This window comes from Streptomyces akebiae (genome assembly GCF_019599145.1).
GTDB lineage: Bacteria > Actinomycetota > Actinomycetes > Streptomycetales > Streptomycetaceae > Streptomyces > Streptomyces akebiae.
The window spans coordinates 6,598,183-7,059,555 of the sequence record NZ_CP080647.1 but is presented as its reverse complement, the minus strand read 5'-3'; the positions used below and the strand labels follow the sequence as shown (position 1 = coordinate 7,059,555).

General features: G+C 70.1%; 384 protein-coding genes, 9 tRNA genes and 11 pseudogenes (2 of these 404 cut by a window edge). 150 read left to right on the top strand and 254 right to left on the bottom strand.

All coding sequences use genetic code 11. From position 1 onward, the window contains the following. The 11 genes from K1J60_RS30485 to K1J60_RS30435 form a co-directional block, all read right to left on the bottom strand. Window positions 1–213, bottom strand: partial view of a hypothetical protein gene (locus tag K1J60_RS30485; protein ID WP_220649008.1) — the beginning only. Its footprint begins 438 nt before the window's first position; the window shows 213 of its 651 coding nt (coding positions 1–213); the start codon lies at window positions 211–213; its stop codon lies beyond the left edge, outside the window. Between the two features lie 82 nt (window positions 214–295). After that, window positions 296–745, bottom strand: coding sequence for a hypothetical protein (locus tag K1J60_RS30480; protein ID WP_220649007.1), 450 nt, complete (start codon window positions 743–745; stop codon window positions 296–298). 104 nt (window positions 746–849) lie between these two features. Further along, window positions 850–1,830, bottom strand: coding sequence for a helix-turn-helix domain-containing protein (locus tag K1J60_RS30475; RefSeq protein ID WP_220649006.1), 981 nt, complete (start codon window positions 1,828–1,830; stop codon window positions 850–852). A gap of 90 nt (window positions 1,831–1,920) precedes the next feature. Next, complete coding sequence (locus K1J60_RS30470) at window positions 1,921–3,048, bottom strand: PD-(D/E)XK nuclease family protein (protein WP_220649005.1); 1,128 nt, start codon at window positions 3,046–3,048, stop codon at window positions 1,921–1,923. Between the two features lie 31 nt (window positions 3,049–3,079). Then, window positions 3,080–4,171 carry an AAA family ATPase gene (locus K1J60_RS30465; RefSeq protein ID WP_220649004.1) on the bottom strand — a complete coding sequence of 364 codons (1,092 nt, stop codon included), beginning with the start codon at window positions 4,169–4,171 and terminating at the stop codon, window positions 3,080–3,082. A 23-nt stretch (window positions 4,172–4,194) separates the two neighbouring features. After that, window positions 4,195–4,539 (bottom strand): hypothetical protein, encoded by a 345-nt coding sequence (locus K1J60_RS30460; protein ID WP_220649003.1) that lies wholly within the window; start codon window positions 4,537–4,539, stop codon window positions 4,195–4,197. A 217-nt stretch (window positions 4,540–4,756) separates the two neighbouring features. Further along, window positions 4,757–5,344, bottom strand: a complete 588-nt coding sequence (locus tag K1J60_RS30455) for a hypothetical protein (RefSeq protein WP_220649002.1) — start codon at window positions 5,342–5,344, stop codon at window positions 4,757–4,759. A 180-nt stretch (window positions 5,345–5,524) separates the two neighbouring features. Beyond that, the gene (locus K1J60_RS30450) at window positions 5,525–5,779 is read right to left on the bottom strand and encodes a hypothetical protein (RefSeq protein WP_220649001.1); all 255 of its coding nucleotides are present in this window, start codon (window positions 5,777–5,779) and stop codon (window positions 5,525–5,527) included. A gap of 31 nt (window positions 5,780–5,810) precedes the next feature. Next, entirely contained in the window at window positions 5,811–6,659 is an 849-nt protein-coding gene (locus K1J60_RS30445; protein ID WP_220649000.1) for a peptidoglycan-binding protein, read from the bottom strand. 40 nt (window positions 6,660–6,699) lie between these two features. Beyond that, window positions 6,700–7,023, bottom strand: coding sequence for a hypothetical protein (locus tag K1J60_RS30440; protein ID WP_220648999.1), 324 nt, complete (start codon window positions 7,021–7,023; stop codon window positions 6,700–6,702). A 109-nt stretch (window positions 7,024–7,132) separates the two neighbouring features. Beyond that, window positions 7,133–8,050, bottom strand: a complete 918-nt coding sequence (locus tag K1J60_RS30435) for a hypothetical protein (RefSeq protein WP_220648998.1) — start codon at window positions 8,048–8,050, stop codon at window positions 7,133–7,135. 273 nt (window positions 8,051–8,323) lie between these two features. Between K1J60_RS30435 and K1J60_RS30430 the strand changes: the two genes are divergently transcribed. Next, a complete protein-coding gene (locus tag K1J60_RS30430; RefSeq protein WP_220648997.1) occupies window positions 8,324–9,118 on the top strand; it encodes a DUF4145 domain-containing protein in 795 nt (264 codons plus the stop codon). 45 nt (window positions 9,119–9,163) lie between these two features. Here K1J60_RS30430 and K1J60_RS30425 read toward each other — a convergent pair whose 3' ends face one another. The 16 genes from K1J60_RS30425 to K1J60_RS30350 all read right to left on the bottom strand — a co-directional run bounded on the left by K1J60_RS30425 (window position 9,164) and on the right by K1J60_RS30350 (window position 27,813). Continuing rightward, a complete protein-coding gene (locus K1J60_RS30425) occupies window positions 9,164–12,313 on the bottom strand; it encodes a hypothetical protein (RefSeq protein WP_220648996.1) in 3,150 nt (1,049 codons plus the stop codon). Next, the gene (locus tag K1J60_RS30420; protein WP_220648995.1) at window positions 12,310–13,413 is read right to left on the bottom strand and encodes a hypothetical protein; all 1,104 of its coding nucleotides are present in this window, start codon (window positions 13,411–13,413) and stop codon (window positions 12,310–12,312) included. Before K1J60_RS30420 ends, K1J60_RS30425 begins: the two co-directional genes overlap by 4 nt. 54 nt (window positions 13,414–13,467) lie before the next feature. Continuing rightward, window positions 13,468–14,397 (bottom strand): hypothetical protein, encoded by a 930-nt coding sequence (locus tag K1J60_RS30415; protein ID WP_220648994.1) that lies wholly within the window; start codon window positions 14,395–14,397, stop codon window positions 13,468–13,470. A 15-nt stretch (window positions 14,398–14,412) separates the two neighbouring features. Then, on the bottom strand, window positions 14,413–15,312 hold the full coding sequence (locus K1J60_RS30410) for a phage distal tail protein (protein WP_220648993.1): 900 nt from the start codon (window positions 15,310–15,312) through the stop codon (window positions 14,413–14,415). Further along, on the bottom strand, window positions 15,312–20,135 hold the full coding sequence (locus K1J60_RS30405; RefSeq protein WP_220648992.1) for a phage tail tape measure protein: 4,824 nt from the start codon (window positions 20,133–20,135) through the stop codon (window positions 15,312–15,314). Before K1J60_RS30405 ends, K1J60_RS30410 begins: the two co-directional genes overlap by 1 nt. A 1-nt stretch (window position 20,136) precedes the next feature. Next, window positions 20,137–20,442: a hypothetical protein gene (locus tag K1J60_RS30400; RefSeq protein WP_043684329.1), complete on the bottom strand. Its 306-nt coding sequence runs from the start codon at window positions 20,440–20,442 to the stop codon at window positions 20,137–20,139. Window positions 20,443–20,468: 26 nt separating this feature from the next. Next, on the bottom strand, window positions 20,469–21,050 hold the full coding sequence (locus K1J60_RS30395) for a hypothetical protein (protein WP_220648991.1): 582 nt from the start codon (window positions 21,048–21,050) through the stop codon (window positions 20,469–20,471). Window positions 21,051–21,067: 17 nt separating this feature from the next. After that, window positions 21,068–21,553 carry a phage tail tube protein gene (locus tag K1J60_RS30390; RefSeq protein ID WP_220648990.1) on the bottom strand — a complete coding sequence of 162 codons (486 nt, stop codon included), beginning with the start codon at window positions 21,551–21,553 and terminating at the stop codon, window positions 21,068–21,070. A 131-nt stretch (window positions 21,554–21,684) separates the two neighbouring features. Further along, window positions 21,685–22,119, bottom strand: a complete 435-nt coding sequence (locus K1J60_RS30385; RefSeq protein ID WP_220648989.1) for a hypothetical protein — start codon at window positions 22,117–22,119, stop codon at window positions 21,685–21,687. A 58-nt stretch (window positions 22,120–22,177) separates the two neighbouring features. After that, window positions 22,178–22,615 carry an HK97 gp10 family phage protein gene (locus K1J60_RS30380; protein WP_220648988.1) on the bottom strand — a complete coding sequence of 146 codons (438 nt, stop codon included), beginning with the start codon at window positions 22,613–22,615 and terminating at the stop codon, window positions 22,178–22,180. 4 nt (window positions 22,616–22,619) lie between these two features. Beyond that, on the bottom strand, window positions 22,620–22,964 hold the full coding sequence (locus tag K1J60_RS30375; protein WP_220648987.1) for a hypothetical protein: 345 nt from the start codon (window positions 22,962–22,964) through the stop codon (window positions 22,620–22,622). Window positions 22,965–23,098: 134 nt separating this feature from the next. Then, entirely contained in the window at window positions 23,099–23,521 is a 423-nt protein-coding gene (locus tag K1J60_RS30370) for a DUF6093 family protein (RefSeq protein WP_220648986.1), read from the bottom strand. Further along, the gene (locus K1J60_RS30365; RefSeq protein ID WP_220648985.1) at window positions 23,518–23,961 is read right to left on the bottom strand and encodes a DUF6093 family protein; all 444 of its coding nucleotides are present in this window, start codon (window positions 23,959–23,961) and stop codon (window positions 23,518–23,520) included. Before K1J60_RS30365 ends, K1J60_RS30370 begins: the two co-directional genes overlap by 4 nt. 54 nt (window positions 23,962–24,015) lie before the next feature. Next, window positions 24,016–25,125 carry a glycosyltransferase family 4 protein gene (locus tag K1J60_RS30360; protein WP_220648984.1) on the bottom strand — a complete coding sequence of 370 codons (1,110 nt, stop codon included), beginning with the start codon at window positions 25,123–25,125 and terminating at the stop codon, window positions 24,016–24,018. Continuing rightward, complete coding sequence (locus K1J60_RS30355) at window positions 25,122–26,510, bottom strand: hypothetical protein (RefSeq protein WP_220648983.1); 1,389 nt, start codon at window positions 26,508–26,510, stop codon at window positions 25,122–25,124. Before K1J60_RS30355 ends, K1J60_RS30360 begins: the two co-directional genes overlap by 4 nt. A 52-nt stretch (window positions 26,511–26,562) precedes the next feature. After that, window positions 26,563–27,813 (bottom strand): nucleotide sugar dehydrogenase, encoded by a 1,251-nt coding sequence (locus K1J60_RS30350; RefSeq protein WP_220648982.1) that lies wholly within the window; start codon window positions 27,811–27,813, stop codon window positions 26,563–26,565. A gap of 66 nt (window positions 27,814–27,879) precedes the next feature. Between K1J60_RS30350 and K1J60_RS30345 the strand changes: the two genes are divergently transcribed. Beyond that, window positions 27,880–28,653 carry a glycosyltransferase family 2 protein gene (locus tag K1J60_RS30345; RefSeq protein WP_220648981.1) on the top strand — a complete coding sequence of 258 codons (774 nt, stop codon included), beginning with the start codon at window positions 27,880–27,882 and terminating at the stop codon, window positions 28,651–28,653. On the opposite strand, the gene K1J60_RS30340 is transcribed toward K1J60_RS30345, so the two are convergent. The 8 genes from K1J60_RS30340 to K1J60_RS30305 form a co-directional block, all read right to left on the bottom strand. Then, window positions 28,650–29,570: a TauD/TfdA family dioxygenase gene (locus tag K1J60_RS30340; RefSeq protein ID WP_259407986.1), complete on the bottom strand. Its 921-nt coding sequence runs from the start codon at window positions 29,568–29,570 to the stop codon at window positions 28,650–28,652. The two genes, K1J60_RS30345 and K1J60_RS30340, sit on opposite strands and share 4 nt — an antisense overlap. Before the next feature lie 49 nt (window positions 29,571–29,619). Then, window positions 29,620–30,531 (bottom strand): endonuclease/exonuclease/phosphatase family protein, encoded by a 912-nt coding sequence (locus K1J60_RS30335; RefSeq protein WP_220648979.1) that lies wholly within the window; start codon window positions 30,529–30,531, stop codon window positions 29,620–29,622. A gap of 51 nt (window positions 30,532–30,582) precedes the next feature. Continuing rightward, window positions 30,583–31,512 carry an endonuclease/exonuclease/phosphatase family protein gene (locus tag K1J60_RS30330; protein WP_259407985.1) on the bottom strand — a complete coding sequence of 310 codons (930 nt, stop codon included), beginning with the start codon at window positions 31,510–31,512 and terminating at the stop codon, window positions 30,583–30,585. Between the two features lie 65 nt (window positions 31,513–31,577). After that, window positions 31,578–32,225, bottom strand: a complete 648-nt coding sequence (locus K1J60_RS30325) for a hypothetical protein (RefSeq protein WP_220648978.1) — start codon at window positions 32,223–32,225, stop codon at window positions 31,578–31,580. Then, entirely contained in the window at window positions 32,222–32,422 is a 201-nt protein-coding gene (locus K1J60_RS30320; protein ID WP_220648977.1) for a DUF5999 family protein, read from the bottom strand. The genes K1J60_RS30325 and K1J60_RS30320 overlap by 4 nt, the downstream gene beginning before the upstream one ends. Window positions 32,423–32,473: 51 nt before the next feature. Continuing rightward, window positions 32,474–32,932 (bottom strand): DUF6302 family protein, encoded by a 459-nt coding sequence (locus tag K1J60_RS30315; RefSeq protein WP_220648976.1) that lies wholly within the window; start codon window positions 32,930–32,932, stop codon window positions 32,474–32,476. Beyond that, entirely contained in the window at window positions 32,929–33,324 is a 396-nt protein-coding gene (locus tag K1J60_RS30310; RefSeq protein WP_220648975.1) for a DUF6415 family natural product biosynthesis protein, read from the bottom strand. The genes K1J60_RS30315 and K1J60_RS30310 overlap by 4 nt, the downstream gene beginning before the upstream one ends. Further along, entirely contained in the window at window positions 33,318–33,839 is a 522-nt protein-coding gene (locus K1J60_RS30305; RefSeq protein WP_220648974.1) for a hypothetical protein, read from the bottom strand. The genes K1J60_RS30310 and K1J60_RS30305 overlap by 7 nt, the downstream gene beginning before the upstream one ends. 365 nt (window positions 33,840–34,204) lie before the next feature. Here K1J60_RS30305 and K1J60_RS30300 point away from each other — a divergent pair, with 365 nt between their 5' ends. Further along, window positions 34,205–35,536 (top strand): hypothetical protein, encoded by a 1,332-nt coding sequence (locus K1J60_RS30300; protein ID WP_220648973.1) that lies wholly within the window; start codon window positions 34,205–34,207, stop codon window positions 35,534–35,536. 12 nt (window positions 35,537–35,548) lie between these two features. On the opposite strand, the gene K1J60_RS30295 is transcribed toward K1J60_RS30300, so the two are convergent. From K1J60_RS30295 to K1J60_RS30270, 6 genes are all read right to left on the bottom strand, one after another. After that, complete coding sequence (locus tag K1J60_RS30295; protein ID WP_220648972.1) at window positions 35,549–36,580, bottom strand: NAD-dependent epimerase/dehydratase family protein; 1,032 nt, start codon at window positions 36,578–36,580, stop codon at window positions 35,549–35,551. Window positions 36,581–36,680: 100 nt separating this feature from the next. Further along, on the bottom strand, window positions 36,681–37,106 hold the full coding sequence (locus K1J60_RS30290; RefSeq protein WP_220648971.1) for a DUF6233 domain-containing protein: 426 nt from the start codon (window positions 37,104–37,106) through the stop codon (window positions 36,681–36,683). Between the two features lie 36 nt (window positions 37,107–37,142). Then, a complete protein-coding gene (locus K1J60_RS30285) occupies window positions 37,143–37,358 on the bottom strand; it encodes a hypothetical protein (RefSeq protein WP_220648970.1) in 216 nt (71 codons plus the stop codon). Between the two features lie 170 nt (window positions 37,359–37,528). Beyond that, window positions 37,529–38,728 carry an MFS transporter gene (locus K1J60_RS30280; RefSeq protein ID WP_220648969.1) on the bottom strand — a complete coding sequence of 400 codons (1,200 nt, stop codon included), beginning with the start codon at window positions 38,726–38,728 and terminating at the stop codon, window positions 37,529–37,531. Between the two features lie 7 nt (window positions 38,729–38,735). Then, window positions 38,736–39,203, bottom strand: a complete 468-nt coding sequence (locus K1J60_RS30275) for an ArsI/CadI family heavy metal resistance metalloenzyme (protein WP_220648968.1) — start codon at window positions 39,201–39,203, stop codon at window positions 38,736–38,738. 28 nt (window positions 39,204–39,231) lie between these two features. After that, a complete protein-coding gene (locus K1J60_RS30270) occupies window positions 39,232–40,599 on the bottom strand; it encodes an NAD(P)-binding domain-containing protein (protein ID WP_220648967.1) in 1,368 nt (455 codons plus the stop codon). Between the two features lie 108 nt (window positions 40,600–40,707). Between K1J60_RS30270 and K1J60_RS30265 the strand changes: the two genes are divergently transcribed. Both K1J60_RS30265 and K1J60_RS30260 read left to right on the top strand, forming a co-directional pair. Further along, window positions 40,708–41,763 (top strand): flavin-containing monooxygenase, encoded by a 1,056-nt coding sequence (locus K1J60_RS30265; protein ID WP_220648966.1) that lies wholly within the window; start codon window positions 40,708–40,710, stop codon window positions 41,761–41,763. 47 nt (window positions 41,764–41,810) lie between these two features. Beyond that, window positions 41,811–42,188 (top strand): ArsR/SmtB family transcription factor, encoded by a 378-nt coding sequence (locus K1J60_RS30260; protein ID WP_220648965.1) that lies wholly within the window; start codon window positions 41,811–41,813, stop codon window positions 42,186–42,188. Between the two features lie 136 nt (window positions 42,189–42,324). Here the strand turns inward: K1J60_RS30260 and K1J60_RS30255 are convergent, their stop codons facing one another. The 4 genes from K1J60_RS30255 to K1J60_RS30240 are packed head-to-tail and all read right to left on the bottom strand — an operon-like array spanning window position 42,325 to window position 45,048. Further along, window positions 42,325–43,386, bottom strand: coding sequence for an ArsO family NAD(P)H-dependent flavin-containing monooxygenase (locus tag K1J60_RS30255; RefSeq protein ID WP_220648964.1), 1,062 nt, complete (start codon window positions 43,384–43,386; stop codon window positions 42,325–42,327). After that, entirely contained in the window at window positions 43,383–43,634 is a 252-nt protein-coding gene (locus tag K1J60_RS30250) for a DUF2180 family protein (RefSeq protein WP_220648963.1), read from the bottom strand. The genes K1J60_RS30255 and K1J60_RS30250 overlap by 4 nt, the downstream gene beginning before the upstream one ends. Continuing rightward, window positions 43,634–44,743, bottom strand: coding sequence for an ACR3 family arsenite efflux transporter (gene arsB, locus K1J60_RS30245; protein WP_220648962.1), 1,110 nt, complete (start codon window positions 44,741–44,743; stop codon window positions 43,634–43,636). The genes K1J60_RS30250 and arsB overlap by 1 nt, the downstream gene beginning before the upstream one ends. Continuing rightward, window positions 44,740–45,048, bottom strand: coding sequence for an ArsR/SmtB family transcription factor (locus K1J60_RS30240; protein WP_220648961.1), 309 nt, complete (start codon window positions 45,046–45,048; stop codon window positions 44,740–44,742). Before K1J60_RS30240 ends, arsB begins: the two co-directional genes overlap by 4 nt. 92 nt (window positions 45,049–45,140) lie before the next feature. On the opposite strand from K1J60_RS30240, the gene K1J60_RS30235 reads away from it, so the two are divergent. Genes K1J60_RS30235 through trxA form a run of 3 tightly spaced genes read left to right on the top strand, consistent with a single transcriptional unit; the run spans window position 45,141 to window position 46,889 of the window. Further along, window positions 45,141–45,554 (top strand): arsenate reductase ArsC, encoded by a 414-nt coding sequence (locus K1J60_RS30235; RefSeq protein ID WP_220648960.1) that lies wholly within the window; start codon window positions 45,141–45,143, stop codon window positions 45,552–45,554. Continuing rightward, on the top strand, window positions 45,551–46,531 hold the full coding sequence (trxB, locus tag K1J60_RS30230; protein WP_220648959.1) for a thioredoxin-disulfide reductase: 981 nt from the start codon (window positions 45,551–45,553) through the stop codon (window positions 46,529–46,531). The genes K1J60_RS30235 and trxB overlap by 4 nt, the downstream gene beginning before the upstream one ends. 34 nt (window positions 46,532–46,565) lie before the next feature. After that, window positions 46,566–46,889, top strand: a complete 324-nt coding sequence (trxA, locus tag K1J60_RS30225; RefSeq protein ID WP_220648958.1) for a thioredoxin — start codon at window positions 46,566–46,568, stop codon at window positions 46,887–46,889. A gap of 89 nt (window positions 46,890–46,978) precedes the next feature. On the opposite strand, the gene K1J60_RS30220 is transcribed toward trxA, so the two are convergent. Further along, window positions 46,979–47,380, bottom strand: a complete 402-nt coding sequence (locus K1J60_RS30220) for an ArsR/SmtB family transcription factor (RefSeq protein WP_051867627.1) — start codon at window positions 47,378–47,380, stop codon at window positions 46,979–46,981. Between the two features lie 166 nt (window positions 47,381–47,546). Between K1J60_RS30220 and K1J60_RS30215 the strand changes: the two genes are divergently transcribed. Both K1J60_RS30215 and K1J60_RS30210 read left to right on the top strand, forming a co-directional pair. Then, entirely contained in the window at window positions 47,547–48,227 is a 681-nt protein-coding gene (locus K1J60_RS30215; protein ID WP_220648957.1) for an arsenate reductase/protein-tyrosine-phosphatase family protein, read from the top strand. Between the two features lie 69 nt (window positions 48,228–48,296). After that, window positions 48,297–49,679, top strand: a complete 1,383-nt coding sequence (locus tag K1J60_RS30210; protein WP_220648956.1) for an FAD-dependent oxidoreductase — start codon at window positions 48,297–48,299, stop codon at window positions 49,677–49,679. 74 nt (window positions 49,680–49,753) lie between these two features. Here K1J60_RS30210 and K1J60_RS30205 read toward each other — a convergent pair whose 3' ends face one another. From K1J60_RS30205 to K1J60_RS30180, 6 genes are read right to left on the bottom strand one after another with little or no spacing between them, the layout of a single operon-like run. Beyond that, complete coding sequence (locus K1J60_RS30205; protein WP_220648955.1) at window positions 49,754–50,080, bottom strand: hypothetical protein; 327 nt, start codon at window positions 50,078–50,080, stop codon at window positions 49,754–49,756. Further along, complete coding sequence (locus tag K1J60_RS30200) at window positions 50,050–50,820, bottom strand: winged helix-turn-helix transcriptional regulator (RefSeq protein WP_259407984.1); 771 nt, start codon at window positions 50,818–50,820, stop codon at window positions 50,050–50,052. Before K1J60_RS30200 ends, K1J60_RS30205 begins: the two co-directional genes overlap by 31 nt. Window positions 50,821–50,877: 57 nt before the next feature. Continuing rightward, window positions 50,878–51,726 carry a phosphate ABC transporter ATP-binding protein PstB gene (gene pstB, locus K1J60_RS30195; protein ID WP_259408333.1) on the bottom strand — a complete coding sequence of 283 codons (849 nt, stop codon included), beginning with the start codon at window positions 51,724–51,726 and terminating at the stop codon, window positions 50,878–50,880. 59 nt (window positions 51,727–51,785) lie between these two features. Continuing rightward, window positions 51,786–52,691, bottom strand: a complete 906-nt coding sequence (gene pstA, locus K1J60_RS30190; protein ID WP_220648953.1) for a phosphate ABC transporter permease PstA — start codon at window positions 52,689–52,691, stop codon at window positions 51,786–51,788. After that, a complete protein-coding gene (pstC, locus tag K1J60_RS30185; RefSeq protein ID WP_220648952.1) occupies window positions 52,691–53,641 on the bottom strand; it encodes a phosphate ABC transporter permease subunit PstC in 951 nt (316 codons plus the stop codon). The genes pstA and pstC overlap by 1 nt, the downstream gene beginning before the upstream one ends. Beyond that, window positions 53,638–54,615, bottom strand: coding sequence for a PstS family phosphate ABC transporter substrate-binding protein (locus tag K1J60_RS30180; protein WP_220648951.1), 978 nt, complete (start codon window positions 54,613–54,615; stop codon window positions 53,638–53,640). The genes pstC and K1J60_RS30180 overlap by 4 nt, the downstream gene beginning before the upstream one ends. Window positions 54,616–54,958: 343 nt before the next feature. Here K1J60_RS30180 and K1J60_RS30175 point away from each other — a divergent pair, with 343 nt between their 5' ends. Both K1J60_RS30175 and K1J60_RS30170 read left to right on the top strand, forming a co-directional pair. Further along, complete coding sequence (locus tag K1J60_RS30175; RefSeq protein ID WP_259407983.1) at window positions 54,959–56,992, top strand: PhoX family protein; 2,034 nt, start codon at window positions 54,959–54,961, stop codon at window positions 56,990–56,992. A gap of 159 nt (window positions 56,993–57,151) precedes the next feature. Further along, a pseudogene (locus tag K1J60_RS30170) lies at window positions 57,152–57,367 on the top strand (arsenate reductase ArsC); the annotation flags it as partial. Between the two features lie 6 nt (window positions 57,368–57,373). On the opposite strand, the gene K1J60_RS30165 reads toward K1J60_RS30170, so the two are convergent. The 8 genes from K1J60_RS30165 to K1J60_RS30130 all read right to left on the bottom strand — a co-directional run bounded on the left by K1J60_RS30165 (window position 57,374) and on the right by K1J60_RS30130 (window position 64,333). After that, window positions 57,374–58,189, bottom strand: a complete 816-nt coding sequence (locus tag K1J60_RS30165; RefSeq protein WP_220648949.1) for a hypothetical protein — start codon at window positions 58,187–58,189, stop codon at window positions 57,374–57,376. 6 nt (window positions 58,190–58,195) lie between these two features. After that, window positions 58,196–58,522 carry a hypothetical protein gene (locus tag K1J60_RS30160; protein ID WP_220648948.1) on the bottom strand — a complete coding sequence of 109 codons (327 nt, stop codon included), beginning with the start codon at window positions 58,520–58,522 and terminating at the stop codon, window positions 58,196–58,198. A 72-nt stretch (window positions 58,523–58,594) separates the two neighbouring features. Further along, window positions 58,595–58,963, bottom strand: coding sequence for a hypothetical protein (locus K1J60_RS30155; RefSeq protein ID WP_220648947.1), 369 nt, complete (start codon window positions 58,961–58,963; stop codon window positions 58,595–58,597). Window positions 58,964–58,975: 12 nt separating this feature from the next. Next, window positions 58,976–60,019, bottom strand: a complete 1,044-nt coding sequence (locus tag K1J60_RS30150) for a major capsid protein (RefSeq protein ID WP_220648946.1) — start codon at window positions 60,017–60,019, stop codon at window positions 58,976–58,978. A gap of 14 nt (window positions 60,020–60,033) precedes the next feature. Further along, window positions 60,034–60,447 carry a head decoration protein gene (locus K1J60_RS30145; protein ID WP_220648945.1) on the bottom strand — a complete coding sequence of 138 codons (414 nt, stop codon included), beginning with the start codon at window positions 60,445–60,447 and terminating at the stop codon, window positions 60,034–60,036. A 185-nt stretch (window positions 60,448–60,632) separates the two neighbouring features. Beyond that, the gene (locus K1J60_RS30140; protein WP_220648944.1) at window positions 60,633–61,319 is read right to left on the bottom strand and encodes a hypothetical protein; all 687 of its coding nucleotides are present in this window, start codon (window positions 61,317–61,319) and stop codon (window positions 60,633–60,635) included. A 154-nt stretch (window positions 61,320–61,473) separates the two neighbouring features. Next, the gene (locus tag K1J60_RS30135; RefSeq protein ID WP_220648943.1) at window positions 61,474–62,448 is read right to left on the bottom strand and encodes a hypothetical protein; all 975 of its coding nucleotides are present in this window, start codon (window positions 62,446–62,448) and stop codon (window positions 61,474–61,476) included. A gap of 52 nt (window positions 62,449–62,500) precedes the next feature. Further along, the gene (locus tag K1J60_RS30130; RefSeq protein WP_220648942.1) at window positions 62,501–64,333 is read right to left on the bottom strand and encodes a hypothetical protein; all 1,833 of its coding nucleotides are present in this window, start codon (window positions 64,331–64,333) and stop codon (window positions 62,501–62,503) included. 169 nt (window positions 64,334–64,502) lie between these two features. Between K1J60_RS30130 and K1J60_RS30125 the strand changes: the two genes are divergently transcribed. Together K1J60_RS30125 and K1J60_RS30120 are read left to right on the top strand one after the other, a co-directional pair. Further along, window positions 64,503–65,423 (top strand): hypothetical protein, encoded by a 921-nt coding sequence (locus K1J60_RS30125; RefSeq protein ID WP_220651766.1) that lies wholly within the window; start codon window positions 64,503–64,505, stop codon window positions 65,421–65,423. A gap of 191 nt (window positions 65,424–65,614) precedes the next feature. Beyond that, a complete protein-coding gene (locus tag K1J60_RS30120) occupies window positions 65,615–66,463 on the top strand; it encodes a hypothetical protein (protein WP_259407982.1) in 849 nt (282 codons plus the stop codon). A gap of 94 nt (window positions 66,464–66,557) precedes the next feature. Here K1J60_RS30120 and K1J60_RS30115 read toward each other — a convergent pair whose 3' ends face one another. From K1J60_RS30115 to K1J60_RS30075, 9 genes are all read right to left on the bottom strand, one after another. Beyond that, complete coding sequence (locus K1J60_RS30115; protein WP_220648941.1) at window positions 66,558–68,096, bottom strand: terminase large subunit domain-containing protein; 1,539 nt, start codon at window positions 68,094–68,096, stop codon at window positions 66,558–66,560. Further along, window positions 68,093–68,629: a hypothetical protein gene (locus K1J60_RS30110; protein WP_220648940.1), complete on the bottom strand. Its 537-nt coding sequence runs from the start codon at window positions 68,627–68,629 to the stop codon at window positions 68,093–68,095. Before K1J60_RS30110 ends, K1J60_RS30115 begins: the two co-directional genes overlap by 4 nt. 653 nt (window positions 68,630–69,282) lie before the next feature. Next, window positions 69,283–69,729 (bottom strand): hypothetical protein, encoded by a 447-nt coding sequence (locus K1J60_RS30105; RefSeq protein ID WP_220648939.1) that lies wholly within the window; start codon window positions 69,727–69,729, stop codon window positions 69,283–69,285. Window positions 69,730–69,815: 86 nt separating this feature from the next. Further along, window positions 69,816–71,261: a methyltransferase domain-containing protein gene (locus K1J60_RS30100; protein ID WP_220648938.1), complete on the bottom strand. Its 1,446-nt coding sequence runs from the start codon at window positions 71,259–71,261 to the stop codon at window positions 69,816–69,818. Beyond that, window positions 71,258–71,920 (bottom strand): ParB N-terminal domain-containing protein, encoded by a 663-nt coding sequence (locus tag K1J60_RS30095; protein ID WP_220648937.1) that lies wholly within the window; start codon window positions 71,918–71,920, stop codon window positions 71,258–71,260. Before K1J60_RS30095 ends, K1J60_RS30100 begins: the two co-directional genes overlap by 4 nt. An 870-nt stretch (window positions 71,921–72,790) precedes the next feature. Continuing rightward, window positions 72,791–73,708 (bottom strand): methyltransferase, encoded by a 918-nt coding sequence (locus K1J60_RS30090; RefSeq protein ID WP_220648936.1) that lies wholly within the window; start codon window positions 73,706–73,708, stop codon window positions 72,791–72,793. 10 nt (window positions 73,709–73,718) lie between these two features. Next, window positions 73,719–74,036, bottom strand: coding sequence for a hypothetical protein (locus tag K1J60_RS30085; RefSeq protein ID WP_220648935.1), 318 nt, complete (start codon window positions 74,034–74,036; stop codon window positions 73,719–73,721). 60 nt (window positions 74,037–74,096) lie between these two features. After that, a complete protein-coding gene (locus tag K1J60_RS30080; protein WP_220648934.1) occupies window positions 74,097–75,272 on the bottom strand; it encodes a ParB/RepB/Spo0J family partition protein in 1,176 nt (391 codons plus the stop codon). 163 nt (window positions 75,273–75,435) lie between these two features. Next, window positions 75,436–75,606 carry a hypothetical protein gene (locus K1J60_RS30075; RefSeq protein WP_220648933.1) on the bottom strand — a complete coding sequence of 57 codons (171 nt, stop codon included), beginning with the start codon at window positions 75,604–75,606 and terminating at the stop codon, window positions 75,436–75,438. A gap of 341 nt (window positions 75,607–75,947) precedes the next feature. On the opposite strand from K1J60_RS30075, the gene K1J60_RS30070 reads away from it, so the two are divergent. Then, entirely contained in the window at window positions 75,948–76,475 is a 528-nt protein-coding gene (locus K1J60_RS30070; RefSeq protein ID WP_220648932.1) for a hypothetical protein, read from the top strand. A gap of 5 nt (window positions 76,476–76,480) precedes the next feature. After that, complete coding sequence (locus K1J60_RS30065; protein ID WP_220648931.1) at window positions 76,481–77,251, top strand: hypothetical protein; 771 nt, start codon at window positions 76,481–76,483, stop codon at window positions 77,249–77,251. Here the strand turns inward: K1J60_RS30065 and K1J60_RS30060 are convergent. Beyond that, a complete protein-coding gene (locus K1J60_RS30060) occupies window positions 77,240–78,205 on the bottom strand; it encodes a recombinase family protein (RefSeq protein WP_220648930.1) in 966 nt (321 codons plus the stop codon). The two genes, K1J60_RS30065 and K1J60_RS30060, sit on opposite strands and share 12 nt — an antisense overlap. A 493-nt stretch (window positions 78,206–78,698) precedes the next feature. Between K1J60_RS30060 and K1J60_RS30055 the strand changes: the two genes are divergently transcribed. Continuing rightward, window positions 78,699–80,582, top strand: a complete 1,884-nt coding sequence (locus tag K1J60_RS30055; protein WP_220648929.1) for a tyrosine-type recombinase/integrase — start codon at window positions 78,699–78,701, stop codon at window positions 80,580–80,582. A 123-nt stretch (window positions 80,583–80,705) separates the two neighbouring features. Here the strand turns inward: K1J60_RS30055 and K1J60_RS30050 are convergent. The 3 genes from K1J60_RS30050 to K1J60_RS30040 form a co-directional block, all read right to left on the bottom strand. Then, a tRNA-Ile gene (locus tag K1J60_RS30050) sits at window positions 80,706–80,782 on the bottom strand. A 173-nt stretch (window positions 80,783–80,955) separates the two neighbouring features. After that, window positions 80,956–81,031, bottom strand: a tRNA-Asn gene (locus tag K1J60_RS30045). A 6-nt stretch (window positions 81,032–81,037) separates the two neighbouring features. Beyond that, window positions 81,038–81,110: transfer RNA gene (locus K1J60_RS30040), tRNA-Asn, on the bottom strand. Window positions 81,111–81,285: 175 nt separating this feature from the next. Here K1J60_RS30040 and K1J60_RS30035 point away from each other — a divergent pair. The 4 genes from K1J60_RS30035 (at window position 81,286) to K1J60_RS30020 (ending at window position 86,935) form a co-directional block, all read left to right on the top strand. Further along, complete coding sequence (locus K1J60_RS30035) at window positions 81,286–81,591, top strand: YtxH domain-containing protein (RefSeq protein ID WP_220648928.1); 306 nt, start codon at window positions 81,286–81,288, stop codon at window positions 81,589–81,591. An 80-nt stretch (window positions 81,592–81,671) separates the two neighbouring features. Then, a complete protein-coding gene (locus K1J60_RS30030) occupies window positions 81,672–83,126 on the top strand; it encodes an FGGY family carbohydrate kinase (RefSeq protein ID WP_220648927.1) in 1,455 nt (484 codons plus the stop codon). Between the two features lie 138 nt (window positions 83,127–83,264). Next, the gene (locus tag K1J60_RS30025) at window positions 83,265–84,998 is read left to right on the top strand and encodes an ABC transporter ATP-binding protein (RefSeq protein WP_220648926.1); all 1,734 of its coding nucleotides are present in this window, start codon (window positions 83,265–83,267) and stop codon (window positions 84,996–84,998) included. Then, window positions 84,998–86,935 (top strand): ABC transporter ATP-binding protein, encoded by a 1,938-nt coding sequence (locus K1J60_RS30020; protein WP_220648925.1) that lies wholly within the window; start codon window positions 84,998–85,000, stop codon window positions 86,933–86,935. Before K1J60_RS30025 ends, K1J60_RS30020 begins: the two co-directional genes overlap by 1 nt. A gap of 127 nt (window positions 86,936–87,062) precedes the next feature. On the opposite strand, the gene K1J60_RS30015 is transcribed toward K1J60_RS30020, so the two are convergent. The 5 genes from K1J60_RS30015 to K1J60_RS29995 all read right to left on the bottom strand — a co-directional run bounded on the left by K1J60_RS30015 (window position 87,063) and on the right by K1J60_RS29995 (window position 94,314). Beyond that, window positions 87,063–88,382, bottom strand: a complete 1,320-nt coding sequence (locus K1J60_RS30015; protein WP_220648924.1) for an RNA polymerase sigma factor — start codon at window positions 88,380–88,382, stop codon at window positions 87,063–87,065. A gap of 214 nt (window positions 88,383–88,596) precedes the next feature. Then, entirely contained in the window at window positions 88,597–90,498 is a 1,902-nt protein-coding gene (gene dnaG / locus K1J60_RS30010; protein WP_220648923.1) for a DNA primase, read from the bottom strand. A 113-nt stretch (window positions 90,499–90,611) separates the two neighbouring features. Beyond that, the gene (locus K1J60_RS30005) at window positions 90,612–91,877 is read right to left on the bottom strand and encodes an NAD(P)/FAD-dependent oxidoreductase (protein WP_220648922.1); all 1,266 of its coding nucleotides are present in this window, start codon (window positions 91,875–91,877) and stop codon (window positions 90,612–90,614) included. A 104-nt stretch (window positions 91,878–91,981) separates the two neighbouring features. Continuing rightward, window positions 91,982–93,298, bottom strand: coding sequence for a deoxyguanosinetriphosphate triphosphohydrolase (locus K1J60_RS30000; RefSeq protein ID WP_220648921.1), 1,317 nt, complete (start codon window positions 93,296–93,298; stop codon window positions 91,982–91,984). 155 nt (window positions 93,299–93,453) lie between these two features. Further along, window positions 93,454–94,314, bottom strand: a complete 861-nt coding sequence (locus tag K1J60_RS29995; protein WP_220648920.1) for a sirohydrochlorin chelatase — start codon at window positions 94,312–94,314, stop codon at window positions 93,454–93,456. A 337-nt stretch (window positions 94,315–94,651) separates the two neighbouring features. Between K1J60_RS29995 and K1J60_RS29990 the strand changes: the two genes are divergently transcribed. Further along, entirely contained in the window at window positions 94,652–95,284 is a 633-nt protein-coding gene (locus K1J60_RS29990; protein ID WP_052146300.1) for a SanA/YdcF family protein, read from the top strand. 26 nt (window positions 95,285–95,310) lie between these two features. Here the strand turns inward: K1J60_RS29990 and K1J60_RS29985 are convergent, their stop codons facing one another. Then, window positions 95,311–95,796, bottom strand: a complete 486-nt coding sequence (locus tag K1J60_RS29985; protein ID WP_259408332.1) for a hypothetical protein — start codon at window positions 95,794–95,796, stop codon at window positions 95,311–95,313. A gap of 295 nt (window positions 95,797–96,091) precedes the next feature. Between K1J60_RS29985 and K1J60_RS29980 the strand changes: the two genes are divergently transcribed. Further along, window positions 96,092–98,206 carry a molybdopterin oxidoreductase family protein gene (locus K1J60_RS29980; RefSeq protein ID WP_220648918.1) on the top strand — a complete coding sequence of 705 codons (2,115 nt, stop codon included), beginning with the start codon at window positions 96,092–96,094 and terminating at the stop codon, window positions 98,204–98,206. A 122-nt stretch (window positions 98,207–98,328) separates the two neighbouring features. Here K1J60_RS29980 and K1J60_RS29975 read toward each other — a convergent pair whose 3' ends face one another. Next, window positions 98,329–98,796, bottom strand: coding sequence for a GAF domain-containing protein (locus K1J60_RS29975; RefSeq protein WP_220648917.1), 468 nt, complete (start codon window positions 98,794–98,796; stop codon window positions 98,329–98,331). A gap of 235 nt (window positions 98,797–99,031) precedes the next feature. On the opposite strand from K1J60_RS29975, the gene K1J60_RS29970 reads away from it, so the two are divergent. Continuing rightward, window positions 99,032–101,374 carry an alpha-galactosidase gene (locus K1J60_RS29970; protein ID WP_220648916.1) on the top strand — a complete coding sequence of 781 codons (2,343 nt, stop codon included), beginning with the start codon at window positions 99,032–99,034 and terminating at the stop codon, window positions 101,372–101,374. Here the strand turns inward: K1J60_RS29970 and K1J60_RS29965 are convergent. Further along, window positions 101,321–101,782 (bottom strand): gamma-glutamylcyclotransferase family protein, encoded by a 462-nt coding sequence (locus K1J60_RS29965; protein ID WP_220648915.1) that lies wholly within the window; start codon window positions 101,780–101,782, stop codon window positions 101,321–101,323. The two genes, K1J60_RS29970 and K1J60_RS29965, sit on opposite strands and share 54 nt — an antisense overlap. A 190-nt stretch (window positions 101,783–101,972) precedes the next feature. Here K1J60_RS29965 and K1J60_RS29960 point away from each other — a divergent pair, with 190 nt between their 5' ends. Beyond that, window positions 101,973–103,616, top strand: a complete 1,644-nt coding sequence (locus K1J60_RS29960; protein WP_220648914.1) for a M4 family metallopeptidase — start codon at window positions 101,973–101,975, stop codon at window positions 103,614–103,616. 118 nt (window positions 103,617–103,734) lie between these two features. On the opposite strand, the gene K1J60_RS29955 is transcribed toward K1J60_RS29960, so the two are convergent. From K1J60_RS29955 to K1J60_RS29940, 4 genes are all read right to left on the bottom strand, one after another. Further along, the gene (locus tag K1J60_RS29955) at window positions 103,735–104,160 is read right to left on the bottom strand and encodes a hypothetical protein (protein ID WP_220648913.1); all 426 of its coding nucleotides are present in this window, start codon (window positions 104,158–104,160) and stop codon (window positions 103,735–103,737) included. 38 nt (window positions 104,161–104,198) lie between these two features. Then, the gene (locus tag K1J60_RS29950; protein WP_220648912.1) at window positions 104,199–105,071 is read right to left on the bottom strand and encodes a TIGR03943 family putative permease subunit; all 873 of its coding nucleotides are present in this window, start codon (window positions 105,069–105,071) and stop codon (window positions 104,199–104,201) included. Continuing rightward, window positions 105,068–106,171 carry a permease gene (locus tag K1J60_RS29945; RefSeq protein ID WP_220648911.1) on the bottom strand — a complete coding sequence of 368 codons (1,104 nt, stop codon included), beginning with the start codon at window positions 106,169–106,171 and terminating at the stop codon, window positions 105,068–105,070. Before K1J60_RS29945 ends, K1J60_RS29950 begins: the two co-directional genes overlap by 4 nt. Before the next feature lie 121 nt (window positions 106,172–106,292). Further along, window positions 106,293–106,733: an SsgA family sporulation/cell division regulator gene (locus K1J60_RS29940; protein ID WP_259407980.1), complete on the bottom strand. Its 441-nt coding sequence runs from the start codon at window positions 106,731–106,733 to the stop codon at window positions 106,293–106,295. Between the two features lie 324 nt (window positions 106,734–107,057). Here K1J60_RS29940 and K1J60_RS29935 point away from each other — a divergent pair, with 324 nt between their 5' ends. Next, the gene (locus K1J60_RS29935; RefSeq protein ID WP_259407979.1) at window positions 107,058–108,458 is read left to right on the top strand and encodes a sigma-70 family RNA polymerase sigma factor; all 1,401 of its coding nucleotides are present in this window, start codon (window positions 107,058–107,060) and stop codon (window positions 108,456–108,458) included. A gap of 555 nt (window positions 108,459–109,013) precedes the next feature. Here the strand turns inward: K1J60_RS29935 and K1J60_RS29930 are convergent. After that, window positions 109,014–109,715, bottom strand: coding sequence for an NADPH-dependent FMN reductase (locus K1J60_RS29930; protein ID WP_220648910.1), 702 nt, complete (start codon window positions 109,713–109,715; stop codon window positions 109,014–109,016). 312 nt (window positions 109,716–110,027) lie between these two features. Between K1J60_RS29930 and K1J60_RS29925 the strand changes: the two genes are divergently transcribed. The 5 genes from K1J60_RS29925 to nirD all read left to right on the top strand — a co-directional run bounded on the left by K1J60_RS29925 (window position 110,028) and on the right by nirD (window position 116,002). Further along, window positions 110,028–110,555 carry a hypothetical protein gene (locus K1J60_RS29925; protein ID WP_220648909.1) on the top strand — a complete coding sequence of 176 codons (528 nt, stop codon included), beginning with the start codon at window positions 110,028–110,030 and terminating at the stop codon, window positions 110,553–110,555. A 146-nt stretch (window positions 110,556–110,701) separates the two neighbouring features. Next, window positions 110,702–111,460 carry a class F sortase gene (locus K1J60_RS29920; protein ID WP_220648908.1) on the top strand — a complete coding sequence of 253 codons (759 nt, stop codon included), beginning with the start codon at window positions 110,702–110,704 and terminating at the stop codon, window positions 111,458–111,460. Between the two features lie 373 nt (window positions 111,461–111,833). Further along, entirely contained in the window at window positions 111,834–113,051 is a 1,218-nt protein-coding gene (locus K1J60_RS29915; RefSeq protein WP_220648907.1) for an NAD(P)/FAD-dependent oxidoreductase, read from the top strand. Then, window positions 113,052–115,655, top strand: coding sequence for a nitrite reductase large subunit NirB (gene nirB / locus K1J60_RS29910; protein ID WP_220648906.1), 2,604 nt, complete (start codon window positions 113,052–113,054; stop codon window positions 115,653–115,655). Then, the gene (gene nirD / locus K1J60_RS29905) at window positions 115,652–116,002 is read left to right on the top strand and encodes a nitrite reductase small subunit NirD (protein ID WP_220648905.1); all 351 of its coding nucleotides are present in this window, start codon (window positions 115,652–115,654) and stop codon (window positions 116,000–116,002) included. Before nirB ends, nirD begins: the two co-directional genes overlap by 4 nt. Before the next feature lie 118 nt (window positions 116,003–116,120). On the opposite strand, the gene K1J60_RS29900 is transcribed toward nirD, so the two are convergent. The 3 genes from K1J60_RS29900 to K1J60_RS29890 all read right to left on the bottom strand — a co-directional run bounded on the left by K1J60_RS29900 (window position 116,121) and on the right by K1J60_RS29890 (window position 120,034). Further along, on the bottom strand, window positions 116,121–117,053 hold the full coding sequence (locus tag K1J60_RS29900; RefSeq protein WP_220648904.1) for an oxidoreductase: 933 nt from the start codon (window positions 117,051–117,053) through the stop codon (window positions 116,121–116,123). 249 nt (window positions 117,054–117,302) lie between these two features. After that, a complete protein-coding gene (locus K1J60_RS29895; protein ID WP_259407978.1) occupies window positions 117,303–119,333 on the bottom strand; it encodes a SulP family inorganic anion transporter in 2,031 nt (676 codons plus the stop codon). Then, window positions 119,330–120,034, bottom strand: coding sequence for a carbonic anhydrase (locus tag K1J60_RS29890; protein ID WP_220648903.1), 705 nt, complete (start codon window positions 120,032–120,034; stop codon window positions 119,330–119,332). The genes K1J60_RS29895 and K1J60_RS29890 overlap by 4 nt, the downstream gene beginning before the upstream one ends. A 304-nt stretch (window positions 120,035–120,338) precedes the next feature. Here K1J60_RS29890 and K1J60_RS46155 point away from each other — a divergent pair. The 6 genes and pseudogenes from K1J60_RS46155 to K1J60_RS29865 all read left to right on the top strand — a co-directional run. After that, window positions 120,339–120,710 (top strand): annotated as a pseudogene (locus tag K1J60_RS46155) (response regulator transcription factor); the annotation flags it as partial. Between the two features lie 738 nt (window positions 120,711–121,448). Next, a complete protein-coding gene (locus K1J60_RS47220; protein WP_398684301.1) occupies window positions 121,449–121,961 on the top strand; it encodes a winged helix-turn-helix domain-containing protein in 513 nt (170 codons plus the stop codon). Further along, window positions 121,958–123,655, top strand: coding sequence for a sensor histidine kinase (locus K1J60_RS29880; protein ID WP_220648901.1), 1,698 nt, complete (start codon window positions 121,958–121,960; stop codon window positions 123,653–123,655). Before K1J60_RS47220 ends, K1J60_RS29880 begins: the two co-directional genes overlap by 4 nt. A 152-nt stretch (window positions 123,656–123,807) precedes the next feature. Then, entirely contained in the window at window positions 123,808–124,968 is a 1,161-nt protein-coding gene (locus K1J60_RS29875) for an alkaline phosphatase PhoX (RefSeq protein ID WP_220648900.1), read from the top strand. Between the two features lie 75 nt (window positions 124,969–125,043). After that, window positions 125,044–125,547 (top strand): glycosyltransferase, encoded by a 504-nt coding sequence (locus K1J60_RS46145; protein ID WP_259407977.1) that lies wholly within the window; start codon window positions 125,044–125,046, stop codon window positions 125,545–125,547. Next, window positions 125,547–126,377, top strand: coding sequence for a glycosyltransferase (locus K1J60_RS29865; protein WP_259407976.1), 831 nt, complete (start codon window positions 125,547–125,549; stop codon window positions 126,375–126,377). Before K1J60_RS46145 ends, K1J60_RS29865 begins: the two co-directional genes overlap by 1 nt. Window positions 126,378–126,724: 347 nt before the next feature. Here the strand turns inward: K1J60_RS29865 and K1J60_RS46140 are convergent, their stop codons facing one another. Beyond that, window positions 126,725–126,850, bottom strand: a complete 126-nt coding sequence (locus K1J60_RS46140) for a hypothetical protein (protein WP_259408388.1) — start codon at window positions 126,848–126,850, stop codon at window positions 126,725–126,727. Between K1J60_RS46140 and K1J60_RS46135 the strand changes: the two are divergent. Beyond that, window positions 126,807–127,250, top strand: a pseudogene (locus K1J60_RS46135) (condensation domain-containing protein); the annotation flags it as partial. The gene K1J60_RS46140 and the pseudogene K1J60_RS46135 overlap by 44 nt on opposite strands. A gap of 415 nt (window positions 127,251–127,665) precedes the next feature. Then, window positions 127,666–128,133 carry a hypothetical protein gene (locus tag K1J60_RS46130; protein ID WP_259408387.1) on the top strand — a complete coding sequence of 156 codons (468 nt, stop codon included), beginning with the start codon at window positions 127,666–127,668 and terminating at the stop codon, window positions 128,131–128,133. A 44-nt stretch (window positions 128,134–128,177) separates the two neighbouring features. Here K1J60_RS46130 and K1J60_RS29855 read toward each other — a convergent pair whose 3' ends face one another. Further along, window positions 128,178–128,531, bottom strand: a complete 354-nt coding sequence (locus K1J60_RS29855; protein ID WP_220648899.1) for a hypothetical protein — start codon at window positions 128,529–128,531, stop codon at window positions 128,178–128,180. 224 nt (window positions 128,532–128,755) lie between these two features. Between K1J60_RS29855 and K1J60_RS29850 the strand changes: the two are divergent. Then, a pseudogene (locus K1J60_RS29850) lies at window positions 128,756–129,940 on the top strand (NAD(P)/FAD-dependent oxidoreductase); the annotation flags it as partial. Between the two features lie 356 nt (window positions 129,941–130,296). After that, the gene (locus K1J60_RS29845) at window positions 130,297–131,235 is read left to right on the top strand and encodes a sigma-70 family RNA polymerase sigma factor (RefSeq protein ID WP_220648897.1); all 939 of its coding nucleotides are present in this window, start codon (window positions 130,297–130,299) and stop codon (window positions 131,233–131,235) included. A 138-nt stretch (window positions 131,236–131,373) separates the two neighbouring features. Here K1J60_RS29845 and K1J60_RS29840 read toward each other — a convergent pair whose 3' ends face one another. The 5 genes from K1J60_RS29840 to K1J60_RS29820 form a co-directional block, all read right to left on the bottom strand. Next, the gene (locus tag K1J60_RS29840; RefSeq protein ID WP_220648896.1) at window positions 131,374–133,674 is read right to left on the bottom strand and encodes an ABC transporter permease; all 2,301 of its coding nucleotides are present in this window, start codon (window positions 133,672–133,674) and stop codon (window positions 131,374–131,376) included. Further along, window positions 133,671–134,318 carry an ABC transporter ATP-binding protein gene (locus tag K1J60_RS29835; protein WP_259408331.1) on the bottom strand — a complete coding sequence of 216 codons (648 nt, stop codon included), beginning with the start codon at window positions 134,316–134,318 and terminating at the stop codon, window positions 133,671–133,673. The genes K1J60_RS29840 and K1J60_RS29835 overlap by 4 nt, the downstream gene beginning before the upstream one ends. A 102-nt stretch (window positions 134,319–134,420) precedes the next feature. Continuing rightward, entirely contained in the window at window positions 134,421–134,843 is a 423-nt protein-coding gene (locus tag K1J60_RS46125; RefSeq protein ID WP_259407975.1) for a hypothetical protein, read from the bottom strand. Between the two features lie 261 nt (window positions 134,844–135,104). Next, window positions 135,105–137,852 carry a pyruvate, phosphate dikinase gene (ppdK, locus tag K1J60_RS29825; RefSeq protein WP_398683530.1) on the bottom strand — a complete coding sequence of 916 codons (2,748 nt, stop codon included), beginning with the start codon at window positions 137,850–137,852 and terminating at the stop codon, window positions 135,105–135,107. Window positions 137,853–138,278: 426 nt separating this feature from the next. After that, a complete protein-coding gene (locus K1J60_RS29820; RefSeq protein WP_220648894.1) occupies window positions 138,279–139,499 on the bottom strand; it encodes an ROK family protein in 1,221 nt (406 codons plus the stop codon). Between the two features lie 167 nt (window positions 139,500–139,666). Here K1J60_RS29820 and K1J60_RS29815 point away from each other — a divergent pair, with 167 nt between their 5' ends. Next, entirely contained in the window at window positions 139,667–141,214 is a 1,548-nt protein-coding gene (locus K1J60_RS29815; protein ID WP_220648893.1) for an MGH1-like glycoside hydrolase domain-containing protein, read from the top strand. Then, window positions 141,211–143,151, top strand: a complete 1,941-nt coding sequence (locus K1J60_RS29810) for an amylo-alpha-1,6-glucosidase (protein ID WP_220648892.1) — start codon at window positions 141,211–141,213, stop codon at window positions 143,149–143,151. The genes K1J60_RS29815 and K1J60_RS29810 overlap by 4 nt, the downstream gene beginning before the upstream one ends. A gap of 283 nt (window positions 143,152–143,434) precedes the next feature. Here the strand turns inward: K1J60_RS29810 and K1J60_RS29805 are convergent, their stop codons facing one another. Then, window positions 143,435–144,604 (bottom strand): polysaccharide pyruvyl transferase family protein, encoded by a 1,170-nt coding sequence (locus K1J60_RS29805; RefSeq protein ID WP_220648891.1) that lies wholly within the window; start codon window positions 144,602–144,604, stop codon window positions 143,435–143,437. Between the two features lie 125 nt (window positions 144,605–144,729). Then, complete coding sequence (gene dusB / locus K1J60_RS29800; protein WP_220648890.1) at window positions 144,730–145,884, bottom strand: tRNA dihydrouridine synthase DusB; 1,155 nt, start codon at window positions 145,882–145,884, stop codon at window positions 144,730–144,732. Between the two features lie 81 nt (window positions 145,885–145,965). On the opposite strand from dusB, the gene K1J60_RS29795 reads away from it, so the two are divergent. Both K1J60_RS29795 and K1J60_RS29790 read left to right on the top strand, forming a co-directional pair. Beyond that, the gene (locus K1J60_RS29795; protein ID WP_220648889.1) at window positions 145,966–147,411 is read left to right on the top strand and encodes an MFS transporter; all 1,446 of its coding nucleotides are present in this window, start codon (window positions 145,966–145,968) and stop codon (window positions 147,409–147,411) included. 268 nt (window positions 147,412–147,679) lie between these two features. Beyond that, a complete protein-coding gene (locus K1J60_RS29790; RefSeq protein WP_220648888.1) occupies window positions 147,680–147,895 on the top strand; it encodes a hypothetical protein in 216 nt (71 codons plus the stop codon). 18 nt (window positions 147,896–147,913) lie between these two features. Here the strand turns inward: K1J60_RS29790 and K1J60_RS29785 are convergent, their stop codons facing one another. Both K1J60_RS29785 and K1J60_RS29780 read right to left on the bottom strand, forming a co-directional pair. Beyond that, the gene (locus tag K1J60_RS29785; RefSeq protein ID WP_259407974.1) at window positions 147,914–148,318 is read right to left on the bottom strand and encodes an SRPBCC family protein; all 405 of its coding nucleotides are present in this window, start codon (window positions 148,316–148,318) and stop codon (window positions 147,914–147,916) included. Window positions 148,319–148,323: 5 nt separating this feature from the next. Continuing rightward, complete coding sequence (locus K1J60_RS29780; protein ID WP_220648886.1) at window positions 148,324–149,001, bottom strand: CGNR zinc finger domain-containing protein; 678 nt, start codon at window positions 148,999–149,001, stop codon at window positions 148,324–148,326. A gap of 66 nt (window positions 149,002–149,067) precedes the next feature. On the opposite strand from K1J60_RS29780, the gene K1J60_RS29775 reads away from it, so the two are divergent. Then, the gene (locus tag K1J60_RS29775; RefSeq protein ID WP_220648885.1) at window positions 149,068–149,526 is read left to right on the top strand and encodes a VOC family protein; all 459 of its coding nucleotides are present in this window, start codon (window positions 149,068–149,070) and stop codon (window positions 149,524–149,526) included. Window positions 149,527–149,563: 37 nt separating this feature from the next. On the opposite strand, the gene K1J60_RS29770 is transcribed toward K1J60_RS29775, so the two are convergent. From K1J60_RS29770 to K1J60_RS29750, 5 genes are all read right to left on the bottom strand, one after another. Continuing rightward, on the bottom strand, window positions 149,564–150,154 hold the full coding sequence (locus tag K1J60_RS29770; RefSeq protein WP_220648884.1) for a TetR family transcriptional regulator: 591 nt from the start codon (window positions 150,152–150,154) through the stop codon (window positions 149,564–149,566). A gap of 25 nt (window positions 150,155–150,179) precedes the next feature. Further along, a complete protein-coding gene (locus K1J60_RS29765) occupies window positions 150,180–151,196 on the bottom strand; it encodes an aldo/keto reductase (RefSeq protein WP_220648883.1) in 1,017 nt (338 codons plus the stop codon). Between the two features lie 93 nt (window positions 151,197–151,289). Continuing rightward, complete coding sequence (locus tag K1J60_RS29760) at window positions 151,290–152,279, bottom strand: DUF4394 domain-containing protein (RefSeq protein WP_220648882.1); 990 nt, start codon at window positions 152,277–152,279, stop codon at window positions 151,290–151,292. 394 nt (window positions 152,280–152,673) lie between these two features. After that, window positions 152,674–152,889, bottom strand: coding sequence for a DUF397 domain-containing protein (locus K1J60_RS29755; protein WP_220648881.1), 216 nt, complete (start codon window positions 152,887–152,889; stop codon window positions 152,674–152,676). Then, the gene (locus K1J60_RS29750) at window positions 152,886–153,743 is read right to left on the bottom strand and encodes a helix-turn-helix domain-containing protein (RefSeq protein ID WP_398683527.1); all 858 of its coding nucleotides are present in this window, start codon (window positions 153,741–153,743) and stop codon (window positions 152,886–152,888) included. The genes K1J60_RS29755 and K1J60_RS29750 overlap by 4 nt, the downstream gene beginning before the upstream one ends. A gap of 523 nt (window positions 153,744–154,266) precedes the next feature. On the opposite strand from K1J60_RS29750, the pseudogene K1J60_RS29745 reads away from it, so the two are divergent. After that, window positions 154,267–154,734: pseudogene (locus K1J60_RS29745) on the top strand (ATP-binding protein); the annotation flags it as partial. Window positions 154,735–154,805: 71 nt separating this feature from the next. Here the strand turns inward: K1J60_RS29745 and K1J60_RS29740 are convergent. Next, window positions 154,806–160,169 carry a tetratricopeptide repeat protein gene (locus K1J60_RS29740; RefSeq protein WP_220648879.1) on the bottom strand — a complete coding sequence of 1,788 codons (5,364 nt, stop codon included), beginning with the start codon at window positions 160,167–160,169 and terminating at the stop codon, window positions 154,806–154,808. Continuing rightward, window positions 160,166–161,602, bottom strand: a complete 1,437-nt coding sequence (locus K1J60_RS29735; RefSeq protein ID WP_220648878.1) for a lipase/acyltransferase domain-containing protein — start codon at window positions 161,600–161,602, stop codon at window positions 160,166–160,168. Before K1J60_RS29735 ends, K1J60_RS29740 begins: the two co-directional genes overlap by 4 nt. A 580-nt stretch (window positions 161,603–162,182) precedes the next feature. Between K1J60_RS29735 and K1J60_RS29730 the strand changes: the two genes are divergently transcribed. Continuing rightward, window positions 162,183–162,326 carry a hypothetical protein gene (locus K1J60_RS29730; RefSeq protein WP_220648877.1) on the top strand — a complete coding sequence of 48 codons (144 nt, stop codon included), beginning with the start codon at window positions 162,183–162,185 and terminating at the stop codon, window positions 162,324–162,326. Between the two features lie 194 nt (window positions 162,327–162,520). On the opposite strand, the gene K1J60_RS29725 is transcribed toward K1J60_RS29730, so the two are convergent. Beyond that, complete coding sequence (locus tag K1J60_RS29725; protein ID WP_220648876.1) at window positions 162,521–163,903, bottom strand: glycine--tRNA ligase; 1,383 nt, start codon at window positions 163,901–163,903, stop codon at window positions 162,521–162,523. A gap of 216 nt (window positions 163,904–164,119) precedes the next feature. Between K1J60_RS29725 and K1J60_RS29720 the strand changes: the two genes are divergently transcribed. The 4 genes from K1J60_RS29720 to K1J60_RS29705 all read left to right on the top strand — a co-directional run bounded on the left by K1J60_RS29720 (window position 164,120) and on the right by K1J60_RS29705 (window position 167,321). Next, window positions 164,120–165,082 carry a metal ABC transporter substrate-binding protein gene (locus tag K1J60_RS29720; protein ID WP_220648875.1) on the top strand — a complete coding sequence of 321 codons (963 nt, stop codon included), beginning with the start codon at window positions 164,120–164,122 and terminating at the stop codon, window positions 165,080–165,082. A 28-nt stretch (window positions 165,083–165,110) separates the two neighbouring features. Continuing rightward, complete coding sequence (locus tag K1J60_RS29715; RefSeq protein WP_220648874.1) at window positions 165,111–165,878, top strand: metal ABC transporter ATP-binding protein; 768 nt, start codon at window positions 165,111–165,113, stop codon at window positions 165,876–165,878. A gap of 13 nt (window positions 165,879–165,891) precedes the next feature. Then, window positions 165,892–166,836: a metal ABC transporter permease gene (locus K1J60_RS29710; protein WP_220648873.1), complete on the top strand. Its 945-nt coding sequence runs from the start codon at window positions 165,892–165,894 to the stop codon at window positions 166,834–166,836. A gap of 71 nt (window positions 166,837–166,907) precedes the next feature. Further along, on the top strand, window positions 166,908–167,321 hold the full coding sequence (locus tag K1J60_RS29705; protein ID WP_220648872.1) for a Fur family transcriptional regulator: 414 nt from the start codon (window positions 166,908–166,910) through the stop codon (window positions 167,319–167,321). A gap of 226 nt (window positions 167,322–167,547) precedes the next feature. Here K1J60_RS29705 and K1J60_RS29700 read toward each other — a convergent pair whose 3' ends face one another. From K1J60_RS29700 to K1J60_RS29685, 4 genes are read right to left on the bottom strand one after another with little or no spacing between them, the layout of a single operon-like run. Then, window positions 167,548–168,072, bottom strand: a complete 525-nt coding sequence (locus tag K1J60_RS29700) for a YcxB family protein (protein WP_220648871.1) — start codon at window positions 168,070–168,072, stop codon at window positions 167,548–167,550. Window positions 168,073–168,075: 3 nt separating this feature from the next. Then, window positions 168,076–168,924 carry an isoprenyl transferase gene (locus K1J60_RS29695; RefSeq protein ID WP_220648870.1) on the bottom strand — a complete coding sequence of 283 codons (849 nt, stop codon included), beginning with the start codon at window positions 168,922–168,924 and terminating at the stop codon, window positions 168,076–168,078. Between the two features lie 42 nt (window positions 168,925–168,966). Continuing rightward, complete coding sequence (gene recO, locus K1J60_RS29690; RefSeq protein WP_220648869.1) at window positions 168,967–169,716, bottom strand: DNA repair protein RecO; 750 nt, start codon at window positions 169,714–169,716, stop codon at window positions 168,967–168,969. 58 nt (window positions 169,717–169,774) lie between these two features. Further along, window positions 169,775–170,005, bottom strand: a complete 231-nt coding sequence (locus tag K1J60_RS29685) for a hypothetical protein (protein WP_060884773.1) — start codon at window positions 170,003–170,005, stop codon at window positions 169,775–169,777. Window positions 170,006–170,578: 573 nt separating this feature from the next. On the opposite strand from K1J60_RS29685, the gene K1J60_RS29680 reads away from it, so the two are divergent. Both K1J60_RS29680 and K1J60_RS29675 read left to right on the top strand, forming a co-directional pair. Next, window positions 170,579–173,683 (top strand): AfsR/SARP family transcriptional regulator, encoded by a 3,105-nt coding sequence (locus K1J60_RS29680; RefSeq protein WP_220648868.1) that lies wholly within the window; start codon window positions 170,579–170,581, stop codon window positions 173,681–173,683. 828 nt (window positions 173,684–174,511) lie between these two features. Beyond that, a complete protein-coding gene (locus K1J60_RS29675; RefSeq protein WP_220648867.1) occupies window positions 174,512–175,168 on the top strand; it encodes a M15 family metallopeptidase in 657 nt (218 codons plus the stop codon). A gap of 200 nt (window positions 175,169–175,368) precedes the next feature. Here the strand turns inward: K1J60_RS29675 and K1J60_RS29670 are convergent, their stop codons facing one another. After that, window positions 175,369–175,839 carry a protein-tyrosine phosphatase family protein gene (locus tag K1J60_RS29670; protein ID WP_220648866.1) on the bottom strand — a complete coding sequence of 157 codons (471 nt, stop codon included), beginning with the start codon at window positions 175,837–175,839 and terminating at the stop codon, window positions 175,369–175,371. Window positions 175,840–175,841: 2 nt separating this feature from the next. After that, window positions 175,842–176,582, bottom strand: a complete 741-nt coding sequence (locus K1J60_RS29665) for a FadR/GntR family transcriptional regulator (RefSeq protein WP_192829777.1) — start codon at window positions 176,580–176,582, stop codon at window positions 175,842–175,844. A gap of 283 nt (window positions 176,583–176,865) precedes the next feature. Between K1J60_RS29665 and K1J60_RS29660 the strand changes: the two genes are divergently transcribed. Genes K1J60_RS29660 through K1J60_RS29640 form a run of 5 tightly spaced genes read left to right on the top strand, consistent with a single transcriptional unit; the run spans window position 176,866 to window position 183,559 of the window. Then, window positions 176,866–178,494 carry an ABC transporter substrate-binding protein gene (locus K1J60_RS29660; protein WP_220648865.1) on the top strand — a complete coding sequence of 543 codons (1,629 nt, stop codon included), beginning with the start codon at window positions 176,866–176,868 and terminating at the stop codon, window positions 178,492–178,494. Between the two features lies 1 nt (window position 178,495). Next, window positions 178,496–179,455 (top strand): ABC transporter permease, encoded by a 960-nt coding sequence (locus K1J60_RS29655; protein WP_220648864.1) that lies wholly within the window; start codon window positions 178,496–178,498, stop codon window positions 179,453–179,455. 56 nt (window positions 179,456–179,511) lie between these two features. Continuing rightward, entirely contained in the window at window positions 179,512–181,554 is a 2,043-nt protein-coding gene (locus tag K1J60_RS29650) for a dipeptide/oligopeptide/nickel ABC transporter permease/ATP-binding protein (protein ID WP_220648863.1), read from the top strand. Beyond that, window positions 181,551–182,588 carry an oligopeptide/dipeptide ABC transporter ATP-binding protein gene (locus tag K1J60_RS29645; protein ID WP_220648862.1) on the top strand — a complete coding sequence of 346 codons (1,038 nt, stop codon included), beginning with the start codon at window positions 181,551–181,553 and terminating at the stop codon, window positions 182,586–182,588. The genes K1J60_RS29650 and K1J60_RS29645 overlap by 4 nt, the downstream gene beginning before the upstream one ends. A gap of 35 nt (window positions 182,589–182,623) precedes the next feature. Next, window positions 182,624–183,559: a dihydrodipicolinate synthase family protein gene (locus K1J60_RS29640; protein ID WP_220648861.1), complete on the top strand. Its 936-nt coding sequence runs from the start codon at window positions 182,624–182,626 to the stop codon at window positions 183,557–183,559. A gap of 65 nt (window positions 183,560–183,624) precedes the next feature. Here the strand turns inward: K1J60_RS29640 and K1J60_RS29635 are convergent, their stop codons facing one another. The 6 genes from K1J60_RS29635 to leuA all read right to left on the bottom strand — a co-directional run bounded on the left by K1J60_RS29635 (window position 183,625) and on the right by leuA (window position 192,092). Continuing rightward, window positions 183,625–184,305 (bottom strand): response regulator, encoded by a 681-nt coding sequence (locus tag K1J60_RS29635; protein WP_220648860.1) that lies wholly within the window; start codon window positions 184,303–184,305, stop codon window positions 183,625–183,627. Then, on the bottom strand, window positions 184,302–185,696 hold the full coding sequence (locus K1J60_RS29630; RefSeq protein WP_317619731.1) for a sensor histidine kinase: 1,395 nt from the start codon (window positions 185,694–185,696) through the stop codon (window positions 184,302–184,304). The genes K1J60_RS29635 and K1J60_RS29630 overlap by 4 nt, the downstream gene beginning before the upstream one ends. A gap of 68 nt (window positions 185,697–185,764) precedes the next feature. Beyond that, a complete protein-coding gene (locus K1J60_RS29625; RefSeq protein ID WP_220648858.1) occupies window positions 185,765–187,858 on the bottom strand; it encodes an MMPL family transporter in 2,094 nt (697 codons plus the stop codon). A 124-nt stretch (window positions 187,859–187,982) separates the two neighbouring features. Then, window positions 187,983–189,356: a cytochrome P450 gene (locus K1J60_RS29620; protein WP_220648857.1), complete on the bottom strand. Its 1,374-nt coding sequence runs from the start codon at window positions 189,354–189,356 to the stop codon at window positions 187,983–187,985. A gap of 63 nt (window positions 189,357–189,419) precedes the next feature. Then, complete coding sequence (locus K1J60_RS29615) at window positions 189,420–190,151, bottom strand: tellurite resistance TerB family protein (protein ID WP_220648856.1); 732 nt, start codon at window positions 190,149–190,151, stop codon at window positions 189,420–189,422. 219 nt (window positions 190,152–190,370) lie between these two features. Continuing rightward, window positions 190,371–192,092 carry a 2-isopropylmalate synthase gene (leuA, locus tag K1J60_RS29610; protein WP_220648855.1) on the bottom strand — a complete coding sequence of 574 codons (1,722 nt, stop codon included), beginning with the start codon at window positions 192,090–192,092 and terminating at the stop codon, window positions 190,371–190,373. 409 nt (window positions 192,093–192,501) lie between these two features. Between leuA and K1J60_RS29605 the strand changes: the two genes are divergently transcribed. From K1J60_RS29605 to K1J60_RS29585, 5 genes are all read left to right on the top strand, one after another. Then, on the top strand, window positions 192,502–193,572 hold the full coding sequence (locus K1J60_RS29605) for a M4 family metallopeptidase (RefSeq protein ID WP_220648854.1): 1,071 nt from the start codon (window positions 192,502–192,504) through the stop codon (window positions 193,570–193,572). A 54-nt stretch (window positions 193,573–193,626) separates the two neighbouring features. Then, a complete protein-coding gene (locus K1J60_RS29600) occupies window positions 193,627–193,893 on the top strand; it encodes a protealysin inhibitor emfourin (protein WP_220648853.1) in 267 nt (88 codons plus the stop codon). Window positions 193,894–193,981: 88 nt separating this feature from the next. Continuing rightward, window positions 193,982–195,316, top strand: coding sequence for a GH1 family beta-glucosidase (locus K1J60_RS29595; RefSeq protein WP_220648852.1), 1,335 nt, complete (start codon window positions 193,982–193,984; stop codon window positions 195,314–195,316). After that, a complete protein-coding gene (locus tag K1J60_RS29590) occupies window positions 195,313–196,566 on the top strand; it encodes an MFS transporter (RefSeq protein WP_220648851.1) in 1,254 nt (417 codons plus the stop codon). Before K1J60_RS29595 ends, K1J60_RS29590 begins: the two co-directional genes overlap by 4 nt. A gap of 193 nt (window positions 196,567–196,759) precedes the next feature. After that, entirely contained in the window at window positions 196,760–198,700 is a 1,941-nt protein-coding gene (locus K1J60_RS29585; RefSeq protein ID WP_220648850.1) for a protein-arginine deiminase domain-containing protein, read from the top strand. A gap of 69 nt (window positions 198,701–198,769) precedes the next feature. On the opposite strand, the gene K1J60_RS29580 is transcribed toward K1J60_RS29585, so the two are convergent. After that, window positions 198,770–199,495 carry a bleomycin resistance protein gene (locus K1J60_RS29580; RefSeq protein WP_220648849.1) on the bottom strand — a complete coding sequence of 242 codons (726 nt, stop codon included), beginning with the start codon at window positions 199,493–199,495 and terminating at the stop codon, window positions 198,770–198,772. 77 nt (window positions 199,496–199,572) lie between these two features. Then, on the bottom strand, window positions 199,573–200,535 hold the full coding sequence (gene era / locus K1J60_RS29575) for a GTPase Era (RefSeq protein ID WP_107072386.1): 963 nt from the start codon (window positions 200,533–200,535) through the stop codon (window positions 199,573–199,575). A 62-nt stretch (window positions 200,536–200,597) separates the two neighbouring features. Here era and K1J60_RS29570 point away from each other — a divergent pair. Both K1J60_RS29570 and K1J60_RS29565 read left to right on the top strand, forming a co-directional pair. Then, window positions 200,598–200,960, top strand: a pseudogene (locus tag K1J60_RS29570) (ammonium transporter); the annotation flags it as partial. After that, window positions 200,957–201,295, top strand: coding sequence for a P-II family nitrogen regulator (locus K1J60_RS29565; RefSeq protein ID WP_217179468.1), 339 nt, complete (start codon window positions 200,957–200,959; stop codon window positions 201,293–201,295). The pseudogene K1J60_RS29570 and the gene K1J60_RS29565, both read left to right, overlap by 4 nt. 75 nt (window positions 201,296–201,370) lie before the next feature. Here K1J60_RS29565 and K1J60_RS29560 read toward each other — a convergent pair whose 3' ends face one another. Then, window positions 201,371–201,847 (bottom strand): hypothetical protein, encoded by a 477-nt coding sequence (locus K1J60_RS29560; RefSeq protein ID WP_220648848.1) that lies wholly within the window; start codon window positions 201,845–201,847, stop codon window positions 201,371–201,373. A gap of 425 nt (window positions 201,848–202,272) precedes the next feature. Here K1J60_RS29560 and K1J60_RS29555 point away from each other — a divergent pair, with 425 nt between their 5' ends. Further along, on the top strand, window positions 202,273–203,847 hold the full coding sequence (locus K1J60_RS29555) for an oxidoreductase (RefSeq protein WP_220648847.1): 1,575 nt from the start codon (window positions 202,273–202,275) through the stop codon (window positions 203,845–203,847). A gap of 259 nt (window positions 203,848–204,106) precedes the next feature. Here the strand turns inward: K1J60_RS29555 and K1J60_RS29550 are convergent, their stop codons facing one another. From K1J60_RS29550 to K1J60_RS29530, 5 genes are read right to left on the bottom strand one after another with little or no spacing between them, the layout of a single operon-like run. Continuing rightward, a complete protein-coding gene (locus tag K1J60_RS29550) occupies window positions 204,107–204,466 on the bottom strand; it encodes a cytidine/deoxycytidylate deaminase family protein (RefSeq protein WP_220648846.1) in 360 nt (119 codons plus the stop codon). 49 nt (window positions 204,467–204,515) lie between these two features. Beyond that, window positions 204,516–204,875, bottom strand: coding sequence for an MmcQ/YjbR family DNA-binding protein (locus tag K1J60_RS29545; protein ID WP_220648845.1), 360 nt, complete (start codon window positions 204,873–204,875; stop codon window positions 204,516–204,518). Further along, window positions 204,872–206,179: a hemolysin family protein gene (locus K1J60_RS29540; RefSeq protein ID WP_220648844.1), complete on the bottom strand. Its 1,308-nt coding sequence runs from the start codon at window positions 206,177–206,179 to the stop codon at window positions 204,872–204,874. Before K1J60_RS29540 ends, K1J60_RS29545 begins: the two co-directional genes overlap by 4 nt. Next, window positions 206,176–206,673 carry an rRNA maturation RNase YbeY gene (gene ybeY, locus K1J60_RS29535; protein WP_033530060.1) on the bottom strand — a complete coding sequence of 166 codons (498 nt, stop codon included), beginning with the start codon at window positions 206,671–206,673 and terminating at the stop codon, window positions 206,176–206,178. The genes K1J60_RS29540 and ybeY overlap by 4 nt, the downstream gene beginning before the upstream one ends. Window positions 206,674–206,685: 12 nt before the next feature. After that, entirely contained in the window at window positions 206,686–207,744 is a 1,059-nt protein-coding gene (locus K1J60_RS29530; protein ID WP_220648843.1) for a PhoH family protein, read from the bottom strand. 337 nt (window positions 207,745–208,081) lie between these two features. Here K1J60_RS29530 and K1J60_RS29525 point away from each other — a divergent pair, with 337 nt between their 5' ends. The 3 genes from K1J60_RS29525 (at window position 208,082) to K1J60_RS29515 (ending at window position 212,206) form a co-directional block, all read left to right on the top strand. Beyond that, window positions 208,082–209,374: a glucarate dehydratase family protein gene (locus K1J60_RS29525; protein WP_220651759.1), complete on the top strand. Its 1,293-nt coding sequence runs from the start codon at window positions 208,082–208,084 to the stop codon at window positions 209,372–209,374. Between the two features lie 252 nt (window positions 209,375–209,626). Continuing rightward, entirely contained in the window at window positions 209,627–210,736 is a 1,110-nt protein-coding gene (locus K1J60_RS29520) for a carbohydrate kinase family protein (RefSeq protein ID WP_220648842.1), read from the top strand. Between the two features lie 276 nt (window positions 210,737–211,012). Beyond that, on the top strand, window positions 211,013–212,206 hold the full coding sequence (locus K1J60_RS29515) for an MFS transporter (protein WP_220648841.1): 1,194 nt from the start codon (window positions 211,013–211,015) through the stop codon (window positions 212,204–212,206). 22 nt (window positions 212,207–212,228) lie between these two features. Here K1J60_RS29515 and K1J60_RS29510 read toward each other — a convergent pair whose 3' ends face one another. The 10 genes and pseudogenes from K1J60_RS29510 to hrcA all read right to left on the bottom strand — a co-directional run bounded on the left by K1J60_RS29510 (window position 212,229) and on the right by hrcA (window position 223,475). Next, window positions 212,229–213,221 (bottom strand): adenosine deaminase, encoded by a 993-nt coding sequence (locus K1J60_RS29510; RefSeq protein ID WP_220648840.1) that lies wholly within the window; start codon window positions 213,219–213,221, stop codon window positions 212,229–212,231. After that, window positions 213,221–214,150: a ribonuclease Z gene (locus K1J60_RS29505; RefSeq protein WP_220648839.1), complete on the bottom strand. Its 930-nt coding sequence runs from the start codon at window positions 214,148–214,150 to the stop codon at window positions 213,221–213,223. Before K1J60_RS29505 ends, K1J60_RS29510 begins: the two co-directional genes overlap by 1 nt. Before the next feature lie 6 nt (window positions 214,151–214,156). Then, on the bottom strand, window positions 214,157–214,510 hold the full coding sequence (locus tag K1J60_RS29500) for a histidine triad nucleotide-binding protein (protein WP_220648838.1): 354 nt from the start codon (window positions 214,508–214,510) through the stop codon (window positions 214,157–214,159). A gap of 225 nt (window positions 214,511–214,735) precedes the next feature. Further along, the gene (locus tag K1J60_RS29495; RefSeq protein WP_220648837.1) at window positions 214,736–217,963 is read right to left on the bottom strand and encodes a S41 family peptidase; all 3,228 of its coding nucleotides are present in this window, start codon (window positions 217,961–217,963) and stop codon (window positions 214,736–214,738) included. A gap of 87 nt (window positions 217,964–218,050) precedes the next feature. After that, entirely contained in the window at window positions 218,051–218,623 is a 573-nt protein-coding gene (locus tag K1J60_RS29490) for a hypothetical protein (protein ID WP_259407973.1), read from the bottom strand. 85 nt (window positions 218,624–218,708) lie between these two features. After that, a pseudogene (locus K1J60_RS46120) lies at window positions 218,709–219,102 on the bottom strand (VOC family protein). A gap of 47 nt (window positions 219,103–219,149) precedes the next feature. Then, window positions 219,150–219,899 (bottom strand): 16S rRNA (uracil(1498)-N(3))-methyltransferase, encoded by a 750-nt coding sequence (locus tag K1J60_RS29485; RefSeq protein WP_220648836.1) that lies wholly within the window; start codon window positions 219,897–219,899, stop codon window positions 219,150–219,152. Then, on the bottom strand, window positions 219,896–221,062 hold the full coding sequence (locus K1J60_RS29480; protein ID WP_220648835.1) for a nitronate monooxygenase: 1,167 nt from the start codon (window positions 221,060–221,062) through the stop codon (window positions 219,896–219,898). Before K1J60_RS29480 ends, K1J60_RS29485 begins: the two co-directional genes overlap by 4 nt. A gap of 259 nt (window positions 221,063–221,321) precedes the next feature. Continuing rightward, complete coding sequence (gene dnaJ / locus K1J60_RS29475) at window positions 221,322–222,458, bottom strand: molecular chaperone DnaJ (protein ID WP_220648834.1); 1,137 nt, start codon at window positions 222,456–222,458, stop codon at window positions 221,322–221,324. Further along, window positions 222,459–223,475, bottom strand: a complete 1,017-nt coding sequence (gene hrcA, locus K1J60_RS29470) for a heat-inducible transcriptional repressor HrcA (protein WP_184894198.1) — start codon at window positions 223,473–223,475, stop codon at window positions 222,459–222,461. Window positions 223,476–223,864: 389 nt separating this feature from the next. On the opposite strand from hrcA, the gene K1J60_RS29465 reads away from it, so the two are divergent. Beyond that, complete coding sequence (locus K1J60_RS29465; RefSeq protein WP_220648833.1) at window positions 223,865–224,620, top strand: MBL fold metallo-hydrolase; 756 nt, start codon at window positions 223,865–223,867, stop codon at window positions 224,618–224,620. 41 nt (window positions 224,621–224,661) lie between these two features. Next, window positions 224,662–225,486, top strand: a complete 825-nt coding sequence (locus K1J60_RS29460) for a DUF3097 domain-containing protein (protein ID WP_220648832.1) — start codon at window positions 224,662–224,664, stop codon at window positions 225,484–225,486. Here K1J60_RS29460 and K1J60_RS29455 read toward each other — a convergent pair. The 3 genes from K1J60_RS29455 to K1J60_RS46115 all read right to left on the bottom strand — a co-directional run bounded on the left by K1J60_RS29455 (window position 225,455) and on the right by K1J60_RS46115 (window position 230,184). Then, window positions 225,455–226,033: a Uma2 family endonuclease gene (locus tag K1J60_RS29455; protein ID WP_259407972.1), complete on the bottom strand. Its 579-nt coding sequence runs from the start codon at window positions 226,031–226,033 to the stop codon at window positions 225,455–225,457. The genes K1J60_RS29460 and K1J60_RS29455 overlap by 32 nt on opposite strands. Before the next feature lie 100 nt (window positions 226,034–226,133). Next, window positions 226,134–227,366, bottom strand: coding sequence for a radical SAM family heme chaperone HemW (hemW, locus tag K1J60_RS29450; protein WP_220648830.1), 1,233 nt, complete (start codon window positions 227,364–227,366; stop codon window positions 226,134–226,136). A 97-nt stretch (window positions 227,367–227,463) separates the two neighbouring features. Next, on the bottom strand, window positions 227,464–230,184 hold the full coding sequence (locus K1J60_RS46115) for a SpoIIE family protein phosphatase (RefSeq protein ID WP_259407971.1): 2,721 nt from the start codon (window positions 230,182–230,184) through the stop codon (window positions 227,464–227,466). A 104-nt stretch (window positions 230,185–230,288) separates the two neighbouring features. On the opposite strand from K1J60_RS46115, the gene K1J60_RS29430 reads away from it, so the two are divergent. After that, the gene (locus tag K1J60_RS29430; RefSeq protein WP_259407970.1) at window positions 230,289–234,461 is read left to right on the top strand and encodes a HAMP domain-containing protein; all 4,173 of its coding nucleotides are present in this window, start codon (window positions 230,289–230,291) and stop codon (window positions 234,459–234,461) included. Next, window positions 234,458–235,030, top strand: a complete 573-nt coding sequence (locus K1J60_RS29425) for a response regulator (RefSeq protein ID WP_220648828.1) — start codon at window positions 234,458–234,460, stop codon at window positions 235,028–235,030. The genes K1J60_RS29430 and K1J60_RS29425 overlap by 4 nt, the downstream gene beginning before the upstream one ends. 82 nt (window positions 235,031–235,112) lie before the next feature. Here the strand turns inward: K1J60_RS29425 and K1J60_RS29420 are convergent, their stop codons facing one another. Together K1J60_RS29420 and lepA are read right to left on the bottom strand one after the other, a co-directional pair. After that, a complete protein-coding gene (locus K1J60_RS29420; protein ID WP_220648827.1) occupies window positions 235,113–236,990 on the bottom strand; it encodes an AMP-dependent synthetase/ligase in 1,878 nt (625 codons plus the stop codon). A gap of 299 nt (window positions 236,991–237,289) precedes the next feature. Further along, window positions 237,290–239,158: a translation elongation factor 4 gene (gene lepA, locus K1J60_RS29415; protein ID WP_220648826.1), complete on the bottom strand. Its 1,869-nt coding sequence runs from the start codon at window positions 239,156–239,158 to the stop codon at window positions 237,290–237,292. A 214-nt stretch (window positions 239,159–239,372) separates the two neighbouring features. Here lepA and rpsT point away from each other — a divergent pair, with 214 nt between their 5' ends. After that, on the top strand, window positions 239,373–239,639 hold the full coding sequence (gene rpsT / locus K1J60_RS29410) for a 30S ribosomal protein S20 (protein ID WP_033525839.1): 267 nt from the start codon (window positions 239,373–239,375) through the stop codon (window positions 239,637–239,639). Window positions 239,640–240,000: 361 nt separating this feature from the next. Here the strand turns inward: rpsT and holA are convergent, their stop codons facing one another. The 9 genes from holA to leuS all read right to left on the bottom strand — a co-directional run bounded on the left by holA (window position 240,001) and on the right by leuS (window position 251,538). After that, window positions 240,001–240,987, bottom strand: coding sequence for a DNA polymerase III subunit delta (gene holA / locus K1J60_RS29405; RefSeq protein ID WP_192829594.1), 987 nt, complete (start codon window positions 240,985–240,987; stop codon window positions 240,001–240,003). A gap of 81 nt (window positions 240,988–241,068) precedes the next feature. Further along, window positions 241,069–241,314: a hypothetical protein gene (locus K1J60_RS29400; protein ID WP_033525845.1), complete on the bottom strand. Its 246-nt coding sequence runs from the start codon at window positions 241,312–241,314 to the stop codon at window positions 241,069–241,071. Window positions 241,315–241,361: 47 nt separating this feature from the next. Beyond that, on the bottom strand, window positions 241,362–241,778 hold the full coding sequence (locus tag K1J60_RS29395; protein ID WP_220648825.1) for a hypothetical protein: 417 nt from the start codon (window positions 241,776–241,778) through the stop codon (window positions 241,362–241,364). A gap of 110 nt (window positions 241,779–241,888) precedes the next feature. Continuing rightward, window positions 241,889–242,707 carry an arylamine N-acetyltransferase family protein gene (locus K1J60_RS29390; protein ID WP_220648824.1) on the bottom strand — a complete coding sequence of 273 codons (819 nt, stop codon included), beginning with the start codon at window positions 242,705–242,707 and terminating at the stop codon, window positions 241,889–241,891. 4 nt (window positions 242,708–242,711) lie between these two features. Beyond that, window positions 242,712–245,255 (bottom strand): ComEC/Rec2 family competence protein, encoded by a 2,544-nt coding sequence (locus tag K1J60_RS29385; RefSeq protein WP_220651757.1) that lies wholly within the window; start codon window positions 245,253–245,255, stop codon window positions 242,712–242,714. 68 nt (window positions 245,256–245,323) lie between these two features. Next, window positions 245,324–246,532: a ComEA family DNA-binding protein gene (locus K1J60_RS29380; protein WP_220648823.1), complete on the bottom strand. Its 1,209-nt coding sequence runs from the start codon at window positions 246,530–246,532 to the stop codon at window positions 245,324–245,326. Window positions 246,533–246,732: 200 nt separating this feature from the next. After that, complete coding sequence (locus K1J60_RS29375; protein ID WP_220648822.1) at window positions 246,733–247,578, bottom strand: DegV family protein; 846 nt, start codon at window positions 247,576–247,578, stop codon at window positions 246,733–246,735. Window positions 247,579–247,668: 90 nt separating this feature from the next. Then, the gene (locus tag K1J60_RS29370) at window positions 247,669–248,469 is read right to left on the bottom strand and encodes a hypothetical protein (RefSeq protein ID WP_220648821.1); all 801 of its coding nucleotides are present in this window, start codon (window positions 248,467–248,469) and stop codon (window positions 247,669–247,671) included. A gap of 201 nt (window positions 248,470–248,670) precedes the next feature. After that, the gene (gene leuS, locus K1J60_RS29365) at window positions 248,671–251,538 is read right to left on the bottom strand and encodes a leucine--tRNA ligase (protein ID WP_220648820.1); all 2,868 of its coding nucleotides are present in this window, start codon (window positions 251,536–251,538) and stop codon (window positions 248,671–248,673) included. Between the two features lie 402 nt (window positions 251,539–251,940). Between leuS and K1J60_RS29360 the strand changes: the two genes are divergently transcribed. Both K1J60_RS29360 and K1J60_RS29355 read left to right on the top strand, forming a co-directional pair. Continuing rightward, window positions 251,941–253,323 carry a cytochrome b/b6 domain-containing protein gene (locus K1J60_RS29360; protein ID WP_259407969.1) on the top strand — a complete coding sequence of 461 codons (1,383 nt, stop codon included), beginning with the start codon at window positions 251,941–251,943 and terminating at the stop codon, window positions 253,321–253,323. Further along, window positions 253,320–254,936, top strand: a complete 1,617-nt coding sequence (locus K1J60_RS29355) for an NADH-quinone oxidoreductase subunit NuoF family protein (RefSeq protein ID WP_220648819.1) — start codon at window positions 253,320–253,322, stop codon at window positions 254,934–254,936. Before K1J60_RS29360 ends, K1J60_RS29355 begins: the two co-directional genes overlap by 4 nt. 116 nt (window positions 254,937–255,052) lie before the next feature. Here the strand turns inward: K1J60_RS29355 and K1J60_RS29350 are convergent. The 9 genes from K1J60_RS29350 to K1J60_RS29310 all read right to left on the bottom strand — a co-directional run bounded on the left by K1J60_RS29350 (window position 255,053) and on the right by K1J60_RS29310 (window position 260,561). Further along, window positions 255,053–255,125, bottom strand: a tRNA-Ala gene (locus K1J60_RS29350). Between the two features lie 247 nt (window positions 255,126–255,372). Next, on the bottom strand, window positions 255,373–255,606 hold the full coding sequence (locus K1J60_RS29345; protein WP_005479297.1) for a hypothetical protein: 234 nt from the start codon (window positions 255,604–255,606) through the stop codon (window positions 255,373–255,375). 399 nt (window positions 255,607–256,005) lie between these two features. After that, window positions 256,006–256,078: transfer RNA gene (locus K1J60_RS29340), tRNA-Ala, on the bottom strand. 133 nt (window positions 256,079–256,211) lie between these two features. Continuing rightward, window positions 256,212–256,880: a histidine phosphatase family protein gene (locus K1J60_RS29335; protein WP_220648818.1), complete on the bottom strand. Its 669-nt coding sequence runs from the start codon at window positions 256,878–256,880 to the stop codon at window positions 256,212–256,214. After that, the gene (gene rsfS / locus K1J60_RS29330) at window positions 256,877–257,323 is read right to left on the bottom strand and encodes a ribosome silencing factor (protein WP_045557513.1); all 447 of its coding nucleotides are present in this window, start codon (window positions 257,321–257,323) and stop codon (window positions 256,877–256,879) included. The genes K1J60_RS29335 and rsfS overlap by 4 nt, the downstream gene beginning before the upstream one ends. 149 nt (window positions 257,324–257,472) lie before the next feature. Next, the gene (locus K1J60_RS29325) at window positions 257,473–259,260 is read right to left on the bottom strand and encodes an LCP family protein (protein WP_220648817.1); all 1,788 of its coding nucleotides are present in this window, start codon (window positions 259,258–259,260) and stop codon (window positions 257,473–257,475) included. A gap of 16 nt (window positions 259,261–259,276) precedes the next feature. Then, window positions 259,277–259,987, bottom strand: coding sequence for a nicotinate-nucleotide adenylyltransferase (gene nadD / locus K1J60_RS29320; protein WP_220648816.1), 711 nt, complete (start codon window positions 259,985–259,987; stop codon window positions 259,277–259,279). Window positions 259,988–260,045: 58 nt separating this feature from the next. Next, complete coding sequence (locus tag K1J60_RS29315; protein WP_045557516.1) at window positions 260,046–260,213, bottom strand: hypothetical protein; 168 nt, start codon at window positions 260,211–260,213, stop codon at window positions 260,046–260,048. A gap of 177 nt (window positions 260,214–260,390) precedes the next feature. Then, window positions 260,391–260,561, bottom strand: coding sequence for a hypothetical protein (locus K1J60_RS29310; RefSeq protein ID WP_184894148.1), 171 nt, complete (start codon window positions 260,559–260,561; stop codon window positions 260,391–260,393). Window positions 260,562–260,659: 98 nt separating this feature from the next. Here K1J60_RS29310 and K1J60_RS29305 point away from each other — a divergent pair, with 98 nt between their 5' ends. Beyond that, complete coding sequence (locus K1J60_RS29305; RefSeq protein ID WP_220648815.1) at window positions 260,660–261,790, top strand: M48 family metallopeptidase; 1,131 nt, start codon at window positions 260,660–260,662, stop codon at window positions 261,788–261,790. A 172-nt stretch (window positions 261,791–261,962) separates the two neighbouring features. Here the strand turns inward: K1J60_RS29305 and K1J60_RS29300 are convergent, their stop codons facing one another. The 5 genes from K1J60_RS29300 to proB form a co-directional block, all read right to left on the bottom strand. Beyond that, window positions 261,963–263,033, bottom strand: a complete 1,071-nt coding sequence (locus K1J60_RS29300) for an SCO2583 family membrane protein (protein WP_220648814.1) — start codon at window positions 263,031–263,033, stop codon at window positions 261,963–261,965. 122 nt (window positions 263,034–263,155) lie between these two features. Next, window positions 263,156–263,758 (bottom strand): SCO2584 family spore wall biosynthesis protein, encoded by a 603-nt coding sequence (locus K1J60_RS29295; RefSeq protein WP_220648813.1) that lies wholly within the window; start codon window positions 263,756–263,758, stop codon window positions 263,156–263,158. A gap of 121 nt (window positions 263,759–263,879) precedes the next feature. Next, window positions 263,880–265,166: a glutamate-5-semialdehyde dehydrogenase gene (locus K1J60_RS29290; protein WP_220648812.1), complete on the bottom strand. Its 1,287-nt coding sequence runs from the start codon at window positions 265,164–265,166 to the stop codon at window positions 263,880–263,882. Window positions 265,167–265,332: 166 nt separating this feature from the next. After that, a complete protein-coding gene (locus K1J60_RS29285) occupies window positions 265,333–265,809 on the bottom strand; it encodes a hypothetical protein (protein WP_220648811.1) in 477 nt (158 codons plus the stop codon). A gap of 165 nt (window positions 265,810–265,974) precedes the next feature. After that, window positions 265,975–267,081, bottom strand: coding sequence for a glutamate 5-kinase (gene proB, locus K1J60_RS29280; RefSeq protein ID WP_220651755.1), 1,107 nt, complete (start codon window positions 267,079–267,081; stop codon window positions 265,975–265,977). Between the two features lie 345 nt (window positions 267,082–267,426). Here proB and K1J60_RS29275 point away from each other — a divergent pair, with 345 nt between their 5' ends. Beyond that, window positions 267,427–269,496: a hypothetical protein gene (locus K1J60_RS29275; protein WP_220648810.1), complete on the top strand. Its 2,070-nt coding sequence runs from the start codon at window positions 267,427–267,429 to the stop codon at window positions 269,494–269,496. Between the two features lie 154 nt (window positions 269,497–269,650). Here the strand turns inward: K1J60_RS29275 and obgE are convergent, their stop codons facing one another. From obgE to K1J60_RS29235, 8 genes are all read right to left on the bottom strand, one after another. Next, window positions 269,651–271,087, bottom strand: coding sequence for a GTPase ObgE (gene obgE, locus K1J60_RS29270; protein ID WP_220648809.1), 1,437 nt, complete (start codon window positions 271,085–271,087; stop codon window positions 269,651–269,653). A 146-nt stretch (window positions 271,088–271,233) separates the two neighbouring features. After that, on the bottom strand, window positions 271,234–271,488 hold the full coding sequence (gene rpmA, locus K1J60_RS29265; protein WP_033525817.1) for a 50S ribosomal protein L27: 255 nt from the start codon (window positions 271,486–271,488) through the stop codon (window positions 271,234–271,236). Window positions 271,489–271,502: 14 nt separating this feature from the next. Further along, a complete protein-coding gene (gene rplU, locus K1J60_RS29260) occupies window positions 271,503–271,823 on the bottom strand; it encodes a 50S ribosomal protein L21 (protein ID WP_033525816.1) in 321 nt (106 codons plus the stop codon). A gap of 196 nt (window positions 271,824–272,019) precedes the next feature. Continuing rightward, window positions 272,020–273,321: a phospholipase D-like domain-containing protein gene (locus tag K1J60_RS29255; protein WP_220648808.1), complete on the bottom strand. Its 1,302-nt coding sequence runs from the start codon at window positions 273,319–273,321 to the stop codon at window positions 272,020–272,022. A gap of 277 nt (window positions 273,322–273,598) precedes the next feature. Then, window positions 273,599–277,771, bottom strand: coding sequence for an Rne/Rng family ribonuclease (locus K1J60_RS29250; protein WP_220648807.1), 4,173 nt, complete (start codon window positions 277,769–277,771; stop codon window positions 273,599–273,601). 245 nt (window positions 277,772–278,016) lie between these two features. Continuing rightward, window positions 278,017–278,877, bottom strand: coding sequence for a TIGR03936 family radical SAM-associated protein (locus K1J60_RS29245; RefSeq protein WP_220648806.1), 861 nt, complete (start codon window positions 278,875–278,877; stop codon window positions 278,017–278,019). Between the two features lie 48 nt (window positions 278,878–278,925). Further along, on the bottom strand, window positions 278,926–280,095 hold the full coding sequence (locus K1J60_RS29240) for a hypothetical protein (RefSeq protein WP_220651754.1): 1,170 nt from the start codon (window positions 280,093–280,095) through the stop codon (window positions 278,926–278,928). 90 nt (window positions 280,096–280,185) lie between these two features. After that, window positions 280,186–281,385, bottom strand: coding sequence for a glycosyltransferase (locus tag K1J60_RS29235; RefSeq protein WP_220648805.1), 1,200 nt, complete (start codon window positions 281,383–281,385; stop codon window positions 280,186–280,188). Between the two features lie 240 nt (window positions 281,386–281,625). Here K1J60_RS29235 and K1J60_RS29230 point away from each other — a divergent pair, with 240 nt between their 5' ends. From K1J60_RS29230 to K1J60_RS29210, 6 genes are all read left to right on the top strand, one after another. Further along, window positions 281,626–283,116: a collagen-like domain-containing protein gene (locus tag K1J60_RS29230; protein WP_220648804.1), complete on the top strand. Its 1,491-nt coding sequence runs from the start codon at window positions 281,626–281,628 to the stop codon at window positions 283,114–283,116. A gap of 217 nt (window positions 283,117–283,333) precedes the next feature. Next, window positions 283,334–284,908 (top strand): recombinase family protein, encoded by a 1,575-nt coding sequence (locus K1J60_RS29225; RefSeq protein ID WP_259407968.1) that lies wholly within the window; start codon window positions 283,334–283,336, stop codon window positions 284,906–284,908. Between the two features lie 408 nt (window positions 284,909–285,316). Beyond that, window positions 285,317–285,667, top strand: a complete 351-nt coding sequence (locus K1J60_RS46110) for a hypothetical protein (RefSeq protein WP_259407967.1) — start codon at window positions 285,317–285,319, stop codon at window positions 285,665–285,667. Window positions 285,668–286,445: 778 nt separating this feature from the next. Next, window positions 286,446–286,880: a hypothetical protein gene (locus tag K1J60_RS29215; protein WP_220648803.1), complete on the top strand. Its 435-nt coding sequence runs from the start codon at window positions 286,446–286,448 to the stop codon at window positions 286,878–286,880. 275 nt (window positions 286,881–287,155) lie between these two features. Then, window positions 287,156–287,275 (top strand): recombinase family protein, encoded by a 120-nt coding sequence (locus K1J60_RS47425; RefSeq protein ID WP_450166582.1) that lies wholly within the window; start codon window positions 287,156–287,158, stop codon window positions 287,273–287,275. Between the two features lie 28 nt (window positions 287,276–287,303). Beyond that, entirely contained in the window at window positions 287,304–287,645 is a 342-nt protein-coding gene (locus K1J60_RS29210; RefSeq protein ID WP_450166581.1) for a recombinase family protein, read from the top strand. A gap of 276 nt (window positions 287,646–287,921) precedes the next feature. Here the strand turns inward: K1J60_RS29210 and K1J60_RS29205 are convergent, their stop codons facing one another. The 11 genes from K1J60_RS29205 to K1J60_RS29155 form a co-directional block, all read right to left on the bottom strand. Beyond that, the gene (locus K1J60_RS29205) at window positions 287,922–289,847 is read right to left on the bottom strand and encodes a TIGR03960 family B12-binding radical SAM protein (RefSeq protein ID WP_220648802.1); all 1,926 of its coding nucleotides are present in this window, start codon (window positions 289,845–289,847) and stop codon (window positions 287,922–287,924) included. A gap of 143 nt (window positions 289,848–289,990) precedes the next feature. Further along, entirely contained in the window at window positions 289,991–291,562 is a 1,572-nt protein-coding gene (locus tag K1J60_RS29200) for a CYTH and CHAD domain-containing protein (RefSeq protein ID WP_220648801.1), read from the bottom strand. Window positions 291,563–291,651: 89 nt separating this feature from the next. Beyond that, a complete protein-coding gene (rodA, locus tag K1J60_RS29195) occupies window positions 291,652–292,848 on the bottom strand; it encodes a rod shape-determining protein RodA (RefSeq protein ID WP_033526478.1) in 1,197 nt (398 codons plus the stop codon). After that, window positions 292,845–295,175 (bottom strand): penicillin-binding protein 2, encoded by a 2,331-nt coding sequence (mrdA, locus tag K1J60_RS29190; RefSeq protein WP_220648800.1) that lies wholly within the window; start codon window positions 295,173–295,175, stop codon window positions 292,845–292,847. Before mrdA ends, rodA begins: the two co-directional genes overlap by 4 nt. Window positions 295,176–295,412: 237 nt before the next feature. Further along, window positions 295,413–296,084 carry a rod shape-determining protein MreD gene (gene mreD / locus K1J60_RS29185; protein ID WP_220648799.1) on the bottom strand — a complete coding sequence of 224 codons (672 nt, stop codon included), beginning with the start codon at window positions 296,082–296,084 and terminating at the stop codon, window positions 295,413–295,415. 28 nt (window positions 296,085–296,112) lie between these two features. Next, entirely contained in the window at window positions 296,113–297,066 is a 954-nt protein-coding gene (mreC, locus tag K1J60_RS29180) for a rod shape-determining protein MreC (RefSeq protein ID WP_220648798.1), read from the bottom strand. 174 nt (window positions 297,067–297,240) lie between these two features. Beyond that, the gene (locus tag K1J60_RS29175; RefSeq protein ID WP_005479350.1) at window positions 297,241–298,260 is read right to left on the bottom strand and encodes a rod shape-determining protein; all 1,020 of its coding nucleotides are present in this window, start codon (window positions 298,258–298,260) and stop codon (window positions 297,241–297,243) included. Window positions 298,261–298,694: 434 nt separating this feature from the next. Beyond that, window positions 298,695–299,108 (bottom strand): nucleoside-diphosphate kinase, encoded by a 414-nt coding sequence (gene ndk, locus K1J60_RS29170; RefSeq protein WP_033526465.1) that lies wholly within the window; start codon window positions 299,106–299,108, stop codon window positions 298,695–298,697. A gap of 76 nt (window positions 299,109–299,184) precedes the next feature. Next, on the bottom strand, window positions 299,185–299,538 hold the full coding sequence (locus tag K1J60_RS29165; RefSeq protein ID WP_220648797.1) for a DUF4233 domain-containing protein: 354 nt from the start codon (window positions 299,536–299,538) through the stop codon (window positions 299,185–299,187). Between the two features lie 10 nt (window positions 299,539–299,548). Then, a complete protein-coding gene (folC, locus tag K1J60_RS29160; RefSeq protein WP_220648796.1) occupies window positions 299,549–301,057 on the bottom strand; it encodes a bifunctional tetrahydrofolate synthase/dihydrofolate synthase in 1,509 nt (502 codons plus the stop codon). Between the two features lie 183 nt (window positions 301,058–301,240). Then, the gene (locus K1J60_RS29155) at window positions 301,241–303,865 is read right to left on the bottom strand and encodes a valine--tRNA ligase (RefSeq protein ID WP_220648795.1); all 2,625 of its coding nucleotides are present in this window, start codon (window positions 303,863–303,865) and stop codon (window positions 301,241–301,243) included. A gap of 137 nt (window positions 303,866–304,002) precedes the next feature. On the opposite strand from K1J60_RS29155, the gene K1J60_RS29150 reads away from it, so the two are divergent. Continuing rightward, the gene (locus K1J60_RS29150; RefSeq protein ID WP_220648794.1) at window positions 304,003–304,947 is read left to right on the top strand and encodes a hypothetical protein; all 945 of its coding nucleotides are present in this window, start codon (window positions 304,003–304,005) and stop codon (window positions 304,945–304,947) included. Between the two features lie 59 nt (window positions 304,948–305,006). Here the strand turns inward: K1J60_RS29150 and K1J60_RS29145 are convergent, their stop codons facing one another. The 6 genes from K1J60_RS29145 to K1J60_RS29120 all read right to left on the bottom strand — a co-directional run bounded on the left by K1J60_RS29145 (window position 305,007) and on the right by K1J60_RS29120 (window position 310,326). Beyond that, window positions 305,007–305,273 carry a hypothetical protein gene (locus K1J60_RS29145; protein ID WP_220648793.1) on the bottom strand — a complete coding sequence of 89 codons (267 nt, stop codon included), beginning with the start codon at window positions 305,271–305,273 and terminating at the stop codon, window positions 305,007–305,009. 180 nt (window positions 305,274–305,453) lie between these two features. After that, the gene (gene clpX / locus K1J60_RS29140; RefSeq protein ID WP_184894103.1) at window positions 305,454–306,740 is read right to left on the bottom strand and encodes an ATP-dependent Clp protease ATP-binding subunit ClpX; all 1,287 of its coding nucleotides are present in this window, start codon (window positions 306,738–306,740) and stop codon (window positions 305,454–305,456) included. Window positions 306,741–306,943: 203 nt separating this feature from the next. Next, the gene (locus K1J60_RS29135; RefSeq protein WP_220648792.1) at window positions 306,944–307,624 is read right to left on the bottom strand and encodes an ATP-dependent Clp protease proteolytic subunit; all 681 of its coding nucleotides are present in this window, start codon (window positions 307,622–307,624) and stop codon (window positions 306,944–306,946) included. A gap of 79 nt (window positions 307,625–307,703) precedes the next feature. Continuing rightward, window positions 307,704–308,318, bottom strand: a complete 615-nt coding sequence (locus tag K1J60_RS29130) for an ATP-dependent Clp protease proteolytic subunit (protein WP_033526458.1) — start codon at window positions 308,316–308,318, stop codon at window positions 307,704–307,706. 324 nt (window positions 308,319–308,642) lie between these two features. Beyond that, on the bottom strand, window positions 308,643–310,052 hold the full coding sequence (gene tig / locus K1J60_RS29125) for a trigger factor (protein ID WP_220648791.1): 1,410 nt from the start codon (window positions 310,050–310,052) through the stop codon (window positions 308,643–308,645). Between the two features lie 197 nt (window positions 310,053–310,249). After that, window positions 310,250–310,326, bottom strand: a tRNA-Pro gene (locus K1J60_RS29120). A 178-nt stretch (window positions 310,327–310,504) separates the two neighbouring features. Between K1J60_RS29120 and K1J60_RS29115 the strand changes: the two genes are divergently transcribed. Then, a tRNA-Gly gene (locus K1J60_RS29115) sits at window positions 310,505–310,575 on the top strand. Window positions 310,576–310,861: 286 nt separating this feature from the next. On the opposite strand, the gene K1J60_RS29110 is transcribed toward K1J60_RS29115, so the two are convergent. Beyond that, window positions 310,862–311,056, bottom strand: a complete 195-nt coding sequence (locus tag K1J60_RS29110) for a hypothetical protein (RefSeq protein WP_033526477.1) — start codon at window positions 311,054–311,056, stop codon at window positions 310,862–310,864. Between the two features lie 578 nt (window positions 311,057–311,634). Here K1J60_RS29110 and K1J60_RS29105 point away from each other — a divergent pair. After that, entirely contained in the window at window positions 311,635–312,837 is a 1,203-nt protein-coding gene (locus K1J60_RS29105) for an acyltransferase family protein (protein WP_220648790.1), read from the top strand. 44 nt (window positions 312,838–312,881) lie between these two features. Here K1J60_RS29105 and K1J60_RS29100 read toward each other — a convergent pair whose 3' ends face one another. Together K1J60_RS29100 and K1J60_RS29095 are read right to left on the bottom strand one after the other, a co-directional pair. Continuing rightward, window positions 312,882–313,358 carry an HD domain-containing protein gene (locus K1J60_RS29100; protein WP_220651752.1) on the bottom strand — a complete coding sequence of 159 codons (477 nt, stop codon included), beginning with the start codon at window positions 313,356–313,358 and terminating at the stop codon, window positions 312,882–312,884. Between the two features lie 379 nt (window positions 313,359–313,737). Next, window positions 313,738–314,910: a PP2C family protein-serine/threonine phosphatase gene (locus tag K1J60_RS29095; RefSeq protein WP_220648789.1), complete on the bottom strand. Its 1,173-nt coding sequence runs from the start codon at window positions 314,908–314,910 to the stop codon at window positions 313,738–313,740. Between the two features lie 225 nt (window positions 314,911–315,135). Between K1J60_RS29095 and K1J60_RS29090 the strand changes: the two genes are divergently transcribed. After that, window positions 315,136–316,383: a GNAT family N-acetyltransferase gene (locus K1J60_RS29090; protein WP_220648788.1), complete on the top strand. Its 1,248-nt coding sequence runs from the start codon at window positions 315,136–315,138 to the stop codon at window positions 316,381–316,383. A gap of 46 nt (window positions 316,384–316,429) precedes the next feature. Here K1J60_RS29090 and K1J60_RS29085 read toward each other — a convergent pair whose 3' ends face one another. Together K1J60_RS29085 and K1J60_RS29080 are read right to left on the bottom strand one after the other, a co-directional pair. Further along, window positions 316,430–317,281, bottom strand: a complete 852-nt coding sequence (locus tag K1J60_RS29085) for an Fpg/Nei family DNA glycosylase (protein WP_220648787.1) — start codon at window positions 317,279–317,281, stop codon at window positions 316,430–316,432. Between the two features lie 253 nt (window positions 317,282–317,534). Further along, complete coding sequence (locus K1J60_RS29080; protein ID WP_220648786.1) at window positions 317,535–318,020, bottom strand: ribose-5-phosphate isomerase; 486 nt, start codon at window positions 318,018–318,020, stop codon at window positions 317,535–317,537. A gap of 276 nt (window positions 318,021–318,296) precedes the next feature. Between K1J60_RS29080 and K1J60_RS29075 the strand changes: the two genes are divergently transcribed. Then, window positions 318,297–319,754 (top strand): amino acid permease, encoded by a 1,458-nt coding sequence (locus K1J60_RS29075; protein ID WP_220648785.1) that lies wholly within the window; start codon window positions 318,297–318,299, stop codon window positions 319,752–319,754. Between the two features lie 97 nt (window positions 319,755–319,851). Here the strand turns inward: K1J60_RS29075 and K1J60_RS29070 are convergent, their stop codons facing one another. Then, window positions 319,852–321,954, bottom strand: coding sequence for a serine/threonine-protein kinase (locus tag K1J60_RS29070; protein ID WP_259407966.1), 2,103 nt, complete (start codon window positions 321,952–321,954; stop codon window positions 319,852–319,854). A 213-nt stretch (window positions 321,955–322,167) separates the two neighbouring features. On the opposite strand from K1J60_RS29070, the gene K1J60_RS29065 reads away from it, so the two are divergent. Together K1J60_RS29065 and K1J60_RS29060 are read left to right on the top strand one after the other, a co-directional pair. Continuing rightward, window positions 322,168–322,911, top strand: a complete 744-nt coding sequence (locus K1J60_RS29065; RefSeq protein ID WP_220648783.1) for a cell wall protein — start codon at window positions 322,168–322,170, stop codon at window positions 322,909–322,911. A 117-nt stretch (window positions 322,912–323,028) separates the two neighbouring features. Next, window positions 323,029–323,388, top strand: a pseudogene (locus K1J60_RS29060) (transposase); the annotation flags it as partial. Between the two features lie 36 nt (window positions 323,389–323,424). On the opposite strand, the gene K1J60_RS29055 reads toward K1J60_RS29060, so the two are convergent. Beyond that, window positions 323,425–324,009 (bottom strand): biotin transporter BioY, encoded by a 585-nt coding sequence (locus K1J60_RS29055; protein ID WP_220648782.1) that lies wholly within the window; start codon window positions 324,007–324,009, stop codon window positions 323,425–323,427. Between the two features lie 622 nt (window positions 324,010–324,631). Here K1J60_RS29055 and K1J60_RS29050 point away from each other — a divergent pair. The 9 genes and pseudogenes from K1J60_RS29050 (at window position 324,632) to K1J60_RS29010 (ending at window position 333,921) form a co-directional block, all read left to right on the top strand. Then, the gene (locus tag K1J60_RS29050; RefSeq protein ID WP_398683499.1) at window positions 324,632–325,771 is read left to right on the top strand and encodes an ROK family protein; all 1,140 of its coding nucleotides are present in this window, start codon (window positions 324,632–324,634) and stop codon (window positions 325,769–325,771) included. A 251-nt stretch (window positions 325,772–326,022) separates the two neighbouring features. Continuing rightward, on the top strand, window positions 326,023–327,087 hold the full coding sequence (locus K1J60_RS29045; protein ID WP_220648780.1) for an ABC transporter substrate-binding protein: 1,065 nt from the start codon (window positions 326,023–326,025) through the stop codon (window positions 327,085–327,087). A 173-nt stretch (window positions 327,088–327,260) separates the two neighbouring features. Next, window positions 327,261–328,064, top strand: coding sequence for an ABC transporter permease (locus K1J60_RS29040; protein WP_259408327.1), 804 nt, complete (start codon window positions 327,261–327,263; stop codon window positions 328,062–328,064). After that, the gene (locus K1J60_RS29035) at window positions 328,040–328,786 is read left to right on the top strand and encodes an ABC transporter ATP-binding protein (protein ID WP_220648779.1); all 747 of its coding nucleotides are present in this window, start codon (window positions 328,040–328,042) and stop codon (window positions 328,784–328,786) included. Before K1J60_RS29040 ends, K1J60_RS29035 begins: the two co-directional genes overlap by 25 nt. Window positions 328,787–328,827: 41 nt before the next feature. Continuing rightward, entirely contained in the window at window positions 328,828–330,240 is a 1,413-nt protein-coding gene (locus tag K1J60_RS29030; protein WP_259407965.1) for an LLM class flavin-dependent oxidoreductase, read from the top strand. After that, window positions 330,237–331,188: pseudogene (locus tag K1J60_RS29025) on the top strand (TauD/TfdA dioxygenase family protein). The gene K1J60_RS29030 and the pseudogene K1J60_RS29025 overlap by 4 nt, the downstream one beginning before the upstream one ends. A gap of 110 nt (window positions 331,189–331,298) precedes the next feature. Beyond that, window positions 331,299–332,684, top strand: coding sequence for an amino acid permease (locus tag K1J60_RS29020; RefSeq protein ID WP_220648778.1), 1,386 nt, complete (start codon window positions 331,299–331,301; stop codon window positions 332,682–332,684). A gap of 150 nt (window positions 332,685–332,834) precedes the next feature. Then, window positions 332,835–333,476, top strand: a complete 642-nt coding sequence (locus tag K1J60_RS29015; RefSeq protein WP_220648777.1) for a superoxide dismutase — start codon at window positions 332,835–332,837, stop codon at window positions 333,474–333,476. 226 nt (window positions 333,477–333,702) lie between these two features. Further along, window positions 333,703–333,921 (top strand): SH3 domain-containing protein, encoded by a 219-nt coding sequence (locus K1J60_RS29010; RefSeq protein ID WP_220652005.1) that lies wholly within the window; start codon window positions 333,703–333,705, stop codon window positions 333,919–333,921. Window positions 333,922–334,149: 228 nt separating this feature from the next. Here the strand turns inward: K1J60_RS29010 and K1J60_RS29005 are convergent, their stop codons facing one another. Further along, entirely contained in the window at window positions 334,150–334,803 is a 654-nt protein-coding gene (locus K1J60_RS29005; RefSeq protein WP_220648776.1) for a mycothiol-dependent nitroreductase Rv2466c family protein, read from the bottom strand. 153 nt (window positions 334,804–334,956) lie between these two features. Here K1J60_RS29005 and pepN (K1J60_RS29000) point away from each other — a divergent pair, with 153 nt between their 5' ends. Together pepN (K1J60_RS29000) and K1J60_RS28995 are read left to right on the top strand one after the other, a co-directional pair. Continuing rightward, entirely contained in the window at window positions 334,957–337,557 is a 2,601-nt protein-coding gene (pepN, locus tag K1J60_RS29000; protein ID WP_220648775.1) for an aminopeptidase N, read from the top strand. Between the two features lie 388 nt (window positions 337,558–337,945). Beyond that, a complete protein-coding gene (locus K1J60_RS28995) occupies window positions 337,946–339,022 on the top strand; it encodes a hypothetical protein (RefSeq protein ID WP_220648774.1) in 1,077 nt (358 codons plus the stop codon). 87 nt (window positions 339,023–339,109) lie between these two features. Here the strand turns inward: K1J60_RS28995 and K1J60_RS28990 are convergent, their stop codons facing one another. The 3 genes from K1J60_RS28990 to K1J60_RS28980 form a co-directional block, all read right to left on the bottom strand. Continuing rightward, entirely contained in the window at window positions 339,110–340,267 is a 1,158-nt protein-coding gene (locus tag K1J60_RS28990; RefSeq protein ID WP_220648773.1) for a serine hydrolase domain-containing protein, read from the bottom strand. Window positions 340,268–340,381: 114 nt separating this feature from the next. Beyond that, window positions 340,382–342,166, bottom strand: coding sequence for a TIGR03767 family metallophosphoesterase (locus K1J60_RS28985; RefSeq protein ID WP_220648772.1), 1,785 nt, complete (start codon window positions 342,164–342,166; stop codon window positions 340,382–340,384). A gap of 354 nt (window positions 342,167–342,520) precedes the next feature. Continuing rightward, window positions 342,521–342,982: an NUDIX hydrolase gene (locus K1J60_RS28980; RefSeq protein WP_220648771.1), complete on the bottom strand. Its 462-nt coding sequence runs from the start codon at window positions 342,980–342,982 to the stop codon at window positions 342,521–342,523. A 224-nt stretch (window positions 342,983–343,206) separates the two neighbouring features. Here K1J60_RS28980 and K1J60_RS28975 point away from each other — a divergent pair, with 224 nt between their 5' ends. Beyond that, window positions 343,207–346,530 carry a S8 family serine peptidase gene (locus K1J60_RS28975; RefSeq protein ID WP_220648770.1) on the top strand — a complete coding sequence of 1,108 codons (3,324 nt, stop codon included), beginning with the start codon at window positions 343,207–343,209 and terminating at the stop codon, window positions 346,528–346,530. Between the two features lie 110 nt (window positions 346,531–346,640). Here K1J60_RS28975 and K1J60_RS28970 read toward each other — a convergent pair whose 3' ends face one another. Together K1J60_RS28970 and K1J60_RS28965 are read right to left on the bottom strand one after the other, a co-directional pair. After that, window positions 346,641–347,636 carry a hypothetical protein gene (locus K1J60_RS28970; RefSeq protein ID WP_259407964.1) on the bottom strand — a complete coding sequence of 332 codons (996 nt, stop codon included), beginning with the start codon at window positions 347,634–347,636 and terminating at the stop codon, window positions 346,641–346,643. A 1-nt stretch (window position 347,637) separates the two neighbouring features. Further along, window positions 347,638–348,168 (bottom strand): RNA polymerase sigma factor, encoded by a 531-nt coding sequence (locus tag K1J60_RS28965; RefSeq protein ID WP_398683491.1) that lies wholly within the window; start codon window positions 348,166–348,168, stop codon window positions 347,638–347,640. Window positions 348,169–348,525: 357 nt separating this feature from the next. Here K1J60_RS28965 and K1J60_RS28960 point away from each other — a divergent pair, with 357 nt between their 5' ends. Both K1J60_RS28960 and pepN (K1J60_RS28955) read left to right on the top strand, forming a co-directional pair. After that, a complete protein-coding gene (locus K1J60_RS28960; RefSeq protein ID WP_033526405.1) occupies window positions 348,526–349,545 on the top strand; it encodes an aspartate-semialdehyde dehydrogenase in 1,020 nt (339 codons plus the stop codon). A gap of 123 nt (window positions 349,546–349,668) precedes the next feature. Beyond that, window positions 349,669–352,284, top strand: coding sequence for an aminopeptidase N (gene pepN / locus K1J60_RS28955; RefSeq protein ID WP_220648768.1), 2,616 nt, complete (start codon window positions 349,669–349,671; stop codon window positions 352,282–352,284). Between the two features lie 65 nt (window positions 352,285–352,349). On the opposite strand, the gene K1J60_RS28950 is transcribed toward pepN (K1J60_RS28955), so the two are convergent. Further along, a complete protein-coding gene (locus K1J60_RS28950; protein ID WP_259407963.1) occupies window positions 352,350–353,348 on the bottom strand; it encodes an EamA family transporter in 999 nt (332 codons plus the stop codon). A gap of 134 nt (window positions 353,349–353,482) precedes the next feature. On the opposite strand from K1J60_RS28950, the gene K1J60_RS28945 reads away from it, so the two are divergent. Next, window positions 353,483–354,001 (top strand): MarR family winged helix-turn-helix transcriptional regulator, encoded by a 519-nt coding sequence (locus K1J60_RS28945; RefSeq protein WP_220648767.1) that lies wholly within the window; start codon window positions 353,483–353,485, stop codon window positions 353,999–354,001. Between the two features lie 19 nt (window positions 354,002–354,020). On the opposite strand, the gene K1J60_RS28940 is transcribed toward K1J60_RS28945, so the two are convergent. After that, window positions 354,021–355,574, bottom strand: a complete 1,554-nt coding sequence (locus tag K1J60_RS28940) for an FAD-dependent monooxygenase (RefSeq protein ID WP_220648766.1) — start codon at window positions 355,572–355,574, stop codon at window positions 354,021–354,023. A gap of 109 nt (window positions 355,575–355,683) precedes the next feature. Here K1J60_RS28940 and K1J60_RS28935 point away from each other — a divergent pair, with 109 nt between their 5' ends. Continuing rightward, window positions 355,684–356,289, top strand: a complete 606-nt coding sequence (locus K1J60_RS28935) for a TetR/AcrR family transcriptional regulator (RefSeq protein ID WP_220648765.1) — start codon at window positions 355,684–355,686, stop codon at window positions 356,287–356,289. 129 nt (window positions 356,290–356,418) lie between these two features. Here the strand turns inward: K1J60_RS28935 and K1J60_RS28930 are convergent, their stop codons facing one another. The 3 genes from K1J60_RS28930 to K1J60_RS28920 form a co-directional block, all read right to left on the bottom strand. Beyond that, entirely contained in the window at window positions 356,419–356,670 is a 252-nt protein-coding gene (locus K1J60_RS28930) for a hypothetical protein (protein ID WP_220648764.1), read from the bottom strand. Window positions 356,671–356,938: 268 nt separating this feature from the next. After that, window positions 356,939–359,068, bottom strand: coding sequence for a 4-alpha-glucanotransferase (gene malQ, locus K1J60_RS28925; RefSeq protein WP_220648763.1), 2,130 nt, complete (start codon window positions 359,066–359,068; stop codon window positions 356,939–356,941). Then, on the bottom strand, window positions 359,069–359,305 hold the full coding sequence (locus tag K1J60_RS28920; protein ID WP_220648762.1) for a hypothetical protein: 237 nt from the start codon (window positions 359,303–359,305) through the stop codon (window positions 359,069–359,071). It abuts the gene before it with no gap. A gap of 184 nt (window positions 359,306–359,489) precedes the next feature. On the opposite strand from K1J60_RS28920, the gene K1J60_RS28915 reads away from it, so the two are divergent. Genes K1J60_RS28915 through K1J60_RS28905 form a run of 3 tightly spaced genes read left to right on the top strand, consistent with a single transcriptional unit; the run spans window position 359,490 to window position 362,091 of the window. Next, window positions 359,490–360,023 (top strand): PadR family transcriptional regulator, encoded by a 534-nt coding sequence (locus K1J60_RS28915; protein WP_220648761.1) that lies wholly within the window; start codon window positions 359,490–359,492, stop codon window positions 360,021–360,023. Then, on the top strand, window positions 360,020–360,733 hold the full coding sequence (locus tag K1J60_RS28910) for an ABC transporter ATP-binding protein (protein WP_220648760.1): 714 nt from the start codon (window positions 360,020–360,022) through the stop codon (window positions 360,731–360,733). Before K1J60_RS28915 ends, K1J60_RS28910 begins: the two co-directional genes overlap by 4 nt. Then, on the top strand, window positions 360,730–362,091 hold the full coding sequence (locus K1J60_RS28905) for an ABC transporter permease family protein (protein ID WP_220648759.1): 1,362 nt from the start codon (window positions 360,730–360,732) through the stop codon (window positions 362,089–362,091). The genes K1J60_RS28910 and K1J60_RS28905 overlap by 4 nt, the downstream gene beginning before the upstream one ends. Before the next feature lie 106 nt (window positions 362,092–362,197). Here the strand turns inward: K1J60_RS28905 and K1J60_RS28900 are convergent, their stop codons facing one another. Then, window positions 362,198–363,292: a mechanosensitive ion channel family protein gene (locus K1J60_RS28900; protein WP_220648758.1), complete on the bottom strand. Its 1,095-nt coding sequence runs from the start codon at window positions 363,290–363,292 to the stop codon at window positions 362,198–362,200. A gap of 314 nt (window positions 363,293–363,606) precedes the next feature. Between K1J60_RS28900 and K1J60_RS28895 the strand changes: the two genes are divergently transcribed. The 15 genes from K1J60_RS28895 (at window position 363,607) to K1J60_RS28825 (ending at window position 384,049) form a co-directional block, all read left to right on the top strand. Next, a complete protein-coding gene (locus K1J60_RS28895) occupies window positions 363,607–364,143 on the top strand; it encodes an HNH endonuclease (RefSeq protein ID WP_033526416.1) in 537 nt (178 codons plus the stop codon). Between the two features lie 259 nt (window positions 364,144–364,402). Continuing rightward, window positions 364,403–365,236 (top strand): hypothetical protein, encoded by an 834-nt coding sequence (locus K1J60_RS28890; RefSeq protein ID WP_220648757.1) that lies wholly within the window; start codon window positions 364,403–364,405, stop codon window positions 365,234–365,236. Between the two features lie 156 nt (window positions 365,237–365,392). Beyond that, window positions 365,393–366,637, top strand: a complete 1,245-nt coding sequence (locus tag K1J60_RS28885; protein ID WP_220648756.1) for an ROK family transcriptional regulator — start codon at window positions 365,393–365,395, stop codon at window positions 366,635–366,637. Between the two features lie 181 nt (window positions 366,638–366,818). Then, window positions 366,819–368,156 carry an ABC transporter substrate-binding protein gene (locus tag K1J60_RS28880; protein ID WP_220648755.1) on the top strand — a complete coding sequence of 446 codons (1,338 nt, stop codon included), beginning with the start codon at window positions 366,819–366,821 and terminating at the stop codon, window positions 368,154–368,156. Window positions 368,157–368,162: 6 nt separating this feature from the next. Then, window positions 368,163–369,104, top strand: a complete 942-nt coding sequence (locus K1J60_RS28875; RefSeq protein ID WP_220648754.1) for a carbohydrate ABC transporter permease — start codon at window positions 368,163–368,165, stop codon at window positions 369,102–369,104. Continuing rightward, complete coding sequence (locus tag K1J60_RS28870) at window positions 369,104–370,003, top strand: carbohydrate ABC transporter permease (protein ID WP_220648753.1); 900 nt, start codon at window positions 369,104–369,106, stop codon at window positions 370,001–370,003. Before K1J60_RS28875 ends, K1J60_RS28870 begins: the two co-directional genes overlap by 1 nt. 7 nt (window positions 370,004–370,010) lie before the next feature. After that, a complete protein-coding gene (locus K1J60_RS28865; RefSeq protein WP_220648752.1) occupies window positions 370,011–371,276 on the top strand; it encodes a 6-phospho-beta-glucosidase in 1,266 nt (421 codons plus the stop codon). A gap of 86 nt (window positions 371,277–371,362) precedes the next feature. After that, window positions 371,363–372,319: an N-acetylglucosamine kinase gene (locus K1J60_RS28860; RefSeq protein ID WP_220651748.1), complete on the top strand. Its 957-nt coding sequence runs from the start codon at window positions 371,363–371,365 to the stop codon at window positions 372,317–372,319. 277 nt (window positions 372,320–372,596) lie between these two features. Next, the gene (locus tag K1J60_RS28855; RefSeq protein ID WP_220648751.1) at window positions 372,597–374,081 is read left to right on the top strand and encodes a hypothetical protein; all 1,485 of its coding nucleotides are present in this window, start codon (window positions 372,597–372,599) and stop codon (window positions 374,079–374,081) included. Between the two features lie 35 nt (window positions 374,082–374,116). Further along, on the top strand, window positions 374,117–375,151 hold the full coding sequence (locus K1J60_RS28850; protein ID WP_259407961.1) for a glutamate ABC transporter substrate-binding protein: 1,035 nt from the start codon (window positions 374,117–374,119) through the stop codon (window positions 375,149–375,151). A 67-nt stretch (window positions 375,152–375,218) separates the two neighbouring features. Further along, on the top strand, window positions 375,219–376,544 hold the full coding sequence (locus K1J60_RS28845) for a hypothetical protein (RefSeq protein WP_220648749.1): 1,326 nt from the start codon (window positions 375,219–375,221) through the stop codon (window positions 376,542–376,544). Continuing rightward, entirely contained in the window at window positions 376,541–379,315 is a 2,775-nt protein-coding gene (locus tag K1J60_RS28840) for a serine/threonine-protein kinase (protein WP_220648748.1), read from the top strand. Before K1J60_RS28845 ends, K1J60_RS28840 begins: the two co-directional genes overlap by 4 nt. Then, a complete protein-coding gene (locus K1J60_RS28835) occupies window positions 379,316–380,635 on the top strand; it encodes a PP2C family serine/threonine-protein phosphatase (RefSeq protein ID WP_220648747.1) in 1,320 nt (439 codons plus the stop codon). It abuts the gene before it with no gap. A 142-nt stretch (window positions 380,636–380,777) separates the two neighbouring features. Beyond that, window positions 380,778–382,124, top strand: coding sequence for a vWA domain-containing protein (locus K1J60_RS28830; protein ID WP_220648746.1), 1,347 nt, complete (start codon window positions 380,778–380,780; stop codon window positions 382,122–382,124). Window positions 382,125–382,270: 146 nt separating this feature from the next. Further along, complete coding sequence (locus tag K1J60_RS28825) at window positions 382,271–384,049, top strand: FHA domain-containing protein (RefSeq protein WP_220648745.1); 1,779 nt, start codon at window positions 382,271–382,273, stop codon at window positions 384,047–384,049. A 100-nt stretch (window positions 384,050–384,149) separates the two neighbouring features. On the opposite strand, the gene K1J60_RS28820 is transcribed toward K1J60_RS28825, so the two are convergent. Next, on the bottom strand, window positions 384,150–385,130 hold the full coding sequence (locus tag K1J60_RS28820; protein WP_220648744.1) for a methyltransferase domain-containing protein: 981 nt from the start codon (window positions 385,128–385,130) through the stop codon (window positions 384,150–384,152). Window positions 385,131–385,254: 124 nt separating this feature from the next. Between K1J60_RS28820 and K1J60_RS28815 the strand changes: the two genes are divergently transcribed. Further along, entirely contained in the window at window positions 385,255–385,668 is a 414-nt protein-coding gene (locus tag K1J60_RS28815) for a globin (protein ID WP_033526430.1), read from the top strand. A 99-nt stretch (window positions 385,669–385,767) separates the two neighbouring features. On the opposite strand, the gene K1J60_RS28810 is transcribed toward K1J60_RS28815, so the two are convergent. The 7 genes from K1J60_RS28810 to K1J60_RS28780 all read right to left on the bottom strand — a co-directional run bounded on the left by K1J60_RS28810 (window position 385,768) and on the right by K1J60_RS28780 (window position 395,163). After that, window positions 385,768–386,460, bottom strand: a complete 693-nt coding sequence (locus tag K1J60_RS28810; protein ID WP_220648743.1) for a hypothetical protein — start codon at window positions 386,458–386,460, stop codon at window positions 385,768–385,770. After that, a complete protein-coding gene (locus tag K1J60_RS28805) occupies window positions 386,457–386,867 on the bottom strand; it encodes an acyl-CoA thioesterase (RefSeq protein WP_220648742.1) in 411 nt (136 codons plus the stop codon). The genes K1J60_RS28810 and K1J60_RS28805 overlap by 4 nt, the downstream gene beginning before the upstream one ends. A 6-nt stretch (window positions 386,868–386,873) precedes the next feature. Further along, complete coding sequence (gene ettA, locus K1J60_RS28800; protein ID WP_215455530.1) at window positions 386,874–388,538, bottom strand: energy-dependent translational throttle protein EttA; 1,665 nt, start codon at window positions 388,536–388,538, stop codon at window positions 386,874–386,876. Between the two features lie 245 nt (window positions 388,539–388,783). Continuing rightward, entirely contained in the window at window positions 388,784–390,217 is a 1,434-nt protein-coding gene (locus tag K1J60_RS28795) for a TQXA domain-containing protein (RefSeq protein ID WP_220648741.1), read from the bottom strand. Between the two features lie 330 nt (window positions 390,218–390,547). Continuing rightward, complete coding sequence (locus K1J60_RS28790; protein ID WP_220648740.1) at window positions 390,548–391,027, bottom strand: single-stranded DNA-binding protein; 480 nt, start codon at window positions 391,025–391,027, stop codon at window positions 390,548–390,550. A 204-nt stretch (window positions 391,028–391,231) separates the two neighbouring features. Beyond that, window positions 391,232–393,490, bottom strand: a complete 2,259-nt coding sequence (locus tag K1J60_RS28785; RefSeq protein WP_220648739.1) for a YfjP family GTPase — start codon at window positions 393,488–393,490, stop codon at window positions 391,232–391,234. Continuing rightward, the gene (locus tag K1J60_RS28780) at window positions 393,487–395,163 is read right to left on the bottom strand and encodes a dynamin family protein (protein ID WP_220648738.1); all 1,677 of its coding nucleotides are present in this window, start codon (window positions 395,161–395,163) and stop codon (window positions 393,487–393,489) included. The genes K1J60_RS28785 and K1J60_RS28780 overlap by 4 nt, the downstream gene beginning before the upstream one ends. A 271-nt stretch (window positions 395,164–395,434) precedes the next feature. Between K1J60_RS28780 and K1J60_RS28775 the strand changes: the two genes are divergently transcribed. Then, window positions 395,435–395,507: transfer RNA gene (locus tag K1J60_RS28775), tRNA-Arg, on the top strand. 176 nt (window positions 395,508–395,683) lie between these two features. Here the strand turns inward: K1J60_RS28775 and K1J60_RS28770 are convergent. From K1J60_RS28770 to K1J60_RS28725, 10 genes are all read right to left on the bottom strand, one after another. Next, window positions 395,684–397,114: a tyrosine-type recombinase/integrase gene (locus K1J60_RS28770; protein WP_220648737.1), complete on the bottom strand. Its 1,431-nt coding sequence runs from the start codon at window positions 397,112–397,114 to the stop codon at window positions 395,684–395,686. Then, window positions 397,114–397,311, bottom strand: a complete 198-nt coding sequence (locus K1J60_RS28765) for a helix-turn-helix transcriptional regulator (RefSeq protein ID WP_220648736.1) — start codon at window positions 397,309–397,311, stop codon at window positions 397,114–397,116. Before K1J60_RS28765 ends, K1J60_RS28770 begins: the two co-directional genes overlap by 1 nt. Continuing rightward, on the bottom strand, window positions 397,308–398,672 hold the full coding sequence (gene repSA, locus K1J60_RS28760; protein WP_220648735.1) for a replication initiator protein RepSA: 1,365 nt from the start codon (window positions 398,670–398,672) through the stop codon (window positions 397,308–397,310). The genes K1J60_RS28765 and repSA overlap by 4 nt, the downstream gene beginning before the upstream one ends. Before the next feature lie 225 nt (window positions 398,673–398,897). Then, a complete protein-coding gene (locus tag K1J60_RS28755; RefSeq protein WP_220648734.1) occupies window positions 398,898–399,215 on the bottom strand; it encodes a SpdD-like protein in 318 nt (105 codons plus the stop codon). A gap of 24 nt (window positions 399,216–399,239) precedes the next feature. Continuing rightward, the gene (locus K1J60_RS28750; RefSeq protein ID WP_220648733.1) at window positions 399,240–399,395 is read right to left on the bottom strand and encodes a hypothetical protein; all 156 of its coding nucleotides are present in this window, start codon (window positions 399,393–399,395) and stop codon (window positions 399,240–399,242) included. 12 nt (window positions 399,396–399,407) lie between these two features. Continuing rightward, window positions 399,408–399,599 carry a mobile element transfer protein gene (locus K1J60_RS28745; protein ID WP_220648732.1) on the bottom strand — a complete coding sequence of 64 codons (192 nt, stop codon included), beginning with the start codon at window positions 399,597–399,599 and terminating at the stop codon, window positions 399,408–399,410. Between the two features lies 1 nt (window position 399,600). After that, a complete protein-coding gene (locus tag K1J60_RS28740; RefSeq protein WP_220648731.1) occupies window positions 399,601–399,795 on the bottom strand; it encodes a hypothetical protein in 195 nt (64 codons plus the stop codon). Next, a complete protein-coding gene (locus tag K1J60_RS28735) occupies window positions 399,792–400,472 on the bottom strand; it encodes a DUF2637 domain-containing protein (protein ID WP_220648730.1) in 681 nt (226 codons plus the stop codon). Before K1J60_RS28735 ends, K1J60_RS28740 begins: the two co-directional genes overlap by 4 nt. 82 nt (window positions 400,473–400,554) lie before the next feature. Continuing rightward, window positions 400,555–401,907 carry an FtsK/SpoIIIE domain-containing protein gene (locus tag K1J60_RS28730; RefSeq protein WP_220648729.1) on the bottom strand — a complete coding sequence of 451 codons (1,353 nt, stop codon included), beginning with the start codon at window positions 401,905–401,907 and terminating at the stop codon, window positions 400,555–400,557. Between the two features lie 2 nt (window positions 401,908–401,909). Next, window positions 401,910–402,257, bottom strand: coding sequence for an SCO3933 family regulatory protein (locus K1J60_RS28725; protein ID WP_220648728.1), 348 nt, complete (start codon window positions 402,255–402,257; stop codon window positions 401,910–401,912). Between the two features lie 425 nt (window positions 402,258–402,682). On the opposite strand from K1J60_RS28725, the gene K1J60_RS28720 reads away from it, so the two are divergent. After that, window positions 402,683–403,723 (top strand): tetratricopeptide repeat protein, encoded by a 1,041-nt coding sequence (locus tag K1J60_RS28720; RefSeq protein ID WP_220651747.1) that lies wholly within the window; start codon window positions 402,683–402,685, stop codon window positions 403,721–403,723. On the opposite strand, the gene K1J60_RS28715 is transcribed toward K1J60_RS28720, so the two are convergent. After that, window positions 403,707–404,501: a GntR family transcriptional regulator gene (locus K1J60_RS28715; RefSeq protein ID WP_220648727.1), complete on the bottom strand. Its 795-nt coding sequence runs from the start codon at window positions 404,499–404,501 to the stop codon at window positions 403,707–403,709. The genes K1J60_RS28720 and K1J60_RS28715 overlap by 17 nt on opposite strands. Before the next feature lie 364 nt (window positions 404,502–404,865). On the opposite strand from K1J60_RS28715, the gene K1J60_RS28710 reads away from it, so the two are divergent. Both K1J60_RS28710 and K1J60_RS28705 read left to right on the top strand, forming a co-directional pair. Next, a complete protein-coding gene (locus K1J60_RS28710) occupies window positions 404,866–406,068 on the top strand; it encodes an IS110 family RNA-guided transposase (RefSeq protein ID WP_220648726.1) in 1,203 nt (400 codons plus the stop codon). Window positions 406,069–406,625: 557 nt separating this feature from the next. After that, window positions 406,626–407,828 carry an ImmA/IrrE family metallo-endopeptidase gene (locus K1J60_RS28705; protein WP_220648725.1) on the top strand — a complete coding sequence of 401 codons (1,203 nt, stop codon included), beginning with the start codon at window positions 406,626–406,628 and terminating at the stop codon, window positions 407,826–407,828. 13 nt (window positions 407,829–407,841) lie between these two features. Here the strand turns inward: K1J60_RS28705 and K1J60_RS28700 are convergent, their stop codons facing one another. The 5 genes from K1J60_RS28700 to K1J60_RS28680 form a co-directional block, all read right to left on the bottom strand. Next, a complete protein-coding gene (locus tag K1J60_RS28700; RefSeq protein ID WP_220648724.1) occupies window positions 407,842–408,465 on the bottom strand; it encodes a hypothetical protein in 624 nt (207 codons plus the stop codon). A gap of 304 nt (window positions 408,466–408,769) precedes the next feature. After that, entirely contained in the window at window positions 408,770–410,260 is a 1,491-nt protein-coding gene (locus tag K1J60_RS28695; RefSeq protein ID WP_220648723.1) for a PD-(D/E)XK nuclease family protein, read from the bottom strand. A 757-nt stretch (window positions 410,261–411,017) separates the two neighbouring features. Further along, window positions 411,018–411,497: an ASCH domain-containing protein gene (locus tag K1J60_RS28690; RefSeq protein ID WP_259407959.1), complete on the bottom strand. Its 480-nt coding sequence runs from the start codon at window positions 411,495–411,497 to the stop codon at window positions 411,018–411,020. Then, complete coding sequence (locus K1J60_RS28685; protein WP_220648722.1) at window positions 411,494–413,551, bottom strand: GNAT family N-acetyltransferase; 2,058 nt, start codon at window positions 413,549–413,551, stop codon at window positions 411,494–411,496. Before K1J60_RS28685 ends, K1J60_RS28690 begins: the two co-directional genes overlap by 4 nt. A gap of 631 nt (window positions 413,552–414,182) precedes the next feature. Next, window positions 414,183–415,379, bottom strand: coding sequence for an HNH endonuclease (locus tag K1J60_RS28680; RefSeq protein WP_220648721.1), 1,197 nt, complete (start codon window positions 415,377–415,379; stop codon window positions 414,183–414,185). Window positions 415,380–415,671: 292 nt separating this feature from the next. Here K1J60_RS28680 and K1J60_RS28675 point away from each other — a divergent pair, with 292 nt between their 5' ends. Continuing rightward, complete coding sequence (locus K1J60_RS28675; RefSeq protein WP_220648720.1) at window positions 415,672–417,423, top strand: GmrSD restriction endonuclease domain-containing protein; 1,752 nt, start codon at window positions 415,672–415,674, stop codon at window positions 417,421–417,423. Window positions 417,424–417,724: 301 nt separating this feature from the next. On the opposite strand, the gene K1J60_RS28670 is transcribed toward K1J60_RS28675, so the two are convergent. Together K1J60_RS28670 and K1J60_RS28665 are read right to left on the bottom strand one after the other, a co-directional pair. After that, window positions 417,725–418,030: a hypothetical protein gene (locus tag K1J60_RS28670; protein WP_220648719.1), complete on the bottom strand. Its 306-nt coding sequence runs from the start codon at window positions 418,028–418,030 to the stop codon at window positions 417,725–417,727. A 537-nt stretch (window positions 418,031–418,567) separates the two neighbouring features. Next, window positions 418,568–418,849, bottom strand: a complete 282-nt coding sequence (locus K1J60_RS28665; protein WP_220648718.1) for a hypothetical protein — start codon at window positions 418,847–418,849, stop codon at window positions 418,568–418,570. Window positions 418,850–418,926: 77 nt separating this feature from the next. On the opposite strand from K1J60_RS28665, the gene K1J60_RS28660 reads away from it, so the two are divergent. The 3 genes and pseudogenes from K1J60_RS28660 (at window position 418,927) to K1J60_RS28650 (ending at window position 421,287) form a co-directional block, all read left to right on the top strand. Next, window positions 418,927–419,682: a GntR family transcriptional regulator gene (locus tag K1J60_RS28660; RefSeq protein WP_220648717.1), complete on the top strand. Its 756-nt coding sequence runs from the start codon at window positions 418,927–418,929 to the stop codon at window positions 419,680–419,682. A gap of 88 nt (window positions 419,683–419,770) precedes the next feature. Then, window positions 419,771–419,841, top strand: a tRNA-Arg gene (locus tag K1J60_RS28655). A gap of 517 nt (window positions 419,842–420,358) precedes the next feature. Then, a pseudogene (locus tag K1J60_RS28650) lies at window positions 420,359–421,287 on the top strand (D-2-hydroxyacid dehydrogenase family protein). A 395-nt stretch (window positions 421,288–421,682) separates the two neighbouring features. Here the strand turns inward: K1J60_RS28650 and K1J60_RS28645 are convergent. The 3 genes from K1J60_RS28645 to K1J60_RS28635 form a co-directional block, all read right to left on the bottom strand. Continuing rightward, window positions 421,683–422,549, bottom strand: a complete 867-nt coding sequence (locus K1J60_RS28645) for a tyrosinase family protein (RefSeq protein ID WP_220648716.1) — start codon at window positions 422,547–422,549, stop codon at window positions 421,683–421,685. Then, window positions 422,533–423,009: a tyrosinase cofactor gene (locus K1J60_RS28640; RefSeq protein WP_220648715.1), complete on the bottom strand. Its 477-nt coding sequence runs from the start codon at window positions 423,007–423,009 to the stop codon at window positions 422,533–422,535. The genes K1J60_RS28645 and K1J60_RS28640 overlap by 17 nt, the downstream gene beginning before the upstream one ends. A 292-nt stretch (window positions 423,010–423,301) precedes the next feature. Continuing rightward, the gene (locus tag K1J60_RS28635; RefSeq protein ID WP_220648714.1) at window positions 423,302–423,580 is read right to left on the bottom strand and encodes a hypothetical protein; all 279 of its coding nucleotides are present in this window, start codon (window positions 423,578–423,580) and stop codon (window positions 423,302–423,304) included. Between the two features lie 534 nt (window positions 423,581–424,114). Between K1J60_RS28635 and K1J60_RS28630 the strand changes: the two genes are divergently transcribed. From K1J60_RS28630 to K1J60_RS28590, 9 genes are read left to right on the top strand one after another with little or no spacing between them, the layout of a single operon-like run. After that, entirely contained in the window at window positions 424,115–425,263 is a 1,149-nt protein-coding gene (locus tag K1J60_RS28630; RefSeq protein WP_220648713.1) for a DUF3344 domain-containing protein, read from the top strand. A 50-nt stretch (window positions 425,264–425,313) separates the two neighbouring features. After that, complete coding sequence (locus tag K1J60_RS28625) at window positions 425,314–426,492, top strand: glycosyltransferase (RefSeq protein ID WP_220648712.1); 1,179 nt, start codon at window positions 425,314–425,316, stop codon at window positions 426,490–426,492. Further along, a complete protein-coding gene (locus K1J60_RS28620) occupies window positions 426,489–427,916 on the top strand; it encodes an exopolysaccharide biosynthesis polyprenyl glycosylphosphotransferase (RefSeq protein ID WP_220648711.1) in 1,428 nt (475 codons plus the stop codon). The genes K1J60_RS28625 and K1J60_RS28620 overlap by 4 nt, the downstream gene beginning before the upstream one ends. A 5-nt stretch (window positions 427,917–427,921) precedes the next feature. Next, window positions 427,922–429,283 (top strand): O-antigen ligase family protein, encoded by a 1,362-nt coding sequence (locus tag K1J60_RS28615; protein WP_220648710.1) that lies wholly within the window; start codon window positions 427,922–427,924, stop codon window positions 429,281–429,283. Continuing rightward, a complete protein-coding gene (locus K1J60_RS28610) occupies window positions 429,274–431,067 on the top strand; it encodes a lipid II flippase MurJ (RefSeq protein ID WP_220648709.1) in 1,794 nt (597 codons plus the stop codon). The genes K1J60_RS28615 and K1J60_RS28610 overlap by 10 nt, the downstream gene beginning before the upstream one ends. Further along, window positions 431,051–431,815 carry a polysaccharide deacetylase family protein gene (locus tag K1J60_RS28605; protein WP_220648708.1) on the top strand — a complete coding sequence of 255 codons (765 nt, stop codon included), beginning with the start codon at window positions 431,051–431,053 and terminating at the stop codon, window positions 431,813–431,815. The genes K1J60_RS28610 and K1J60_RS28605 overlap by 17 nt, the downstream gene beginning before the upstream one ends. A gap of 1 nt (window position 431,816) precedes the next feature. Next, a complete protein-coding gene (locus K1J60_RS28600; protein WP_220648707.1) occupies window positions 431,817–432,968 on the top strand; it encodes a glycosyltransferase in 1,152 nt (383 codons plus the stop codon). Continuing rightward, window positions 432,965–433,624 carry a YveK family protein gene (locus tag K1J60_RS28595; RefSeq protein WP_220648706.1) on the top strand — a complete coding sequence of 220 codons (660 nt, stop codon included), beginning with the start codon at window positions 432,965–432,967 and terminating at the stop codon, window positions 433,622–433,624. Before K1J60_RS28600 ends, K1J60_RS28595 begins: the two co-directional genes overlap by 4 nt. Continuing rightward, entirely contained in the window at window positions 433,621–434,907 is a 1,287-nt protein-coding gene (locus tag K1J60_RS28590; protein ID WP_398683458.1) for a GNAT family N-acetyltransferase, read from the top strand. Before K1J60_RS28595 ends, K1J60_RS28590 begins: the two co-directional genes overlap by 4 nt. 284 nt (window positions 434,908–435,191) lie before the next feature. Here K1J60_RS28590 and K1J60_RS47215 read toward each other — a convergent pair. Further along, window positions 435,192–435,392: pseudogene (locus K1J60_RS47215) on the bottom strand (glycosyl hydrolase); the annotation flags it as partial. An 876-nt stretch (window positions 435,393–436,268) separates the two neighbouring features. Between K1J60_RS47215 and K1J60_RS28580 the strand changes: the two are divergent. Both K1J60_RS28580 and K1J60_RS28575 read left to right on the top strand, forming a co-directional pair. Further along, the gene (locus K1J60_RS28580; protein WP_220648705.1) at window positions 436,269–437,528 is read left to right on the top strand and encodes a carboxylate--amine ligase; all 1,260 of its coding nucleotides are present in this window, start codon (window positions 436,269–436,271) and stop codon (window positions 437,526–437,528) included. Continuing rightward, window positions 437,528–438,781, top strand: coding sequence for an NAD(P)-binding domain-containing protein (locus tag K1J60_RS28575; RefSeq protein WP_220648704.1), 1,254 nt, complete (start codon window positions 437,528–437,530; stop codon window positions 438,779–438,781). Before K1J60_RS28580 ends, K1J60_RS28575 begins: the two co-directional genes overlap by 1 nt. A gap of 67 nt (window positions 438,782–438,848) precedes the next feature. Here K1J60_RS28575 and K1J60_RS28570 read toward each other — a convergent pair whose 3' ends face one another. From K1J60_RS28570 to K1J60_RS28540, 7 genes are all read right to left on the bottom strand, one after another. After that, window positions 438,849–439,367 (bottom strand): LPXTG cell wall anchor domain-containing protein, encoded by a 519-nt coding sequence (locus K1J60_RS28570; protein ID WP_259407958.1) that lies wholly within the window; start codon window positions 439,365–439,367, stop codon window positions 438,849–438,851. Window positions 439,368–440,319: 952 nt separating this feature from the next. Beyond that, window positions 440,320–440,631, bottom strand: a complete 312-nt coding sequence (locus K1J60_RS28565) for a hypothetical protein (protein WP_220648703.1) — start codon at window positions 440,629–440,631, stop codon at window positions 440,320–440,322. A gap of 323 nt (window positions 440,632–440,954) precedes the next feature. Continuing rightward, on the bottom strand, window positions 440,955–441,317 hold the full coding sequence (locus K1J60_RS28560) for a hypothetical protein (protein ID WP_220648702.1): 363 nt from the start codon (window positions 441,315–441,317) through the stop codon (window positions 440,955–440,957). Window positions 441,318–441,494: 177 nt separating this feature from the next. Then, on the bottom strand, window positions 441,495–443,417 hold the full coding sequence (locus K1J60_RS28555) for an AMP-dependent synthetase/ligase (protein ID WP_220648701.1): 1,923 nt from the start codon (window positions 443,415–443,417) through the stop codon (window positions 441,495–441,497). Between the two features lie 123 nt (window positions 443,418–443,540). Continuing rightward, window positions 443,541–445,169 carry a vWA domain-containing protein gene (locus K1J60_RS28550; protein WP_220648700.1) on the bottom strand — a complete coding sequence of 543 codons (1,629 nt, stop codon included), beginning with the start codon at window positions 445,167–445,169 and terminating at the stop codon, window positions 443,541–443,543. Between the two features lie 159 nt (window positions 445,170–445,328). Next, a complete protein-coding gene (locus tag K1J60_RS28545) occupies window positions 445,329–446,240 on the bottom strand; it encodes an ABC transporter permease (RefSeq protein WP_220648699.1) in 912 nt (303 codons plus the stop codon). Further along, the gene (locus tag K1J60_RS28540; RefSeq protein ID WP_220648698.1) at window positions 446,237–448,885 is read right to left on the bottom strand and encodes an alpha/beta fold hydrolase; all 2,649 of its coding nucleotides are present in this window, start codon (window positions 448,883–448,885) and stop codon (window positions 446,237–446,239) included. Before K1J60_RS28540 ends, K1J60_RS28545 begins: the two co-directional genes overlap by 4 nt. A 246-nt stretch (window positions 448,886–449,131) precedes the next feature. On the opposite strand from K1J60_RS28540, the gene K1J60_RS28535 reads away from it, so the two are divergent. Continuing rightward, window positions 449,132–449,602, top strand: a complete 471-nt coding sequence (locus K1J60_RS28535; RefSeq protein ID WP_220648697.1) for a hypothetical protein — start codon at window positions 449,132–449,134, stop codon at window positions 449,600–449,602. 62 nt (window positions 449,603–449,664) lie between these two features. Here K1J60_RS28535 and mmsA read toward each other — a convergent pair whose 3' ends face one another. The 5 genes from mmsA to iolC are packed head-to-tail and all read right to left on the bottom strand — an operon-like array spanning window position 449,665 to window position 455,820. Beyond that, window positions 449,665–451,167 carry a CoA-acylating methylmalonate-semialdehyde dehydrogenase gene (gene mmsA / locus K1J60_RS28530; RefSeq protein WP_033531346.1) on the bottom strand — a complete coding sequence of 501 codons (1,503 nt, stop codon included), beginning with the start codon at window positions 451,165–451,167 and terminating at the stop codon, window positions 449,665–449,667. A gap of 16 nt (window positions 451,168–451,183) precedes the next feature. After that, a complete protein-coding gene (iolD, locus tag K1J60_RS28525; protein WP_220648696.1) occupies window positions 451,184–453,097 on the bottom strand; it encodes a 3D-(3,5/4)-trihydroxycyclohexane-1,2-dione acylhydrolase (decyclizing) in 1,914 nt (637 codons plus the stop codon). Next, entirely contained in the window at window positions 453,094–453,942 is an 849-nt protein-coding gene (gene iolB, locus K1J60_RS28520; RefSeq protein WP_220648695.1) for a 5-deoxy-glucuronate isomerase, read from the bottom strand. Before iolB ends, iolD begins: the two co-directional genes overlap by 4 nt. A gap of 7 nt (window positions 453,943–453,949) precedes the next feature. Continuing rightward, entirely contained in the window at window positions 453,950–454,828 is an 879-nt protein-coding gene (locus K1J60_RS28515; protein ID WP_220651743.1) for a Cgl0159 family (beta/alpha)8-fold protein, read from the bottom strand. Window positions 454,829–454,869: 41 nt separating this feature from the next. After that, entirely contained in the window at window positions 454,870–455,820 is a 951-nt protein-coding gene (gene iolC / locus K1J60_RS28510; protein ID WP_220648694.1) for a 5-dehydro-2-deoxygluconokinase, read from the bottom strand. Between the two features lie 126 nt (window positions 455,821–455,946). Between iolC and K1J60_RS28505 the strand changes: the two genes are divergently transcribed. From K1J60_RS28505 to K1J60_RS28495, 3 genes are all read left to right on the top strand, one after another. Next, window positions 455,947–456,864: a sugar phosphate isomerase/epimerase family protein gene (locus K1J60_RS28505; protein ID WP_220648693.1), complete on the top strand. Its 918-nt coding sequence runs from the start codon at window positions 455,947–455,949 to the stop codon at window positions 456,862–456,864. 332 nt (window positions 456,865–457,196) lie between these two features. Beyond that, window positions 457,197–457,400 carry a helix-turn-helix transcriptional regulator gene (locus tag K1J60_RS28500; RefSeq protein WP_220648692.1) on the top strand — a complete coding sequence of 68 codons (204 nt, stop codon included), beginning with the start codon at window positions 457,197–457,199 and terminating at the stop codon, window positions 457,398–457,400. Window positions 457,401–457,469: 69 nt separating this feature from the next. Continuing rightward, window positions 457,470–458,090, top strand: coding sequence for a GNAT family N-acetyltransferase (locus tag K1J60_RS28495; protein WP_220648691.1), 621 nt, complete (start codon window positions 457,470–457,472; stop codon window positions 458,088–458,090). Here the strand turns inward: K1J60_RS28495 and K1J60_RS28490 are convergent. Next, window positions 458,071–459,114, bottom strand: coding sequence for a zinc-dependent alcohol dehydrogenase family protein (locus K1J60_RS28490; RefSeq protein ID WP_220648690.1), 1,044 nt, complete (start codon window positions 459,112–459,114; stop codon window positions 458,071–458,073). The two genes, K1J60_RS28495 and K1J60_RS28490, sit on opposite strands and share 20 nt — an antisense overlap. Window positions 459,115–459,322: 208 nt before the next feature. Beyond that, on the bottom strand, window positions 459,323–461,373 hold the 3' portion of the coding sequence (locus K1J60_RS28485; protein ID WP_220648689.1) for an MMPL family transporter. The gene runs 184 nt beyond the window's last position; 2,051 of the gene's 2,235 nt are visible here — the last part of the coding sequence; the start codon falls outside the window, past its right edge — the gene reads right to left on this strand; the stop codon is at window positions 459,323–459,325.

Below are 461,373 nucleotides of genomic sequence, written 5' to 3'. Positions count from 1 at the left end.
CAGGTCCTCGACCGAGGAGATCCACAGATACGAGCCGTCGGTGAGCTCGGCGGTGATGGCGAACATGTTCCCGGACTCGACGTTGGTCACGAGCGGGATGCGGCGCAGCGCGGTGATGACCGGCTCGTACGCGCTCCACAGGGCCAGCCACAGCGGGTCGTCGGTGTTGTTGTGCACGGGCATCGGGGCCAGCGGCGCCAGTTCGTTGCTCACAGTTCCTTCTCCAAGAGGTCGCGTGTCAGCCAACAGTACAGAGTTGGGATCTATCTCAGGCCAAAATTGATGCTGGACGCGCTCACCACAGGCGGGCGACGAACACCAGCCGGGGCGCCGTACGCCGCCCCTCTCGCACCTGCCGGGCTCGCGCGGTCAGGGCCTCCAGCTCATCGACGCGATGACTGGCGACGTCGGCGATGTCCTGCGCCTGGTGGGCGAGTTCGCGGGCCTGCATGAGCGCCCTGTGGTTGTCGCGGTGGTCGAGGTGGATCTCGGCGCCGCCGATGTCATCGAGGAGTTCACCGACGATCTCGTCCCGCACCGGCATGGCGCGCCCGAGCCCGCCGAGGTGGCGCTCGCAGTCGACCAGATCCTTCAGGTCGGCGATCTGAATGAGCATGTCGCCGACACCCTCAGGGTCTTGGCGGTAGAGGTCAGCAAGGTTGTGGATCTGCTCGCGGGCGGCAGCGCCATTGTCGAGCACGATCGCGCCCTTATGGCAGTGGCGAAGAGTGGGCAGGTAGTCCATGTCGTCCTCCCGATAAAGAGGGGGCCCGTCCCCCTCTTTCTGGTTCTATTCTATATGCATTGCCAGGGATGTCCATATTCCTGGTGAAATTTTCTTTCGGGGGCCTAAGTTTTTCGCTGGCTGTCGCCTTTCCGTGCTCGTACGGCCTCGCGCGCAGCTCTGCGCGCCTCTTCGGTCGCCTCCGGGTGCTCCTCGACCCTGCGGCGGCGCCTGGCGGCGTCCTCGTGCCACTCATCCCAGAAGCGCCCGTGCTCCCGGTGTTCCTCCTCCTTGGCCTCCTCCTGCTCCCTCCGGCGCCCTGCGCGCGGGTTGGTGCCGCACCCACGGCAGGAGGCAGCGGGGCGTCCCCGGTGCTTCGTGCAGCCCCTAGGCGGCTCCCCGCGCTCCGGGGCGGAGTCGTCTGGCGAAGCGGACGCGGACTCCCCTGCGGCGTCAGCCGTGGGGGTAGGGGGGGAAGGAAGGACAGAGGAAGAACCAGGAAAGGAAGGGGTTCCATCGCTGGAACCCAGTGGGTTCCCCCCGTGAAACTCACCGGGTTCCACCGGTGGAACCCGGCTGTCCTGCCCATCTGGGTTCCTCCCGTGGAACCCTGCCTCCTCGCCTGGGTTCCCCGCGTGGAACACAGCCTCGACCTGCGACGATTCGGTCTTCTCTCGGCGAGCGGCCTCGCGGTCATCGACGTCCTGATAGGTCATCGCAGGCTTTGCGGGGGCCGACCGCGTGACTCCGGGGCGGGCTTTGTTGGGGTTCTTCGGAGCAGCCTTGCGGGCCTCCAGGCGCTCCTTGAGCTCCGGCGTGGTCGGCGTGGGCGGCACCCCGAGGGGGAAGATCCGGTAGACCGCCGAGCGTCCCGCCTTGCCGACCTCCACGCGCTCGACAAGCCCTTTGGCTATCAGCTCCGTGACGATGGTGATGGCGCGTTTGTCGGTCACGCCGATCCAGGCCGCGAGGCGGGTGAGGCCGGGGCGTGCGAGTCGCGTCTCGTCGTCGGCGCTGTCCGCGATCTTCATGAGGGCGAGTTTCTGGCTCTGGCTGAGCACGTCGGGCGGCAAGTAGGCCGCAGCGATCATCAGTTGGATGGACACGGTTCCCCTTGGGCGGTACAGGCACGGCGGCAGGACGGGGTGCCCCGCCCGGTCGCTCCCGGGCGGGGCTGAGACTCCATCGGAGTCGGGTCAGGCCGGCGCGATGTTGATGACCGCAGGCGTCTTCCTGCCGGTCTTCCGCCGGGGGATCGCCAATCCTGCGTCCTTGAGGTTCTTGACCATGCGGTTGACGTCCGGCGTCATCGGGACTGGGATTCCGGCGACCTCATGCAGGTCGACCATCGCCTCCACGTCGTCCTTCTCCTCGTCGTTGCCTCCGCGCCAGGACAGCTTGTTGGGGCCGTAGATCCCCTCCGGGGACTGGTCGAGCTTCTTCCGTGCGAACTTCTTGACCCTGTCGCCTTCGCTGGCGAGCTCGTGTCCCTTCACGTAGTCGATAAGCGCCTGTTCGCGGTCGGCGTCGTTGCGGATAAGCGCGGTCTGCTCGGGCACGCCCGGAGCTGTCCCGGGCCAGCACAGGGAGCGGAACGGGCAGTAGTCGCAGATGGCGTCCAGACCGGGGCCGTTGAAGTCGCGGGGCATCTCTTGGGGGTTGCCGGTCTCGCGCACACGTTCCACCCACCACTGGGCCTCCGCCGCGCGCTGCGGGTCGAAGTCGATCTCCTGGACGTGCTCCGCGCCGGAGTCCCGGTTGATGAACCGGAAGCGAATACGACCGATGTCCAGTGGTCCCAGGCGGGACAGGTACCGCTGGCCGGGAACGTCCTCGAACCCGACCTCGAACAACGCGCCCGCGTACAGATGGACCTGCCGCAGCTCGGCGGCCGTGGCACCGTAGCGAAGAACGCGGTCCCACAGGTACGTGGACTTGGTCTTCACGTCCTCCACGGTGAGAACGTCGGCGGGTATCGCTGGCCGGTGACGAGCGGGCAGGCGAGCGGCGGTCGCCGCGTCGAGCTGCACAACGTCGACATGTCCTCGGATCAGGTTGTCCTGGACACTGCGTTCCACCAGCCATCCGTACTCTGTGCGCGCGGACTCAAGCAGCCCGTGGTGAATGAACGTTCCGAGGATCGCCGCTCGCTTGTCGGGGTGATCGGTCGGTGTGGTGCCGTGCAGGATGTAGGCGGCGCGTCGGCCGCACACGGTGTCGGACGCGCCGAGCTGTCTCTGACGAGAACGGGGACGACGGGCGTCCACGTCGTGTGCGGCATCCCAGATGGAAGGTGCGATGCCGTCAACTGTGGCTACGGACATGGGGAGCTCTCCAAGAGGTCAGCGTGGGCGGTCACTGCTCGGCGTCCGCGTCCTGCTCGTCGGCCTTGCGCTGGGCGGCGGCACGGAGCTTGTCGGCGTCGGACAGTGGGCCCTCCCCCATCTCCCGCCGGGGGCTGTCGAGTTCGGCGGCGCGCTGCTCGGCGGCGGCCCGGATGGTGAGGATTTCGTCGTGGCTCAGGCGGTTCACCGGATCTGGGACGGCCCGCCACAGCGCCTCAAGGAGCTTCTTGTCCGTCAGGCCGGCGATGCGGGCGAGCCAGGGCTGTACGAGATCGCCGACGAGCGCGGGCATGATGCGCGGCTGGGACTCGACGGAGCAGCCCAGCTTGTTGAAGACCAGGTCCTCGATGCTGAAGTCCCGCAGCGGCAGAGGCTTGTTCTTCTCGACACGCATCCGCAGTGATCGGACCTTGATGACCTGCGGGTCGGCGTTGCGCTTCATGCGCACCCAGCACGACGAGTCGAAGCCAAGGTCTTTCTGGGCCGAGACCTTCCACTCGCTCTTGTTCTGGATCGGCTGGCCATTGTCGTCCGTGGCGCTGACCTGCTTGCCGCGGGCCAGCACGATGGCGATGCCGGGCAGTGTGCGCAGCAGGTAGATGATCCTGTTCCACCGCTCCGTGGCGTCGTTCCAGAGGTTCCGGCCGATGTCGAACGCGGCGTCCGGGTCCTCCTGGAGCAGCGCACGGTTCTTGCGTGTCCGGCGACCGCGTTCGTAGGTCCAGTTGGTGAGCATCCGCCACAGCGCGGATCCCGAGTCGATAGTCAGGACGACCGGGGGCTCTCCGGCCGCCGCCGCGCGCCTGGCCTCGGCGTGCACGGCCTCAACCTGTTCGAGAATGTCGCGGTAGGTGCCGTCGTGCTCGATGATCAGATAGTTGGCGCCCTCGATGGCCGCGTACTCGTCGGCCGATCCCTCGTCGAGATCGATCCAGTACATCTGGCCGATGCGGTCGCTGCTGGAGAATTGTGCGGCCGAGTAGGTCTTGCCCGCGCCCTCCTCGCCCTCAATGAGGAGGAGGGGCCAGGGGACGATCCCCGTCGGCTTGCGTGTTTTCAGTTGGACTGCGGGCGGCTTTGCGGTGCCCGCCGGTGCGTTCACGATCTGGCTCCAAGAGGTCGTGGTCAGTCCGTGCGCAGGGCCCGGACTTCGAAGAGGGCTGACCACTCCGGGTGTTCGGCCAGCAGGAGCCGTACGTACCGGGAGCGGTAGTCGTTGTTCAGCGCGAACTCGTCGCCTCGGGTCGCCGCGCCGTACTGGTAGCGCAGGAGCTCGAAGAGCATCCCGATGCCGATGCGGCCGAACCCCTTCTCCGCGCAGTCGGCGGTCATCCGGATCAGCGCCCTGAGAACCCAGGGGTTGAGCGCGTGGAACGCCTCGAATCGCTGCTGGATGGTCAGGCTGCCGACATCGGCGGGGTGGCGAACGGGCTGGATGGTGCCGAACAACGGCGGCTGTTCGATCAGCAAGGCTCCCCCTCCAGAGATAGACCTAAAACACAGGAGTGTTGGAATCTATCTTCGGACGGAGGGATTGTCGATCGACAACACCGCCGACCACCCTCCGGCGGCCCCCTGGATCGCGGCACGATCCCCCCTTCGACGAATGAAGCGCACCCCCTTGGATGCGCTTCCATTCTATATGCATTCAGGGGTTAGATCAAGGCGCGAAGCCTCTGACCTGGGACTATTCGGCGGTCTTGTTCGCCGCCTTACCTCGCGGCACGATCCTGGATCCGGGCCCGTCGTAGCTGCCGTCACGCAAGGCCGCCAAGACTTCCTCATCGGCCACCCAGTCCACTCCACGCGCACCCGCCTGTAGCGCGGGTGCATCTGCAACGACCGGCTCCAGGAGCCAGATCGGTGATCCGGACAGGTTGTAGTCGGCGGGCCGGAACCGGCCCGTACTCATGGCCTTCCGCAGGAGCGCGCCGGACGGAAGCCGGAACAGGGTCACCAACTCGGCCTGACCTACCAGCGGGGGGAGTTGCTCAACCTCCCCCACCCAGTAGCCCGGGTCCTGCTCCTTGGTCAGCCGCTCAAGCTCCGTCTGATTGAGGTGCTTCGGGCGCGGGGTCGTCTCTCCGAAGCCCTTCACGAACTGGAGGAGCCAGTACGGCGATCCGCTGATGATCTTGGCATAGCGGTAGTCGAGGGTGTGGTCCCTGCTGATCCACTGGCTGACCTGGAGCCGCTTCACGTCGTACAGCGCGGCGAACTCAGCTCCGCCGGCCAGGTACGGCTTCCTTCCCGCCTGCGCCTTGCCCTCTGCCACTCCATCGCCTCCAGCTCACGTCATGTCTGCATATAGATTGTAACCAACGTGGAAGCAGAGTCCGACCTCGCCGAAGAGGCGATAGGGTGGAGTCTCCAAGAGGTCGAAGACCCCCGTCGTGAGACGGGGGTCTTCTTCCATGCTGGGCTCTCTGGCCGCTCGATGTCACCTCATCGTGGGTCAGGTACGCGGCAGCGTGAGCGACGTGTTCTCGTACTTCGGCGGACGGGCGTAGCCGAGCAGCCAGCCGAACCGCGGCGACAGGTGCTCCTCGGCGAGCCGGAAGACGCCGTAGTAGGAGAAGGTGGCGACCGGGGTAAGGACTCCCGTGACGGCCGTGGCGTCGAGATCGAGTCCGTGGCGGAGGGCCACCGCGACGAGCCAGCCGACCGCGGCCGGAACTCCCGTGCGCAGCAGCGAAGCGTAGAGGTTCATGGGGATGTGCTCCTTGTGCTGGGCAGAGGGATCAGGCGAAGAGTCGGCGCCAGGTCTCAGGGCCGGGGTAGCCGTCGGCGTCGGAGCCGGTCCACTTCTGGGCGTGCTGGAAGTCGACGACGTTGAGGCGGTCCGCCTCGCCCCAGTCGCGGGACGGGCCGACGCGGTAGTGCTTGCCGTAGCCCTTGCGCACGAGCTGCTGGCCCAACAGGAGAATCGAAGTGTTCGACTTGCCGGGTCCGAAGGCGCTTCGGCCGGGGAACGCCGGCGGGCCCGGCTTGGGCGTCGTCGACGTGCTGGTCGGCCACTTCGGCATCGGGCCCGGGTCGGTGTGCGTGTTCTCGGGCGTCTGGCCGTGGCCGTAGTGCCCGCCCTCCGTCTCCCAGGTGTGCTCGCTTCGGTTCGCCTTCCAGGTCGGGGCGCCCATCGGCCAGACATCCGGCACCCCCCAACTCCGAGCCCAGGCCAGGATCTTGTCGAGTCCCTTGGCCGGGGTGTCCCGGACGGTCGCGTACGACTTCTCGTTCACGCGGCAGTACGGGAAGAACAGCGTCTCGACTTGGAGACACACCTTCCCGGTGCGGTTGGTCCGGGTGCCGCCGGTGGTGTCGACGACCGACTTGGACCGGCTGTTCGCCGGATAGAACTGGGCGGTCCTGCCGGTGAAGGGATCCCAGAGCAGATGCGGCGCGACGCCCTTGCCGCCGCCGGTGAAGTACTGCACGAGCTTGTCGAACGCCACGAGATCGGCGGGTGTGGCCACCGTGGCGTTCTTGTCCCACGTGATGTGCCAGATGACGCGTGGGTCGTACTGCGTGTCGGTGGGTGCGGTGTCGCTGAGCGGGTGCCGCTCAGCTCCAGGCAGCCAGAGATCAGGCATGGCGCGTTCCTTGTTCTCCCCCGCGCCTGCTGTTCTGAGCCTACAGTCCGAGCTTGCCGGTCACGATCGCGACGATCACTCCCACCACGACCGGGGCCACGAGGGCGGTAAGAGCCAACCGCCGTACGCCGCGGGCCTCTTGGCGCTCCGTCTCGCGCTCGCGCTGCATCTGGGCGACGTCGTCCTCGACGGCTTTGATCCGTACCTCGTCAGTCCGCCGGTCGGCGTCGTACTGGATCTTCGTCACCATCTCGGCGAGCCGCGCGCTGAAGGCGGCGAAGTCGGCACGCAGGTCGTCGCGCATCTGCTGCATGGCCCGCAGCAGTTCCCACGGCGTGGGGTCCTGTCCCGGCGGCGCGGTCACGGTGCTTCCCTTCGGCAGCCCCGCGCCGCTGAAGATCAGTCTATGAGACTCGAGGCAGTCCTGAACTGCCGTGCTTACCTGCTTGATGGTCTGGCATGGCGCTGCGCAGCTACCTCTCCAACTCGACGTCGAAGAACTTGAGCACCGACGTGACGAGCATCAGCCCGTAGACGGCATTGATCCGCGAGTACTGCGTGCGCGACACACCATGGGCGCTCGGGTGCCTGCCGAACACGCGCGGGATCGGGTCGCCGTTCTTGGGCCAATACTCAGCGTGCGCATACCAGACCGGAGCGAACGTCAGAGCAACACGGATCTGGTAGTCGTTCAAATCGAACCTGACCCCGCCCTTCTTGTTGGACGTGAGCTTCACCCTGTCGGGCTTCTTGAAGTGAGCGTGCATCAGGCTGTCGAGCAGGTTGGCAGCAAGCGCCTGGGCCGGGTTGCTGTGTCCGTCCCGCAATGCGTCGACGCAGTCGAAGGCGAAGTTCCGCGAGTCCTGGAGACTGGGATGGTCAACGCTGTCGATCACAGCTTCGCAGTCGTTGATGATGCCCTTCCACCGTCGCCCGATGACGCGGCGACGCTCACCGGCGTCGGCCGCGTCCAAGAGAGCAGACACCATCTTCGGCCCCGGCACCCACATCAGAGGTATGCCTTCTTCAAGTAGGAGCTGCTCGAACTCCTCGACCGACGGCGTGGCGTCGTGAAGGTTCGGCGGGTAGATGCGCTCCTTCAGCGAGCCGAGCGTCTCGAAGAAGTCGCGCCAGTACTCCCTAAAGTGCTCATTCAGCGGCTCCAAGGTCTCCAGAAGCCTCGCGTTCAAGCCCGCCGCTTCGGCCACTTGCCTGCCGATCGCCTCGCCAATTCGGCTCGTCGAGATGACCGCCTCGGCCAACGGCCTCAACGTCTCGGCGATCGTGGTGCGGTAGTAGTCCGTCAGCGGCTGGAACGCGCGAGCCAAGCCGAAGGGATCGACCGGCCCCGGCTCGGAACCCTCCTCGGGCTCCTCAACCTCGTTGCTCATGGCCGAATCGTTCCACGAGGCTCGTCATATGAGCGACGGATTACTTCCGTTCGTCCACCTTGCACTGCGGCGCCGCCATGATGGGCAGGACCTACAGCAACGGCCGGAGCGGGCTTGCTACGCGACCGCCAGTCATCTCACCTGAGCCTCTCTTGTGTTTCGTCCGCTCGAGTGACGGTGATGGTCACTGTCTCCGTGACCTGCGCGGCTCCTCTCCGAGCTAACCTGGAGGTCTCCCTGCGTACTGACCGACGGACTGGCAGACTGCGGCGCATGGCAAACCAGCTCATCAAGGACCTCAGGGCAATCGCTGAGGGCCTGGACGGGGACGGGCCGCAGTGGCCTCACATTCCTTGCCCATCGTGCAGGCGAGGCGGATTGGCACTTGTAAGCAATTCCATGACCCAGGAAGAGACCGCAGGTAGCAAAAGGGCCCAATCTCATCCGGATTGGGATCCCGACTGGGTGCACGGCCACTTCAGTTGCCTCTTGAAATGCCAAAAGACCAGTTGTGATTTTGTCAGACTGGTTGGCGACACTGGCCTCTTTTTGAAGAGCAGTGAGGACGGGTATATCGAGTTCTTCACTCCAAGATTCTTCATACCCCACCTTCCGCTAATCGAAAGCTACGATCTCTGCCCTCGAACAGTTCAAGAACTGATCGACGCGGCAGCAAAAATCACCTGGGTCGATCCCAGTTCAGCCGCCAATCGCCTTCGATCCGCCGTCGAGGCATTGATGGATGATCAAGGAATTCCAAGGAAGAGAGTCCGCGACGGAAGGCCCTATGACGTAAGCCTCCACAATAGGATCGTCGCCCATAAAGCAGCCAAACCCGAGCATGCGGTATCTACTGACCTTCTCCTTGCTGTCAAGTGGATTGGGAATGTCGGAAGTCACGACCATCGCCTTCGGATCTCCGATGTATTGGACGGAGTTGAAATCCTCGACCACACGCTTGACCAGATTTACGACTCCACCAAGGATGAGATTAGGCGCAAAGCCGCAGCTATCGCCGCCCGGAAGGGAATTCCAGCCAGCAGGTTTGGCGGCCCAGTTCCTTTCTGAGTAACAACCTTTATCACGAGAACCATCAAAGTAGAGCCAATCCAGTCAAGTAATGGCCTGGCCGACGTAGTCGTCGGTGGAGCCGCAGTCCTCCACCAGGAGATAGGCGACGTTGCTGCTGCTGGCGGCGAGGGTCCACGTCTGTGCGACTCCGCCTTGAGCTCCGGTCCAGCACAGTGCGGCCGTGACGTCGCTGCCCGTGGTGTTGGTCAAAATGGTCTGGACGGAAACGGCTGCGTTCGCAGTGGAAGCTTGCAGATTGTTGACCCGTATCTGGTCCTTGTAAATCGTCCCGGCCACGGTGTTCTTGCGGATTCGGTACAGCGCGTAGCTGTCGCTGGCCGCGCTGTGCAGCGCCCAGAGGGAGACACGGTAGGCGCGGCCGGCCTTGAACGTGATGCTGCCGGTGGTGATCAGGGCCGTCTCCGTGCTGGAGAAGGTGACGTTCGCGGTCAGAGTCTTCTGAGCGACGAATCCGCGACCCTGGGATTTGCCGTAGACGCTGAGGTCTCGGTCGATCGCGAATCCGCTGGATGTGAGCTTGGCAGTGGACTGGGCCGATGCGGACGGCGCATCTCGGACGTGTAGCTCGATGGACGATCCGGCGGCCGATGTATCAGCGCCGTACCCGTTGATGTAGGCAACTCCGTTGCCGCTCAGATCGTTTGCGTAGAGGTTGAATACTCCTCCCGAATAGCCCGGCACGTGACTTTGCAGGAACACCCCTGTTTCCTGGCTCGAACCAGTCACCTTCGGGGCGCTGAGTGAAACGCTGGGAACTTCGTAGGTGCCGGAGGAATCTGAGGCGTAGGCGATGGCGGTATTGAGTTCGGCCGGTGCTGACTCATCGGCACTGCCGGAATAGAACTCAATCGATCCGGTCTCCGGATTGGTGTTTCCGGGGCTGATGACAACTCGCTGTCCGCTCGCGGCAGTTTGGAGGGTGCTGCCGGTGAGGACGGCTCCGCTGATCGTCTTGCCGTTGATGGCGTCCGCGTCGAGTTTGTCCGCCGTGATTGCCCCGGCCTTGATGTGGGTCGCTTCGATCGCGCCCGCCGAGATCTTCGTTGCCGTCACGGAGTTGGCCGCGATCTTGTCCGCCGTGATGGACAAGGCGTTCAGCTTGTCCGTGGTGATGGACAACGCCGCGATCTTCTCGGCCGTGATGGCCAGGGCCGCGATCTTCTCGGCGGTCACCGCTCCGGCGAGGATCTTGGGCGCGGTGACTGCGCCGTCGGCGATCTGCACGCCCGGCACCACCGGGCGGACGACTGCGTTGTCCCACAGCACGGCTCCGGTGGTCGACTGGTACGTCTCCACCCAGACCGTGGCCGCGGTGGTGTTCGCCGGCGCCGTGACCGTGGCGGCAAGGCGCTGCCACGAGCCGCGAGCTGGGACGTCCACCTGGGCGACACCGAAGCCGACGGTCGCGCCTGTGCCGTCCAACCACCGGGCGTAGAACTTGAGCGCGCCTCCCGCCCAGTCGGCGGACGCGTTGGCATCGATGGCGAGGTAGAGCTGCTCTCCGCTCAGGATCGGCATCGACGTGACGTTCAGGGACCGTGTCGTGGCGGCCGTCGCCGTGGCGTCGACGCGGAGCGCCTTCGCGGAGCCGTTGCCGCCGGATACGACGGACCATACGGTCGTGGCGATCGCCGCGGTGTAGGCGCCCTCGAACGAGGGGTCGCTGAGCACGTTCGTACCGCCCGCGACGACCAGCTTGTCCGTGGAGATCGAGGCGGCCGCGATCTCAGTCGCCGTGACCGAATTCGCGGCGATCTCACGGCCCGTGATCGCGTCGGCCGCCACCTTCCCGGCGATCACCGAGTCAGCCGCGAGCGCGGCGGCGGTCACCGAACCGCTCACGAGGTTGGTCGCGTCGACGATCCCGGTCTTCAGCGCCTCGATGGCAACGGCGTCGACCTGCATGACGGCCGGGGAGCCGGAGACACCCATCGAGGCGTAGTTCAGCCACAAGTAGGGGGTGATGTATCGGACGGCGTCGTGCACGGTGCCGGGTGAGCGCGGGTCGTTGTTGGGACCGGCGGAGCCGGCGGCCGCGCGGTCCTTGAGGTAGCCGACGACCGTGACCCAGCCGTCCGTGGTCGGCAGCGATCGATACGACGCCGCGATGTAGTAGTGGCTGTTCGGGGTGTTCGCTCCGGCGCGGTTGACCAGGGTGGTCTGATCGGCGCCCACACCGAGCACGCCGACGTAGAACGCGTCCGGGCCGGTGGCGAGTTGGGCTGTGGCCCGGATCCGGGCGCTGATCCGGTACAGGACACCGGGCTCGTACGGGACGAGGGTCGTGCCACGAAGCCGGATGAAGCCGCGCGCCTCACCGACGTTCCGGCCGGTGGGAGCGTCCGGTACGCCGGTGAGGTGCGCCCACGTGGCGCCACTGCCCTGATCGGTGGTCTGCCAGGCGGCGGCCTCGCCCATCGTGTCGACGAGGCGCTGGCTGGTGGCGTCCGCGAGTGCGCCGCCGAGCGAGCTGAGGGTGATCGCGCCGCTCGCGACCTTGCCCAGCGTCACGGAGTGGGCGGCGAGCTTCTCGGCGAGCACCGCGCCGTCCGCGAGCGCGGTGGAGTTGACGGCCCCGAGGGCGAGCGCCGCGTCGGTGACCGCGCCGCGGGCAAGCTTGGTTTCGTCGATGATCGCGTTGACGAGGTCGTCGGGGACGGCCTTGCGGGCCTGGCCCTGCACAGCGGTCGAGGGTTCTCCGGCCGTGCCGGAGGTGTTGACCGCGATCAGGCGCACCCAGAGCGGGGTGTAGGTGTCGGTGGCGAGGGTGATGCTTCCGCCGGCGGCCGTGTGGAAGGCGGCCACGGGGCTGGTGGTATCCGGTTCGGCGTCGGCGGTTGTCGACAGGTGGACCTGGACCTCGGCCAGATCGAGCGGAGCGGTCTCGGCGTCCGTCCACGTTCCGGGCCAGGTCACGTTGAGCCCGGACAGCGCGGACTCGACCAGGGGCGGCGTGGGGGCGGGAGGCGGCGGCCCGTTGTGGGCGACGAAGCCGACGGTGCCGTCGTCCTGGAGGCCCATGCTGCCGCGCAGAGTGCCGTCCTGGTCATAGACCTCGATCGCGCCGTCCTCGACGGATGAGTACGCCATGCGGGCGGTGCGGGTCGTGCGGGCCAGCTGCCGTTCCAGGACGGCGACGCGGGCGGCCAGGCGGGCGATGTCGCTGCTCACGCGGTGCCTCCCCCGTAGGTGAAGCGGTCTGCGCGCTGGAGCTGGATGACTGCCTGCTCGGGGGTGTCGCCGGAGGCGGGCTGGATCTGCCAGCCAACGATGCGGGACCAGGCGTCGAAGTCGGTCCACTGGTCGTGGACCCGGGCCCGTACGTCGTCGCCGATCTGCCAGGAACCGAAGCGGGCCGCGGGGTGGTTGCGGATGGTGATCTCGGTGACTTCGCCGATGACCTGGCGGGAGATGCGTTCCGTGCGGGCGCGCGCGGCCAGCCTGTCGTTCGCCTTCTCCTCCGGTACTTCGAGCAGGTGCTCCAGGCGCAGTCGACCGTCCCGTACGGCGTCGACGGCGCGGCGCCGGTTGCGGCCTTCGCCGGCGCCGAGCGCGATGACGACCTGGGCGAGGTTGTCGGCGTCGTACTCGACAGGGACCGCCTTGACGACGTTCACGCCGGACTCGAAGTGGATGTCCGTGCGGCGGCGGCCGAGGCGGGGCCAGCCGATTCGGACGCGGCCCTGCGGCGTGCCGTTCTGCCAGGTGGCTTCTTCGGTCCACTCGGGGCCGCCTTCGACGGCGACCATGTCCGAGATGACGTCACCGAGCGAGGGTGTGTCCCACCAGTCGATCCGGTAGGGATCCTCCGGAGTCCCGACGGTGACCATCGAGGTGGTGTCGTCGACCCGGATACCGAGCTGGCCGTCCGGCGTCTCCTGGCAGTACGCCCACACGTCGCGGACGACCTTGCACGGGTCCGCGTAGGTGTAGGGGCCGCGTGCGTTGAGCTGACCGTGGAGGTCGTAGCGCCGGTAGGGGTAGGAACCCCAGCCGGATGCCTCGATGTTGAGCTGCTGGCCCTGGGGGTCGGCTCGCCAGATGAGGCCGCCCCACAGCAGCCGACCGTCACGTTCGGCGTAGATCTTGGTGTTGCCGGGGTCGAGTTGGGAGCGGACGAGGTGGGCCAGGCGGGGTTCGACCGCGCCGGTGAGGCTGCCCGTGGCGGACAGTGCGGGCCCGAACTCGACGCCGGTCAGGGGCAGGTCCCAGGCGAGGACCTTGTTGGTGAGTGCGTCGGTGGTGAGGTAGCGGTACGACGGCGACGCCATCAGGCGCGTTCCTGCTTCTCCCCCGCGCCGTGGTGTGGTGGTGCCGGTGTCGTGTCAGACGACGCCTTCGGTGAACTCCACGTCGGCGATCAGGGAAGTCGCGGCGTCGACGCCGAGGTTGCCCCACTCGGATTTGGAGGGCTGGGTGCGCACGAAGAGGTCCTGGGTGGTGCCGCGCAAGGCCGCAGAGAGGGTGATGGTGTCGGCGAGGACGACGGTGTTGCGGCGGATGTTGGCGCCCTGGTCGTCGTCGATGGCGGTGGTCTGCCCTGTGTCGGTGCCCAAGGAGGTCTGCATGTTGGCGAACACGTCGGATTCCGAAAGGCGCAGGCCCGCGAGAGTGACCAGAAGCTTTGCGCTCGTCGCCCAGCTCGGGATCGGGACCTTCCAGCGGGCGGCGGCTGGCCAGTTGTACCACTGGCCGTTCTGCGCGGTCAGCCTGTTCAGCGCGCTGGGGTAAGCGGTGTACAACGTCCGCTCACGTCGAGGGTTCGCGATCCGCCGCAGGTCCGTGACCATGGCGCTGGTGATGGTGGCCGTGTTCGCCGGAATGTCGAGGCGTGCCAGCGGGATCGCCGTCATTCCGGACGGGACTGCCTTCGCAGTGGCGGAGACGCCCGACACGACATGGAAGTAGCCGATGTCGTCGGCAGCAGGGTCACGGTTGCCTTCGTACTCCGGATCCTCAACTCGAAGGCACACGAGGTCGGATCGGGCTGAGGAACCGGTGGGAGCGATCGGCACGATGGCGTCGCCCACGTTGTACTGCGTGTAGGAGCCCTGGCCCCAAGCAGCTCCCGTCACGACCGCCGAGCCGTCACCGACTCGGACGCCGGCACCAGGGGTTGTCCACTGCCTGACCTTCAAGTCGTTGCCTTCGGTCACGCCCTGGTTCCCGGACGCGAGATCGCGCACCATCATCCGGAAGGCGCGTGCGGGGTGGGTGCCGCCGTGGGTCAGCATGGGCGGCTGGATCAGTGCCATCTGAGAGTGCTCTCCTTACAGGGCGGTGTAGGCGTCGCGCCACGACACCGCGAGACGGGTGGAGTTGGTGTAGTCCGCGCCGGTCCAGCGGACTTCGCTCGTTCCGGGAGGGATCTGGAACAGGTCAAGGCGGGACGCAGCAGACAGGGCGTAGGCAGCGTTGGCGCCGTTGCGCAGCACCCAGCGCGTACCAGGGCGCGTTTCAATCTGGAGGGTGTCGTTCTCACCGATGGTCAGCGACAGGTCGAGGACGCGACCTGTCTCGGTGATCCAGATGCGAGGGTTCACAACCGGGCCCTTGATCTTCAGGGAGGGCCAGGTGGGAAGGTCCCCGGCGTTGGTGACCCAGCCGGGCCGCTCTGCGGGGTTTGCCACGCCGGTCGTGATGGGCGCGGTCACGGGAGCGGTGAAGCCTTCTTCGTCGTCGTCGCGCGCCAGAGGAATCGTGGTCTGCTGTTCCAGCTCTCCATGCCAGCGCGGGTCGGTGGCCGCGAACTCCAGGGTCACGGGGATCCACCCGTAGACGGCCTGTGCCATGGACACGGCCTCGACTCGGCGGACCCTGCCGTAGAGCTGCTTGGCACTGCCACGCCCAGGCCACAGCAGCCGTAGTGTCTGCAAGGCACCCGCTGTCTTCCGCACGGCCGGGTCGGCGGCGGCCTGGTCGAGTGCGGCGAGCGCGTCGGCAGCGGCCTTTGGGTCACCCGGCGTCCTGATGCCAGCCTCGATCGTCACCGTGCGAGGGCTGTAGTAGTCCACGCCGGGGAATGAGCCGTCCTCTGTGGGCAACTCGACATCCTGGGCCCGGACTTCGGGTGTGCCCAGTCCCGTGATCTCGCTGATCGGGTACGGCGTTCCGGGGCCCATGAGGACACCGGCGAAGTCGACTTGCCACTCCTGGGTGATCGTGGCCATCAGATACGGCCTCCTCTCTGGGCGTTGCGCAGCCGCCGCATGATCTCCGTGCCGACCTGGTCGGCTGCTTTGGCGTCGGCAGCGCCGTTGACGGTCACGGGCATGGATCCGACGAGCGCGGCGGGCCGCTCTTCTCGGACGACGACGACTTGGACCGGGGCAGGCCGGGCGTCGACGAGTCGTACGAGGCCGCTGTCTCCCGCCGCGGTGAGCTGGTAGCCGAACCTGTTCGCCACGTCCGCCAGGACGGCCGTCGCCGATCTCCGCTTGTTGACCCCGAGCGGTAGGTACGCCTCCCCTCCAGTGGAGGGCTCGGCGAAGCGGATGATCCCGTTGTTGGTGGCATACAGACCGGCGCGGATACCGCCGTCCTCGTACGCGAGCTGCTTGTTGGCCTTGTCCAGGTCGGACAGAAAGCGCGTGGCCTTCTTTCCCAGCGCGTCCTTGATACGGGTCCGGCCGAGTGTGGCGATCTCGATGATTCGGTCCTCGTCGAGTTCTGTCTTCTCGGCGACGTTGTGGATGCCGGTCTTGTTGGAGGTGATAGCGGAGATGATCGCCACAAGGTCCGGGAGGTCGTCGTCGGGGATGGCCTTCGAGGCGGCCTTGGCCTGGGTGTTGGCCTTCTTGGCCTTGCTCGGGGATTTGGCGGCTTCGGCGGCGATGTCCTCCGCGTCCTCGTCGCCCTGCTCGGCGAGCATCGTCGCCAGGTCGCCGTAGCCCATGGCCGCGAGCTTGGAAAGGTTCTTCTCGAACGCGGCCTGGTCCTTGATCGCCTGTTTGAGCTGGGCGGTGTAGTCGGACAGCGTGGCCCGCGCGACCACGCCAAGCCTCTCCAGGTCCTTGGTCATCTCCGTGACGTACTTGGAGCTGCCGGTGGCCATCTTGTGGGTGAGTTCCACGCCGTCCTCACCCATGTCCTCCAGGGCGTCGGCGACATCCTGGCCAGCGCGGCGAGCGACGGTGGCGAGGTCCTTGCGCCACCGCTGGGCGCGCTTTACCGCCTTGTCGAGGTTCTTCTCGAAGAGCTTGAGGTCGAAGACCTCGGTCTCCTTGCCGCCCTTCTTCACTGTCCGCATGGAGTCCGAGCGGATCGACGAGATCGAGACCAGCCCTGTCGAGCCGGAGGAACTGTAGGACCAGCCGGTCAGCCCTCCGTCGGCGTACCAGTCAACGCTCTTCCCACCAAGACGCCGGACGACCTCCTCGGTGATCGCCCGTGACCGGGTTCGCTTATTGTGGGCGAGCGGTATGTACGCCTCAGGGCCTGCGGCTTCTTCGGCCCATACCCGCCATGTTCCCTGCCGCGCGATCTGCGCCACGTGGTTCTCGCGGACACCTCCGCCGGCGTAGAACTCGAGAACGGAGCCGTTGGCTTGCTTGCTCGGCGCCTGGATGGAGTCGGGGACACCGTTGGCATCGCGGTCCCAGGAGGTGGCCTGCCGTTTGATCAGGAGCGGGACGACAACGGGCGGCGGCTGGTTCGTGGACACGTTGACGGTGACCGACTTGGTGCCGGGGATGTTCTGGACCGACAACCCGATGGCGTCGAGCTGCACCTTGACTGCGGCCATATCGCCGGACAGCAAGGCTGACGTCAGCGCCGTTGCGGCCTCGGTGCCCTTGGTGGCGGCGACCTGCCGGATAAGGTCCAGCGCCCCGGACCATTCGGCGTTCGCGTCCTTTCCGGCCTTGGAGAACGCGGCCACGACCTTCGAGAGTTCGGGGGCCCCGATCGGTACGTCCGCTCCCCAGATGCTCTTCAGGGAGTCCATAGCTCGCTCGGTGTCGCCTGACAGAAGAGCGTCCTGGAAGGCTGCGGCGGCGTCCTTTCCCTTCCTCTTGGCGACCTCTGCTAGGAGGCCCATGCCACGGTCGAACTCGCTGCGCGCGTCGCCGACGGACTTCTTCACGGCCTTCCGCAGGTCGACCATGGCCATCTGCTCGGTGACCTTCTGGAAGGCGGCCGGGTCGTTACGCTCCGATGCCTTCGCCCAGGCTCGGCCGATCTCCTTGCCGTACCTCTCGGTGACCTGAGCGGTCTTCTGGAGGCCGAGCCGGTACGCCTCTGTGGACCGTTCCGCGTCCTCAGTCACGATGTCGCGCAGCTCGTCGGCGACCTTCGTCTTGCCCTTCTTCAGCTGCCCGACGAGCTCGTTGAGCATCGGCGCGGCGTCCACGCCAAGTTCCGCGAAGTGGTCGGCCAGGTCGTCGTAGCCGAACACCGCAAGTTCGGACAGGTTTCCCTGGAAGTCACGTTGCGCCTGAAGCTGCTTGTGCAGCTCCTTCATGTAGTCGGACAGCTTCACCTTGGCGGTGTCGGCGTCCTTTCCAGCTTTGCGCATCGCCTCAGCCGCGGCGGTCTGTGCGTCCCTGAAGGCTCGCGACGGGTCGACGGCGTCGCCGACGGCCTCGGCCAGTGCCTTCATCTCGTCGGTGATCTCGGGCGCACCGGTGCGGTCGATGTCCGCGAGGGAGAACAGGTCGAAGATCCCGCCGCTGGACTTGGCCTGCTGTTTGATCTTCGCCTCGACGATCGCCTTCTGCTGGGCGATCTCCGCTTCCTTCTTGACCGCCTCGGACCACATCTTGTGGCGCTCTTTGAGGGTCTTCTCCGCCTCGGAGTACTTGGTGATGCTCTCGTAGTCGCCGGGTACCTCACCGGCTCTGGCCTTACCGGCGTACTCGTAAGAGTCCTGCTGAAGGCGGTTCTGGAGGATGGCGAGCTTCGCCCCGCCGGAAGTGATCGCGTCGATGGCCTCCGTCGTGCCGATGCCGACCTTCTCGAGATCCTTCAGTGCGCCGTCGGCGGTGAGCTGGTCGTACAGCTTGTTGATGCTGGCGCCGGTCGTCGCCTGCTCGCGTTCCTGTTGCAAGGCTTGGACGAGCTCGTTGGTGGCGTCCTTCGCCTTCTGCTTGGAGGCGGTGTAAGCGGCGTATCCGGCGATGCCGAGGGTGAGGACGGCGGCGAGGCCGGTGACCGCGAGGCTGCTGCCGGCCAGCACGGCGGGCATCACAGCGCCTCCGGCCTGGGTGGCGGCCAGGGCGGTACGGAACGCGGCGACCTGTACGGTGACCTTCGTGTAGGCAGCTCGGAGCAGGAGCAGTCCCGCAACGGACGCGGCGACCATCGTGAGGACGGACTTCATCGGTCCGGGGAGGTCCTCGATGGTGCCGACGAAGGTGTGGACGGCGGACCCGACGGTCATCAGTACCGGCAGCAGGGCTCGGCCGACGTCGATGGCGAGAGCGCGGGCCTGGTTGGAGGCCAGCTGCCATTGGCCGGTGACAGTGTCGGTCTGGAGGGCGTACGCCTTCTGCGTGGCTTCGGCGCGTGCCACTTCGTTGGCGATGCCCGCGTAGGTGTTGGCGTAGTTCTGTCCCCCGGCGGAGGCCAAGGCAAGGGCGGCCCGGGTGGCGCGGATGTCCTTCCACATGTTCGCAATGCCCTCGGCGGTGTTGCCCGCCGCCCCATTCAGCTTGTTCACGACCACGTACAGGCCATCCTGTTCGACGGCGGAGGCGGCCGACTCGTAGCCCAGGTCCTTGACAGCCTGCTTGAGGTCCTGCGTCGGCTTCATGACGCGGGTAAGGAGCATGTTCAAGGCCGTCACGGCCTCGGCCGCGGGGATCCCGGTGAGGGTGATCGCGGCGAGCGCAGAGCTCATGTCGTCGAACTCGACGCCGGCCGCCGCAGCCATCGGTACGACGTCGCCGAGCTGCTGCGCGAGTTCCTCGAAGGAGATGACGCCGTAGTTGACGGTCTGGAACATCACGTCCATGACGTCGCTGGCGTCGGACGCCGACAATCCGTACGCGTTCAGCACCCCGAGAAGAGCGCGTGCCGAGGTCTCCGATGTGGTCAGGCCCGCTGCCGCACCCTGAGCCGCGACTTCGAGAATCTCCATGGCGTCCGCGCCGTCGAAGCCGGACGAGACGATCTGATACAGGCCGTCGGCCAGCTGGTCGGCGGTCTGCGGCAGGCGGGTGGACAGCTCGACGATCTGATCGGTGAAGGCTCCGACGTTCTCGGACGTGATCTGCTGGGAGATCGTCAGCACGTTGGCCATCGCCCGCTCCAGCGAAATCGCCTGAGCCACACCGACGCCGAGTGCGGCACCGATGAGCAGGCCGTTCTTGGCGGTCCGCGCAGCCTGGGCGTTCCGTGCGGCGGCCAACTGGGCTTCGGCCCGTGCGACTTGCTGTGCCTGCCGCTGCGCGTTGCGCGCTGCCGTGGTCTGGGCCTCGTCCCGCATCCGCACTGCGGACACGGCACGAGCTTCGGCCGATGCAGCGAGACCGGTGGCACGCGTCGCCGTGGTCTGGGCCGCAGCCGCACGCCGTTGGGCTTCGGCGTGCTCCTGGGCGGCGCGGGCGGCGGCCGTCTGCGCCGCGGCGGCGGTACGTGCGGCGGCTGCGGCCCCGGCGCCCGCCGTGGCCTGGGCGCGGGCGTTCATCGTCTGCGCCAGGGCCTGCGCCCGTGCGGCTCGCTCTCCCGTCGCCGCGACCGCAGCCTGTTCCGCTGCCGCACGACGAGCCGCTGTTGCTGCCACCGCCTGTGCACGGACAGCGCGTTCCTGGAGCAAAGTGGTCCGCTGCACAGCCTGAGCCACCTGCGCCTGGGAGCGAACCATCTGCGCCGACGCGGCCACTTGAGCGCGGGCCAGATTGTCACCGGCCACGCGCACCTGGTTCAGCCGGGCAGCCGTTCCATCCAACTGCCCGTCAAAAGCGCGGAGTTGGGCAGCGCCCTGCCGCAGACCGGTGGACAGCCCACCGGTTGACGCGAGCAGGTTGACGTACAGGGTGTAGGCACCAGCCACGTCAGGATGCCTCTCTGGGCCTCAGCCCGATCTTGAGCCCCCGCGCATCTGGTCCATCAGGAATGTGTTCGCGCTCCATCTCGATGACCTCGCAGCCCACACAGCGGTAGGGCTCAGCCACGTACGCGAAGCGGTCGCCGCCCTGGCTCTCGTCCCACTCCGCCGCCCGGGTTCCGCAGGTCTCGCACACGCTGCGCTGGTACGCGAGGTAGGCCATCGCCTTCGCCCGGTCCAAAGCCGTCCACCGGCCGTCCCCCGCACCCGTGAACTGCGAGTGCGGGAGTCCGTAGGCGTGGCACAGCTCCATCTCAGCCCTGAACTGGGCGTCGGCGATCAGCCTTTTCCCAGGTCGGCCCTCATGGTCTGGTTGACCAGCAGCGCGGCCGTGAACAGGGCCTTGGCGTCCGCGTCGCTCCAGCTGTCGAGGAGTTCCTGCGCCTCTGGCTCGCTCATACCGTTCACCGAGGAGGCCGAGACGAGAGCGGCGGGGAAGGTCTCGACGTTGTACTCGTGGCCGAGATCCGCCTGCTCCTCCGTGGGAGCGTGCTCGCGAAGCAGTTGCTCCCAGGCGGGTCGCGGCAGAGCCCGGAAGGTGAGCGTGAGGGTCCCGGCCGCCAGGGCTCGCCGGGCCTCGTCCAGCGCGGCTTGGGCCGCGAGTACTTCCGGCTGGGCGAGCGCCCAGCTCTCACGCTCGTCGGCCGGTACCTCCATCTCGGAGGCCCGAGCAACAGCACTGGTGCGGGCCTTCGCCATGTCGAGCGCCGCGTCGGTCACGCGCTGCTTCAGGTCCTGGTCGTCGAGGAAGGAGACGGCGCGCTCGGGAAGTCGACGGGCCCGCAGCCGGGCCATCTTGGCTGCCCAGTGCGGATCACGAGCGACGGCATCGGCCGGCGGTTCAACGAAGGTCGTAGTCATGCAGCACCCCCCGCCGATCAGACCGCGGCCGGGACGGCTACGTCCTGGACGGGCTTGCCGGTCACGTTGAAGCTGACCTTGAACTTCGCCGGCTCGGAGGCCGTCGTGTACGTACTCGACCTGGAGCCGACGCGCACCGGGAAGATGTCCATGGACTTCGACGCCGGGATGTCGCCCTTGCGGAGGATGACCACGTACCCCTCGACGCCCTTGGCGAGGAGCGTCTCCAGGGCGTTGTCGACCTTGTCCTCATAGAAGGTGAGACTGGAGTTGTCGGCCTTGTCCTCACCGGGGATGTTGCCGGTGAACTCGGTCGCCAAGTCCGGTGTATCGATGGGGGTGTTCTCGACGGCGAAGCCCTCGATGTCGCTGATGGCCGGGGACAGATCGGTCCCGTTGGTGCCGCCGAGCTCCGGACGGATCGGGATCAGTTCCTTCGAGACGATGTCCTTCAGGAAGAAGAACTTCGTGGTGCCGCGACGGGTGAACCGCTGCTGTGACACTGATTCTCGCTCTCCGGGAACCGATGTTCCGGAGCGCGCACACGCCGGGCCGGTCCCCATGAAGGGGGAATCGGCCCGTGCCGGGTGGCCGGGCGTCCGCGAGATGCCTCCGCGGTGAGGTAGCTGGAACGTCAGGACCCGAGACTGGTCACAGTGAGGACGTACCGCTGCACATAACTGTATACGCCGCCGCTGACAGACATCCCTTCCTCCTTGTCCAGCTCGCGGTCGATCACGATGTAGCCGGTGATGGTGATGGTGTTGACGTAGGTCCCGCTCAAGCGCGCGAGGAGCGCGGTGCGGACCTTGTCGGCCATCCACTCGACCTGTTCGGCGGTTGAGGCGACCGAGGTGACCTGGACGAGCACGCGGGCGTCAGCGTCCCCGTCACCGTAGGGCGGGCCGCTCGTAGTCACGCCCAGCGGGTAGAGGACGCTGTAGGGAATCGTGGCGCCGGTGGGCGTACTTGATGCCGTGGGGGCGGTCCCGTACCCGCAGCTTCGGGCGGTTGCTGTGGCCAGTGTCTTCTGGATCGCGAGGGACACTTCTCTGCCGGAGACGGGCACTACTCCTCCTCTACTCCTGCGGGGCTGGTGATCTGTCGCCGGACGGCGTGGCGGTCGCTCACGAGTCGTCGTCGATGGTGTCGCCGAGCGCGGCGATGAACAGCGGCCGGATCTCCTCGACAGCTGGCCCGACGTGCGGGTAAGGGGGCTGGTTGTAGATGCGCCCCAGGCTGTCGGCGCCGACAAAGCCGTACTCCAGGCGTCGGGCCTGGGGCTTGTTCGTGCCGACGACCGCCGTGACGGAGAGCCCGTCCGTGGACACCTCGTGCGTCCAGGAGCGCCGGTAGTCGCCCGTGGGTGCGTTGGGGCCCGGCCTGCCGCTGGCCTTGGCCTTGATCCTGGTCTCCAGCAGCATCGCGTAGTGCTGGACGGTGGCCGTGACCTCGGGCAGAGTGCGCGCCGCTCTGGCGTCGAGCTGCGCAGCGATCTGGAACGCGTTGGAGTAGGCGCCCGCACGAGGGTGGGCGTTGGGGTGCGGATTCAGCGAGGACGCCACTGGCTCACTGCCCGTCTTCCGGTTCCGGCTCGCCCCACTGACCAAGGGCCCACTCCCGCAGCAGGGCGAGCATGGCGCGGGTCAGCTCGTGCGGGCGGCCGTCCATGAGGTCGTGACGGTCGAGCGCGGCCTTCTCCAATTCGGCGGGACTGATCGCGGACAGGAAGGCAGCCGCTGCCGGGCCAGGGTCCGGCGGGTCGCCGATGACGACGTGCGCCAGGCCCTCGAACACACCGGTCGCCGTGGATCTCGGGGAGAGTTCGATGACCATCTGCGGTACGTCGCCCGCGCGGTGGGCCAGTGAATAGGCAGAGAGGTCCCGGGAGACGTCGTGACCGCCGATCTCCACGACGGCGGTATGCCCCTGCCCGGCAACGCGCACCGACAGGGGCTCGCCCTCGGGAGAGATAGGTTTTTCACTCTGATGTGTTGGCACCTATCCGAGGTTACGGGTATCCGCTGGCAGTCCAGCTCGCCCGGCGTCTACGGAGGGGTGATCTCGTCGAGACGGGTCACCCGAACAATCTCGACCGTGGATGCCTCCGATGGGTCGAGAACCTGCCACACCCGATTCGCTGTCGCTGCGTGCTCGCCCGCTGCGGCCACAACTTCCACGCGGTCGTACCGCACGGGAACGGGCGCCGAGATCGGCGTGAGGAGCCGATACCAGCTGACCGTATCGTCGAGCCATTCCCGCCCGAGAACGTGCTGCGCGGTGACCTGTCCATGGCCGGACAGGACAGCTCCCGGCCCCTCGTAGACCGATTCCGCCGGCACGGACCCCAGGAGGCCTGTCGAGAGGTCGAGTTGGGGAGTTCCCGTTGGGCGGGTGATCCGTACCGTGTCCACCAGCAGCGTCGACTCCAGCTTCTCCCGTTCCGCCTCGGTGTCGATCGGCGTGCTCACGAGGTGCTGCCCGATGTGCTGGACTGGGTGTTCTGATCCAGGAACGTCGTGCGGACCACGGCCAGAGTGGAGGTCTGCCCGACATCGAGGACGCGCCACGTACGGCCGATCGCTGCCGGGTCGGCGGCGTTGACGACGCTCACCGTGTCCTCGCGCGAGGCCACCGGGGCGTCCAGGGGCGTGATCAGCTTGTACTTCGACGCGGAGTCGTCGACGTACGCCTGACCTTCCAGGTGCAGCACGATCCCGGGATCTCCATTCGGGAAGACCCCGCCGTGCCCTTCGTAGATGATGACGGGCGGGCCGGGCTCGTACTGGCCTGTGTCCGGGTTGAAGACCGGCTCGCCCGCTCTACTGATACGTACGATGTCGGTGAGGATCTTGCGTTCGATCAGGGCGCTGACGGCCCCGAGGGTCAATCCTTCAGTGGGAGTGCTCATATGTTCGAGCGTAGCCCCGTCAGCTGACAGCCCGAATTCCTCCTGACCCCGGGGTTAAGAGGTGACGCGGAGCGTCAGTTCGCGAAGCTGGCGGCCGGTGGTAGTGATGTCGTATCGGCGCGCGTTATCGAGAGCCGCCTTTTTCAGGGCCTTGCGCCGGTGGAAGTCCCGGCCCATCTCGTCTAGGGCCACGGCCAGCGAGCGCGGGTCGCCAGGAGTATAGGGAACGCCAGCGCCCCCGAGGATTTCCCTCACACCGGGCAGATCGGAGTAGGCAACCGGAAGTCCGTGGGCTTGGGCCTCAATGAGGACGAGCCCGAAAGCCTCCAGACCCCTGGTTGTGAAGACGAAGGCGTCGAATTTCGGCAGGCGGCGCCACAGTTCGGTGCGGGGCAGGAACGGATCGAAATGGACCCGGTCCCGGAGCCCGAGTTCGATAGCCCGCTGTTCCAGATGTTCCCGTAGGGTTCCTTTGCCGATCACGGTCAAGTGGTGCGGCTGATCGGTTAAAGCGAGGGCTTCGATGGCGGTGATCGTGGATTTGTTGTCGTCCAGGCGACCGGCGTGCACCAGAGACAGGGGTCCGGTTCCGGTAGGCGGTTGATCGCGTACCCGGGTATCACTCAGAGGGATGCCCCACGGGATGATGGTGAGTCGGTCGGTGAATCGGCGGCCGGTGAGACGGTCGATGCGGTCGGCGAGGGCGGAGGTCGGGGCGACGATCGCGGCGCTGGCGGCAGCAACTTCATTCATGGCCTCGCGTTCCGATGCGCTGCGCTCGGCCACCATCACCTCGGGGCCGTGGGCGATGGCGATGATCGGGATGTTGCCGGCGGTTCGGGTGAAGGCCAGGCTGAGAGCGAACCCGAGGTACTGGGCGTGAATGGCGTTCGGCTGGATCTTCTCGATGAGCGCACCGACCTCACGCGTCAACTCGTCTACGTAGGGGTCGAAGTCCGGGCCGTGGGGGCGTTTCGTCGTGGAGAGCGTAATCAGCTGATCAAACGTAGCCTCCCAAGCCTGATCAACCGGCGCTCTGCCCAGGAAAGTCGTATGGCTTTCAGGCATCGCGCCGTAGAGGTCGTTGACGAGGATCATGCTCCCGGACGAAGGCTCGGCAGTGCGGTTGATGCCGGTCAGGATGTTCAGGAGCTGGGCGGTCATGCGGAAACTCCATTCATGGATGACCGTTGGGGTGGAACCGGAGATCGGGCTCCCAGGGCAACCCCGAATCGTGAATCATCGGCGGCGTTCTGCATCTCGCGATGACGGGGTGGCGCCCACCATGACGCCAGGTGCGGTGTGAAGACGGCCGTGACCTCATCGGCCGGATGTAAATAGCCCTTACCGTCCAGTTCTGCCGTCCACACTCTGACTGCCGATCGGGCGTAGACGGGATTTATCCCTATCTCTCCCTTTGGGAGGACTCCGTTGAAGGGGGTGGGTATTCCCTCGTTGTTCCAGTAGTCCCATGCCTCAAGAGCCTTGGCTTTCTCGAAGCAGTGGTACAGCTGCTGATAGCGCGGCATGTACCGGATCTCGCGGAATATCATCTGGCCGATCAGTCCGGGCGCGGCTTTGCGGAGCGTGCTGAGATCGGCGCCCTGGAAGGTGACCGATGCCGCATCCTGGGATGGGTGCAGCGCGGTGCGGGCGAACAGGTGGGACAGTCGTCGCCGGACGTACTCGGCGACTCCCGGGCCGAGAGCCGGTTCCATGCCTTCGACGAGCTGGACGAGCCGGTGATGGCGCGGATTGAAACGGGCCAGGTCGAACAACTGGTCCATGCCGTCCACGGCCGCGAAGGCGAGTCGTTTGTAGAGCCAGTTGTTCAGCTCTCCCGCCTGGGCATAGGTCTTGGTCTCCGGAGTAACGGAGTGGAGCATCAGGTATTCGGACAGAACCTCGAAGTACAGGTAGCCGAGGAACGGCACGCGGGCCACGGCGTCGGACAACTGGTCGATGAACTCGGGTGCCGGAGTGGCATGGCCGGCGGCGTTGCGCAAGGCGACGTCGAGGAACACGGCCGCGGCACGCAGCCCGGCCAGCACGGCGCGGTCGAGCTGGTCGTTCTCGGCCGGAGTGAGGAAGCTCTGGTAGCGCAGGTAGGTACGCAGGTGGATGGCACCGAGATGCAGGTAGTCGACGCCCTTGGGCCGGATCGGGGCATCCGGGATTACCTCGAAGACCATGGGCGTGGTGGAAGGCTTCGTCCGCATCAGGTAGGCGCCGAGGTTGTGTGGACGCAGTCCCTCGGTCTGACTGACGAGAGGCGAGCAGTACAGGGCTCCGACCAGGCATCCGGTGGAGACGTGCAACTGCCGGCTGATGCGGATGGCGTCGATGTCCTTGGTGGTGTGCAGCAGGTACATCGGCTTTCCGCTGACGAGCGCGTCAGTCATGGCGTTGTTCTGTATCAGCCAGCCGTTGGGGGTTGAGCATTCCAGGTAGTGGCGCCAGTCGCTCTCGCTTTCGGCCAGCGAGGCAGGAATGCGACGCTGCACGGGCATGGTGTAGTCCGTGTGGGCGTGTTCCCATTCGTCGCGCAAGAGAGCTCCCGAAGGTGGAGGATTGGCCGCGGTCCGGGGTGATTTCGAGAAGCTAAAGAGTCTCGACGTTCGCTCCGGAAAGACGGTTTCGGCAGTCGAGAACATAGGTTGCGCATTTCTCGATCATCGGGAGGTCGAATCGCGGGTGGTCCATGAGAAGAACCACTGCATCAGCGGCCCCTACCTCGTCCGGGCTCGCATCGACCCGGAGCACGTTCAGCTTGGTGTCGTCGCCGTCCGGGATGTTGGGTTCGGCGCCGCGAACCTCGGCGCCGAGGTCGATGAGAAGTTCGGCGACACGTGCCGAAGGGGAATTGCGAAGGTCGGTGGCGTTGTACTTGTAGGTCAGGCCGAGCAGCAGAATCCGAGATCCCCTGATGGGCATGCCGCTCTTGTTGAGTGCTTCCACGAGACGCCGGACGACGTAGTCGGGCATGTGCCGGTTCACGTCGGCGGCGAGTTCCGCAAACCGGAAAGGGACGCCAAGCTCCTGCTGGGCCTTCCACGAGAGGAACATCGGGTCAACGGGCAGGCAGTGCCCGCCGACTCCCGGCCCCGGGGTGAACCGTGTGAATCCGAAGGGCTTGGTTGCGGCGGCGTCGATCGCCTCCCAGATGTTCACGCCGAGGGAGGCGGCCAGCATCGCCATCTCGTTGACCATGGAGATGTTGACGAACCGGAAGGTGTTCTCGATCAGCTTCGCCAGCTCGGCGACCTTCGTCCCGGACACCGGTACCGTGGTCTGAAAGATACCGTCGTAGAAACCCTTGATCACATCGAGTGATTTGGCGTCGATTCCGGACACCAACTTCGGCGTCCCGTCGAACGACCACCGCTTGTTTCCGATCCGCTCGGGACTGAATCCGGCCAGGAAGTCCACCCCGCCCTTGAGACCCGACACCTCTTCCAGGATCGGCAGTAGCAGCTCCTCGGTGGTGCCGGGATAGGTCGTGGACTCCAGGACCACCGTCGCACCGGGGCGAAGGTGCTCGCCCAGCGTCCGGGCGCAGGACTCGATGTAGGTCAGGTCGGGCACGCCGTCCCGCAACGGGGTCGGCACAGTGATCACTGCGATGTCGAAGCCGACCAGCGCGGCAGCGTCGGCGGTCGCGGAGTAGGCCCCGGAGTCCAGCACTGCGCGCAGCCGCGAGGAGTCCACGTCCGCCACGTAGGACTGGCCGGCGGCGAGCTGTTCAACGCGGTGCGGGTCCACGTCGTAGCCGACGACATGGTGACCCACCTCGGCGGCGCGTACGGCCAGGGGAAGCCCTACATAGCCCTGACCAGCGACAACTATCTGCATGACAGCTCCTACTCGATTGCAGTGCTTGAATGGACCGTCGTTCCTGATCTGGCAAGGAGAAGAGCTGTGCCCCTGGTATCTGTCGTGATGCCCGTGTACAACTCGGCGGCCACCCTCGGCGCAGCCGTCCGTTCGGTGCTCACGCAGACCCACAGCGACCTGGAGCTGCTGGTCACCGACGACCAGTCCTCCGATGGCTCCATGGACCTGCTCCGCGAGTTCGCCGAGCAGGACGAGCGCGTCCTGCCGAAGTCGGCACCCGAACGGGGCGGTGCGGGCCGGGCCCGCAACCTCGCGATCGAGCGGGCCCGCGGGGACTACATCGCCTTTCTCGACAGCGACGACATGTGGCTTCCGGAGAAGACCGAGAAACAGCTCGCCTTCGCTGCGGAGGCCACTGCGCCTTTGACGTTCACCTCGTACTTCAAGATGGACGCCGACTACGACGGCGAGAGCACCGACTGGATCCCGAACGGGCGGGTGATCCGTGCGCGGGAGCACGTGGACTACCGCGCGATGCTGGTCCAAGACCACATCGGTGCTCTCACCGCCATGTACGACCGCAATGTCCTGGGCACGAGGCTGATGCCGGAGATGCGCAAGCGCCAGGACTACGCCCTCTGGCTGTCGATCATGCGGGACGGCGCTGACGCCCGGGGCCTGGCTGAGCCGCTTGCGGTGTACAGGGCTCACCAGGCGGGATCGCTGTCCTCCAACAAGCTGTCGCTCGTGCAATACAACTGGGCCCTGTACCGCGAGCACGAGCATCTGTCGGCCCCGCGAGCGACGCGGGCGCTGGCCGGCGCTGTGTGGCAGTCGCTGCGCAACTCCCTCATCTAGGTCCGTGCACGGGCCCGGGGAGCCCGGTGCGCGACTGTTTCCCTCCCGCGCAGGAACAACTGGAGGAGCAGCCGCCGGTCGGCGACCGAGACGGTCTCCTGACCGCTGTGGAGCGCCTCCCGGCCATGCAGGAAGCGACGCTGGTTCACGATGAGGTAGTCCCCGGGCTGGAGCATGAAGGAGACCTGTCCCCGGACGAGCTCCTCGGCGAGCTCCCTGGCGGCGTCGGCGTGCGCCTCGCCGAGCTCGGACCTCTTCAGCATCTTGGCGGTGAACCGGACGAACCCGCCCGGGTCGGAGCCGTCCAGGATCGGGAACGGCTTGTACTCCTCGCCGACGCCGTGCAGGTCGAAGAAGGTCCCGTAGTGGTAGGCCGACTCGGCCAGGAGGGCGCGGCTGTTCTCCGACAGCCGCGCCACCGCCGCGTGGGCGTCGGAGAGGATGCTGGGGCCGCCGCCGAGCGGGTCGGGGCGAACGCACAGGAGCGTGGTGTAGTCCGGGGGCAGGGTCCCGTTCACCAGGTCCATGTGGAACGCGTTGTACCCGATGCCGCTGGACTTGCCGGGGTCCTTGTCGACCTTGACCCCGATGTCCTTCCACAGGGGCCACCGTGGGAAGGGCGAGAAGGGGACGGCCACCTCGGCCGCGAAGCCCGTCACCAGCCGCAGGAACTGGTCGTCGTCGGTCCCCAGCGCCGTGGCGAGGTTCCCCAGGCGCAGCACTGCGTACCCGCCGCCCGCCCCGGTCAGCGCGTGGCGCAGCGTCGCGGCGGTCTCCTCGAACTGCGGGGTGGCCGTCAGCTCGGTCCGATACTCCTCCATGGTGGACTGCGCCAGGAACGAACCGTCCAGTTCCCAGGGCGGGAGAGAACGGTCGATCAGAGCGGCCTCGACTTCGCTCGGGATCTCGATAAACACGCGGAGTTCCTTCTCTCTTGGCGTTCTCGGGGTGTCGGTGGGATCTGAATCAGACAGCTCGGGCGATCGTCTGGTGATTGAGGACGTCCGAGATGCAGTCGGCATCGAGGGTGACGCGGACGATGTGGTGGTCCGACACGTCTTCGGGCACCTCAACCACGTCCACACCGGTCACCGCGGTCAGCAGGTCAGTAGTGCCGTAGACACGGTCGACGCGGGAGTCCGGGCCGTGCGTCGCACAGGCATTGACCGTCCGAGACACCGCCCTCTTGTCTCCGCGTCTCGCTGTTGCCCAATAGCGGGCCACGTCCTCCAAGCCCGCGGTGCGAAGCGCCTCGTCCGGGCGGGTATCCATCACCCGTGTGCCGCCCGCTCCCACGTACGAGCGATGCAACCTATGGGGCCTGTCGTCTATCTGCTCAAGTACCGGCAGCGCCGGATCGCCCTCGACGCCAGGAACCGGATAGCTGTTGTTGTCACCAGCAGCCAGGCACGGCATCCGTACGGTCTCGCCCTGCGGCGCGGTCCACTTCTTGTCGGCCCAGGTCGAAACCCATTCCGACTCGGCCACCCGGTTTGTACCGGACGCGTAGTTGAGGTGGTAGGAGACCAGGGCGAGCGGCATCGCTTCGTCCCCGGCAGGCAGGTAGCGCATGATCAGTGCTGTGGGCGGCAGCACCCACATGGGGGCGGCCTTGTCCCACTCCCGCACCGGCCGGAATACGCGCGGATCGGCGAAGACGGCGGTGCACGACTCGGGTCCGAGCCAGCCTCGCAGGCCGAGCACGTGCTCCAGCTCGTAAAGGATCGTGTTGCCGTTGGCATCCGCTCCCCACATCTCCTGGCGGAACACGATCTGAGGATTGAGGGAGACCAACAGCTCGTGTGCCTTCAGGCGCTTCGCCGGGTCGTTCCCGCCGTTGTTCTCGAAGTTCCAGGACAACAGAGTGATCTCGCTCATCGGTTCCTCTCTTCGTTGCGGCACTGCCGTGGCATCGCTGTCTGTCCCGGCTCAGGCGGCGACTGCCGGATCTACGGACAGGGCACGACGCAGCGCCGAGAGACTGAAGGTGGCGACCACCGGGGGGTGATCGGACGCCTCGATCACCTCATCGGTGACGACGACCTCCAGCCCCGTCAGGGCTCCGGCAACCTGCGCTGTCGCATACAGCCGGTCGATCCGCTGCCTCGTCCCCTGGTCCGTGCGCCACAACGACGCAGTCGGTTCGAGAGCTCCCTCCAGGCCGAGTTCGGTCGCGGCGTAGTACCCCAATTCCACGAAGACGGGCGGTCGTCCCTCGTATTCGCCCGAGAGGATCTCGTCCGGCAGCGTGTCGGAGACCCGCTTGCCGTCCCGCTCGATCGTGCGCGCCTCGAAGTGAGCCCGGTCCTTGATCTGGCTCCAGTCGGGCAGCGGATGCCCGCTGCTCAGCCGGTGCGAGTACGAGTTCATGTCGCCCCCGACGATCGCCGCCATGCCCGGCCGGCCCAGCGTGGCCACTCGCTTCGCCTCGCTCGCCCGCGTGGCGGGGTCGAAGGAGCACAGATGGACCGACGCCAGACTCAGCTTCTTCAAAGCGCCCTTGAGCCGGACCACGGGGTTGCATACCGGGTGCCACATCCCGGTGCGGTGCTCGAAGAACTCGGTCGGCTGGCACAGGTCTCGGTCCACATAGACGCCGGTCGGGTTGGCGGACTCGGGGGTCGCGCTGGCAAGGAAAGCCGCGTGGCCGCCGAGCCGGGCGGACTCCGCCCAGACCGCGCGCCCACCGAACATGTCCGCGCGGGTCAGCTCCTGGCGGAGAAGCACGTGCGGCCGGAGGGTGGCAAGAACGTCCATGGCCAGATGCCATCGCGCGTCGTCACCGCTGTTGCTGATGCCGTTGTGCTCAACGTTCCACGTGACCACGCGGAATTCGTCGTCCTCGGGCGGCTTGATCAAGAGAGGTTCTCCCTCGGGAGTCGGAGTTGTTGGGCATTCCCCGCCTGCCAACTTGGCGGGGCCGTCTAGGCGGCGGGCGCGAGATCGTCGAGGTCGATGACCGTGAAGGCCCGCAGGGTGCGGACGAGTTGGGAGGCCAGGAACCAGCGCAGGTTGGGGCTGCCGTACGGGAGGGGTGTGTCGTCGCCTGCCAGGGCCTGCACACCGCTGCTGCTCCACTGATAGGGGGTGCCGATGACGCCAAAGAGCGGTGCGCTCTGCACCATCAGGGCGACGTGTCCCTCCCGGACGAGGTTGGGGCACAGCTTGGATGCGGCGCGCGCGTGCTTCAGACAGACCGGAGGCTGTGCGGTGCGGACGGTGGCTCCTGGCCCGGGAACGGTGCCGCTCTCCAGGAACAAGTACCCGTCGGGGGTCTTGGTCGGTCCAACACAGACCTGGCAGAGGAGGTTCATCATCGTGTGCCGCTGCCGGGCAGGGTGCACGAGTCGCCACTGCGGCGGTCCCTCCGGCATCCCGTCACGGCCTATCGACTGCGAGGTCCGGGCCCAGAGAGTGTCGCGGACATCCCGATCGTCTCGGCTCTCGTCCCAGTAGGAGAGGCGGGAGCGGCCGTCGGCGCCAAAACTCGCGCGCAGCGCCAGAAAGGAATCAGCCTCTTCACCCTCGCGGGCAGTGATGTACGGGACCAGGCGGCTGGCGGTGGCGGTCATGCGGCTGCTCCCGTCGGCACGGCGGGACGGTGGGGAGCGATGACCCGGCCGTCCGGCAGCAACTCGCCGGTGTCCGCGAAGAGCAGCACTCCATTGCAGAGCAGCGTCCAGCCCAGCACGTCATCCCGCAGGACGGTCTTGGCCGCCTCGCGGTCGGACGCCTCAGCGGCGGGGCATGGGGGATCGTGCCGACACATGGGTGCTCTTCCTCTCGAATCTGCTCGTACGGGGTAGGGCCCTCTTCGACGTCACAGCCCCGCGGGGGAACGGGTGGACGTCGAAGAGGGAGTCGGGGGTCTGCGCGCGGTGGAGCGGAGGAACTTGGAGATCGCGGCGTCGCTGTAGCCGTAGAAGCGACCGCGAGCCACGTCGTCCTCGGCCGGTGGTGCATCGCCCCACTCGACCAGGAGGCTGACGTCACGATCCGGCGACCAACGAAGCCGCGGCTGAATGAAGCCCGGTCGGCCTTCGAGAACGTCGCACACTGCGAGGCCGATGAGCACGTTATGTACGGGGAAGTAGCCACCACGGCGCGGACCGCCGACCGGCACCGCCAGGAATGGCATCCGGAGGGCGCGGACGGCGACACTCTGCTCCAGCACGCAAGGGTGCGCGAGCCGGGCGCGGTAGTAGTCGTAGTCGTACGCTTCCGCCGCGGGCAGGGCGGTTGCGGTCGGCAGGATCGGAGTTCCGGCGGCAGTCGTCATGCGGCGTCCTTGAGGTGCCCGGTCTTGGACAGGAGTTCCACCAGCTCGCTGGTGACCCACCCCAGGCGGCGGAGGTGGCCGAGCGCCATCCAGTAGTTGCCGGGCAGTTCCACGGAACGCAGGGTCCGGGCCCGCGCGATCAGCACGGCTGCTTCCTTGTCCTCGTCCACGAGACCGGCCACAGCGATGGTGACGATCTGCATGAGGGCACCGCGTAGGCGCTGGGCGAGTTCTTCGAGCTCGTCGTCCAGAGGTGCCTGGCAGTCCAGGACGCTGGCTAAGGCGTCGAAGGTCGCGTCCCAGTCGAGCGGTTCCCAGTCCCGGAGCTTGGCTACGAGGCGGACCATGGTGTCGGCCGTCGTGCTCGCGGAGCCTCCGCACGGCATCAACATGCGGCTCCACCTGCCTCGGAGGAGTGCGAGAAGAGGCGTAGGGCACCGCTCAGGAAGGGCCCAACCACGTCGGTGTTGTGGAGCTTCACCGGCACCCGCTCGCTACGTCTCCACGGCGGCGTGTCCCAGCGTGCCCCGACCGTCGGCGGCAGGATCATGCGAGCGGCGTCCCCTGCGGCGACTTCGACACCACCGAGTGCCGCTACGCGGTGGCCACTGCCGGCCTCGACCAAGAAGATGCCCCTCTCGCCGCTCAGCAGGCAGGGCACTGAAAGCTCCTTCCGTTCGAGCCTGATCAGCGCCTCCGTGGCCGCTCTGTACGGGATCGATACGGCGTCGAAGGAAGAGCACGACGCGAGCAAGACGGTGTTCGGGTTGGAGGTGAAGGCGTCCTCCAGCTCGCCCGGTTGGACCGGGTCAGAGCCGACGAAGAGGGTCCACCCGAGCAGATCGACGTACGCGTGAACCAGCGCGGACCGGTCGCGCGTTCTCGGAGGCCATACCGAGGTCGTCATCAACGTGCCCTCCAGGAGCCGCGTAGTACCGATCGGACGCTGGCGGCCCTCCGTGGACTGGCGATGAGTGCCTGTCGCACCCGGTCCTCGGTCAGGCTGCTTCGGATCGCTGGGAAGCGTCACAGAACGTGCTGGCGCAAATTCAGCCTGGTAAGGATTGCGCCGTTGCTGCGGCGCACGCCATAACACTGGGGTGTCGCTGAGGCACCGTCAGAAGGTGTCAAGTGCCGCCCAGATACCACTTGGGCACCATCACCACGGAATGGTGTTAGGGGATGCCGCTGAGGGGTGATCATCGGCTAGGCAGGGGACACACCACCCGACGCCACTCGGCGGCCGGGGGGGGAAGGGCGGGAGAGCACCCCATGACAGAAGCGACGCTCCTTCGGCGGCTCATGGACGAGCGGCATTGGACATACGACGACTTCAATCGGATCTACAAGGGCGTAGCAGAAGACCTGTACACAGAGACAGGCGATGCTGTCCTGCGGGGCGCCGAAGTCGCTGAGATGACCTATCGGAGATGGACCGCAGGCAAGGTCCAGACACCCGCCCGGCCTGCCCCCCAAGTCTTAGCGCGCATGTTCCCCGACTACACAATCCGGGAGTTGCTCGCTCCACCTGGCGAGGCGACGGGGCCCACCACAGAACAACGAACGCTCAACGAAGGTGAACTCGCAATGACTGCTCGGGATGCCGCCGCACACGCCGGCGCCGCAGCCTCCCAGGCCGTGCCCGACATCAGCATGGATCAGCTCGAAGAAGACGTCGTGACTATCGCGCAGACCTACGGCCGCACACCGCCTTTCGAGGTGTACCGCAGGGCAAAGGAACTGCTCGCCGTCGCACAGGAGATGCTCGACCGCACTCAGATGCCCCGCCAACGCCAGCGCGCATATCTGAACGCGGGTCAGGCTGCGGCGATTCTCGGCTCAGCCTGCTTCGACCTGGGCGCACTCGGCCCATCTGCCCAGCTCGCTCGTACAGCCGCGTTGTATGGGCAGGTCATCGAGCATGGTCCTCTTCAGGCATTCGCACATGGCGCACTGGCGCTACGCGCCTACTGGGAGGGCCGTCCCAGCGAAGCGGTTCGTCTGGTCCACACCGCACAGCGTTTCTCTGGACTCGGCGACACCGCTGTGACGCGGCTCGCGGTTATCGAAGGCCGGGCCTACGGCCACCTTGGTAACGGTGACGCTGCCGCTCAGGCAATCCGTCGCTCGTTGGAGGCCGACACGGGTCGCCGTGACGAAATGCACGACGACATTGGTGGCGAGTTCGGCTTTCCGCCGGATCGAGTCGCGATGAGTAATGCCACTACATACCTCCTCCTCCGTAACGCCGAAGGCGCCGAGGAAGCTGCGGATCAGGCTCTGTCTCTGCTAAGCGCCCAGCCTCCCGAGCGCCGACCAGTGCTGATCACTTCCCAGGCGGGAGTCGATCTCGCGGGCGCGCGTCTGCTGCGCCGCGAACTGGACGGAGCGGTCGAAGCTCTTGAGCCGGTCTTCCAGCTACCAGCCGAGTGGCGGGGGGCAGGGGTCGTCGAACGGATCAGCGCAGTACGCAGTGAACTCACGCACACGGACTTCCAAACCTCACCACAGGCGGCCTCGTTGGGCGAACGGATCGAGCATTTCTGCCGCATCGCTGCTCCCCAACAACTCGGGGCCGCTGCTCGGCTCGCCATTGAGGGGTAGGAGGTCGCAGGCTCAGCGGCCGAGTGCAGCGAGGATCTTCGCTTCCTTGGTGGGATCGATACCGTGCTCGGCCCAGCGGGGATGTTCCACCGGCATTCCACCGCTTTGCATCCATCGCCAGGTGTCGGCCACGGTTTTGGCCAGCGGACGGCAGCTCAGGCCAGCAGCGTATGCACCACTGGAGTCAATGCGCCACACGCCAGCGTGAGTGCGCCACAGCGGCAGTTCTGTCCATTGCCGCACCTTGTGCTCGATGAGTAGTTCATCAGGAGCCCACACCAGGCTTCCGGGAGCACCCGTTGTTTCCAGGCACGCGGTAAGGAATCCCCCCATAGTCTCTCGCCCCACCGGTGCGGTGACGTTGAAAGTCCCGCCAGAGCTGGCCTCAGCACGGTCGAGCGCGAAGGCCGCAACGTCCCGTACGTCGACGGGCTGGATCGTCTTTTCGGGAGTTCCCGGAGCGACGATCTTCCCGCCGCGCGCTGCGCGGGTCAGCCACCAAGGCAGGCGTCCCACATACTCCCCCGGGCCGAGGATCACGCCCGGTCGCATGATCGTCGTGCCGCCCTGTCCGAGTACGGCAAGCACGGCTCGCTCCGTGCCAGCTTTCTGACGGCCATAATGCAGGTCAGGTCCGTCCCAGCCCTCAGGCATCTTCCCGTACTCGCTATCAGCGTCCGGCGGTCCGTCAAGAACCGGCGAGGACTCTGTCAGTGGCTCGTCGGGCCATCCCTGGTAGGCAGAGACCGTCGAGACGTACACGTACTGCCCGGCTACATCCTTCAACGCCGTTGCGCCCGCCAGGACATCGCGCGGCGCAAGCGACGAGGCGGAAGTATCCACCACGGCGTCCCACGGGCCGTGCTCCGCAAGTCGCTGCAGGTCGCCGGGGTTCATGCGGTCGCCATGCACCGCTGCGGTACCAGCGACAGCCTGGCCAGAGAGCCCGCGGTTGAAGGTGGTCACTTGCCAATTCCGTTGCAGCGCGCCTTCGACAACTGCCCTGCCCAGAAACCAAGTACCGCCCAACACGAGAATCCTCATGTCTCGATCCTGCCTGCCCAGCGGCCTCTTGCGCCACCTTCCCTTCCGCCGAGCCGCAGCGGGCAGGGTGCCGCAGCAGCCAGTCCGGGCCCCGTCCAACTCAGTCCAGATCGATACCGAGTTCGGTGTCAGGGCGACAGAATCCGCATGCCTGCACCATCGGGTCGAACAGCGCCGCGCGGGCGTCGTGCGCGGTGATCGGATGCGTCGGGCCGGCGTTCCGACAGTCGTCGGTGTGGATGCGGGCTGGCTCGGGCCCGATCGCCCTGGGCTGCCGCTCCACGGCGAAGCCTGTCGCATTCAGCCCCCGCCGGCCCCCTGCGAAGGCGGGAAGGGCATCTGGGCTCTCTTGGGGCGTCTGGGCAGGCTGAGCCGCTGCCGGACCTTCGTTACGAGCCAGCGCCTTGGAGACGGCATCGTGCTGAAGCCGTAGGTAGACGCCCACGGTCTCGTTGTCAGTGATCTGCTCGTCGAGGTACCGCAGGATCGCCCGGAGGCGAGGTGTATCAGGCGGTAGCGCGGACACGGCCTGCACCGCTGACCACGTCAATGCCCCTCATCTTCAGCTCCCTTCTTCCCGTCCGACACCCCGCAGCTGCTGCCATGCTGCCGGAGTCCGGCCGCCACGCTCCGTCCAGTAGGGGTGGAAGAACACCGCGGTCGACAGCTGGTACAAGCGGCGCCGCAGCCCTGTTTGGCCGGGCTGGTCGGCAAGCTGACGGTAGGCGGAGATCCACTCCTGCTGTGCCTGAACGAGGTCGTCGGGAAACGGTCGCATGAGCGGATTCAAGCATGTGTTCGATTTTTTGCGCCACTGAGGGCTCGAGGGCGGGGCTGGTGGCATGAGATCAAGTTATGGACAGGCTTTGCTCCTGTCCGTTGTCCATCGCGGCAGCTGGCCAGCAGGTGCCGACTCGTCTGTCCGCCCCCCAATTTCAGTGATCTTCGTCAGCTCCCCAGCACGAGGAGGGCCGCTGCGGCGGAGGCCAGGGCGAGCACGGCGAACAGGCTCGGATAGCCACCGAGCGGTCCGGCAAGCGCGGCTCCCGCGAACGGAGCCAAGGCAGATGCAATGGTGGCAGGCGCGGCCAGCAGCCCGGAGAGACGTCCGTAGTCCGTGGTTCCCCAACGGTCGGTGACAGCAGTGGCCTGCAGCAGGGTGAGGTTGCCGCGCACCATGCCGGCTGCGACCGCGATGCCCACGAGCAGGGGGAAGGGGCCGGAGACCATCGCGAACGCAGCAGTCGTTGTCCCGCCGAGCATGATCAGGGCAACAGTGCGGGTAGTGACGCCGGTGCGGCTGGCGAGCGCCGCGTACAGGGTGCGGCCGAGGGTCTGTCCTGCGCCGCCCAGGCCGAGAGCCCAGGCGGCGGCGGTGGGGCTCGCGCCGCGTGCGATCAGGAGGGGCACGAGGGCGATGACGACCGCGTACATGGCGAAGCTGTTCAGCGTGAGCGCGGCGGCGAGCATCAGGAACGGCCGACTGCGGGTCACCGCCCCGCTGGGGGCATCCCGTTGGGAGGGCGACGCCGGTGCGGGCGGCCAACGTCCCCGTAGCGCGAAGGCGTGAGCGGGGATGGTGACGAGGGCCAAGATCAGCGCGAGGATGGCGTACGTGCTGCGCCAGCTCAAGTGCTCGGCGAGCGTGGCGGTCAGCGGGGCGAAGGCGGTGGAGGCCAGGCCGCCGGCGAGGGTGACGATGGTGAGGGCGCGGATGCGGTCGCTGCCCCACCAGCGGGTGAGGGCGGCGAAGGCGGGCTGGTAGAAGGTGGCGGCCATGGCCACACCGGCCAGGAGCCACGCGGCGGTGAAGGCGATCAGGTTGGGCGCGGAGGCGATGGCGAGCACGGCGATGACGCCCAGGACGGAACCGGTGGTCATCACAGCGCGAGGGCCTTGGCGGTCGAGGACGCGGCCGACGGGTATGCCGGTGACGGCGGAGATCAGCAGCGCGCCCGAGAAAGCGGCCGTCGTGGCACTGGACGACCAGCCCGTGGAGGCGGTGATCTGCGGATTGAGCACGGGGAAGGCGTAGTAGACGATTCCCCAGCTGGTGATCTGGGTGGCGCACAGGGCGGGCAGCGCGGCGCGGGGCCGTGACCGGACCCCCGTCCCGGTCACGGCCCCGCTGGCGCGGACGTCGGTCATCGGCGGGTCAGCAGCAGCCGCCCGCGGCGACCGGTTCCTTCGCGCCGGTGTCGGCCTCGGCCGTGCCGGTGCAGCAGGTGCTGCCCTGCTGTTTGGCCAGGGAGTCGGCGTCGGCCTTGACGACGTACACCTCCCAGGGCTCCTGGCCGGGTCCGTGGACCCAGACCTTGTCCTGGAGGGCGTAGCAACAGGTGGTGTCGTTCTCCACGTCGGTGGCCAGGCCGGCCTCGCCCAGGCGGGCGGTGGCGGCGTGGACCGCCTCGGTCGTCTCGACCTCGACGCCGAGGTGATCCATGCGCGTTGCCTCGTCCGCGGTGCCTTCGATGAGGACGAGCTTGAGCGGGGGCTCGGTGATGGCGAAGTTGGCGTAGCCGTCGCGGAGTTTGGCGGGCTCGGTGCCGAAGAGTTTCGTGTAGAAGGCGATGGACGCGGCGAGGTCGGGGACGCGCAGGGCGAGCTGTACGCGGGCTGTCATGGCGAACCTCCTTGGGTGGGTGGGGTGTTCAGCAGCCGCCGGAGGTTGTGGCCGGGGCGCCGATGCCGATCTGGAGGGTGGCGGGGGCGGCGCAGCAGCCGCCGCCGTCGCTGCTCTGGGCGGCGTCGGGGTCGTCGAACAGGCCCGCGCCGCCGCATACACCGGTCTCCGGCAGGGTCAGCTCGACGCGCTCGGCGGCCTCCTGGTCGCCGGCGATCGCCGCCGTGATGGAGCGGACCTGCTCGTAGCCGGTCATCGCGAGGAACGTGGGCGCACGACCGTAGGACTTCATGCCCACCAGGTAGACGCCCTGCTCCGGGTGTGAGAGCTCGTTCACGCCGTGCGGGTAGACCGTGCCGCAAGAGTGGACGTTCGGGTCGATCAGCGGGGCCAGCGCGGTGGGTGCCTGGAGGCGCTCGTCGAGACCGAGGCGGAGTTCGGAGAGGAAGGACAGATCCGGACGGAAGCCGGTCAGGACGATGGCCTCGTCGACCGGGTCCAGGCGACGGCCGTCCTCGGCGACGAGGATGAGCCGGTCGCCGTCGCGCTCCACGGACTGAGTACGGAAGCCGGTGACCGCGCTCGCGTGGCCGGCCTCGACGGCCGCCTTGGCGCGCAGCCCCAGGGCGCCGCGCGCGGGCAGCTCGTCCGCCTCGCCACCGCCGTAGGTGCTCGCGCCGATGCCCCGGCGCAGGATCCACGCGGTGTGGGTCCCGTCTTCCTCCTTGGCCAGGTCGGCGAGGTAGGCGAGGGCGGTGAAGGCGGAGGCACCGGAGCCGATCACGGCGGTGCGCTTGCCCGCGTACCGGGCGCGTACGGCCGGGTCGCCCAGGTCGGGGACCTGGTAGGAGATGCGGTCGGCGGCGGTCTTCTCGCCGAGGGCGGGCAGGCCGTCGGCGCCCATCGGGCTGGGGGTGGACCAGGTGCCGGAGGCGTCGATGACGGCGCGGGCGGTGATCCGCTCCTCGCGGCCGTCGGCGAGCTGGATGTGGACGGTGAAGGGCTGCTCGTCGCGGCCGGAGTCGACGATGCGGTCCCGGCCCGCGCGGGCGACGCCGGTGACCGTGGCGCCGTAGCGGACCTTGTCGCCGAGGACGTCAGCGAGCGGCTGCAGGTACTTCCCGGCCCAGTCGCCGCCGGTGGGGTAGGCGGCGCCGTCCGGGCGGACCCAGCCGGTGGGGGCGAGGAGCTTCTCGGCCGCCGGGTCGGTGACCTCGGCCCAGGGGGAGAACAGCCGCACGTGCGACCAGGCCCGTACGGCGGTGCCGGCTGACGGCCCGGCCTCTAGGACGAGCAGTTCGAGGCCGCGCTCGATGAGGCGGGCGGCGGCGGCCAGGCCGATCGGGCCGGCTCCGACGACCACGACGGGCAGCTGGTCGGTGGTGGGCGCGTTCACAAGATTCCCCTTTGCTTCGACATTCGTCGATGGCTTGCGCGACCCAGCATTGCACCTGTATTGATAAGCGTCAACATAGACATTCATCAAATTCAGGGGGTAGGGATCGTGGAACAGGTCGATGTCACGGTGATCGGTGGTGGCCAGTCCGGGCTGGCCGCCGCGCACGCCCTTCACGGGCAGGGGCTTCAGCCGGTGGTACTGGAGGCGTCGGAGCGGGCGGCAGGGTCGTGGCCGCACTACTACGACAGCCTCACCCTCTTCTCGCCGGCCCGGTACAGCTCCCTGCCCGGCCTGCCGTTCGGCGGCGACCCGGACCACTACCCGCACCGCGACGAGGTCATCGCTTATCTACTGCGTTGCGCTGACCGGCTGGACGCCGAGATCCGCACCCGGACACGGGTACGTGAAGTCCGCCTCGAAGGCGGCACGTTCACACTGGACCTGGAGGGCGGTGGGCAGCTGGCGGCGCGCGCCGTGATCGCGGCGACCGGCGCCTTCGGCCACCCCCACCAGCCGGACCTTCCGGGGCTGGATACCTACACCGGAACCTTGCTGCACGCCGCCGACTACCGCGCGCCCGAGCCGTTCGACGGGCAGCGGGTCGTGGTCGTCGGCGCCGGGAACTCCGCGGTGCAGATCGCCGCCGAGCTCGCCGGGCGGGCTCGGGTGACGCTCGCGGTGCGGCATCCGGTGCGGTTCGCCCGGCAGCGCATCCTGGGCCGGGACCTGCACTGGTGGCTGGCCCGCAGCGGGCTCGACACGCTGCCCGCCGGCCGGTTCCTTTCCGCGCCGCCGACCCAGCTGGTCATCGACGACGGCCGCTACCGGGCCGCCGTCACCTCCGGACGACCAGACCGGCGCCCGGTGTTCACCGGGATCGACGGCACCAAGGTCACCTGGGCCGACGGAAGCACGGAGGAGGTGGACGCCATCGCGCTGGCCACCGGCTACCGCCCCGACCTGGGCTACCTCTCCCCGCTAGGCGCCCTCGATGTCACAGGGCACCCTCGCCACCGGGAGGGGATGTCACTGACGCACGCAGGGCTAGCGTACGTCGGGCTGGAGTGGCAGCGCAGCCTGTCGTCGAACTCCCTGCGCGGGGTCGGAAGGGATGCAGCCCGGGCTGCGCAGCGCATCGCCGCCTACCTGACCCGCGCCTGAGGCCGTCCGCCTCGCCCCACTGGTTCGACATGTGTCAACATAGATGCATGTCGAATACGAAGGTGCTGCCGCTGCTGGACCCTGGCCCCAGCGAGGCTGCGGCGCCGTGCTGCCCGCCGCTCACCGAGCGCCCGTTCACGGCGGAGGAGGCCGAGACTGCCGCGCGAATGTTCAAGGCGCTCGGCGACCCGGTACGACTGCGACTGTTCTCCGCCGTGGCCTCGCACGAGGGCGGTGAGGCGTGCGTGTGCGACATCTCCGACGTCGGCGTCTCGCAGCCGACCGTTTCCCATCACCTGAAGAAGCTCAAGGAGGCCGGGCTGCTCACCTCCGAGCGGCGCGGCACCTGGGTGTACTACCGGGTCGAGCCGTCGGTGCTTGCCGCGATGGGCAAGCTGCTGACCATCGCCCCGGCCGCGGTCTGAACCGTGAACGCCCGCGCCCCCATAGCGCCAGCGACGTGATTGTCCGCTTCCGCTGACGACGCGGGGCCGTTCCTGCAGACGGCCCGACACACGAGCCGCTGCCGCTGGGTCCGGGGGTCCTCGGGCCGGTCGGGTCCTACGCGAGTAGGCCGGCGATGTCGCGGGCGGCTTCGCGGGCAGGACGCCCGACGCCGATGAGGGTGGCGGAGGCGGGGCCGGTCCAGTCGCCGTAGCCGAGCAGGTGCACCCTCGGCTCGTCCACGGCCCGCGTTCCCTCGGTGGCGATGTGGCCGCGAACCCCGCGCAGTCCCAGCGATGCCAGGTGGGAGAGCGCCGGGCGGAAGCCGGTGCACCAGATGACCGCGTCGGCCGGCGCCCGCGTGCCGTCGGCCCAGAGGACTCCGTCGCGGTCGAGGCGTACGAACATGGGTGCCGCCTTCAGCCGTCCGGCGTCGCGGGCCTCCCGTACGGGCGGTACGGCGACGATGTCGCCCAGGGACGCGACGCCTCCCGTGTCGGTGCGGCCCTCTTCGAGGGCGCGGCGGCGGGCGGTGGCCGCGTCGAAGAGGGCGCGGCCGTCGATGTCGTCGGCGAGGAAGCGGGGCGGACGCTGGGTCACCCAGGTCAGCTCCGTCTCGTACGCCAAGTCGGCGGCGATCTGCGCGCCGGAGTTGCCGCCGCCGACCACGACGACCCGCTGTCCGGCGAAGTCGTGTGGGCTGCGGTACTCGACGGTGTGCAGCTGTCGCCCGCGGAAGTCCGCCCGGCCGGGGACGGCGGGCAGGAAGGGGCGCCACCAGGTGCCGGTGGCGCTGATGACGGCCCGGGTTCGCCAGACGCCCGCGTCCGTCTCGGCACGCAGGAACTCACCGTCATGGTGGACCCCGGTGACGCGTACGGGGCGGTGCACCGGAAGGTCGTAACGGCGCTCGTACTCGGTCAGGTAGCCGACCACATGGCCTGCGTCCGGGTACGTCTGCCCCGCCTGTAGCGGCATCGGACGACCCGGCAGGGACGAGTACGCGGCCGGGGAGAACAGGCGCAGCGAGTCCCAGGCGTGCCGCCAGGCGCCGCCCGGCGTGGACTGGGCGTCGAGGATGACGAAGTCCACACCGAGGCGGCGCAGGTGGTAGCCGGCGGCGAGCCCGGCCTGGCCGCCGCCGATCACCACCACCTGCGTACGGCTGCCGCCGGTCACGGGGTCCGGGCGGTGTTGGCGGACTGGGGGCAGCAATCGGCGTGCGCCTGGTGGGCCGCGGAGCAGGTCCGGCACAGCAGCCGTCGTACGGGCGGGTCGATGGTGACCGCACGGTTGATCGGCTTGGTGCAGGTCAGGGACTGCTGCCCCACCTGGACGTGCTGGGCACAGGCAGCTGCCCCGCACTGGCGGCAGATGCCGATCGCCGGTGTCTGCCGTCCACCGCTGTAACAGTCCAGGCAGTGCATCAGCCCTCCTGCCGTGCCGGTGTGAGCTGCTGGGCGGCGCTGAACTTCCGCCGCCAGGCCAGGGAGACGTACACCAGCGCCACCAGGACGGGGACCTCGATGAGCGGGCCGACGACGCCGGACAGGGCCTGGCCGGAGGTGACGCCGAAGGTGGCGATGGCGACCGCGATCGCCAGTTCGAAGTTGTTGCCGGCCGCGGTGAAGGCGAGGGTGGCGGTGCGGTCGTAGGCGAGGCCGATGACCTTGCCGAGGGCGAAGGTGCCGAACCACATGATCGCGAAGTACACCAGCAGCGGCAGCGCGATGCGGGCCACGTCGAGGGGCTGCGAGGTGATCGTCTTCCCCTGCAGGGCGAAGAGGATGACGATCGTGAAGAGCAGTCCGTACAAGGCCCAGGGGCCGATCTTCGGAAGGAAGTTGGACTCGTACTTCTCCTGGCCGAGCTTCTTCTCGCCGATGCGTCGGGTGAGGAACCCGGCCAGCAGCGGGATGCCGAGGAAGATGACGACGTTCAGGGCGATCTTCCACATGGAGATGTCGAGGTGCTCGCCGTCGCCCAGGTTGAGCCAGCCGGGCAGGATGTCGAGGTAGAACCAGCCGAGCAGGCCGAACGCCAGAACCTGGAAGACCGAGTTCAGCGCGACCAGGACGGCCGCGGCCTCGCGGTCGCCGCAGGCGAGGTCGTTCCAGATGATGACCATGGCGATGCAGCGGGCCAGGCCGACGATGATCAGGCCGGTGCGGTACTCGGGCAGGTCCGGCAGGAAGATCCAGGCCAGTGCGAACATCACCGCTGGGCCGACGATCCAGTTGATGACCAGCGACGAGACCATGAGCTTGCGGTCGCCGGTGACGGCGTCGAGCTTGTCGTAACGGACCTTGGCCAGGACCGGATACATCATGATCAGCAGTCCGACGGCGATCGGCAGGGAGATGCCTCCGATCTCGACCTTGGCGAGGGCGTCGTTCAGGCCGGGGATGAGCCTGCCCAGGCCGAGACCGAGGGCCATGGCGAGCAGGATCCATACGGCGAGGAAGCGGTCGAGCGTCGACAGCTTCGCGACGACCGAGGACTCCTCGGTGGTCGCGGCTGTTTCGGTGGGGGTCACGGGCAGGCCCTCTTGTTCTCGGCGGCATTGCGAGCGGATTCGGCCAGATCAGCGAACTGGCCTGCGAGCTGGGCGATGACGTCCGGGCGCAGCCGGTAGTACGTGTACCGGCCGCACGGTTCTGTCTCGACAACCCCGGCCTCGCGCAGCACTCTCAGGTGGTTGGAGACGTTGGTCTGCTTCGCACCGGTCTCTTCGATCAGGTGCGTGGAGCAGAGCGTCTCCTTGGCGAGGAGGGTGACGATCTGGAGGCGGAGCGGGTCGGCGAGGACTCGCATCAGATCAGTGTCGACTGACGTCATCATGGACTGATACTCTCACATCAGTGGTGGCTGACACCACCGGGTGCTGAAGTCATTCGCGCCTGATGCCGTCGTGAGACAAGAGAGACCTCCTGATGTCCGACAAGCCCTCCGTGCTCTTCGTCTGTGTCCACAACGCCGGCCGTTCCCAGATGGCCGCCGCGTGGCTGACCCACCTGGCCGGGGACCGTGTCGAGGTCCGTTCCGCCGGCTCCAACCCGGGCGCCGGCGTCAACCCGGCCGCGGTCGAGGCCATGGCCGAGGTCGGCATCGACATCTCAGCCGAGGTGCCGAAGATGCTCACCGTGGACGCGGTGAAGGAGTCTGACGTCTGCATCACCATGGGCTGCGGCGACACCTGCCCGGTCTTCCCGGGCAAGCGGTACCTGGACTGGCAGCTGGAGGACCCGGCGGGCCAGGGCGTCGAGGCCGTACGTCCGATCCGGGACGAGATCAAGGTGCTCATCGAGGGCTTGATCAAGGAGATCGCGCCGGAGCCGACCTCATGAGCACGAGCACGGACGTCCGCGAGGTCATCGTCATAGGCTCCGGCCCCGCCGGATACACCGCCGCCCTCTACACCGCCCGCGCCGAACTCAAGCCGCTCGTCTTCGGCGGCGCGATCTTCGTCGGCGGGGCCCTGACCACGACCACCGAGGTCGAGAACTTCCCCGGTTTCCCCGAGGGCGTCGACGGCCCGGTCCTCATGGAGAACATGCGGGCCCAGGCCGAACGCTTCGGCGCCGAGATGGTCGACGACGACATCGTCGAGGTCGACCTGACCGGGGACATCAAGACCGTCACGGACACCGCGGGCACGGTCCACCGCGCGAAGGCCGTGATCGTCGCGACCGGGTCCGGCTACCGCAAGCTCGGCCTACCCAAGGAGGACGAGCTGTCCGGGCGGGGCGTGTCCTGGTGCGCCACCTGCGACGGCTTCTTCTTCCGCGACCGCGACATCGTGGTCGTCGGCGGTGGCGACACCGCCATGGAGGAAGCCACCTTCCTCACCCGCTTCGCCCGCTCGGTCACCGTCGTCCATCGCCGCTCCACCCTGCGTGCCTCGCAGGTCATGCAGAACCGCGCCTTCGCCGACGACAAGATCTCCTTCGCCTTCGACAGCGAGATCGCCGAGATCAAGGAGAAGGACGGCAAGCTCGCCGGCGTCGTGCTGCGCGACGCCTTCACCGGCAAGACCCGCGACCTGGACGTGACCGGCCTGTTCATCGCGGTCGGCCACGACCCGCGCACCGAGCTCTTCAAAGGCCAGCTGGATCTGGACTCCGAGGGCTACCTGAAGGTCGCCTCGCCGTCGACGCGCACGAGCATCCCCGGCGTCTTCGGTGCGGGCGACGTCGTCGACCACACCTATCGGCAGGCCATCACCGCGGCCGGCTCCGGCTGCGCTGCGGCGCTGGATGCCGAGCGGTACCTCGCCGCCCTCACCGACGCACCCGAGCCGGCTGCGGCCGTCGCCGCCGTCTGACGGCACCCGCCCCACCCCCTACGAGGAGACCCGCATGGCCCTCAAGAACGTCACCGACGACTCCTTCGAGCAGGACGTCCTGGGCAGCGACAAGCCCGTGCTCGTCGACTTCTGGGCGGCCTGGTGCGGCCCGTGCCGCCAGCTCACCCCTTCCCTGGAGGCGATCGCGGCCGAGCACGGCGACGCCATCGAGATCGTCAAGCTCAACATCGACGAGAACCCGGACACCGCCGTGAAGTACGGCGTGATGTCGATCCCGACGATGAACGTCTACAAGGGCGGCGAGGTCGTGCAGACGATCGTCGGCGCCAAGCCGAAGGCCGCGCTGGAGCGTGAACTGGCCGACTACCTCGGCTGAGTGGCTACAAAGAGGGACCGGCGCCTCGACGGGCCGGTCCCTCTCTGCGTACGCCGGTAGATGACGGCTGAAGTCGTGGTGCTGTGCGGTTACACCCGGTCGAGGGCCTGGGCCGCCAGGGCGCCGACCGACGGCTGCAGTATCGCGCGCACCTTGTTCAGGCCGTCGTAGTTGACCGAGTACCAGGACCAGGTGCCGCGGCGTTCGCGGTTCAGGAGCCCCGCCTCGGTCATGATCTTGAGGTGGTGGCTGACGGTCGGCTGCCGGAAACCCAGGCAGTCGGCCAGGTCGCACACGCAGGCTTCACCGGCCGGCGCGCGTTCGATGATGCGGAAGATCTGCAGCCGCGTGGGGTCTGCGATGGCCTTGAGCATGAGGGCCAGACGCTCGGCCTCGTCGCGCTCGATGAGCAGGCACGCGAGACCGGGACTACAGCTCTCCGCTGCCGCCTCGCCCGCTTCCTCAGCGGCGCCCAATTCAGTGATAGCCATCTATTCACCATAAGTGGGGGCCTGACACCAACCGTGTGTTCGAAGCCACACCGAGGCCCTTGTTCACCAAGCGTTCACTTAGGTTGACGTCTATCCAAGATATAGATATGCACCTATTATCCGTGGTGAGAGCGGTGATGGAAGCCGCAGACCGAGGAGCCGCCCCATGGACGAGCAAAGCCCTCTCGGCCGAGGCCGCCGAGCTGCACCGCCTCTGCGGGACATCGATCCCGTACTCGAACGCATCACAGCCCGCCTTGCCGCACGCCACGGCAGGGCGTTCTCCAAGGAGACCGTGGAGCGGTACGTCGAGGAGTGCTCCTGGGTGCTGTCGGCGAAGGCACGCGTCGCCACCCACCTCCCGGTCCTGGTCGAGCGGTTCGCCGACCAGCGGCTCGGCGCCCTGGCCCGAGGCATGGGGCTGTCACCCAAGCCGGTGCCCGAGGTGCTGTTCGTGTGCACGGAGAACGCGGGGCGTTCGCAGCTGGCCGCCGCACTGCTGCGGCACCGGGCCGGGGACGGGATCCGGGTGCTGACGGCCGGCTCCGAGCCCGGCACGGAGATCGCCCCGGTCGTGCTGCGGCTGCTCGCCGAACAAGGGCTGGACGCGGACGAGGAGTTCCCCAAGCCGCTGACCCGCGAAGTCGTCACGGCCGCCGACGTCGTCGTCACGCTGGGCTGCGGCGACGCCTGCCCGGTCCGGCCCGGGCGCCGCTACCTGGACTGGGACCTGCCGGACCTGAGCGGCCTGGACATCGAAAGCGCGCGAGCGGTGCGGGACGGCCTCGCTACCCGTGTTGACGCACTGGCGGATGAACTCTTGCCGACAAGGGTTCCCCGGAGGTGAGTTGCCCTGGTGAGGGGCGGTTTGTAGCGTCGTAGGCGCGTAGCCCGCCCTTTCCCAGGAGGCCCTTCCGTGACCCGTGTGATCGCCGTCGGCGGCAGCGATGCCGGCATCAGTGCCGCCCTTCGCGCCCTGGAGCTCGACCCGGCCAGTGAGGTCACCGTCGTCGTGGCCGACGCCTACCCCAACTTCTCCATCTGCGGCATCCCCTATTACATCTCCGGCGAGGTCGCGCCCTGGACCAGCCTCGCCCATCGCACCGCCGCCGACCTCGCGGCCACCGGCATGGACGTGCGCGTCGACACCCGGGCCACACGCATCGACCCGGCCGGAAAGCAGCTGACGGTGCAAGGAGCGGACGGGCGGAGCGAGGAGCTGGCGTACGACGCCCTGGTGGTGGGGACCGGCGCGGTGAGCGTCCGGCCGCCCATCGACGGACTGGCCGACCTCAGGCCCGAGCAGGGCGTGCATCTGCTGCACAGCATGGGCGACACCTTCGGACTTCAGCGCAGCATCGAGGAGCGTCAGCCCGCCAGCGCCGTGATCATCGGGGCCGGTTACATCGGCCTGGAGATGGCGGAGGCGCTGACCATGCGCGGGATCTCCGTCACCCAGATCGAGGCGCTGCCCGAGGTCCTACCGACGGTCGACGCCGAACTCGGGTCCCTGGTGCGGGACGAGCTCGTCGAGCACGGTGTCGAGGTCCTGACCGGCACCACCGTCAAGGCCGTCTCCCGGGAGGCCGACGACCGGCTGCGCGTGGAGGCCACCGGTGCGGACGGCGACACCGTGACCCGTCTCGTCGACCTCGTGCTGGTCGTCGTCGGCGTACGCCCCGACACCGCGCTTGCCGCCGAAGCGGGCGCCGAACTCGGCTTCCGCGGTGCGATCGCCGTCGACGAGTGGATGCGCACGTCCCTGCCGGGGGTGTACGCGGCCGGGGACTGCGTCGTCACTCACCACCGCCTGCTCGGCACGACCTGGCTGCCGCTGGGCACCACCGCGCACAAGCAGGGCCGGGTCGCGGGCGAGAACGCGCTCGGCGGCGACCGGCGCTTCGCCGGGAGCCTGGGCACGCAGGTGGTGAAGGTCTTCGACCTGGTCGCCGCGCGGACCGGGCTGCGCGAGCACGAGGCTCTCGCGGCGGAACGGGGCTGGACGCCGGTGACCACCGCCAGCGCCCCGGACGACCACAAGGCGTACTACCCCGGCGCCACGCCGATCGCGGCCCGCATCACCGGCGATAGCGGCAGCGGCCTGTTGCTGGGCGCCCAGCTTGTCGGGCGTCGCACCGCCGAGATCTCTAAGCGTGTGGACACGTATGCGACCGCGCTGTTCCACGGTATGAGCGTGGACGGCGTCAGCGACCTCGATCTTTCCTACACCCCGCCGCTGGGCTCCCCCTGGGACGCTGTCCAGGCGGCGGCCCAAGCCTGGTCGCGGGAACACGGGTGAGCGGGCGGAAGTGAGCCGGCCGACGGGGCACCGCCAAGCAGCCCGTCGGCCGGAGTCTGTGAAGCCACCCGCTCTCACGGGTCGGCGTCGGTCAGGCACAGGGAGATCAGCGTCCGCGCCTCGGCCAGAGTGCCCGCGGTGATGATCTCCACGAGAGTCTGCGGGTCGGTGGTGAAGGTCTGCCACTGCACCTGGTCGGTGGCCAGGAACCGTACGCGGACCTTCGCGGAGTACCACGGCTTGCGGTGGAAGAGCGTGCCGACGCCGGGGATGTGGTGGCGACCGTGGACGGTGCCCCACCGGGGATAGCGCGTGGCCCACAGCGGCAGGTCGATGTAGGAGTCCTCCTCCGGCCCGCCCACCGCCGCCCTCACGCCGTCGAGGTGGTATTCGGCGAGCACCCTGTGCCGCACTCCAGCCGGTAGCCCATCCCGCGGATCGCGTCGATGGTGCAGCAGCTCTCCCCCTCCTCCTTGAGCTTGGTGCGCACTCGGCGCACGTGCACGGTGAGGGTGTTGCTTTCCGGGGTGTCGGTGCCCCACAGGGCCTGGGTCAGCTCGGTGCGGCTGATGAGCTTGTTGGGGCGTTCCATGAAGTAGCGCAGCAGCAGGAATTCACGGACCGGCAACTGCAGGGAGCGCCCGCGTACATAGACGTGAAAGCCCGCCGGATCAAGCTCGATGTCACCGACCTTCAACGGAGCGGCCGAGTCGTCGCCCTCGCCGCGTCCGGCCCGCAGAAGGGGAGCGATCTCCTCGATCCGGTAGGGGCGGGCGACGAAGGCGATCGCGCCGGCCGCCACCGCCGCCGTCGCCTCCGCCGCCCCTTCGGGCCCGGCTCCCACCAGGACCGGCACCGGATGGAGCCGGGCGATCAGTTCGGTGACCCTCGCGGCGTCCACCACCGGCAGCGGGGCGCCGAGCAGTACGGCGCGCGGATGGAGCGCCCCGGCCTGGAGCAGTGCCTCGGCGCCGTCGTGGCAGACATGGGTGCGGATACCCGCGCCCTCGAAACGGGCCAGGGCCTTGGCGGCGAGTTCCTGATCGGGCTCGACCAGGAGCAGGTCGGGGCTTGTGCCGTCGTCTGGGCCGCCGGAACCGCTGGCCGCGGTCGCCGGTGGCGGATGTGCCTCGGGTGTCACCCGTAATACTCCTTCACGTGTAGCGCGCAAAGGGGCGGACGTCGAAGTGGGCATCGGTCAGCCGAAGCGGCCGGAGATGTAGTCCTCGGTGCGCTGGTCGGAGGGGTTGGAGAAGATCCGCTCGGTCTCGTCGTATTCGACGAGTCGGCCGTGTCGTACGCCCTTGTCGTCGACGTCCGCGGTGAAGAAGGCGGTGCGGTGCGAAACACGCGCGGCCTGCTGCATGTTGTGGGTGACGACGATGATCGTGAACTCCTGGGCGAGGTGCTCCATGAGGTCCTCGATCTTGGCGGTGGCGATCGGGTCCAGGGCCGAGCAGGGCTCGTCCATGAGGATCACCTCCGGCTTGACCGCGATGGTGCGGGCGATGCACAGCCGCTGCTGCTGGCCGCCGGACAGCGCGAGCGCGGAGGTCTTCAGCTTGTCCTTGACCTCGTCCCACAGAGCGGCGTGGGTGAGGGTCTCCTCGACCAGGTCGTCGAGGTTGCCCTTGAAGCCGCCCACCCGGGGGCCGTAGGCGATGTTGTCGTAGATCGACTTGGGGAACGGGTTGGGTTTCTGGAAGACCATGCCGATGCGGCGGCGCACCTCGATCGGGTCGACGTCACGGCCGTACAGGTCCTCGTTGTGGTAGGTGATCTTGCCCGCGACCCGTGCCGTGGGCACGAGGTCGTTCATGCGGTTGAAGCAGCGGATCACGGTGGACTTGCCGCAGCCCGAGGGGCCGATCATCGCGGTGATCTGACGCTGCCCGATGGTCATGTTGACGTCGCGGACGGCCTCGTGGTCGCCGTAGAAGACGGACAGGCTGCTGACGTCGAAGACCGGGCTGGTCAGAGATGGGGCCTGGCGGTAGGAGACCTGAGGGGTCCGGGTGCCGCCGGCGGCATCGGAGGGCTGGGACATGGCGGCCTCCTGGCCGGGCTCGGGGAGCTGGTCGGTGGAGTGTGCAGTGGTCATGGCGGTCACCAGCGGCGGGAGTAGCGGTTGCGGAGCCAGATCGCGACCGAGTTCATCGCCAGCAGGATCACCAGCAGGATCACGATCGCCGAGGCGGCGAGCGCGGTGAACTCGGCACGGGACTGGCTGATCCAGTTGAAGATCTGGATCGGCAGGACGGTGAACTGGCTCTGCACGCCAGTGGGGTTGAAGGTGATGAAGGTCAGCCCGCCGAGCAGCAGCAGCGGGGCGGCCTCGCCGATGGCGCGGGACAGGGCAAGGATCGAGCCGGTCGCCATGCCGGGCACGGCGGCCGGGAGGACCTGGCGCCAGATTGTCTGCCACTGCGTCGCACCGAGCGCGAGGGACGCCTGCCGGATGGACTGCGGTACGGCGCGGACCGCCTCCCGGGACGCGATGATCACGGTGGGCAGGACCAGCAGCGACAGGGTGAGCGAGGCGGTCATGACCGTCTGGCCGAAGCCCAGCCCGCGGGAGATGACGCCGAGGCCGAGGATGCCGTAGACGATCGACGGCACGGCCGCCAGGTTCTGGATGTTGATCTCGATGAGACGGTTCCACCAGCGGGTGGGATCCGCGTATTCCTCCAGGTAGATCGCCGTGAGGATGCCGGTCGGCAGGCAGTACACCGCGGTGAAGGCGATGACCCAGACCGTGCCCATGATCGCCGACTGGGCGCCGGCGTTGGTCGGGTCGATGATGTCGGGGAAGTTCGTCCAGATCCGCGAGTCCAGGCGCGGCCAGCCCTCGGTCACGACGTAGGCGAGGAGGGAGACGAGGAAGATCACGCCCACGGCGAGGGACGCCCACAGGCTGAGCTCGAAGAACCGCTCGCGCCAGGGCTTGCCCCTGCCCTTCAGGCGGGGCACCTCGGGGGCCACGGGGGCCTTGTCGATGACGTCGGTGCTCATCACTCGTACACCTCCCGGTACTTGCGCACCAGGCGAATGCTGACCAGGTTCATCACCAGAGTCATCACGAAGAGCAGGGAGCCCACCGCGAAGATCGTCTGGTAGCCGGTGGATCCGGTCGGCAGGTCGCCGATGCCGGCGGCAGCGATGAACGCGGTCATCGTCTGCATGCCTTCGAGCGGGTTGAAGGACAGGTTGGGCCGTCCGCCCGCGGCCACGGCCACGATCATCGTCTCGCCCAGCGCCCGGGAGATGCCGAGCACGACGGCGGCGACGATGCCCGAGAGCGCGGCCGGGAAGACCACCCGCGTGGAGACCTGCATCTTGGAGGAGCCCAGCCCGAAAGCGCCGTCGCGCAGGGCGCGCGGCACGGCCGCCATGGAATCCTCGGCGAGCGAGGCGATCGTTGGGATGATCATGATGCCCATCACGAAGCCGGCCGACAGGGCGTTGAAGACCTGCGGCGGGTCCCCGACCGGCCAGACGTCCTGCAGCAGCGGCGTGAGCGCCTTCAGCGCGAAGAAGCCGTAGACGACAGTGGGGATGCCCGCGAGCACCTCCAGCATCGGCTTGAAGACGCGGCGCACGCGGGGCCGGGCATACTCGCTCAGATACACGGCCGCGCCGAGCCCGAGCGGAACGGCCACCAGCAGCGCGATGAGGGTGACCATCAGCGTGCCGCCGACCAGCGGGATCACGCCGAAGTGCGGCGGCTTGAACAGGGGCGCCCAATTGGTGCCGGTGATGAACTCGCCGAAGTTCACCTTGCCGAAGAACTCAGCGGCCGGCGGGATGAGGGCGATGACGATGCCGATGGTGGTCAGCACCGAGACCAGAGAAGCGGCCACCAGCAGGACCTTGATGGCCTTCTCGCCGTAGCGCGGCTGGGACCGCTTCAGGAAGCCGGGGCCTCCCGAAGCGGTCTGCCGCCCGGTGACGGAAGAGCTCATGACTTGTGCGCGGCCTTGAGGGCTTCAAGGTCCTTCTGCAGCTCGGTCTCCTGGGTGGGGTTGAGCGGCACGAACTGGGACTTCTCGGCGATGCTCTTGTTGTTCTCGACGTAGAACTCGACGAACGCCTCGACCTCGGCCTTGTCGAGCGAGGACGCCTTCGGGTAGATGAACAGCGGACGCGACAGCGGCTTGTACGCGCCGTCCTGCACCGTCTTGGTGTCGGGCGCGACGCAGCCGTCACCACCGTCGATCTTCAGGACCTTCAGCTTGTCCTGGTTCTCCTCGTAGTAGGACAGGCCGAAGTAGCCCATGCCGCCCTTGGAGCCGGAGACGCCCTGGACGGTGACGTTGTCGTCCTCGCTCGGCGAGTAGTCCGTGCGGGAGGCGCCCTCTTCGCCGTTGATGGCCTGCGTGAAGTAGTCGAAGGTGCCCGAGTCGGTGCCCGCGCCGAACAGCTCCAGCTTCTGGTTCGGGAACTTGGAGTCGACCTGGTTCCAGTTGTTCACCTTGGAGCCGGGCTCCCAGATCTTCTTCAACTGCTCGACCGTGAGGCAGTCGGCCCAGTCGTTGTCCTTGCTCACCACGACGGACAGACCGTCGTTGGCGACCTGGAACTCCTCGTACTTGATGCCCTTCTTGTCGCAGGCGGCCTTCTCCTCGTCCTTGATCGGACGGGAGGCGTCGGAGATGTCCGTCTCGCCGGCGCAGAACTTCTCGAAGCCGCCACCGGTACCGGACGTGCCCACCGTGACCTTGACCCCGGCGTTCTCCGCCTGGAAAAGCTGGGCCGCCGCGGTGGACAGCGGAGCCACCGTGCTGGAACCGTCGACCTTGATCGTCCCGGCCAGCTTGTCACCGTCGCTGCTCCCGGAGCCCGCGTCAGCACCGCCACACGCGCTTGCGGCCAGCATGACGACCGCCGTCAGAGCCAGAGGAGCCTTGGCTCGACGCAATGACAGGGAAATGTTCACGACTCTCGACCCTCGTGTCTGCCGGGTGCGCCGGCGGTGGATCGGTGCGCTGTGCGCTCCGTTCTGACACCTTGGATCGAAGTCTGACTATATGAACGGACGGTGTACGGGAAGCCCCTCCCGTATGAACTATAGCCACCCATCTATATAGATCGATCTTGATTAAAGTGACGGCGGACATTCCGGAAGCGGTGCGGGCGTGAGGGGCGGGCGGCCAGTCAGAGTTCGAACGGAGTTCACCGTTCAGCCGCCTCGGCGCGCCGGGAGCCCGCCTAGCGTCATGCATCGACATCCACCTATACACCGGTGGCCTCGCGTCCGCACCCGAATGCGTGGAGGAACTGTGCCCGATCTGCCCCTGCTGCCCGCCGGCCACAACACCGCCCGGTCCGCCCTGACCTGCGAATACCGCTGTGGCAACTCCTGCTCCCACGAGGCGCCCAACCGCTCGCTCAACCCGTACTTCGGTGACGTCGTACAGCGGGCCCTGTCCCGCAGAGGCGTCTTCAAAGGCGGCGCCGTGCTGGCACTGGCCGCCGGCGGGGCGACACTCGCGGCCTCACCCGCTGCTGCGGCACCGGCGGTGACCTCCGGGGGCCGCCCGTCGCGCGGCCTCGACTTCGAACCGGTCGCCCCGAACACGGCGGACGCCGTGACGATCCCCGCCGACTACGCCCAGCAGGTCGTCATCCGCTGGGGCGACCCGGTCCTGGCCGGAGCCCCCCGCTTCGACGCCCACAGCCAGAGCGCGAAGGCGCAGGCGCGGCAGTTCGGATACAACGCCGACTACATGGCCCTGCTGGACCTGCCGCGCCGCCGCGGCCACCAGCTGCTCGTGGTGAACCACGAGTACACCAACGAAGAGATCATGTTCTTCGGCTACGTCCCGGCCACCCCGACCCGCGAACAGGTCGAGATCGCCTGGGCCGCGCACGGCCTGACGGTCCTGGTGGTCCGCGCGGACGACTGCTCCGGCCGCCTGTGGCCGGTGACCGGCGACGCGCTGAACCGCCGTATCACCGCCACCACCCCGATCCGCTTCACCGGCCCGGCCGCGGGCAGCGACCTGCTCAAGACGAACGCCGACCCCACCGGCCGCACGGTCCTGGGCACCCTGAACAACTGCGGCGGCGGCATCACCCCGTGGGGCACGGTGCTGACCGGCGAGGAGAACTTCAACCAGTATTTCGGCAACGCCGTCGCGGTCACCGACCCGGTCGCGAAAGCCCGTCTGGCCCGCTACGGCCTTCCCACCGGCGCGAGCACGCGCAAGTGGGAGCGTTTCGACGACCGCTTCGACATCGGCAAAGAGCCCAACGAACCCAACCGCTTCGGCTGGGTGGTGGAGATCGACCCGTACGACCCGACGTCGACCCCGCGCAAGCGCACCGCGCTGGGCCGCTTCAAGCACGAGGCCGCCGAGCCGCGCCTCACCCGCGACGGCCGGGTCGCGCTGTACATGGGCGACGACGAACGCTTCGACTACCTCTACAAATACGTCTCCACCAAGACGTACAAGAAGGGCGACAGCCGAGCCGCCCGCGAGCACAACCTCACACTCCTCGACGAAGGCACCCTGTACGTCGCCAAGTTCACCGGCGACAGCCCGGCCGCCGAGATCGACGGCACCGGAAGGCTCCCGAGCGACGGGGAGTTCGACGGCAGCGGCGAGTGGATCCCGCTCGCCACAGGCAACGTGTCGCACGTAGCCGGCATGACCGCCGAAGAGGTGTACGTCTTCACGCGGCTGGCTGCGGACAAGGCGGGCGCCACCAAGATGGACCGCCCCGAGGACGTCGAACCGCACCCGACCACCGGCCGCGTCTACGTCGCCCTGACCAACAACTCCGACCGCGGAGCAGCCGGCAAGGTCGGCCCCGACGAGGCCAACCCCCGCATCGGCAACAAGCACGGCCACATCCTGGAGCTGGAGGAGCGCCGCTCCGACGCCGCATCCACCTCCTTCAGCTGGCGCCTGATGCTGGTCTGCGGCGACCCCGAGGACCCCTCGACGTACTTCGCCGGCTTCGACAAGTTGAAGGTCAGCCCGATCTCCTGCCCCGACAACGTCGCCTTCGACCCGCATGGCAACCTGTGGATCGCCACCGACGGCAGCGCGCTGGGCTCGAACGACGGTCTGTTCGTGGTGCCGGTCAAGGGTTCCGAGCGAGGCCACGTGAAGCAGTTCCTGACGGTGCCCAAGGCCGCCGAGACCTGCGGCCCGATCATCACCGAGGACCGGATCCTGGTCGCCGCCCAGCACCCGGGCGAGGTCACGGGCGCCACCGCGGAGAACCCGGCGTCACACTGGCCCGACGGACCGGGGAACATTCCGCGGCCGTCGGTCGTGACGGTGTGGAAGGACAAGCGCCGATAGATCGCGCATCTACCCGTCCCGCTGCCCGGCCGCCAACGGCCTGGGCAGCGGGGTTGGGCGGACAGAGCCCTACAGTAGGTCCCCCCGGAGGCGCTCCCGTCACGCCGCAGGCCGTCGGAACATCGAAGTGTCGCTTCCACATGCTTTGAAATGTTCGCCAAGCCCTGGACCGACGAGATCGTCCGCGCCGCCGACGTCGTCGTCAGCATGGGCTGCGGCGACGCCTGCCCGGTCTTCCCCGGCAAGCGATACCTCGAATGGACCCTCGACGACCCCGCAGGCGAGACCGTCGACAACGTCCGCCCCATCCGCGACGACATCGAGCGCCGTGTCCGCGGCCTCCTCGACGACCTCGGCGTCCCATCACAGCACTGACCCCCATCAGACCGACGTCAGATCCGGCCGTGGGCCGAACCCCCGCCGACAGCGCGGATGGGAGATGGGCCACTCCGCAGCATCCTCGACGGTCCGCACTGTGCGGTTGGCCTTGTCGCTGTCCTGATGGGTGGTCCAGCCGCAGTCGAGGCCATCGAAGACCTCGACCATCGTGACGCCCGCCTGGCGGGTGCGGTTGAGGGTGCCAGCGTTGTAGGCGACGGCCGACTTGGCGAGGGTGGCGGCCTCGGCCCAGGCACGAACCGGGACGCGAGCACCATTGCGGTAAACGACGTGGGTCAGCTGGTGTTCGGCGGCAAGTCTGACCGCCAGATTCTTCGCGGCCTGCTTCGCCGTCATGTTGCCCGCCGCCAGTTGTGGAACCTCACGGCGGGCTGCCTCTCGTGCCGCCCGATAGAACCGGTTCGCCATTCGCTCGGCTTCCTGGGAGCGACGCAGGAAGTCGGCGTAGGAGTCGGCCGCGAGCGACTGTAGGGCGTCGCGGTGGAAGGTGGTCCAGGTGAAGGTTACGTCGAGAGCTTCGGCGGCGGCTTGAGCGCCAGCGGCGTACAGGTGAGGTAGCTGCCGTTGGACGAACTGCCGGGCCTCCTGGTCGACGCGTTGACGGAAGGCACGGATCGCCTGCTTGAACTCCTCCAACGTCGCCACGGAGTGCTGCGCCCTCGGGTTGCCGGCGAACTGGGTGAGGACGGCGCGTTGTTGGGCGGCGAGTCGCTGCCAGGCGTCCTCGAGTACGGCCGCGACGCGGCGCGCGATCTCGTCCGGGTCTCCGGGCACCAGCGGTGACCACTCGTACGGCATGCCGGTCTACCGGCCCCGGCGAGCGCGCAGCAGCGGCGCGGTCACGAGGTCTGTGCTGTCGTCTCCTTCTGTCAGTTCGTCCGGCGCGACCATGTCTACGAGCGCGGTGATCTGGCGTTCGAGTCCTGCGAGGTTGTTGCTCTGGTCGATGGTGACCACGCCGTCCACGGTCATGCGGAGCGGGTCGGCAAGCAGCTTGGCGCGCCGCTCGGCCAAGACCTCGTTCGCGACAGCGCGAGCGGAAGACAGGCGCGCATAGCGTGCGTCCAGGTCGGCGGTGTCCGTGGTGGGGCCGAGCTGAGCCAGCAGCCAGGCTCGTACAGCGACGTCCATCAGATGCTCCTGTCGTACAAGGGAAGGCTCGACACCGTGGCGGTGCCGAGCCTCCTGGTGATGGGCCGCTACCTACGCGGCTGCGCCGGCCGCCTTTGCGGCGCGGCGTCTCGGAGCCTTGACGGGCTCCGGCTCCGGCTCCGGCTCCGGCTCCGGCTCCGGCTCCGGCTCCGGCTCCGGCTCCGGCTCCGGCTCCGGCTCCGGCTCCGGCTCCGGCTCCGGCTCCGGGGCAGGATCCGCCGCGGTGGGCGCGTCTCTCGCCTCACCGTCCGCGCCAATCGGGTTCGGGGGGTCCTCCTCCGGAGAAGGAGCCTCCCCTGACCACGCGGCCGGGTTCGCGATGAGCAGGGCGAGCCGCTCGGGAACCTCCTCCCCCGCTTCCAGCCGGATCGGGCCCTGCTCGGGGTCTCGTAGGAACACGGTGCGCGCCAACTTCGCCATGTCCAGCTCCCTTTAGAAGACCGTCGCGGCGATGTGGATGTCCGGCACGTACAGCACGGGCATCGCAGCAGCGGCGGAGATCGTGGACAGCTGGACTGGGGTGCGCGTCTGCACGTGGGTGGTGATCACGATGCCGGGGGCCTCCTCGGCAGTGATGATGCCCTTGCCGCGCAGCTCGATCGCCTCGGCGGTCAGACCGTACTGGGTCTCGCCCCACTGTTCGCGGCGCGGCGGGATCATCGCCCACAGCGACTCCGGGGTCGTGCGCACCAGGTTGTCGCTGCTGTCGTACGCCTGCACGTCGTAGGTGGTGACGGGCGGCAGGTTGTACTTGGCGCGGACCCGGTTGACCTCCTCCGGAGCGAGCATCCCGGTCGGGATCTGCTCGGTGGACGGCGAGTTGTGGAACGCGGCCCGGTACTCCGCCGTGGACCCGAGCAGCGACAGCGCCTTCTCCGAGCTGATGACCCGCTCCGGGCGCGGCGCGCCGATGCTCTTCAGGTACTGGATCCACGCCAGCTCGTCAGCGATCGGGGTGGCCGCATCCGATTGGGACCACGGCACCGCCACCATCGGCCGGTTGGCGGCCGGCACCTTCCAGTCGACGTCGAGGGCGACTCCGGGCAGGGACACCACACCGGTGGACAGCATCTGTCCGGCGGCGATCTCCATGGCGGCCTTCGTGGCCTCCACGTGCTGTTCGAGGTCGTCGTACAGCAGGTCGAGGAACTCGCTGGTGTCCTGGCCGCGGTCGACGGCGGACAGGATGATCTGGAGCTCGGAGAAGGGCAGTTCCTGGCCGACCCAAGGCAGCATGCCTTCGTTGATGACCTGCTCGGCACGCCGCCTGGCGAGCGTCGGCGCGGCTTCCCACGCGCGGAACTTCGCCGCGTTGACGCGCCGCTTGCTGCTCTTCGTACGGAACTTGACGTTGTCGATGTTCCGCTCGGCGAACACCTCGCGGGTCAGGAGGTAGTCCTCCGGCGTGGTGATCGCTCGGATGAACGCCTGGATGTCTTCGGGGACGATCGCTTCAAGAAGCTTCTCAAGTGCCATGTGGGTCTGCCTCCTTACCGGTAGTGGATGAACGCGGTCGTGTTCGCGGCGGCGGGGGGCGCGAAGGCGACGGGCAGCTTCGACGCGTACACCTCGCCACGCCACAACAGCGCGCCTGCGGTCTTCGCAGAGCCGGGAGTGAACGCGGTCTCGGCAACGAGGAATCCGGCGAGGATCTGAGTGCCGTCGCTCGCTGCGGAGTTGTACGGCGCGTAAAGGCCAGATGCAGTGATCTTGCCGAGCGGGATGCCGGACTTGATGATGTGGCGGCGCTGGTTCTGCGTGCCCGGCGTGTAATGAGTGCCTGCCGTCAGCTTGCTGGTGTCGACGGTGACCGTCTGGGCTTCATGGACGCCGTCCAGTGAAGCCAGCCACGTCCGGTCGTCGGTGACCGTCGTGACAGTGGTGAGGACCTGGTAGTCGCTCACGATGTCTCCCTCATGGGTTCGGATCGGATTCCTCCCGCACCCGGCGCAAGTTGCAAGGGGCGGTGTCCACGAAACGACGGCGGCCGAGCCGCGCCAGGGCGTGGTCCCTGATCAGCCCGACCGGGTTCCGGAAGGGCGTCCACGGTTAGAGGGGCGTGGTCCCCGGCCATGTCTCGCCGACGTGGTCAGTCGCTGATGAGCCCTCGCCGGCGGGCCATTTCGAGCCCCGCCGCTCCGCGCCGAGGTGGAATGCCTCCGCGCGTCGGCGGGCCGCCAGCTGGGGATCCGCCAGGGGCGGGCGGCACGGTCTCCCGGGTTACGCCGAACAACTCGGGGCGCCGCTCCTTCAGTTGCTCAGCGGCAGCGGCGACAGCCGCCTCGTCGGCGTCGGGCTGGTCGTGCAGGGCACGGTCAATCAGGAGCACCGCGTCATCAAGATCGTCTCCGGCCGCACCGAGTCCTCCGAGGGCGGCACGCCGAATGGCGGCGCGCTCTTTGGCCAGGGCCTGCGCCTCGCGCGTCTCTGCTGACCTCAGCTTCTCCTCGGCGGCCTGTTCACGGCGTTCGACCTCGGTCAGCGCGGCCTGGTCGGCGTCGCGCTTCGTGGTGATGAACTCGGTCAGTGCCTCGGAGCTGTCGAAGCCGAGGTCGCCGAGCAGCTTCTTCACGGCCGCCCGGCCGCCCTGGGTCTTCTCGCGAGCCAGCAGCCGCGACAGGTCTTCCTGCGTGACACCGCCGCTCGGGGCGTCGCCCTCGTCACCGGGCTTGTTGGAGTCGTCGTCGGGCGAGGCCCCGAGCATCGGATAGATCGGCCGCCCGTCACGGCGGTGCCCGACCGGTTCGAGCGGATTGGGGAGTGAGGGGCGCGTCATGCGTAAACCATCCACAGGTCTCCAGCGCCCCCGCGCCAATGATCAGTGTAGCCATCAGCCGGACCGGTCGTTTCCTCATGGGGCCGTAACGCCATCCGGCCGCTGACGTCGACGCTACTCCCTTAGCCGTAGGACAACGAAGCGGAATATTCCATCACGCTTCAGGAAGGGGACTAATGGCATGCACGATCGTGGCTGCGTGATCACAAGCAGCCACGACTTCGTCCCATGTGGGCACTGCCCCTGCATGTGCAGCCCGATTCCTGACATTGGCAAGTTGCGCGGCGAGCCTGTTCTTGGACACCCCCGGGTTCGCGCCCAGTTCCGTACAAAGGGCGTGCAGATTCATCAGCCCGTTCACGCCCTTGATCACTTCTTCGATGAAAGTAGCGTCGAGACCCTTGCTGGTGAGTTCACGAGTGACGAATCCAGCCAGTGCAACTTCCACAGATGTAGCCGCATCAATTACCGCCTTGCGGGGCATGGCCCCGATCTTGGCTTCCACAGCTTCGAGCAACGTGCGGTGCTCGGGCGGCAACCACTCTCCTGCCGAAGCACGCCGCATCGCACCAGCAACTCGGGCACTATTGAGGGGGTCCGGCCAGACGTACACACCGCGTTGTCTCAGCCCATTCCCGATGATTGCTCCCTGAGCATTCACGACGTGCACCGCAGAGGGACGGGTGGGGTCGAAGTCCTGCATCGGTTCACCGCTCCAGGCGCAGGCCCATTCCTGAAGTATCCGGAACCACGTGAAGAAGTCGTTACCGAGATCACGGACAGCCCCGTCCAGCTTGCCTTCCTCAGTACCGAGGAGCGGCGAGATAGCCACAGCCTCGACGTAGCAGATGCGCTGCGTGCTGCGGTACCCCCACACATCCGTGAAGGCGCGCAGCAGATCCTGGGGAAGTGGCGCACCAGTCACGTCCGGCGGCGCGGCAAGTCGGTCCAGCCTCCCAAGGCGGTCAGGGAGCGGGGTGAGCTGGGCGTCGCCTTCTAGAACTGGCAGGGTCACTGTGACCTGGTGTTCTCCGATCGTCACATCTAAGGCAAGGCCCAACACATCCACGTCCACAGGCACAGGTCGAGGGAACTGGGCTATGCCTGAGTAACGGTGCTGAGACGTCATACGCACGATTATCGGGTGCGCAGATCCCGCGGACCGCCGAATATCCCTTCGCTCACTCCGAACGTTCTTCGGCTGAGATCAAGGGCGTGTTCGGGAGCTCCAAGTCGGCCTTCGACAGCCCAAGGTATTCGCGGACAGCAGCGTTGTCCCCGGTCGCGTCGGCAAGGCGGGCGGCGGCCTCGAAGGCGCGAGCTTGGATCCGTTCGATCTCCGTCTGCTCGTCGTCGATCGGGTACCCGGCGTCGATGAGCATCCGGACGCCGGTCTCGACGGACAGCACACCGGCGCCAACGCCCTTGACCACCTCGTCGAGAACGGCGGCACGGTCGGTTGGGGTGTGCGGGCCCCACATCAGGCGCGCGGGCAGCGACTCCCCCGTGGGCCAGCCTTCTGCCTGTCCCGCTTGGTGGAGGCGCTGCACCATGCGCAGCAGCACGGCGTACTTGTGGTTGCGGACCAGGCGCATGGCGGCGACGAGCGAGTCGAGCGGGCCCAAGGCGAGCTGTAGCGCGTACCCGGACGGCAGCGCGGTGGGATCTAGGGTGCCGAGGCCGGCAGCGGTGAGACGGCTGTTCGCTGCGATCCGATCGAGGATGTGGTCGACACGGGCCCGAAGTTCGGCGAGTTGGGCCGAAGTGTCGAGGACGTCCATGCGCCCGTTGTCGTTGAGCTGCCACACCGTCCCCGCCCGGACTTTCACTGGCAGCGGTTGGCCGGTCGCTCGGTCGATGGGCAACCGGGCTCCGGCCAGGCCGATGATCGGCGAGCCGGTGGTGGCCGACGCGCCGGAGCCGTCGGTGTCGGTCGCGGACAGTTCGTCCAGGGCCTGGAGGACGGTGGCCACGGTCGGCTTCCCCCAGTGCTCTCCACTCGCAGGGATGCTGTTCGTGATGTGGACGACGGGTATGAAGTCCACCATCAGGTCGAGCCTGTCGAGGACTTCACCGTCCGAGCGGACTCGGTAGCGGGCCTTGTGCGTCGGCAGGTCGTACAGCAGGTCGGCGTACGTGAGGTCGTCCAGATCCCATTCCGCGTCGGTGAGGAAGCACGTCCACGGGGAGGGCCGGTTAGGCGCCCACGGGTAGGTGCGGGTGATGATGCCCGTGTCGGCGTTGCGTACGTCGCCCTTCACCAGGATCGGGTCGCCGCTCTCGGTGTACAGGTACTCACGTGCCGGGCTGCCGTCCTTCGCCGCGCCGCGCCGACTGGCCGGACTGATCGGGCCGAGTTCGTAGGTGACACGCCGAAGCCTCGTCTTGAGCCCGCGCCGTTTGTCCTCGGGCAGCTCCCACGCCAGGTGAACACGCAGCGGGAACTCGGCACCGTCCTGCTCTCCGTCCTCCGGCCACTCCGGGAAGTACAAGCCCGGATCCCAGGTGCGCAGCAGGGCCCGCCCCTTCGCGGGATCCCAGGCCAGGGTGTAGACGGCATCGCCCAGCAGGATCGCGGTTCGCTCGGCCTGCTGCATACGCAGCGGCAGCAGCTCCTTCTCCGCCCAGGACCTCAACTTGTCCTGCACGGCCAGCGCGGCAGCAGCTTCGGCGGTCGGCTCATCGTCAGCGTGCTCCGCACCCGCGACGCTGATGACCTGCTGCGAACCGAGGAGGTAGCCGAGCGCGGTGTCGACCAGCTTGGAGGCATCTCCGAGTTCCCTCCGCTCGATACCTGCCTCGTCGTCGCCAGTCACGGCGGCGAACTGGCCAGCCTGGTTGGAGTCGTACGCGGCCAGGAGCCGGTAAGCGGCCAGGCGTCGCAGATCTTCGTCCGGCACCCAGGAGCGGGTCAGTTCCGCCCAGGTGTTACGGCCCGGTCGGCGCGGGTCGGCCATGGCTGGCTTGTAGTCCAGCCAGCTCCAGACGTCGGTGATCAGCTCGCGCAGGCCCACAGTGCCCCTCCAGGCAGTCGGCCCCGCGCCGCAAGATCAGCCTACGGCGTGAAAGCAATCCTTCGATCTGAACGCAGGGGGACCGCCCACTGCCGCTGGGTAACATCATCATGTTGGGGGCAGCATCGGCGCTGGCCTCCGATGTCGAAGGCGGGGTTACGTGACGTCGATGCGAGCGCAGCGGATTCACCCGGCGGCGTACGGTGCTCTTGTCGAGGCGCTAGCCAGGATCTACTGGTTCAAGAAGGATCTGATCAAGTTCCTCCGACTCCGTGCGTCGGAGCATCCGGAGCTCGTTGCCGGGTTGAACTTCGAGGACTACAAGATCGCCTTCGCCGAGGAGTTCGTAGATCGGCTGATGGCGGATGAGGACCGATACCGGGACCTCACTCTCTCCATCATGCTGGAGATCTCGCAGATGGAGTCGTTTCCCAGCCTCAAGCGCCAACCGGACGCCGAGAAGCTGCTAGCGCAAGCCAATGACGCCGTGGCCGATCTCAAAACCTGGACCGAACGCTTCCAAGGCCTCATGGAGGAACGGGCCCGCGTGGAGGCGCAGCAGGCCCAACACGAGGAGCGTGCGAAGCACCGCCGGGGTCTGTCTCAACGCCTCGGTGAGTTGAAGGAAGAGTTCTTGCGGTTGGAGTTGGACGCTGACCGACAGCGTGCCGGTCGAGCCTTCGAGCCCTTCCTGCACTCGCTGTTCGACCTCTTCGACATGCAGCCTCGCCTCGGCTATGACCTTGAATTTCAGCAGATCGACGGCTCGATCACCTATGACACAGACGACTACGTCCTTGAAGCGAAATGGTTGAAGGGGGCAGTTGAGGCCGGCCCGCTCTTGCTGTTCAACGAAAAGGTTCGCCGGAAGGGGAAGAACGCGTTGGGGCTGTTCATCAGCGTCAACGGCTTCAGCGCAGGCGCCAAGGCTGCCTTCCACGAGGGCACCGCCTTTCTCACCATGGAGGGCACTGACCTGTTCTGCGTTCTCGATGACCGGGTCCGGCTCGACGACCTTCTTTCCCGCAAGAAGCGGCACGCGAACGACACGGGCGACTGCTACTTCCCCGCGCATCTGATGCTCGACTAGCACTCCAGACGGGTTGCCTCACGATGCCTGTGAGCAGCTCGCGCAAGCCCACAGCGCCCCTCCAGGCGGTCGACCCCGCGCCGCGCCTCAACACTTGCGAGACGTCTTCTACGTCAGGCTTCCACAGTTCACAGCGCCGCGGGATCCGGAAATTCCGAGCAGCCGAAGGCTCCGGGGTCGAAGATTCCGTCATGAACAGCAACCTGCCGGATGATTGGTCCCCAGCGGACAATCCGTACTCGATCGCGCTCTCGGAATCGAGCTGGCTGCGTGCCACGGTCGCCTTGACCGTGGCACGCATGCACGGTGACGACGTCCAAGTCGGCTGGTTCAGCTCCCGGCAGATCGACGCACGAACACTGGTCGTCGCCCTGCGCCAGCTCCTCGCCGCAGTCAAGCTCGAACGGATCGCCCTCACAGACCTCGGCATGGATCCTGCGGTGATCACCGCACTCGATAACGCCGAGCAGGTCTTCCTTGACGCCCTGCCGAACATCAAGCACGTCCGCGACGGGCTCACTCACTTCGAGGACTGGGCCCGCGGCAGGGGCGGCGGGCCGCAGGCAGACGCCCGCAAGACCGCTGACCCACGCGACGTAGCCCGCGACTTCTGGAGCTTCGGCTACGACCCGGCCACAGATACCGTCACCATGGGACCGTTCACCCTCTCCGTCAGCGCGGCAGTCCCGGCCGCCAATGCACTGTGCGATGCGATCTACGCCGCGACACGCACGGTCGACCAGCGGAACACGGCCGAACTACGGGACCAAGTCGTCCAGGCGCTGACCGACGCCACGATTCCCTGCGCTCCCCCACAGGACCCGGTTCGTGTGTCGCAGGGACAGGACATGCGGGTCTGGCTCTCCTTCGAACTCGGCCGCCTTCCGGACGGACAACACAAGGAACTGGCAGAGCGTGTCGCGACGGTGATGGCTCACGCCGGGCTGCGGCTGACGTCGTCGGCGTTCCCGGAGGCACAGGACATCGCTGACCGCCTGCTCGCTGGTGAGCCGCTGCGTGTGGAGAGGAATGGCCCGTAGATCGGCAAGTCCCCAGGTAGGCCACCAGGGGCCATATCCTCCTGGGCAGTTTCCTCTTGGGGCCGTTTCCGGTCGTACGTCTGCCCTCGCCAGTTCAGCGGCGGCCGTCGAAGCGGTCGTCATCAGTGTCGGTGGGCAGGGTGTCGAGCTGGTCGGGGTCGGCCAGTTCGGTCAGTCCATGCACGGCAGCGTCCATGCGGTCGGGACTGTCCATTCCCTCGACCCAGGTGACCATCTGGCCTTCCAGCTCGGGGTATTCGCCGACGTGGTGTACGAGCTGCTGTTCGTACAGCTGGGCCACGGGGGCAGCCCGCAGGCGTTTGCCGACCTTGGCGGTGACCTCCAGGATCATGGGCATCAGGAGCCCCTTGGTGACGCCCTCGCGGCGCAGCTGCTCCCACGCCTGAGTGACGATCTGCCGCGCCATGTCGCCGCCGTAATTCTTCTCGACCACGATCGCGTCGGCCTTGAGTTCGAGGGCTAGACGGCATGCGGCCAGACCCCAGTCGTTGGCGCCCATCGAGCCGGATCGGTCTGCCAGGACGTACAACTGTCGGTCGAAGTCGCGGCCGACGCCGATGACGCCCGTCTCGTCGCCGACGGTGGACTCTCCGCCGGCGGGGTCGACGGCGACGACGATGCGTGCCATGTCGAGACCGGAGAACTGGACGGCGTTGATGCGGGCGGTCTCGATCCACTCCCGCCTCCAGACGCCTCCCTCCGGCGGCCGTGGCTTCTGCAAGTAGAGGGCGGCCCAGACCCGTTCGCCGACTCGCTTGCGGGTCTTGGCGTGGTGGGTGACGTCGAAGCGTTCGGGCCACAGCGCCTCACCAGGAGCGCGGCCGAGCGGGTCGTCGTAGCTGTCGGCGATGGCGGGCAGATCGATGACCCGCCAGGCGTCGCGCTCAGTGGCGAGGATGCGTCCGGCAAGGTCGTCTTCGTGCCACCGGGTCTGGATGAGGCAGATGGCGCCAACTGGTTCGAGTCGGGTCTGCAATACCGAAGTCCACCAGTCCCAGGCGCGCTTGCGCATGGTGGGGCTGTCGGCGTCGGCCATGTCCTTGACCGGGTCGTCGACGATGGCGATGTGTGCGCCGCGTCCGGTGAGGCCGCCACCGATACCGGCCGCGAGGAGGCCGCCTTCGCCGCCGACGATGTCGAAGCGGTTGGCGGCCTGGCTGCCTGCCTTGAGCTGGATGCCGAGGTCGTCGCCCCAGGTGTTGATGGCGTCCCTGATCCACCGGCCGTGGTCGTCGGCCAAGTCGGCGGAGTAGCTGGCGATCATCATGCGATGGCCGGGGTTGCGCCGCAGGTACCAGAGGGGGGCCCATCGGGAGGCGCGTCGGCTCTTGCCGTGCCGCGGGGGCATGGTCAGCATGACGCGGTCGCATCGGCCTGCGGCCATGTCGATGAACGCCTGGTCGATGAGATCCAGGTGCGGGGCCTGCATCTCGCGCCCGCCGGTGAGGACGGCGGCGAGTGCACCTGGCGAGCGGTCCATGGCGAGTTGGCGTTCGACGCGCACCAACTCGGCGCGCAGCGTGGGAGATGCGGCCCGTGCGATGGTGCGGCGCTGCGCTGGTGGAAGGGTCTTGTAGTGGGCGATGACGCTTTCGTGGTCGCGCGGCGTCATTCGCCGTCCGGATCGGTGAGCGCGATCAGGGCGTCGAGTTCGTCGACGGTCACGTTCTCGACCTGGACCGGTCCGCCGTCCAGACCGGACAGTTCCGTACGGACGGGCATGTCGAGGCCGAGCAGCCGGGCGCGGCGCTCCATGATCCGCAGGGTGCGGTCGATGGCGGCTAGGTCCTGGTCCCGGACGGCCTTCTTGTAGGCAACGAAGAACAGCCGGTCGAGTCGGTCAGCTTCCAACGCGCGCAACTCATCTACGTCATCGTTGAGTTCAGCACGTCGGTCGGCGAGCGCGGTGCGGACGTCCCGGCAAGCGGCGTGAATCAGGGCCTCGTTGGTGGGAGGGTCCTGGTTCTTGCGATACCGCTCGACTCCGTACCCCTGCGGGTAGGCGATCCCGTCAGAGTTGACGGTCGGATCGGCTGCGAGCTTGCGGGCGATCGTCAACCAGTCCACGCCGGCGAGGCGTAGATCGATGGCGTCCGAGCGGCGGCGCGCGATGGCCGCACGCGCGGCTCTGTCGGGGCGTCCCACGGCGGGGGTCCTTCACAGCTCGGGTGCGCCCCCGCGCCCGAGTCCATGATCCCACTCGATGATGTTCGGCGGAATCAAGATCTGTTGGACGGTTTCGCCACTCAGGGGCAAACACATCCACTACCGTGCTGCCCTGAAGCGTGGGCTACGCCCTGCATGGAGACGTGGACGTTGATAACGTCTCCGTCTCCATGCAGGGCGTAGGCCATGCGGTGTGGACATCCGAGCGGATCCCGGCGACCTGCTCCAATGCCCACACCGCATGCCAAGGCAAGCTCGCTTCTCCACACGCACTCGGAGCCCGGAAGAGACCGCCGCAGCAAGACCCTGAGTTTCAATCGCCGGCACGAAACTCAGTTCAGCCATTAACCATGGCCGAACTGAGTGTGCCCGCGCGCAGTTCGGCCCTTTGAAAGGGAAACCGAACGGTGGATTCGACCGTCATCCTGTGGATCTTGGCCTGGGCCGGGGTTCTCTCCGTCGTCATCTTCGTGGCCAAAGGGCTCCTCGACCAACTACCGCCTCTCGTCGACTCATGGCGGGCGCTGGTTCGCGCCGTGCGCGGCGAGGAGACGACCAGGGCGGCGGATGAGGCCAGGCGAGACCAGGAGACGACAGTGGGGCCAGACGACGTTCGCCCGGCCCCACCCGCATCACATCAGTGACATCTGCTCGCCCTCACCGGGCCGCTTGGGCGGCACGTACTCGGGTGGCGCGTCGGGCGCGTTGCGCTCGGTCCGCAGCCACCAGGCGAACTGGTAGTTGCGGCAGGTCCGGAAACGGACTGACTTCCGGCGCGGCTCGGTCTCGGGGATGTTGTGATCGCCCCATCCGATGATGGGGCGAGCGTTCTCCAGGTGCACATACAGGCCCGGCACCAGGGCGGGCCCCTCCCACTGCTCTCCGGGGGCGCCCTCGAAGGCAAGGTGCGCGTTGTCGCTCCACTTCCACGGGTTGGGCAGCGCGCACAGATACCAGGCCAGGGGCGGGTTGTCCTCGGGGAGTTCGATCGTCTGGTGCCGGCGGCTGATGTCGAGCCGAGGGCGGTCGGGCTGGCCAAAGCTGCGCAGGCAGTGCTGGTCGAGGGCTACGTGCCGCACGCCTGCCAGCCACATGATGTGGTATCGAGTTCGTGATTCAATTTTGACCTGTATTAGCTGTGACATCCGCTCCCCATTTACCTGTTTCAATTGGCAAGAGATTTATTTCTCTCTACTACCAATTTTATCAAATTTCCCACCAATTCCAGATGCCTGTCATGCCGGAAGCCATTCGGGTAAGGCATGTTGAACTCCTCTTCGAATGCCTTCTCGTATTCCTCTTTGGGGAGCGCGATGGGACGGCGGCAGGTGGCCTTGATGTTGGAGCCGCTGAGGTCGGTGACCTGTACGTCTTCGAAGTAGCGGCGGAGCAGCGGCTCCAGGGTGTCGGGGGTGTGGAAGCGGAGCTTCTGCCACTTCCCCTTGACGAAGTTCATCTCCACGTTGTCCTCGTCGAGGAAGCTCATCTTCGTGGTGGCGGTCTGGGAGGTGACCCGCTTGGCCTGCTCGTCCCTGAGTTCGCGGGCAAGGTTGCGTGTGCCCAGGCACACGACCCCGTCCGCCGAGCAGAGGGCGTTGACGGTGGTCATCACCCAGTGCTGGTAGTCGAGGGTGGTGGTGGCGTTGATGACGGAGTCGAGGACCACCACGTCGTACAGGCCGTTGGTCTGGATGTCCTTGTCGATGTCGCGGATCATGCCGACGACGGCGCGGATGTCGACGGCGTACGAGCCGTCCCGGCAGCGGTAGGGCTCGTAGTCGTGGATGTTGAAGCCCTTGGCGCGCAGGTGCTTGGCGTAGTCGCCGTACCCGGCGCCGAAGTCCACGACCCGGTGGGTGGGCTTGAGCCAGGGCGTGACCAACTGGTCCCAGGTCTCGGAGCCGTAGGCGAGCTTTCCGGCTTTGGCCTTGGAGGAGAACTTGCGGAGCCTCTTGGGCTGCACGATGTGCTGGTTCCACACCGGGGCCTTGCTCTCGATGGCGGTCCAGTCGTAGACGCCGTACTCGCCGGTGAGGTCGGCGTGGAGCTGGGCGGCGTCGGCGGACGTGACGGTCCAGGCGAGGAGGTCGAAGCGGTTGATGGACGCGACGACGGCGTATTCGGCATTGAGGACGATGCGGCCCTGGTCGTCGATGACGACGCTCCCCCAGGGGCCGTGGCCGGCGGTCATGTGCCCGATGGCATTGACGAAGGAGAGGTTCTTTCGTTCCGCGACCCGGACGGACTGCCATGGAATCCACGACCAGGCGCCGATGACGCCGGGCTCGGCGTAGACGACGCTCGCTTCCGTCTCGACTCGGTTGTGCAGCAGGTTGAACTGGATCTCGTCCTGCAACCTGACCTTCGTGCCCAGCATGACCGCGGGCGTGTGCGTCAGGCCGATGGCCTGGAGGCCCTTGGTTCTCTGGTGGCCTGCGACCAGCGTGCCGTCGGCGTTGAGGATGACGGGCTTCACGACACCGTGGCGGCGCAGTGACGCCTGAAGCCTGACGAACGCCTCCTCGCTGAGGCGGCGCGGGTTGTAGTCGGCGGGGCGAAGCCTGTCGAGCGGGTACGCCTCGTAGAACGTCGTGGTGGGGGCGCTGCTCATGCCGCCTCGCCCTCCTCGTGGGCCTGCTGCAAGACGTGCCAGCCGAAGCCGAGGTCACTGTTGGTGTCGTCCACGAACTTCGTGTAGATGGCGTTGAGGGCTTCGACCTCTTCGGAGGTGATCCGGACCCGCTTGGACTCCCACTGGAGGTAGCCCCACTGGAGGTAGTCGACGGTGGCTGCGGCACCGGTGCCCGCGCCGTCGGAGGTGAGTTCCAGCGTCTCGGGCAGGGAGGTGTCGTCGAGGAGCCGGTCTACGCTCTCGCGGTCGTAGCCGGTGCCGGCCAGGTCCGGGATGTCGGAGAGGATCTCGGCCAGGAGCACGCTGTCGTATCCGGCGAGGTCGTTGGTCCGGTTGTCGACGATGACGATGCGGGCCGCCGCGTCGTCATCGACGTCGACCCAGGTGACGGCGATCTGGTCCCAGCCGAGCTGCTGGGCAGCCGCGTACGTGTGGTTGCCCGCCAGGATCTCGTTGTGGCGGCCCGTGTGGGTGCCCTTGTTGACGACGATCGCGCGGTACTGGCCGTTGACGGTCAGCGATTCGGCGATCGAGGGGAGGTCACCGTTGCGGGGGTTCCGGTAGTACGGAACGAGGTCCTCGGTGGGGACGGCGAGCGGCAGGAGCAGTTCGGGGATGTTGGCGGGCGTCGGGGTCACTGGGCGTCCCTTGTGTAGGCCGTTCCCCGCGCCCTACAGCTAGTTCAGACTAGACGATCACGCTGGGCCGCGGCGGTCGCCAGGGCAAGGGTTCAGCCGGTCCGTTGGTCGTCGACTGCCCACCCATCGCTGAACGCGGTGGACGACGGCGGCCACCAGCCCGCAGGCGGGCAATGCCAAGAGGCTGGCAAGAAGGACACCGCCGCCGCCGAGCTGTACAACGACCCAGGCGACAACGGCGATGACCGCCATGAGTAGGACGGCCATCGCGTCGGCGACAAGGCGCAGAAGGGTGTGCATCACCGGTTGTTGCAGCCGCAGATGCCGGTCGGCAGGCACCAGGAGTCACAGGATCGGCACCACACCGCACCGGGTACGGGAGGTATCCGGCGTTCCGGCTCTGCGGGCGGTGCCTGCTTGGTGGTCATGCTCCATGTCGCTTTCGTCGTCGGGGAGTTGTGGCTGCTTCGAGTTCCGTGAGGTGCCGGGCCGCGTCTGGATCGGGGTCTCCTGGTACTTCGAGGCCCGGGTCACGTTCAGCGAGGGCCCTGATCGGCGTCCCGTCCCGCTCGACGAGGAGACGTTCGTACAGCTCGCGATCTTCTGGGTGCCCGGCGAAGTCCTCTGTGTTCATGGCGCTCCTGAGTGCACGGGGACCCGCCCCCGGCGTGAGGCGGGGACGGGTCCGGTCGTGATCGTGGATCTTGGCGGCGCTCCGGCGGCTCCGCTCAGGCGCGGGGCCGGTGCCTGGCGGGTAGGGCGCGGGGGATTGGCCACCCGCCAGGCACCGAAGGGGAGTGCCGCATGCCACGGCACGTTGGTGAGCCGGTTCCTCGGCTGAGGCCGCCTCCACCAACGAGATAGAACGTATCACGCATCAGTGTTGGGATCTATCTCCAGCCATGGTGCGACCCCGTACTCGAACCCGTCGAGGGGCGCCGTGCCGTGGGCTGTCGGCGCGTCCGTGAAGAACAGCCCCTGCTGGGCCGCTGCGGGCCTTGCAGTGAAGTCCTCGGGCCTGGGCGCCTGGGGGTTGAACCGAGAGAGCGGCGCGGGCTCACGGACCGGGATGACGACAACCACCGTGGACACACCGACCGGGAACGCGTCGTCGGGCAGCTCCGTGATAGTCCCTCGCGCCTCCTGAACCCGCGACCGGAAGTCCCTCGCCTTACGGTCACTCCGGTACGGGAGGCTGCCGTACATGACCGCCACGACCAGGCCGCCCGGCTGGACGAAGCGCAACGCCCGCTGGACGTGCCGGATGTCCTGCCGGTCAGCGAACGGCGGGTTCATGATGACCCGCTGGTAGCGGCGCTGCACCTTCACGCTGAAGAAGTCGGCAGTTGTGACCTCGCGGGCGTAGCCGCCGGCGCGGATGTGCTCGGCGCGAGCGGTGTCGAGTTCGATGCAGTCGACAACGGCACCGCGGGCAGCTGCGGCCTTGGCGATGGCGCCGCGTCCGGCCGACGGCTCCAACACCTCACAAGTGGCTTCGAGTTCCGCCAGGTCCAGGAGCTGTTCTACAAGGGGCTTCGGCGTGGGGAAGTACCCACGGTCGACGTCGGTGATCACCTCGCCCGTGGCGAGCAGTCCCGCGATGGCGTCGGCAGCGGCGAAGGGGAAGATGTGGGCGCGCTGGTAGCGGTTCCAGGTGCCGCCGACCGCCTGAAGTGCCAGGTTGACCCGGTCGTACAGTTTGCGGTCGAGCGTGCCGTTGAGACGGAGCGTCAGACCGTCGACCGTGGCGGAGCGGATGGCCTTGAGAACGTCGGTATCTATCTTCACGGTCGTTTCCTCACTCGCTGGCAGTGTTGGCCGCAGCGGCGAGCAGCGCCGCTTCGAGTTCGACCAGACGGGCCGTGACCATGAGATGAGTGCGCACGTACACCGAACTACCGGCACTCTTCATGAGGTCGGAGGCGGCGAGCAGGGTGAGGTTGTATGCCTCGTTCAGGGCGGTCCCGTCGTTGTCACGGCGCGCCTTGAACAGGTGCGCCGCAGCCTGGCGGACGAGTTCGGCCACGTCGGAGTCGTACTCCTCAAGGGCGTTGGCTGAGGCCGGCACGTCGAACAGGTTGTGGTTGATGTTGCGCATGGTCCGGATGTCGTTCATCACTGTGGGGCTCCATAAAGAAGGGGGCGGCCCGCTGGGGGCCGCCCCGGGACGGACGGGTCAGGCTGCGACGGCGACCGGCTCGGCCACCGCCTCGGCCTCGGTGTCGTCCTCCTCCGGCCCCGCCGGGCTCTCGGTCTCCACGTCGGCGACCGGGGTGGCCTCGGTCTCCGCCTCCGTGTTGGCGTCGGCGCCCGGGGCGGCCTCCGGCTCCGGGGCGGGCTCGGCCTGAGTCTCCGGCTCGGCGTCGCCCGCAGCCGGGTCCACCTGGGCGAGTACGGCCTCGGCCTCGGCCACCAGGTCGGGCGCTGCGGCGGCGGGGTTGACCATGATCTCGCTGGCGTCGGCGTGCGCCTTCGCCTGACGGAGCTGGAAGCGGGCCTTCTGCACGACGTCCGCGACCCGGTCCATCTGCTCAAGCCGCTTGCCGACCTCCCCCGCCAGGGTGCGGGCCAGCTCCATGGGGTCCGCCTTGCCGATGCTGTCCAGCAGCGCCCACATCCCCTCGATGGCGTCGAGGTCGCCCTTGGTCTTGGCCTGCACGCGACTCCGCTCGGCCTTCTCCTCGGGGGTCATCTCGTCGACGTCGACCATGGAGTCCTGGGTGGCCGCCTTCTCCTGCTTGCGCATGGCGTAGGCGATGTGGACGAGCTGGTTGTCGTTCTTGTCACCCTTCTTCCAGTCCTGGAAGACCGCCTTCTGGTTGTCCTTCGAGAGCGCGGCGATCTGGACGGCGGCCTGGGTGCCGATGTGCCCGAGGTCGACGGCCGCCTGGATCTCCGGACGCAGGGCGAGCAGGGCCAGGCGCTGATTGACGAACTGGACCGACTTGGAGAACGCCTTGGCAACGCTGGCGGGCGTGGCGCCCTCTTCCTCGTCCAGGACCTTCTTGAAGCCGCGCGCCTCCTCCAGAGGGAGCATGTCCTCGCGGTTCAGGTTCTCGGCCATCGCCTTCTTGAAGGAGTCCATGTCGCTGATCTCGGACTCACCCTCGGGCAGAAGGATCTTCGCGTCGATGGTGATGTTGTCCGCGAGTTCGTTGGCGCGGAACCGGCGCTCGCCGGCCACGAGCTCGTAGCCCTCCTCCACCTTCCGGACGACGATCGGCTGGAGGAGGCCGTGCTCCTTGATCGACTCGGCCAGCTCCTTCAGCGCGTCCTCGTCGAAGGCCTTGCGGGGCTGGTTCGGGTTGCGGTGGATCTGGCGCATCTTCAGCGTGGCGTACTTGCGCGACATTTCGATCTCCAAGAGGTCAGTGGGGGCTTCTTCTTTCCCCCTTCCTTCTGGTTCTATTCTATATGCATTCAGGAGGGAGGTCCACAATTTTCGAGAAGTTTTTGCAGGTCAGACGCGTGAGAGCGAGCCCCTCGCGGGGCCCGCTCTCCGCTACTCGCGTAGATCAACTCGCGGCAGCGCCGCTCGCATGCTCCACGTCACAACCGACGCGTTTCGCGTCGACGATCGCTAAAGCTCCCAGTGCGGCGAACGCAGCCTCGTCATCCAGGATGACGTTCTCCGTGCCGCCCGACTCCTCCAGTCGGGCCAACACTCGGTCCAGCTCGATCCCCACCCGTACCCTCCCCGCATTGCAGCGTTCCGCCTCCCTAACGAGCCGCGGCCCACTTAGATCCCCACACAGGCGAGTTAGCGGCACACATCGAGGCCCAGATGGGTGCCTGTCGCGATCTTGCACCCAAGGAGGCGGTAGAGGGGTGGCGGCCCCGCATGCCGAGCACGCGCTTACTACGCCTGACGTTCTAGATCTTGCTTCGAGCGTTACCTATTGTCAACCAACATAGACATTGTGCCGCCTCGTCAGCCACTGTCGCCCCACAGCGATACTTAGTGCGCATCACATCCACCGTCCACCGCCAGGTCGGGCCTGCCGGATCACTAGGAGTAGCCAGCACCATGCCGCTCGGCCCGGACACCCCCCTCTCCAGCAAGCTCGCTGTCCTCATCGGCAGGAAACTCAGGGATGATGGGAAGACCCTGAGCACGCGCGACATCGCTGCCGCCACAGCCGAGACTCCCGGCGGCAAGCCCGCGTTGACTCACCAGGTCGTGAACGACCTCCTGAACGGCGTCAAGTCAAACCCTTCGAGTGCCCAACTCTGCGGCCTCGCACGGGCGTTGAACTCTCCGGTAGCTTACCTACTCCCCGGTTACAACGGATTGACGTCCCTGTCGGTCTATGAGGAGTACCAAGACGCACGCGAGGCACTTCGACTCATCCATGACCTGGGTGACGCCGGAGCTGCCGAACTTCTGGAGGCCGCACGTGAGATCCGTCTGCGACACGGGCACAGTGATCTCGCCGTCCCAGAGGTCCCCGAGCCTCTTCCGCCCGCCCCGGAACCACCGCGGCCTGGCCGACGGAGGCGCCTCAGCTTCACCGAAGCGGCTGAGCGTGCCGTCTCTGACTTGGAAGGAACCTGAACCAAATGGACGGCCTAGTCTTCGGCCTGTGCGCTCTGATCGGCCTGGTGGGCACCGTGCTCTCCGCTCGGGAAGCCTGGCGTCAGCGTGACCGAAGCGACTACCGCGTAGCCCGTTTCGCCCGAGCTGTGGCCATCGGCATCTGCACGGTGGGCGTCACCTTCGCCGTCCCGGCCATAGAGGACGCGATCGAGTCTGTGACCGGGATGAACAATGCCGCCAAGCTCGGAGCGCACATCTGCGCAGTCGTGTGGTGCGGCAGTCTTCAGCTGATGATGGTGGACTGGTCCTACAACCACGAGGTGTTGAAGGCCAGCCTGTACGCACGCATCGCATTGGCGGTGTGCGTCCTGACGGCGATGCTGCCGCTGTTCGTCAACACCACCGATGAGAGCGTGGAGTTCACGACCGAATACGCCGTCGTGCCAGGCGTCACCGTCTACCTCATGGTCTACCTCGGCTACGTAGCGATCACCTGCGGCGAGATCGCGTTCCTCTGCACCGGGATGGCTCTCGTTGCCCGACGCGCCGGACACGCCTGGTCAGCCCGCGGTCTCGGCCTGTCGTCGATCTCCGCGCTCCTCGGCGTAGCCTACGCCGCCAGCAAGGGGTCATACCTGGTGACCCACTACCTCGGCCACCCGTGGCCGCTGCGGTACGAGGAGATCGTCTCCCCACTCCTGGCCGGGCTCGCCGTGATCTCACTGATCACAGGGCTCACCATGGCGATGGTAGGCAAGCGGCTCGCATCACGGGTGGCTGCCTCAGCCGCCTGACATGCCGGACAGCTTGCGCCAGTGAAGGACGACTCGTCCCGGCTCGATGGTCCGAACGCCACGGGCACTCGCCGGGAACACCTCGACCTTCTCCAGGAGGAGCAGCGTGATGGCTCTCTTCGACGCGGTGGGTGCACTGTTCCACCACTTCACCAGGTCCTTGGCATGGCCGAGTGAGAAGTTCGCCATCTGCTCCGCGTAGCGAAGGCGCGAACGGATGGCCTTGAGGTTGGCCGCGATCTCGCGCTCTCCGGCTACCAGCGCCTCGCTACTGATCTCGCGGTTGCCGTAGAGCCTCCCCAGCTCCGACTGGCGGCCTTCCAGGTCCTCGATGTCCTGCTTGAGGTTCTCAACCTGCTTGCGCACGGCGGCCTGGGCCTTAGCGATCTGGGCTCGGATGCCGGGCTTGAGGAGTTCCGCCACGACGTTCTCTCCGACGTGGTCCTCCAACAGCTCGGCATCAATCCGGACCTCACCGCAGCCTCCGTGCCCGCTCTTGCCCTTCGGGCGACAGCGGTATCCGGGCGTACCCGAATTCGTGCGGGCACCTCCGAGGTCCTGTGTGCACTTGCCGCAGGTGCAGCCCCCGCCAATCAGGAGATAGTCGTACGCGGGCTCTGCATCCTTCGTACTGCGAGCCTTCTCCCGTTCCAGGAGGGCTTCGAACTCCTCGCGCGTGATAGCTCCGGGGTGACCCGCGTCGACGAGTTCGCCGTCATCGTCGTAGCGCAGTCCAGCGATCGCCGGGTTGCGAAACAGGCGTCCGACCGACGCGTCCTTCCACTCCCCGCCAAGCGTTCCCCGGTAGCCCTCACCGTTCGCCCAGACCGCAACGTCCGCGTTGGACACAGACAGGTCGACCAGCGCCCGGCTCACCATCTGGCGGAGCGGGTCCACTTCGTCGTCACGTAGCCGACGACGTGAGGCGTCATCGAAACCGTAGAGCCGTGGCATGCGGTGGTCCGTTCTCGTCTCGTGCGCCCGTAGCCGCCTGATCCTAGGCCACGGCACATGTCCCAGCTATGGCCCAGCGAGACCGACAGACTCAGGGCTACATGATCACTGCACCAGTGGCGTCACCCCGAGCACTTGCCACAGTGCAGCAGTAGGGACTCTCACCGTGCCGCCCAGAGGGAGCGTCTGCACGGGGAAAGACCCCGCCTTGATCAAGTTGTAAGCCTTGTGCGTGCCGATCCCGAGTGCTCGCGCGGCCGTCACAACGTTCACGGTCGGTGGCAGCGCGAGTAGTTCCTCCAGGGTCATCGAACTGACCCCGGCGTCCGTAGCTACAGATGCGTCCTTCGTTGTCATTCCCGTTGTCGCGTTCTCCCCCACGCCAACATGCCATAAGGATACTCCAACACTGGAGTGTTGGGGCAAGATAGGGACTAGGTCGACATAGACCGGCACAGAAGTTCCACAAGTGAAGGCCACGAAGGGGATATTCGTGTTCGACCCCAGTTACACGCGCCGTTGCGCCTGCCAGGAGCCCGTCATAGGCAAGGACGGCAGACCGCAGAAGCAAGCCAACGGCAAGCCGAAGATGCGCAAGATCGGCGCGAGCTGCCCGAAGCTCGCAGAGAAGGACCACGGCACCTGGCACCTGTATTTCGAGCTGGAGCCCGGCGAGGGCGGCGAGCGTCAGCGCGTCCGGCGCGGCGGGTTCGCCAAGAAGACGGATGCCCAGCGGAAGGCGAAGGAACTGTACGACGCCGCCACCGCCGGCACCGACGTACTGTCCGACGAGACGTGCGGCGACTTCTTCCTCCGCTGGATCAAGGCGAAGAAGTCCCTCGCACGCACCACTCGCCACGGCTATCAGGAGCACCTCGACAACTACCTCGTCCCACACCTGGGGCACATCAAGCGACGCGACCTCAAGGTCCGCCACCTCGACCTCATGTACGACGCGATCGAGAGGGAGAACGCGGAGCGCATCCTCCACCGGCTCCGCGTGACGGAGCTCCAGGAGGCTCGGGATGAGGCCCACCGGGCCTGGGTGAAGACCGCTGGCTACGCCAAGAGGGAAGAACGCCGTCCGTACAGGCAAGCCTTCCTGGAGGCCAACAAGGCTCTACGCGAGGGCCGCAGGGGCCTGCGAAAGGTCACCTCCCCCGCGACCATGCACCGCATCAACGACACCCTCAGCTCGGCGCTCACCTGGGGGATCAAGCGCGAGCAGGCATTCGCCAAGAACTGGTCGCAGCTCGTCGAGCTTCCGTCGGTCACACGGCCGAAGCCGATCGTCTGGACCCCAGAACGCGTCGAGCACTGGAAGCGCACCGGAGAGAAGCCCGGCCCGGTCATGGTCTGGACACCCAAGCTGACCGGGGAGTTCCTCGACTTCGTCAAGGACGACTGGCTCTACGAGCTGTGGCACTCGTTCATCTTCCTCGGCCCCCGCCGCGGCGAGATGGCCGCGGTGCCGTGGACGGAGGTCAGCATCGACGCCCTCTGGCTCCGGATCTCCCAGCAGATCGTGGAAGTCGCCTACCAGCTGTACGGCGAGGCGCCGAAGGCCGAGAGCGTCCGTACCGTGTCGCTGAGCCTGGAGTCCGCCGACAACCTGGTGAGCTTCCGCGCGAAGCAGGAGCAGAAGCGCCAGGAGTGGGGAGCTGCTTACGTCGAGACCGGTCGCGTGTGGACGCACGAGAACGGTGAGGCGCTGCACCCGGACTGGATCTCCCGACGCTTCGCCCGTCTCGTTGAGCTGTCCGGCCTGCCGCCGGTCCGCCTCCACGACCTACGTCACCTGGCGGCCACGCTCTCCCTGCTCGCCGGGAACGACATCAAGGTGGTCCAGGAGAAGCTGGGGCACTCCTCACGCCAGATCACCTCCGACACCTACACCAGCGTCCTGCCCGAAATGATGCGGGCCGAGGCCGAGTCGGTCATCGCCGTCGTCCCCCGCGAAGTCCCCTACAAGGTGCACACGCCGCTGGAGATCCCCGAGACGACCTGGCAGGGCGACCTCGCCGTCTTCTTCGCCCACGGCGCGCGCCAGGCGGGTGAGGACTGGTCCGTAGGCGCCCAGGCCCGGCCCGACTCCGATCTCCTCGGCCTGGTCACCCTCGCCGGCCGGGGCCAGGACGACGCCGCCAATGCCGCCGTGAAGTGGATGCGCGATCACTGCACGAGCAACGATCTAGAGCTGGTCCGGATCGAGAACTTCAACGACCAGTACCAGGGAGATCAGCGCCAGGAGTTCGCCCTCCTCCGCTTCACGCTCGCACGAACGGAGACGCCGAACATCGCGGGGTGGGACACCTCGCGCCCCGCTCCTCTCCGCCGCAACAACAGGCAGAAGAGGGCTCGTTCACGCGCCGCGTGACCTGCGTCCAGAATTTGTCCAGACGATCATGAAATCATGATCACCACGGGGTCGCCAGGACCCTCACACCCTCGCTCCGACCAGGGAAGTGCCTGGTCAGAAGGTTTCTCCTCGCGTAGCGAGTGGTGGGGCGGGTGGGACTCGAACCCACGGCCGACGGATTATGAGTCCGCTGCTCTAACCGGCTGAGCTACCGCCCCGTACGGCGTGTCGCGTACATGTGTGCGCGCCGTCTGCCGCAGCATAGCCGCTCATACGATCTCCTGCTTCGGATGGTCGGCCTTCGCATGCGCTTCTTGACCTTGAGGACCTCGGCGCGGCACACGCGGTTCCCCCGAACATGAAAAAGGACCCTCAGGGGGTCCTTCCTCGGTGGCTCTCCCGACTGGACTCGAACCAGTAACCTGCCGGTTAACAGCCGGCTGCTCTGCCAATTGAGCTACGGAAGATCGAAGCTCCCCCGACTGGACTCGAACCAGTAACCTGCCGGTTAACAGCCGGCTGCTCTGCCAATTGAGCTACGGAGGATTGCCTCGCTGCATCGAACGTACCTCCCTGGGTATTCGCCAGGGGGCGTGCGCTCGCTGCGACACATACATTAGCGCAAGCAGGGGGGTGCTCCGCCAATCGGTATCCCCCGCGCCCGTCGCCCGCGCAGGGCAACGCAAGGGACCGACGCAGACGTAAGGGAAGGGTGGTCGCCATGCGCTATCGGCTCACGTTCTTTGCCGGACTGGCCCTGGGCTACGTGCTCGGCACGAAGGCCGGACGCGAACGCTACGAGCAGTTGAAGAAGTCCGCGCGACAGGTCGCGCAGAACCCCGCAGTGCGCAACACCGCCGAGTCGGCCGCCCAGCAGGGGCGGGTCTACGCGGGCAAGGCGTACCACGTGGTCAGCGAGAAGGTCGGCGACCGTATGCCGGACCTGGTCGCCGAGCGGGTGCGCTCGCTGCGGGCACGCAACGCCAACGGTTCGGCCGGGGACGACTGGGGCACCAGCAACACCTAGGCGGGTTCCGAGGGTCACATTGCGCCGACCGGCCCCCCGCGCGGCGCTCCCACCCCTTCCAGTGCGGCAGAATTTCTGCCATGGGGATAGTCGCCGGGCTGGACAGTTCGCCCGATTTTACGCGCATTGTCGTCTGTGACTCGGACACAGGGGCAGTGCTCAGGCAGGGTTATGCCCCGCACCCGTTGGAGCCGGCGGAGAGCGGGGGGCGTCCGGCGGACGTCGACCCGCAGGCCTGGCTGCTGTCCCTGGGGGAGGCGGCCGGCGGCGGGCTGCTGGAGGGTGTGCAGGCGATCGGTGTCTCGTCCCAGCAGAACGGGCTGATCGCGCTGGACGCGCAGGGCAACACCGTGCGTCCGGCGATGGTCGGCGGAGACAGGCGGACCCAGGTCGCGGCGGCCGACCTCGTCGACGCGCTCGGGGGGCGAGGGGCGTGGGCGGAGGCCGTCGGCTGTGTGCCGGGGGCCGCGCAGCCGGTGACCAAGCTGCGCTGGATGAGCCGTACGGAACCGGACGCCGCGATGCGGACGGCCGTACTGCTCCAGGCGCACGACTGGCTGGTCTGGCAGTTGCTGGGGCGGCCGGTCAGAAGGACGACGGACCGGGGCGGTGCGTCCGGGACCGGGTACTGGAACGCGGCGACCGGGCAGTACCGCACGGATCTCGTCGAGATGGCCCTCGGACACCAGGTCATGCTCCCCGAGGTGCTCGGCCCCTCGGACGCCGCCGGTACGACGCCGGAGGGGCTCCTCATCTCGGCCGGCACCGGCGAGACCATGGCCGCCGCGTTCGGGCTCGGTATCGGCCTCGGTGACGCGGTGGTGTCGCTGGGGGCCTCCGGGTCCGTCATGGCGGTCCACACCCAGGCGCTCGTCGACTCCTCCGGGATGATCACCTCGCTGGCCGACGCCACGGGCATGCATCTGCCGGTGGTCACCACGCTCAACGCCGTACGGACGCTGCGCGGGGCCACCGAACTGCTGGGCGTGGCCGATCTGGAGGCGCTGTCCGACCTGGCGATGAAGTCGACGCCGGGGTCCCACGGGCTGGTGATGCTGCCGTATCTGGAGGGCGAGCGGACGCCGAACCTGCCGCACACGGCGGGGACGCTGGCCGGGCTGCGGCGGGAGTCGATGAGGCCGGAGCACTTCGCGCGGGCCGCGTTCGAGGGCATGCTGTGCGGGCTCGCGGACGCGCTGGACGTGCTGCGGGGGCGGGGCGTGGACGTACGGCGGATCTTCCTGCTGGGTGCGGCGGCGGAGCTGCCGGCCGTGCAGGCGGCGGCGCCGGCGCTGTTCGGGGTGCAGGTGGTGGTGCCGCAGCCGGCGGACTACGCGGCGGTGGGCGCGGCCCGGCAGGCCGCGTGGGCGCTCGGGGTCTCGCAGGGGACGCTCGATCCGCGTACGCCTCCGATGTGGCCGGGGGCGGCGGCGCAGGTGCTGGAGCCGGGGGACGAGCTGGCGGTGGGGCAGGCGGTCCGGCAGCAGTACGTGGCGGTTCGGGAACAGACCCATCCCGGGGCGTTCCGGACCTGAGAGCTCTGACTTGACCTGCGAGGTTCGGCCGTCGATCCCTCACCGTTGGGTTAATTCGGTTGAGGTAACGCGGGTGGAGTGTTCGACGATGGGGGGTGGTGCGTCCCGAACCCCGTCCTCGAACCCGAGAGATCTCGCGTGCTCATACGATTGCTGAGAAGTCATCTCCGTCCCTACCGGACACCGATCACCCTGTTGGTGCTGCTGCAGTTCACGCAGACGTGCGCCACGCTCTACCTGCCCACGCTGAACGCGGACATCATCGACGAGGGCGTGGTGGAGGGGGACACGGGTTACATCCTGTCCTTCGGCGCGCTGATGATCGGTATCTCGCTGGTGCAGGTCGTCTGCAACATCGGGGCCGTGTACTACGGCGCCCGCACCGCGTCGGCGGTCGGCCGGGACATCCGGGCCGCCGTGTTCGACCGGGTGCAGTCGTTCTCGGCGCGTGAGGTCGGTCACTTCGGGGCCCCGTCGCTGATCACGCGCACGACGAACGATGTGCAGCAGGTGCAGATGCTGGTGCTCATGACGTTCACGCTGGTGGTGTCGGCGCCGATCATGTGCGTCGGCGGCATCGTGCTGGCGCTCGGGCTGGACGTGCCGCTCTCGGGGGTGCTCCTCGCGGTCGTGCCGGTGCTCGGTGTCGCCGTCACCCTGATCGTGCGCCGGCTTCGCCCCCTGTTCCGCTCGATGCAGGAGCGGTTGGACACCGTGAACCGGGTGCTGCGGGAGCAGATCACCGGCAACCGGGTCATCCGCGCCTTCGTGCGGGACGACTACGAGAAGGACCGGTTCCGGAAGGCGAACGTCGAGTTGACGGACGTGTCCTTGGGAACCGGGCGGATGCTCGCGCTGATGTTCCCGATCGTGATGACGGTCATCAACCTCTCGTCGATCGCGGTGGTGTGGTTCGGCGCCCATCGGATCGACAGCGGTGGCATGGAGATCGGCGCGCTCACCGCGTTCCTCGCCTATCTGATGCAGATCGTCATGGCTGTGATGATGGCCACCTTCATGTTCATGATGATGCCGCGCGCCGAGGTGTGCGCCGAGCGCATCCAGGAGGTGCTCGACACCGACACCAGTGTGGTGCCGCCGGTCGCGCCCGTCCGGGAGCTGCGGCGGCACGGGTTCCTGGAGATCCGGGGTGCGGGCTTCCGCTATCCGGGTGCCGAGGAGCCGGTGCTCCGGTCGGTCGAGGTCGTCGCGCGGCCCGGTGAGACGACCGCCGTCATCGGGTCCACGGGCAGCGGGAAGTCGACGCTGCTCGGGCTCGTCCCCCGGCTGTTCGACGCCACCGAGGGCGAGGTGCTGGTGGACGGCGTGGACGTCCGGACGCTCGACCCGAAGCTGCTGGCGAGGACGGTGGGGCTGGTGCCGCAGAAGCCGTATCTGTTCTCGGGGACCGTGGCGACGAATCTGCGGTACGGCAATCCGCACGCCACCGACGAGGAGTTGTGGCACGCGCTGGAGGTGGCGCAGGCCAAGGAGTTCGTCGAGCGGCTGGAGAACGGGCTGGACTCCCCCATCGCGCAGGGCGGGACGAACGTGTCGGGCGGGCAGCGGCAGCGGCTCGCGATCGCGCGGACGCTGGTGCAGCGGCCGGAGATCTATCTGTTCGACGACTCCTTCTCCGCGCTCGACTACGCGACCGACGCCGCGCTGCGGACGGCACTGGCGCGGGAGACCGCCGACGCGACCGTGGTGATCGTGGCCCAGCGGGTGGCGACCATCCGGGACGCCGACCGGATCGTCGTCCTCGACGAGGGCCGGGTCGTGGGCACCGGACGTCACCACGAACTGATGGCCGACAACGAGACGTACCGGGAGATCGTCCTCTCCCAGCTCACGGAAGCGGAGGCAGCCTGATGGCCGGGCCGTTGGCACGGATGGCGGGGGCCGGAGGCGGTCCCGACCAGCACTCCATGGACTTCAAGGGGTCCGGGAAGCGGCTGCTCGCGCAGTTCAAGCCCGAGCGGTTCACGATGTACGCGATGATCGTGTGCGCGGTGCTCAGTGTCGGGCTCTCGGTGCTGGGGCCCTGGATCCTCGGCAGGGCGACCGACCTGGTCTTCGCGGGGGTCGTCGGGCGGGAGATGCCGGCGGGCGCGACCAAGGCCGAGGTCCTGGAGTCGATGCGGGAGCGCGGGGACGGCGGCGTCGCCGACATGCTGCGCGGCACGGACTTCACGCCGGGCGAGGGCATCGATTTCGAGGCCGTCGGCACGGTGCTGCTGGTTGCCCTCGGCATCTTCCTGATCGCCGGGCTGCTGATGGCGGCGGCCACGCGGCTGTCCAACCGGGCCATCAACCGGACCGTCTACCACATGCGCGAGGAGCTCCAGGCGAAGCTGTCGCGGCTGCCGCTGTCGTACTTCGACAAGCGGCAGCGCGGTGAGGTGCTGAGCCGGGCGACCAACGACATCGACAACATCGGTCAGACGCTGCAGCAGTCGATGGGGCAGCTCGTCAACTCGCTGCTCACCATCATCGGTGTGCTGGTGATGATGTTCTGGGTGTCGCCGCTGCTGGCGCTGGTCGCGTTGGTGACCGTACCGGTGTCGTTCCTGGTGGCCACGCGGGTCGGCAAGCGGTCGCAGCCGCACTTCGTCGCGCAGTGGCGGGTGACGGGCAAGCTCAACGCCCACATCGAGGAGATGTACACCGGGCACACGCTCGTGAAGGTGTTCGGGCGTCAGGAGGAGTCGGCGAAGCAGTTCGCCGAGGAGAACGAGCGGCTGTACGAGGCGGGGTTCAAGGCCCAGTTCAACAGCGGGATCATGCAGCCGCTGATGTTCTTCGTGTCCAACATCAACTATGTGCTGGTCGCGGTCGTGGGCGGGCTGCGGGTGGCCTCGGGGGCCCTGTCCATCGGTGACGTGCAGGCCTTCATCCAGTACTCGCGGCAGTTCTCGATGCCGCTGACGCAGGTGGCGTCCATGGCCAACCTCGTGCAGTCGGGGGTCGCCTCCGCCGAGCGGATCTTCGAACTGCTCGACGCGGAGGAGCAGGGGGCCGACGCGGTGCCCGGCGTGCGGCCCGAGGAACTGCGGGGGCGGGTGGCGCTGGAGGGGGTGTCCTTCCGGTACGAGGCCGACAAGCCGCTGATCGAGGATCTGTCGCTGGTCGTCGAGCCGGGGCAGACGGTGGCGATCGTGGGGCCGACGGGCGCGGGGAAGACCACGCTGGTGAACCTGTTGATGCGGTTCTACGAGGTCACCGGGGGGCGGATCACGCTCGACGGGGTCGATGTCGCGTCCATGTCGCGGGACGAACTGCGCGACGGGATAGGGATGGTGCTCCAGGACACCTGGCTGTTCGGGGGGACCATCGCGGAGAACATCGCGTACGGGGCGTCCGCCTCGCGGAAGGTCACTCGGGGGGAGGTCGAGGAGGCGGCTCGGGCCGCGCACGCGGACCGGTTCATCCGGACGCTGCCGGACGGGTACGACACCGTGATCGACGACGAGGGGACCGGGGTGAGCGCGGGTGAGAAGCAGCTCATCACGATCGCTCGGGCGTTCCTGTCGGATCCGGTGATCCTGGTGCTGGACGAGGCGACGTCGTCGGTGGACACGCGTACCGAGGTGTTGATCCAGAAGGCGATGGCCAAGCTGGCGCACGGGCGGACGTCGTTCGTGATCGCGCATCGGCTGTCGACGATCCGGGACGCGGACACGATTCTGGTGATGGAGAACGGTGCCATCGTGGAGCAGGGGGCGCACGAGGAGTTGTTGGCCTCGGGTGGGGCTTATGCGCGGCTGTACCGGGCGCAGTTCGCTGAGGCGGTCGCGGAAGTGGACTGAGGGGGTGGGCCGAGGGAGTGGGCGGAGGGGAGCCGAGAGGTGCGTTGTCGGGTGCGGGTGCGTGGGGGCTGGTCGCGCCGTTCCCCGCGACCCTGAAAGCAGGGGCTGCGCCCGACAACGCGCCCCCTCAGTCCAGGTAGCCCCTCAGCTGGTCCGCGAAGGCGTGGTCCCTGAGCTTGTTCAGGGTCTTGGACTCGATCTGGCGTATCCGTTCCCGGGTGACGCCGAAGATGCGGCCTATCTCCTCCAGCGTGCGGGGGCGGCCGTCGGCGAGGCCGTAGCGGAGTTGGACCACCTTGCGTTCCCGCTCCCCCAGGGTCGACAGGACCGCCTCCAGGTGTTCGCGCAGCAGCAGGAACGCCGCCGACTCCACGGGGCTCGCCGCGTCGCCGTCCTCGATGAGGTCGCCGAGGGCCACGTCGTCCTCCTCGCCCACGGGGGCGTGGAGCGAGACCGGTTCCTGGGCGAGGCGGAGCACCTCGCTGACGCGTTCCGGGGCCAGGTCGAGGTGGGCGGCGACTTCCTCGGAGGTGGGTTCGTAGCCTCGTTCCTGGAGCATGCGGCGTTGGACCCGGACGACCCGGTTGATCAACTCGACCACGTGGACCGGGACCCGGATCGTGCGGGCCTGGTCGGCGAGCGCGCGGGACATGGCCTGGCGGATCCACCAGGTGGCGTAGGTCGAGAACTTGTAGCCGCGCGCGTAGTCGAACTTCTCGACGGCCCGGATGAGGCCCAGGTTTCCCTCCTGGACCAGGTCCAGCATGGTCAGGCCACGGCCGACGTAACGCTTCGCCACGGAGACGACGAGCCGCAGGTTCGCCTCGATCAGGCGGCGCTTGGCCATGCGGCCCATGACGACCAGCTTGTCGAGGTCGAGGGCGAGCTCGGTGTCGAGGTCGGGGGCGTTGCCGAGCCGCTCCTCGGCGAAGAGCCCGGCCTCGACGCGGCGGGCCAGTTCCACTTCCTCCGCGGCCGTCAGCAGGGGGATGCGGCCGATCTCACGCAGGTACTGGCGGAAGAGGTCGGAGGAGGGGCCGCTGGTGTCCGCGCGGTTGCGCGGCAGTTCCACGGGTTCGGGGGGTTCGGCGGTCTCCAGGGCCTCGACCGCCGCGGCAGGCGGTTCGTCCAGGTCGGGCGGGCCGTCCGGGGCCGCCTCGGGGTGGTGCGCGGCACGGCTCTGGGCGGGCACCGCGGTGATGACATCGGTCTCCGCGGCCGGTTCCGAGCCGTCGGTACCGATGGCCGTACTGGTGTCGTTCTGTATGAGGGTCTGGGTCTGCACGGGGGCGACCTCCAGGAATGTCGCTGCCAGGGCGTACGGCAGCGGTACGTCTGGGATGGCGCGGGCGGCCTCTCCGCCGTCCATCCCGTACTCATCGAGCGGAACCGCGGGGATCTCGGACCCGTAGGGGACGGGTCGGCCGCGCTCCGAGGACTCAGGCACCGGAACCCAGTGTGGAGTACGACACACAGCCGCCACGAGGGGCGTGCGGTGACTTTTTGCGTCCGGGCCGTGACCGCACGGTTACCGTGCTCCACGAGTGCGCTGCTGGGCGGGCCCCAAACGGCTTGAAGGCCGTACGGGGTGGGGTGGCTCCGGCGCGGATTGGCATGTGCTCCGGGGACGTGCCCACCCGGGGGCGCGCACCGGCACCGGGTCAGAGCGCCTCCGCGCCCCGCTCCCGCAACGCCTGGTCGTACTGCTGCAGGACCCACAACTCGTTCTGTACGGCGGCCAGCTGGGCCGGGTCGCCCTGGGCCGCCGCCCTCGCCAGGCTGCCCTGGACGTCGCGCACCCGGCGTTCGACGGCCCGGCGGCGCACGGTGACCAGTTGTGCGCCCGCGTAGACGTCGTCGACCGTCTTGCGCATGATCGCCTCGACCGCCAGCTCGGTCACCATGGCCCGCACCGCGTCGTCCGGCGCCGCCTCGCGGACCCGGATCAGGTACTCCTGCGGGTCCTCGGCGCCGTACTCCACGCCACCCGCCTCGATGATCGCCTCGCGGACGGCCGCGTACGGAGGGGCGGTGAACTCGTCGACGCCGTAGGCGTCGAACGCGGGGGCGACCAACTCGGGGCGCTGGAGGGCGAGTTTGAGGAGCTCGCGTTCGGTGGCGTAGACCGGGTTGCGGAGGGTGAGGGCCGGACCGGACGGGGGCCGGGCGGTGGACTCGTACGGCTGCGCGGTGCGCTGGGCGGCCGGGGCCGGGCCCTGGCCGCCGCGGTCGCGGGCCCAGCGGGCCAGCTGGGCGACGCGCTTGACGACGAACTGGGTGTCGAGGATGCCGAGCATGCCGGCGAGTTGCACGGCGACCTCGTGCTGGGCGCCGCTGTTCTTGATGCGGGCGACGATCGGCGCGGCCTCGTCCAGGGCCGCGGCGCGCCCGGCGGGGGTCTCCAGGTCGTAGCGGGCGACGATCTGGCGGAGGGCGAACTCGAAGAGCGGGGTCCGGGGTTCGGTCAGCTCGACCACCGCGTCGTCGCCCTTCGCGAGGCGCAGCTCGCAGGGGTCCATGCCGTCGGGGGCGATCGCGATGTACGTCTCGGCGGCGAACTTCTGGTCGTCCTCGAAGGCGCGCAGGGCCGCCTTCTGGCCGGCCGCGTCGCCGTCGAAGGTGAAGATCACGCGGGCCGAGCCGTTGTCCATCAGCAGGCGGCGGAGGATCTTGATGTGCTCGCCGCCGAAGGCCGTGCCGCAGGTGGCGATGGCCGTGGTGACGCCGGCGAGGTGGCAGGCCATGACGTCCGTGTAGCCCTCGACCACGACGGCCCGGCTGGCCTTGGCGATGTCCTTCTTGGCGAGGTCGATGCCGTACAGGACCTGGGACTTGCGGTAGATCGCCGTGTCGGGGGTGTTGAGGTACTTCGGGCCGTTGTCCGACTCGTAGAGCTTGCGGGCGCCGAAGCCGACCACGTCCCCGCCGATGTCGCGGATGGGCCACATCAGGCGGCCCCGGAAGCGGTCGATCGGGCCCCGCCGCCCCTCCTGGGAGAGGCCGGACAGCAGGAGTTCCTTGTCGCTGAAGCCCTTGCCGCGCAGGAAGCGGGTGAGGTGGTCCCAGCCCTGGGGGCTGTAGCCGACGCCGAAGTGGACGGCGGCGGCCTGGTCGAAGCCGCGCTCGGCGAGGAAGATCCGGCCGGTGTCGGCCTCGGGGCTGGTGGCGAGCTGTTCCGCGTACCAGTCGGCGGCGATCTTGTGGGCCTCGACCAGGCGGATCCGCTCGCCGCGCTGGTGGGAGGGGTTGTACCCGCCCTCCTCGTAGCGCAGGGTGATGCCGGCCTGGCCGGCGAGGCGCTCGACGGCCTCCGAGAAGGACAGGTGGTCGACCTTCATCACGAACGTGATGGTGTCGCCGCCCTCCTGGCAGCCGAAGCAGTGGAAGAGCCCCTTGCTCGGGCTGACCTGGAAGGACGGCGACTTCTCGTCGTGGAACGGGCAGAGCCCCTTGAGGTTGCCGCCGCCCGCGTTGCGCAGCTGGAGGTACTCGGACACCACGGCGTCGATCGGGACCGCGTCCCGTACCGCCTTCACGTCCTCGTCGTTGATCCGTCCTGCCACGCGGCGATTCTACGGTGGCGTACTGACATCCCTGTGCCCCGAAGGGGCGCGGGGAACTGCGTGACCGGCCCACGACGGCCCGCAGTCGCCCCGCCATCCCAACCCGGCCGCCCCTAGGCGATCAGACTCTCCAACGGCACCTGAGGATTCGCGAGCGCGTCCACATCGACCCGCGCCCGGGACCGGATGAGCTTCTGGATCGGCTCAGTGACATCCCACACGTTCACGTTCATCCCGGCCAGCACCCGCCCCTCCTTCACCCAGAACGCGATGAACTCCCGTTTCCCCGCGTCCCCCCGGATGAGCACCTGGTCGTACGACCCGGGCGGGGCCCACCCCGAGTACTCCATCCCCAGGTCGTACTGGTCGGAGAAGAAGTAGGGCACCCGGTCGTACGTGACGTCCTTCCCCAGCATCGACCGGGCCGCGGCCGGTCCGCCGTTCAGCGCGTTGGCCCAGTGCTCCACCCGCAGCCGGGTGTCGAACAGGGCGTGCGGGAAGGAGACGACGTCACCGGCGGCGTAGACGGCCGGGTCGGACGTGCGCAGTCCGGCGTCCACCACGATGCCCCCTCCGTGGGCGTGGTCGGCGATCTCCAGCCCGGCGGCCTCGGCGAGACCGATGCGCGGGGCCGCTCCGATGGCCGCGAGGACGTCGTGCGCCGGATGCTCCTCCCCCGTGTCCGTGCGGGCCGCGAGGACCATCCCGTCCTGGCCGACGATCTCCGTGAGTCTCGCGCCGAAGTGGAAGCGGACCCCGTGCTCGCGGTGCAGCTCGGCGAAGAGGTTGCCGAGCTCGGGCCCGAGGACGCCGTACAGCGGTGTCGACTCCGGCTCGACGACGGTGACCTCCGCGCCGTACTCGCGGGCCGCCGCCGCCACTTCCAGGCCGATCCAGCCCGCTCCGGCGACGACGAGGTGGCCGTTGTCCCGGCCGAGGGCGGCGAGGACTCCCTTGAGGCGCTCGGCGTGGGCGAGGCGGCGCAGATGGTGGACGCCCGCGAGATCGGTGCCCGGGATGTCCAGGCGGCGGGGCTCCGCGCCGGTCGCGATCAGCAGTTTGTCGTAGTGGACGAGGGTGCCGTCGTCACCGAAGCGGACGGTCCTGGCCGTGCGGTCGATCGCGTCGACGGTCTGGCCGAGGTGGAGTTCGATGTCGTTGCGCGCGTACCAGGACGGCTCGTGGACGAAGACGCTGTCGCGCTCCTCCTTGCCGAGCAGATAGCCCTTGGAGAGCGGCGGGCGCTCGTAGGGGTGGTCGCGTTCGTCGCAGATCAGTATCACGCGGCCGGTGAAGCCCTCCGCTCGGAGCGTCTCGGCCGCCTTCGCGCCGGCGAGACCACCTCCGACGATGACGAATGTCTGATCCGCGTCGACCACTTGATGCCTCCTCTTAAGGGTGCGTCCACATGCGAGCGTCCCGCACGGAGCGTGATGCGGGAAGAGGTAGTGACCCGATCAGGCCACGCAGGGTCACGTCTGCGTCACATCCGACCCGTCAGTCTCGCGTGCAACGCGCGGGCGGAGGGGTCGGTCAGGGAAGCGATCTGGTCGACGATCACCCGCTTGCGGGCACGGTCGTCCGGAGCCGAGTCGAACAGCGCGCGGAACTGGGGTTCGAGCCCCTCCGGCGCGCGGGCGGTGAGTGCCTCGGCCAGTTCGGCGACGACGATCCGCTGGTCGGCGCGGAGCCGCTCCTGCTCGGCCCGCTGCATCACATAGCGGTCGGCGACGGCCTTCAGCACGGCGCACTCCAGCCGCGCCTCGCGCGGGACGACCAGTTCGGCGGCGTACCGGGTGAGGGGGCCGTTGCCGTACGCCTGCCGGGTGGCGCCCTCGGCGGCGAGGCAGAAGCGGCCGATGAGCTGGCTGGTGGCGTCCTTCAACCGGGCCTGGGCGACGGCCGTTCCGTCGTACCCGTGCGGCCACCACTCCTGGTCGAGGAGGCGGTCGAGGGCCGCGGCGAGTTCGGCCGGGTCGGTGTCCGCGGGTACGTACCGGCCGCGGGCCACCTCGAACACCGCCCGGCGTTCGGGGTCCGCGTGCAGGCAGCCCGGGTCGATGTGGCCCGCGTGCAGGCCGTCCTCGACGTCGTGCACGGAGTACGCCACGTCGTCGGACCAGTCCATGACCTGGGCCTCGAAGGTCGTGCTCGTGCCGGGGGCGTCCTTGCGGACCCAGTCGAAGACGGGCCGGTCGTCGTCGTACACGCCGAACTTGGGCGACTTGGGGTCGGTGGGGTGACCTCCGCGCGGCCAGGGGTACTTCGTGGCGGCGTCCAGGGCGGCACGGGTGAGGTTGAGGCCGACGCTGACGAGGTCGCCCGACTCGGGGGAGCGTACGAAGCGCTTGGGCTCGATGCGGGTCAGCAGGCGCAGGGACTGGGCGTTGCCCTCGAAGCCGCCGCAGTCCTCGGCGAATTCGTTGAGTGCCTGTTCGCCGTTGTGGCCGAAAGGGGGGTGGCCGAGGTCGTGGGAGAGGCAGGCGGCCTCCACGAGGTCGGGGTCGCAGCCGAGGGCGGCGCCCAGCTCGCGGCCCACCTGGGCGCACTCCAGGGAATGGGTGAGGCGGGTGCGGGGGCTGGCGTCCCAGACCTGGGAGCGGGTGCCGGGTGTGACGACCTGGGTCTTGCCGGCGAGTCTGCGCAGGGCCGCGGAGTGCAGTACGCGGGCGCGGTCGCGTTGGAAGGCGGTGCGGCCGGGGCGTTTGTCGGGTTCCGGGGCCCAGCGTTCTTCTGACGGGGCGTCGTAGGTGCCGTGGGTGCCGTGGGTGCCGTGGGTGAGGGGTGCGGTGCCTTCCATGATTCGACAGTACGGGGAGGGTGTGACAAATGGGTGCCTACTCGTCCGCCGGGTTCCGTTCTTCGGCGGGTGCGGGTGGTCCGTGGCTGGTCGCGCAGTTCCCCGCGCCCCTGAAGGGGCGCTCCTGTCGGCCGGGGTGTCCGGCTCCCAGGGCCCTAGGCCGACGCCAGCGCCGGCAGGGTCTTCGTCCCGGTCGTCAGGGACTCGTCGTAGCGGTGCAGGATCAGGCTCGCCATCGACGGGTGGGCGCCCAGGGGGGCCGCGGTGATGCCCGGGGCCGCCTCGGCGCATTCCCTCGCGAAGCGGCCCGGGGCCGTGAAGTAGGAGGCGACGGCGATGTCGGTGTGGCCCGCGGCGGTGAGGGTGCGGACGGCTTCGGGGACGGTGGGGGCCGCGGCGGAGGCGTAGGCGGGCAGGACCGGGACGCCCAGGCGGTCGGCGAGGAGGCGGGCCGTGCGGCCGGTGTCCAGGGCGGCCTCGGGGTCGCGGGAGCCGGCGGCGGCCAGGACGACCGCGCTCCTGCGGCGCCGGGCCGCGCTCGTCCGGGTGCGCCAGCCGGCCTCGACGAGGCGGGAGCGCAGGGTCTCGACGAGGAGGGGGTGCGGGCCGAGGGGGGCGGCCAGTCGGGTGCGTGCCTCGGCGGCAGCGGCCATCTCGGGGATGTCCTGCTTGACGTGGTAGCCGCGGCTGAGGAGGAGGGGGACGAGCACCGCTTCCCGGTCGCCGAGGGCGGCGAGGGTGTCGGGGAGCAGGGGCTCGTTCAGTTCGATGTGGCCGAGGTGCACGGCGAGGCCGGGGCGCTGCTCGCGGACGCGCTCCATGAGGGTGCGTACGGTCGCCAGGGCGCGCGGGTCGCGGCTGCCGTGTGCGACCAGGACGAGCGCCGGCGGGGCGGGGCGCCGGGTTCCGTCGCGGGAGACGAGGCTGAGCTGCGTGGCCAGCTGGTCACTGATCAGGTTCATGATGTGCGCCGTACTGTCGAGGTCCGCGTTCGACTTGCTCGTCGTCGCCGTCATGCACCGATGGTGCCGGGAGGACGTTGCCTCCCCGTTGCACGGTGGTGACGGGTGTTTTCCGGCACTTCACCGTGCGCGGTACGGGCCTGTGAACCTCCGTGACCTGGCATTTCGACTCGTTCGAGTGAAGCTTGTCACGCTGGGCGGTGAACCGGATCTCCGCGGCTGACGTCTTCGTTGGTCGGAAGGACGGGCGCGGACGGGCCCGCCGGAAACAAGCAGGACACATGAGTGGGTCCGAGGGGACGGGGGCGCCGTGAGGCGTATCAGGCGGGTCGCGCGCGCCGTTCGGCTGCCGCGTACGCGGGCGGGGCGGCGGCGGGCCGTGCAGGCGGTGATGCTGCTGTGCGTGCTGGCGCTGCTGCCCTCGACCTGGATGTTCACGGCGGCCGGCGACCGGCTGCGGACCACGGCCGACGCGCCGCGCACGGAGGTCGCGGTGGTCTTCGGCGCCGGGCTGTGGCAGGGCGAGCCGTCCCCGTATCTGGCCCGCCGGCTGGACGCGGCGGCCGAGTTGTACCGCTCGGGGCGGATCAAGGTGGTCCTGGTCACCGGGGACAACAGCCGCGTGGAGTACGACGAGCCGGACGCGATGCGCGGCTACCTCACCGAGCACGGCGTGCCCGACGACCGGATCGTCAGCGACTACGCCGGGTTCGACACCTGGGACTCCTGCGTCCGCGCCAAGAAGATCTTCGGCGTGGACCGGGCGGTGCTCATCAGCCAGGGCTTCCACATACGCCGGGCGGTCGCGCTGTGCGAGGAGGCGGGCGTCGAGTCGTACGGTGTCGGCGTGCAGGACCGGCACGACGCGACCTGGTACTACGGGGCCACCCGGGAGCTGTTCGCGGCGGGCAAGGCCTCCCTGGACGCCCTGTTCGAGCCGGACCCCCGCTTCCTCGGACCGGAGGAGGCGGGGGTCGAGAAGGCACTCGCGTCGGCCGGGCGGGCGCCCGCGGAAGGGCGCTAGCGCCCCTGCGTAGCGCCCCTGCGCTCCTAGTGCTTGACGGTGCCCCACCAGCCCTGGTCCACGGCGCAGCCCCACTTCTTGCCGGCGGCGGTCTTGCCGTGGACGGTGAAGCGGACCTCGTACGGCTTCTTGCGGTTGGTCATGTAGGCGCTGACGCGCAGACCGGTGGTGCCCTTCTTCTTCAGTGTCCTGGTGTGGACGGTGGCCACCTTCGAGGTCCTCTTGGTGATCTCGCTGTGCTTGGTGGCGGAGGCGTAGGTGAAGGTCAGGTTGACGGGCTTGCTGACGGTCAGGCTGACGTCCTTGAAGCTCGCGCTCTTGCTCTTGTTCTTGAGGGCGAAGTAGAGGCCGCCCTCCACCCGGTTCTTCGAGTCCAGGGTGAAGCCGCCCGGCGAGACGAGCTCGATCGGGCAGCCGGCGGCCTTGGGCGCGGCGGAGGCGGCCCCGGCGAGGCCCAGCTGAGCGGCGGTCAGGGCGCCGACGGCGCCGAGGACGGCGGCGGTGGTGCGCATACGGTTCACGTGGTGGTCCTCTTCCCCCTACGGCCCGGGTGCGGGCCGGGTGACAGGTCGTACGCCACACGGGGCCCGCGGCACGATCCCCGTGTCTGTGGCGCCCGTAGTTCTTAGCACGCGGAGCCCCGACGGGTGGACGGAAAGCAGCGGGGCGACCGCATACGGTGACGGAATCGCGACACGCGGCGGCACGCTTCCTCACGCCGGGCCCGACGCCGCCGGGAGGTCCCCGTGCCGGTCGTGTAACGAGGGGCGTCCCGGCACGTAACACGTGCGACGCACGCTGAGCGGTATGCCGAACTCCGCGACGCCCACCCACTGCCCGTACTGCGCCCTGCAGTGCGGAATGAACCTGACGCCCGGTGCGGACGGGACCGAAGGGGTCGTAGTGGTCACGGAGCGCGCGGACTTCCCGGTGAACCGGGGAGCGCTGTGCGGCAAGGGCCGTACGGCGCCGGCGGTGCTCTCGTCCCGGGTCAGGCTGACCAGTCCCTTGGTCAGGCGGGCGGGCAACCTGGAACCCGCCTCCTGGGACGAGGCACTCGACCGGATCGCCGAGGGGCTCACCCGCACGCGTACGGAACATGGCCCGGACGCGTGCGGAGTGTTCGGCGGCGGCGGGCTGACGAACGAGAAGGCGTATCTGCTCGGCAAGTTCGCGCGGATCGTCCTCGGCACCTCGCAGATCGACTACAACGGCCGTTTCTGCATGTCATCGGCGGCGGCCGCCGGGATGAAGGCGTTCGGGCTGGACCGCGGGCTGCCGTTCCCGCTGGAGGACATCCCGAGGACGGGGTGTGTCGTCCTCGTCGGGTCCAACCTCGCGGAGACCATGCCGCCGGCGCTGCGCTATCTCACCGAGCTGAAGGAGAACGGCGGCAAGCTGATCGTCATCGATCCGCGCCGGACCCGTACGGCCGAACAGGCCGACCTGCACCTGTCCCCGCGCCCCGGCACCGATCTCGCCCTCGCCCTCGGTCTGCTGCACCTGATCGTGGCCGAGGGGCGGACGGACGAGGAGTACATCCGCGAGCGGACCAGCGGGTGGGAGGAGGCGCGGGCGGCGGCCATGGCGCACTGGCCGGAGTACGTGGAACGGATCACGGGGGTGTCCGTTCCCGAACTCCGCGAGGCGGTACGGCTGTTCTGCGAGCCCGAGCACGCCATGGTGCTCACCGCGCGCGGGCCCGAGCAGCAGTCCAAGGGCACCGACACCGTGGGCGCGTGGATCAACCTCACGCTGGCGACGGGCCGCGCCGGACGGCCGCTGTCCGGGTACGGCTGCCTCACCGGGCAGGGCAACGGACAGGGCGGACGCGAGCACGGCCAGAAGGCCGACCAGCTGCCGGGCTACCGCAAGCTGGTCGACCCCGAGGCGAGGCGGCACGTCGCCGAGGTCTGGGGGGTGGACCCCGACAGCCTGCCCGGCCCGGGGCGCAGCGCGTACGAGCTGCTGGACGCGCTCGGCGGTGACATCAAGTCGCTGCTGCTGATGGGCTCCAACCCGGTGGTCTCGGCGCCGCGCGCCGCCCACATCGAGGACCGGATCAGGTCGCTGGACTTCCTCGCGGTGTGCGATGTCGTGCTGTCGGAGACGGCGGAGCTGGCGGACGTGGTGCTGCCGGTGACGCAGTGGGCGGAGGAGACCGGCACGACGACCAATCTGGAGGGCCGGGTGCTGCTGCGGCGGCGCGCGATCACGCCGCCCGACGGGGTCCGCAGCGACCTGGAGGTCATGCACGAGCTGGCCGACCGGCTGGGCGTCGAGAAGGGCTTCTCGACCGACGCCGAGGAGGTCTTCGAGGAGCTGCGCCGGGCGAGCGCGGGTGGGCCCGCCGACTACTCGGGCATCACCTACCGGCGGCTGGCCGAGGAGAACGGGGTGTTCTGGCCCTGCCCCGCGCCGACGACCGAGGTGGGGCCCGCGCCGTCCGTCGAGGTGCACCCCGGGACGCCGCGTCTCTTCCTCGACCGGTTCGCCACGGAGGACGGCCGGGCCCGGTTCGTGCCCGTCTCGCACCGGGCGGCGGCCGAGGAACCGGATGCCGAGTACCCGGTGCTGCTCACCACCGGGCGAGTGGTCGCCCAGTACCAGTCGGGCGCCCAGACCCGGCGGGTCGACGAGCTCAACTCCGCCGCGCCGGGGCCCTTCGTGGAACTGCACCCCCGGCTGGCCGAGCGGCTCGGCGCGGCGGAGGGCGACCCGGTGGCCGTGGTCTCCCGCCGGGGCCGAGCCGTCGCCCCGGCCCGCATCACGACCACCATCCGCCCCGACACGGTCTTCATGCCGTTCCACTGGCCGGGCGAGGGCCGCGCCAACACCCTCACCAACCCCGCCCTCGACCCCACCTCCCGCATGCCGGAGTTCAAGACGTGCGCGGTACGGGTGGAGGTAGTGGGGAAGTAGGGCGGCGAGGACGGGGCGGGGGCCCGCTCCCGAAAGCGGTCGGCTCCTGGGCCGGGTCCTGGGTCGGGTCCTGGGTCGGTTGGGTCGTGGGTGGGCTCGTGGGTCGTCGGTCGGGTCGTGGGTCAGCTGGTGGTCGGGACGGATTTCGCGTCCTCGCCGTACTTCGTCATCTCCTCGTCCGTGAACTCCCTGGGCTCCGCGAAGCCCAGACCGACGACGGCTACGAGCCTCGTGGGATCGTCCGGTGCGAAGACGGGCAGCGTGAGCGAACCCTTGGCGTGCGAGGCGCGGGCCGGCGGGCGGGCGACACCGGACGTGTCGGTCTGCAGGTCACTGATGCCGATCGGCTCCCGGCGCTCGGCGGTGACCCCCGCCATCCCCTTGCCCACCACGACGACGGCCGCGCCGTTCACCACGGCCGCCGGCAGGTTGTGCGCGGCGACGAGCACGATCTCGCCCTCCTGGGCGGGCTCGAACAGATGGACGGAACCGACGAGGCCGCCGTGCCGCTCGACAAACTCGGCCAGCCACGTTTCGACTTCGGGGCGGGCGTTCTTCAGGACGGTCTCGTTCAGGGCGACGGCATTCATGTGGGGGGGGCTCCTCGTGCGCGCTGCGTCGGTGCTGGTGCTGGTGTTGATGCGGGTGCGGGTGCGGGTGCTGATGCTGGTGTGATGATCTGCATGAATACCCCGCGTGCTTGAACATTCATGCTTTCGGATACGTAGATCCTGTGTGGTTGACCCGACGCTTCACAAAGGAAGGGGACAGCGGACGCACAGCCAGCCGTGAACACTTGGGAGCACAGCCGACCCGGGGGATCTCATGCCGCAGCACGACAGTCACCAGTGGACCGACTCGTTCCCGTGGAGCCTCTCCTACCGTTGGGGCCACTCCGCGCTGACCGCCGACTTCGACCTGAGCGGAGACACTCCCCGGCTGCTGGGCGTCCGCCGCCCCGGCGACCCCGAGCCCGGTCCCGAGGAGACCAAGACCGACCCCTCGCTGCCCCTGGTCGACCTGGTCCTGCTCGGTGAGGGCACCGGCTGGTCGAGACCCCGCTTCACCGGCACGGCGATCGGCGCCCGCCTGAAGTACCGCGCTCACCACTCCACTCGCGGCGCCTCACCCGACAACACCGTTGTGGACGCGCCCGGTTCGTCTGCCGACTCCGACGACCACGTGCGGTGGCATCGGCTGACCTTCGAACTCCACGACCCCGCGACCGGGTTGACCGCCTTCGTCGAGTACGCCTCACCGGACGGCACTGCCGTGCTGCGCTCCCGGGTACGGCTGCGCAACGACGGTTCCGAGTCGGTCACCGTACGCTCCCTCGGCAGCCTGCTCCTCGGCGGACTCCCCTCCCCCGACGAACTGTCCGTCTTCCGGGCGCGCAACGACTGGCTCGCGGAGTGCCGTTGGTACTCCGAGCCGCTGCGGGACTCCGTGCCCGACGTCAACCCCGAGGCACACGGCGGCACCGGGCACGCGGCGGCCCGGCTGGCGGGGCGGGGCAGTTGGCCCACCGACGGACACCTCGCGATGGGCGCGCTCCAGCACCGTGGGGACGACCGCGGTTGGTTGTGGCAGATCGAGTCGGCGTCCAGCTGGGTCTGGGAGGCCGGCGAGTCGGCGGGCCGGACGTATCTGGCGCTCGGCGGGCCGACCCACGATGAACACCAGTGGCGCCAAGTCCTGCCACCAGGCGCCGAGTTCACCACGGAGTGGGCCGCCCTCGCCCTCGGCGACCGCTTCGAGGGCGCCCTGGCCGCGCTGACCGCGTACCGCCGTGTCGTACGCCGCCCCCACCCGGACCACACCCGACTTCCGGTGATCTTCAACGACTACATGAACACCCTCATGGGCGACCCCACCACCGAGAAACTGCTCCCGCTGATCGACGCGGCGGCGGAGGTGGGCGCGGAGTACTTCTGCGTGGACGCCGGGTGGTACGACGACGGGGAGAGCGGAGAACGGGAAGGCGGAGAACGGGAAGGCGGAGAAGGGGCGCAGGGAGATGGGGCGCGCGGCGAGGGGTGGGAGGGCGGTGACTCGCCCGGGGGCTGGTGGGACAGCGTCGGGGCCTGGCTGCCCTCGGTCCGGCGGTTTCCCGGTGACGCCGGCATCCAGGTCGTGCTCGACCGGATCCGGGAGCGCGGGATGGTGCCGGGGCTGTGGCTGGAGCCCGAGGTCGTCGGGGTCCGCAGTCCGCTCGCCGCCGAACTGCCCGTCGAGGCCTTCCTCCGCCACGAGGACGGCGCCCGGGTGACCGAACAGGGCCGCCACCAGCTGGACCTGACCCACCCGGCGGCCCGCGCCCATCTGGACGGGACGGTGGACCGCCTGGTCGGTGAGTGGGGCGTCGGCTACCTCAAACTCGACTACAACATCACCACCTCGGCACCGGCCCACCTCGCCCACTCCCGGGCCTGGCTCTCCTGGCTGTCCGCGACCCTGGACCGGCACCCCGGCCTGGTCATCGAGAACTGCGCCTCGGGTGGCATGCGCATGGACGGCGCCTCCCTCGCGGTGGCCCAGCTCCAGTCCACCTCCGACCAGCAGGATCCCCTGCGCTGTCCGCCGATCGCCGCCTCCGCCCCCACCGCCGTGCCGCCGGAACAGGGCGCCGTGTGGGCCTACCCGCAACCGTCCTGCACGGACGAGGAGATCGCCTTCACCCTCGGTTCCGCGCTCCTCGGCCGCGTGCATCTCTCCGGCCACCTGGACCGCATGACGGAGCGTCAACGCGGTCTGGTGCGCGACGCCTTGGACACGTACAAGTCGATCCGGGGCGACCTGCGCACCGCCCTGCCCTGCTGGCCCCTGGGCCTGCCGGGCTGGTCGGACGACTGGATCGCGCTGGGCCTGAGACAGCCGGTGGCGGGCGCGGGCCCGATGTACGTGACGGTCTGGCGCCGCGGCGGAGACGCCGAGCGGTCCTTCACCCCGACCGGATGGGGTCCGGGGGACGTACGGGTGGAGGTCCTGCATCCGAGGGCGACGGCGGCTGCGGCACGGTGGGACGGATCCGAGTTGCGGGTGAGCCTGCCCGCCGCCCCCTCCGTGGTGTTGCTGAGGCTGACACCGGCCAGGCCCTCACCCGGGCACCGGCACTCAACCGCGCAGCCGCCAGTCCCCGCTCTCGATCAGCTTCCCCCTGGCCCGTAGTCCGGCCGCGACGGTCGGGGCGGCGACGTAGACCCAGGCCCGTACGACCGTGCCGTCGGCGAGGGTGGCCGGGCGTTCCACCCGCTCGTAGAGGTTCGCCGGGTCTCCCGGGGCGTACTCCTCCAACTCGTCGAGCGTGCGAAGAAGTTCGGCGTACGTCTCGGGGCGGGCCGCGACGATCTCGCCGCTCACCTCGCCCGCTCCCCCGCGCCCTACCCCTACCCCGTCACCGTCACCGTCACCGTCACCGTCACCGAGGCTCTCCACCGCGTACGGGTAACCGGGGCCGTCGTAGAGCGCCATGCCGCGCATCCGGGCCGGTTCCTCCGCGACGGTGCGGCCGCGCAGGAAGAGGTCGTGGTTGGGCTCGCCGGGGCGGAGGGTGCCGTAGACGAAGAAGGGGAGCACGGCTCTCGTCTCTCCTCTCCAAGGGGGGCGTCGGGACTCTTTGCAGAAACGATTCTCACCCCTCACACATCCCCCCGGCGACGCCCTGGACTGCGCCTGTCATGCCCACTTAAATCTGACGAGGTCCGTGGTCGGCCCCTCGACCACCGTCACCCCACGACCACCGTCACCCCTCGTCCCTGGGAGACAGATGAGCCGGATACGGCACCTCCGACGCCCGCGCCTCGCCACCACCGGCGCCGCGGTCGCGGCCGCCGCGCTGCTGGCCGCGACGCTCACCCCCACTGCCGGGGCCGCCGACAGACCGACCCGAAGCACCGCGATCGCCCATGCCGCCGACGTCCTGCGGGACCGCGCGACGAGCCTCGGGCTCACCCCTGCCCAGGACACCACCGTACGGGACGTGATCGTGGACGCGGACGGCACGCAGCACGTCCGCTACGACCGGACCTACCGCGAACTCCCTGTGCTCGGCGGCGACTTCGTCGTCCATCTCACCCCCGGCGGCGAATTCCGGAGTGCGAACAGGGCGACCACCCGCGCCCTCGACATCCCCGGTGTCACGCCCGCGGTCAAGGCGCCCCGGGCCGCCGACATCGCCGCCGCCGCGCTCCGCGCCGCCAATGTCGGCGAGACGCTGCGCGAGCTGACGTCCAGGCCCCGGCTGGTCGTCGACGCCCTGCACGGCACCCCCCGGCTGGCCTGGCGGACGGACGCGCTCGCCCGGGACGAGGCCGGCAACCCGGTCGCCCGCACGGTCCTCACGGACGCCGCGACGGGCAGGCAGATCGACGCCTGGGACGCGCTGGAGAGCGCCGCGGGCGACGGCGAGTCGCTCTACGGCGGCACGGTCCCGCTGGAGACGACCGCCGCCGGGTCGACGTACCAGCTCAAGGATCCCACCCGTGGCGACACGTACACCGGTGACGCCGCGAACCGGACCGACCTGTGCCTCCTCGGCATCTGCGTCCGGCGCGCCCCCGCGACGCTCTTCACCGACGCCGACAACCACTGGGGCACGGGCACGACCACGGACCGCGCCACGGCGGCCGTCGACGCGCAGTACGGCACCGACACCACCTGGGACTACTACAAGAGCGTCCACGGCCGGAACGGCATCGCCGGCGACGGCCGGGGCTCGTACAACCGCGTCCACTACGGCAACGACTACAACAACGCCTTCTGGGACGACAGTTGCTTCTGCATGACGTACGGCGACGGTGACGGAAACCTGCTCGGCCCGCTCGTCTCGCTGGACGTGGCCGGACATGAGATGACCCACGGCGTCACCTCCGCGACGGCCGACCTGACGTATTCGGGCGAGCCGGGCGGCCTCAACGAGGCGACCTCGGACATATTCGGCACGCTCGTCGAGTTCTTCGCGGGCAACGACTCCGACCCCGGGGACTGGCTCGTCGGCGAGAAGATCGTCCGCTCGGGCTTCGAGAAGCCGGCGCTCCGCTTCATGGACCGGCCCAGCAAGGACGGCTCCTCGGCGGACTGCTGGAGTCCGACGGTGGGGAACCTGGACGTCCACTACTCCTCGGGCGTCGCCAACCACTTCGCGTATCTCCTCGCGGAGGGCAGCGGCACCAGGACCATCGGCGGCGTCGCGCACTCCAGCCCCACCTGCGACGGTTCGACGGTGACCGGCATCGGCAAGGACAAGCTGGGCGCGATCTGGTACCGGGCGCTGACCGTCTACATGACGTCGTCCACGGACTACGCCGGGGCGCGCACGGCCACCCTGAACGCGGCACGGGACCTGTACGGGTCGGGCAGCACGGAGCACGGCGCGGTGGCGGCGGCGTGGAGTGCGGTGGCGGTGGCCTGACGGATCGGCATACGGCGCGCTTCGGCCCGCCGGTGCCTGCCGCGCGGTCGGGAGGGGGCGGGCGGCTAGGTGGGCGCGACGCCGAGGAGCGAGGGGCGAGGGGCGAGGGGCGAGGGCTTCAGCGTCGCGCGTGCCACCACCGGGTGAGGATCTCGACCTTCAGGTCGAACTCCCTGTCCAGGAAGGACGTCGGGGTGCGCAGTGTGGCGCGGCGGCCGTCGGTGGTGTGGAGGGTGATCTGGCGTACTCCGAGGACGCGGCGGACCTCCAGGTGCCGGATGCCGGTCCAGGGGATCCGCCGAATCCGGAGGCCCCGCACCACCAGGGCGTCCTCGGCCAGGGTCACCTCGTCGCCCCGCCGCAGGATCGCGACGACGACGGTGGCGGTCAACGCCGCCGAGACGCACTGCCGCAGCGTGTCGCGCCCCATGGGGTCCGAGGTCAGGGCGAGGGCGGCGTACAGCAGCGCCGTGCCGCCCAGGAGCCCCAGTACGACGGGCAGCACGGACTGGAGGAGGTTCGACCTGTACGTGATCGTTTCCATACGTTTGCGAGTTCCGGGTGAGGGGTCAGTGGTGAGGCTCAGCGGGTGACGGGGAGGGCGTCGGCGTACGCGTTGGGCGGGCGGGGGACCTTCTTGACGGTGTGGGCGTCGAGGGCGGCCTCGGCGGAACTCGTGCCGAGGGTGCCGGAGGGGTGCCAGGTGCCGGTGAGGGTGACCCAGGTGTCGGCGGGCGGGGGCGGCGCGCCGTGGACGCGTACCTTCACGAACTGGGCGTCGGCGGCGCAGCAGCTGAAGATGGCGCGGGTCAGGTACCAGCCCGTGTTCCCGTCGCCTCCACCGTCCTCGGCGGATGCCCCCTTGTCGGGGGTGACGAAGCCCGTCATCTCGACGGTGCGGCCGTCGATGGCCTTGTCGCGGTCCTGCTGCACCCGGCGGGTGAAGTCGGTGAGGGTGATCGGGAGCGGTGAGGTCTTCGGCAGGGGGTCGAAGTCGTCCTGGTCCGTGACCGCCACCGCCTTGGGTGCCTCCCGGGAGGCGGTGTACGCGCCGATGGCCGGCGGGGCGTAGAAGAGCAGGCTCAGCGCGGGGAGAAGCAGGAGCCAGGCGACTCGGGGCGGGGTGGAATGGTCGTGACCGTGGTCGTGGTCGTTGTCGTTGCCATGACCGTGGTCGTCGTGGTCGTCGTTTTCGACTTCGGCTTCGGCTTCGGGTTCGGGTTCGGGTTCGGGTTCGGGTTCGGTGCCGATGTCCGTCGTGGAGTCTGCTCCGCTCGGTCTCCACAGGGACCATGCCTCCATCGCGCCCAGTGCGAGCAGCAGCGCGCCCGAGGCCACGAGGAGGGGGTGCATGCCCTGCTTGACGTATCTCAGGTAGTCGTCGGTGACGACGGTGGCGTGCAGGAGGCCGAGACCGCTGAGGAGGAGCAGGAGCGCCTGCAGGGGGCGTTTCACAGGAGTACGGCTCCGATCAGCGCGCTGCACAGGATCGCGACGACGACCGTCGCGGCGGAGAAACGGACCGCGAAGGCCCGGCCGAAGGTGCCCGTCTGCAGGGCGATCAGCTTCAGGTCGACCATGGGGCCGACCACCATGAAGGTCAGCCGCGCGGTGGGTGAGAACCCGGTGAGGGAGGCGGCGACGAAGGCGTCCGCCTCCGAGCACACCGAGAGGAGGATGGCGAGCGCGGCGAGGAACAGGACCGACAGCCAGGGCGAGTCGGCGAACGTGTCGAGCACGGTGCGCGGGACGAGCACATTGAACGTGGCCGCCGCCATCGCGCCGACGACGAGGAAGCCGCCCGCGTGCAGGAAGTCGTGCTGGAAACCGGTCCGGAACTCGTTCCAGCGGCTCTGCCCGGGCCGGTGTCCCGTGTGCCGCGCGACCGGCTTGAGCCACTCGGCGCGCCCCAGCCAGAGCCAGAGCCACCCCATCGCGGCGGCGGTGACGAGGGACGCGAGCAGCCGGGCCGCCACCATCGCGGGGCTGCCGGGGAAGGCGATGGCCGTGGCGGTCAGGACGATCGGGTTGATGGCGGGGGCGGAGAGGAGGAACGCGAACGCCGCGGCCGGGTCGACTCCCCGGCGGATCAGGCTCTGCGCGACCGGCACCGAGGCGCACTCACAGCCCGGCAGCACGACCCCGGCGGCACCGGCGACCGGGACCGCGAGCGCCGGCCTGCTCGGCAGCAGCCGGGTGAACACCCGCGCCGGGACGAAGGCGTTGATGGCACCCGAGAGGGCCGTCCCGAGCAGCAGGAAGGGCAGCGCCTGCACGGTGATGGAGAGGCAGACGGTCCGCCACGCCTGCACCGCCGGCTCCTCCATCCACCGCCCCACCCCGAACAGCACGACACCGGGGAGGACGGCCGCGCCCAGGAGCAGCAGGGGCCAGTGGCGGGGCCAGGCGTGTCCAGGCTGGTCGAAGTCATCGGCCTCCGCCGCGGCGAGGGCCGCTTCGGCGGTGGCGCTGTGCTTGGTGCCGTGCGTGGTGCCGCTCGTGGTGCTGTTGTGCGTGGTGCTGTTGTGCGTGGTGCTGTTCGTGGTCCTGCTCACCGCCTCGCTCACGGTCTTGCCCCCAGCCCGGCCCGGCCGGCCGGTCCCTCTGTCTTCTGCATGCCCACTCCGAACATCCGGACGATCGGATCGAACATAGCGGGCGCCGCGGGCTGACGCCTCAGACCCCACCCAGCAGGGACGTGAGACCGGCGTCGAGCGCCGAGTCCAGGTCTTCGCCGCCGAGCGCGACGACGGCGTACGAGCGGTGCAGGAAGCGGCGGAGCGAGGGCGTGTCGAAACGGATCATGGCCATGCCGTGCGGCGAGTGGAGTTCCACGACGGTGTGCGCCGGGCCGCAGGGCCACAGATGTACGTCGCCGATCCCGGCCGGGGCGGTCAGGCCCTCCGCCAGGAGCGTGCGGGCGAACGCCCACGTCACGTCCGCGTCGTCGGCGGAGGCACCGGACGGGAAGTCGATGTGCACGGCGAAAGGGTCGTCAGGGGTGTAGCGCAGGGTGGTGCGTACCGGGATCTCGTCGTAGGAGGGGGTGATCAGGCGGGCGCGTGCGCTCTGTTCGAGGGCGGGCGGTGTGGGGCGGGCGGGCCGGGCGTGGGGCATGGGCGGTCTCCAGTTGGGGCGCTTCCGGTGCTTCAGGTGCATCAGGTGCTTTAGGTGCATCAGGTGCTTCAGGCGCATGAGCTTCTTCACGTGGTTCGGGCTCTTCGGATGCTCGGATGCCGCGCGTTCATGCGTGCGTCAGATGTTTCTTCGGGCGGATCACCCTGTCGACCGCGCCAAGCCCCCATGTATTACGCCGCTTTCGAAGTTACCCGCTGTGACGCGTGTCACTTTGTGTGATTACTTGAGATTTTTGTCATCTCGACATACAAAATCATCCTCACCTCCCATCCCATCAGCAGGCGACTGGAGAGCGTTCCCGCCATGACCGACGGCCCGTCCGGGTCCGCGACCGCCGCGTACACCCGGATCTACGAGGAACAGCATCCGCGCCTCGTCGCGTACGCCCGCTCCCTCACCCGGAACTCCTGGACCGCCGAGGACCTCGTCGCCGAGGCGCACTTCCGTGTGTGGCGGCGGCTCTCCGGGGGCCACGAGATCGACAACGTGCCCGCGTACCTGATGACGACGGTGCGGCATCTCGCGGCGACGGTGGGCTCCACCGCCACGCGGGAGACACCGCTGGATCCGACGGCTCCCGAGCGCGCCGAGGTCGATGTCCGGGTGCCCGACGCCGCCGACCCCGCCGAACAGGTCTCCTCCGTCGATCTGTTGGTACGGGTGCTCGGCCAGCTGCCCGAGCGGTGGGTGCAGGCGCTGTGGCTGGCCGAGGCGGAGGGGCAGCCGCTGGAGACGGTCGGGCGGCGCATCGGCGCGAAGCAGGGCGCGACGGCGGTACTGCTGCACCGGGCGCGCGAGGGGATGCGCCAGGCGTTCCTGCGCGAGCAGCCCGGGGCGCCGATCGACCCGGCGTGCCAGGTGCGTTGGGGGCGTATGCCGGCGTATGTGCGCGGTGCCGCGACCGCTCGGCAGTCCGAGCAACTGCTCAGCCATGTGGACGCGTGCGACGACTGCAGGGCGCGGCTCGCCGTGCTGATGCGCACGAACGACCGGCTGCCCGCGTTCGTCGGTCCGGCTCTGCTGGTGTTCGTCGTGGGTGGCGGCGGGGGCAAGGTGCTGATGGCCCTCACGGGAGGCTCCGCCGGTACGGCCGCGGCGTTCGGTTCGGCGGGCGGGCACGGGGGTGGCCAGTTGCTGCACGCCGTGCGGCAGGCGGCGAGCGGGCCGGGCGGCGTGGGTGCGGTGAAGGTGCCCACCGTCGCGGCGGTCGGCGCGGCCGTGGCTGCCGCCGCCGTCGTGACCGGCATCGTTCTCGGGCCCCTCGACTCGGGGGCGGGTCCCGCGCAGCGGGTACCGGTCGCGCAGGCGCCCGCACCGCATCGGCCCGAGGCCCCGACCCCCGATGTCGTCGAGCGCCGGGGGGCGGTCACGGACGTGGTGGTCTCGCCTCGCGTCGAGGGTGACGGCGGGGCCGTGGAGGAGCGGAGGGTTCGCGGGGCGGACGAGGACGAGGACGAGGTGGGGCTGGGGAGCGGGGACGTCGACGGTGGTGGGGGCGCCGGGGCCGGCGCCGGTGAGGGCGGGGGCGAGCCGGGGGTGACTGCTCCTGAATCGCCAGGGGGTGAGGAAGCGGGGGCGGGGAGCCCGGGGGCGAGGAACCGGGATATGACGTGCCGACGGGCGAGGATCCGCATGTCGAGGAACCGGCGCCCGAGGGGCCGGGGCCTACGGAGCCGGCTGGGCCTGCGGTGGAGCCGCCCGTAGAGGAGGCCCCGCCCGTGGCCGAGCCACCCGCGGAGGAGGCCCCGCCCGTGGCCGAGCCACCCGCGGAGGAGGCTCCGCCCGTGGCCGAAGTTCCGCCTGTGACGGAGCCACCTCTGGAAGAGGCTCCGCCCGCCGTGGAACCACCCGTGGAAGAGGGCCCACCTCCGGTCGAGCCACCCGCCGAGGAGGCACCACCCGTGGCGGAACCGCCCGCGGAAGAAGCCCCACCCGCGGAAGAGGGCCCACCTCCGGTCGAGCCACCCGCCGAGGAGGCACCACCCGTGGTCGAAGCCCCGCCCGTGGTGGAGCCACCCGTGGAAGAGGCCCCGCCCGCCGTGGAACCACCCGCCGACGACACCCCGCCCGTCGAGGACGTGCCCGGTCCCCCGGATGTGGTTGCGCCCGGGGCCGACGATCCCGCGCCGCCGGAGGGTCCGGGGGGTGGGTCCGGGGGGCCCGGAGGCGGTTGTTGATGTGGGGGTCGGGCGGGGGGTGTAGTGCGGGGTCGCGTGTGATTGCTCGCGCCGTTCCCCGCGCCCTCCCAGGGGCCGGCCCTCAATCCCCGTACGGGCGCCTCTCCTTCGCCTCGCGCAAGGCCTGACCCCACCAGGACAGTTGGTCCAGCATCACCTGGGCCGCCTTGTTCGGAGCGGTCGGCTCGCGGAGGCGGCCGGTGTCGTCGAAGGCGGTGTGGGCGTTGTGGAAGGACACCGTGTCCCGGACCGTGGTGGCGTGGAGTTCGGCGAAGACCTGACGGAGGTGCTCGGCCGCGCGAAGGCCCCCTGAGATGCCTCCGTAGGAGACCAGGGCCACCGGCTTGGCCCGCCACTCGTGGTAGTGCCAGTCGATGAGGTTCTTCAGGGCCGCCGGGTACGAGTGGTTGTACTCGGGGGTCACGACGATGAACGCCTCCGCCTCCGCCAGCTTCGGGGTGATCTCGGCCAGCCGGGCCGCGACCTCGGCGGTCGGCGCGAACGTCGTCGGCAGGTCGGCCTCCGCGACGTCCACCACGTCGACCTCGAAGCCGTCGTGCTCCCGGACCCGGCCCAGCAACCAGTCGGCGATCACCGACCCGAAGCGGCCGGTGCGGTTGCTGCCGATGACCAGCGTCACCCGCACAGGGGTGGCGGAGGAGGGCGCGGAGTCGGTGGCGGGGGTGGAGGAGGGATCGGGCGCCGGGTCAGTATCCGTGTGGGTCTGGGTCTGGGTCTGGGTCTGGGTCTGGGTACCGGTGTGGGTGTTCGTGGCGGTCTTCATGGCCATCAGCGTGGTACCTCAACTTTGCTTGAGGTCAAGCCGCGTCCGACCTCGCCGATCCCCCCTCCCGGCAGGCCGCGCCGCCGCCCCCGGTCACCCGTTCACACCCCCACCGGTCGCCCAGCGCGTCCCTTCTCTCCGCACCCCCCGCAATCACCCCCCATGACCTGGCCAAACACCCGCCGTCCCGTCTTCCCCCGCCCGCCCCCTGACACCCATTCACCTCATTTCTGACGCTTCATCAGGAAGCGCGCGGGCCGGAAAGGCACTTACCTCGGAAGGGAACGGAGGACTCTCGGAGGAGGCAGCACGATGCGACGTTCCGCCCGGCCGATCACCACGACCGCGCTCGCCCTCACCTTCGCGGCCCTCGCCACCACGCCCGCGTACGGCGGGGCGGGCACCGGACGGCTCGAACTGTCCCCCGCCGGTGTCGTCCCCGGCGACGAGGTCACCGTCCGCACGGCGGCCTGCGGCGCGGACGGTACCGCGACGGGGGACGCCAGCGCCGTCGGCGCCGGCTCCTTCCCGCTCGCACCCGGCGCCGGGCAGGAGCGGCTCGGCGGGCGGTTCGAGGTACCGCCGAGCGCGCAGCCGGGGACGTACGAGATCGTCGCGACCTGCGCCGACGGCAAACCGGTCACCGGCGACCTGGTGGTCTCCCTCACCGGCACGCGGACCGGGCAGCCGACGTATCCGAGGGGAAGTGTGAAGACGGGGGTCGGTGGCGCACTCGGTCCCGACCCCGTGCAGACCGCGGCGGGTGTGGCGGCCCTGGCCGTCGCCGCCGCGGGCGGTACCTGGCTCCTGCATCGCCGGGCGAGAGGCGACGGGATCTGACGGACACCCTCCGCCGTCCGTCCGCCGGTACCGCCGTCCCCTCCTCCCCTCCGGGCCCACGCCCCTCGGCCCGGAGGGGAGGAACAAGGGGACACCAGCTCGCGGCACGTCCCACGGGGCGCCCGTCGGCCCATGAGGAGGTTTCTGTGCGTCGGCTCGCCAATGCCGTCATAGCCGGGGTCACCGTGGTGGCCCTCTGTTCGGGCGCGTGGCTGCTGCACACCGGCACCGCGTCGCACGCGCCGCCGCAGCCGTCGGCCGCGCAGGCCCACAGCCGATCGGACGGCGCGTCGGGGACGTCGGGCAGGTGGAGCGACCCGGGGCACGACGGCCCGGCGGCCGTCGCGCTGCCGCCTTCCCCGCCCGTTCGGATCCGCATCCCCTCCCTCCGTGTCGACGCGCCGCTCATGGGGCTCGGTCTGACGCCCACCGGCAGCCTCGACGTCCCGCCCGCCGAGAAGAAGAATCTCGCGGGCTGGTACGAGGCCGGCACGACCCCGGGTGAGCGGGGCACCGCGATCGTCGCCGGGCATGTGGACAACGCCGACGGCGCCGCCGTCTTCTACCGCCTCGGCGCGCTGCGGCGGGGCGCCACCATCGAGCTGGACCGGCGGGACGGCGGTGCCGCCCTGTTCACGGTGGACGCGGTGGAGGTGTACGACGCGCGGAACTTCCCCGACGAGAAGGTGTACGGGGCCGCGCCGAGGCCCGAGCTGCGGGTCATCACCTGCGGCGGCGGATACTCGCGGACGACCGGCTACCAGGGAAACGTGGTCGTCTTCGCCCACCTCACCGGCAGCCGCGCCACCAAGTCGTCACAGACACAGACACCGACACAGACACCGTCACAGACACAGACACCGACCCCCGGGGAGCCGACGGGCCGACTGGGCACGGACCGGTAGGACGCGCATCAGCAACCGAGGGCCGGGGGACGAGGCCCGACCAGCGGCGGCCGGCGGCCGCCAGGCGCCACTCCCGCCGCCCCGGCCCGGCCGGGCCGCCCCCCGAATGTTTCGCCACGGCCCCGCCCGACGTGACCTACGGCACCGCGCCCCGGCGCGCCCGTCCCCGCCCGCGCCCCGGCCCGTTCTCCCGTATACGCCCGCATGACCCTCGTATCACCAGGTCAGCAGGGTGAGCCCCGGTGTCCTCACACCCCACCCGGTCCTGACGGAAACCCCTCACACTCCACTCGGGGCCACAGGGAGGGCAGCGTTCCTCGTGGGAAACAGATGCGATGCGGTCGGGTAACACCGGCACCGCACGCTCAAGGACATGACCTCGAATGAGCGTGTGGTGGTGATCGGCTCCGGCCTCGCGGGCGTACGTCTCGCCCGGCGGCTCGGAGAGCTCGGCATGCCCGCCACGCTGGTGGGCGAGGAGGAGCACACACCCTACAACCGGGTGCTGCTCGCCGAGGTGCTGGCCGGGCGGTACGCGCCCGAGGTCATCGCGTTGCCCGCCCCTGCCGAGCTGACGCGCGGCCGGGCGGTCCGTATCGACCGCGAGATGCGAGCCGTACATCTCGCGGACGGTACGGAGATCGCGTACGACAGGCTGGTCCTCGCGACCGGCTCGAACCCGGTGCTGCCGCCGCTGCGCGGCCTCTGGGACCCGGAGCGGCACGAGTTCCCCGACGGGGTGCACGCCTTCCGAACCATGGACGACTGCATGGGCCTGTCCAAGGCCGTACGGCCGGGCGCGCGGGCCGTCGTCATCGGGGGCGGGCTCCTCGGGGTCTCCGCCTCCCGCGCGCTCGCCCTGCGCGGCGCCCAGGTCGTTCTCGCCCAGCAGGGCGAGCGCCTGATGGAACGTCAACTCGACCCGTCCGCCTCGAAGCTGGTCCGGCGGCACCTCGTCGACCTCGGCGTCGAGGTGCACACCGAGACGCGCGTACGTGCCGTGCGCAGTGTCGGCGGGACGGTGCGGTCGGTGTCGATGGCGGACGGGTACACCCTCGACGCCGACCTCGTGGTCATCGCCTGCGGGGTGCACCCCCGCGTGGGCCTCGCCCAGGAGGCGGGACTCGCGGTGCACAAGGGCGTCATCGTCGACGAGGAACTGCGCAGCTCCGACCCGCGCATCCACGCCATCGGCGACTGCGCCCAGTTCGAGGGCACCGTGTACGGACTCGCCACCCCGGCGCTCGAACAGGCCGATGTCCTGGCCGAGTTGCTCGCGGGGAACGCGGAGTCCCGGTACACCGGCACCCGCGCCCTGACCCGGCTGACGCTCGCCGGAGCGGACTTCCTCGACCTCGCCGCGTTCGGCGAGCCCGAGCCGCTGCCCGGTGACGACGTCATCCAGCTGGCCGACGCCACGCGCGGCACCTACCGCAAGGTCGTCGTCCGCGACGACCGCCTGGTCGGCGGAGTGCTCGTCGGCGAACTCGGCACCGTCGGCGCGCTCGCCCGCGCCTGGGAGGGAGCGGAGCCGCTCCCCGCGAACGGCGCTCCCCTGCTCCACCTGCTCACCAACGATGGAGGCTCCTGAATGTCCGCCACCCTGGGGGCCACCCCCACGATCGTGCTCGTCGGCCACGGCATGGTCGGCCAGCGCTTCCTCGAAGCACTCGCCGAGCGCGGCCTGACCGCCACGCACCGCGTCGTCGTGCTCTGCGAGGAGCCGCGCCCGGCGTACGACCGGGTGGCGCTCACCTCGTACTTCGCGGGCAAGACGCCCGAGGACCTGTCGATGACCGACATGGAGTTCATCGAGACGCACGGCATCGAGCTGTTCGTCGGCGACCCGGCCGAGACGATCGACCGTGAGTCGAAGAAGGTCACCGCACGCTCCGGGCAGGTCTTCCAGTACGACATCCTCGTCCTCGCCACCGGCTCGTTCCCCTTCGTGCCGCCGGTCCCGAACAAGGACGCCACGGGCTGCTTCGTCTACCGCACGATCGAGGACCTGCTCGCGATCGAGGAGTACGCGAAGACGGCCGAGGTCGGTGCCGTGGTCGGCGGCGGTCTGCTCGGACTTGAGGCGGCCGGCGCGCTGAAGGGTCTCGGACTCACCTCCCACATCGTGGAGTTCGCGCCCCGGCTGATGCCGGTGCAGGTGGACGACGGCGGTGGTGCCGCGCTGCTGCGCACCATCGAGGACATGGGCCTGTCGGTCCACACCGGGGTGGGCACGCAGGAGATCGTCGTCGGCGAGGACGGCTCGGTCACCGGCATGAAGCTGTCCGACGGCTCCGAACTCGCCACCGACATGGTGGTGTTCTCCGCCGGTGTCCGCCCCCGCGACCAGCTCGCCCGCGACTGCGGTCTGACGGTCGGCGAGCGCGGCGGCATCAGCGTCGACGAGCAGTGCCGGACCGTCAACGACCCGCACGTCTTCGCGATCGGCGAGTGCGCGCTGGCCTCCGACGGCCGGGTGTACGGCCTGGTGGCGCCCGGTTACGAGCAGGCCGAGACGGCCGCCGCGACCATCGCCGCCGACGAGGCCGCCTTCACCGGCGCCGACCTGTCCACCAAGCTGAAGCTCCTCGGCGTCGACGTGGCCTCCTTCGGTGACGCGCACGGCGCGACCGCCGACTGCCTGGACGTCGTGTACTCCGACTCCCGCTCCGGCATCTACAAGAAGCTGGTCATCGGCCGGGGCGGCGAGCTGCTCGGCGGCATCCTGGTCGGTGACGCGGAGGCGTACGGCACGCTGAAGGCCTTCACCGGGTCGGTCCCGCCGGTCTCGCCCGAGTCGCTGGTGCTGCCCGCCGGTGCCGGCGAGTCCGCCCAGCTCGGTCCGACCGCGCTGCCGGACGACGCGATCATCTGCTCCTGCAACAACGTCCGCAAGGGCACGATCCGCGCGGCGGTCACCGACCACCAGTGCACCACGGTGCCCGAGGTGAAGAAGTGCACCAAGGCGGGCACGACCTGCGGTTCCTGCGTCAAGGTCCTCGGCCAGCTCGTCACCGCCGAGCTCGAGGCCAGCGGCGTCGTCGTCGACAAGGGCCTGTGCGGCTGCTTCTCGCAGACCCGCGAGGAGCTGTACGAGATCGTCCTCGCGCTGCGCATCAACACGTACCAGGACCTGCTGGACCGGTACGGCCGCGACGAGGCCAAGGGCGGCGACGGCTGCGAGATCTGCAAGCCCGCGGTCGCCTCGATCATCGCGTCCCTCGCCCCGACCATCGGCGCGAGCGGCTACGTCCTGGAGGGCGAGCAGGCGGCCCTGCAGGACAGCAACGACCACTTCCTGGCCAACCTGCAGAAGAACGGCTCGTACTCGGTCGTCCCGCGCATCCCCGGCGGTGAGATCACCCCCGAGGGCCTGATCGTGATCGGCGAGATCGCCCGCGACTTCGGTCTCTACACGAAGATCACGGGTGGGCAGCGGATCGACATGTTCGGCGCCCGCGTCGAGCAACTGCCCGTCATCTGGACCCGGTTGGTGGACGCCGGCTTCGAGTCGGGCCACGCCTACGGCAAGTCGCTGCGTACGGTGAAGTCCTGCGTCGGCCAGACCTGGTGCCGCTACGGCGTCCAGGACTCGGTCCGCATGGCGATCGACCTGGAGCTGCGCTACCGGGGGCTCAGGTCGCCCCACAAGCTGAAGTCGGCGGTCTCGGGCTGCGCCCGTGAGTGCGCCGAGGCCCAGTCGAAGGACTTCGGCGTCATCGCCACCTCCAACGGCTGGAACCTGTACGTGGGCGGCAACGGCGGCGCCACCCCGCGCCACGCGGACCTGCTGGCCCAGGACCTCTCCGACGCCGAACTGATCAAGCTGATCGACCGTTTCCTGATGTTCTACATCCGCACCGCCGACCGCCTGGAGCGGACCTCGACGTGGCTGGAGCGGATCCCCGGCGGCCTGGACCACATCCGGGACGTGGTCGTGGAGGACTCCCTCGGCATCTGCGAGGAGCTGGAGTCGCTGATGGCGGACCACGTCTCGCACTACGCCGACGAGTGGGCCTCCACCATCAACGACCCCGAGAAGCTCGCCCGGTTCGTGTCCTTCGTCAACGCCCCGGACACCCCGGACCCGGTCGTCGGCTTCGTGCCCGAGCGCGACCAGATCAAGCCCGACCTGCCCCTGCTGTCCATCGGCCTGCGGCCCGCCGATGTCCTGGAAGGAAGCGCCCAGCGATGACCCTCGCCCCCGAGAAGATCGATGTCAAGGTCCAGCTGCGGCTGGCGGACGGCTGGTTCACGGTCTGCGACCTGGCCCTGCTGATCCCGGGCCGCGGCGTGGCCGCCCTGCTCCCCGACGGCAACCAGGCCGCGCTGTTCCTCGACCGCGCGGGCAAGCTGTACGCCATCGACAACCGCGACCCCTTCGGCGGCGCCGCCGTCCTCTCCCGGGGCCTCACCGGCAGCCACCAGGGCCGCCCCTTCGTCGCCTCCCCGCTCCTGAAGCAGCGCTTCGACCTGGAGACCGGGCAGTGCCTGGACGACGAGACGGTACGGATCACGGCGTACGAGGTGCGGGCCGCGTAAGCCCTGGCCCAGCCTCCGGGTGGTCCCGCCCGACCGTCCTCCGCGCGTGGCGCGCAGTCGACCGAACGAAGATACGGTCCTGCGCGCCACGCGCGTTACGCGTTAGGCGCGTTACGCGTCAGGCCTTCAGGCCCTCGTACGTGATCCCGGTGAGTTCTTCCGACGCCGCCCACAGGCGTTCGCCCGCCCGGTCGTTGCGGGTCCAGGAGGCTCGGAGGGAGGGTGCCGGGGTGCCGCGCCACATCACGAAGGACGGGCCGATGAAGGAGTCGGGGCGTACGTCGGGCGCGGTCGCCGCGTAGAGGGTGGGCAGGGCGCCCGCTTCGGCGGACTGGGCGAAGAAGCGGTTGCCGATCCGCATGAAGCGTTCGACGCCCTTGCGGCCCTCGGCGCTGGGTCCGGCCGTCTGGAGGTTGGTGGACGCGTAGCCGGGGTGCGCGGCGGCGGCGATCACCTCCGAGCCGTTTGCCGCCAGGCGGCGGGCCAGCTCGTGCGTGAACAGCAGGTTGGCGGTCTTGGAGCGGCCGTAGGCGAGCCAACGTCCGTACTTGCGCTCGCTGTTGAGGTCGCCGATGTCGATGTTCGCCCGCAGGTGCATCGTGCTGGAGACGGTCACGACGCGGGCGCCGGGGGTGGCGAGCAGGGCCGGCAGGAGCAGACCGGTGAGGGCGAAGTGGCCGAGGTGGTTGGTCCCGAACTGGGTCTCGAAGCCGTCGGCCGTACGGCTCCGCGCCACGGCCATCACACCGGCGTTGTTGACGAGCAGGTCCAGCCGGTCGCTCGCCTGCGCGTAGGCGTGGGCGAACTCCCGTACGGAGCCCAGGTCCCCGAGGTCGAGCCGCATCAACTCGATGTCGCCGTCCGGCACTTCGGCACTCATCCGCTCCAGCGCCGCGGCACCCCGCTCAGCACTCCGGCAGGCGAGGACGACATGGGCGCCCCGGCGGGCGAGCTCCCTTGCGGCGGCGTAGCCGATGCCGCTGTTGGCGCCGGTGACGACGACGGAGCGGCCGTGCTGATCGGGGATGTCGCGCACGTTCCAGCCGGTCATGACGCCGCCTTCCCGAAGGGCTCCTGGGGCGTCTTCCAGCGTAGACCGGGTGGGGGTGTTGCGGGAGGTGTGGCGATCGCGGGTCCGGGAGAGGCTTCCAGCGGAACGCGGGGAACGGCGCGATCAGCCCGCACCCGCCCGCACCCCGCGCCCGCACCCCGCGCCCGAACCCGCGCCCTCCCCCGCACCCCGCGCCCTCCCCCGAGCCCGAGCCCGAGTCCGAGTCCGAGCCCGGACCCGCGCCTCCGGTCAGTCCGCCCAGTCGCGCCCCCGGCGCGACAACGGTGGCCGGGACTCCGGCACCCCCGGCATCGGCCGGGTGTCGAGATAGAACCACTCGGCGTCGGGCCCCGGCCCGGCCCCGGTCCCGGCCGGCATCGGGCCCGTACCCCCCACCGCCGCCGTACCGACCGTCGCGTAGTCCCACACCTCCGTCGACACCGGCTCCGGCACCTCCGTGAACGCGGGCTCCTCCCGCGCGGCACGTGGCTCGGCCGCCGCGGGCAGCTTCGTGAGGTCCGGCATCAGCAGTTCCACCCGCAGCCCGGCACCCCGCTGCTGCGCCACGAACTCCTCGATCTGGCTGCGGCAGGCATGGTCGAGGTGGGTCACGCCGAGCAGGTCCAGCCGGATGCGCGGCTTGCCGGAGGCGGCCGCGCCCTCCAGCGCGTCGATCAGCTTCGGCAGCCGCAGGAACGTCGCGTTGCCCGCCATGACGACCTTCGCCGTGTCGTCCTCGATGTGCTGCCGGATGACGGTCTGCGACATCCGCAGCGCGGCCAGCACCACACCCGCGGCCAGCCCGAACAGCACCCCTTCGAGCAGCGCGGTCGCCGTGATGACCAGCGTCGTCAGCGTCATGACCGCGAACTCGCCCCGGTCCTGCCGCCACATCTTCGGGAACTGTTCCGGCGCGAACAACTTCCACCCGCTGTGCACGAGGACACCCGCGAGCACCGAGATCGGGATCAGCGCCAGCACCTGCGGCAGCAGCAGCGCGAAGGCGAGCAGCCAGAGGCCGTGCAGCGTACGGGAGAGGCGGGTCTTGGCACCGGCCTGCACGTTCGCCGAGGTGCGCGCGACGACCGCGGTGATGGGCAGCGCGCCGAGGACGCCGGCGACGGTGTTGCCCGCGCCCTGGGCGATGAGCTCGGTGTTGTACCGGGTGCGCGGACCGTCGTGCATCCGGTCCACCGCGGCGGCGGTGAACAGACTCTCCGCCGACGCGATCACGGTGAAGGTGAGGATCGCCGTGATGACCCCGGCGCTGGCCAGCCCGGACAGTTGCTCCGGCCCCGGCACGTCCACGGACGCCAGCAGATTGCCGACCTGGAGCGTCTTCACCTCGACGCCCGGCAACGAGGCGACCGCGATACCGATCCCGACGGCCACGAGCGCGGCCGGAATCTTCTTGACCGGCCCCGGCACCTGCTTCCACACGAAGCTCAGCACGATCGTGACGATCCCGAGCCCGGCCGCGATCAGCGCCTGCGGGTTCGTCACGGTGTCGGCGATCAGGCCGGGGACGCCCGCCATGTTGTCCAAGGGGGTGCCCGGCGCCTTGGAGTCGGACATCGGGTAGAGCTGGCTGAACATCAGCGGCAGTCCGATGCCGGCGAGCATGCCCTGCACGACGGCGATGGAGATCGCCTGGAACATCCGGCCCAGTTTCACCAGGCCCAGCACGATCTGGAGGATGCCGGAGAAGAGGACGATCACGCCGAGCATCGCGACGCCGAACTCCATGACCGTCTCCGCGACGAGCGCCGCGAGCCCGGCCGCCGGGCCGCTGACCTGGAGGGTGCTGCCCCGCACCGCGCCGACCACCAGGCCGCCGATCACGCCGGAGATGATGCCCAGTTCGGCCGGCACCCCGGAGGCCACGGCCACGCCGATGCAGAGCGGCAGCGCGACCAGGAAGACGACGAGGGACGCGGTGATCTCGGTACCGAAGTCGATGCGACCGGCCGAGGCCCCGGGGCGGGGGCCCTCGGAGCCGGGGGGCGGATGATCCCGGCCCAGGGCCTCGGCGCCGCCCCACTCCGGGGAATCGCCGCTGCCCTGGGCGGAGTTCGGCGCGGAGTTCGAGGTGAAGGTCGGCGCGGCGTTCGAGGTGAAGGTCGGCGCGGCGTTCGAGGCAGAGTGCGGAGCGGTGTCCGGGGCGTAGGAGGGCGGGCCGGGTATGTATCCGGGTAACGCCGGCCCACCGCTCTGGCCGTTCCGGTGGGACCGGCGGGCGCCACCGCCCGCCGCGTGCCGACGGCCGTGCGCGCCGCTCATGAGCCGTGCACCTGGAAGCCGCCGTCCGCGTCCAGTTCGTGGACCTTGCCGGTGTCGATCTCGTAGTACCAGCCGTGCAACCGGAGCCGCCCGGCGTCGAGTTGCTGCCTGGCGACCGGGTAGTCCCGCAGAACGGCGAGCTGGTTGCGGATGTTGAGCTGGACGACCTCACGCAGGGCGGGATCCTCGGACGAGGCACTGTCCCTGCCGGAGCCGTCCCTGCCGGGGCCGTCTCCGCCGGTGCCGTTCTCGCCCGCGTCGTCTCCGCCGGTGCCGTTCCTGCCCGTGCCGTGCCCAAGGACCGGTTCGAGGGCGGGCCTGGCGTAGTCGAGCCACGCGTCCACCCTGGGCAGGCCGGACAGGTCGGCGCCGTACTTCAAGGCGCCCATCGCACCGCAGTGGGAATGACCACACACCACGATGTCCTGAACGCCGAGCACCTCCAGCGCGTACTCGATGGTGGCGGCCTCACCGGAGGCGGCCCCGTACGCGTCGTGCGGCGGCACGATGTTGCCCGCATTTCGCAGCTCGAATATCTCGCCGGGCCGCGCGCCGGTGATCAGAGCGGGAATCACCCGCGAGTCCGAGCAGGTAATGAACAGCGCCTCGGGAAATTGTCCGACGGCGAGTTTCCGGTATTCGTCGCTCTCGAAGTCAACCCGCCGTTTGAACGACCGGGCGCGATCCAGCAACGCCTTCATCGTGCCTCCCTGTACTGGTTCCGACCTGTTCCGACCTGTCCTGACCTGCACGGACCTGCCTTGACGACAGTAGAGGGGCGATGACCAGAGGAAGGTTAAGAGAACACTAAAGCGACGCCAGGTTTTCCACAGATTTCAGCCAGTCACCCTTCCTTCGCAGGTCGGACAACCGAATACAAGCGGTTTCTGAGGGTCATTTCACAATGCTCCGGATTCCCTGCACACAACTGTTCGTTCTCTTGTAGCGTGGCGCCCCACAGCACGGCTCTCGTGTTGTCCCGACTTTCTGGAGAGACAGGCGGCCATGGGCGTACGAGTGCTGCTCATCGAGGACGACGAGACGATCGCCGAACCGCTCGCCGACGGGCTGCGGCACTTCGGCCTGACCGTCCACCACGTGGCGAACGGCGCCGACGGGTTGAGAGGTCCGCACGGCGACGTCGTCCTGCTGGACCTCGGCCTGCCCGACATGGACGGCATCGACGTCTGCCGCGGGATCCGCCGGACCTCCGACGTCCCCATCATCATCCTCAGCGCGCGCGGCGAGGAGGCCGACCGTGTGCTGGGCCTCGAACTCGGCGCCGACGACTACCTGGCGAAACCATTCAGCATCCGGGAGCTGGTCGCTCGGATACGGGCGGTGTCGCGCCGCCATCAGCGCCCCGGCAGCGGGGTCACGGGCGGGGTGGTCCCCGGGGTCGTGGTGTCCGGGACGGCGGTCGGGACAGGCGTCGCGGCCGAGGGAGTCGTCGGGGTCGGGGTTGGGGCCGGGACGGAGGTTGGGGCTGAGGCTGGGGGCAGGACTGGGGCTGGGGGTACGGCCGATGTCGAGGCTGCGGCCGGGAGCGCGGCGTACGGCAGCTGGACGGCGCCCGCACCGGAGCCCGCCGCACAGCGGGAGTCGGCGATCAGGGACGGTTTCGGGGTCAGGGGCCGGGCCAGGAGTCGGTTCGGGGCCGGAAGCGACTTCGCGGCCGCCGGTGACCTCGGGGCCGCCCCCGACTTCCGTGCCGCCGCTGACTTCGGTGCCGCCGCTGACTTCGGGGCGGAGGACCGCTATCGGGCAGGCGACGTTTTCGAGGGCGAGGGCTCGGGGCGCGACGGGGACGCCGGAGGTACCGGCAGCGGGGCCGACGCCGGGGGCACCGGTCGTCGGACGGCCGCCGGGGCCGGTGGAGGCGGTGGAGGCGGTGGAGGCGGTGGAGGCGGTGGCGCCGAGTACGACTGGTCGGCCGCGTACGAAACGCCGGCGCACGGGACTTCCACGTACGCCACCCCGGCGCCCGGCACGCCCGCCTTCGGGAGCCCCGCGCCCGACGTCTCCGCCCTGGGCGGCCCGGCGTACGGCACGCCGGCGTACGGCAGCCCGGTCTACGAGCCCCCGGCCTATGAGGCCCCCGTCTACGAGCCCCCCATGTACGAGCAGGCCCCGCCCGAGCCCCGTGCCCCCTCCGGCACCGCTGCGGCCGACGACGGTTCGGCCCCGCCCCCCGGTCCGCTCGTCGTGGACCGGCGGACCCGGCAGGTGTGGGTGGGCGAGGTCCCGGTCGCGCTGACGCCGAAGGAGTTCGAACTGCTGGCGTTGCTCACCGAGGACCCCGGAGCGGTCTACTCCCGGCAGCAGATCCTCAACCGTGTCTGGGACGACCACTACCAGGGCCCGACCAAGACGCTGGACGTCCATGTCGCCACCCTGCGCCGCAAGTTGGGCGACCCGGCGTGGATCCAGACCCTCCGCGGAGTGGGCTTCCGGCTCGCCGTACGCGCCCCGGGGCCGGGGCAGGTGCACGGCCGTGGGCGCGGACCGGAGTCCAGGTCGGGATCGGCGTCGCGGTCGGGATCAGGATCGGGGTCGGGATCAGGATCGGGGTCGGGGTCGAGGTCAGGGTCGGGGAGGCATCGCACGCCCGAGGCCAGGGCGTCATGACCCGACGCCTGCTGCTGAGTTACCTCAGCCTCGCCGCCCTGGTCCTGCTCGGCCTGGAGATCCCGCTGGGCTTCGTCTATTCCCGGGCCGAGCGCGAGCGGATCGTCAACTCGGCCAACGACGAGGCCGAGTCGGTGGCCGCGTTCGCCGCGCTCTCGCTCGCCGCCCGCCGCCCGGACGAACTCGCCGAACGGGCCAGACACTGCGCCGAGCGCATCGGCGGAAAGGTCGTCATCGTCGACGCGGACGGTGAACTGCTGGCCTCCTCCCACTCCCTGTCCGACGAGGAGAAACAGTCCCTCTCCTCCCTCCCCGAGATCTCCGCCGCGCTCCGGGGCCGTGCCACCACGGACGTCCGTACGACGACGACCGGCGGTGTCCACTACCTGTCCGTGGCGGCTCCGGTGGGCCACGCGACAGCGGGCCCGGACTCGGGCACGGACCCCGACTCGGGCACGGACCGCGACATGGACTCAGGTACAGCCTCCGTCTCGAACACCACCTCGGTCGCGACCACGGGCTCGGCCTCGCAGATGGCCTCAGCCACGCACATGGCCTCAACCACGGACACGGCCTCCGCCACGGACACGGCCTCAGCCACGGACACGGCCTCAGCCACGGACACGGGCGCGTCGGCACAGGGTGCCGTGCGCATCACCCTGCCGACCACGATGGTGCACGCCCGCGTGTTCGCGGTCTGGCTGCTGCTGGCGCTGGCCGGACTCGCCGTGCTCACCGGCGTCGCCGCGGTGGCGTTCGCGTTCGCGCGCTGGACGGGGCGCCCCATCCGGCAGTTGGAGGAGGCCACCCACCGGCTGGCCGAGGGGGGCACGGCGACCAGTGTGGTCGTCACGTCCGGCCCGCCGGAGGTGCGGAGTCTCGCGGCGGCCTTCAACACGACCGCGGCCCGCCTCGAACATCTGCTGGCCTCCCAACGCGCGTTCGCCGGTGAGGCCTCGCACCAGCTGAAGACCCCGTTGGCGGCCCTGCGCCTACGGCTGGAGAACCTGGAACCGGACATCGCCCGGCGAGCCCGGCCGAGCCTCGACGCGGCCGTCACCGAGACCGACCGCCTGGCCCGGATGGTCGAGGGCCTGCTGGCGATGGCCCGTCTGGAGGAGTCGGCGGCCATCCCCGCCCCGGTCGACCTGGGGGCGATCTGCGCGGAACGGCACCGTACGTGGGGGCCGTTGTTCGAACGCGAGGGCGTCTCCCTGGTCCTCTTCGCCGGTGCGGTGGGGCCGGTGACGGCCGTTCCCGGAGCCGTGGAGCAGATCCTCGACAACCTCCTCTCCAACGCCCTGCGCGCCTCGCCCGCGTGCAGCACGGTGACCGTGGAGCTACGGCTCCTCGTCCCCGCCCGCCGGGCGCTGCGCGACGCCCGGCCCAGCTGGGTCGACCTGCATGTCACCGACGAGGGTCCCGGTATGACGCCTGAGCAGCGCGCCCGCGCGTTCGACCGCTTCTGGCGCGCCCCCGGCGCGCCCAAGGGCGGCACCGGGCTCGGTCTCTCCCTCGTCCAGCGGCTCGCCCACGCCAGTGGCGGTGAGGTGACGCTGCGGGAGGCGGCCACGGGTGGCTTGGACGCCGTCGTCCGCCTGCCTTCGGCCGAGCCGCCGGGGCCGGTCCACGGCCACGGGTTCGGAGGGCGGCCCGGGCAACGGCGCCGCGAGGCACCGCCGTTGCCCGCGTGAGCGTACGCCGCCCACGTCCCTGTCGGGACCCCGTCCGTCACGACGTCATAAATTGTCCATGTCCCGTCAATACTGCTCCCCTAAGTTCCATCAGCGCGCGACCCCGCCGCCGACCGTGCGGCGGGCCGGTCAAGGCATCCCTTGGAGCGACTGTGGAACGTCGTACTCTCCTGCGCGCGGCCGTACTCGGCGGCACGTCGACCGTCTTCGGCGGCACCCTGTGGCGCGGCGCCGCGTACGCCGCGCCGGCCCAGCCCGGTCCCGGCCCGTACGGGGCACTCGGCACGGCGGACGCCAACGGCATCCGGCTGCCGAGCGGCTTCACGAGCCGGGTGATCGCCCGTTCCGGCCAGACGGTTCCCGGTACCTCGTACACCTGGCACAACGCCCCCGACGGCGGCGCCTGTTACGCGGACGGATCCGGCTGGATCTACGTCTCCAACTCGGAGATCAATCCGTCCGGGGGCGCGAGCGCGGTGCGGTTCTCGTCGACGGGCGCGGTGACATCGGCGTACCGCATCCTGTCCGGCACCCGCCAGAACTGCGCCGGCGGGCGGACACCCTGGAACACCTGGCTGTCCTGTGAGGAGGTGGACCGGGGCTATGTCTACGAGACGGACCCGTGGGGCACCAAGGCGGCGGTCCGCCGGGACGCGATGGGCCGTTTCAAGCACGAGGCGGCGGCCGCCGACCCCACCCGGGGTGTCGTCTACATGACCGAGGACGTCACCGACGGCTGCTTCTACCGCTTCCGGCCCACGACCTGGGGCGACCTGTCGTCGGGCACGCTGGAGGTCCTGGTGGCCGGCACCGCCACCAGCGGCCCGGTGACCTGGTCCCGGGTCCCGGACCCCACCGGCGCCACCGCCACCCGCAACCAGGTGTCCGGCGCCAAGCGCTTCAACGGCGGTGAGGGCTGCTACTACGCGGGCGACACCTGCTGGTTCACGACGAAGGGCGACAACCGCGTCTGGCAGTACGACGCGGCCGCGCAGACCATCGAACTCGCCTACGACGACTCGCTGGTCACCGGCGGAACGGCCCCGCTCACCGGTGTCGACAACGTCACGGGCTCCTCCTCGGGTGACCTCTACGTCGCCGAGGACGGCGGCACCATGGAGATCTGCCTCCTCACCCCGAACGACACCATCGCCCCCTTCCTCCGCGTCGAGGGCCAGTCCGCGTCCGAGATCACCGGGCCCGCCTTCTCCCCCGACGGCCGGCATCTCTACTTCTCCAGCCAGCGCGGGACCAGCGGCAGTTCGTCGGGCGGAATCACGTACGAGGTGACGGGCCCTTTCCGGACCGCATAAACAGAAAACAAATATCGAACTCATTGTCATCCCAGACTTGTTCGATTTTACTTCTGCTAGGTTCAGCGCGTGGTCATGCCCAATGAATCGGCGCCGGAGAGCCTCGGAGTCGGCGCCCGTCCGCGCAAGGTTCTTCTGGCGGCATGCGGTACCCGCGGGGATGTACAACCCTTTCTCGCATTGGCCGTGGCGCTGCGTCGCCACGGCCATCAGCCGTTATTGGCGGCCCCTTCCGCGTATGCGCCCGAAGCGGCCGCGTACGGTGTCGATTTCGCCGCGATCGACGACGGCCCGACCCGGATCCTCGACGAGACGGCGACCCTACGGATCATCGACGGCGGCCTCATGGGGGTGCGCGGGAAGATCGCGGCCGCGCGGACCGTCGCCCGGCTGAAACACCTGATGATCGCCCCACTGCGGGACGTGGCGGCCATCGCGCACGACCACGCCGACGTGGCGGCGGTGGTGCATTCGGCGGCGTTCCCCGTCCAGCACGTCGCCGACATACTGGGCGTACCCGCCGTCGTCGTGGCGCTCCAGCCGGGCTGGATCCCCACCACGCGTTCCCCTGCCCGCTGATGCCGCTCCCCCGGGTGCCGCGCTTCCTGAACCGAAGCACGTACGCCCTGGTCGCGGCGGCCCAGCGGTCCCCTGAGGTGGAACGCTGGCGAACGCGCGAACTGGGGCTGGCACCCCGCCGACACGGTGCCCGGCGGTGGCTGCGGGACCCCGAGGGCCGACGGCGCCCGGTGCTCCAGCCGTTCAGCCGGCACATCACCCCGGTCGACCCCGCGTGGGGCGACGCCGTACGCACCACGGGATTCTGGTATCTGCCCACGCGCCCCGACTGGACGCCGCCCAGGGAGCTGAACCGGTTCCTCGACGAGGGTCCGCCCCCCGTCTACATCGGCTTCGGCAGCATGACCGGCACCCGGGCCCGCCGGAACCACGCACTGGTCACCGAGGCGATCCGCCGCACCGGCGTACGGGCCGTCGTCGCGACCGGCTGGGGCGGCATCGGTGCGCCGGTCAGGAACTCCGCCCCCCTGTCACCGAACATCCTGATGATCGAACAGGCCCCGCACGACTGGCTCTTCCCCCGTACGGCCGCGGTCGTCCACCACGGCGGCCCGGGGACGGTCGGAGCCGCCCTCGCCGCGGGCCGTCCTCAGGTCCTCTGCCCCCACATGGGCGACCAGACCCACTGGTCCGCCCGGATGCGAGCGCTGGGCGTCGCCCCCGCTCCCCTCACCGCCCGCGCCCTCACCGCGCGCGGGCTCGCGGAAGCGATCACCACGGCGGTGACGGACCGCCACCTGGAGCGCCGGGCGAACGAGATCTCCCGCCTCGTCCGGGCCGAGGACGGCGTCGACGCTGCGGTGAACTCCCTGCTGTCGCACCTCATTTGATCCCGATCCTCACCAATCCCTCCTCCCTCCAAAAAATATTCCCCCGACTTCCCCCCCCACAAGTCATGAACAGAAAGCCCCCGAGTGCTGCAAATCCCCTTCTCCGACGTCACCATCGAGCCAGGGACCCTCATCTCCTGGTCCCTGCACACGAGGCGCTCCCCCCACGAAGCACAGTTTTCCCCCGCCGAATCAGCCACGCCCTCATCCCCGTATTCATCGCACACAGCCTCCTCGCACGAATCCGCCTCGCACGAATCCGCCTCGCACGAATCCGCCTCGCACGAATCCGCCTCGCGCAAATGCACCTCGCACACATCGGCCTCGTACACATCGGCCTCGTACAATCAGGACAAGCACCACTCCTCGTCCGAGGCGACCCGGAGTACGAGCGACGGGATCGCCAGTTCGATCACGGTCACCTTCGAGATCGCGGGCCGACTGGACACCACGGCCCTCGAAGCGGCGCTCACGCTCCTCGTACGGCGCCACGAGGTGCTGCGCAGCCAGTTCCAGCGTCTGGCCGGTGACCTGAACTGCACGGCGCTGGCGCCCGAATCCATCGCCCTGGAAGCGGAAGAGGTCGGCCACTTCCACAGCGGGGACGATCTGCACACCCACCTCGACAAGACGTTCAAGAGCATGGACACGCTCTCCTGGCCGCTGTTCCTCATGGGCGCGGTGGTCCGGGAGAACGGCGCCACGGTCTACCTCTGCTTCGACCACATCGTGTGCGACGGCCTGTCCATGCCCGTCGTCGTGAACGAACTCCAGACCTCGTACGCCGCCTTTTCGGCCGACCGCACCCCCGAACTCCCCACCGCGGCGAGCTACTTGACCTTCGGTGACGACCAGCGGCGCCGCTACGCCTCGCTCCGCCCCGACGACGAACGCCTGCGCTACTGGAAGGACTTCATCCGCGGCAACGGCGGCTTCTTCCCCAGGTTCCCCTTCGACCTGGGCGTACCGGAGGGCCACCTGTACCCCTTGGTGAACCGGGCCCTCCCCCTCCTCGACCCGCACCGCACCGACGCCTTGGCGGCGGGCGCCCGCGCCTCGGGCGGCAGCGTCTTCACCGCCGTACTGGCCGCCGCGGCGACGGCCCAGCACCGCTTCGGGGGGCCGGGGGTCTACCGGGGCCTGCTCCCCATCAGCGAACGGACGGACGAGGGCCGAGGCGAGGACGGACGGGCGGACGGGAGGACGGGAGGACGGAAGCGCGGACGGAAAGGCGCGGGGAGGGGCGCCGAACCTGTGGCAGCACTCCGTCGGCTGGTTCGTGAACACGATGCCGATCGAGTTCCGGGTGGGCGAGGGCGGCACGGACCACGCCACCACCATCGCGCGGGCTCGCGCGGCGTACGGCGAGTTGCAGCGGCACACCGGCGTCCCCTTCGTACGGGCGTGGGAGTTGCTGGCCCCGGAGACCTTCGCACGGCACCACTGGCCGTTCCCGGTGAACTTCTTCTCCTACATCGACTTCCGCAGGACCCCCGGCGGCCGCCAACACCCGCTCTGGAAACCGACGTTGCACGTCTGGGCCGCCCGCGGCAACGGCATCAGCCACTGGTTCCACCGCACCGCCGCCGGCCTCCACGTCAACATGCTGCACGTCGACACACCCCAGGCACACGAGATCGGTGACGCCCTCCACGACGAACTCGTACGGGTCCTACGGGAGATCGCGGGCGAACGGGGCAGCGTGCCGGTACCCATCCCACGCCCGTCCCGGGGCAGGCCGGCCGTGCGGAGCTGATCCCCGAGAAGGGGCGGCGGGCCGGGCGAACGACCCGCCGCCCCTCAGTGGAACTCGTGCACGACCTCGATCTCGCCCACGAGGTGCGCGTTGAATTCCTCCAACTCCTCCGCCGGGACCCAGAGTTCGAGGATGGTCTTCCCGCCGGCCTGCCGCACGGGGTACCGCCGCAGGAACTCCGTCTCGACCTCGAACCGCGTGACGTACCCCGCCCCGTCATGCTTCACGTTCCAGTCCCGAGCGATCTTGACGGCGTACTCCTCATCGAGCACCGGATAGAAGATCGGCTGCTCGGGAAGCCGAGGAGGCCACGCCCGCCATCCCGCCTCCCGCACCAACCCCAACTCCACGGGGCCGGTCGGCCGCCACAGGGTCGTCGTCTCTCGCTGCCCGCTCACGGAACGCACCACTCCTCGTACACGGCGACCGCCGTTCGGCCCGCCGGGCGGCGACACTACCCACACCCCGGTGGGAGGGGCACGGGAAATACGGCCCGCGCCGACCGCCTCGGAGGCTCGCCCCCCCGCGCTTCACCTCAGTGACCCACGTCACATCCAACTGCTGTCAGCAATCGGAGGGCCATCTCGTTCAGGAGGCACGCGAACGAGACAGGAGCATCGTCATGAAGCACCGCATCGTCGTCCTCGGCGCCGGATACGCCGGAGCCTTCGCCGCCGGGAACCTGGCTCGCCGGCTCTCCCCCGCCGACACCGAGATCACCGTCGTCAACGCCGCGCCCGACTTCGTCGAGCGCATGCGGCTCCACCAGCTCGCGAGCGGCCAGGACCTCACGACCCGCCCGCTCGCCGAGGTGTTCGCCGGCACCGGGGTGAGGCTGCGCGTGGCGCGCGTGACCGGCATCGACCCCGAGCGCAGGACGGTCACCGTGACCGGCGAGGCCGGGGACCGCGAGCTCACGTACGACACCCTCCTCTACGCGCTCGGCAGTTCGGTGGCCCACCATGGCGTGCCCGGTGCGGCTGAGTACGCCTACGACGTGACCGGTCGGGCCTCGGCACTGCGGTTGCGTGAGCGGCTGACCGAGCTGGGTGCGGGCGACTCCGTGCTGGTCGTCGGGGAGGGACTGACCGGGATCGAGACCGCCACCGAGTTGGCCGAGTCCCGGCCCGACCTCTCGGTCGCGCTCGCCGCCCGCGGTGAGCTGGGCGCCTGGCTGTCCCCGAAGGCCCGCCGGCACCTGCGCCGGGCCTTCGACCGGCTCGGCGTCACCGTCCACGAGCACACCGCCGTCGCGGCCGTCGAGCCGGCACGGGCGATCGCCGCCGACGGTACGTCCCTCCCGGCCGACGTGACGGTCTGGTCGGCCGGGTTCGCCGTGCGCCCGATCGCGGCCGCCGGTGGCCTGCGGGTCGCCGAGACCGGCCAGATCGTCGTCGACCGCACCATGCGCTCGGTGTCGCACCCGGACGTCTACGCCGCCGGTGACAGCGCCTACGCGATCGGCGAGAACGGGCGGCCCCTGCCGATGTCCTGCGCCTCGGCCGGCTACACCAACATGCAGGCCACCGCCGCGATCATCGCGCGCCTGACGGGGCGCGAGGTCCCGACGGTCGGGCTGAAGTACCACGGCAACCACATCAGCCTCGGGCGGCGGGACGCGATCTTCCAGGCGGTGGACGGGGAGGTCAGGTCGAGGTCCTGGTACCTGGGCGGTCGGACGACCGCACGGCTCAAGGCGGGCGTGCTCAAGGGTGCCGCTCTGGGCATCGCCCACCCGACCTTCGGCATGCCGAAGCGCCGGCGCCGCCTGGCCACCGTCCCCGACCGGAGTGGCGTATGGGCCGCGGGCACGAAGGCCACGGGTCCGAAGACCGCCGACGCGCGAACGACCGACGCGAAGACCACCGACGCGAAGACCACCAGCGTGAAGTCGGCCGGTGCGCATTCGGCCGGCGCGCAGTCAGCCGGCGCGCAGTCGGCCGGCGCGCAGTCAGCCGGCGCGCAGTCGGCCGGCGCGCAGTCAGCCGGCGCGCAGTCAGCCGGCGCGCAGTCAGCCGGCGCGCAGTCGGCCGGCGTGAAGTCAGCCGGCGTGAAGTCAGCCGGTGCGAACGTCACGGCGTGACGGCCCCGGCGCGAAGGTCCCGATGCGAAAGCCCGGATGTGGAAGCCCTGTTGGGAAGAGCGCCGCATAGGCTCCCGTGCATGGACATCGCAGCCATCGACCGATTCGAGGCCGGCCGGGGACGGCTGGCCTCGCTCGCGTACCGTCTGCTCGGCTCGGCGGCCGATGCCGAGGACGCCGTGCAGGACGCGTTCCTACGCTGGCAGGCCGCGGACCGGGACCTCATCGAGGTGCCGGAGGCGTGGCTGACCAAGGTCGTCACCCATCTCTGCCTCGACCGGCTCCGCTCGGCGCAGGCGCGCCACGAGCGCGCCGTCGGAGACTGGCTGCCGGAGCCGCTCCTGGAGGGCGACCCGATGCTCGGCCCCGCCGAGACCTTCGAGCAGCGCGAATCGGTGTCGCTGGCCGTACTGACCCTCATGGAGCGCCTCTCCCCGGTCGAGCGGGCCGCCTACGTCCTGCGCGAGGCCTTCTCGTACCCCCACGCGGAGATCGCCGGGATCCTCGACATCAGCGAGTCCGCGAGCCAGCAGCATGTGCACCGGGCCCGGCGCCGCGTCGCCGCCGAGCGTCGCGGCGGCGACGCGGTGGATCCCGCGTCCGCGCGCAGGATCGTCGAGGAGTTCCTCGCCGCGGCCGCGTCGGGGCGCACCGAACGGCTGGTGGAACTGCTCACCGCCGACGCGACCGCGATCTCGGACGGGGCCGGGCTGGCCAGGCGGCTCCTGCGCTACAGGACACCTGAGCGCATCGCGTCCCTCGCGCGGGCCGGCTTCAGGCCGACTCCGGCGAAGCGGCGACTGGCGGGCGGCTCCCCCGCGATGCACATCGCGCTGGTCAACGGCTCCCCGGCCGTCATCGCCGTGGTCGAGGACAGGGTCGTGGGAGCGGTGGCGTTCGACGTCGCCGACGGCAAGGTCGCGTCCCTGCGTGGAATCGCCGCGGCGCACCGGCTGACGCGCCTCAACGAGGCCTGGCAGCGGCACGAGCCCGGCGCGCCGGTCGCGAGCGCGTGGTGATCGAGGGCTCCGGGCTCCGGTGACCGGGCCGGCCGCCGGGCTCCGGTGACCGGGCCGGCCGGAGCGAGAACAGCGGCAGGCGGCGCCTCCCTCGGTGGCGCCGCCTGCCGCTCCCCGGGCCGTTCCGCCCCCGGTCGCTCAATCCCGCCGGATCAGCTCCGGATCGATACGGCGCCCGACGAGCGGCAGTGCGCCGACCGCGGCCACGGCGACCGCGCCGAGCGCGCAGGCCAGCAGCAGGGGGATTCCGGCGCCGTCCCAGTAGACGGCACCGCCGCCGGTCACGAGGTAGCTGGACTCGGCGAGCTTACCCAGCACCACGGCCAGGGCCAGGCCGACGGCCAACGGCACGACCACCTGCGCGACCTGCACGGCCCGCAGCGTACGGGGTCGGGCCCCGAGCAGCGACAGCGCGGTGACCTGGGGCTTCCGCTCCACGGCCCGGTCGGTGGCGGCGACCAGGTAGGCGGCCACGCCGATGATCAGCCCCAGCACCATGCCGATGCCCAGCAGGCTCTTCACCACGGTGATCTGCTGCAGCGACGTGACGACCACCCCCGGCGTGCCGACCTCCGTGGTGGGGTCCACGCCTCCGATGCCGTCGAGAACGGCACGGACGGTTTCGGGGGCGGAGCTGCTGAAGAGGTTGAGGGTGGCCCGGTCCGGGCGGTAGCCCTCCGGCACGGCGGAGGGCGGCACGAGCACGTCTCCGCTGCCGAAGATCGGCCAGCCCGGATAGCCGCTGAACCTCACCGTCTCCCGCGGCACCTCCACCCTCATGGCCCGCCGATCGTCTCCCTTCCGCATGTCGAAGAGGAAGCTCGCGCCCGGTTTGCTGTCCTCTTCGTAGACCTGATGCGGATCCCACAGGCGTACGGGGCGGTTGTCCACGCATCGGTCGACCCTCGACAGGATGCCGCGCAGTTGGTCGCAGGTCGCCACGACAGCTCTGATGCTCGGCACCACATGGTCGACGTCCGCATTCGACCGGGACTCCAGGACCGTGGCGTGCGCGCGAACACCCTTCACGTCCTGCAAGGCCCGTTGCTTCTCCTCGGTGACTCCTTCGAGCGGGATGTTGTATTCCTGGATGGGCAAGGTGTTCTTGCTGACCTGGTCCAGTTCGATCAACACTCCCTGCACCAGTGACGCCGCGAAGACCAGGACGACGAGCCCGGTGGCGACTCGTAGCGCGCCCCCGGGTTCGACCTCGTTGCGTCGCATGGCCAGCCCCAGGGAGACCGAGTGGGTGGCGCGGGCCACCCTCTGCGAAAGGGTCCGCGAGAAGACCGGCAGCATCATCACGAGCCCGATGCCGACCAGAACGACGGCGAGGGGCATGAGGATCGAGGAGAGGGCCGTGTCCCGGGGGGCGTTGTCCGTCAACCCGGCCACGCAGTACCCGATCACGATGCCCATCCCCGGAACCAGTGGAAGCAGCCCCCACTTTCCGGGCGGCCTCTCCACGGCGCTTCGTCGAACGGCCAGCGGGTTCGCCGCCGCCTTCCGCGCACTGGCCCGGCCCACGTACCACGCGAGTGCGGGGCAGCCGACGCCGCAGATCAAGACCGTGGACAGAGACAGCGCCCCATCGCCGGGGTACCACTTGAAGCCGGGCACTCCGATGCGCGAGACGAGCTGGTTCGTGATCGAGTAGGCGACCAGTCCCAGCGCGGCCCCGAACGACGCGGCCGCGACGGTCTCGGCGGCGTTGACCCGCTGGGTGCCGTTCCTGCTCAGGCCCAGCAATCTCAGAGCAGCCAGTCGTCTGGCGCGCGCTGCCGCCGAGAGCCTGGCGCACACGGAAAGGAACACGGCCAGAGGCAGTAGCACGACGCCGGCGAGAGTGAAGCGCACGATGTCGAGCGTCGAGGGTTCCAGGGTGGGATGGTCGGCGTAGCTCCTGCCGAAAGTCGTCACACGGTCGCCACCGTCTTCGAGTTCCTCCCGGCCGACGCCCACGTACGCATACAGTTCGTCGGGGTGGGCCAGCCCCTGGGCACTGATGGTCCCGTTGTCGTCACCTGGTAGAAGCTGGGCCAGCGCGGGTTCCCGTTGGAGCGCCTCGCGCAGCCGTGGGGATACGAACAACTCGCCCGGAGCGGGGAGTTCCCTCAGGCCCGGCGGAGGCTCGATACGCCTGGTGCCCCGGGCCACAAAGACCCGAGTGAGGGGTTCTGAGCCGTAGGGAACCATTCGCGTGAGCTCGAAGGGGTCACCTTCCGTCGCGACACACTTCACCCCGTTGACTTCCCGCTTGCAGTCCGGGACACGCGCCGCCTTGCGCCCGTCCTGCGCTTCCAGGATCCCGGGAATGGCGAGGACAACAGCCAAACAGCACACACCGATCGCGCTGCCCGCGACCATGAGGAGGAAGCGCACACGGCTTCCGCGTCCGGCCCCCAGGAGCAGCCGAAGCCCCAAGAGGAGTTCCTTCACGACACCTCCCGCACCTCGGCCGAGAGCACGCCGTCGCACATCGTGAAGCGGTTGTCCGCGCGGGAGGCGACCTCGGCGTCGTGCGTCACCAGCACCACAGCCGTCCCCTGGGACCGTGCGAGGTCAAGGAACTCCTCCAGCACGGCCGAGGCGTTGGAGCTGTCGAGAGATCCGGTGGGCTCGTCGGCGAACACAACCGCCGGACGGTGCACCAACGCCCGTGCCACCGCGACTCGTTGACTCTGTCCGCCGGACACCTGAGAGGGCCGCCGCTCACGTAGATCCGCGAGGCCCAAGCGCCCCAACACCTCTCCTGCTGCGGCGAGCGCCTCCTTCTTGCGCTGTCCGGCGAGCCGCAGCGGAAGGGCGGTGTTCTCCTCCACGGTCAACTCCGGCAGGAGTTCGCCGTACTGGAAGACGAACCCGAACCGCTCCCTGCGCAGCTGACTGAGTTCCTCGTCGTCGAGTTCCGCGAGACACCGGCCCTCGAAGCGGACTTCACCACGAGCCACCGGCAACACCCCTGCCAGGCAGTACAGCAGGGAGGACTTCCCGGAACCGCTCTGCCCGGTGATCGCCACGACCTCGCCCCGGCGCAGGGAGATCTCCGCGCGCCTGACAGCGGGGGTCTCCCCGTAGAGCAGGTCGACCCCCTTGGCAAAAAGGACTTCTGATGTATTGATCTCGTACCCCTAGGAAGTGCAGGAGCCCAGGCTGGATCGCCTGGGCTGTGGCTGCGGGAAGGCTCAGTCGCGGTCGTAGTGGAGGCTCAGGGTCGGCGAGCAGTTGTCCGGGCGCAAGGAACCACGGTCACGGCAGGCGCGGATCTTCGCGTCGTTCGTGTACTGCTGAGCACCACTCCAGTTGGAGTGATGCATCCTGACCTCCCTCTGCTGCTTGCCGTAGTAACGCGCCCAGCGATGTCCCTCCACCCTGACCTGCACATACACGTTGTGTCCGTCGCTGGTGTCGACGTCCCTCAGCAGCCCGGACCACTCGAAAGCGCCGTGATTGGTGCCCGGCGGATTGAACTTGTAATGCCCCTCGGTGAACTCCACGCCCCGCGTATCCAGCAGCGGAATACTCCCCTGCTCCTGCGCCGCCAGCGCGACCCCCGCCCCCGTGAGAAGCAGCCCCGCAGCCACGGCCCCGACCATCGCCCTCTTCATACGCACCTCCGTGTCCATCGGCAGCCCGACGACCACCGTGAATCACGGACTGTAACGCCCCAACTGCACACAGAAACGATCGATCCCCCCAACCACCACCGATTCAGGTGATCTTGAAGCACAAGAAGCACAACCCCCCCCAAACCCAGAAGGCGGCACCCCCCCACGGGGTGCCGCCTTCTCTTCGTGGACCGGAACCGCCGCCCATCGGTGAGGGTCGGTCGGGGACAAGCAGCGGTTCCGGGGCTGGGGGGCCGGAGGTTACCGGTGGTCGCTCCCCGTGGACTGCGACGCCGCGCGCCCCGCCTCCAGGCGGGCCACGGGGATGCGGAACGGGGAGCAGGAGACGTAGTCGAGGCCGACCTCGTGGAAGAAGTGGACGGACTCCGGGTCGCCGCCGTGCTCGCCGCAGACGCCGAGCTTGAGGTCGGGGCGGGTCGCCCGGCCCGCCTCCGCCGCCAGCTTCACCAGGGAGCCGACGCCGTCCTTGTCGATCGTCTCGAACGGGCTGACTCCGAAGATGCCCTTCTCCAGGTAGGCCGTGAAGAACGACGCCTCGACGTCGTCGCGGCTGAAGCCCCACACCGTCTGGGTCAGGTCGTTCGTGCCGAAGGAGAAGAACTCCGCCGCCTCGGCGATCTGTCCGGCGGTCAGCGCGGCCCGCGGCAGTTCGATCATCGTGCCGATCGACAGCTTGAGCGAGGTACCGGTCGCGGCCTCGACCTCGGCGATGACCTCGTCGGCCTCCTCGCGGACGATCTCCAGCTCCTGGACGGTGCCGACGAGCGGGATCATGATCTCGGCGCGCGGGTCACCCTTGGCGTTCTTCCGCTCGGCCGCCGCCTCGGCGATCGCGCGGACCTGCATGGTGAACAGGCCGGGGATGACCAGACCCAGACGCACACCGCGCAGACCCAGCATCGGGTTCTGCTCGTGCAGGCGGTGGACCGCCTGCAACAGTCGCAGCTCGTTCTCGTGGGGCTCCTGGCGGGACTCCGCCAGGGCCACCCGGACCGACAGTTCCGTGATGTCGGGGAGGAACTCGTGCAGCGGCGGGTCGAGGAGACGGACCGTCACCGGGAGGCCGTCCATCGCGGAGAACAGCTCCACGAAGTCCTGCTTCTGCAGCGGCAGCAGGGCCTTGAGGGAATCCTCGCGCTCCGCCTCCGTGTCGGCCAGGATCAGGCGTTCGACCAGTTCACGGCGGTCGCCGAGGAACATGTGCTCCGTGCGGCACAGGCCGATGCCCTGGGCGCCGAAGCGGCGAGCGCGCAGCGCGTCCTCGGCGTTGTCGGCGTTGGCCCGGACGCGGAGGCGGCGCTTGCGGTCGGCGAAGGCCATGATGCGGTGGACCGCCTCGACCAGTTCGTCGGCGTCCTGGGCACCCGCGTGCATCCGGCCCTCGAAGTACTCCACGACCGGGGAGGGGACGACGGGCACCTCACCGAGGTACACCTTGCCGCTCGAACCGTCGATGGAGATGAGGTCGCCCTCCTCCACCACATGGCCGCCCGGCACCGTCATCCGGCGACGCTTGGTGTCGACCTCCAGCTCCTCGGCGCCGCAGACGCACGTCTTGCCCATGCCGCGCGCGACCACGGCCGCGTGGGAGGTCTTGCCGCCGCGCGAGGTGAGGATGCCCTCGGCCGCGATCATGCCGTCGAGGTCGTCGGGGTTGGTCTCCCGGCGGACCAGGATGACCTTCTCGCCCGAACGCGACCACTTCACGGCCGTGTACGAGTCGAAGACCGCCTTGCCGACCGCCGCGCCCGGGGAGGCGGCGATGCCCCGGCCGACCTGGGCGACCTTCGCCTCGTCGTCGAAGCGGGGGAACATCAGCTGGGCGAGCTGGGCGCCCGTGACCCGCTGGAGGGCCTCCGCCTCGTCGATCAGGCCCTGGTCCACCAGCTGCGTGGCGATGCGGAAGGCCGCGCCCGCGGTGCGCTTGCCGACGCGGGTCTGCAGCATCCACAGCTGGCCGCGCTCGATGGTGAACTCGATGTCGCAGAGATCCTTGTAGTGGTTCTCCAGGGTCTCCATGATCTGCATCAGCTGGTCGTACGACTTCTTGTCGATCGACTCCAGCTCCGCCAGGGGGACGGTGTTGCGGATGCCCGCGACCACGTCCTCGCCCTGGGCGTTCTGCAGGTAGTCGCCGTAGACGCCCTGGTGGCCGGAGGCGGGGTCGCGGGTGAAGGCGACGCCGGTGCCGGAGTCGGGGCCGAGGTTGCCGAAGACCATCGAGCAGACGTTGACGGCCGTGCCGAGGTCGCCGGGGATGCGCTCCTGGCGGCGGTAGAGCTTGGCGCGGTCGGTGTTCCAGGAGTCGAACACCGCGTGGATGGCGAGGTCCATCTGCTCGCGCGGGTCCTGCGGGAAGTCCCGGCCCGCCTCGGTCTTGACGATCTTCTTGAACTTGGTGACGAGCTTCTTGAGGTCGGCCGCCTCCAGCTCGGTGTCGACCACGACCTTCTTGGCCGCCTTGGCCGCCTCCAGCGCCTCCTCGAAGAGGTCGCCGTCGACGCCGAGGACGGTCTTGCCGAACATCTGGATGAGCCGGCGGTAGGAGTCCCAGGCGAAGCGGTCGTCGCCGGCCTGCTTGGCCAGGCCCTGGACCGACTTGTCCGACAGCCCGATGTTGAGGACCGTGTCCATCATCCCGGGCATCGAGAACTTGGCGCCCGAGCGGACCGAGACGAGGAGCGGGTCGTCGGCCTGGCCGAGCTTCTTGCCCATCTTCTCCTCGAGGGCCACGAGGTGGGCGGTGACCTCGTCACGGAGTGCCGCGGGCTCGTCGCCGCTGTCGAGGTAGACCTTGCAGGCCTCGGTGGTGATGGTGAAACCGGGGGGCACGGGGAGACCGAGGTTGGTCATCTCGGCGAGGTTCGCGCCCTTGCCGCCGAGGAGGTCCTTGAGGTCCTTGTTGCCTTCGGTGAAGTCATAAACAAACTTCACGCCCTCAACGCTCTGAGCTACGTGGCCTACGTGGGGATCTTTGTTTTCCGACACGGGTCCCAACTCCTTGAGGACGCGGTGGCTGCCCTGACGGCCAGGAACATACCCAGATCGAAGGCACCTGGGTACGTCCACTTGCGCGTCATGCGCCTGTAACCACCCGTCCGCCAGGAGATCGAAAGTCAAGGCTTGGCAAGGAACAGGGCGCGAATGTGTTCACCTCTTGAAGGGTCCATGCCCCACACGCCCCCCATTTCGCTCAGATGAGCGGCAATCGGCACGCCTGAGTTCGCTCGATGAACGATCAAAGGGTGGCACCCAGTGCCACCCTTTGAAGTCGCAGAGCCGCCCATGATTCGCTCATCTGAGCGCAACCCTTATCAGGGGTGGCGAGAATCACGCGGTTCGAGAGCCCCGGATTTCACCATGCGGACCTGTCCTCGGGACGGAAACACCCCTGTCACACCCCCCGTAACCCCGTCAGACCCCCAACGCCAGCAACCGCTGCTCGGCCCGCTCCGGTGCGTACAGGTGCTCGACGACCAGCGCGCCCGCCCCGGTCAGGCCGGCACGGTCCCCCAGCCGGGAGACGACCACGTCCAGATGGGCCGTGGAGCGGGGCAGAGCGCGCTGGTAGAGCAGCTCGCGGACGCCCGTGAGGAACGGGGTTCCGGCCAAATCGCCGGCGATCATCAGGACACCGGGGTTCAGCAGGGTCACGACCGTCGCCAGAACGTCCCCGACGACCCGGCCCGCCTCCCGCGCGAGCGCCGTCGCCCCCGGGTGGCCCGCGACCAGCAGATCCCGCACATCTGAACCGGAGGCCGCCGGAACCCCCGCCTCCGCCAGCCTCCGGGCCACGGCGCCACCGCTCGCGACCGCCGCCAGACAGCCGTACGAGCCGCACTTGCACAGCGCCTCGGCGCCCTGTGGCACCCGGATGTGGCCGATGTCGCCGGCGCCGCCGTCGATACCCCGGTATATCGAGCCGCCGACCACGACCCCGGCGCCGATGCCCGTGGAGACCTTGACCAGCGCGAACGCCGAACAGTCTGCGTAGCCCGCGCGCTGTTCGCCGTACGCCATGAGGTTGGCGTCGTTGTCGACGAGGACCGGTGTTCCGGCGGGTCCGGACGCGTGGTCGGCGAAGGCACGGGCCAGGCGGCCCCTTATGTCGTAGCCGTCCCAGCCGGGCATGATCGGCGGCTGGACGACACGGCCGGTGTCGATGTCGACCGGGCCTGGGACCGCGAGGCCGATGCCGCAGACCGCGTCGGCCGGACGGCCCGCCTTCTCCAGCAACTCGGCGAACCAGCGTCCGAGTTCGTCCAGTACGGCGTCGGGGCCCTCCTCGATGAGCAGGGTGCCGGTGTGCTCGGCCTGGATCTCGCCGGTGAGGGAGAGGACGGCGGCGCGGGCGTGGCGGGTGTCGAGGTCGGCGGCGAGGACGACCGCGTGCTCGTCGTCGAACTCCAGGGTGATGGAGGGGCGGCCGCCCAGCGGCGAATCGACGGGGCCGCCGGCGCCCTCGCGGAGCCAGCCCGCGCGGAAGAGCCGGTCCAGGCGCTGGCCCACGGTCGCCCGGGAGAGGCCCGTGGCCTGCTGGAGCGCGCCGCGGGTGGTGGCCCGGCCGCTGCGGACCAGCTCCAGCAGATCTCCTGCACCGGCGTGACTGCCCACCTTCACGGCCCTTCCGCTCATGTCGTCCTCGGTGCCGCCATTGTCGCGGCCTCAGAAGAATCCGTTCCCGCTCACCCTCTTGCGTTCACCAACTCTGCATTACATATTGAGTTTTGCGTGTTAAGTAGACGTAACCCTACGGTAGCTACTGCCGAACCGGTCGGCACCTTGTCCTCAGGGAGCCCTGCGTGGACCGCACAACCCAGCTCACCGCCCGTCGTCCAGCCATGAGAGCTCGTGCCGGACGTGACGTATACGATCCGGCGGGTTCGCCGCACCGCGCGGCGGCCGAGGTGCTGGCGGCCAACTGGACGGGCCGGTCCACCGTGCCGTCGCGCACGCTGTATCCGCACCAGTGGTCGTGGGACTCGGCGTTCATCGCGATCGGCCTGCGGCATCTGTCGCCGCTGCGGGCCCAGACCGAGCTGGAGACGCTGCTCGCCGCGCGGTGGGGGGACGGGCGGATCCCGCACATCGTCTTCAACCCCTCGGTACCGCTGGACGCGTACTTCCCGAGCCCCGACTTCTGGCGCTCCTCGACCGCGGGAAGCGCCGCCGGCGCCCCGCGCGCCCCCGAGACCTCGGGCATCGTGCAGCCGCCGGTGCACGCGCTGGCGGCGTGGCTGGTGCACCGGGCCGATCCCGAGCTGTCCCGGGCGCGCGGCTTCCTGCCCCGGGTCTATCCGGGACTGGCCGCCTGGCACCGCTACCTGCTGGACCGCCGGGACCTGGGCGGGGGCGGACTGGCCTCGGTCGTCCACCCCTGGGAGCAGGGCATGGACAACAGCCCCACCTGGGACGCGCCCCTCGCCCGGATCACCCCGGCCCCGGCCCGGTCCTTCCGGCGCGCCGACCTCGACCACGGGGCGGCCGAGGACCGGCCGACGGATCTGGACTACGGGCGGTATGTGCGACTGGCGGCGGACTACCGGGACGCCGGATACCGGGACGCCGAATACCGGAACGGAGTGGGCGGGAGGAGCGGGGACCGGTTGGGCGGGACCAACGGGGCCGGGCAGGCCGAGTTCGCCGTCGAGGACCCGGCGTTCAACGCGCTGCTCATCGCCTCCGAGCACGCCCTCGCCCGGATCGCCAAGGAGTTGGGCGCGCCGGGGACGGCCCGGCACGCGCGCGCCGAACGGCTGACGGCGGCCCTGGTGGAACGGCTGTGGGACCCGGCGGAGGGCATGTTCTTCTGCCGGGACGTCACGACCGGCGCCCTCATCCCCGAGCGCGGCGTCTCCGGCCTCGTGCCCCTCCTGCTCCCGGATCTTCCCCGTGACATCGCCGCCGCCCTCGTGCGCACCATGCACGGCCCGCACTTCGGGCTCGGCGACACCACCCTGCTCGTCCCGTCGTACGACCTGACCGGCGAGGCCTTCGATCCGCACCGCTACTGGCGCGGCCCCGCCTGGTTCAACACCAACTGGATGCTGGAGCGGGGGCTCAGGCTGCACGGGGAGCCGGGGCGGGCCGACGCGCTGCGGAGGGCGTTGCTGGAGACGGCGACGGCGTCCGGGTTCGCCGAGTACGTGGACCCCTACACCGGTGAGGCGTGCGGTGCGGCCGGTTTCGGCTGGACGGCCGCACTCACCCTCGACCTGCTGCATCGGGACGACCACGGTCACCCGCCCGCCCGGGAGCGGCACCACGGCCGGGAGCGGCACCACGCACGGCACCACGACACCAACGAGGCCAAGTTCGGCATGAGTGACCAGGGAGGGGACCGGGGATGACGGACCGGCATCACCTGCTCGTGCGCGGCGGGACGTTCGCCGCCGTGAGCGACGGCGGCGACATCAGCGGGGTGCGGGGCGGCAGTTCACCGGACGGGCTGTTCGTCCGGGACGCCCGGCATCTGAGCCGGTGGCAGCTGACCGTCGACGGCGCGGTTCCCGAGACGCTGACACCGGTCGCGGACGGCGACGTCGCGCGCTGTGTGCTCGTGCCCCGGGGCGGCCGCCGGGAGCCGCCCGCGTACACGCTCTTCCGTGAACAGGCCGTCTCCGACAGCGCGTTCGTGGAGACGCTGCGCGTCACCAGCAACCGGCCGGTGGCGTCGACGGTCCGGATCGCCCTCACCGTCGACGCCGATTTCACCGACCAGTTCGAGCTGCGCTCCGACTTCCGTACGTACGCCAAGAGCGGCGTCATCAGGAAGCGTGAAGTCCTCGACGACGGGGTGGAGTTCAGCTATCGGCGCGGCGAGTGGCGGTCGTGTACGACGGTGACGGCCGAGCCCGCCCCGGACAGTGTGGAGGAGACCGGGACGGGGGCGCGGCGGCTCGTCTGGGCCCTCGATGTGGCGCCGCACGGCTCGGCGGAGCTGACCTGCCGGGTGATGGCGCGGACACACGGCGACCGCCGGGCCCTGCGGGTGCCGCGTTCCCCGGCCGCCGTGCACGAACAACTGCGCGCCGTGGAGGACGAGTTCGTGGAGGGCGTGGCCTTCCCCACCGGCTGGCCGGAGCTGGCCGCCGCGTGTGCCCGCGGCCTCGCCGATCTCGCCGCGCTCCAGGTCCCGGCGACCGGCCCGGACGGCGAGACGCTCCGGGTGCCCGCCGCCGGGGCGCCCTGGTTCCTCACCCTCCTCGGCCGGGACGCCCTGTTGACGTCCCTCTTCACGCTCCCCTACCGGCCGGAGCCGGCCGCCGCCACGCTGCTCGCGCTCGCCGCGGCCCAGGCGACCGAGGTCGGCGTCGACTCGGTGGCCCAGCCCGGCAAGATCGTGCACGAGATGCGCCACGGTGAGCTGGCGCACTTCGGGCAGGTCCCGTACGGCCGCTACTACGGCTCGGTGGACGCGACCCCGCTCTTCCTCGTCCTGCTCGGCACCTATGTCGAGCGGACCGGGGACGTGACCCTGGCCCGCCGTCTCGAACGTCACGCGCGGGCGGCGATCGGCTGGATGCTCGACCACGGCGGCCTCACCTCGCGCGGCTATCTCGTCTACCGCGCCGACCAGGGCGGCCTCGCCAACCAGAACTGGAAGGACTCGCCCGGCGCGATCTGCTCCGCGGACGGCAGCAGGCCCGTCGCCGGGCCGGTGATGGCGGCGGGGGCGCAGGGCTACGCGTACGACGCGCTGCGCCGCACCGCCGTACTGGCCCGCACGGTGTGGGAGGACGAGGTGTACGCGGCGCTCCTGGAGCAGGCCGCGGGTGACCTCCGCGACCGGTTCCAGAGGGACTTCTGGATGTCCGGACACGACTTCCCCGCGCTGGCGCTGGACGCGGAGGGCGGGCAGATCGACGCCCTGGCCTCGGACGCGGGGCATCTGCTGTGGTCGGGGCTGCTGGACAAGGAGTACGGGAAGGTGGTCGGGCGGCGGCTGCTGGAGCCGGACTTCTTCTCCGGGTGGGGGGTGCGGACGCTGGCCGCCGGGCAGCCGGCGTACCACCCGCTGTCGTACCACCGGGGGTCGGTGTGGCCGCACGACAACGCGCTGATCACGTTGGGGCTGGCGCGGTACGGCCTGCACGACGAGGCGCGGGTGGTGGCCTCCGGGATGGTGGACGCGGCGTCGGCCGCCGGGCACCGGCTGCCGGAGGTGCTGGCCGGGTACGGGAGGGACACGCATCCGGCGCCGGTGCCCTATCCGCACGCGTGTGTGCGGGAGTCGCGGTCGGCGGCTGCGCCGTTGGCGTTGCTGACGGCGGTGGGGGGTGCGTAGGACGCCGTCGGGGGCGGGCGGGATCGGGAATGGGTGCGGGATCGGGGGCGGGTGCCCGGGCGCCGTTGGGGTGCGGGATCGGGGGCGGGTGCGGGTGCGGTGGGGCTTCTCGCGCAGTTCCCCGCGCCCCTGAAAGGCAGGGGCTGTGCCCCTTGCCTTTCAGGCCGGAGGGCCGGAAGGCAAGGGGCGCAAGGTCGGGCGCCCGGGCGTCGTGACGCCCGAACCCCCGAACCCCGAACCCGGTGACACCCTGACGGCTTGACGCGGTCTTCTCCGTCGGCCCCTATGCGGCCCGGACGGCCTCCAGTAGGCGTCCTGCTGTCCGCCTCGCCTCCATCTCCGTCCAGGCCCATTCCGTGGTCGGGGGGCGGTGGGTCGTCCAGGTGTCCCAGTAGCTGCGGGCCTTGCCGTAGCGGTCGGCGACCAGGACGTGGGGCAGGCCCAGGAGGAGCGCGAGGACGTGGCCGTGCAGGCGGTCGGTGACGGCGACCCGACCGGCGGTCAACAGGCGGCAGCCGCGCGCCAGTTGGAGGCGGGCGAGGCCGTCGTAGGCGGCGAGGAGGGCGGGGACGGCGCCGGGCGGGTCGCCCGAGCCGGCGCGGCACAGGGCACGGGCCCGGCTCCGCCACAGCGCCTCCTTGGCCAGCCGCCAGTCGGTGTCGTCGCCCTCCCGGGTCCAGTCGAAGACGTACGGTCCGCCGCGCTCCTTGCGTGCGGTGCCCCGTCCGACGGGTGGGCCCTTCGCCGATTCCTTGTCCTCCCTGGCCAGCCAGACCACGTCATGGGCGACCGTGCCGCCGGTGAGCGCGTCCGGTGGCACGGCGAAGGCCAGGTCGGGGGCGAGCAGGGAAGGGGCCTCGAAGACGGTGCGGCAGCGGTGCAGACTGAGCCGGTCGCGCAGCAGCAGCGTCAGGTCGGGGTGGGCGTCGAAGACGCGGCGGGCGCGGGTGAGGTTGGCGTGGTCCGTGAAGTGCACGGACTGGGGCAGCTGGACGATCCGGCGGTCGGGGAAGTCACGCAGGACCTGTTCGCGCAGGAGTTGGCTGTCCTCCCACAGGTCGCCGAGGGTGCCGCCGCCCGTCAGCATGATCGGGCCGTCGGGAAGGCAGGCCGCCAGATGCGCGGCGTCGTACGACCTCAGGTCGCAGGCATAGCGCACCTCGGCCCCGAGCGCGTCGAGCAGGGCGCGCTGGCCGAGCCAGATCGCGCTGTCGCCGACGTTGGAGTTGAGCGGTGCGCCGATCAGCGCGCAGCGGGTGCCGGCCGGGACCAGCCGGTCCAGGACGGTCAGGACGTACGCGACGTGGTGGGCGCAGTGGGGGACGTAGGACGGGGGCGGGGTGTGCGGGGCGGGGGGCCGGGAGGGCTCGCACAGCCGGGTCGGCGGTTTGCGCGAGGGGCGCTTCGACGGGATCCTGTCCGGCTTCTTCGGTGTCTCGCTCGCTCCGCACACCAAAAGGCGCTACCCGGACATTTCCCCACTCATTCCGAGATGACGGAAACCGGCCGCACAACGGCCGGAACGCCGACAGAAGCGGGCAACCAGCCCCTGGAGATGTCCAGTTGCCCGACGCGGCACTAACCCCCAGACGTGTCCAGTTCGGCTTCCTCGCCCACGCCCGCGCAGTCGTACGGGTCCTTGAGCCAGCCGTCGGGCAGGACGACGCGGTTGTTGCCGGAGGTGCGGCCGCGCGGGCCGTCGGCGCCGGTGGGCCAGGGCTGGTCGAGGTCCAACTCGTCGAGCCCTGCGCGGAGTTCGGCGAGGGAGGAGGTGATGGCCAACCGCTTGCGCATCTCGGAGCCGACCGCGAAGCCCTTGAGGTACCAGGCGACGTGCTTGCGGAAGTCGACGACCCCCTTGGATTCGTCGCCGATCCACTCCCCGAGGAGGGTGGCGTGCCGGACCATGATGTCGGCGACCTCGCGGAGCGCGGGCCGCGCGATGTCCTCCGTGCGCCCCTCGAAGGCCGCCACCAGGTCCGCGAACAGCCACGGCCGCCCCAGACAGCCGCGCCCGACGACGACCCCGTCGCAGCCGGTCTCGCGGACCATGCGCAAGGCGTCCTGGGCGGACCAGATGTCACCGTTGCCGAGGACCGGGATCTCGGGGACGTGCTCCTTGAGGCGGGCGATGGCGTCCCAGTCGGCCGTCCCGCCGTAGTGCTGGGCGGCGGTGCGGCCGTGCAGGGCGATCGCGGTGACGCCCTCCTCGACGGCGATCCGGCCGGCGTCGAGGTAGGTGATGTGGTCGTCGTCGATGCCCTTGCGCATCTTCATGGTGACCGGGAGGTCGCCGGCGCCGCTCACGGCCTCGCGGAGGATCGCGCGCAGCAGGTTCCGCTTGTACGGGAGGGCCGAGCCGCCGCCCTTGCGGGTCACCTTGGGGACCGGGCAGCCGAAGTTGAGGTCGATGTGGTCGGCGAGGCCCTCCTCCGCGATCATGCGGACGGCCTTGCCGACGGTGGCCGGGTCCACGCCGTACAGCTGGATCGAGCGCGGCTTCTCGGTCGCGTCGAAGTGGATCAGCTGCATGGTCTTCTCATTGCGCTCGACCAGCGCCCGCGTGGTGATCATCTCGCTGACGAACAGTCCCTTGCCGCCGCTGAACTCCCTGCACAGGGTACGGAAGGGCGCGTTCGTGATGCCTGCCATCGGGGCCAGGACGACGGGCGGGGTGACGGTGTGCGGACCGATCCGCAGGGGGGCCGGAGCGAGGGACACGGGCGTGGACATTCCCCCATTGTCACGCACACGGACGCGTGCTCGCCATTCATTAGTTAGGCGCACTATTGAGTTCGGCGTACGATGGAGCGCATGCCCGAGCTCAGCCGTCGTCGCCGTCTGCTGGTGCTCGCGATCTGCTGCACCAGCCTCCTGATCGTGAGCCTGGACAACACCGTTCTGAATGTCGCCCTGCCCTCGATGCAGCGCGACCTGAACGCGAGTCTCTCCGGTCTGCAGTGGACCATCGACGCCTACACCCTGGTCCTGGCCGCGCTGCTGATGCTGGCCGGCTCCACCGCGGACCGGATCGGCCGCAAGCGGGTGTTCATGGCCGGCCTGGTCGTCTTCGCGATCGGCTCCCTGCTGTGCTCCCTCGCCCCGAACCTCGAATCGCTGGTCGCCTTCCGCATGGTGCAGGCGGTCGGCGGCTCGATGCTGAACCCGGTCGCGATGTCGATCATCGCCAACACGTTCACGGACCCGCGCGAGAGGGCGCGGGCGATCGGGATCTGGGGCGCGGTGGTGGGCATCTCGATGGCCGCCGGGCCGATCATCGGCGGGCTCCTCGTGGAATCGGTCGGCTGGCGCTCGATCTTCTGGATCAATCTGCCGGTCGGTCTGGCCGCGCTGCTGCTGACCTGGCGGTACGTCCCCGAGTCCCGCGCCCCGAAGGCCCGCCGCCCCGACCCCGTCGGCCAGCTCCTGGTCATCGCACTGCTCGGCTCCCTCACGTACGCGATCATCGAGGCGCCGACCGCTCCGGTCGCCGAGACCCTCTCCCTCGGCGGTGTCGCGCTCGCCTCGCTCCTCGGCCTCCTGCGCTACGAGCCCCGCCGCGCGGAACCCCTCATCGACCTGCGCTTCTTCCGTTCGGCGCCGTTCAGCGGGGCGACGGTGACCGCGGTCAGCGCGTTCGCCGCGCTCGGCGGCTTCCTGTTCCTGTCGACGCTGTACCTGCAGAACGTCCGTGGCCTGGACGCCCTGCACGCCGGTCTGTGGATGCTCCCGATGGCGCTGCTGTGCTTCGTCTGCGCACCGATCGCCGGGCGGCTGGTCGGCAGCCGGGGCCCGCGTCTGCCCCTCCTGATCGCCGGTGTCGCGATGACCGCGAGCGGGGTGCTCTTCGCCGCGTTCGAGGGCGAGACGGAGAACGTCACCCTCGTCATCGGCTACGTCCTCTTCGGCCTCGGCTTCGGCTTCGTCAACGCGCCCATCACCAACACGGCCGTCTCCGGCATGCCGCGCGCCCAGGCCGGAGTCGCCGCCGCGGTCGCCTCCACCAGCCGCCAGATCGGGCAGACGCTGGGCGTCGCGGTGATAGGCGCGGTGCTGGCCGCGGGCATCGGCTCCTCCTCGTACGCCGACTCCTTCGGCGCGGCGGCCCGCCCCGCCTGGTGGATCGTCGCGGCCTGCGGCTTCGCCGTACTCGTCCTGGGCGCCCTCACCACGGGGGCGTGGGCGCGGGGGACCGCCGCGCGCACGGCCGAGCGCCTGGAGTCGGTGGAGGTACGGGACGCGGCGGGTTCGCTCCGCTAGTCGGGCGGCTGCGGGTGCGTCGGTGGGTGCTCGCGCAGTTCCCCGCGCCCCCAAGACCATGGGGCGCCCCAGAGCTTGTGAGGGGCGCGGGGAACTGCGCGAGAAGCCCCCAGGGCGGCGAGTTCATGGCGCCGGATCACCGACTCGGGTGCGGCCGGCGGGTAACGCCTGGGACAACTCCTCGGTCGATCCCCCCTGTTGATGTTGGTCTTGCCGCACACTCCTCACGGACCTCGTGGACCGCGCGGACCATACGGCTGGAGACGTCATGCAGCAGATCGACACGAGCAAGGTGACCCGCTGGGACCAGCACGGCCGGGAACACACCGTGCGCGTCCGGCGCTCGGGCGTGCAGCGCACCATCAGCTGCGACACCTGCGGCTGGCGCAGGGGCGCGCAGTTCCTGCCGTGGCTGAAGGCCGAGGAGCACCTCGCCGAGGCCCATCAGGCGACGGTGGACCCGACGGACTCGTCACCGCGGTAGGTCCTCGGGCCCCTGCCGTCAGGCCGGTCGATCGAGTTCCTCGGCGACCTGGTCCATCACACGCTGCCAGTGGGCCCGTTGACGTTCCCGCTCCTCGGGGCCCGCCATGCCTTCCTGGTGGAAGACGAGCACGGACCTGCCGCCGCCGGCCGCCGAGACGGCGACCTGGACGGTCGTGTCGCCGTACGTCACACGGATGCGGTCACCGGGCCGGTACCCGCGCACCTCGCCGGCGATCCCCGCGTCGGTCTCGTACGGGGAACCGGGCTCGCCGGTGAGCCGCGCCCCGGCCCCGAGCCACAGCTCCAGACCGCGCGGCCCGCTGATGAACTCCCATACGGTGGCGGGTGATTGGGGCAGAGTGCGGGAGACCCCGACCTGCCATCCGGCGTCCTTGGTGAGTCCGGTGGATCGAGCGGACATGGGGATCACCCTTTCGCTGGGACTTCTGCTCGGCTGCTCGGCCAGTCACCACCCGACTGCTCGGCCGGTTCGACCCCGGAGCGGCGTACCCGGTGGGCCCGGACCTTGTGCCGGTTGCCGCAGTGCTCCATCGAGCACCAGCGGCGGCGGCCGGGGCGTGAGGTGTCGACGTAGAGGAGGTAGCAGCGGTCGCCGGCGCACATCCGGATCCGCTGCGCGTACGGCCCGGTGAGGAGGTCGACGGCGTCGCGGGCGACCGTGGACAGCAGCTGCGCGCCGGTGGCCGGTCCGTCGGCCCAGCCCCGGGAGCCGTCCGCGCCGATGGCGGGGGCGAGCGGCGGACGGGCGGCCGCTTCGTTGACGAGGTCGAGGTCGGCGGCGTCCGCCGGCTCTATGCCCAGCTCGGGGAGGCCGCCGCCGCAGACCCGGGAGACGACCGTACGGGCCAGTGCGTCCCGCAGCCGACGGGCGTACGCGACGTCGTCGTCCGTGATGCGCAGGGCGGGGGGTGTGGGGCTGAGCCGGGACTGATCGGCCCAGCGGACCAGGTCCTCGGGGGTGTGCAGCACCTCGTGACGGATCAGGGCGCCGGGGCCGCCGGTGACGAGCAGCTCCAGGCAGAGGGCGCCCGGATCGAACCGGTAGACGTGCCCCGAGTACGACCGGAGCCGGATGCCCGACACTCCCGACACCCCCTTCGGAGTCGATGCCCTGGACGACGAACCCACGTAACCAATATAACCGGTTACATGACTGCCGCACTGAACTGGAAGCTGGTCATCGACACGCGGGACGCCCAGCCCCTGGCCGATTTCTGGGCCGCGGCGCTCGGATACGAGGTGGAGGACCCGAGCACCCTGATCACGCACCTCCTCTCCACGGGCGACCTCCCGGAGGCCGCCGTGGCCGAGCACCACGGCCACCACGTCTTCCGCGGGTACGCCGCCGTCCGCCATCCCGACGACCCGTACGACCCCTTCACCGGCATCGGCAAGGGTCGCCGCCTCCTCTTCCAGGACGTCCCCGAACCCAAGACGGTCAAGAACCGCCTCCACATCGACGTCCACGCGGGCCCCGACGGCCTGGAGACCCTGGCCACCCGTCTGGAGACCCTGGGCGCCACCCGCGTCGAGGAGTTCGACCGGGGCCCGGCGGGCCACTGGTGGGTCATGCGCGACCCGGAGGGCAACGAGTTCTGCGTGGCGTAGCCCGCGGGGGCACGGCGCCCCGGTCGGGACGACGGCGTCAGCGGGTGCGCAGGCCGCGCACCACCAGCTCCACGACCGCCTCGAACTGGGCCTCGATGTCGGGCTGTCGCCAGGCGGGGGCGTAGGCGGGGTCGTGGAAGCGGGCCGTGGCGTGGAAGACGGCCCGGGCGGTGCCGGCCGGGTCGGTGGCGGCGAACTCCCCGGAGTCCACGCCGGTGCCGACGATCTGGGTCAACTGGTCCGTCAGGTCGGCGATATGGGCGCCGACGACCTGGCCGTTCTCCTCCGTGAGGACCTGGTACGTGGCGAACAGCTCCGGGTCGTCGCCCGCCTTGCGGCGCTTGGCCTCGAAGAGCGCGGCCAGCCAGGCGCGCAGCAGGTCCTCCGGACCGCGGTCCTCGGCGGCGAGGGCGGTCAGGTCGGCCGTCGTACGGTCCAGCCAGCGCTTGGTCACCGCCCCCCGCAGCACCGCCTTCGTCCGGAAGTGGCGGTAGACGCTGCCGTGGCTGACGCCGAGCGCGCGGGCCACGTCGACGACGGTGGCCTTGGCGGGCCCGTGGCGGCGCAGGACCTCCTCGGTCGCTTCGAGGATGCGCTCGGCGGTCAGGGTCTCGGAGGTCGGCGACATGGGGGAACCGTACCCGGCGGGCGGATCAGTGCTCGCTGTCGAGGTGTGCCATCTGGGCGGCGGGGTAGCGTTCGCCGGCTGCCGCGCCGGCCGGTACGGCGTCCTCGATCGCCGCGAGGTCGGCCGCGTCCAGGGTCACCTCCAGCGCGCCCAGCGCCTCCGCGAGGCGGTCCCGGCGGCGGGCCCCGACGAGCGGGACGACGTCCTCCCCGCGCGAGAGCACCCAGGCGATCGCGATCTGGGCGACGGACGCCCCCTTCTGCTCGGCGATCTTCCGCAGGGCGTCGACCAGGTCCAGGTTGTGCCGGAGGTTCTCGCCCTGGAAGCGGGGGGAGACGGCCCGGAAGTCGCCCGGCGCCAGCTGCCGGTCGTGGGCGAAGTGGCCGGAGATCAGCCCACGGGACAGGACGCCGTACGCCGTGACCGCGATGCCCAGTTCGCGCGTGGTCGGCAGGATCTCCCGCTCGATGCCGCGCGAGATGAGGGAGTACTCGATCTGGAGGTCCGCGATCGGGGCCGTGGCGGCGGCGCGACGGATCGTCTCCGCGCCCACCTCGCTCAGGCCGATGTGGCGGACGTACCCCTTCGCGACGAGTTCCGCGATGGCGCCGACCGTCTCCTCGATCGGCACGTCGGGGTCGACGCGCGCGATCCGGTAGACGTCGATGTGGTCGGTGCCGAGGCGCTGGAGGGAGTACGCGGCGAAGTTCCTCACCGCCGCCGGGCGGCCGTCGTAGCCGGACCAGCCCTCGTCCGGGTCGCGCAGCGCCCCGAACTTGACACTGATCAGCGCCTGCTCCCGGTGGGCCGCGGGCGCGGCGCGCAGGGCTTCGCCGATCAGCAGTTCGTTGTGGCCCATTCCGTAGAAGTCGCCCGTGTCCAGCAGGGTGACGCCGGCTTCGAGGGCCGCGTGGATCGTCGCGACGGACTCGGCCCGGTCGGCGCCGCCGTACAGCGCGGACATGCCCATGCAGCCGAGACCGAGGGCCGAGACCTGGGGGCCGGTGGATCCGAGGGTGCGGGTCTGCAGTGTGGTCGTCATGCCCCCACGATGGCATGACAGCTGACAGATTTCAATATCTGTCAGCTGTCATCTGTCAGCCGCTCTTCCGTTCTCGCCCTGCCGTCGTGTCGGTCAGCCCTGTCGCAGCGGTATCGCCAGGTCCACGACCTGGCGGCCCTTCGGGAAGGTCCCCGCCGAACTGGCCTTCCCCGTCAGCAGGTTGACGGTGAACAGCCGCGCCCCCGTCACCGCGTACCCGGCGTTCACCCCGCTTCCCGCCGAGCTGTAGATGTCGAATCCGGTGTTCAGCGGGGCGTCGACGCCGAGCTTGCCCGTGGGGGCGAGGTTGCCCGCGTTGGCCGGGGACTGGACGGAGACCTGGTCCTGGACGGTGTCGAGGTCGAACAGGGTGGTCGCGGTGGTGGTGTCGAGGTCGTTGTTCGTGTACGCCGCCCCGGTCACCCCGCGGGCGGTGACGCCGGCCGTGGCGGGCGGGACCGGCGGGTTGGTGAGGGTGCCGTCGACGGCCGTGGTGCCGGCGGCCGGGGCGCCCTGGGGGTCGTCGAGGTTGTGGCGGAGGTTCTGGCCGGTGTCGCTGATCACCCGCAGGCGGTTGGCGGCGGGGTTGAAGTCGACGCCGTACGCCGTGCCCTGGAGGGCGGCGGTGAGCTGGGAGACCTTGGTGGCCTTGGCGCCCACCTCGCGGAGGGTGTAGACCCCGCCCTTGTCCCCGACGCCGTACAGCTTGTTGTTCTGGACGCGGTAGTCGATGCCGACGAGCCTGGTGTCGCCCTTGAGGCCCCGGACCCTGCCGAGCGGGACGGCGGCGCCGGGCTTGTCGACGCGGAAGACGACGAGCCGCTGGTCGGCGGTGAGGCCGACGGCCTTCAGCCCGCCGGGCACCTTCGCCCCGCCGAGGAACCCGCCCTTGGACTCGACGCCGGTCCCGGTACCGCTCCCAGTGCCGGTGCCGGTCTCGGAGGACTCGTTCGCCGAGACCTCCTTCGACACCGGCGATCCGCCCGAGGCCCCGGATCCGCCCAGTGCCCCGGTTCCGACGGCACCGACCGTGCCGATCGCCACCGCCATGGTCAGTACGCCGATGACCGCTTGCTTGCGCATGAACGCCCCCGTGAAGATGCGCGGCCCGCCCTCTGCGGGCCGTGTGCCCTCTCCTTCGGAACCGGCGGCGGGTCCGGATTGGTGGGTCGTAGGAGAAATTTCCCGGAACTACGGAAGCTTCCCTGGCGCTCCGTTGGACACCATTCATCCGCTCTCGGAGAATTCGAGGTGCCCGCTGTCGGCCGTGTCCTCGGCCGCGCGGCCCTCAGGAGGGCGTATGACCATCCGTATCGCCACCTTCAACGCCGAGTTCACCCGGCGTCTGCGCGAGGCCGGTTGGGAACCCGGTGACACCCGGCCCCCGGGAGACGCCGAGAACTGACAGGCACCCCCACCCACAAGAGAGCCCTGCCGTCCGAAAGGAACCGGCAGGGCTCTCGCGATCGCACGAGCGTCAGACGCCCCGCTCCGACGAGGCCAGCCCGACGAACCCCGCCCACGCCGCACGCGACACGATGAGAACGGGCCCGGCGACGGCCTTGGAGTCCCGGACATGCACAACTGCCGTAGCGGCAGCGACCTCTACACACTGACCGCCCTCAGCACCGCTGTAGCTGCTCTTGACCCAGGCGAGGCCGGATACGACGGTCGAGGACTCGACGATGTTCATAGCGATCCCAGCAACCCTTCGATGAACTCCAGTGACTCTCGCGGAGTGAGAGCCTGTGATCGGATCATCCCATAACGGGCAGCAGCGAGAACCGCCTGTTCTGGGTCGGTCTGGAGAGCGCTGGTTCCCTGCGCCTCGGCGTAGACGAACCTCTTTCCGTCACTGCGCGAGACGATCGTGAACGGTCCGTCCACACCGGCGCTTTCGTCGCTGTCGAGCGGCATGACCTGGAGCGCCACGTTCCTCTTCTGCCCGATCAGCAGGAGCTGCTCCAACTGCCCCCGCAGCACGCCCTTTCCGCCGTATCGGCGCCGCAGTACTGACTCGTCCATCACGAAACTCAACAGCGGTACGGGCCGCCGATCGAAGATCTCCTGCCGAGCGAGTCGTGCGATCACCCGCTGCTCGATGGTTTCTGGGTCGAGTGGAGGGCACCGCATGCCGAGCAACGCCCTCATGTACTCCTCGGTCTGGAGGAGGCCGTTGACCACCAACGTGTCGTACACGACCAGCTCAACGGCCTCCTTCTCCAAGGCCGCCATCCCCTGAAAGAACACCGGATACTGCGCCCGCTCCACCTGCTCCTTCCACAGGCACAGCAGTCCGTCCGCCACCAACACCTCGTCCGCCTTGTCGATCGTGCGAGGCGACGGAGTCCTCCGTCCCTGCTCGTACGACGCGACCGTGGCGGTGGAGTACCCGATCCGCCGCCCGAACTCCTCGCGATCCAGCCCGGCGCGCAACCGCAACGTCTTCATGGCCTGCCCGAACGCCGCCATCACGGCCCGGCCGACGTCGTCACCAGGCCGCCCTCCGTCACCGTTGCCGCTCTCGCCGCCGGCCCCGGGGCTCACGACTCCTCCACCGCCCTCGCCCGGCGGAAAGCCCTCTTCCGGTCCCGCAGCCGCAGCCGTCGCCGTAGCCGTACGCTCAGTCATCGAACACCGCCTCCCTGGCCCAACGCCCCCGCAGGGAACACCGATACGCCGCACACCTCGTACCCGCACCCACCCCACGCGTACAACGGCCCGCGTCAGCGCGTCACCACCGGTCACGCTACGCCACCGGCGGGACCGCGTTTCGGTACGACGACCAAGCCCGGCAGCCCCGTTGGCACCACTGACACCACGCGCATCACCAGCCAAGCGACGCCGCACAACGCACGCTCTACGCCGGCCAGAACCGCAGAACGTGTTCCTACGGCTACTGCTGTCGGTGGCGGTGACGCGGGTGCGCGAGTCCACGGAGGGCAGGGCGAGGCGTCGGTCAGGGGTGTCGGCGTCACGCCTCGTACCCGTACCGACGCCGTGCGTACAGCGGGAGGCGTCAGCGCGTCATCGCTGGCCGCGCCTCGCCACGGGCGGGACCGTATTCGGCATGACGACCAAGCCCGACAGCCCCACTCCCGCCCCGCAGGTGAGGGCCGACTCCGGTCCCCGTGACCAGGCCTTCGAGATGTGCTTCACCTCCACGCCCCGTGGAGCCCGGCTCGCCCGTCGCCTGGCGGCCGTCCGGCTGGACGCCTGGGGGCTGCCCTACGGGACCGAGGCCCACGACGACATCGTGCTGATCGTCGCCGAGCTGACCGCGAACGCCGTCCGGCACGGACATGTCCCCGGCCGGGACTTCCACCTCCGCCTGCACGTCGACGCCCACTCCGGAACCGCCCGCGTCGAGGTCACCGACACCCGAGCGGAACGCCTCCCGCGCCGCCCCGCCGCCGTCCCGAACGGGTCGGGGGCCGAGGAGGCCGGGCGCGGACTCCTCCTCGTGTCCCACCTGGCCACCCGCTGGGACTGGCATCCGCGCGCCGAGGGACCGGGCAAGACGGTGTGGGCGGAGTACGCGCCCAGGGGCCTGAGCAACGAGAGGCGGGCCCCGGTCAGTCGCAGCTCCGGCTCTGGCCCAGCAGCCGATCAGGAGTGCTTGTCGGGGTGGATGAGATCGGCGAGTTCCCCTGCCCCGGCCAGCGCGGCGGGGAGCCCGGCGAGAGCACGGAGCCGGATCGCGTAGGCACGGCGCTGGGTGTCGGTGCCGTGCTCGGCGATGACCTGGGCGAGCTGACGAGCCTGGTCTGCGGCACCGCCGGCCACAGCGGACACGGTGGCGAAGAACGCCCCGGTGATGCCGGTGAGCAGGCCCGGGTGGGCGGTCACGACGCGGCGCATGAGCGGGACATCTGCCTGGTCGACAGCGGCGAAGGCATGCTCGGTCGCGACGTCCGGGTCGGTGACGATCTCATAGACCTGGTCGGAGGAGAGGCCTTCGGTGAGTTGGAGGATAGCGAGGTGCTGACGCGCCTCGGGCGCGTCAGCACCGGCGAGCAGCGCCTGGACTTCCGGTGCGCGCAGGATGCTGTCGTGCCCGTCGAGAAAGTCTTTGGACTCCGTCCAGGTACGAGTTGAGAGCCACGCGTCGAGCGTCTGACGTACCTCGTTGTCGTGCCTTCCACGGTCCAGGATGACGACAAGGCCTTCGGCCTCGACCTGGTCGAGGAACTCGGTGAGGTTGTCGATGTCCGGGCTTTCGGGGAAGAGAGCCGCAGCCAGTTCCAGGCCACGGCGGAAGTCCGGTTGCCGGAGCCGGTCGGCATGCGCGTGCAGGAATGCCTCGGTGGTGGGCCAGTCGGTGGCGCTGGCCCATTGGTCGAGAAGTTCCAGAACGTCGTCGGGGAGGGGGTCGACGGCCCAATCGGGAAGTTGCGGATCTTGGATGCCGAGGCGTGTTGCGGTACCCCGTACCCGTTGCCTGGCCCGGCTCAGGGGCGATCGGTCGCCAGCAACGCAGGCTTGCGCTGCCCGGACGAGTTGCTCGACCGCGAGACTCGCATCAACGTGTGCGGCGAGGTACGCGGCGTAGTGGGAACGGAGTTCCGCTTGGGCGAGAGGGCTGAACTCCAGGTCCGCGAGAGAGTCCTCCCAGGCGGAAGAGGCGACTTCGGCTTCGCTCTGTTGGTTGGAGAGGTTCTTCAGGGACATGGCGAGGTCGGGGAGGTAGGCGGCGGGGTTGGCCTGGGTGAGGGCACGGCGGATCTTGACGGCTTCGGTGATGGAGGTGAGTGCTGCCTGCCGATCTCCGGTCTCGCTCTGACAGCCGGAGAGGTTGTTCAGGGAACCAGCGAGGTCGGGGAGGTAGGCGGCGGGGTTGGCCTCGGTGAGGGCACGGCGGATCTTGACGGCTTCGGTGATGGAGGTGAGTGCTGCCTGCCGATCTCCGGTCTCGCTCTGACAGCCGGAGAGGTTGTTCAGGGAACCAGCGAGGTCGGGGAGGTGAGCGGCGGGGTTGGCCTCGGTGAGGGCACGGCGGATCTTGACGGCTTCGGTGATGGAGGTGAGTGCTGCCTGCCGATCTCCGGTCTCGCTCTGCCGATTGGAGAGGTTGTTCAGGGACATGGCGAGGTCGGGGAGGTGAGCGGCGGGGTTGGCCTCGGTGAGGGCACGGCGGATCTTGACGGCTTCGGTGATGGAGGTGAGTGCTGCCTGCCGATCTCCGGTCTCGCTCTGCCGATTGGAGAGGTTGTTCAGGGACATGGCGAGGTCGGGGAGGTAGGCGGCGGGGTTGGCCTCGGTGAGGGCGCGGTAGTGGTCGACGGCTTCGGTGATGGAGGTGAGTGCTGCCTGCCGATCTCCGGTCTCGCTCTGCCGATTGGAGAGGTTGTTCAAGGAACCGGCGAGGTCGGGGAGGTAGGCGGCGGGGTTGGCCTCAGTGAGGGCGCGGTAGTGGTCGACGGCTTCGGTGATGGAGGTGAGTGCTGCCTGCCGGTCTCCGGTCTCGCTCTGCTGGTTGGAGAGGTTGTTCAGGGACATGGCGAGGTCGGGGAGGTGAGCGGCGGGGTTGGCCTGGGTGAGGGTACGGCGGATGTCGACGGCTTCGGTGATGGAGGTGAGTGCTGCTTGTCGGTCTCCGGTCTCGCTCTGACAGCCGGAGAGGTTGTTCAGGGAGGTGGCGAGGTAGGGGAGGTAGGCGGCGGGGTCGGCCTGGGCAAGGGCGCGGTAGTGGTCGACGGCTTCGACGATGGAGGTGAGTGCTGCCTGCCGATCTCCGGTTTCCCTCTGACAGCCGGAGAGGTTGTTCAGGGACATGGCGAGGTAGGGGAGGCGGGCGGCGGGGTCGGCCTGAGCAAGGGCGCGGTGGATCTTGACGGCTTCGGTGATGGAGGTGAGTGCTGCCTGCCGATCTCCGGTCTCGCTCTGACAGCCGGAGAGGTTGTTCAGGGACATGGCGAGGTAGGGGAGGTAGGCGGCGGGGTCGGCCTGAGCAAGGGCGCGGTAGTGGTCGACGGCTTCGACGATGGAGGTGAGTGCTGCCTGCCGATCTCCGGTTTCCCTCTGACAGCCGGAGAGGTTGTTCAGGGACATGGCAAGGTCGGGGAGGTGAGCGGCGGGGTCGGCCTGAGCAAGGGCGCGGTGGATCTTGACGGCTTCGATGATGGAGGTGAGTGCTGCCTGCCGATCTCCGGTCTCGCTCTGACAGCCGGAGAGGATGTTCAGGGAACCGGCGAGGTCGGGGAGGTGAGCGGCGGGGTTGGCCTGGGCAAGGGTGCGGCGAATCTTGACGGCTTCGGTGACCGAGGTGAGTGCTGCCTGCCGGTCTCCGGTCTTGCTCTGACAGCCGGAGAGGTTGTTCAGGGACAGGGCAAGGTCGGGGAGGTGAGCGGCGGGGTCGGCCTGGGCAAGGGCGCGGTAGTGGTCGACGGCTTCGATGATGGAGGTGAGTGCTGCCTGCCCGTCTCCGGTCTTGCTCTGACAGCCGGAGAGGTTGTTCAGGGAACCGGCGAGGTCGGGGAGGTGAGCGGCGGGGTCGGCCTGGGCAAGGGTGCGGCGAATCTTGACGGCTTCGGTGACCGAGGTGAGTGCTGCCTGCCGGTCTCCGGTCTCGCTCTGACAGCCGGAGAGGTTGTTCAGGGACAGGGCGAGGTCGGGGAGGTGAGCGGCGGGGTCGGCCTGGGCAAGGGCGCGGTAGTGGTCGACGGCTTCGATGATGGAGGTGAGTGCTGCCTGCCGGTCTCCGGTCTTGCTCTGACAGCTGGAGAGGTTGTTCAGGGAACCGGCGAGGTCGGGGAGGTGAGCGGCGGGGTCGGCCTGGGCAAGGGCGCGGTAGTGGTCGACGGCTTCGGTGATGGAGGCGAGCGCCGCCCGCCGGTCCCCGGCGGCGAATTGGCGGTGGCTGGTGCGCTGGAGTTGCTCGGCAAGGTCGGCGGGTTGGGTGGTGGCATCGGCCCGCAGGACCGCCAGGCGCCGCAGGTCGGTGTGCAGGCCGAGTTCGGGCAGGCCGATCGTGGTGAAGGGGATGGCGCGGGAGATGTCGGCGAGCCAGGGCGCGGGCGGCTCGTCGTCGATCAGTTGTCGGAGGGCGGCCAGCGCGGTACCGCCTTGTTCCGCAGCAACCTGGAGGACTGGCTGCCAGCGGTCCGCCTCGGCGCTGATCCATGCCTGCACCATGCGTGTGGCACTGTCCGGCGCGGCCGCGGCGGCGCGGTTGAGCTGGCGCAGGGCGGCCAGGAGAGGATCGCCGTCGAGGCCGTTCAGGACGGCGGGGAGCAGGTCCTCGTCGTCGTGGAGTTCGTGGAGGGCTAGGTGGTCGGCGATGGGGTCCGGACGCAGCACGAGGGGTTCGCCGGGGCCGGGTTGCAGGCAGGTGGCCAGGGTGGTGCGGATGGTCTCACGCCATGGCGCGTCGTCGGACAGTTCCTCGACGGCTCGTAACGCGGCGTTGATTTCCTTGCGTGTGGTGGGTGCGCGCAGGGTGAGGCTGGCGACGGCCTGGTTGAGGACGTCGAGCGGCGCGTCGGCGTCTCGGCCCAGACCGGCGTTCTTCTTGTAGGTCTGGGCCCAGTAGGCGCGTTCGTGGGTGAGGACTTCTTCGTAGAGATCCTCACGGGTGGTGGGCAGCCGGTCAGAACTGCGGGCGGCGAGCAGGGCCAGCAGGATGTAGTCGAGGGTGGTCCAGTCGGCGGGGGCGGCCCGGTCGGCGGCATCGAGGTCGAGTTCGTCATCGGGACCGTGGTGGAAGACGCGGGCGGCGCGGCGGAAGAGGGCGGCGCCGGCGGGGTGTTCGGGCGGCAGGTGCAGGGGGTCGCGCATGCGGACGAGATGTCCGTCGTTGTTCCACGCCTTGCTCAGGGCGGTGAGCCACTGGCCGTTGACGGCGCGGGCGGTCATGACGACGACGGCGGGTGCGGCGCCTCGGTCGGTGCGGCGTTTGAGGAGGGCCAGGAGCTGTTCGGCGTCGGCGGTGCGGGCGTCGGCGTAGTCGAGGACGATGAGGGTGGGGGAGACGACGGTGCCCAGCCAGTCCCGTCCGGTCGGGTGTTCGCGCAGGTAGCCGGTGTACCAGCCGTGGCGGGTGGCGAGCTGGTGGGCGAGTTCGAGGGCGAGGCGGGTCTTGCCCGCGCCGCCGGCGCCGTGGATGACGGTGACGCCGGTGTAAGGCCCCGCGGCCACGGTGCGGCACCAGTCGGTGAGGATGGTCAGCTCGTCCCGGGCCTGGAACGGCACCACCGCGTGCTCGGCCCGCAGCACCTGCAAGGGCCGGTGCACGAGCGGGTCCAGGGCCACGTACGGCGAACGCAGCGGCTCGTCGGTGGGCCGGCCGGCGGGGGTGTGGGTGTCCTGCTTGCGCCAGGTGCGGCGGATGTCCACGGCCAGGCGCCAGTTCCACTCACGGGCGTAGCGGGCCCCGGCGTGTACGGCGTCGGCGAAGGCGGCGCCGGTGCCGAGGATGGGTGAGTGGGGCAGGGCGTGCGCGACGCCCACCGGGTCCAGCAGCAGAAGTGGTCTCGACGGCCCGGTCGGGTCGGTCTGGACGAGGTCGTCGAAGCCGTCGGGGCGGCTGGTCCACACGTCCGCGTCCGGCATCCGGATGTCGTCGTCATCGTCGGATGTGACGTCGTCGACCCATACGCCGAGCAGGGCGTGTGCGGCGCGTCCGGATTCGGGTGGGTCGAGGATGAGGACGAAGGGGTGCAGGCCGGCGTGGAGGCAGGCGCCGGCCAAGATCAGGGAGAGATCCAGGCAGGTGGCGTGCCGGGGGCACCACAGCACCTCGCCGGGCTGGCGGACGACCTGGCGGCCGGGATCGTCGGAGGGCGCCTCGTGGGAGTAGGTGATCCCGGCACCCGCCAGCGCCTCGTAGACAGCCCGGGTCTGCCCGATGCGACTGTCGGCCGGGGGTCCGGGCAGGTGCAGCAGGGCGGCGACCTCGTCGGGCAGCACGTACTTGGCCAGCGCGGCCGGTTCCCCGTCAAGGGACCAGCGGGGCCAGGAGCCGACGGGGCTCATGGGGCCACCACCGCGAGGGAGTCGGACGCGGACAGGTCACCGACGCCGGGCACGGCCCGCACACTCACGCGCACGTCGTACAGGCCGGGCTCCTGGCCGGGCAGTTCGGTGACGTAGGCACCCCGGTCGCCGTCCCACTCCAGCCGCACCTCGGCGACCGCGGCCCGCGGGCCGTGCACCGGGCGCAGGGTGGCCCAGACCGCGAGCCCGCTCGGATCGGCGGTGGCCTCCGGCGGCAGGCTGTCGCCGCGCAACCGTGTCTCCAGCGGGATCGTCGCGCCCTGGGCGTGGAGTTCGTCCATGCCCAGGCCGAGGGCGGCCTCACGTTCCTCGCCGCGCGCCGCGGTCAGCCGCTGCCGTTCCTCGTAGACCTCGACCAGGCCGGGAATCCAGTCGGCGGAGACGATGGGACCGTGGCGGTCGCGGGCCCGCCAGCCGGAGGTGTCGTGGCCGTCCATCTCCACCGGCACGGCCGAGATCGCCGGTACGGTGCCGTCGCCGTGGTCCTTTTCCCAGCCCGCCAGCTCCAGCCAGGCCGGCAGCTTCTTGCCGACCTTCAGCGTGCGGCCGTCCCACACCGCCGAGCCCGGGGTGCGGTGACTCCAGCCCAGCCGGGGCACCACCTGCGGCTCGACGCCGGTGCGCGGCATGGCCTGCCACGCCTGCTCGATCTCCTCGTGCAGTGCGAAACCCTGCTTCGCCAGGGAGCGCAGGTGCTGCAGGGGCACATCGTGGGGGTAGAGGGGAGCCGCCGCGGCGGTGTCCCAGACCATCGGGTAGCGGGGCAGCAGCTCGGCCACCGACGGCCACTGGGCCAGCAGGTCGCTCACCCCGTCCAGCCGGATTCCCGCCACCCGTACGCCGTCGGCCAGCAGGTGCAGTGCCTTCGGGGCGCCGCGGTGGGGGGTGCCGAGGGTGATCAGGGCCCGGCACAGCGGCCAGCCCTCCAGCGGGCCCAGCCAGTGCCGGGCGACCAGACCGCCCATCGAGTGGGCGACCACCACGACCCGGCCGGCCCGCTCGGCCGGTGCGAGGTCCTTCAGCCGGTCGTGGACATCGGCCGCGAGCAGCTGCGCGGCATGCCTGACACCCAGGCGGAAGTCGTACGGGAACAGCACCACGTTCGCGGCCGGGTTCCGCTTCTCGGGGTGCCCGGTGTCGATGACCGTACCCGGCAGCGCCTGAAGGTTCGCCACCAGCCGTTCGTAGCCGGGGACGACGGTCCAGCCCGGCAGCAGCCGCTTGGAGCGGATCAGACCGGTCGCCCGCAGCGGCTCGCCCACAGCCAGCCGGTCCGGCCGGCGCAGCAGGCCGGCGATGTCGCCGAAGCCCGCGTCCCACACCACCTCCGGCGGCTTGCCGCCGCCTGCGGGCCGTTCCAGCACGCTGCCGCCGATCCCGGGCAGCACGTACACCATGTGCCTGCGTCCCATTTCCCCCGCCCTCCCCACGTGGGCCGCGTCCCACGGCCCGCGCTGTGTCGCTTCTTCTACCAGTAACAGGAAGGCAGATGGCGGAAGTTCCGGGAATATCATCCTTCTGGGCTGCGCGGCTTGTGCCGTACCGCCGGAGCGCTCCGAGGGGCGCGGCCTGCCGGGCCGACACGCCTGCCGGGCCGACACGCCTGCCGGGACGAGCCTGCCGGGCCCGTTTGGTCGGGGAGAGGCCAAGCCCCCGTGAACCTGTCCGACCCTGCTCGTAGAGTGGAACGTGATCGGTTTCGATCAGTTCGACGGGACGGGGACGCCCTGGAGGCCTTCCTCACCGACCCGACCGACGGGCTCTTCCGCATCCCTATCTGCGCATCCGGCGTCCCCTCCGGCCGGCGGCCGACGGCTGGGAGCGGCAGCTGGACTGGCATCCGGCGGACTTCCCGCCGCCGTACGCCCACCAGGCGGAGACGTTCGCCCGGCTGACCAGCAAGGACGGGCACCAGCCCGAGCCCACGCTCGTGACCACCGGCACCGGGTCCGGAAAGACCGAGTCCTGTGGTTGAACACCATGTACCGGGGCATGAAGGCGCCCTGGTACAGCCTCCACCTCCACCGGGGCAGCTCGCTCATCGGCGCGGCCCGCAAGGTCTACCCCGGCCAGACCCTGAGCAAGGGCGGCTGGCTGACGGCAAGGACCCGCAGCGGCCCCGGCCCACGCCGCTGACCGAGAAGCTGAAGGCCCGCGACGTCCGCCAGTTCCTGCTGCCCGCCATGGGCTGGGGTTCGATCGGCGAGAAGGTTCTTCGCCGACCTGGACCTGTAAACGCCGAGTTCCCCGGCCCCATAAGGGGCGCGGGGAACTGCGCGACCAGCCACGACGAACCCGCAGCCGCTCAATCACACCAGCGAGGCAACCCCTCAGGCGCCCACGAGCCGAGCAGCCAGGTAACCCTCGATCTGGTCGAGAGACACCCGCTCCTGCTTCATCGAGTCCCGCTCGCGCACGGTCACCGCGTTGTCGTCGAGCGTGTCGAAGTCCACCGTGACGCAGTACGGCGTACCGATCTCGTCCTGGCGGCGGTAACGGCGCCCGATCGCACCCGCGTCGTCGAACTCGATGTTCCAGTTCTGCCGCAGCGCCGACGCGAGGCCCTTCGCCTTCGGGGACAGGTCGGGGTTGCGGGACAGCGGGAGGACCGCCACCTTCACCGGGGCGAGACGGTGGTCGAGGCGCAGCACCGTCCGCTTCTCCAGCTTGCCCTTGGCGTTGGGCGCCTCGTCCTCGGTGTACGCGTCGAGGAGGAACGCCAGCATCGTGCGGCCGACACCGGCCGCCGGCTCGATGACGTACGGCGTGTAGCGCTCGCTCGCCTCCTGGTCGTAGTACGACAGGTCCTGGCCGGAGGCCTTGGAGTGCGCGCCGAGGTCGTAGTCGGTGCGGTTGGCGACGCCCTCCAGCTCACCCCACTCGCTGCCGCCGAACTGGAAGCGGTACTCGATGTCGGCGGTGCGCTTGGAGTAGTGGGAGAGCTTCTCCTGCGGGTGCTCGTACCAGCGCATGTTCTCGGCGCGCAGACCCAGGCCGGTGTACCAGTTCCACCGCTCCTGCATCCAGTACTCCTGCCACTTCTCGTCCTCGCCCGGCTTGACGAAGAACTCCATCTCCATCTGCTCGAACTCGCGGGTGCGGAAGATGAAGTTGCCGGGCGTGATCTCGTTGCGGAAGGACTTGCCCATCTGGGCGATGCCGAACGGCGGCTTGCGGCGCGAAGTGGTCTGCACCTGGGCGAAGTTAGTGAAGATGCCCTGGGCGGTCTCGGGACGCAGGTAGGCGATGGAGCCGGTGTCCTGGGTGGGACCGAGGTGGGTGGAGAGCAGACCCGAGAACTGCTTGGGCTCGGTGAACTGGCCCTTGTTGCCACAGTTGGGGCAGTTGATGTCGGCCAGGCCGTTCGCCGGGGCGTGGCCCTTCTTCTCCTCGTACGCCTCTTCCAGGTGGTCCGCGCGGTAGCGCTTGTGGCACGCGGTGCACTCGGTGAGCGGGTCGGAGAAGGTGGCGACGTGACCGGAGGCGACCCAGACCTCGGAGGCCAGGATGACGGACGAGTCGATACCGACGACGTCCTCGCGCGACGTCACCATGTAGCGCCACCACTGACGCTTGATGTTCTCCTTGAGCTCGACACCCAGCGGTCCGTAGTCCCAGGCGGCACGCTGACCGCCGTAGATCTCGCTGCACGGGAATACGAAGCCACGGCGCTTGCTCAGGCTGACGATGGTGTCGATCTTGTCGGCGGCCACGGTGCTCTCTTCATTACGACGACGGGCGACGAAGCGATGCGCTCCTGGAGGAAGCGGACGCGCTTCAGAGCGAATGCTTCAGGTTACCGGCGGGGCGTGCCCTCGGATCAAATCGGTTCGGAGAAGGAGACGGTCGAGAGCCGGACAAAGGCCTTACCAAGGGCTTACCACCTGCCTTGTTGACAATCGTTTCCAGACAAGATGAAAATGACTGTCATGAACGTAGTACGACGACGACTTCTGATACCCGCGGCGGCGACCGCGGCCGCCGCCCTCGGCCTCACGACTCTCACGGCATGCGGTGGCGACAGCGCCGCCGCGGGCAACACCGACAAGTTCGACGTCGTCGCGTCGTTCTACCCGATGGCCTTCCTCGCCGAGCAGATCGGCGGGAAGTACGTGAACGTCACCAGTCTGACCCAGCCCGGCCAGGAGCCGCACGACCTGGAGATCAGCGCCAAGCAGACGGCCGCGCTCCAGGAGTCGGACGCCGTGCTGTACCTCAAGGGCCTGCAGCCCTCCGTCGACGAGGCGGTCGAGCAGTCCGGCCCCGAGACGAAGATCGACGCCGCCACGCTGACCGACATGGAGCACCACGGCAACGAGGTCGGCGGCCACGCGGAAGAGCACGACGACCACGAGAACGAGGAGCTGGAGGGCAAGGACCCCCACATCTGGCTCGACCCCGTGAAGTACGCCGAGGTCGCCAAGGGTGTCGGCGCCGCCTTCGAGAAGGCCGACCCGGACCACGCGGACACCTACAAGACCAACACCGAGGCCCTGGTCGAGAAGCTGGGCGCGCTCGACGACCAGTTCGCCGGCGGACTGAAGAACACCAGGACCAAGGTCTTCATCACCACCCACGCCGCCTTCGGCTACCTCGCCGAGCGCTACGGCCTCACCGAGGAGGCCATCTCCGGTCTCGACCCCGAGTCCGAGCCGAGTGCCGCCCGGGTCAAGGAACTTGAGAAGATGGCGAAGGCCGACGGTGTGACCACGGTGTTCTACGAGACACTGGTCAGCGACAAGACCGCGAAGACCATCGCCGCCGACGCGGACCTCAAGACCGACGTCCTCGACCCGATCGAGGGCATCACCGAGAAGTCCCGCGGCAAGGACTACTTCGCGGTCCAGGAAGCCAACCTCAAGGCCCTCCAGACGGCCCTGGGAGCCAAGTGACCTCGTTGATCATCCGGAGGCAGCAGGCATGACCGAGCCCGTCATCTCGTTGCGCGGCGTCCGCGCCGAACTGGGCTCGCGCACCGTGCTGCGCGGCATCGACCTCACCGTGCACCGCGGTGAGGTCGTCGCGCTGCTCGGCGCCAACGGCTCCGGGAAGTCCACCGCCGTACGCACGGTGATCGGGCAGGTGCCGGTCAGTGACGGCGAGATCGAGCTGTTCGGGACCCCCCGTCGCCGCTTCCGCGACTGGCGGCGCCTCGGGTACGTGCCGCAGCGCACCACGGCGGCGGGCGGCGTCCCGGCGACGGTGACGGAGATCGTGGCCTCGGGCCGGCTCTCCCGCACCCGCCTCGGCATCCTCCGCAAGGCCGACCGCGAGGCGATCCGGCACGCCCTGGACATGGTCGGCATGGCGGACCGCGCCAAGGACTCGGTGAACGCCCTCTCCGGCGGCCAGCACCAGCGCGTCCTCATCGCCCGCGCCCTCGCCTGCGAACCCGAACTGCTGATCATGGACGAACCCATGGCGGGCGTCGACCTGGCCAGCCAGGAGGTGCTGGCCGCGACCCTGCGCGAGCAGGTCGCGAGGGGCACGACCGTGCTGCTCGTGCTCCATGAACTCGGCCCGCTGGAGCCGCTGATCGACCGCGCGGTCGTCCTCCGCGACGGCTGTGTCACCCACGACGGCCCGCCCCCGAAGGCGGTCGGCCAGCACGCGCTGCCCGGCCACGACCACGTCCACCCGCACGCGGCACCGGGCGCCGAGCCCGCCCGTACGGGCCTGCTGAGCTGAGACGGCACCCACGATGGAATTCCTCGACTACGCCTTCATGCAGCGGGCCCTGCTCGCCGCCGTCCTCGTCGGCATCACCGCGCCGGCGATCGGCATCTACCTCGTCCAGCGCCGTCAGGCCCTCATGGGCGACGGCATCGGCCATGTCGCGATGACCGGCGTCGGCCTCGGCTTCATGCTCTCGTGGTCCCCGGTGTGGATGGCCACGCTGGTGTCCGTCGTGGGCGCCGTGCTGATGGAGCTGATCCGCTGGTACGGCAGGACACGCGGCGACATCGCGCTCGCCATGCTCTTCTACGGCGGCATGGCCGGCGGTGTGATGCTCATCAACCTCGCGCCCGGCGGGACCAACGCCAATCTGATGTCGTTCCTCTTCGGCTCGCTGTCGACCGTGTCGCAGGAGGACATCACCGCGATCTGCGTGCTCGCCGCGTTCGTGATCGTGATGACGCTGACGCTGCGCCGGCAGCTGTTCGCCGTCAGCCAGGACGAGGAGTTCGCCCGGGTCACCGGCCTGCCGGTGCGGGCGCTGAACCTGCTGACGGCGGTCACGGCGGCGGTGACCGTGACGGTCGCCATGCGCGTCGTCGGGCTGCTGCTGGTGTCCGCGCTGATGGTCGTCCCCGTCGCCGCCGCGCAGCAGCTCACCCGCAGTTTCGCGGCGACCTTCGCGATCGCCGTGGCCCTCGGTGTGTCCGTGACGGTCGGCGGCACGGTCACCTCGTACTACCAGGACGTGCCGCCCGGCGCGACGATCGTGCTGCTCGCCATCGCCGCGTTCATGGTGCTGACCGCGCTGGCGACCCCGCTGGCCAGACGCCGTGCGCGGGCCCTGGAGACCACCGTCGCGGACCCGGCGGAGTGCGCGGTCCCGAAGTCCCGGGAGGCCGTCGGGACGGGGGTCGCGAAGGACTCGGTCCCGACCGCCCGGGGCTCTGTCGAGGGGTCCACCGGGTGACCGGCGGCTGAACGAGGTCGGCGGGGGCTGGCACAATGGCCCCCGCAAGACCGCTACGTGAGGAGGCAACGGTGACGACCGCCGGACCTGTACGAGGTCGTTCCACCCGGCAGCGGGCGGCCGTGGCCGCGGCACTGGACGAGGTCGACGAGTTCCGCAGCGCACAGGAACTCCACGACATGCTCAAGCACAAGGGCGACTCGGTCGGGCTCACCACCGTGTACCGCACGTTGCAGTCCCTCGCCGACGCGGGCGAGGTCGACGTCCTGCGCACCTCCGACGGCGAGTCCGTGTACCGCCGCTGCTCGACCGGCGATCACCACCACCACCTGGTCTGCCGGGTCTGCGGCAAGGCCGTGGAGGTGGAGGGACCGGCGGTCGAGAAGTGGGCCGACGCGATCGCCGCGGAACACGGCTTCGTGAACGTCGCCCACACGGTGGAGATCTTCGGCACCTGCGCGGAGTGCGCGGCGAAGACGTCGTAAGGGCGCCCGGCGCCCACCGCGTCCGTCCCCCGCGGGGCCGTCCCCACCGGGTCCGCCTCCCGCGCCCAGGTGCGTCGGCGGGTGCGGGTGAGTGGGGCTTCTCGCGCAGTTCCCCGCGCCCCTGAAAGGCCGGGGCTCCGCCCCGCGCCTTTCATCCTGCGGCCCGCCCCCGGAGGTTTGCCGTGGCCGACCGCGTCCGTGGCGCCGCGCGGCCCCGCCCACCGTCCTACAGCCGGGTCAGGCCCTCGCGGGCGAGGACGGCGCGGAGCCGGTCGGCGTCGGCGGGGGTCGGCAGGCCCCGCTTCGGCAGCACGGTGAGGCGGGGCGCGTGGGCGCCGCTGAGGAGAACGAAGGTGTGCGGGGTCTCCGCGTACCGGGACACCTGGGACCAGCGGGCCGGGCGCTCCGTGCCGTGGTCGTGCGCGACCGTCACGCCCCACGGGTCCAGCACGGCGCGGTGCAGCCCCAGGGCCGCCGCCCGCCGGTGCAGGAGACGGGCCTGGAGCCGGGGCAGCAGGACGAGGGCGCCGACCGCCGCCCCCGGCATCACGAACGCCCGCGCGTCGGGCGGGACGCCGAGCGCGAGCGCCACGACCGTGACGAACAGACCCGCCCCGGCGGAGAACAGCAGCAGTCCCCGCCCCCACCGGCCGACGGCCGAGGCGCGCGCGGACACGCGCACCGCCTCGCGGAAGTCGCCGACCACCGCCCGGTACACCAGCTCGACGTTCTCCCCATCGGCCTGCGCCAACGGTCAGCCCTCCGTCCGGCCCTCCATCGCGGCTTCCATCGCGAGCAGTTCCTCGTTCGGGACGGCGCCGCCGAAGCGGCGGTCGCGGGAGGCGAACTCCAGGCAGGCCCGCCACAGGTCACGGCGGTCGAAGTCGGGCCACAGCACGTCCTGGAAGACCATCTCGGCGTAGGCGCTCTGCCAGAGCAGGTAGTTGGAGGTGCGCTGCTCGCCGCTGGGGCGCAGGAAGAGGTCGACGTCCGGCATGTCCGGGTAGTAGAGGTACTTCGCGAAGGTCTTCTCGGTGACCTTGGAGGGGTCGAGGCGGCCCGCGCGGATGTCCTCGGCGAGGGCCTGGGCCGCATCGGCGATCTCGGCCCGGCCGCCGTAGTTCATGCAGAAGTACAGCGTCAGCAGGTCGTTGTCCTTGGTCTGCTCCTGGGCGACCTGGAGTTCCTTGGCGACCGACTTCCACAGCTTCGGCATCCGGCCCACCCAGCGGACCCGGATGCCGAGTTCGTCGAGCTGGTCGCGGGTCTTGCGGATGAAGTCGCGGTTGAAGTTCATGAGGAAGCGGACCTCGTCGGGCGAGCGCTTCCAGTTCTCGGTGGAGAAGGCGTAGAGGGAGATGTTGCGGACGCCGATCTCCAGGGAGCCCTGCAGCACGTCGAGCACGCGCTCGGCGCCCACCTTGTGGCCCTCGGTGCGCGGCAGCCCGCGCTCCTTGGCCCAGCGGCCGTTGCCGTCCATGACGATCGCCACGTGCTCGGGGACCAGCTCGCCGGGGAGCTTGGGCGCGCGGGCGCCGGACGGGTGCGGCGTCGGCGCCTTGTACTCGCGGCGCTGACGCCCGAGGAACCCGCGTACCACCATGTGCTTCTCGTCTCCTCTGTGGTGCTGGTGGATCGGTCGTGCCTACGACTTCTCCACGTACCGAAGGGAGCGCAGCCCGCGCTCCAGATGCCAGTGCAGGTAGGCGGACACCAGTCCGCTGCCCTCCCGGACGTGCCGCGGCTCGGTCGCGTCCGCGGTCTCCCAGTCTCCCGTAAGGAGCGCGGCGAGCAGTTCCAGCGTCCGTGGCGAGGGTACGACGCTGCCGGGCACCCGGCAGTCCACGCAGACGGAGCCCCCGGAGGCGACGGAGAAGAACCGGTTCGGTCCGGGCATGCCGCACTTGGCGCAGTCGCTGAACGTGGGGGCGTAGCCGTTGACGGCGAGGGAGCGCAGCAGGAAGGCGTCGAGGACGAGGTGCGGGGCGTGCTCGCCGCGGGCGAGGGTGCGCAGCCCGCCGACGAGCAGCAGGTACTGCTGCACGGCGGGCTCGCCCTCGTGGTCCGTGAACCGCTCCGCGGTCTCCAGCATGGCCGTCCCGGCGGTGTAGCGGGCGTAGTCGGTCACGATGCCGCCGCCGTACGGAGCGATGGTCTCGCTCTGGGTGCACAGGGGCAGTCCGCGTCCGATCAGCTCGCTGCCCCGCGCGAAGAACTGCACGTCCACGTGGGAGAAGGGTTCGAGCCGCGCCCCGAACTTGGACTTCGTCCGCCGCACCCCCCGCGCCACGGCCCGCACCCGCCCGTGCCCCCGTGTGAGCAACGTGATGATCCGGTCCGCTTCACCCAGCTTCTGGGTGCGCAGGACGACGCCGTCGTCGCGGAACAGGCTCATGCCGCCCATTCTCGCCTACGGCGGGTCCTCGGCGGGACCTCGGTCCACGGTCACCCCTTCAAGGGACCTCGCCCCGGCTGCGGGCGTTCTCGTAGGCGGTCGCGGCGCGCAGTCGTTCTATGGTCGTGGCGGCCCGTACGACCTCGGGGGCACAGTCCCACTCCCTCCCCCCGCCGACCGGCCGCAGCTGTACGTAGGGCCCCTCGTGACCCATGACGCGACCGACCTTCCCGGTGCGGGTGTCGACCGCGTAGGTGCCGATCGCCGGCTTCTTCCCGTTACCGCTCACCGCAGGGCCGCCGCCGAGAAGCCCGGTGACGACAGAACAATTCCCGCCTTTTCGGCCGTCCGCCGCAATTCCTCCACCGATTCCTCCGCCTCTTCGACGCGCCCGCCGAGTGCCGTCCCCCGAGCCCTTCTCCAACTGCCTTCACGGTGCTCCCCCACCCCACCCAATTTCACTCTTCGCATCTCTTCGATGACCTGCCGTGTCTAAACTCGGCCGGAGTCTGTCCCGCACAACTTCGAGTCGGCACAGAAGCGTTGGGCCTTGACCGTTGAGCCCGGACGGATCTGTATGCGAATGCCGCGGCCCGCGACCGCGACCCGGGCCGTACCGCCCCGTGCGGCCCCCTGCGGCCCGCACGACGGCGGGCCGGTTCTCACAGCATCGTCACAGGTGGTCCTCATCCACGAGGGGAATCTCCGCGTTGTCCACCTAAGATTCCCTTTGGTTCCCCCGTTTTCCGACAACTCAGCGGCGCATCACGCGTCATGGGAAACCACTCGCCGTACATGAGCGTCGAACGTTGCGTGAACAACCGCTGGCCCGGCGGTCCGACAGCACGGAAGATGGGGACCCGTGGAGCTGGAATTCCGACTGCTCGGCCCGGTCGAGGCATGGCACGGTGACGGACCCCTGCGGCTGGGCGGCCCGAAACCGCGCGCGCTGCTGGCCGTACTGCTGCTGCGGGCCGGGCAGGTGGTGCCCGCCGACGCGCTGGTGGACGTGATCTGGGGAGACGACCCCCCGGACACCGCGCGGGCGCTGGTGCAGACGTATGTGTCGGCCCTGCGCCGGGCGCTGCCCCCCGAGGCGGCGGAGACGATCGAGACCAGGCCACCGGGATACGTGATGCGGCCCGGGGTCGGCCGGGTCGATCTGGCGGAGTTCGAGGCACGCACGGCCGACGGACGGCGGGCCGCCGCCGAAGGCGACCACGCGGAGGCCGCACGGCTGCTGCGTCAGGCGCTGGAGCTGTGGCGCGGCCCGGCGCTCGGCGGGGTCGGCGAGGCGCTGCGGGGTGAGGCCGGGCGGCTGGAGGAGGCGCGGCAGGCGGCCCTGGAGGAACGCATCGCCGCCGAACTGGAGACCGGCGGGCACGAGGCGGAACTGGTCACCGAGCTGACCGCGCTGGTCAGGGCGCATCCGGCCCGGGAGCGGCCGCGCGGGCAGCTGATGCTGGGCCTCTACCGGCTCGGGCGGCAGGCCGACGCGCTGGCCGTCTACGCGGAGGGGCGGGCCGTGCTCGCCGAGGAGCTGGGGCTCGACCCGGGCCCGGAGCTGAACCGCCTGTACGAGGCCATCCTGCGGGCCGATCCCGCCCTGCTCGCCGCCACGACGGCGCCCGCGGCGCAGGGACCCGGCGCGGCGGCACCGCCCCGGCCCGTGTCGCTCCTGCCGCCCGCCATCGGCGACTTCACCGGCCGGGAGAAGGAGCTGGCGCGGGTCGTCGAAGGGCTGACCGGCGTGCGGGAGGCGATGCCCGTCGTCGTGGTCTCGGGGGCCGCCGGAGTCGGCAAGTCCGCGCTCGCCGTGCAGGCCGCGCACCGGGTCGCCGGCGACTACCCCGACGGCCAGCTCTACGCCGAACTGCACGGCTTCAGCGAGCCCGTACCGCCCGCCGAGGTCCTGGGCCGACTGCTGCGGGCGCTGGGCGCCGACCCGCCGGAGGACACGGCCGAGCGCGGCGACCTGTTCCGCAGTCTGGTCGCCGGGCGCCGGATCCTGCTGGTCCTCGACGACGCGGGCGGCGAGGCCCAGGTGCGGCCGCTGCTGCCGGGCAGCGCCAGCTGCGGGGTCCTGGTGACCTCACGGGCCCGGCTCGGCGGGCTCGTCGGGGCCCGGCGCACCGACCTGGACGTCCTGGACGACGCCCGCGGCCTCGAACTGCTCACCAGGGTCACCGGCCCCGAACGCACCCCGGACGACCCGCGCGAACGGGCCGCGGCCCGCCGGATCGTCGAGCTGTGCGGCGGACTGCCGCTGGCCCTGCGGATCGCGGGCGCCCGGCTGGCCACCCGGCGGCACTGGACGCCCAGCGTGCTCGCCGAGCGCCTCGCCGACGAACACCGACGCCTCGACGAGCTGTCCGTGGGCGACCTGGAGGTCCGGGCCGGTCTCGGCCTCAGCTACCAGGCCCTCGACGAGTGCGCCCGGCGCGTCCTGCGCCGTATCGCCACGCTCGGACCGGCCGATGTCGCCGTGTGGGCGGTCGCCGCGCTCTCCGGCACCTCGGAGGACGAGGCCGAGGAGACCCTCGAACGCCTCCTGGACGCCCAGTTGATCACCTGCCCGGGCCGGGACCAGGTGGGCCAGCCCCGCTACCGCCTGCACGACCTGGTCCGCGTCTACGCCGCCGAACGCGCGGAGACCGAGGACCCCGCCGACGACCGCACGGCGGCGGTGGGCCGGGCCCTGTCGGCGGGCCTGTGGCTGATGGACCGGGTGACGGAGAAGTCCCCCTCGGGTGCGGTGATCCTGAGGCAGGGGTTCTCCTCGAAGGGGCGCGGGGAACTGCGCGGCCAGCCCTCCGCGACCGGCGGCCGGGAACCGGCCGAATCCCCCTCCCCCGTAGGCGCGCACACCACCCACCGCGCCCTCACCGACCCCTTCGCCTGGTTCGACGCGGAAGCCGACGCCCTCACCACCGCGGTCGAACGGGCGGCAGCCATGGGCCTGCACACCCTCGCCTGCGAAGCGGCGGCGGCCCTGTGCTCCTCCTCGTTCGCCATCAAGAACCGCTTCGACGCCTGGTGGCGCAGCCACGACGCCGCACTCGCGGCGGCGCGCCGCGCCGAGGACCGCTCGGGCGAGGCCCTGCTGATCATCGGCCTCGGGCAGCTCCGCTACGAGCAGGACCGCATCGCCGAGTCCCAGGAGTACTTCCGCACCGCCGAGCGCATCTGCACCGAGCTCGGGAACGTACGCGGCCGGTCCGCGGCCCTCGCCGGCCTCGGCAGCGCCTGCCGCGAGGTCGGCGAACTCCGGGAGGCGGAAAGGGCGTTGACCGACGCCGCCGACGGCTTCCGGCGGGTCGGCGACGACACCGGCATCGGGGTCGCCTGCCGGTACGGCGGTTCCGTACGCCTGGAACTCGGCGACCAGGAAGGCGCGCTCCCGCTGCTCGACGAGTCGCTGCGGGCCTACCGACGGCTCGGCAGCCGACGCGGCGAGGCGCTGGCGCTGCGCACCCTCAGCCTGGTGCACCGCTCGCTCGGCGCGTACGAGGAGGCCGCGCGCGTGGCCGAGCAGGCGCTGGAGATCCTGCGCGACCTCGGCGACCCGCACATGGCGGCGTACGCCCTGCGGGCCCGTGCCAAGGCCAGGCTGCGGCTGGGACACGTCCGGGAGGCGGAGACGGAACTGCACGAGATCCTGGAGGTCTGCCGGACCCACGAGGACCGCTTCGGCGAGGCCCTGACGCTGCGCACGCTCGGCGAGTGCGCGCTGGCCGACGACCGGCTGACGGACGCGGAGGGGCTGCTGACCGCCTCCGCCTCGCTCTGGGGCGTCCTCGCCCTGCCCTTGCCCCGGGCCCGCGCCCTGCGCAATCTGTCCGTGGTCCGGGCCGCGCTCGGGGACCGGGCCGGGGCCCGGGCGCTGCGGGCCGAGGCCATGGCGGTGTTCGACGCCTGCGAGGCGCGCGAACGGCACGAGCCGTGGCCGTGGGTGCGGTCCCCCTGACACGGAACAGCGGAACGCCGAGCGGGCCGGTGGCCGGGCGCCGGGCCCGCGGCCGGCGGCAGGTCCGCTTCGGGCAGCGGCCCTTGAGCCGGGCGTTGGCGCACTTCCCGTAGGGGACCGGCCGGGGCGGCAGGCCGATCCCGCCCGGGGCGGGGCGGCGCCGGCCGCCGTGGAGACCTCCGTCGTCCCACCCCCGCACCGCCCGGTGGCAGAGGTACGCGGTGGCGGCGGCCACCCCTCTCTGGGCCAGGCCCGGGGAGCCCCAGTCCGTCGGGCCGAGCCGGGCCTCGGTGAGGGGCACGGCCGTCCGGGCGGCCGCGAGCACCACCGCCGCGTGGGCCCGTGGTAGGCCCACCACGGGCCCACCACGGGCCCGCCGGCGGATCGAGCCGGCGACCGGCGCTCCGGTGCGAAGCCCGCGACGAGCCACGCGACGAGCGGCGGGCCGCCCGTGCGCGGATACGTGAGCCGGGTGACACAGGCGCGTTCCGGACGGTCGGCCAGGCCGAAACCCGCTTGCGGCGGACTTGCAGAGAACTTCCAGCGGAGTGCGCCATTCTCGTTGTTCTCGGGGGAACAACGGATCGGCCGGGCGACCACCGCCCGGCCGGTCGGCCCACCGGAGCGCACAGGGGACGGACCGGTGGGAACGTGACAACAGTGGGATCGCACGCGCATGACGGGCTGGGGGGACGCCCGGAGCCCGACCACGAACCACCACTCAAGGGGGGAAGCCCCCGGGGAGGGACATCAGGGAATCAAGTCCCTCCCCGGGGTGCTGCCACACACCCCGACGCATCACACCTCCCGCCCGGTGGAAGACGACGCATGCCTTCGATCATCCTCATGAGCGACCCCGAGGTCGCCGGTGTTCCGGTCCAGGAGTGCGGTGAGCCCCTCGTCGATCTGCGGGAGATGCCCTTCGTGGTGGTCGACTCCCGGCAGGCCGACCCCGAGGGGGCGTACGCGCACCTCCGTGAGGGCGTCGCCTGGCGCCTCGCGCGCGCCGCCCGGCTGCTGCCGGACGGGCTGCGGCTGCTGGTCACCGAGGGGTACCGGCCGCTGGCCCTGCAGATCGAGTACTTCGAGCGGTACGCCGCCGAGCTGCGCCTCGCCAACCCCGACTGGTCGGAGGAGCACCTCCACGTCCAGACCAGCCGTTCGCTCTCCCCGCCGGAGATCGGGCCGCATGTCGCCGGCGCCGCGGTCGACCTCACCCTGTGCACGGCCGCCGGGGAGGAACTCGACATGGGCACGCGTCTGGACGCCAGCCCCGAGGAGAGCGACGACGCCTGCTACACCGACGCGCCCAACATCTCCGACACCGCCCGCCGCAACCGGCGCACACTCTCGGCGGCGCTCACCACGGCCGGGCTGGTCAACTACCCCACCGAGTGGTGGCACTGGTCGTACGGGGACAGGTACTGGGCCCTGATGACAGGCGCGCCGAACGCGCTGTACGGCCCCGCGCGGACCGGCCCCTGACCCGCACCCGCCGGGCGACCGGGGCCCGTCTCCGTCCCCGTCGCCCCTACCCGTCCCGTCCCTGAGGGCTGCACCCCGTCCCCTGTTGTCGCCTCGGCGGCAAACCCCGTAGCGGGGGCCAGGGGCAGCACCCTGCGGATGGGACGGGCAGGGGTGACGGGGCCGGGGTCGTGGCCGGTCGCGCGCGACACGGCCGACCCTCATGCGGGCGGGTGGGTGCGGTCTCCCCGCTCCCCGAACCGCCGCACGTACCGCCGCTGCCACGGCGTCTCCACCGCGTGCCGGTCGTAGTGCCGGCGTACGTAGGCCACGGCCTCGTCCGGTGGTACGCCGTCGAGGACCGCGAGACAGGCCAGCGCGGTGCCGGTGCGGCCCCGGCCGCCGCCGCACGCGAGCTCGACCCGGTCGACGGCCGCCCGTTCCCAGACGTCGCGCAGCACCCGGGCCGCCTCCGCCCGGTCGCCGGGCAGCCGGAAGTCGGGCCAGCGCAACCAGCGGGACTCCCAGGGGACTTCGGGCGGCTCCTTGCCGAGGAGGTACACGGCGTAGGTGGGGACCCTGCCGTCCGGGAGCGGTCGGCGCAGGCCCCGGCCGCGCACCAGCCGCCCGGAGGGCAGCCGCAGCACACCGGCGTCGGCGGGGTCCCACGGCTCGGTCGGGAACTCCCCCATGTCTAGCCCACCCCCCGCGAGGCCTGTGCCGCCCTCGCCTCGATGCCTCGGAAGTGGTCGGACATCGCCCGCTGGGCACCCTCGACGTCGCGGGCGCGGAGGGCGGCCACGATGTCCCGGTGGCGGCGGACCGTCAGCTCGGGGGTGGGGTCGTCGGTCCAGCCGCGGGCGCCCGCGACCCGCAGGAAGACGGTCCAGAAGGCGCCGAGGAGCTGGGGGACGAGGGCGTTGCCGAGGGAGGCGTAGAGGAGTTCGTGGAAGTCGCGGTCGAGTTCGGCGACGGGTTCGCCCGCCTTCCCGGCCGCCTCCATCCGGTCGACGACGGCCGCGAGGGCGTCCAGTTCGTCGTCCGTGACGGTGCCGGCGACCCGTCGTACGAGGCCGTCCTCCAGGATCTCGCGGATCTGGAGGATCTCGGCGAGCGCGGCGGTGTCGCCGTCGGGCCGGGCCAGGGTGCGGAAGGTCAGTCCGTCGACGAGGGGGGTGAGGGAGGCCTCGCCGACGTAGGTGCCGTAGCCGTGCCGGATGTCGACTATGTCGAGGGCCTGGAGGGCTTTGAGGGCCTCGCGGACGGAGTTGCGGCTGACGCCGAGGTCCTCCATCAGCTCCGTCTCGGTGGGCAGCGGGGCGCCCGCCTGGAGCCTGCGGTCGAGGATCAGCTGCATGACCTCGCGCTGGATCTGGCTGCTCACCCGCCGCTCGGGCCGGCGCCGGCTCCCGCTCTCCTGAGACATGCGCCGCATCGTACGCTCGCCGGACATCCGACGTCCCACCTCCGGACGGAAACCGCGTGGACTGGCCAGGGGAACGCCAGGTTAACGCCCCGTGATCACCCGGGGAAACCCTTTCCTAACGGACCCTCAACTGTCGTTATTTCACACCGGTGTTGATCCGCCATTGGTCGCACCTCTGGCACGTACGCCATTCGTGTGCGATCTCTTGACCGCCCCCACGGGCGCTCCTAAGGTCACGCTGCTCCCTGTAGGACGTAGGACGTCGTATCTCCTCTCCTTCCCTGGAGGAACCGTGCGCGACGTGATCCGTGACGCCCCGGCGCCGAGCCGCCGATCGCTCCTGAAGTACTCCGGCGCGCTGGGTGCGGCCGCCGCCGTCTCCTCGTCGCTGGCCGCCTGTTCGGCCGGGCCGGAGTCCACCGGCGACACCGGTGACGCGGGCGGCGCGAACAGCACCCTGACGGCCGTCATCGGCTACGGCAACGACGGCAGCTGGGACCCGACCCAGACCGCGTCCGCCTTCTGCATGGCCGCCAACAACCACATCTACGAGGGCCTCCTCGACACCGACCCCCTCTCGCGCGAGCCGTACGCGGCGCTCGCGACGGCCGTGCCGGGCGACGTCGACGGCACGTCCTGGAGGTTCGAGCTGCGGCCCGGCGCCACGTTCCACGACGGCAGGCCGGTCACCGCCGACGACGTCGTCTTCGTCTACGACCGCATCCTCGACCCCGGCACCCAGACCCTCGCCAAGGGCTTCTTCGCGAGCTGGCTGAAGGAGGTCAGGAAGATCGACGCGCGGAACGTCGAGCTGGTGCTCAAGTTCCCCTTCCCGGACGGCATCGCGCGGCTGACCCTGGCGAAGATCATGCCGAAGCACGTCTTCTCCCGGCCGGGCGCGTGGGAGGACGCCATCAAGGGCAAGGCGATCGGTTCGGGGCCGTACCGGCAGACCGCGCACCACCCGAAGTCCAACACCACGTTCGAGGCGTACGGCGACTACAACGGCCCCCGCCCGGCCGCCTTCAAGAAGATGAACTGGCTGACCATCGTGGACGCGGCCCCGCGCGTGGCGAAGATCTCCGGGGCGAGCGCGGGCGCGCAGATCGCCGACAACATCCCGTACGCCAACATCGGCCAACTGGAGAAGGGCGGCCTGTCCGTCCAGGGCGGCTCCGGGATGAACAACCTCTTCCTGATGTTCAACACCGGGCGGAAGCCCTTCGACGACGTGCGGGTGCGGCAGGCGCTGCACTACGCGATCGACCGGGACAAGATGATCGAGGTGGCGCTGAAGGGCCACGGGAAACCGGCGAGTTCCTTCCTCAACGAGGGCAATCCGAGCTACCGGCCGGCGAAGAGCGTGTACGCGTACGACCCCGACCGGGCGAAGGCCCTGCTCGCGGAGGCCGGGGTGAAGGGGCTGCGGATCGAGATCCTGGCGGTGAACGTCAGCTGGATCGTGGACTGTCTGCCGACCGTCAAGGCGTCCTGGGACGCGATCGGGGTCGAGACGACGCTCTCGCCGCAGGAGACCACCGCCGTCTTCACGAAGATGGACCAGAAGCAGGACTACCAGGTGGTCGCCGCCGCCTCGAACCCCAACCAGTTCGGCCTCGACGCGGATCTGATCATGCGTTACAACTACGGCCCGCGGAACCTGTGGATGCAGTACGCGCGGTGGGCCGACGATCCGGTGGCCAAGGCGCTGTTCACGGACATGGACCGGGCGACACGGGAACCGGACGCCGACCGGAAGAGGGCGATGGTCCAGGACTACATCGACGTCGTCGCCGAACAGGCCGTGCTCTATCCGGTGGTGCACAACGAGCTGATGACCGCGTGGAACCCGAAGCGGCTGTCGGGGATAAGGGCACAGCCGTATCCGGGGATCAACCTGCTCCAGGCCAAGTGGGTCTAGCGTGGTCGCCGTCCTGCGCATCCTGCTGCGGCGGATCGCCCTCCTCGTCCCGCTGCTGCTCGGGATCATCCTGTTCGTCTTCGTGGTCATGCGGTTCTCGGACGTCGACCCGGCGTCCGCGTTCTTCCAGGGGGCCAATCCCACGCCGGAACAACTGCACGAGTTCCGGGAGGAGAACGGGCTGCTGGATCCCCTGCCGGTCCGGTACGCCGGCTTCGTCGGCGATCTGCTGCACGGGGACATGGGGATCAGCGCGCTGACCCGGGCGCCCGTGGTCGACCAGGTGACGACCGCGCTGCCGCTCACGCTCCAGCTGACCTTCCTCGGACTGGGCGTCGCCGTCGTGCTGGCGCTGCTCGGCGGTGTGACGGCGGCGATCCACCGGGACCGGCTGCCGGACCAGCTCATCCGGGTGGTGTCGCTGACCGGGGTGGCCGCGCCCGGGTTCTGGCTGGCGCTGCTGATGATCCAGTACCTGGCGGTGGACCTGGGCTGGTTCCCGACGGGCGGGTACGTCAATCCGGCGGACTCCCTCAGCAGGTGGCTGAGGACGATGACCCTGCCGGCGCTCGCGCTGTCGCTGCCGGTGGCGGCGCAGCTCACCCGGATCGTGCGGACGGCGGTCGTCGAGGAGCTGGACAAGGACTACGTGCGGACGGCGATCGGGAGCGGTCTGCCGCCCCGGGTGGTGGTGGGCCGGAACGTCCTGCGGAACGCGCTGATCAATCCGCTGACCGTGCTGGGGCTGCGCGTCGGCTATCTGCTCGGCGGCGCGGTCGTCATCGAGACGATCTTCTCGTTGCCGGGCATGGGCAAGCTGATGATCGACGCCGTGAAGAACGGCGATCCGGCGGTCGTCCAGGGGGTCGTGCTGACCACGGCCGCCGGCTTCGTGGTCGTGAACCTCGTCATCGACGTCCTCTATCTGCTGGTGAACCCCCGCCTCAGGGAGGCGAGTTGACGCCCATCGAGCGATGCGGGCCGCTGTCCCGACGCCCGGACGGGAGCTGATGCCCGATGTTCGGTCTGATCGTGACCACGCGCAGGCGCCTGACCGAGGCCCTCTCCCGGCCCGGTGTCCGGCCGCGCTCCTGGCACGGGCTGCCGCCGCCGACCCGGATCGCGGTCTGCTTCCTGGCGGTCGTGGTCCTCGCCGCGCTCCTCGCCCCATGGCTCGCGCCGCACGACCCGCTCGACCAGCAGACCCTGGTCGGCGGCACCGGCGCGCCCTCCGCCGACCACTGGATGGGCCAGGACAGCCTCGGCCGGGACATCCTGAGCCGGCTGATGTACGGGGCCCGCTGGTCGCTGGCGATCGGGCTCGGCGCCACCGGGCTGGCGCTGGTCGTGGGGGCGGTCGTCGGGGCCGTGGCCGCGACCTCGCGCAAGGCGGTCGACGAGACCCTGATGCGCTGCCTGGACGTGGTGATGGCGTTCCCCGGCATCGCGCTGGCCGCCGTCCTGGTGGCCGTCTTCGGCGGCGGGATCACCGTGCTGATCTGCGCGATCGCGTTCCTGTTCACCCCGCCGGTCGCCCGGGTCGTCCGGGCCAACGTCCTCGACCAGTACGGCGAGGACTATGTGACCGCCGAGCGGGTGATAGGGGCCCGCACCCCGCACATCGTGATCCGGCACGTGGCGATCAACTGTGCCGCCCCGGTGCTCGTGTTCTGCACGGTGCAGGTGGCCGAGGCCATCGTCTTCGAGGCGTCGCTCTCCTTCATCGGCGCGGGGGTACGGCCGCCGGACCCGTCATGGGGCAGTGTCATCGCCGACGGCAAGAACATGGTGCTGACCGGCGGCTGGTGGGCGACCGTCTTCCCCGGTCTGCTGATGCTGGTCACGGTGCTCTCCCTGAACGTCCTCTCCGAGGGCGTCTCCGACGCGTGGGCAGCGCCGGTCGCCCGGGAGACGGAGCCGGGAGCGCGGGCAGAGCCGGGAGAGCCGGGAGCGGTGGAGTCGCGGGAGCGGGCGGGCCGCCCGGAGGACGTCGTGGCGGGCGACCTGGACTCGGGCGGCGGCGAGGTCACGGAACTGCCCGGCCTCGCCGAGGCGGCCGTACGACTGCGCTCCCGGGCCCGTCCCCTCCCCGAGGGCCGGCCGGTGCTGTCCGTACGGAACCTGGCGATCGGCTTCGACGCACGGCACCGGGGCGTGGACATCGTCGACGGCATCAGCTTCGACGTCCGCCCCGGTGAGGTCCTGGGCCTGGTGGGCGAGTCGGGCTGCGGCAAGTCGCTGACCGCGCTGACGGTGATGGGCCTGCAACCGAGGGGCGCCCGCGTGCGCGGCCAGGTCCTCTTCGGCGAGCGGCAGTTGGTGGGCGAGCCGATGCGGGCGCGGCGTCGGCTGCTCGGCCACGAGATGGCGATGGTCTACCAGGACGCCCTGTCCTCCCTGAACCCGGCGATGACGATCCGCGCCCAGCTGAAGCAGGTGGTGCGCCGGGGCGGCAGGCGCTCCGCGCCCGAACTGCTGCGCCTGGTCGGCCTGGACCCCGACCGCACCCTGCGCAGCTGTCCGCACGAACTCTCCGGCGGCCAGCGCCAGCGCGTCCTCATCGCGATGGCCCTGTCCCGGGCGCCCCGGCTGATCGTGGCCGACGAGCCCACCACCGCGTTGGACGTGACCGTCCAGGCGCAGATCATCGAACTGCTGCTGCGGCTGCGCGAGGAGCTCGGCTTCGCCCTGGTCCTCGTCTCGCACGACCTGGCCCTGGTCGCGGACGTGACCGACCGGGTGGTGGTGATGTACGGCGGGCAGATCGTCGAGACGGGGGTGACGGCGGACCTGGTGGAGCGGCCCTCCCACCCCTACACGCGTGGGCTGCTGGGAAGCGTCCTGTCGCTGGAGTCGGCGGCCGAGCGGATGACCCAGATCAGGGGTGCCGTCCCCTCCCCCGCCGACTTCCCTGCGGGCTGCCGCTTCGCCGACCGCTGCCCCCGGGCGAGCGAGGTCTGCCGTGCGACGGCTCCGGCCCTGCTGGGCACCCGTACGCACGCGGCGGCCTGCCACCACCCGGCGGTGGACCTCATGGACGGTACGGAGGTGACCGGGTGAACGCGCTCGTGGAGGTCTCGGGGGCCCATGTCGTCCACCGGGCGCGCAGCGGCGGGGTGTTCACCCGCGACCGGGTGTACGCCCTGACCGGCGCCGATCTCGTGATCGCACCCGGCGAGACGGTGGGCGTGGTGGGCGAGTCCGGGTGCGGCAAGTCGACGCTGGCGAAGCTGCTGGTGGGCGTGGACCGGCCGACGTCCGGGACGGTGGCGTTCCGGGGGCGGGACCTGTGGTCCATGGCGCCGGGCGAGCGCCGGGCGACCGTCGGCGGCGGCACGGGCATGATCTTCCAGGACCCGTCGACGGCCCTGAACCGGCGGCTGACGGTCCGCCGGATCCTCCGAGACCCGCTGGATGTGCACCGGCGTGGCACCCCGGCCGAACGGGAGGACCGGGTGAGGGAGTTGATGTCCCTGGTCGGCCTGCCCCCGGCGCTCGCGGACGGTCTGCCCGGACAGCTCTCCGGCGGTCAGCGGCAACGCGTGGCGATCGCGCGGGCGTTGGCGCTCGACCCGGAGCTGGTGGTGGCGGACGAGCCGACGAGCGCCCTGGACGTCTCGGTCCGCGCCCAGATCCTCAACCTGCTGCTCGACCTCAGGGAACGCCTCGGCCTGGCGCTGGTCTTCGTCTCGCACGACATCCAGACCGTGCGGCGGATGAGCGACCGGGTGATCACCATGTATCTGGGCCGGATCGTGGAGGAGAGCCCGGCGGCCCTGGTCACCGACCGCGCCCGGCACCCGTACACCCGCGCGCTGTTCTCGGCGACGCCCGGCCTGCTGGACCCGATCGACCCGATCCCCCTGGTGGGCCCCGTCCCGTCGGCGACCCGGCCACCGAGCGGCTGCCCGTTCCGTACCCGCTGCTGGAAGGCGGACGACGTCTGCGCGGAGATCATGCCGGACTTCGCGGCCGCGTCGGCGCCCGGACACCGGTTCCGCTGCCACCATCCTGTGCAGGAGACGGAGTCGACGCGCGACCTGGTCGCCCAGGCGGTGGCCGCGCCCGCGCCGGACTGCGTACGCGATGCCTAGCGATGCCCAGCGATGTCCAGCACCAGGGAGCCGTCATGACCATCCCCACCCCGCTGACCGGTGTCATCCCGCCCGTCTGCACGCCCCTGACACCGGAGCGCGAGGTGGACGTCCCCTCACTGGTCCGGCTGGTCGACCATCTCGTGGCGGGCGGTGTGGACGCGCTGTTCGTGCTCGGTTCGTCGTCGGAGGCGGCCTTCCTGACGGACGCGCAGCGGCGCCGGGTCGTGGAGACGGTGGTCGGCCACCTCGGCGGCCAACTCCCCGTCCTCGCCGGGGCGATCGACATGACCACGCCGCGCGTCCTGGACCACGTCCGGGCCGTGACCGCCGCCGGAGCGGAGGCCGTCGTGGCGACCGCCCCCTTCTACACGCGCACCCACCCGGCGGAGGTCTCCCGCCACTACCGGCTGCTCGCCGCGGGCTCCCCCGTCCCGGTCCTCGCCTACGACATCCCGGTCGCCGTCCACTCTCAGCTGCCCGCCGACGTGGTCCTGGAACTGGCGGCGGACGGGGTCCTGGCCGGCCTGAAGGACTCCAGCGGCGACCTGGCCGCGTTCCGCAGGGTCGTCACGGGCGCCCGCACCGACCCCGCCGTCACCGGCTTCAGCGTGCTCACCGGCTCCGAACTCCTCGTCGACTCCGCGCTCGCCCTGGGCGCCGACGGTGCGGTGCCGGGGCTGGCGAACGTCGATCCCGCCGGGTACGTCCGCCTCCACCGCCTCTTCCGTGCCGGCGACCTGGACCGGGCGCGCGCCGAACAGGAGCGCCTGTGCGCCCTCTTCGGCATGGTCGGCGCCGGGGACCCGGCCCGCATGGGCGGCTCGTCCTCCGCCCTCGGCGCCTTCAAGGCCGCCCTGCACCTGCGCGGCGTCATCGCCTGCCCGGCCACGGCGGAGCCCCAGATCCCCCTGTCGGAGGCGGAGACCGAGCAGGTCGGCAAGTACCTGGCGGCGGCGGGTCTGCTCTGACGTCCCACGTCGGCGTCGAAAGTCGAAAGCCCGCGACGGGACCGTGGCAGGACCGGGGCGGGGGCTCAGATCGCTCCCGGGGTCACCATCCCCGACTCGTACGCCACGATCACCAGCTGGGCGCGGTCCCGGGCGCCCAGCTTGCCCATGATGCGGCTGACGTGGGTCTTGGCGGTCAGCGGGCTGAGGCCCAGGGTGTCGGCGATCTCGGTGTTGTTGAGACCGCGCGCCACGAGCGTGAGGACCTCCTTCTCCCGGTCGGAGAGACAGTCGGGGCCGCCGTCGGGCAGGGCGGTCGGCGCGGTGGGGCCCCGGAGCAGCCGGGCGATCAGCCGGGCCGTGGGGCCCGGGGACAGGAGGGCCTCGCCGGCGGCCACCGTACGGATGGCGTCGAGCAGTTCCGCCGGCCGCGTGTCCTTGACGAGGAACCCGGAGGCACCGGCCCGCAGGGCCTCCACGACGTGGTCGTCCGTGTCGTAGGTGGTGAGCACCAGGACCCGTACGCCCGCGAGGTCCCGGTCCGCCGCGATGAGCCGGGTGGCCTCGATGCCGTCGAGGTCGGGCATGCGCAGGTCCATGACGACCAGGTCGGCCCGCGTGGTGCGCGCCAGCTCCACCGCCTCCCGGCCCGCCCCCGCCTGCCCCACCACCTCCATGTCCCGCGCCGACTCCACGAGCATGGCGAAGGCGGCTCGCACGAGCGTCTGGTCGTCGGCGAGGAGGACCCGGATCGTACGGTCGCTCATCGGGCCGCCTTCGGCTCGGGGGCGGCACCGGGGGCGCCGGGAGCGCCGGGGTCGAGTCGGCCACCGGCATCACCGCCGTCACCGCCACCACCGCCACCACCGCCACCGCCACCACCAGCGACCGCGTGCCGTGTTCCCACCCCGCCCAGCGGCAGCACCGCCTCCACCTCGAAGCCGCCGTCCGCCCGTGGCCCCGCCTGCACCGTGCCGCCCACGCTGCGGGCCCGCTCGCGCATCCCGAGGATCCCGAAACCGGGGTCCGTCCCACCCGCTCCCGTCCCCACCGCTCCCCTTCCCCCCACCCCGTCGTCCGTCACCCGCACCCGCAGGGCCCCTCCCCCGGCCCGCACCTCCACCCGTATCACCAGGTTCTCTCCTCCGTGCCGTACGGCGTTGGTCAGTGCCTCCTGCACGATTCGGTAGGCGGCGGCCCCCACCCCCGGGGGCACGCCGTCCGCCGCGACCGTGACCTCGACGCGGGCGCCCGCCGAGCGGGCCGCGTCGACGAGGTCCGAGAGGCCGTCGAGGCCCGGCAGGGGGCCTCCGGCGCCGGCACCGGTGTACGCGAACTCGGACTCGCGCAACACCTCCAGCGTGCCCCGCAGTTCACCGCGGGCGGTCCGGCAGGTCTCGGCGATGTCGTCCAGGGCCCTGGCGACGGCGGCGCGGTCGAGGCGGTCGGGGTCGGCGGCCAGGACGTGCGCGGCGACGGAGGTCTGCACACCGACGAGCGTAATGCTGTGGGCGAGCAGGTCGTGCAGGTCACGGGCGATGCGCAGCCGCTCCTCCGCGACCCTGCGCCGTGCCTCCTCCTCCCGGGTGCGTTCGGCGCGCTCGGCGCGTTCGACGACGGAGTCGACGTACTGGCGGTGCACCCGGACGTAGCCGCCGAAGACGAGGACGGAGACGATCCAACCGGAGATCCGCAGGAACTCCGGGATCTGGTGAGGGGTGAACAGCGCGTTGACGCACAGGGTGAGGGTCACGACGGCCGCGCCGTTGAGCAGCGTACGGCGGGCCGTGCCGCTCACCGCGACCGTGTAGAGCGCGAGCATGGCCGGTGCCACGGCGGCCGGGTGGTTGTAGTCGAGCGCGTGGTACGGGGCGACGAGGGCCACCAGCGCCCAGAGCGCGAGCACGGGCCGGCGTCGGCGCCAGACCAGCGGCACATGGACCGCGAGGAGCAGGGCGAACCCCGGTGGGTCCGGCACCCGCCCGTCTCCCGTGACCGCCGTGGCGGTCACCCAGTCGAAGACGGCCAGTGCCGCCGCGAGATACGCGTCATACCGCAGGGCGGTGGTCCCGGTGGCCGTACGCAGCCGTTCGACGAACGCCGGCCACACCGCGCCCACCCCGGTGGCCGCCCCGTTCGTACTCGTGCTCCCCGTCACGGGCTCATCCTCCGCCACAGGGGCGCCCCTCCGGGAGGGAGGGGCACCCGGGTCACCGGTTCCGGCCGTCAGCGGACCGCCACCCGCTCCCGGTCCGGGGCCTCCGGCGGACGCACGGGACGCGCCGGTTCCCGGGACAGGCGTCCGGGCCACCACACCTTCCGTCGCAGCGCCACGCTCGCGCTGGTCACGAGGTAGGTCCGGACGAGGAAGGTGTCGAGGAGGACGCCGACCGCGATGACGAAGCCCAGTTGCACGAGCTGGACGAGACCCATGTTCAACAGCACGGCGAAGGTCGCGCCCAGGACGAGCCCGGCGGAGGCGATGACCCCGCCCGTGGTGCGCAGCGCGGTGAGCGCGGCGACGGCCGGTTCGGCGCCGGCCAGGGACTCCTCGCGCATCCGGTGCATGAGGAAGATGCCGTAGTCGACGCCGAGGGCGACGAGGAAGACGAACGAGAGCAGCCCGAGCCCCGGATCGGTCCCCTCGAACCCGAACACCGGCCCGAAGAGCAGTCCGCCGATGCCGAGCGAGGCAGCCCACACCGCGACCACGGCGACGACGAGCAGCAGCGGCGCGACCAGACTGCGCAGCAGGGCGACGAGGATGAGCAGCACGGACACGAGCACGATGGGCACGACGACGAGCCGGTCCCGGGCGTTGGTGTCCAACAGGTCGATCTGCTCGGCGCTGGGCCCGCCGACGTAGGCCTCCGGCAGGGCCTCCCGCAGCGACTCGATCGTGGCCGTCTCGGCGGCCGACTGCGGCGCGCTCCGCGCGATGACGGAGATCTCGGTCCAGCCCCCGCCGGTGCGGCCCCGCGCGGCCGTCGCGACCCCGTCGTGCGCCTCGATCTCGGCGAGCGTGGCGTCGGCGCGGCCGGTCGGGGTGATCACGGAGACGGGCTGGGTGCCCAGGCCGGGAAACGCCGTGCCGAGGGTCTCCATGGCGGCGACCGACTCGGGTGTGTCGACGAAGGAGTCCTCCTGCTTCAGCGATCCGGGCAGGTTGAGCGTGCCGAGCGCGAGCGCGCCCAGCAGGACGGCCCCGCCCGCGAGCACGGTCAGCGGGCGCCGCCCGGCGGAGGACCCCATCGCCGAGAACAGGCTCCTGCGCCGCCTGGGCTCACTGCCGTACGCCGGGACGAGCGGCCAGAACACCCGCCGTCCCAGCAGGACGAGGAGGGCAGGGAGCAGGGTGAGCATGGCGAGCAGGGCGCACAGGACGCCCACCGTCCCGAGCGGGCCCATGCCCCGGCTGCTGTTGAGGTCGGCGGCCAGCAGGCAGAGCAGTCCGGCGGCGACCGTCCCGGAGGAGGCGAGCACGGCGGGCCCGCAGCCGCGCAGGGCGACCCTCATCGCCTCGTACGGCCGCTCGACGCGCCGGAGTTCCTCGCGGTAGCGGGAGACGAGCAGCAGCGCGTAGTCGGTGCCGGCGCCGAAGACGAGAATCGTCATCACGCCCGAGCTCTGCCCGGACACGGTCGTCCCGAAGGCCTGGTTCAGCCCGTAGGCGACGCCCATCGACATGAAGTCCGCGATGCCGGCGACCACCAGCGGCACCAGCCACAGCACGGGGCTGCGGTAGATGATGATCAGCAGGACGGCGACGACGGCGACGGTGGTGTAGAGCAGTGGCCCGCCGAGCGACTCGTAGACCTTGCCCGCGTCGGTGGCGAGGGCCCCGGGCCCGCCCACCTCGACGGTCAGTCCTCCCTCGCTGTGGGCGACCGCGCGTACCCGCTCGACGAAGGCGTCCCGCAGCTTCTCGTCGGTGCCGGGCCCGTTGCTCGCGACCGGGTACATGAGGGTGGTCCCGTCCTGCGACGGCACGCCCTCCGGCTCGGCCGCCAACCGGTCCCGCTCGCCGATCTCGGCGACCTGCCGCTCGGCGGCGGCCCGGTCGGCGGCCGTCAGCCCGCCGTCGCGGTGGTACACCAGCACCAGTTCGGTGGTCTCGCCGCCGGGCAGGCGGTCCTGGATCTTCGCCACCCGGGTCGAGTCCGCGCTCGCCGGCAGGTAGTCCACGGCCCGGTCGTTCTGCACCTCGGACAGCTTCGCCGCGAACGGCGTGACCACGGCGAGCAGCACCACCCACAACCCGAGCACCAGCCAGGGCACGGCTCGCCGACGTGTACGCACCTTCGTCTCTGCGGGCCCCATGGCGGGGTCCCCCCTCCCTCTGCGGACGTTCTCGGACGTCACCAGACTCCCGGCGCGGGAGGGCCGATTCGTCGCGCGTGAGGGCGAGTTGAGCGGTACTGCCGGGGGCGGCCCGGCGGCCTTACTACTCCCCGGGGAGTACACCCGCCCCGCCGTCGGGGGCCCGGTCGGCCCGGCGGTCGAGGACCAGCCGGTCCCCTTGCGGCCCCATGGTCATCCGCAGCAGTGGTTCGGGGCCGCCGCCCGGCCGCGGCCGTATCCGCCAGCCGCCGAGGATGACCGCGAGGGCCGTCTGCGCCTCGGCGAGGCCGAACGTGTCGCCGATGCAGCGGCGGGCGCCGGCCCCGAAGGGGATGAACGCCTCCCGCTGGCGGCGGTCGACCCGGTCCTCGCTCCAGCGGTCGGGGTCGAACCGCTCGGGGTCGGCGAAGACGGCCGGGTCCCGGTGGAGGGCGTAGGGGCTGAAGAGCAGGCCCGCGCCGGCGGGCAGGGGGTGGCCGCCCAGTTCGGTGTCGACGAGGGCGACGCGGCTGAGCAGCCACACGGGCGGGTGCAGCCGCAGCGACTCGTTCATCACCCGCCTCATGTACGTCAGCCGGGACAGGTCCTGGTGGGTGACCGGCCGGTCGCCCACCACGTCGTCCAGTTCGGCCTCCAGTCGTTCGTACGCGCGGGGGTGGCGGCTGAGCAGGTGCAGGGTCCAGGACAGCAGCGACGCCATGGTCTCCGTGCCGCCGATGAAGAACGTGATGACCTGGTCGAACACCTCCTGGTCGGTGTGGGCCGCCGGGCGGTCCGGCGGCACCAGGGCGGACATGAGGTCGTGGTGGTCGGTGGGGTCGCTCATCCGGCGCCGGACCATCGCGGCGACCGCCGCGCGCGTCTCGCGGGTCGCCCGCGCGTTCCGCAGGTTCTCGGGGGTCGGCAGCCGGTTGCTGCCGGGCACCATCATGTGGGTGGCCAGGGCGGACAGCATCACCGGCACATTGCGGAGGACCGCCTCGACGGCCTGCCGGTCCTCCGGGGCCAGGAAGAGGGTCCTGGCGAGGACGGCGACCGCGTAGTGCTTCATCTCCGTGTACGGCTCGACGGCCTGCCCGGACCGCCACGTCGAGGTCACTTCGAGCGCGCAGTCACGGAACCGCTCGGTGTGGTGGGGCAGTCGGTGGCGGGTGAACACGGGCCGCAGCGCGGCACGCATCGGGCGGTGGGGCCCGGCCAGGGAGGTGGAGAGGCCGCCGCCCACGAGCTGGGCGGCCTGGTCGAAGAAGGGTCCGCCCTTGTCGAACTCCACCCCGTTGCCCGCCACCAGCATCCGCTGGACGAGGTCGGGGGCGTTGACGACGTGGACGGGGGTGCGCCCCAGCCGGATCCGGACCACGGGCCCGAGGGCGCGAAGCTCTTCGAGGAACCCGAGCCCGTCGCGGGCCAGCCGTCCCGCGTGGCCGATGAGTGGGAGCGCTCCCGGAGCGGAGGGTGCCGTGTCGGTCGTCCTCACCTGGGACCTCGCAGTGCCGTGGGAAGTGTCTCCGGCGACGATCCACGTGTACGAACGGCCGGGCTAGGACGGAGTCCGGGCCGCCGCGAGCAGTCGGGTCACGTCGTCCGCGCAGATGGTGAGCGCCGCGCCGACCGTGGCCAGCGCGTCCCGTTCCGCCGGGGTGTACGGCCCGTCCGCCAGGGCGATCCGCGCGCCCTGCAGCAGGATCGCCTCGCGGCCGGTCGGGGCCAGATGCGGTGCCAGCGGGTCCAGGGCCTCGTGGAGCTCTATGGCGAGACCGGGCCCGCAGGGTGCGCCGTAGACGCGGCCCGTGTCGGCGGCCAGAGCCTCCACCAGGGCGCCGAGTTGGTCCTCGGTGCAGTCGTCGAACCCGGCGGAGCGGACGGCGGTCGCGGCGACGGTCAACGACGTGCGGGAGCAGGTGCCGCTGGCCGCGAGGACGGCGAGGGCGACCGTGTGGACGGCGTCGCGGAGCATCGCGGAGAAGCGGGTGGTGGTGGGGTGGTCGAGGACGTCGACGGCGTAGTGGTGGCGACAGGCCGCGCACTCCACCACGGGCCCGGTCTCGCCGCGGGGCAGCACGGGGACGCCGAGGAGGGTGAAGCGGCGGCGCCCGGTGAGGCGCTGGTAGTTGCGGTCGCCTCCGCAGCCGGGGCAGAAGAACTCGCCGTCACCGACGCCCGTCCACGAGATCCGGGTGCCCAGCACACGCGAGAAGCCGGTGGCGCGGCTGGTCCGCGCGTCGCCGGCGAGCGCGGCGGCACGGCCGATCGGGTCCCGTCCTGGCAGCACGTCGCACCTCCGTAACTCCCCCACACACGGCCCCTTGGGCGCGGGAAGTGCCACCTCGGCAACATTGCCGCGCTTGCGTGATGTTAGCCACATCCGTGAGGCGCAGTCAGTACTCCGGACGAGGCCTACCCGCGACCTGCACAGGGTTTGGCCGGTAAACGACGGGCCCCGTCCGCCGGAATTCGGCGAACGGGACCTTCAAACCGCCGGTCGGGCTGGTCAGCGGGACGCGCGGTTGACGGCGGAGACGACCGCCTTCAGCGAGGCACGCGTCGTGTTCGCGTCGATCCCGATGCCCCACAGGACCTTGTCCTCGATGGCGACCTCGATGTACGAGGCGGCCTGCGCGGAGGCGCCCTCGCTCATCGTGTGCTCCTGGTAGTCCAGCAGGCGGGCGTCGATCCCGATGCCCTGCAGCGCGTGGAAGAACGCCGAGATCGGGCCGTTGCCGGTGCCGACCAGGGTGGTCTCCACGCCGTCGACCTCGGCCTCCACGGTCAGCGTGTCCACGCCGTCCTTGTCGGTGGTCGACTGGTTGTTGCGGACCTGGATCCGGCCCCACGGGTTGTCGGGGTTGGGCAGGTACTCGTCCTGGAAGACCGCCCAGATGTCGGAGCCGGTGACCTCGCCGCCCTCGGCGTCCGTCTTCGCCTGGATCAGCTTCGAGAACTCGATCTGCATCCGGCGCGGCAGGTCCAGCTTGTGGTCGTTCTTCAGGACGTACGCGATACCGCCCTTGCCGGACTGCGAGTTGACCCGGATGACGGCCTCGTAGGACCGGCCGACGTCCTTGGGGTCGATCGGCAGGTACGGGACGGCCCACTCGATGTCGTCGACCGTCTTGCCCTGCTCCTTCGCGGACGCCTCCATGGCGTCGAAGCCCTTCTTGATGGCGTCCTGGTGGGAGCCGGAGAAGGACGTGTAGACCAGGTCGCCCACGTACGGGTGGCGCGGGTGGACCTCCATCTGGTTGCAGTACTCCCACGTGCGACGGATCTCGTCGATGTCGGAGAAGTCGATCTGCGGGTCGACGCCCTGGGAGAACAGGTTCATGCCCAGGGTGACCAGGTCGACGTTGCCGGTGCGCTCGCCCTGCCCGAACAGACAGCCCTCGACACGGTCGGCGCCGGCCATCAGCGCCAGCTCGGCGGCGGCGACGGCCGTACCGCGGTCGTTGTGCGGGTGGACGGAGATGCAGACGTGCTCACGACGGGAGATGTTGCGGCCCATCCACTCGAAGCGGTCCGCGTGCGTCGACGGCGTCGAACGCTCCACCGTGGCGGGCAGGTTGAGGATGATCTCGCGGCCCGGACCGGGCTGCCAGACGTCCATGACCGCCTCGCAGACCTCCAGCGCGAAGTCCAGCTCGGTGTCGGTGAAGATCTCCGGGCTGTACTGGTAGCCGAACTCCGTCTCGGGGCCCAGCAGCTTCTCCGCGTACTCCATCACCAGCCGCGTGCCGTCCACGGCGATCTGCTTGATGTCGTCCTTGGAACCGCGGAAGACGACGCGGCGGAAGACGGGGGCGGTGGCGTTGTACAGGTGGACGGTGGCCCGCTTGGCGCCCTTCAGGGACTCCACGGTCCGCTCGATCAGGTCCTCGCGGGCCTGGGTCAGTACGGAGATGGTGACGTCGTCCGGGATGACGCCCGGCTCCTCGATGATGGACCGTACGAAGTCGAAGTCCGTCTGTCCCGACGCGGGGAAGCCGACCTCGATCTCCTTGTAGCCCATCTTGACCAGCTGGTCGAACATCCGGCGCTTGCGCTCGGGCGACATCGGGTCGATCAGGGACTGGTTGCCGTCGCGCAGGTCGGTGGAGAGCCAGCGGGGGGCGACGGTGATCCGGTTGTTCGGCCACGTGCGGTCGGGGATGTCGACCTGCTCGTACTGCCCGTACTTGTGGATCGGCATGGACGTGGGCTGCTGGCGGTTCGCCATGATCGCGTGGGCTCCTCGATGGTCCGGAAAGGACGGCCGACGACGCAACGCCAAAGCACCGCGGGGAGGGGGTCGGCCTCTACTACAGGCCCTCGCCGCGGCAGCTAAGGAGAAGCAGCCCGAAACGCATGATGCGGAGCAGCCTAGCCGAGTCCAGCGCGGTGCGGGGGGCCGTATCAGTATGCGGGACCGCAAAGAAATAAGGGACAAAAGGTGCCCAAGGCCACACCGGGCACCACAGCGCCCCCCTCCAGGGGTGCGGGGAACCGCGCGAGAACCCCCGCCCACGAAAAGCCCGAAGTCAACCCTCAGTAACACGACGGCGACGAAACGCAACCCATACAGCCACATTTCACCAATCATGGTTGCCCCCAGTGACAGCCCTCCAACGGAGTGCGATCGTGCGGACATGACCAGCAACGGGGGCCACGAGCCCGTCTTCTGCACAGTCGTCCCACCCCACGTCCTCGACAAGCTCTCCCAGGCCGAGGACCCGGTGCTCGCGGGCGCCGCGCGCAAAACCCTGGAGCGCGACGCCCTCGAACGCACCCACCGCCGTCTGACCACGGTCATCGGCGCCCCGGCCGTCACCGCGCCCGTCGGCGCCGAGGCGGGCACACCGCACCGCACGATCCACGACGCCCGCCACGGCACGGACCTGCCCGGCAGGAAAGTGCGCGGCGAGGGCGAGGAGCCCGGCAAGGACGCCACGGTCAACCGCGCGTACGCGGGCCTGGGCGCCACGTACGAACTGTTCTGGAAGTCCTTCGCCCGCGACTCGATCGACGGCGACGGGCTGCCGCTGAACGCCACCGTGCACTACGAGCGCGACTACAACAACGCCTTCTGGAACGGCGAACAGATGGTGTTCGGCGACGGGGACGGCGAGATCTTCCTCGACTTCACCATCCCGATCGACGTCATCGGCCACGAACTGAGCCACGGCGTCACCCAGTACACGGCGAACCTCACGTACTTCGGTCAGCCGGGCGCGCTCAACGAGTCGATGTCGGACGTCTTCGGCGCCCTCATCAAGCAGTACACGCTCGGCCAGACCGCCGCGGAGGCGGACTGGCTGATCGGCGCCGGTCTGCTGGCGCCCCGTGTCACGGGGGTCGCGCTCCGCTCGATGAAGGCCCCGGGCACGGCGTACGACGACGACGTCCTCGGCAAGGACCCGCAGCCGGCGACCATGGACGACTTCGTCCGCACGGGCCGCGACAACGGCGGCGTGCACATCAACTCCGGTATCCCCAACCACGCGTTCTACCTCGTGGCCACCGCGCTCGGCGGCTATGCCTGGGAGCGGGCCGGGCAGATCTGGTACGACGTCCTCACCGGCGGCGAACTGGACCAGCAGGCGCTCTTCGTCGACTTCGCCACGCTGACGGTCAAGGCCGCGAAGGACCGCTACGGGCAGGGCGACGAACTGACGGCGGTGCTGAAGGCCTGGGAGCAGGTGGGCGTACGGACGCTGTAGGGGCGGGCGGCGGCGGTGCTGCGCTCCGGCCCCGATCCGTACTAGACAGGACCCATGCGGATTGAAGTGCGGCGCACGGGCGGTTTCGCGGGCATCGAGCGGCACGCGGTGGTGGACACCGCCGGGCGGCCCGATGCCCAGGAATGGCACACCCTGACCGAGCGGGCCCTCGCCGCCGGCCGGGGCTCACCCCCGCTCGGGGTGCCGGACGGCTTCTCGTACGAGATCACGGTGGACGGCAGGACCGTGCACTGCGCGGACCCCCGGCTGTCCGAGGCGCAGCGGGAGCTCATCAGAAGGGTGCTCAAGGAGGGGGCGTGAGCAGCCCCGCAGGGGCGCTGGGGGCGCGTAACGGGCACTTCACCCTCGGGCGTTGACTTCCGTTACCCGTGGTACGGATGATCCGCCCATGGCGACGAACGCGACGAACCCGATACCCCAGTTCCCGGCAGGCTTCCTGTGGGGCGTCTCGACCTCCGCGCATCAGATCGAGGGGGCCGCGGGCGAGCGCGAGCCGTCCGTGTGGGACGCCTTCACGGCCGAGCCGGGCCGGATCAAGGACGGCTCGACGGCGGCGGTGGCCTGCGACCACTTCCACCGCTACCCGGAGGACGTGGCCCTCCTGCGCGACCTGGGCGTGGGCGCGTACCGCTTCTCGATCTCCTGGCCCCGGGTGAACTCCCCGAACGGCCTGGACTTCTACGACCGGCTGGTGGACGAGTTGGTGGGCGCCGGCGTACGCCCCGTCCCGACCCTGTTCCACTGGGACCTGCCGTCGTCGCTGGCGGAGACCGGCGGCTGGCTGAACCGGGACACGGCCGAGCGGTTCGCCGAGTACGTCGCCGTCGTGGCGGCCCGGCTCGGCGACCGCGTCAGCAAGTGGATCACCCTCAACGAGCCCGCCGAGCACACCCTGCTGGGCCACGCGCTCGGCACCCACGCGCCCGGCAAGCAGCTGATGTTCGACGCGCTCCCGGCCGCCCACCACCAGCTGTTGGGCCACGGTCTGGCCGTACGTGCCCTGCGTGCGGCGGGAGTCACCGACATCGGCATCGCCAACTCGCACGGGCCGACCTGGGCCGCGTCGCAGGAGCAGGCGGACGTGGAGGCGGCCGGTTTCTACGACCTGCTCCTCAACCGCCTGTTCGCGGAGCCGGTCCTGCTGGGCGAATACCCGGAGGGGATAGGCGAGTTGATGCCGGGCACCGACATCGACTCCGACCTGAAGACCATCTCCGAGCCGATCGACTGGTACGGCGTCAACTACTACGCCCCCACCCGTGTCGGCGCCCCCGAGGGCGCGGACATCGAGTTCGGCGGCATCACGATCCCGGCCGAACTGCCCTTCACGGTCAAGGAGATCGAGAACGCCCCCACGACCGACTTCGGCTGGCCGGTCGTCCCCGCGGGCCTCACCGAACTCCTCACCACCTTCCGCGACCGCTACGGCGACCGGCTGCCCCCGGTCGTCATCACCGAGAACGGCTGCTCCTACGAGGGCGTCGACGACCAGGAGCGCATCGCCTACCTGGACGGCCATGTGCGCGCGCTGCACGAGGCGGCGGAGGCGGGCGTCGACATCCGCGGCTACTTCGTGTGGTCCCTGCTCGACAACTTCGAGTGGGCCGAGGGGTACGCGCGGCGGTTCGGCCTGGTCCACGTCGACTTCGACACGCTGGAGCGGACCCCGAAGGCGTCGTACGCCTGGTACCGGGAGCTGCTGCGGGCCCAGGGCAGAAGGTGACGACGACACGGCCGACGGACGCCCTCGCCGAGCCCGTCGCGCGGGTCGGCGGGGGCTGGACCTCCGCCCTGGCGCTGGCCAACGGGGCGATCTGGGTGGGCTGGTACGGCCCGCTGCAGATCCTGCTGGCCTCCCAGGCGGAGGACTTCGCGCCCGGTGCGGGGATGTCGAAGGAGACGATGCTGGCGTGGGTGACCGGCGCCGGGGCGGTCGTCTCGCTGCTGGCCACGCCGCTGTTCGGGGCGCTGTCGGACCGGACGACGTCCCGCCGGGGCCGTCGTACGCCGTGGATCGTGGCGGGGTCGGCGGGCGGGGCCGTGTCGCTGCTGCTGCTCGCGGGCGCGGGCGGGCTGTGGACCATGGTGGCCGGCTGGTGTCTGGTGCAGCTCACCCTGAACGCGTCCTGGGCCGCGGTCACCGCGGCGGTTCCCGATCAGGTGCCCCGTCTGCAACGGGGCTCCGTTGGGGGCTGGTTGGGGGCGGCACAGATCCTGGGTGTGGTCGGCGGCACCGGGCTGGCGACACTGGGCGGGGGTGTCGGCGCGGGGTACGCGGCGTGCGCGGTATTCACCCTGGTGGGCGTGTTGCCGTACGTGCTGGCACACCGGGATCCCCCGTTGCCGGCGGTGGCCCGCCCGCCGTGGTCGTGGCGGGAGTTCCTGGCGGGCTTCTGGCTGAGCCCGCGGCGTCATCCGGACTTCGCGTGGGCCTGGCTCACGCGTTTCCTGATCAATCTGAGCAACAGCATCGGCCTTCTCTACCTGCTGTTCTACCTGCGGGACCGCGTCGGGTACCCCGATCCGGAGGAGGGCGTGCTGATCCTCACCGTGGTGAACGCGTCGACGCTGCTGGCGACGGTGGTGGTCTCCGGGGTGTGGTCGGACCGGGTGGGACGGCGCAAGCCGTTCGTGTACTGGTCGGGGATGGTGATGGCGGGCGCGACCGGCGTCATCGCCCTCTGGCCGACCTGGCCCGGCACGATCGTCGCCTCGGCCCTGCTCGGCCTCGGCTTCGGGGTGTTCACCTCCGTCGACTTCGCCCTCATGACCGATGTCCTGCCGAAGGCCCTCGACCGGGGCAAGGACCTGGGCGTCATCAACGTGGCCAACTCCCTGCCCCAGGTGGCCGCTCCGGTGCTGGCGGCACCGATCGTGACGCATCTCGGCGGCTACCGGGTGCTGTACCTGGTGGCGGCCGTGATCGGACTGGCGGGGGCGGCGTTCGTGGGGCGGATACGAGGCGTGGAGTAGACCGAGCGCCGGCTCCGGCGCCGGCCCTGCTCCGACGTGCGGCAGATCACGCATTTCACAGCGGGCCCACAGACAACGGATCCGCCCTTTCATCCGTCTTCAGTGCTGACCACGCTCGCCGCCGAAGGGACGCTCTGTGCCTACGCGTTCAACCAGACCACTCCGAACCCGCCCCGCACGGCAGGCGATAGCCGTGCTGGTGGTGTCCGGCACGCTCCTCGCGACGCCCTCGCTGGCGGTGCCCTCGGCGTTCGCCGCCGGGGCGACCCCGACCGATCTGCGCGTGGACACGAACCGCGACGGCACGGTCGACGTCACCGGCACCACCGACACCTCCGGCGAGAACGGCTGGACCGTCGCCCGTGGCGCCCTGATGCTGCCCAACATCGACGACGACACCCGCCGTTGTCCGGCCACCGGCCCCAAGGGCAAGCCGCTCCCGGACGCCAAGCTGGCCGCCTGCAACGACGCCTCCGACACCAAGGTGAACGGCAAGGCCGACGCCGCCGACCTGGCCCGTGTACGGTCCGTGCCGATGCGGAACGTGCCGGCCGGGGCGCAGGGCACCGTGAAGGTCACGGCGGGCGCCGCGCAGAGCCGCGTGTTCGTCAAGCGGGGCACGAAGTGGGAGCCCGTCACCACCAAGACCCGCCTGTCGCGGGCCGAGTTGAAGGCCGGCGTGGAGTTCGGCGTCGAGGCCAGGGACGTCATCCGGGACACCGCCAAGTGGGACGGCCTCGCCCGGATCCGGCTGACGGTGAAGTCCTCGGCCGGCACCTCCGCCGACTCGGTCACCCTGCGCGTGGCCCCGCTCCTCACCCACCACCATCTGCAGAACGCCCAGCAGTTGCTGGTCACCAAGATCTCCGGCGGCAACTACGGCAAGCTCAACGCCGCCTTCCGCAAGGGCCTGGACAAGGCGGCCAAGGACGCCGGCATCACCCGGCCGACGGTGAACTTCACCAAGTACGGGGACATCTGGGCGCAGGACTTCGTCGAGCCCGCGTACGTCAGCATGACCGGCGCGGACGGCAAGCGGCAGTCCATGCGCGTGATGCTGCGCTCCGCCCAGATGGACCGGGAGTCGGGCCGGGAGCTGTTCGAGAAGATGCGCGGCCCGAACATCGGTGCCGTGCAGGTGACGGGCGCCAAGGACTCGGAGGAGTGGACGCTCAACTCCATGGGCAACCTGGAGACGATTCCGCCGTACGCCCACGGCGACCGTTCCTTCCCGGCCGGCCGGATCATCATGGGGCAGCGCCCGGACGTCGGCTCCAAGCCCGCGAAGGTGATGCGGACGTTCCTGAAGTCCCAGGGCATGCAGGACCCGCTGTTCCTCGACACGTCCTGGCTGCACGTGGGCCATGTCGACGAGTTCGTGCAGTTCCTGCCCGCCGACACCCCGCGCGGCTGGAAGATCGCGGTCGCCGACCCCGAGGCGGGGCTCAAGCTGCTGCGTGACGCGAAGGCCGCCGGTCACGGCTCGACGAAGATGTTCTCCCTGAAGCTCGGCCCCACGGAGACCATCGCCAAGGCGCTCGCCTCCAAGACCCTGGTCTCCGACAACGACCTCGCCACCCGCCGGATCGAGGCCAATCTCGCGGTGCTCAAGCGCGAGACGGGCGTCACGGACGCCGAGGTCGTCCGGGTCCCGGCCCTCTACACCCAGGGCACGGAGATGGTCGGCGAGACGCAGTCGGGCGGCGACGACACGACCCGTCTCCCCCGTCTGACCCGCCTCGGCGCCGGCTCCGAACTCCCGGACGTGGCACGGGACTACGGCCAGCAGCGCCGACTCGACGAGACGGCGTCGGACGAGGGCGTGAAGGGCCGGGAGGGCTTCGGGGCCGCCTCCCCCGCGGCGCCCGCGCCCTCGGTGATGACCAGCGCGTACGTCCCCGGCGCGGTCAACGGCATCGTCCTCAGCCGCACGCACTACCTGGCGCCGCGCCAGTGGGGCCCGGTCATCGGCGGCAAGGACATCTTCACCGAGGCGGTGACGGCCGCGTACACGGGCGCCGGCATGAAGGTGTCGTACCTGGACGACTGGGAGACGTACCACCTCGGCATGGGCGAGATCCACTGCGGCACGAACACCCTGCGGAGCACCTCCGCGGCCTGGTGGACGAGCTGACACCGGCCACCGCCGGACCCCGCACGACCTGACGGCCGCCGCCCCGGAGTACCGGGGCGGCGGCTTTTCTCACGCCTGCCCCGGGCCCCGGCCCCGCAGATCCTCCAGCCGTACGAGGCTGTCCCGGACCTGTTCCCGCTCCTCGTCGGTGAGCGGCACCGCCTCGGCGCGCCGGACCGCGTCCGCCGCCGTCTCCTCGTCGCCCGTCCGCACGGCGACATCGGCACGCAGTACGAGCAGCCGCACCAGCTGTGACGCCGTGGGGGCCGGTCCGCCCTCAGCCTGCCGGAGCACCCGGTCGACGACCTTCGCCGCGGCCGCCGGATCGTCCCGGGAGTCCGCCAGCAGGGAGGCGTGGTGCAGGGCCCGCGCGTAGGTCTCGCGCGGGGCGGGACGGTGGCGCTGGTCCTCGCTCGTCGGCTGCCCCACCCGCACGCAGTTGCCGCCGGGATCGCTCATCAGGAACTGTCGCACGCCGTACGACATGTCCTTCAGCGGCCCGATGCGTGGCAGCCCCCGCGTCGGCACCCGCCCGTACGCCCGCTCGAGCCCGGCCCGGAACGCGGCGTACAGGCCGTCGACGTCGTCCGTGAGCACGTAGCAGGTGCTGACCGAGGCGGCGGGGTCGTACCCCTTCAGCCCGAAGAACTGCAGCTCGATGGCGCCCCGTTCCACCACGGCGTACGGGTTGGGGCTGCGCTGCTGGAAGGTGACCTCGAAGCCGAGGGCCGTATAGAAGTCGAGGAGCGGTGGGAGGGTCTGACACGGAAGGATCGGAATCGTCTTCTCGCTCATGCCCCGACGCTAGTCAAACTTGACCAGATGGGGCGACCGTTTAAACGGTCGCCCTTCCGCACGGAACCCCGCCGCCCTCAGAACCCCAGCTTCCGCAGCTGTCGCGGATCGCGCTGCCAGTCCTTCGCCACCTTCACATGCAGGTCGAGGAAGACCGGCGTGCCCAGCAGCGCCTCGATCTGCTTCCGCGACTTGATGCCGACCTCCTTCAGGCGCTTGCCCTTGGGGCCGATGATGATGCCCTTCTGGCTGGGGCGCTCGATGTAGACGAAGGCGTGGATGTCGAGGAGGGGCCGGTCGGCGGGACGGTCCTCGCGGGGGAGCATCTCCTCGACGACGACCGCGATGGAGTGCGGCAGCTCGTCGCGCACGCCCTCCAGGGCCGCCTCGCGGATCAGCTCGGCGATCATGACCTGCTCGGGCTCGTCGGTCAGATCGCCCTCGGGGTAGAGGGCCGGGCCCTCCGGAAGGAGGGGGACGAGCAGGTCGGCCAGCAGGCCCACCTGCTGGTCGGCGACCGCCGAGACGGGCACGATCTCCGCCCACTCGAAGCCCAGCTCCTTGCCCAGCTGGTCGATGGCGATCAGCTGCTCGGCGAGCGTCTTGCTGTCGACCAGGTCGGTCTTGGTGACGATCGCGATCTTCGGCGTCTTCTTGATGGACGCCAGTTCCTTCGCGATGAAGCGGTCACCCGGACCGAGCTTCTCGTTCGCGGGCAGGCAGAAGCCGATGACGTCCACCTCGGCCCACGTCGTGCGGACCACGTCGTTGAGGCGCTCGCCCAGCAGCGTGCGCGGTTTGTGCAGCCCCGGGGTGTCGACCAGGATCAGCTGCGCGTCCGGCCGGTGCACGATGCCCCGGACCGTGTGCCGCGTGGTCTGCGGCTGGTTCGCCGTGATCGCCACCTTCTGGCCGACCAGAGCGTTCGTGAGAGTGGACTTGCCCGCGTTGGGGCGGCCCACGAAGCAGGCGAAGCCGGCACGGTGGGCGGCCTCGGCCGGCTGCTCGGATGACTGGGTACGGACGCTCATGGCGCCCATTCTCCCTGATCCCCGGAGCCCCGCCGCACCCAGCACGGACCGTGAGCTTTCCGAAACCTAGCGACGACTCGCTCGACGTGGTCGGTGTCCACCTGGTCGGCGGGATCATCGGCACGGTCCTGATCGGTGTCTTCGCCGCCCGGTCGATGACCGGCGGCGCCGAGGGGCTGCTGTACGGCGGCGGTCTCGCCCAGCTCGGCAAGCAGGTGGTGGCCGTGGTCGCCGTCGGGGCGTACGCGTTCCTCGTGACGTACGGCATCGGGAAGCTGATCGACAAGGTGCTGGGCTTCCGCGCCGACGAGGAGCACGAGCACACCGGACTCGACCTTACGGTGCACGCCGAGACCGCATACGATCACGGCGTCCCGGGCCATGGCGCCCCGGTCACCTCGTCCGCTCCCTCCCCCCAGAAGGCCAAGGCATGAGACTCATCACCGCGATCGTCAAGCCGTACCGCCTCGACGCGGTCAAGACCGCACTCCAGGAGATGGGTGTGCACGGTCTGACCGTCAGCGAGGCCAGCGGGTACGGCCGGCAGCGCGGCCACACCGAGGTGTACCGGGGTGCCGAGTACCAGGTCGACCTCGTCCCCAAGGTCCGGATCGAGATCGTCGTCGAGGACGCGGTGTCCGACGACGTCATCGACGCGATCGTGAAGGCGGCCCAGACCGGGAAGATCGGCGACGGCAAGGTGTGGGCGCTGCCGGTCGAGACGGTCGTACGGGTGCGGACCGGCGAGCGGGGTCCCGACGCGCTGTAGACGGGCAGCGGGGTGAGGGGTGGTACCGCCGGGTGCGGTACCACCCCTCACCCGTTCACTCGGGTGCGGCCGGGATCAGTCGAAGACGAACGGCCCCGGCGACTGCGGTCCGCTCGCCGTGCAGGTCACGGGGAAGCCGAAGACCACCATCTGCAGGGAGCCGCCGTACGCCTCCAGGCTGTCACCGGGGGCGACGGTGCCGGTGAGCGGGCCCACCACCATGCCGTCGCCGGCGGCCAGGGCCGGGTTCTCGGTGCCGGTGAAGGCCGTCGTGCCGCCGCTCGCCTTGACGAAGGTGAGCGTGGACTGGATGGAGTCCTCGGCGAGGGCGATCGGTGCGGTGATCTCCTCGGAGGAGAGGGTGACCGTGGCGGTCGTACCGGTCTGCGTGGCCGTGAGCGTGGCCGCGCCGGAGCCGCCGATCGTGCAGCTGGCGTTGATGGTCGCGGTCTCGGGGGTGACCGCGAGGGCGGTCGGCGCGAACGCGAGTCCGGTGACGGCCAGCGTCCCTGCCGCGAGCGCCGAGCCGACTCCGAGTCGTATGCGTCTCATCGTGCGAATTCCCTTCCCTGGTACGGGAGGTGCACGGGGCCTGGGGGAGCCCCGTACGTCCCGGTACGGGCGTTGCCATGTGGGGCGGTGCAATGCGCGGCCGCGCGGCGGAATGTGACGGTCCGCCAGGAGAACGGCTCCATTGAGGCGTGCACGGGCCGAGATTGCAAGACATGTTCCGCTGGTTGCGGCGGGGTCGGTGAAAGTGGCCGAAGCCGTTCGCCGGGACCGCCGGCCGACGCCTCGACGGGGTCGCGCAGGTGAGCCGATCTGTCCCGCGCCGCACGGATTCGCCGGTGACGCGGCCCGGGTGTCCACTCGTCCGCGCAAGATTTTCACGCAGCTCGGAGGGCTGTTACCGGCCGTAACACTATGCCGCGAGCGCCCGCCGCCACACCGCACCCGAAGATCACTACCCTGTACTGGTGCTCACCTACGAGGAGTTGACGGGGCCGGAACGTGAGCTGTGGAACGCGTTTCCGGAGGGGCGGCGGGTCGATCTGCGGACGGGGGTGCCGGAGGAGGACCGGGTAACCGGGGGCGACGGCTGGGGGCCGGAGCGCACCGTGCGGGCGGCGGTGATCATGGCCCTGTTGCTGGGCGCCAACGCCGCCCAGCGGCCCGGCGCCGTCGGCTCGCTCTCTCTCGCCGGCGCGCGGATCTCCGGCCATGTCGACCTGGCCGGTGCCCGGATCGAGCATCCCCTCTGGCTGGAGGGCTGCTGGTTCGAGCAGGAGGTGAACCTGTACGGGGCCGAGACCCGGACGGTCGCGATCATGGGCAGCCGGGTGCCCAGGCTGGAGGCCGGGGCGAGCCGGATCGGCGGACGTCTCGACCTGCACGGCACCCAGGTGGAGGCAGGGCCGCCCTCTTCCCCCTTCCACCGGGCGAGCACCGCCCTGTCGCTCGTCAACGCCCATGTGGCGGGCGGCATCATGCTGAACAAGGCCCGGCTGATCGCGCCCGGCGGATGGGCGATGGCCGCCGGCGGCCTGGTCGTCGAAGGGGGCCTCTTCTGCCGGCGCGGCTTCGTCGCCGACGGCGAGATCCGGCTGCTGGGCGCCCAGTTGCCCGGCGGACTGTTCTTCCAGGGGGCCCGCCTGGAACGGCCCGGCCCGCACGGGGCGACCCTCGCCCTGGACAACGCCGTCGCCCAGACGGTCGTCTGCTCCGAGGGATTCGTCTCCCACGGCACCGTCCGCCTGCGGGGCGCCCAGATCACGGACAACCTCACCTTCGAGGGCGCCGTCCTGAACGGATCACCCGGCGACGGCGCGGGCACCGGACCCGCCCTGGTGGCCATGCTCATGCAGGCCGCCGACTTCGACTTCGCGCTGGCCCGGCGGCCGACGGGCGCGGTGGATCTGCGGGGCGCCCAGGTGTCGTACCTCCACGAGAGCGCGCACAGCTGGCCGGACGTCGTGGAGCTGGACGGCTTCGTCTACGGCTCGATCAAGACCGCGGAGACGGACGGCGAGCGGCGGGAGGCGGTGAGCGGTCCGGCGGCCGTGAGCCGCCGCGTGGAGTGGATACGCCGCAGCCCGGGCTACAGCCCGCAGCCGTACGAGCAACTGGCGGCCTGGTACCGCAAGGTCGGGCACGACGACGACGCCCGCCGGGTGCTGCTGGCCAAACAACGCCACCGGCGGCGCACCCTCTCCCCGGCAGCCCGCGCCTGGGGCCACCTCCTCGACGCGACCGTCGGCTACGGCTACCGCCCCTGGCTGGCCGGTGTCTGGCTCCTCGCGCTGATCCTGCTGGGGACGACGGCGTTCGACACCGACACCCCCACCCCGGTGAAACGCGGCGAGGGCGCGCCCTTCCAGCCACTCGTCTACACCCTCGACCTGCTGATCCCCATCGGCGGCCTCGGCCAGCGCACGGCCTGGTACTGGACGGACGACACCCTCCAGTGGCTGGCCTACTCCCTGATCGCCCTCGGCTGGATCCTCACGACGGCCGTCATCGCGGGAGTGACCCGCACCCTGCAGAAGAACTAGTGCCGCGGCAGGCAACGTCTGCCCGTCGAGGAGCGGCGTCGTGGGGGCACCGCCCGCGCGAGCGCAGCCGAGCGTGGGGGAGCGTGCTCTCGGCGAGCCGGCCGGAAGTCCTCGCACTGGACGTACTTGAGCCTTCGGCCGGTGCGGCGAGAGGGCGTACCGGGCGTCGCGACGGGGCGAACGTCGCCTGCCGCGGCACTGGGGACCAGGGGGTGGTCGGGACCAGGGGATGATCCTTCGGACGCCGTCCGCCGCGCCCTCAGCCCGCCGTCACCGTGGCGCGCACCGATCCGTCCGGCCCGGCCAGCAGTACCGGGGTCCCCGGCCCGCCGAGGTCCCGCACGGCGGCCCGGTCCTCGTCGGAGACGGTCTCGGCGCCGCTCACCACGGCCGCCGCCTCCAGGGACTTCGCACCGGAGGCCACCGCCATGGCGACGGCCGTGCGCAGCGCGCTGAGCCGCAGGGAGTCGAGGGCCACGGTCCCGGCGACATACGTCCGGCCCGTCTCGTCACGTACGGCCGCCCCCTCGGGCACCCCGTTGCGGGCCCGCGCGGAACGGGCCAGGGTGACGATCTTCCGGTCCTCGGGGTCGAGGTCGAGCGCGCTGCTGTCGGTCATGAGCCGAGCATACGGAGACCCGGTCGGTCCGCACCGCCCCGGGGTGCGGTCACGCCCGGTCCAGACGCAGGCGCTCCGCACGGGGCAGACCCGCCACCACCAGGTCGTACGAGTCCTCGATCAGCTCCTGGACCAGGCGGTCCGGGAGGCCCGCGTCGAGGGCGACGGTGTTCCAGTGACGTTTGTTCATGTGGTAGCCGGGAGTGATGAGGCCGGGGTGTTCGGTGCGGAGCCGGACCGCGTCCTCGGGGTCGCACTTGAGGTTGACCTTCAGGGGCGGCTGGTCCGTCCAGCTCAGGGCGAACATCTTGCCGAGGACCTTGAAGACGGAGATCTCGGGGCGGAAGGGGAAGTCCTCGACGGCCTCCTCGAAGGAGAGGCAGAAGGCACGCAACTCCTGTGGCGTCACTCGGACTTCGTCTCCTCCTCCGGCGACTCGGCGGGACCGATCGGCTCCACCAGCACCGTGACGATCTTGTTCCGGCGGCCGGCGGCGGCCTCCGCCGTGAGCCGCAGTTCGCGCTCGTCCGGCAGGGCGACGACGGAGGAGGCACCGGCGATGGGGACGCGCCCCAGGGCCTTGGCGAGGAGGCCGCCCACGGTCTCCACGTCCTCGTCGTCGTAGGCGTCGAGCCCGTACAGCTCGCCCAGGTCGGTGATGTCGAGGCGGGCGGTGACGCGGTAGCGGTCGTCGCCCAGTTCCTCCACCGGCGGCAGCTCACGGTCGTACTCGTCGGTGATCTCGCCGACGATCTCCTCCAGGATGTCCTCGATGGTGACGATGCCGGCGGTGCCGCCGTACTCGTCGATGACGACGGCGACGTGGTTGCGCTCCTGCTGCATCTCGCGCAGCAGGTCACCGGCGTTCTTGGTGTCGGGGACGAAGACGGCCGGCCGCATGGCCGTGGACACCAGTTCGCTCTCGGCGTCCCGGCTGATGTGCGTCTTGCGGGCCAGGTCCTTCAGATACACGATCCCGACGATGTCGTCCTCGTTCTCCCCCGTGACCGGTATGCGCGAGAAACCGGAGCGCAGGGCGAGGGTGAGGGCCTGGCGGATGGTCTTGTAGCGCTCGATGGCGACCAGGTCGGTGCGCGGGACCATGACCTCGCGGACGAGGGTGTCGCCCAGCTCGAAGACCGAGTGCACCATGCGGCGCTCCTCGGCCTCGATCAGTGACTCCTTCTCGGCGAGGTCCACCATGGCGCGCAGCTCGGCCTCGGACGCGAACGGGCCCCGGCGGAAACCCTTGCCGGGCGTCAGGGCGTTACCGATGAGGATCAGGAGGTTCGGGATCGGGCCCATGATCCGGGCCAGCGGCAGCAGGACGTACGCCGCGGCCGTGGCCGTGTTCAGGGGGTGCTGGCGGCCGATGGTGCGCGGGGAGACGCCGACGGCCACATAGCTGACGAGGACCATCACCCCGATGGCGACGACCAGGGCCTCCCAGGTCGCGTCGAACTCCTTCAGGCAGGCGTAGGTCACGAGCGCGGCGGCGGCCATCTCGCAGGCCACGCGCACCAGCAGCGCGACGTTCAGATAGCGGGTCGGGTCCGCCGCGATCTGGGCGAGCCCCGCGCTGCCGCGCCGCCCGGCCCGTACGGCCTCCTCGGCACGGAAGCTGGAGACGCGCGCGAGGCCCGCCTCCGCGCAGGCGGCGAGCCAGGCGACGACGACCAGGGCGACGGCACCACCGATGAGAGACGCGCTCATGACACGGTCGGTGCCGGGGAGGGGCCGGTGAAGCCCTTCTCCGCACGCCAGCCGTCCACGATGGCGGCCTGCAGGCCGAACATCTCGGCCTTCTCGTCCGGCTCCTCGTGGTCGTACCCCAGCAGGTGCAGCACTCCGTGGACGGTGAGGAGCTGGAGCTCCTCGTCCATGGAGTGCTGCGTGTCCGCTTCCTTGCCCTGCTTCTCGGCGACCTCCGGGCACAGCACGATGTCGCCGAGCAGGCCCTGCGGCGGCTCGTCGTCGTCCTTCGACGGCGGACGCAGCTCGTCCATCGGGAAGGACATGACATCCGTCGGACCGGGCAGGTCCATCCACTGGATGTGCAACTGCTCCATGGCGTCGGCGTCCACCACGATCACCGAGAGCTCGGAGAGGGGGTGGATGCGCATCCGCGTCAGCGCGTAGCGGGCGATGTCGAGGATCGCCTGCTCGTCGACCTCGGTTCCGGACTCGTTGTTGACGTCGATCGACATGGTCGTGCTGGTCTACTTCCGCTTGTCACGGCCGCCCTTACGGGTGCCGTTCTCCGTACCGTTCTCGCTGTCGTACTTCTCGTACGCGTCGACGATACGGCCGACGAGCTTGTGCCGGACGACATCCTGGGACGACAGCCGGGAGAAGTGCACGTCGTCCAGGCCCTCCAGGATGTCCTGCACCTGGCGCAGACCGGACTTCGTGCCGTTCGGCAGGTCGACCTGCGTCACGTCACCCGTGATCACGATCTTCGAGTCGAAGCCGAGGCGGGTGAGGAACATCTTCATCTGCTCGGGCGAGGTGTTCTGGGCCTCGTCGAGGATGATGAAGGCGTCGTTGAGCGTGCGACCACGCATGTACGCCAGCGGCGCGACCTCGATGGTCCCGGCGGCCATCAGCCGGGGGATCGAGTCGGGGTCGAGCATGTCGTGCAGCGCGTCGTACAGCGGACGCAGGTAGGGGTCGATCTTCTCGTAGAGGGTGCCGGGGAGGAAGCCGAGGCGTTCGCCGGCCTCGACCGCCGGGCGGGTCAGGATGATGCGGTTGACCTGCTTGGACTGCAGGGCCTGGACGGCCTTGGCCATGGCGAGATACGTCTTGCCGGTGCCGGCCGGGCCGATGCCGAAGACGATCGTGTGCTTGTCGATGGCGTCGACGTACCGCTTCTGGTTGAGCGTCTTGGGGCGGATCGTGCGGCCACGCGAGGACAGGATGTTCTGTGTGAGCACCTCGGCCGGGGTCTCCTGGCCTTCGCTCTTCCCGTTCTCGCTCGCCCTCAGCATGGCGATCGAGCGTTCCACCGCATCCTCCGTCATCGGCTGTCCGGTGCGGAGCACCAGCATCATCTCGTCGAACAGGCGCTGGACGAGAGCGACTTCGGGGGAGTCGCCGACCGCGCTGATCTCATTGCCCCGGACATGGATGTCGACCGCCGGGAAGGCCTTCTCGATCACGCGCAGGAGGGAGTCGCCGGAACCCAGCACGGTCACCATGGGGTGCGCCGCGGGGACGGTGAACTGCGCTCTCGCCTTGCCCTGCGCGGGGGTGTGAGCTGTGCGTGTCTGAGTCATGGGCCGGCTCTAGAGGCCGCACGTCCTCCTCGTGAGGCTTGGCTGCCGTGACGGCTGCCTGGTGGTTCAAGAGTACGACGCCACGCTGACAGTGCCGAAAGGCTTTTAGGCCCGCGGTACGGCTCGGGTGCCGTCGTCCCCCTTGTCTCCGCCGCAGCGGCCCTCATGGTGCGTGCCGCCGACCCTCTTGACGCTCGATCGTTCTCATACCTAACCTTCATATACATACATGAACATGATTATCTGAGCGAAGGACACGGGCGGGCCCCGGCGCAGACCCCGGAACCGTCCTCCGCCCCTCCGCCGTCCGTACCGCAGGAGCCGCTCCGTGACCGAGATCCGTGACCTGACCATCACCGAGGTCCGGCTGACCCCGATCCTGGTGGCCGACCCGCCGCTGCTGAACACCCAGGGGGTGCACCAGCCGTACACCCCCCGGCTGATCGTGGAGGTGGTGACCGCCGACGGGACCACGGGGGTGGGCGAGACGTACGGCGACACCAAGTACCTGGAGCTGGCCAGGCCCTTCGCGCAGAAACTGGTGGGCCGGCAGGTCAGCGATCTGAACGGGCTCTTCGTGCTCGCCGACGAGGTGGCCGTCGACGGGGCGCGGGTCTCCGGGCAGGTCGACGTGGGTGGGCTGCGCGGTGTCCAGACGGCCGACAAGCTGCGCCTGTCGGTGGTGTCGGGGTTCGAGGTCGCCTGTCTCGACGCGCTCGGCAAGGCGCTGGGGCTGCCCGTGCACGCGCTGCTCGGCGGGAAGGTGCGGGACACCGTGGAGTACAGCGCGTACCTCTTCTACAAGTGGGCCGACCACCCCGAGGGCGTCGTGAGCGAGCGGGACGACTGGGGTGCCGCCCTGGACCCGGCCGGGGTCGTGGAGCAGGCCCGGAGGTTCAAGGAGCGGTACGGGTTCACGTCGTTCAAGCTCAAGGGGGGTGTCTTCCCGCCGGACGAGGAGGTCGCGGCGATCCGTGCGCTGGCCGGGGCGTTCCCCGGGCATCCGCTGCGGCTGGACCCGAACGGGGCCTGGTCCGTGGAGACTTCGCTGAAGGTCGCGGACGCGCTGGGGGACGTGCTCGAATACCTGGAGGACCCGGCGCTCGGGACGCCCGCGATGGCCGAGGTGGCGGCGCGGACGTCGGTACCGCTGGCCACCAACATGTGCGTGACGACCTTCGCGGAGATCGAGGAGGCGTTCACGCAGGGGGCCGTGCAGGTCGTCCTCTCCGACCACCACTACTGGGGCGGGCTGCGCAACACGCGTGAACTGGCCGCGATCTGCCGGACGTTCGGGGTCGGCGTGTCCATGCACTCCAACACCCACCTGGGGATCAGCCTCGCGGCGATGACGCACGTGGCGTCCACGGTCCCCGGCCTCCACCATGCCTGCGACTCCCACTACCCCTGGCAGTCCGAGGACGTCCTCACCACGCGGCTCACCTTCGAGGACGGGGCGGTACGGGTGTCGGACGCGCCGGGCCTCGGGGTCGAACTGGACCGGGACAGGCTGGAGTTCCTGCACAGGCGGTGGCTGGACGACGACGGTTCGCTGAGGGACCGCGACGACGCGGCGGCGATGCGGGTGGCGGAGCCGGGGTGGGTGACCCCGGCGGTGCCTCGCTGGTAGCCGCCGGGGTGCGCGTCGTGCCCCGGTGACGGTACGTGGTCGGGTGCGGCCCGGTGGGGCTTCTCGCGCAGTTCCCCGCGCCCCTCAAAAGCAGGGGCTGGTCCTCAAGGGGCGCGGGGAACTGCGCGAGCAACCCCCACGCTCCCGCACCCGACCACGCACCCTCGCGCCCCCGGACCGGCGTGACCACCAGCACCCAGCGAAGTGTTTGGTGCAGACTGGCTGGATCCGCACCACGCCAGGGAGCACATCGTGACCGCGTTCAAGGGAGAGCGACCGCACCGGCCCCAGGTCGACCCGCTGAGGGCCCTGCGCGCACCGGATGACCCGCCCTGGGACGTCTATCTGACGGGCACCGTCTTCCTCGACATCATCTTCACCGGGCTCGACTCCGCCCCGGTGCGCGGAACCGAGTCCTGGGCACGCGGGATGGGGTCGAGCCCCGGCGGTGTGGCGAACATGGCCACGGCCCTGGCCCGGCTCGGCCTGAAGACCTCCCTCGCGGCGGCCTTCGGCGACGACCACTACGGCGAGTACTGCTGGGACGCCCTGGAGCAGGGCGAGGGCATCGACCTCTCCACCTCCCGCACGGTCCTCGGCTGGCACTCCCCGGTCACGGTCTCCATGGCGTACGAGGGCGAGCGCACGATGGTCTCCCACGGCCACGAGGCGCCCCCGGAGCAGTCCGCGCCGCAGTGCGCGCCCCCCGCGCGCGCCGCCGTCGCCTCCCTCGCCCCCGGCGTACGCGCCCCCTGGATCGCCCAGGCCGCGGGCAAGGGCACCCGGATCTTCGCGGACGTCGGCTGGGACGAGACCGGCGCCTGGGACCTGGCGGGGCTCCCCGACCTCGCCCACTGCGAGGCGTTCCTGCCCAACGCGGCCGAGGCGATGCGGTACACCCGCGCCGAGTGCCCCCGGGCCGCCGCCCGCGCCCTCACCGAGCACGTCCCGGTGGCCGTGGTGACGCTGGGCGCGGAGGGCGCGTACGCCGTGGACGGGCGGACCGGTGAGACGGCGGAGGTGCCGGCCATCGCCGTGGAGGCGATGGATCCCACGGGCGCGGGCGATGTGTTCGTCGCCGGGTTCGTCACCGGCACGCTGGCCCACTGGCCGCTGGCGGACCGGCTGGCCTTCGCGGGACTGACCGCGGCGCTGTCGGTGCAGGAGTTCGGCGGGTCGCTGTCCGCGCCCGGCTGGGCCGAGATCGCCGCGTGGTGGCGGCGGGTGCAGTCGGTGGACCGCCAGGATCCCGCCGCCCTGCGCCGGTACGCCTTCCTGGAGGACTTCCTCCCGAAGGACCACGTCAGCCCGTGGCCACTGCGACGAGCGGTACCGACGATCGGCTTCCGCCGCTCGGCTTGAGGACCGGCGCCGACCCCGCGCCCCTGAAAAAGCAGGGGCGGAGCCCCGTTTTTCAGGGGCGCGGGGAACTGCGCGAGAAGCCCCACCGGACCCGCGGTCGCCAACGAACCCACACCCCCGAGCGACGAGGCACCCACCCCAAAACCCCCTGCGCCTACCCAGTAATCCCCACCCCAAACGCGCCGTGATACACATTCTCCGCGCGTCCCTGTCCGTCGACAGCCAGCCGCCCAACCCCCCTCATCGAGCCGCACCTTCGCACGTCCAGGAACGCCCGTGTCCCCCCGCACCACCACCCCGCCCTGGCCCCTCGTCGCCCTTTTCACGGCCGGGTATCTCGCCGCGTACCTCCTGCCCACCACCGTGGGCAGACTCGACGCGGCACTCCCCCTCACCACCACCGAGGCCGGCGCCGTCGGCAGTGCGCTGCTGCTGGGTTCGGCCACGGCCGGCTTCACGCTCGCCGCCCACGTGGCACGCCTCGGCCCCCGCCGCCTCGCCCGGGCGGGCCTGCTGCTCGCCGCCGCCGGCTACGGCACCGCCGCTCTCACCACCGCCCTGCCCGCGGTGGTCGCGGGCGCGGTCCTCGGCGGCTTCGGTTCCGGTACGGCGACCGCCGTGGCCGCCACCGGGATCGCCGCGCAGCGCGACCCGCACCGGGTGTCGACGACGGGCCTGTTGAGCGTCTCGGCGCTGGCGGGCGCGCTGTATCTGACGCTCCCCCGCCTGGGCCCGGGTCACGGCCTCCCCCTCGCCGCCCTCGCCCTCACGGCCCTGCTCACCCTCCCGGCCACCGCCCGGCTCGCCGCCCCGGTGGCCACGGCCCAGGTCGCCCGGGAACGGGGCCCGCTCCCCCACCCGCGCCACGGTCTGACCCTTGCCGTCACGCTCCTGCTGTGGTCCCTGGCGCAGAACTCCCTCTGGGGCGTCAGCGGCCGGATCGGCACCACCCAGGCCGGGCTCTCCGAGGTCACCGTCGGCGCCGTCTTCGCGACGGCGCTCGGCGCGGGCCTGCTGGGGGTGATCGGGGCGAGTGCGCTGGGCGTGCGCTTCGGCCGCGCGCTGCCCATCGGCGTCGGCACGGCGCTCATCTCCGGCTGTATCGCGCTCAGCGCCACCGCGACCGACCTGACGTCCTTCGCCACGGGTGAGATCGCCTGGAACGCGCTCTACCCGGTCGTCCTGTCGTACCTCATCGGCCTCGCCGCCTCCCTCGACCCGCGTGGCCGCTGGGCGGTCCTGATCGGCTCCGCGTCCTCACTCGGCACGGCCGCCGGGCCCCTCGTCGGCAGCCTGCTCTCCGCTCACGCCGGCTATCCGGCGATGGGCGCGATCCTGGCCGTGGGCCTGCTCCTGATCACGGCCCCCATGACCTGGGTGGCCCTGCGCACCACGACGCCCACGACGGAACACGCCCGCTACGAGGAGCAGGCGACCGCCGGGCGACCGGAGTACCGCCCGGCGGCCTGAGGGTCGTCCGCGCCCGCCCCGGTCACCCGAACTCGTACGCGTCCACCTCGGCGAGATAGCGGGCCCGCCGCTCCTCGTCGTGCTCCAGGAAGGACGCGGTGAAGGAGTTGCGGGCAAGCTCCCGCAGCCGGTCCTCGCTCAGGCCGAGGGTGCGGCGCACGGCGTCGAAGTTGTCGCCGGCGTACCCGCCGAAGTAGGCCGGGTCGTCGGAGTTGACCGTGCAGAGCAGGCCCGCGTCGAGCATGGCGGGCAGGGGGTGGTCGGCGAGGGTGTCGACGGCGCGCAGCCGGACGTTGGAGAGCGGGCAGAGCGTCAGCGGGATCCGCTCGCGCACCAGCCGCTCGACGAGGGCCGGGTCCTCCATGCAACGCAGCCCGTGGTCGACCCGCTCGACCCCGAGGACGTCGAGGGCCTCGGTGATGTACTCCGGCGGGCCCTCCTCCCCCGCGTGCGCGACGCGTCGCAGTCCGAGCGCGGCGGCCGCCTCGTACACCTCACGGAACTTGGCCGGCGGATGCCCGACCTCGGCCGAGTCCAGTCCGATCCCGGCGATCCGGTCGAGATACGGCTCGGCGGCCCTCAGCGTGTCGAGCGCCGACGCGGCGGACTCGTCCCGCAGGAAGCAGAGGATCAACTGGGTGGAGATGCCGTGCGTCTCCTCGCTCCGGCCCAGCGCCCGCCACAGCCCCTCGACGACCGTGCCCATCCCGACGCCCCGCGCCCCATGGGCCTGCGGGTCGAAGAAGATCTCGGCGTGGCGTACGCCCTGGGCGGCGGCGCGGGCGAGATAGGCGTCGGCCAGGTCCGCGAAGTCCTGCTCGGTGCGCAGGACCGTCATCAGCTCGTAGTACAGGTTCAGAAAGGACTGCAGATCCTCGAACTCGTAGGCCTTGCGCAGCGCTTCGGTGTCCGCGTACGGCAGCGCGACCCCGTTCCGGGCGGCCAGTGCGAAGGCCAGCTCCGGCTCCAGGGTTCCTTCGATGTGCAGGTGCAGTTCAGCTTTGGGGAGGGACATCAAAGCATCGTACGGCCGCTCTCACGCCGTTTCGGAAGCGCCACCCGCAGCAGGTCGTGCGCCACGGTCAGCTCTCCCTCGAACCCGGCGGCCCGCGCCTGCCGTTCGAACTCCTCGGGCTCGGTGTACCGCTGGCTGAAGTGGGTGAGGACGAGATGCCGTACACCGCAGTCGCGGGCGACGGAAGCCGCCTGACCGGCTGTCAGATGGCCGTGGTCGACGGCGAGTTCGATGTCCTCGTTCAGGAAGGTGGACTCGATGACGAGCATGTCGGCCGCGTCGGCGAGGGCGTAGACCCCGTCGCACAACCGGGTGTCCATGACGAACGCGAACCGCTGTCCGCGCCGCAGTTCGCTGACGTCCTCCAGCCGGACGCCGCCGATCGCGCCCTCCCGCTGGATCAGCCCGATGTCCGGTCCCTTGATCCCGTGCGCGGCGAGCCGCTCGGGCAGCATCCGGCGTCCGTCGGGCTCGACGAGGCGGTACCCGTACGACTCGACGGGGTGCGAGAGCTTCCGCGCGTCGAGCGTGTAGGCGGGGGTGGCGGCCAGCACTCCGCCCTCGCCCTCGACCGGCGCCTCGATCAACTGGACCGTCTCCCGGTAGGCGGTGGCGTACCGCAGCCGGTCGAAGAACCGCTGGCCGGAGCGCGGGTAGTGCGCCGTCACGTCGTGCGGGACGCGGTCGAGGTTGATCCGCTGGATCACACCGGCCAGCCCCAGCGAGTGGTCGCCGTGGAAGTGGGTGACGCAGATGCGGTTCAGGTCGTGTGCGGCGACCCCGGCGCGCAGCATCTGCCGCTGGGTGCCCTCGCCGGGGTCGAAGAGGAGCCCCTCGGTGCCCCAGCGGAGCAGATAGCCGTTGTGGTTGCGGTGCCGGGTCGGGACCTGGCTGGCGGTGCCCAGGACCACCAGTTCACGTACGGACACGGCTCGTCACCCGGGGGGCCACTGCAGGCCGCGACCGCCGACGACGTGGGCGTGCGCGTGGAAGACGGTCTGGCCGGCGCCGGTGCCGGTGTTGAAGACGATGCGGTAGCTCTCCAGCTTGTCCTCGTCCGCGACGGCCTGTGTCTCGCGCAGGACGTCCGCGGCCAGGTCGGGGGCGGCGGTGGCGAGTGTCGCGGCGTCCGCGTAGTGCGCCTTCGGGATGACCAGGACGTGGGTCGGTGCCTGGGGGTTGATGTCCCGGAACGCGACCGTCGTCTCCGTCTCCCTCACGATCGTCGCCGGGACGTGTCCCGCGACGATCTTGCAGAAAAGGCAGTCGTCCTGCGGCTCCCCAGCCATGCGTGCGCCTCCCGGTTCGATCACTGTCCCCGGCATCGTATCGAGACGGTTCCGCCCCCGCCGCCCTTACCCGTCCCATCCTTGAGGGGCTTCTCGCGCAGTTCCCCGCGCCCCTGAAAGGCCTACGGCCTTTCGGCCCGAAAAAGCAGGGGCGCAGCCCCGCTTGTTCAGGGGCGCGGGGAACTGCGCGAGAAGCCCCCACCGGACCCGCACATGAACGACGGGCTAGGACCCGGGCAGCGAAGGCGCCACCTTCGCCGGCGCCGACTCCAACCCCTCCAGCGCGATCCGGATGGCCTCGTCGAGCTGAGGGTCACGCCCGGCGGCGTGGTCCTGCGGCGCCTGCACCACCTCCACGTCGGGATCGACCCCGTGGTTCTCGACCCCCCACCCGTAACCCTCCAGCCAGAACGCGTACTTCGGCTGGGTCACCAGCGTCCCGTCCACCAGCCGGTACCGGCTGTCGATCCCGACGACCCCGCCCCAGGTCCGGGTACCGACCACCGGCCCGATCCCGAGCGCCTTGATCGCCGCGTTGACGATATCCCCGTCGGACCCGGAGAACTCGTTGGCGACGGCGACGACGGGTCCCCGGGGCGCGTCGTCGGGATAGCTGCTGGCCCGCATCCCCCGCGGCAGGTCCCACCCGACGATCCGCCGGGCCAGCTTCTCCACCACGAGCTGGGAGGTGTGCCCGCCCCGGTTCTCCCGGACGTCCACGACCAGCCCCTCCCGCGCGACCTCGATGCGCAGATCGCGGTGGAGCTGGGCCCAGCCGGAACCGACCATGTCGGGCACGTGGAGATACCCGAGCCGGCCGCCGGACTTCTCGTGCACGTACGCCCGCCGGTCCGCCACCCACGCGTGGTACCGCAGGGGCTCCTCGTCGGAGATCGGCACCACCACGGGGTGCCGCAGATCCCCGCCGCCCGACGGCAGCACGGTCAGCTCGACCGCCTTGCCCGCCGTGCCGACCAGCAGCGGTCCGGGCCCGGCCAGCGGATCCACCGGCTGCCCGCCGACGGCGATGATCGCGTCCCCGGCCCGCACGGCCACGCCGGGCGCGGCGAGCGGCGAGTGCGCGTCCGGGTCGGAGGTCTCCGACGGCAGCACCCGGTCGATGCGCCACAGCGGCGTGCCCTGGGGACCGTCCTCGTGCCGGGAGATGTCCGCGCCGAGCAGCCCCTGCCGCCGGTCGCCGGAGCCGCCCCGGCCGCGCGGGGTGACGTACGCGTGGGAGGTGCCCAACTCGCCCTGTACTTCCCAGAGCAGGTCCACGAGGTCGTCGTGGGTGGCCACCCGCCGAAGGACGGGGCGGTAGCGGTCCAGGACGCCGGACCAGTCGACTCCGCCCAGGTCGGGCCGCCAGAAGTTGTCCCGCATCAGGCGGCCGGTCTCGTCGAACATCTGGCGCCACTCGGCGGCCGGGTCGACGGTCCGCCGGATGCGCGAGAGGTCGACCGTGACGTTGGTGTCGCTGTCGTCGTCGCCGGAGGCACGCCGGTCGCTGGGGACGACCTTGAGCTTGCCGTCGGTCCACAGCAGGACCCGTTTGCCGTCGCCGCTGACGGCGAAGTGGTCGGCGTCGGACGCCAGATACTCCAGGCGCCGCTGGGCGAGGTCGTACCGCTCCAGGGAGGTCTTCGGGTCCGGGTCGTCGGGGGTGGCCCGCAGATGGCCGAGGACGCCGGTGACGGGGTGGCGCAGCCACAGCACGCCGTCCTTGGCGGCGCGGAGCGTGGAGTAGCGGGCGGCCTCGACCGGGAAGGGGACGATCCGGTCGGCGAGCCCTTCGAGGTCGATCCGGGTGGCGGGGGCGCCCTCGCTGTCCGGGGTCTCGTCCTTGTCGGGCGCCTCGAACGGCCGGCCGTGGCGCTGCGGCCCGAAGGGGGACGGGGTGGTCGCCGCGAGCGTGATGAGGTGCGGGCGGGCGCCGCTGACGAAGTGCAGGTCGAATACGTGTTCGTCGTAGACGGGGTCGAAGGCGCGCGCGGAGAGGAAGGCGAGGTGTTTGCCGTCGAGCGTGAACGTCGGCGAGAAGTCCTGGAAGCGCAGCGGGGTCGCCTCGGTGACGGACAGGTCGGCGGTGTTGGCGAGCTTGAGCTGGCGCAGCGGGCGCGGGCCGGGGTGCGACCAGGCGAGCCAGGCCGAGTCGGGCGAGAAGACCAGCCCGGTCACCTCGCCGTCCTCGCTGCGGTCGACCTCGCGCACCTCGCCGGTCTCCCGCTCGACGAGCAGCACGCGGCCGTCGTCGGCGGCGACGGCGACCCGGCTGCCGTCGGGGGCCACGGCGAGCCCGAGGACACGGCCCAGCTGCCCGGCGGCGAGGCGGCGCGGGGTGGCGCCGGGACCGACGCCGGTCGCCGGGGCGAACTCCAGCGCGTCGTCGCCCTCCGCGTCCGTCACCCACACCACCCACTCCTCGCCCTCCACCCGGAAGGTGCGGGGCAGCCGGGCCCGTACGCCGTCCTCGGCGGCGAGCGCGCGGGCGGGGCCGGAGCGGTGGGTGATCCAGTGGATCGAGCCGCGCACGGAGACGGCGCTGCCCCGGGCGGTGTGATCGGGCGAGGCGGACCCGAACCAGCGGGAGGCGTTCACCGGGAACGGCTGGAGGTCGACGCGCTGTCCGCCCAGCCGGATGTCGAGCCTGCGCGGCTCGGCGCCGGCCAGGTCGTCCAGCAGCCACAGCTCCCCGGCGGACGCGTACACGACCCGGGTGCCGTCGGTGGCCGCGTGCCGGGCGTAGAAACCGTCGACCGGGGTGTGCCGGCGCAGGTCGGAGCCGTCACCGAGGGAGGAGTAGAGCGCCCCGACGCCCTCGTGGTCGGAGAGGAACGCGATCCGGTCCCCGACCCACATCGGGTATTCGAGGTTGCCGTCCAACTCGGTGTGCAGGCGCACGAATTCCCCGGCGCCCTCGGCACCCTCGTCGGCCCGGTCGATCCACAGTTTGCCCGCCGTGCCGCCCCGGTACCGCTTCCACCAGGCGGCCTCGCGGCCCATCGGCGCGGACAGCAGCACGGTGGCGGGCCCGTGGGCGACGTCGCCGACCGGCCCGTAGGGGAGGGTGGTGGCCGGTCCGCCGTCGAGCGGCACGGCGCGAGCCCAGCTCCGCCGCAGGCTGGCCTGGCCGTGGGTGCTGAGCGCGAGGACCCGACCGTCGGGTGTCCAGCCGCGCACCTGGGTGCGCCAACTCCCCCAGTACGTCAGGCGCTTGGCCGATCCACCGTCGACGGGCGCGATATGCACCTCGGGTGCGCCGTCCCGGGTGGAGGTCCACGCGACGGTGGTGCCGTCCGGGGAGATCCGCGGATGGTTCACGGGTACGTTGTCCGCGCTGACCCGCCAGGCACGGCCGCCGTCCAGAGGCGCGACCCACACGTCGTCCTCGGCGGTGAAGGCGACCAGGTCGCCGTGCAGATGCGGATACCGGAAATACGCGAGCTGAGTCACCCAGTTACTTTATGCAGCGTTCGGTCTGATGGGGAGGGGTTTGGATCATGTCCCTCGCACCGGGTCAGCGTTGCCCCGGGCCGGGCCTCACTTGCCCTCGGGCACGCACGCCGGGTCCTTCTGGCACCAGATGGTCTGGGTGACGGTGACCGTCGCGGTCGGCCCCGGCCGGTCGGGGTCCGGCTGTCCGGCGCTCGGCGTCGGGGCCGGGGCGTCGCAGTTGCCGAGCCCCTCGACGTGGAACCACTCCTTGCCGTCGACCTTCGCGGTCAGGTCCCCGCGTACGCACCTGCCGTTGACCTCTTTGGTCACCTTCCCGGTGACCTCGATGTCCCGGCCTTCCTTGTCCTCGCCGGTGCAGTCGACGTTCGCGACGGTGTTCACGGACGCGGACGGCGCGCCGGACTTCTTGTCGTCACCCTGCCCGCCCCCGCCGTCGCTGTCGTACGACGCCGTGCAGTTGAGCCACTGGACGTCGAGGCCCTCCCGCTCCAGCTCCTTGGTGGCGAGCTGGTCCGTGGTGAACGCGACCGCGCCGGTGTTGAGCCCGCCGCCCTCACAGGCCACCAGAGCGGCGACCGCGCAGATGCCGAGCCCGGCTCCCAGCAGGAGCCGACGCCCGCCCGTCCGGTACGCCTCGACACGCCTCCATGCCCCCATGCATGGCAGCCTGCCACCGCCCGCGGCGGCACGGAAGACCGCATGCGGCCAAGCCGCCGCCGATCGGGGGACACGGGCGGGGACGTCAGCCGCTCATCAGCAGCCATTCCTGCAGCTCGACCAAGTTCCCCTCGGGATCCTTGAGATGGGCCACCCGCATACGGTCGGTCATACGTGCGGGCCCGTGCAGGAGCCGCACGCCGAACGAGGTGATCCGGCTCGCAGTACGCGTCGAGGTCGTCGACCCGCAGGACGACCAGTGACCGGTGCCCGTTCGCCGCGTCGGCCAGTTCCCCGAGCACCTCGGCCATCATCGCCCGGTCCTGGAGGGCGATCCCCGCGGACCCGACGGCCGGGCTGAACTTCTCGTACGGCCCGTCGACCGCCCCGGACTGCGGCTTCAGCCCGAGCACATCGGCGTAGAAGCGGTAGCAGACGGTGAAGTCGGAGACGAGCAGCCTTACTTGGGCGAGTTCCACGATGCTCCCTCGGAGGGTCGGGGACGCCGGTCGGGACCGGGTGGCGGTCAGGACCAGCGTCCGGTTCGGCCCAGCAGCAACGCCCCGGCCGCCGTCCCGGCGGTCGATGTACGCAGCACACTGGGCCCGAGTCGGTACGCCCCCGCGCCCGCCTCGCCGAAGAGCGCCAGCTCCTCCGGCGACACGCCCCCCTCGGGCCCCACGACGAGCACGATCTCCCCGGCCGTCGGCAGCTCGGCCGTGGCCAGTGTCTCGTCGCCGCTCTCGTGCAGGACCGCGGCGAAGTCGGCCTTCGCCAGCAGCTCCGCGACCTGCTTGCCCGTGGCCGCGTCGGCGACCTCGGGGAACCGCACCCGGCGGGACTGCTTGCCCGCCTCGCGGGCGGTGGCCCGCCACTTGGCGAGGGCCTTCTGCCCCCGCTCGCCCTTCCATTGGGTGATGCAGCGGGAGGCGGCCCAGGGCACGATCGCGTCGATACCGACCTCGGTCATGGTCTCGACGGCCAGCTCGCCCCGGTCGCCCTTGGGCAGCGCCTGGACGACGGTGATCCGGGGCTGCGCCGCGGGCTGCTCGTGCACGGTCTCCAGGTCCATGACCACGAGCCGGTCCTTGCCCTCGGCGGCCTTGACGATCCCCTCGGCCCAGCGGCCGCGCCCGTCCGTGAGGACCACGTCCTCACCGGCCCGCAGCCGCTTCACGGAGACGGCGTGCCGGCCCTCGGGTCCGTCGAGGACGAGCTCGCCGCCGCAGCCGTCCGGCAGGTCCAGCGAGTCGACCACGAACACCGGTGCGGTCATCGCCCCTCGTTCCCGGTCCGTCCGCCGCCCAGCCCCGCGGCCGGGCCGCCGACCCGCGCCGCGGCCTGCTCGGCCTGTGCGGCGGCGATCTCGGCGGCCAGCACCTCGACCAGTTCCCCGGCCGGCATGTCCCGGGCCATCCGGTGCCCCTGCCCGGCCCAGAGCGCCATGCCCTGCGCGTCCCCGGCCTTCGCGGCGGCCTTGCGCAGCGGCGAGGTGAGGTGGTGGACCTCCGGATAGGCGACGGGCGCGTACGGGCCGTGCTCGCGCAGGAACCGGTTGACCAGGCCCCGGGCCGGACGGCCGGAGAAGGCCCGGGTCAGCTCGGTGCGGACGAAGAGGGGGTCGGTGAGGGCCTGCTTGTGCACGGCGTGCGCGCCGGACTCGGCGGTCGCGAGGAACGCCGTGCCGAGCTGGGCCGCGCTCACGCCCGCCGTGAGGAGGGCGGCGATCTGGCTGCCGCGCATGATGCCGCCGGCCGCGACCATCGGCAGCGCCACGGCTTCGCGGACCTGGGCGACGAGCGAGAGCAGACCGATGCCGGCGCGGTCCCGCTCGGGGTCGTCCCGGTGGGTGCCCTGGTGGCCGCCGGCCTCGACGCCCTGGACGATCACGGCGTGGGCCCCGGACCGCTCCACGGCCTGCGCCTCCTCCGCCGAGGTCGCGGTGACCAGGGTGAGGGTGCCCTTGCGGGCGAGGGCGTCGACGACCTCGGGCGTCGGGCAGCCGAAGTGGAACGACACCACGGGCACCGGGTTGTCGAGCAGCACGGCGAGCTTGGCCTCGTAACCGTCGTCGCGTCCGCTGTCCGGGTCGCCCAGCTCGGCGTCGTACCAGGTGGCCTCACCGGCGAGCTGCTCCGCGTAGACCTCGACGGCGGCGGCAGCGGGGGGCGCGGCGTCAGCCACTCCGGTGGAGCCGGTGCTCGCACCGGGGTGCTCCGGCTGCGGCATGAAGAGGTTCACGCCGAAGGGGCGTGAGGTGAGCGCCCGGAGCGCCTTGATCTCCTGGTACATCCCGTCGGCCGTCTTGTACCCGGCGGCGAGGAACCCCAGCCCGCCGGCCTCGGACACGGCGGCGGCCAGCCGCGGCACGGACACACCGCCCGCCATCGGGGCCTGCACGATCGGGAGCGGGACGAGATCGGTCAGTGCGGAGGACATGACGGCATGGTGCCACGGCCTCCGGGTGGAGCCGAATCGGGGGCGGACGCTAGTCGATCGGGTGCGGGTGCGTGGGGGCGGGCCGCGCAGTTCCCCGCGCCCCTGAAAAGCCGGGGCTGCGCCCCGTGCTTTCAGGGGCGCAGCCGGTCGCCTTCAGGCCGCGGGTGGCTGATCTTTCAGGCCCGCAGGGGCCTGATCTTTCAGGGGCGCGGGGAGCTGTGCGAGGAGCCCCACGCGCCCGCAGCCGAACGAACTACGGTCACCGCCCGTTGAACGCGTCCTTCAACCGGGAGAACAGCCCCTGCTGCCCGGGCTGGAACTGCCCCGTGGGCCGCTCCTCACCCCGCAGCGCGGCCAGCTGCCGCAGCAGCCCCTCCTGCTCGGGGTCCAGCTTCGTCGGCGTCTGGACCTCGACGTGGACGATCAGGTCGCCCCGCCCGCCGCCCCGCAGATGCGTGACACCGCGCCCGTGCAGCGGGATCGACTGCCCGGACTGCGTCCCGGGCCGGATGTCGACCTCCTCCAGCCCGTCCAGCGTCTCCAGCGGCACCTTCGTACCGAGCGACGCCGCCGTCATCGGGATCGTCACCGTGCAGTGCAGATCGTCGCCGCGCCGCTGGAACATCGGGTGCGGCAGCTCGTGGATCTCGACGTAGAGGTCACCGGCGGGACCGCCGCCGGGCCCGACCTCGCCCTCACCGGCGAGCTGGATGCGCGTGCCGTTGTCGACACCGGCCGGGATCTTGACCGTGAGCGTCCGCCGCGACCGCACCCGTCCGTCGCCCGCGCACTCGGGGCACGGGTTGGGGACGATCGTGCCGAAGCCCTGGCACTGCGGGCAGGGCCGGGAGGTCATGACCTGGCCGAGGAAGGAACGCGTGACCTGGGAGACCTCACCACGACCGCGACACATGTCACAGGTCTGGGCGGTCGTCCCCGGGGCCGCGCCCTCGCCGCTGCACGTCGCGCAGACGATGGCGGTGTCGACCTGGATGTCCTTCGTCGTACCGAAGGCCGCCTCGTCGAGGTCGATCTCCAGCCGGATCATCGCGTCCTGACCGCGGCGCGTACGCGACCGGGGGCCGCGCTGGGACGCCGTACCGAAGAACGCGTCCATGATGTCCGAGAAGTTCCCGAAGCCACCGGCGCCGAAGCCGCCCGCGCCTCCGCCGCCCGCCTGGGACAGCGGGTCGCCGCCGAGGTCGTAGACCTGCTTCTTCTGCGGGTCCGACAACACCTCGTAGGCGGCGTTGATCTCCTTGAACCGCTCCTGTGTCTTCGGATCGGGATTGACGTCCGGGTGCAGCTCGCGCGCGAGCCTCCGGAACGCCTTCTTGATCTCGTCCTGAGACGCGTCGCGGCGCACGCCGAGCACGGCGTAGTAGTCCGTGGCCACTTAAGACTCCGCCAGGATCTGTCCGACGTACCGTGCCACCGCTCGTACCGCTCCCATCGTTCCCGGATAGTCCATGCGCGTAGGTCCGACCACGCCCAGTTTCGCTACTGCCTCGCCGCCCGAACCGTAACCGACGGAGACGACGGACGTGGAGTTGAGTCCCTCATACGCGTTCTCATGACCGATGCGTACGGTCATGCCCGAATCCCCGGCCTCGCCAAGCAACTTGAGAAGGACGACCTGCTCCTCCAAGGCTTCCAGAACGGGCCGGATGGTGAGGGGGAAGTCATGTCCGAAGCGGGTGAGATTGGCGGTACCGCCGATCATCAGCCGCTCCTCGCTCTCCTCGACGAGTGCCTCCAGCAAGGTGGAGAGCACCGTGGCGACCGTGCCCCGGTCCTCGACGTCGAACGCCTCCGGCAGGTCCTCGACCAGCCTCGGCACATCGGTGAACCGGCGGCCCGCGACCTTGCTGTTGAGGCGGGCGCGCAGATCCGCGAGTGACGTTTCCCCGAAGGGCGCCGGGCAGTCCACCAGCCGCTGCTCCACCCGTCCGGTGTCCGTGATCAGCACGAGCATCAGCCGGGCGGGGGCCAGCGACAGCAGCTCCACGTGCCGCACCGTCGAGCGTGTGAGCGACGGATACTGCACGACGGCGACCTGCCGCGTGAGCTGCGCCAGCAGCCGCACGGTCCGCGCCACCACGTCGTCGAGGTCGACCGCGCCGTCCAGGAAGTTCTGGATGGCGCGCCGCTCGGGCGGGGTCATCGGCTTGACGCCCGCCAGCTTGTCGACGAAGAGCCGGTACCCCTTGTCGGTGGGGATGCGGCCCGCGCTGGTGTGGGGCTGGGCGATGAAGCCCTCGTCCTCCAGCGCCGCCATGTCGTTGCGGACGGTCGCCGGGGAGACCCCGAGGTTGTGCCGCTCCGTGAGCGCCTTGGAACCGACCGGCTCCTCGGTGCCCACGTAGTCCTGGACGATGGCGCGCAGCACCTGGAGCCTGCGTTCACTGAGCATCGCGCACACCTCCAGCTCGCTCTTCCGTGACTCCCCCTTGGCACTCACCGCGGGCGAGTGCCAACACTCCCCGCCCAGTGTACGGCGGTGGGGTACGCCCCCGGCAAGGCCGGTCCAGCCATGTCATGCCGACGTGTACCGACCTGTCCGGCGATGTCGGGCCCCTGCCCGGCCGTCGCCGGGTCCCCTGTCGGCGCGCTTCCTACCGACGGGTACGCGACGACGGGCGCGGTCGGCCGGGGTCCGCCGACCGGCGAGCACGCGGGCGACCACACCGCCCCTCGGCCCGCCCATGGCGACCCCGGAAGCCCTCACGACGGGCCCTCTCCACGGCCTGCCCCCGCCCCCTCCTTCACCGGCTGACGCCGCGCTACAGCTAGCGTCGGGGCATGACGGTGACTTGGGAAGAGTGCGGGTGGCAGGGATTGACGCCACGCGTCGGACGGTGCCGCCTTCCCGGCTGGGACTGCACGGTCGGACTGGTGGCCGGGGACGGTGCGGCCCTCATGATCGACGCGGGTTCCAGCCTGCGGGAAGGCGCGCGGTTGCGCGCCGAGGCGTGGCAGCTGCTCGGTGGCGCCCGTGTGACGCATCTCGCGCTCACCCACCCCCACTTCGACCATGTCTTCGGGGCGGCCGCGTTCGCCGGCGTGGAGGTCTTCGGCGCGGTGGGCGTCGACGGCGTCCTGACCCGTGACCGCGACGTCCTCCGCGCGGACGCCGTGCACCACGGTCTGCCCCCGGCGGACGCCACCGAGGCCGCCGACCTCCTCGTCCTTCCCCGACACCAGGTCTCCGGCGAGTGGACGCTCGACCTGGGCGGCGGCCGTCAGGTGCTGCTGGCGAACGTGGGGCCGGGACACACCGCACACGATCTGGTGGTCCTCGTCCCGGGCACACCGGGCACCGGGGAGTCGGCCGGTTCTCCGGAGGTCGTCTTCTGCGGGGACCTGGTCGAGGAGTCCGGTGACCCCCAGGCCGGCCCCGACGCCGTCCCGTCCCGCTGGCCGGACGCGCTGGACCGTCTGCTGGCCCTCGGCGGCGAGGACGCGCTGTACGTGCCCGGCCACGGGGCGGTGGTGGACGCGGCCTTCGTGCGGGCCCAACGCGACGCCCTGGCCCGGCGCTTCGGCGTGTCGGGCTGAGTACGGAGCATCCGGGCGCCGCTTCTCCTATCGTCATCCGAATGCGCCAGTACTCACCCGACCTGACCCCTCCCTGGAAGAAGCCCAAGCCGGCCCCCGAGGTCCCGGCCGACCCCGGACTGGTCGTCGAGGAGCCCACCACCGGCTTCTGCGGCGCGGTCGTCCGCTGCGAGGCGGGCACGGTGACGCTGGAGGACCGCTTCGGCAAGCACCGGGTGTTCCCGCTGGAGCCGCGGGGGTTCCTGCTGGAGGGGCGGGTGGTGACGCTGGTCCGCCCCGCGTCGTCGGCCCCCGCCCGCCCGTCCCGCACGGCTTCCGGCTCGGTGGCCGTCCCGGGCGCCCGCGCGCGCGTGGCCCGGGCGGGCCGCATCTATGTCGAGGGCCGCCACGACGCGGAACTCGTCGAGAAGGTCTGGGGCGACGATCTGCGCATCGAGGGCGTGGTGGTGGAGTACCTGGAGGGTGTGGACGACCTGCCCGCGATCGTCGCGGAGTTCGCACCCGGGCCGGACGCCCGTCTCGGCGTCCTGGTCGACCATCTGGTCCCGGGCAGCAAGGAGTCACGCATCGCCGCGTCGGTGACCAGCGAGCACGCGCTCGTCGTGGGTCACCCGTACATCGACATCTGGGAGGCGGTGAAGCCGTCGTCGGTGGGCATCGCGGCGTGGCCGCGCGTGCCGCGCGGGCAGGACTGGAAGACGGGGGTGTGCCGGGCGCTGGGGTGGCCCGCGGAGAACACGGGGGCGGTGTGGCAGGCGATTCTGGCGCGGGTCGGCTCCTACAGGGATCTGGAGCCGGAGTTGCTGGGGAGGGTGGAGGAGTTGATCGACTTCGTCACGGCAGCCGGTGAAGCCTCACCCCGGTGACCGTCCCGAACTCGCTCGTGTCCAGCTTCAGGTCGAGCGATTCGAGCACCACCGGATCACCGAACTTGGTGATCCACTGTCCACGGTAGTCAGCTTGGTCCCCCTCTCCTACCGGGTCGGTCAAGAGAACGCAGTGCGCCACAATGGGGTCGACGATCAGATAAGCGGGGATCTTGCCTGCCGCGTAGATAGATCGCTTGACGCCGTAGTCCCGGTCGACACTCGTTTTCGAGACCACCTCGACCACCAAGGTGGCCAACTGAGAGGGAACCAGATTCCCCGAGGCCGGAGCCACCCCGCGTTCCATCACGAGCAGGTCCGGAATGGGCTCGCTGGCTTCGCCGATGATGTCGACATCCGTCGTCTGGAGCCGTTCCCAGCGCTTACGCGGGATCTGGTCCTGCACGTCCGCCACGATCCGGTTGTGCACCAGATCGGGAGCAGCCATCATCACGATTTCCCCCCGGAGGAGCTCGACCTTGACGCCCTCGGGAGGCTCAAGCTCCTCGAAGTACTTGGTCATTCCGCGCTCGTCCACAGCGGTCATCTCCGTGGCCCTCCACATCCGCCGCGTACTTTTAGCGGCAGCCTATGAACCAGATTAGGTACCGAACCCCTGTTGCGCAGGGATTCACCCACCCGAGTGATCAGTCCACCAGATCCCGCACCACCGCGTCCGCCAGCAACCGCCCCCGCAGCGTCAGCACCGCGCGCCCCTCCTCGTACGGCCCCGCCTCCAGCAGCCCGTCGGAGAGCGCGCGCTCGGCGGCCGCGAGGCCTGCCTCGCGCAGCAAGGACAGCGGGCACCCCTCCCGCAGCCGCAGCTCCAGCAGGATGCGCTCGACGCGGCGGTCCTCGTCCGCCAATAGTTCACGCCCGGCGCCCGGCGACTTCCCCGCCGCCAGCGCGCCCGCGTACGCGCCGGGGTGCTTGACGTTCCACCAGCGCACGCCGCCGACGTGGCTGTGGGCGCCCGGTCCCGCGCCCCACCAGTCGGCGCCCCGCCAGTACAGCTCGTTGTGGAGGCACCGCCCGGCGTCGGACGTGGCCCAGTTGGAGACCTCGTACCAGTCGAACCCGGCGGCCGAGAGCGTCTCCTCGGCGATGAGGTAGCGGTCGGCGTGCACGTCGTCGTCGGTCATCGGCACCTCGCCCCGCCGGATGCGCCGCGCCAGCTGCGTGCCCTCCTCGACGATCAGCGCGTACGCCGAGATGTGGTCCGGCCCGGCGCCGAGCGCGGCGTCCAGGGAGGCCCGCCAGTCGTCGTCCGACTCGCCGGGCGTGCCGTAGATCAGGTCGAGGTTGACGTGGTCGAAGCCGGCGGCGCGCGCCTCCGCGACGCAACGCTCGGGGCGCCCCGGTGTGTGCGTACGGTCGAGGATCTTCAGCACGTGCTGCCGGGCGCTCTGCATCCCGAACGACAGGCGGTTGAAGCCGCCCGCGCGCAGCGTCTCCAGGTAGGCGGGGTCGACCGACTCCGGGTTCGCCTCGGTGGTCACCTCCGCGTCGTCCGCGAGACCGAACTCCTCCCGGATCGCCCCCAGCATCCGTACGAGGTCGTCGGCGGCCAACAGGGTCGGCGTTCCGCCGCCGACGAAGACCGTACGGACGGGGCGCGGGTCGGCGCCGAGGACCTTGCGGGCGAGGCGGATCTCGTCGACGACCGTGTCCGCGTAGTTGTCGCGGGAGGCGAGGACGCCGCCGGTGCCGCGCAGCTCGGTGGCGGTGTAGGTGTTGAAGTCGCAGTAGCCGCAGCGGGTCGCGCAGTACGGGACGTGGAGATAGAACCCGAGGGGGCGCTCGGCCGCGTCGGCCAGGGCGTGCGCGGGCAGCGCCCCGTCGTCGGGGACGGGCTCACCGTCGGGGAGTGCGGAAGGCATGCCTTCCATTGTCCAGCAACGGCGCCGGTCCTCGTTCCGCCTCGGTCCGCCCCTGCTCCGCCCGCAGTCCGCCCCTACTCCGCCCGCGCGGTTCGCCCTACTCTGCCCGCAGCACCAGCAGCGCCAGATCGTCGTCGGGTGGCCCTTCCCCGAACTCGTGGACGAGTCGGCGGATGCGTTCGGCGATCAGCTGGGCGTCGAGGCCGGCGCAGCCGGAGAGCGCGGTGGCGAGGCCGTCCCCGTCGTCGAACATGCGCGGGCCGCTGCGGCGCTCGGTGACCCCGTCGGTCACGCAGAGCAGGGTGTCGCCGCAGCGCAGCTCGAACGTCTCGGAGACGTACTCGGTGTCCTCGATCACCCCGAGCAGCGTCTGCGGCTCGGCCACGGTCCGGACGGCGCCGTCCGGGCCGAGGAGCAGGGGCAGCGGGTGACCGGCGGAGGCGAGGGTGCAGCGGACGCCGCCGGGGACGGGGACGAGTTCGCCGTAGAGGAGGGAGAGGAAGCGGGTCTGGGGACCGTCGGGGTCGACGAGAGCGGGGTCGCCGGCGGTGACCAGGGCGCGGGCGGCGGCGTCGGCGGCCTCGGTCGCGTCGTCGAGGAGGAGCTGGTTGAGGCGGTCGAGCACGTCCGCCACGCCGTAGCCCTCGCGGGCGAGCAGCCGCAGCCAGGGCCGGGCGAGACCGATGACCACGGCCGCCTCGGGGCCCTTGCCCTGGACGTCACCGATCGCGAAGCACCAGCGGCCCCGGCCGGCGGGGAACAGGTCGTAGAAGTCGCCGCTGGGTCCGCCCTTGTCGCACGGCTCGTACACCAGTGCGCTCGACACGCCGGGGATCTCGGCGACCGCGCCCGGCAGCAGGCCGCGCTGGAGCACGCGGCTGATGGTCGCCTGGCGTGCGTACTGGCGGGCCGCACCGATCGACAGCGCGATGCGCCGGCTCAGGTCCTCCACCAGCCCGGTCACCTCGTCCGGGAAACGGAGCAGCCCGGCCCGCCCGATGACGAGCGTCCCGAGCGGGCGCCCCCCGGCGATCAGCCGATAGGCAAGCGCGGCCCCGCCTTCGCGCTCCCGCGCCGCCCAGCCTGCAGACTCCCGCGCCGCCCAGCCTTCAGACTCCCGCGCCGCCCAGCCTGCAGACTCCCGCGCCGTCCAGCCTTCAGACTGCCGCGCCGCCTCCCCGTCACGCTCCCGGGCCGCCTCCCCGTCACGCTCCCCGACCGAACCGCCGCCGCGCCCTCCGACCGAACCGCTGCCGCGCTCCCCGACCTGGCCGCCGCCGCGCTCCCGCGTCCGGAGGCCGACGTCCGTCCCCGCCGGCCCACTGCCACGCCTCCCCGCCGGCTCACCGCCACGCGGCCCTGCCGGCAGGTCCCCCTTCGCCTGCTCCGGCCCGCCGTCCTCCCTCCGCGCGGGCCCGCTGCCACAGCTCCCCGTCGATGGGTCACTGCCCGCCTCCGCGGGCCCGCCCACGCCCGACTCCGCCGACGCGCCGAGGCCGTCCCGGACCGACCCGCCCTCCTGGACCGACCCGGCGTCCTGCCCCGGCCCGCCGACGCCCGTTCCGGCCGGGCGGTCCTCCTCGTCCGGCTCCGGCCACGGCACGGGTACCGCCCTCGACCGCACCGACTCGGGCAGTCGCGGTGGGTTCTTCTCCAGGGCCCGGCGCAGTTCCTCGATGCGGTTCTCGCTGCCGTGCCAGACGCGGGCGAGCCGTGGTGCCGGGCCGAGCGAACCGTCGCCGCCGCGCCAGCCCAGCCCCTCGTCCTCCAGCCACACCGCGCACCAGTCGGCCAGCCTCGGCACCAGCAGCTGACCGGCGAGCGCGGCGACCAGGTCCTCGTCGAGCTGGCCGGCGAGCAGATCGGACGCCTCGGCGAGGAAGGACAGCGCGCCCCGGTTCAACCACTCCCGGTCGCGCTCCCCACCACGCCGGGGCACGGGCGCGACCAGATCGACCGGGTCCGTGCCCTGCTCGGGGACTCCTGCGTCGCGGTATCCGACGCGACCGGCGTACGCCCGCGCACCCCCGGATGCCTGCGTCTCTTCCACCCCGGCGTACGCCAGCGCACCGCGAACTCCCCACACCTCCTCGTCGCCGGCGTACGCCAGCGCACGCCAGTCCGCACGCCCCTCAACCTCCTCAACCTCCTCGACCGCCTCGCCTCCTGGGCCCCCCTCAGCTCCGACGGCTCCCGCGACCCCTACGCCGGTCACGTCATCGCCGTACGCCGCGAACGCGTCCTCCACCGCCATCGCCCCGTCGACCGACAGCCGGGCCCAGACGGTCTTCGTGCCGGTCCGGTAGGTGATCCCCCAGGCTTCCGAGAGCGCCGCGACGAGGCGCAGGCCGCGTCCGTACTCGGCGGCCCCGTAAGGCCGTTCGACGAGGTAGGGGCGTTCGGTGCCCTCGTCCCGTACCGCCCTGGAGGGATGGTGGTCCGAGACCTCCACGAGCAGCCATCCGGCGGAGGTCGGGTCGTCGCGCTCCAGGCGGCACATCAGCTCGACGTCCGTTCCCGCGTGGACGACCGCGTTGGTGACCAGCTCACTGACGACCACGAGGGCGTCCTCCTCCAGGCGGGCGGAGAGGGCCGTGGCGCCCGGGAGACCGAGCTCGGCCCACTCCGCGAGCGCGGTACCGAGGAAGCGCCGGGCGGCTCCCGGCGCGGGCGGCCCCCCGGGCAGCGACACATGCGCCACCGCGCGCCGGTCCGCGCCCGCGTACGCGGATCCGGCAGACAGCGAGTCGGCCCCGACGCGCGCGGGCGCATCGGGCGCACAAGACACGGTCTCCCGTTGCGTCGGAATGGCCCCCACTGAGCGGCTCCCTGAGAAAGTTCGGACGAATAGGCCTCAGGCGGCACGGACAGAGTGACAGACTGACCACGCCCATAAGCGCCGAGTTACCGAAGTGGGCCACCATGAGTGAGAACAGTGCTACGCGGGTGCTCCGAGACGGTCAAAAAGACAGCCAAACGGACGTTCTGATCCGGGCATCCGATCTCCGCGCGCTGACCGCCGCCATGACCGCAGCCCGCGACGGCAGCTTCACGAAGGTCCCGGAGTCGGGCCCCGCCCCGGTGGCGGAGCTGTGCGCCCTCTTCAACCAGATCATCGACCGCAGCACCCACTTCGGCAGCGAAGTGCAGCGTGTACGGCGTGAGTTGGTCCGGCACGGGCGCCTCGACGAGCGACTGTCGGCCAGCCCGGGCCAGGGGGCCTGGGCGACACGGGTCGACGACGTGAACCAGACGCTGGACGCCCTGGTCGCCCCGGCGGCCAACGCCACGCGGGTCCTGGACGCGGTGGCCGGCGGCGACCTCACCCAGCGGGTCGACCTGCACGACGGCAACCGTCAACTCCGGGGTGACCTCAGGCGGTTGGGCCGTGCGGTGAACAAGATGGTCGACCAGTTGTCCTTGTTCACCGGCGAAGTGACCCGGGTGGCCCGCGAGGTCGGCACCGAGGGGCGTCTCGGCGGCCGGGCCAAGGTCAGGGGCCTGTCCGGGAGTTGGCGGGACGTGACCGAGGCGGTCAACACCATGGCCTCCCGGCTGACCGCTCAGGTGCGGGACATCGCCCTGGTGACCACGTCGGTGGCGCGCGGCGACCTCACCCGTACGGTGACGGTCGAGGCGACCGGCGAGTTGCTCGAACTGAAGCTCACCGTGAACACGATGGTCGATCAGCTGTCCGCCTTCGCCGACGAGGTCACCCGCGTCGCCCGCGAGGTCGGCACCGAAGGGCAGCTCGGCGGCCGGGCCCAGGTGCGGGGCGTCTCCGGCGTCTGGAAGGACCTCACCGACAACGTCAACTTCATGGCGTCGAACCTGACCTCCCAGGTCCGCAACATCGCCCAGGTCACCACCGCCGTCGCCAACGGCGACCTCAGCCAGAAGATCACGGTCGACGCGCAGGGCGAGATCCTGGAGCTGAAGTCGACGATCAACACGATGGTCGACCAGCTCTCCGCCTTCGCCGACGAGGTCACCCGCGTCGCCCGCGAGGTCGGCACCGAGGGCAACCTCGGCGGCCGGGCCCAGGTGCGGGGCGTCTCCGGCGTCTGGAAGGACCTCACCGACAACGTCAACTTCATGGCAGACAACCTGACGTCCCAGGTCAGGAACATCGCCCTCGTCTCCACGGCCGTCGCGCAGGGAGACCTCGGCAAGAAGATCACGGTCGAGGCCAAGGGCGAGATCCTGGAGCTGAAGTCGACGATCAACACGATGGTCGACCAGCTCTCCGCCTTCGCCGACGAGGTCACCCGCGTCGCCCGCGAGGTCGGCACCGAGGGCAACCTCGGCGGCCAGGCGCAGGTGCGGGGCGTCTCCGGCGTCTGGAAGGACCTCACCGACAACGTCAACTTCATGGCCCTGAACCTGACGTCGCAGGTCCGCAACATCGCGCAGGTCACCACCGCCGTCGCCAACGGCGACCTCTCCAAGAAGATCACCGTCGACGCGCGCGGCGAGATCCTCGAACTGAAGGACACCGTCAACACGATGGTGGAGCAGCTGCGGGCCTTCGCCGACGAGGTGACGAGGGTGGCCCGCGAGGTCGGCACCGACGGCGCGCTCGGCGGCCGGGCCCAGGTGCTGGGCGTGTCCGGTGTGTGGCGGGACCTCACGGACAACGTCAACTACATGGCGGACAACCTGACGTCCCAGGTCAGGAACATCGCCCAGGTGACCACGGCGGTGGCGAACGGCGACCTCTCCAAGAAGATCGACGTGGACGCGCGCGGCGAGATCCTGGAGCTGAAGACCGCCATCAACACGATGGTCGACACGCTCTCCTCCTTCTCGTCCGAGGTCACCCGGGTCGCCCGCGAGGTCGGCTCCGAGGGCCAACTCGGCGGCCAGGCACGGGTCGAGGGCGTCTACGGCACCTGGAAGCGCCTGACGACGAACGTCAACGAACTCGCCCTGAACCTGACCACCCAGGTCCGCGCGATCGCCGAGGTCGCCTCGGCCGTGGCCCAGGGCGACATGTCCCGGTCGATCACGGTGGAGGCGCGCGGCGAGGTCGCCGAGCTGAAGGACAACATCAACCTGATGGTGGCCAACCTCCGCGAGACCACCCGCGCGAAGGACTGGCTGGAGTCCAACCTCGCCCGGCTCGCCGCCCTGATGCAGGGCCACCGCGACCTGATGGAGGTCGCCGACCTGATCCTGCGCGAGCTGACCCCGCTGGTGAACGCCCAGTACGGCGCCTTCTACCTGGCCGACCCCGACGAGGACGGCACGGCCCCGCTCCCGGTGGCGCCCACCAAGGGCCTCGCCTTCATCGCGGGCTACGGCGCGGCGCAGGGCGCGACCGTCGAGACCGGTGGACTGCCCGTGCACGGTCTCGTCGCACAGGCGGCCCGCGAGAAGAAACGGATCCTGGTGGAGGAGGCCCCACCGGGCTACATCAAGATCAACAGTGGTCTCGGCGAGGCCTCGCCGTCCAGTGTGGTGATCATCCCGATCCTCTTCGAGGACAAGCTCCTCGGGGTGATCGAGCTGGCGTCCTTCTCCCGCTTCTCCGACGTCCACCTGGCGTTCTTCGACCAGTTCGTGAACACCATCGGTGTCGCCATCAACACCATCATCGCCAACTCCCGTACGGAGTCCCTCCTCGGCGAGTCCCAGCGCCTCGCCAGGCAACTCCAGGAGCGCTCCGACGAACTGCAGATGCAGCAGGCGGAGTTGCAGCGCTCGAATGCCGAACTGGAGGAGAAGGCGGCACTGTTGGCCACCTCCTCGCAGTACAAGTCGGAGTTCCTGGCGAACATGTCCCATGAACTGCGCACCCCGCTGAACTCCCTGCTGATCCTGGCGCGGCTGCTCTCCGACAACCCGGACGGCCATCTCACCGACCAGGAAGTGCAGTTCGCGACGACGATCCACCGCTCGGGGTCGGATCTGCTGCAGTTGATCAACGACATCCTCGACCTCTCGAAGATCGAGGCGGGCCGGATGGACGTACGCCCGAAGCGTCTCCCGCTGATCAAGCTCCTGGACTACGTCCACGCCACGTTCCGGCCCCTCACGCTCGACCGGGGCCTCGCCTTCGATGTCACGGTCGGCGAGGACGTCCCCCGCGAGATGTACTCGGACGAGCAGCGCCTCCAGCAGATCCTGCGCAACCTCCTGTCGAACGCGATCAAGTTCACCGCGTCCGGCCGGGTCGAGCTGACCGTCGGTCGCGTCAAGGACCCCGACCACCGTCACACCCGCGAGGACCACGACGAGGTGATCGCCTTCGTCGTCTCGGACACCGGCATCGGCATCGCGGCCGAGAAACTCCCGGTGATCTTCGAGGCGTTCCAGCAGGCCGACGGCACCACCAACCGCAAGTACGGCGGCACCGGCCTCGGCCTGTCCATCAGCCGCGAGATCGCCGGCCTGCTCGGCGGCCGCATCGTCGCGGAGAGCGTCCCCGGCAAGGGCTCGACCTTCACGCTGTACGTCCCGGTCTTCAGCCCGGGCCACGGGGTGACGGGCCCGGTGGTCGAGGAGCACGGCAGCCTCGTCCCCGAGCAGCTGACCACCGAGCCGTACCCGGCCGCTTACGACGGCGACGCGCACGACAGCGACGACTCCTGGCCGGCGCCCACCAAGCTGGAGGCGTGGAAGGTGGGCCGTGCGGGCCAGGTCCTGCCGGGCCGCCGGGTGCTGATCGTCGACGACGACATCCGCAACGTCTTCGCGCTCACCCATGTCCTGGGCCGGGTCGGCATGCCCGTGCTGTACGCGGAGAACGGCCGCGAGGGCATCGAGACCCTGGAGCGCAACCCGGACGTCGAACTCGTCCTGATGGACATCATGATGCCGGAGATGGACGGCTACGAGACGATCTCCGCCATCCGCCGCACGCCCCGCTGGGCGGGCCTGCCGATCGTCGCACTCACCGCCAAGGCCATGCCCGGCGACCGCGAGAAGTCCATCGCCCGCGGCGCCAACGACTACGTACCGAAGCCGGTGGACGTCGACCAACTGCTCACGGTCGTCTGCGCGGTCCTGGACCCGGAAACCCCCAGGGCCCCGGAGAGCGCCGAGCCGTCCCCCGAGAAACGCACCGAAGAGAACGAGGCACCCTCACCATGACCCCTCAGGACCGGACCGACGCGGGCGCGGGCATCCTCCTCGTCGACGACATGGAGGACAACCTGCTCGCCCTGGAGGCCGTCCTGGCATCCCTCAACGAGCCGCTGGTCCGCGCCCGTTCGGGCGAAGAGGCGATGAAGGCCCTGCTGCGGCACCGCTTCGCGGTCGTCCTCCTCGACATCCGGATGCCCGGCATGGACGGCTTCGAGACCGCCGCCCACATCAAGCGCCTCGACCAGACCAAGGACGTCCCGATCATCTTCCTCACCGGCACGGACACCGACGCCGGCTACGCCTTCCGCGGCTACGCCACCGGCGCCGCCGACTACCTCACCAAACCGTTCGACCCCTGGGTGTTACGGGCGAAGGTCAGCGTCTTCCTGGACCTGCACCGCAAGACCCGACAGCTGGAGACCCTGCTGACGAGCCGACGGGAGCACGCGGAACAGGTCGACGCCCGCCTGGCGGCCCTGGAGAAACAACTGACCCAGGCGACCCCGGACCTGCCGGAGGTCCGAATACAGCTGCAGGACCTCCGAGCCCTGGTGACGAGGGACCGCAGCAGCTGACCTCAGGGGCGCGGGGAACTGCCGACAAGCCACGACGATCCCGCAGCCGCCGAGCAGTCCCCACCACCCCCTGCGTCAGGCGCTACGCCTCGCGCGCACCGGCGTACATCTCGTCGATGAGGTGCTGGTACTCCTTCTCCACCACCGGCCGCTTCAACTTCAGGCTCGGCGTGAGCTCACCGTGCTCGACATCGAGATCCCGCGGCAGCAACCGGAACTTCTTGATCGTCTGCCACCGCTGCAACCCCTCGTTGAGCTGCTTGACGTACCCGTCGACCATCTCCACCGTCGCCGGCGCTGCGATGATCTCCTCGTACGACTTCCCGGCCAGCCCGTTCTCCGCGGCCCACCCCTGGAGGGACAGCTCGTCGAGGGCGATGAGCGCGGTGCAGAAGTTCCGGTCCGCGCCGATCACCATGACGTTGGAGGTGAAGGGGCACAGCGACTTGAACCGCCCCTCGATCTCGGTCGGCGCGATGTACTTGCCGCCGGAGGTCTTGAACAGGTCCTTCTTCCGGTCGGTGATCCGCAGGTACCCGTCGGGCGACAGCTCCCCGATGTCACCGGTGTGGAACCACCCGTCGGCCTCCAGCACCTCCGCCGTCTTCTCCGGCAGGCCGTGGTACCCCTCCATCACACCGGGCCCGCGCAGCAGGATCTCGCCGTCGTCCGCGATCCGCACCTCGCAGCCGGGCAGCGGCTTGCCGACCGTACCGGTGCGGTACGCCTCTCCGGGGTTCACGAAGGACGCGGCCGAGGTCTCCGTGAGGCCGTAGCCCTCAAGGATGTGGATGCCGGCACCGGCGAAGAAGAACCCGATCTCGGGCGCCAGCGCGACCGACCCGGAGACACACGCCCGCAGCCGGCCGCCGAACGCCTCGCGGAGCTTGGCGTACACCAGCGCGTCGGCGACCTTGTGCTTCGCGCCGAGCGTGAACGGCACCGAGGCGGTGCCGGTGCGGCGGAAGTTGTCCTGGCTGACCTTGGCGTACTCGCGGGAGACGCCGGCCGCCCACTGGAAGATCTTGTACTTGGCCGGGCCGCCCGCGCGGGCCTTGGCGACGACGCCGTTGTAGACCTTCTCGAAGATGCGCGGCACGGCCGCCATGTACGTCGGCTGCACCACCGGAAGGTTCTCGATGATCTTGTCGATCCGGCCGTCGACGGCGGTGACGTGCCCGACCTCGATCTGACCGCTGGTGAGCACCTTGCCGAACACGTGCGCGAGTGGCAGCCACAGGTACTGCACGTCCTCGGCGCTGACCAGCCCGGTCGCGGCGATCGCCTTCGCCATGTACGCCCAGTTGTCGTGCGGCAGCCGGACCCCCTTGGGGCGCCCGGTGGTGCCGGAGGTGTAGATGAGCGTGGCGAGCTGGTCCTTGGTGATCGCGCCGACCTTCTCCTTGATCAGGTCGGGCTTCTTCTCCAGGTACGCGGCGCCGCGCTTCTCCAGCTCGGCCAGGGAGAGGACCCAGTCCTCCGAGAGGTCCGCGCCCTCGGTGTCGATGACGACGACGTGCGTCAGCTCGGGCAGCTCGGCCTTCTTCTCCCGGGCCTTGGCGAGCTGGGCGGCGTCCTCGGCGATGAGGACCCGGCTGGAGGAATCCGCGAGGATGTACGCGGACTCCTCGGCGTTGGTCTGCGGATATACGGTCGTGGTGGCGGCACCCGCGCACATGATGCCGAGGTCGGCGAGAATCCACTCGATGCGCGTCGACGAGGCGAGGGCGACCCGCTGCTCCGGCTGCACGCCCAGCTCGATCAGTCCGGCCGCGACGGCGTAGACCCGTTCGGCCGACTGTGCCCAGCTCAGCGACTTCCAGCCGGAGGGCCCCTCCCCGGAGGCCGGTGGCACCGGGTACCGATAGGCCTCGCCGTCGGGCGTGGCCGCCACGCGCTCGAGGAAGAGGGCCGCCACCGAGGGCGGACGGTTCTCGATCAGGGTCTGTGTGTCGCTCACGACATCCTCCGGGGCACGCGACAGTACAGCTGGCTCACGGACTGTGCGGCTGGCTCAAAGCGGCTGTTGTTTAACTCGCGAGTAACTATCGAGTGGTGATCAGGGTAGAGCGAGGTCGGCCGGTTGGTAAGGGGCGGCGGGCAGTCACTTTCCACCGAGAACGACCGTACGAACACGCACCGACGCCTCCCGGAAGACCTACGGGCCCGCCGCGCCGAAACGCGACGGGCCCGCATTCTGCCCGAGTTTCCCGGGGTAACAGTGGCTACCCCGCGGTCGGCGACCGGAGTCGCCGTTGGCTACTTCTTGCCCTTGCCCCCGCCGGCGCTGTCGTCACTGGACAGAACGGCGATGAAGGCCTCCTGCGGAACCTCCACAGAGCCCACCATCTTCATCCGCTTCTTGCCTTCCTTCTGCTTCTCCAGCAGCTTCCGCTTACGGGAGATGTCACCGCCGTAGCACTTGGCGAGGACGTCCTTGCGGATGGCGCGGATGGTCTCGCGGGCGATGACGCGCGAGCCGATGGCGGCCTGGATGGGCACCTCGAAGGCCTGCCGCGGGATGAGTTCGCGCAGCTTGGCGACGAGCCGCACCCCGTACGCGTATGCCGCGTCCTTGTGCGTGATCGCCGAGAAGGCGTCCACCTTGTCGCCGTGCAGCAGGATGTCGACCTTGACGAGGCTGGAGGTCTGCTCACCCGTGGGCTCGTAGTCCAGCGACGCGTAACCGCGCGTCTTCGACTTCAGCTGGTCGAAGAAGTCGAAGACGATCTCCGCGAGCGGCAACGTGTACCGGATCTCGACCCGGTCCTCCGACAGGTAGTCCATGCCGAGCAGGGTGCCGCGCCGGGTCTGGCACAGCTCCATGATCGAGCCGATGAACTCGGTCGGGGCGAGGATCGTGGCGCGTACGACGGGCTCGTACACCTCGTTGATCTTGCCCTCGGGGAACTCGCTCGGGTTGGTGACCGTGTGCTCCGTGCCGTCCTCCATGACGACGCGGTACACGACGTTCGGCGCGGTGGCGATCAGGTCGAGCCCGAACTCGCGCTCCAGCCGCTCCCGGATCACATCGAGGTGCAGCAGCCCGAGGAAGCCGACGCGGAAACCGAAGCCCAGCGCGGCGGACGTCTCCGGCTCGTACACGAGCGCGGCGTCGTTGAGCTGGAGCTTGTCGAGCGCGTCACGCAGCTCGGGATAGTCGGAGCCGTCCAGCGGATACAACCCGGAGAAGACCATCGGCTTGGGGTCCTTGTATCCCCCGAGCGCCTCGGTCGCCCCCTTCGCCTGGCTGGTGATCGTGTCACCGACCTTGGACTGCCGGACGTCCTTCACCCCGGTGATGAGGTAACCCACCTCACCGACGGCCAGCCCGTCGGCGGGCAGCATCTCGGGCGAGTTGGTCCCGATCTCCAGCAGCTCGTGCGTGGCACCGGTGGACATCATCCGGATCCGCTCGCGCTTGTTGAGCTGCCCGTCGATCACACGGACGTACGTGACCACGCCCCGGTACGAGTCGTACACCGAGTCGAAGATCATCGCGCGGGCGGGCGCGTCCTTGACGCCGACCGGCGCCGGAACCTCCGCCACGACCCTGTCGAGCAGCGCGTCGACCCCGACACCCGTCTTGGCGGAGACCTTCAGCACGTCCTCCGGGTCGCAGCCGATGAGGTTCGCCAGCTCCTCGGAGAACTTCTCCGGCTGGGCGGCCGGCAGGTCGATCTTGTTCAGTACGGGGATGATCTTGAGGTCGTTCTCCATCGCCAGGTACAGGTTGGCGAGGGTCTGGGCCTCGATCCCCTGCGCCGCGTCGACGAGGAGGACGGTCCCCTCACAGGCCGCCAGCGACCGCGACACCTCATACGTGAAGTCGACGTGCCCGGGGGTGTCGATCATGTTGAGGATGTGCGTGTTGCCCGGATCAGTGGTCGGCGCCCAGGGCAGACGCACCGCCTGGGACTTGATCGTGATTCCGCGCTCACGCTCGATGTCCATGCGGTCGAGGTACTGAGCACGCATCTGCCGCTGCTCGACGACACCGGTGAGCTGAAGCATCCGGTCGGCGAGCGTGGACTTGCCGTGGTCGATGTGCGCGATGATGCAGAAATTGCGGATCAGAGCCGGGTCGGTACGGCTCGGCTCGGGCACATGGCTAGGGATCGCGGGCACGCAGGGTCCTGATTCTTGAGGCGTCCGCAGCCGTCTGCGGTCTCGGGTCGGATCGGGTCTGGCGGGGCTGTACGTAGGCACCATGGTCCCACGGGTGGAGGGCTGCGACCGGTTTGGGCCCACGCGAGAGCTGCTGGTAACGTGGGCCGCTGTGTCTCATGCCCTCTCTGCAGGAGGCACATCCCAAGGAAAACCAAGCTGAAAAGGCTCATTCGTGGCGAACATCAAGTCCCAGATCAAGCGGAACAAGACGAACGAGAAGGCGCGCCTTCGCAACAAGGCCGTCAAGTCGTCGCTCAAGACCGCGATCCGCAAGGCCCGTGAGGCCGCTGCCGCGGGTGACGTGGAGAAGGCCACCGAGTACCAGCGCGCTGCCGCGCGTCAGCTCGACAAGGCCGTCTCGAAGGGCGTCATCCACAAGAACCAGGCCGCCAACAAGAAGTCGGCGCTTGCTTCCAAGGTCGCTTCCCTCAAGGGCTGAGCTTCACCTTTGATCTGATCGTCGGCTGGACCCAGAGCGGGCCCTCTCTCATCCGCTCCCACCCGACACCCTGGATCCGCACGCGGCCTGCGTTCGCCACGCGGGTGCGGATCCCCCATCGTGACCCGAAAGCCCCGCCACCCACCCCTTCCCCGGGGCGACCGGCGGGGCTTTCGGCGTGGAGTGGGGGGTGGGCTTCCGGGTGAGGTGGGCTGGGCTGGGCTTTCGGGGGTGGCCTCGGAAGGCGGGGCCGCTCATGGCTCGGGGCGACTGCGCTTTTCAGGGGCGCGGGGAACGGCGAGACAAGCCCCGACGCTCCCGCACGAACCCGCTCACGCCCCGCCCCTCCGTCTCAACCCTCTCAACCCCGACGCGACCGAGCAGCCCGCGCGATCACCACAACCGCCTTCTCCAGCGCGTACTCAGGATCGTCCCCTCCGCCCTTGACCCCGGCATCGGCCTCGGCGACCGCCCGCAACGCCACGGCCACCCCGTCCGGCGTCCACCCCCGCATCTGCTGCCGCACCCGATCGATCTTCCACGGCGGCATCCCCAACTCCCGCGCGAGATCCCCCGGCCGCCCGCCCCGCGCCGACGACAACTTCCCGATCGCCCGCACCCCCTGGGCCAGCGCACTGGTGATCAACACCGGCGCCACCCCCGTGGCCAGCGACCACCGCAGCGCCTCCAACGCCTCCGCCGCCCGCCCCTCGACGGCCCGATCGGCCACCTCGAAGCTCGACGCCTCGGCCCGCCCGGTGTAGTACCGCCCGACCACCGCCTCGTCGATCGTTCCCTCGACGTCCGCCACCAACTGCGACGCCGCGGACGCCAACTCCCGCAGATCACTCCCGATCGCATCGACGAGCGCCTGGCACGCCTCCGGCGTCGCCGACCGCCCGAGCGTCCGGAACTCACCCCGCACGAACGCCAGCCGATCCCCCGGCTTCGTCATCTTGGGGCACGCCACCTCCCGCGCCCCCGCCTTGCGCGCCGCGTCCAGCAGCCCCTTGCCCTTGGCACCGCCCGCGTGCAGCAGCACCAGGGTGATCTCCTCGGCGGGAGCCCCCAGATACGCCTTCACGTCCTTGACCGTGTCGGCCGACAGATCCTGCGCGTTGCGTACGACCACGACCTTGCGCTCCGCGAAGAGCGAGGGACTCGTCAGCTCGGCGAGCGTGCCGGGCTGCAGCTGGTCCGATGCCAGATCCCGCACATCCGTGTCGGCGTCCGCGGCCTTCGCCGCGGCCACCACCACCTGCACAGCCCGATCGAGCAGCAACTCCTCCTGCCCCACGGCCAACGTCACGGGGGCGAGGGGATCATCGTTCACAGTCTTCTTGGCCATCCCGGACAGCATCCCACGGCCCACTGACAACCCGACCGCACGCCGACCGGCCCCAGCACACGGACCCTCCGAGCGGCAGCCCTACGGTTCCTCCCGCCACCCCTCCCACTCCCCCGCGAACTCGTCCAACGCCCCCGGATCGAGCCGCTCCCGCTCGTCCCGCAGCACCACCAGCCACTGCGCGTCCTCGGCGTCGTCCTCCCCGGCCAACGCGTCCCGCACCAGCTGCGGCTCCTCATCCAGCCCGAACCGCTCCCGCAACGCGTCGACAACCTCCTCGGCCGCGTCACGGTCCGGCAACACCAACACATGCCTCACATCACTCACGCCCCCATCTTCCGTCACTCCTGTCCACCTGGGGCGCCCAGTGAGGACTACGATCCGGCGATCTCTTGCCGGACTTGGCGGGTGAAGCGACGCAGGAGGTCCAACGTCTCCCGGAACTCGGCGCGGCGGTCGTCCCTGCCGTCGGTGGGCCGGGTGCTCCAGACCCGACGCGCGAGGGCATCGGCGAGATCGACGGTGTCGTCGGAGCAGAGCAGGTAGAGGGCTGAGCGTGCTTCCTGCAGCCGGTTCGCCAACTCGTTGGCTCCCGGACCGTCGTCGCTCAGCTGCGTTTCCTTGAGGTAGTCCAGCAGTTGCACTACGGCCGTGTTGAAGCCGATCCCGGCTTTGAGCTTCTGTTCGCGGAGCCACATGCGGTCCTGTCGGCGCGCGGTGAACCACGCCCCGAACACGGCCCCTATGAGTCCGATAGCGGCCCCGACGGCCACGGGCAGGATGTTTCCCACGGTCAGCTCCCCCCCCCGACGTACAGCGACGCCAGGCTACAGAGACACCCGGAGGCTCCGCACTCGAGCGCGCTCCCATACCAAGGGTTCGGTGATCCAAACGAAGCGGCCTAGCCCACCCCCCTCCCCTCCCCCACCTCCGGCACCCTGTCCAACTCCATCCCGAAGCGGTCCCGGTACACCGCCAGCACCTCCGCGTCCGAGCCCAGCTCGGTCACCTCCCGGTCGCCCGCCGCCGAGGTGACGGTGAACGTGCGACCGCTGAGCGTGAGGCGACCGCCGTTCTCCGTGAGCCGGGAGCAGACCAGGGACTGGGTGAAGTGGGAGGCCGGTGACGTGCTGTGCCACCAGGCCCCGGCCACGAAGTCCCCGAGCGCCCTCGGCCGCGTCTCCAGCCGGTACTGGGGCTTGCCGTTGCGGAACACATCCAGGTCCCCGAACTCCCGGCCCCCGCTCTCCCGGTCCGCCTCGGCCACCCGGAACATGCCGCCCGGATCGTCCTGCTCGGCCCGGTCCCCGAACTCCAGCGGATAGTGGCTGTTCGCCCCGAACCCGACATCGGCCAGCCAGTCGCCTCCGTCCACCGTCCGCACCCTCAGCGCGAGATGGTCGTACGGGATACCGAGCCGCCCCTCCTCGCCGTACACCCGGGCCGCGAGCAGCGCCACGTCGAACCCGAGCTTCGAGAGCAACGCCCCGAACAACCCGTTCAGTTCGAAGCAGAAGCCGCCCCTGCGCGCCCCGACCACCTTGTCCAGCAGGCGCTTCTCCTCCAGGACGATCTCCTCTCCGAGGTGGATCGACAGGTTCTCGAACGGCACCGCCCGTAGATGGCGCAAGTGCAGTTCACGCAGGAGGTCGACGGTGGGCCAGGCCTGCTGCTCGGCCCCGAGACGGTGAAGGTAGGCGTCAAGCTCTGCGGTGTCCATGCCCTCAGTCTCTCGCCACGAGCAACTCCTTCGCCGTACCCGCGACGGCGACCGCGCCGTCCTCGTCCGTACGCAGCACCGTGGCACCCCCGGCCCGCAGCGCCGCGACCGTACTGGGCGCCGGATGACCGTACGGGTTGTCCGCGCCCACGGAGATGAGAGCCAGCGCGGGGGCCATGGCCCGTATCAGCCCCGGATCCTGGTAGGCCGAACCGTGGTGGGCGACCTTCACCACGTCCACGGCTCCCAGCGCGGCAGCCTCGGGAGACCTCGCCAGCTCCCTCTGGCCGGGCGGCTCCAGGTCGCCGAGGAGCAGCAGGGTCAGCCCGGCCGAGCGGACGAGCATGGTGACGCTGGCGTCGTTCGGTCCTTCCGGCGTGACCGCGTCTCCCGGCGGCCACAACACACGCCAGGCGAGGCTGCCCGTGCGCCGCTCCTCCCCGGCCACGGCCCGTGTCAGCGGGATCCGCCGGGCCGCCGCCTCCCTGCGCACGAACGCGGCCTGCTCCACGGGCTCCTCGAACCCCGTCGTCGCGATCGCCCCCACCGAGCGCCCCCGCAGCACCCCCGGCAGCCCCACCACATGGTCGGCGTGGAAGTGGGTGAGGACCACCAGCGGAATGTCGGTGATGCCGAGCGAGGTCAGACAGCGGTCGACCAGCACCGGATCGGGACCCGCGTCCACGACCACCCCGGCCCCGTCGCCCGCCGCGAGCACGGTGGCGTCCCCTTGGCCCACGTCGCACACCACAAAACGCCATCCGGGCGGCGGCCACCCCGTGATCACCCTGGTCAGCGGCGGTGGCTGCACCACGACCAGCAGGAACGCCATCAGGCAGGCCCCCACCAGCCACGGATGGCTCACCAGCCGCCGTCCGACGAGGACGACGACCACGGTGACCAGGCCGAGCAGCAGCGCGCCGGCCCAGCTGCCCGGCCAGTCCACACCCGCGCCGGGCAACGAGGCCCCGGTGCGGGCGATGTCGGCGATCCAGCCGGCCGGCCAACTCGCGCACCAGGCAAGGCCCTCGGCCACGGGCATCGCCAGCGGTGCCGTCGCCAGGGTGGCGAACCCCAGCACCGTGGCCGGGGCCACCGCGAACTCCGCCAGCAGGTTGCACGGCACCGCCACCAGGCTCACCTTGGCCGACAGCACGGCCACGACGGGCGCGCACACCGCCTGCGCGGCTCCCGCCGCCGCCAGCGCCTCGGCCGGACGCGGTGGCACCCCGCGCCGCTGCAACGCCGCACTCCAGCGAGGCGCGAGGGTGAGTAGGGCGCCGGTGGCGAGGACGGACAGCAGGAAGCCGTAACTGCGGGCCAGCCACGGGTCGTACAGCACCAGCAGCAGCACCGCCGTCGCCAGTGCCGGGATGAGGGACCTGCGGCGTCCGGTCGCGATGGCCAGCAGCGCGATCGAACCGCACGCCGCGGCCCGCACCACGCTCGGGTCGGGCCGGCACACGATCACGAAGCCGAGTGTCAGCGCCGCACCGGCCAACGCGGTCGCCCGCAACGGGATCCCCAGCCGAGGCGCCAGCCCCTTCCGCTCGGCCCGCTGAGCCAGCCCCGGCGGGCCGATGAACAGGGCCAACAGGATCGTGAAGTTCGCGCCACTGACCGCAAGGAGATGCGTGAGATCGGTCGCCTTGAACGCCTCGTCCAGCTCCGCCGTAACCCGCGAGGTGTCCCCGACGACGAACCCGGGCAACAGGGCCCGCGCGTCCGCGTCCAGTCCGTCCGTCGCCTCCCGCAGCCCCGCGCGCAACCGCCCCGCGACCCGCTGCACCGCGCTCGCCTCCTCCACCACGACCGGGGCCCCGCCGCCCCGCACCCGCAGCACGCCCGCCACCCGGTCTCCCCCGACCATGGCCGGCACGGCCTGCGCCACCACCCGCACCCGTGTGGACGGCAGCAGCGAGAGCCATGTCGCCCTCCCGGCGCCCGCCCCCACGTCGACGATGACCAGTACCGGAGTCCGTGTGGCGACGACGGCCCCGTCCAAGCTCCGCACGCGCCGTACCTCGGCCTGGAGGAGCACTGCGGCCGGGGCCGCGCGGTTGCCCTTGATCCGGGGGCGGGTGAGGCGCGGGTCGGAGGTGAGCTCCACGTCCGCCCTCACCCGGGCGTACTGCTCGGCCAGCCCGGGGACCGGCCCTCGCCGCAGATCCGCCCCGTGCAGCCCGGCGGAGGCCGCAGCCGCGCCCGCGCAGAGCAGCACCGCGGCGACGGACACCCTCGTCCAGGCCCCGCCCCCACGCCCGTACGCATGCCTCTGCCGGTACCCAGGCCCGAGCCCCTGCCCCTGCCCCTGCCCCTGCCCCTGCCCCTGCCCCTGCCCCTGCCCCTGCCCCTGCCGAGAGACGAGCAGAACCACCCCCGCCACCACACAGACCAAAACCACGCCCGTGACCCACCCCGGCGAGGCATGCACCGTCAGCGCCGCCGTCGCCCACGCGGCCAGCGCCGGTGGGACGAGGCGCAGATCCGTGGGCCCCTCCTGCCTGGGGTGCGCGTCGCCGAGTCGGCTACCGGCAGCCGCGTGCACGGCGGATCGCAGCGGAGCACCGGGCGCCCCGGTCCCCGCCGACACGCTCTCCTCCTCTCCCGTCGCCCTCATGGCCGTACGAGATTCCGTAGGTCGGCGAAGCGGCGATCGCCGATGCCGTTGACCTCACGCAGCTCGTCCACCGAGCGGAAGCCGCCGTTCTGGGTGCGGTAGTCGATGATGTGCTGGGCGAGGACGGGGCCCACGCCAGGCAGTGTGTCCAGTTGGTCGGCAGTGGCCGTGTTGAGCGACACGGGGGTCGTGGGCGCCGATCCGGCCGCGGCTCCGCCTGCCCCGGCCGCAGCACCGCCGCCCATGCCCGCTCCGGCCACGGCACCCGATCCGGGCACCGGCGCCGGAGTGCCGACCAGGACCTGTTCGCCGTCCGCGAGGAGCCGGGCGCGGTTGAGCCCGTCGGTGTTCGCTCCCGGCCGCACCCCGCCCGCCGCCCGCAGCGCGTCTGCGACCCGCGAACCGGCCGGGAGCCGTTGGATGCCGGGTCTGCGCACCTTGCCGCTGACGTCCACCACGATCGTGGGCCCGGCCGAGGAGGCCACCGCCCCGGACGAGGTGCCCGACACCGCCGCCACACCGTCTCCGGGCTCACCCCACGGTGTCTCGGTGCTCCCTGGCGCCGCCGAGGCACCCGGCACGCCCGCCCGCACCACCTCGGGTGCGCTCACCGGCTGGGGCCGGCCCGCCCAGAAGTGCTGTGCCGCGAACACCGCCGCGACGACCAGCACCACGCTCAGCGCGACCACACTCTTCCGCTCCAGGCCGCACCGCAGCTGCAACCACAACGGCAGTCGGTCCCGCACGGCGGGCCCCAACCGCTCGCGCCACGCACGCCTCGGGTCACGACCGGCGGCCCCGTCGCCGGCCTCCGAAACAGACGCAGCCCGGCCATCAGCCCCGTCGCCGGCTTCCGAAGCAGACGCAGCCCGGCCATCAGCCCTGCCGGGGCCGGCGCTACGCGAAGGAGCACCGCGGCTCACGGCCCGCTCCCCAGCCGGTCCACCGGCGTCCGGGACCGCACCCCCCGTCCTCCCCTTGGGCACCTGCGGCGGCCCATGCCCCAACTCCCGGGGCTCCCTGGCCGTTTCGGGAAACAACGCCTCCGCGCGCAGACGCAGAGTCTCCGCCGATGCCTGGTGACGGCGGCCGGCCCGCCCCCTCGGCCGCCGAGGGTGGTGGTGTCGGGCGCGCCCGTCGGAGGAGGGGCCCCGGCCGGGGCCGCTGGTGACCATGGCCGTGTGTGAACGTGATCGAAGTGCCATGGCACGAGGATGGGGCAGACTCACCCACTCAAGATGATCTTGGTCAATTCCCGTGGATTACTACCCAGTTGTGGATAACTTCGCCACTCACACGAGTGAACGGACCGAATCGAGCGAACGGACCGAGACGAGCGAACAGACCGAGACGAGCGAACAGACCGAGACCGGCGAACGGACCGAGACGAGCGACCACGTCCGCCTCATCGAGGCGAGACGACCGCCCCCAGCAACCCAGGCCCGGTGTGGGCCCCGATCACCGCCCCGACCTCGCTCACATGCAGATCGGCCAGCCCGGGCACCCGGCCCCGCAGCCGTTCCGCGAGCGCGGAGGCCCGCTCGGGCGCCGCGAGGTGGTGGACGGCGATGTCGACCGGCGCCTCACCCGCCCGCTCGGCCACGATCTCCTCCAGGCGGGCGATCGCCCTGGACGCCGTACGGACCTTCTCCAGCATCTCGATACGGCCGCCGTCCAGCTGCAGCAGCGGCTTGACCGCCAGCGCGGATCCGAAGAGGGCCTGTGCGGCTCCGATCCGTCCGCCGCGGCGGAGGTAGTCCAGGGTGTCGACGTAGAAGAACGCGGATGTCCCCGCGGCCCGCTTCTCGGCGGCTGTGACGGCTTCGTCCACCGTGCCGCCCGCCTCCGCGGACTCGGCGGCGGCCAGGGCGCAGAACCCGAGGGCCATGGCGACCATCCCCGTGTCCACGACGCGCACCGGCACGGGTGCCTCGCGTGCCGCGAGCACGGCCGCGTCGTACGTGCCCGAGAACTCGGCGGAGAGGTGGAGGGAGACGATGCCCGTGGCGCCCGATTCCGCGACCCTGCGGTAGGTCTCGGCGAACAGCTCGGGGCTGGGTCGGGAGGTGGTGACGGACCGTCGTTTCTGCAGCGCCTGGGCCAGCGAGCGCGCCGAGATCTCGGTCCCTTCTTCGAGCGCCTGGTCGCCGAGGACCACGGTCAACGGCACCGCGGTGATGCTGTGACGCTCCATCGCCGGCGGCGGCAGGTAGGCCGTTGAATCGGTGACGATCGCGACATGGCGGGACATGAGCTGGAGGTTACCCGCCGAGCCGCGCCGACGGCAGCCCGGCCCCTGCCACCCGCGACCGCGCGGAGCGACCCGACCGGACGGAGTGGCTCAAGTGGTGCTCTCCGGACGGGGCTTCTTCTGCCACGGGTAGGTCGGCCGCGCGCTCGGCGGCGTGATCGCGGGCCTGGGCGGCTCCTGACCACCGGGGGACTCCCCGCTGCGGGACGCACCCCCACCGGACCCCGCACCAGTGGGCCTGGCACCACCGGACCGGGCACCACCCGACTCGGAAGTCTCCTGCCAGGTCTGCCCGGAGGTGGCGGTCGGCTCGGGTTCGGGCGCCTCGGGCCACACCGCGACGGGTTCCGTCGTCCAGTGCCGCAACGCGCCCGCCTCGACGTCGATCTGCGCGCTGAGCGTGTCGAGGTCGTCCTCCGCGAACTTGCGGGCCCGGTCGTGCGCCGCCCAGCGCAGCGAGTCGGCGGACTTGACGACCCGCTCCGTGCGCTCGCGCAGCGCGGGCAGCCGCTGGGCCAGCTTGGCGCGGTCGGGCTCGGGCTCCAGGCGCCGCAGCTCGTCGTCCAGCTCACGGCCGTGCTTGCTGAGCTGCTCGAAGAGGGCCAGGGACTCCTTGAGTGACTCGTCCTCGCCCACGCCCGCCTGCAACGCCTCCTGGGTGGCCCGCATGGAGGTGCGCAACTTCAGCCGCAGATCGGCCAGTTGCCCGGCGGGGCCCGGCTGGGCCAGGCTCCTGGCACGCAGGGTGGTGTCCTCGACGGTCCGCTTGGCCTGCGTGATCGTACGGTCCACGCCGCGCTTGGCCGCGCCGACCGCCTTCACCGTGGCGTACGCGCCCAGGACCACGAACAGCACGAAGAACAGGGCGACGACTGCGATGACGGCTTCCACGACGCGCTCCTTCTCCGACCGGCACGGGCATGTGCTGCGGCGCTCTTCCACGGTAAACGCAACAGGCAGGTCCCAGGTTCCATCGGAACCCGGAACCTGCCCGTAGGGGACGACCCCGAACCGCCACCGGCCGACAGCGGTGTGTCCACCTGCGGCTACCGCAGGTCACCACGCGGCCTCGCGGCGAGGCTCACACCGCACTCACGTGACGATGTTCACCAGCTTCGGCGCCCGCACGATCACCTTCCGGATCGGTGCCCCGGCCAGCGCCGCGACCACCTTCTCGTCACCCAGTGCCACCTTCTCCAGTTCCTCCTCGGAGATGGTCGGCGGCACCTCCAGCCGGGCCTTGACCTTGCCCTTGATCTGGACGACGCAGGTGACGGCCTCGTCGACGACGTACGCGGGGTCGGCGACGGGGAAGTCCTGGTGCACGACCGAGTCGCTGTGCCCCAGCTTGCGCCACAGCTCCTCGGCGATGTGCGGGGCCAGCGGAGCCACCAGCAGGACCAGGGCCTCGGCGACCGAGCGGGACACGGGGCCGCCCACCTTGGTCAGGTAGTTGTTCAGCTCGGTGACCTTGGCGATCGCGGTGTTGAACCGCAGGCCCTCCAGGTCCTGGCGGACACCGTCGATGGCCTTGTGCAGCGCCCGCAGGGTGTCCTCGCCGGGCTCGGTGTCGACGACCGTCACCTCACCGGTGGCCTCGTCGACGACGTTGCGCCACAGCCGCTGCAGCAGCCGGAACTGGCCCACCACCGCGCGCGTGTCCCACGGCCGGGAGACGTCCAGCGGACCCATCGCCATCTCGTACAGGCGCAGCGTGTCGGCGCCGTACTCGGCGGCGATCTCGTCCGGCGTCACCGCGTTCTTCAGGGACTTGCCCATCTTGCCCAGCAGACGGGAGACCTTCTCGCCCTGGTAGTAGTGGGCGCCGTCGCGCTCCTCCACCTCGGCGGCCGGTACCGCGATGCCGCGGCTGTCACGGTAGACGTAGGCCTGGATCATGCCCTGGTTGAACAGCTTGTGGAACGGCTCGGCGGAGGAGATGTGTCCCAGGTCGTACAGGACCTTGGACCAGAAGCGCGCGTACAGCAGGTGCAGCACGGCGTGCTCGGCGCCGCCGACGTACAGGTCGACGCCGCCGTGCGGCCGGCCCTCGCGCGGGCCCATCCAGTACCGCTCGATCTCCGGGTCGACCAGCTTCTCGGAGTTGTGCGGGTCCAGGTAGCGCAGCTCGTACCAGCAGGAACCGGCCCAGTTGGGCATGGTGTTGGTCTCACGGCGGTACGGGCGCGGGCCCCGGCCGTCGCCCAGGTCCAGCGTGACGTTCACCCAGTCGGCGTTGCGCGACAGCGGTGTCTCGGGCTGGGTGTCGGCGTCGTCCGGGTCGAAGGTGCGCGGGCTGTAGTCCTCGACCTCGGGCAGCTCCAGCGGCAGCATCGACTCGGGCAGCGCGTGGGCGACGCCGTCCTCGTCGTAGACGATCGGGAAGGGCTCGCCCCAGTACCGCTGGCGGCTGAACAGCCAGTCGCGCAGCCGGAAGTTGACGGTGCCCTCGCCGATGCCGGACCGCTCCAGCCACTCGGTGATGCGGGCCTTGGCCTCGACGACACCCAGGCCGTCCAGGGAGACGCCCTCACCGGTGGAGTTGACGATCTTCGCGTCGTACGACACGAAGGCGTCGTCCCACGTCGAGGTGTCGGCGCCGCGGCCGTCGGTGGGCTCGACCACACAGTCGATCTGCAGCTCGAAGGCGCGCGCGAACTCGAAGTCGCGCGAGTCGTGGGCCGGGACGGCCATGATCGCGCCGGTGCCGTAGCCCATCAGGACGTAGTCGGCGATGAAGACGGGGATCCGCTCGCCGTTGACCGGGTTGGTGGCGAACGAGCCGGTGAAGACGCCGGTCTTGTCCTTCGCCTCGGCCTGCCGCTCGACGTCGGACTTGGAGGCGGCCTGCGCGCGGTACGCGGCGACGGCCTCGGCGGGCGTCGCGTGGCCACCGGTCCACACCTGGTGAGTGCCCTCGGGCCAGGCGGCCGGGGTGAACTTGTCGACCAGCGGGTGCTCGGGGGCCAGCACCATGTAGGTCGCACCGAACAGGGTGTCGGGGCGGGTGGTGAAGACGGTGATGTTCTCGCCGTCGATGGGGAAGTCGACGCGGGCGCCCTCGGAGCGGCCGATCCAGTTGCGCTGCTGCAGCTTGATGGCCTCGGGCCAGTCCAGCTCGTTCAGATCGTCCAGCAGACGGTCGGCGTACGCCGTGATCCGCATGTTCCACTGGCGCAGCTTGGCCTTGAAGACCGGGAAGTTGCCGCGCTCGGAGCGGCCGTCGGCGGTGACCTCCTCGTTGGCCAGCACGGTGCCCAGGCCGGGGCACCAGTTGACCGGCGCGTCGGAGGCGTACGCCAGGCGGTACTCGCCCAGGACGTCGGCTCGTTCACCGGCGCTCAGCGCGCTCCAGGAGCCGCCGCCGGGCACCGCGCGCTCACCGGACTCGAACTGGGCGACCAGCTCGGCGATCGGGCGGGCCTTGTTCGCCTCGTCGTCGTACCAGGAGTTGAAGATCTGCAGGAAGATCCACTGGGTCCACCTGTAGTAGTCCGGGTCGATCGTGGCGAACGACCGGCGCTTGTCGTGGCCCAGGCCCAGCCGGCGCAGCTGGGACTTCATGTTGTTGATGGCGGCCTCGGTGGTGACCCGGGGGTGCTCGCCGGTGGCCACGGCGTGCTGCTCGGCGGGCAGGCCGAAGGCGTCGAAGCCCAGGGTGTGCAGGACGTTGTGGCCGGTCATCCGCTGGTAGCGGGCGAAGACGTCGGTGGCGATGTAACCCAGGGGGTGACCGACGTGCAGGCCCGCGCCGGACGGGTACGGGAACATGTCCATGATGAACTTCTTGGGCCGGGCGGCCAGCTCCGCGTCGCCCGCCAGGTCGCCCGTGGGGTTCGGCGCCGCGTACGTGCCGTCGGCGTCCCAGAAGTCCTGCCAGCGTGCCTCGATCTCGGCCGCGACGGCGGCCGTGTAGCGGTGCGCGGCCACTTCGGCGGCAGCGGGGTTCGTCTCGCTCATGATCCTCAAAGCTCCATCGATCGTCTCTGCAGCGGGCTGTTCGTCCAGGAAACGAAAAATCCCCTCGCACAGGAGGGGACGCCGCGCTGATGCCGACCACGCCGTCAACGGCGGTCGGGACTGATCAGCGCGGCCCGCTAAGCAGAAGGCGTACGGCACGCATGCGGTCAGGGTACCGCAGCCCCGATGGGCACGGACCCGCCGCGTGTCGGCCACGGGATCCGGCCAAAAATGTTGAACTTTATTCAAATCTTACTTCGCGTAACAACCACTAAGGGACATCACAGATGTGAGATTGGCCCTTGATAACACCGCAATAACTCAAACCTCGTACCGGCCGGTTTGGCACCACTTACAGTTCGACGACGGGACCGCTTTCCCGAACTGTTCGGAGTTGCCCCCATGAACCCTCGTCGCAGTAACAGCTCGCTGCCCCAGACAGGCCGCTCGGCCTACGGGATAGCCACAGCTGCCGCTCTGCTGCTGATACCCGTAAGTGTGCTGGTCGGAGGTGACGCGTACCGGGAGTTCCTCGACTTCGGCGCGGGCGTTCTCTCGCTCGTCTCGCTGACGTGCTCGGTGCTCTGGGGGCTCGTCGCCCAGGACCGGACCCTGCTCACCGTGCGTCAGCGGATCATCGGCCAGGCCGTCCACCGGACGACCGCCATCGCCGCGGTCGCGTTCCTCGTGCTGCACGTCTCGGTCAAGCTGGCACTGAACCACGTCTCCGCGATCGCCCTGTTCCCCTTCGCCCTCGGCGTGACGGGCTCGGGCGCGCTCATCGGCTTCGGCGCGACCGCCGGCTCCATGATGATCTTCGTCGCGATCACCGGAGCACTGCGCAGCAACTTCGCGTCCCCGGCGCCGGTCGCGGCACGCTGGCGCGCGATGCACATGATGGCCTACCCAGCCTGGTGTTTCGCGCTCGTGCACGGACTCTACGCGGGTCGAGAAGCCAAGCCGATCTTCGTGATCCTCTACTCCGCCGGCCTGATCGCCGTCGCGGCCGCCCTGCTGCTGCGCGCCGCGCCGCGTGAGGTCAAGCGCCAGGTGGTCGAGCGCGTCGCCGCCGTCCTGGGCACCGACGGCCAGCGGCCCCCCGAGGTCGACGAACTCGTGAAGTCCCGTTCGGCCCTGCAGGGCCTGGACGAGACCGGCGGACGCCGCGAGGGCGGTCGGCGTGACCAGATGCGTGACACCGGCCAGTTCCCGCTGCCCGGCTTCGGTGGCGGACAGGGCAACCCCCCGCTGGGCGACCCGCTGGTCCCCCCGCAGCGCGCGGCCGCCGCGGCCGACAGCGGCCCCGGCTTCGCGGCCGCGTACCGCGCGGTGTCGATGACCCCGCGCGCCTCGGAACCCACGGCGCCCTATCTGACCCAGCAGCAGCCGCCGCTGGACATGCAGCCCACGCAGGCCATGCCGCGCATGGACGACGGTTCGACCACGGGCAGCACCCGCTGGCCGGCTCCGTCGCCGCCGCCGGTCGGCGAGGCGCCCCCGTCGGCGTACGACCCGATGCAGGACACCTTCGCCGGACAGCCGTTGGGCGGGCAGACGTACCAGGGTCAGGCTTATCCGGGCCAGGCCTACCAGGGCGAGACGTACAACACGGGTGCTGCCGAAACTTCCTACGGAACGGCTGAGACGAACGCCCCCTACGGCACGTACAACCCGAACGACACGTACAACAGCGGTCCCGCCACTGAAACGCTGTCCGGCTACGAGGACTACAACCAGCCGGGCTCAGGCGAACCCTGGAACGCGCCTTCCGGAGGATATAAGTGAACGAGGCCCTTCCCGACGTCCCCGAAGTCCGTGTGGTGGGGCTCCCCCAGCTCACGTCGGGCTTCGATCTCGTCGAGAGACTCGACCTCCCCATGCACCTGAAGGTGCACGGTCCACTCGAACCCATGGGCGGGGAACAGCTCGCCCAGCTGTCCGAGCGGATCAACCTCAAGGGCAGGGGCGGCGCGGGCTTCCCGTTCCACAAGAAACTGCGGTCGGTCGCCGAGTCGGCGATCAAGCGCGGCATCCGGCCCGTCGTGGTCGTCAACGGCAGTGAGGACGAACCCGCCTGCCGCAAGGACACGGTGCTGATCAACCGTGCCCCGCACCTCATCCTGGACGGCGCCCTGTTGGTCGCCGAAGCCCTGGGCGCACGCCAGTTGGTCATCGGGGTGACACGTGAATCCACCCAGCGCTCGATGGAGGCGGCCCTCTCCGAGCGCGGGCTGAGCAACCGGCGCGGCGCCGCCATCCGCGCGAGTGTGCAGCGCAACCCGGTCCGTATGGTCACCGGCGCCGCGGGCTCGCTGATCCGCTCCATCGACGGCGGGCCGCCGATCCCGCCCGGCCGCAAGACCAGCGCCTCCAAGAGCGGTGTCGGTGGCGCGCCGACCCTGCTCTCCAACGCGGAGACGTTCGCCCAGCTCGCGATCGGCGCCCGCATCGGCTCCGAGCGGTACGGCAACACCGGTCTGTACGACGAGCCGGGCACCGTCATGCTCACCGTCTCCGGCGCGGTGGCCCGCCCCATGGTGATCGAGGCGCCCACCGGCGTACCGCTGCGCTACATCCTGCAGCTCGCCGGCGCCCCGCCGGTCCCGCAGGGCGTACTGACCGGCGGCTACCACGGCAAGTGGATCGACGCGGCGACGGTCAACGAGGCCGTCGTCTCGCGCAACTCGCTGGACGCGGTGGGCGGCGCGCTCGGCGCGGGCGCGATCCTGCCGATCAGCCAGGAGACCTGCCCGCTCGGCGAGTCGCTGCAGGTCGCCAAGTGGCTCGCCGAGGAGAGCGCGGGCCAGTGCGGCCCCTGCTACCTCGGCCTGCCGGCCGCCGCACGCGGCATGGAGGACATCCTCAACGGCGGCGGCCCGGCCGCCCTGGAGGCCCTCAAGCAGGTCGCCAAGAACGTCAAGCGGCGCGGCGCGTGCTCGCACCCGGACGGCTCCGCGATGTTCCTGGAATCGACCATCAAGGCCTTTACGGACGACCTCGCCGCACACGTCCTGGGCAACGGCTGCGGCCGGCCCGTGGAGGGCGTGCTGCCGCTCTTCGAGGGCGGCCGTATGCCGACCGGCATCCCGGGCGGCGCGGGCGCGGAGGAGAGCGGCGCGAGCCGCCAGAAGATCTTCGTCGACTGGACGCTCTGCCGGGGCCACGGCCTGTGCGCCGACATCCTCCCGGAGGTCTTCCAACTCGGCGCCGACGGCTTCCCCACCGTCGCCCAGGCCAAGGTCCCGCAGTACGCCGAGGCGAAGGCACTGCGCGCGGTGCGCCGCTGCCCCGCGCTCGCCCTGCGCATCGAGGAGGACAACCGCCCCTCCGCCCCCTCCCGGAACCTCCCGGTCCTCTCGCAGGGCCGCGGCCGCCGGGCCCTGGGCAGCGGGCGCTGAGCACGTACCGAGGAGGGGCGGCCCGACCCGAGCGGGTCGGGCCGCCCCTCCCCCGTGATGCCGTCGTCGTCGCCAACAACGCGAAGACCCCGTCCACTTGGACGGGGTCTTTTCTGTGGAGCTAAGGAGAATTGAACTCCTGACCTCCTGCATGCCATGCAGGCGCTCTACCAACTGAGCTATAGCCCCTTGCTGTGTTGTCCGCCCGGTTCCCCCGGCGACGACGCCAACATTACCGGTCCCCCACGCGCACCACCAAATCGTTTCCGGCAGGCGCGAACTATGAATGGATCAGGGCGCTTTTGCCGGATTTCGAAGGGCCCACGGCTCAGCCGCCGTTCACGCTCCCGTCCACCGACGGCCGCCACGAGGCCGCTGGGGCACCCGTGGCGGCCCTACGACGTGCGGCAGCCGGGGACGGGCGCCGAGTTGACGCTCAGGCCGTCACGAACGAGTAGAAGCGCTTGAGCGTGCAGTGCTCTTCGAGGAGCCGGCCATAGATCGGCTCACCCTCCAGCTCACGGTACGTCTCGATCGGGTCGCCTTTTATGATCAGCGCCCGGGCGCATTCCTCGCACCAGTACTGGTAGTCGGCGTTGACGGGCTCCATGTCGCGGACGATGGGGGTGCCGCTGCCGCACCAGTCGCACTTTCTCCTGTGTGCACCCATCGATCAGCTCCAGCTGTGGCCGCAGGCCGTGCACACGTAGGAGATCCCTCCGTTGTCACCGAGGACTTGGGCAACGTGGAGCGAGCCGCAGGAAGGGCAGAGGAGGGTGGTCTTGCTCCGCATCACCACCGCACCGGGAAGGTCGTGGACCCTCCCGCGGATGCTCGCAGGCATCGCTTCTCCCTCCCGTCGGGCCGCGCCCCCTTCCGGCCGTTTGATTCTGCCACGGCCGGACCAATACGGTCAGCGACGCCTTCGTACCAGTCCAAGCACGGAGCGGGAAAGAAGGCCGTCCGCAGAGGTATACGCCTCCGGAGCCACCCGTGCTCAAGAAGGGACGCAGGTCACACACGAAAAATCCCGCTCCCTCGCGGGAACGGGATCTTCTGTACCGATCTGTGGAGCTAAGGAGAATTGAACTCCTGACCTCCTGCATGCCATGCAGGCGCTCTACCAACTGAGCTATAGCCCCTTGTGACCGCACGGATGGCGGTCACTCGGTGTTTCGCCCCGCTCGGCGGGGCGAACAAGAAGAACTTTAGCCTGCGACCAGCCGGAAAGTGAAATCCGGCTCCCGAGCCGTGTGACCAGGCCTCTTACGGGGCTCAGTCGTCGTCGCCGAGCACCGGCTCGGGGAGCGTGCCCGCGTTGTGCTCCAGGAGCCGCCAGCCACGGGCACCCTCGCCGAGGACGGACCAGCAGCAGTTGGACAGGCCGCCGAGGCTCTCCCAGTGGTGGGGGTCCAGGCCGAGGAGGCGTCCGATGGTGGTGCGGATGGTGCCGCCGTGGCTGACCACCACCAGGGTGCCGTTCTCCGGGAGCTTGTCGGCGTGCCGGAGCACCACGGGGGCCGCGCGGTCGGCGACCTCGGTCTCCAGCTCGCCGCCGCCCCTGCGGACCGGCTCGCCCCGCTTCCACGCGGCGTACTCGTCGCCGTACCGGGCGATGATCTCGTCGTGCGTGAGGCCCTGCCAGACGCCGGCGTAGGTCTCGCGCAGCCCCTCGTCGTGGCTGACCTCGAGAGCGGTGAGCGCGGCCAGCTCGGCGGCCGTGTTCGCGGCGCGCACGAGGTCGGAGGCGACGATCGCGTCGGGCCTGAGGGAGGCCAGCAGCCGGGCGGCGCGACGGGCCTGGCCGAGGCCGGTCTCGGTCAGCTCGACGTCCGTGGTGCCCTGGAAGCGGCGCTCCACGTTCCACGAGGTCTGGCCGTGCCGCCACAGGATCAGGCGGCGGCCCCGGCCCTTGCGGTCCGCCGCGTCGGTGCCGCCCGTCACCGCAGCTCCCCGCCCAGCTCGGCCTCCTCCTCGGCTGCCCGCAGCTTGGCGTGCTCCTCGCCCTTGCCGCGGGTGGCCTTGGCGTCGGCGGGCAGCTCCAGCTCGGGGCAGTCCTTCCAGAGCCGCTCCAGGGCGTAGAAGACCCGCTCCTCGCTGTGCTGGACGTGCACGACGATGTCGACGTAGTCGAGCAGCACCCAGCGGGCCTCGCGGTCGCCCTCGCGGCGGACCGGCTTGGCGCCGAGTTCCTTGTTCAGCCGCTCCTCGATCTCGTCGACGATCGACTTGACCTGGCGGTCGTTGGGCGCGGAGGCGAGCAGGAAGGCGTCCGTGATGGACAGCACATCGCTGACGTCGTACGCGATGACGTCGTGCGCGAGCTTGTCGGCGGCCGCCTGTGCGGCGGTGTGGATGAGCTCGAGGGAGCGGTCTGTGGCGGTCACTACACGGCTTTCGGTCGTCGGTCAGGAACCCTCACGGGCTACTGCAAGGATCTCACGGCCCACCGACACCGCCCCACGGTTTACGGATCAGGCCCCGGAGCGGCGCCGCTAGGGCGGCTCCGGGGCCTGCTGTCGACCGCCCGGTCCGGTCAGCCCGTGGTGCCGGTCGTGCCCGTGGTGCCCGTCGCGCCGGTCGTCCCCGTGGTCCCGGTCGGCTCCGTCGTCTCGTAGTTCTGGCCGAGGACGACGGAGACATCGGCGTTGGAGGTGGTCTCGCCCTTCTTGACGGCGCTGGTCGGCAGGCCGAGGGTCTTGGCGACCTCGATGGCGTCCTGCTTGCGGGCCGCGTCGGAGTAGGTGACCCGGGAGGTCGCCTGGGCGGTGGCGGTGGTGCCGGCGTCGAGGAACGTGTAGCCGCCGTTGAGGACGACGACGCGGGCCTGTTCGGTGGCGTCCTTCTGGCCGGTGGCGTTGCGGATGCCGACCCGGACGGCGTCCCCGGCGTCGGGGCTCTTCGCGGCGCCGCCGAGCAGGTCCTTGACCACGCTGTCGGAGTCCTCGGCGCTGAGCGTGCCGTCCTGCTGGACGGGCAGCAGCTCGGTCGTGTAGTCGCCGCCCTTGGCGTGGTCGGCGAGCTTGGCGAGGAACGTGCCGAGGTCCTTGTCGCTGAGGGAGGGGTCGAGGATCTGGGCCAGCGACTGCACGGTGACGGTGGCGGCCTGGGCGTCGGCGGACAGCTTGCGCAGCACCCCCCGCATGACCTGGCCGAACCGCTTCAGCTGCGCGTCCTGCGACTCGCCGGAGGCCCGGTAGGTGGCGTAGGCGACGGCCATCTTGCCGCTGAGGGTCTGCGCCTTGCCCTTGGTGACGAGGGGAGCGGCGCCCTTCTTGGCCTCGGGATCGGGCACGTCCGTGTTCGTGTCGACGTCGATGTTGCCGACGAGGCCGACGAGGTTGTTCAGGTAGGGGGTGTCGAGCCGCCAGGTGCCCTCGATGTCGGTGCCGAGGACGGTGTCGAGGGCGTCGCGGGTGCCGGAGGAGCCGTCGTCGTCGACGGACTTGGCGAGGGTGGTCGTGGTGCCGTCGTCGCCGGTGAGGGCGAGGGCGTTGGGGATCAGGACGGTGGCGCCCCGCTCGGTGGTGGAGTTGTTCACCAGCAGCGCCGTGGAGGTGCCGCCCCCCTTGGTGTCGTGCAGGTGGACGACGATCACGTCCCGTTTCTGGGCGGCCGCGGAGGTGGTGGTGCCGGTCCGCTCGTCCGAGGACGCCCCGGGCAGCATGCCCGCCCACCACAGGTAGCCGACGCCGCCGACCGCGACCAGGGCGAGGACCACCACCAGGGCGACCATCCGGCTCTTGGCCCGCCGCTTGGCCTCCTCGCGGCGTTCGGTGCGGTTCTCGGTGAAGTTCAGCCAGTCGATGACGTCCTCGGAGTCACCGTCGGGCTCCTCGACGAAGGCGAACTGCTCGGTGCGGTACTCCCGCTCCTCGGAGTCGCCCTCCGGGGAGACGTCGTCGGCCAGGGGCCCGCTCTCCCCGGTGGTCGTCGGCGGTGCCGACTGCTGCGGGATGTAGGCGGTCTGCTCCGTGACGGGGGCCTGCAGGCCGGTGACCGCCGTCTGCCCGTAGGGGTCGTACGGGTCGTAGGCCTGCCCCGGTGTCTGCCGACCGGTGTCGTAGCCCGTGTCGTAACCCGTGCCGTACCCCTGCGGGTGCTGCTGGGCCTGGCCGGTCCCGTACGGGTCGTAGCCGTAGCCCTGGCCGTACCCCTGGTGCTGCCCCTGGGGCTGCTGTGTCCCGTAGGGGTCGTACGCCTGTTGCTGAGGCACCTGCTGGGTGGGCGCCTGTCGGTACACCGGCTGCCCGTACTCGTCGTAGCCGACGAGTTCGTAACTCTGTTCGCCGCCCCCGTAGCCGGCGTCGTATCGGTCGTTCACCGGTGCCCCTCTCGGCTCACTCGCCGCGGTACAGCTGCCGCTTGTCGATGTAGCGCACGACGCCGTCCGGCACCAGGTACCAGACGGGGTCGCCCTTGGCGACTCTCGCACGGCAGTCCGTGGAGGAGATGGCGAGCGCCGGGACCTCGACCAGCGAGACGCCGCCCGCGGGCAGGCCCGGGTCGGCCAGGGTGTGACCCGGACGGGTGACCCCGATGAAGTGCGCGAGGGAGAACAGCTCGTCGGCGTCGCGCCAGGTCAGGATCTGGCCGAGCGCGTCGGCGCCGGTGATGAAGAAGAGGTCGGACTCGGGGTTGAGTTCGTGCAGTTCGCGCAGGGTGTCGATGGTGTAGGTGAGGCCCTTGCGGTCGATGTCGATGCGGCTCACCGAGAAGTGGGGGTTCTCGGCCGTGGCGATGACCGTCATCAGGTAGCGGTCCTCGGCCGGCGAAACCGTGCGGTGGGACTTCTGCCAGGGTTGGCCGGTCGGCACGAACACGACCTCGTCGAGGCCGAACTGGGCGGCGACCTCCTGGGCCGCCACGAGGTGCCCGTGGTGGATCGGGTCGAACGTGCCGCCCATGACGCCGAGACGGCGCCTACCGGGCTGCGACGGGCGGTTTCCCGGTGCGCCGGAGGCGCTGTCGGCCCGGCCGTCCGTGGTGTCGTTCGCCTGGTCGGCCGCCCTGTCGAGCTCCGGACCGGTAGGCGTTTCCTGCTCTCCCATGCGTGGAGAGCCTACCGGCCCGGCCGACGCGCACCGTTCGAACGTCCTTTTGCGCGGATTAGCGGTCGCGGTTGAAGCGGGTGGTGATCCACAGCAGCAGCATCAGGGCGACGAAGGCTCCGCCGCCGGTCAGGTAGGGGCTCAGGCTCTCGTGGTTGCCGCCGTGCTCCCCGCCGCCCTCGGCGGCGAGAGTGACCAAGTCGGCAGCGGTGCTGTGGAAGCTCATCGTCGGCGTGACCTATCCGGGTGTGGGATCGGGATAAAGACCCGCCCATCGTATGCGGGGGGTCCGCCGGCGATCACGCCGACTCCGCCCAGGGGTGAACGGGGGCGCCGCGGAACGCGTAGTTCCCGTACGAGACAACCGTTCGGGCGCCGCCGGCGTCCTTGTCGTCGGCGGGCGTCAGTCGTCCCGCTTGTATCCACGCAGCAGGAACCACGCCATCAGGACGGAGCCCAGGACCATCACGATCAGCACCACACGCAGCAGATTGCCCGCTCCCTGTTCCTTCGCGGCGACGTCCGCGGCCTCGGTGAGCCAGGCGGACGCGGGCGGGTGCGGGAGATGTCCCATCGAGATCGCTCCTTACGGTTGATGCCCTGCCACGGTAACTCCGCCTAGGCTGGACCCCGCTTCGGGGGCAACATGGGCAAACAGAGCATGGGGGAAACATGCCGGACGACAGCCACGAGCAGAACGGGCACGAGAACGTGCCGAGCAGGCAGCGCAGGCGCTTCGAGGGGATCTCCTCCCGGGCGTACGAACACCCCGCGGACCGCTCGGCGCTGGTGGCGCTGCGCAAGCTCAGCGGCTTCGACACGGTGTTCAAGGCGCTCAGCGGCCTGCTGCCGGAGCGCAGCCTCAGGCTGCTGTTCCTGTCCGACTCCGTACGGGTCTCGGACCAGCAGTTCGCCCACCTCAACGACATGCTGCGGGACGCGTGTTACATCCTGGACCTGGAGAAGGTCCCGCCGATGTACGTGAACCAGGACCCGCAGCCGAACGCGATGTGCATCGGTCTGGACGAGCCGATCATCGTCGTGACCACCGGGCTCGTCGAGCTGCTCGACGAGGAGGAGATGCGGGCCGTCATCGGTCACGAGGTGGGCCACGCGCTCTCCGGCCACTCGGTGTACCGGACGATACTGCTCTTCCTGACGAGCCTCGCCCTGAAGGTCGCCTGGATCCCGTTGGGGAACCTCGCGATCATGGCGATCGTGACCGCGCTGCGCGAGTGGTTCCGCAAGTCGGAGCTGTCCGCCGACCGGGCGGGTCTGCTGGTCGGGCAGGACGTCCAGGCGTCGATGCGCGGTCTGATGAAGATCGCGGGCGGCAACCACCTGCACGAGATGAACGTGGACGCGTTCCTCGCGCAGGCCGAGGAGTACGAGGCCGGGGGCGATCTGCGCGACTCCGTCCTCAAGATCCTCAACGTGCTGCCCCGCTCGCACCCCTTCACCACGGTGCGCGCGGCCGAGCTGAAGAAGTGGGCCGAGTCCCGTGACTTCCAGCGGATCATGGACGGGCACTACCCGCGCCGCAGCGAGGACAAGGACACCTCGGTGACCGACTCCTTCCGCGAGTCCGCGACGCACTACACGAGCAGCGTGAAGAGCTCCAAGGACCCGCTGATGAAGCTGGTCACCGACATCGCGGGCGGCGCGGGCGACCTCGGTGGCCGGGTCCGGCGCGGCTTCGGCGGGTTCGGCGGCGGCAACGGCGGTACGGCCACCGACGCCGGCCCGGGTCAGGGCGGCGGTACGGACACGGCCCAGGAGGACAGGCCCCGCGACGACGAGTGAGACGTCGGCTGCGGGTGGGTGGGAGCTGGTCGCGCAGTTCCCCGCGCCCCTTGAGGGCCTACGGCCCTTGCGGCCGTGAAAAGCCCGGGGCGCAGCCCCTGCTTTTCAGGGGCGCGGGGAACTGCGCGAGAAGCCCCACCCACCCGCAGCCGAAGAGCACGCGCGGCCCATCTCACACCTTCGGCTGGGCGCTCTGCGCGAGGGTGCCGCACAGGGCGGTGGCGGCGCCCGTGTTGTACGGGTCGGTTCCTGCGGCCGGGCCGCCCGCCTTGGCGGTCTGGCCGGCGAGGAGCGGGCGCAGATGGTTGGTGGCGTCGTCGGCGCAGGCCAGCGGCCCGGCCTGGACGTAGGAGACGACGACCTCGGCCTGGTGGGTGCGCAGATCGTCCTGGTCGAAGCGGAAGTGCAGCTCGCGCCGGACGGTGAACAGGGAGGCCTCGGCGTCGGCCTTGTCGCCGGTCGGCCGCAGCGCGTACACGAGAGTGTGGGCGGCGACGACCTCCAGCGTGCCGGAGTCGAACTCGGCGGCCTGGAGGGTGCCGTGGACGCGGATCCGCCGGTCGGCGAGTTCCGCGCGGGACGGGTCGAAGCGGACCAGCCAGCCGGTGGGGGCGTGCCGCCCGTCCGCCGTCGGCTGGTCGAAACTCTGCTCGAACTGGTCGAGCTGGTCGGAGTCGACCAGCCGCCGCACGGGCTGGACGGTGGCGCCGCCGAGGACCTCGGGGTCGAGCGCGGAGGCGACCAGGTACTCCTTGGCGATGGTCAGCGCGGACACGACCTGGCTGTCGGTGAAGTGCGCGGTGCGCCGGGTGGCCGGCATCGTGATGCCCTCGGCGCCGATCCGGAACTGGGCGGCGGGACTGTGCGCGTACAGCGTCTCCGCGTCCGGGGCGCCCGGCACCGCGGACTGCGGGGAGAGCGGGATCACCGTCATCCTGAGCGGCTCGGTGGGCCCGGCGGCCGGGGTGTCGTACGGGTGACGGACGCCCATGTAGATCGCGGTGCCGAAGGCGAGGGCGATCAGCAGGACGAGGACCAGGACCTGGCGGGAGAGGCCGCGGCGGATGGGCGGGCGGCGGCGCACGGCCGGGGCGTGGTCGGAGAGGCGCTCGTCGGCGGAGAACTCCTGGAGGCGGGCAGCACGGACGAACGATTCGTCGAAGACGACGGATCGGTATTCGTCCTCTCCACCGCCGGGGGCGCCCTCGGGAGTCCCCTCAGGTGGGTTTCCTGGCCCGCCCATACTTGGAGAGTAGGTCTTCGAAGGCCTCGGTAAACGCCGTGGTCCAGGACAACTTCTGACAGGTCCTCACCAGGTTCGGGCAGCGTCACCGAACGGCCCGGCAGGACCCGTACGAGGCCTGGTCAGGGCATGCGGGGATCCGCGGAGACCACCGGCTGGGAGTAGTCCGCGGAGGCGGAGGGCCCGGTCGGGGTTTTCTGTTCGACGCCGCTGGTGGCAGGCGGCGTGATCTCGCCACGCCCGGACGAGGCGCCCCGGTAGACCGCGGTGAAGGCCAGCGCGACCATGCCGATGCCCATCACGAGGGCGAGGACCCAGGCCACGGGCCGGTGCCAGCGGGTCTGCTTGCCGTACGGCCTGCCGTAGAGGCCGTCGGGACCGTAGCGGCCTTCCAGGATCTCGGTGTCGTCGAAGTCGTCCGGGTCGTCGTCGCGGCCGTGGCCGAAACCGGGGCCGTCGGGGCCGAAGCCGTCGTCGTAACGGTCGTCGTCGCCGCGCACGCCTCTGGAGTGCGCCCGGCGGGCTTCGGCCTCCTGGGCGGCGGCACGGGCCTCCGCCGCTGCGAGCAGACGTTCGACAGCGGTCGGCTCGTGTACCACGGCCGCCCGGACGAAGTCCTCGTCGAAGACCACGGAGGCGAACTCTTCGTCCATACCCCCGCGGTCGCGGTCGTCGTCGGGCTCCCAGCCGTCCGGGAACGGCGTGCCCCCCACGTCCTCCGGCACGGATCCAGAGTAGACCTGGGTGGTCAATTTGGGCAGACGGTATGGAAATTCATCCGTTGTGCCAGCTGGACGCCGGCCTGTTCACAGGAACCGGCCGACGTCCCACACGTCCCGCCTCGGCCTAGCGGCGGACGTGTCCGTCACCGGTGACGATGTACTTCGTGCTGGTCAGCTCGGGCAGACCCATCGGACCGCGGGCGTGCAGCTTCTGCGTGGAGATGCCGATCTCGGCGCCGAATCCGAACTGACCGCCGTCGGTGAAGCGCGTCGAGGCGTTGACGGCGACCGTGGTGGAGTCGACCAGCTGGGTGAAGCGGCGGGCGGCCTGCTGGGAGGTCGTCACGATCGCCTCGGTGTGGCCGGAGCTCCACAGCCGGATGTGCTCCACGGCCCGGTCGAGCGAGTCGACCACGGCGGCGGCGATGTCGTACGACAGGTACTCGGTCTCCCAGTCCTCCGTGGTGGCCTCGACGACCGTGGCCTTGGAGTCCTTGGCGTAGGCCATGACGCGCTCGTCGGCGTGGACCGTGACCCCGGCGTCGGCGAGCGCGTCGAGGGCGCGGGGCAGGAACTCGGGGGCGATGTCCTGGTGGACGAGGAGGGTCTCGGCGGCGTTGCAGACGCTGACGCGGTGGGCCTTGGAGTTGATCAGGATCTCGACCGCCGTGTCGAGGTCGGCGTTCGCGTCGACGTAGACGTGGCAGTTGCCGGTACCGGTCTCGATCACCGGGACGGTGGACTCCTCGACGACCGTGCGGATCAGGGAGGCGCCGCCGCGCGGGATGAGCACGTCGACCAGTCCGCGGGCGCGCATCAGCTCGCGTACCGACTCGCGGCTCTCACCGGGGACCAGCTGGACGGCGTCGGCGGGCAGGCCCGCGCCGCCGACGGCGTCCCGCAGGACCCGTACGAGGGCGGTGTTGGACTCGTGGGCGGAGGAGGAGCCGCGCAGCAGGACCGCGTTGCCGGACTTCAGGCAGAGGGCGGCGGCGTCCACGGTCACGTTCGGGCGGGCCTCGTAGATGATGCCGACGACGCCGAGCGGGACGCGGACCTGCCGCAGGTCGATGCCGTTGGGGAGGGTGGAGCCGCGCACGACCTCGCCGACCGGGTCGGGCAGCGCGGCCACGTCGCGGACGTCGGCGGCGATCGCGCGGATCCGCTCCGGGGTCAGCGTCAGCCGGTCGACGATCGCCTCGCTGGTGCCGGCCTCCCGGGCCCGCTCGATGTCCTTGGCGTTCGCCTCGACGATTTCACTCGTACGGACTTCCAGCGCGTCGGCGATGGCGAGCAGCGCGTCGTCCTTGTGGGCGCGCGGGAGCGGCGCGAGGTCGGCGGCGGCGGCCTTGGCACGGTAGGCGGCGCGGTTGACCGGCGTCATGGAGTCGTACGGCGAGAGCGAGGTCATACAGGAAGGGTAGTCCGCCCGGCGGAGGGGTTCCTCGCGTGTTCCACAGCGCGAGACACGCGCGCGTCACGTCCACGGAGGACGTGGCGGAGGACAGTGCGAGGGGACACCGCCGGGGAACTTCCCACGCCTTCCGGCGGGACGGGGCGGGCTTCCGGCGGGACGGTCAGTACGGGTGGACCCCCACGGGCGTGGCCGGGGCGGGTCCGTAGCCCTCGGCGATGCGCTGGTGGTACGTCTGGCGGTCGATGACCTCCAGGCCGACGATCTCCCAGGGCGGCAGCCCGGCCGTCCGGCGGTGCTCACCCCACAGGCGCAGGGCGACGGCGGCCGCGTCGTGGAGGTCGCGGGCCTCCTCCCAGTAGCGGATCTCGGCGTGGTCGTGGGCATAGCGGCTGGTCAGCAGAAAGGGGTGGTCGTGGGCGAGCTGTTCCAGGCCGCGCCGCACCTCCTTGAGGGGGGCCTCGGGTCCCGAGAGGCTCAGCGTGACGTGCCACAGGCGGGGCAGGTCCTGCGGCTCCTCGACGCTGTCGCCCTCGTACGTGTCCGAGGCCGCGACGCTGGTGAGCGTCCGCTCCTCGCCGGCCGCACGGGAGGTACCACCACCACGGGACGCCGCGGCCCCGGGGCGTACTCGTCTCACGACGGCCTCCTTCGCAACGATGTCGTGCCTGGCAATAGGTCGTGCAATAGGGCGTGCGGAATCTCCCTGAGACAAAGTTGAGCAGGCTCAGGGGCTTCGCGTGGCGGTTTTACGGAACGCGCACCGCCGGGGCCCGTGCCGCGGCCCCCTCCGGGAGGCCCCTGGTCAGGGATGCAGGAGGACGAGGTCGTCCCTGTGTACGACCTCTCGTTCGTACGCGGGACCCAGCTCGCGCGCCAGTTCCCGGGTCGAGCGGCCGATCAGCTGGGGGATCTCCTTGGCGTCGAAGTTCACCAGCCCGCGCGCGACGGCCCGACCCGTGCCGTCGCGCAGCTCCACGGGGTCACCGGCGGTGAAGTCGCCCTCGACGGCCGCGATACCGGCCGGCAGCAGTGACGTACGTCGCTCGACGACCGCGCGGACGGCGCCTTCGTCGAGGACGAGCGCGCCCTGCGGCGTGGAGGCGTGCTGGAGCCACAGCAGCCGGTCGGCGGACCGCCTGCCGGTCGGGTGGAAGTACGTGCCGGTGTCGCCGCCGGCGAGCGCGTCCGCCGCGTGGACGGCGCTGGTCAGGACCACGGGGATGCCGGCGCCGGTGGCGATGCCGGCCGCCTCGACCTTGGTGACCATGCCGCCGGTGCCGACGCCCGCCTTGCCGGCGCTGCCGATCTCCACGTGCGCGAGGTCCTCGGGGCCCCGTACCTCCGCTATCCGCGACGTACCGGGCCTGCTGGGGTCGCCGTCGTACACGCCGTCCACGTCCGACAGCAGGACCAGCAGGTCCGCCCGGACGAGGTGGGCGACGAGGGCGGCGAGGCGGTCGTTGTCACCGAAGCGGATCTCGTCCGTGGCGACGGTGTCGTTCTCGTTGACGACCGGCAGCGCGCCCATCGCGAGGAGCTTGTCGAGGGTGCGGGAGGCGTTGCGGTGGTGGGCCCGGCGGCTCATGTCGTCGGAGGTGAGGAGCACCTGGCCGACCCGGATGCCGTAGCGGGCGCAGGAGGCGGTGTAGCGGGCCACCAGCAGGCCCTGGCCGACGCTGGCTGCGGCCTGCTGGCGGGCGAGGTCCTTGGGGCGGCGGCGCAGGCCCAGGGGCGCGAGCCCGGCGGCGATGGCGCCCGACGAGACCAGCACGATCTCCCGCTCACCGCCGCTGCGGACCTTGGCGAGGACGTCCACGAGGGCGTCCACCCGGTCCGCGTCCAGGCCCCCGGAGGCCGTCGTCAACGACGAGGAGCCCACCTTGACGACGATCCGGTGCGCGTCCCGCACTCCCTGCCTTGCCGCTGACACCTGTATCCCCAATGTTCCGAACCAGCCCGGTGTGTGCACTGCGCAATCTACGGGAGCGGACGGACCGGACGCGTTCTCATTTCGAGGGGCGGACGGCGCGACGCGCCGGGCCGGACGGGGGCACTCCGGCTCGGAGGCCTTGATGAGGAGATGCTGTGACGTCGCTCAAGGTTCCAGGCGTAATGTCCGACTAGCGACTATTGCGCCCTCGGGAGATTGCTCCTCGGCCTCCCTAGGTCATACGGTCAGGGATCGGCCTCCTCAGGCCACCCCCGACTCACCCTCCCCCCTTCATCCGTCGCACCCTCCGCAGGAGCCCAGCCCGTGCCCTCCGCAGGCCTCGCACCCCGCCGCATCGCGCAGCTCTCAGCGCTGCTCGCGATGTTCGCGCTCTTCACGGCCCAGATCGTCTCCGCGCTGCTGCCGAACATCCCCGTGTTCGTCGCCGCCGGCGCGGCGGGCCTCGTCCTGGACACGTTCCTCCAGTACCGGGATCCCGGACTGCTCGCACCGCTGAGCAAGGTCCGCTTCGACGCGCTGGTGCGCCAGCTGCTCCGCGACATGCTGATCCTGGTGGGGCTGCTGCGCATCGACGGCATCGATCCGCTGCGCGAGCAGGCCCCGCTCCTGGTCGCCCTCATCGCGTTCTACGCGGTGCACTTCGCCTGCCAGGCCGTCTCGGTGCTGGTCCGCCGCACCCGGACCCTGCCGATCGTCACCCGCAACATCGACGCCTCCGCCCTGCGCCTGACCGCCTCCCCGCCGCGCATCCTGGCCCGCCGCCAGGCCCACCGGCTGCTGACCTTCTCCCTACCGGTCACGGCCGGCCTGCTGCTCACCGCGGCCACGAAGGACGCCGTCTGGGGCTTCGTCGGCGTCGGCGCCGGGCTCGCGCTGCTCTTCCTGGGCACCGCGTACCTCGCGACCTGGCTGCTGCCGAAGAAGCGCGCGAAGAACGAGCAGCAGGTCATGGAGTGGCTGGACGGATGGCTCGCCGAGTACCGGCCGACCACCGCGATGTACTTCTCCGGCGGTACGACGTCGGCGTACCAGGCGAACATGTGGCTCTCGACACTCTCCCAGCTGGAGAAGCCGCTGATCGTGCTGCGTGAACGCTTCATGGTGCAGAAGATCGACGCGACCGACGTGCCGGTCATCTGCTTCCCGAAGGTCTCGACGATGTTCTCCCTGGAGAACTCGACGCTGAAGATGATGCTCCACCCGGCCAACGCCGCGAAGACGTCCCAGGTGCTGCGCATCCCCACGATCAAGCACGCCTTCATCAACCACGGCGAGAGCGACAAGCTGTCGTCCTGCAACCCGTACGCCAAGGCGTACGACGAGGTGTGGGTCGCCGGTCCCGCGGCGCGCGAGCGGTACGCGCTCGCCGAGGTCGGGGTGGAGGACAAGGACATCGTCGAGGTCGGCCGCCCGCAGCTGGCGCCGATCCGCCCGTACGCGGGCCCGCCGACCGGCGCGTACACCACCGTCCTCTACGCCCCCACCTGGGAGGGCTGGGACGGCAACCCCGGCAACACGTCCGTGGTCCTGGCCGGCGAGAACATCGTCCGGCAGCTCCTCGCCGACGACAAGGTCCGACTGCTGTACAAGCCGCACCCGATGACCGGCTCGGTCGACCCGCGCGCGGGTGCCGCGAACGAGCGGATCAAGGCGATGATCCGGGAGGCCAACACCAAGCGGTCCGGGGCTCGCCCCGGTCCCGAGGCCGCCGCCGAACTCGCTCGCCGCACGGCCGAGTTGGACAAGCTGACCTCGACGTCGTTCCGGGCCAGCGCGGACGAGATGGAGCGGATGCTGCTGCAGGGCACGCCGAGCGGGGACCGTGAGGCGGCCATCGCCGAGGCGACGCTGGCCTGGGAGAGGGCGTACTGGGCGTCGTTCCCGGAGTGGGAGCACCGGATCATCACCGAGGCGCGGCCCGCGATCTTCGCCTGCTTCAACGCGTCGGACCTGCTGATCAGCGATGTCTCGTCGGTGGTCTCCGACTGGCTGTCGAGCGAGAAGCCGTACTCGGTCGCCAACACGTCGGGTCTGCCGGAGGTGGCGTTCCGGGCGGCGTTCCCGACCGTCTCCGCGGGTGTCGTGCTGACACCCAAGGCGGACGGTGTGCCGGCGCTGCTGGAGTCGGTCCGCAACCCCGAGAAGGACCGTTTCACGCAGGCCCGTGCCGAGCTCAAGGAACAGCTGCTCGGCCCCTCGGACCCGCCCTCCCTGGTCCGCTTCGACCTCGCGGTGAAGGCGCTCTGCGCCAAGGCCGACGACCGTCGCACCCGCATGGATTCACGCCTCGCCGACGAGGTGCCGTCGCCCCGGAAGCCGGAGGAGTCGAGCGACGAACTCTCGGAGGGCGAGCCCACGGAGGCACTCGCCTGACGAGGACGGACGACGACAGCCGAAGGGCCCCGGTGGTTCACCACCGGGGCCCTTCGTCGTGTTCGGATCACGCGGGACCGCCCCGCCCCAGGTCGCCCCAGCGCGCCAGAGGCCCGGGCGCCAAGGAAACCCAGCGCCCAGGGAGCCTCCGGTCCTAGAACGGCTCGAAGTCGTCGTACTCCTTCTGGAGCTCGTCCCGCTCGGCCTGTCGGTCGCGGCGGCGCTGGACGGCCGGGCGGGGCGCCTCGAAGCGGTGGTCCTCGCCACGGCGGCCGAGCATCTCCGCACCGGCCATGACGGTCGGCTCCCAGTCGAAGACGACCGCGTTGTCCTCGGGTCCGATGGCGACGCCGTCGCCGGAGCGGGCGCCCGCCTTCATCAGCTCCTCCTCGACACCGAGCCGGTTGAGCCGGTCGGCGAGGTAGCCGACGGCCTCGTCGTTGCTGAAGTCGGTCTGCCGCACCCAGCGCTCCGGCTTCTCACCGCGCACGCGGAAGAGCCCGTCCTCCTCCCGCACGACCGTGAAGCCCGCGTCGTCGACGGCCTTGGGCCGGATGACGATCCGCGTCGCCTCCTCCCTCGGCCTGGCGGCGCGCGCCCGGCCGACGAGGTCCGCGAGGGCGAACGACAGCTCCTTCAGCCCCGTGTGGGCGACGGCGGACACCTCGAAGACCCGGTAACCGCGGGCCTCCAGGTCCGGCCGCACCATCTCGGCGAGATCCTTGCCGTCGGGCACGTCGATCTTGTTGAGGACGACGATCCGGGGCCGGTCGCCGAGCCCGCCGTACTGCGTCAGCTCCTCCTCGATGATGTCGAGGTCGGAGACGGGGTCGCGGTCCGACTCGAGGGTCGCCGTGTCGAGGACGTGGACGAGGACGCTGCATCGCTCGACGTGGCGGAGGAATTCGAGGCCGAGGCCCTTGCCCTGGCTGGCGCCCGGGATCAGGCCCGGCACGTCGGCGATCGTGTAGACCGTCTCGCCGGCCGTGACCACGCCCAGGTTCGGGACGAGGGTCGTGAACGGGTAGTCCGCGATCTTCGGCTTGGCGGCGGACAGGACCGAGATCAGCGAGGACTTGCCTGCGCTGGGGTAGCCGACCAGCGCCACGTCGGCGACGGTCTTGAGCTCCAGGACGATGTCGCCCGTGTCCCCGGGCACGCCGAGCAGCGCGAAGCCGGGCGCCTTGCGGCGGGCGGAGGCGAGGGCCGCGTTGCCGAGCCCGCCCCGGCCGCCCTGAGCGGCGACGAAGGAGGTGCCGTGGCCCACGAGGTCGGCGAGGACGTTCCCCTGCCTGTCGAGCACGACGGTGCCGTCCGGGACCGGCAGAACCAGGTCCTGCCCGTCCTTGCCGGAGCGGTTGCCGCCCTCGCCGGGCTTGCCGTTGGTGGCCTTGCGGTGCGGGGAGTGGTGGTACTCGAGGAGAGTCGTCACCGACTGGTCCACGGTCAGGATGACGTCGCCACCCCGGCCGCCGTTGCCGCCGTCGGGGCCGCCGAGCGGCTTGAACTTCTCCCGGTGGACGGAGGCACAGCCGTGACCTCCGTTACCCGCGGCGACATGCAGTTCGACGCGGTCCACGAAGGTGGTCATGGTGGGGTGCCTCCTGGGGGTCCCCCCGACCGGGGGGCCAGGGGTGGTACGGGTTCAGTTATTGGGTAACACGCGAAAGGCGGACCCGCCTTCCCGCACGGGAAGTGAGGTCCGCCTCGCGAAAGACTGTCCGAAGACTTTTCCGATCAGCCGACCGGAACGATGTTCACGACCTTGCGCCCACGGGCGGTGCCGAACTCGACCGCACCGGCGTTCAGCGCGAACAGCGTGTCGTCCTTGCCACGGCCGACACCCGAGCCCGGGTGGAAGTGCGTGCCGCGCTGGCGGACCAGGATCTCACCCGCGTTGACGACCTGACCGCCGAAGCGCTTCACGCCGAGGCGCTGAGCGTTGGAGTCACGACCGTTACGGGTGGACGATGCGCCCTTCTTGTGTGCCATCTCTCCTCAGTCCCTTACTTCGCAGCCGCGGGGATCTCAGTGACCTTGATCGCCGTGTACTGCTGGCGGTGGCCCTGACGACGGCGGTAGCCGGTCTTGTTCTTGTAGCGCAGAATGTCGATCTTCTGGCCCTTGTGGTGGTCCACGACCTCGGCCTGGACCTTGATGCCGGCAAGGACCCAGGGGTCGCTGGTCACGGCGTCGCCGTCGACGACGAGCAGGGTCGAGAGCTCGACCGTGTCGCCGACATTGGCGGTGGAAATCTTGTCAACCTCAACGATGTCGCCGACAGCAACCTTGTGCTGGCGACCACCGCTGCGCACGATGGCGTACAAGCGGATCTCACTCTCTCGCTCGGGAACGGCACCCCCGCAGTCCAGCCGCCCGACATACGAACGGCCTCTCCCACGGCGCCCGGCGCGCGGAAGGAATGAGGTTTACGGGGATGTGACGCGTCGCTACCTACGGACACGCCGACGGTCAAGGTTACGGGGCCGTGCCCGAAGGGGTCAAACCGAGCCCCTCCCCTCGCTACGCGGCGGGCTTCTCGCCGTCCGCCGGCAGCGGCTTCACGCCCTTGCACAGGTCGGTGGTGTCCGCCTTGCCCGGGTAGGCGACACCGATCACCTTGTCGAAGTGCGTCCTGTACATGTCGTGCACCGCGTCGTCGTCGACCTTGACGATCGCCTCGTCGTTCTCGCGCAGCGCGGGCCCGGTGTAGTTGCCCGACCCGGTGAAGCTGATCTTGTTGCGCACGCCGTCGTACTGGCCGTCCACGAGGATGTACTTGGTGTGGATGATGTACGGCGTGGTCAGCTTCTTCCCGGGGTTCAGCGGGTCCCGGTCGTCGTTGTAACACCGCACGGTCGGCCCGCCGGACGTGTGCATCTTCTCCCACGTCCCCTTGGTCCCGCCGCTGCTCTTGGCGCTGTCGGACTCGGCGTACACGATGCTCACGTTGCAGCCGGCCTTCTTCAGGGCCACCAGTTTCTCGGCGATCGCCAACCGTGTGATCTTGAAGATCGCGACCCGCACCCAGGTCTTGCGCGTCACACCGGCGCCGTCCTTGTACGAGCACTGCACGTTGTTGAGCACCGAGTACACGGTGTCGGTGGCCCTGGTGTTCCCGGCCCGGGGGAAGAAGTACGCCTTGTAGAGGCCGTTGCTGACGGTCCGGTACTCCCAGGCGGCCCAGTCCCGGGCGACCATCGTGTCGAAGTAGTCCGCGTACGCGTCGTACATCGTCGGGTTGTCCGGCAGCAGCAGCGCGTCGTTGAAGAACTTGGTGTGCGCCGAGGGCGTCGAGTTCGACGTCGTCTGCACGACCACGTTGGTGGCGCCCTCGACCGCCGAGAACAGCCAGAACTTGTTGTGCATGATCGACTGCCCGTACTTCGGATCGCCGAGACAGGACCTGTCGACGGCGCACGTCGCTATGTACGAACCCTTCGTCCGGTCGGTGCCGAGCGCCCCGACCAGGCTGCCGTACGCGGTGTTGGTGGGGCGGTCGCTGACGCTCGACTCGTCCAGGAGGACCTGCACGTGCACGCCCCGGTCCTTGGCGGCGACGAGCGCGTCGACGACGGACGCCTCCCACACGTGGTAGACGGCGACCTTGATGGTGGAGCCGGGCAGCGCGGCGCCCGTCAGCTCGATGAGCCGGGTGCGTATCGCGAGTTGCTCGGCCCCGTCGCCCAACGGGTCGTTGAAGAGCGGGCCTTCGGTCCAGGTCGGCGCGGCCTGCGCGACGCCCGCCGCCATCGTCACCTGCACACCGGCCGCCGCCAGCACGGTGGTCAGCGCCACCGCCCCACGCATGCGCACGCGCGCCATGCGATCCCCTCCCCGTTCCCGCCCTGCCCGGATGTCCACGACAGCGCTCACGACTGCGTATACAACTGCGAATTCGACTAAGTGAGTGTTACAGGCGTCTGCTGACGCTCCAAGAGGGAGGGGGTGCCGGTGAGACGACAGAGATGACCAAACGTTCTCAAATCTCCCCGAGCGGTGTGAAGTTACTCTCCCCGAACACGCCGATGCCCCCACCGGTCGGGCAAACCACCCGGTGGGGGCATCAGTTGGAGCGGACCGCAGGCCCGCCCCGTGGGGCTCAGTCCTCGTCGGTCGAAGCCGTGACCGTGGCCGAGGACTGCTCGGCGGCCACGGTGGTCTTCTTCGTGGCCGACTTCTTCGTGGCCGCCTTCTTGGCCGTGGCCTTCTTCGCGACCGTCTTCTTGGCAGCCGCCGTCTTCTTCGTGGCGGCCTTCTTCGCCGTGGCCTTCTTGGCCGTCTTGCGGGCCGCCGCCTTCTTGGCCGGTGCCCCGGCCTCGGGCTCGGTCTCCTCGGCGGCCGGAGCGGACTCCTCGACCGGGGCCTCGGCCACGTCCTCGGCCGGAGCCGACGGGACCACGACCACGGCCGCCTCCTCGGACGCGGTGGGCGCGGTCGCCTTGCGCACGGCACGCCGACGCGGACGGGCCGGAGCCGCACTCTCGGCGACGGCCGCCGCCTCGGGCTGCGCGGCCTCCTCGGCCACGGGCTCCTCGACCACGGGCTCCGGGGTCGGCTCGGCCACCGGCTCCGGGGCCGGCTCGACCGTGACCACGGCGTCGTCCGCCACAGCCCCGGCCGGCGCGCCCGCGGGGGCGGACACCTTCCGGGTCGCCCGACGACGCGTACGGCCCTTGGGGGCGGCCTCCTCGGTGCTCGGCACGGCGGCCGGCATCTCGACGACCGGGTCCTCCACCGCGACCGGCTCCGCCTCGGCGGCCTCCCGCGACTTCGGGGCACGGTCCTCGGAGACGGTGGTGACGGCCACGGCCTCACGGGACTTCGGGGCGCCGGAGGGCGCGGACGCCCGCCGGGTCGCCCGACGACGCGAACGGCCGCGCCCGACCGCCGCCTCGGCCTCGGCGACGCTGCTGTACAGCTCCTCGTCCGGCTCGAACTCCGGGGCGGGCAGCGCCACGGGCTCGGCGACCTCGGCGGCCACCTCGGCCTCGACCAGTTCGGCCGACTCCGCCGGCTCGACGGCCTCGGGGACGGACACGTGCTCGTGGTCGTGCTCGGCACCGCCACGCCCGCGCTTACGGCGCTTGCCACCACCGCCGACGGCCGTCGGCTGGTCCATGTGCACGATCACGCCACGCCCGTTGCAGTGGACACAGGTCTCGGAGAAGGACTCCAGCAGACCCTGGCCGACCCTCTTCCGGGTCATCTGCACCAGGCCCAGCGAGGTGACCTCGGCGACCTGGTGCTTCGTACGGTCGCGTCCCAGGCACTCCAGCAGGCGCCGCAGCACCAGGTCCCGGTTGGACTCCAGGACCATGTCGATGAAGTCGATGACGACGATGCCGCCGAGGTCGCGCAGCCGCAGCTGACGCACGATCTCCTCGGCCGCCTCCAGGTTGTTCCTGGTGACCGTCTCCTCCAGGTTGCCGCCCTGGCCGGTGAACTTGCCGGTGTTGACGTCGACCACGATCATGGCCTCGGTCTTGTCGATCACCAGCGAACCACCGCTGGGCAGCCACACCTTGCGGTCCAGCGCCTTCATCAGCTGCTCGTCGATGCGGTACGTCGCGAAGACGTCGACCTCGGAGGTCCACTTCTGCAGACGCTCCGCCAGGTCGGGCGCGACGTTCGAGACATACCCGTGGATGGTCTCCCAGGCGTCCTCGCCGCTCACGATGACCTTGGAGAAGTCCTCGTTGAAGATGTCGCGGACGACCCGGACGGTCATGTCCGGCTCGCCGTACAGCAGCGTCGGCGCGTTGCCGTTCTTGGCCTTCTTCTGGATGTCCTCCCACTGCCCCTGCAGCCGCTCGACATCGCGGCGCAGCTCGTCCTCGCTCGCGCCCTCGGCGGCGGTGCGCACGATGACGCCCGCGTCCTCGGGGACGATCTTCTTGAGGATGGTCTTCAGCCGCGCCCGCTCGGTGTCGGGCAGCTTGCGGCTGATACCGGTCATCGACCCCTCGGGGACGTAGACCAGGTAGCGGCCCGGCAGGGAGACCTGGCTGGTCAGACGGGCGCCCTTGTGTCCGATCGGATCCTTGGTGACCTGGACGAGCACGGACTGCCCGGACTTCAGGGCGGACTCGATCCGGCGCGGCCCGTTGGCCATGCCGAGCGCCTCGAAGTTGACCTCACCGGCGTACAGGACGGCGTTGCGCCCCTTGCCGATGTCGATGAAGGCGGCCTCCATCGACGGCAGCACGTTCTGCACCTTGCCGAGGTAGACGTTGCCGACGTACGAGGTCGACTGCTCCTTGTTGACGTAGTGCTCGACGAGCACGCTGTCTTCCAGGACGCCGATCTGGGTGCGCTCGCCGCTCTGGCGGACGACCATGACGCGCTCGACGGCCTCGCGGCGGGCGAGGAACTCGGCCTCGGTGATGATCGGGACGCGACGGCGCCCCTGCTCACGGCCTTCCCGACGGCGCTGCTTCTTGGCCTCCAGCCGGGTGGAGCCCTTGATCGACTGCACCTCGTCGGACGGCTCGGTGTCCTTGGCGCGCCGCTCGCGCGGCTCACGGACCTTGACGACCGTGCGCTCGGGGTCGTCGGTCGCCTCGCCCTCGGAGCCGGAGTCACCGGCGCGACGACGACGGCGGCGACGCCGACGGCTGCTGCTGGAGCCCGAACCGGACTCCTCGCGCTCGTCGCCCTCGTCCTCGGCGTCCTCGTCCAACTGCTCGGCGGTGTCCTCGGCGTCCTGCGCGGCCTGCTCGGCGGTGAGTTCGTCGCCCTCGGCGGCGTCCTCGGCCTCGGCCGACTCGCCCCGGCGACGACGGCGGCCACCCCGGCGACGGCGGCGCCGCGACCCGGTGGACTCCTCCTCGCCGTACTCGTCGTTCTCGGCGGAGTCCTCGCCGGTCTCCTCGGACTCTTCCGGCTCCTCGGACTCCTCGGGCTCCTCCGGCTCGTCGGCGACCACGGCGACGGCCGCGGGCTGATCGGCCTCGGCGGGCTCACCCCGGCGACGACGGCGACGCCGCGACCCGCCGGTCGGCTCCTCCTCGGCGAACCCGCCGAGGCCGATGGGCTCGGCGCTCTCGAGGGTCTCGGCCGGCTCGACCGTCACGGTCTCGGCCTCCGCCTCGGCGGCGGCCTGCGCGGCGGCGCGCTCCGGCGTCTGGAACATCGGCTCGGTGAACACGGGCGCCTGGAACACGGCCACGGCGGGCCGCGACGGACGCGACGGCGCGTCCTCCGCCTTCGGCGGGGCGGGCGCGGAGAATCCCACGGCGGCCTTGCGCGTGGCCCGACGACGGGGCCGACGCGGGCCACCGTCCTCGGCCTCGGCCTCGGCAGCCGCCTGCGGTGCCTTGACCGGCTCGGGGGAGGTGGCCTCGGCGGCGGGCACCTGCTCGGCCGCAGCCGACGCGGTCTCGGCGGCCACGGACTCGTCCGCGCGCTCGGCGGCGGCCTCGCCCTCGGACGCGTCGGCGGGCGCGGCGACTCGGCGCGTGGCACGCCGACGGGTACGACGGGGCGCGGCCTCCTCGGCCGCCGCCTCGACCGGCGCGCTCTCCTGAATCTCGGCGGGTGCGGTCTCCGTGGCCTCCGCCGGAGCCTCCACGATCTCGGCGGCCTTCGCCTCGCCGGCGGGCGCGGACGCCCGGCGCGTGGCCCGACGGCGCGTACGCCCGGCGGGCGCGGCCTCCTCGACGGCGGCGGGCGCCTCGGCAACGGCGGCGGCCTCGGGCTCGGCCACCGTCGCCGTCTCGGCGGACTTCTCCTCGGCGGCCTTGGGCGCGCTCGTGGGGGCGGTGGCGCGGCGGGTCGCACGACGGCGCGTACGCCCGGCGGGCGCTTCTTCCTCGACCGCGACGGGCATCTCGGCGGCGCTCTCGGGGGAGGCGACCGGCGCCACGGTCTCGACGACCTCGACGACCTCGGCGTCCTTGGGCGCGCCGGCGGGGGCGGAGGCGCGGCGGGTCGCACGACGGCGCGTACGCCCGGCGGGCGCGGCCTCCTCGGCGGCGGGGGTCTCGGCCTTCGTCTCCTCGGCCTCGGTGACCTGCGCGTCCTCAACGGTCACGTCGTCCTCGACGGTCTCGGTGGTCTCGTGCGCCTCGGTCGGCTCGATGGCCGCGAGGTCCTCGGACTCGGCGGCCTGTACGGCCGGCGCGGTGGTCTCCGCGGCCGCTTCGGAGGCGGCGGACGGCGGTCCCGCGGGGCGGGACGCGGCACGGCGGCGACGGCGCGGCGGCAGGGTGTCGCTCGGCGTGTTGTGTTCGGAGCCCTGCGCGGGCTCGGCGGGTTCGATCGATTCGGGCATGCGGGCGTTTCTCCCGTCAGGCTCCCGGGCGCCGCACCCGGTCCGGCATGGCCGGTGACGTCCGCGGCTCGCGTCGTACGCGACTACCGCCGTCCGGGGCGCGGGCGCCGCACGGGAGCTCTCTGTGTCCTGTCTCGCCGGTTCCGTACGCCATGTTGCGCACGGCCTGGCGAAAGTCTTGTGGTCGGTGCGCTGCCCGACCCAGGAGGCTCCCGGATCAGAGGGCGGCGCTACGACGTCCGTCCCTACGCGGGGCCTACCGGCGCCGACGCCTTCGCGGCGGCAGCGGGTTCGGCCGTTGAGAGGGCCGGCGCTGCCTCGCGGTCGGGCGCGAGCGGGTCGGTCACCGTGCCGGTCTCATCATCGAAAAGCCCCTGCGCCAGCCTGGTCACCGCTGCGGGGACCGGCGGCGCCAGGTCGGCCACGGCGCGGAGACCGGACAGGACGTCGTCGGGTCGTACGGCAGGCGTCACGTGCCGAACAACCAGCCGCAGTATCGCACAGGGCTGGTCCGTCGGCCTATCAGCCTGTGGACCGGGCGTCTCAGAACCGTCCGTACCGGCGCTTCCGTCACGTCCCTCACGTGCGTCTTGTTCCTCACGTGTGTCGTGTCCGTCACGGCTGTCGAGGTCGACGACGGCGGCACGGGCGTCGAAGGTCCGTACGCCGTTCTTGGTCCTGCGCTGGACCTCGACGAGGTCCGACGCCTTGAAGACCTCGACCGCGCGCGCGGCCTCCTCGGGGTCCACACCGTCCAGGCGCAGCTCCCATTCGGAGGCCGTGAGCCGGTCGGCGAGCCCGGAGGTCCGGGCCTCGACCGCGTCGACGATGTCGAGGCCGGTGGGCAGCGACTCGTCGAGCAGGATCCTGAGCTTCTCCGGATCACGCGCCTCGGTGAGCGCGATCTCCAGATACTCCGCCTCACTGCCCGTGCCGGTGGGTGCGGCATTGGCGTACGACACCTTCGGATGCGGCGTGAACCCCGCCGAGTACGCCATCGGCACCTCGGCACGGCGCAGCGCACGCTCGAAGGCGCGCTGGAAGTCACGGTGGCTGGTGAACCGGAGGCGGCCGCGCTTGGTGTAGCGCAGTCGGATGCGCTGCACCGCGGGTGCGGGCGGCGGGCCTTCGGGCTGTCGCTTGCCCAGTGTCGTTCAGTCCTTCGTGAGAGCGGTCGTACTGCTACCAAGAGTACGTGCCTCGGCGGCCCGTGGTTCCCGCCTGTGGACGGGCTTCGGTTCCGTCGGCTGTCCGAAGAGGGCCGAGCGCACGCCGGCGCGGGCCTGACGGACGGTCTCACGGGCGGTGGTCAGCGCCTGCCGGGTGACCCGGCCCACGACGCGTCCGACCGCCGTGACCGGCTTCCACACCGTGTCCCGGACGAAGTGCCCGGCTGGTGTGAGGACGGTCCGATACACCCACCGTGCCGGCTCGACCAGGATCCACCGGAACAGGTTCGCCAGGAACCGTCCGACGGCGAGCGAGATCCGTCCGGCCACCCGCCACGCGTGCCCGAGGGCCTCCCCGACCTCCCGGCCGACGACCGCGAGCAACCGTCCGACGGGCACGAGGGCCCAGCGCCACAGAGCGAGCGCGGGCAGCACCAGCAGCACGCGCAGCGTCCAGTGGACGCCGGTCCAGAGCCCGGTGAAGATCATCCGTACGAGCCACACGACCCCCGTGGCCACCCACGCGATCGCGTGCCCCACGGGCGTCAGCACATACCGGTACAGCCACCCGGCCGGTACGACGACAAAGCAGCGGACCAGCCAGGCGATGCTCAGCCCGACCGGCACCACCGTCCACCGGTACAGCCACAGGAGCCCGGCCAGGACACCTCGGGCCACCCAGCCGCATCCGGCCCGGACACCGGCGGCCACCCACGCGATCGCGTGCCCCACCGGCGTCAGCACATACCGGTACGCCCACACCGCCGGCACGACCAGCAGCCGGTACCCGAGCCACCCGAGCAGCTGCGCGAGCGGCACGACGACGTAGCGCCACAGCGCCACGCAGGGCCACACAACGACGGCCCGGCCGACCCACAGCAGCGCACGGCCCGTCGGCCGCAACACGGTGTCCGTCAGCAACCGCCCGCCCACCACCAGCGCGTCCCACGCCATGCGCACGGGAACGACCAGCACGAGCACCACGATCCGCACAGGAATCCGGATCGCGGCGGCCAGACAGCCCTCGGGCGCCCGCTGCGGCTCGGGCGCCCGCTGCCCCTCAGCACTCCGCTGCGCAGCGGGCGTCAGGCGCGCCTCGGGTGTCGCGCGCGCCTCCGGCGTCTGCTGCCGGGCAGGCCTTTTCTCCAGGTCCATGACGACGTAGACGCCACAGCGTGTCGTCCGGATCCAGCCCGCGTCGGCGAGTTCCGACCGCACCGGCCCCGGTGGCCGCCCCCGCGCCTCCTACCGCTTGCGCCCAGACGATTTCGCGGACCTCGCGGACCTCGCGGACCTCGCGGACCTCGCGGAGGCGGCCGACCCGCCGGTCCGGGCGGCCTTGGGGCGGCGCACCACGGCGGACAGGTCCGGCCGTTCGGCGTGCGGTGCGGAGAACTCCCGGTTGATCTCGACCTGGCGGCGGACGCGTTCCGGCAGGTCCCGCATGGCCAGCAGGCGATCGCATGCCCGGAGCGCGGCGGCGTGCTCACCGACCCAGTGGGCGGTGATGGAGAACTCGAACAGCAGGCCCCACCGGTAGACCCAGGGCTTGGTGAAGAGCAGGTCGTCCGGTGCGGGCCGGTCGACGACATCGACGAGAAGGGCGTGCGCGGTGTGGTGGCGCCGCCGGAGCCGCAGCCGCGAGGCCAACTCGTAGCAGGCTTCGAGCCTGGTGGGACGCGACTCCCAGGCACGGGAGAACGTGTCCATGGCTCCCTGCCAGTCCTCCTCCTCGTCCGCGCGGAGGATTCCCGCTTCCAGGAGCGAGCAGTAGACCTCCTCGCCCCAGCCGCCCATCGCCGCACGCCGCTCGTACAGGCCGATCGCCTCCCGCGCGTGACCGAGGTCCCGTTCGGTGTTGGCCAGGTAGAAGACGGTGCGGGGGTTGGTGGGGTCGCGTTCCAGCTCACGCCTGAGCAGCTGTGCGTCGCGTTCGAACTTGTCGCCGCGACAGCCGCCGTCCGCGTGGTCCTCGATGACGAGGGCGTCCAGGTTCTCCTGGACATCGGGCCCGTCGGTGCACGGGTACTCGTGGGTGACCCCTTCGTAGCGCCAGAGCAGGTCCCCCCGCATGAGGTGCTTGAAGCGGTGCTGGGTGCCCGGTGTGTCGTAGCGCAGCATGTACGAGGTCGCCGTGAGCCGGGGCAGCGGCGCGTCCTGACGCAGTACGTGGTCGGCGTCGACGGTGAGCAGGAAGTCGGCCTTCCCCCGGGCGTGTTGGATGTTCCGAGTCCGGTTGTGGCCGAAGTCGACCCAGGGCTCCTCGCGCAGTTCGCCCGGGACGCCGTCCAGCGCCTCGCGGATCAGGTCCTGCGTGCCGTCCGTCGAGCCGGTGTCGGTGATGACCCAGCTGTCGATCAGTGGACGGACGGAGGCGAGGCAGCGCTCGATCACCCGCGCCTCGTTCTTGACGATCATGCAGAGGCAGATGGTCTGCGGCTTCATGGCCTCACCGGTCCCGGGACGTTGGAACGCTGCCCGAGCGGCCGCGTGACGTACCTCCTCATATCGCACAAATAGCAGCAGTCGATGCCGAATTAGCCCACCCGTGAGGCCGGCTTAGGCCGATTTGATGATCTTCATCCCCGTCCGGTCCAGCTCGCTGGTCGAGCCGGTGGACAGGGGCGAGGCTCACGATCGAGTGCGGGGAAAAGCCCCAAACCGGTTGAAACAAGGAGCACATAGATGAGTCCTGAGCGCAGGACGATCTCGCTGATAGGCCCGCTGGCACGCCACAGAATCACCAAGGTCAGCACGTATGCCTCGCTCGCGCTTGCGATGACCGCCGGACTGGCCGGCCCCGCCGCAGCGGCGGCATCGAGCGTGTCCGAACACTCCACCGTGACGAGGGCCGGCAACGACGAATGCCCGCCCGCCGACGAGCACGGTGATCAGCACCACACCGACGACGGACAACACCAGGACGCGTACGACGGATCGTCGCCCGACTGGTACGACGAGCAGGACCGCAACCGCACGGCGGCACTCGGTGGCAACGACGACCACTGCGAGGTGGGTCCCAGCGGCCCGCCCGGGCCTCAGGGACCCACCGGCCCGAAGGGTGACACGGGTCCCCAGGGCGACACGGGTCCCCAAGGCGACATCGGCCCCCAGGGAGAGGTCGGCCCCCAGGGAGACACCGGCGAGCAGGGCCCCGTCGGCCCCACCGGAGCCACCGGAGCCACCGGAGCCACCGGAGCCACCGGAGCGGACGGCCCCGCCGGACCCACCGGCCCCACGGGACCCACGGGAGCGGACGGCCCCGTCGGACCCGAGGGCCCCGTCGGACCCGCCGGAGCGGACGGACAGACAGGGGCCACCGGCGCCACCGGCGCCACGGGCGCCACGGGGCCCGCCGGACCGTGCTCCGACATCGACGCCGTGCAGGACTCCAAGAAGCTCGAGTTCCGGGTCGTATTGACCGAGGGACGGGTCTTCGCTGGTATCCGCGACCTCCAGGGCGCGGTCGCCCACCCGTTCCTGTGGACCGACCTCAGCACCCACCCCAACTTCCCGGCGGGCGGCCGTGATTCGCAGGACCGCTACGTCGGCTTCGCCTGCGGTGTCTCCGTCAACACGCACGCCGCCCACGGACACGGGCAGAAGGACACCGGCAAGGAGACGGGCAAGGAGCACAGCCAGGGCACAGGCCAGGGCCACAGCCAGGGCACAGGCCAGGGCCACAGCCAGGGCACAAGCCAGGGCCACAGCCAGCAGACCGGCCAGAGTCAGGGCCACAGCCAGAACCAGGGCACGAACACCGGCCACGCCCAGCAGACCGGCCAGAACCAGGGCCACAGCCAGAACACGGGGCAGGGCCAGAGCCAGAACCAGGGCACGAGCAGCGGCCACGCCCAGGACTACAGCCAGGGGTCGGGCCAGAACACCGCCAAGGACCATGGCGCGGGCCCCGGCACGGACCACGGCGAGGGCAAGGGCCAGCCCAAGGGTGACCACGCGAGCGCCTCGAAGGGCCTCGTCAAGTTCAACGTCGTCACCACCGTGGGCCAGATCTGGGAGACGACCTGCGTGCCGGTGGACACGCAGCCCCACGCCACCCTGAATTGTGACGACGCCCAGGGCAACCCGCGCCCCTGGTACCGGGTCGAGCTCCAGCCGTCGGACAACATCGTCAACGGCGGCTCGACCGTCACGCCCCGCGTGACCGGCCGGTAGCACGCGAGAAGGGGTGCCCGGAACCGGCCGAACGGCTTCCGGGCACCCCTCACGACCTGTCGGCCGCGGTCGGGTCAGTGACTGTGCCCCGCACTCCCCACCGGCTGCTTCACCGACAACGGCAGCAGCTTCTTGCCCGTCGGGCCGATCTGGATCTGGGTGTCCATCTGCGGCCATAGCAAGACAGCTCCACATCTAACCTGTACGCTCCGCGAGCATGAAGATGTACGACATCGAGAGCGAGTGGACCGCCTCGGACCTGGCTCTCCTGGAGGACCTGAAGCGGGCGGAGGCTCTGCTCCCCGAGGATGCTCCGCGCGCGCTCCTCTCCGTCCGCCTGTCCGTACTTACGGAAGACACCACCTCACCCGTACGACAGGAACTCGACCTGCGCCTCCTGGCCAGAGAGAAGGGATACCGCGTCGTCGGTGTCGCCTCCGATCTGAACGTGTCGGCGACGAAGGTTCCGCCGTGGAAGCGGAAGGAGCTCGGCGAGTGGCTCAACAACCGGGCCCCGGAGTTCGATGCTCTGCTCTTCTGGAAGCTCGACCGCTTCATCCGTCGCATGACGGACCTGTCCACGATGATCGAATGGTGCGAGCGGTACGGGAAGAACCTCGTGTCGAAGAACGACGCGATCGACCTCAGCACGACCGTGGGCCGGATCATGGTCACGCTCATCGGCGGCATCGCCGAGATCGAGGCCGCGAACACGTCGACCCGCGTCACGTCGCTGTGGGACTACGCCCGCACTCAGGACTCGTGGCTCGTCGGTAAGCCGACGTACGGATACGTCACGACGAAGGTGGACGGTAAACCCGCGCTCGCCATCGAGCCGAGCGCACACAAGGCACTGCACTGGGCCCGGCGCATGGCGCTCCGGGGCGTCTCCGCCCGACGCATGGCCCTCTGTCTCGTCCGCTCCGGGCTCATGTCGACGGGGCTCACGACGTCGACTCTCCTTCGCCGCCTTCGTAACCCCGCACTTATGGGCTACCGGGTCGAGGAGAACAAGCAGGGCGGGAAGCGACGGAGCAGGCTCGTCCTCGGCAACGACGGAAAGCCGATACGGGTTGGCCCTCCGATCTTCACAGAGGAGGAGTTCGAGACCCTTCAAGCGGCACTCGACCGCCGGGGCAAGAGCCAGCCCACCCGGCAGGCGGGCGGAGCGACCCAGTTCCTCGGCGTACTCGTCTGCGTCGACTGCTCAACCAACATGACCGTGCAGAAGAACATGAGCAACGGCCGGAGCTACACGTACCTGCGCTGCGGCAAGTGCAAGGGCGGCGGGCTCGGCGCACCCAACCCGCAGGACGTGTACGACGTCCTCGTGGGCGACGTGCTGCGCGTCCTCGGCGACTTCCCCGTCCAGGTCCGGGAGTACGCGAAGGGAGCCGAGGCACGCGCCGAAGTCAAGCGGCTCGAAGATGCCATCTCCTATTACATGGCGGAGCTCGAACCAGAGGGCCGCTTCTCGAAGACGCGGTTCACTCGCGAGCGGGCGGAGAAGACGCTCGACAAGCTCACGGAAGAGTTGAGCGCCATCGATCCCGAGACCGCGCAAGACCGTTGGGTACTCGTGCACAACGGCAAGACCTTCCGGGAGATGTGGGAAGCCGGCGGTATGGAGGCCATGGCTGAGGACCTGCGCCGCGTGGGCGTCACGTGCGATGTGACCCGCACGAAGGTGAAGGGAGTGCGAGCCCCGTCCGTACATCTGCAGCTCAAGATCCCGCGCGACGTACGCGAACGCCTGGTCATCAAGGGTGACGACTTCGCCGCAAGGCTCTGACGAAGGAGCAGGGACAGACATCTCCGGGCGGCTCAGGAGCCAGGCCCGGAGGTGTTCCGGCTTGACGGTCGGGCCGGGCTCCGGATAGGAAGACTCTCCCGCTCCTTCTGGGAGCGGACACCGTAGCTCCCGCCGTTCAGCGGCGGTAGAGCTGGCCACTCCGTGAGGGGCCGCGATCCCGAGGGGCTCGCAGGGACGTCGAGGACATCCCGAAGCGCAGGACGGTACTGCGCGACTTCCACCCAACGCCGAGGCGCGGCTCCGTGCTGCCCTCGACCAGCGCCAGGAGTCGCCAGCCCTTGAACATAACGATCGAAGTCGTCTGGACCTGTGAGGTCTGCACCTCACCCCTCGTCGAGGGAGAGACGCACGACTGCGGCCACGCCCCGCAGGAAGGGGGTGCGACCGGTGGCTATCAGCTTCGGCCGTGACCGCTCGTGGGGCGCGGTCTCCCAGCACGAGTACCGACGCATGGCGCAGAACCCAGGACACCCTCTCGCCTACCGCGTGCACTTCGCTGCCATCGGATGGGCGGACAGGCAGGGACACGCAGGCTTCGAGCCTGGCCGACTGGCCACCCTGCTGGGCAAGAACGGCAAGCCACTGTCCGACCAGAGCACCCGCAACGCGGTGGCCCGCGCCAAGGAACTGGACCTCGTGTCGTCCCGTTCCGGGGCCGCGTGCCTTGTGCTTCCGTCTCACCTGTTCCAGAAGGGCAAGGGCGCGCCGGTCCCCTGCCGCCCCCACCAGGATCGATGAGTACACGCGCTGCGTGTAGTCAGAGCACGTCCGGGGTGTACCGGCACAGCCTCCGAGCTGCGAAAACGTTAGCGCCCTCTCTTATCTATTTGGCCCAGTCCGGCCTCTGTCGAGACCTACTGAAGGAAGCAGCCTGCTTCAAGGGCAAGTAGGGGCGCGGCAGCGCCCTCATTAGGGAAAGACAACGGCGCAGAGAAAGGCAGCAAGGGGCGGCCTCCCGGCCGCCACAGTCGCAGTGCTCAACGACAGTGCGGCCCCGGAGGGGGCCGACAGGAGCAAGTCCTAGGGGGCGCTGCCGCGCCCCGCAGGTGCATCCGTTAGGTCCTGTTCCTTGCAGCTTTCCGCCGCTGCGAGCAAGGCAGGGTAGGCCTGTGACCAGGCCATACGCTCTCGCCGTGGCAGCCTGCGGGCAGGGCAGACGGACCCTGGAACCGTGGCGGAACCTTGGCCGCTATGACATGGCGGTCGGGCTTGCCCCCTTCGGGGGGTCATACCCCACCCCCTGCCCCTGCCGTCACGTCTGCCTGCCATCGACAGGCGGACGGCTGTGCGCTGGCGTGAGCGCCAGACGGGGCGCACGCCTGGCCTTGCCGGTCAAACACCGGGGCAGGCCGCGAGACGGGCGCGAAGCGCCTTGCTGTGGACGAAGGGGCGAGTGTCTGCACGCACTTCTTCGGTCCCCACCCACCAGGGCCTTCTGGCCCACGGAATACCAGGTTGATTCAGCTCCACCCAGGGTGCTCCAGTTGACACCGCACGAAAGGTAGGACCCATCCGTATGACGAACTCACCACCTGAACGCACCCTCATCTACGCCGTCGATCTGGCCCCCGAGGACGTCCGCGCCCTGGAGACGTTCCTCAACGCGCAGTTGGGGCGAGTGTCCGAGGAGGTCGGTGAGACCGGCGAGACCTCTTTCGCGATGCGGTCCCTGCTCATCCTGGTCAGCGACTCAGCGGGCTTCCTGCACCAACTCCTCACGGTGGAGCGGCCCGAGCCGTGGCAGCGGGCTGCGATCGTGCGTGAGTGGCAGCGGCTACGCAACACCGCCCTCGACTTCAACCACTGCGACGGCTACGACTACGACCGCTGGTGGAAGCAGATACGACACTACGACGCCGACGACGAAGCCGCCGAGCAGGAGCGAATCCGTCACTTCGCCACCCTGTACCCCTGGACGGACGATGAAGCTGACCAGGGCAAGGAGGATTAGCGAGACACTCTGCCCCCTACCAGTGGAGTCACCCGATCAGAGTGGGGCCAGTAGAACTTGGAACCCTGGTCCCAAAAGAAGTGCGTACCGACGGGCAAGCGTCCCGACGGGTGCGTTAGCCGCCCCACACAGGCAAGTGGACCGTCTCGAAAACCAAGGTTTGTGAGACGAGAGACAGAGCGCCCCTCACAGGGGCACAGCCATGTTCAAAACCCGTCTCGAAATCCCCGGCTCGGACTTGATCTTTTGAGACCAGTTCTGAGACAGTCCGTGCCGTGACGACGAACACGATCACTGGCCAGCTCATCGGTTACGCCCGCGTCTCCACTGGCGACCAGGAAGCGCAGCTTCAGCGCGACGCGCTGACGGCCGCAGGGTGCGTCCGAGAAGCTTGACCGGCTCGGCCGGTCGCTCATCGACCTTGTGTCCATCGTCGACGGCCTGCGCGAGCGCGGCATAGGTTTCCGCGTGCTCGACGGTGCGCTCTCCTCTGTCGACACCACGTCGGCCGACGGATGCCTGTTCTTCCAGATCATCGCGGCCATGGCGGAGTTCGAGCGGTCGCTCATCAAGGACCGCACGCGGGCCGGACTGGAAGCAGCCAAGGCGCAGGGCCGTACCGGCGGCCGGCCGTCTGTGGTGGACGAGGACGTAATCACCGTGGCCCGCGCCAGGAAGGCCAAGGGCGAGAGCGTCAGCGCCATCGCTAAGGCCCTCGGCGTCTCCCGCGCCACGCTGTACCGACACCTGGGAGAGAGCGCCTGAGACAGGCGCACAGCAGTTCAGACAGACAGTGCCCCAGGAACGCCGAGAGGCGCCCGGACGGGATCGTCCGAACGCCTCTCTTCATCTACACCCACTCGACCGCCGAGACGATGCCCGAGTCCTGCCGAGGGGCGGGGAGCGGCGTACACCGCGCAGGGCGGGGAGTCTGCTTGCGCTCCTTCACTCCGAGCCCTCGGAGGGCTTCGGAGCGGTCCGCCTCGGGGATATCGGCAAGCGCCTCAGCCATCCGCTGGATGGCATCGCCGCTGGTCACGACTACTTCTTGACCGTGAGCGGGAGCAGCTTCTTGCCGGTGGGGCCGATTTGTATGGCCGTGTCCATCTGCGGGCACACGCCGCAGTCGAAGCACGGCGTCCAGCGGCAGTCCTCGACCTCGGTCTCGTCGAGGGCGTCCTGCCAGTCCTCCCAGAGCCAGTCCTTGTCGAGACCGGAGTCCAGGTGGTCCCAGGGCAGGACCTCCTCGTAGGTGCGCTCGCGGGTGGTGTACCAGTCGACGTCGAGGCCGAAGTCGGCCAGGGCCTTGTCCGCGCAGCTCATCCAGCGGTCGTAGGAGAAGTGCTCGCGCCAGCCGTCGAAGCGGCCGCCGTCCTCGTAGACCGCGCGGATGACGGCGCTGATGCGGCGGTCGCCGCGCGACAGCAGGCCCTCGACGATGCCGGGCTTGCCGTCGTGGTAGCGGAAGCCGATGGAACGACCGTACTTCTTGTCGCCGCGGATCTTGTCGCGGAGCTTTTCGAGCCGGGCGTCCGTCTCCTCGGCGGAGAGCTGCGGCGCCCACTGGAACGGTGTGTGCGGCTTCGGGACGAAGCCGCCGATCGACACCGTGCAGCGGATGTCGTTCGAGCCGGAGACCTCGCGGCCCTTCTGGATGACGCGGGTCGCCATGTCGGCGATCTGGAGGACGTCCTCGTCGGTCTCCGTCGGCAGGCCGCACATGAAGTACAGCTTCACCTGGCGCCAGCCGTTGCCGTACGCCGTGGAGACCGTCCGGATCAGGTCCTCCTCCGAGACCATCTTGTTGATGACCTTGCGCATGCGCTCGGAGCCGCCCTCGGGCGCGAAGGTCAGACCCGAGCGCCGGCCGTTGCGGGTCAGCTCGTTCGCGAGGTCGACGTTGAAGGCGTCCACGCGGGTCGAGGGGAGGGACAGACCGATCTTGTCCTCCTCGTACCGGTCCGCCAGGCCCTTGGCGATGTCGCCGATCTCGCTGTGGTCGGCGGAGGAGAGGGAGAGCAGACCCACCTCCTCGAAGCCCGTCGCCTTCAGCCCCTTCTCGACCATCTCGCCGATGCCCGTGATGGAACGCTCGCGGACCGGGCGGGTGATCATGCCCGCCTGGCAGAAGCGGCAGCCGCGCGTGCAGCCGCGGAAGATCTCCACCGACATCCGCTCGTGCACCGTCTCGGCGAGCGGGACGAGGGGCTGCTTGGGGTAGGGCCACTCGTCCAGGTCCATGACGGTGTGCTTGGACACCCGCCACGGGACACCCGACCTGTTCGGTACGACGCGGCCGATACGGCCGTCCGCGAGGTACTCGACGTCGTAGAACGCGGGGATGTACACGGATCCGGTCCTCGCGAGGCGGAACAGGGCCTCCTCGCGGCCGCCGGGCCTGCCCTCCGCCTTCCAGGCGCGGATGATCTCGGTCATGTCGAGTACGGCCTGCTCGCCGTCGCCGATGATCGCCGCGTCGATGAAGTCGGCGATCGGCTCCGGGTTGAAGGCCGCGTGACCGCCGGCCAGCACGATCGGGTCGTCGAGCGTGCGGTCCTTGGACTCCAGAGGGATGCCGGCCAGGTCCAGGGCGGTCAGCATGTTGGTGTAGCCCAGCTCCGTGGAGAAGGACAGACCGAACACGTCGAAGGCCTTCACCGGGCGGTGACTGTCGACGGTGAACTGCGGGACGCCGTGCTCCCGCATCAGCGCCTCCAGGTCCGGCCAGACACTGTAGGTGCGCTCGGCGAGGACGCCCTCGCGCTCGTTCAGCACCTCGTAGAGGATCATGACGCCCTGGTTGGGCAGACCGACCTCGTACGCGTCCGGGTACATGAGCGCCCAGCGGACGTCCGCAGACTCCCAGGGCTTGACGGTGGAGTTGAGCTCACCGCCCACGTACTGGATCGGCTTCTGCACATGCGGGAGCAGGGCCTCTAGCTGTGGGAAGACCGACTCGACAGACATCGCGGGGGGTTACCTTCGTGAGCGGACAGGGGTGACCATCTAGCGTAACGCCCCCGGAGACACCCCTCGCACGCCCTTTGCCGGTGAACCGCCTGCGGACGCGGGTCCACCGCTCAGAAGGGCGGGCTCAGGAGGGGGCGGGCTCAGAAGGGCATGTCCTTGCTGATCCTGGCCCACTCCCCCGGCAGCGCCTCCTCCGCCAGCTCCGCCCGGCGTTCCTCCCTGCCGTACAGCAGCCCGTACGTGAAGGCGCTCTCTCCCGCCTCATGGGCCTGGAAGGCGAGGTCCCGCAGGGCCTCGCGGGCCATCACGCTGTCCTGGTGGTCGCCGAGGAGGCCCTGCAGGGACTTCATGTCCTTGACGAGCGCCTTGGCAGGCTTGCCCAGCAGGGGTTGTGCCGCCTCGGCCGCGTACCGGGTGCGCTTGGTCTTCTTGCGGGACTCGTGCATGGCGACGTCACGGTCGGCCCCGGGCGGTTGCGCCAGGGCCTCCTCGACCAGGGCCGCCACCTTGCCGAAGCCCTTCTCGACGGCCTTGGTGATCACCTTCTCGGGATCGCCGTGGGCGGCCTTGAGCAGCGGCGGGTCCGCGATCACGGCGTCGAGGGACTCCAGCAGCTCCAGATAGCGCGGCCCGTTCAGGGCGTCGAGCAGCTCACCGCGGGGGCCCGGTCCGTCGTCCTTCTCCGTCCAGGTGCGCAGTCGCGTACGGACCGGGCCCGTCGCCAGGGTCTCGGGGAGGTTGTCGAGGGCCTCGGTGAAGCGCTCCGCCAAGACCTCCTGGTCACGGTCGACGCCGAGCTGGCCCGCCAGCCACTTCAGTTCCTCGCCGATCGGGTCCGTGATCGCCCGGTCCAGGACCTTCCCGAACGACTTGAACGTGCTGCGCAGGCGGCGTGTGGCGACCCGCATGCTGTGGACGGAGTCGAAGACGTCCCGGCGGACCGCGGGGTCCAGCTCGACGATCGCGTCACGCTGGGCACGGATGTAGACGAGGACGTGGTCCCCCGGCGTGACGGGCTCGGCGGGCCCTCCGTCCTCCGCCTGCTTCCCGGCCCGCCCTTCGCCCTTCTCGCTCTTCTTGCCCTTGTTTCCCTTGCCGCTCTTCTTGCCCTTCTTGGGTGCTGTCTCCTGAAGGGCCCTGGCCAGCTTCGACGGCGAGTCCGACGGCCGTACGCCCGCCTTGCGCAGCTTCTTCTCGACCTTGTCGAGGAATGCGGGGTCCCCCTCGTCGGCGAGTTCGACCTCGATCTCGGACCACTGTGCGGTGCGGCCCTCCTCGGTGAGCCGCTCCGCGACCACGGCGTCCACGCTGACCTCGGCCAGGAGTGTGCCGTCCGTGTCGAGGAGCTCGCTGACGTCGCGGGTGGAGAGGATACGGACCAGCGGGACCAGTTCGGCCGACCGGACCCGGGAGCGGACCAGCCCGGCGAGTTCGTCGGGCAACGTGTCGGACAGCGGGGCTCGGATCTCGTCCCGTACCCCCGAGGAGACCGGGAACTTCAGATGCCAGCCCGCGTCGCTGCCGCCGGTACGGCGACGCAGGGTGATGGACGCGGCGGCGAGGCGTTCGTCGGGGGTGTCGTAGTAGACGGCGTCCAGCTCCGCCACGCCCTTGTCTATGACGGTCGCGACCCCGGCCACACCGGTGAGGTCCGGCAGGCCGCTCTCGTCGGATTCGTACTTCCGCTCGATCTCGCGCTTGGTGTCCGCCATGAAATGAATCTAGTCGCATATTCGGCAAAGGGGCAGACCATCATGCCCCCGGTGGGGAGCGACGGCCTGCCCCGAAGGAGCGCCGTGGCCTACGCCGACATGGGGCGCTGCACTCTGATGGACTGGAGCAACCCCACCGCCACCCACACCGCGAACATCGACGAACCGCCGTACGACACGAACGGCAGCGGCAGCCCCGCCACCGGCATAATGCCGAGGGTCATGCCGATGTTCTCGAACGACTGGAAGGCGAACCAGGCGATGATGCCGCCGGCGACGATCGTGCCGTACAGCTCGGTGGTCTCGCGGGCGATGCGGCAGGCGCGCCAGAGGACGACACCGAGCAGCACGATGATCAATCCGGCGCCCACGAACCCGAGCTCCTCCCCCGCCACCGTGAAGACGAAGTCGGTCTGCTGCTCGGGCACGAACTGTCCCGTGGTCTGCGAGCCCTTGAACAGCCCGGTGCCCAGCAGTCCGCCGGAGCCGATGGCGATCCGGGCCTGGTTGGTGTTGTAGCCCACGCCAGCCGGGTCGAGTTCGGGGTTGGCGAAGGCCGCGAAGCGGTTGATCTGGTACTCGTCGAGCACTCCGAGCTGCCAGACGGCGATCGCGCCCAGCGCGCCCGTGCCGATGAGGCCCAAGACCCAGCGGTTGGAGGCGCCGGAGGTGAGCAGGACCCCGAGCACGATGACCACCATGACCATGACCGAGCCGAGGTCGGGCATGAGCAGCACGATCAGTATCGGGATGGTGGCCAGCCCGAGGGCCTGGACGACCGTGCGGTGGTCGGGGTGGGCTTTGTCGCCCGCGTCCACCCGGGCCGCCAGCAGCATCGCCATCCCCAGGATGATCGTGACCTTCACGAACTCGGAGGGCTGGAGCGAGAAGCCGCCGCCGATGACGATCCACGCGTGCGCGCCGTTGATGGTCGCGCCCATCGGGGTGAGCACCAGCAGGATCAGCAGCACCGAGATGCCGTAGAGGATGGGCACGGCCGTGCGCAGGGTGCGGTGGCCCAGCCAGACCGTGCCGATCATCAGGGCGAAGCCGATGCCGGTGTTGAGCAGGTGGCGGAGCAGGAAGTAGTACGGGTCGCCCTGGTTGAGCTCGGTGCGGTTGCGGGTCGCCGAGTAGACGAGGGCCGCGCCGATCAGGGAGAGCGCGATGGCCGAGAACAGTATCGGCCAGTCGAGCCGGCGGGCGAGCGAGTCCCGGGCGAACAGCCTGGTCCAGCCGGTGCGTTCGGGCCCGTACCCGGAGACGGAGAAGCTGTTGCCGGTCATCCGGACCTCCTGCGTCCCGTGCCGCTGCCGCAGCCGCCGTAGCGGCCTCCGCCCCGCGTACGCCGTCGACCCCGGTCGTCGCGTCGGCGTGCGGCGCGGTTGGTGCCGCCGCCGCGCGTGCCGAGGATCGCCGCCGGGGCGTCGAAGGAGACCGGCAGGGCGCCCGGCCCCGCGGCGACGGCCTGGGTGCCGTCCTCGTCGGCCTCCTTATCCGACTTCTTCGGCGGGTAGGTCTCCAGCTTCGGGGAGTCGATCGAGCCGTCGGACTCGATCTTCGGCAGTCCCTTCTGCGGGGTGGGCAGCAGGGCCTTCTTCTTGTCGATCTTTCCGTCCTCGGAGACGCCGTAGAGCGCGTTGTAGAGCTTGCGCACGGCGGGTGCCGAGGCGCCGGAGCCCGTACCACCCTGGGAGATCGTCATGACGATCGAGTAGTCCTTGGTGTACGTGGTGAACCATGAGGTCGTCTGCTTGCCGTAGACCTCGGCGGTACCGGTCTTGGCGTGCATCGGGATCTTGTCCTGCGGCCAGCCCTGGAAGCGCCAGGCCGCCGTACCCCGGGTGGCGACTCCCTCGAGGGCTTCGTCTATCTCGTCGCGGGTCTGCTTCGTCATGGGGAGCTTGCCGTGTGCCTTGGGCTCGATCTCCCGAACGTTCTTGCCGTCGGCGCTGATGATGGCCTTGCCGACCGTGGGGTCGTAGAGGGTGCCGCCGTTGGAGATGGCCGCGTAGATGGTGGCCATCTGAATGGGTGTGACGAGGGTGTCGCCCTGGCCGATGGAGTAGTTGACGGAGTCACCGGCGCGCAGGCGGTTGCCTTCGAGGCAGTTCTCGTAGGCGATCTGCTCGGCGTACGAGCCGCCCTTCTTGCCGTACTTGCACCAGGCGTCCTTGTTGGCCTTCCAGTAGTCCAGCTTCCACTGGCGGTCGGGGATGCGGCCGGTGACCTCGTTGGGCAGGTCGATGCCGGTCTCGGCGCCGAGGCCGAACTGGTGGGCGGTCTTGTAGAACCAGTCCTTGGCGTTCTTCTTCGGCTTGGTGCCGCCGTCGCGCTTCCACTCCTCGTGGGAGAGGCGGTAGAAGACGGTGTCGCAGGAGACTTCGAGGGCGCGGCCGAGGCTGATCGCGCCGTGGCTCTGGGACTCGAAGTTCTTGAAGACCTGGCCGCCGATCGAGTACGAACTGGAGCATTGGTAGGGGCCGTTGAAGGAGTAGCCCGCGTTCACCGCGGCGGCCGTCGGGATCACCTTGAAGACCGAGCCGGGGGCCGACTGGCCCTGGATCGCGCGGTTCAGCAGCGGGTAGTTGGACTTCTTGCCGGTGAGCCTGGCGTAGTCCTTGGCGGAGATGCCGCCGACCCAGGCGTTCGGGTCGTAGTCCGGGTTGGAGGCCATGGCGATGACGCGGCCGGTCTTGGCCTCCATCACGACGACGGCGCCGGAGTCCGCCTTGTAGTTCGTCCCGGTGTTGCGGTCGTTCTGCTTGCGGGCTTCCTTCATCGCCTCGTTGAGTTCGTACTCGGCGATGCGCTGTACCCGGGCGTCGATGCTGGTGACGAGGTTGGCGCCGGGCTGGGCGGGGTCGGCCTCGGCCTCGCCGATGACACGGCCGAGGTTGTCGACCTCGTACCGGGTGACGCCGGCCTTGCCGCGCAGCTCCTTGTCGTACTGGCGCTCCAGGCCGGAGCGGCCGACCTGGTCGGAGCGCAGATACGGCGAGTCGGTGTCCTGGGCCTTGGTGATCTCCTCGTCGGTGACCGGGGAGAGGTAGCCGAGGACCTGCGAGGTCTTGGAGCCGCCGGGACTCGCGTAGCGGCGGACGGCCTGGGGTTCGGCGGTGATGCCGGGGAAGTCCTCGGAGCGCTCGCGGATCTGCAGGGCCTGCTTGGCGGTGGCCTCGTCGGTGATGGGGATCGGCTGGTAGGGCGAGCCGTTCCAGCAGGGCTGGGGGGTCTCGGAGTCGCAGAGCCGGACCTTGGCCATGACGTCCTGGGGCTTCATGTCCAGGACGCCGGCGAGCTTGGTGAGGACGGCCTTGCCGTCGTCGTCCATCTTCAGCAGATCGGTGCGGGAGGCGGACACGACCAGGCGGGTCTCGTTGTCCGCGATCGGCACTCCGCGCGCGTCCAGGATCGAGCCGCGCACGGCGGGCTGGACGACCTGCTGGACGTGGTTGCCGGAGGCCTCCTTGGCGTAGGCGTCGCCCTCACGGATCTGGAGGTACCAGAGGCGGCCGCCGAGGGTGCCGAGGAGGGAGAAGACGAGGATCTGGATGATGACGAGCCGGATCTGGACCCGTGGTGTCCGCCCGGTCTCCGGGATGTTGGTCACTGCCTGTCTCCCCCTCTCAGTGCGTGAACGTGCGGTGCGTGAACGTGCGGTGCGTGAACGTGCGGTGCGTGCACCGGTGGTGCGGGTGGTGCGGGTGGTGCGGGTGCGGGTGGTGCGGGTGCGGGTGGTGCGGGTGCGGGTGGTGCGCAGAGTGCCGGTACATGGGGTACACCGCTCGGCGGTGATCGGTTCCCACGTGCGTCTCCGCGTCCGCCCCGCGTGTCATGTGCCGTGCCGTCACAGCCGCTTGACCCCCTTGATGCGTCCCGCCCTGGCCATCCGTGAGCGCGCGGCCTTGATGCGGAGTCCGCCGCGCTGGTTGCCGATGCGCAGGCCGGTGCCGGAGGAGAGCCAGCCGGAGGAGACGTCGGACGCCTTGGCGGCGCTGCCCGTCTCGGCGAGCGGGTCGTTCTCGGCGCGCCGGGCGAGCGCCATGACGCCGGGCACGACGAAGGGCGCGAGCAGCAGGTCGTACAGGGCGGCCGTGAACAGCAGGCTGGACAGGCCGACGTGGCGAGCCGCGTCGTCGCCGACGAGGGCGCCTACACCGGCGTACAGCAGGGTGGTGCCGAGCGCGGCGACGACCACCACGACCATGGGCCCGGTCGCCGACTTCAGGCGGCCCGTCTCGGGCTTCGCCAGTCCCGCGAGGTAGCCGATGACGCAGAGGACCAGGGCGTACCGTCCGGCGGCGTGGTCGGCGGGTGGGGCGAGGTCGGACAGCAGCCCGGCGCCGAAGCCGATGAGGGCGCCGCCGACATGGCCGTAGACCAGGGCGAGGCCGAGCACGGTGAGGAGCACCAGGTCCGGTACGGCGCCCGGGAGATGGAGTCTGGCGAGGACGCTCACCTGGATCACCAGGGCGACGATCACCAGGGTGGTGGAGAGCAGCATCCGGTTGAAGCGCATCAGGGGGTCAGCTCCTACTGTCCTACGTCTACTGCTCTTGCGGCTGTCCGTCGGTGCCGTCGCCGGGTTCGTCCGCGCCCGGTGTGACCGTGACCGTCACGGTGGGCGTGGGGGTGGCCTTCGGCTTGGCCGGCAGGACGGTGTCGCGCGGGTCCTTGCGGGGCGGCTGGACGACGACGCCGACGATGTCCAACTGGGTGAAGGCCACGAACGGCTTGACGTAGATCGTGCGGGTGAGGTCGCCGCCTGAGGGGTCGACGCGGGAGACGACACCGACCGGGACGCCCGGGACGAAGGGCTTGTCGGCCTGCGAGCCGAAGGTGACGAGGCGGTCGCCCTCCTGCACCTTGGCCTTGCCGTTGAGCAGTTCGACGCGCAGGGGCCGGTCGCCCTGGCCGGAGGCGAAGCCGAGTTCGTCGGTGGCCTCCATCCGGGTGCCGACGGTGAAGTCGGGGTCGTTGGCGAGGAGGACGGTGGCGGTGTTCGGTCCGACGGTGGTGACGCGCCCGACCAGCCCGTTGCCGTTGAGGACGGTCATGTCGCGGGTGATGCCGTCGTTCGTGCCGATGTCGATGGTGACGGTCCAGGAGAATCCCTGGGCCGCTCCTATGGCGATGACCTCGGCGCCCTTGATGCCGTACCGGCCGTTGGCAGCGGTCTTCAGCATCTTGTCGAGCTGTTCGACCCTGCTGCCGTTGCGGTCGTCGCTGCCGAGGGCCGCCTTCAGTTCGGCGTTCTCCTTCTCCAGCGCGGCGAGGCGGTCGTGGCGGGAGCCGGAGTCACGGACGGCGCTTATGGCGTTGCCGATGGGGTCGACGGCGGTCGACACACCGTCCTCGATCGGGCCGAAGACGGTGGCGGCGGCACGTCGGGCACCGTCGACCGGTGAGTCCTCTCCGCCGCGGATGTCCACCGTGATCAGCGCGAACGCGACGGCGATCAGCAGCACCAGGAGCAGCCGGCTCTCTCGTGTGTCCCTCACGTGCGGCGGCCGTGCCTTCCTCATAGGAATTCGACAGGAATTGGGGAATTCGGGTAGCCCCTGGGAATCCCGATACGGGAACGACAGGGGCGCTTTGTGGGAGCTTATGCCTCAATATCAACGATCCGCCGCACGAGAGGAGAACGTCCCGTACGGCGGAATCGAAGGGTGAAGTCATCTGCGGGGCTGGGCGTCGAGCACCTGCTGCAACGCCTCGAACTCCTCGACACACTTGCCGGAGCCGAGCGCCACGCTGTCGAGCGGGTCCTCGGCGATATGGATCGGCATTCCGGTCTCCCGGCGCAGCCGTTCGTCGAGACCGCGCAGCAGGGCGCCGCCGCCGGTGAGGACGATGCCCCGGTCCATGATGTCGCCGGAGAGTTCCGGGGGGCACTTGTCGAGGGTCGTCTTGACGGCATCGACGATGGCGTTGACGGGTTCCTCGATGGCCTTCCGCACTTCCCCGGCGGAGATGACCACGGTCTTGGGCAGCCCGGACACCAGGTCCCGGCCGCGGATTTCGGTGTGCTCGTCAGCGTCGAGGTCGTACGCCGAACCGATCGTGATCTTGATCTGTTCGGCCGTCCGCTCACCGAGGAGGAGCGAGTACTCCTTCTTGATGTGCTGGATGATCGCGTTGTCCAACTCGTCGCCCGCGACGCGGATGGACTGGGCGGTGACGATGCCGCCGAGGGAGATGACCGCGACCTCCGTGGTGCCGCCGCCGATGTCCACCACCATGTTGCCCGTGGCCTCGTGGACCGGCAGGCCGGAGCCGATGGCCGCGGCCATGGGCTCCTCGATGATGTGCACCTGGCGGGCGCCCGCCTGGGAGGACGCCTCGATGACGGCGCGACGCTCGACACCGGTGATGCCGGACGGCACGCAGACGACGACCCGGGGACGGGCGAGATACCGCCGCTTGTGGATCTTCAGGATGAAGTAGCGGAGCATCCGCTCGGTGATCTCGAAGTCGGCGATGACACCGTCCTTCAGCGGACGTACGGCAACGATGTTGCCGGGGGTCCGCCCGATCATCTTCTTCGCTTCCGCGCCGACCGCGAGAATGCCACCGGTGTTGGTGTTGATCGCGACGACGGACGGCTCGTTCAGTACGATCCCGCGACCCCTGACGTACACCAGCGTGTTGGCGGTCCCGAGGTCGACAGCCATGTCACGGCCGATGAACGACATTGAGTTCCCCATCAGGATTCGTGTGGCCTTCCCAAGCGGAGCACTGACGGCTTTTGAGGGCTTTTCAGGGCTTTTCCGGGTCGGCGAAGTGGGTGCTGTGACGTGAAGGCTTACATCGTAGTCTCGCCCGCACGAACACTGCGCGAGGGTCTTCGCCATTGTGGGCATGCGATGCGCCGCCTCGCCTCTGGAGACGGTCCACCGGGGGTGCGCGTTCCCCCGATCGCCGCGCATATGCCGTTGTACGGCCGGATTTTCGGCGGTTTGGCTGGTCAGCCGGGGTGTAGGCCGTGTGGGTGGTGGCCGGGTGTTCCAGAAGTGCCCCGGGAGTTCCAGAGGTTGCTCCGGGTGTTCCCGAGGTTGTTCCGCGTGTTCCAGAAGGTTCAGACGGCGGGAGCGAGCGGACTCGCCGGCCCCCGCCGTCGCGAACGCTACTACGCGCGCCCGGGGAAGAAGATCTTGACCTCGCGCTCGGCCGACTCCTCGGAGTCCGAGGCGTGGATGAGGTTCTCACGCACGATCACGCCGTAGTCGCCACGGATGGAGCCGGGCGCGGCGGCGATCGGGTCGGTCGGGCCCGCCAGCGCGCGCACACCCTCGATGACGCGGTCGCCCTCGACGATCAGCGCGACGACCGGGCCGGACGCCATGAACGCCACGAGCGGCTCGTAGAACGGCTTGCCCTTGTGCTCGCCGTAGTGCTGCTCCAGCGTGTCCTGGTCCAGGGTCCGCAGCTCCAGCGCGGTGATCTGCCAGCCGGCCTTCCGCTCGATACGGCTGATGATCTCGCCGGTCAGGCCCCGCCGTACGGCGTCGGGCTTGAGCAGGACGAGGGTGCGCTGGCTCACTGTGGTGACTCCTTCGTTTCACACGGGTGCGGAGCTCAGAGGCTACAGGGCGAGTCCGGCGCCTTATTACGCAGCGTCAGGATGCGCCCGCCTCTGCCGAGGCCTGTGCGGCGAACCGGGCCTTGGCCTCGTCGATCTTCCGTCCGAAGTGGATCGAGGCCCACCACAGGGCGGCGAAGACCGCGCCCAGGAAGAACATCGTCGGAACGAAGAACCCGGAGAGGATCAGCGCGATCTGGAGCGCCCAGCCGAGCTGGATCCCACCGGGCCTGGTGACCAGACCGCACAGCAGGACGCAGAGGAACATGGCGATGCCGCTGACCGTCCAGACCGTGGTCATGGTCAGATCCGGGTCCTTCATGGCGACCAGCCCGGCGAAGCCGATCACGAAGAACTCGCCGATCAGCGTCGAAGCACAGAGAGTACGCATGTCGTGGAACTCAACCCTTCCCCAGCAGCAGCCGGGCCTCGCCGACGGTGATGACGGAACCGGTGACGAGGACGCCGGCGCCCGCGAACTCGCCCTCCTCCTCGGCGAGCGTGATCGCCGCCTCCAGGGCGTCGGGCAGCCTGGGCTCGACCTGCACCCGCTCCTCGCCGAACACCTCCACCGCGATGCCGGCCAGTTCGTCGGCGTCCATCGCCCGGTGGCTGGAGTTCTGGGTGATCACGACCTCGGCGAAGATCGGCTCGAAGGCCTCCAGGAGACCCCGTACGTTCTTGTCGCCGCTCGCCCCGACCACACCGATCAGCCGGCTGAAGTCGAACGCCTCACCGACGGCCTCGGCCGTGGCCCGGGCGCCCGCCGGATTGTGCGCGGCGTCCAGGACGACGGTCGGGGAGCGCCGTACGACCTCCAGCCGGCCCGGCGAGGAGACGGCCGCGAAGGCCTTGCGGACCGTCTCGATGTCGAGCGGCTCGGGCCGCTGCGAACCGACGCCGAAGAACGCCTCCACGGCGGCGAGCGCGACGGCCGCGTTGTGTGCCTGGTACGGGCCGTGCAGCGGGAGGTAGACCTCGGGGTACTCGCCGCCCAGGCCGCGCAGGGTGAGCATCTGTCCGCCGACGGCGACCTGCCGCGAGACGACACCGAACTCCAGACCCTCGCGGGCCACGGTCGCGTCGACCTCCACGGCCTTCTTCAGCAGCACCTGCGCCGCGTCCACCGGCTGCTGCGCCAGGATCACCGTCGCGTCCTGCTTGACGATCCCGGCCTTCTCGACGGCGATCTCGGCGGGCGTCGTCCCGAGCCGGTCGGTGTGGTCGAGGTCGATGGGGGTGACGACGGCGACGTCCCCGTCGATGACGTTGGTGGCGTCCCAGGAGCCGCCCATGCCGACCTCGACGACCGCCACGTCCACGGGCGCGTCGGCGAAGGCGGCGTACGCCATGCCGGTGAGCACCTCGAAGAAGGAGAGCCGGTACTCCTGGGCCGCGTCCACCATCTCGATGTACGGCTTGATGTCCTCGTACGTCTCGATGAACCGCTCGGCCGAGATGGGGGCGCCGTCGAGGCTGATGCGCTCGGTGATCGACTGGACGTGCGGGGAGGTGTACCGGCCGGTGCGCAGTTCGAAGGCGCCGAGGAGGGCCTCGATCATGCGGGCGGTGGAGGTCTTGCCGTTGGTGCCGGTGATGTGGAGGGAGGGGTACGAGCGCTGGGGCTCGCCCAGGACGTCCATCAGCGCGGCGATCCTCGTGACCGAGGGCTCCAGCTTGGTCTCGCCCCAGCGGGTCGCGAGGTCGGCCTCGACCTCGCGCAGGGCCTTGTCGACGGCCGGGTCGGCGGGCCTGGTCGGCACGTCGGACTGCGGTGCGCCGCCCTGGGCACGCAGGGTACGGCTGCCGGCCTCGATCACCGCGAGGTCCGGATCCCGGTCGGTCTCCGCGGCGATGATCTCCTCGAACGGGTCGCTCGGGTCGGGCTGCTGCTCACTGCGTTCGCTCACGGGGCCCAGTCTACGGATCGGGAGCCTGAGAGCTCGGGGGTACCCGCTGTAGGGCGACGGCGGGTGGTGTGTGGCTGGTTCGCGCAGTTCCCCGCGCCCCTGAAAGGGCTGCGCCCTCTCCCCGCCCAGCGGACGGCCCCGGTGCCGCAGAAGCACCGGGGCCTTCGCATGGCCTGCGAACAACTATGCCTTCGGGAGGCGGTCCAGCTGTGCGGCGATGCGGGCGATGTCCTCGTCCGCCTTGGCGAGGCGGCCCCGGATCTTGTCGACGACCTGGTCCGGCGCCTTCGCGAGGAACGCCTCGTTGCCGAGCTTGGCCGTGGCCTGGGCCTTCTCCTTCTCCGCCACCGCGAGGTCCTTCGCGAGGCGTTTGCGCTCGGCGGCGACGTCGATGACACCGGAGAGGTCGAGGGCGACCTCGGCGCCCGCCACCGGCAGGGTCGCGGTGGCCGCGAAGCCCTCGCTTTCCGGCTGGAGGCGCAGGAGCTGGCGGATCGCGGCCTCGTGCGGGGCCAGCGCCGTACCGTCGAGCGTCAGCCGGGCCGGGACGCGCTGGCCGGGCTGGAGACCCTGGTCGGCGCGGAACCGGCGGACCTCGGTGACGACCTGCTGGACCAGCTCGATCTCGCGCTCGGCGGCGTCGTCACGGAACCCACTGTCCTTCGGCCAGTCGGCGATGACGAGGGACTCACCGCCGGTCAGCGTCGTCCACAGGGTGTCCGTGACGAACGGGATGACCGGGTGGAGGAGGCGCAGGGTGACGTCCAGGACCTCGCCCAGGACGCGCTTGCTGACCTCGGCCGGCTCACCGCCCGCCATGAAGGTCGTCTTGGACAGTTCGACGTACCAGTCGAAGACCTCGTCCCACGCGAAGTGGTACAGCGCCTCGCTGAGCTTCGCGAACTGGAAGTCCTCGTAGTAGGCGTCGACCTGCTCGACCGTCTCGTTGAGACGGGCGAGGATCCAGCGGTCGGTCGCCGAGAGCTTCGACGCCTCCGGCAAGGGGCCCTCGACCGTCGCGCCGTTCATCAGCGCGAAGCGCGTCGCGTTCCAGATCTTGTTGGCGAAGTTGCGGGACGCCTGGACCCAGTCCTCGCCGATCGGGACGTCGGTGCCCGGGTTGGCGCCGCGCGCGAGGGTGAAGCGGAGCGCGTCGGAGCCGTACTTGTCCATCCAGTCGAGCGGGTCGACGACGTTGCCGAAGGACTTCGACATCTTCTTGCCGCGCTCGTCGCGGACCAGACCGGTCAGCGCGATGGTCTTGAACGGGACCTCGCCGTCCATCGCGTACAGGCCGAACATCATCATCCGGGCGACCCAGAAGAAGATGATGTCGTGGCCGGTGAGCAGGACGTCGGTGGAGTAGAACTTCCGCAGGTCCTCGGTCTGTTCGGGCCAGCCGAGCGTGGAGAACGGCCACAGGCCGGAGGAGAACCAGGTGTCCAGGACGTCGGTGTCCTGCGTCCAGCCCTCGCCGGTGGGCGGCTCCTCGTCGGGGCCGACGCAGACCGTTTCGCCGTTCGGGCCGTACCAGACGGGAATCCGGTGGCCCCACCAGAGCTGGCGCGAGATGCACCAGTCGAACATGTTGTCCACCCAGTCGAAGTAGCGCTTCGACATGTCCTCGGGGTGGATCTTGACCCGGCCGTCGCGGACCGCGTCACCGGCCTCCTTCGCCAGGGGTGCGACCTTGACCCACCACTGCATGGACAGGCGCGGCTCGACAGTGGTCTTGCAGCGCGAGCAGTGGCCGACGGAGTGGACGTACGGACGCTTCTCGGCGACGATCCGGCCCTGCGAGCGCAGCGCGCCGACGACGGCCGAGCGGGCCTCGAAGCGGTCCTGGCCGAGGAACGGGCCGTGGACGGTGATGACACCGTGCTCGTCCATGATCGTCAGGGACGGCAGGTCGTGGCGCAGGCCGATCGCGAAGTCGTTCGGGTCGTGCGCCGGGGTCACCTTGACCGCGCCCGTGCCGAACTCGGGGTCGACGTGGGTGTCCGCGACGACCGGGATGGAGCGGTCGGTCAGCGGCAGCTTGATCTGCCTGCCGATCAGGTGGCGGTACCGCTCGTCGTCCGGGTGGACGGCCACGGCGGTGTCACCGAGCATCGTCTCCGCGCGGGTGGTGGCGACGACGAGACTGTCCTCCCCCTCGCCGTACCGGATGGAGACCAGCTCGCCGGCGTCCTCCTGGTGCTCGACCTCGATGTCGGAGATCGCGGTGAGACAGCGCGGACACCAGTTGATGATGCGCTCGGCGCGGTAGATCAGCTCGTCGTCGTAGAGCCGCTTGAAGATGGTCTGGACGGCCTTGGACAGGCCCTCGTCCATCGTGAACCGCTCACGGTCCCAGGCGACTCCGTCCCCGAGTCGACGCATCTGGCCGAGGATCTTGCCGCCGTACTCCTCTTTCCACTGCCAGACGCGCTCGACGAACTCCTCGCGCCCCAAGTCGTGGCGGGACTTGCCCTCTTCGGCGAGCTGCTGCTCGACCTTGTTCTGGGTGGCGATGCCGGCGTGGTCCATGCCGGGGAGCCACAGGGACTCGTAACCCTGCATGCGCTTACGGCGCGTGAGGGCGTCCATGAGGGTGTGCTGGAAGGCGTGCCCGAGGTGCAGGCTGCCGGTGACGTTCGGCGGCGGGATGACGATGGTGTACGCGGGCTTGTCGCTCTTGGCGTCGGCCGCGAAGTAACCGCGCTCTACCCAGCGCTCGTACAGCGTCCCCTCTACATCGGCCGGCGTGTACTGGGTCGGCAGATCGGTGGCGGGCGCTGGAGGCTGCTGCTGAGCGTTCTCGGTCACCCGCCCAGTTTAGGGGTGTCACGGGGTGGTCCCGAAACCGGATTCTTCCGTAACGGTGTGACCCCCGGTGCGTGGGACCCATCGTGTTTGCGCCAGGATGTCAGGAACACATAAGCATCTGGAGGGGAACCCAGAACATGAGTCACAACCAGCCGGGCCCGTACGGCGGGCAGCCCCAGCAGCCCGGACCGTACGGTCAGCCGGGCCCCTACGGCCAGCAGCCGCCGCAGGCCGCCCCCCAGCCCGGCTACGGCTACCCGCAGCAGGCGCCGCCGCAGCAGCCGGGTTACGGGTATCCCCAGCAGGCTCCCCAGGGCGTTCCGCCCCAGACCCCGCCGTACGGCCAGCAGCAGGCCCCGTACGGCCAGCAGCCCTACCCGACGGTGCCGCAGCCGCCGGTGCCCTCCGGCGGTGGCGGCAAGAAGGTCGGCATCATCCTGGGCGCGGTCGCCGTGGTGGCGGCGGTCGCGGTGGGCGCGTACTTCGTCCTCGGCGGCGGTGGCGGCGCGGACATCGCGGACGACGGGCCGCACAAGCTGACGACGCCGGCGACTGTGCTCAGTGAGTACAAGAAGAGCAGCGACAGCGGTGACGAGATGACCGACGAGGAGCTGAAGAAGGCCGAAGGGTTCGGCATCAAGAACCCGAAGGACGTCAGCGCCAACTACCAGTCGGGGGACGAGAACAATCCCCTGGCCGGGAAGATGATCACCTACGGCGGCGTCTACGGCGAGATCGAGGACCCGGAGCAGGCGGTCGACGGCTTCCTCGCCCTGCAGAAGGAAGAGGCCGAGAAGAACGACATCACCTTCATCGGCGAGGCCGAGGAGTACACGCCGGACTCGCTGGACGGCGCGATCCTGAAGTGCCAGAAGGCGAAGGGCAAGCTGGACGAGAGCGACACCACGAGCGGCGGACCGAGCGAGATGAACCTGGTCTACTGCGTCTGGGGCGACTACAGCACGCTCGGCTTCGTGATGCCCATGGAGTACTCGGACCTCGCAGCAGGCAAGTCGACGGACCCGAACGTGGCAGCCGAGACCGCCGCCAAGCTCCGCAAGGAAGTTCGCGTCGCGGTCTGACCAGCAGCACAAAGGGGCACCCTGCCGGTACCGGCAGGGTGCCCCTTTGTGTCGCGCGCTCAGTCACCCAACGCCTTGTTGCACGCGGCAGAGACATGCCCGGCGTTGCTTATCAACAAGGAGAGCTGGCCTACGCACTGCCAGTTGTTGGCAACCCGATTGTAGCTGCATGCCTTGGTCACCTTCGGTCCAACCACATAGCCTTTGGACTTGAGGTACTCCACGCAGTCGAACGGGCCGGCGTGGGCCGTGCCGGCTGTGGCCACCGGTATGACCCCCGCCGCCGCGACCACGCTCAACGCTGCAAGGAAACGTCTTACCTTCAACGCCAAAAATCCTTCCGTCTCACCATCAGAGTGGTCTGCCCTGACAGGGACACAAGATCATTGAAGCGGTCATGACACTACCGTTCGGCGATCAACTGGCTTGAATCAGAAGGAGATCGAGCAAAAAAGGGCACCCGACGCAGCTGGTCGGGTGCCCTTATCTCGTGAGTGCTGCGGCGGCTACGCCGTCTTCTGCTCCCCCGGCCCCCGCCCCCGCGCATCCCGCGGGATCAGGGTCGGATTCACGTTGGAGTGGACGACGTCCGCGGTGATGACGACTCGGGCCACGTCCTTGCGGGACGGGACCTCGTACATCACGGACATCAGGACTTCCTCCATGATGGCGCGCAGGCCGCGGGCGCCGGTCTGGCGGAGGATGGCCTGGTCGGCGATGGCCTCCAGCGCCTCGCGCTCGAAGTCCAGCTCCACGCCGTCGAGTTCGAAGAGGCGCTGGTACTGCTTCACCAGCGCGTTGCGGGGCTCGACGAGGATCTGGAGCAGGGCCTCGCGGTCCAGGTTGTGGACCGAGGTGATGACCGGGAGGCGGCCGATGAACTCCGGGATCATGCCGAACTTGACCAGGTCCTCCGGCATGACGTCCTCGAACTGGTCCTTGGACTCCAGCTCTCGCTTGGAACGGATCGTCGCGCCGAAACCGATGCCCTTGGCACCGGCCCGGGACTCGATGATCTTCTCCAGGCCCGCGAAGGCACCGCCCACGATGAACAGGACGTTCGTCGTGTCGATCTGGATGAACTCCTGGTGCGGGTGCTTGCGGCCGCCCTGGGGCGGGACCGACGCCGTGGTGCCTTCCAGGATCTTCAGCAGCGCCTGCTGGACGCCCTCACCCGACACGTCGCGGGTGATGGACGGATTTTCGCTCTTTCGGGCCACCTTGTCGATCTCGTCGATGTAGATGATCCCGGTCTCGGCCTTCTTGACGTCGTAGTCGGCCGCCTGGATGAGCTTCAGCAGGATGTTCTCGACGTCCTCGCCGACGTACCCCGCCTCCGTCAGCGCGGTCGCGTCCGCGATCGCGAACGGGACGTTCAGCATGCGCGCGAGGGTCTGGGCGAGGAGGGTCTTGCCGGAGCCCGTGGGGCCCAGCAGAAGGATGTTGGACTTCGCCAACTCGATGGCGTCCTCGCGGCTTTGACCGCCGCCGTTCTCACCGGCCTGGACCCGCTTGTAGTGGTTGTAGACGGCTACGGAGAGCGCCTTCTTGGCCGCCTCCTGGCCGACTACGTACCCCTCGAGGAACTCATAGATCTCGCGGGGCTTCGGGAGCTCCTCCCAGCGAACCTCGCTGGTCTCGGCGAGCTCCTCCTCGATGATCTCGTTACAGAGGTCGATGCACTCGTCGCAGATGTACACACCGGGCCCTGCGATGAGCTTCTTGACCTGCTTCTGGCTCTTGCCGCAGAACGAGCACTTGAGCAGATCGCCGCCGTCACCGATGCGTGCCACGGTGTGCTTCCCCTTCGCCTGGGAGACGCCTGGACGATTGGAATCCAGCGGCTCCTGGTGCTGCCTTATGTCGACGGTACCTTGCCGGGCCCCCCGTTCGGGCCCCCCTTGGCACGGTTCGCTTTGACGTGCACCTTGCCGTGCACTGGGTCAAACGGTGCCAACCATGCCAAGGGGCGGCAGACAATACAGCTTTTCCGCCGTCAGCGGACGTCCGCGTTGTTCATCTTCCGCGTGGAGATGATCTGGTCGATCAGGCCGTACGACAGCGCGTCCTCGGCCGTGAGGATCTTGTCGCGCTCGATGTCCTCGCGGATCTTCTCGATCGGCGTGGTCGAGTGCTTGGCCAGCATGTCCTCCAGCTGGGCACGCATGCGGAGGATCTCGTTGGCGGCGATCTCCAGGTCGGAGACCTGGCCGCGGCCCGTCTCGCTGTACGGCTGGTGGATCAGGACGCGGGCGTTCGGCAGCGCCATCCGCTTGCCCGGCGTGCCGGCGGCCAGCAGGATCGCGGCGGCGGAGGCCGCCTGGCCCATGCAGACCGTCTGGATGTCGGGCTTCACGAACTGCATCGTGTCGTAGATCGCGGTGAGCGCCGTGAAGGAGCCGCCGGGGCTGTTGATGTAGACCGAGATGTCCCGGTCGGGGTCCATCGACTCCAGGCACAGCAGCTGCGCCATGACGTCGTTGGCGGAGGCGTCGTCGATCTGCACGCCGAGGAAGATCACCCGCTCCTCGAAGAGCTTCGCGTACGGGTCGTACTCGCGGATGCCCTGCGAGGTGCGCTCGACGAAGCGCGGGATGACGTAACGGGACTCGGCCGTCGGACCCGAGTACTGGGAGCGTGCGCTGTCGTGGAGGCCGCTGCCGGGGAAGTCGTTCACTTGTGTCTCCTGGGAGCCTGAAAGGGGCTGAGGCGGTCGGCTGAGGGCGTTACGGGGGTGAGCGTGCCGGCGGGTGCCGTCACGCCTGCCCGGCCCCGGTGCCGCCGCCGCCCGGCATGCCCGCGGCGGTGGCGATGACGTCGTCGATGAGGCCGTAGTCCTTGGCCTCGAAGGCGTCGAACCAGCGGTCGCGGTCCGAGTCACGGGTGATCTGCTCGACCGACTGGCCCGTGTGCTGGGAGGTGAGCTCGGCCATGCGCTTCTTGGTGTGCAGCAGCCGCTCGGCGTGGATCTTGATGTCCGAGGCGGAGCCGGCCAGGCCCGCGGAGGGCTGGTGGATCAGGATCTCGGCGTTCGGCAGCGCGAAGCGCTTGCCCGGGGTGCCCGCGCTGAGCAGGAACTGCCCCATCGAGGCCGCGAGACCCATGGCGATGGTCACCACGTCGTTCTTGATGTACTGCATGGTGTCGTAGATCGCCATGCCGGCCGTGATGGAACCGCCCGGGCTGTTGATGTAGAGGTAGATGTCCTTGTCCGGGTCGGCGGCAAGGAGCAGCAGCTGTGCAGTGATCTTGTTCGCGATGTCGTCGTCGACCGGCTGGCCGAGGAAGATGATCCGCTCGTTGAGCAGCCGGTTGTAGACATGGTCGCCGAGGCCACCGCCGATGGAAGGCTCGCCGGCGGCGGAGGGCATCAGATTCGTCACGTATCCACCTGCTCGTCTTACGACGGCGCCGGGCCGTCTTCACGTTTCCCTTCCGGGGGCCGAGCCGTTTCGCCGATGGCTCCGCCCTCGTATTCATGGACCCTAACGCGGTGGATCCGCCGGTGAATCCCGCAAAGGGAACTGTTCGCTGTCAGCGCATGTACCCGGCCGGGCCGAAGGGGGAATGCCCGGTCGCCACCGGCCGGCCGAAGGGGCGCTGCTCGCGCGGTTCCCCGTGCCTTCGGGGAAGCGGATGGGCCCCCGGGGGGACAAGATCCCCGGGGGCCCATCACGGCGTCACGAGCGGAGCGGTCAGGCCTCGGGGGCCTTCTCCTCGGCCTCAGCCGCGGCGGGGGCCTCCTCGACGGATCCCTCGGCGGCCTCTGTGGCCTCGGTGGTCTCCTCGTCCTCGTCGTCGTCCAGGTCGACGATCTCGCCGTTCGTGTCCTTCACGGTGGCGGACTCGACGACCAGGGCCAGGGCCTTGCCGCGGGCGACCTCGCCGACCAGGAGCTGGACCTGGTTGTTCTGGACGACGGCCTGGGCGAACTGGTCCGGGGACATGCCGGAGGAAGCCGCGCGGCGCATGAGGTGCTCGGTGAGCTCCTCCTGGTTGACGTTCAGCTTCTCCTTGGCGACCAGCTCGTCGAGGACGAACTGGGTCTTGATGCCCTTGACGGCCGCTTCCTTGGTCTCGGCGTCGAACTCCTCGACCGTCTTGCCCTGGATCTCGAGGTACTTCTCGAGGTCGAGACCCATCTGGCCGAGCTGGTGGTGCTCCAGGTTGTGCTTGCGGGTGTTGATCTCGTCCTCGAGCAGCTTCTCGGGGACGGGCACCTCGACGAGCTCCAGCAGCTTCTCCAGGACGCGCTCCTGGGCCTGCGTGGCCTGGTCGTACTGCTTCATGTTCTCCAGGCGCTTGCGGCTGTCGGCGCGCAGCTCCTCGAGGGTGTCGAACTCGGAGGCGAGCTGGGCGAACTCGTCGTCCAGGGCCGGGAGTTCCCGGGAGGCGACCTGGGAGACCTTGACGGTGACCTCGGCCTCCTTGCCGGCCGCCGAGCCACCCTTGAGCTCGGAGGTGAAGGTGGCCTCGCCACCGGCCTCCAGGCCCTTCACGGCGTCGTCGATGCCGTCCAGCAGCTCGCCGGAGCCGATGGTGTAGGAGACGCCCTCGGCGACTCCGTCCTCCAGGATCTCTCCGTCGACCTTGGCCTCCAGGTCGAGCGTCACGACGTCGCCGTCCTCGGCGGCACGCTCGACCGGGGAGGTGGAGGCGAAGCGCTCGCGGAGCTGCTCGACCGCCTTCTCGATGTCCTCCTCGGTGACCTCGACGGCGTCGACCTCGACCTCGATGCCGGAGTAGTCCGGGATCTCGATGGTCGGGCGGACGTCGACCTCGGCGGTGAAGTTCAGCGTCTCGCCGTCCTTCAGCTCCGTGATGTCGACCTCGGGCTGGCCCAGGACGTTGAGCTCGGCCTCGTTGACCGCGTCGGTGTAGAACTTCGGAAGCGCGTCGTTGACCGCCTCCTCCAGGACCGCACCGCGGCCGAACCGCTGGTCGATGACGCGGGCGGGGATCTTGCCCTTGCGGAAGCCCTTCACCGTGACCTGCTGGTTGATCTTCTTGTACGCCGCGTCGAGGCTGTCCTTGAGCTCCTCGAAGGGCACCTCGATGCTGAGCCGAACCCGGGTCGGGTTCAGGGTCTCCACGGCGCTCTTCACGGTTCGGTCTCCTTGGGGGCTGACTTCTTGGGGTTCTGCTATGTCCCCCACCGGTACGGCGGGGCTTCAGCGGATTCGCGGCCCTTGAGAGACGTGAGAGTGCAGACACACGGGCGCGCAGCTTGCATAGTAACCGCAGGCGGTACACGCCCCAAAAGGCGATCTTGCCGGTGGCGGGTGACGCCGTACCGGCGCGGTGGTCGGGGTGGCGGGATTTGAACCCACGGCCTTCCGCTCCCAAAGCGGACGCGCTACCAAGCTGCGCCACACCCCGTCTGGTGCGACACGTAGGGTACATGCCCGCAGGCCATACGGTTGCCGGATTTACCGAGCGCGCGGGCGCGTGCGACGGCGGCTTCCGGGGCGCGCCCCGGAAGGGGTGTGCGGCGAAGGCGCCCGACCCGCTACGATGCCTTCTGTGCCGCGGTCCTCCGACCTGCGGCGCGTGCTGTGCGGGCGTAGCTCAATGGTAGAGCCCTAGTCTTCCAAACTAGCTACGCGGGTTCGATTCCCGTCGCCCGCTCTGAACGAATCAGGGCCAGTCAGAGGATCCTTCCTCCGCCTGGCCCTGATCATTTCCCGGGGAGCGAACCCGTCGTGTCGGCCCACCGCGTGATGCGCGTCGCCGAGCGGGGCAAGCCACAGAACACGGCGGAGTGCTGTCCGTGTCCCTCGCGTGCCCGATCCGCCCGCCCTCATGGCCTCCGGCCCGGTTTCGAGATGATCCTCGGACCGGGCCGGAGGTTTTTTCGTCGTCTCGGGGTGGTGACCGGCGGTTCGCTTCCTCACTTTGTGTGTTCGTACGGTCACTAGAACTGGATCGAGTTGATCGTGTCCGCTATCGAGTTGAGGAAGCGTTGGATGTCGTCGGCCATGCCCGTCGAGGCGAGGAAGAAGCCGAAGAGGATGGCGACGACGGCCGGGCCGGCCTTGATCGTCCCTCCTCGCATCAGAACCACCAGGATGATCCCCAGCAAGAGCACCACTGACAGCGAAATGGCCACACAGATCACACCCTCGGTCGGTCCGCACTCCCGGCCCGGGGCGCCGACCCCACGCGCACCCCGCCAGAACCATCGTGCCACCAACCAGCCCGTCATATGCAGCGGCTGAGACAACGTCGGCCACGGCACCGCACCCGCGCCACCCCCGCCCCCGGTCAACAGGAGGGCTTCGGAAGTGAATTCGGGGTGATCATTTCCGTGCACACACAACCTGAGCGCAGGGAATTCGAATTGTTGCCACAGACACATCAAGGGGCCCACCCAGGGCGGTAATTAACCGGACATTTCACCGAAATCGCCTGCGCATGTTATGCACCATTTAGTCGGGATGAATGCGGACAGACCGATGCATGCCATGCGCTTGAGGTGTACGGAGAGTGATGTTCTGCAGGATGCACACTTCACCGAATCCTGGGTACGCGTGAGTGACACGTACCCCTCAATACAGGATTCACGTCGGTGGTTTTACGGAATCGCACAGACAACGCTAGGGTGCCTCAGATGTTCACCGCTGCCTCGTCCCCCGCTTGCGCAGCGAGTGCTCGGACCGTCCCCCGGGGTCCCCGGCGGGAGGGTCCGTGACGAACTCGCTGCGACCGCACGACCGGTCCAGGGCGCCGCTCCCGCCGGCACAGTCACCACAGTCGCCGGCCGACGGAGTGCCGAGTCCGCGCTCGCTGAAGTCCTCGTCCCCTCACCCGACGCCAAGTGGCGCCTCCCCGGAGGCCAGACCGGCCAAACAACGTGACGCGTTCTTCGACAACGCCAAGTACCTCGCCATCGTGCTCGTCGCGATGGGGCACGCGTGGGAGCCGCTGACCGACCACAGCCGCGCCGCCGAGGCGCTGTACATGTTCGTGTACACCTTCCACATGCCGGCGTTCATCATCATCTCCGGCTACTTCTCGCGCAGTTTCGACATGCGCGCCGACCGGCTCCGTCGGCTGATCACCGGCATCGCCGTGCCGTACGTCCTCTTCGAGATCGCGTACTCCGTCTTCAAGCGGTACGGCAACGACGATCCCTCGCACCCGATCAGCCTGCTCGACCCGTGGTACCTCACCTGGTTCCTGATCGCGCTGTTCGTGTGGCGGCTGACGACCCCGCTGTGGAAGGTCGTGCGCTGGCCGATCCCGGTGGCGCTCGGCATCGCGGCGCTCGCCTCCGTCTCGCCCGACATCGGCGACGACCTGGACCTGCAACGCGTCCTGCAGTTCCTGCCGTTCTTCGTCGTCGGCCTCTTCATGAAGCCCGCGCACTTCCAGTTCATGCGGCGTCGTGAGGTGCGGATGCTCTCCGTGCCGGTGGCGGCTGCCGCGCTGGCGATGGCGTACTGGGTGGGGCCGCACATGAACTCGGCGTGGTTCTACCACCGTGACAGCGCGCAGGAGTTGGGGGCGCCGTGGTGGGCCGGGGTCGTCATGACCTTCGCGCTCTTCGGCTGCTCCATGGTGCTCACCACCTGCTTCTTCGCCTGGGTGCCCCGGCGGAAGATGTGGTTCACCGTCCTGGGCGCGGGCACGCTGTACGGCTACCTGCTGCACGGGTTCCTCGCCAAGGGCTCGCGCTTCTGGGACTGGTACGACGCCAACGCGTGGGTGTACCAGCCGCTCGGCGAGCTCCTCGTCACGGTCTTCGCGGCGGCCGTCATCACCGTGTTGTGCACCCCGCCGGTGCAGCGGATGTTCCGGTTCGCCATGGAGCCCAAGATGGAGTGGGCGTTCAAGCGGGACGCCGCCGAGCTGGCCCGGGAGCGGGGGAAGGCCGGCGCCAAGGCCTAGCCCCACGGGGCGTGGGCCGTTTCACCGCTGCCTCGCCGGATGCGTCACATCGCCTCCTCGGTCGTCGGTTCGTCCGGCAGGCCGAGGAGGTTTCGCATGTGGGCGTACTTGGCGGTCAGGCGGGTGCGGGTGGGGGTGTCCAGGGCGGCCAGGCGGGCGGGATTCGCGTTGTGCGCCAGGTCGGACTGTTTGACCAGGAGGGCGCCGGGGGTGGCGAGGATGCGGGCGGCGTAGTCCTCCGGGGGTTCGCCGGGGTGTTTGGTGAGGGCCAGGACGATGGCCTTCGTGCGGGCGGTCAGGGGGGCCTGGGTCAGCCACTCCTCGGTGAGGGCGTCGTCCTCCAGGGCGTCGTGCAGCCAGGCTGCGGCGATCTGGTCGGGGTCGCCGCCGCGGGTGGCTACGCCGTGGGCGACCGCTTGGAGGTGTTCGGTGTAGGGGCGGCCGGCCTTGTCGGTCTGGGGGGCGTGGGCGGTGCGGGCGAGGGTCTCTACTTCGGGGAGGGTGAGGTGGGTCGGGGGCATCGGGGTCGGGGGCATCGGGGTCGGGCTCCTGTGGGTTTGTGGTTGCGGTCCTGATTGTCGCCCCCGCCTCCCCTACCCGTCCCGTCCTCCAGGGGCTGTGCCCCTTCGACCCCCTTGGGTGCCTGGGAGGTCGGGGTGGGGTGGGGGTGATGGGGGGTGATGGGGGAGGTGGGGGGGGGTGGGTGTGGTGCGTGGTGGGTGCGGGTTCATCGTGGTTGCTCGCGCAGTTCCCCGCGCCCCTGAGGAGCGCGCGGTTCCCGGCGCCCCTGAGGAGCGCGCCGTTCCCGGCGTCTTCGAGGGCACGCGGTACCTCACGCCCTCGAAGACGCACACCGTGCTCCAGCCCCGTGCGGGGGGGCGGCCGGAGCTTCGGGGGCGTTCACCTTGTTGCTGTGGGGCCTTCTCGGCAGATCAGTAGGAGGGCCCGGTCGTCGTTGACGTCCTTGGCGACCGCTTCGATCAGGTGCCAGGCGGCGCCGTGGAAGCCACCGGCGACGTAGCGGTCGGCCTCGCCGGTGAGGCGGTCGATGCCTTCGACGATGTCGCGGTCGGAGGTCTCGACGAGGCCGTCGGTGAAGAGCATCAGGACGTCGCCGGGGCGCAGGGAGCCCTTGACGGGGTCGAACTGGGCGCCGTCGTAGACACCGAGGAGGGGGCCCTCGGCCACCTTCTCCTCCCAGCGGCCGGTGCCGGCGCTGAGCTGGAGGCCCGGCGGGTGGCCGGCGGAGAAGAGTTCGTAGTCGCCGGAGTCGAGGTCGAGGACGAGGTGGATGGAGGTCGCGAAACCCTCGTCCCAGTCCTGGCGCAGAAGGTAGCCGTTGGCCGCCGGGAGGAACGCGTGCGGCGGGAGCGAGCCCAGCAGGCCGCCGAAGGCGCCGGAGAGGAGCAGGGCTCGGGAGCCCGCGTCCATGCCCTTGCCGGAGACGTCGGTGAGGACGACTTCGAGGGTGCGGCCGCCGTTCGTCCGGGCGGCCACGACGAAGTCGCCGGAGAACGACTGGCCGCCCGCCGGGCGCAGGGCCATCTCGCGGTGCCAACCGGTCGGCAGTTGCGGCAGCTTGCTCTGCACCCGGATGCGTTCGCGCAGGTCGAAGAGCATGGTGCCGCCGCGTCGCCAGGGGACGCCGACGCGACTGCGGAACTGGGCGATGAGGAGACCGAAGAAACCGCAGGCGGCGACCACCAGCACGGTGCCGGGCGTGACCCGGGCCGGACCGTCGGTGTAGGGGCCGAGCTTCACGGACTCCACGATCAGCGCGGTCGCCGCGGCCGCGTAGAGGCCGAGGAGGCTGGCGGGCCGGAGCAGCAGACCGCCCGCGACGATGGGGAGGACAAGGGCGGCGGGCGAGAACCAGACCTCGTTGATCATCGTGAAGCAGGCGATCAGCGGGATCATCATCAGCAGACCGGCGAGGGCGATCCAGTCGGAGCCGTCCCCGCGGAAGTAGTCGACGGCGGATTTGCGCACGCCGGTGCGGGCCCGGTGAACCAGCTTCTTCATCCGGGCCGTGAGCGTATCGGCCGCCGCGCGCCGCTCTCGTCCTGCTGCCATTGTTCGGGACCTTATCCATCGGACCAGCCCCTGTGCACAGGAGGTCCTACTTGTCCCCCTTCCGAGGGCCGGTTCACGACGAATCTCACACAGATCTCACACCGGAACGCGTGATTCGGCCCCCGTGCGCCCTCCGTGCGGCACCTGGGAAGGATCCCACGTCGAACGGCGACGCGCGGGGCAAATTCGTTCGCTCGTACCGGATCGCCCTGCTAGGCATGACGTATGACCACTGAGCTGCGGGCGCTGCGCAAGGAAGACTGGAACGTCTGGTACGACAACCTCCTCCGCGCCTTCGGCGGCGCCGTCGAACCCGCCGAGGAACGGGAGTTGTGGAAGGCACTCACTCCGTACGACCGCTCGATCGGCGTGTGGGACGGCGACCAATGCGTGGGCACGGCCGGGGCGTTCGACTTCCGGCTCGCGGTGCCCGGGGGCGCCGTCGTCCCGGCGGCGGGCGTGACGATGGTCGGCGTCGCGGCCACGCACCGGCGGCGCGGGGTGCTGACGTCCATGATGCGGCGCCAGTTGGACGACATCCGCTCCTGGGGCGAGCCGCTGGCCGTGCTCACCGCGTCCGAGCCGATGATCTACGGCCGCTTCGGATACGGCCTGGCCACCCACCGTCTCGCCGCCGACTTCGACACCGCCCGGGTACGGCTGTCCCTGCCGCCCGGCACGGACGACGTACGGCTGCGGTACGCGGATCCCGCCGAGGTGCTCGACGTGTGCGAGGCGGTGTACGCCCGCCGCGTGCCGGAGCGGCCGGGGATGCTGGAGCGGCGGCCCGGCTGGGAGCGGGTGGACCTGCTCGACACCGAACGCCACCGGGACGGGGCCTCGCCGCTGCAGTGCGTGGTGGCCGAGCGTGCGGGTGCCGGGGGCGGTTCCGAGGTGGTGGGCTACGCCCGCTTCCGGATCAAGCCCGACTGGGGGCAGGCCGGGCCGGAGGGCGTCGTCCAGTTGAGCTCGCTGGAGGCCGCGGACCCGACCGCGCGGGCCGCGTTGTGGCGGTTCCTCTTCGACATCGACCTGACGCAGTGCGTGGTCGCCCACCGGCTGCCGGTGGACGAGCCGGTGCTGCACCTGGTGTCGGACATCCGCCGGTGCGGGCTGCGGGTCAGGGACGATCTGCATCTGCGGCTCGTCGAGGTCGGTGCCGCGCTGCGGACTCGGACCTATCAGGCGCCGCTGGACGTCGTGTTGGAGGTCGAGGACGCCTTCTGTCCCTGGAACGAGGGGCGTTGGCGGCTCACCGGCGACACCAAGGGCGCGACCTGCGAACGGACCGCCGACGCCGCCGATCTCTCCCTCTCGGTACGGGAGTTGGGGGCGGCCTATCTGGGTGGCGTGAGCCTGGCCTCCCTGGCCGCGGCCGGGCTGGTGCGGGAACTGCGCGAGGGGGCGCTGGCCGAGGCGTCCACGGCCTTCCTGTCATCGGGGCTCGCGCCTTGGCTGCCGCACGGGTTCTAGGGCATCGGGGCAGGAGTGCGCGGGTGCACCGCTGTCGCGCGCGGGTTCACCGCTGTTGGCAGGACGGGCACCAGAAGAGGTTGCGGGCGGCGAGATCGGCGGTGCGGATCTCGCCACCACAGATGTGACAGGGCAGAGTCGCCCTGCGGTACACGTACACCTCACCGCCGTGGTCGTCGACGCGGGGCGGACGGCCCATCGCCTCCGGGAGGTGTTCGGGGCGGACCGTGTCGATGCGGTTGTGGCGTACGCCCTCGCGCATCAGGGCGACGAGGTCGGCCCAGATGGCGTCCCACTCCGCCGGGGTGATGTCCCTGCCCGCGCGGTACGGGTCGATGCCGTGCCGGAAGAGGACCTCCGCGCGGTAGACGTTGCCGACGCCCGCGATCACCTTCTGGTCCATGAGGAGCGCGGCGATCGTCGTACGGCTGCGGGAGACGCGGGCGTACGCGCGTGCCGGGTCGGCGTCGGGGCGGAGTGGGTCCGGGCCGAGGCGTGCGTGTACGGCCTGCTTCTCGGCGTCCGTGATCAGGGCGCAGGTCGTCGGGCCCCGGAGGTCCATGTACGCCGTGTCGTTGCGCAGTCGGAGGCGGACGGTGTCCGTGGGCGGGGGCGCGGGGGCGGGGCCGAAGGTGACCTTGCCGAAGAGGCCGAGGTGGATGTGGACGCGTTCCTCTGCGTCCGCGTCGCCGAAGTGCAGGAAGAGGTGTTTGCCGTGGGCCTCGGCGGTGTGGAGGGGGGTGTCGGTGAGGAGGGCGGCCGCGTCGGCGAACTTGCCCTGAGGGCTGGTGACGTGGACGTTCCGGCCGGTGCCGGTGCCGGTGCCGCCGGTGCCGCCGGTGCCGAAGTGGGTGAGGCAGTCTTCGGCGAGACGGTGGATGGTGTGCCCCTCCGGCACGGGGTCCTCCGGGGTTCGGGGGGTGGGGGTGGTTGGGGTGCGTTGTCGAGTGCGGGTGCGTGGGGCTTCTCGCGCAGTTCCCCGCGCCCCTGAAAGCCCAGGCCCTGCGGGCCTGGAAGCTCAGGTCCTGCGGGCCTGGAAGCCCAGGCCCTGCGAGCCCGGAGGGCGGCGGCCCTGCGCGGGGGAGCCTCACCGGAGACGCGGCCACCCGCCCGAGCCCGGCAGGTCGGGCTCGTAGGCGGGGTGCGGGAGGCTACGGCTGGGGGTGGTGGGCCGGGATCGGCGGCAGGTCGCCCGTCGTCTCGTAGGACGCCAGCATGTCGATACGGCGGATGTGACGCTCGTCACCGGAGAACGGGGTGTTGAGGAAGGTCTCGACGAACTTGGTCGCGTCTTCCTGGGAGTGCATCCGGGCGCCGACCGCGACCACGTTCGCGTTGTTGTGCTCGCGGCCGAGCGCTGCGGTCTCGGCGCTCCACGCGAGGGCCGCGCGGACGCCGGCCACCTTGTTCGCGGCGATCTGCTCCCCGTTGCCCGAGCCGCCGATGACGATGCCGAGGGACCCGGGGTCCGCGGCCGTGCGCTCCGCCGCGCGGAGGCAGAACGGCGGGTAGTCGTCCTGGGCGTCGTAGATGTGGGGCCCGCAGTCGACGGGCTCGTGGCCGGCGGCCTTCAGCCACTCGACGAGGTGGTTCTTGAGTTCGTATCCGGCGTGATCCGAGCCGAGGTAGACGCGCATGGTCCGAGTGTGACACGCGCGTTTCGGCGCGGCACGACGGGGTGTGGGACCAGGAAACCGTGAGCCGAACCACAGAACCTCAAGTAAACCTCAAGTAACGATCTGGATTCAAAGGTTCAGGATTGCCTGCACCTCCGATTCACTGGACCGATCTTTACAGCGGCCCATCGGCCCCCGGCTGTGCACTCTCGTCCCCCGCTCTGACGAGAGTCGATCGGGGAGTCCTTGGGCAGACGCACGGAAGTCCCCACAACGGCGCAAAGGAAACCTCCCCCCATGACCTCGCAGCCGACTCTGCCGAACCCGGCAGACACCCAAGGCTCCTCCTCACCCCCCTCACCCGGTCTGCACGCCGGCCTCAAGAACCGTCATCTGTCGATGATCGCCATCGGTGGTGTGATCGGTGCCGGTCTCTTCGTCGGGTCGAGTTCCGGCATCGCCACGGCCGGTCCCGGCATCCTGCTGTCGTACGCGCTCGTCGGCACGATGGTGGTGCTGGTGATGCGGATGCTCGGTGAGATGTCCGCCGCCAACCCGACCTCGGGTTCGTTCTCGGCCCACGCCGACCGCGCGCTCGGGCGCTGGGCCGGGTTCTCGATCGGCTGGCTTTACTGGTTCTTCTGGGTCGTCGTGCTCGCGGTCGAGGCGACCGCGGGTGCGGTGATCCTGGAGGGCTGGATCCCCGCCGTCCCGCAGTGGGGCTGGGCGCTGATCGTGATGGTCGTGCTGACCGCCACGAACCTGGTGTCGGTCGGTTCCTACGGTGAGTTCGAGTTCTGGTTCGCCGGGATCAAGGTCGTCGCGATCGCCGCGTTCATCGTGGTGGGCGGGCTCGCCGTCTTCGGGCTGCTGCCGGGCGCCGAGACCGAGAAGGCCGGGCTGGCCAACCTGACCGACCACGGCGGGTTCCTGCCCAACGGCGCGGGCGCCATCCTCATCGGTGTGCTGCTGGTCGTCTTCTCCTTCATGGGCAGCGAGATCGCCACACTGGCCGCCGGGGAGACGGAGAACCCGCAGAAGGCGGTCACCAAGTCCACCAACAGCATCATCTGGCGGATCGGCGTCTTCTACCTCGGCTCGATCTTCGTCGTGGTGACACTGCTGCCGTGGAACGACCCGTCGATCAAGGAGAAGGGCTCCTACGTGGCCGCCCTGGACTCCCTGGGGATCGCGCACGCGGGGCAGATCATGAACTTCATCGTGCTGACCTCGGTGCTGTCCTGTCTCAACTCCGGTCTCTACACCGCGTCGCGGATGGCGTTCTCCCTGGGTGAGCGCGGTGACGCGCCGCGCGCGTTCGGCCGTACGAACGCGCGGGGTGTGCCGATGGCGGCCATCCTGTCCTCGGTGGTCTTCGGGTTCGTCGCGGTCGTCTTCAACTACTTCTTCCCCGAGGGTGTCTTCCTCTTCCTGGTCAACTCCTCCGGTGCGGTCGCCCTGTTCGTGTGGCTCGTCATCTGCTTCTCCCAGCTGCGCATGCGGCGGATCATCGAGCGGGAGACGCCGGAGAAGCTCGTCGTGAAGATGTGGCTGTACCCGTATCTGACGTGGGCCACCATCGGGCTGATCCTCTTCGTCCTCGGCTACATGCTCACCGACACCGAGCACGGCAACCGCGAGATCCTGCTCCTGTCGCTGCTGGTCGCGGCGGTCGTCGTCGGCATCGCGCTCGTGAAGGAGAAGGTCCGGGGCGGGAAGTCCGCCACCGCCGAGGTGTCCGACAAGGTGCACTGACCTCTCCGAGGTCGGGGGTCCGGTGGCGGTTCGCCCGCTGCCGGGCCCCTTTTCGTGCTCTCGGGGCCTCTCGAGGCCTCTCGGGGCCTCTCCGGGCCTACAGGGGGGTGAAGCTCTCCTCGACCTTCTCGTAGATCGGGAGGGCGCGGTCTTCGATGTCGGGGTGGTACCAGGTGGTGAGCTGGTAGGACTTGCCGCCGGTGTTGAAGCCCAGGGAGCGGACGTGCCAGGGCAGTTCCTGGGCGGTGACGGTGTACTCCCACACGACGGCGGGCTCGCCGCGGAACTCCGTCTCCTCCAGACGGATCCGCTGGTATCCGGGTCCCTCTCCGGTGCTCTTCTCCTTCTTCCGCCATTGCTCCAGCAGGTCGCCGCGCGCCAGGGAGGCCTTGCCGACGATCTCCTGGCGGGCGTCCGGCGAGGTGTAGTGCACCTCCGCGCCGGCGTGCACCTCCCGGGAGAAGCCGTCGGGCGGGACCCAGGCGAAGACGCCGGCCTCCGTACGGGCGCCCGGCGGAAGCTTCGGTGGGCGGGAGGTGCCGGCCACGGTGGGCGTGGGATGCGGGCCGGAGGGCGAGGTGGTCGTCGACGACGCCTTGTCGTCCCTGTCGTCGGGCGAGCCGTTCATCGCCGGTACGACGACCGCGGCCACGGCGGCGGTCACGGCCACGGCGGCGGCCGCGGCGAGGCCGATACGGCGGTTGTTCCGTCGAGGGCCTACGGGGCTCGGCGGATCGTCGGGCTCCGTACGCCTGGACGGCACGGGTGGGCCCGGGAGTTCTCCGGGCGGCATGAGGGTGGGTTCGGGACTCAGCCCCGGGGTGGGCCTGGGCCGGGTCGGGAGGTCGCTGTCGGCCGTGTGTGCGGGGGTCTCGGGCGAGGGGTCGAGGTCAGGGTGGTCGGGGGTTGCCGGGCGCTGGGTCGCGAAGGGCGGAGGGGGCGGGAAAGGGGTGCGGCGGCGGACGGGGGTGGTGGCTCGGTCGGGTTGGGGGGCGGAACGTGCTGTGGGGGTGGGGCTTGCTGTGGGGGTGGGGCTTGCTGCCTGGGTCGGGGCTCGTGCGGGCGAGGGGGGCGTCGCCTCCGGTTCCGGTTCCGGTTCCGGGGCGGTGCCGGTCGGCGGTGGCGCGCTACCGGCCGGTGGCCTCGGCCTCTCCTCGACCGGCGCCGGAGGTCCCGCGTTCGCCTCGTCGGGGCCCGTTGCGGACTCCGCGATGCCGGACTCCGGTTCTTCGCGCCCCACTGCGGCGTGTGCGGTTCGAGGGCCCGACTCGCCCGGCACACCCGGCACACCCGGCACACCGGCGGGCTCTCCTTCCTCCGTGTCCGGCGGTCCCGGCTCTGCCGTCGCCGTAGCCATCCCCATCCCCGTCGGCGTCGGCGTCGGCGGGGCGACCGCCGGAGGTGCGGTGATGGCGCGCAGTGCCTCGGTGAGTTGGGGCAGGCCGGGCCGGGCGTCGGGGTCCTTCGCGAGGAGGGCGGCCAGGAGATGTTGGAGGGGGCCCGCGGCTGCGGGGAGTTCGGGCTCCTCGTAGAGGACCGCGTGGAGGGTGGCGAGGGTGGTGGAGCGGGAGAAGGGGGAACGTCCGCCGAGGGCCGCGCAGAGCGTGGCGCCGAGTGACCAGAGGTCGGAGGGCGGGCCCTGGGGGCTGCCGGAGACGCGCTCGGGGGCCATGTAGTCGGGGGAGCCGACGAGCATGCCGGCCATGGTGAGGGCCTCGGCGTTCTGGATGGCGGCGATGCCGAAGTCGGTGAGGACGGCCCGGTGGGAGCCCGTACGCCTGATCAGGACGTTGGCCGGTTTGATGTCGCGATGCAGCACGCCCTGTGTGTGCACCTGAGCCAGCGCGTCGACGAGTTCGAGGCCGATACGGGCCGTGTCGTGCGCGTCGAGGGGGCCGTCCTCCACCACCAGTCGCTCCAGGGAGCGGCCGTCGACCAGCTCCATGACGATCCAGAGCCGTTCGCCCGCGTCGACGACGTCGTAGACGCGTACCACGTTGGGGTGGTCGATCCGGGCCGTGGCCCTGGCCTCGCGCAGGGTTCGCTCGCGTCGGGTGCGGCTGTCCTCCGGGTCGTGACCGTCGATACGCATTTCCTTGACGGCCACCTGACGGTCGAGTATTTCGTCGGTGGCCCGCCAGACCCGGCCCATTCCGCCCTGGCCGATGCTTTCGACCAACCGATAACGGCCGGCCACCATAAGACCCGGAACACCGCCCCGCGTTATTTCCGGCACCCCCATGCCCCCCTTCGGCAACCCTTTCCCAACTGACCGCACGCGCCACAACCGAACCACATAGTCGCGCATTGGTCACACTTCGTGCCGACCCAGCATAATGCCGAGAAATCTTGTGGTACCTCTTCATAGGCCGTGAATTCAGGCACGGCCAGGGGGACCCAAGGGGGATGGAACATGAGTTCTCATCGTAAGGCTGCCATCGCCGGATCACTGCTCACCGCGTCGTTCACGTCGCTGATGATCCTCGGCTTCACGGCCTCGGCGGACGACGAGGGGGGATTGAGCAATCATGGCGGAAAGACCATGGACGCGGCACCGGCAGACGTAAAGCTCTCGACGCTGCTGTCCAAGGAGATCACAGTCGACAACAAGTCCGGGGAAACGGATATCACCGGCGTCGTGAAGAACGAGGGCAGCAAGGCGAGCGGGGAAATCCGATTGCTCGTGGTCGGTTTCGACGGCATGACGGTCAAGAACGTCAAGGGCTGTTCGGCAATTCCGGAGGGGGATCTTCCCGACGGCGCGAACAGCGGTTTCGCTTGCGCGATCGACGATCTGGCGGCCGGGAAGTCGAAGACCTATGCGATCGACGCCACGTACGACCTGAGCGAGCAGGGCAAGATCTGTCTGCCGGTGCAGAACGCCGACGGTTCCAAGACGTACTGGCAGCAGGGCCCGGTCCCGTTCGGCACGACCAACCAGTCACCGAACGAGCCCGCCACGCCGCTGCTCCTCGGCACCGACAACAGTCCGGTCACGCCCGGCGGCGGGGGCGGGAAGGACGACAAGCCGGACGAGCTGCCCCGGACCGGCCCCGCCGACCGCGTCCTGCCGCTGGGCATGGCGGGCGCCGCGCTCATCTCGGCCGGCGCCGCGGGTCTGTGGTGGAACCAGCGGCGGACCCGGCAGGAGTCCTGATCCGGAACACCGGACACCGGAACACCGGAAGGCCCGAGGGCCCCGACGCCCGCAGGCCCCAAACCGCCGAAGAGGCTCGCCGTGGCGCGGTCGGAGTACGCCCCGGCGAACCTCTTCGGTGGTGTCGCAGGCGTCGACCGGGGCGTGAAGGAGACCGCGACCACCACGTCCGACGCGCACGACCTGCCCCACTCCGGGCACGGCAGGAAAGCCAACGCCGAGTTGACCCGGTACGACCGGATGACGGCCCGCCGCAGGCCGAAGAAGGGGAAGCCCGGGTCGAAGGGCTACCACGAGGCGAGGAAACCGCGGGCGAAGGCGCACAAGAAGGTCGCCAGGCAGCGAGAGGACACCGGCCGCAAGTGGGCCAAGAAGGTGGTCCGCGACCACGACGCCATCGCCGTCCGGGCTGGTCTCAACCCGGCTGGTGCCGATGGCGGAAGACCTCCTGGAGCGCTGCTCCAGGAGGCGGCCTGAGCCAGGAATCCCCTTCCCCTTCAGGGAGGGGAGGATTCAATTCTTCAGCAGCTTCCATGCCGTCGGCAGCAGCCCCATGGCGAGCACGACCTTGATGGCGTCGCCGATCAGGAAGGGGGTGAGGCCGAGCGCGACAGCGGAGGAGAGGCTGATGTCGGCGGTGGCGGCGAGGTAGGGGACGCCGACGGCGTAGATGATCACCTCGCCGACGAGCATCGTGCCGGCCATCCGCAGCGTGGAGCGGTCGCCGCCCCGACGGGCCAGGGCGCCCACGGCGGCGACCGCCAGGATCATGCCGAGGATGTAGCCGAAGGAGACGCCGACGCCGGACGTGCCGTTCGCGAACCACGGCACGCCGAGCAGGCCGACCAGCGCGTAGAGGGCGAGGGAGGCGACACCCCGGCCCGCGCCGAGGGTGGTGCCGACGAGCAGGGCCGCGAAGGTCTGGCCGGTGACCGGGACCGGCGAGCCCGGCACGGGCACCGCGATCTGGGCGGCGAGCCCGGTGAGCGCGGCGCCGCCCACCACGAGCGCGATGTCGCGGGCGCGGACGCCGGAGAGGGGCAGACGGTCGGCGAGGACCTCGCCGGGGCGGGCTGACGTGGCGACGGCGGTGCTCATGTTCGGGCTCACTCCGACGGGTGACGGTGGCGGGGACACGGTGACGCTATCCCAGGCCCCAGGTGCCGGACACCGTCAGCGCTCGACAAAGGGGGGAACGACGGCTTGGTGGGCTTCACACAAAGGATGTGGGTTACACCTGGTACGGCGTGACACCGGTCACTGAGGTGGCGCGGCTTGGGTCCTGACGGGGTGTCGCCTCACATCTGTAGGGTTTCACCAATCGGGCCGGAGGGGTGGACAGGTGCCGTCTCGCCCGTCGGTCGCCGTCTGGGCAGCGGTGGGCCGTTTTGCTAGCTTCGACCGCATGGTTGCCCAGGCCCGGTATTTCTCGTCGCGTCGCTACGTCGATCTGCGACGCGTGGGCGCGGCCACCTGTCGCCGACCCGGGTGAGGCGGCTCCGGCACGCCTCGCCTTCCGTGAGGCGCAGTGTCGGACCCGTTCCCGAGGATGATCGCCATGCCCCGTGCCGCGACAGCACCCACCCTTCAGGCTCCCCTTCCCCCAACTCCCGCTTCTTCGGCCGCCCTTCGGGCCGCTCCCCCGTCGGCCCCCGCGGCGGCTGCCGGATCTCCCGTACCGCGTGCCGCCGACAGTGACCGGCGGCGGACCAGTGCCAGCGTGGTCCTGCGGTCCGTGCTGGAGCACGGTCCCGTGGCGCGCAGCGTCATCGCCCGGGTGACGGGGCTGTCGCCGGCGTCGGTGACCGACTACTGCGCCCGGTTCACCGGGCTCGGTCTCGTCCGTGAGGCCGAGCCTCCCCGGCGCTCCAAGGGGGCGGGGCGTCCGCATGTGCCCCTCGACCTCGACGACTCGCGGTTCGTGGTGGGCGGGGTGCATGTGGCCGTCCCGTTCACGACGGTCGCTCTGCTCGATCTGCGCGGACGGGTGCTCGTGGAGCGGCGGTCCACGCACACGTCCACCGAGCCCGGGACGGTCCTGGCGCGGGCCGCCGACGAACTCCGGGCCCTGCTGGACGCGAGGCCGGGCTGCCGGGCCCTGGCCGTCGGCTTCGCGGCCGGCGGCTGGGTGGACCGGGAGACCGGCACCGTCGTCGAGCATCCGTTGCTGGGCTGGCGCGATGTGCCGGTGCGGGACGTGCTCGGTGCCCGGACCGGGCTTCCGGTCCATGTGGACGGGCACGCGCGGGCGTTGGTGGGAGCCGAGCAGCTGTTCGGGGGGGCGCGGGGCAGTCGGAGTGTGCTGCATCTGTTCGTCGGCAACTTGGTGGACGCGGCGTTCGCGACCAACGACGAGGTGCACCACGGGCCGCGCTCGCAGGCCGGGTCCGTCGCGCATCTGCCGTTGCCCGGAGGCACCGAGCCCTGCGACTGCGGGCGCGTCGGTTGCCTCCAGGCCGAGTTGAGCGAGCGGACCCTGTGCCGGCGGGCCCGGGAGGCCGGGGTCATCGACGGGACGAACCCGATGCGGGTGCTGGCCGCCGCGGCGGACGGCGACGCGACGGCCGTACGGCTGCTGGTGGAGCGGGCCCGGATGGTGGGGCGGGCGGTGGACCTGCTGCTCGACGTGCTGAACCCGGAGACCGTGGTCGTCACCGAGATCGGGGTGATCGGCCGGGCGGACTGCCTGGCCGCACTGCACGAGATGGTCGGGGCGGGCCGGGCGGCGACCGTGGCGCCGACGAGCTTCGCCGATCGCGTGCCGGCCACGGCGGGCGGGGCGGTGGCCCTGGACGTGCTGTTCCGGGATCCGCTGGGGTCCGTGGAGCGTCTGGAGCACACGTCGGCCGGGGCCGGTTAATTCAGAAACTCCGAATGTTGACAGGCCTTGCCGAAGACCGGGAACATCGTTTTCATGCTGCTCACGAGTTGTCGCACCCTCTGTTGCTGACACGTTGACGTCCCGGAGTGCCCACCGCACTCCGGCGTACGCGGCACTTCCTCCTGCGTGACATTCACTTCCGCGGCTTTCCGCTGTCCCCGTCCGCTTCCGCGGTTTCTCCGTGCGCCCTTTCATGCGCAGTCCCACCGTTCACCTCTGGGGGTCCTCCCATGCCTTCTTCCGCCGCGCCCGGTTTCGACCGGCGACTCTTCCTCACCTCTCTGCTCGGCGCCACGGCCGCGGCGGCCGGACTCAGCGGCTGCGCCGACAGCAGCGCGGCGACCGCCCGTACGGCGGCCGACGCGCCGCTGCCCACCAAGGTTCCCCCGGGTACGAGCCTGAAGATCTCCTCGTTCCAGAATCAACAGGAGTTGCAGCTCAAGCTCGCGAAACTCGACGATCTGCCTTTCAAGGTGCGCAGTTGGGCGAACATCGGCGCCGGCCCCGATGTCATCAACGCTTTCCGGTCGAGTTCGCTGGACGTCGCCAACAATGCGGGAATCCCGCCGATCCAGGCGCACTACCAGGGGTACGACGCGAAGATCGTCGCCATCAACATCACCCGGAAGCCGAACTATCTCTTCGCCACCAAACCCGGCAGCGACATCACCACGGTCAAGGATTTCCGGGGCAGGAAGCTCGCCTTCTCCCAGGGGCAGGCGCAGGGCGTCGTCCTCCTGCGGGCGTTGAAGGAGGCGGGCCTCGCCTACGACGACGCCGAGTTGGTCCCGCTGACCAGCAACCAGTTCCTGACCGCCCTCCAGTCGGGCCAGGTGGATGTCGCGCCGCTCGCCAACCAGCAGGCGCCCGCCTATCTCCAGCAGTACGGGTCCAAGGGGGCCCGCACGATCCCCACCGACGTGGTGGACCTGCTCAACCTGCTGTGGGCACCGGCCTCCGTGCTGGGCGACTCCGCGAAGGCGGCCGCCGTCGCCGCGTACATCCCCTACTGGGCGAAGGGCGCGGTCTGGCAGTACGAGAACCCGGACAACTGGAACGAGGAGTTCTACGTGAAGACCCAGAACCTGACACCCGCCCAGGCCCAGTCGATCAGCGAGCTGGCCAACAAACCGCTCTTCCCGCCGAGTTGGGACGAGGCGATCGCATGGGAGCAGGAGACCGCCGATCTGCTGGCGGAGGGCGGCTTCGTGAAGAAGTTCGACGTCGGCACGCTCTTCGACCGGCGGTTCGAGGGGATCGCCGCGAAGGCCGTGACCGCGGAGTACCGGAAGTGAGCGCCGTGACCACGGGTGCCGCCCCCGCGGGCGCGAACAGCGCCGACGCCGCCGAGGCGAGCACCGTGACCGACACGGCAGAAGCGAGCAGCGTGACCGACACGGCCGCCCCCGGCACGTCCCGGTCCGGCGCCGACGCGTCCGACGCCGCCTCGTCCCGCGCCCTCGCGGCCGTGGACGAGACCGGTCAGGTCCGCAGGCGCCGCCGTCTCTCCCCCGGCAGGCGACTGCCCGCCTCCCGGCTGGTCGGGCCGGCGCTGGTCCTCGCCCTCTGGGCCGTCGCCTCCGCTGCCGGTCAGCTCGATCCGGCGGCGATACCGGCGCCCTGGACCGTGCTGGAGACCGGGGTCCGTCTGTGGACCGACGGGACGTTGACGACGGACATCGTGACCTCGTTGCAGCGGGCCGGGTCCGGGTTCGCGATCGGGCTGACCGCCGGTGTCGCGCTCGCCCTGGTCTCCGGGCTCAGCCGCACCGGCGAGGCGCTGATCGACGGGACCGTGCAGCTCAACCGGGCGATCCCGACGCTGGGTCTGATCCCGCTGTTCATCCTCTGGCTGGGCATCGGCGAGACCTTCAAGATCGCGATCATCGCCATCGTCGTCTACATCCCGATCTACCTCAACACCCATGCCGCGCTGGCCGGCATCGACAGTCGTTTCGTCGAACTCGCCGAGGTGCAGGGCCTGTCACGGTTCCGGTTCGTCCGGCAGATCGTCGTTCCCGGCGCGCTGCCCGGCTTCTTCGTGGGCCTACGGCTCGGGGTGACCGGCTCCTGGCTGGGCCTGGTCGTCCTGGAGCAGATCAACGCCACCAGTGGACTCGGCTACATGATGTTCCAGGCCCAGAACTACGGCCAGAGCGACGTCATCCTCGTCGGCCTGGCGGTCTACGGGATCTTCGGTCTGGTCTCCGACAGCGCGGTCCGTCTCATCGAACGGAGGGTGCTGTCATGGCGACGCACACTGAGCAGCTGACCACCACCGCCACCCGGCCCGCCGTCCAACTCCGGGATCTGACCAGGTCGTTCGACGGGCGCAAGGTCCTCGACGGGGTCGACCTCGACATCCCCGCCGGGCAGTTCGTCGCTCTGCTCGGGCACAGCGGCTCCGGCAAGAGCACGCTGCTGCGTGCGGTCGCCGGGCTCGACCACGAGGTGGCGGGCAGCGGCCGGCTGACCGCGCCGGCCAGGGTGTCCGTCGTCTTCCAGGACTCCCGGCTGCTGCCCTGGCGCCGGGTCCTCGACAACGTACTGCTGGGCACCGAGGGCAGGGAGGCCGCCGGCAAGGGCCGTGAGGCCCTCGCCGAGGTGGGCCTCAAGGGCCGCGAGCGCGCCTGGCCGAACGAGCTGTCCGGCGGTGAGGCCCAGCGCGCGGCGCTGGCCCGCTCCCTGGTCCGCGAACCCGAACTGCTGCTCGCCGACGAGCCGTTCGGCGCGCTCGACGCGCTCACCCGGATCAGGATGCACACCCTGCTCAGGCAGCTGTGGGAGCGCCACCGGCCGTCCGTCCTGCTCGTCACCCATGACGTGGACGAGGCGATCGTGCTCGCCGACCGGGTCCTCGTGCTCGAACAGGGCCGTATCGGCCTCGACCTGACCATCGACCGCCCGCACCCGCGCTCGTACCGGGATCCCCTGCTGGGCGAGTACCGCGAGCGGCTGCTGGCCGCGCTCGGGGTGACGGAGGACCACCAGTGACCCGCTACGCAGCACCACCAGTGACCCGGGAGAACAGACACGTGCCGCGACGACAGCTCCATCTCAACGCCTTTCTGATGAACACCGGGCACCACGAGGCCTCGTGGCGGCTGCCCGAGTCCGACCCGTACGCGCACGTCGAGCTGGACCACTACGTGCGGCTGGCCCGGATCGCGGAGCGCGGTACGTTCGACTCCCTGTTCCTGGCAGACGGGCCGCAGCTGTGGGGCAGCGTGGGCCAGCGTCCGGCGGGCGCCCTGGAGCCGCTCACCCTGCTGACCGCGCTGGCGACGGCCACCGAGCACATCGGCCTGATCGCCACCGCCTCCACCTCCTACAACTCCCCCTACAACCTGGCCCGCAAGTTCGCCTCGCTCGACATCCTGAGCGGCGGCCGGGCCGGCTGGAACATCGTCACCACCGCCGGCGCCGAGGCCGCCCGCAACTTCGGCCTGGACGCCGAGCCCGCGCACGCCCAGCGGTACGCCCGGGCCGCCGAGTTCCTCGACGTGGCGCTGAAGCTCTGGGACAGCTGGGAGGACGACGCGATCGTCGCCGACAAGGAGACCGGTGTCTGGGGCGACGACACGAAGATCCACCCGCCCCGGCACCGGGGGACGTACTTCAGTGTCGAGGGCGCGCTCAACGTGCCGCGCTCGCCGCAGGGTTATCCGCTGCTGGTGCAGGCGGGGTCCAGCGAGGACGGCAAGGCGTTCGCCGCGCGGTACGCGGAGGCCGTGTTCACCGCGCAGCAGACCGTCGGGGACGCGCGGGCCTTCTACGCCGACCTCAAGTCCCGCACGGTCGCGGCCGGCCGGGATCCCGAGCACATCAAGGTGCTGCCGGGGCTCGTCCCCGTCCTCGGGTCGACGGAGGCCGAGGCGCGGGCCGCCGAGCGGGCACTGGAAGACCACATCGTGTACACGCACGGGGTGGGAAATCTGGAGCGGCTGCTGCAACTGCCCCCCGGTTCACTTGAGTTGGACGCCCCGCTGCCGGCCGATCTGCCGCCGGAGAGCGCGATCGAAGGTGCCAAGAGCCGCTACACGCTCGTCGTCGAGCTGGCCCGGCGCGACCGGCTCACCGTGCGGGAGCTGATCGGGCGCCTGGGCGGCGGGCGCGGGCACCTCACCTTCGCCGGTACGCCCGAGCAGGTCGCCGACGAGATCGAGACCTGGTTCACGGGAGGTGCCGCCGACGGCTTCAACATCATGCCCGCGGTGCTGCCGTCCGGCCTCGACGCCTTCGTCGAGCACGTCGTGCCGATCCTGCGCGCCCGCGGTCTGCTCCGCACCGCATACGGACCGCGCCGGACCCTGCGGGACCGCTACGGCCTGCCGCGTCCCGCCAACCAGCACGTGAAGCAAGCCGCCCCCGCACTCGCGTCCGCACCTGCGTCCACACCCACACCCACCCTCGTCCGACCCCGGCTCCCGGAAGGAACCGCACCATGACCATCGACATCCGCAAGGTCACCGGAAACATCGGCGCCCGAGTCTCCGGCGTCGACGTCTCCCAGCCCCTCGACGGGGAGACCGTCGCCGCGCTGCGTGAGGCGCTCAACGTCCACAAGGCGCTCGTGTTCGACGACGTGGACCTCGACGACGACGGCCATCAGGCCTTCGTCCGTCACTTCGGCGACATCACCACCGCCCACCCGACCGTGGCCGCCGTGGCGGGTGCCGCGAACGTCCTGCCCGTGGACAGCGAGCGGGGGCGCGCCAACCACTGGCACACCGACGTCACGTTCGTGCTCAACCCGCCGCAGGCCACCACCCTGCGCAGCATCACGATCCCGCCGTACGGCGGCGAGACGCTGATCGCCAACGCGGCGGCGGCCTACCGGGACCTGCCCGAGCCGCTGCGGCGACTGGCCGACGGGCTGTGGGCCGAGCACACCAACGACTACGACTACGCGGTGCCGGACGAGGAGATCGACGCGGAGCGGGCGGCGCAGCGCGCCCGGTTCACCTCGATCAAGTACCGCACGGCCCACCCGGTGGTCCGCGTCCACCCTCCCCCACTTCTCGACTTCGCTCGAAGCGGGGGGACCCCCATCCGGTGAACGCGGACTGTTCATAGGCGGGTTCGCGCAGCGGATCGTGGGCCTGTCGCTCGGCGAGTCCCGCAAGCTCCTGGACCTGCTCCAGTCGTACGTGACCCGGCCGGAGAACGTGCTGCGCCACCGCTGGTCGGAGAACCAGCTCGTCGTCTTCGACAACCGCGCCACCCAGCACTACGCCATCGACAACTACGACGGCCTGCCGCGCCGGCTGCACCGGGTGACCGTGGCCGGTGACGTTCCGGTGGGCATCGAGGGCAAGGAGAGCTACTCGATCGAGGGGGACGCCTCGCACTACACGCCGGTGGCCGCCCGGGCGGCCACTCCCGTAGCCGCGTAGTCACCTTCCGTGCCGGTCGCGTCCGGATCGCGGACAGCCCCTCCCTGCGGTGGAGGGGCTGTCCAGACTGTCGGCGTTTTGCCGTCTCACGCATTGGACGAACCGCGCCCATGCCCAGCACCTCCGTCAAGGCTCCACAAGAGCCCGACGCGTCCCTGTCCCACGGCCTCAAGCAGCGCCACCTCTCGATGATCGCCCTCGGCGGCGTGATCGGCGCGGGCCTCTTCGTCGGGTCCGGGGCGGGCATCGCCGCCGCCGGTCCGTCGATCGTCCTCGCGTACACGCTCTCCGGGCTCCTCGTCATGCTGGTGATGCGGATGCTCGGCGAGATGTCCGCCGCGTATCCCTCCTCGGGCTCCTTCTCCGCGCACGCCGAACGCGCCATCGGTCCGTGGGCGGGCTTCACGGCCGGCTGGTCGTTCTGGGTGCTGCTCTGCACGGCCGTCGGCCTGGAGGGCATCGGCGCCGCGAAGATCGTGACGGGGTGGCTGCCCGGTACGCCCGAGTGGGCCTGGGTGGCGCTGTTCATGCTGGTGTTCCTGGGCACCAACCTGGCCGCCGTGAAGAACTTCGGTGAGTTCGAGTTCTGGTTCGCCGCACTCAAGGTCGGCGCGATCTCCCTGTTCCTGGTGCTGGGCGTGCTGGCCGTCGCCGGTGTCCTGCCGGGCACCGACACACCCGGCCTCGCCAACCTCACCGGCGAGGGCGGTCTGCTGCCGGGCGGCACCGACGGCCTGGTCATCGGCCTGCTGGCGTCGATCTTCGCGTACGGCGGTCTGGAGACCGTGACGATCGCGGCCGCCGAGTCCGAGGACCCGGTGAAGGGCGTGGCCACGGCGGTCCGTACGGCGATGTGGCGCATCGCCCTCTTCTACATCGGCTCCATGGCGGTCATCGTCACCCTCGTCCCGTGGGACTCGAAGGCGGTCGTGGAGAAGGGCCCGTACGTCGCCACCCTCGACCACCTGGGCATCCCCGGCGCCGGTCAGGTGATGAACGTGGTCGTGCTGGTGGCCCTGCTGAGCGCGATGAACGCCAACATCTACGGCTCGTCCCGGATCGCCTACTCCCTGGTGGCGCGCGGGCTGGGCCCGAAGATGATCGGCAGGGTGTCGGGCGGGGTCCCCCGGATCGCGGTCCTGGCCTCCAGCGTCTTCGGCTTCCTCTGCGTCCTGCTCAGCTACTGGCGTCCCGACGATGTCTTCCCCTGGCTCCTCAACATGATCGGGGCGGTCGTCCTCGTCGTCTGGATCCTCATCGCCGTCTCCCAACTGCTCCTGCGTCGCCGCATCGAGCGTGAGGCCCCGGAGCGGCTGGTCGTGCGGATGTGGGCGTTCCCCTGGTTGACGTGGGTGGCGCTCGCGGGGATGGCCGCCGTCTTCGTCCTGATGGCCCGGGAGCCGGGGACGCGGACGCAGTTGTACTGGACGGGCGGCATGACGCTGATCCTGGCGGTGGTCGGTTACGTCCGCCAGCGGACGCGCGCCACGGGCTGACCTCGCTCACACGCTTCGGGGCCCTCGCGCGGAGGACGGACGATCGGTTCGCGCGAGGGCCCTTTCGCGTGCCCGGGCACGCCCCCACAGTCTCTTGCTGCTAGCGTGCACTTGCAAGTGCATTGCAATAAGAGGTCGGAGGGGACCCCCATGCCCGTCTACACGCTTCCCGAACTGCCGTACGACTACGCGGCACTGGCGCCCGTGATCAGCCCCGAGATCATCGAGCTGCACCACGACAAGCACCACGCGGCGTACGTCAAGGGAGCCAACGACACCCTGGAGCAGCTGGCCGAGGCGCGGGACAAGGAGACCTGGGGGACGATCAACGGCCTGGAGAAGAACCTGGCCTTCCACCTCTCCGGCCACATCCTGCACTCGATCTACTGGCAGAACATGACCGGCGACGGTGGCGGCGAGCCGCTGGAGAAGGACGGCGTGGGTGAGCTGGCGGACGCCATCGCCGAGTCCTTCGGCTCCTTCGCCGGCTTCAAGGCCCAGTTGACCAAGGCCGCCGCGACCACGCAGGGCTCGGGCTGGGGCGTGCTGGCGTACGAGCCGCTGAGCGGGCGTCTGGTCGTCGAGCAGGTCTACGACCACCAGGGCAACGTCGGCCAGGGCTCCACCCCGATCCTCGTCTTCGACGCCTGGGAGCACGCCTTCTACCTGCAGTACAAGAACCAGAAGGTCGACTTCATCGACGCCATGTGGGCCGTCGTCAACTGGCAGGACGTGGCCCGCCGTTACGCGGCGGCCAGGTCCCGCGCGGATGTGCTGCTGCTGACCCCCTGAGCCGGTGACCGAGACGTCCTGCTCGTGATCGTCTTCTCAACCTTCACCGGCAGGCGGAAAAGGGAGAACCCCCGCGAGGACGTGACTCGCGGGGGTTCTCGCCTTCCGGGACCGCCGGAACACGCCACGGCGGGACGCATTCCGGTCTGACCGCTTCCTCGGTTTTCGCCCTATGCTCCCGATTCCGACCGGATTCCCGATCCGGCGGACCGGACCGGGAGGTCGCATGGACGTGAGCTACAAGCACTGCCCCCCGTGTGGCGGCGGCAAGCCCCTGCCGTTCCACAAGGCGGACAAGGCGGTACGGGAGTACCTGGAGTCCCTGGGCAAGAACCCGGCCGGCTGGTGGCGGTGCGCCAACCACGGCGAGAAGGGCCGCTGCCTGTTCGTCCAGCCGTACGGCAAGCAGAGCGAGGGGCTGACCCTCCCCGAGTCCTTCCGGTGACGTCCTTCCGGTGATGCCCTTCCGGTGATGCGGCCGCCGGTCGCCCTACGGCGAGTGAGCCGAAGGGGCGCGCCTGTGTCGAGACGGCATGGGGGCACCTCCCGCTCGAGCGAAGCCGAGAGTGGGGGAGCGCGCAGCGCCCGACGAAGGAGGGCCGAGCACGATCGCCGTCTCGACACAGGCTGAAGCGCCCCGGAGGCGAACCGAGCCCAAAAAAAAGGGGGCGCCTCAGACCAGGTTGCTGAAGTCCGGGCCCTTGGTGCGGGTGCGCTTGATCTCGTAGAAACCCGGGACCGAGGCGACGAGGAGGGTGCCGTCCCAGAGCCTGGCGGCCTCCTCGCCCTTCGGGGCGGGGGTGACGACCGGGCCGAAGAAGGCGATCTGCTCGCCGTCGGCGCCGGGGACGGCGATGACGGGGGTGCCGACGTCCTGGCCGACCTTGTCGATGCCCTCCTTGTGGGAGGCGCGCAGCTCGGCCTCGTACGGGGTGTCGTCCCAGTGGTCCATGAGGGACTCGGGCAGACCGACGTCCTTCAGCGCGGCGGCGACCGTCTCCTTCTCGGGGCCCTCGCCCTGGTTGTGGATCCGCGTGCCGAGCGCGGTGTAGAGGTCGCCGAGCACCTCGGGGCCGTGCTCCTGCTGGGCGGCTATCACGATCCGCACCGGGCCCCAGGCCTTGGTGGCCAGCAGCTCGCGGTACTCCTCGGGCAGCTCGTCGATCTTCGGCTCGTTCAGTACCGCGAGGCTCATCAGATGCCAGCGGACCTCGATGTCCCGGACCTTCTCGACCTCCAGGACCCAGCGCGAGGTCATCCAGGCCCAGGGGCACAGCGGGTCGAACCAGAAGTCGACAGGGGTCTTGCCGGAGGTCTGCTCGGACATGGTTCTCCTCGAAAGGGATAGGAAGACGGAGTCGTGCGGGTTCGGTTTACCGGTCAACAACCGGCAACACCGAGGACGGCCCCGGCCATTCCCGCGGTGCATGGCAGGATCGGGCTGTCCGCATTCTGAACACCACCCGAGGGAGTGCCGCCCGTGCCCGGTGAGAATCTGACCCGTGACGAGGCCCAGGAGCGGGCCGCGCTGTTGTCCGTCGACGGTTACGAGGTCTCCCTCGACCTGCGCTCCGCCGTCGGGGACTCCGGCGGCCCGGGTGGCGAACCGCGCACCTTCCGCTCGGTGACGACGATCCGATTCCGGTGCGCCGACCCGGGCGCCACGAGCTTCGCCGATCTGGTCGCGCCGCGGGTGACGGCCGTCTCCCTCAACGGCAGGGACCTCGACCCGAGCGAGGTCTTCGACGGCTCCCGGATCGTCCTCGACGACCTGGCCGCCGAGAACGAGCTGGTGGTCGACGCCCAGTGCGCCTACTCCCGCACCGGCGAGGGCATGCACCGCTTCGTCGACCCGGAGGACGGCGAGGTCTACCTCTACACGCAGTACGAGCCGGCCGACTCCCGCCGGGTCTTCGCCAACTTCGAGCAGCCGGACCTCAAGGCCCCCTACCGCTTCGAGGTGCGCGCCCCCGAGGGGTGGGCCGTGTGGAGCAACGGGGTCGGCGAACAGACGGACGGGGTGTGGCGGTTCGCGGAGACGAAGCCGATCTCGACGTACATCACGGCGATCGTCGCGGGCCCGTACCACTATGTGACGGACACCTACGAGCGGGTCTTCGAGGACGGTACGCGGCTGGAGATCCCCCTCGGCGCGATGTGCCGCAAGGGTCTCGCCCCCTACTTCGACTCCGACGACGTCTTCCTGATCACCAAGCAGGGCCTGGACTTCTTCCACGACCACTTCGACTACCCGTACCCGTTCGGGAAGTACGACCAGGCGTTCGTGCCGGAGTACAACCTCGGCGCGATGGAGAACCCCGGACTGGTCACCTTCCGCGAGGAGTTCATCTTCCGCGGCAAGGTCACACGGGCGTCGTACGAGCGGCGGGCCAACGTCGTCCTGCACGAGATGGCGCACATGTGGTTCGGCGACCTGGTGACCATGGTGTGGTGGGACGACCTGTGGCTGAAGGAGTCCTTCGCGGACTTCATGGGTTCGTTCTCGATGGTGGAGGCCACCCGCTTCACAGGCGGCTGGATCACCTTCGCCAACAACCGCAAGTCCTGGGCGTACCGCGCCGACCAGCTGCCGTCCACCCACCCGATCACGGCCGACATCCGTGACCTGGAGGACGCCAAGCTCAACTTCGACGGCATCACCTACGCCAAGGGCGCCTCCGTGCTGAAGCAGCTGGTGGCGTACGTGGGGCGCGATGCCTTCCTGGAGGGCGCCCGGCGCTACTTCAAGCGGAACGCGTACGGCAACACGAAGCTGGGCGACCTGCTGTCGGTCCTGGAGGAGACCAGCGGGCGGGACATGGCGTCCTGGTCGCGGGCCTGGCTGCAGACGGCGGGGGTCAACTCCCTCACCCCGCAGGTGCTGCTCGACCCCGAGGGCCGGATCGACGAGCTGGCGGTGGTGCAGGAGGCGGCGGAGTCGCATCCCGAGCTGCGGCCGCACCGGGTGGCGATCGGGCTGTACCGGCGTACGGACGCGAACGGAGAGGGCGGCTCCGGCGCGCTGGAGCGATATGCGCGCGCCGAGGTGGACGTGGACGGGCCGCGTACGGTCGTGGCCGAGCTGGCGGGGGCCGAGGCGCCTGCGCTGGTGCTGGTCAACGACGACGACCTGACGTACTGCAAGATCCGGTTCGACGCGGCGTCGCTGGACACGCTGCGGGCCGGACTCGGTGACCTCACCGACCCCCTGGCGCGGGCCCTGTGCTGGTCGGCACTGTGGAACCTGACGCGGGACGCGCTGCTGCCGGCGCGGGACTTCGTCGACCTCGTGCTGCGGTTCGCGGGGCGGGAGTCCGACATCGGTGTGCTCCAGATGCTGCACGCGTGGGCCAACTCGGCGCTGACCCACTACGCGGCGCCCCAGTGGCGTCAGACGGGGGGCCGACTGCTCGCGGAGGGTGCGCTGCGTGAGCTGCGGGCGGCCGAGGCGGGGAGTCAGCACCAGCTGACGTGGGCCCGGTTCTTCGCGTCGGTGGCGTCGGACGAGGCCGAACTGGCGGTGTTGCAGGGGCTGTTGTCCGGGGCGGAGAAGGTCGACGGGCTGGACGTCGACCAGGAGCTGCGGTGGGCGTTCCTGGAGCCGCTCTCGACGTACGGGGTCGCCGACGAGAGGGCCCTCGCCGCCGAGTTGGCGCGGGACGACACGGCCTCCGGGAAGCGGCACCAGGTGCGGTGCCTGGCGGCCCGGCCCTCCGCCGCGGTCAAGGCGCAGGCGTGGGCGTCGGTCGTGGAGTCGGACAAGCTGTCCAACGCGCTGGTCGAGGCGACGATCACGGGGTTCGCGCGGCCGTCCCAGCGGGAGCTGGTGGCGCCGTACGCGGAGAAGTACTTCGAGGTGATCGAACGGGTGTGGGCCGAGCGGTCCATCCAGATCGGGATGGACGTGGTGCGAGGGCTGTTCCCGTCGCTGCAGGACTCGCCCGCGACGCTGGAGGCGACGGACGCGTGGCTCGCCTCGCACGAGTCGGCGCCGCCGGCCCTGCGGAGGCTGGTGATCGAGGCTCGCGACGACCTGGCTCGGGCGCTGCGGGGGCAGGAGTGCGACGCGGCGGCGCAGTAACTGCCGCCGGACGGCTGGTTGTTGCGCACCCGGTGGCTGCCGCTGGGCGAAGCCGGGTGCGCGACAGGAAAGGGCGCAGCGCTTTCAGGGGCGCTGGGGACTGCGCGACCCCCGCGACCCCCGTGGCCCCGCGGCCCCGCGGCCCCGCGGCCCCGCGGCCCCGCGGCCCCGCGGCCGCCCGAGTGCACGCGCCCCTGAGCGCCTAGGCACCGGGCCGGTTCAGGGTTACGAAATTCGGGTAATCAGAGCCGTAACCTTTTTCGGTCGTCGTCCGGACCAGCGGGTATCGGCAGTCGAACGCACGTACTTTAGTGCGGTCTTGTCCGGATTTGCCGACGAGTGTGTAACAGAGGTTCATGGGCGGGCCCCACGCGGGAACCTCCGGGGCATGACGCACAACACCCCGCTCTCCCCCCGCCCCCTCCGTCGCCTCTCGGACGTCGCACGCCGGGTGCTGACGGCCGCGCAGCTGCGCGCGCAGGGTGTCACCGCAGCCGAGACGAACGAGCAGTGCCGGTCCGGTGGCCCCTGGCAGCAGATCCTGCCGGGTGTGTTCCTGTTGCACCCGGGCCCGCCCACCTCGGAGGAGCGCCTGCACGCGGTGCTCTCGTACGCGGCCCGCTCACCGTTCCGCGAGACGTCCACCGGGGCCGCCGGCGTCACCGGGGTACCCGCGCAGCCGAACGCCGACGAGCCCCGCCCGGCGGCCACACCCCGCTACCCGGACGCGGTGATCACCGGGCTCGCCGCCCTGACCCTGCACGGCTTCGCGTCCGCTCCCCCGCTCCCGTCCCTCGACACGATCGACGTGCTGGTCCCGCGGCTGCGCCGACTGCGGACCGTGGGGTGCGCGCGGATCGTCCGGACCTCGGCCCTACCGACCCCGTCGTACGTGACCGGCCTGCCCGTCGCCCCCGTGCCGCGCGCTCTGGCGGACGCGGTCGGGGAACTCGCCGACGCGGCCACCGTACGCAGGCTGCTGACGGAGGCGGTGCGCGGCGGGCACACCGACCCCGCCGCCGTGATCCGGGAGTTGACGACGGCCCGGCTGCTGAACCGTCCGCACGTGGCCGACGCGGTGGAGTCGCTGCTCGCGGAGGGGCGGGCCGTCGCGGAGGACCACCTGTACCGAATGGTCCGCGAACACGCCCTCCCCGACCCCGTCTGGAACGTGGACCTCCGCCTGCCCGGCGGCCCGCATCTCGGCGGCCTCGACGCGTACTGGCCGGAGCAGGCCGTCGCGGTCGAACTGGACACCCGGGCTCCGCGTCAGGAGGACGACGCGCTGTGGTCCGAGTACGCCCGCAAGCGCGAGATGTTGGAGCGGCTCGGCATCACCGTCGTCCACGTCACCCCCCGCAAGCTGCGTGACTCCCTCGAACAGCAGGCGGCCGTCGTCCGCACCGCGTTGATGGCGTCGTGCGACCGGGATCCGGCGGCGTACGTCGTGGTGCTTCCCCGGTAACCGGGAACTCGGGCCACCAGGAGGGGAGGGGAAGGGCCGCCGATCGCTTCGGCGGCCCTTCCTCATGTCGCCCCGCCGGAGACGGGACTACTTGCCGCAGAACTCCGCCTCCATGATCGGCAGGCTGTCGCCCGTCCAATCGCTGTTGAAGTTGTAGGTGAGGGTGTGGCGGCCGTCGGTGGTGGTGGCGGTCTCGGAGAGGGAGCCGTGGATGCCGCCGCTGTGGCCCCAGAGCTGCACGCCGCAGGAGAGCTTGTAGGTGATGAGGCCGAGGCCGTAGCCGCCGCGGTCGCCGTCGACGGGGACGGTGGTCCTCATCTCGGCGAGCTGCTTCTTCGGGAGGAGCTTGCCGCGCAGCAGCGCCGAGTAGAAGCGGTTCAGGTCGTCGGCGTCGGAGATCATCTCGCCCGCCGCGCCGGCGATCGAGGGATTGAGCTTCGTCGCGTCGTACGTCCTGCCCTCCGGTGTCTCCGCCAGCTTGGAGTAAGCGCGGCTGTGCGGGCCCGGGAGGGTGGGGACGGTGCCGGGGACCTTCGTGTCGCGCAGGCCGAGCGGTTCGATGATCCGGGCGCGGACCTCTTCGCCGTACGGGTTGCCGGTGGCCTTCTCGATCACCAGGCCGGCGAGCACGTAGTTGGTGTTGGAGTAGCTCCAGTCGGCGCCCGGGGCGAAGGTGGGCTCGTGCTTCATGGCGATGCCGACGAGTTGGCGCGGGGTCCAGGTGCGGTAGCGGTTCTTGAGGAACCCCTCGGCGAGGAAGACGTCCTTCACGAACTGCTCGTCCGAGGTGTACTCGGCGATACCGCTGGTGTGGTTGAGGAGTTGGCGGAGCGTCACCTTGCGGCCGTCGTGGCCCTTGCCGCGCACCACGCCGGGCAGCCATTTCTCCACCGTGTCGTCCAGGGACAGCCGGCCCTCGGCCGCCAGCTGGAGCAGCACGGTGGCGGTGAAGGTCTTGGTGATGCTGCCGACGCGGAAGTGGTCGTGGGCCGAGCGCGGCTTGCCCGTCCTGAGGTCGCCCACGCCGGACGTCGCCTTCCAGACGCCGCGTTCGTCCTTCGCCTGGACCGCGATACCGACGACACCGTCCTCGACATTGGCGTCCATGGCCTTCTGTGTCGCACGGTGGTTGCCTCCGGCCGACGCGGCGGTGGGTGCCGCCGCGATCGCCGGAGTGGCCATCGCCATCACCGCGACGACGGCGGTGGCCACCGCGAAACCCGAGCGTGCCGTACCTGCTGACATGTGGTTCTCCCCCTTCGGCCGGCCTTCTCGGTGACTCCGAGAACGTCCGGTCGCGGAGGGGGACACGGCCACGCGCGCCCCGGGTTGAGTGGTGGCACTCCGGTTGAGCCTCTTTCAGCCCTTGCGGAGCACCAGCTCCGTGTTGCGGTCGCCGGCCGTGCCGGTGAGGGTGTCGCGGCGGCCGGGGGCGTTGTAGGAGAGCTCGCGGTAGAGGGCGGCGAGGCCGGTCTGCGAGAGGTCCGTGAAGTCGGTGGCGTGCGGGGCGGCCGATTCGATCAGGGTGGTGAAGAGGGAGAGCGTGCCGTCCTTGTTGTCCACCAGCTCGATGACCCGGGCCAGTTGGGGGAAGTCGATGTGGGAGGCCGTGGAGATCTCCCAGAAGGAGCCGCCGCCCGAGGCCGAGTGCGGGGTGATGCGGTTGCGGTGGCTGTGACCGTTCACCCAGGCCAGAACGTTGCGGTGGCGGCCGAGCAGGGCCAGCACCTCGTCGCCGCCGTGGCGGGCCTCGGTCGGGCGGGCGGGGTCCTTGCGCAGGTTCCGCATCGACTTGCTCGTGTGGTGGCTGAAGACGACGGCGTACGAACCGTCCTCGGCCGCCTCCTTCAACGTGCGCTCCAGCCACTTGAGTTGGGCCGTGCCGAGCGAGCCCTCGTAGTGCCCGCCGGGGTCGGTGGAGTCGAGGCTGACGCCGATGACGTCGTCGGCGATACGGAAGGCGTAGTACTGGGTGCGGGCGTCGAGGTTGGCCTGCGAGTAGCCGTGGCCGACCGGGCCGGGGCCCGTGTGGGCCGGGTCCAGGTGGGCCTTCAGGTACTCCTGCGGGGAGAAGGGGGCGCGGTTCTCGTCCGGGGTGACCGAACGCATCTTCTTCGCCTGGGACTTGAGCACGGCCTTCCAGTCGGCACCCCGGGGGTCGCCGCCGCTCTTGACGTTGTCCCAGAGAGCCTTGCCGACCTGCTCGTCGAGGGACATCAGCTTCTTGCCGCCGACGGCGAAGTCCGCGAAGAAGGAGTCACCGGGGGCGTAGCAGCCGCCCGGGAGGGAGTCGTGGTTGCCGACCGTGGAGTACCAGGGGACGTTCAGGCCGGGGCTGTTGACCTCGCGGATCGCGGCGGCCAGGAAGCCGTTCAGGCGCGGGAAGCCGAGCTGCTTGTCGGCGTCGCGGAGGGCCGCGTCCGGCTGCCAGTACAGCTTCAGACCGCTGCTCTGGACGCCTTCGTAGCGGCGCGGGTCGCCGGAGTTGGGGGTGACACGGCCACCGCTCATCACCTTCAGGAACCAGTCCAGTTCGGTCCTGGAGTTGTTGTCGGTGTTGTCGCCGGTCGTCATCACGAAGTGGAGCGGGGAGCCGGTCACCGGGGCGCCGCGCAGCGCGTTCACCCGCTCGACGAGCGAGACCGCGCCGGCCACGGACAGCGCCTCCTGCGGACGCCACGCGCTGGCGGTCTGGGCGCGCAGGTACTCGTAGCGCAGCGGGTGCTGGACGTCCACCACGTGCAGGTCGGTGAACTGCACGAACGACGCCAGTGCCGTACGGCGCTTCTCACGGCCGGACTTGGGGGTCGCCAGGTCGCCGCGCACGACCCGCGCCCAGGCCGGGCCGGAGCCGAGGCGGCGGTAGCCGGAGGAGTTGCGGGGCACCGCGACCGAGGCGAGGGTGGTGCCCCGGGTGTACGGCGCGAGGGGTGCGGCCGGGGCCTCTCTGTTCGAGAGGTTGGCCAAGGGGACCTCGGTGGCCGCGGCGCGGTCGGCGGCGGAGGCGGCGGCGGCGTGGGCGTCGGTCTCCGGCCGCAGGGCGAAGCCGACGCCCGCGGCGAGGCCGACCGCGCCGGTGGCGGCGAGGAAGGCCCGGCGGTCCGGGTTGGTGGCGGCGGCAGCGACTGAGCGTATGCGCGACATGGCGCGGTCTCCCCGAATGCGAACGCGTCGGAAGTGGTCGCGGGGCCGCTCCGCGGTGGGGGCCGGAGTGGGGTTCCCGCTCTTCCTTGATGCTTGGCAGCCGGGGTGGCCTGGACGTTAACGACGTCGCAACGGGCGACGCCGATCACCGTACGTGGATCTTCGGGGACGGTGCGCGTCCACCGGGGGTTCCCGAATGTGAGGGGGAGCGAAGGGAAGAGGTCACTCCTTGTTCATCTGGTGGGGTAGGGCACGTATTCGCCGTGGGGGCTTCGGTGAGGCGGTGTGTGCGGGTGCGTCGTGGTCGCTCGCGCCCTGCGGCGGTAGCCGTATATTCAGCACTGCCCCGCGCCCCTAAGGGTTCAGCGGCGGCGTCAAGTGGCCGTTCTCCGGGCGCTCCCGCCACAGGCGCAGCCCCAGGTCCACCAGGCCCACCCTCGTGAGGGCCGGGATCTCGTCCAGGGGGTGCCAGGCGGCCATGTCCGTGGAGCCGTTCGTCTCGTGGCGGAGGTCGCCGCCGGTGACGCGGGCCTCGTAGACGATGCGCAGCGCCTGGTGGTCGGCGAGGGTGCCGAGGCGGCGGGGGTAGGTGCGCCGGCCGGTGTCGATGCCGAGGAGGACGGTGGGTTCGACGGTGTAGCCGGTCTCCTCGGCGGCCTCCCGGACGACCGTGTCGTACGGGTCCTCGCCGTGGTCCATGCCGCCGCCGGGCAGGGTCCACTTCCTCTCGCCGTCCCGGGAGACCCAGCGGGCCAGCAGCATGTGGTCGTCCCGTACGCACACGGCGTAGGCCGCCACCCTCAACTCCTCGCGCATGCACAGACGTTAGCCAAAATGTCCACTCATGCGCGGTCATCGCACCCATGGCCTGTGGCGGGTTTACGCCATGACACAATCCCGCCTCGGTCAACCCTCCCCAAACATGTGTCACTTCGGTAAGGCTGAGCGACCATCCGGCACCGCATAACGGACCGGACCGATCCGAACCCGCCGCTCGGATCATCAATGTTCGTTCTCACCTGAATTCCTTACCTACAGGGATGCTGATGACCCTCACCCCCCACCCCGGCCACCGCCCGGGTGCGAGACGCGTGGCCCGCATAGCCGTGGCCGCGGGACTGGTGGCCGCGCTCTCCGCGGCCGGGCCGATACCCCTGGCCTTCTCGGCGGACGACCCTTCGGTGCCTCCAGCCGCCGTCCCGGCGGACGGCGGTGTCAAGTCCGCGCACGACAAGCTCGGTTCGACTGACGCCGATCTGCTCGCCGAGGCCAAGGCCGACGGCGACAAGAACGTCACGATGATGATCGCCACCACGCCCGGCAAGACCGAACAGGTCGCCGAGCAGCTGGACGCGGTCAAGGGCGGCTCCGTGGGCCGCACCTACGACAAGCTCGGCTACGTCCGCGCCACGGTCCCGACCAAGAGCGCCGACTCGGCCATCTCGGCCGCCGCGAAGCTCTCCTCCGTCCAGGGCATCGACCTGCGCCAGGAGATCGTCCTCGACGACCCCTCGCCGGCCTCGGCCAAGGACGCGAAGTCGCAGGCCACGACGGCGAAGACGTACCCGGCGCCGGGCAGGAACACCCCCGCCGAGAACCCGTACAACCCGTCCTTCGAGACGGGCGCCGTCGACTTCGTGAAGCAGAACCCGAAGGCGGACGGCCGGGGCATCACCATCGGCGTCCTGGACTCCGGGGTCGACCTCGCGCACCCCGCGCTGCAGAAGACCTCCACCGGCGAGCGCAAGATCGTCGACTGGGTGACGTCCACCGACCCGATCGTCGAGGGCGACGGCAGCTGGCGTCCGATGACCAACTCGGTCTCCGGCCCGACGTTCACCTTCGGCGGCCGGACCTGGACCGCGCCCGCGGGCTCGTACTCCGTCAACACCTTCCGTGAGTCGATCACGGCGGCCGGTGACGCGGCGGGCGACGTGAACCGCGACGGCGACACCACCGACGCGTGGGGCGTGCTCTACGACGCGGCGGCCGGTACGGTCACCGTGGACGTCAACCAGAACTTCGACTTCACCGACGACAAGCCGATGAAGCCGTACAAGGACGGGTACCAGATCGGCTACTTCGGCACCGACGACCCGTCGACCGAGGTCGCCGAGCGCCAGCCGTTCGTCGTCGAGTACCGCAAGGACGTCCCGATGGACCCCTACGGGGGCGACTGGGTCGGCAAGAAGGCCGACTTCGTCAACATCGGTCTCATCTCCAGCGAGCACGGCACCCACGTGGCCGGCATCGCCGCCGCCAAGGGCCTGTTCGGCGGCCGGATGAACGGCGCCGCGCCCGGTGCGCAGATCGTCTCCTCCCGCGCCTGCGAGTTCGGCCCCGGCTGCACCAACGTGGCGCTCACCGAGGGCATGATCGACCTCGTCGTCAACCGCGGTGTCGACATCGTCAACATGTCCATCGGCGGCCTGCCGGCGCTGAACGACGGCAACAGCGCGCGCGCCCAGCTCTACACGCGCCTGATCGACACCTACGGCGTCCAGCTGGTCATCTCGGCCGGCAACTCCGGCCCGGGTGCCAACACGATCGGCGACCCCGGCCTGGCCGACAAGGTGATCTCGGTCGGCGCGTCCATCTCCAAGGAGACCTGGGCGTCCAACTACGGCTCGCAGGTCGCCAAGGACTACCAGCTGTTCAACTTCTCCTCGCGCGGCCCGCGTGAGGACGGCGGCTTCACGCCGACCCTGGTGGCGCCCGGTGCCGCGGTCAACACCGCGCAGACCTGGCTGCCGGGCTTCATCTCCCCCGAGGCCGGCTACACGCTCCCGGCCGGCTACCAGATGCTCAACGGCACCTCGATGGCCTCCCCGCAGGCGGCCGGCGCCTCCGCGCTGCTGCTCAGCGCCGCGAAGCAGAAGGGCATCGACCTGACGCCCGTGAAGCTGCGCACCGCGCTGACCTCGACCGCCGACCACATCAGTGGCGTCCAGGCGTACGCCGAGGGCGCGGGCCTGATGAACATCGTCGACGCGTGGAAGTCCGTCAAGGCGGGCGCGACCGCGCACGAGTACTCGGTCAAGGCCCCCGTCGACACCGCGATGGACTTCGCGCTGAAGACGCCGGGCTTCGGCACGGGCATCTACGACCGTGAGGGCGGCCTCAAGGTCGGGCAGAAGAAGACGTACGACGTGACGATCACCCGTACGTCCGGCGCCGACAAGGCGATCCGCCACGAGCTGCACCTGGAGAACAACCGGGACGACACGTTCCGGATCGTCGGCGACGACGTGGTCTCCCTGCCGCTGAACAAGCCGGTCACCGTGAAGATCGCCGCCAAGGCGGAGAACTCGGGCATCAGCAGCGCGATCCTGGAGGTCGACGACCCGAAGACGGTCGGCATCGACCGTCAGGTACTCAACACGGTGGTGGCCTCCACGCCGTTGAAGTACACCCACTCGGCGTCCGGCACGGTCCAGCGCAACTCCTTCAAGTCGTACTTCATCACCGTCCCCGAGGGTGCCAAGACCCTTGAGGTCGCGATCAGCGGGCTGAAGGACAAGAGCCAGACCCGGTTCATCGCCAACCACCCGTACGGCCTGGCGGTCGAGAGCACCAGCTCTCTGACCTGCTACAGCAACTTCCAGGACGGCGGGGGCTGCAAGCCGGACGTGCGCTCGTACGCCAACCCGCAGCCCGGTGTCTGGGAGATCGAGGTCGAGTCGCGCCGCACCTCGCCGATGCTCGACAACACCTACAAGCTGAACTTCGCGGTGTACAGCGCGAGCTTCGACCCGGAGGTCGTCACCGTCCCCGAGGCCAAGGTCGGCACCCCGACCGCCGCCTCGTGGAAGGTGACCAACGGCCTCGCCCCCGTCGACGGCAAGCTGACGGGCGGCCCGCTGGGCTCGGCCAAGACCGACCGGCCGACCATCGCGACCGGTGTCACCCAGACCACCACGGTCGAGGTGCCCGCGGGCGCCGAGTACCTGGACGTCGCCATCGGCAACACCTCGGACACGGGCGCGGACCTCGACCTGTACGTCTTCGACGCCGCCGGCACCCAGGTGGCGTACGAGGCGGACGGCGACTCCGAGGAGTCCGTCTCGATCCCGAAGCCGGCCGCCGGTACGTACACGATCGAGGTCGTCGGCTACGCGGTTCCGGCCGGGTCGACCGCGTACGACTACCGCGACGTCTTCTTCTCCTCCGCCCTCGGCGAGGTGAAGGTCGCGGACACCGCCGTGAAGCTCGGCACGGGCGGGTCGACCACCGTCTCCGGTGACGTCGTCGCGGCCGCCGAGGCCCCGGCCGGCCGGGAGTTCTTCGGCCAGGTGCAGCTGGTGAACGCGCGCGGCACCGCCGCGGGCACCGGCAGCGTGCGGATCGAGAAGGTCACGCCGTAGTGCACCGGTAGCGCGTGAGCCGTACTGAGGCGAACGGAGGGGCGGGTGTCCGGATGGACACCCGCCCCTTCGTCTCGCTCCCCTCCCGGCTTCCTCCGTGCTTCAGCGGGTCAGTCGCAGGCGATCCGCTTCGAGTCCGGCAGCGCCGCCTCGATCCAGGCCCGCTCCCGGGCGATCTCCGCCGCCTTCGTGGTCCAGATGTCCGGCTGCGCGCTGTCCCGGGGAAAGCCGAGGAGGACGTGGTCGCCCTCCTCCAGACGGGGGTCGACGTCGTGGCTCATGGGGAAGACGATCCGGTCCTCGCCCTTGTCGGGCTTGATCCAGCGGTCCACCTCCACCGTGATCCGGTCCTGCTCGGCCCCCGGCACGGGTTCGACCTCGGTGACGGTGCCCTCCACGATCGTGCGGGCGCAGGCGACGTACCCCTCCGGGGTGAGCAAGGCGGACTTGTCCCCCCTGTCGCTGTCCAGGGTCCCGCCGTCACTGTCCGCCTGCTCGGAGACACCGGCGCCGGACTTCGCGCTGTCCGCCCCTCCGCCGCTCTGCACGACCCCCCAGCCGATGCCGAGGACCACGGAGGCGGCGGCCGCGGCGGCGAGGGTGCCGCCGGTGATCCGCAGGGCGCGGCGGGCGCGGGACGGCCGCGACGACAGGGGGGTCACCGACGCGGTGGGGGCCGACGCGGACCGGGACACCTGCCCGGGTTCCGTCTCGGTACCGGCCGCGGCGTCCCCCGGCCGCGCGGCCCCCACTCGCCCCGGCGCGACCCCGGTCACGGCGTCCTCGCCCGACACCGTCAGCGCCTCGCCGATCAGCCCCAGCTGCTCTCTCAGCAGCGCGAGGTCGGCGACGGCCGCCTCGTGGGACGCCACGAACTCGTCGTCCCGCAGCGCGTCCTCGGGCAGCGGTTCGTCGAGAAGGGCCGCCATCAGCGCGTCCATACCGGCGTAGGCGGTGCCGTCGTACGTGGGCTCGTCGTACGTGGGCTCGTCGTACGTGGGCTCGTCGCGCCTGGCGCCGTCGGGAGCGGCGCCGTCCGGGGCGGCGCTGCCGGGAGCCGCGCCGTCGGTAGCGGGGTCGCGTCGGTTGTCGTCTCGGGCGGTCATGTCACACCACCTCGTCCTCGTGCAGGCGGGTGCGCAGGGCGCGGACCGCCGAGTGGAGCCTGCTCTTGACCGTGCCCTCGGGGATGCCGAGCTCGTCGGCGATCCCGCGTACCGGCAGGTCGGCGTAGAAGCGCAGGACGAGGACCTGGCGCAGGGCGTCGGGCAGCTCGTCCAGGCCTCGGGCGACGGCGAGCGAGAGCACGCTGGAGTCCTCGCCCGAGGGGTGCTCGTGCTGGCGCAGCGAGGCCAGCCGCTCCCCCAGACGCTCCTGGCGGCGCTTGGCGCGGTGCCAGTCCATCGCCAGGTTGGAGGCGACCACCGCCGCCCACGCGGACACGTCCCGCGGCGCCTCCCGGCCGCTCGCGGCCCGCTCCAGCAGCCGCAGCCGTACCTGCTGTACCCCGTCCAGCAGGTCCGACTGCGGCACACCGCCGAGCGCGAGCACGGCCCGCACCCGCCGCTCCTGGGCCACGTCCAGCGGGTCGTCCGGCTCCTGGACCCCCTCGACGTGGCGCGCCTTTCTGCGCAGCACAGCCACCCCTCCCCTCCCGCGTTTCCCCTACGACGCCACCGCGGGCCGAAACGTTCGGCCGGTTCGGTGCCACTTTCGCGGCCCGGCGCAGAGGCGTACGTCACACCTTCGCGTGCGCCCGGGTGGCGTGGGCAGGGTCGAGGCAGCACAGCTTGCGGCACGGAGCCGCCGTAGGGCGATTTTCTCCAGCTCAGCGTGGGTGCCGGCCAAAGAAGCGGCTCCCGCGGCGGGGGTGGACGCGTCCCGCTCTTCGAGCGTTCCGGTCAAAGGATTGGACAGGCGGACCCAGGCTGACCGCATGATGGAAATGCCTCGGCCATGCCGCAGACACACACAAGCCACGTCAAAGGAGTCGCCGTGAGGGTCGGAATCGTCGGAGCCACCGGTCAGGTCGGCACGGTCATGCGCAAGATCCTCAAGGACCGCGACTTCCCGACGCGCGAGCTGCGCCTGTTCGCGTCCGCCCGCTCGGCCGGCTCGGTCATCGACGGCGTGACGGTCGAGGACGCGGCGACCGCCGACTACTCCGGCCTCGACATCGTCCTGTTCTCCGCGGGCGGCGCGACCTCGAAGGCGCTGGCCGAGAAGGTGGCGTCGCAGGGCGCGGTCGTGATCGACAACTCCTCCGCGTGGCGCCGCGACCCCGAGGTGCCCCTCGTGGTCTCCGAGGTGAACCCGCACGCGATCGCCGACCGCCCCAAGGGCATCATCGCCAACCCGAACTGCACGACGATGGCCGCGATGCCGGTCCTGCGTCCGCTGCACGAGGAGGCGGGCCTCGAAGCGCTGGTCGTCGCCACCTACCAGGCGGTCTCCGGCTCCGGTCTCGCGGGCGTCGCGGAGCTGCACGGCCAGGTCCAGAAGGTCGCGGCCGACGCGGACAAGCTGACGCACGACGGCTCGGCGGTCGATTTCCCCGAGCCCGGCGTCTACAAGCGGCCCATCGCCTTCAACGTGCTCCCGCTCGCGGGTTCGATCGTCGACGACGGTCTGCACGAGACGGACGAGGAGCAGAAGCTCCGCCACGAGTCCCGCAAGATCCTGGAGATCCCCGGCCTCAAGGTCTCCGGCACCTGCGTGCGCGTCCCGGTCTTCTCCGGGCACTCCCTCCAGATCAACGCCCGCTTCGCCCGCCCGATCGGCGTGGAGCGCGCGACGGAGCTGCTGGCCGGCGCCCCGGGCGTCGCCCTCTCCGACATCCCGACCCCTCTCCAGGCCGCAGGCCAGGACCCCTCCTTCGTCGGCCGCATCCGCGCCGACGAGACCGTGGACAACGGCCTCGCCCTGTTCGTCTCCAACGACAACCTCCGCAAGGGCGCCGCGCTGAACGCGGTCCAGATCGCGGAGCTGGTGGCGGCGGAGCTGAGCGAGAAGTAGCCAGAAGCAGGCGGAGCGTACCGGGGCGGGGCGCCCCACCGGATGCCGGTGGGGCGCCCCGCCCCATGCCGCGTCGACCCATGGAAGGATGGCGCAACCCACACATACCGAGGAGATGACCGCGTGCCTGGCACAAACCTGACCCGCGACGAGGCTCAGCAGCGGGCGGCGCTGCTCAGCGTCGACTCGTACGAGATCGATCTCGACCTCTCCGGCGCGCAGGGTGGGGGTACCTCCCGCTCGAGCGAAGCCGAGGGCGGGGGAGGCACCTACCGGTCCGTGACCACGGTGCGCTTCGACGTCGCGGAGAACGGCGCCACGTCCTTCATCGACCTGGTGGCCCCGACCGTCCACGAGGTGACCCTCAACGGCGACGCGCTGGACCCGGCGGAGGTCTTCGCGGACTCCCGGATCGCGCTCCCCGGCCTGCTGGAGGGCCGCAACATCCTGCGGGTCGTGGCCGACTGCGCGTACACCAACACGGGTGAGGGTCTGCACCGGTTCGTCGACCCGGTCGACGAACAGGCTTACCTGTACACCCAGTTCGAGGTCCCGGACGCCCGCCGCGTCTTCGCGTCGTTCGAGCAGCCGGACCTGAAGGCCACCTTCCAGTTCACCGTGAAGGCCCCGAGCGGCTGGACCGTCATCTCCAACTCGCCGACGCCGGAGCCCAAGGACGACGTCTGGGTCTTCGAGCCGACGCCCAGGATCTCGACGTACATCACGGCGCTCATCGTCGGCCCGTACCACTCCGTGCACAGCGTGTACGAGAAGGACGGGCAGAGCGTGCCGCTCGGCATCTACTGCCGGCCGTCGCTCGCCGAATACCTGGACTCCGACGCGATCTTCGAGGTCACCCGGCAGGGATTCGACTGGTTCCAGGAGAAGTTCGACTACGCGTACCCGTTCGAGAAGTACGACCAGCTGTTCGTACCGGAGTTCAACGCGGGCGCGATGGAGAACGCGGGCGCGGTGACCATTCGCGACCAGTACGTCTTCCGCTCGAAGGTGACGGACGCCGCGTACGAGGTCCGCGCCGAGACCATCCTCCACGAACTGGCCCACATGTGGTTCGGCGACCTGGTGACGATGGAGTGGTGGAACGACCTGTGGCTGAACGAGTCGTTCGCCACCTACACGTCGATCGCCTGCCAGGCGGACGCCCCGGGCTCGCGCTGGCCGCACTCGTGGACCACGTTCGCCAACTCCATGAAGACCTGGGCGTACCGGCAGGACCAGCTGCCGTCCACGCACCCGATCATGGCGGAGATCCGCGACCTGGACGACGTGCTCGTCAACTTCGACGGCATCACCTACGCGAAGGGGGCTTCCGTCCTGAAGCAGCTCGTCGCGTACGTCGGCCAGGACGAGTTCTTCCGGGGCGTGCAGGCGTACTTCAAGGCGCACGCGTTCGGCAACACGCGCCTGTCCGATCTGCTGGGCGCCCTGGAGGAGACCTCCGGCCGCGATCTGAAGGCCTGGTCGAAGGCGTGGCTGGAGACGGCCGGCATCAACGTCCTGCGCCCGGAGATCGAGACGGACGAGCACGGCGTCATCACCTCCTTCGCGATCCGCCAGGAGGCCCCGGCGCTGCCGACCGGCGCGAAGGGCGAGCCGACGCTGCGCCCGCACCGCATCGCGGTCGGCCTGTACGAACTGGACGACGACAGCGGCAAGCTGGTCCGGGATGAGCGGGTCGAGCTGGACGTCGACGGTGAACTGACCGCCGTACCGCAGCTGGTGGGCAAGCGCCGCCCGGCCGTGGTCCTCCTCAACGACGACGACCTGTCGTACGCCAAGGTCCGCCTGGACGAGCAGTCGCTGGCCTTCGTCACCGAGCACCTCGGGGACTTCGAGTCCTCCCTGCCCCGTGCGCTGTGCTGGGCCTCGGCCTGGGACATGACCCGCGACGCCGAACTCGCGACCCGCGACTACCTGTCCCTGGTGCTCTCCGGCATCGGCAAGGAGTCCGACATCGGTGTCGTGCAGTCGCTGCACCGTCAGGTGAAGCTGGCGATCGAGCTGTACGCCGACCCGACGGCCCGCGAGGCGCTGCTGACCCGCTGGACGGACGCCACGCTCGCGCACCTGCGCGCGGCCGAGGCCGCCTCCGACCACCAGCTGGCATGGGCCCGCGCGTTCGCGGCGACCGCTCGCACCCCCGAGCAGTTGGACCTCCTGGAGGCCCTGCTGGAGGGGACGCAGACGATCGAGGGGCTGGCCGTCGACACCGAGCTGCGCTGGTCGTTCGTGCAGCGGCTCGCGGCGGTGGGCCGCTACGACGAGGCGGAGATCGCCGGCGAGTACGAGCGCGACAAAACGGCCGCCGGTGAGCGTCACGCGGCCACCGCGCGTGCCTCCCGCCCGACGCCCGAGGCCAAGGCCGAGGCCTGGTCCCAGGTCGTCGAGTCGGACGAGCTCCCCAACGCGGTCCAGGAAGCGGTCATCGGCGGCTTCGTCCAGACCGACCAGCGTGACCTCCTCGCCCCGTACACCGACAAGTACTTCGAGGTCGTCAAGTCCATCTGGGATTCCCGCTCCCACGAGATCGCCCAGCAGATCGCGGTCGGCCTGTACCCGGCCGTCCAGGTCTCGACGGACACCCTCCACAAGACCGACACCTGGCTGACCACGGCCGAGCCCAACGCTGCCCTGCGCCGCCTGGTCTCGGAGTCCCGCTCGGGCGTCGAACGCGCCCTGAGGGCACAGGCCGCGGACGCGGCGGCGCCCTCGGAGTGACGAGGGGCTCTGCCACGACGGCGGGGGGCGCCCGGTGACTTCACCGGGCGCCCCCGCCGTTGCCGTCACCGGTGGGTGCGGTCCCGGTCGGCACGACCGACGAGCGGCACTCCCGGCAGTCGTCCGCCTGACGGCGACGGCGTCGGGGTCGGGGTCGGGGGTGCCAGGAGGCCGGTGGGGCGCGGCCGGAGCTGGCCCAGGACGGTCGCGCCGAAGGCGACGGCCATGCCCAGGAGCTGCAGGGGTGTGAGGGCCTGCCCGAGGGCCGCCCAGCCGACCACGGCCGCCGTCAGGGGGGAGAGCGGGCCGAGGAAGGTGACCTGGGTGGCGGAGAGCCGGCCGATGCCCCGGAACCAGAGCCAGTAGGAGACGGCGGTGTTGGCGAGGGCCAGGTAGAGGTAGCCGCCGATCGCGCGGCCGTCCAGGGCCGGGGGCGCGCCCTCGACGAGCAGGGCGAGCGGGGCGATCAGGAGGCCACCGGCGGTCAGTTGCCATCCGGTCAGGGCGAGGGGGCCGACACCGGCGGGGCGGCCCCAGCGCTTGGTGAGGACGGTGCCGGTGGACATGGAGGCGGTGGAGGCGAGCGCCGCGACGACGCCGACCGTGTCCAGCGCCCCCGCCGCCTTCAGGACGACCAGGCTGACGCCGAGGGCCGCCGCGATCCCGGTGAGCAGCGTGCGGACGGTCGGCCGCTCCCCCAGCAGCACGGTCGCCAGGCCCGCGACGAACAGCGGGCCGACCGAACCGACGACCGCCGCCATACCGCCCGGCAGCCGGTACGCGGAGAGGAAGAGCAGCGGGAAGAAGGCACCGATGTTCAGCGCGCCCAGCACCGCGGCCTTCCCCCACCAGACCCCGCGCGGCAGTGTGCGCGAGAGCGCCAGGAGCAGCAGACCTGCCGGAAGCGCGCGCACCAGGCCCGTGAACAGGGGCCGGTCGGCGGGCAGGAACTCCGTCGTCACCGCGTACGTGGTGCCCCAGGAGATGGGAGCGAGCGCGGTCAGGGCGATGACAGGGAGACGGCTCGCGGCCTGCGGGGTGGTGTGCGCGGTGTGCGCGGTCATGGGACGCGTCCTTCGCGGCGTTGGAAAGGGGCTTGATCGGCCGAGTTAGCTTGCTGGCAATTAGCTTAGCGCTAAGCAACTTTCCGTCAAGCCACTTTCTTGCGGCCGACCCGTCGCCGTCCGATACTCACCCCATGAACCCGCGTTCCGAGCCCGGCCGGCCCCTCCGCGATCCCGTCGACGCGATCATCGACCAGTGGGCGGCCGCGCGGCCCGACCTCGACACCACCGCCATGGAGGTGTTCGGCCGCGTCAACCGGCTCTCGCGCACCCTCGGCGACCGGATGGAGAAGGTCTACGCGCGGTTCGGGATCTCGCGCGGCGAGTTCGACGTGCTCGCGACCCTGCGGCGGTCCGGCGAGCCGTTCACGCTCTCGCCGCGTCAGCTCTCCGCCACCCTCATGCTCACCACCGGCGGCATGACCGGCCGCCTCGACAAGCTGGAACGCGCGGGCCTCCTGCGCCGCTCCCCCGACCCGCACGACCGCCGCGCTCTCCAGGTCACCCTCACCGACGAGGGCCTGCGCCTGGCCGACGAGGCACTCGGAGCGGGCCTCGCCGTCCAGACCGAGGCCCTCGCCCACCTGAACGACGAACAGGCCGGCCAACTGGCCGACCTGTTGAGGCTGCTGGTGGTGGGCACGGGGTCCTGAGCGTCGCCCGAACCACCCGTCAGGCAGCCGCGCCCAGCGCGGCCGCTCCCAGCCACTCCGCCAGCGCCTCCCCGACCGCCGCGTCGTCCGCGCCCTCCGCAGCCCAGGCCACGTAGCCGTCGGGACGGACGAGGACGGTGGTACGGCGGTCGCTCGTCCAGGTCGCCACGGCGAGACGGTCCCCGAGGGTGCCGAGGGCACGGGGCCGGTCCGCGCCACGCGGGCCGATGAGGACGAACCGGCCGCCGCGCAGGGACTCGTAGAGGCGGCCGGTGCTGAGGGCGACGTCCGGTACGCGGGTGCCGACCAGGCGGTGGGCGCCGCGCGGGGCGGGGTACCGGTAGCCGATGCCGGTGATCTGGCCGATCGCGCGGGTGCGGGCCGGGGGCACGTGGTTGACGAAGGTGGTCAGGGCGGCGCGCAGCGCCAGCGCCCAGGGGGACTTGGCCATGGCGAGACGGACGATGCCGCCGCTGCTGCGGAGCACGGCCCTGCCGACGGGGTGGCGTTCGGCCTCGTAGCTGTCGAGCAGAGCCGGGTCCGCGTGGCCGCCCAGGACGGCGGCGAGCTTCCAGCCGAGGTTCGCGGCGTCCTGGAGGCCGGTGTTCATGCCCTGTCCGCCGGCCGGGGTGTGGACATGGGCCGCGTCACCGGCGAGGAAGACCCGGCCGACCCGGTACGCGGGGGCCTGGCGCTCGTCGCAGTGGAAACGGGACATCCAGCGGGCGTCCCGCATGCCGTAGTCGCGACCGAGCGCCAGTCGGGTGATCTCCCTGACCTCGTCGAGGTCGAGCGGCTCGCTGTCGGGCACGTCGCGGCCCCGGTGCCAGCCGATGACCCGGTGGTAACCGTCACCGAAGGGCGCGATGAAGGCGAAGGCGTCGCCGACCGCGTTCGCGGTCAGCGCCTCGTCCGGCTGCTCGTCGAGCCGTACGTCCGCGAGGACCACGGAGCGGATGACGGACTTCCCCGGGAACGGCAGCCCGACCGCCTCGCGTACCGCGCTGCGGTGTCCGTCCGTCCCGACGACGTACGCGGCGGTCAGCCGGTCCGTCCCGCCGTCCGCCGTCCGCACGTCGACCGCGACACCGCCGGCGTCCCCGGCTCCGCCCGCGCTCCCGCCCTGCTCGACCGCCGTCACCTCCGTCTCGTACCGGAACCGCACGCCGGCCTCCACCGCCCTCCGCTCCAGGACCTTCTCGACCTCGTACTGCGGGATCACCAGGAGGTGGTTGAAGCGGGACGGGAGGGTGTCGAGGCGGACGGAGAGACGTCCGAAGAGGGCGATGCGGTCGAGGGGCCGGCCCTCGGCCTCCAGGGCGTCGGCGATGCCCCGGGCGTCGAGCTGCTCCAGGGTGCGGGCGTGCGCGACGAAGGCCCTGGAGAGGTTGCTGATCCGGTGCTGGCGCTTCTCGACGAGGGTGACGGGGACGCCGACGGCGGCGAGGTCGCCGGCCAGCAGCAGTCCGGTGGGACCGGCGCCCACCACGATGACGCCCCGGGGGTCCCGGGCGTCCTGGGCGCCCTGGCTGCGAGGGATGGGAGAGGTGTTGTCGTCGCGCTTGCCGTTCATGGCGGCCTCCTGCCAACACGTGTTGGTCAACGGTTGTTGGCCAACGCCTGTTGTCAACGTAGAGAGTCACCCCTGGACTGTCAACAAGTGTTGGCCTACGTTTGTGGGCATGACCGACACGGAACCCGCGCCCGCAGCGCCACCCGCACCTCCCGAACGGGCACCCCGCCGCTCCGACACCACCCGGCACGCGATCCTCCAGGCGGCGCGCGAGCGGTTCGCGGCCGACGGGTACGAGCGGGCCACCATCCGCGCGATCGCCAGGGACGCGCGGATCGATCCGTCGATGGTCATGCGGTACTACGGCTCGAAGGAGGGGCTGTACGCGGCTGCCCTCGACGTCGATCTGCGGCTGCCGGACCCGGACGCGTTCGACGCGCGGGACGTGGGCCGGCTGCTGGTGAGCCACTTCCTCGACCTCTGGGAGGAGAACGAGATGCTCACCGCGATGCTCCGGGTCGGCACCACCAACCAGGCGGGCGCGGAACGGATGCAGGGGGTCTTCCGGGACCAGTTGCTGCCGCTCGCCCGGCATGTGTGCCCCCACCCGGAGCAGGCGGCGACCCGGGCGGCCCTCTGCGCGTCACAGGTGCTGGGGCTGGCACTGACGCGTTACGTCCTGCGCTTCGGGCCGACCGTGGCGCTGAGCCGCGAGGAGATCGAGCAGTGGATGGGGCCGACGGTGCAGCGGTATCTCACGGCCCACCGGGCGTAGCCCCGGAGCGGGTCGAACGCGTCGAGGGTGAACGCGTCGAGGGTGAACGCGTCGAGGGCACCCCTCGGCGCGCTGGTGCGCGAAGGGTGCCCTCGTGGAAACGTGTGGAGAAGGAGGGAGCGGAGGCGGTCAGGCCTTCGCCTTGGCCTTCGGCTGACGGTCCGTGGACCTGTCCAGGACCATGACGAGGCCCGTGATCACCGCGAACAGGGCGAGCGGGGCCACGACGAAGAGGCCGAGCGTCTCGATCACGCTGAGGCCCGGGCCCGGGTCGTCGCCGTCGTCGGGCGTCAGCGCGAGGGCGGGGGACGACATGAGCAGCATCATCAGCGTCGTACCGGCAGCCAGGGCGCCGGCGCGCAGGGCGTTCTTCTTGTCCACGCGCTAAAGGTAACGAACGTGGGTGAGCCGCGCGCGGGCGGGGGGCGCCTTGCGGCTTCCAGGGGCGCCTGACAGCTCGGGGGTGCGGGTTTCGTTTGCGGCCGCGGGTGCGTCGTGGTTGCTCGCGCAGTTCCCCGCGCCCCTGAAAAAGCAGGGGCTACGCCCCGTGCTTTTTCAGGGCCTTGAAGGCCGCAGGCCCTCAAGGGGCGAACTGCGCGAGAAGCCCCACTCACCCGCGGCCGCAAACGAAACCCGCACCCCCGAGCCCTCAGCCGCCCCCACCCACCCCCCGCAACACATCCACCAACGCGTACAACCGAGGCGACGCCGCCAGTTCCTCCAGCGTCACCGGCCGCCCCGCCGCGTCGGCGATCGGCAGGCGCCAGTTCGGATACTGGTCCCACGTGCCCGGCAGGTTCTGCGGGCGGCGGTCGCCGAGCGTGTCGGGGAGCCAGAGGCCGATCATGCGGGCCGGGGTGCGGACCAGAAAGCGGTGGAGGGCCTGGATCTGGGCCTCCTCGGAGGTCGAGGAGATGCCGCCACCGGCCCCGTCCAACAACCCCAGCCGGGCGAGGAGGGCGAGCCATTCGCCCGCGTCGGCGGCCGCCTCCGCCCGTTCCTCGTCCAGGGAGCGAGTGAGCAGCCCGAGGCCGTGGCGCAGGTCGACGTGGTCACAGGTCAGCCGGGAGGCGGTGGGCGGGAGGTCGTGGGTGGTGGCGGTGGCGAGACAGTTCGCCCGCCAGCGTTCGGGCGGGAGGGGGCGACCCGTGCCGTCCCAGTCACGTTCGAACCAGAGGACGGACGTGCCCAGCACACCGCGGGCGTCGAGCGCCTCGCGTACGCCGGGCTCGACCGTGCCCAGGTCCTCGCCGATCACCAGGGCCCCGGCCCGTTCGGCCTCCAGGACCAGGATCGCGAGCATGGCGTCGGCGTCGTAGCGGACGTACGTGCCTTCGGTCGGGGCCTCGCCCTGCGGGACCCACCAGAGGCGGAACAGCCCCATGACGTGGTCGATGCGGAGGGCGCCCGCGTGGCGCAGCAGGGCGCGCAGGAGGCGCCGGTAGGGGGCGTATCCGGACGCGGCGAGGCGGTCGGGGCGCCAGGGGGGCAGGCCCCAGTCCTGGCCCCGGGAGTTGAAGGCGTCGGGGGGCGCGCCGACGGACATGCCGGCCGCGAAGTACTCCTGCTGGGCCCAGGCGTCGGCGCCGCCGGGGTGGACCCCGACCGCCAGGTCGTGCACCAGGCCGATCGGCATCCCGGCGTCGCGCGCGGAGCGCTGCGCGGTGCCGAGTTGGGCGTCGGTGAGCCAGGCCAGACGGGTGTGGAAGTCGACGCGGTCCATCAACTCGGCACGGGCGCGGGCCGTTTCGGCGGAGCGCGGGTCACGCAGGCCCGTGGGCCAGCGCGACCAGTCGGAGCCGTGGACCTCGGCGAGCGCGCACCAGGTGGCGTGGTCCTCCAGCGCCTGGCCCTCCTCGGCCAGGAAGTCGCAGTACGCGGCCCGCCGCCCGGGACCGAGCGGTACGGCGCGCACCAGTTCCAGCGCCGCCCGCTTGAGGTCCCACACCGCGTCCCGGTCGATCAGTTCGCCCTTGGCCAGAACGGATTCCCGCAGGCGGGCGGCCCGCTCCAGCAGCGCGCCGAGGCGGTCGCGGTCGTCCGGGGACGAGGCGGTGGCGGCCTCCGACAGGGCGTACGGGTATTCCGGTACGTCCTCCACGCGCAGGTGCACGGGGTCCGGATAGCGACGGGAGGAGGGGCGGTAGGGGGAGGGGTCGGTGGGGTCGCCGGGTACGGCCGCGTGCAGCGGGTTGACCTGGATGAATCCGGCACCCAGGGCGCGGCCGGCCCAGGCGGAGAGCTCGGCGAGGTCCCCCAGGTCGCCCATGCCCCAGCTGCGCCGCGAGAGGAGGGAGTAGAGCTGGACGAGGAGGCCGTACGTACGGCCGGGCGGGGCGGGCAGCCGGGCAGGGGCCACGACCAGGTGGGCCTCGGCGGTGCGGCCGTCGGGGGCGGTGGCGCGCAGGGTGTGCACGCCCGGGGGCAGCTTCTCCGCCGTGGGGCGGACCTCACCCTGTTCCGTCTCGACGCGCAGCCGGGTGCCCTCCGGGAGGGCGGTCAGCGCGGCGGGGGGTTCGCCGTCGGCCCAGTGGACCACGGTGGGCGGCAACAGCCGTGCGGCCAGCTCCCGTTCGCGCGCGGTGAGAGCGGTGCGCACGGCCTCGGGGGTGCTCGCGTCGACGTCCAGCGCGGCGAGGACGGCCACGACCGCGCCGTCCGAGGCCGCGACCGTACGGTCCGGTGAGGGGCTGTAGGAGGTGGCGACGCCGTGCAGGGCGGCGAGCCGGGCCAGTGGGGTCCCGGGCGTCGGGCTCGGACCCCCTGGATCTTCTGTCATCTAGACCCCCGATGCGGCGCCGTGGGACGTGGGTTCACTGGTGAGGGGAGCCGCGTCGGCGAGGGGCGGCTCGCTGGTGAGCGGGGCCGCGTCCGGGAGCGGCGGCTCGCTGGTGAGAGGAACGTCGGCGCAGGGCCCCTCGGCGCTGAAGACACAGACGTGGGGCTCGTGGAGCTCGTAGGGCTCCGCCTCGCGTTTGGAGCGGGCCTGGGTCGGGAGGGGGGTGAACGTGGCCACGGGGGCCTCCTAGTCGTCGTACGGCGATGAGGTGCGGGTCCGGGGTACTCCAGCCCTACCCAGTGGGCGCCGCCGCAGACGTGGGTGGGCGGACATCGTGGTGTTGCTCACTCGCAGGCGTGGTCGGAATCCACCCTCCGTCCGCTATTCACTCAGTACATATACTCAGTGCATACTGAAGGGCATGAGCACCCGTCACATCCTGTTGGGGCTGCTCGCCGGCGGGCCGAGCCATGGCTACGACCTCAAGCGACGGCACGACGAACGCTTCCCGCAGGCCCGACCGCTGGCCTACGGGCAGGTCTACACGACCCTGCAACGACTGGTCCGCGACGGCCTGGCCGAGGTCGAGGGCACCGAGGCGGACAGCGGTCCGGAGCGGACGATGTACCGCTCGACGGACGAGGGGGCGCGCGAGCTGGCCAAGTGGGCCGGGGAGATCACCGCGCCCGCGCCGTTCGTGACGAACGAGATCTTCGCCAAGCTCGTCGTCTCGATCCTCGCCGACGGCGACCCGGCCGCCTACCTACGGGCGCAGCGCGCCGCGCACATGGCGCGCATGCGCGAGCTGACCGCCGTGAAGACCGCGCCGGGCGCCGACCTCTCGACCGTGCTCGCGGCGGACTACGCCCTCAACCATCTCGACGCCGACCTCCGCTGGATGAACACCACCGCGGCCCGGCTGACCACCCTGACCGCGGAGGTAGACGCAGCATGAACGAGAAGAACGCCGGCCCCGCGCCGTTGCTCACGGCCCGCGAACTGGTCAAGGAGCACGGCAGGACCCGGGCGCTGCGGGGTGCCTCGGTGGAGCTGCGGGAGGGCGAGATCCTCGCCGTCACGGGAGCCAGCGGCAGCGGGAAGTCCACGTTGCTGCACTGCCTGGCGGGCATCGTCCGGCCGGACGAGGGCTCCGTGGCGTACGCCGGGAAGCGGCTCGACCAACTCCCCGAGAAGGAACTCAGCGAACTGCGCCGGACGGACTTCGGGATCGTCTTCCAGTTCGGGCAGCTGATACCCGAGCTGACGGCCGTCGACAACGTCGCGTTGCCGCTGCTGCTGGCCGGCACGGACCGCAGGGCCGCGCGGGAGCGGGCCGGCGAGTGGCTGGAGCGGTTCGGTGTGCGGGGGCAGGAGGAGCAGCGGCCCGGGGAGATGAGCGGCGGCCAGGCGCAGCGGGTGTCGCTGGCGCGGGCACTGGTGACCGCGCCGAAGGTGGTGTTCGCGGACGAGCCGACCGGCGCGCTGGACTCCCTGGCGAGCGAGCAGGTGATGGCGGCGCTGACGCACGCGGCCCGTGAGTCCGGTACGGCGGTGCTGCTGATCACGCACGACGCCCAGACCGCGGCGTACGCGGACCGGGAGGTCACGCTGAAGGACGGCGTCGTGGTGTCGGAGGCCGACGTGACGCTGGAGGTGTCCCGGTGACGGAGCTGAGGAACGATCTGCGCCTGGCTCTTCTGTTGACGCGGGGCTCGGACCGGCGGGAGTGGTGGCGGGTGGCGCTCACGGGGACGGGGGCGGCCCTGGCGACGGCGTTCGGCCTGGCGGCGGGAGTGCTGGCCTCCCTGACGGGCCGCTACCGGGTGGACATGGCCGCCGGGCTGCTGAACAACCCCGGGGAACGCTCCGGGGTGATCGTGACCCTGCTGTTCCTGCTGGTCCCGGTCCTCGGCTTCCTCGGCCAGTGCACCCGGGTGGGCGCCGTCCACCGGGACCGGCGGCTGGCCGGACTTCGGCTGGCCGGCGCGTCGGCGGGCCAGGTGCGCCGGATCGCGGCGCTGGAGACGGGGCTGGCCTGCCTGGCCGGCTCGCTGGTCACGACGGTCGCCTTCGTGGTGTTCCTGCTGAGCGAGTGGCGGAGTCCCACCGTCGCCGCCTGGATCGTGATCGCGCTGGTGGCGCTGGGCGTGCCGGTGCTGGGTGCCCTGGTGAGCGTTCTGGCGCTGCGCCGGGTGGTGGCCTCGCCGCTGGGCTGGGTGCGCCGGACCACGTCGCACACCGGCCGGGGGCCCGGGTGGGTGTTCCTGGGAGCGGTGGCTCTGCTGATCCTCGTGGCGCTCGTCGCCGTCGCCGTCACCAACGTGGACGCGCCCGGTTATCGGACCAGCCTCGCCCCGCTGACCTTCTGCGGCGCGCTGCTCGCGGTGGGCGCGGGTGCGGTGCTGCTGTCCGGCGTGGTCTCGGCCCTCCTCGGGCGGCTGCTCGCGAGGCGCACCGGGAACCCGGCGGTGCTGATCGCCGCCGAGCGGCTGCGTGAGGACCCGTGGGCGGCGGCCCGTACCCACGCGGCCGTCCTGATGGGGGCCGTGGTCGGCAGCGGATACATCGGGGTGCGACAGGCACTGGTCGCGCAGATCGCCCGGGTCGACAACCTTGCCGAGAGGGACGCCTTCTACATGACGGGCCTGAACTTCACGGCCGCCGCCATCCTCATCGGCTTCGCCGTCACCCTGTTCGGGCTGGCCGTCGGCACCGCCGAGTCGCTCGCCACCCGCCGCCGGGGCCTGGCCGCGCAGGTCGCCGCCGGGGTGCCGTACGAGGTGCTGGGCCGGGCCCTGCTCCTGGAGACCGCGCTGCCGCTGGCGCCCTCGGTACTGGTGGGCGGGGCCGCCGGCACGACGATCGCCTTCGTGTACGCCACGGCCATGGGCGGCACCTCGGTCCTGCCGTTCGGGGCGCTGCTGGTGCCCGTCGCGATCTACGGCGCCTGTCTCCTCGCGGCGGCCACCTCCCTGCCGCTGCTCAGGCGGACGATCCGGCCCACGGAGCTGCGGTACGCGTGACGGAGGGCGCATCGGACCCGGCGTCCCGGGAGGCCACGGGGGGCTTCCTGGGACGCCGTCGAACGAGTGTGCTGACCCAGTGCGGCGGCACCGGGAGTGATGCCGCCTACTTCGCCGCCGGCGCGATCGGCGTCGCCCGTTCCGACTGGGGCGAGGCCGTGTTGGCGTAGACCGACGGGGCGGACACCGCGGCGCTCGGGTCGTCCGTGTCGTCGGCCGCGGCGGCCGGCGCCCCGCCCACGATGCGGATGTCGGCCCCGTCGAACGCCTTCTTGATGCGCCAGCGCAGCTCGCGTTCGACCGTGAGGGCCTTGCCGGGCATCGTCTTGGCGGAGACGCGGACGACCATCGAGTCCAGGAGCACGTCGTCGAGGCCGAGGACCTCGATGGGGCCCCACAGGAGCTCGTTCCACGGCTCCTCCCTGCTCATCGCCTCGCTGACCTCCATCAGGGTGCGGCGGACCTTGTCGAGGTCCTCGTCGTAGCGGACGGTGACGTCGACGCCGGCCGTGGCCCAGCCCTGGGAGAGGTTGCCGATGCGCTTGACCTCGCCGTTGCGGACGTACCAGATCTCACCGTTGTCGCCGCGCAGCTTGGTGACGCGCAGGCCGACCTCGATGACCTCGCCGGAGGCGACGCCCGCGTCGACGGTGTCACCGACGCCGTACTGGTCCTCCAGGATCATGAAGACGCCGGAGAGGAAGTCCGTGACCAGGTTCCGGGCGCCGAAACCGATGGCGACGCCCGCGACACCGGCGGAGGCCAGCAGCGGGGCCAGGTTGATCTCGAAGGTGGCGAGGACCATCAGGGCGGCGGTACCCAGGATCAGGAAGGACGCGACCGAGCGCAGGACCGAACCGATGGCCTGGGAGCGCTGCCGGCGGCGCTCCACGTTGACCAGCAGACCGCCGAGAGTGCCGCCCTCGACGCCGGGGACGGAGCGGTTCATCCGGTCTATGAGCTTGGTGATCGCCCGCCGGACGAACACTCTCAGCACCGCCGCTATGACCACGATCAGCAGGACGCGGAGACCGATGGCCAGCCATGTGGACCAGTTCTCCTCCACCCAGCTGGCGGCGTTGGTCGCGCTCTCCTGGGCGTCCTCCAGCGACGGCACGGCCGGTGTCGTCGCCGTCTCCGAGGGGGACGGCGACGGCGTGGCGGCGGCCAGTAGGAGGGGCAGGGAAGAAACGGACGACACGGCGGATACCTCCAGGTGCGATATCTGCCCTCCGGTGCGGCGGTCAAGATCCGTCAGGTCACGGATGGGTCACCGGACGGGCAGACCCACCACACTAACGGGGCATTGTGTGGAGGTCGTCGCCATGTTCGAGGGAGACAAGGCGCTCACCAGGGAGTGAAGGGCGCACGCGGCGGGGGATGAATGAGGTGTGGTCGAAAACACTCCCAGCCCGTTACCGGGACATGGTGGCGCTTCCACCAGGCCGGAGGAGAGACTGACTACGGATCGTCCACGGCGCGAGCCACGCGCCGCCGGCGTACAAGGAGGCATCCGTGCCGCACGTCCTGGTCCTCAACGCGTCGTACGAGCCGCTCGGCGTCGTACCGCTCCGCCGCGCGCTCGTCCTCGTCCTGGAGAACAAAGCCGTCTCCCTGGAAGAATCCGGCGCCTATCTGCACAGCGCGACCGTCACAGTCCCCGCACCCAGCGTGGTCCGGCTCAAGCGATTCGTCCGGGTTCCCTATCGGGGGCCCGTTCCTCTGACCCGTAGGGCGCTGTTCGCCCGCGACGGGGGCCGGTGCATGTACTGCGGTGGCGTCGCAACCAGCGTCGACCACGTCATCCCGCGCAGCCGCGGGGGCAAGCACGTCTGGGACAACGTCGTCGCGTCGTGCCGCCGCTGCAACCACGTCAAGGCCGACCGCCATCTCGTCGAGATCGGCTGGCGGCTCCGCCACAAACCCGCACCGCCCACCGGGCTGGCCTGGCGCATCATCGGCACGGGCCATAGGGACCCGCGCTGGCTGCCCTACCTGCAGCCGTACGGCGCGGACGACGCGTTGGCCCGGATCGACGGCATCTCCGCCTGACGGTCCGGGTTTTTGCATGGCCGGGCGCCCTCGCCGCGGGGCACCCGGCACCCTGCGGCCGCCTGCAGTCGGCCGCCTGCAGTCGGCCGTCGACAAGGAGCCTTCCGGAACGCCCGCGTCCGGTTGACCTGCGTCTTCTTCACCGCCTTCACAGGTACCCCGCATTCCCTCCGCACCCATGATCGCCTAGTGTCACCCCATCAGCGGGCCCTTGTTCTGGAGCGCAACGCCCAGGGGCCCGCTGCGAATGTGGGGACTCATGCGCAAGCTCGCCATCAGCGCCGCCGTGTCCGGCGCCCTGGCTCTCACCGGCCTGGCCGCGCCCGCCGCGCTGGCCGACTCGCCGGATCTGACCTTCGGTGCCGTCACGGTCAACAACGGCAAGCCGATCGCGGTCGGGACCAGGGCCGCGGTGACCGTGCCGGTCACGTACAGCTTCACCAGGCCGGACGACCTCGTCATCGACTACAAGAACAACTTCCTGATAGTCGCCCTCTACCGGGGCCCGTTGGCGGAGACCGACAACGCCGTCGAGGCCGGCTCGAAGCCCGTCTGCACCACGACCGCGACGACGGACACCACGGTGACCGAGTCCTGCGCGGCGAAACTGACCATCGACCCGCGGGACAACCTCTACACGGCCGCGGACGCCACCACCTGGAAGGCCGCCGCCCTCTACAGCCAGACGGCGATCGACCTCGACGAGTCCGACGGCCACATCAGCCTCCACACCGGCATCGACGTGTGGGGCAACCTCGGCACCGCCAAGCTCCAGCGGATCTCCAGGGTCACCGTCAACGCCACCCCGGAGCCGGCCGTCAAGGGCCGCACCCTGACCGTCAAGGGCAAGCTCACCCGTGCCGACTGGAACACCGGTACGTACGCGGGCTACAAGGGCCAGAAGGTCACCCTGCAGTTCAAGGCGAAGGGTGCCACCGCCTACACCGACGTCAAGACGGTGACCTCCGGCGCGGGCGGGGCCCTGTCCACCACCGTGAAGGCGTCGAAGGACGGCTCGTACCGCTACAAGTTCGCCGGTACGTCCACCACCACGGCGAAGACGTCCGCGGCGGACTACGTCGACGTGAAGTAGCACCACCGCCCGCGACGCGGGCATCCGGTCCCCGGGCGACGACTCCGCCGCCCGGGGGCTTTTTTCATGGCCGGATATTGACGCTCGCCTGGTCTAGTCCTATCGTCCTGGCATCCGATAGGAAACTTTCCTAACAGTTGGGCAGGTGGCGGACCCATGGCAGGAACCCCTCGCGTACTGCGCGCCATGAACGACCGCGCCGCACTCGATCTGCTGCTGGAGCACGGACCGCTCTCCCGGACCCGGCTCGGCAGGCTGACGGGGCTGTCCAAGCCGACCGCCTCTCAGCTCCTGGCCCGCCTCGAAGCCGCCGGACTCGTGGTCGCCACGGGCACCGGCGGGGACGGACCCCGCGACGGCGGCCCCGGCGGCAGCGAATCGGGTACGGGCCGACCCGGCCCCAACGCCCAGCTCTACGCGGTCGACCCGACCGCCGCGTACGCCGCCGGCCTCGACGTCACCCCCGAACGCGTCCTGGCCGCCGTCGCCGACATCACCGGCCGCACGGTGGGCGAGCACGCCGTCCCCACCCCCGGACGCCACCCCGCCGAACCCGTCGTACGGCAGGTCACCACCGCCCTCGACGGGGCGGTCAAGGCCGCCGGACTCACCCGGTCCGACGTGCACCGGCTGGTCATCGGCACGCCGGGCGCCTTCGACCCCACCACCGGTCGGCTGCGGTACGCCTCGCACCTGCCCGGTTGGCACTCCCCCGCCCTCCTCGACGAACTCGCCGCCGCGCTGCCGATGCCGGTGGAGTACGAGAACGACGTGAACCTCGCCGCGCTGGCCGAACAGCGGCTGGGCGCGGCCAAGGGCCACGACGACTTCGTCCTGCTGTGGAACGAGGGCGGCCTCGGCGCCGCGGTCGTCCTCGGCGGGCGGCTGCACCGGGGGTTCACCGGGGGTGCCGGCGAGGTCGGCTTCCTGCCGGTCCCCGGGGTACCGCTGGTCCGCCATGTCACCAAGGCGAACAGCGGCGGCTTCCAGGAGCTCGCCGGTTCGCAGATCATTCCCCGGCTCGCCCGCGAGCTGGGGATCTCCGACCTCCCCGAGGGGCCGTACGCCGAGGTCGCGGCGGCGCTCGTCGCCCGTGCGGCCGAGGTCGACTCCGGCCCTCACCGTCAACTTCTGGCCACGTACGCCACAGGCGTCGCGACCGGACTGGCCTCGCTCGTGTCCGTGCTCGACCCCGAGCTGATCGTCCTCAGCGGTTCGGCGCTGGTCTCCGGCGGGGAGCCGTTGCGGGCTCTCGTGGAGGCCGAGCTGGGAGAGCTGGCCGCCGCCCGGCCGCGGCTCGTCCTCGGTGCCGTACTCGAACAGCCCGTGCTGCGGGGGGCGTTGGAGAGTGCCCTCGCGACGACCCGCGACGAAGTCTTCGACACGTTGACGCTCCGCTGAGTCCGGGCCGCCCACGCCTGCTCTCCAGTGCTCTCCAGGTCGTTCACAGACCTCCGGTCCGTCGTGGCGGGTCGCGCCCACGCGGCGGAGCCGCACATCGATACAGCCCCGCGCCCCTGAATCGCCCGGGGCGCGCCCTTCCCCTCCCAGATCACCCTTCCTTCCCTCAGGAGACCCTGCCATGTCCGGAATATCCAAGAACGCGGCGATCACCCTCGCCGCCACCGCCTCCCTCGCGCTCCTCGCCACCGCCTGTACGGGGCAGTCCGGGTCCACCGCCTCCGACGACCCGAACGCCAAGACGACGATCACCTTCTGGCACGGGTGGAGCGCGCCCGGCGAGGCGAAGGCGATCCAGGCGAATGTGGACCGGTTCGAGAAGGAGCACCCGAACATCACGGTGAAGGTCGTCGGGAACATCAACGACGACAAGCTCAACCAGGCGCTGCGGGCGGGCGGTTCGAAGGGGCCGGACGTCGTGTCCTCGTTCACCACGTCCAACATCGGCAAGTTCTGCTCCTCCGGAGCCTTCGCCGATCTGAAGCCCTTCATCGAGAAGTCGAAGCTCGACCTCGACAAGATCATCCCGAAGCCGATGCTGGACTACACGCAGTTCGAGGGCACCCGGTGCGCGCTGCCGCTGCTCGGGGACGCGTACGGGCTGTACTACAACAAGGACGCGTTCGAGAAGGCCGGCGTCAAGGCTCCGCCGAAGACGTGGTCGGAGTTCGCGAAGGTCGCGAAGAAGCTGACCAAGACCAAGGGCGACGGCTACTCCCAGCTGGGCTTCATGCCGAACTACCACGGCTACGAAACGGTGGTGGACCACTACATGTCGCAGTGGGACCACGCCTACTTCGACGCTGACGGCAAGTCGAACATCGCCAAGGACCCGGCGTTCGCGGAGATGTTCACGTACCAGAAGAAGCTGGTGGAATCGCTCGGCGGCTTCGCGAAGCTGGAGAAGTACCGGAACACCTTCGGTGACGAGTGGGGGGCCAAGCACCCGTTCCAGACGGGCCAGGTGGCCATGCAGCTCGACGGTGAGTGGCGGCTCGGGATGGCCGAGGCGGCCGGGACCGACTTCGAGATCGGCACCGCGCCGATGCCCGTGGCCGACGACGAGGTGGACGAGTACGGCAAGGGCTTCCTCTCCGGCACGATCATCGGCATCGCCCCGCAGAGCCGGAAGCAGAACGCCGCCTGGGAGCTGGTGAAGTACCTGACGACCGACACCGGGGCCGTCGTCTCCTTCGCCAACGCCATCCACAACGTGCCGTCCACGTTCGCGGCCCTGAAGTCGCCCGACCTGAAGGTGGACGAGGGCTTCCAGACCTTCCTGGACATCGCCCAGAACGAGCACTCGAACACTCCGCCGGCCTCCGTCAACGGCTCCACGTACCAGACGACGCTGCAGGACTTCGGCTACCAGTACGAGTCCGGCAAGGTGACGGACCTCCAGAAGGGCCTGGAGAAGACCGCGAAGCAGATCGACACCGACATCGCGCAGGCGAAGTAGCGCCCGGTGTCCACGCTCACTCTCCGCGCGAAGCGCCGCAGGTCGGCGCTTCGAACGGTGGCCTTCCTGTCACCGTGGCTCATCGGGTTCGGCGTCTTCTTCGCCTATCCCCTGGTGTCCACCGTCTACTTCTCCTTCATGAAGTACGACGGCTTCGGCGCCCCCCAGTTCCGCGGCCTCGGCAACTGGTCCTACGTCTTCCACGACTACCCGATGTTCTGGCCGGCCCTGCGCAACACGCTCTGGCTGGTGCTGATCATGGTCACCTGCCGGGTGCTCTTCGGGCTCGGCGTCGGTCTGCTGATCACCAAGATCAAAACCGGGGCGGGTGTCTTCCGCACCCTCTTCTATCTGCCGTACCTCGCCCCGCCGGTCGCCGCGACGCTGGCCTTCGTCTTCCTCCTCAACCCCGGGACCGGGCCGGTCAACTCGGTCCTCGACGGACTGGGCCTGCCGACGCCCGGCTGGTTCACCGACCCGGCCTGGTCCAAGCCGGCGCTCACCGCCCTCGCGCTGTGGGGCGTGGGCGACCTGATGGTGATCTTCATGGCCGCGCTGCTCGACGTCCCCAAGGAGCAGTACGAGGCCGCCGAACTGGACGGGGCCTCGGCCTGGCAGCGGTTCCGGTTCGTGACGCTGCCGAGCATCTCGCCGATCGTGATGTTCGCCGTGGTCACGGGCGTGATCCAGACCATGCAGTACTACACGCAGCCCCTGGTGGCCGGGAAGGTCGCCTCCGGCATCATCGGCGGCTCCGGGCAGCAGTTCGAGCCGGGCTACCCGGACAAGTCGACCCTGACGCTGCCTCAGCTCGTCTACAACCTGGGCTTCCAGCGCTTCGACTACGGCGCCGCCTGTGTGGTCGCCCTCGTGCTGTTCGCCCTGTCGATGGTGTTCACCGCGCTGCTGATGCGGCGCCGGGGCGGACTGATCGGAGCGGGTGACTGATGACCCAGGTACTGGACGTACGCGACAAGCCCGTCACGACGGTGGCGGCCCCCGACAGCGAGCGGACCGCCCGCCGCCGGGCCCTGCTGGAGTGGATCGCCGTCCACTCACTGGGCGTGGCCGCCGCGCTCTTCTTCACCCTGCCCTTCGTCTTCGTGGTGCTGACCTCGCTGATGAGCGATCAGCAGGCACTCACCCGCGATCTGATCCCGGACACCTGGGAGTGGGGCAACTACCGCCAGGTCCTCGACACCCCCGGCTTCCTGACCTGGTGGCGGAACACCCTGGTCTACGCGGGCCTCGGCACGGTCCTCACCGTCGTGTCGTCCCTCCCCGTGGCGTACGCACTCGCCAAGTTCCGCTTCCGGGGCCGTAATCTGGCGCTGATGCTGGTCATCTCGATGATGATGCTGCCGCCGCAGGTCGTGGTGATCCCGATGTACCTGTTCTGGGCCAAGCAGATGGACCTGTCCGGTTCGCTGTGGCCGCTGATCATCCCGATGGCGTTCGGGGACGCGTTCTCCATCTTCCTGCTGCGCCAGTTCCTGATGACCATCCCCAACGAGTACCTGGACGCGGCCCGGGTCGACGGCTGCGGCGAACTGCGCACCCTGCTGCGGGTCGTCCTGCCGATGGCGAAGCCCGGCATCGCGGCCGTCGCCCTGTTCCAGTTCTTCTACGCCTGGAACGACTACTTCGGACCGCAGATCTACGCCTCCGAGAACCCGGCCGCCTGGACGCTCAGTTACGGCCTGGAGTCCTTCAAGGGCGCGCACCACACCGACTGGAACCTGACCATGGCCGCGACCGTGCTGGTCATGGCCCCGGTGATCCTCGTGTTCTTCTTCGCCCAGAAGGCGTTCGTCGAAGGCGTCACCCTGACCGGAGTAAAGGGTTGATACAGCTATGAAGCTCACCGTGGTCGGCGGAGGGTCGACCTACACTCCCGAACTCGTCGACGGGTTCGCCCGGCTCAGGGACACGCTGCCGATCGAGGAGCTGGTGCTCGTCGATCCGGCCGCCGACCGGCTGGAGCTGGTCGGCGGGCTGGCCCGCCGGATCTTCGCCCGGCAGGGGCACCCGGGCCGGATCGTCACCACCGGTGACCTGGACCGGGGCGTCGAGGGCGCGGACGCCGTGCTGCTCCAGCTGCGCGTCGGCGGCCAGGCCGCCCGGGAGCGGGACGAGACCTGGCCGCTGGAGTGCGGTTGCGTCGGGCAGGAGACCACCGGCGCGGGCGGCCTGGCGAAGGCGCTGCGCACGGTCCCGGTCGTCCTGGACATCGCCGAGCGAGTGCGCCGGACCAACCCGGACGCCTGGATCATCGACTTCACCAACCCGGTGGGGATCGTGACCCGCGCCCTGCTCCGGGCCGGCCACAAAGCGGTCGGCCTGTGCAACGTGGCGATCGGCCTGCAGCGGAAGTTCGCCGCGCGTCTCGGTGTGGCCCCGGCCGAGGTGCACCTGGACCACGTGGGCCTCAACCACCTCACCTGGGAGACCGGGGTCCGCCTCGGTGGCCCCACGGGCGAGGACGTCCTGCCGAAGCTGCTGGCCGACCACGGCGAGGCGATCGCGGCCGACCTGCGCCTGCCCCGCCCGGTCCTGGACCGCCTCGGCGTGGTCCCGTCCTACTACCTGCGCTACTACTACGCCCACGACGAGGTCGTACGGGAGCTGGGTGCCAAGCCCTCGCGGGCCGCCGAGGTGGCCGCGATGGAGCGGGAGTTGCTGGAGATGTACGCAGACCCGGCGCTCGACGAGAAGCCCGCGCTGCTCGCCCGGCGGGGCGGGGCCTTCTACTCGGAGGCGGCCGTGGACCTCGCCGCGTCACTGCTGGGCGACGGGGGCAGCCCGTACCAGGTGGTCAACACCGTCAACGGCTCCACGCTGCCGTTCCTGCCCGCGGACGCGGTGATCGAGGTGCAGGCCGCCGTGGGCCCGGACGGCGCGGAGCCGCTGCCGGTACCCACCGTGGATCCGCTGTACGCGGGCCTGATGGCGAACGTGACCGCCTACGAGGACCTGGCCCTCGACGCGGCCCTGCGCGGCGGCCGGGACCGGGTCTTCCGGGCCCTGCTCTCCCATCCCCTGATCGGCCAGTACGCGTACGCCGAGACCCTCACCGACCGGCTGCTCGCACACAACCGGGAGCACCTCGCGTGGGCATGAGCGACGGCGTGCGCGGGAGTTCGACCGCGGGCGCCCACCCCGATCCGGGCGCGGGCGTACGCGGGCGTGACGGCGGGCGCGGGAGCGTGCTCGCCGTCGACGCGGGCAACAGCAAGACCGACGTGGCCGTGATCGCGCCCGACGGGGAGGTGATGGGCACGGCGCGCGGCGGCGGGTTCCAGCCGCCGACGGTCGGGGTGACCGTAGCGGTCGACGGCCTCGCGGACGTCGTACGGCGGGCCTTCGCCGAGGCCGGCGTCGGCTCGGTCGACCATGTCTCGGCGTGCCTCGCGAACGCCGACTTCCCCGTGGAGGAGCAGGGACTGGCGGCGGCGCTGCGCACGCGCGCGTGGGGCACGACCGTCGAGGTCCGCAACGACACCTTCGCGATCCTGCGGGCCGGCGTGGCCGAGCCCCGGGGCGTGGCCGTGGTGTGCGGTGCCGGCGTGAACTGCGTCGGCATGCGCCCGGACGGCCGCACCGCCCGCTTCCCCGCGCTGGGGCGTATCTCCGGGGACTGGGGCGGCGGTTGGGGCCTGGCCGAGGAGGCGATGTGGCACGCGGCCCGTGCCGAGGACGGCCGGGGCGGTCCCACGGCACTCGCCGAGACGCTGCCCGCGCACTTCGGCCTGGACTCCGTGTACGCCCTGGTCGAGGCCCTGCACCTGGGGCACATCCCGGCCGTCCGCCGCCATGAGCTGACCCCGGTCCTCTTCGCCACGGCCACCGGCGGCGACCCGGTGGCCCGCTCGCTGGTGGACCGTATGGCCGAGGAGGTGGTGGCCATGGCGACGGTGGCCCTGACCCGCCTGGACCTCCTCGGCGAGGAGACCCCCGTCCTCCTCGGCGGCGGTGTCCTCGCCACCCGGCACCCCCTCCTCGACGCCCGGATCCGCGAGGCGCTGGCCGCCGCCGCGCCCAAGGCCGTTCCCCGGGTGGTCACGGCCGCCCCGGTGCTGGGCGCGGCGCTGCTCGGCCTCGATCACGTGGGCGCGCCGCGCGGCGTGCACGCGCGCGTGCGGGCGCACTACGAGAGAGGCTGACCCCACCCCCGCGCCACCCTCCGGATCTCCCCCTCGAACGCGTTCGAACCCCCAGGGAACCGAACCCGAACGAACCGCGTATTCATGGGCAGGGGGTGGTGCGGGAAGCCTTGTGCCGCGCCGGAATTCGACAAGGACAGCGCCTACGGACACGATCGGGGAACAAGATCGAGTCAAGGTCTGTGCGTTGTCAGTCCCGACGGCGATACTGGCGGCCGTGCACCTCTGTCCGTGCGAGCGGGCGGAAGCGATGGACGGATGACCAGGGGGAGGTCAGGTGACATTCACGCCGGAGGGCAGCGCGGCACCGACGGCACCACCCACGGGCCCGGGTCCCACCGTGCCGCCTCAGGCCACACCCGGGTCGAGGTCCCCCGTGCCGCCTCCGGCCCCGGACGGCGGGCCGCCCCGCCGGACCGCGTTCGCCGAGGGCGCCGACCGGCTGCGCGCCGCCGCGACGACCGAGCCGGGCCGACTGCGCATCATCGGCGCCGTCCTCGCGCTCCTGGTCGTCGCGTTCGGCTCCGTCACCGCCTGGCAGATGAACGACCGCGCGGCCGCCGCCGACGACGTGCTCCACGGCAGCCAGCCGCTCAGCTCGGCGGCGGCCGACATCTACAGCTCCCTCGCCGACGCGAACACCGCCGCCTCCAGCGGCTTCCTCGCGGGCGGGCAGGAGACGAAGCAGTCCCGCGACGAGTACGAGGGGGAGATCAAGGAGGCGGCCGACAACCTGGCGATCGCCGCCTCGGCCTCGGAGACCGGCTCGAACTCCGAGAAGCGCGTCGCCGAACTCAACGCCCTGCTCCCGGAGTACAAGGGCCTGGTCGAGCGGGCCCGGGCCAACAACCGGCTGGGCTATCCGCTGGGCGGCGCCTACCTGCGCTACGCCAACGACAAGATGCAGAACCAGATGCTCCCGAAGGCCAAGGAGATCTACGACAACGAGAACGAGCGGCTGCGTGACGACTACGCCGACGCCACGTCGTATCCATGGGCCGCGATCGCTCTCGGTGCGGTTGCCATCGGTGGCCTGGTCTGGGCCCAGCGGCGCAACTACCGTCGCACCAACCGAGTGTTGAACCACGGCATGGTCGCCGCGACAGCCGCCTCCACGGTCGTCCTGCTCTGGCTGGCCGTAGGGCACACCGTCGCCCGCTCGGGCCTGAACGACTCCTACGACAGCGGCGTGCGCTCGCTGACCGCGCTGAACGACGCTCGCATCGCCTCCCTCAGGGCCCGGGGCAACGAGAACCTGACGCTGATCAGCCGGGGTGCGCAGACCACCGAGATCACGGTCGACGGCGAACCCCGTGCCGTGGACGAGTTCGACCACAACTTCGGGCTGGAGATGGCCACCCTGGAGAAGCAGCTGGCCGCCGCCGAGCGACTCGCCGACGACGACAGCGGCAAGAACCCCGTACGGGCCGCCGGCGCGGGCATGGAGGAGTGGCGCGACCGGCACGACAACGCCCGCGCCGCCGACGACAAGGGCGACTACCAGTGCGCTCTCGACCAGGTGATCGGCGGCCGGTCCACGACCGACTGCCCGGACGGCGACAAGCCGACCGGTGAGTGCTTCGACGAGGTCGACAAGAACCTGGGCATCGCGAGCGCGTACGAGAAGCGGGAGTTCCTCACGGCGGCCCAGGGTGGCCGTGACGCGATGCTCGGGCTCCCCGTGGGTGCCGCCGTACTGGCCGTGCTGGGCGCGGCCGGCGCGGTGCTGGGCATCGGGCGCAGGCTTTCGGAGTACCGGTGACGACGGCGGGAGGAGACTCGGTGGAAGGAGGAGCGATGAACGCGGTACGGCGCCTGCGGGCCGGTCTCAAGGGCTGGGGCGGCGTGGGCGCGATGGCTGTCCTCTGCGCCCTGACCCTGGTCTTCGCCCTGGTGCTGCCGGTGAAGGGCACCCGCGGCGACGGCGCGACGGGCACCGGGGGTCAGGGGGTGGCCCGGGGCACGCAGGTGCGGGCGGACGAGTGCGACACCATGAAGGACCCGGAGAACCAGAGCCCGAGGCCCTCCTCGAACGAGTCCGGCCCGGCGATCGAGCGGATCAGGAACAACGACGTCCTCACGGTCGGCGTCGACCAGAACAGCTTCCGCTGGGGCTACCGCGATCCGAACAGCAGCAAGGACGAGGCCGAGTTGGAGGGCTTCGACATCGACATCGTGCACCGCATCGCCGAGGAGATACTGGGCGATCGGGACAAGGTCCGTTTCCGCGCGATTCCCACCAGCCAGCGCATTCCCGCGCTCCAGGACGGGATCGTCGACATGGTGGTCCGCACCATGACGATCAGCTGCGACCGCATGAAGGATGTCGCCTTCTCCCAGCCGTACTTCAAGACCGGGCAGCAGGTCCTGGCCCCCAAGTCCTCGACGATCAAGGGCTACGGCAAGACGCTGGCGGGCAAGAAGATCTGCACGGCGGCCACTTCCACCGCCTGGTCCACCCTTGAGGCGGGCAAGAAGTCGGGCAAGCTGCCCGCCTCCGCCGACATCTCCCTGACCGTCCCCAACCAACTCGACTGCCTGGTGCGGCTCCAACTCGGCGAGGTCGACGCCGTGGTGACCGACGGAGCGCTCGCAGCGAGTCAGGCGGCGCAGGATCCGACGGTCGATCTGAAGGGCGCTCCGTTCACCACCGAGTACTACGGCGTGGCGATGAACCTGAAGGACGCGGATCTGGTACGCCGGGTCAATCAGGTGCTGGTGGACTACCTCAAGGACGGCTGGCAGGACTCGTACGACACGTGGCTCTCCGGGACGCTCGGCGACGACTCGGCGCAGTCCCGGCCGCCTTCCCCCCAGCAGTACAGAGACTGACCGACCGGGACCGACGTACGAGGGCCGCATTCAACTGACGGACACCGACAGCAGCGAGAGGTGATCGATGGGCGTCGCGGGATCCACCGGGCCGGTGATGGACCGGGACGAGGTGGACCGTGCGCTCGCGCGGCTCGGCGCGGAGCACGAGGCCATCGAGACCTCGCTGCTCGCCCTTCAGGACCACGCGGGCCGCAGGCTGCTCGAAGGCGCCGAGCTGACCGGCGTCACCAAGGAGCGCTGGAGCGCCGCGGAGGCGTCGATCACGCTGCTGTGGGCGTACTTCGACGCGTACTCGGACGCGTTGCGCAGCGCCCGGGAGATCCGTTCGCGGCGCCGCTGGTCCAGCCGTGAGGACCTGGTGGAGCTGACCGAACTGCTGCGCGGCGAGGCGGTCACGGTCGCCGGCTCCGCGACGGCGATGGCGAACGCGCCGACGCTGCAGGGCACGACCCGGCTCAGCGAACAGTTCTCGCTGGTCACGCTGGTGGACCGGATGAACGACCTGTACGCGTCCTCGCTGGACATGGTCGTGGCCGCCGACGCGGTGTGGTCCGCGCTGCCCGCCAGAATCGATTTACTGGCCGCCGAGCTCCAGCGCACCCGTCACCTCGCGCACTCCGTGGGCGTCCGCCCCGGCGAACATCCGGCCGGCGACGACCTGGAGCGGATCACCCGCACCCTGACCCGGCTCCGTGAGCAGGTCATCTCGGACCCGCTGGCCTTCTGGGTGCCCGCGCCGGGCAGTTCGGCTCCCGGTGGCGGCCGCCCGGACACCTCCACGTACGACCGCGAGGCACGGGCCCTGGAGGACGTGCGGCGGGAGATCGACGCCGTGCTGACGGTCCGGCAGGACGCGGAGGCCCGGCTGGTGAAGCTGCGGGACGTCCTCAGCCGTGCGGACCGCACGCTCGCCGAGGCGCGCAGCGCGCGCGGTGAGGTGCTGGCGAAGATCGCCGCGACGGAGGTGCCCGTGGTGAGCGGCCCGCCGACGGTGCTGCAGGAGCAGCTGGCGATGGCGGCGGAGTACCGCAGACACGCGCAGTGGCACCGGCTCTCCCCGCTCCTGGAGTCCCTGGAGCAGAAGGCGGACGACGAACTGCTGCGGGCCCGCGAGTCGTTGACGGCGGTCACCGCGCCACTGGCGGTCCGCGCGGAGCTGCGCGGCCGACTCGACGCGTACAAGGCGAAGGTCGCCCGGCACGGGTTCGCGGAGGACTCGCTGCTGGTCGAGCGGTACGACGCGGCGCGGCGCATGCTGTGGAGCGCCCCCTGCGATCTGCGTGTCGCCGAGATGGCGGTGCTGCGCTACCAGCATGCGGCCGCCGAACTGCTGGGCCAGTCGGTGCCGCCCCAGCGTGCGCCCCAGGACCGAAGGGAGGAACAGCCGTGAGTGGGACAGAGGAGAGCGCGAGCCCGGCGGGCGAAGAGGCGTCGCGGCAGTCGTGCCAGCGGCCCGGTTGCTCGGGTTCGTACGAGGACGTGGGCGGCGGCGAGCTGTACTGCGACGAGTGCGGTCTGGCGCCGGTCGTCTCGACGAGCGGCATGGTCAACTCCCCGCCCACCGGCATCACCGGGGGCGGGCGCGGCTCGCACGGCTCCGGTTCCAGCAGCACGCGCTCCTCGCGTTCGTCCGCGCGCTCCTCGCAGTCCCGGCGCTCGGTCTCCGGCCGGCTCTCCCGTGCCCTGTCGGGCCGGTCGACGGGCCGCTCGGTGTCGGTGCGCAGCTCCGGCAAGACCTCCGGCACCTCGGGGCGGGCGCGGCTCGGCGTGGGTCTGGTCCAGGTCCCCGACGTACCACGTCCCGACCCGCGCTCGATGGTGCTGGAGACCGCCGAGGTGCCCGAGCGGAAGCGGTTCTGCTCGCGCTCCGACTGCGGGGCACCGGTCGGCCGGGCACGCGGTGAGCGGCCCGGGCGCACGGAGGGTTTCTGCACCAAGTGCGGCCACCCGTACTCCTTCGTGCCGAAACTGCACGCGGGCGACATCGTGCGCGGCCAGTACGAGGTCGTGGGCTGTCTGGCACACGGCGGTCTGGGCTGGATCTATCTGGCCATAGACCGGGCGGTGTCGGACCGCTGGGTGGTGCTGAAGGGCCTGCTGGACACCGGCGACCAGGACGCGATGGCCGCCGCGATCTCCGAGCGCCGCTTCCTCGCCGAGATCGAGCACTCCAACATCGTCCGCATCTACAACTTCGTCGAGCACCTCGACCAGCGCACCGGCTCGCTGGACGGGTACATCGTCATGGAGTACGTCGGCGGCAAGTCGCTGAAGGAGATCGCCAACGGCCGCCGCACGACGGACGGCCGCCGCGACCCGCTGCCGGTCGAGCAGGCGTGCGCGTACGGCATCGAGGCCCTGGAGGCGCTCGGTCACCTCCACAGCCGCAACCTGCTGTACTGCGACTTCAAGGTCGACAACGCGATCCAGACCGAGGACCAGCTCAAGCTGATCGACATGGGCGCGGTGCGCAGGATGGACGACGACGAGTCGGCCATCTACGGCACCGTCGGCTACCAGGCGCCCGAAGTCGCCGACGTGGGCCCGTCCGTCGCCTCCGACCTGTACACGGTCGCCCGGACGCTCGCGGTCCTCACCTTCGACTTCCAGGGCTACACGAACGTGTTCGTGGACTCCCTGCCCGATCCCGACAACATCGAGGTCTTCCGCCAGTACGAGTCCTTCTACCGGCTGCTCGTACGTGCCACCGACCCCGACCCGGCCCGTCGGTTCGCCTCCGCGCAGGAGATGTCGGAGCAGTTGACGGGTGTGCTGCGGGAGGTCGTCTCCCTCCAGACGGGACGGGCCCGTCCCGCCCTGTCGACGATCTTCGGGCCCGAGGTGAAGGTCACGGACACGGAGCTGTTCGCGAAGCTGGACGGGGATGTGTCCCGGCTGGGGACGCGGGTGGTTCCGGTGGGGAGGGGGCTGTGGCGAGGCAGGGCGGCTGCCGCGCGGAACGGGGGTTCGGCTTCCGGATCGCTGCCGGGGAAAGGTGGTTCGCTTTTCGGCTCCCTTGAGGGGAAGGGTGGTTCGCCTGCCGCTTCCCTCGCCGGGAACGGGAGTTCGCCTTCCGCTTCGCTCACGGGGAACGGCGGTTCGCCTTCCGCCTCCCTCGCCGGGAACGGCGGTTCGCCTTCCGGTACGCCCGCCCTGCTGACCGCCGGCGCGGCCGTCCCCACCCGGCTCACCCGACAGCTCGACACCGCCGCCGCGGCCCTCGCGCTGCCCGTCCCGCGCGTGGACCCGGGGGACCCGAACGCCGGGTTCCTGGCGGGGCTGATGACCTCCGCGCCGACCGAGCTGATCACGGCGCTGCACGCCGCCCCCAGCGGCTCGCTGGAGCTGCGGCTGCGCGAGCTGCGGGCCCGGCTGGAGATGGCCGAGTTCACCATCGCCCTGGCCACCCTGGACGCCCTGGAGCGGGACCACCCCGACGACTGGCGGGTGGTCTGGTACCGGGGCGTGGCCGCGCTCGCCACCGGCGACCACGAGAACGCCGCGCTCTCCTTCGACGCGATCTACGACGCCTTCCCGGGCGAGCCGGCCCCCAAGCTGGCCCTCGGCCTGTGCGCCGAGGTGCTGGGGCAGCTGGACAACGCCGCCGAGTACTACCGCCTGGTGTGGACGACCGACCCCAGCTTCGTCAGCGCCGCGTTCGGGCTCGCCCGGGTGCGGCTGACCGCCGGGGACCGGGAGAACGCCGTCCGGACCCTGGAGTCCGTACCGGAGGCGTCGATCCACTACACCGCCGCCCGGGTCGCCGCCGTGCGGGCGCGGCTCAGACACCGTACGGAGGCGACGCTCGGAGCGGGAGCCACGGCGGGCGGAGCCGCGTCGGAGGCCCCCTTCCTGGACGATCTGACCGCGGCCGCCGGGCAGGTCGAGGCGCTCGGCGGGTACGGTCTGGACGCGGTGCGTCGCGAGCAGTTGTCCACAGAGGTCCTCGGCTGCGCCCTGGACTGGGTACTCTCCGGGAGCCAGGGTGCCGCGCCCCCGGCCGGCGAGCGGGTGCTGCTCGGCAGCACGCTGGACGAGCGCGGACTCCGCTTCGGACTGGAGCGGTCGTACCGCACTTTGGCCCGGCTCGCCCAAGGCGGCGAGGAGAGGATCGACCTGGTGGAACGTGCCAACCGTTACCGCCCCCGGACGTGGGTGTAGTTGATGTCGCAGATGCCCCAGCCGACCGCGCTGACGAAGTGCCCGATCTGCGAGTGGCCCCTCGCCTCGGACGACCGCTTCTGCGGTGCGTGCGGCCATGACCTCTCGACGGTCCCCGCACCGCCGGAGGACCAGCCGACCATCACCATGAACGGGACGGCGGGCACCGCGCCCGACGAGGCCGCCCCCGTGGACTGGCCCGTCGCCTCCGAACCCAGCACCGACACGCCCCCGCCGGTGGTCCGACCCACCGACATACAGGGCACCGACTCCGGCGGCGGCGAACTGCCCGGACCCGGGCGGGGGGTACGGTTCGACCGGCACCACGAGCCCGACGAGTACCCGCTGGCCGCGCCCCAGCCGCCGGACCCGCGCACCACCGACCTCGCCACCCCGCCGGCCGGTACGAAGGTGTGCGTGGCCTGCCGCGCTGGCCACGTCGACCGGGACGGCTACTGCGAGAACTGCGGACACGCCCAACCCCGCGAGCGCGACCACATGGAACTGGAGTTGGGCGCGGTCGCCGCGGTCAGCGACCGGGGCCTGCGCCACCACCGCAACGAGGACTCGTTCGCGATCTCCTCGACCGCGCTGCCGGACGGCTCCCCTGCGGTCGTCGCGATCGTCTGCGACGGCGTGTCGTCCGCGACCCGCCCCGACGACGCCTCGTTCGCCGCGGCCCGCGCCGCCAACGAGACGGTGCTGGAGTCGCTGCCGCGCGGCACCCACCCGCAGCAGGCGATGCACGACGCGATCGTCGCCGCCGCGAGCGCGGTCAACGCCCTGGCGGAGGAGCCGGAGACGGCCCAGGAGCACGCCCCGCACCAGAACGCGCCGGCCTGCACCATCGTCGGCTCCGTCGTCACCCCGAGCCTGCTCGTCGTCGGCTGGGTCGGCGACAGCCGCGCCTACTGGGTGCCGGTGGACCGCAGCGCGCCCCCGGCCCGGCTCACCGAGGACGACTCGTGGGCGGCGCAGATGGTGTCCGCGGGACTGATGAACGAAGCCGAGGCGTACGCCGACGAGCGCGCCCACGCGATCACCGGCTGGCTCGGCGCGGACGCGTACGAACTGGAGCCGCACACCGCTTCCTTCAAGCCGGACCGGCCAGGTGTAGTGGTGGTGTGCACCGACGGGCTGTGGAACTACGCGGAAGCCGCGGAGGAGATGGCCGAGGCCGTGCCCCTGGACGCGGCCGAGCGGCCGTTGCACTGCGCGCAGGTCCTCGTGGGCCGCGCTCTCGACGGAGGTGGCCACGACAACGTAACAGTGGCGATCCTGCCGTTCCCGGCGCCGCCTCAGGGGGCAGGATCGGCCTGAGGGTGCGCGCGGGCGGGATGTTCGCGGGCACCCCGGCGGCCGGACGGGAAGGGCCGACGGACCGGAGGGGACCGGTCCGGGTACGGGCACGCACAGTCATCACCCCACGTGCTGTGGGGCCGCTAGGGGGATCTGAGTAGGCATGGCCAATTTCTCGAAGTCGAACGTGCCGCAGTTCTCGGTCGAGGTGTACCAGAACGAGTACCTGCCCGAGGGCGGCCGTGAGGTGAACGCCATCGTCACGGTCAGCGCCACCGGCGGTGGCACCATCGGCAGCGCGGTCGCCGCGCCGCACCTGTACTCGCCCGGCCAGGGCCCGTCCGCCGCCGTGGCGCTCATGGTCGACTGCTCGGGGTCGATGGACTACCCGCCGACCAAGATGCGCAACGCCCGGGACGCCACGGCCGCCGCGATCGACACCCTGCGCGACGGCGTCCACTTCGCCGTGATCGACGGCACCCATGTGGCCCGGGAGGTCTACCCCGGCGGCGGCCGGCTCGCGGTCGCCGACTCCGCCACCCGGGACCAGGCCAAGCAGGCCCTGCGCCGGCTCAGCGCGGGCGGCGGTACCGCCATCGGCACCTGGCTGAAGCTCGCCGACCGACTGCTCGCCTCGGCGGACGTCGCCATCCGCCACGGCATCCTGCTCACCGACGGCCGCAACGAGCACGAGTCGCCGGAGGATCTGAAGGCCGCGCTGGACGCCTGTGCCGGACGGTTCACCTGTGACGCGCGTGGAGTGGGCACCGACTGGGAAGTGAAAGAGGTCACGACCATCGCCTCCGCGCTGCTCGGCACCGCCGACATCGTCGCCGACCCGGCCGCCCTGTCCGCGGACTTCACACAGATGATGGAGGCGGCCATGGGCAAGGAGGTCGCGGACGTCGCGCTCCGGCTGTGGACCCCGGTCGGCACGCAGATCAAGTTCGTGAAGCAAGTGGCGCCCACCGTCGAGGAGTTGACCGACCGTCGCACCGACGCCGGACCGCGCGCCGGGGACTACCCGACCGGTTCGTGGGGGGACGAGTCCCGCGACTACCACGTGTGCGTCGAGGTCCCGGCCGCCAACGTCGGCCAGGAGATGTTGGCCGCCCGTGTCTCGCTCGTCATCCCGCAGTCGGACGGCACCGCGCAGAACCTCGGCGCCCAAGGCCTGGTGAAGGCCGTGTGGACCGACGACATGGTCGCGTCCACGTCGATCAATCCCCAGGTCGCGCACTACACGGGTCAGGCCGAACTGGCACAAGTCATCCAACAAGGTTTGGATGCCCGTAAATCCGGCGATTTCGACGGAGCAACGGCAAAGCTGGGGCGGGCCGTTCAGCTCGCCAGCGCCTCGGGGAACGCGGATACTGCGAAACTGCTTGCGAAGGTGGTGGACGTGGTCGACGCGGCGACAGGTACTGTGCGACTGAAGGCGAAGGTCACGGAGGCCGACGAGATGACTCTCGAGACACGGTCGACAAAGACTGTTCGTGTAAAGAAGTAGCTGGAAGCAAACAAGCAAAACCCGGAAACACCGCTGCACATGAGCCTGGCTCCCCCACCGGGGATCCGGGCTGAACCGGCCACACCGGCCCGTCGCGGCCACAGGAACCGGCCGCGAGGCCGGAAAGGAGAGGGGGAAGCGCCGACATGCCGACCTGCCCGAACGGACACCAGTCGGGTTCCGACGACTGGTGCGAGGTCTGCGGTCACCGTATGGCCGGTGCCGTACCCCCGCCGCCACCACCGCCGCCCCCGGGCGCCGGTTACGGATACCCGCCGCCCGGCTCCCCTCCCCCGCCTCCGGGCGCGGGCGGTCCCGGGGGACCCGGCGGCCCGGGGGGACCTGGGGGTCCCGGGGGTCCCGGCGGACGCCCGCGCCTCGCCGCCGACCCGGAACTCTGCCCGCAGTGCCGCACGCCCCGCGAGGGCGGCGCGCCCTTCTGCGAGGAGTGCCGGTGGAACTTCCTGACGAACACGGCGACCACGTACACACCGGCCGCGCCGCGGCCTCCGGCGCCCGGACAGGGGCCGGGTGGCCCCGGTCCCGGTCCCGGCGGTCCAGGCCCCGGAGGCCCAGGCCCCGGACAGGGCGGTCCCGGCGCCGGGGGGAATCCGGCGCTCCGCTTCCAGCAGCCGCCTCCGCCGTCCTACGGCGGCGGTGAGGGGTACGACTACCAGAGCTCCCGCCCCTCGCAGGTGAACCGTCCCGCCGAACCGATTCCGCCGGGGCCGCCCTTCGGCGGCGAGCCGTCGGGTCCGGGCGGGCCCGGAGGGCCCGGAGGGCCCGGAGGCCATGGCGGTCAGGGTCCCGGTGGACCCGGACGTCCGGGTGGTCCCGGTGGCCCGTCGGGGCCGGGGGGTTCCTCCGGCTTCGGCGGCGGTCCTTCGGGACAGCCGGGTCCGGGGCAGGCGGGACCGGGCCAGTCCGGTCCGTCCGCGTTCGGCGGTGATCCGTCGCGCCCTGGGCCCTCGGCCTTCGGTGGTGACCCTTCGCGTCCCGGCCCCTCGGGCTTCGGCGGCGATCCTTCACGTCCCGGGCCCTCCGGCTTCGGCGGCGACCCCTCACGACCGGTTCCGCCCCCGCCCGGGCCTACGCCGGGCGGGCCCGGCGGCCCTGGCGGACCTGGCGGGTCCGGTTTCCCCGGCGGCTCCGGCCCCGGTGGGCCCGGCGGCCACGGCGGTCAGGGCCCCGGTGGCGGTCAGGGCCCCGGCGGGGCGCCGCAAGGGTTCCAGCAGGCGGGGGCTCACGCCCCGCCCGCTTTCCCGCAGGAGACCCGGCGGCCCCAGCCCGGAGGTCCCGGCGGCCCCGGTTCCGGTGGCGGCCCCTCGTTCGGCGGTGACGACGACTGGGTGATCTCCCCGCCGTCGACCGGCCCGGGCGGCCCCGGTGGACCCGGTGGACCCGGTGGGCCTGCGGGCCCCGGCGGCCCCGGCGGCGCGGGTGCCCGTCCGGGCGGCTACGGCTACCCGCAGCCCGGTGCGACCCAGGCCCCGCCCGGCCCCGCGTACCAGCAGGCGCCGACGACCTGGAGCGCGACCATCGGCCCTGATCGTGACTACTTCATGGCGATGATGCAGCGCTCGGGCCCCGAGGCCGCGGGCCTGAACCTGCCCGCGTACTCCCCGGAGCAGCGGCGCACCCTCACCGGCAACCAGATCACCATCGGACGGCGCCGCCACTCCACCGGCGACACCCCCGACATCGATCTCTCGGTGCCGCCGGAGGACCCGGGCGTCTCCCACCAGCACGCGGTACTGGTGCAGCAGCCCGACGGCGGCTGGGCGGTCGTCGACCAGAACTCCACGAACGGCACCACGGTCAACGGTTCCGAGGACCCCATCCAGCCCTTCGTCCCGATCCCCCTCCAGGACGGGGACCGGGTCCACGTGGGCGCGTGGACGACGATCACGATCCGCCGGGGCTGACCCGCCCCGCGGCAGCGCGACCATCAGGGCCGACCGAGCACATCGGTCGGCCCTGAGCCGTCGGTCGGCCCTGACCCGTCGGTGCCCGCCCGGCGCCCGGTCATGGCAGCGGCCAGGCGTACGGCCCCTCCGGCTCGTCCAGCCAGGCCCAGGCGTGCTCGCCGCGGACCGTGATGCCGTAGCGCTCCCGCGAGGGCATCCCCTCGCGCTGCCACAGCGCGAGCGCCTCGTGCGGGTCGAGACTGGCCGCCGTGAGGGCCAGCAGGAACCGGAAGAGCTCGTGGTCCCTGGCCCGGTGCGGCAGTCCGCCCAGATGCGGATGCACCGCTTCCGGCCCACTGCCCCCGCGCAGGGGCACGAAGTACGCGGAGGTGTGCAGGAAGCGCCCCTCCGCGTGCTCCGCGTCCTCGACCCGAAGCCGTACCAGCCCCGTCGCCAACGGCGTCAGGATGCGGGCGCCGGGAGTGCACTGGGCGAGCCAGGCGCGCGGGATCGAGTGCAGCGTGCAGGTGGCGATGATCCGGTCGTACGGCGCCCGCTCGGGCACCCCGCGCGCCCCGTCCCCGGTGACGACGGTCGGGTGGTATCCGGCGGCGTCCAGATGCCTGCGCGCCGCCTCCGTGATGTCGGCGTCCAGATCGACGGTCGTGACCAGGTCGTCCCCCAGCCGGTGCGCGAGCAGGGCGGCGTTGTAACCGGTGCCGGCGCCGATCTCCAACACCCGGTCGCCGTCCTCCACCTCCAGCTCGGCCAGCATCTTCGCCATCAGCGACGGCTGGCTGCTGGATGAGATCAGCTCCCCGTCCCGCACCCGCGTGGCGAGCGGCGTGTCGGCGTACGCGCCCCGCACCCAGCGGGCCCGCCGCCGGGGGTCGCGTTCCTCGCCCCACAGCCGCTCGAAGCCGCCCTGGACGCCCACGTAGTAGTACGGGACGAAGAGATGCCTGGGGACGCTCTCGAACGCCTTCCGCCACTCGGGGGCGGCGTCCCACGCCCCGCTCGCCTCGATCTCACGCACCAGCGCCGACCGGGCCTCGGCGGCGAGACGTTCCAAGTCGTGGTCCACAGTGTGCGTGCCCATACCTCCACTGTGCGGCCGGACGCCTCAAGAGGCGAGCACCGCGGCAGTTCGGTCCGGAATCAACCGGTCCGCCCTCTTCGTGATGGTCCTAAGCCTCAGGTCCTCCGCCGCCGCGTCTGAGACCATGGGGAACGTGAATGAGATTCGGCGCGGCACGCTTCAGGAGCAGACCTTCTACGAGCAGGTCGGTGGCGAGGAGACCTTCCGGCGCCTCGTGCGCCGTTTCTACGAGGGTGTCGCCGAGGATCCGATCCTGCGGCCCATGTACCCCGAGGAGGACCTGGGCCCGGCAGAGGACCGCCTCACCCTGTTCCTGATCCAGTACTGGGGCGGGCCCACCACGTACAGCGAGAACCGGGGCCACCCCCGACTCCGCATGCGCCACGCCCCCTTCACCGTCGACCGCGCCGCCCACGACGCCTGGCTGAAGCACATGCGCGACGCCGTCGACGACCTCGGCCTCTCCGAGGAACACGAGCACACCCTGTGGAACTACCTCACCTACGCGGCCGCCTCGATGGTGAACGCCCCGGGCTAGACGGGCAGCGCGCGGGCACGGCATCGTTCGGCCGGGGCGTTGCTCTCCTCTTCGCCCTCACGGCCGTGATCTGCCCGCTCGCACGCGACGTCTGCGGGCTCAGCGGACGCTGATGCCCAGCGTTCCCAGCCCCGCCCTGCGTACGGCTATCGATCCGTACGGTGTGCGCAGTCTCAGCCACGCCCCCGACGAGAACAGTTCCGGTGTCGCCGTCTCGGGCGGGCCGGACGCGCGCGGCGGGCGGAGGAAGCCCAGCGACTGGGCCGCGTGCACGGCGCGCACCGGAAGGGGCGTGTCCCCGACCACCCGGGACCAGATCTCCCGCCCGATCCCGTCCAGCTCGGCCCGTGTCCGGCGTTCGGGCGGCAGTTCCTCGGTGCGGGACCGGAATTCACGCACCGCCGCGGAGACCATCGCCTGTAGCGCGTCCGGTGCGGGCAGCCCCGTCTCCGGCCGCCAGCCGCCGCGCGGGGGAAGCACCCCGGCCCACGGCGGTCCGGTCACCGCTTCCGGGACGACGGCCGTGGCCCCGGACTCGTCGATGGATTCCAGGAGTTCGCCGGCCGACACGGTCACGTCGAGCGTGACGTCGATCCCGTCCTCGTAGGGCTTGGCGAGGCGCACTGCCCGGATCGCCAGGACCTCGAAGGACGGTGGCCGACCGAAGACGGCGAGTGCGGTGCCGGCCGCCTGGAGACGTACCGCGGCACCACGGTCGTAGTGGAGCAGCCGGGAGAGGAAGGCCGCGAGATCCGCCGCCTCCCCCTCGTCGGCGAGGTGGAGCACCGTCATGCGGCGACGGCCTCTTCCGCGTCATCCCTGTACTCCTCCAGGAACTCACGTTCCTCGGAGGTGATCCGGCGGGGCCGCTGCGTCGAGAAGTCGAACGGCACTATCACCGTCGAGGCGCGGACGTAGACCTGGTCCGGGTCCTTGACCTCGTAGGTGATCGTGAACGACGCCGCTCTTATCTCCGTGACCCACAGCTCGATGTCCACGGGCTGGTGCCGGTGGACCAACTGCCGCTTGTAGTCGATCTCATGGCGTGCCACCACGGACCCCTGCTTGAAGTCCTTCTCCGGGCGGAACAGGAAGTCGATACGGGCTTCCTCCAGGTATCGGAGGAAGACCACGTTGTTGACGTGGCCGTACGCGTCCATGTCCGCCCAGCGCAGTGGGCAGCGGTAGATGTGCCGCAAGATCGATCAGCCCCGGGTCAGCTTCTTGTAGGTGGCACGGTGCGGACGGGCGGCGTCGGCACCGAGTCGCTCGATCTTGTTCTTCTCGTACGACTCGAAGTTGCCCTCGAACCAGAACCACTTGGACTCGCCCTCGTAGGCGAGGATGTGCGTGGCCACCCGGTCCAGGAACCAGCGGTCGTGGGAGACGACCACGGCGCAGCCGGGGAACTCGAGGAGCGCGTTCTCCAGCGACGACAGGGTCTCGACGTCGAGGTCGTTGGTCGGCTCGTCGAGGAGCAGCAGGTTGCCACCGAGCTTGAGGGTGAGCGCCAGGTTGAGGCGGTTGCGCTCACCGCCGGAGAGCACCCCGGCCGGCTTCTGCTGGTCCGGGCCCTTGAAGCCGAACGCGGAGACATAGGCGCGGGAGGGCATCTCGACCTGGCCGACGTTGATGTAGTCCAGCTCGTCGGAGACGACGGCCCACAGCGTCTTCTTGGGGTCGATGTTCTCGCGGCTCTGGTCGACGTAGGAGATCTTGACGGTGTCGCCGACCTTGATCGAACCGGAGTCGGGCTGCTCCAGACCCTGGATCATCTTGAACAGGGTCGTCTTGCCGGCGCCGTTCGGGCCGATGATGCCCACGATGCCGTTGCGCGGCAGCGTGAAGGAGAGGTCGTCGATGAGGACCTTCTCGCCGAAGGCCTTGCTGAGGTTGTTGACCTCGACGACCACGTTGCCCAGTCGGGGGCCCGGCGGGATCTGGATCTCCTCGAAGTCCAGCTTCCGCATCTTGTCGGCCTCGGCGGCCATCTCCTCGTAGCGGGCCAGACGCGCCTTGGACTTGGCCTGGCGGCCCTTGGCGTTGGAGCGGACCCACTCCAGCTCTTCCTTGAGCCGCTTGGCGCGCTTGGCGTCCTTCTGGCCCTCGACCTTGAGACGGGTCTGCTTGGTCTCGAGGTACGTGGAGTAGTTGCCCTCGTAGCCGATGGCACGGCCGCGGTCGAGCTCCAGGATCCAGCCCGCGACGTTGTCGAGGAAGTACCGGTCGTGGGTGACGGCGACGACGGTGCCGGGGTACTTCGCGAGGTGCTGCTCCAGCCACTGCACGGACTCGGCGTCCAGGTGGTTGGTGGGCTCGTCGAGCAGCAGCAGGTCGGGCGCCTCGAGCAGCAGCTTGCACAGGGCGACGCGGCGGCGCTCACCACCGGACAGGTTGGTGACGGGCCAGTCGCCGGGGGGGCAGCCCAGGGCGTCCATGGCCTGCTCCAGCTGGGTGTCCAGGTCCCATGCGTTCGCGTGGTCCAGGTCCTCCTGGAGCTTGCCCATCTCGTCCAGGAGCGCGTCCGAGTAGTCCGTCGCCATGAGCTCCGCGACCTCGTTGAAGCGCTTGAGCTTGCCCATGATCTCGGCGGCGCCGTCCTGCACGTTCTGCAGGACCGTCTTGGACTCGTCCAGCGGCGGCTCCTGCAGGAGCATGCCGACGGTGTAGCCGGGCGAGAGGAACGCGTCACCGTTGGACGGCTGCTCCAGACCCGCCATGATCTTGAGGACGGTGGACTTACCGGCACCGTTCGGGCCGACCACACCGATCTTCGCGCCGGGCAGGAAGCTCAGCGTGACGTCGTCAAGGATCACCTTGTCGCCGTGCGCCTTGCGTGTCTTGCGCATCGTGTAGATGTACTCAGCCAAGAGAAACCGTCCGGCAACTTGAGATCTGGCAGTGGGCAGTACCACCCATCTTGCCGCACGGCCAGCCCTCGACGGAAACCGGATGGTGAAGCCACCGCACCGGCGACGCGGCCCCGGCGCCTTGGGGGCGTACCGGGGCCGCTTCACGGCGCACGTGTCACCGCGCGGTCACTCACTGTTGAGTTGCCAAGGAGCTCTCCCCCGACGATTCCTCGCCGCCGCGTCCGGCGATCTCCTCAGACTCTTCAGGGGTTCCGCTTGCGGAGGAGGATCATCACCGCGCCGCCGATCACGACCAGCCCGATGGCGATGCCGCCGATCAACGGGGTCGCGCCGGAGCTGCCGGTCTCGGCGAGGTCGGTTCCGGTGTCGGTGACCGTGCCGCCTCCGACCGTCGCCGGGCTCGGCTCGCTCAGCGTCTGGACCGAGTCACCACTCGCGCCGGCCTCGGTCTCGGTGCGGCAGTCGAGCACGCCCCGGAACTGCTTCGCGTAGCCGTTGGGCCCCTCGATCGTGAAGTCGTACGCCTGATCCTCCTGCAGCGGGATCGTCACCGTCCTGGTCCCGCCCGCCTCGATGGTGTAGGTGATCCCCATCAGCTCGAAGGTGAAGGGCTTGTCGCCCTCGTTGGCGGCGGTGATGTCCAGCCCGCCCTCGGCGCAGTTCTTCTCGGCGGACAGTGCTGGTATCGCGCCGTTCTCGGCCCAGTGCGCGGTCGCCGTCGCGGAGACCGTGGACTCGCTGGAGCCCGCGAGGATCTGGGTCTGACTGCGGGTCTCGGAGGCGAAGGCACGCCCGACCGGGACGGTCGTCGAGGCCTGCACGGTCAGTTCGGCCGTACCGTCCGCGGCGTCCTCGGGCACCTCGAAGTACAGCTCGCTGCCGTCACCGGCCGAGGTCACGGGCTCACCGTCCGCGTCGACGACCTGGACGCCGTCCGCGGTCACTTCCGAGGGCGGGGTCACGGTCACACCGTCGGCGTTGGTGTGCACCGTGACCGGACCGAGCCGCTCGCCGGCACGACCGGAGACCGCCGGCGGGTCGAGGGTGAGGGAGGCGGCCGGTTCCGTCAGGTTCCGCGCGTTCTTCTCCAGGTAGTCCGCGAGCTTCTCCGCCTCCGGATCCAGGGCCGTCACGTCGGCTCCGTCGGAGTACCGCCAGATCGCCACCTGTGTGCCGGTCGCCGCGTCCTGTTCGGTGAGGCCCTTGGCCCCGGCCTTGCCGGCGAGCGCCGCGAGGTCGTTCACCTGCGGGTAGGAGTTCTGCAGGATCCAACGGATCCTGCCCGCGTCCTTGTTGGCTCCCAGCGAGGTGCCGCTCCAGGGTGTCTCCTGGTACGTGGCGTCCTTCTGTGTCGGGTTCTGGACGTCGACGCAGTAGGTCTGCAGGGTGCCGCCGCCGTCGACGAACATCTCGAACAACCCTGCGGGAAGCTGCTGTTCCTGGCCTTCGTCGGTGCGGAGCACGGCCGTCCCGTACGTCTTGAGGCCGCCTATGGTCGCGGTCGCCCCGCCGGAGCTCTGCGGCGTCTCGTCGGCGGCGGCCGGGCTCGCGGCGACGATCGCACCCGCGACGACAAGACCGGACGCGAGCGAGACGGCGGCGAGACGGCCGGCCGATCGCCTGCGCGCGGCCCGCCCGGACCAACCGGAGACCGACGCCGAGAACCAAGAAACCACAGAATTTCCTTTCGAGCAGGACCCGTTGACGTGGGGGGTGTGGTCCCACCAGCAGAATCAGAAGCCCCGTGAGCTATGCCCGGCATCCTAGGGATGTGGCGCACCACTCTTCCCAGTCGTATCGTCGGACAACCGATCCGAATCGGAATCGTTATCGGTTGCACAGCTCACGAACAGCACTTATCGACAAGTCGATGAGGCGTGCGCACAGGCTCTTCACAGCACGTTCGCCGATGGAGCACGATCCGACATCCCGAAATCCGCTGCCCCGATCCGATGTCCCGATCCGAGCCCCGCTCAGGGGCCCGCGCCCGATGCCCAAGCCTGAGATCACGTCACACCGACTGGCTCCGGCCTGAGTTCGGCGGTGGTGTCGAGCCCGCTGCCGGGCGGAGGTGTCTCCCAGGCCGGCTCCGACTGGGACGGGGACTGAGCCGTGATCGGCGCCTCGCCCCTGGGCGTCCGACGGAACGCCGACGTACCCCGCGAGAGATCGTGGCCGACGGCGACCGCGTCGACGTCCGCCGAGACCCGACTCTGCCCGTCGCGCTGTTCGGTGCGCACCTTCAACCGCCCGTGCACCACGACCGGATCGCCCAGCGCGACGGACGACGCCACGTTCGCTGCGAGCGTGCGCCTGGTCCACACCGTGAAGAAGTTGGTGTGTCCGTCGGTCCACTCGTTCTTCTCGCGGTCCCAGTACCGCGAGGTCACCGCCAGCCGGAACCGGGCCGACGAACCCGTCGCCGACTCCCGGCAGACCGGCTGGGTCGCCACGTTCCCCACCACGCACACCATCGTCTCGTTCATCTCGCGAACCCCTCCTTCACGCCGGCGTCGGACGCCGACGGCACCGGGCACGCGTACGGGCCCGTCCCGTACGGCTGCTGCGCCCGTCGTGCGGCGGTGCTGTGATCGCCGCGTGTTCAGACTGCCGCCGTCGGGCCGGGCCCGCTGAGCCCTGTGTGCTACTCGCCGGTTGTGGAAAACCCGGTCACCCGAGGGGGTGAACCCTCACCTCACCGGCGCCGCCCCCAACACCCGTCCGTACTGCTCCCGCACCTCCCGGTACCGCAGCAGCTCGGCGGCCACCGGCTCCAGCACCCGGGCCCGCCCGCACCCGGCGGCGGCCTCCCGCAGCCGCCGTTCCGCCTCATGGCCGTAACGCCGTGCCGGGCCACGTGCCGCCAGTCGGCAGCCCCACTCGACGGCCGGACCGCCGACGATGCCGATCACCATCAGCAGCACCGGCACCCCGAGATTCGGTGCCATGAAGCCGATGATCTGCCCCAACAGCCACAGCCCTCCCACGACTTGGACCAGCGTCATGCAGGCCTGCGCGAGCACCGCCGCCGGCCACCAGCCCGGCCGCGGCGGCCGCCCCGCCGGAGCCCCGGCCCGCACCGCCAGCTCGTCCAGCGCCTCGGGCAACCCCCGCGCGCCCCGTACGGCCGCCTCGCGCACCGCCTGGGCCCAGGGCAGGGGCAGCCCCCTCGCCGCGCGCTCCGACAACGTACGCACGGCCTGTTCGACGCGCTGCCGGGCAGTGGCCTCCTCGTCCACGGGCGCCGTCAGGGCGAGCCGCCCCGTGGGGGGTTCGCTCCGGTCCTGGTACCAGCGCCACAGCCGCAGCCAGGGTGTGCCGCAGGCGCGGTTGGCGTTGCGCAGCCAGGCACGCTCGGCGGCCTCACCCGCCGCGGTGGCGCCGACGGCGTCCGCGAGGCGCGCGGCGAACTCGTCGCGCGCCCGCTCGCTGAGCCCCGCGCGCCGCTGATTGGCGTACACCGGCCACAGCCGCGCGGCCGCCACGTCCAGATCGGCGCGCACCCGGCGGGCGGGCGCGCCCCGCTCGGCCACGAACTGCTCCAGCGCGTCGCGCAGTTCGCCCACGCCGTCCCCGGTGAGCGCGGACAGCGCGAGCACGGTGGCACCGGGTTCGCCGTGCTCCCCCAGCGCGACGCCGTCCTCGTCGAGCAGGCGCCGGAGATCGTCGAGCACCTGGTGGGCGGCCTCCCCGGGGAGGCGGTCCACCTGGTTGAGGACGACGAACATGACCTCCGCGTGACCGGCCAGGGGCCGCAGATAGCGTTCGTGGAGGACCGCGTCGGCGTACTTCTCCGGGTCGACGACCCAGATGACCGCGTCCACCAGCGCCAGGATCCGGTCGACCTGTTCGCGGTGCTGCACCGCCGCCGAGTCGTGGTCGGGCAGATCCACCAGGACGAGGCCGCGCAACTGCGCCTCCGCCTCCGCGCTCTGCAACGGCCGCCGCCGCAGCCTTCCCGGAATCCCCAGCCGGTCGATGAGGCTCGCCGCGCCGTCGCTCCAACTGCACGCGATGGGCGCGGCCGTGGTGGGCCGGCGTACGCCCGTCTCCGAGATCGCCACGCCCGCGAGCGCGTTGAACAGTGTCGACTTGCCGCTGCCGGTGGCGCCCGCGATGGCCACGACCGTGTGCTGCCCGGAGAGCCTGCGCCGCGCCGCCGCCTCGTCCAGCACGCGCCCCGCCTCCGCGAGGGTCGTGCTGTCCAGCCGGGTGCGCGACAGTCCCACCAGTTCCCGCAGCGCGTCGAGGCGCGACCGCAGTTGCCCGTCGTAAGCGAGCGGGACGACCGACTGCGCGGCCGGCGTCCTGGTCTCCACGGTCGGCACCCGTTCGGCGTGCCCCGTCTCGTTGGCACGCCGGGCGATGAGCCCGTCGTCCCAGGGGTCACCGGACTCCGTACGCGCGGCGCCCGATTCCGTACGCGCGTAGGCGCCCGATTCCGTACGCGCGGACACCTCCGCCTTCGTACGCACGGACGCGTCCGAGTCCGGCCCGGCGGCCCCGTCACCGGACGTCCCACGGGACTCACCGCCCGACGCGCCACGGAACTCATGGCGGGACACGCTGCCGCCGGAACGGTCGTCCACGCGCGCGTGGACGTCGTTCTCGACGCCCCCAGGACGCGGCTCACGGCTCGGGCGGACCGGCGGACCGGCGGTCGTCCTGTCCCGCCCTCCGATCGCCCCCCGTTCCTCGGACCTCTCGGTACGCCCGGCCCCGGCGGCGAGGCCGTTGGCGCGGCCCTCGCCCTTCTCATCGACCATCTTGCCGACCTTCTTGCCGAACGCCGCGCCGACGTCGTTGCCGAACTTCTCGTGGAACTTCTCGTGGAGCTTCTCGTCGAACTCCTTGCCGGGCTCCTGACGGGCCGGCCTGTCGTCACCCTTCTCGGGGACGTCGTCCCCGGTCTGATCCGTGTGATCAGTGACGGCGGTCACGGCGGTCACCTCTCCTTCTGCAGTACGGACAGGGCGGCGATGAGCTGGGCCTGCGGTTCGGGGTGTACGTCGAGGGCGTCGAGCGGTGCGAGCCGGCGGTCCCGCTCGGTGTCGAGGGCCCGTTCGAGATAGTCGGTGAGCAGCCGTCCGCCGCGGTCGCGCAGCCGCAGCGCGCCGTGCGCGCCGATCCGTTCCGCGAGCCCCTCCCCGGCGGACCGGGCCCGACGGCCGCCCAGCAGGGCCGTGGCGCCCAGGGCGGCCACCACCTCGACGTCCGGAGCAACGCTCCGATCGAGGTCGCGCACCTCCTCCTCGGCGTACTCCTCCAGGACCCGTCGCCAGCGCCGTACGGTGATCCCGATCCGGTGTTCGACGCTCTCCCCGGTGGTGTCACGTTCCGTCAGTCCGGCTTCCACGGCGGCCGGTTCCCGGCTCCAGGCCTCGCCGATGCGCTCGTCGGCGGCGGTGACCGCGCACAGCAGCAGGGTGCCGAGGCTCTCGACGAGGGCGTCGAGCAGTTCGCCGGCGGTGCAGTCGAGGGGGTAACTGCGCCACCGTTTGAGGGCGTCACCCGCGAGTACGGCCCCGGCCTGCAGACGCCCCTTCACGCGCGCGTGCTCGCTGTCGTACGCCGAGTCGACGGCGGCGGTGAGCCGGAGGGCGGCGGAGTACTGCTGGGCCGCCGCGCTCGCCAGCTCGGGCATCCGGGACCGCAGCGAGTCGAGGACCCCGTGTGCGGTGCGGGCCATGGCCTGGTGGCGGGCTCCCGGATCGGTCGCCTGCTGGATGAGCCAGGTCCGCAGCGGTGCGACGGCGGTGCCCGGCAGCAGCCCGCCGCCCCAGGCGGACTCAGGGAGTTCGGGCACGGTGAAGCGGGGTACGTCGCCGAGTCCGGCCTTCGTCAGCAGCGCGCCGTACTGCCGGGAGACCTCGGAGACGACCTGGTGGGGCACCCGGTCGAGCACGGTGACCAGGGTCGCCCGGTGTTCCTTCGCCGACCGCAGCAGATGCCACGGCACGGCGTCGGCGTAGCGGGAAGCCGTGGTGACCATCACCCAGATGTCGGCGGCGCAGATGAGTTCGGCGGCGAGTACGCGGTTGTCGGCGTCCAGGGAGTCGATGTCGGGCGCGTCGAGGAGGGCGAGACCGGGCGGGAGGCTGTCGGCGGTCTCGATGCGCAGGAACCGCTCGCCGTTCCTGCCGCCGCCACCGTCGCCGTCCGGTGGGAACGACTCGTCCCCCGGGTCCTGGCCGGGCTCGTGCGGCGGCACCCACACGCGTGTGAGGTTGGGCAGGACCCGCATGCCGCTGAACCAGTGGTGGTCCTCGGGATGGCAGATCAGTACCGGCGTCCGGGTCGTCGGACGCAGCACACCGGCCTCGCTGACCTTCCGTCCGACCAGCGAGTTGACGAGAGTGGACTTGCCGGCTCCGGTGGACCCGCCGACCACCGCGAGCAGCGGCGCTTCGGGTTGTCGCAGCCGGGGCACCAAGTAGTCGTCGAGTTGCGCGAGCAGTTCGTCGCGGTTGGCACGCGCGCGCGGGGCCCCTGCCAGGGGCAGCGGGAAGCGCGCGGCGGCGACACGGTCGCGCAGGGCGGAGAGCGCGTCGAGCAGCTGAGGCCGTACGTCCAAGGTCACCACATGCGAAGAATGCCCAATTTTGTGGACTTTCTGAAGCATATAAGCACGCCTGCGCGCCGACAGGACACACGGGACGGAGGGGACGAGAGGGGCGCAGGCATAACGAGTGCACAACACCCGGGGCCCGAGGCCGCAAAAGAGGTGCACGATTCGTACCTGCCTGCGATTATCAGGACCGCTTCACTGAACCTCCACATTGAGCCACGGAGGCGAAGCAACAGGGACAAGGACTCGGGAGCCCTATCCTTGTCCCCGGCAACGTCACGGATCAGCCCACACCCGGGCACCACGACAGAGGCCACCACACCCGGCCCCCGTAGCTCAGTGGATAGAGCAGGCGCCTTCTAAGCGCTTGGCCGCAGGTTCGAGTCCTGCCGGGGGCGCCCACTCCCCGCCCTCCCTCGGGAGGGCGTTTTTGCTGCTCAGAGGCCATACGAGCACCCAACGGAAAACCCCGGATCCCCTCCCCTCGGAGGGGGCGGGAATCCGGGGATGTGCGGCTGTCACCGGGTTTCTGCGGGTCGCTGTGTCGAATACGTGTCGAAGTTTTCGGCGTCCCTCAGGGCGATATCCGGGTGGCGCCGAGCGAGTCGGCGCGCTGTTCCTCGGCAGGCTCCGGCAGATCGCCGGCGGCTTCGAGCCGCCGTTTCAGGTCAGGAAGCTGCCCGTCGACACACCGGGCATAGGTGGCGAGCAGCACGGGCACGCTGTTGCCCGCCCACTCCGCGACCTGGGCGGGCGGAATGCCGTCGTTGAGCCATTTGGTGAGCCGCGTATGCCGGTTGTCGTAGACCCGCCGTCCGGTAGGTGAGTCGAAGACGTGCGGCGGCAGTACGGCTTGCCGAGCGCCGCGCCAGGCGCGACGGATGACGGATCCGGCGAGGATGCCGCCGTTCTCGCCCGGGAAGAGGAGATCACCGGGCTTCAGTTGCTCGTCCTCGATGTGCTGCCTCAGGATGCGGGTCAGGGCGGGGTGTCCCGGCACCGTCCGCGTGTCCCCTTCGGCACGGCCCTTGAGGTCGCGCCGCTCGTGTATCTCCCCCGTGTCGGTCCACTGCTTGCCGACTTCCGGAGTCGCGGTGTGGATCACCAGTTCGCACCACTGATCGGCGGCATCGGAATCCGGCAGCCTCACATCCGCCACGCGCATGGCCACAGCCTCTTCCGGGCGGGGCCCGCAGTAGTACAGGGTCGCGAAGAACGCGTGCAGCCGTTTGCCGCCCCGGGAGCGCTTCCGGATGTGCCCGAGGAGTGCCGCCGCTTGATCGGCGTTGAGGAGGCAACGCTTGTCCACGGCATTACTCGTTCGGGTGACCGCCGTCGCGTCCTTCCCCTTGGGAAGAGGGTTGTCCCGGAGGACGCCACGCCTGATCGCGTACTTCATGACGACGTTGAGGATCCTGCGGTGCCGCTTGCGCGACCAGGCCGCCGCCTGCTTGCCGTCGAGCCGGGTGTCAAGGGCCTGAAGGACGGCGTCAGCCTTTGCGGGATCCTCCCAGGCCGCGACCGGCAGGGAGTTCCGCTCGATCCATCGGAGGATCGTCACGACGTCCCGTGGCGCCTCCGCTCGGCGGTTCGCGTTGAACGCCCACTCTCGGAGGGCCGTCCGCACAGCCACCGGATCGAACTGCGTAGGCCGTGCGCGCAGCAGCGCCAGGGTGGTCGTGGTGAGCGTCTTGGCGATGTTCTTCCGGCTGTTGCCGCTGAGCTGAGGCCAGCGGGCATCCACATACTCAAGGGCGAACGCGTACCAAGTCACGTCGGCCGCCTTGGACCGGTGGGAGACGGGAAGCCCCGTCGCGATGACGAACGCCTCCCCCTTGCCCGTGGCCTGGATCAGTCCGGAGCGGAACCCCTCGGCAAGTGCCTTCTTGTCGAACGGCTCGCGCCAGCGCTTGCCTGCCACCACCCAGCGCACCGTGTAGGTGGTCTTCCTGGAGCCCTTGTACGTGAGGATGTTGTAGACCTTGACGTCGTACGTCGTCTCCATCAGGCCGCGTCCTCCCGCTCGTCAAGCCAGTGGTCGAGTTCGGTCCGACGGATCCTCAAATCTCCGTTCGGGAGCTTGATGCAGCGGGGCGCGCGCCGCTTGGCACGCCAGTCGTAGAAGGTGGAACGCGAGATGCCCAGCTCGTCGCACACCTCGGCGAGGGTGAGCATGCTGCGCGAACGGATGGCGGTGGTCATGCTGTGCTCCCTTCGGCGCGCAGCACTTCACGGGCTGTCTCGCGGTTGCGTTGCAGGTCGCGATGGATGGTGGCGGCGAGGGCGGATTCACCGGGGGTGTGGCCGTGGCCGCCGTACTGCCAGTCGGCCAGCACGAGAACGGTGTCCGGCGTCGGCGCCTCACGGCCGAGGGCCGCCTGCTCCTCAGCGGCGCGGTAGTCGGCGCGTGCCTGCCGCAGGGCCCCGAGGGTGGTGGAGTAGCGGCGCGACTTGGAGGAGAAGTGGCCGCGGAAGCCGAGCATGTGCGCCCAGGCCCACAGACGCCGGTCCGGGTACAGCGGGTCGAGCAGCTTGCAGGCTTCGATGAGCCGCCGGGTGTGGTCGGGGACCTGGTGGCGGTCGAGTTCGGAGAGTTCACCGATACGGCGGTCCGGGGTGCCGGTGCTCTCGGCGGCTTTGGTGGCGTACTTGGCGACGTACGAGGCGACGGCCTGTTCCGTGATGTCGGAGCCGTCCCCGAAGGCTTTGACCGGCCGTACGTCGAGTTGTCGGCCCCAGCGGAAGGTACGGGCGGGCTGACCGTCGGCCGCCGGTACCGAGACCGAGGTGTAGGAGTGCGCGGCAGCGGCGCGTATGGCGTCGGCGAGGAGCGTCACCGTGGCCCAGGAGGGCGGGGCGGTGTCCGGTCCGTCGGGGCCGTCGACCCGGAGCACCGCGTGAAAGTGGATGGCGCCGCGCTTCTGGAACTCCGCGACCTTGCCGTAGGAGACCCGGCAGACCTCGCCGAGTTCGCGTTGGCTGAGGCTGGCGCGGGCAGCGATCTCGCGGCGGAGCCGGTTGGTGAAGCGCTGCCAGAGCTGTCCGGCGTGGTTGTTGAAGAGGACAGCGGCGGCGTAGTCATACGTTCCGGGGTCGAGGGCCGTGCCCAGTTCGGCAGCATCCGGGGCGTGGAGGACACCGCAGCGGCACACGCCGTGATCGGGGCGGTTGTGCACCGGTCCGAAGGACGGCGCGGTGAACGTGGCGAAGACACGGGGATGATCGCGGACGGTACCCGGGATGTCCCGGCGGTCGTCCCCCGCCAGGCCCGCGCGGATGAGGTGGTACGTGTCTCCCGCGTACGTCCAGGCGCAGGCCGGGCACCGGGAAGCGCGACGGTTGCCGCAGGCGAGGCGGAGCCGTCCGCCCGGTTCGGTTGCCGTCGAGTAGTGGTGCAGGGTCTCGCCGGTCATCCTGTCCTTGTGCAGGACCCAGCCAGTGAGGTGGATCGGGTCGGCGCAGCCGCCGGTACGGCGGATCTGCTCTTCCCAGCGGAAGTAGTCGGGGGCCGAAGCCACCCTCAGCAGGTCGCCGAGGGTGATCGGGTCGAGCACGTCAGACATGCGTGCCCTCCCCGTGGCCTCGTATCGCGGCTGCTGAGCAGCCCGTGACGGTGCAGGGGTGGCCGCCGGACGTCCCGGCGACGAAGAGGTCAAGGTTCGAGCAGACGCGGGGCGCCGGGCAGGGGCGCTGCGGCATGCTGGGACTTCCTTCCGGTTCAGTGGATCGGGCAGGGACGGGACCCGGGCGGCGGATGCTTGGCGGTATCGGAGCCGCCCGGGTACCGGTCAGCGCCGCTTGCCCTCGGAGGCGAGGAGGGAGCGCAGGACGACGGCGCAGAGGGCTACCGAGGCCCCGGTGACGGCGACCGCCAGGAGCATGGAGACGAGAACGGCGCCGACGACCAGGAGCGCGGCGGTGCCACCGCCGACGAGGGCGAGCACGGTGCCGGGCGTGAGCGGGACCGCGGGTCGCGAGGGTGCCGGAGTGCTCGGCACGGTCGGCGGGGTGCGGGTCCCCGGAACGATTGCGGTCGGCGTGACGACCGTGGACGGCGTCACTCGGCCGGTCGGTGCGGGATTGGTCGGGATCTTCGGCCGAAGCATGCGTGAACTTCCTTTCGTGGCGAGCTACTTGACGAAGTCGTTGACGACGGGCGCAAGGACGCTGTCGGCGAGGAGGAATCCGCCCAGCAGGAGCACGGCGATCAGCCACCCGGGCGGGCGGAACAGCTTGACGCCGAGCCAGCCGACGACGAGCAGGGCGAGCCAGAGGGGAACTTCCATGGCGGCGATCTCCTAACGGACCTTGCAGCGGTGGGTACGGGCGGCGAGCTGGGCGGCGGACCGGCTGGTGTAGTCGGCGGACCAGCCGCAGCGGTCGGCGGTGCAGACGGCGGCGTGCACGGTGCGGCCGGCGCGGTCGCGGTGGGTGCCGATCTGCACGGGGCCGATCCGCATCACGGAGTGGAAGTGCTCGCGGGCGGGCATGTCAGTCGCTCTCCTTCCGGGCGTTCGACGGATGGGGGTAGCTGGCCCGGATACCGGCGGCGGTGGCCGGGTCAGTGGTACGGGCGGCTGCTTCCTCGGCGAGCAGGTGCGCCAGGTACGGCCGGTTGGCGGCGGTCATCTCACGGGCGGCATCGAGGTAGTCGGCGGCGGTCAGGTCGCCGAAGTCACGCGTCATCGGTCTCCCTCGTGTGGCGGTGGGTCGAGTCGGGCGGCGACCGCGTCGGCGAGGTGGGCCGGGACGCCGAGCCGGGCGCGAAGCGTGTCGGTGTCGATGGGGGTCCCGGTACGGGCGCGGTGGTCGTCGGCGACCTTGCGGGCGTGGTCGACCAGCGCGGCCGGAACCGGCAGGGGTGTCACAGCGAGCGGAGCGGAGGCAGGAGCCCGGATCGCGGGCGGTTCGTCGGCATCCATCGCCGGCGCGCGAGTCCGATCCGGCTCGACGACCGGCGGTTCGGGCGCAGAGCCCGACGGTTCCGGCACTACCGGCTCGCGGCTGCTACTGGAGTGAGCAAGGAGGGTGCCGCCCATGAAGGCGAGGGCGGGCCAGGCGGCGACGAGGATCCGCAACCAGGCCGGGACGTGGTCGAGGTCGAGGAGTCCCGCTGTGGCGATATTGGCGCCGAGCGACGCCGCCAGGGCGATGACGAACCAGCACCAGGCCAGCCGGGACGGCCCGTCCGTACGCAGTCGGCGCCAGGCGGCGACCAGCAGCAGGTCGACGCTGATCGGGTAGGCCCAGGCTTTCCAGCCGTCCTGTCCGGCAGCGGCCGCGAGGTCGTGCAGGTGGGCGAAGGAGAGCGCTCCGGCGATGACGGCTTGGACCAGGACGGCGTCGACTCGCGGGCGGGCCATCGCGGGTTCCTTCCTGTCGTCGGGCATGGGAGGGGTAGGGACGTGGCGCGAGGCGGTCGCGCCGGCCGAGGAGGAGTGGAGGTCAGGCGGTCGAGGGCGCCGTCTTGGTCAGCCGCACCCGGGTATCGGGCACCGCGGCGACGGAGGGCCGGAACGGCTCCAGAGCGGGCACGTCAGGAGTGCGGTGCGCGTGCTTGTTGCAGATGTTCACGGCTTCGCGCAGCGAGGTGTGAGGGGCGCGGATGCGGTGCCAGCCTCCGGTCGAGTCCCCGGCAATGGCAAGGCCGCGGGTCTCGGCGGGTATCTGGATCGCGGCCAGGACGGCGTCAGGGGCGACGTCACCGAAGGCCATGTTGGCGGAGGTCTCGTCGTTGAGGCGGTGGGCGGTGCGGCCGGTGAGCTGGGCCCGAAGCATCGTGATGCCCTTGCCGAGTTCGGAGCCGAAGCGCTGGCCGCAGATCTCCAGGTAGATGCCGGCCGCCCGGCCGAGCTGGGCGAGGCGGACCAGGGCCGTGACGATCCGGTCCCGCCGCTTCTCCTCTTGCTTGCTTGCGTACAGGGCGAGTTCGGCGACCTCGTCCACGAGGACCACGACCGGAACCGGCCGCAGGTCTTCGGGCAGGTCCCAGATGTCGGCGGCGATCTCCGCGTCCGGCACGGCGACACTGATCCGCTGCTGGGCCCGGATGAGCTGATACACCTCCCCCATGTGCGTTACCAACGCCTCCAGGACCTCAAGCGCGGTGTCGGGGTTGTCGGCGAGGGCGGAGAACCGGCGAGCCAGCGGGAACAGCTCAACCCCTTGCTTGCAGTCGATGCCGACCAGGGCGACGCGGTGTGGAGCGAGCCCCGCGACTAGGTTGCGCTGGTAGACGGACTTCCCGGACTCCGTGGCGCCGAGCGTCAGCCCGTGCGGCACGGCCCGGTAATCGCGGTAGTGGACCGAGCCGTCCTCGCGGAGGGCAACCGGGACGCGCATCGGGCGGGTGTCGAGCCGCCTGGGCATCTGGACCCGCCTGAGGACGTCATAGCCGGTCATGCGTAACTCCACCACGCCCGAGCGGATCTCCCGCGAGGTGATCCCGTACAGGCCGAAGGAGTGGCGCAGCCGATCGGTGGCGGCGGCGAAGTCGAACGCATCCTGTCCAGGCCTGAGCTTGAGTCGCAGCACCAGGCCTGTGCGGGTCGGACGCAGCCGCAGCACACGCGGGGGCCGGGGCTCGGGCATCTCCCGATTGGTCATCCGGGCCAGAGCCAGACGCCAGCGGGCAGGCGGCACGGTCAGTCCGCATGCGTCCATGACCGAGGAGTAGCGGACCAGGACCCGCACGGCGGCGAGCGCGACACCGAAGGACAGCCAGTACCAGGCGGGGCGCCGCCATCGCAGAAGACCTGCGACAGCGACGACCACCACGGCGACCACGAACCAGGTCACGGTCAGGCCGCCTCAGCACCCGTGCCGGCGAGCGAGGTGACGGCGACGGCGCGGAAGGCGATCCCGTGCCGACGCTGGCCGTTGAAGTCGTTCTCCCACGGCCGCGCGATGAGGCCGGTGAGCGCGACCGGCGTGCCCATGACCAACTCTCCGGAGATGCCGGTCTCGGGAACGGTGATGGACAGGATCTCGACGTCCTCGTTGGCCGCGAACATCACGTCCACGGTCATGAGCTTCACACCGTCCGCGTCCGTGGCGATCTCACCGGTACGGCGGTCACGGACCTTGGGCTGTGCGGGCTTGGCGACCATGACGGTCGCGGCCGACGTGTCGACGGGAATCTGACGCATGATGAAGGTCCCTTCAGGGGCGGGAGCGGCGTACTTGCTTGGCGGTGGGTCGCCGCTCCCGGACATGGGTGGAATGCCGCAGCAAAGCCGCGGATCGTTCGCACTTCCCTACTGGTGCGCACCAGTAGACTGCTTCTGGTGCGCACCAGTTGTCAAGCGATGTCGCGAGCCTGACTCCTCAACTCGCCTGACTGCGACACCTCAAGAGAAGCGCGCGGAGCAACAAGCCGGTAGCCAACAGGGGTTAACAACCGACCGGTTAACCCCTCCCGAGCTGCGCTGATGTGAGGCATGCTGCTGCAACGGCTCAACACCCTTACCTGGAGCGGCAGTACACGATGAGTGGACTCAAGGCAGCGAGGACGGCGCGAGCGTGGTCACAGGAACGACTCGTGCGGGAGATCGAACAGCACGCGCGCCAACACATGCTCCCCATCGCGTCGACGGCGAGTTTGCGGGTGTACGTATCGGAATGGGAGAACGGCCGCCGGACGCTCTCCGGTCACTACGCCAAGATCCTCCGCGCACTGCTGGGCATCACCGACGACGAGCTGTCGAGCGAAGCACAGCCGACGGCGCTGCCGGCCGCCGACGGATACGACGAGCTGATAGAGCGGATCGATGAGGCCCGGAACGTCAGCTTGACCCTGGTCAACACGTTCATGGATCAGACCGAACTCCTGCGGACCATCGACCGACAGATGGGCGCCGCGAGTCTGGTCGACCAGATGACGGCCCACTTGACCCGGCTGGAAGACGCCCTCACCTTCGCCGTACTGCCGACCACCCGGCGCCCGGTCGCCCTGGCGCTGACCGGAGCGGCGACCCTGGCAGCCTGGCAGGCCCTCGATGTCGGAGCGGTCCAACGAGCCTGGCGCCACTACGAACTGGGCAAGCGGGCAGCCCAGGAGGCCGAGGAACCCATGTACCTCGCGCATGCCACCGCCGAGCAGGCGTACGTACTGTGTGATGCCGGCCGCCCCGAGCTGGCCGTGCAACTGGTCCGCGACGCCCAACGGCTCGGCGGGCAGGGCATGTCTCCACGTCTCCGGGCATGGCTGTACGCAGCAGAGGCGGAGATCTGCGCACGAGCCGGGCTCCACGACGACTGCCGCAGAGCTCTGGAACTTGCGATGCAGCATCTGCCGAGCGGCAAGGAGGACCGCGACCCGGACATGCTGAGCATCTTCCTGAACGAACGCCACCTCACCAGATGGCGGGGGAACGCACTCGCCCTGATAGGCGACGCGGAAGCCGTCGACAACCTGTACGCCGCGCTGGACACGACCGACCCCACATTCATCCGCGCGAAGGCGGGACTGCACTGCGACGTGGCCCAGGCCCATGTGTCCCGCGGCGAGTACGACGAGGCACAGAAGCACCTACGAGAAGCCCGACTGCTGGCGAGTCGCACCAGGTCAGTCCGTCACAGGCGCCGCATCGAACAGCTCACGCAGCGCTTGTAGGAGACGTGCCGGCCCTACGCGAGCCGAGGAGGTGAAGAAGCGCAACCAGCGTCCCGGACCCCATCAACTCGCCACGGGCCATCAGCCCGGGAATGTCCGACAGAGGCACCCAGGCAATGTGCCCGGCCTCTTCCAGGTCGGTCGGCTCACCGACAAGCTTGGCCCCCCGCCCGATGAAGATCTCATGCGGCGAATCGACCATCCCGACCATGGGCTGATAGGTCACCAGATGCTCAAGCGCACTCGGCCGCCAGCCGGTCTCCTCCTCCACCTCGCGGAAGGCAGTCTGAAGAGGCTCCTCCCCCGGGTCGACAATGCCTCCGGGCAGCTCCCATCCGAAGGCGTCCGGGACGAAGCGATACCGCCACATCATCAACACCCGGTCCCGGTCGTCGACGACAGCGGCAATGGCTACGTGGTGCAGCTTGACGACGTGATGCTCGAAGCGTTCGACGCCGGGCGGCTCGACATCGACGAGGCTCAGCGTCACCCACCGGTTGTCATACAGCGTCCGCTCACCATGGATCTGCCACGGCTCAACGTCAGCCGGCGCCTCAATGGTCACGGACCGATCCGGCACCCGGTAGGAGCTACGGCCGTGCACTTCCACGACACCCTCGGTAACGAGCTTGGCCAGCACCTGCCGAAGAGCTGTACGGCCGATCTCCAGTTCCTCCGACAGTGCCCGCTCGGACGGGAGCTTGGACCCCGGCGAATACTTCCCCGTAGCGATCCACTCTCGGATCGTGCGGTAGACCCGCTCCGACTTCGGTCCCATCCGCTGAGCACGCTCCTGCCGTCGTTGGGCTTCATTGAGCTTCGTTGGGTGCTGCGGCAACAGCGTAGCCGCGCTCCAGCTCACGCGAGTAGACACCGACGGACGGAGAGGGGCGCCTGAGAGCGCGGTAGGACTTTCTCTACGTTCATCAAGGCGGCTCCGTAAGTTGTTGGATGGCCCGGAAGGGCGGGGTGTGGCTCAAGGCGGCTTGTCGAGTGTGGCTCGGAGCGAGTGGCCGCCGCGCCCTTCGGGGCACCTTGGCTGCTGATTGAGATGTGCGCGCCTTGTGCGGTCGCTGTTTACGGAGCAGACAGCGGGGTGTTCCTCGGGCCGACGGAATGCCATGCGGTGCGAGGAGGGGCGAGTGAGTGAGCCACGAACCCGAGTATGGGCCGGCGTCGATGCAGGCAAGGGGCATCACTGGGTGACGGTCGTCGACGAGACCGGCGCGACTCTGTGGTCAAAGAAGATCGACAACGACGAGTCGGCCATCCTGACCGCACTCGGCGAGATTCTCGGCCTGGCGGGCCAAGTCCACTGGGCCGTGGACATCTCCGGGACGTCCTCCGCGCTGCTGTTGGCCCTACTTGCGGCCCATGGCCAGCACGCTGTCTACGTGCCCGGCCGCACGGTCAATCGTATGTCCGGCGCCTACCGTGGCGAAGCGAAGACCGACGCCCGGGACGCCTATGTCATCGCCGAGACGGCACGTCACCGCAGCGACTTCGCCACCATCGATGTGCCCGCGCAGCTGGCCGCCGATCTCGCGCTGCTGACCGCTCACCGGTCAGACCTGGTCGCCGACCGGGTGCGGATGACAAACCGGCTTCGCGACGTGCTGACCGGCGTCTTCCCTGCCTTGGAGCGCTCCTTCGACTACTCGAACCACAAAGGCGCGCTGGTACTGCTGACCGGCTACCAGACCCCGGCCTCGATCCGCCGCCGCGGCCGGGCCCGGCTGACAGCCTGGCTGGCAGCCCGTAGCGTGCGGGGCGCCGACGCAGTGGCGACGACCGCGCTGGAGGCCGCTCAGGCCCAGCAGACCGCCCTCCCCGGCGAGGAGGTCGCCGCGCAGATCGTCGCCGACCTGGCGAGCCAGATCCTTGCCCTGGACGAACGCCTCAAGCGGATCGACCGGCAGATCCGCGACACCTTCCACCGCCACCCACAAGCGAAGATCATCGAGTCAATGCCCGGTCTGGGCCCAATACTTGGCGCCGAATTCGTCGTGGCGGCAGGCAACCTGGCGGCCTACACCGACGCCGGCCATCTCGCTTCCGCGGCCGGGCTCGTCCCCGTCCCCCGCGACTCGGGCCGCCGAACCGGTAACCTGCACCGCCCCAAGCGCTACAGCCGCCGCCTGCGACGTGTCTTCTACATGTCAGCGCAGACCAGCATCATCCGCGAGGGCCCGAACCGGGACTTCTACCTCAAGAAGCGCGGCGAGGGCTGCAACCACGTCCAGGCCGTCATCGCACTGGCCCGGCGACGCACCAGCGTCCTGTGGGCACTACTACGCGACAACCGGGCATTCACCAGCGCCCCGCCAGCCACGCAAGCGGCTTGACTCCGTCATTGAGACTCGCTTCGCTCCCCGCGCGCGGCCCGGCCCCCGGCCGGGCCTGCACTCCTGCCTTCGTCCCGCTCCAGCCCGGCCGGCGCCCGTGCCGCGCGCACAGCAATCAGCCGCCTGATACCAGAGAGGGGGTCGTCGTGGCTGGGGCGGTTGGCGAAGCGGCTTTAGGCAGCCACTTTGGGGCGAGCCTCTAAGATCATGGCCCCAACGTCGTGCTTTAGCGGGCAGGTCCACAGACTGCCCGACTCGCCGGAAGCTTAAGGGGCCATGATCACTCGCCCCAAAGCAGCTCCAGCCCAAAGCCGCTTCGCCAACCGCGCTGCTCAGCGGACGCCGTCTCCGATGCACCTACAACAGCACGGCTACGGCCCATCCCCAGACAGCAGGTCAGGGCCACCCACACCGCTGCCAGCATGCAGTTCCTCCAGTGACAGCACGTCCACAACAGAGCCACTGTCAGTGGCGGGCACTAGTCTTAGCTGTATCAAGTCCGCAGACCAGCGCAGCTGCCTGTGCGAGTACAAGGCATCTGCCACACTGGGTAGTAGATGTGGGCTGCTGCGGCTGAGGGCACGGCGGAAGGGGTGATGATGGCAGGAACCAGCACGCGCGAAGAACGTTTCAAACACACCCTAAACACGCTAGTTGAGCGTGAATGCGTAACACGGGAAACCCTACTTGACCTGCTGGGTTCCAAGGAATCATACGCAGCGTTGACTTCTGGCTCCCGCCTCCCTTCCGCATACGAAGCAACCTTGTTGAGTGCTTTTTTCAGAGTAGCTCCCGGCCTGCTACTTCAAGGCGACGAACCGTCAATGGGAGTAAGTCTCCGGCTTGGAACTATTGACGGAATCCACGACGTTAGCGATGCGGTTTCTCACGCCACCAAATTGCTAGCTACGGATCGCCTGACACGCGAGTGGGGTTGCATTCAACCAATCATTGACGTGGCAAGCTTCGCCCCATCAAAGGTTTGGCACGACCGTAACGCTGGTGAAAGAACTGCCGCGCGCCTGAGGGCCTACCTAGACTTCAGCGAGACCGAGCCGATAGAGGACCTAACAGGTCTCGTTGAGAGCCTCGGCGTTCCCGTCGAGTACAGGCAACTGCCAGACAAGGTCCACGGCATCTCAATCCCTGAAAAATGGGGAGATTGCGTTTCCTGGGTCGTAGTGATCAACTCAAATGACGTCTGGTCGAGGCAGCGTTTCACTCTGGCTCACGAACTCTGCCACGTGCTGCAGAATGATCCTGGGCAAGTGATCGTCGACCGCGCACAAATGCAAGACTTGCGCCCCGAAAGAATCGCAAATTCCTTTGCGCGGCACTTCCTTCTGCCAGAAGAAGCCCTTCTGGATAAGCTAGAGAAGCACGGATCAATTTCCACCAAAACACAAGCCGCTGCACTAGTTGCAGACATTATCTTGAATTACGGGGTTAGCCGCGACGCCACGATGATTGCGCTTGGCGAAGTCGCTGAAGATGACATCGAAAGATCACTCGTAGAGTTCTGTCAGACAGCACAAGTCAGCGAACTGATGCGCATCTCAGGATATTCCGCTACGTGGGATGAGTTGAATTCCACCCGCGGGGAAAGCTTTCCATCGGAACGGCTATCCCAACAGGTTCTCGATGCTTATGCTGAGCAACTAGTAAGTCTGCAAGCTGTTGCAGACGTCATCGCTAATGGTTCTGTCGAGAACGCTCGCTTGCAGCTAAGCGACGCAGGGTGGGATATGGACCAGCGGTGATCGGAGAACCTGGTCAGTCACAGCGTCGGCAGGTATCGCCGAGCTTCAAGCACCTGAAAGCGCTCGCGTCAGTCGGCTGACGATACGCAGGCACAGTGGCGAACGTCCGCGTCACCTCGTGGAAGCTGTCAAACAGTTCTGCGGCCTCCACGGGATCCGCCGTACATCCCAGTTCGGCCAGGAGCTGTCCGAGGTCCTTGCAGGGAATTCCATGGCTTTCTGCGACCTTGATCGCGCCACCGTCATTGGTAAGGAGCACGGTCTTAGCTCCGAGCCCTACGATTCGCGCAGCACAGACAATGCTGTGTGTCTCCCCGGCATGCTTGTGCGAAGAGGCCACAGAATCCATGGCCCTGCCGGCACGTTCAGCTGCGGCCGCATCGATTCCCTGCAACTGCCTTAGCACTTGGTCGAGCTTGGCGAACGTGTCGAACGTGTCCGACCCAGTCGGAAGGGGGCATTCCGCGATCCGCCCGTCATCGAGGTATCGGACGACGGTATCGGCACCGCTGCACAGCAACCGCGTTTGGGGCGTACGCTGCGCTTCGGACGTCCCCGAGAGCCGCCTGATCTCCGAGGCAACTGCCTGTGTTACCACGAGAGATGCCCCGTAGAGATCCAAGATCTTGTCGAGCATGACCGGCCTGCGAGCGAGCGCGCAAAGAAGCCCCGTGTCCGCCCACGCACGGAACACATCGACATGGCGCCGCGGCAGAGCAGGGGAAGTTGAGGTGCGGACACGCGCCTGCGTCCTCGGCTGGAGGCTTGGCCGCCGTAGGGCCATCCCCTTCGGAGAGGGGCGCTCCAGATCGTCCAACTCCCCCTCCGGCGACTTCCGATGTGCGCCGACGAGGCGTCAGAGCATCGTTCCTAGGGTAGCCGCCGCACCGTGCGGATGCACACGCCTCCGGCCTACCAGAAGCTCCGCACGGCTGAGAGCGTCACGGGATGCGAAACTGGTCATCATCTGCCTCGTCCGCGGCCGCGTCAGAACACCAACCGCGGACCGGGCACCACCGACAGTGCTCGCCTGGAGCGCTATTCCAGGTCGTATCACGATGCCACTTCTTGGCGCGCAGGCGCACTTCGGCCCTTGCCATGCGCAGTAGTCGAGCATCTGCAAGATCCCAGGAGAACACACGACTATCCTCGGAAGCCAAGACTTCCAGCTCAAGCCGCGCTTTGTCACTCTTATAGGGGCCCCGGTACCCGCTACCAATCAAATTGAGAAGCCAAGGTACCGCGAAGAACCTATCAAATGCTTCCTGGGAATCCCCTGGAAGGCTCAAGGTAGTCGTCTTACTTTCCCTGATCACGAAAGTTTCATCGGAATCCACATACAGCAAGTCGGGCTTGCTGACAATCACAACATCCGCTTGTGCATCATATCCGTATACCGATACTTCACTCCCAATTACTTGCACCCCTTCCCCAAGTGGGCATATAGCGGCATGCTGTGTGATATATTCCCGCGAGTCCAGATAATCCTTTTCATCGAGGCCGGCAGGAAAGTTACCATCAATCGCATCTAGATCACTGGGATCACACTTGTGACTGCTCATGTGAGATCGAGCCAGCCATTCATGAATAACTCTGCCTCGTTCCGAGGAAGAGGAAGGGGGCGCACTCGATGGCTCTCTGGGCATGTTGCTCGAAACCAGGTGCCATTGGGCAGGGCATTTTTCGTAGACCTCTAGGTCACCCGCACTGACTGAGCGGGTGGCCGGGCCTTTACGGGACTGTCCGAGGAAGCCGTCAAGCTTCTCCAAAGAGGAGCAGCACCCTGAGATTTTGCATCGTCCGCAGCTATTTCCTGGAGTCGGCCTATTTGACGTGACGATCTTGCTTACGATCGGAAACACTTTTGCGGCATACAGCGACTCTGCCAGGGAGGGGCTGCCGTCGAATAGGATCTCCGTGGATCCGTCACCGAGACCGAATTCTATAACGCGAATCCGCACCAGATGCCCCCGCGGCCGGAACAATGCCGCGATGTGAGCCGCCGTGATTGCCCAGTTCTCAACATCCTCGGCGACTGGGCGAGCCTGGCCGAAACGGAGCTTGCGAACTTCCCGGACACCAGATTCGTTGTCGTACACGGGCGCCCAGACCGTCAGCTGATTTGACGGGATATTAGGGTCCGGGACAGCCGATGGGTCACACACTCGGAGCTTGAGAGGCCCCAGTTCGGATTCTGATATGTCGTGGCAGTTGAGGTAATTTTCAATAGCTCGAACTATATAATTTCTTTCTCCTCTGTGCAACTGATACTGAGCTAGTTCGATCTGCATCTGCCTATTCAGCGTTTCCCAGTCGGGGGATCTCAGAGCATCGTGCAGCCTCAGGCTTACGTCGCGGACAATACCGAGGACAAATGTCTGCGTGTCGTCCCGTCTGCGTACCCAGTCTGTTGGCTTGAGCTTGGGACGCACCTTTAGCGCTCCATGCAGACCACATCCGTGAGGCAGCCCTTGCACATCTGACGCACTCACGCGAAGTAGGTCCGACTGCCCGCTGAACCTCGGCCCCACACCCGGCGCCGCCATCCGGCCCCCTTGCTGCGCAACGTTACGATCAATGTCACAGAGTAAACAAGTATGACAGGTGAGCGCCCTATCGGCGGAACAGCGGGGAATCACGATGAATAGAGCCGGAGGGCGACGAGCCCGCACTATGACGATCACGCAGGTCAGCGACCAAATCGGCCGCCGATGATCGCAGCTTCCCAGCTGATGGCCCTCGCGGCTCAGGAGGTCAAGAGGCTATGTCGAGCCAGTAGCCTGCGACCGTCCGCCGGTGGCGTGCTAGGAGGCTCCATGGAAGCTACCGCTCTCACCAGTCCCGACCGACCGTGGCAGCGCAGGAGGTCCATGGAGCGTCCGAGCCGTGTTCCAGCGGTGGCCGGGGTCTACGGATGGCACTTCGAGCATGCGGCCCACCCCGACCTAATTCCTAATGCGGTGGTCCTACCTGCGATGCCGGACGTACCAGCCCAACCAGAAGCGACAGCAGGAACGTCCACACGGTCGTCGCTACGTTGTAGGGCCGGTACACGCTGGCCAGCATGCAGGGACGGATACCGACATGCGGCGTGGCAGCCCTGCACTACAAGCGCACCAGGTCAAGCCGGGTTCGGCGGCTAACCAACGCCGCACGGACCCGACATTAATCGCTCGGCGCGTCAGCCCGTTACGCGTGAACCGCGTCCGGCAGCACCTTCCGAAGCGCACTACGCACTGCCGGCCCGGCCTCTGATACCTGACGCAGATCAGCACTTCTCAGGTAGCGATAGCTCTGCGGCGGATGGAAGGTCCCTGCAGCGCGCAGTGCACTGAGGGGCACGGGCTCGTCGAAGAGCACGGGATTCTCCAAGGTCAGACCGCTCGCCTGGGTAGCACCGTCCATGTAGGCGTCGTACTCGCGTCGAGTGATCCCTGTCTTCGCATGATGCGCTGACCAGACGTCCTTGGGGGAGCCCACATGGACCGAAGCAATGCGCGCCATGCCCACCAGGGCCATGGTGGGCGCAGTTGCGTACAGCAGAACCGGGGTTCCGGGCGGCGCAGCGACGCGCTGGCGGCGGACCTCCACCGTCTTACTGCCAGCCAGGATCGCGTTGGCGAAGCGCGGGTGGACGGACAGCAGCATCGCGCGTTCCGGATCGTTCACGTCGTTCGGTGCCCCTCTTGGTAGACCGTCTGGAACAGCTCGTTACTGATCTTCGACAGGGAGATCAGCGACAACGGTAGTCCCAGCTCCATCGCCAGGGAGGTCAATCGCCGCAGCGTCACCGGCTTCGGGAAGATCTCGGTGTCCGAGAACCTGAGTGCCATGGCCCGACCGGAAGCGTCGGCGGCTTCCTGAACCTCAGCCTGACCATATACGCCCAGGTGTTCGAATCTCGCGAAGAGGGTGTCGGGTGTGTCGATGAGCACCTCGTCGAGTCGCGAACTGCCCACCACCATCTGGCCTTCGCCCGGGGAGTTGCCCTCGCTGACGTACCAGAGCAGGCGAGCCGGAACGCTCTCTCTGCGGCGGCCCGATGAGCGGTAGTAGACATGCTCTCTGCTGATGCCCAGGACGTCACTGCGCGGAATGAGCATGGCGGGCACGTTGAACAACTCGCTCGACCAGCGCGGCTTAATGGGCACCAGGAAGGACGGCAGCTTCGAGTCAATGACCTTTGCCGGCCACCACGCACGCTCCACTACGGCAGCCACCTCGGCGGGCATGCCGGGGCGGAGCTCGGTAGTGTCGACAGTCAGTTCGCGGGCGAGCGCTCCGGCTACAGCCTCCACTTCCGCTGCCGTCCCGCACACATTCACCAGGAGGGCGACGAGCCTGCCGTCATGCTCGAAGAACCCATCGTCGCTGGCCGCGGACCTGGCGGCCTCGGAGGGACGCGGATCGCTGATGCGGATAATCTCTGCACCGCAGTCCCGGCCGAGCCGCTTGATTAGGAAGAGGAGCTGTCGGGCCAGAGTCTGTTCCAGTGGATGGCCAGCCGTGCGGAGGACTGGGACAATCAGAGTTCGTCCGTCCAGTGCCCATGTGTAGAGGGCGACAGGGCGGCCCTGACCATCGCGGAGCAGCTCGCGGCGCCAGGCGACCGCGCCCTCGTTCAGCGACCGCAGCCGCTCGGCGAAGGCCGACCCGTCGTCGCCACCCGATTGGTGGAAAAAGGCGACCAGTTCATCCTCCGCACCTGGTGCCACCTCTCCGGACCGGAACTCCGTGCCCATCAGATCAGCCGGACGGTACACCTGAGCCTGTCGCAACTCGTCCACGTGCAGCGTCACGGTAGAAGGTGAGACGACCCGGACACGGCCGACCTCCCAGGCCACGTCGGTCAGGCGGGACAGCAGTGGATCACGGGTCGCCAGGACTTGCAGACCGGCGCACGAAGTCTCGGCCACATACCGCAGGCGGACGCGAAGCCCAGCGTCGACGGCCAGGTCGGGCATGGCCTGCGTAGCGGCTTGGAGCAGTTCACGGCTTCGCTCGTCTACGGCCGCCAAGTCCGGGGAGAGCTTGCGCAGGCCGGTCAGCGCCGCCCGCTGGTGTTGACGTTCTGCCGTGTCCGGGAGATCCCGGATCTCATGTACCAACTGGGGTGTGTAGGCGAGTTCGACGAGATCCGCCATCCAGCCGGCTTCCAGCGCGCGGGATTCCTCCGCGTCGGCCGTGTCAGCGAGGCCGCGCAGATCGGCGAACACTCCATGGTCGACGGTTACCACCAGGAGCGCGTCGCTCTCCATCTCCGTGAACAGGTCCGGATGGCCGAGATCCAACCACCATCCGTCCAAGATCTCACCATCACGGCCCCGCCCGCGCACCTCGCCATCCGGGATGAAGCCGAGACTCCTCCACATCCCGCTCAGGTTGTAGTCCCGTCGACACTTGGCCTTGATCCCGAGTCGCTGTGGGTACCGCTCTTTGACGCCCTCCACCAGTTGGCGGGCGATTCCCCGGCCACGCTGTTCCTCCGCCACACACAGGTGTGCGAGCCGAATACGCGCGCTCCTCTTCGGTAGTCCGAACAGCGCGTAGCCGAGCACCTCGCCCCCTTCAACGGCGGCCAGAAGGCCGCCGTCTTCCACTGCCTTCCGGTAAGCGGGAGGTGTGAGAAGTCCCAGCGTCTTCGTGTAGCGATCGCCCAGGGCTACGGCCTTGTTGATCAGCTCGTCCTGCGCAGGCGAAACGGACACCAACTTGATCGCCATCGCTCCCCCTCCAGTTGGGCCGGTGACTGCCGGCGCAACTCCCCTGTCATTACATACAGGGGAAGCTGATCTCATTGACGGCCGTCCCTCAAGGGGGCACAAGGGGCGCACGGTGCTCCGGAGACTGTCAGAAACACCTTTACGCCTCCCTTGGTCCCGTCTGCTTCGCTGCTGACTCACGCAGCTGCTGCCGCACCTCGGTATCGATACCCTGGGCCAGCCTGCGCTGGCGCTTTGCCATCGAGTGCTGGAAGATCTGCTAGGCGCTCAAGGACCGGCCCACGCGGACCATGGGATCCTGCAACTTGGCACACACCATCGTGGCCGGCTGTCGTCGGCGGGGGTTCGTGCCACAACCGTGCCAGATGCAGGGGTCAGCCAGGTCAAATCCGGTGCCTCATGAGCGAGTACTCGTCCGTGTCCTGGCCTGGTTCGATGCCCAGAGACCCGTCACCAGCGCCGCTGAGGCCGGGGTCTTCACGCCGCGCATGGCGGGACTGTTGCGGCACGCCGCCCACGATCGGCGGTGGGTGTCCAACCTGGCTGGAGTCGCGGGAGCCGCGGTTACGGCAACCGCGTTCACCCGCTTTGCCCGCCAACGTCGATGACAGTGACGACTGCCCTGGACCGACTACCGATTGGCTGACACTTCTCTTTCGCGGCCGGTGCAGCGCAGCCACTCGTTGTAGCGCCACCTGAGGGCATCTGGGTGCGGTAGACGCTCCAGGGTGAGCTTCGGATGCGCGATGCCCATGCTTTCCAGGCTCGGCCCATCAGGACGTGCCTCCGCACTCAGGGTGTCAGGATTGATGGCGAAGAGGTGGGCGTCGAATGCCCTGTGCAGCGCTGCGTTCATGGGTAGCCCGTTACGGGCATCCGAGGTACCGCCGTCAGCGTCACCTCGGAGGTGCGCCGCCTCAACCATCTGCGGCACCGCAATCCCCGTGAGGGGGCAACGCGGCCCGTATCTCTGGAACACTTCGAGCTTGAACCGCGCCTGGTCCGGTCGTGTGACTACCGTCCCGTTACGCCGGCGCCGCCTGTTGCCCTCGAGCTGGAACGGCTGCTCTTCCGAGCGATCGTGATCGAGAACTCGAACAGGTGGGGTATCACCGAACTTGACGAGAAAGAGGCTGCTCCCATCTTCCCAGCCCTCTACCCAGGCGAGCTGCACGCCTCGACGATCGCCATGCTCAGTGATCACAAACACGGGGAGCCGGAGGGTGGCCGCCGCCTTCGTGGCATTGACTTCGCCGAGGTCGCGTCCTCGTTGCCGTGTCACCGGGTAGTGGTAGAGCACTCCGCTCTCATCCAGGTCATCGGGGTAGTGCTGCCCGGTGTGCTTGAGCCCAATCGTCACGCCGTCGGGGTGGATTCTCTGAGTGCGAGACTTGTCTACCCAGATGCCCCGAAAGTTGCCGTACACGCCCACCGCGCGGACAGCATCCGCGGTGACGAGCCCGGAGCTGTCCCGACGTGCGAGCAGGTTCTCCCACAGAGTCAGACGCCATTCACGCTCGGCCTCTACCGTCTCAGAGTGGCTATCGAAGACTGTGAACCCCATCGCACGGAGGACCGGGTTCGTGGAAGAAGCGGCCTCGCCGCCATAGAACTTGTCATGCGGCAAGGGACCATCGCTCGGGTATTGATAGCCGTATGCAACGCCCGCAATCGCCTTGGCGTCGTAGAGCCGTCCAGCGTGACTGAGGTAGTACTGCGTCGAGGGTCCGAACCCATACCGCGCTCGGAACGCTGGTCCTCCCCGCCTGTCGTACTCGGCGAGAGCCTCATGTACAGCTGCGGCACTGGTCAGTTCCGTGATCCTCACTGCCCACCCCTAGGTCTCGTATGGTGGTGAGAGCCTAGACAACAGCACTGACATCGGGCCTTGAGGCAGTGGTGTCGGTGCTGGCGCAGCCGTAGCCCTCGCCGGCCACAAGGCACCGGCAGGGCCGATGGCGCCAGACTTCCGTCTTGCCCAGCGCACACAGCACCAAGCCGAGGATCAGGCGGTTGACCTAACTCTGAGACTATGGCAGATAGGGTGACGGAGCATCAGAACTGGCCCTACGATCTGTGCTCTCCCTCCGAGCCGAGCAGCACCAAGGGGCCCTAGGACCATGACCAGTGCTTACGAGTCAGACCCCATCTTCGAGACGGTGCCGAGGCAACTCTCGAACCTCGTAACTCGCATCCGTGGCCGTGAGATTGCACTTCCCGACTTCCAAAGAGACTTTGTATGGGACGCGACTAAGACGGAAGAGCTAATCCGATCAATTATCTCCAAGTTCCCTGTCGGAACACTACTCTTCTGGAAACAAGGGGCCGAACCACTCTTCGCAAGCAGGGAGTTCGAGGGGGCTCCCGAACTCGGTGACAAGAGTCCAGCTGAGCTAGTTCTCGACGGTCAACAGCGGCTCACCGCGTTGTACCAGGCACTGACCGGAACAGGTGATGAGCGCTTCTACCTGAAGGTCGACGAGTTCGTCAGTGTAGAAAGGGACGATGTTCTCGAATTCCACGAAGTGAACTTCGATAAAGCCATCGTCTCAGTTCCCGTAGCAACCACCAAGGCGCAGGAAAAGAAGAATAGCAGCCTGATCGGCGTCTCACATTTCCCGATTGCAGAGGTGGTCACGTTCGACGATTGGCTCGACGAGTATGTGGATGAACTCAGCAGTCGCGACAATCAAATCTCGACCAAAGCAGTCAAGTCCCTATACAGGAGGATGCGAGACAAGTACATCGTCCCACTCAGGTCTTACGGGCTCCCAGTACTAACTCTTCCCGAGACCACGCCAATTGAAGCCGTCTGCACTATTTTTGAAACGCTCAACCGTACGGGTAAGCCATTGGGGCCATTCGAGCTCCTCACCGCCAGATACTATCCGCAGAATGTAAATCTGCGCGAGTATTGGGATGAGGCACGGGATAACTACAAGGCTCTAGTCGACTTCAGTATTGACCCCTACAACATACTCCAAGCGGTCTGCCTCAGAGCCCACAAATCGGCACAGCGGTCAGATGTACTAAAAAAACTGACCGCGGAAAACATCAAGGAGCATTGGACCCCAATAGTCAAGGGAATCGCCGGAGTCCTCGACATGCTCCAGTCCGACTGTGGAGTCGTCTCACCTAAGTGGTTGCCATACGGCATGCTCCTCATCCCGATGGCAGCCACTTGGCCAGAGATTCAGGACCTCAAGCCTCTGGATCGGGCAAAAGCCTTCGAGAGACTGCAACGGTTCTTCTGGTGCAGTGTGTTCACCACCAACTACGATCAGGGCGCAAACAGTCAAGTGGGCGCCGACTACGCTCTCCTCAAGAAATGGGCTGTGACCGGAGAAGGGCCTGCTCCGGAAGCAGTCCACGAGTTGCCACTGAACGCTTCGACCATTAGGTCGGCTTCAATCCGCAGAAAGGCCCTCTATGCGGGACTCATGTGCCTTCTCGTGAAGAGCCGAGCCGAGGACTTTCACACCGGGCAGGCACTAACCGTCCATCGCGTAAACGAGACGGGGGTGCAGATCGATTCGCACCACATCTTCCCCAAGGCTTGGCTCAAAAAGAAAGAAACAAAAGAGAGTTCTGAGCTTCTCCTCAATCGCAGCCTGATTGATGCCGAGACTAACCGCATCATCCGCGACAGAGCTCCTAGCGAATATTTGCAAGACATGGCCAAGTCCTATGGTGAAGATAAGCTTCGCTCAGTTCTCTCATCCCATGCAATCAGCAGCGGTCCAGGAACCGGTATTTCTCGCGATGACTATGGGGCATTCTTGAATGAGCGATTGGCCACCGTACTGGAGCTTCTGGAGCGCGCCACTGGGCGAACTCTGCTAGAAGAGGAGGTCACCGAAGAGGACTCTTAGTCCACGGCCCGTCCGCCTTCCCGGTCGCCTAGCAGCAGCGCCCATGCAGGCGGCCATGCGCCTCATGACCGGCCGGTGGCCATGGACCATTTGTGGACTCGGCGGGCCTTCCCTAGCTCGAAAAGCCCTTTGACCAGCAGCAATAAACGAGACCGAAGCGGCCTCCGGAGCCGTGTGCATCTTCAGACCCGGCAGCGAGACGTGCACGATTCCCATACACGAGCAGGAGCCCCGCCCGATGGCGAGGCTCCTCTTGTACTGCGTAGCCCTGTCCCGGAGTTCCCGGGCGGTGATCAAGCGCTCATTCGTCTTCAGGGTGCCCAGGTGTTGCCAGGCGCTCTCCGCGGCTCGTCGCCACGCGGATCACGTCTCGTAGGGCGCCGGCCAGTTGGCCCGCGAGGAGGCTCAGCTTGTGCACGTTCATGGGCGTGCCATCGGGGACCTGACGCGCTTCCTCCAGGAGCTCTCTTGCCATACCCAGCTGAACTGACTCGATGTGGTCCGCGAGGCGGGACATGTAGCCCTCGGGGTCGTCGGTACTGAGGTAGCAGGGCTTGCCGTCCGGTCCCGCCCAGGGCAGGAGCCTGAGCCCCCTCTGTGCCGTCATGTCTGCGCGCCTCTCGGTCACCTTGGTGGGGAGTGTCGGTGTGCCGCCTGCCGCTGCATGGCACGGGCAGTCGCAGGTCTCGTAGATCAGCGGGATACCCGTCGGCGCCGCAGCCGGAGAGGATTCGGCGCAGTCGCGGTGCGTCCCGATCCGGCATGCTGCCGATCTGTAGGCGACGTTCGGGCTACGCGGCTGTTCCTGCGAGGACATCAGCCAACCCCCCACAGGACCGGGTGCCCCTCGGCCGGCCACTGGCGTCCCGCAGCAGCCCCTGCCGGATGCTGCGCCCGTTGCTCCCACGCCAGGACGTACGGGCGGACGAGGGCGACGTCTTCGCTCCTCAGCGAGCGGCGGTACCTAGCCCGTTCCAGGGCATACCCCAAAGCCGCCGCCTGCTCCTCAAGGGGCGCCGCGGGGGCCGGACGGGCCAGTGAACGAGCGCGAGTTAACGGGCGGCGGTGCCGGCCCTTGGGTGAACGCCGGTCCCTAGCAAGGGAGACGGCGCGGCGGATACGGTTGAGCACGCTGAATCAGCTCCTATCGCTGACGGCCAGGTCCCCCGACATCGCCCGTCGTGGGGACCTCCTTCTTCACCACCGCCGCCCAGAGAGTGCGGCCGTTCACGCTGGCGGCGAGGAGCCCGAACCGGTCCGCCTCGGCCACCGCTTCCAGGACCTCTCTCCACGACTCGACGGAGAGCGAATCCGGTAACTCCGCTTCGACCGACGTGCGGTCGGCGTGCTCCTCCACGCGCACGGAGAGTCCGACGGCGGACAGCCGGGCGGCGATGGCCGCCGCTTTCGATCCCGAAGCGGGCACAGGCAGCCTCCGTCACCAGCGATCACTTTCAGTGAAGCTAGTTAACTAGATTAGAGCTAGTGGACTAGATTTTCCACATGCCTGAGCAGCCGCCCTATCTCCGCATCGCCGACGAGCTACGACGGCGCATCGCCGAGCGGGTCTGGGAACCGGGAGACCGCCTGCCGTCGAGGGCCCAGATCGGCCACGAGTGCGGTGTGGGCGAGAACGTCGTCCGCCGGGCGCAAGAGTTGCTGATCTCACAGGGCGTACTGGAGGGCCGGGCCGGATCCGGCACCTACGTCGCCGAGCCCCGCCAACGCGTCCGTGTCGTACGGTCCTCCGCGCGCGAGGACTCCCAAGAGTCGCCGTTCCGGGCCGACATGAGGGCTCTCGGCAAGCAAGGCGACTGGGAGAGCCGGACCGACGCCAAGGTGCCGGCCCCGGCGGACATCGCCGCGCGGCTCGGTATCGGCGAGGGCGATCTGTGCGTCCGCACCGCGTACGAGTTTCTCGCCGACGGCCGGCCCGTGCAGCTCTCCACGAGCTGGGAACCCTACGACCTCACCGCCGGTACCCTCGTCGTCCTTCCCGAGGGCGGACCTCACGCCGGGGCCGGCGTCGTCAACCGCATGGCCGCGATCGGCATCACGGTCAGCCACGCCGTCGAGCAGCCCGAGCCCCGCCAGGCCACCGCCGAGGAAGCGTCCCTCCTCGGCATCCAGAAGGCCGCCCTCGTCACTCACATCCGACGGACCTACTACAGCGACCAAGGACGGCCCGTGGAGACCGCGGACATCGTCATTCCCGCCGCACACTGCGAGATCGTCTACGAGATCCCCATCAACCCGTAGGCCCCAGTCGGTTCTGACGCCCCGTGTCGAATACCTGTCGACGGAGCCCAGGACGCCTCCACGCGCGCCAGCTACCGCCCAGCTCAGAGCCTTCCCGGGACCGAACACGCCGAGCGCCTTCTAAGCGCTTGGCCGCAGGTTCGAGTCCTGCCGGGGGCGCCCACACCCCGCCCTCCTCCGGGAGGGCGTTTTTGCTGTTCAGCGCAAGGCTCTCGCGCGCTACGGTCCCCGTCGTGAGAGCCGTGGTCGGCGCCTCCCCGTCTCCGGGATCGACGATCTCGAACACCTCTGGACCCAACTTCTGGCCCATCACACCCCCAGGCAACACACCTGGCGGCGCTGGGAGCCGTCCGTGCGCCGGAGGGGGCATGGCGGCTGCGACGGGAGCAGTACCGCGCACGGCTACGGGGAGCCGCAGGCCGGGGCAGTGGTCACGAGATGAGAATCGGCCGGATCAGTTACTGGAACGCCCCACGGCTCTCTCGACGTGAGGGCGCCGTGGATGTCGTACAGACATTGGTTGTGCCTGTCACCCGATGACTCGTCGCACAGCCAGGTTTGATCACGGAGATCTCTGCTGGGTGGAGTCCGGTCATCCTCGCGCCCCCAGTCTCGCGACCACGCCCCCGGTACCCGGCCGGAAGGCAACACCACGCGACCGAGACTCCGCTGCGCCGTGCTCGACGACTACCAGTCCGTCGCGACCGGGATCGTCGGCTGGTCCGCGGTCGCCGACGATGTCGAGATCGTCGATTTCGCCGAACACTTCGGGGAGAGGACACCCTGGCGACGCCCCTCGCCGAGTACGCCAGCGTGTCACGCTGCGCGAACGCGTTGCCTTCCCCGCCTCGCCCCTCGGCCGTCTCCCCCGGCTGAAGCTCCTGATCGCCTCCGGCATGAGCAACTCGGTGATCGACTACGCGGCCGCCGAGGCACACGGCGAGACGGTGTACGGCACAGCCAGCTCCCCCACCCGCCGGTCGAGCTGACCTGGGCCCTGCTGCTCGGCCTCGCCCGGGGCCTGGGCACCGAGAACAACCCTCTGCGCGAGGGTGGTCCCTGGCAGAGGACGTCGGCGCCGATCTGCACGGCGCCCGGCTCGGACTGCTCGTCCTCGGCAGGATCGGCGGCCGGGTGGCCCGGGTGGGCCGCGCCTTCGGCATGCGGGTGACGGCGGGGAGCCAGCACCTGACGAAGGGGTACGCCGACGAGGTGGGCGTCCATCTGGCCGCTTCCCAGGAGGAGTTGCTCGCGAGCGCGACTCCGTCTCCGTCCATCTCTCCCTGAGCGACCGCACCCGAGGTCTCCTCGGCGCCCCGGAACTCGCCCGCCTCAAGCCGACCTCCTATCCGATCAACACCTCCCGGTCACAATCGACGACCAGGACGCCCTGCTCACAGCCCTGCATGAGGGGCGCCTCGCCGGAGCTGACGTCTTCGACCTCGCACCCCTCCCCGCCGACCATCCGATGCGCACGGCCCCCGTCTCCTCGCCACGCCCCACCTCGGCCATGTCTCCCGGGCCAACTACGCCATGTACTACGGCCAGACCGCCGAGGACATCCAGGTATACCTGGCGGGCTCCCCCGTACGACCGCTCGGCTGAGAATCCCGGAGACCCGGACCGAGCCCCGCCACGCTGCAGTCGCGCCTTCAGGCATCCAGGAGAGCGAACTGGCGCTGCAGGTGCCCCGGATCCACCGGTTCCGGCGGGCCTCGGCCTCCGGCAATGGGTCGGCGTGTGCCGAGCACATCGCGTAGCGCCGCCGGCACGACCGCGCCCCGCAGCGGACGAACGGCGCCGGTCCACCCGCGACGGCAGGCGGCACTCGTCCTGCCTTCCTGCCGAGCCGGCCCCGGTGCGCGATGAAAGCGAGATTCCCGGTCAGGACTCTTCCGACGCCCTGCGTCAATCAGCACACAGCGGAATGTCCGGCGTCGCGTGCGAAGCCCGGTACGGTCAGGCCTTCGCTCGGCCCCACCCGCAGATGGTCGTGCTTGCTACGCGTACCGATAGACGGAACTGTGATCCTCCAGTTCCGCCGGGGTCACATCCCACGGGGGCATCCTCTCGTGCCGCGCGACCACCCGGCCGCTCTGGGCGCCCCCGGGGTCGGGCGGCTTCTCGGGGAGGTAGCGGGTGTTCCGGTGCCGCTGCTGCCAGCGGGACCACACCAGGTCGACGAAGGCGTGGTGCATCCAGAAGACCGGGTCGTTCACGGAGGCGCCGCTCACCATGTGGCCGCCGACCCATCGGTGGACCAGGTTGTGGTTGCGCCAGGACACAGCGCCCTGCCCCGGCCCCCACCCCTCCAGCTTGTTGCGGAACCCTTTGACGGACGTGGAATTCCAGGGGGCCGTGTCGTAGACCGGGTCCGCGAGGGCTTCTTCCACGTCCCCGGCCGTGGGCAGAGCGATCGGATCCCGGGAGCGGCCCAGGTCCCGCATGAGGTACTCGGCGTCGGTGATGCCCTCCTTGATGATCCACTGGCCATGGCGGAAGGCGAAGGGGCCGGTCATGACCTGCCGGTCGGTGCGTCGCCCGGTGCCGCCGAGTAAGTCCTCGGTCCACGGCACGGCCGTCGGGGCGCGGTCGCGCGTCCAGTCCCAGTACGGCACGGTCACCGACTCGTCCACGCGGCGCAGCGCCTGCTCCAGATCCAGCAGGAACTTGCGGTGCCAGGGCAGGAACGAGGGCGCCATGTGGGCCGTGCGCCGGCCGTTCTCGCCGTCGGGGAGGAAGTACTGGATGTGCGTGCGGACGAAGTCGTCGTACTCACCTCGGCGTTTGACCTCGATCAGTGCGGAGACGAACCTGCGCCGCTCGGAAGCGGTGAGCGTGCTGACGTCCCTACGCGCGTACACCATGGCGGTGACCCCTCTCGGTCCCCTCGCCGCTGTCCGGCGCCTCGCTGTCGTCCCTGCGACTGCCGGTTCCACCCGACGCCCCCAACCGCACGTTGGGTCCGAGTTCGTCCACAGCCGCGCGCGCCGCGGCGAGCGGGGACGGATACGACTGATAGTGGTCGACCATGGTCATCCAACTGCCGTCGACGCGACGCATGAGATGCAACGGCCGCCCGTCCACAGTGACGTGCCACACGCCGGAGAGTTCGTTCTCCCCTCGCGGCCCGGCGTCGTCCGCGATGCCGACGATGCGCCGACCGCGATACGTCTCGTGGAACCACGCCCTCTCCGGCCCGGCCGCCTCCGATGCCACCAGGTACGGTGCGAGCGCCACCCCTGTCGCCGACGCGAACACCCCCCTCAGCACCCGCCTCCGTCCGGTGGGCCCTGTGGGATCGACGGCGAATGACGGAACAGTCATGGCCTCTTCCACCCTCGACACAACTGCGCACCCAACTCGTGAGCCAGCACCATGAATTCTCCTTCATGTCCGACGAGCCCCCCGGAATCCCGCACATCCCCAAGCAGAAACTTCAGCATCGCGGATGCGGTCTCACCTTTGCGCAGTGAATTTGGCCGCAGAAATCACACCGTGTCCCGACGATGCAGAGGCCGACACCGCACGACGCGGAATCGGCCTCTTCGGAGCGGCCACCGGGAAATGCCTGAAGCGCCGGATCAAAACGCGGCGGACATCGTGGCCGGGGGCGTTCTCACTTCTGCTGCGAGAGGCCGCCCAGCAGCGGAGTGCCCTTGCCCAGCGCGGTGGACGTGCGATCCACCGTGTTCAGCAGCGCCTTCTCCTTCTCCTTGACGTCGATCACGTCCCCCTTCAGCGGCTGCACCTGGACGGGACCCCGGTTGAGCGTGTTCGCCGTGTTGCTGAGGCTCTTGTGCACCACCTCGGTGGCGCTCTGGGCGAACGCGGGCGCGGCGGCACCGGCGATGATCAGAGACCCGGTGATGACAGCGGCAGCCTTCAGAGACTTCATTGGATTCCTTTCTTCGGCAACATGGGTAGCCGGGGCGGATTCTGACGTCATGCACAACGAGCGCCGACCGGTCCGGAAACCCGCATGCGGAAGATTGCCGAGTACTCATATGAAACCCCTGAAGGATTTAACTCCTTGCGCCGTGCGCCGTGACAGGCCAGGAGCAGGAGCGGAAAGCAACAGCGTCGCGCTCCCGCGCTGTCCTTCCAGGGCGCCCTTCGCCGCGCCACCGAGCCGTCCGACCCGCGCAGTCAGGTGGGCACGACGGGCCACGCGAGCAGACCGCGCGGAGGCGGCTGCCTCAAGCCATGGGCCCGCTTGCCCTCGCGAGGCGGAAAACAGGTCCGGGAAGCCCCTACTTCACCGATCCGACACACTTACTCACGTTTGACCCGGTTATGCCTGATAGCGGCTAGAGTTTTGCGTATCTCTTGACGCGTCCCAAGGGTGTTTGAAGATGCCGTGCCCCGGAGCACGCACCTCGTTCCTTCCTGCCCCTGACACCTCCGCCTTCCCGAAAGGGCACCGTCAGTCATGCGTAATTCCCTCGCCCTCCTGCTGCGCCGTACAACGGTGGGCGCCCTCGCCCTCGCCGGGATGTGGGCTCCCACCGGTGCCCTGGCGGTCGCGCCTGTCACATCGTCGACGCAGGAGGCGGGCCGTATCCCCTTCGTCCAGCGGTACCACGCGCTCCAGCACGGCGGGATCGTCCGCGCGGCCAACGTCTCCATCACCTGCCGTGCGCCACGGGCGACCCACCGGTTCCTGCCGTCCACGACGCGTTCCTGCCCAGCCACTCGGCGGGACGGGACCGGGGTGAACGGCGACTTCGACATGACGTACGTCGATGTCGACAAGGACCCGAACACCTACAACTCCTCCCGAGCGGAGGTCCGTGTGCCCGAGGGCTCACGGGTCAGCTACGCCCGGCTGTACTGGGGCGGCAACCTGCGCGTCGGCGAGCAGAAGCCGCCCAAGGACAACGGCCGGGTGCTGATCGCCGAACAGGGCGGGGAGTACAAGGAGGTCCTCGCGGACACGGTCGTAGGCCATCGGGTGGCGCACGGCGCGGATGCCTTCCAGGCCTCGGCGGACGTCACGAGGCTGGTCCGGAGGAGCGGACCGGGCCTGTACACCGTGGCACAGGTCAATGTGGCGATGGGACGGTCGACGGCCGGCGCGTGGGGTGGCTGGACGCTTGTGGTGGCGTACGAGAACCCGAAGCAGCCGTTGCGGCGCCTCGCACTCTGGGACGGCTTCGACGCGCTGAAGTCCGGTGCGGCGCAGGAGATCCGACTGCGCGGAACGCGTTTCCCCGCGAACGCGAGCGGCCGGGCAGGCCTGGTGACGTACGACGGCGACCATGGCATGACCGGCGACACTCTCACCCTCACGACCACCCGCACTTCCTCCGCCCCTCGGCCGCACCGCACCGTGGTCACCCCCCTGACCAACCCCGCCAATCCCCGTGACGACGTCCTGAACTCCACGATCAGCGAACCGGGAACATCCGAGCCGCAGCGGGTGCCGACGTACACCCGCACTCTCGGCTATGACTCCGATGTGTTCGATCTCGGCGCGGGCCTGCGCCACGGCGGCGACCAACTGGCCTTCCGAGTCGCTTCCCAGCGGGACGTGATCTGGACCGGCGTGCTCTTCGTCGCCGTCGACGCCCAACGGTAAAGCCTTTTCCTCTCCCGTCCCGAGCGTCACCGTGAGCGAGGACATCGCGCATGCACACGTCATCAACCGGCCCTCTGGCGCGAGTCCTTCACCTCACCCAGCCCGTGGACGGCGGGGTCGCCCGCGTCGTGACGGACTTGGTGCAGGCCCAGCTCACGGCCGGGCTGGCCGTCACAGTGGCCTGTCCCGACAGCGCGCTCAGCACAGGGCTCCTTCAACTGGGCGCGGACGTACGGCACTGGCCCGCGAAGCGGTCACCGGGGCCGTCACTCGTTTGGGAGGTACGACATCTCGCACGCGTGATCGATGAAGTACGCCCGCATCTGGTGCACGCACACAGCGCGAAGGCCGGGCTCGCCGGGCGGCTCGCCGTCCGGGGGAGAATCCCCACCGTGTTCCAGCCGCATGCCTGGTCTTTCGAGGCCACCGGCGGGGCCGTCTCGATCCTCGCGCGGGCGTGGGAACGGTGGGGGGTGCGCTGGGCCTCCCAGGTGGTGTGCGTGAGCGAGGCGGAACGCATGACCGGCGCGCGCGCCAGGATCGACGGGCGCTGGAGCGTCATCCCCAACGGCGTCGACGTGCAACGCTTCCGCCCCGGCCCCGTCGGTCCCGTAAGAGCTGGACTGACGCCGTTGGGCGAGGTCGATCCCGCCGCGCCGCTCGTCGTCTGTGTGGGGCGGTTGTGCCGACAGAAGGGCCAGGCCGTCCTGCTGACGGCATGGAGCAGCGTCGCCCGCAGGGTGCCCGGCGCGCGTCTAGTCCTGGTCGGCGACGGTCCGGACCGCGAGCGGCTCCGGGCGCGCGCGCCGAAATCCGTGCTGTTCGTGGGTGGTGTCGCCGACGTCGTCCCCTGGTACCGGGCCGCAGACCTCGTCGTCCTGCCGTCGCGTTGGGAGGGCATGGCGCTGGCCCCACTGGAGGCGATGGCCTGCGGTCGGCCGGTTGTCGCCACCGATGTCGGCGGTGCCCGCGAGAGCCTGCCGCCCTCACTCGCCGCCCGTCTGCTGGTCCCGCCCGAAAACCCGGCGCTGCTGGCCGAGGCCGTCACCGAACTACTGCTCGACCCACCGCTGCGCGCCTCGCTCGGCCGCCAGGGGCTCCAGTACGTCCTGTCCTCGCACGACGTGCGGCACTCCACCGAGGCGGTCGCGGACGTCTACCGCCATCTGATCGGCGTGCCCGCACCATGCGTCGCACGCACGGAGCATAGGGAGTCCATCCAGTCGTGACCGCGGATAGCACCATCTCCTCCTCCGGCACAGAGCCACGGAATCGCGAATTCTCAACCGTCTCGGTCATGCCGCCGCGCGGTGCCGTCCCGAGACCTCCGTCCTCCGCCGACGGGCGGCGAGGGCGGTCGGCCTCGCCGATGCCCCTGCTCGTCGCGGACGGCACGGCAGCCCTGCTGGGTGCCCTGACACTGATCGGAACTCAACTCCATCCGCTCCCGTCTGCCTTGCTGCTGGGAGCGTCGCTGCTGCTGCGCCCGCGGCACGCGCGCCCGTCGGAGCCGGGTGTCCTCGACGAGTTGCCCGCCGTCTGCCGCCGTACAGCGGTGGCCTGGCTGGCGTTCGCCGCACTGGTGGCGGCGTACCGGCCGGACGACGCGCTGTCCACGCGCACCCTTCTGCTGGGGTTCACCGTGCAGGCCGCGACGAGCTGCGCGCTACGCGGCACCGTGCACGCGAGACGACGAGCGGCGCTGGCGCGCGACCCTCGCACCGCGCTCGTCATCGGGCCGGCCGCTACCGCGCAGCGGGTGGCCGCCGCCGTGTTGCGGCACCCATGGTGCGGGGTACGGCCGGTGGGGATCGTGGCCGAACGGCAGAACGACGCCGGGGGCCTGCCCGTTCTGGCAACCGGTCACGAGGTCGAGAGAGCGGTCGTGCAGAACGGCGTACAAGCAGTGCTGGCCGTCCACCCCTCCGTACGGACCCAACAGCAACCGCTGCTCAGTGCGCTGGCCGAGCGGGGCTGCGTGGTCTGGGAGCTGGACGCGGACTCTCCGTCGTACGCGACGAAGGACCGACTGGCCGGGTTCTCCTGCCGACGTCTGGAAAGAGCTTCGACGCCGCGCGGCAGCGCGGGCAAGCGGGCGCTCGACATCCTCGTGTCGACGCTGCTGCTGCTGCTGGTCAGTCCCCTGTTGCTGGTGTGCGCGGTGACCCTGCGGATCAGCGACGGGCCGGGAGTGCTGTTCCGCCAGGAGCGCATCGGCAAGGACGGAAAACCGTTCACGCTGCTGAAGTTCCGCACCCACCGTCCCCTCGACGAACACGAGGCGGCGACCCGCTGGAGCGTGGCGAACGAACACGAGATGCGCGGGTTCTGCCGCATGCTGCGGCGCACCTCGCTCGACGAGCTCCCCCAGCTGTGGAACGTGCTGCGGGGCGACATGAGTCTGGTCGGACCTCGGCCCGAGCGCCCCTACTTCGTCGCAGAGTTCAGCGAGTCCCACCCCGGCTACGCGGCTCGCCACCGTGTGCGGACCGGCATCACCGGCCTCGCCCAGATCCATGGACTGCGCGGCGACACGTCCATCGAGGACCGCTTCCGGTTCGACAACGTCTACATCGACAACTGGTCGCTGTGGCAGGACGTGAGCATTCTGTTGCGCACCGTGGGCACGCTCATGCGTCCGACGGGAAGCTGAGCGCCATGAGCTTCGCACTGACGCCGCTCGTGCGCCGAGGCACCGTCCTGACGCCGGTCCTTCCCGTGGTGGCCGTGCTCGCCCTGCTGGCGCTGCCGCTCGACCCGAGCAGCGAGGGCGGCCCAGGTCCGGCCGACGCGATGTCCGGACTCCTGGTGCTCTTCTGCGCGGTCCGCCTCGTACGCAACCGACGACGCCCCTTGCCACGTACGGCCGCCGTGGTACTGGGCCTACCGGTCCTCGGGCTGGTCGTCACTGCCTTGGGGGCATACTCGCCCGAGGCCGGGATCGCCGGCGGGGGCCGGTATCTGCAGATCTTCGTACTCGTCCCGGCGGCGGTCCTGCTGTTGATCCGCGACCGGGGTGACTTCCGGCTCCTGGCCTGGTCGTTCGTGGGGCTCGCGGGCTGGCAGGGAGCCGTCGGAGTGCACCAGTACGCGACCCGGACCGGCGCCTCCTTCCAGGGCGAGCCGATCCGGGCCGTCGGCACGTTCGGGCCACAGGACGTGATGGGAATGGCAACGGTGGTCGGCCTCGGCCTCGTGTGCGCGTTCGCCCTCACGCTCGGGCAGGCGACCGTACGAGAACGGGCAGTCGCCCTCGCGTGCGCGCTGGCGCTGCTGGTGCCGCTCGCACTGTCCTTCAGCCGGGGCGCGTGGATCGCAACGGCTGTGACCTGCACGGTGCAACTGGTCCTGGCCGGGCTGCGGCGCGCGCTCAAGGTGGCTGCGGCCGTAGCCGCGGCGGGTGTGGTCCTGGTGGGCGGTCTCGGTGTCGGCACGGCGACGCTGCAGGAGCGGATCAGCAGCATCACGCAGGTCGCCGACGCCCCCGACCAGTCCGTCACCGACCGGTACACAATGTGGGCGGCAGCGACCGACATGTGGCGTGAACACCCGCTGGGCGGGGTCGGTTTGAAGGGCTTCCCCGAGTACCGGGACGCGTACGCCTCGCTGACGCTGTCGTCGGGCAGCGACACCGACGGCGCGGGGGTCGCGTACCGGAGGCAGCCGCTGCTGTCACCGCACAGCATGTATCTGCTGGTGCTCAGCGAACAAGGCCTGCTCGGACTGATGGCGTTCACCGGGAGCTGGCTGGCGCTGCTGGTGTGCGCGCTGCGGGCGATGGCGCGGGCGCGCGTGTCGGGGCCGCACGGCCTCGACTGCGGGCTGGCCGCCTGCGGACTGCTGGTCTGGCAGCTCACCAACTTCGTGTACGCCGACATCGGCGGCCCCTCCACCGTGCTGAGCGGCGTGGCTCTCGGGTTGGTGGCGTGGTGGGCGCTGGCCGGGAACGGCGACGCACAGGCCGCCCCGTCGGTCCCGGCCGTCGGGAACACGCGTGAGAGCGTGGCGCGATGCCCGTGACGCCATCGCAGACTCCACGCGCGCCCGGTCGCGGGGCCGAGGGGACGATCGTGCCCGCGGCGCGGGCAGCCGCACAGGACGTGGACGGCACCGATCCCGCTGGGGCCACCCGGAAGTTCATCGCGAAGGCCACTCTGATCACGGCGTCGCTGTCGGTCGCCGGGGCGCTGCTCGGTCTGGTGCGGGATCAGGCGCTGGCCCAGCTCTTCGGGGCGGGCATCGAGACGGACGCCTTTCTGATCGCGTGGACCGTACCGGAGTTCGCCGCCACGCTGCTCATCGAGGACGGCTTGGCCATCGCGATGATCCCGGCCTTCAGCCTGGCCCTGGCCCGGCGTGCCCAGGGTGTCTCCGGCGACCCGGTTCGCTCTCTCGTCGCCAACACCCTGCCCCGCCTGTCCCTCGCCTGCCTCGCCCTCTCCGCGCTGATCATCGCGGGAGCCCCCTACCTGGTCGAAGTTCTGGCACCCGGCCTGCCCGACCCGCGCCTCGCCGCCGACTGCACCCGGCTGACGGCGAGCTGCGTCCTGACCTTCGGGCTCGCGGGGTACTGCAGCGCGGCTCTGCGGGCGCACCGTCGCTTCCTGGCACCCGCGACGATCTACGTGGCCTACAACACCGGCATCATCACCGCGATGTTCCTGCTCGGCGAGCGCTGGGGCGTTCGATCGGCGGCGGTCGGTGTGGCGGTGGGCGGCTGCCTGATGGTTGCGGCCCAACTGCCCTCCCTCCTGCGTCTGATGAGGACTGAACGCCCAGCCGCTTCCAGCAGCGGCGTCGACGTACGCCCGATGAGCCTCGCCCTGATCAGCAGCGTTCTCCTCTTCGCCCTGTGCCGTCAGTCCCAGGTCCTGATCGAACGCTTCCTCGCCTCCACCCTTCCCGCCGGGGCCATCTCCCACATCAACTACGCGCAGAAGGTGGCCCAGATCCCGATGACGCTGTCGCTGATGCTGTGCACCGTCACCTTTCCGGTGGTCGCGCAGGCGCTCGCCGACGGCGACATCGAACGTGCTCGCGCCCGCGTGGAGCGGGACTTGGCACTGGCTTGCCGCTTGGTGCTCTTCGGTGCGGCCACTGTGGTCGCCTGCGCGCCGCAGATCATCGCGATCCTGTTCGAGCGGGGCGCGTTCACCGCGCAGGACACGGCGGCGACCGCAGGCGTCCTGCGTGTGTACGCCCTCGGGCTGCTCGGCCAGACCCTGGTGGGGGTACTGATCCGCACCTACTTCTCTGCCGGTCGGACCACCTGGTATCCGATCGGCGCCATGACCGCGGGTGTCGTCGCGACCACCTGGATCGGGGTGGCAACCGTGGACATCTGGGGCGTGTTGGCGATCGCGGCCGCCAACGCCGTCGGCATCACCGTCACGGCCGCACTGCTGCTCGCCGGCCTCGCGCAGAAGCGTGACGGGCGTGCCCGTCACGCCGACGCACCTCGAGCGGAAAGCACCGCGGGACCGAGCCTGTCGGTTTTCTCGACCTGGACCGCGGCTCGCCGTCGTGCCGCGCAGCACAGCGGGAAGCGCGGGGTCCCCATCCGTACCCGACAGGTGCTGTCCGATCTGGGCAAGCCGCTGCGGGCGGCGGCGCTCGCCACGGCGGCGGGGGCGTTCGCCTCGGGCGCACCGGGGTCCCCGCTGGTGGGTCTCGCGGTCGGCTGCGTGACGGTGACCGCCGTTTTCCTCCTGCTCGGGCAGGTCCTGGACCCCCAGGGCCGCACATCCGCGCCTCTTCTCGTAGGCGCCGTCACGCGGAGGCTGAGGCATGGCCGTTCCAGTTGAATCCATCGTCACGGGCAGACGCCCCGCCGCACGCCGCCCTTCGCTCCCGTGGTTGGCGATGTACCACTCCGTCGACGACTGCTCCGACGACCCGTACCGCATCACGGTCACGCCCGAACGGCTGGAGCGGCAGCTGGCCTGGCTGCGTCGGCGCCGACTGCGCGGCGTGTCCCTGCGCGAACTGTTCGCCGCCCGCGCCCGGGGCGATGGGCGACACCTGGTCGGCCTCACCTTCGACGACGGGTACGCCGACTTCCTCACCCGCGCTCTTCCGGCCCTGCGCCACTGGAACTGCGGTGCCACCCTCTTCGTCCTGCCCGGCCGACTCGGAGGCGTCAACGCCTGGGACCCGCTCGGCCCGCGCAAGCCGCTGCTGTCCGCGGACGGTGTCCGGCAGGCGGCCGACGCGGGCGTGGAGATCGGATCGCACGGGCTGACGCACATCGATCTCACCAGGGCCGACGATGCCACCCTGAAGGCCGAGGTCGCGGACAGCAGAACACTGCTGACGCAACTGATCGGTGCTCCGGTCGACGGCTTCTGCTACCCGTACGGCACGATCGACAGCCGCGCCGTGGCCGCCGTACGCGAAGCCGGATACACCTACGCCTGCGCCATCGACCCCGGCCCCCTGACCGGCCCGCACGCCCTCCCCCGTCTGCACATCGGCCAGAACGACACAGCCTGGCGGCTGCACCTCAAGCACAAGCTCCACCGATTGCGCCGGCGCGGCGTGGAGGGCGTGTGACATGAAAGCGCTGCACATCATCACCGGTCTCGGCGTCGGCGGCGCCGAACGACAGCTCCGCCTGTTGCTGCGGCACCTCACCATCGACTGCGAGGTGGTGGCCCTCACCAACCCGGGCGCCGTCGCCGACGGGCTCGTTGCCGACGGAGTCCGCGTGCACCACCTCGGAATGGGCGCCAACCACGACCTGTCCGCGCTCCCCCGCCTGACCGGCCTCATCCGCGCCGGTGGCTACGACCTGGTCCACACTCACCTCTATCGCGCCTGCGTCTACGGCCGGCTGGCCGCCCGACTCGCCGGCGTCAGGGCCGTGGTCGCCACCGAACACTCCCTCGGCGACTCCCAGATGGAAGGCCGGAGGCTGACGGCGGGCGTCCGCGCGCTCTACCTCGCCAGCGAGCGCCTCGGCTCCACCACGGTCGCCGTCTCCCCCGCGGTCGCCGACCGTCTCACACGCTGGGGCGTGCCCTCCCCTCGCATCGAGGTCGTTCCCAACGGGATCGACCTGGCTCGTTTCCACTTCGACGTGTCCCGGCGCCACCACACCCGCCGACGCCTCGGCCTGCCGGAGGACGCCTACGTCGTCGGCGGGATCGGCCGCCTCACCGGAGGCAAGCGCTTCGACGTCCTCATCCGGGCGATGGCCCGGCTTCCGGTCGACCACTGGCTGTTGCTGGTCGGTGGCGGTCCGGAGGAGAGCGTTCTGCGCCGTACGGCCCACGAGGCAGGCGTGGCCGACCGCGTCCTGTTCACCGGCGAGCGCCCGGACGTCCCCGACGCCTCCCCCGGCCCCGACGTGCCGTCGCTCATGTTCGCCATGGACCTGCTCGCCTCGCCGTCCTCGGAGGAGGCCTTCGGGCTGGCGGTCGTGGAGGCCCTGGCGTCCGGCCTGCCCGTGCTCTACACATCCTGCCCGGCGATCGAGGACCTGCCCGCCCAGGCCGCCACCGGTGCCCTACGCGTGCGTGGCGGCCCCGAGGCGTACGCCCATGCCGTCGCCGCGGTCCGCGCGGCCGGTCCGCGGCCTCGTACGGCTGCGGACGCCGCGCACCACTACAGCATCTCCCATAGCGCTGCACGGCTCATGGACGTGTACACCGCAGCGGTGTCCAGCTCAATGCCCCCCTCACCCCAGGAATCCAGATCGACATGACCGACAACCCCAGTCGATTCCGCCGGCGCTCCGGCCAACCGGGCCGCACCGGCCTCCTGCGGCCCTGGTTGCTGCTCGCGACCGGCACGCTCGCAGGCGGCCTGCTCGGCGGTGCCTACGGCACGCTCAAGGCCCCGACGTACACGGCGACCAGCTATGTCGTCGCCGTACCCACCAAGAATTCCGACCCGACCTCCGCTCTCGGCTTCGCACAGGCGTACGGTCGCGCCGCCACGCAGCTCGCGGTGCTCGGGGACGCCCAGTCGTCGGCGGGCGTGCCGACACGGACGCTGCGGCGTAACGTGCGGACCGCCACCTCGCCGGACGCGCCGATGATCGCCGTCTCGGCCACTTCCGGACGCCCCGGCCTCGCCTCCGGCATGGCCAACGCGGTCACCCGCGCGCTGACCCGCCACGCGAACAAGACCAAGGGCAGCACCCACGTCGAACTCGTCCAGTTCTCACCGGCGGTGCGGCCGACCGAGCCGACATCCGCGTCACCGATGGTGACCGGTCTGGTCGGCACGAGCGCGGGCGGCCTGCTGGGCGGCCTGGCGCTGCTCGTGCGGCCGAAACGGACGGAGAACGACGACACCGCCCGCTCCGCGGCGGTGCCTGGCCCGGCCACCGCCGCCGACGTGCATGGACAGCTGTGAAGGCGGCGTACACGACGGAACTCGTCACCGACGCCCGTGCCTTCGCCGAGCTGGCCCCGGATTGGGGGCGACTGTACGAGCGGTGCGGCACGGCGACCCCGTTCCAGAACCACGCCTGGTTGCACTCATGGTGGCTCTCGTACGGCAGGCCCGGCCGGCTGCGGCTCGTGCTCGTGCGCGAGGGTGCCGAACTCGTGGCCGCCGCACCCCTGATGCTCCGGCGCGGCCCGGTGCCCAGGCTGGTACCGCTCGGCGGGGCGATCTCCGACTACGGGGACGTCCTCATCGACGACGAGTGTGCGGACCGGGCGGCCACCATGCTCGTCGAGGCTCTGTCGGCCGCCGCCCGCACCGCGCTCATCGACTTCCGCGAGGTGCGGCCGGGCGGAGCGGTCGAGCATGTCTACGAGCGCTGGAGCGGGCCGCGCCGCCGGCTCCAGGACTCGCTGTGCCTGGAGCTGCCCGCCGTGCCCATGGACCAACTGGTGTCCCGGCTGGCGTCCGGCAAAGCCCAACGGACGCGCGCCAAGCTGCGCAAACTGAGGGCGCTCGGCGTGGAGCGGCAGGTCGTACCGCAGGACCGGGTGGGCGTGGCGCTTCAGCGGCTGCTCGAACTGCACCGGCTGCAGTGGCAGGGCAGGAACGTGACGTCGGAACACCTGCAGACACGCTTCTGCGAGCACTTGGTGCGCTCCGTGGGGCCGATGGTGAACTCTGGCGACGCGGTGGTCACCGAGTTCCGGCTCGACGGCGACGTGGTGGCCGTGGACCTGACACTGCTGTCGCGGCGGCTCGCGGGCGCTTACTTGTACGGCGCCCACCCACGCCTGCGGGAGCGCAAGGCGGACGTGGCAGTGATGCTCCTCGACGCCTGCACTCAGCACACGGACAACGGCGGACTGCGCACGCTGAGCCTGCTGCGCGGCGACGAGCCCTACAAACACCACTGGCGTCCCGAACCAGTCGTCAACCGGCGGCTGCTGCTGGCCAGGCGGCGCACGGCCCCGCTGATGTCGGCGGTGATCGGCGACGTGGCCACGCGGCGGCGGGGCAAGGAGCTGCTGCGTCGCTTCCAGGAGCGGACCGGTGGCGGCAGGACCCGTGATGGCCCTGCCTCCGGTTGCCGCTATCGGGCCCACGACCACCAGTCGAGACGCAAGCACAGCCTCCCGCCCAGCCAGTGCTCGGCCAACTCTCCGAGATTCAGCGGCGAGCAGCCTGCGGGAAGCAACGGCGCGGTGGGAAGCAACGGTGTGGGCGAAGCCGTCGGTTCGTCGACGTGACCGAAGAGGGCGGACCGATAGACCCGCGACGATCTGGGATTGGCCGCGCACTGCCAGACCCCGTGCGGACAGTAATCGGTCAGCGTGTTGTACAGCGGCTTGTGCACATCGATCCAGTCGAGCATCCGCCGCATGTATTCGGCGTTGTCACCGTTACGGAAGAGCCCCCATTCAGGATAGGAAATGGGCTTGTCATGGGATTTTGCGAAGTCCACCTGTGCTTGAAGTCCGTACGGCTCTTTCACCTGCTCGTCGAAGGAAACCCCTCGCGGCTGGTCGTAGGTGTCCATGCCGATGATGTCGACCGTGTCGTCACCCGGGTAGCACTGCGTCCAGGGAACGGCGTCCCGGCCCCGGCTCGGTGTGAAGTCGAACCGGAATTTCTGGCCAGGCACCGAACGCATAGTGGTGACGATCCTGTTCCAGTACGTCTTCCACGACTTCGGGTCGGGGCCGCAGCGATGGGTGTACGTCGTGCCGTTCATCTCCCAGCCGAGCACCAGTACCGTGTCCGGCACCTTCAACGCGACCAGCCGCTCGGCGAGCGCGCGGAAGTGGTGATCGAAGTGCCCGGCCGCGCCCTGCCGCAGCAGCACCCTGACCTCGGCGTCGGAGACACCCTCCTCGTTGCGCTCCTGCATGGGCACATTGAGGACGAAGATCCGGTCGTCCTTCGCCGTGCGCCAGCGCGCCCATCCCTCAAGGAAGCCGCGGGTGCCCTCGATGTTGCTCCAAAGGTCTCCCGGCAGATAGGTGTGACCGACACGCAGCTCGGTGCCACCCAGCCACCTGCTGAGTTCCGTCATGCCGCGCACGCCCTGGTCTCCGGAGTCGAGGAAGGCGCCGAAGGCGGGGCGCTCACTGCCGGGTGCCGAGGTCGTCGGCGCGACGGAAGGGTTCGTCGGGGCCGGTTTCGACGGTTCGGTGACGGGCGGGTTCGTGGGGTCCGGGGTGACCTCGGGTGCCTGCGGCGCGGCCGATGGGGCCACGGCGGGCAACGTCGAAGCCGACGGCGTCGGGGTGGCCGCCGATGGAGCGGGAGGGCCGGCGAAGGGCCCCGTCCCCGCTGCGAAGCCGGTACCGGAGGCCAACGCGGCCGAAACGGCGGCCGCCGCCGCGACCACCGCCAGCCGCCTGGTCCGGGCCCGACACTGCTGTAGAACCATGCCTGCTCCTTTCTCCGCTCTCCTACTGTCTTCCATCTGTCGTTCGTGCTGTCGCTGTTCTTCTTCTGCATTGCTTTCTCTGACACCCAGTCACATGAAGTCATTCACATGAAATGACACAACGCCACTCTCGTTGCGGCTTTCGAGTGCCTCGCTCGCCCGCACGGGTGAAGCTGATCCGAAGGAGTGAAATCCGTGCAACTGCTCGACACCCGCGTCCCCGCCGTTCTGCTGCGGATCGACCGGAATCCCTTTCACCACGGAACGCTGGGCGCTGTTCGTTCGCTCGGCAGAGCGGGAGTGGAGGTGCATGTGGTAGCCGATTCCATGGGAAGTCCCGTATCCAGATCGCGCTATCTACGGGAAATGCATCCCCCACCAGCACCCGGGTCGTCCCACCGCGAGATCGTCGCCACGCTGATCCGGGTGGCCGCCCGGATCGAGCGACCCGCCGTCCTGGTCCCGATGGACGACGCGAGCGCGGTCGCCGTCGGTCGCATGCGCGAGGAACTCGCGCCCTCCTATCTGCTGCCCGCCGGGCTCGGCGCCCTGCCCGAGCGCGTCGCCGACAAGGCCGGTCTGGCCGCCGTGTGCGCGTCCTTGGACATCGCGCACCCGGTGACCCTGGTCCCGGACAGCCCGGCGGAGGCCGCCGACGCCGCCTCGCGGCTGGGACTTCCGCTGGTGGCGAAGTGGAGCCGGCCCTGGCTGGTGCCCACCGGTAGCAGGCTGCGCAGCACGGTGCTGGTGGACTCCGTGCAGCAGGCGCGGCAGTTGTACCTGCGCACCGAGGAGGCCGGCAGCACACTGCTGCTGCAGGCGTATCTGCCACCGGGCCCGAACCGCGACTGGTTCTTCCACGGGTACGCCGACCGTTTTGGTGTTGTGCGCGCGGGCGGGTCGGGCCGCAAGCAGCGGGCGTGGCCGCGCGGGGCGGGCCTGACCACCGTCGGCCGTTGGACGGCCAACCCACAGGTGCAGGCGCTCGCCGAGCGGCTCACCGGTGAGCTCGGCTACCGCGGCATCATCGACCTCGACTTCCGCCGCTGCGGCACGACGGGCCTCTATCACCTGCTCGACTTCAATCCGCGCCCCGGCGCCCAGTTCCGGCTCTTCTCCGACTCCGCCGGACTGGACGTCGTACGCGCCCAGCATCTCGACCTGACGCACCGTCCCCTGCGGTCCGGCGCACCGCTGGTGGGGCGGACGTTCGTGGTGGAGAACTACGCACCGCTGGCCGCACTGCGGCCCGCGCCGCACGGGCGCGAACTGGCCTGGCACGCCCCGGACGACCCTGCTCCCGGACGGGCGATGCGGACCCTGTGGTGCCGTCACGTGTCCCGTCGACTGCGGGAGCGGCTGAGCTCGGCCCGGTCGACACCCGCACCGGCACGCGTGGTCCGCCAGGCGGTCGCACCGCCCCTCACCGACAACGAGAAAGCGAGCAGTTTCTGATGTACGACCTGCTGGTGGTGGGCGCCGGCCCGTACGGCCTGTCCATCGCGTCGCACGCCGCGACGGCCGGGCTCGACATGCGCGTCCTCGGGCGGCCCATGGCGTCCTGGCGGTCCCACATGGCCCGCGGCATGTACCTGAAGTCGGAGCCATGGGCCTCCAACCTCGCCGATCCTGAAGGCCGGTGGCGTCTGGACGCGTACTGCTCGGCCTCGGGACTCACGGCGCGTCACGCGGAGCCGATCCCGGTGGAGACGTTCGCCGAGTACGGCCTGTGGTTCGCGCGCAACGCCGTGCCGGAGGTGGACGAGCGCATGGTGAGCCGGGTGGCAGCCGGTCCGGTCGGCTTCGAGGCGGTCACCGAGGACGGAGAGGTACTGCGCGCCCGGACGGTGGCGCTGGCGGTCGGCGTCATGCCCTTCACAGAGGTGCCTCGCCCACTGCGCGGCCTGCACCCGGGACTCGTCACCCACAGCAGCCGCCACAGTGACCTCGGCCGCTTCCGAGGTATGGACGTCACGGTGATCGGCGGCGGCCAGGCCGCCGTGGAGACGGCGGCACTGCTCGCCGAACAAGGCACGCGCGTACGGGTGCTGGCGCGGGCGCAACGGCTGCGCTGGAACGACGTGCCGCCTCCCATGCAGCGCCTCTGGTGGCAGTCGGCCCGCACCCCGCACAGCGGTCTCGGCTGCGGCTGGCGCAACTGGTTCTACGCCGAGCGTCCGGACCTCTTCCGTCGCCTCCCCGAGGCGACCCGCACCCGCATCGCGGCCACCGCGCTGGGACCGGCGGGCGCCTGGTGGGTACGGGACCGGGTCGAGCCGGTGGTGGAGATGCTGCTCGGCCGCGAGGTCGTCGCGGCCCGTGCGGTGCCGGGCGGCGTACGGCTGGAGACGGTGGACCGGGCTGGGGAGCTGGGCTACCTGGATACCGAACACGTGATCGCCGCCACGGGGTTCCGCCCGGCCCTGGACCGGCTCGATCTGCTCTCCGAGGAGTTGCGCGCGAGCCTCACGACGACAGCAGACGGCTCCCCCGCTGTCGGGCGGGGATTCGAGTCCTCGTGCCACGGACTGTTCCTGGCAGGCCTGCTGACGGCCTCCAGCTTCGGCCCCGCCATGCGCTTCGTCCACGGAGCGACCTTCACGGCGACGACTCTCGTACGAGGAGTACGCCACCGACTGCGCACCGCCGCCCTGCCCGCCCAAGTGATCCCCGTACCGGTGGGCCGCTGGCACGCAGAAGCACCCTGAGAGACGCACCGGCGGCGAGGGGACGCCGGGTGCCGGAGGTGCTTCCTCCGGCACCCGGCGCGGGACGCTATCGGCCGGACCCGGCCCGGCCTCGTCGATACAGGATGGCGCCACTCGTCAGCAGCAGAGCGGCGATGCCCGATGCCGCCAGTACCTGCTCACCGGCGCCGGTCTCGGGGAGGGCGGGCGGTCGTGCCGGGGGCGAGACCGGTGGCTTCCGTGGCGGGACGCCGACCGAGGGGGGCGGGGGCGGCGACGCAGGCGGTGACTTCACCGGCGGGGTGGTGGCGGGCGGTGACGTCGGCGGTCCAGGGCGGGGTGGGGTGGGCGGCGTGGTGCGAGGCGGGACGGTGCGGGGCGGGACGGTGCGGGGCGGCGTGGGCGGTGTGTCGCCATAACCGGCGGCGTCGCCATAACCGGCGGCGTCGCCATAACCGGCGGCGTCGCCATAACCGGCGACGTCGCCGTGACCACTGTGGTGTCGGTGGTCACCGTACTCGCGGACGTCAGCCAGGGCGGAGCCGTGGACAGCACCCCGCAACCCGCTGAGGTTCGGGCCGCTGGTGCGGGAGTTCACGGGGGACACGTCGGACGCGGTGCTCAGGTCGCTGGCGTCGGGGCCAGCGCTCGCGGCACCGTCCTGCGGGGTATGGCGGATACTGTCGTCGGCTAGAGCAGCAGGTGTGTCGGGCAACGCGCCGACTGAGCCCCCTGCGGTCTTCTCAGAGTGCGTGTCCGCGAAGGTCGGAGTGCCGTACAGGGACAGAATGCTCGTCGCGGCCGCGGCCACGACCATTCCCCTGCTCAGGTTCTGTCGCAATCTCGTGTCTTCCTGGTCGAGCCATGTGGAAATGCCGGCCCTGGAACCGGACGGGTCCAGGGTCGGCCCGTGCCGCAGCCGTCCCGCTGGTGGTGCGCGGCTCCTGTTCGAGTCGTCGCACCGGACGTGGCGCCGCCGACTGCGGGACCTCGACGGGACGAGGTCCGGCGGCGACTGCACGAGTGGGCGACCCCGGCCGCGTACGCGTCAGGTCCTCTCCCTCTTCCCGCGACTGCGTCGGGCAGCGGCTTCACGCCTGCCGTGGTTTCTCCGCCGCTTGATTTTCTGACTGGTGAGATGATGGGATCCCGTGAAGTGCCAATATCGGCAGCCGGGGCACCGGTAGATCCGATCCGGAATCTTTTCGATCAGCGGTTGTCTGACAATCCAGATACGCGCCTCACCCTCACTACGAAATGAGGCTTTCCCCGTATCCGGACAACGCGGCAGGACGCTCATGTCACTCATTCCGCTCCGATGCACACCGATTTTCAGATCACCTGCGGTATGAGTACTTCGCGGTGATCGACGCCAAATCAGAGAAACAGAAAGCGCCTCTCCCGCGGTGGATGAGGATGTTTCCTCATCCACCCTTCAGGGAAAGACGCTTTCAGGAAGAAACACGATCCCTCACGGAATCGAGAACGGGCGCCCTGACTGCCGCACCGGATTTGGACGGTCACGAAGCGGAACCAGGGCTCCGTTCAGTTCGCCGATGTTAGGCGGTGGGAAGGACGGTCTCGATGGCGTCCCCGACGAGAGAGAGGTCCCCACCCTCGTTGTCGTCGCTCTCCGAGTTGTTGTTGTAGATGTTGGTGTAGCCGACCTGGCAGTTCGGCACCGGGCCGTTGCCCGTCGCCGCAGCCTGCGCGTCCGGGCCCTCCGCCCCGGTCTCGGCCACGGAGTTGCCGCAGATGTACGGGTCCTCCGGGTGGCCCCCACCGAAGGCGGTGGCAGCCGTGGCGGAACCCGCAACCAGGGCCACCGCAGCGAGGGTCGAGGCGGCGCCCAGCTTCATGGTCTTGCGCATTTATATCTCCGTTTCTCGGTTCTTTCCGTTCGGAAGAACGGGACCGATACTGCCCCAACCACCCGAGCCCGCACCACTTGAGAGGGCCCCCACCCCCGAACTTCACCCATACAGCCCCGAGTGGAAATTGATATGAATTACAGAACGCCCAGGTCAGTCCGGTTCGGTCATCGAATGACGCAATGACCCGGCGTCTGCGGCGTTTGTGAATCGAGCTGAGCAACCATTCAATCCCGAACTCGCGACCGAATAGGTATGCGAGCGGCAGCCGCCGACCGTCCGGGCTCCGAAAATCACGGGACGGGCGACGGCAGCCGTTTCGATCAGGCGGATGCCGGCAGGCGAACGGCGGCAGGGACGCAGACGGTGGTGGTCTGGCCGCTGGCCAGCAGCGTGGCGCAGACCTGCGGGACCTTGGGCACCGTGATGGTGACCGTCTGCCGAAGGTCCGCCTGAACGGTCTGCTGCAGGCTTGCGAGTTCGACGCCGTTCGCGGTGATCCTCGCACCGACGGTCCGCGTCTCCTGGCAGTGGATGCTGACGCTGATCGCACTGGTCGCCGCGCCGTCGACCTTCTGCAGGCCGACCGAGCAAGGGAATTCCGGCTGCTGCGCGGCGGCCTGCGCCGGCGCGGAGGCGAAGAGTGGGGCTGACGCCAGCAGCACGGTGGCCGCCGAGCGGAGCATGCGGTGAGACAAAGGTCCTCCCGGGAACTGGGGCAGCCGCCAACGGGCAGCCGGCCCTCGATCGCAGCACCCAAATGCCCTTTAGGTGCCCTTTCTGGACGATGCGACCATAGGGCCCTGAACCGCGCAACGCGGGTGCTCCGCCCGGCCGAAGACCCGGCGCCGGTTCCGAGAGTGTCAGCTGCGGTACAGCGCCTCGATCTCCTTCGCGTACGCCGCCGTCACCGCGTGACGCCTGACTTTCATCGACGGCGTGAGCAGGCCGCCGTCCTCGGTGAACTCGCCTTCCAGCAGCTGAAAATGACGGATCGACTCGGCCCGGGAGACGGCCTGGTTGGCGTAGTCGACGGCCTTCTGGACGTCGGCGCGCATCCGGGGGTCGGTGACGATCTCGGAGAGCGGGGTCTCCGGGGACATGCCGCGGACGTGCAGCCAGTGGGTGACGTCCTCGGGGTCCAGGGTGATGAGAGCGGCGACGAAGGGGCGGTTGTCGCCGACGACGATGCACTGCCCGACCGGGGGACGGCTGCGCAGCCGGTCCTCCAGGACGGCCGGGGAGACGTTCTTGCCGCCGGAGGTGACGAGGATGTCCTTCTTGCGGCCGGTGATGGTGAGATAGCCGTCGTCGTCGAGCGCGCCGAGGTCGCCGGTGGCGAACCAGTCGTCGGTGAGGGCGGCGTCGGTGGCGACCGGGTTGTTCCAGTAGGTGCCGAAGACGATGCCGCCCTTGATGAGGACCTCCCCGTCCTCGGCGATGCGGATAGCGGTGCCGGGGACGGGTTGGCCGACGGTGCCGGGGCGGGGCTTGAGGGGCGGGACGATGGTGGCGGCGGCGGTGGTCTCGGTGAGGCCGTAGCCCTCGTAGACGATGATCCCGGCGGCGTAGAAGAAGAGGTTGAGGTCGCGGTCGAGGGGCGAACCGCCGCTGATGGCGTAGCGCATCCGGCCGCCGAGCTCCTTGCGGACGCGGCGGTAGACCAGCAGATCGTACAGGGCCCAGGCGGCGTACAGGCCGGGGGTCGGGCCGGGGCCCCGGTCCAGGAACTTGTCCAGGTGGGCGCGGGCGAAGCGGACGCCGAGGCGGTGGGCGCGATCGAAGGAGGCGCCCCGGCCGAGGCGTTCGGCGGTGGCGCGGCCGGTGGCGTGGATCCGCTCGAAGAGGTACGGGACGCCGACCAGGAAGGTGGGGCGGAACTTCTTCAGCGCGGGCCGCAGTTCGTCGGGTTTGATGCTCGGGCAGTGGCCGATCTCGATGCGGGCCATGAGACAGGCGATCTGGATCGTGCGGCCGAGGATGTGGGCGAGCGGGAGGAAGAGGAGGGTGGCGGCGACCTGGCCGGAGATCTCCTTGAAGATCGGGTGGAGCAGTTCGACCGTGTTGGCGGCCTCCGCGTGGAGGTTGGCGTGGGTGAGGACGCAGCCCTTGGGCCGGCCGGTGGTGCCGGAGGTGTAGCAGATGGTCGCGGCCGTGTCGGGGGTGAGGGCGGCGCGGCGCTTGGTGACCTCGTCGTCCGGGACGCCCCGGCCCAGGTCGGCGAGGTGGGCGAGGGCCTCCCGGTCGATCTGCCAGACGTGCGGGGGCTGGGAGTGGCGGGCGGTGGCGGTGGCGACGGCCTCCGCGTTCTCGTGGGTCTCCACGACCACGAAACGGGCGCCGGAGTCACGGACGATCCACTCGATCTGGTCGGGCGAGGACGTGGCGTAGATGGGCACGGACTGACCGCCGGCGGCCCAGACGGCGAAGTCGAGGACCGTCCACTCGTAGCGGGTGCGGGACATCACCGCCACCCGGCCGCCGGGTTCGAGCCCGGCGGCGATCAACCCCTTGGCGGTGGCGGTGACTTCGCGGGCGAAGTCGGTGGCGGTGACCGGGTGGTAGCCGCCGTGGCGGTCGGCGCGGCGCAGCACCACCGCGTCGGGGGCCTCGGTCGCGTTGACGTACGGGAGGTCGGCGATGCTGCCGCCGCTCAGGCGGGGCGCGAGTGCGGGGGCGCGGGCCTCCCGGACGACGCCCCGCGCGTCCCTGACGACCTCGACCTCCACGCGGTCGGCGAGGACGCCACGCTGTTTCGCCTGCTTCAAGTCCTTGCGTACGCCCATCACCACTCCCCGAGGCCCCACGACCGCTTCATTACCGACGAGTCAACTTACCGGTGCGTAAGGAATTTTCAATGGTTTCGGACGACTCCGGGCGGTCCGGGCGGGCGGCCGGAGTGCGGCGTGCTAGCCGAGCAGGGTGTCCGCCGTCCTGATCGACTCGGCCAGGTCGTACAGGTCACTGTCCTCGCGGGACCGCGCCAAGTCGTACGCGTGGTCGCTGAGTTGGCGGAGAGTGAGGCGGGCGGGGAGGTCGGTCCAGCGGGTGTCCTGGCGGCGGAGGGAGTCGGCGAAGTAGGCGGCCACGGCGGCGACGCGGAGGCCGTACGGTGAAGAGGCCCACAGGTCGCCGTGGAGGGCCGAGGCCTCCAGGCCGGCCGATTCCTCGTGCGGGGTGCGGGTGTCGGGGTCGAGCCAGCGGACGGTGGCGGTGGCGAGGTGACCGCCTTCGGCACCCTCCTCGGTGCGGACGGCGTAGAGGGCGGTGACGGTGTGGCCGGGGCCGACCTCGCCGCCGTCGACGCGGTCGTCGCGGAAGTCCTCGTCGGCGACCTGCCGGTTGTCGTAGCCGATCAGGCGGAACTCCTCGACCGTGGTCGGGTCGAAGGCGACCTGGACCTTGGCGTCACGGGCGGTGAGGTCGACGTGGCGCGGGAGTTCCTCGCAGAAGACCTCCTCGGCCTCCTCCTCGGTGGAGACGTAGGTGGTGTGGCCGTCGCCCCGGTCGGCGAGCTGCTCCATGAGGTCGTCGCCGTAGTCGCTGCCGACCCCGACGCCGAAGAGGGTGATGCCGTGCTCGCGGCGTTCGCTCGCGATGCGTTCGAGGATGGTGTCGGCGTCGGTGGCACCGGTGTTGGCGAGGGCGTCGGACAGGAGCACGACCCGGTTGGTGGCGCCCTTGCGCAGGCCGTCGACGGCCGTCTCGTAGCCGGTCTCGACGCCGGCCGCGAGGTTGGTGGAGTCGGTGGGCTCCAGACTGTCGACCGCGTCCAGGACCTCGTCCCGGTCGTCGTCGAGGCGGGTCATCGGCAGGATGGTCTCGGCTTCGTCGCTGAAGGTGACGAGGGCGACCGAGTCGTCGTCGCGCAGCCGGTTCGTCATCGTGCGCAGGGCGTCCTGGGCGAGGTCGAGGCGGCCCGGTTCGGCCATGGAGCCGGAGACGTCGATGACGAAGGTGAGGGCGGCGGGCGGGCGCTCGCTGTCGCCCCCGGCGGCCCGGGTGGCGAGGCCGACGCGGACCAGGGACCAGTCCCCGTCATCGCTGTCGCCGGTCGTGCGGGCGCCGTCGACGGTCACCGAGAAGCCGTCGCCGTCGGGGCGCTCGTAGTCCTGGCGGAAGCTGTTGACGAACTCCTCCGGGCGGACGGTCGTCGGGTCGGGCAGGCTGCCGTCGTCCAGGGTGCGGCGGGCGTAGCCGTAGGAGGCGGTGTCCACGTCGAGGGCGAAGGTGGACAGATGGTCGTCGGGGGTGGGGGCGATGTCCTCGGACTCCTCGTCCGTCTGCCCCTCCCGCTGTTCGCGGGGGCCGGTGCCCTCGGGGGCGGGAGCCGGGAAGCCGTCCTCGGAGCGGCTTCCGCCCTTGCCCCGGTCGTACGAGGAGGAGTTGTCCCGCACACCGTCGCCGCCACTGCACCCGGTGAGGAGGAGGGCGCCGGCCGTGCCCAGGGCGAGGAAGGCGGTGCCCAGCCGTCGCCGGTGTCGTGGTGTCGTCGGCCGCGGCCTCTTCGTCGGACTGGTCCTGCGATACGTGCGCATCCGGGCCCCCTAGCCACGTCATCTGTCGCCTCTCTGTGGGCGACTGTTGTGACTGTGACGGCGCTGGGGGCCCGGATGTGCGCCACGGGGTGTTGCGGATGCGTCTCGAAGCGGCCACGGCGGGGGCCCGTCGAGACCGGTGGGTGATCCTCCGTTGACCTAGGAGACGACGTCCTTGCGGCCGAAACCCCGGAAGGCCAGGGCAAACAGGATGAGCGCGTACGTTATGGAGACCGAGGCGCCCTGGATCATGTCGGTGTACTCCGGCTGCGGGCGCACGACGTCCAGCCACGCGTACTGCCAGTGCGCGGGCAGGAAGTCGCGCCAGTCGCCGAGGGCGGTCACCGAGTCGAGCACATTGCCGACGATGGTGAGGCCGACGGCGCCGCCGACCGCGCCGAGCGGCGCGTCGGTCCTCGTGGACAGCCAGAAGGCCATGGCCGCGGTGACCAGTTGGGACACGAAGATGTACGCCACGGTGATCACCAGGGCCTGCGCGGCGGCGCCGGCGCCGAGTTCGCCGCCGGTCGGCAGCTCCAGCGGGCCCCAGCCGTAGGCGGCGATGCCGACGGCGAGCGCGACGACCGGCAGCAGCACCAGCGCGGCGAGGCTGAGGGTGAGTCCGACGGCGAGCTTGGACCACAGCAGCCGGGCGCGGGGCACGGGCGCGGCGAGCAGATAGCGCAGGGAGGACCAGCTGGCCTCCGAGGCGACCGTGTCGCCGCAGAACAGCGCGACGGGGATGACAAGGAGGAAGCCCGCCGCGGCGAAGAGGTTCACCGCGGCGAAGTTCGCGCCGGACGCCGTCGCCGTGTCCATCAGGTTGACCCGGTTGTTGCCCTCGCCGGGCGAGCCGCCGACCTGGAAGGCGATCGCCAGCACGAGGGGCAGGGCGAACAGGATGCCGCCCATGACCATCGTGCGCCGGCGCTTCAGCTGGCGGATCAGCTCCACCCCGAAGGGCAGGGTGCGGCCCGCGCGGTAGCCGTCGGCGACCTCGACGGGCTCCTTGCGTCCGGGTTCCGTACGCCCGGGTTCTGCGTGCTCGGCACGCTCGGCCAGCGTGCTCATGCGGACTCTCCGATCAGGGTGAGGAAGGCGTCTTCGAGGCGGCGGTGGGGGCCGACCGACTCCACGGGGACCTCCAGCCGCACGAGTTCGGCGACCAGGCGCTGGGCGCTGCCGTCGGTGTCGAGGCGGACCACCAGGCCGTCGTCGGTGCGGACGGCCGACTCGACGCCCTGCAGGGCGGTGATCTTCTCGACGACCGGCTCGTCCACGGGCTCGGACGTGCCGACCAGCAGCGTGTCGCCGGAGCCGACGATCTCGCTCACGAGGCCCGCCTGGACGAGCTGCCCGTGGTCCATGACGACCAGATGCGTACAGGTCTGCTCGACCTCCGCCAGCAGGTGGCTGGAGACGATGACCGTGCGGCCCGCCGCCGCGTACCGGATCATGACCTCGCGCATCTCGCGGATCTGTGGCGGGTCGAGTCCGTTGGTCGGCTCGTCGAGGATCAGCAGGTCGGGCAGGCCCAGCATGGCCTGGGCGATGGCCAGGCGCTGGCGCATGCCCTGGGAGTAGGTGCGGACCGCGCGGGCCAGGGCGTCACCGAGGCCGGCGATCTCCAGCGCCTCGTCCATGTGGGCGTCCTCGGCCGGGCGGCCGGTGGCGGCCCAGTACAGCTCCAGGTTCTCGCGGCCGGAGAGGTGCGGGAGGAAGCCCGCGCCCTCGACGAAGGCGCCGACCCGGGAGAGCACCGGGGCGCCCGGCACGATCGCGTGGCCGAAGACCCGGATCTGGCCGCCGTCCGGCTGGATCAGGCCCATCAGCATGCGCAGGGTCGTCGTCTTGCCCGCGCCGTTGGGCCCGAGCAGACCGAGGACCTGGCCCTTCTCCACACGGAAGGAGAGGTCGCGGACGCTGTAGCGGTCGCCGTTCTTGTACTTCTTGCTCAGGTCGGTGATCTCCAGCGGGACCTCGGCGAGTGCCGGGTCGGGGGCCGGGGTCACGATCCGGCGGCGGCCGGTGACCAGCAGGAGCGCGGCGATCACGGCACCGGCGATCGGGAGGTACCAGACCCAGGCGGGCAGCACGTCCGTACGGTCCGCCCGGCCGAGCGGCGTGGGCACCTCCAGGTCGCCCTTGAGGGAGACGGTGTACGTCGCCGGGGTCGTCGGGGAGGCGTAGCCCAGGTCGGTGGAGGCGAGGACCAGGCGGAGGCTGTGGCCGTCGTCGAGTTCGTGGTCGATGGCCGGGAGGGTGAGCCGGACGTCCTTGCCGGACTCGGCGCCCTCCACGCGCAGGGGCTCGACGAGCTGGGAGGGCAGGACCTGGGACCTGCCGTCCGGGCCGACGTCGTACACCTTGGCGAAGAGGACGGCGTCCTCGCTGGTCGACTTCACATGGACCGTCGCCGTGGGCGAGCCGGTGATCTGGAGGTCGTCGGCGACGGGCTTCGACTGGAACGCGGCGAACTGGCCGGGGAAGTCCAGGGAGATGCTGAGGCCGAGCGAGGAGAGCTGGGCGAGGCCGCCGCCGGCGCCGAGGCCGGGGAGGGCGGAGATACCGGGCGGGTTGGCGCCGGCCGGGTTCTCGAAGCTCTGCTCACGGCCGGCGAGGGCGATCTTCGTGGGGTCGCTCTCCAGGCCCGGGTAGGTGTCGTCGGTGGTGCCGGCGAGGCGGGTCTCGCCGTCGCCGGAGCCGGTGCCGAGGGTGCGGGTGACGCGGAACGCGGAGCCGGTGTCGGCGCCCTTGTCGTCCTTGAGGTAGCGGTCGAACCAGGCGTTCGTCCGGGACTGGACGCGGCTCGTCTCCATGTCGCCACCGTCGTGGCCGCCGGAGATCCAGTCGACGTCCACGGGCGCGCCGTTGGCCTTGATCGTCTTGGCGGCGGCGTCGGCCTGGCCGAGCGGGAAGAGGGAGTCGGTCTGGCCCTGCATCAGCAGGGTGGGCACCTTGATGCGGTCGCCGACGGCCTCGGGGCTGCGCGCGTCGAGCAGCTTCACGGCCTCCGCGTCGGGCGCCCCCGACTCGGCGACGCGCTGGTACATCTCGCACAGCCGGGTCTCGAACTTCTCGCAGCCGCCGCCGGTGTTGACGAAGAGCCCGGCCCACAGCTTCTTGAAGACGCCGTTGGGGAAGAGGGCGTCCGCCAGGTTCCAGTACGTGATCGCGGGCGCGATGGCGTCGACACGGTCGTCGTACCCGGCGGTCAGCAGGGCGATCGCCCCGCCGTAGGAGGCGCCGGCCATGCCCAGGCGGGGGTCGCCCTTCTTGTCGAGCTGCACCTCGGGGCGGGTCGCGAGCCAGTCGATCAGCTTCGAGACGTCGGCGACCTCGCCCTTCGGGTCGTTCAGCCCGATCTTGCCGGTCGACTTGCCGAAGCCGCGCGCCGACCAGGTCAGCACCGCGTAGCCGTCGCGGGCGAGGGCCTCGGCCTGCTCGCGGACGTCGTTCTTGCTGCCGCCGAAGCCGTGTCCGAGCAGGACGGCCGGGCGGCGGCCGTCACCGCCGGAGGTGAAGTACGAGGTGTCGACGCGCACGCCGTCGGCCGTCTCCATGGCCTGGTCGGCGCGTGTCACCGGCGCCGCTTCGTCCGAGGCGGTGGCCGTCCAGGTACCGGCCCCGGCAAGCACGACGACGGCGGCCGCGGCGGCCGACAGCCGCCGTGACCGCCGCAGCGGTCGGAGCATGCCGGGCAATCGAAGATTCATGCGCTCAACGGTAAAGGGCGCGACCTGTCGATTGGTTGTCGATCCGTACCGCCACAGGCTGAACTCTCCGTCCTTCTACCGGGGTACGGATCCCGCCGCCTACTCCGGAGGCAGTACGGCCCGCGCGGGCAGAACCACGCCTGACCTGCCAAGTCGGTTCGCAGCAGCGGAAGTTGATATTCAGCGAAAGAAGTGGAACGCTGAGCCCACTTCCCCCCCCCCACAGATCAGACGGGAAACGCGATCATGCGTCGATCCATCGCACGGTGCCTCGTACTGGCAGCCGCGACCACAGCCACACTCATTCCGACCGTCGGTACCGCCTCGGCCGACGGCGGCTTCCACTTCCTGGCCCTGCGCTCGCAGTCCGACGTGCAGTCGGTGTACGTCAGCGGCAAGGGCTGGACGAACTGGACCACGGACAGCGAAAGCGGAACGCTCGGGAGCCGGGATGAGCCGGTGGAGCTGAGCGTCTGCTACTCGTACCGGCCCGCGAACACCGGCGCATGGGTCCAGGCCGGCGAGGGCCTGCAGGCCCACACCAACGAGGCCCCGGGGCGTCAGGGCGTGCAGCGCTCGAACCCGCGCTGGGTGGACGGCCGCAGCCTCTCCGTGCTGACCTTCGACTCCGGAAACTGCACGGCCGGCGCCAAGGCCTCACGCCGTGTCACCGTCCCCTCGGACGAACTGAGCCGCTTCTGGCTGGACCTTCGGTAGGACCCACCCCCTCGGCCCTCCCGACGCCACGTACCGCCGTCGGGAGGGCCGGACCACGGTGCTCAGTGGTTGCGCGGGAAGCCCAGGTCGACCGCCGAGGGGCCGTCGGCCGGGTCGGGCCAGCGCGTGGTGACGACCTTGCCTCGGGTGTAGAAGTGGGTGCCGTCGTTGCCGTAGATGTGGTGGTCTCCGAAGAGGGAGTCCTTCCAGCCGCCGAAGGAGTGGTAGCCCACCGGGACCGGGATCGGGACGTTGACGCCCACCATGCCGGCCTCGACCTCCAGCTGGAAGCGGCGGGCGGCGCCGCCGTCGCGGGTGAAGATCGCGGTGCCGTTGCCGAACGGGGAGGCGTTGATGAGGGCGATGCCCTCGTCGTAGGTGTCGACGCGGAGCACGGTCAGCACCGGGCCGAAGATCTCGTCCTGGTACGCCTTCGCCGTGGTCGGGACCTTGTCCAGCAGCGAGATGCCGATCCAGTGGCCGTCCTCGAAGCCGTCGACGGTGAAGCCGGTGCCGTCGAGGACGACCTCGCAGCCCTCCGCCGCCGCGCCCGTCACGTACGAGGCCACCTTGTCGCGGTGGACCGCCGTGATCAGCGGGCCCATCTCGGAGGTCGGGTCGTTGCCGGGACCGATCTTGATCTTCTCGGCGCGCTCGCGGATCTTCTCCACCAGCTCGTCGCCGATCGCGCCCACCGCCACGACCGCGGAGATCGCCATGCAGCGCTCACCCGCCGAGCCGTAGGCGGCGGAGACGGCGGCGTCGGCGGCCGCGTCCAGGTCGGCGTCCGGGAGGACCAGCATGTGGTTCTTGGCGCCGCCGAGGGCCTGGACGCGCTTGCCGTTCGCCGAGGCCGTGGTGTGGATGTAGCGGGCGATCGGGGTCGAGCCGACGAAGGAGACCGCCTTGACGTCCGGGTGCTCCAGCAGGCGGTCGACGGCCACCTTGTCGCCGTGGACGACGTTGAAGACGCCGTCGGGGAGGCCGGCCTCGGCGAGGAGTTCGGCGATCTTGATGGAGGCCGACGGGTCCTTCTCGGACGGCTTCAGCACGAACGTGTTGCCCGTCGCGATGGCCATCGGGAACATCCACATCGGGACCATCGCCGGGAAGTTGAACGGCGTGATGCCGGCGACGACACCGAGCGGCTGCCGGATCGAGGCGACGTCCACGCGGCTGGCGACCTGAGTCGACAGCTCGCCCTTCAGCTGCACGTTGATGCCGCAGGCCAGGTCGACGATCTCCAGACCGCGCGCGACCTCGCCGAGCGCGTCCGAGTGCACCTTGCCGTGCTCGGCGGTGATCAGCTCCGCGATCGCGTCCCGGTTGGCGTCGAGCAGCGCGCGGAACTTGAACAGGATGGAGGTGCGCTGGGCCAGCGAGGACTGGCCCCAGGTGACGAAGGCCTCCTTGGCGGTGCGTACCGCCGCGTCGACCTCGTCGACGGTCGCGAAGGCGACCTTGGTGGTGACCGCGCCGGTCGCCGGGTCCGTGACCGGCCCGAACGTACCCGACGCGCCTTCGACGGTCTTGCCGCCGATCCAGTGGTTGACGATCTTCGTCATTCCAGAAACTCCTTGCTTACAGATGGCGGCGTCGGGTTGAGACGTGCCGGTCGTACTCCTCGCGTGCCTTGACCGCCGACGCTCGGGTCGCGGTCTCGGCCACAGGTACATCCCACCAGGCCTGCGCGGGAGGCGGGCCCGACACTGTGTCTGCCGTTTCGGTCTCCACGTAGACACATGTGGGAGTGTCGGCCGCCCGTGCCTCGGCGAGGGCGGCGCGCAGGTCACGGACCGTCTTGGCGCGCAGGACGCGCATGCCGAGACTGGCCACGTTGGCGGCGAGGTCCACCGGCAGCGGGCTGCCCGTGAACGTGCCGTCGTCAGGGTTGCGGTGCCGGTAGGCGGTGCCGAACCGCTCACCGCCGACCGACTCGGAGAGGCCGCCGATGGAGGCGTACCCGTGGTTCTGCACCAGCAGCACCTTGATCGGGACGTTCTCCTGGACCGCCGTGACGATCTCGGTCGGCATCATCAGATAGGTGCCGTCGCCGACCAGCGCCCACACGGGGCGGCCTGGAGCGGCCATCCGGACACCGATCGCGGCCGGGATCTCGTACCCCATGCAGGAGTAGCCGTACTCCAGGTGGTACTGGTCCCGGGACCGCGTGCGCCACAGTTTGTGCAGGTCACCGGGGAGCGAACCGGCCGCGTTGATGAGGATGTCGGACTCGTCGACGAGTTCGTCGAGCAGGCCGAGAACCTGGGCCTGGGTGGGCCGGGTGTCCGGTTCGTCGGCCTCGTAGCAGGCGTCGACGCGGTGCTCCCAGCGCTGCTTGTCCTCGGCGTACTCGGCGACGTACGCGTCGGCGACCCGGTGGCCGTGCAGTTCGAGCGCCTGGGTCAGCTCCTCCAGCCCGACGCGCGCGTCGGCGATCAGCGGCAGCCCGGAGAGCTTGTGGCCGTCGTAGGGCGCGATGTTGAGGTTGAGGAAGCGGACACCGTCGGCGGCGAAGAGGGTGCCGGAGGCGGTGGTGAAGTCCGTGTACCGGGTGCCCACGCCGATCACCAGGTCGGCGGTGCGGGCGAGTTCGTTGGCGGTCGCCGTGCCGGTGTGGCCGATGCCGCCCACGTCCTGCCGGTGGTCGTGGCGCAGCGAGCCCTTGCCGGCCTGCGTGGACGCCACGGGAATGCCGGTGGCGTCGGCGAGTTCGGCGAGCGCCTCCTCGGCGCGGGCGTGGTGGACACCGCCGCCGGCGACGATCAGGGGGCGCCCGGCTTCGCGGATCGCCCGTACGGCGGCGGACAGTTCGGAGCCGTCGGCCGCGGGACGGCGGACGTTCCAGGTCCGCTCGGCGAAGAACTCCACCGGCCAGTCGTACGCCTCCGCCTGCACGTCCTGCGGGAGGGCGAGCGTGACCGCGCCCGTCTCGACGGGGTCGGCGAGCACCCGCATCGCCTGGAGCGCGGCCGGGATCAGGGCCTCGGGGCGGGTGACACGGTCGAAGTACTTCGACACCGGGCGCAGGCAGTCGTTGACGCTGATGTCGCCCGCGTACGGCACTTCGAGCTGCTGGAGGACCGGGTCCGCCGGCCGGGTGGCGAAGATGTCGCCGGGGAGCAGCAGCACCGGGAGGTGGTTGATCGTGGCGAGGGCGGCGCCGGTGACCAGGTTGGTGGCGCCGGGGCCGATGGACGTCGTCACCGCGTGCGTCGACAGCCGGTTCGACTGCCGGGCGTAGCCGACGGCCGCGTGGACCATCGACTGCTCGTTGCGGCCCTGGAGGTACGGCATGTCGTCGGCGTACTCGACCAGCGCCTGGCCGAGGCCCGCGACGTTGCCGTGGCCGAAGATGCCCCAGGTGGCGCCGATCAGCCGCCGGCGCTCGCCGTCGCGCTCGGTGTACTGGGCGGCGAGGAAGCGGACCAGCGCCTGGGCGACCGTGAGGCGGGTGGTGGTCGCGGCCGTGGTCGTGGTCGTGGTCGGGCTCATCGGTACCCCTCCGTGTGGTCGGGGTGGAAGCAGATCTGCCACTTCCGCTCGGGGCCGGGGCCCGCCATCACGTTCAGGTAGTACATGCTGTGGCCGGGCTGCGCGATGGACGGGCCGTGCCAGCCGTCGGGTACGAGCACCGCGTCACCGGAACGGACCTCGGCGAGCACCTCGGCGCCGCCCTCGCGGGAGGGCGACACCCGCTGGTAGCCGAAGCCGTGCGGGCCGTCGATCTCGAAGTAGTAGATCTCCTCCAGCTCGGTCTCCTCCCCCGGCCGGTTCTCGTCGTGCTTGTGCGGCGGGTACGAGGACCAGTTGCCGCCGGGGGTGATGACCTCGACGGTGATCAGCTTGTCGCACTCGAAGGCGTCGGCGGAGGCGAAGTTGCGCACCTGGCGGGCGCAGGTGCCGCTGCCCCGTTCCTCCACGGGGACCTCCGGCGCGGGGCCGTAACGAGCGGGGAGTCGTCGCTCGCACTTCGCTCCTGCCAAAGCGAAGCGGCCTCCCGCGCCGGAGGCGATCTGTACCCGGGCGTCACGGGGCGCGTACACGAAGTCGGAGACTCCGGCGAACACGCTCTCCCTGCCCAGGATCTGAAACTCCGTGATCCCGACACGGTCTGAATTGCCCGGTTCCTCCGACACCTGAACCGTACAACCGCCGCCCAGGGACAGCACGATCCATTCACTGTCCTCGGTCGCGAACGTGTGCGAGCCGCCCGGCTCCAACTCCACGACGCGCAGGCTGCTGTGGGTCCAGCCGGCCCGCTCGGGGTCGATGTCCACGGCGTACCGGGCGGTCGCGGTGGCGCCCTTGGGTACGTACAGCTCGGTCTTGTGTGTCATGCGGCCCTCACAACAGTCCGACGGCGGTGTCCACGGCGGCGGTCACGTCGTCGTCCGCCGGGTAGAGCAACGAGCGGCCGACCACCAGGCCCTGCACGGTGGGCAGTTGCAGCGCGCCGCGCCACTTCTCGTACGCGCCTTCCTGGTCCTCGCCGACGTCGCCGCCGAGCAGGACGGCGGGCAGCGTCGAGGTCTCCATGACGCGGGCCATGTCGTCGGGGTTGTCGGTGACGGGCACCTTCAGCCAGGTGTACGCCGAGGTGCCGCCGAGCCCGGCCGCTATGGCGATCGACTTGGTGACCGCTTCGGCGCTCAGGTCGTTCCTGACCTTGCCGGTGGCCGGGTCGCGGCGGCTGATGAACGGCTCGACGAACACGGGGAGTCGGCGCTCGGCCATGGCGTCCACGGCACGGGCGGTGGACTCCAGGGTGGTGAGGGAGCCGGGGTCGTCGTAGTCGACGCGCAGCAGGAGCTTGCCGGCGTCGAAGCCGAGGCGCTCCATGTCCTCGGGGCGGTGGCCGGTGAAGCGGTCGTCCAGTTCGAAGCTGGCGCCCGCCAGGCCGCCCCGGTTCATCGAGCCCATGACGACCTTGCCGTCGAGGGCGCCGAGGAGGAGCAGGTCGTCGAGGATGTCGGCGGTCGCGAGGACGCCGTCCACGCCGGGGCGGGACAGGGCCAGGCACAGTCGTTCGAGGAGGTCGGCGCGGTTCGCCATGGCGAGCTTGCGGTCACCCACGGAGAGAGCGCCACGGGCCGGGTGGTCGGCGGCGACGATCATCAGCCGGCCGGAGTCACCGATCAGGGGGCGCCGGATACGGCGGGCGGCGGCCTCGGCGATCGCCTCGGGGTGGTGGACCCGGGTGCGGACGAGGGCGGAGACGTCGATGGGGCCGACGGGTCCGAGGCGACCTGCCGGGCGGGTGGCGGTCACAGCACCGCTCCCGCCGCGACCGCTGTCTCGATCTCTTCCACGGTCGGCATCGCGGAGGAGCACTCCAGGCGGGAGGCGACGATCGCGCCGGCCGCGTTGGCGTACCGCATGATCTTCTCCAGGTCCCAGCCTTCGAGCAGGCCGTGGCAGAGGGAACCGCCGAAGGCGTCACCGGCACCGAGGCCGTTGAGGACGTCGACGGGCAGGGGCGGGACCTCGGCGGACTCGCCCTTGGCGTTGACCGCGAGGACACCCTTCGGCCCCTGCTTGACGACCGCCAGTTCGACTCCGGCGTCGAGCAGGGCGCGGGCGGCGGCCTGCGGCTCGCGTACACCGGTGGCGACCTCGACCTCGTCCAGGTTGCCGACGGCGACGGTGGTGTGCCGCAGGGCCTCCTCGTAGAAGGGGCGGGCCTCGGCCGGGTCGGACCAGAACATGGGGCGCCAGTCGAGGTCGAAGACCGTCGTGCCCGCCCTGGCCCGGTGGGCGAGCGCGGCGAGCGTCGCCGTACGGCTGGGCTCCTCGCTCAGGCCCGTGCCGGTCACCCAGAAGATCCGGGCGGCCGCGATGGCGTCGAGGTCCAGCTCGTGGGCGTCGATCTCCAGGTCCGGGGCCTTGGGGCGCCGGTAGAAGTAGAGCGGAAAGTCGTCCGGCGGGAAGACCTCGCAGAAGGTGATCGGGGTCGCGAGGCCCGGGACCGGGGTGACCCAGCGGTCGTCCACGCCGAAGTCGCGCAGCGCCTGGTGGAGGTAGTCGCCGAAGGGGTCCTCACCGGTGCGGGTGATGACGGCGGTGGAGCGGCCGAGACGGGACGCGGCCACCGCGACGTTCGTCGCCGAGCCGCCGAGGAACTTCCCGAAGGACGTCACCTGCGGCAGCGGGACCCCCGTCTGCAACGGGTAGAGATCCACACCGATCCGCCCCATGGTGATCAGGTCGTACGCCATCGAGTTCCCTTCACGCGCCGGTTCCCGTCAAGGTCTAGTCCCGTCGGAGCGACCCTGTCAATACTTTGTCCAGACATTCGGACTACCTATTGACACCCTCAGGCTTCGAGGCTGAAGCTGACTCCCATGACGTCGTTGTCTCCTCAGTCCTCACTCTCGCGCATCCGAGTCGGCTCGGCGCCCGACTCCTGGGGCGTCTGGTTCCCCGACGACCCCCAGCAGGTCCCCTGGCAGCGCTTCCTCGACGAGGTCGCCGCTTCCGGCTACGAGTGGATCGAGCTGGGCCCCTACGGCTATCTGCCGACCGATCCGGCGGTCCTCGCCGAGGAGACGGCCAAACGCGGCCTGAAAGTGTCGGCCGGCACGGTCTTCACCGGGTTGCACCACGGTCCGGACGTCTGGGAGAAGACCTGGGCGCACGTGGCCGACAACGCGGTCCTCGCACAGGCCATGGGAGCCAAGCACCTCGTCGTCATCCCGTCGTTCTGGCGGGACGACAAGACGGGCAAGGTGCTGGAGCCCAGCGAACTGACCGTCGAGCAGTGGCGGCACCTCACGCAGCTGACCGAGCGGCTCGGACGGGAGGTGCGGGAGAAGTACGGCCTCCAGATCGTCGTCCACCCGCACGCCGACACCCACATCGACAGCGAGGAGAACGTCGTCCGCTTCCTGGACGGCACCGACTCCTCCGTGGTCTCGCTCTGCCTCGACACCGGGCACTACGCCTACTGCGGCGGCGACAGCGTCAAGCTGATCGAGACCTACGGTGAGCGCATCGGGTATCTGCACCTCAAGCAGGTCGACCCCGAGATCCTGGCCGACGTCCGCGCGAACGAGATCCCGTTCGGCCCGGCCGTGGCCAAGGGTGTGATGTGCGAGCCGCCCAAGGGCGTGCCCGAGCTGGGGCCGGTGCTGGCCGCCGCCGCGAAGCTGGACGTGGACCTGTTCGCCATCGTCGAGCAGGACATGTATCCGTGCGAGCCGGACGCTCCGCTGCCGATCGCCCAGCGGACCAGGGCGTTCCTGAGGTCCTGCGGGGCGTAGAGGTTGACCTGCCCGCAAGGGGGCGGGGGCTGCGGAGCGTTCGAGGCTGCGACGTTCCTCGTGGCTGGTCGCGCAGTTCCCCGCGCCCCTTGAGGGCGAGGCTGCCCCCCTCGTTACGGGGCATTCCAATTCGTCACTTGTGTCACAAAGAACACATCCCTGTCACGTCTGTCACGCGTACGCGGGGGTTTCGTCACACGTGCCCCACGGGCGCTCTCGCCGATCACTCACGGTCGTTGACCGGGCACAGGCTTCTGATCGCCAGCGCAGTGCCCGGCGCCCTCTACGGTCTTCCCGGCCGCCGCCGTGGTGCGCGCAGGGAGGTGCCACTGATGACGACCGACCGACCTCTCTGGTCGTACAAGGACATCGCGGCGCACATCCGTGTGCAGCCCGACACCGTCCGCTCGTACCGCAAACACGGGCTGCTGCCGCCCCCGGACCAGGTGGAGGGCGGCAAGCCCTACTGGTACGCCGACACCATCCGCGCCTGGGTCGCCTCCAGACCGGGCAACCGGGGGCGCAGGATCGAGTGAGTCGGTCCCGCTCTTCGTCGCTTCGCTTATTCACTTGTCCCCGGGTCCTCGGCTGTCGAGGATCCGGGGATGAGTTTTTCCATCAAACCAGTGCTCACCGGTGAGAGGGCCGTACTGCGGCCGTTCGCCGAGGACGACGCGACCGTGATGGCACGGATCCTGGCCGACCCGGAGGTCGTCCGCCTCACCGGCAGCGCGACCGAGGAGTTCGGGGCGGACCGGCTGCGCGCCTGGTACGGCAGCCGCAGTGAGCAGAACGACCGGCTCGACCTCGGCATCGTGGACCGGGCGAGCGGTGAGTTGGTGGGTGAGACCGTGCTCCATGAGTGGGACGAGGCCAACCGCAGCTGCTGCTTCCGGGTTCTGATCGGGCCCGGTGGGCGGAACAAGGGACTGGGCACGGAGGCCGTGCGGCTGACGGTCGGGCATGCCTTCGAGGGCCTCGGGCTGCACCGCGTGTCGTTGTACGTCTTCACCCACAACCCCCGGGCCCGGCGCGCCTACGAGAAGGTCGGGTTCGTGGCCGAGGGAGTCGAGCGGCAGACGCTGTGGCAGGACGGGCGGTGGATCGACGCCGTGCGGATGTCGGTGCTCGCGCCGGAGTGGGCCGCGCATCGGGGGTGGCCCGAGGACGGGCGGGGTAACGGTCGGGGCGACGGGCGAGGGGACATCAGCTCCACGGTTCTATGACCGTCACTCCGCTGCCGGGCGCCGTGCCCATCGCGGCGAGCGCGGCCGGGGCCGCGTCCAGCCCGATCGTCGCGGTCACCAGGAGGTCGGGGCGCAGGACGCCCGCTTCCACCAGCTTCAGCATCGTGGGGTAGGCGTGGGCCGCCATGCCGTGGCTGCCCAGGAGTTCCAGCTCCAGGGCGATCGCGCGGGCCATGGGGACGGGGGTGGTGCCCGTCTCGGAGGGAAGCAGCCCCACCTGGATGTGGCGGCCCCGGCGGCGGAGGCCGTTGACGGAGGCCGCGCAGGTGGCCGGGGCACCGAGCGCGTCCAGGGAGAGGTGGGCGCCGCCGCCGGTGAGGTCGCGGACCGCTTCGGCCGTGTCCTCGACCGCCGAGGCGTCCACGCAGTGCGTCGCCCCGAACTTCCGGGCCAGGTCCAGAGCCCGGGGCGATACGTCGACGGCGATCACACGGGCTCCGGACGCCGCCGCCACCATCACCGCGGAGAGGCCCACCCCGCCGCAGCCGTGCACGGCGACCCACTCCCCCGCCGCGACGCGGCCCTGCGCCACCACCGCGCGGAAGGCCGTGGCGAAGCGACAGCCGAGGGAGGCCGCCGTGCCGTACGACAGCTCGTCGGGCAGCGCCACCAGGTTCACGTCGGCATGGTCCAGGGCGACGTACTGGGCGAACGAGCCCCAGTGAGTGAAGCCCGGCTGTGTCTGCCGCTCGCACACCTGTTGGTCACCGGCCGCGCACGCGGCGCAGGTGCCGCAGGCGCACACGAACGGAACGGTGACCCGATCCCCGGGGCGCCAGCCCGTCACCGCCGCGCCGGTGGCCTCCACGACCCCGGCCAGTTCATGGCCGGGGACGTGCGGGAGCACGATGTCCGGGTCGTGGCCCTGCCAGCCGTGCCAGTCGCTGCGGCAGAGACCGGTCGCCTCGACCCGGACGACGACGCCGTGGGAGGCCGGGGTGGGGGTCGGGACGTCTCTTACCGTCGCCGCCTCTCCGAACTGCTCGAACACGACTGCGCGCATGTGCCCCACCCTTCGATTCGCGGCCGGTGATCACTGCCGGCCCCGGCCAGCATCGCACTGTCGGTGCGTGGGGTTCTCTCTCGCCTCCGCCGCCCTCACCCATCCTTTCCCCCCACCACCACCAAGGGGCTGCGCCCCTTTGGCCCCGAGCGTCCGTCCGGTGGGGGCTGGTCGCGCAGTTCCCCGCGCTCCTGAATGGCCTGCGGCTTCAGGAGCCGGAATGGGTGGCGACCGGCTCCGGTTTCGGCTCGGCGCTGGGCTCCGGTGCAGGGGTCGACTCCCCCTCGCTCAGGCCGAACCGCTCGTGGAACCGCCTCAGCGGGGCCGGGGCCCACCACGTCGCACGGCCCGTGAGGCGCATGACCGCGGGGACCAGGAGGCTGCGGATGACCATGGCGTCCATCAGGACGGCGAGGGCTATGCCGAGCCCGAGCATCTTGGTGTTGGTGACCCGGGATGTGCCTATGGCGATCATGACAACGGCGAGGATGACGGCGGCGGCGGTGATCAGGCCTCCGGTGCGCTGGAGCCCGAAGCGGACAGAGGCGGTGTGGTCGCCCGTGTGGTCGTACTCCTCCTTGATGCGGGAGAGCAGGAACACGCCGTAGTCCATGGAGAGCCCGAAGGCCACGCAGAACATCAGGACCGGCAGGGTCGTCTCTATGGAGCCGGGGCTGGTGAAGGCGAGCAGGCCGGAGAGATGGCCGTCCTGGAAGACCCACACCAGCGCGCCGAACATCGCCGTCAGGCTGAGGGCGTTCAGCAGGACCGCCTGGAGGGGGATGAGCACGCTTCCGGTGAGGAGGAAGACCAGGATCAGGGTGACGATCGCGATGAAGGAGAGGGCCCAGGGGAGACCGTCCCCTATGGCCGCCTTGGTGTCGACCAGGACCGCCGCCGTGCCCGTCACCGAAGTGTCGAACGGGGCGTCCATGGCCCGGATGTCCTCCACCAGACGCTGCGCGCCCTCGTCGACCGCCTCGCCCTTCGGCTGCACGGTGAAGTAGGCCCAGTCGCCCTCGACCAGGGGCCCCTCCACCCGGAGCACCTCGGGGAGGTCCGCCAGCCGCTCCTTGTAGGCGGCGTACTCCGCCTTCGTCGCCTCGCCTTCCGCCAGGACCTCCAGACCGCCTCCGGGAGTGCCCGGGAAGCCCTCGCGGAGGTGCTGTTGGACGACGTGCGACTCGGCGGTGGCGGGGAGCTGGCGGTCGTCGGCCGTGCCGAACTTCACTCCCAGGAAGGGGAGGCCGAGGAGGAGCAGACCGGCGGTCGTGGCGATGGCGAAGTAGGGGGCGCGGCGCATCACGAGGGCTGCCGTCCGGCCCCAGGCGGCGCCCTCCTCCACGTCCGGGGAGTCACCGCCCCCGCTCTGCGCCTTGCGTCGCTTGAACAGCTTGCGCAGGTCCAGGGCGTTGACGCGGTCGCCCAGGAGGACGAGCGCCGCCGGGAGGAGGATCAGGGCCGCTGCCGCCGCCAGGAGGACCACCGCGATGCCCGCGTAGGCGAAGGACTTCAGGAAGTACTGCGGGAAGACCATCATCGCGGCCAGGGAGACGGCGACCGTGAGGGCGGAGAAGAGGACCGTGCGGCCGGCCGTGCGCAGGGTGGTGGCGACTGCCGTCAGGGAGTCGGCGCCGGTGGACAGTTCCTCACGGAAGCGGCGCACGATGAACAGGGCGTAGTCGATCGCGAGGCCCAGACCCATGGCCGTGGTGAGGTTCAGGGCGAAGACCGAGACGTCGGTGACCTCGGTGAGGCCGCGCAGGATCGCGTTGGTGCCGAGGATCGCGACGATGCCCACGCCGAGCGGCAGCAGGGCGGCGACCGCGCTGCCGAAGACCATGACCAGCAGGACGAGGGTCACCGGCAGGGCGATCATCTCGGCCCGCAGCAGGTCTTCCTGGATGATCGTCTGCATCTCGTGGCGCACGGCGAGGATGCCGCCGACCTTGACGTCCACCGGCCCGTGCGTGCCGCGGAGTTCGGGGGCGATGCGGTCCAGGGTCTTGTTCACGGCCGTGTCGTCGCCGGTGAGGCGGGCCGCTATCAGCGCCTCGCTTCCGTCCTCCGAGCGCAGGGTCGGGGCGCCCGTCCGCCAGTAGGAGCCGACCCCCGTGACGCCCTTCTCGGCGGCCAGCCGCTCGGTCAGCTTCCTCGCCTCGGCGGCGACGGCCGGGTCGTCTACCGAGGCCTCGCCGGCGTCGACCAGCAGCAGGAAGTTCGGCTGGGAGTCGGGGAACTCGCGTTCCAGGGCCTTGG

What these genes read in the sequence shown, in the direction of transcription:
- K1J60_RS28750 (WP_220648733.1), bottom strand. Translation starts at nt 399,395, where the DNA reads ATGGAAGTTCCCCTCTGGCTCGCCCTGCTCGTCGTCGGCTGGCTCGGC.
- K1J60_RS29480 (WP_220648835.1), bottom strand. Translation starts at nt 221,062, where the DNA reads ATGTCCTCCGCACTGACCGATCTCGTCCCGCTCCCGATCGTGCAGGCC.
- K1J60_RS29130 (WP_033526458.1), bottom strand. Translation starts at nt 308,318, where the DNA reads ATGCCCTCCGCCGCCGGCGAGCCTTCCATCGGCGGTGGCCTCGGCGAC.
- trxA (WP_220648958.1), top strand. Translation starts at nt 46,566, where the DNA reads ATGGCCCTCAAGAACGTCACCGACGACTCCTTCGAGCAGGACGTCCTG.
- K1J60_RS29055 (WP_220648782.1), bottom strand. Translation starts at nt 324,009, where the DNA reads ATGAGCACCGCCGTCGCCACGTCAGCCCGCCCCGGCGAGGTCCTCGCC.
- mreD (WP_220648799.1), bottom strand. Translation starts at nt 296,084, where the DNA reads ATGCGCTTCAACCGGATGCTGCTCTCCACCACCCTGGTGATCGTCGCC.
- K1J60_RS30140 (WP_220648944.1), bottom strand. Translation starts at nt 61,319, where the DNA reads ATGACGCGCCCCTCACTCCCCAATCCGCTCGAACCGGTCGGGCACCGC.
- K1J60_RS30020 (WP_220648925.1), top strand. Translation starts at nt 84,998, where the DNA reads ATGGCCGGGCCGTTGGCACGGATGGCGGGGGCCGGAGGCGGTCCCGAC.
- K1J60_RS29375 (WP_220648822.1), bottom strand. Translation starts at nt 247,578, where the DNA reads ATGTCCCGCCATGTCGCGATCGTCACCGATTCAACGGCCTACCTGCCG.
- K1J60_RS29600 (WP_220648853.1), top strand. Translation starts at nt 193,627, where the DNA reads ATGCGGATTGAAGTGCGGCGCACGGGCGGTTTCGCGGGCATCGAGCGG.
- K1J60_RS30395 (WP_220648991.1), bottom strand. Translation starts at nt 21,050, where the DNA reads ATGACTACGACCTTCGTTGAACCGCCGGCCGATGCCGTCGCTCGTGAT.
- K1J60_RS28605 (WP_220648708.1), top strand. Translation starts at nt 431,051, where the DNA reads ATGGCCGTTCCAGTTGAATCCATCGTCACGGGCAGACGCCCCGCCGCA.
- K1J60_RS30360 (WP_220648984.1), bottom strand. Translation starts at nt 25,125, where the DNA reads ATGACCGCCCAGCTCCTGAACATCCTGACCGGCATCAACCGCACTGCC.
- K1J60_RS28740 (WP_220648731.1), bottom strand. Translation starts at nt 399,795, where the DNA reads ATGACGCGTGACTTCGGCGACCTGACCGCCGCCGACTACCTCGATGCC.
- K1J60_RS28640 (WP_220648715.1), bottom strand. Translation starts at nt 423,009, where the DNA reads ATGACTGTTCCGTCATTCGCCGTCGATCCCACAGGGCCCACCGGACGG.
- K1J60_RS47220 (WP_398684301.1), top strand. Translation starts at nt 121,449, where the DNA reads ATGTACGAGCAGGCCCCGCCCGAGCCCCGTGCCCCCTCCGGCACCGCT.
- K1J60_RS29580 (WP_220648849.1), bottom strand. Translation starts at nt 199,495, where the DNA reads ATGAGCGAGAAGACGATTCCGATCCTTCCGTGTCAGACCCTCCCACCG.
- K1J60_RS28495 (WP_220648691.1), top strand. Translation starts at nt 457,470, where the DNA reads ATGAGTTTTTCCATCAAACCAGTGCTCACCGGTGAGAGGGCCGTACTG.
- K1J60_RS30250 (WP_220648963.1), bottom strand. Translation starts at nt 43,634, where the DNA reads ATGCACTGCCTGGACTGTTACAGCGGTGGACGGCAGACACCGGCGATC.
- K1J60_RS28660 (WP_220648717.1), top strand. Translation starts at nt 418,927, where the DNA reads ATGCCTGAGCAGCCGCCCTATCTCCGCATCGCCGACGAGCTACGACGG.
- K1J60_RS29015 (WP_220648777.1), top strand. Translation starts at nt 332,835, where the DNA reads ATGCCCGTCTACACGCTTCCCGAACTGCCGTACGACTACGCGGCACTG.
- hrcA (WP_184894198.1), bottom strand. Translation starts at nt 223,475, where the DNA reads ATGCTCAGTGAACGCAGGCTCCAGGTGCTGCGCGCCATCGTCCAGGAC.
- iolC (WP_220648694.1), bottom strand. Translation starts at nt 455,820, where the DNA reads ATGGCGTACGACCTGATCACCATGGGGCGGATCGGTGTGGATCTCTAC.
- K1J60_RS29760 (WP_220648882.1), bottom strand. Translation starts at nt 152,279, where the DNA reads ATGCGCAAGCAAGCGGTCATCGGCGTACTGACCATGGCGGTGGCGATC.
- K1J60_RS29710 (WP_220648873.1), top strand. Translation starts at nt 165,892, where the DNA reads ATGGAATTCCTCGACTACGCCTTCATGCAGCGGGCCCTGCTCGCCGCC.
- K1J60_RS28700 (WP_220648724.1), bottom strand. Translation starts at nt 408,465, where the DNA reads ATGCTCGACAAGATCTTGGATCTCTACGGGGCATCTCTCGTGGTAACA.
- leuS (WP_220648820.1), bottom strand. Translation starts at nt 251,538, where the DNA reads ATGAGCGAGACGAACCCCGCTGCCGCCGAAGTGGCCGCGCACCGCTAC.
- K1J60_RS29935 (WP_259407979.1), top strand. Translation starts at nt 107,058, where the DNA reads ATGACCGACGGCCCGTCCGGGTCCGCGACCGCCGCGTACACCCGGATC.
- K1J60_RS30115 (WP_220648941.1), bottom strand. Translation starts at nt 68,096, where the DNA reads ATGACGCCGCGCGACCACGAAAGCGTCATCGCCCACTACAAGACCCTT.
- K1J60_RS29775 (WP_220648885.1), top strand. Translation starts at nt 149,068, where the DNA reads ATGACTGCCGCACTGAACTGGAAGCTGGTCATCGACACGCGGGACGCC.
- K1J60_RS30060 (WP_220648930.1), bottom strand. Translation starts at nt 78,205, where the DNA reads ATGCCACGGCTCTACGGTTTCGATGACGCCTCACGTCGTCGGCTACGT.
- K1J60_RS29880 (WP_220648901.1), top strand. Translation starts at nt 121,958, where the DNA reads ATGACCCGACGCCTGCTGCTGAGTTACCTCAGCCTCGCCGCCCTGGTC.
- K1J60_RS28945 (WP_220648767.1), top strand. Translation starts at nt 353,483, where the DNA reads ATGAACCCGCGTTCCGAGCCCGGCCGGCCCCTCCGCGATCCCGTCGAC.
- K1J60_RS28880 (WP_220648755.1), top strand. Translation starts at nt 366,819, where the DNA reads ATGTCCGGAATATCCAAGAACGCGGCGATCACCCTCGCCGCCACCGCC.
- ybeY (WP_033530060.1), bottom strand. Translation starts at nt 206,673, where the DNA reads ATGTCGATCGACGTCAACAACGAGTCCGGAACCGAGGTCGACGAGCAG.
- K1J60_RS29010 (WP_220652005.1), top strand. Translation starts at nt 333,703, where the DNA reads ATGGACGTGAGCTACAAGCACTGCCCCCCGTGTGGCGGCGGCAAGCCC.
- K1J60_RS28980 (WP_220648771.1), bottom strand. Translation starts at nt 342,982, where the DNA reads ATGCGCGAGGAGTTGAGGGTGGCGGCCTACGCCGTGTGCGTACGGGAC.
- K1J60_RS28790 (WP_220648740.1), bottom strand. Translation starts at nt 391,027, where the DNA reads ATGAACGAGACGATGGTGTGCGTGGTGGGGAACGTGGCGACCCAGCCG.
- K1J60_RS30400 (WP_043684329.1), bottom strand. Translation starts at nt 20,442, where the DNA reads ATGGAGCTGTGCCACGCCTACGGACTCCCGCACTCGCAGTTCACGGGT.
- K1J60_RS29665 (WP_192829777.1), bottom strand. Translation starts at nt 176,582, where the DNA reads ATGCGGCGCATGTCTCAGGAGAGCGGGAGCCGGCGCCGGCCCGAGCGG.
- K1J60_RS29250 (WP_220648807.1), bottom strand. Translation starts at nt 277,771, where the DNA reads ATGCCCGAATCGATCGAACCCGCCGAGCCCGCGCAGGGCTCCGAACAC.
- K1J60_RS28670 (WP_220648719.1), bottom strand. Translation starts at nt 418,030, where the DNA reads ATGACGGCACAGAGGGGGCTCAGGCTCCTGCCCTGGGCGGGACCGGAC.
- K1J60_RS30335 (WP_220648979.1), bottom strand. Translation starts at nt 30,531, where the DNA reads ATGAGCGAGATCACTCTGTTGTCCTGGAACTTCGAGAACAACGGCGGG.
- K1J60_RS29595 (WP_220648852.1), top strand. Translation starts at nt 193,982, where the DNA reads ATGGCGACGAACGCGACGAACCCGATACCCCAGTTCCCGGCAGGCTTC.
- K1J60_RS28865 (WP_220648752.1), top strand. Translation starts at nt 370,011, where the DNA reads ATGAAGCTCACCGTGGTCGGCGGAGGGTCGACCTACACTCCCGAACTC.
- pstA (WP_220648953.1), bottom strand. Translation starts at nt 52,691, where the DNA reads ATGAGCACCGACGTCATCGACAAGGCCCCCGTGGCCCCCGAGGTGCCC.
- K1J60_RS28755 (WP_220648734.1), bottom strand. Translation starts at nt 399,215, where the DNA reads ATGCTTCGGCCGAAGATCCCGACCAATCCCGCACCGACCGGCCGAGTG.
- K1J60_RS29540 (WP_220648844.1), bottom strand. Translation starts at nt 206,179, where the DNA reads ATGAGCGCGTCTCTCATCGGTGGTGCCGTCGCCCTGGTCGTCGTCGCC.
- K1J60_RS28675 (WP_220648720.1), top strand. Translation starts at nt 415,672, where the DNA reads ATGACCAGTGCTTACGAGTCAGACCCCATCTTCGAGACGGTGCCGAGG.
- K1J60_RS29215 (WP_220648803.1), top strand. Translation starts at nt 286,446, where the DNA reads ATGACGAACTCACCACCTGAACGCACCCTCATCTACGCCGTCGATCTG.
- K1J60_RS28990 (WP_220648773.1), bottom strand. Translation starts at nt 340,267, where the DNA reads ATGTCAGCAGGTACGGCACGCTCGGGTTTCGCGGTGGCCACCGCCGTC.
- K1J60_RS28505 (WP_220648693.1), top strand. Translation starts at nt 455,947, where the DNA reads ATGACGTCGTTGTCTCCTCAGTCCTCACTCTCGCGCATCCGAGTCGGC.
- K1J60_RS30235 (WP_220648960.1), top strand. Translation starts at nt 45,141, where the DNA reads ATGTCCGACAAGCCCTCCGTGCTCTTCGTCTGTGTCCACAACGCCGGC.
- K1J60_RS29820 (WP_220648894.1), bottom strand. Translation starts at nt 139,499, where the DNA reads ATGAGCGGAAGGGCCGTGAAGGTGGGCAGTCACGCCGGTGCAGGAGAT.
- K1J60_RS29740 (WP_220648879.1), bottom strand. Translation starts at nt 160,169, where the DNA reads ATGAGCCCCGTCGGCTCCTGGCCCCGCTGGTCCCTTGACGGGGAACCG.
- K1J60_RS29455 (WP_259407972.1), bottom strand. Translation starts at nt 226,033, where the DNA reads ATGACCGCTGTGGACGAGCGCGGAATGACCAAGTACTTCGAGGAGCTT.
- K1J60_RS29940 (WP_259407980.1), bottom strand. Translation starts at nt 106,733, where the DNA reads ATGCCCCACGCCCGGCCCGCCCGCCCCACACCGCCCGCCCTCGAACAG.
- K1J60_RS29560 (WP_220648848.1), bottom strand. Translation starts at nt 201,847, where the DNA reads ATGAGACGCATACGACTCGGAGTCGGCTCGGCGCTCGCGGCAGGGACG.
- dusB (WP_220648890.1), bottom strand. Translation starts at nt 145,884, where the DNA reads ATGTCCACGCCCGTGTCCCTCGCTCCGGCCCCCCTGCGGATCGGTCCG.
- K1J60_RS28550 (WP_220648700.1), bottom strand. Translation starts at nt 445,169, where the DNA reads ATGCGCACGTATCGCAGGACCAGTCCGACGAAGAGGCCGCGGCCGACG.
- K1J60_RS30435 (WP_220648998.1), bottom strand. Translation starts at nt 8,050, where the DNA reads ATGAGCAACGAGGTTGAGGAGCCCGAGGAGGGTTCCGAGCCGGGGCCG.
- K1J60_RS29065 (WP_220648783.1), top strand. Translation starts at nt 322,168, where the DNA reads ATGAGTTCTCATCGTAAGGCTGCCATCGCCGGATCACTGCTCACCGCG.
- K1J60_RS29765 (WP_220648883.1), bottom strand. Translation starts at nt 151,196, where the DNA reads ATGACGACCACACTGCAGACCCGCACCCTCGGATCCACCGGCCCCCAG.
- K1J60_RS29045 (WP_220648780.1), top strand. Translation starts at nt 326,023, where the DNA reads ATGCCTTCTTCCGCCGCGCCCGGTTTCGACCGGCGACTCTTCCTCACC.
- K1J60_RS29490 (WP_259407973.1), bottom strand. Translation starts at nt 218,623, where the DNA reads ATGGGGGCATGGAGGCGTGTCGAGGCGTACCGGACGGGCGGGCGTCGG.
- K1J60_RS29650 (WP_220648863.1), top strand. Translation starts at nt 179,512, where the DNA reads ATGTTCGGTCTGATCGTGACCACGCGCAGGCGCCTGACCGAGGCCCTC.
- K1J60_RS30120 (WP_259407982.1), top strand. Translation starts at nt 65,615, where the DNA reads ATGAACAGCAACCTGCCGGATGATTGGTCCCCAGCGGACAATCCGTAC.
- K1J60_RS29300 (WP_220648814.1), bottom strand. Translation starts at nt 263,033, where the DNA reads ATGGGCGGGCCAGGAAACCCACCTGAGGGGACTCCCGAGGGCGCCCCC.
- pstB (WP_259408333.1), bottom strand. Translation starts at nt 51,726, where the DNA reads ATGTCCCAGCCCTCCGATGCCGCCGGCGGCACCCGGACCCCTCAGGTC.
- K1J60_RS28745 (WP_220648732.1), bottom strand. Translation starts at nt 399,599, where the DNA reads ATGCCCGCCCGCGAGCACTTCCACTCCGTGATGCGGATCGGCCCCGTG.
- K1J60_RS29090 (WP_220648788.1), top strand. Translation starts at nt 315,136, where the DNA reads ATGACCACTGAGCTGCGGGCGCTGCGCAAGGAAGACTGGAACGTCTGG.
- K1J60_RS28635 (WP_220648714.1), bottom strand. Translation starts at nt 423,580, where the DNA reads ATGAAGTCTCTGAAGGCTGCCGCTGTCATCACCGGGTCTCTGATCATC.
- K1J60_RS28560 (WP_220648702.1), bottom strand. Translation starts at nt 441,317, where the DNA reads ATGCTCCGCTCGGCGGCCACCGTGCTGCTGGCGTCAGCCCCACTCTTC.
- K1J60_RS29530 (WP_220648843.1), bottom strand. Translation starts at nt 207,744, where the DNA reads ATGACTCAGACACGCACAGCTCACACCCCCGCGCAGGGCAAGGCGAGA.
- K1J60_RS29925 (WP_220648909.1), top strand. Translation starts at nt 110,028, where the DNA reads ATGCGACGTTCCGCCCGGCCGATCACCACGACCGCGCTCGCCCTCACC.
- K1J60_RS28715 (WP_220648727.1), bottom strand. Translation starts at nt 404,501, where the DNA reads ATGGGACCGAAGTCGGAGCGGGTCTACCGCACGATCCGAGAGTGGATC.
- K1J60_RS28735 (WP_220648730.1), bottom strand. Translation starts at nt 400,472, where the DNA reads ATGGCCCGCCCGCGAGTCGACGCCGTCCTGGTCCAAGCCGTCATCGCC.
- K1J60_RS29075 (WP_220648785.1), top strand. Translation starts at nt 318,297, where the DNA reads ATGACCTCGCAGCCGACTCTGCCGAACCCGGCAGACACCCAAGGCTCC.
- K1J60_RS29500 (WP_220648838.1), bottom strand. Translation starts at nt 214,510, where the DNA reads ATGGCTGGGGAGCCGCAGGACGACTGCCTTTTCTGCAAGATCGTCGCG.
- K1J60_RS30240 (WP_220648961.1), bottom strand. Translation starts at nt 45,048, where the DNA reads ATGATGACGTCAGTCGACACTGATCTGATGCGAGTCCTCGCCGACCCG.
- K1J60_RS28575 (WP_220648704.1), top strand. Translation starts at nt 437,528, where the DNA reads ATGTACGACCTGCTGGTGGTGGGCGCCGGCCCGTACGGCCTGTCCATC.
- K1J60_RS29005 (WP_220648776.1), bottom strand. Translation starts at nt 334,803, where the DNA reads ATGTCCGAGCAGACCTCCGGCAAGACCCCTGTCGACTTCTGGTTCGAC.
- nirB (WP_220648906.1), top strand. Translation starts at nt 113,052, where the DNA reads ATGTCCGCCACCCTGGGGGCCACCCCCACGATCGTGCTCGTCGGCCAC.
- K1J60_RS29225 (WP_259407968.1), top strand. Translation starts at nt 283,334, where the DNA reads ATGAAGATGTACGACATCGAGAGCGAGTGGACCGCCTCGGACCTGGCT.
- K1J60_RS29605 (WP_220648854.1), top strand. Translation starts at nt 192,502, where the DNA reads ATGACCAGCAACGGGGGCCACGAGCCCGTCTTCTGCACAGTCGTCCCA.
- K1J60_RS29345 (WP_005479297.1), bottom strand. Translation starts at nt 255,606, where the DNA reads ATGGGTGCACACAGGAGAAAGTGCGACTGGTGCGGCAGCGGCACCCCC.
- K1J60_RS30310 (WP_220648975.1), bottom strand. Translation starts at nt 33,324, where the DNA reads ATGTTGATGCCGTGCGGAGGCTCCGCGAGCACGACGGCCGACACCATG.
- K1J60_RS29550 (WP_220648846.1), bottom strand. Translation starts at nt 204,466, where the DNA reads ATGACCGACAGCAGCGCGCTCGACCTCGACCCCGAGGACCGGAAGATC.
- K1J60_RS30275 (WP_220648968.1), bottom strand. Translation starts at nt 39,203, where the DNA reads ATGACAGCCCGCGTACAGCTCGCCCTGCGCGTCCCCGACCTCGCCGCG.
- K1J60_RS28890 (WP_220648757.1), top strand. Translation starts at nt 364,403, where the DNA reads ATGCGCAAGCTCGCCATCAGCGCCGCCGTGTCCGGCGCCCTGGCTCTC.
- K1J60_RS28870 (WP_220648753.1), top strand. Translation starts at nt 369,104, where the DNA reads ATGACCCAGGTACTGGACGTACGCGACAAGCCCGTCACGACGGTGGCG.
- K1J60_RS29255 (WP_220648808.1), bottom strand. Translation starts at nt 273,321, where the DNA reads ATGGCGCGCGTGCGCATGCGTGGGGCGGTGGCGCTGACCACCGTGCTG.
- K1J60_RS29635 (WP_220648860.1), bottom strand. Translation starts at nt 184,305, where the DNA reads ATGAGCGACCGTACGATCCGGGTCCTCCTCGCCGACGACCAGACGCTC.
- obgE (WP_220648809.1), bottom strand. Translation starts at nt 271,087, where the DNA reads ATGACCACCTTCGTGGACCGCGTCGAACTGCATGTCGCCGCGGGTAAC.
- K1J60_RS28535 (WP_220648697.1), top strand. Translation starts at nt 449,132, where the DNA reads ATGCGTCGATCCATCGCACGGTGCCTCGTACTGGCAGCCGCGACCACA.
- trxB (WP_220648959.1), top strand. Translation starts at nt 45,551, where the DNA reads ATGAGCACGAGCACGGACGTCCGCGAGGTCATCGTCATAGGCTCCGGC.
- rodA (WP_033526478.1), bottom strand. Translation starts at nt 292,848, where the DNA reads ATGACCGGCAACAGCTTCTCCGTCTCCGGGTACGGGCCCGAACGCACC.
- K1J60_RS30415 (WP_220648994.1), bottom strand. Translation starts at nt 14,397, where the DNA reads ATGGCACTGATCCAGCCGCCCATGCTGACCCACGGCGGCACCCACCCC.
- K1J60_RS30030 (WP_220648927.1), top strand. Translation starts at nt 81,672, where the DNA reads ATGGGGATAGTCGCCGGGCTGGACAGTTCGCCCGATTTTACGCGCATT.
- K1J60_RS29165 (WP_220648797.1), bottom strand. Translation starts at nt 299,538, where the DNA reads ATGCGTACTCTCTGTGCTTCGACGCTGATCGGCGAGTTCTTCGTGATC.
- K1J60_RS29915 (WP_220648907.1), top strand. Translation starts at nt 111,834, where the DNA reads ATGACCTCGAATGAGCGTGTGGTGGTGATCGGCTCCGGCCTCGCGGGC.
- iolD (WP_220648696.1), bottom strand. Translation starts at nt 453,097, where the DNA reads ATGAGCCCGACCACGACCACGACCACGGCCGCGACCACCACCCGCCTC.
- K1J60_RS28630 (WP_220648713.1), top strand. Translation starts at nt 424,115, where the DNA reads ATGCGTAATTCCCTCGCCCTCCTGCTGCGCCGTACAACGGTGGGCGCC.
- K1J60_RS30070 (WP_220648932.1), top strand. Translation starts at nt 75,948, where the DNA reads ATGCCGCTCGGCCCGGACACCCCCCTCTCCAGCAAGCTCGCTGTCCTC.
- K1J60_RS29205 (WP_220648802.1), bottom strand. Translation starts at nt 289,847, where the DNA reads ATGTCTGTCGAGTCGGTCTTCCCACAGCTAGAGGCCCTGCTCCCGCAT.
- K1J60_RS28910 (WP_220648760.1), top strand. Translation starts at nt 360,020, where the DNA reads ATGAACGAGAAGAACGCCGGCCCCGCGCCGTTGCTCACGGCCCGCGAA.
- K1J60_RS29020 (WP_220648778.1), top strand. Translation starts at nt 331,299, where the DNA reads ATGCCCAGCACCTCCGTCAAGGCTCCACAAGAGCCCGACGCGTCCCTG.
- K1J60_RS28885 (WP_220648756.1), top strand. Translation starts at nt 365,393, where the DNA reads ATGGCAGGAACCCCTCGCGTACTGCGCGCCATGAACGACCGCGCCGCA.
- K1J60_RS29975 (WP_220648917.1), bottom strand. Translation starts at nt 98,796, where the DNA reads ATGAATGCCGTCGCCCTGAACGAGACCGTCCTGAAGAACGCCCGCCCC.
- K1J60_RS30325 (WP_220648978.1), bottom strand. Translation starts at nt 32,225, where the DNA reads ATGACCGCCACCGCCAGCCGCCTGGTCCCGTACATCACTGCCCGCGAG.
- K1J60_RS29625 (WP_220648858.1), bottom strand. Translation starts at nt 187,858, where the DNA reads ATGGGGCCCGCAGAGACGAAGGTGCGTACACGTCGGCGAGCCGTGCCC.
- K1J60_RS30260 (WP_220648965.1), top strand. Translation starts at nt 41,811, where the DNA reads ATGTCGAATACGAAGGTGCTGCCGCTGCTGGACCCTGGCCCCAGCGAG.
- K1J60_RS28940 (WP_220648766.1), bottom strand. Translation starts at nt 355,574, where the DNA reads ATGAACGGCAAGCGCGACGACAACACCTCTCCCATCCCTCGCAGCCAG.
- iolB (WP_220648695.1), bottom strand. Translation starts at nt 453,942, where the DNA reads ATGACACACAAGACCGAGCTGTACGTACCCAAGGGCGCCACCGCGACC.
- K1J60_RS29035 (WP_220648779.1), top strand. Translation starts at nt 328,040, where the DNA reads ATGGCGACGCACACTGAGCAGCTGACCACCACCGCCACCCGGCCCGCC.
- K1J60_RS30000 (WP_220648921.1), bottom strand. Translation starts at nt 93,298, where the DNA reads ATGGAAGGCACCGCACCCCTCACCCACGGCACCCACGGCACCCACGGC.
- K1J60_RS30410 (WP_220648993.1), bottom strand. Translation starts at nt 15,312, where the DNA reads ATGGCCACGATCACCCAGGAGTGGCAAGTCGACTTCGCCGGTGTCCTC.
- K1J60_RS29100 (WP_220651752.1), bottom strand. Translation starts at nt 313,358, where the DNA reads ATGCCCCCGACCCACCTCACCCTCCCCGAAGTAGAGACCCTCGCCCGC.
- K1J60_RS29460 (WP_220648832.1), top strand. Translation starts at nt 224,662, where the DNA reads ATGCGCCAGTACTCACCCGACCTGACCCCTCCCTGGAAGAAGCCCAAG.
- K1J60_RS28625 (WP_220648712.1), top strand. Translation starts at nt 425,314, where the DNA reads ATGCACACGTCATCAACCGGCCCTCTGGCGCGAGTCCTTCACCTCACC.
- K1J60_RS28725 (WP_220648728.1), bottom strand. Translation starts at nt 402,257, where the DNA reads ATGCGTCAGATTCCCGTCGACACGTCGGCCGCGACCGTCATGGTCGCC.
- K1J60_RS30470 (WP_220649005.1), bottom strand. Translation starts at nt 3,048, where the DNA reads ATGTCCGTAGCCACAGTTGACGGCATCGCACCTTCCATCTGGGATGCC.
- K1J60_RS28935 (WP_220648765.1), top strand. Translation starts at nt 355,684, where the DNA reads ATGACCGACACGGAACCCGCGCCCGCAGCGCCACCCGCACCTCCCGAA.
- K1J60_RS29080 (WP_220648786.1), bottom strand. Translation starts at nt 318,020, where the DNA reads ATGCGCGTCTACCTCGGCTCGGATCACGCCGGATACGAACTCAAGAAC.
- K1J60_RS29310 (WP_184894148.1), bottom strand. Translation starts at nt 260,561, where the DNA reads ATGGGACATCTCCCGCACCCGCCCGCGTCCGCCTGGCTCACCGAGGCC.
- K1J60_RS29770 (WP_220648884.1), bottom strand. Translation starts at nt 150,154, where the DNA reads ATGTCGCCGACCTCCGAGACCCTGACCGCCGAGCGCATCCTCGAAGCG.
- K1J60_RS29715 (WP_220648874.1), top strand. Translation starts at nt 165,111, where the DNA reads ATGACCGAGCCCGTCATCTCGTTGCGCGGCGTCCGCGCCGAACTGGGC.
- K1J60_RS28815 (WP_033526430.1), top strand. Translation starts at nt 385,255, where the DNA reads ATGGGGAACGTGAATGAGATTCGGCGCGGCACGCTTCAGGAGCAGACC.
- K1J60_RS29175 (WP_005479350.1), bottom strand. Translation starts at nt 298,260, where the DNA reads ATGTCGTTCATCGGCCGTGACATGGCTGTCGACCTCGGGACCGCCAAC.
- K1J60_RS29485 (WP_220648836.1), bottom strand. Translation starts at nt 219,899, where the DNA reads ATGACCGCACCGGTGTTCGTGGTCGACTCGCTGGACCTGCCGGACGGC.
- K1J60_RS29150 (WP_220648794.1), top strand. Translation starts at nt 304,003, where the DNA reads ATGAGTCACAACCAGCCGGGCCCGTACGGCGGGCAGCCCCAGCAGCCC.
- K1J60_RS46125 (WP_259407975.1), bottom strand. Translation starts at nt 134,843, where the DNA reads ATGAAGAGGGCGATGGTCGGGGCCGTGGCTGCGGGGCTGCTTCTCACG.
- K1J60_RS30285 (WP_220648970.1), bottom strand. Translation starts at nt 37,358, where the DNA reads ATGCGACCGTTTCCCGACGACCTCGTTCAGGCACAGCAGGAGTGGATC.
- K1J60_RS30280 (WP_220648969.1), bottom strand. Translation starts at nt 38,728, where the DNA reads ATGACCGACGTCCGCGCCAGCGGGGCCGTGACCGGGACGGGGGTCCGG.
- K1J60_RS29845 (WP_220648897.1), top strand. Translation starts at nt 130,297, where the DNA reads ATGGACATCGCAGCCATCGACCGATTCGAGGCCGGCCGGGGACGGCTG.
- K1J60_RS28850 (WP_259407961.1), top strand. Translation starts at nt 374,117, where the DNA reads ATGAACGCGGTACGGCGCCTGCGGGCCGGTCTCAAGGGCTGGGGCGGC.
- K1J60_RS30420 (WP_220648995.1), bottom strand. Translation starts at nt 13,413, where the DNA reads ATGGCGTCGCCGTCGTACCGCTACCTCACCACCGACGCACTCACCAAC.
- K1J60_RS29290 (WP_220648812.1), bottom strand. Translation starts at nt 265,166, where the DNA reads ATGACCTCGCTCTCGCCGTACGACTCCATGACGCCGGTCAACCGCGCC.
- K1J60_RS30135 (WP_220648943.1), bottom strand. Translation starts at nt 62,448, where the DNA reads ATGACGTCTCAGCACCGTTACTCAGGCATAGCCCAGTTCCCTCGACCT.
- K1J60_RS29430 (WP_259407970.1), top strand. Translation starts at nt 230,289, where the DNA reads ATGAGTGAGAACAGTGCTACGCGGGTGCTCCGAGACGGTCAAAAAGAC.
- K1J60_RS29970 (WP_220648916.1), top strand. Translation starts at nt 99,032, where the DNA reads ATGCCGCAGCACGACAGTCACCAGTGGACCGACTCGTTCCCGTGGAGC.
- K1J60_RS30295 (WP_220648972.1), bottom strand. Translation starts at nt 36,580, where the DNA reads ATGAGGATTCTCGTGTTGGGCGGTACTTGGTTTCTGGGCAGGGCAGTT.
- K1J60_RS29900 (WP_220648904.1), bottom strand. Translation starts at nt 117,053, where the DNA reads ATGACCGGCTGGAACGTGCGCGACATCCCCGATCAGCACGGCCGCTCC.
- K1J60_RS30165 (WP_220648949.1), bottom strand. Translation starts at nt 58,189, where the DNA reads ATGCCGTACGAGTGGTCACCGCTGGTGCCCGGAGACCCGGACGAGATC.
- K1J60_RS28565 (WP_220648703.1), bottom strand. Translation starts at nt 440,631, where the DNA reads ATGCGCAAGACCATGAAGCTGGGCGCCGCCTCGACCCTCGCTGCGGTG.
- K1J60_RS28985 (WP_220648772.1), bottom strand. Translation starts at nt 342,166, where the DNA reads ATGTCGCGCATACGCTCAGTCGCTGCCGCCGCCACCAACCCGGACCGC.
- K1J60_RS29795 (WP_220648889.1), top strand. Translation starts at nt 145,966, where the DNA reads ATGCCCGAGCTCAGCCGTCGTCGCCGTCTGCTGGTGCTCGCGATCTGC.
- K1J60_RS29890 (WP_220648903.1), bottom strand. Translation starts at nt 120,034, where the DNA reads ATGAAGGCGTTGCTGGATCGCGCCCGGTCGTTCAAACGGCGGGTTGAC.
- K1J60_RS28595 (WP_220648706.1), top strand. Translation starts at nt 432,965, where the DNA reads ATGACCGACAACCCCAGTCGATTCCGCCGGCGCTCCGGCCAACCGGGC.
- K1J60_RS29380 (WP_220648823.1), bottom strand. Translation starts at nt 246,532, where the DNA reads ATGGCACTTCGATCACGTTCACACACGGCCATGGTCACCAGCGGCCCC.
- K1J60_RS46130 (WP_259408387.1), top strand. Translation starts at nt 127,666, where the DNA reads ATGCCGATCGAGTTCCGGGTGGGCGAGGGCGGCACGGACCACGCCACC.
- K1J60_RS30445 (WP_220649000.1), bottom strand. Translation starts at nt 6,659, where the DNA reads ATGCCTGATCTCTGGCTGCCTGGAGCTGAGCGGCACCCGCTCAGCGAC.
- mmsA (WP_033531346.1), bottom strand. Translation starts at nt 451,167, where the DNA reads ATGACGAAGATCGTCAACCACTGGATCGGCGGCAAGACCGTCGAAGGC.
- K1J60_RS30480 (WP_220649007.1), bottom strand. Translation starts at nt 745, where the DNA reads ATGGACTACCTGCCCACTCTTCGCCACTGCCATAAGGGCGCGATCGTG.
- K1J60_RS29465 (WP_220648833.1), top strand. Translation starts at nt 223,865, where the DNA reads ATGACGGTGACTTGGGAAGAGTGCGGGTGGCAGGGATTGACGCCACGC.
- K1J60_RS28600 (WP_220648707.1), top strand. Translation starts at nt 431,817, where the DNA reads ATGAAAGCGCTGCACATCATCACCGGTCTCGGCGTCGGCGGCGCCGAA.
- K1J60_RS28490 (WP_220648690.1), bottom strand. Translation starts at nt 459,114, where the DNA reads ATGCGCGCAGTCGTGTTCGAGCAGTTCGGAGAGGCGGCGACGGTAAGA.
- K1J60_RS30100 (WP_220648938.1), bottom strand. Translation starts at nt 71,261, where the DNA reads ATGAGCAGCGCCCCCACCACGACGTTCTACGAGGCGTACCCGCTCGAC.
- K1J60_RS29640 (WP_220648861.1), top strand. Translation starts at nt 182,624, where the DNA reads ATGACCATCCCCACCCCGCTGACCGGTGTCATCCCGCCCGTCTGCACG.
- K1J60_RS46145 (WP_259407977.1), top strand. Translation starts at nt 125,044, where the DNA reads ATGCCCAATGAATCGGCGCCGGAGAGCCTCGGAGTCGGCGCCCGTCCG.
- K1J60_RS28685 (WP_220648722.1), bottom strand. Translation starts at nt 413,551, where the DNA reads ATGGCGATCAAGTTGGTGTCCGTTTCGCCTGCGCAGGACGAGCTGATC.
- K1J60_RS29670 (WP_220648866.1), bottom strand. Translation starts at nt 175,839, where the DNA reads ATGGGGGAGTTCCCGACCGAGCCGTGGGACCCCGCCGACGCCGGTGTG.
- K1J60_RS28845 (WP_220648749.1), top strand. Translation starts at nt 375,219, where the DNA reads ATGGGCGTCGCGGGATCCACCGGGCCGGTGATGGACCGGGACGAGGTG.
- K1J60_RS28770 (WP_220648737.1), bottom strand. Translation starts at nt 397,114, where the DNA reads ATGGAGACGACGTACGACGTCAAGGTCTACAACATCCTCACGTACAAG.
- K1J60_RS29785 (WP_259407974.1), bottom strand. Translation starts at nt 148,318, where the DNA reads ATGTCCGCTCGATCCACCGGACTCACCAAGGACGCCGGATGGCAGGTC.
- K1J60_RS30430 (WP_220648997.1), top strand. Translation starts at nt 8,324, where the DNA reads ATGGCAAACCAGCTCATCAAGGACCTCAGGGCAATCGCTGAGGGCCTG.
- K1J60_RS28780 (WP_220648738.1), bottom strand. Translation starts at nt 395,163, where the DNA reads ATGCTTCAGAAAGTCCACAAAATTGGGCATTCTTCGCATGTGGTGACC.
- K1J60_RS30080 (WP_220648934.1), bottom strand. Translation starts at nt 75,272, where the DNA reads ATGTCGCGCAAGTACGCCACGCTGAAGATGCGCCAGATCCACCGCAAC.
- K1J60_RS28915 (WP_220648761.1), top strand. Translation starts at nt 359,490, where the DNA reads ATGAGCACCCGTCACATCCTGTTGGGGCTGCTCGCCGGCGGGCCGAGC.
- K1J60_RS29390 (WP_220648824.1), bottom strand. Translation starts at nt 242,707, where the DNA reads ATGGACACCGCAGAGCTTGACGCCTACCTTCACCGTCTCGGGGCCGAG.
- K1J60_RS29305 (WP_220648815.1), top strand. Translation starts at nt 260,660, where the DNA reads ATGCCGGACGACAGCCACGAGCAGAACGGGCACGAGAACGTGCCGAGC.
- K1J60_RS28830 (WP_220648746.1), top strand. Translation starts at nt 380,778, where the DNA reads ATGGCCAATTTCTCGAAGTCGAACGTGCCGCAGTTCTCGGTCGAGGTG.
- K1J60_RS29990 (WP_052146300.1), top strand. Translation starts at nt 94,652, where the DNA reads ATGCTGCTGTGCGTGCTGGCGCTGCTGCCCTCGACCTGGATGTTCACG.
- K1J60_RS29565 (WP_217179468.1), top strand. Translation starts at nt 200,957, where the DNA reads ATGAGACTCATCACCGCGATCGTCAAGCCGTACCGCCTCGACGCGGTC.
- K1J60_RS28705 (WP_220648725.1), top strand. Translation starts at nt 406,626, where the DNA reads ATGTGGGCTGCTGCGGCTGAGGGCACGGCGGAAGGGGTGATGATGGCA.
- holA (WP_192829594.1), bottom strand. Translation starts at nt 240,987, where the DNA reads ATGGCCAAGAAGACTGTGAACGATGATCCCCTCGCCCCCGTGACGTTG.
- K1J60_RS30350 (WP_220648982.1), bottom strand. Translation starts at nt 27,813, where the DNA reads ATGCAGATAGTTGTCGCTGGTCAGGGCTATGTAGGGCTTCCCCTGGCC.
- K1J60_RS30085 (WP_220648935.1), bottom strand. Translation starts at nt 74,036, where the DNA reads ATGAACGACATCCGGACCATGCGCAACATCAACCACAACCTGTTCGAC.
- K1J60_RS29865 (WP_259407976.1), top strand. Translation starts at nt 125,547, where the DNA reads ATGCCGCTCCCCCGGGTGCCGCGCTTCCTGAACCGAAGCACGTACGCC.
- K1J60_RS29755 (WP_220648881.1), bottom strand. Translation starts at nt 152,889, where the DNA reads ATGAACATCGTCGAGTCCTCGACCGTCGTATCCGGCCTCGCCTGGGTC.
- K1J60_RS29095 (WP_220648789.1), bottom strand. Translation starts at nt 314,910, where the DNA reads ATGGCAGCAGGACGAGAGCGGCGCGCGGCGGCCGATACGCTCACGGCC.
- K1J60_RS28970 (WP_259407964.1), bottom strand. Translation starts at nt 347,636, where the DNA reads ATGACCGCCCGAGACGACAACCGACGCGACCCCGCTACCGACGGCGCG.
- K1J60_RS29230 (WP_220648804.1), top strand. Translation starts at nt 281,626, where the DNA reads ATGAGTCCTGAGCGCAGGACGATCTCGCTGATAGGCCCGCTGGCACGC.
- K1J60_RS28975 (WP_220648770.1), top strand. Translation starts at nt 343,207, where the DNA reads ATGCTGATGACCCTCACCCCCCACCCCGGCCACCGCCCGGGTGCGAGA.
- K1J60_RS28615 (WP_220648710.1), top strand. Translation starts at nt 427,922, where the DNA reads ATGAGCTTCGCACTGACGCCGCTCGTGCGCCGAGGCACCGTCCTGACG.
- malQ (WP_220648763.1), bottom strand. Translation starts at nt 359,068, where the DNA reads ATGACAGAAGATCCAGGGGGTCCGAGCCCGACGCCCGGGACCCCACTG.
- K1J60_RS30300 (WP_220648973.1), top strand. Translation starts at nt 34,205, where the DNA reads ATGACAGAAGCGACGCTCCTTCGGCGGCTCATGGACGAGCGGCATTGG.
- K1J60_RS30315 (WP_220648976.1), bottom strand. Translation starts at nt 32,932, where the DNA reads ATGACGACTGCCGCCGGAACTCCGATCCTGCCGACCGCAACCGCCCTG.
- rpmA (WP_033525817.1), bottom strand. Translation starts at nt 271,488, where the DNA reads ATGGCACACAAGAAGGGCGCATCGTCCACCCGTAACGGTCGTGACTCC.
- leuA (WP_220648855.1), bottom strand. Translation starts at nt 192,092, where the DNA reads ATGGCGAACCGCCAGCAGCCCACGTCCATGCCGATCCACAAGTACGGG.
- K1J60_RS30215 (WP_220648957.1), top strand. Translation starts at nt 47,547, where the DNA reads ATGGACGAGCAAAGCCCTCTCGGCCGAGGCCGCCGAGCTGCACCGCCT.
- K1J60_RS30450 (WP_220649001.1), bottom strand. Translation starts at nt 5,779, where the DNA reads ATGAACCTCTACGCTTCGCTGCTGCGCACGGGAGTTCCGGCCGCGGTC.
- K1J60_RS29995 (WP_220648920.1), bottom strand. Translation starts at nt 94,314, where the DNA reads ATGACGGCGACGACGAGCAAGTCGAACGCGGACCTCGACAGTACGGCG.
- K1J60_RS28950 (WP_259407963.1), bottom strand. Translation starts at nt 353,348, where the DNA reads ATGACCGCGCACACCGCGCACACCACCCCGCAGGCCGCGAGCCGTCTC.
- K1J60_RS28995 (WP_220648774.1), top strand. Translation starts at nt 337,946, where the DNA reads ATGACGCACAACACCCCGCTCTCCCCCCGCCCCCTCCGTCGCCTCTCG.
- hemW (WP_220648830.1), bottom strand. Translation starts at nt 227,366, where the DNA reads ATGCCTTCCGCACTCCCCGACGGTGAGCCCGTCCCCGACGACGGGGCG.
- nadD (WP_220648816.1), bottom strand. Translation starts at nt 259,987, where the DNA reads ATGGGAGAGCAGGAAACGCCTACCGGTCCGGAGCTCGACAGGGCGGCC.
- K1J60_RS28645 (WP_220648716.1), bottom strand. Translation starts at nt 422,549, where the DNA reads ATGGTGTACGCGCGTAGGGACGTCAGCACGCTCACCGCTTCCGAGCGG.
- K1J60_RS29895 (WP_259407978.1), bottom strand. Translation starts at nt 119,333, where the DNA reads ATGAGCGGCGCGCACGGCCGTCGGCACGCGGCGGGCGGTGGCGCCCGC.
- K1J60_RS28500 (WP_220648692.1), top strand. Translation starts at nt 457,197, where the DNA reads ATGACGACCGACCGACCTCTCTGGTCGTACAAGGACATCGCGGCGCAC.
- K1J60_RS28820 (WP_220648744.1), bottom strand. Translation starts at nt 385,130, where the DNA reads ATGGGCACGCACACTGTGGACCACGACTTGGAACGTCTCGCCGCCGAG.
- K1J60_RS30160 (WP_220648948.1), bottom strand. Translation starts at nt 58,522, where the DNA reads ATGGACGTCGCTGTACGAGCCTGGCTGCTGGCTCAGCTCGGCCCCACC.
- K1J60_RS29070 (WP_259407966.1), bottom strand. Translation starts at nt 321,954, where the DNA reads ATGGTGGCCGGCCGTTATCGGTTGGTCGAAAGCATCGGCCAGGGCGGA.
- K1J60_RS29810 (WP_220648892.1), top strand. Translation starts at nt 141,211, where the DNA reads ATGACGGACCGGCATCACCTGCTCGTGCGCGGCGGGACGTTCGCCGCC.
- K1J60_RS29720 (WP_220648875.1), top strand. Translation starts at nt 164,120, where the DNA reads ATGAACGTAGTACGACGACGACTTCTGATACCCGCGGCGGCGACCGCG.
- K1J60_RS30320 (WP_220648977.1), bottom strand. Translation starts at nt 32,422, where the DNA reads ATGTGTCGGCACGATCCCCCATGCCCCGCCGCTGAGGCGTCCGACCGC.
- K1J60_RS29930 (WP_220648910.1), bottom strand. Translation starts at nt 109,715, where the DNA reads ATGAAGACCGCCACGAACACCCACACCGGTACCCAGACCCAGACCCAG.
- K1J60_RS29985 (WP_259408332.1), bottom strand. Translation starts at nt 95,796, where the DNA reads ATGCGCACCACCGCCGCCGTCCTCGGCGCCGTCGGCGCCCTGACCGCC.
- repSA (WP_220648735.1), bottom strand. Translation starts at nt 398,672, where the DNA reads ATGTCTGACGTGCTCGACCCGATCACCCTCGGCGACCTGCTGAGGGTG.
- K1J60_RS29955 (WP_220648913.1), bottom strand. Translation starts at nt 104,160, where the DNA reads ATGGAAACGATCACGTACAGGTCGAACCTCCTCCAGTCCGTGCTGCCC.
- K1J60_RS28540 (WP_220648698.1), bottom strand. Translation starts at nt 448,885, where the DNA reads ATGAATCTTCGATTGCCCGGCATGCTCCGACCGCTGCGGCGGTCACGG.
- K1J60_RS29315 (WP_045557516.1), bottom strand. Translation starts at nt 260,213, where the DNA reads ATGAGCTTCCACAGCACCGCTGCCGACTTGGTCACTCTCGCCGCCGAG.
- recO (WP_220648869.1), bottom strand. Translation starts at nt 169,716, where the DNA reads ATGAGCCTGTTCCGCGACGACGGCGTCGTCCTGCGCACCCAGAAGCTG.
- K1J60_RS30125 (WP_220651766.1), top strand. Translation starts at nt 64,503, where the DNA reads ATGCGAGCGCAGCGGATTCACCCGGCGGCGTACGGTGCTCTTGTCGAG.
- K1J60_RS29200 (WP_220648801.1), bottom strand. Translation starts at nt 291,562, where the DNA reads ATGGCGGACACCAAGCGCGAGATCGAGCGGAAGTACGAATCCGACGAG.
- K1J60_RS29240 (WP_220651754.1), bottom strand. Translation starts at nt 280,095, where the DNA reads ATGGACCTGGAGAAAAGGCCTGCCCGGCAGCAGACGCCGGAGGCGCGC.
- K1J60_RS29510 (WP_220648840.1), bottom strand. Translation starts at nt 213,221, where the DNA reads ATGTCCCTCCCCAAAGCTGAACTGCACCTGCACATCGAAGGAACCCTG.
- K1J60_RS29735 (WP_220648878.1), bottom strand. Translation starts at nt 161,602, where the DNA reads ATGGGACGCAGGCACATGGTGTACGTGCTGCCCGGGATCGGCGGCAGC.
- K1J60_RS28765 (WP_220648736.1), bottom strand. Translation starts at nt 397,311, where the DNA reads ATGACCACCGCCATCCGTTCGCGCAGCATGCTCACCCTCGCCGAGGTG.
- K1J60_RS29235 (WP_220648805.1), bottom strand. Translation starts at nt 281,385, where the DNA reads ATGAAGCCGCAGACCATCTGCCTCTGCATGATCGTCAAGAACGAGGCG.
- K1J60_RS29730 (WP_220648877.1), top strand. Translation starts at nt 162,183, where the DNA reads ATGAAGGCGCCCTGGTACAGCCTCCACCTCCACCGGGGCAGCTCGCTC.
- K1J60_RS30155 (WP_220648947.1), bottom strand. Translation starts at nt 58,963, where the DNA reads ATGGCGAAGTTGGCGCGCACCGTGTTCCTACGAGACCCCGAGCAGGGC.
- K1J60_RS29980 (WP_220648918.1), top strand. Translation starts at nt 96,092, where the DNA reads ATGCCGAACTCCGCGACGCCCACCCACTGCCCGTACTGCGCCCTGCAG.
- era (WP_107072386.1), bottom strand. Translation starts at nt 200,535, where the DNA reads ATGGGCGCCATGAGCGTCCGTACCCAGTCATCCGAGCAGCCGGCCGAG.
- K1J60_RS29790 (WP_220648888.1), top strand. Translation starts at nt 147,680, where the DNA reads ATGCAGCAGATCGACACGAGCAAGGTGACCCGCTGGGACCAGCACGGC.
- pstC (WP_220648952.1), bottom strand. Translation starts at nt 53,641, where the DNA reads ATGAGCTCTTCCGTCACCGGGCGGCAGACCGCTTCGGGAGGCCCCGGC.
- K1J60_RS29425 (WP_220648828.1), top strand. Translation starts at nt 234,458, where the DNA reads ATGACCCCTCAGGACCGGACCGACGCGGGCGCGGGCATCCTCCTCGTC.
- K1J60_RS28545 (WP_220648699.1), bottom strand. Translation starts at nt 446,240, where the DNA reads ATGAGCACGCTGGCCGAGCGTGCCGAGCACGCAGAACCCGGGCGTACG.
- K1J60_RS28610 (WP_220648709.1), top strand. Translation starts at nt 429,274, where the DNA reads ATGCCCGTGACGCCATCGCAGACTCCACGCGCGCCCGGTCGCGGGGCC.
- K1J60_RS30220 (WP_051867627.1), bottom strand. Translation starts at nt 47,380, where the DNA reads ATGGCTATCACTGAATTGGGCGCCGCTGAGGAAGCGGGCGAGGCGGCA.
- K1J60_RS30305 (WP_220648974.1), bottom strand. Translation starts at nt 33,839, where the DNA reads ATGACGACCTCGGTATGGCCTCCGAGAACGCGCGACCGGTCCGCGCTG.
- K1J60_RS29695 (WP_220648870.1), bottom strand. Translation starts at nt 168,924, where the DNA reads ATGGTGGTACGCGGGTTCCTCGGGCGTCAGCGCCGCGAGTACAAGGCG.
- K1J60_RS30035 (WP_220648928.1), top strand. Translation starts at nt 81,286, where the DNA reads ATGCGCTATCGGCTCACGTTCTTTGCCGGACTGGCCCTGGGCTACGTG.
- K1J60_RS30150 (WP_220648946.1), bottom strand. Translation starts at nt 60,019, where the DNA reads ATGGCACTTGAGAAGCTTCTTGAAGCGATCGTCCCCGAAGACATCCAG.
- K1J60_RS28810 (WP_220648743.1), bottom strand. Translation starts at nt 386,460, where the DNA reads ATGACGGTGCTCCACCTCGCCGACGAGGGGGAGGCGGCGGATCTCGCG.
- K1J60_RS30365 (WP_220648985.1), bottom strand. Translation starts at nt 23,961, where the DNA reads ATGAGCACTCCCACTGAAGGATTGACCCTCGGGGCCGTCAGCGCCCTG.
- K1J60_RS28720 (WP_220651747.1), top strand. Translation starts at nt 402,683, where the DNA reads ATGCTCCCCATCGCGTCGACGGCGAGTTTGCGGGTGTACGTATCGGAA.
- K1J60_RS28825 (WP_220648745.1), top strand. Translation starts at nt 382,271, where the DNA reads ATGCCGACCTGCCCGAACGGACACCAGTCGGGTTCCGACGACTGGTGC.
- K1J60_RS28555 (WP_220648701.1), bottom strand. Translation starts at nt 443,417, where the DNA reads ATGGGCGTACGCAAGGACTTGAAGCAGGCGAAACAGCGTGGCGTCCTC.
- K1J60_RS29960 (WP_220648914.1), top strand. Translation starts at nt 101,973, where the DNA reads ATGAGCCGGATACGGCACCTCCGACGCCCGCGCCTCGCCACCACCGGC.
- K1J60_RS29360 (WP_259407969.1), top strand. Translation starts at nt 251,941, where the DNA reads ATGAACCCTCGTCGCAGTAACAGCTCGCTGCCCCAGACAGGCCGCTCG.
- K1J60_RS30065 (WP_220648931.1), top strand. Translation starts at nt 76,481, where the DNA reads ATGGACGGCCTAGTCTTCGGCCTGTGCGCTCTGATCGGCCTGGTGGGC.
- nirD (WP_220648905.1), top strand. Translation starts at nt 115,652, where the DNA reads ATGACCCTCGCCCCCGAGAAGATCGATGTCAAGGTCCAGCTGCGGCTG.
- K1J60_RS29675 (WP_220648867.1), top strand. Translation starts at nt 174,512, where the DNA reads ATGCCTTCGATCATCCTCATGAGCGACCCCGAGGTCGCCGGTGTTCCG.